Here is a 396,134-nt window from a genome sequence, read left to right on the forward strand (position 1 = left end):
CGACTTCATTTTCAAATTCTCCAAAAACCATTGGATTAGAAATATTCACAGACACCAATACCGGTCTTCCATTCATCGCTTTTTTAGTTTCCAGAATCGTGTTTAAATCTGGGTACGAATTTGATTTTGACGTTTTATTCAAATACGAACGATTGGTAATCGTGGGATCAATCACAGGATCTCCAGCAGCAATACTTTGCGCCCTTGCCTCTGTAGCGGTATAGTCTTTAAATTGCAAACTAATGGGCACATATCCATTTCCACCAGCTACTCTGTCGGCTCTGCTGTATCCGCCACTGATAGGGCTTTTGATAAATACAATAGCAAAATCCGCTTTATTGGGATCTTCGGTTACGGTATAATACTTTTTAATCAATTCTAAATTAACCGGATATTCAATTTTTTCAGGAGACGGCTGACCAAAAAAGTTGATTCCTGCTGGAGTAACTCTTTTTGGGATGTAAACGGTCTTTCCTTTTGCAATTGGCAACGTTTTGTTTTGATTTTTAATCATCACAACTGACTTTAATTGCGCGTCATATCCGGCCTTCATAAAATTAGGATTTCCCACGATAGCTTTGGTCTCATTAGGATCTAAATAGGCGTTTTCGAACAATCCCACTCTGAAAATATTCAAAAGCAAACGAACTGCAGATTGCTCAAAACGCTTGCGCATAAATGGTTCTCCGTGTTCTTTTATACCCATTTGGTACGCTTCCAGCACGGGATTAATATCATTATTTCCGCCAAATTGATCTACACCCGCCATTAGGACTTTATAATGTCTTTCGGCAATACTTAATTTTTCAACACCCCAAGATTTCCCTGAAAAAATATCTGGCTTAGGTCCTTCATCTGAGGTAATCAACCAATCGGTGCAAACGACTCCATTATACCCGTATTGGTCTCTTAACAAATCTGTAATAATGTATTTACTGAATCCGTTACCCACATTCTCACCGTATTTTTTATCCTGACCATACGAAATCGTGTAATACGGCATCACTGCTGAGGCTTTTTTAGTAGCTCCTTTTAACTGAAAAGCACCATCGGTAAAGGGTTTTAAATGCGTTTCGAAATTATTTCCCGGATAGACCGCAAATTTTCCATAAGCAAAATGTCCATCACGTCCTCCTTCTTCCGGACCGCCACTTGGCCAGTGCTTAACCATCGCGTTAACGCTTTGATTTCCCCATCCTTCATAAGATTTAATCGATTTTGGTGACGTTTGAAATCCGTCTACATAAGCTCTTGCCATAGCTGTCGCCAGTTTTGGGTCTTCGCCAAAAGTACCCACAAAACGATTCCACCTTGGTTCTGTTGCCAAATCAATCTGTGGGGATAGCGCTGTGGTGATTCCCATAGCTCTGTATTCTTTGGCAGCAATTGCACCAAATTGTTCCGTGATAGCGGCATCAAAAGTAGCGGCTAACCCTAATTCTTCGGGCCATTGTGATATAGCTCCACCCGAACCTGCATTGTATTCGGCATCTTTATTGGCTCCATTTCTTGGGTCAGAACTGTTGTTAGAAGGAATTCCCATTCCAATACCTTCGACTAATGCTTGTATATTATTATTCCATTTTGCTGCAATTATTGGACTTTCAACAGAAGTCATTAACACATGACGTAAATTATCTTTGGTTAAAAATGCAATTTGCTGGTCAGACAAATCAGATGATTTTACACCACTTTTAGAAAAAGGTTTTTCACTATACGTCCCGGCAAACATTCCAGCTTCTTGTGCCGGAATCGCTTGATGCCTGCTGTATAACATTAATCCGGCCATTTGCTCTACCGTCATTTTAGCAGCAAGATCTTTGGCCCGATCTGCTACCGGTTTTCTCCAATCTTCATAAATATCTAATTTCCCATTTCTGTTAAGGTCTTTAAAAGCCAAACCATCTATTTGGATGATTATAATACCTGATTTTGGCGAATAGCCTAATGTTTGTCCTCTTTTATTTTGGATAATAGTATGTGAGTCTTTAATCGTTTCGGTCCATTTGGTTTGCGCTTTTAAAGAGAAAACTACTAATAGCAGAGAAGGGAGTATAAGGATTTTTGATTTCATGATGGTTTATTTATCAGTCTGATAGCTTTTTATAGTCTTCCAAATGTAAAAAATAAATGTGTTATTACGACACATTGAAAAAAATATTTTTTTTTAGTTTTGGAATAAGAAGTTAAAACAAAATTAATTATCGCCCTCCAAAAGTTCAATTGTAATGGCGATTTGAATTATTTGTTTAACTTTGCGCAAAAATTATTAAACAAAAATATCAATAAACATAGAAAAATGTTTCAGCAATAAACATTTTAAACTCATTGTAAAGATTGTAAATGAAACGGTAGTGATTGATTCATTAGTACGTAATTGGAAAAAATAAATTAAAATTTGATGAAAAATAAAAAACCAGATAATGTAGTCTATTCAGTTGAAAAAGGTTTTAATGCGAATGTATTGCCTTACGCTACCAATGTTGGAGCACCGGTAATCAGGGTTGGCGATGTGGTTTCTTGGAAAAGTAGAGGGATTGACAATGTGAATAAAGAGTTTGGAAATAAATTCAATGAACTGAAACTGCAATATGAAAAGTTGATGCAAGAATACGAATGGAATGAATTAGTGTACAGCGCTAAATTTTCATTTGAGCCTGTTATTGGTGAAATTTATCATTTGTACAGAGATGCCACAGGCGTAAATTTTCTTTCATTGATAGGGCCTAATGAATGGAACAAGGAACATATTGGTACCTTTAAACTGAATAGTGATAAAAAATGGATTCTCCTGAATGCACAAGATTCGCAGTTTTATTAAAATAAAATAACCGAGAATGTAGTTTTCAATTTGATCAAAAAATTGTACAAAAATTTTCTGTTATTTATGTTTGCGATTGTAAAGATTTTTAATCATTCTTTTTAATCGTATTTTTATCCCGGTAATAACACATGGAGGTATGGAAGAAATTTTAAGACAACAAATAGAGAAAATTGTACCATTAACAGATGATGAATTTCAATTTGTACTTTCTCACTTTTCGGTTGGTAACTATAAAAAACATCAATATATTATTCAACAGCAAAATCCTGTTCCGTATGTTCATTTTGTGGTAAAAGGGCTGATGAAATCTTTTTATATTGACAAATCGGGCAAGAATCATATTTTGCAATTTGCCATGGAAGACTGGTGGATAACAGATAACCAGGGATTTTATAATAGCCAGAATGCCACGCTCAATATTGACTGCTTAGAAGACGCACAAACCTATTATATCACTCTTGATAATAGAGAAAAATTGTGTGCCGAGTTGCAGAAAATGGAATTCTTCTTTTTGCAAAAAATGACTGCCGGAAATATTGCGCTTCAAAACCGAATTCTATCGTTGATGAGCAAGAATTCAGAGGAACGGTACACGCAATTTATCCAATTATATCCGGATTTGATTCACCGCATTCCTAAAACTTTAATAGCATCCTATTTGGGAATTTCCAGAGAAACATTGAGCCGTTTGTCGCATTAACGTGATATAGATCACAAATTATATGTGAGGTATGTCCTTTATAATCCATGGAATATTTCCGAATTTTGTATTGTAAAAATTTAAAATATACACATGGAAAATATAGCGTTAGTAGTTGGAGCTACAGGAATAACGGGTAGCAATCTCGCAGAAAAACTTATTGCCAAAGGCTGGACGACTTACGGTTTAGCCAGAAACCCACGAAAAAATATCGAAAACCTACAGCCAGTTGCTGCAGACCTTTTGGATCTGGAGAATTTAAAAACAGCTTTAAAAGATATTTCTCCCACACACATTTACATTACAAGTTGGATGCGCCAGGACTCTGAAGCCGAAAACATACGTGTGAACAGCCTGATGGTCAGGAATATTTTGGAGGCCTTATCTTCTAAAAAATCAGTGCAGCACGTAGCGCTTGTTACAGGACTGAAACATTATCTAGGGCCGTTTGAGGCGTACGCCAAAGAAGGATTTTTACCCGAAACGCCACTTAGGGAAGAGCAACCCCGTCTGGAGATAGAGAATTTTTACTATGCCCAAGAAGATGAAGTGTATGCCGCTGCAGCGCGAGATGGTTTTACATGGAGCATCCACCGCCCGCATACGGTTATAGGGAAAGCAGTAGGCAACTTAATGAATCTAGGTACGACGCTCGCAGTGTATGCCAGCATTTGTAAAGAAACAGGAAAGCCGTTTCAGTGGCCGGGTTCAGCTGCACAATGGAATGGACTTTCAGATGTTACGGATGCCAGAGTATTGGCAGAACATTTAATATGGGCTTCCACTACAGAAGCGGCTCGTAACGAAGCTTTCAACGTGGTCAATGGAGACTTTTTTCGCTGGAAATGGCTTTGGAAAAAATTAGCGGAATCGTTCGGGATTGAAGCAATGGGCTATGACGGTACGATTCATCCCCTTGAAGAACAAATGAAAGATGAAGCTCTGGTTTGGAAAAAAATTGCCGATCAAAATGCTCTTGAAGAGTCTGATTTAAACAAACTGGCCTCTCCGTGGCATACGGATCTTGACTTGGGGCGCCCAATAGAAGTCATGACTGATATGTCTAAAAGTCGTAAACTCGGATTCCCTGTTTTTCAAAGAACCGAAGATTCATTTTATGATTTGTTCGAACAGCTTCGTACTGACCGATTAATTCCATAATTTCCTAAAGTAGTCTGCATAAAAAAGGGTTTCAAGATTTATTTCTTGAAACCCTTTTTTAGTATTGTTTCTCTTGTATTGGCAACAGCCGACACCTTCACTATTTATACATCTATAGCATCAAAAACAACGACTTTTTCCCATAAATGAGAACAGTTTTTTATAAAATCCTGATGAAGTGGATGGTCTTGGTATATTTTTTGTCCGGCCTCATCATCAAAAAACATAAGCTCTGAAACATCCCAAGAGGTGTCTACTACTTCGCGTTTCTCGGTAGAAGCTAAAACGCCCACATGAATTTGACGAATTGTTGGAATCCCCGCCAAAGTTTTCAAACCAGTAATCAATTGCTGTTTATCCGCCTCCGATTGAGGGTTCTTTAGCCAAAAAAAGACATGGTGTAACAATGATTTTTTCTTTGGACGTATTCCAAAGCCCATAATGCCTGCAACTCCAAATAAAGCTGCGAAACCAATAAATCTTCTTCGTATCATCAATTTATTTTTTTAAAAGGTAAATATCGAAATTTTAAAAAGAAAAAAGAAAAATAACGCCTTTTATTTATTGGAACAGATTCGCATAAAAAAGTTACAGGTTTGTGTCTTGAAACCTTTTCTAAAGTTACTCTATTTTCATGGTCTTGTTTTGTAGGAAGCATTCTACCGCGGTTGTTGCGAGTTTCTTCTTTTTAGCCTTAGCGAAGATCTTTAAAAAATCCAGTAGAAAAAGAGGTTATCTGGAGAGAATTTAGTTATTTTGGAAGCAATCATTAAGATGATGTCAAAAACACTGCAAATGAAAATAATTGATAAGCTCGCTTGGATTGAAATTAAGAACAATAAAATTTTATCTACAAAATCTTTTGACAAAGATAAATATTATATTCCTGGTGGTAAAAGAGAAAATTTTGAGACAGACGCACAGGCGTTATGTCGTGAAATAAAAGAAGAACTTAGTGTAGTGTTAATTGCTGACACCCTAAAATTTATTGGAGTATTTCAATCACATGCTCATGGGCATTCTGAAGACACGATTGTCAAAATGACTTGTTATGCTGCAAATTATACTGGTTTGCTAAAAGCGGAATCAGAAATTGAAGAAATGATATGGTTGACTTATTCCGATAAAGATAAAATATCAGAAGTGGATACGTTAATTTTTGATTTTTTGAAAGAAAGCAATATGTTGGAATAAACAATTAGACACAAAATAATTATGTTCTAATAGGAAAGAACATTTGATACGTACATTCTTTAAAACAAAAAAGACCTTACATCACTGTAAAGTCTTTTTAAAAAGCTCCCTCTCTTGGGCTCGAACCAAGGACCCTCTGATTAACAGTCAGATGCTCTAACCAACTGAGCTAAGAAGGAAACTGTATATTTTTATTCTGGTAAAGAATGAACGTTTTTGGGTGCTTATTGGTGAAGTTCGTTTCACTTGTAAAGCGGTGCAAAGATAGGGCTTAATTTGATTTCCGCAAGCAAAAAGTAAAAAAATATTATTTTTTTTTAATTCCCAACAATTGACTTATAAATGTCGTTTCCGTTAGCGAATAACAACAGTGTTATAAGTAATACGAAACCAACCATTTGTGCATTTTCTAGGAATTTATCACTTGGTTTTTTACCACTAACAATTTCATATAATAAAAACATTACATGCCCACCATCGAGTGCCGGAATAGGCAATAAGTTCATTACACCCAGCATAATTGATAACAAAGCAGTGATGTTCCAGAAAACTTCCCAGCTCCAAGTATTAGGAAAAATGTCGAATATCGCTTTAAAACCACCTACTTGTTTGTAAGCACCCGTACTTGGACTGAAAATCATTTTCAATTGTTTTCCGTATCCTACTAATTGATCTTTTCCTTTAGTAATCCCAACCGGAATAGATTCTATGAAACTAAATTCCTGTTTGCTGATTTTATAGTATCCTAGTTTCTTTAATGATTCCATTCCTAAGCTTCCAATGCCAATGCCTAATGTTGCATCTTTAGAAACAATCACTTGCAACGGAACTTGTTTTTCATCTCTCAAAACAACAGCCGAAATAGTTTTGTTTTTATTCTTTTTTAAAACTGAAGTTACCTGGTCGAAATATCTTGTCGATTGCCCATTTAAAGACAAAATAATATCTTTTGGCTCTAAATTAGTATTCAAAGATCCTTCAGAAATTGAAGTTATGGCAAATGGTTTTCTAATCGAAACTAGAGTGCCTTTTTCTAGTTTAGACAATTGATCCACAAAATCAACCGGTATTTTTATAGTTTGCTCTATTCCATTCCTTTCAATCAAGACTTGTTTAGCCATGATGATTTTTATATTCATTTCATTGTCATACTTGATGATTTTTTCACCATCAATAGCAATGATTTTATCTCCTGTTTGAAAACCTACTTTATTCATAACTGGGTTCTCAATCAAAAGACCGTCTTTCAAATCTTCATTTGCAATATAAGTATCACCATAAGCAAATGCCATTCCGATATAAATGATAAAAGCCAAAATGAAATTCACGGTAACACCACCCAACATAATAATCAAACGTTGCCAAGCCGGTTTAGAACGAAATTCCCATGGTTGTGGTGGCAAAGCCATTTGTTCCTTGTCCATACTTTCGTCAATCATTCCGGAAATTTTCACATAACCGCCCAAAGGCAACCAACCGATACCGTATTCAGTTTCGCCAATTTTCTTTTTTAGAAGGGAATATTTAACGTCAAAAAATAAGTAGAATTTTTCAACTCTGGTTTTAAACAGTTTAGCAGGAATAAAATGTCCTAATTCGTGAAGTATAATAAGTAATGATAAGCTCAATAAAAATTGAGAAAGCTTGATAACTATGTCCATTTTTTAATTTTAGTTCTTTTACAACTCACAAAAGTAAGGTTTTCTATTTGTTTAATTTGCAAATATTATTCCATAAGACTTTAAATGTTTGTTAATTAATGGAAATTCAATCTCTCCTTTCGCTGCTGTCCCTTAACTTTACTTTTTTTTAAAGAAAATTCTATTTATCGTCATTGAAATTAATACACTTAAATTTATACTATGCTATCTCAATTATTTTTACCTCTCCAAATAAAGAGCATCACGCTCAAAAATAGAATTACAATTTCTCCCATGTGCCAATATTCTGCTCAAGATGGCTTTGCCAATGACTGGCATCTTGTGCATTTGGGAAGCCGTGCTTCAGGAGGAGCGGGATTAATCATTCAGGAAGCGACTTCGGTTTCTCCTGAAGGCCGAATTTCTCCAGGTGATTTAGGACTTTGGAAAGATGAACAAATCGAAAAAATGCAGCAGATTAATCGTTTTATTATCAGTCAGAACTCCATTCCGGGAATCCAATTGGCGCATGCCGGAAGAAAAGCAAGTGCTGCATCACCATGGAACGGAGGTAGAAAACTAAACGAAACGCAAGGTGGCTGGGACACTGTTGCGCCTAGTGCTGTCGCGTACCATCATACTGAAAACCCACCCATAGCATTAGATGAGCCGGGAATTCAAAAAGTAATTTTCGACTTTAAATCAGCCACAAAAAGAGCGGTTCAAGCAGGTTTTCAGGTGATGGAAATTCATGCCGCACACGGTTATTTGTTGCATCAATTTCTTTCGCCTTTGTCTAATTTACGTACCGATGAATATGGAGGAAGCTTCGAGAACCGAATCCGTTTTACGCTGGATATTGTGGATGCAGTTCAATCAGAATGGCCGCAAAACTTGCCTTTATTCGTTAGAATATCAGCTACGGACTGGGCAGAAGGCGGATGGAACTTGGAGGAATCGGTACAGCTTTCGAAAATATTAAAAGAAAAAGGAGTGGATTTAATCGATGTTTCTTCGGGAGGATTAGTCTCACACCAACAAATTCCGTTAGGTCCAAACTACCAAGTTCCTTTTGCGGAAAGTATAAAAAAGGAAACCGGAATGATGACCGGTGCAGTTGGATTAATAACTGAAGCCGCTCAAGCCGAGGAAATTGTTGCTTCAGGGAAAGCAGATTTAGTATTATTCGCCAGAGAATCCCTTAGAAATCCAAATTTAGGATTAAAATTTGCCGAAGAACTTCAGGCAGATATCCAATGGCCAAAACAATACGAAAGAGCCAAAAATTAAATAACAAAACCCATCTTCAACGAACTTAAGTAGCACGAAAGATATATTGTTGCAATTATTAAAAAGAGTTTTTTGCCACAGATTGGAAGGATTAAAAAGATTTTTAAAGCTGCGTGACGAATTAATCGGTGCTAATCTTTGAAATCTGTGGCAAAAAAATTTAGCATTTTAGTAAAACACGACATTAAATTTTAGCTATTACTTATATTTCTTATGTGGTTAAAATTTGAATATAAGTTTTACCATTAAAAAGTATAAATTCGTATTTAATAAACAATACCATGCAAAAAATTAAAACTGCTTTGCTTTCCTACGGAATGTCTGGAAAAGTATTTCATGCTCCCTTTTTAAATATTCACCCCGGATTTGAACTCCTTGGTTCTTGGGAACGAAGTAAAAAATTAATTCATCAAGATTATCCTTCGGTGAAAAGTTACGCCACGATGGAAGAGTTATTGCACGATGATGTTGACTTAGTAGTGGTCAATACACCCGTAGCTACACATTATGAATATGCCAAAAAAGTGTTGCTGGCCGGAAAACATGCTTTAGTCGAAAAAGCATTTACCACAACTGTTGCTCAAGCGCAGGAATTAGCGGCTTTAGCCAAAGAAAAAGGATTGAAACTGTCCGTTTTTCAAAATAGGAGATGGGACAGCGATTTCAAAACGGTCCAAAAAATCATTTCAGATAATGTCCTTGGTGAAGTTGTGGAAGCCGAATTCCATTTTGATCGCTATAATCCGATTTTAAGTCCAAAACAACACAAAGAAACGGCTAATTCCGGCGCTGGGATTCTGAAAGATTTAGGACCTCATTTAATTGATCAAGCGCTCTGTTTGTTTGGTTTGCCTCAATCGGTTTTTGCAGATATTCGCATCACACGGGAACATTCTTTGGTAGATGATTACATTGATATTGTATTGTATTATTCTAATTTTCGTGTCCGATTAAAAGCTGGTTTTTTTGTGCGCGAAGCCATTCCGTCTTTTGTGGTTCATGGCAAGAAAGGTTCTTTCCTGAAAGTGCGTGGCGATGTTCAGGAAGACGAATTAAAACTTGGAATGAAACCCAATTTGGATACTTGGGGGACGGAATCTTCAGACAAAAAAGGACTTTTACACACGGAAATAAATGGTGAAATTGTAAAAGAACATATCCCAACTCTTCAAGGGAATTATTATGCTTTTTTTGATGGCGTTTACAATTCAATTTCACTGGATGCAATAGAACCGGTAACGGCACAAGATGGCGTTCATGTAATGCAAATTATTGAAGCCGCTATTCAAAGCAGTGCTCAGAAAAAAAGAATTGATTTATAAAATTAACCGCAAAATCGCAAATTTGGAAGTACAAAAATGAATTTGCGAATTAGCAGTCCCCCCTTTTTAAAGCAGTAATCGGTATTTTTTATAAACAATAACGATGTATTTTTTTTCTTATGTGTTGGTTTGTCACAACCAATGATTGGATTTTGTAATTTTGAAAAATTAAATTCCAAAATCCAATTATCTTGATAGACTTAAATTTCATATCCCGATTTAGAACCAAAGCAAAATTCAAAAAAACATATAAAGACGCTAAGATTTCCTATTTGAAAAGAACACGTTGGGCAGTGTCCATGTTTTATTTTGCAATGGGCTTGTGTTTTGCCACTTGGGCGAGCCGCATTCCGGATATTAAAACCGCATTACAGTTAAGCGAAGGGGATTTAGGAAGTATTTTATTTGCACTTCCATTAGGACAATTGGTAGTGATGCCTTTTTCCGGTAAATTGGTCACCCGTTTTGGAAGCCACCGTATTCTGATAGCATCCTTGCTTTTTTATGTATTATGTTTGACTAATTTGGGCTTGGCTGTTGAGGCTTGGCAACTGTCATTAGGCTTGTTTTTATTTGGGATTTTTGGTAATTTATCGAATATTGCCGTCAATACACAAGGTGTTTATACCGAAGTTCTTTTCAAAAAAACCATCATGTCCTCTTTTCATGGAATGTGGAGCTTTGCCGGATTCACGGGAGCTTTAGTAGGTTTAGCGATGTTGGCTTTAGAACTTAATCCATACCAACATTTTTTAATCGTTGCGGGAATCGTGCTTTTGATGATTGCTTTTAATTATAAATTTTTAATAAAAGCGAAGGAAACAATCAAAGCCGAAAAGAAAAAACTTTTCTCAAAACCGGACAGTGCCTTAATTTGGCTTGGCATCATTGGTTTTTGTTGCATGGCAAGTGAAGGAGTTATGTTTGACTGGAGCGGCGTTTATTTTAAAGATGTCATTAAAGCACCCGGACCATTAGTAATTTTGGGATACACTTCCTTTATGATTATGATGGCGGGCGGACGATTCCTGGGAGACGGGCTCATCCATAAATTTGGTCGGAAAACAGTCTTGCAAATCAGTGGAGTCATGATTTCAGCGGGACTTTTTACAGCGGTATTTTTCCCGTTTGTAATACCCGCAACTATTGCGTTTATGTTTGTTGGTTTGGGAGTTTCCACGATAGTACCTACCGTTTATAGCGTTGCCGGAAAAAATCCAAACGTTTCTCCCAGCGTAGCGTTAACCACCGTTTCAAGTGTCAGTTTTCTGGGTTTTCTTATGGGACCGCCTATTATCGGTTACATCGCCGAGTTGTCAAGCCTTAGATTCTCATTTGCTTTCATCGGTATTTTTGGAATTCTAATTGCATTAATGGTTTCCCGAATTAAAGCAATCGCATAAATATAAATTTTAGGAGCACTGCATTTTGTTTCCATAACAACACATCTTCCCGCTGTGCGCAGTATCTTTTTTTAAACGCAACCTAATTTGTATTCCAAACCAGGAATGAATTCAAAGCGTTTATAAAAAAGGATACTTGCTTCCATCGGGGCTAGTCAGTGCTTTTCATTTTATAAGAAAATTTTTATTTAAAAATCGATTGTTTATTATTATTTTGTATATTTAACATTATTATTCTTTCAATAAGAAATTAATAAAGCATAAAAAATTTCAAATACCACTCTTTTTATAAGTATACCCATTGGGATTTACGTCCCATTTTTCCAAAATTCATTTTTAATTATTTTCAAGTTGTTGTCCCATTTCGGATGACGCTTTCTATGCTTTTTGTTCAACCGTTGAAATTCCTGTCGGCGGTTGAACTTTTCGCTAGGAATAAAAATTCTCTCAATCGCAATTTTTAGTGAATGTAAACCACCATCATAATTTGAATATATGAATAAATTTTACTTGGGTTTTTTCTTTTTCGTTCAAACAGGATGCGTTATAGCACAAAATAATACGGGATTTTTCGGTAAAGTTATCGAGTCCAAAACGCAAAATCAGTTAGGTTTTGTAGTCGTCAGTATCCAAAATACTACTTTGATGCAACTCACTAAAACCGATGGTAATTTTAGTTTTGATACCGTTCCCACAGGAAATATACTGCTGCTTATTCACAGCCAGGGTTTCAAAGATGTCTTGTATCCTATAGAAATTACCCAGGGAAAAATGCTGGATTTAGGAACCATAACTTTAGAAGAGGATCAATCCACTGAACAACAAAATAGCATCATCACACTTATCGACAGTGATTTCAGCGATGACAACAGCAGTTCCGAAAGCACTTCCGGACTCTTACAATCCTCCCGAGATGCTTTTCTACAAGCCGCTGCTTTCAACTGGGGACAAGCCCGTTTTAGAGTTCGGGGATTAGATAGCGAGCATTCCACCATGATGATCAATGGCGTTTCTATGAATAAAATTTATGATGGAAGACCACAATGGGAAGAATGGGGCGGATTGAATGATGCGCTCCGCAATCAGGAATTCACACTGGGAACAGCGCCTTCTGACTACACCTTTGGCGGAATTCTGGGAACACAGGAAATCAACACACGAGCTTCCATTTACAGGCCCGGTTCCCGAATCTCATTTTCATCAACCAATACCAATTACAATTGGCGTACGATGGCAACCCATGCTTCCGGAATGAATTCCCATGGCTGGGCTTTTGTGGTTTCGGCAGGGAAACGCTGGGCGCAAGAAGCGTATTTTGAAGGGACAAATTATGATGCGAATTCCTTTTTTATAAGTCTCGAAAAAAAATTAAGCGAGAAGCATTCGTTGAATTTGACGGCAATGTACACGCCCAATTCGAGAGCAAAAAATTCCCCAAACACAGCCGAAGTTACACAATTGAAGAACGTAAAATACAATTCCTATTGGGGTTATCAAGACGGTGAAAAGAGAAATGCCCGCATAAAAACCATTGAAGAACCCACGATTATGCTGAATCATTATTTTAAAATCAATGATAAAACCAATCTGAATTCGAGTGTGACGTATCAATTTGGAAAAATTGCCAACAGCAACATCGATTATCAAAATGCGAATAGTCCGGATCCAACGTATTACAGAAAAATGCCCAGTTATTACAGCTCGATTTACGCACCGGATAACGGAGAATTCTCGGGAGCATTTACTCCGGATTATGAAAATGCAGCCAAAAGTAAAACAGAATTTTTAGCCCATTCGCAAATCGATTGGACGGCTTTGTACCAAGCCAATCAAAATCCAGTTTTGGATGCTAATGGAACAATTACGGGATATGAACCTACAAAAAGTAAGTATGTATTATACGAAGATCAGGTAGAAGACCAAATGGCAGTTGCCACAACAAATTTGACTGCGCAACTATCCGAAAATATTTTCATGAATGCCGGAGCATCATTCAAAAAATTGAAATCACATAATTCACAAAAATTGTTGGACTTGCTTGGCGGTTCCTATTTTGAGGATATCGATGCTTTTTACAGCGGGAATCAATCCCAGTCTGATTTGAATCATCCAGACCGACAAGTAGTTGCTGGTGAGACGTATGGCTACAATTATAATTATTTAGCCAATACTTTTGAGGCTTTCACCCAATTTAAATTCACCTACAATAAAGTGGATTTTTATCTGGCCCAGAATTTTTCAAGTGCCAATTATCAAAGGGAAGGTTTGTATAAAAACGGAATTTACGAAACGAATTCCTTCGGGAAAAGTGAGAAAGCAGTGTTTGAAAACTTTGGCTTCAAAGCCGGATTCAATTTGAAAATTTCCGGAAAACAGTTAATGACATTTAATGCAGCACATTTGACCAAAGCACCTTCTCTGAGAAATACGTTTGCAAATTCCCGATTGAATAATGCAATTGTAGATGGACTCGAAAGTGAAAATATCAGCAGTTTGGACGCCAGTTATGTGTATCGCTCCCCAAAACTGAAGGCCCGACTGACGGCTTATTATTCGCTAATTAAAAATGCGAGTCAAATTTCCTTCTTTTATGCCGAAGGAATTTTTGATGATGGCGCAGGTTATTTAAATACCGATGCTTTTGTGAGTCAGACGTTAACGCAATTAAACAAGAAGAATATGGGTGCCGAATTCAGTTTAGAATACCAAGCAAGCCAAACTTTTAAAACTACTTTTTCGGTTGCTTTTGGGGAATATACGTATGATAGTAATCCAAAAGTGAAGTTGACAAATGATGCCGAAGCGTCATTGGAAAACACCAGTCCGGTTTTTGATTTTGGAACGGCTGCACTCAAAAATTACAAACAAGCGGGAATGCCACAGCGCGCGTACTCCGTGGGGATTGAATATCGAGATCCAAAATATTGGTGGATTAGTGCCAATGTTAATTACCTCACCAATAGTTACATTGATATTTCACCCATTTCCAGAACCGAAATATTTTATAAAAATCCCGCAAGCGGTTTCAATTTTCCGGAGGCAAGCGAAGAACGAGCAGCAATACTATTAAAACAAGAAGAATTTGATCCAACAATGTTGCTCAATCTCGTGGGTGGAAAATCATGGCGGATTTATGGAAAGAATGTTGGGATTTTTGCCAGCATCAATAATGTGCTTGATGTTACTTATAAAACGGGCGGTTACCAACAAGCCCGAAATGCTAATTTCAGACAAATTAATCAGGATGTTTCCAGTGGTACGCCTTCTTTTGGGCCAAAATATTTCTACGGATACGGAAGAACGTATTTCGTAAATCTTTATATCAATCTTTAAATTAAAGCACATGAAATCAACATTCTGTAAATTATTTTTACTGTTGACAATTACTTTCAGCAGTTGCGTAACGGATGAGGTTGCCGCTCCAAAACTCATTTGTACGCAACCGGATTTAGTGCCTAATGCAACAGTTAGCGAAGTTAGCGCTGCTGCGAATGCGATTGTAACGCAATACAAATACAATGATATCATTGAGGCGTATGTGGTTTCCAGCGATGAATCTGGGAATTTTTTCAAGTCGATTTCCTTTCAGACTTTGGCGACAGCCACAACACCAGCCATAGGATTTAGTGTTCCTGTCGATGCTACAAACCTATATATCGATTACAGGTTGGGCAATAAAGTATACATAAAATTGAAAGACCAATACACGGATATTTCGTTTGGCGGAATGCGTATCGGGAGTATTTTTGTGAATTCCTATAATGAGGGCGGAGTAGGGCGACTTTCTCAAAATGAATATAAAAATGTGCTGAATGCGTCTTGTACAAATGTAGAGGAAGAGGTTTTGGTTCGGTCTCTGTCCATGTCAGAATTATTGAATGATTCTAATTTGAATACCTTAGTAGAGTTGTCTGATGTTCAGTTTTCGGCGGCTGCAATAGGGCGCCATTATTTTGAAGAAACAAATAATGTCGGCGGTGCGACCAATTGGGGTTTGATGGATAAATTAGGGAATCAAGTGTATTTTAGAACAAGCAGTTTTTCTGATTTTGCGACTAAACTAGTCCCTAATGGAAGCGGAAAAGTGAGAGGAATTTTGACGAAATATGGAACGGATTACCAGTTATTGCCCCGCTCCGAAAAAGATGTAGTGATGACCGGAACAAGAGCAATTCCTTTTTTCTCCCAAGATTTTGAAGCGGTTGAAAATAATGTTAAACTAAATCTTCCCGGTTGGGCGAATATAGTCCAAAAAGGATCTATTTTCTGGAAAGGTACTGTTTATTCCGGAAACGGTTATGCCGAATTTAACATCACAGGAACTAAAGTCGTTTCGAATGTGGCTTGGTTGATTTCGCCAAAAATAGATATGGAGGTTCACACGAAAGAGGTCTTGACATTTAGAACCGCACAGCATCATTTGGATGTTGATTCTCAGTTAAATTCTCTCGAAGTGTATGTTTCCAGTAATTTTGACGGGTTGAATATTACGACCGCAACTTGGACTCCATTAGTTGTTAATTTACCTAAACAAGCTACGCCTTGGTATCAATTTATAGGAAGTGGCGCAGTGGATTTATCTTCGTATAAAGGTAAAATCAACATTGCGTTTAAATATATCGGTTCTGGGAAAAACCTGGCTTTGGACGGTGCTTTTCAAATAGATGATGTTCAGGTTTTTGGCGATAAATAATTTTTATAAAAGGCTTTGCTTGAATTACTATATTTGCAGCCTTAACTTTTAAATTAAATTATGAAATCTACTTTATTAGCCCTAATTTCTTTATTATTTGTTTCTTGTTTATCGGATAACGAAGCATCTAAACCTGTTGATTACACCGTTCAAAACGAAAAAGAAATCGTGGATTACATTGCCAAAAATAAATTGACTGCCACAAAAACCGATTCAGGGTTGTATTATGTGGTTAATGAGGCGGGAACTGGCGCTCAACCAACGGCTTCATCTAATGTAACGGTAGCGTACAAAGGGTATTTTACCAATGAAAATGTTTTTGATGAAAGCAAAGCAGAAGGAATTTCTTTTGGATTAAATCAAGTAATAAAAGGTTGGACAGAAGGCATTCCCTTTTTTAAAGAAGGTGGAAACGGAGTTCTTTTAATTCCTTCTCATCTTGGTTATGGAAGCAATGATAATGGACCGATTCCAGGTGGCTCTGTACTTATTTTCAATGTTAAACTGATCAAAGTAAATTAGTTCAAAGCTATTATAAAATCAAAAAAGGCTGTCTATTTAGACAGCCTTTTTAGTTATTTACTTTTTGATTTCAACGATGCTTATTGCATAGCCTCCACCCGGAGCACTGAGTTGTGCCAGTTTTGATTTGTTAGTCACCGTCATTTTACGAATCGTATAGGCTTGCGGATTGGTTTTATAATGTGCCTCTTTTGCATCAGCATAAATCGTGGCTACATATTTTTTTCCTTTTTCCAAGAAATCAAATTTGATTGTTGAGGTACGAGGAGTTTCTCCGTTTACATTACCAATAAACCAATTGTTGGTCACTTTTGCTTTACGCGCAACGGTAACATATTGACCTGGCTCTGCTTCAAGGTATTTGCTGTCAGACCAATCTACTGCTACATCTTTGATGAACTGAAAAGCATCTGGAAAGCGATCGTAATTTTCCGGTGTATCAGCTGCCATTTGTAATGGGCTGTACATTGTTACGTACAAAGCCAATTGATTTGCAATCGTACTGTTCACATGAGAATTATTATCCGGATTCAATTTGCTTAAATCCATTTCAAAAATACCAGGCGTATAATCCATCGGTCCACCCACTAAACGGGTAAAAGGCAATACCGTTACGTGATTTGGTTTGGAACCTCCAAAAGCTTGATATTCTGTTCCTCTTGCCGCTTCGTTACCAATTAAATTTGGGTATGTTCTGGAAATTCCCGTTGGGCGAACCGCCTCGTGCGCATTCAACATAATTTTATACTCGGCTGCTTTTTCTAAAGCATATTGATAGTGATTATTCATAAATTGGTTATAATGATTTCCACCGTTTTCAATGATAGAACCAACATAACCACTTTTTACGGCATCATACCCATTGTCTTTCATGAATTGATACGCTTTATCCATGTAACGCTCGTAATTACGAACGGATCCCGAAGTTTCGTGGTGCATAATCATTTTTACCCCTTTTGATTTAGCATATTCATGCAATGCTTTGACATCAAAATCAGGATACGGAGTCAGAAAATCAAAAACATAATCTTTCGAATGCCCAAACCAGTCTTCCCAACCTTCATTCCATCCTTCGACTAAAACGGCATCAAAACCATGTTTAGCTGCAAAATCAATGTATTTTTTCACATTAGTGTTATTGGCACCGTGTTTTCCATTAGGTTTTGCTTTTGCAAAATCAGTAACGCCAAGTTGTACCGTTGGAAATTCATCCGTGTAGGCCCAGGAGCTTTTTCCGGTAATCATTTCCCACCAAACACCTACATATTTAACGGGTTTTATCCATGAAGTATCTTCAATTTTACTAGGGTCATTCAAGTTCAATGTCATTTTTGAAGCCAAAATTTCTCTTGCATCATCACTAACAATTATGGTACGCCAAGGCGAATGATTGGGAGCCTGCATATATCCTTTGTCCCCTTTGGCATCTGGTGTCAACCAAGATTCAAAGACCATAGTTGCATCATCCAGATTCAAATGCATGCATGAATAATTGATTAATGCCGCTTCATGTAAATTGATATACAATCCATCCGCTGTTTTTAGCATTAGCGAAGTCTGAACTCCTGTTGTAGAAAAAGACTTTTGAGAAACATTTGCAGTAGTTGCTTTTTCTGATAAACCTCTGATTTCTGACAATTTTGAAGTGGTATAATCATATTCTTGAGTATCATAATCACCCGGAATCCAAAAAGCAGTATGATCACCAGTCATGGCAAACTGCGTTCTTTCTTCTTTAATTACAAAATAAGTAAGGTTTTTTTGCGCAGGAAACTCATAACGAAATCCTAGACCATCGTCAAACAAACGAAAACGAATAACAATTTTTCTATCCGTTTCTTTCTGATTTAAGGTTACCGCCAATTCGTTATAATGATTGCGAACGGAGGCTACTTCTCCCCAAACCGGTTTCCAGTTTTCATCAAAAGTTGCTGTTTTCGTATCAATGACAGTAAAATCATTTAACAATGACTTCTTATCATTTTTTAGCTCAAGACCCAATTTACTTGGTTTTACAACGGCTTTATTTTTGTAATTTAAACTGTAACTTGGTGTTCCGTCATTTTGTAAGGAGAACTCCATTACAAATTTTCCATTTGGTGATTTTAACTGCTGCGATTTTGCAGGGCTAAAAAACGCGAGCCATGTTAGGGCTGTGAAAAGAAATTGCTTCATTTTTTAAAATATAAATTAATAATTAATCGAAGTTTGGTAGCAACAAGCAGATACTGTTTTTTTTTTAAAGAAATCGATTTATTAAAAAACTCAACGGTTTTAATCCAAATTCCGATAGTGTAACAGCAAAAGTAATCTCTTTATTGCTTATTTCACACTCTTTTCTCCCGAATAAAATTTGAAATGATGTACTGTTTTGTTGAATTTATCTAATAATGACTCAAAATTATTGTTTAAAATTACGTTCAAATGATGTAATTTATTAAAATAAAATTTGTTCTAAAGTAAGTAAGTAAGGCAAATGTATGAGATTTTAAAATTACCGCTAATTCGCTACTGTTTTTTTTAGCCACAGATTGCACAGATTAACACAGATTAATTTGTGACGTAACTTTAAAAATCTTTTATCCTTCCAATCTGTGACTTAATCTCTTTTTATTAGTGGCGAAATCTTTCTTTAGTCTAATTTTTGGCTCGACCAAAAAACTATCAATATTCACGGCTTCTAATTTTTTATAAACCCATAACTAGATAAGTCCCTGACAAATCATTAAATTTGTAGCTTATTCAAAGACATGTTAGAAAAAGAAGTAATAAATTTCGAAAAAACGGCTATAGTTGGTATTGTAACTCAAAACCAAAGTGAAGAAAAACTAAAGGAGTATCTTGACGAATTAGAGTTTTTGACTTTTACCGCAGGTGGTGAAGTTGTGAAACGTTTTTCGCAAAAAATGGAACGTCCTAATCCCAAGACTTTTGTTGGAACTGGAAAAATTGAAGAGATTCATCTTTTTGTAAAAGAAAATGATATTTCGACTTTAGTATTTGATGATGAATTATCGCCTTCACAGCAAAAAAATATATCTAAAATTATTACGGAATGTAAAATTCTGGACAGAACGCACCTTATCTTGGATATTTTTGCGCAACGTGCCGAAACTTCGTACGCCAGAACGCAAGTAGAATTAGCACAATGCCAATATTTATTACCAAGACTTTCCGGAATGTGGACGCACTTGGAGCGTCAAAAAGGGGGAATTGGGATGCGTGGACCTGGAGAAACGGAGATCGAAACTGACAGACGTATTGTTCGGGACCGAATCGCCTTATTGAAAGAAAAAATAAAAACCATCGATAAGCAAATGGGGGTGCAACGCGGGAATCGTGGCGCAATGGTTCGTGTGGCTTTGGTAGGATATACTAATGTTGGGAAATCAACTTTGATGAATGCCGTTGGGAAAAGTGACGTTTTTGTAGAGAACAAACTTTTTGCCACTTTGGATACGACCGTTCGAAAAGTAGTCATCAAAAACTTGCCTTTCTTACTTTCGGATACTGTAGGATTTATTCGAAAATTGCCGACACAATTGGTAGATTCTTTCAAGAGCACGCTGGATGAAGTTCGTGAAGCTGATTTGTTATTGCACGTAGTTGATATTTCGCATCCTGAATTTGAAGATCATATTGCATCCGTAAACCAAACGTTATTGGACATCAAGGCTAATGATAAACCCATTATTATGGTTTTCAACAAAATCGATGCTTACAAGCATTTGACTATTGACGAAGATGATTTAATGACCGAAAAAACGCCAAGACATTACACGCTGGAAGAATGGAAATCGACTTGGATGAGCCGAGTTGGCGAGGAAAACGCCTTGTTTATTTCGGCTACCAACAAAGAAAATTTTGAGGAATTCAGAGAACGCGTTTACGAAGCGGTACGACACATTCACATCACCCGTTTTCCATACAATAAATTTTTATATCCCGATTATAAAGATGCAGTGGAGAAAGATGACAAAGACGAGGAAGAAAACGAATAATTTTCAATTTATAGAGTACACAGCTGTCAGTTCGAGCGCAGTCGAGAACAGCGCTTGTTCAGCAACACAATCCCTTTTGACATTCTCAAGAGGGATTTTTTTTGGGCATGTCCCAGCTTCCACGATGTTACAGCTGCGTCAGGCTGTTCGCTTCAATCTTTTATTTCGCTGCGCTAATAAAAGGATTTCTGCTGCCATCCTTCATGCGGGCTCTCGTGGATATAATTGCTATTCCGGGCTTCTAGACTATTTATAAGAAAAAATCAGAATATATTTGACACAAATATGTTCTGATTTTTATCGTACTTAGCTACCCAAAAATGGATGTATTAAGATTACTCAGTCATCACTATAAATAAGTTGTGCAGCAATGGCACGAACCTCATAAAAAAAGAAAAATTGAAATTTAAATCATAGAAAAATGGCAATAGAAAAAGTAAATATAGCAGAAAAATTATCAGTTTTCAATGATCATTGGAATCCAAGAATTGTTGGAGAATTAAATGGACAACATATTAAACTTGCAAAATTTGAAGGTGAATTTGTTTGGCACAAACACGAAAACGAAGATGAAATGTTTTTAGTAATAAGTGGCGTTTTAAAAATGGAGTTTAGGGACAAAATTGTAGTAATCAAACCAAATGAATTTATCATAGTTCCAAAAGGAGTAGAACATAAACCTGTTGCTGAAAATGAAGTTTCTGTAATGTTATTTGAACCAAATACAACATTAAATACCGGAAATACTAAAGGAGAATTAACAAGAGAGAACTTGGAAACAATATAAAATTGTATAACAGAAACGGAATAAAAAAGAAACCGATTTTGGAGTAAACAACAAACACAAAGCGATTTAGCACAATTATGTACCTGTGCACTCGTTTCTCCACATTCTCTGGTAAATTTAAGAGATAGATTATAGCGTTTGCAATGCGGATCGCTAAATCAGGAGTACCTTTAAACTGGTATACAATTGTTTTAGAGTTTCCTAAAATCAATATATTTAAAAAAAATGCCTGTAAAACACAAAGTCATCGATAATGCGGTGCCTACTTTTGTTACTATACCAGTTGCAGGCTGAAGTATATAGGACTATACACATTTAATTCTAACAGCATTTGACGGGGAGCTATAAAATGTTATTCCGGATTTTAAAAAAATTAATCTCAAAAAAACGTACAGAGCGATCCAAGAACCTAATAAAAGCAAACGAGAATGGCTGTTGCGGAAATTTAGTTTTGCACCTCAAAAATCAGCAAAGTATAAAAAGTATAAATAATAGTCATATTCAAATCACCTAGATTATTTAGATGGTTTTTTAGGTTCTATTCTAAATTTTGATTTCAATTCTGACTCCACAAATAAAACACCAATTACTTCGTTTTGTTAATTCTAAGCAAAATTAGAGGCTTATTTGTCTTTTTAAATCCTCTTTTACTATCTTTAAAAAGATTTCTTTTTTAAAGATCAAAAATTAAACTCATGAAAAAAACAGCAACAGTCGCTTTATCGATTCTTTCCTTCCTTACTTTCAGTTGCGAAGCACAAGTAAAACCAAATGATATTTCTATAAAAGATGAAGTTAAAAACTATACCTTCGAAACTGTAGCTTCAGATATTGCTATTCCGTGGGGAATGACTTGGTTGCCAGACGGAACCATGTTAGTTACCGAAAAAATCGGCATCCTCTATCATATAAAAAACGGTACAAAAACTGAGATTAAAAATGTTCCAAAAGTATATTCTCGTGGACAAGGTGGATTGTTAGATATTGTGCTGCATCCTGATTATGCTAAAAATGGTTGGATTTATATGACCTTTGCTTCCGATGAGGGTGAAGGCACTGGTGGTCACACTAAACTCATTCGAGCAAAATTATTGGACGGAAGTCTGACACAAATCGAATCGCTTTACAAAGCCACTCCAAATACTACAAAAGGACAGCATTTTGGTTCCCGAATTGTATTTGACAACGATGGTTTTTTGTATTTCTCCGTGGGAGAACGTGGGGAGCATTTTGTAAATCCGCAAGACATTACACGCGATGGTGGAAAAATATACCGATTAAATGATGATGGAAGCATCCCTAAAGACAATCCATTTGTAGGTCAGGCCGGAGCCAAAGAAGCAATTTACACCTACGGGAATCGAAATCCACAAGGAATGGCAAAAAATCCAGTAACAGGAGCAATTTGGGCACATGAACACGGCCCCCAAGGTGGAGATGAAATCAATATTATCAAGAAATCTGCTAATTACGGATGGCCGGTAGTTACTTATGGCATCGATTATGACGGAACAACCATCAGTAAAAACAATGAAAAAGCAGGTATTGAAAAACCTATTTATTATTGGCTACCTTCTATCGCTCCAAGCGGAATGACTTTTGTTACCAGTGACAAATATCCAGACTGGAAAGGACACTTGCTGGTTGGTTCTTTAAAATTTCAATATCTTGAATTGCTCAACCTGAAAGGCAATGAAGTAATTGGCAGACAAAAAATTGCAACGGGAATAGGTCGCGTGCGTAATGTTGCGCAAGGTCCGGACGGTTATATTTACATGGGTGTTGAAGGAAAAGGAATTATTAAAATTATACAAAATTAAATTATGTTGACAACGAAAATATTTTTAGGATTTGGGATATTTGTATTAGGAAGCTTCTCTTTCGAAAACCCATTTACCCCAGACAACTACATTGACTTGAATACTGAAACTCCAGTTGCTTCAAAACTTCAGTCACCCGGAAAAGAAATTTATGCGGATTTTTGCATGCAATGTCATGGTGCAAATGGAAAAGGAGACGCTACCAACTTCCCTCCTCTTGACGGTTCTGACTGGTTAAAAACCAAAAGAAATCAAAGTATTTCGGCCGTAAAATTTGGAAAAAGTGGCGAAATTGTTGTCAATAAAATCAAGTACAATAGCAGCATGCCAGCCATGGGACTGACAGATCAGGAAGTAGCTGATGTGATGAATTACATCATGACTTCCTGGAGTAATAAACAAACCAAAATAGTTACCGAGAAAGAAGTTGCTGCCATTAAAAAATAATATGACTGTCCGTAATTAATACCAAATTAATTATTTCAGCCACGAATTATACAAATAACCACGAATTTTAATTTTAAAAAAATTCGTGGTTATTTGTATAATTCGTGGCTAACTTTTTCAAAACATTTGTGTGCTATAAATTTAGTCCACTTTGCGGACAAGTCTTGTTTTTCGCCACAGATTTAAAAGATTGCCACAGATTAAAGAAAAAGTGAATACGATTTATTGAAAAAACCCTTTAAAATCCTTTAAATCTGAGGCAAAAATTATTGTTGTTAGTGGTAACTGTTAGTCATAAAAAATAAAAATCAGACTTAGGATTTCTATCTAAAATATATACGCTACCGAAAAACCACCATAAAAATTGACGGGATTTCCCGGATAAAAATAACGCGGAGCGGCAGTACCAAATCCTACCGCATTCGGTAAAATGTTGGCTGCGTATTTGCTGTCCAATACATTATTAATTCCGGCATTCAGCTCTGTTGTTAGGATTTTAAGAATGGTAAAAACATACGCCGTTTTAATATCAAGCAACGAATACCGCTCACTGTATTTTGTATTGGAATCGTTTAATGGAATTTTACCCATCGTCCGGAAAGATGTGTTGACACTAAATCCATTTTTTATGTTTAAATCCACTCCAAAATTGAATTGTTTTTCGGGAACGCCCGTAAGTTGGTTTCCCGAATAATCAGCATCACCATCTAAAAACTCTTTGAATTTAAAATTATTCACCGCTCCTGAAAAATAAGGGGTAATTTGAAGTTGGGTCAGTTCTAAAAGTTTATAATTAAGTAAAAATTCCAATCCAGTATGCGAACTGCTGCCTGCATTAATTCCTACAAATTGATCATTGGCGGTGCGACGTGCCACCAATAAATTTTTAATTTGTGTGGTATAAAACGTTACTTCGGTGTATACTTTATTTTTAAGCCAATTTCCTTTGAAACCCAATTCATAATTCCAGCCCACTTCTGGTTTCAAATCAGTGTTTATTTGACCTTCGGGAGTCAATGTTTCAGCGACTGATGGAACCGAAAATCCTTTGCTGACGGATGTAAATATGTTTTTTCCTTTGCTTACTTTATACGATAGACCAACTCTGGGTGACCAAACATTTCCAAAAGTAAAAGGCATCTTTTGACCACCAGAATTATTTTCGAAAACATCTTCTAACGAATATTTTGTTGTGTTTAATGCCACACCGGTCTCAAGATGGAGTTTTTCTGAAATCCAAAGTTCCATTTGTAAAAAATAGTTGCTGTAATTCCGATTTTGTTTAATGGCGCTAAACTCCTCGCCTTTTATACTGCCTTGACCCGGTTGCGATTGGTACAAATTTTTAAAAAGAGAATACTCGTACTTTTCGGTTAATAATTCGGTCCCCAAACTCAATTCAATTGGTAAAGAAAACAATTGATCTTTATAATTCACATTGGAACGAAAACCTGCCGTACTTGTTTTTTCATCCAAAATATCAAACGGTCTGGGTTCGTAAGCATCTTTAAAATTAGAAAAAATACTGGTTTGTAACGACCATTTCTCAGAAAATTGATGGTCATATCCCAACCCGAGCATGAATTTATCATACGATTCAAAACCTTGTGCCGCTGCCCATGTAGTGGCTGCTTTCTCCGGATTATTTTTTAAATCCATCTCATTGATTGAACTCGGAATAAAAGCTTTCAATCGGGTGAACGTTCCCAAAAATGACAAACTGCCGTTGGAAGTGATTTTTTGTTTGCCGTGCAGGTTAAATGATTTTCTGTCATACGAACTGTTGGCTCTAAACCCGTTACTTTCTAAATCCGTATAACTGGTGTATACATTCGTTTTAGAATCGCTGTATCCTGCCGAAAGACGCTGTTGCAACAACCCAAAACTTCCAAAAGTGATCGTTGATTTCCCAAACGATTCCAACAAAGGTGTTTCTCTTGAAAATAGCTGAATCACGCCGCCCAAACCGGAACCAAAACTGGTGGAATTTGGTCCTTTTATAATTTCTATTTTTTCAATTGAAGCCAAATCAATATCTTCAATAGTGGTTTCGCCTTCACCGGAACTCAATGGAATCCCATCAAAATAGGCTTTTATTTTATTAGTTCCATATTGGGAACGGGCGCCAATGCCACGAATCGTAATCCTATTGGTATTCAAAGCGCCTTGTTGCATCGTAACTCCAGGGATTTTGTTTAAAACCGGAGTCAGTATAATTCCGTCGCTTTTATTAATGTCAGCTGTAGTAATCACAGAAACGGAAGAAGCAGTGTTTTGAAGTCTGTTTTTGATTGGCGAACCCTTCAGTGTGATTTCTGAAAGAGCAATCGTATCTTTTTTTACTTGGCTAAAAACCGCAGAAGCACTACATAAAAAAAGAAGAAAAGAAAGGGGATTTTTGAACAATTGTTTGGTATTTAGATGAGTGAAAACTTTTATAAAGTTAGGCTTTTCTTTGTATTTCCCTATAACTATTCCTAAATTGTAATGAAAGTAAAATTCTTTTTATTAAAATTAAGAGCTAAACAATTAACTGATGCGCATTCCGTTTAAATATTAAACTTGAAGTTCGATTCCGGTTATTAAAAAAAATTAAAATCCGAAAATTATATAAAAAATAGCTCCTTGAAACACTATTAAAATTGATAAGTGGTTTCTAAAATACTTTATCTTTACATTGAAATTAAAATTAATTTATGAAAAAATCAGCTATTGCATTTATTACACTTCCATTACTGCTTTTAAATATTTCCTGTGAAAAAGGAAAAGCAGCAGATGCTGAAACCGGTACTGAAAAATCAGATACCGTAAAAAGAGATACCACAGAAAAAACGACAAATCTTACAATTGATACTGTTGACTATAACAAAAGAATGGTAGCATTAAGCAATAATGACACTACCGGCAGATGGCCCGTAAAAGGACCTTATCCTTTGCCTGGCGCATTATTACCCTACAATAGAATTATTGCGTATTACGGAAATTTATATTCTACTAGAATGGGGATCTTGGGCGAACTTCCACGAAAAGAAATGTTGGCAAAACTACAGGGCGAAGTAGCCAAATGGCAAGCTGCAGATGCTTCTGTTAAAGCAATTCCCGCTTTGCATTACATCGCTGTTACTGCTCAGGGCGAACCAGGGAAAAATAACATGCACCGCCTGCGAATGCCTTTTAAACAAATTGACACTGTTATCAGCTGGGCAAAACCAATCAATGCACTAGTATTTTTGGATATTCAAGTAGGTCACAGTACCGTTAAATCTGAAGTAGCTGAACTAGAAAAATACCTTTCCATGCCGAATGTTCATTTAGGGATTGATCCGGAATTTTCGATGAAAAACGGAGAACGTCCGGGTTCCAAAATTGGGCATTTTACTGCCGCTGATATTAATGATGCCGTTGCGATTTTAGCAAACATCGTGCGCAAAAACAAACTTACTCCAAAAGTATTGGTGGTACATCGTTTTACGCAAGGAATGGTAAAAAATTACAAAGAAATTAAAACCGTTCCAGAGGTTCAAATTGTAATGGATATGGATGGTTTTGGAAGTAAAGTATTAAAAAAAGATTCGTACAGAAGTTATATTTATAAAGAGCCAGTACAGTTTACAGGTTTCAAATTATTTTACAAAAATGATAATAAAAACGATTGGAAAATGTACAGCCCGGAGGAGTTGGTGAAATTCACGCCAAAACCTATTTACATTCAGTACCAATAATTACTATTTGATTTATGAAAAATATTCTATGCCTTATTTTTGGTGGATTTATCGTACTGGTTGGCTGTCAATCAGACCCTCGTAAAATAGTTCCCGAAACGCCACTTATTACAACGCCGTTAAAAAAAGTCGTGGTCCAAAAAGTCATGGCAAATGCTGCTACTATTATTTCGAAAAAAGAAGTTCCCATTTTATGTTATCATAACATTAAAGACTTTAGCAGCAACGCAAGTGGAAACATAAAAGTGTACACCGTAAAACCCCCCGCTTTTGCAGAACAAATGAAAGCCTTAGCTGATGCCGGTTACGAAACTATTTTGCCAGAACAATTGTATGATTATTTAGTCTATGATGGTCCATTACCTGCAAAACCTATTATGATAACCTTTGATGATACCAGAGGAGAACAATTTAACATTGGTGCAACCGAAATGAAAAAATACGGTTTCAAAGGCGTGTTTTTTATCATGACCGTTTCTATTAACCGTCCCGGATATATGAGCAAAGAGCAAATCAAAAGCTTGTCTGACGACGGGCATGTTGTAGGCGCTCATACTTGGGACCATCACATGGTCACAAAATACACCGGAGATGACTGGAATACACAATTGGTAAAGCCAAAAGCAAAACTGGAAGATATAATAGGAAAACCAGTAACGGATTTTGCCTATCCGTTTGGTTTATGGAATACCGCGGCAATTCCTGAAATAAAAAAGAGCGATTATAAAATGGCTTATATATTGTCTACCAAAAGAGATGCTACTGATCCATTGTACACCATCAGACGCATCATCGTTTCCGGAACTTGGTCTACTGAAGGAATGATGAAATCTATAAGTTCTTCATTTGATAAAACAGAATAATATTGGTAAACCAATCTTATTTTAAAATTAAAAGCATTGGTTTTCTTAAACTAAGTTGGTTGGTTATAGCCATTGGTCAAAACTTACTAAACAGCCTTTATCCGTTATTTCTAAGTCTTTATAACTACAATTACCTTCCATAAAAAAAAGCACTATTATATTCGAATGAATTAATAGTGCTTTTTTTTATGGAAAAATCGTTTTTATCTTGGTGACAACCATCCTTCAGGATTATTGTAAGTTGTGTTTTGAAGGATTAAAAATTTGATTATCGTTTTTCCAGTCTCGCCATTGGTCCTTACTTTTCCAAGGCTTTGCTTAATACTCACTTTATCCCCTTTGCTAACATTGACAGAACTCAAATTTTGATATACTGTAAAGAAATCTCCGTGTTGTATCATTACCGCTTTGTTTACAGGGGATAAAACAATAACACTGGTTACCTCTCCGCCAAAAACAGCTCTTGCGCTTGCGCCACGATCTGTTGTGATTTCTACACCACTATTGTGCACCGTTATGGTATTGAATAATGGGTGCGTCTGATTACCATAACCTAAAGATATAAACCCTTTCTCTACAGGATAAGGTAATCTGCCTCTATTGGCTCTAAAATTATCCGCGATTATTTTAGATTCTGGTGTTAATTCTATTTTTGATGAAGAAACAGCAGCTTTTGAAACTGGAGCACTTGGATTAGCTTTTGCTTTTTCTAAGGCCGCTTTTCTATTGGCAGCAGCAATCGCTTCTCGTATTAATTTATTAATTTGTCTGTCAATTACTCTGTATTCCTGTTGTCTTTTTCTAATTTCTTGGGAAATCTTATTCTTATCTTTTTTGATAACGCTCACCAACTTCAATTGCTCTTTTTTCTCTTTTTCCAAAGACAATCGTTCTTTTTCATTTTCAGCAATGAGTTTTTGTTTCGCCTTTTTTTGAATATTTAATTTTTCATTATAATCCAATAATTTGGTAGACTTCGTTTTTATTTCTTCTCCCTGTGTTTTTCTATAGCTCGTATATTGCTTCATGTACTGGGCTCTTTTGTATGCCTGTAAAAAATTTTCTGACGACAATAAGAACATCGCTCTACTTTCTGATGAACGGCTTTTATATGATTTCACAATCATTTCAGCATAATCTTCCTTAAGTATAGCCAATTCCTTTTTTAGCTTATTAATTTGCACTTGATTGATATACATATCATTTCCAAGCAATTTAGTCTGCTTTTCGGTTGTGTTTATTAATTTTTCTTTAAGTTTTATTTTAGTGCTTTGAACAATCACTACATTGACCGCAGATTTTTCTTTTTTCTTAACGGTTTGTAACAACCTTTCATTTTCTCTAATTTCTTTTTGAATTTGAGCTTTACGTTCTTCTAATTTTTCTTGTTGGGATCCCTGACTCCATACTAATGAGGTCATCGCGATAAAAATTAGGCTGAGGAGAAATTTTGGCATATTAAAAAAATATTTTTGCTAATTTACTTAATTATAATTCTTTTGTACCCATTTGGAACACTATATGGAAAAGAAAGTTCTTCATTGAACGTTACTGTGTTGTAATCCAGATTAATTTCAGTATTGCCTTTCTTCTGGAAAGTATTAATCAAAACACTTGTAGGCAACGTTGCCTCATTGTATGCTTTATTGTCAGCATAAGCCACTTTTATCATTCGTTCTTCGGCAGTTTGAGTAATTTCTTGTTTTTGAACCAAAAACTTATCGGCATCCAAAAAGAATGATTTTTTAGTATTTGAATTCGAAGTATCATCTAATCGGTACGTTTGTTCCAATAATGATTCGAGATATTTTCCTTTTGTTAAATCATCAATTGCTTCTCCCAACAACATATTTTGAATTTTACTATAATTCAAATCAGTTCCCAGCCATTGACTTAAACTGCTGAAATCACCTTCAAAATAACTACCGTTTATCTTTTCATAATAATTAACTGATTTTGGCGTAATCAATGCTTTCGCCATTGTGATTCCAAGAAAACGGATGCTTACCAAAATTTGTTCGTCCTTCTTAATCCTAATTTCGGCCGTAACATTCTGAGTTTGTTTGTTGTCAGCATAACGGGCGTTTGACTTAATATATAATGTAGAAAATTGATTTTTATTGTTGTAGTGATTTTCTATGATTTTTTTGGAAGTCATATAACCCGCTTCCGTTGTTGGGGCATTACTGGTCGCAACCGCAATGGCTTTCGATTTACACGACACCATAAAAAGAGTTAAGACTACTACTATTGCTATTTTTTTCATTATTTTTTTTCTTTTAGTAATTGATTGACTTTGGAAAAATACATTTCTTTTTTCTTGAAATCCCCTAACCCGTTGTACGCTTCTCCCAACTGAATGTTGAAATTTATTTCTAATGCTCTGTCTTCCAATACATAATCCAATCCCATTTCTAACATGTTCTTGGCTTTTTTAAATTGTTGCAATTGATTATTCGCCATTCCTGAGTAATAATAAAACTGCGGTTGTGTTGGAAAAGTTTCCATCATTGCCGACGCTTTTTTGACAACTAATTCAAATTGCTTAGTTTCTGTATACGTTTGAAGCAAAAGCAAATTAGTTTCGATATCATCTCCTGAGCCATTTTTCAATGCTTGTTCATAAAACTTTGTCGCTTTTTCCCATTGCTTTTTTGCATGGTAAAACTTTCCTATTTCCTTAGCGACATTAACTGCTGCGTCAGTATCAAAATACGAAATCGCTTTTTCTAAATCAGCTGTGTACTGCGGATTTTTATCTGCAAAAATCAAAAACTCATTCAGTATTCTGTGTTTTATTTTAGCATCAATTTTGGCACTGGCCAAAACCACATTCATGGCATTTATTGCCTTTGGTGCGTCATTAGTATCCAGATAATTTTTGAATAGCGTTACTTGAGCCCATTCAGAATTGGGCAAAGCTTTTTCGAGTTTTTTAACAATTTCAAACGCTTTTGCTTCTTCATTATTTTTCGAATACAAAACAATCAAGCTGATATAATTAGACTCTTCTTTTGGATTCTTTTCAATTTGCTCTAACAAATTTGAAGCTTCCATATTCTGAAATTTTCCTTCAGATAAAATCTGGCTTTTGTATAAATCCCGTCTGTCCGTTTTTCCAAATGTTTCGTTTAACTCGTTAATTAAATCCAAGGCTTTGTCAAACTGTTTGGTTCCCATATAAAGTGATGTCAAATCTTCTTTATACTTCTCGTCAAATACTATCAATTTATTAATCACCATTATTGCCTGGTTGTAATCGCTAGTTTCATAACTCACATCATACATTCCCACCCAGAACCATTTGTTTTTTGGATCAATTTGTGTGGCTTTTTCAAATGAAGAATAGGCGTTTTTATATTCCTTTAATGCTAAATAATTTTTCCCTAATTCATAATATACAGCGGGATCATTCGGTTTAATCTTGATGCATTTATCCAAAGCCACTACCGCTTTATCATAATTTTCGATTCCTTTTTGAAGCAATGATTCATAAAAAAATTCCTGAAACTGATCTGAATCGAGCTTAATTTCTTCAGGCTCTGTTTGTGCCAATAACAAAGCTGGATTGCATTGCAAAACCAGAAATAAAAGTATTAAGGCGCTTTTTTTCATGCTGTTTTTAATCCTGAATCTTTAAATATATACAAGAATTGAACCGTTTTTATTCTAAAACCGAATAGTCTCCAATACTGATGCTTGTAAAGTTACCATCAAAACTAGTATGATTCCCAATCATTGCATTATCTAAATGTGCGTTTTTTATATGAGAGTGCGTTTGTACCAAACTATTTTTAATACTGCTGTTTACTACATGACATCCTTTTCCTAAAGAAACATTAGGGCCAACGGTTGCGTTTATCAACACTACATCTTCCCCAATGTAACATGGCGGAATAATTGTGGCGTTTTCTAACTTGACATTAAAATCTACCAAATGTGTTCCATCATTGTGCAAGAAACCTAACATTCTGGAATTTGTATCTACCGTAACGTCTTTATTTCCGCAATCCATCCACTCGTCAACTTTTCCTGGTACAAATTTCATGCCTTTTGCCATCATTTGCTTGATTCCGTCGTTAATTTGATATTCTCCACCGTGAATAATATTATTATCTAACACTAATTGAAGTTCGTTTTTTAAAACAGCAACATCTTTAAAATAGTAAATTCCAATAACGGCGAGATCCGAAACAAATTCCGTAGGTTTCTCCACCAGCTCCACTATTTCATTCGCTTCGTTTAAGTTGATTACACCAAAAGCTTCTGGGTGAGCTACTTGTTTTACCCAAATAACACTATCCGCATTTTGATCTAAATCGAAATCAGCACGAATTAAAGTATCGGCGTAAGCAATCACAGCTGGTCCGCTCAAAGAATCTTTGGCACACATAATGGCGTGGCCAGTTCCTAAAGCTTCGTTTTGGTAATAAATAGTGCCTTTGGCACCTAATTTTTGTGCGATAGCAAGGAGTTCTTCTTCTACTTTTTTACCAAAACTTTCGTGGATAATAAAAGCAACTTCTTCGATATCTTGATTCAATACGCCAGCAATATCTTCCACCAGACGGTGAACGATTGGTTTCCCGGCTACAGGAATTAGTGGTTTAGGAATAGTTAATGTATGTGGGCGAAGACGTGAACCACGACCGGCCATTGGGACAATTATTTTCATATTTTATTTTATTAACCGCAAATTTTACGAGGTTTTCACAAAATTCACGAAGGGTTTTTTATATTATTTGGCCACAGATTAAACTGATTTCTACGGATTTTTATTTGAAATTTCTTCAAAATACCCTCTCGTTTCACAACTGGAAACTGTGACTGAAAACTAAAATACTGAGCACTGATTACTACTTCACTCCTGTACTTCCAAAACCACCTTCGCCTCTGGAGGTTTCTGTTAGTTCTTGTACTTCAATCCACTCCGCACGTTCGTGTTTTGCTATGATAAGTTGTGCGATGCGTTCACCGTTTTCGATGACAAAATCTTCATTGGATAAATTTACTAAAATCACACCAATTTCACCCCGATAATCTGCATCTACTGTTCCCGGAGAATTCAGGACCGTAATTCCTTTTTTGGCAGCCAAACCGCTTCGTGGACGCACTTGTGCTTCGTAACCTATTGGTAATTCTATGAAAAGACCTGTTTTTACGATGGTTCTTTCCAGTGGTTTTAGATTTATCGAAGCTGTTAAGTTGGCTCTTAAGTCCATTCCTGCTGACGCTATGGTTTCATAGTTTGGCAAGGCGTGTTGTGATTTGTTGATTATGTTTATTGTCATTGTTTTTTTTATTTAAAAAGACTGAAGGAATAAGTCGCGACTTGTCTGTATATGATCTTTCGTATTGTTTTCGATTTTTTAGCCCTGATAGCAGTGGAAATCCTTTTCCTTTTTTCTTTGAAAAGGAAAAGATTATAACGAATAGCAGGAAATAGCTCCTAAAAAATTAAATTCTAATTCTTTTTTCGACTCAAAATTTTGGTTAATAATTCTTTTTCATTGTAGTATATAAAATACATGAACACGAGTAATAATGTAATTCCGACATAATAATTCTCTCTGAAGCCATAAAATGAAACTGCCGAAAATCCTATTGAAATCAATAGATACATACCGATTTTATTGGTGTCGTAGGGAATGGGATAATATTTATTTCCAAAATAATAGGAGATAAACATCATGCTTCCATAAGCTGCAATCGTTGCAATTGCTGAACCGTAATAGCTCATTGTTGGGATTAGCAGGTAATTTAACACGAGTGTAATTATGGCGCCAATAATGGAAATATAAGCTCCAATATGGGTTTTGTCTATCAGTTTGTACCACACGGAAAGATTGGTGTAAATACCCAGAAAAAAGTTAGCCAAAATAATCAATGGTACCACTTTCATGGCTTCCCAATAAGACTCATCCTGAATCATGATGACTTTTAGTACATCGGCAAAAACGATGACGGACAGTAAAATAAAAGAGCCAAAAATGACAAAATACTTGGTTATCGTGGCGTAGGTTTGAGGCGCATCCTGATTGTCAGCGTGGCTGAAAAAGAACGGTTCAATTCCTAGTGTGTATGCCGTGCGGTACAAAACCATGAACAAACCCAGTTTGTAACAGGCAGAATACACTCCTACTTCAGCAGCAGCGATATCAGGCGGCAATAAATAGCCCAATAAAATTTTGTCAAACTGTTCGTTGATCGCAAATGCGATTCCGGCAACCATAATAGGCAAGCCATACTGCATCATTCGTTTCCAAAGCTTGTAATCAAAATGCCATTTCAGCAAAAGGTAATTAGGGGAAAGTACTAGGAATGTAACTAAGCTTGCAACGATATTAGAAACAAAAATATAGCCTATTTGAAAATCTTCGAGGTAAAAAGAACTTAAAAAACTATCGGGATTTGATTGTGCAATGGCTGGTAAATAACTCAAAAAGAAAAGGTTTAAAACCAAATTGATTGCAACATTTCCAATTTTGATACTGGCATATTTTATGGGTTGCTGATTGACCCTTAGTTTAGAAAAAGGAACAATCACCAAGGCATCAAGTACTAAAATCCAGATGGTGTACATAATATACTGCGCATCAATTCCAGACCAAATTGCCAATTTATTTCGGAATAATAAGGCTAGAAATAAAAACGAAAGTGACGTCCAAAAAAGTGAAACCGATGTCGTTTCCACCACTGAATTCTTATTGGTTTCTTTGTTGTAAAACCTAAAAAAAGCAGTTTCAAATCCGTACGCAAGGATGACATTAAAAAAGATCATCCAGGCAAAAATAATAGAAACCTTACCATATTCGGTTTTTGGGAGCAAATCTGTGTATAATGGAACCAGTATAAAACTGAACATTCTTGGTATGACTGTAGCCAATCCATAAATGGCAGTCTGTTTAAAAAGATTTTTATATAATCCCAAAATGATGTGTCTATTACTATTTATAAAAACAAAAATAACGAATTCTTTGGTTTAATCATCTGAAGTGAATATTTGTTTTGGAACAGAACTACCTCCGACAAGAACTGATTCATTTTTACCAAAATTACCTTAATGGCTTTTCTATGGGATTTGTTATTTTGAAAAAATAGGTTTTATTCTCTTTCTTGTATTCTAATACCGCTTCATTAGGCTTCAAATCAAATTTAGATTTTTGAATAACCGGTGCTTTATTCCCATATTCTTTGGCAGGATTACTATCCAGAATCAAATCTTCTTGTTTATTGCTTTGATAAAAATGTGCTACAAAAGTGTTTTTAGTGATTTCTTCAACCGGAGATTCTTGATTGTGAAAATAGATTTTCTTCAGTTTGATGTTTGCCGCAAGTGGTTTTTTGAATTCGATATAAAAATGAGTGCCGCCGTTTTCGGTACCGTCTTTCATTTTCTGATAAAAAGCCGATAGTATTTCTTGGGGAAACTCCGTTTGAAATTCTTGTTTCATGGCACAGAAAGTCAGGCTGATTCCAGTGATAAATAAGAGACCAATTATTTTATATCCTTTCATAATTCTCAATTTAGCTTAATCCTTCTTCGTTTAAAATCTTAAGAAAGTGAAATCCTTTTGGCACATAACCTTGATTGTAATAAAAACGATGTGCCGTGAAATTTCCTGTAAAAGCATCTAAAACAATCATCGTACAGCCGGTTTCCTTGGCTAAAACATCAACATAATCTGTCATCATTTTGCCCAACCCTTTAGAACGATGCTCCGGATGAACAATAAAATTATCAATCTCGATGTATTTTCCCGACCAAAGTTTTGTTCCTGACCAAAGTCCGGAAACTGCTACACAAACCTCATTTTCAAAAACGGCAACCTGCTTGTAATTATGCGGAATCATCTCGATAAGATACGTTTCATATTTTTCTACCGTAAATGTGGGATATAAAAATCGCATTACTTCAATGTTCCCAAGCATTTCCGCTACAGTGGTGAGTTCTCTGATTTCTAATTGCATTCTTCCTAGTATTATTTTAAACTATAAAATTAAACAAAAAAAGAGCCAACATCTGTTGGCTCTTAAAATATATTTTGAATCAATACTTTATTACCCATTCAATGCTTCTGCTCCACCAACAATCTCTAGGATTTCATTAGTAATAGAAGCTTGACGTGCTTTATTGTAAGTCAATTTCAATTGATTTCTCAATTCAGTTGCATTATCCGTTGCTTTGTGCATGGCTGTCATACGCGCTCCGTGCTCTGAAGCAAATGAATCACGAATTCCTTTATACAATTGTGTTTTTAATGATTTTGGAATCAAAGTCAACACGATTTCTTCTTTTGAAGGTTCAAAAATATAATCTCCAGTCGAAACTGCAACATCAGATTTTATCGGTGCTAAAGGCAAAAATTGTTCCGTTTGAATGATTTGTGTTGCGGCATTTTTAAATTGATTGTAAATCAACTCTATTTTATCGTATTCACCAGAAAGAAATTTCTGAGTCAAAAGATCTGAAATCTTAGCTACGTTATCAAAAGTCAAATCATCAAAAATAGCGCTTTGATTGTCTACCACAGATAGTGTTTTACTCAAAACATCGTTTCCTTTTTTACCGATAGCAAAAATATCTACTTGTTTGCCTGCGTAAAATTCAGCACGGTTTTTAGCGCCTTTAATTGCATTCGTATTAAAAGCACCTGCTAAACCTCTGTTTGAAGTTATCACTACTAATAATACCTTCTTGATTTCACGTTGTGTAGTAAACTCTCCACCGGCATCACCTTCAAGTGTTGCAGAAAGATTTTGCAATAATTCCGTTAATTTTTCGGCATAAGGGCGCATTGCTGTGATTGCATCTTGTGCTTTCTTTAGCTTTGCTGCAGAAACCATTTTCATTGCCGATGTGATTTGCATCGTAGATGAAACGGAAGTAATTCTATTACGGATTTCCTTTAAATTTGCCATTGTTTTGTAAGTATTAAGTAGTAATTGTTAAGTAGTAAGTAATAAAGAAAACCTTACTACTTACTACTTAAAATTTAAAACTTTTTTAGTTATATTTTGCTGATAATTCTTTTGCTACAGTTTCGATTACATCTGTAATTTCGTCTGTCAATTTTCCTGCTTTCAACGCATCAAGAGTTGCTCTGTGTTTGTTGTTCAAGAATTCCAAGAAATCTTTCTCAAATTCTCTTACTTTGTTCACAGGAACATTTCTCAATAAGTTTTTAGAACCCGCATAGATAATTGCAACTTGGTCTTCAACAGTATAAGGATCGTTCAAACCTTGTTTCAAGATCTCAACGTTTCTTCTTCCTTTTTCAATTACGTTCAAAGTAACGGCATCAAGATCAGAACCAAATTTAGCAAACGCTTCCAATTCACGGAATTGTGCTTGATCCAGTTTCAAAGTACCTGCTACTTTTTTCATGGATTTAATTTGTGCATTTCCTCCAACACGTGATACCGAAATACCAACATTAATTGCTGGACGAACCCCAGAGTTAAACAAATCTCCATCCAAGAAAATTTGACCATCTGTAATCGAAATTACGTTTGTTGGGATGTAAGCAGAAACGTCACCAGCTTGAGTTTCAATAATTGGTAAAGCAGTCAATGAACCACCCCCTTTTACAATTGATTTCAATGAATCTGGTAAATCGTTCATGTCTTTAGCAATTCCATCATCTGCAATTACTTTACAAGCACGTTCTAATAATCTACTGTGAAGGTAGAAAACGTCTCCAGGATATGCTTCACGTCCCGGTGGTCTTCTCAATAAAAGAGAAACCTCACGATACGCAACAGCTTGTTTAGATAAATCATCATAAACAATTAAAGCCGGACGACCTGAATCTCTAAAATACTCTCCAATTGCAGCACCTGCGAAAGGAGCATACACTTGCATTGGAGCTGGATCAGAAGCATTAGCAGCAACAATAATGGTATATGCCATTGCGCCTTTTTCTTCTAACATTTTAGCAATTCCTGCTACAGTTGACGCTTTTTGTCCAATTGCAACATATATACAGAATACTGGTTTACCAGCATCATAAAATTCTTTTTGATTTAAGATGGTATCGATACAAACAGTTGATTTACCTGTTTGACGGTCACCAATAACTAGCTCACGTTGTCCACGACCTACTGGAATCATAGCATCTACTGCTTTAATACCTGTTTGTAATGGCTCAGTAACTGGTTGACGGAAGATAACTCCAGGAGCTTTTCTTTCCAAAGGCATCTCATATAAATCTCCACCGATTGGTCCTTTTCCATCAATTGGAAAACCAAGGGTGTTTACTACACGACCTACCATTTGTTCTCCTACTTTAAGAGAAGCAATACGTTGTGTTCTTTTTGCAGTTGAACCTTCTTTGATTCCTGTAGATGGTCCTAAAAGCACCACACCTACATTGTCTTCTTCAAGATTCAAAACAATAGCTTCTAATCCATTGTCAAATTCAACTAACTCTCCATATTGAACATTAGAAAGCCCGTAAACACGAGCAATACCATCTCCAACTTGAAGTACTGTTCCTACTTCTTCTAGTGTAGCACCAGATTCAAAACCTTCTACTTGCTTTCTTAATATTGCTGAAATTTCAGCAGGTTTGATTTCCGCCATCTTAATTTATAATTTAGACACTTAAATGTGCAATAAAACTAATTACTTAACTCTCTTTTTAATACTTGTAATCTGTTGGCTACTGAAGCGTTGTACTGCTTGTCGCCTATTCTTAAAATAAATCCTCCAATGATAGAAGCATCTACTATATTTTCGATTGTGATTTTTTTATCCGAAAGGGTTGCAATTTTAGCCAAAACTTTAGCTTCTAATGCTGCATCCATAGGAATCGCTGTAGTAACCTGCGCTACTTCAATACCATTCATAATATCCGATAATTTACTGTACTCTATTGCAATTGCTTCTAGAATTTCGAATCTTTTGTTTTCAAATAACAAATGAAACAACCCTTGGGTCACACCATTGCTATCGGCAAAAACTTCTAACAGTGCTTTTTCTTTAACTTCCACTTTCATGGTAGGATTTTGAATAAAAGTACTCAATTCCAAATTACCATTAATTGTTGAAGCAATCAATTTCATATCGTTATTTACAACTTCGGCAACACCTTTTGAGTTTGCTAAGTCTAGAATTGCTTTTGCATAACGAATTGCTGCTCTTGTACTTGCCATAATTGTTAGTTTAACTTTACGTCACCTAACATTTTCTCAACTAATTTAGTTTGAGCTTCTTTGTTAGATAATTCGTCTTTCAATATTTTTTCTGCGATACTCAATGATAATGTTGAAACTTGTAATTTCAATTCTGCCATAGCTGCATTTTTTTCACTTTCAATTGCTGCTTTGGCTTGTTCAATCATTTTCAGACCTTGAGCTTGTGCTTCGTTTTTAGCATCAGCAACCATTTTCTCTTTCATTTCACGAGCATCTTTAAGCATGTTGTCACGCTCTAATCTTGCTTCTTGTAAAATACGTTGATTGTCTGCTTGCAGGTTTTGCATTTCTTTTCTAGCATTTTCAGCAGATAACAAGGCATTTTTGATTCCTTCTTCTCTATCATTAACGGCATCCAGAATTGGTTTCCAAGCGAATTTTTTTAACAAGAATATCAATCCAACAAATATTACTATTTGCCAAACAAACAAACCAAACGAAAAATCATTTATTAACTTATCCATTATATCTAATTATAAATTTTAAAGTATGAATTGCTTTTTATCGCAATTTGTAATGTTTTAATTTTAAAAACACTAGTTACAACCAACCGTTGTTAACTAGTGTTTTTTTTAAGTTTTTAATTAAGATGCGAATAACGCAGCAAAACCAATACCTTCAATAAGTGCAGCTGCGATAAGCATAGCTGTTTGGATTTTTCCAGAAGCTTCTGGTTGACGAGCAATAGCGTCCATTGCTGAACCACCAATTCTACCAATACCTAAACCTGCTCCGATAACAATCAATCCTGCTCCTACAATAGTTGGAATTTCCATAATATATAAATTAAAAATTAAACATTCTTATTAAGAGTCTATAGTTGCAAAGTCTACTGTCATAAAGTCACGCTGACTTTTAAACTTTCGACGTTTGACCATTCGACTTAATGGTGAGCTTCGTCGTGATGATGCTCTTCGTTTCCTGCTCCAAAATAAAGCGCAGATAACATGGTAAAAATATATGCTTGTAAAAATGCAACCAATATCTCAAGAATAGAAAGTGCAAATGCCAATCCAAAAGACAAAGTACTTCCAATCCAGCTTTTAAAGATAAACATTAAACCAATGATGCTCATCAAAACAACGTGTCCTGCTAAAATGTTAGCGTACAAACGTATCATTAATGAAAATGGTTTGATGATTGTTCCCAATAATTCAATTGGAGCCAAAATAAATTTCATTGGAGTTGGCACACCTGGCATCCAGAAAATGTGTCCCCAGTAATTTTTATTAGCCGTAAAAGTTGTGATTAAATACGTTAACAAAGCTAATGATGCTGTAATAGCAATATTTCCTGTTACGTTAAATCCTAGTGGAGTTAATCCTAATATATTTAAAAAGAAAATAAAGAAAAATATAGTCAATAAATAACTCATGTATTTTTTATATCCTTTTTCTCCAATGTTTGGAATGGCAATTTCGTCTCTTACATAAAGAACAAGTGGCTCAAAGAAACGACCAGCTCCAGTAGCAATCCCGCCATTTTTAGCATATGATTTTGCTAAACCTGTAAACAATACAAACATCAAGACTGCTATTCCTAAAATACCGACTACACTTTTTGTAATAGATAAATCTAGTGGAGTTGCATTTGTTGGATGACCGTGCTCTTCTGTTAAAGCTCCATCCGCCTCGGTTTTGTATATTTTTTCGTGATGCAAAACATAGAAGTTCCCGTTATGTTCTGCAGTTTCTTCACCATGATGAAATTTTGAAGAAGAAAATACTTGCAAACCATTATCCCAAAGAATAATTGGCAATGAAATACCATTGTGTGATCCTGTTTCTTTATCAGCATTGAAGGTGAAAGAATGAGAATCCAAAAGGTGATGATTGATAAATTCCTTAATTTCAGATTTCACATCTGTTGGTTCAGCATGAGCTCCTTCGGCTGCCTCATGGGCAACTTCTGTTTTTACTTTCACAGTATCCTGTTCAGGATTTGCAAAACTAATTAAAGGAAGACACGCTACTAAAGTCGCTAATATAAATCTAAGTGGTTTGTTTGAAATCACCATAACAGTTAATTATCTTAATTTATTACGTTTCTGAAATTTGGTGCAAAGGTACATCTTTTATTAATATTCAAAAGAATATAAAAAATTATTTTTGATGGATTTGTTCCTAGAATAACATATTTATTGCTTTTCGTTTAATATGCGTATTGTTAATATGGTTTCAATTGCTAAAAAGAGAATAAACATCATAAAAAAATTCTTTTTCTCTATTGCATTGTTTTGAATTGTAACCTGCAATATAGGCTTTAAGATCAGATAACAAACTATCATTTTAATACTGGTACTCAAAAGAAATGACATACCCACATTATCAAAACTGCGTTCTTTGACTTTTATCAAAACCACAAATACCATAATAGACAAACCCAGAAATAATAAATAAAGGGTTTCTATCGTATAATAAAAAGTGGCATCCTCTATATTTAACACATAAAAAGTTGCCTTATGAACCACATAAGCTAATCCTGCAAGTGCCAACAAAGGCAAAAGCGGTTTGTAATTTTTTAAATTCATTGTGTTATTTTTTGCCGTAACGGCACTAAGGTGAAAAGTTATTTTTAATTTATGCGACCATTCAGACTTTAATCGCTCGTTTTTATTAATTTTTCTTTTGAAAAATCATTGCGTTTTATTGATTTCGTTTACCTGTCGTATCACATTATACAAAGCCAGTGCAACGCCAACCAGTACTAAAATTTTACTGTAATATACTTTTGGGTGCGGATGATTTTCGTCTAACCAGTCTCCCAGATAGGAAAACAGAAAGATAATGGCTCCCATTTGAATCGGAATGTTAATGAGCGCAAGCCATTTATTCGCTCTTTTTTTGTTGGGATTGTTGTCCATCGTTCTGGATTAGATTTTTCACATTCGTCTTCATTGTGCAAGAAGCACTAAAATCAGCACCGGGCTCCACTGATAGTTTTCCTGTGGTAACTTCTCCGTGAATACTGGCTTTTGATTTTACATTCAGCACTTCGTTAACTTGAATTTTTCCGTCAAATTTCCCTTCAATATCCGCATTTTTACACACAATATCTCCCGTAACGCTCCCGGCCGGACCAATAACAATTTTCCCACCAGACTGAAAATTCCCTATCAAATTACCATCTAATCTAAAATCAGCTTGCGAAATAATATCGCCTTTTATAGTAGTTCCTTCAACAATTCTATTGGTTTTACCCAAAAGGTCAGTGTATGATTTTTGCTTTTTATCAAACATATTTATGGATTTTTTGGCGCTAAATAAGTGTCCATATTTTTCTTGATTTGAATCACTTTGTAGTTCTCTCCCGAAACCACAATAGCAGGATCGACCAATTTATATTTCACATTATCCTTCAACACAAAAACAATGTCTTTAGCGAAAACTTCTGATTTTATTCCGTGAATGGTGATAAAATTTTCTTTTTCAGTATAAATATCATAGGAATAATATAGTTTCTGTGAGCTTTCTGCAGCAATAAACATTTTGATTTTTTCCGCTATTGCTTTTGTGTTTTTATCCTCTCGTGAGCCTACTCGGTATAAAATTTTCCAATTATTAGAGTCTGTCGTACTCAACTCCATTTTCTCTAAAAACGGAATCTGACTTGTCAGGATTTCTACCGCATTTTTGCCTTCTTCGCTATTCGGATAATTATCAGCCACTCCTTGCAAGGCATTTTTGTAAGCTGTTACTCCTTTTAGTTTTCCAATGGCATTTGCTTTAAGCAATTCGAATTTTGATACAATTTCATCTCCCGAAAACTGATTAATCAAAGCGTCTGAGTTCTCTAAAACTGGAACAAATTGTTCTTGTTGGTACAATTTATACCATTTTGTATAGGCACTTTCCGGTGTTTCATTTACTGAAGCCACATTGGAGCTTGTATTGTTTACAATTTGTGCATAACGAGAATCCGGATATTGAGCCGATATTCTTTTTCTCATCGCTTCCGCTTTACTTGCATCGGTGATTTGATATAATTTATACAAATTATACATTGATGGAAGCACCAGCTTTTCCTCTGGATTATTGTTTAATAATTGATCCAGTTTAGCGATGGCCAAATTATTTTCTTTGAATTTTTCTTTATAAATAATCCCTAATTGGTAATAGGCAAAATTACGTTCTTTACCAATGCTGTCTATCGCTGTTTGTGCTATTGGAAGTTGTTTCATATAAAAATCTGTGGTGTATTGCTCCACGATTTTCTCCGCTGTTGATACCTCTTCAACAGTTTCTTTACCATCATCATTCGTCGGATCTGCCGAAGTTGGATTTGCAGCACTAGATGATAATCTCCAATTGCCATTCAGAGTTCTATCGCCCCACGTTTTTTTGAATTCTATTTTTCCAAATGCCACGGTCGTAGGATTATAAAAATAAAAAATACTCCCTGCTTGTTGCGAGGAAACATTAGTAATCGCCGGCGGCATCAATGCTGATTTTTTTGCTGATTTTCCTGGTTCTTGATTAGAAGCTGGATCAATAGAACCGGTTGTACTATTTCTTTCTTTGTTTTCTTGTTTTTCTTTACGTTTTTCTTCTAAAACTCTTTTGATTTCATCCTCTTCTTTTAATTTGACGATGTACTTTTCAAAATAAGCTGTTTTATCACTCTCGTTTAATGAAACAACATTCAAAATACTGTCATTTCTTTTGGCAAGAGCCTCATACAAAATCACTTCATCCAGATTAGTTCTAATTTTTTGAATTTTATTATGCTCTCTGGTTTTGTCATTGAGTTTAACCAATGTACTGTCATAATATTTTGCAGCGGCAGAATATTCCGCATTTCTAAAATACATATTTCCTAAATTTCGGTAATTTGAAGCTACTAAATAGGAATCTTTTGAATCTGTTCTTAAAGATAAGTTGTAAAAATCTAACGCTTTCTTCTGATCGTTTTTCTGATCATAAAATACCGCCGTGTGATTAAAAATCAAGTCTTTATACGGTCTGTTTTCTCTGTCTTTTGCCAGTTTATCAAATGTTTTTGTAAAGGAATTGAAATCCCCGTTTTGATAATCAAACAATTCTGCTTTTTTAGCATGCGCCTGAATGACAAATTTCCTGTCTGCTTTTCGGTTCATGTCAATCACTGATTGATACGCACTGGCGGCGCTATCTTTGTATCCCAATTGTTGATACAATTGTCCCAAAACAAAACGATATCGTGCTCTTTCCTGATTTACTTTGGTAAACGCTATGGCTAGTTTTAGTTTAGCAACTGCGCTGTCTTTTTCCTCTAAGTTCAAAAAAGACTCTGATAAAAGCGCATTTGCATCCGCAAAAACCTGTTTTTTTACTTCATGGTCTTCTAATAATTTACTTATGTTTTTTATCACCAAAGCATCATTTCCTAAACGCATATTGGTTTTTTCACGCCAAATTTTAGCCTCATAAATCTTGCTGCTGTTAGGATACTTGTATAAAATATAGTTGAATGCGTCAAGTGCCGGAACAAATCGTTGGTCGTAATAACGGGATTTACCAAGCATAAGATACGCTTCATCAATTTGAGCGTTTTTTTCTCTTCCACCAATGTTCATGGAATGTTTTTGAATGGCTTTGGTCGCTTTAGCTTCTGCCAATTCAAAATTTGTGTTTTTAGGTTTTGTTGTAGAACTCAAGTCTTCTGCTATTTGCATTTTCTCTATTGGCAGGCGTTTCCAAAAATCATCATCACTGTTGGATTTTATTTCCTTAACTCCTTTGTCCAAACCTACTTGACCGTTGTATAAAATATTATATTTGGTACTTAAGGCGTGGGAATTTCTGGCCATAAAAGTATCTCTCTTAGTAGAACAGGCTACTAAAAAACCGAAGAATAAGAAGAAAAATAACTGTTTGAATCTATTGACTTTCAATGGAAAACGTTTTTATCAATTAACTTTTAAATATGCTTTTTAGTATACTGACTGGTAAAAATACGTTTCTTTTTGATATCGTGAAAATTATCGGGGTTTATTTGAGTCTCATCACGCGTGAGGGATGTAACGCAAATCCTTTTTTATTCTTTTTTTTAAGAATAAAAAAGATTGAGAGTGAAAGCCCGACCCGGTTTTTTTCCGGGTCACGCCCAAATTATACTCTTACTGGCTTGAATGCCAAACTTTTTTATTTGGCAAATTAAAAATAAACCACGAATTCGCTAATGAAACACTCCAATTAATAAATGCAATTAGCGAATTAGCGGTCAACTGTTTTGTCTATAGCTGTTATGTTGAATTTTAAACCGCAAAAAACGCTTCTAATTCCTTTAATGTTTCTTCAGAAGTTTGAATGTCTTTGACCACTTCGCCTTTATGCAAAGCGACAATCCTGTCACTTACCTCAACGGTGTGCAACAAATCGTGGCTGGAAACCAGTACCGTAACATCCGGATTATCGGCTAAATCCTTGATGATTTTTTTTAATCTAAATTGTGTCGTTGGATCTAAATTAGCAAACGGTTCGTCCAGAATAATCACCTCCGGATTTCCGATTAATGTGGCGATGATACCCACTTTTTTCTGATTTCCTTTAGATAAATCACGCAAATATTTTTTATTTTTAAGGATTTCTCCGTTAAAAAATTCTTCATGTGTGGCCAATAAAGCATCGACATCGGCTTTGTTTTGTCCGCGTAAATCGCCTATGAAATAAAAATATTCTTCGGGAGTTAAGTACCCTATCAGAAAGCTTTCATCGAGGAAAGAAGCCGTGAACGGTTTCCAGTTTTCGCTGGTGTTTACTTGTACCTCGTTATTGACAACATTCCCTGTTGATGGCTGGATTAAATCCAATAAAAGGCTGAAAAAAGTGGTTTTCCCAGCTCCGTTATTTCCCACTAATCCAAAGCTTTCGCCTTTTTTTATTTCTAAAGTATCTATTTTTAATACGGTTGTTCCGTTGTATGTTTTCGAAAGGTTGTTTACTTGTATCATTTTTGAAAAAGTTTATTCGGTTATTTGTTGATTTCGTTAATCGCTGGATTATCCTTTTTGTTTGTATGCCGCCAGGGTTGCGTATTTTTCGGATTTATAGATTTTCTCAATCAAGGAGAAAACTTTGTCTTTCAAGGCAAATCCTATTACTCCTGCCGAAGCCACTATGGCTAACCCCACATTTGGATTCACATATTTAGAACCCAACCAATACAGTAAAACAGGCAATCCTAATTGCGGCAGTGAAATTAGCATAGTTTTTACGTTGAATGCTTTTTTATCTCCAAAGGCTCCTTTACCGGAACTCAAATCGATTGGTGTTTTGGTATACGCGCCACCCAGCAAAACCAAATGGGAATTGACTCCAATGTTATAAATCGCACCTACAACAATAGTTAAATACACCTGCCAACCAAAATAAAGATAGAACGAGGCAATGGTTGTGGTGACTATTGTAGCAATCACCATCAGCCACCATTTAGAACTCAAATAGCCTTTGTAAGGAATGTTTTGCGTCATCATTAACGGATAATACGCACTATCCCAGCTGGGTACAAATTGTCCGAAAGTGATTAGAAATCCTCCCGAAACGAAAATCCCTGCAAAAATGTGCATTACAGGATTGTTGTACACTTCAATTGAATTGGTAAAAAAAAGAAAGCCATAAAAAAGGAACATCACGCTCAGTCCTACTGTGGTTTTAGATCGTTTGTTTCTTTTGATTAATTTAATGTCATTTTTCAAAAAGGTTCCAATGGTTCCAAATTGGTTTAACCAAGTCAACTCCTCCGTTTTGGCAACATCATGTTTGTTTGACAATCCCGCATCTAGGTATAAATTCTTTTTGAAATACTGGAATGTGATATAATATATAGCGATTAAAGCCAAAACCGGAATGGCAAAAGCCCAATACGTATTGAAAATAGCATCAAAAAACGGAGCGGTATAATCCGTAACATTAAAGAATCCGTAATAGTGTAATCCTCCTAAAACGGCAGCTATTACTAAGAAAATGGCAAATAAATTGTCTTTATTACTCAGTAGAATATTTAGAAAATTATTGATAAATATCAAACAAGACAACGACACATACCAGAGCACCACTGACACTGGATCATAACCTTCGATAATTAAAACAACGCAAAACGGAATTAAGAAAAAACCATGCACCAAATTGAAGAAGGACAAAACGGTTTTTCCTAAAGAGAAATGAACAATAGTGGATTTTTTTATGGGGAAAATCAACATCGGACGAATGTTCATCACGGGAATTTTTTGTAACAGCAATCGAATGATTAAATCCATCAGTATGTAGTAAATCATGAATTGATTCACGGTAACAATTGGATCCAGATTCATTTTCTTTAAAATATAAAAGGCCCCTACTCCTAATGCTAAGAAAATTAAAATGAAATAAACGGCTACAAAACCCATCAGGATTTTCAAAGCCAAATTAGTAGCGAAGGAAGCCGATCTAAAAAATGCTTTCCATTCGAGATAAAGAAATTTTTGAATCATAGTTTGGTTATTTTGGTTTTATAGTATGTAGTCAAAATAAGAAAACGTTACAAATTTTCTAATTTATATTCTGGGTAGGTTTGTTTTAACTCTTCTGAAATTCTTTGGGGAATAATTTTAAGTTTAACATATATAAATATGGAAAATAAAATTAATAGCGTTGGAAATAAAAAAGAATCTAAATTGCCCCAACTATCTGGTCTTAAAATATTGTAGCTATTGGCAAAATTGAAAAAAACCATTAATAATATAAAATTATGACTGTTTGCTGTTTGTTCCAAAAGCCATTTTTTATCTGTTTTCTTGTTTCTCTCTTTTAGTATTTTGTATGATTTATAAATTTTCGCAAAAGAGATCAAAAAGACCAATCCATATAAAATTAAATATAAAATTTCAGTATCTGCAAATAATTTTGAGAGTGAATACAGAATGTAAACCATACCAACAGTAACCAATATTTTAGGTAATCTTAAATATTCTCTATAATAGTTCCATATCAGTTTATTGTATCTCTTTCCCAGAAATTTTTGTTTTTGTTCTACCACACCCATAAAGCCAAAAACGCCAAACTTCCTGAATTCCTTATTCAGGACTTCGTCAAAAGTAAGCTTGGGATTTTGTTGCCATTCAGTTTCAATGGCATTTGCCAAATGGTCGACTAATTCCGTTTGCAGATCGTAATATTCTACATAATGCTGACGGGTAAAAAGGTAAAGTTGCTCTATTTGTTGGGTGGTTACTTTCATCTTCAAAAAAAATTAATTCAGTTGATATTGTTTTTTAATGTTGAAAGCAACTTTGTTAGTTAAATGTCTTCCCGTAATGACAAGCAAAACACCCAAAACCCAGAAAAAACAAAAAGGAAGAAAAAACAAATGATTTTCGCGCAGGTTTTCTATATAGCTTTTTGCTAAAAATATACCCCAGTAAGAAAACCACACTGAACCAATATTGACGCTTAATGCTGTTTCAAGTGCCAAGAATCTTTTGCCATTTATTTTCCTATGTAAAAACCAATTAAAGATTGATACAAAAGTTGTGATTAACAAAATTCCAAATAAAATTTTGATGTATAATAAAATCTCCTGAAAATAAAAGGATACTCTATAAACAAAAACGACCAACAAAACACTCATTACAATTTTAGGAAATTTCAAATACTCCCCTACCATTTTCCATTGGCTTAGTTTAAATTCCTTATGCAAAACTATTCTTCTTTCTTTTTCAATGGCTTTAAAACCATTTCGACCAAAACGATTTTCAGCATATTGTTTCACCTGATGAAAAGTAAGTTCGGGATCTTTTTCCCAAATTTCCTCCATACTGGTTACCATGTGATCAGTAAGCTCCACTTGTAATTCATACCATTTGATGTCAAAGGATTTGACATAATTGGATATATAGTCTATTTGTTCGGTGGTTAGTTTCATGGTTTGGTAATGGATAGTTTTTTTTCAAATTCAAAATGTTTATATGCCAATTGCAGGTAAATTCCCGTGATTAAAACAGAAGTTATTACAGAAAAAACAGATACAAAAGCAATTTTAGCTTCTGGATGATTTAGCATTACTGGAAATAAACCAATCCCTATCATAAAAAGAAAGATGATAAGACCAAAGCTTTTTTTCTTCATCAAATAACTATAGGTTGTTTGGTGTTTTGATTTCCACATTAAACCCCAAACAAAAATAACGAAACAAAATTCGACAAGAACAAATGACCTCAAGGCTCCCTGGATATTTATTAGAACCAATCCATAGCTTGAATTTCTAACAAATACCATTAATACGAGCGTAATCAAAGAAGAAATTGTCATTGTAGTAAATAATTGCCTTTTTACTATTTTATGACATTTGACAGTCATGATTCTAGGGTTTGTAAAACCTATTAATCCAGAAAAAGATGGTTTTAATTCTGGTTCCCATTTTTTAAAAACTTCTTTGAAAGCAACTTCAAATGATTTTTTTTCAATGCTAATTCTCTCCTCAATCTCTGAAGCAATATGATCTAAAACTTCCAGCTTAATATCGTCGTATACGATACCATTTAAAATTAGCGTTTCTTCTATTTGGGCGATTTGTTCGGTGGTTAGTTTCATCTTTAAAAAATTAAAATTCTAATTTTGGACTTGGGTTCACTAAACTCTGCATGTTTCGGATGAAATCTTCCAATTCTGAGAGTCGGTTTACGGTTTCTTTCTGACCGCTTTCCGTGAGTTTGTAATATTTACGCATGCGGTTATCCACCTTTTCAATTTCCACATCCAGTAAACCTTCGGCTTCCAGTTTGTGTAAGGCCGGATACAAAGCGCCTTCGGTGATGTTCAATTCGCCTTGGGTAATCGTCTTTACTTTCTGGGTAATTTCATAGCCGTACATCTTGCCGTTTTCTTCCAGCAATTTCATGATAATCGTATTCAGACTTCCTTTGTATAATTGTGAATTTTTCATTTTTTTGTCATTGCAGGCACGAAGCAATCTCATTTTGAAAAACAAATATACATAAGATTCTTATACATAATAGTTTTAGGTATATAAATTTTCAATACTTTTGATTTTTAGAAACCTAATGTGTTTCCTATCTTTGTAAAAAAATAATCACATGTCATCCTTTTTAAAATTAATCATAAAAGAAGTAAAACGCGAAACCAAAGATGCTGTTTCCATACTTTTTAACGTACCTGAGGAATTAAAAGCAAATTATACTTTTGTTGCAGGTCAATATATCAATTTAAGATTAACCTTGGACGGCGAGGAAATCCGTCGTGCCTATTCTATTTGCTCAGCTCCTGACAGCGGGGAATTACGCATTGCGGTGAAAGCTGTCAAAAATGGTGCTTTCTCTCAATTTGCGAACACAAAACTCAAAGCTGGTGATGTTCTTGAAGTAGGAAAACCGGAAGGAAAATTTACTTTTGAACCGCAAGCAGACCGACAAAAAAACTACGCAGCTTTTGTAGCCGGAAGCGGAATCACACCGGTACTTTCCATCTTAAAATCGGTGTTGAAAAACGAACCTAAGAGTTCTTTTATATTGGTTTACGGAAACAAAACTCCTGAAGAAATCATCTTTCATCAAGAATTACACGATTTGCAATTGCAATATGTGGGCCGCCTTTTTGTACATTATGTGTACAGTCAAGCCAAGGCAGAGCATGCTTTGTTTGGGCGAATTGAAAAATCAACGGTGAATTTCGTTTTGAATAACAAACACAAGGAATTAGAGTTTGATAAGTTCTATTTGTGTGGTCCGGAAGAAATGATCAATACCGTCTCTGGAGTTTTAGCAGCGCATAATATTAAAGAATCGGCCATAAAATTTGAATTGTTTTCTTCTTCTACTAAAGAAAATAAAATAGAAAAGTCATTAGGAGGGCATTCTAAAATCACTATTATGGTAGATGACGAGGAAACGACTTTCGAAATGTCACAAAAACAAACCGTACTTGATGCTGCTTTAAAACAAGGCATTGATGCTCCGTATTCATGCCAAGGCGGTATCTGCAGCAGCTGTCTGGCTCGCGTTACCTCTGGAACTGCCGAAATGACTAAAAACTCCATCCTAACCGATAAAGAAATCGCAGATGGTTTGATACTTACCTGTCAAGCGCATCCAACTTCAGAAACTATTTATGTAGATTATGACGATGTTTAGGAAATAGTTCCCTTGACGGTAGTGGTATTCCATTAAAAAAAAGAGTTTGCAATGTGCAAACTCTTTTTTTTAATGGAATGTTGTAAAAACATCTTGTGATATATAATTTAAGACTTGATTTTTCTAAATTCCTTAATAGTTCAAAACACTTTTAATTTTTTCAACTATCGCTTCAACAGGGATCGTTCGCATCGCATCTTCATATCCTGCAACTTTTTTATTTCCATATACTGAAGTTGGTAATTTTGGAAACTGATTTCTATCCGAAACCAAAGCATTTTCTAAAGGCTGATTAAAAGGTAAAAAACCTGCATACGGATGCGTCGCGCCCCAAAGTGTGATGATTTTTACGCCCAACATAGCCGCAATATGCGCATTTCCAGAATCCATGGAAAGCATCACATCCAGATTACTGATGAGTTGTAATTCTTGTTGAAATTTAATTTTACCCGCCATATTGATGACGTTATCTTTATTAGCAGCAAACGAATCCAGGATTTCGATTTCCTTTTTTCCACCGCCAAAAAGCAAAATGGTATTGGTTGTATCCAGTGCTAATTTATCAATCACTTCCTGCATCAAATCCAACGGATAGACTTTAGAATCGTATTGTGCAAAAGGCGCAATTCCTATCCGTTTTTGATTTTTTTCTCCAATTACTACTAAAATTTCTGGACTTAGAACTGCTTTTTGAGGAAAAACAGGATGCGATAAATCAACTGTAAAACCGAGTTGTTCAAATACTTTCACCTGTCTTTCAAACATTGTTGGCAGTTGTTGGAACACTTTATTTTTGGGTTGGGTTAAGGCTTTTTTTTCTGCTCTTCCTTTATCCACCGAAGCTGTTTTTTTTCCGCTTAAAGCAAAAAGATTTCGAACGATTTTAGAGCGCAACACGTTGTGTAGATCGGCAAAAGCATCAATATTTAAGCCTTTTAAATCTTGGAACAAACGCAACAACCCCAGAAATCCTTTGTGTCGTTCTTTTTCATCGAAAGCAAAAAAAGAAAGATTTGGAATTCCTTCAAAAAAAGGTCTAAAAAAAGGTCTGGAAACCACCGTAATTTTAACCTCCGGGAACTGGTTTACCAAAGCGCGTAAAACAGGAACTATCATGACGACATCTCCCATTGCGGAAAGTCTCATGACGGCTATATGTTTAATTTTTGGGGACAAATAATTAATGTTTAAAACCATTAAGGCACTACGAAAAAACTTAATGAATCTAATACCTTAATGGTTTAAAATATCGTTTTTACTTCTTGTTTTGGTACAAAACAGGATTCAAATCATCATCATTGTACATTTTCATTTGTTTGTACACTTTCATGAATTTATCTCCGTTTTCGATGTCTGTCAATAAATCATCAATCGCCAAAGACAAATCGGTTCTTTGTTCCAATAAAATATTCAACTTCGCTTGACATTTATCTCTATGCTCTTGTGAAGCCTTAGCACGATTCGCTTCTTCTTGCATGTGATAAATTTTTAATGCTAAAATCGACAATCTGTCAAAAGCCCAAGCCGGACTTTCTGAGTTGATTTTTGCATTGTCTTTTACTTTTACATGACTGTATTTTTGAAGAAAATAACTGTCAATATATTCCACCATATCCGTGCGTTCTTGATTAGAAGCATCGATTCTTCTTTTCAAAGTCAAAGCGGCAACAGGATCAATGTTTGGATCACGAATAATGTCCTCAAAATGCCATTGTACGGTATCAATCCAGTTTTTGTGATACAACAAATGTTCAAATTTATCTTTTGGGAAAGGGTTATTAATCGGTTGGTCTACATTATCAAACTGATGATAATCTTTAATACTTTGTTCGAATACGGAGTAAGCTAATTTTGAAAACATATCTTTATATTTTAAAGGACAAAGATACTTTTTTATACTTTTATAGATTATAAAATATTTATAAGTTTAACAGCAAAAATAAAAACATGCAAATTCATTATTTATCAGAAGACAATAGCATCCTAAATCATTTTTTGGGACAAATACGAAATGTAAATGTTCACAATGACAGCATGCGTTTCCGAAGAAATATTGAACGTATTGGGGAAATAATGGCGTATGAATTAAGTAAAAAATTACACTACAAAAGCGTCGAAATCCAAACACCTCTAGGTATAAAAACAACAACTGAGATTAAGCATCAATTGGTTTTATGTTCCATTTTACGCGCTGGATTGCCCTTACATTTGGGGTTTTTGAATTATTTTGATAATGCTGAAAATGGTTTCGTATCTGCTTTTAGACACCATCCTAACAATGATGATTACTTTGATATAGTAGTGCAATACCAAGCCATTGCTGCTATAAATGAAAAAAATTTGATATTAGTTGATCCAATGCTTGCCACTGGTCAATCTATTGTCGCTGTTTACAATAAATTGATGGAAAGCGGGACGCCAAAGGAGATTCACATTGCCGTTGTAATCGCCGCACCAGAAGGCATCGCATATCTTGAAAGACACTTGCCGGAAAATTGTCATCTTTGGATTGCTACGTTAGATGAAAAACTAAATGAGCATAGTTATATTGTTCCGGGATTAGGAGATGCAGGAGATTTAGCGTACGGTGAAAAATTATAATTGTGAGAAAAAAGCAAACAGACTACAAGCGATAAGCACAAATAGAACCATTTCCTGCTTCAACCTAAGCTGAGGCATTTCGATATGGCTCGTTGCCATTATTGCCAAAGGTGTAAATGTGAACACTAACAAATCATTACTTTTATTAGCAGAAATCACATAAATAAGAATACTAATAAAAAAAGAAGCGATAATTTTTTTAAAGGAAGTGTGCAACAATTGTGGTCTGTTTGATAAAGAGGCAACCATAGAAACCACAAAAAACAATGCGATTGTGGCATAGATTGACAAAGCTGCATTTTGATAATTGTTAGTGAAATAATTAATTTTAAAATTGATTTCTACACTTTTAACAATGTATTCAATGACGTTTAAATTGAAAACTGTTGCATAAAGCAGGAACATAATTCCCGCTACAAAAAAAGCAATAAAGGGTAATATCCAGTTTCTATAATCTCTGGAAACATGGAAAATTATAGATATAAAAACTAGTACTATGAAAATTATACTCCAAAAATGAAATAGTGCAGCCAGAAAAATCCATAATGAAGCATCAAATATTTTTTCTTTGGAAGCTTTGAGTGATTGCAATGAAATCAATCGACGAAGCGCCAACAAAATAAAGAAATTAGATAAAATCAAGTTTAAATTATCTAAGACGGACGGGAAAAAAAGCAGCAATAAAAAGTAAAAAAAAATCGTATACGTACTGTCTTTACTCAATCCATTTTTCTTGGCAACGAAATCTGTAATAAAAACAGACGCCAATAAAACGCAGAATAACAGTCCTTTTTTTAAAATTAATAAAAAGGAATTCATCCAAGATAAATCTTGAAATTGGTATATAGAAAAGAAAACCAGTATTAAAATTACGACCAAAGAAAAATTTAATGGTGTAGATTTTCTAAAAACACTTGTTATCATAAGGATATTTTATACTTTTGTGTTCGTAAATATAATACTTGTTTAAAAAGTAAACCCTGCAAGTTCAAAAAGATTCTGCTAAATAAGAACTTTTAGTACCCAGAGTTCCTCAAAAACAATTAATAAAATTAATTTTATACATTATGAAAGCATTTTTCGAAGGAATACAATACTTATTTGTAAATATTTTATTTGCTCCCCTAGACTTTTTACGCTCATTAGAGCTATCATCTTGGTTTGCTGCAAATACAATCAACTGGATTTTCATGATTATTTGTGCTTCGGCAATGGTATATTGGATCAGACAATTGAAAATTTTTGAAGATGCCGGGACAGAGAAACAAGATACTACCGCTCACTCTTTTTTAAAATAAGAATTAAAAAAAAGTGAACGATACTTGGAAACTATTTTAAGTCGTTTCCAATATCTTTTCTAAAATACATCTTATCAAAATGTAGCTTGTCTATATTTTGGTAGGATTTTTTTATGGCCTCTTCGAAATCATTTCCATACGAAGTTACCGTTAAAACCCTTCCTCCATTAGAAACAACATTTCCATTTTCTAATTTTGTTCCAGCGTGAAAAACAATAGAATCTTCAATGTTCTCTAATCCAGAAATCACTTTTCCTTTTTCAAAATCTTCTGGATAGCCACCAGAAACAACCATAATTGTAGTCGCGCTTCTTTCGTCAACTTCTAGTGAGATTTCATCTAGTTTTTCATTGGCTACAGCCAAAAATAATTCCACTAAATCCGTTTTCAATCTAGGGATAACCACTTCGGTTTCCGGATCGCCCATTCTCACATTGTATTCAATTACGATTGGCTCGTTATTGACATTAATTAACCCAATGAAAACAAAACCTTTGTATGGAATTCCATCTTTTTGAAAACCATCAATAGTAGGTTTTACAATACGTGTTTCGATTTTTTCCATCAAAACAGCATCTACATAAGGAACCGGGGAAACTGCTCCCATTCCGCCTGTATTTAATCCCATGTCGCCTTCGCCAATGCGTTTGTAATCTTTGGCCGTTGGTAATATTTTATAATTTTTCCCGTCGGTAAGAACGAAACAACTCAATTCAATACCGTCAAGAAATTCTTCGATAACGACTTTAGAACTGGCGGCACCAAATTTTTGATGCACTAGCATGTTTCTTAATTCTTCTTTGGCTTCTGCCAAATCATGAATAATCAAAACTCCTTTTCCGGCAGCTAAACCATCTGCTTTCAATACATACGGCGGTTGCAATGTTTCCAGGAATTCACATCCTTTTTCCACCGTTTCTGCAGTAAAACTATCGTAAGCAGCAGTTGGGATGTTATGTTTGATTAGAAATTCTTTGGCAAATTCTTTACTTCCTTCCAATTGAGCACCAATTTTTGATGGACCGATAACCGGAATATGACTTAATTTAGCATCGTTTAGAAAGAAATCATAAATCCCTTTTACCAAAGGATCTTCTGGTCCTACCACAACCATTGCTACTTTTTCCTGAAGAACAAACGTTTTTATAGCTTCAAAATCAGTTGGGCTAATAGCCACATTAGTAGCTATTGAAGCTGTTCCAGCATTTCCAGGTGCTACAAAAAGTGTGTCACAAAGCGGACTTTGAATCATTTTCCACGCAAAAGCATGTTCTCTTCCGCCCGAACCCAGTAGTAAAATTGTCATGTGTAGTTGTGTTTAGTTGTAGTGCAAAAATAGTTCGTTTTATGTTGAAATAATAATTTTTTTTACTTACTTTTAACGTTAGTAACGCAAAAGATATGATAATTTCATTTGGATCTAAAGAAACCGAAAAAATATGGAATGGAATTGTTGTAAAGGAACTTTCAGTAGAAATACAGCAAATTAGTAGAAGAAAATTAAGAATGCTGAACAATTCTCAAGATTTGATCGATTTAAGAATTCCTCCGTCTAACCGATTAGAAAAATTAAATGGAAATTTAAAAGACTTTTATAGCATTCGAATTAATAATCAATGGAGGATTATTTTCATTTGGAAAGACGGAAATGCAACTGCCGTAGAAATTATAGATTATCATTAAAATAGTCAAAATGGAAAAATTAAAAAACATACATCCTGGTGAAATTTTATTAGAAGAATTTCTCATTCCTTTGGAAATAACAGCTTATCGCTTATCTAAAGATTTGAAAATTCCGCAAACCAGAATTTCTGAAATTACTAAAGGAAACCGACGAATTACGGCTGATACTGCTTTACGTTTAAGTCAATATTTTGGAAATTCCGCCAAGTTTTGGTTGGGTCTTCAAGATGATTTTGATCTTGAAGAAGAAAAGGAAAATAAAGCCGAAGAATTACAATCCATAAAACGATTTGATATTCCAAAAGTAGCGTGATGTTTCCACTATTCGACTTATCGCTGCAACTAAATGGCTTTCCTATGAAGGAAGCTAAAGCCGAATTGCGGGAAATTGTCGCTTTATCCGAAAAAGAACATGAAGTTTTCCTTGAAAATAAAAAAGTAGAAATTGTCAATTTTCATCTGCAAAATAATCCTTTTTACAAAGATTTAGCCTGTATTACAACTTTTACAAGTTGGGAAAATTTACCCGTTTTGAATAAGAAAAACTTACAAAAACCATTACTGGAAAGGCTTTCGAAAGATTACTCTCTGAAAAACAGTTATATTAATAAAACGTCGGGTTCCAGCGGAACTCCTTTTATTTTTGCCAAAGATAAATACTGCCATGCGTTGACTTGGGCTTCAAACATGCTTCGTTTTGGTTGGTATGGGATCGATTTTAACACTTCCTACCAAGCGCGTTTTTATGGAATTCCAATGGATTTTATTGGCTACCAAAAAGAGCGTTTTAAAGATGTTTTGAGCCATCGGTTTCGGTTTCCCATTTTCGATTTGTCAGATGAGATTTTAGAAGGATTTTTGAATCATTTTAGAACTAAAAAATTCGATTATATAAATGGATATACTAGTTCGATAATTTTATTTGCTAAGTTTTTACAAAAGAGAAACATTGTATTAACCACAATTTGTCCCACTTTGAAAGTATGCATGGTAACTTCTGAAATGCTTTTTGAAGAAGATAAAATCCTTTTAGAAAAACAATTTGACATTCCCATTGTCAATGAATATGGTGCTTCGGAACTGGATTTGATTGCTTTTGAAAATCCTCAAGACGAATGGCAGATTAATTCAGAAACATTATTTGTGGAAATTTTGGATGACAATAATAAAACGGTACCAAACGGTACTTCGGGCCGAATCGTGATTACTTCCCTGTTCAATAAAGCGCATCCTTTTATTAGATACGACTTAGGCGATATTGGAATTCTCGACGAAAAAAGCACGTTGAAAAAACCTATTCTGAAGAAATTAATTGGAAGAACAAATGATATTGCCATTTTGCCCAGCGGAAAAAAATCGCCGGGTCTTACTTTCTATTATGTGACAAAAAGTATTATCGAAGACGACGGAAACGTAAAAGAATTTGTGATAAAACAAACTAAAATAAATACTTTTGAAATTGAATATGTAAGCGAAACCGAATTAAATTTGGCCCAAATAAAAAAAATTGAAGAGGCGATTGCACTTTATTTAGAAAATGATTTGGTGTTCATCTTTCATAAAAAAGAAAAATTAGAACGCAGCAAAAGCGGAAAATTAAAACAATTTGTTTCATTTGTAAAATAACGCTATGAAAATCACAATAGTCGCAGGCGCAAGACCCAATTTTATAAAAATCGCCCCAATCATCAAGGCGATAGAGAAAAAACAAGCCGAAGGTGCTAAAATCTCCTATCGGTTGGTTCATACTGGACAGCATTACGACAAAAACCTCAGCGATACATTTTTTCAAGAATTAAATATTCCCGAGCCCAATACAAACTTAGAAGTAAAAAGCGGCTCACAATCGATCCAAACTGCTGCAATAATGATTGCTTTTGAACAAGAATTACTGCAAAATCCATGTGATTTGGTTTTAGTGGTTGGCGATGTCAACTCGACTATGGCCTGCGCAATTGTTGCTAAAAAATTAAATATTAAAGTAACTCATGTTGAAGCTGGTATTCGTTCCGGTGATATGACAATGCCGGAGGAAATCAATCGAATTGTTACGGATAGCATAGCCGATTATTTTTTCACAACCTCAACTTGGGCAGGAGAAAATTTATTGAAATATGGGGCCGATTCTTCTAATATTCATTTTGTTGGAAATGTGATGATAGACACTTTGTATCAAAACTTAGATCGAATTTCAGCACCAGTTTTTTGGAATGAATTCAATTTAGAAACCAAAAATTATATTATTTTAACTTTACACCGTCCTTCGAATGTTGATGAAGAGCAATCATTGATTCAACTTTTGCAAGGAATTGATAAAATGGTTGGTGCTAAAAAGGTGATTTTCCCTATTCATCCGAGGACAAAATCGATTTTAGGAGAAACAGATTTGAACTTAAAAAATATCCTATTTGTTGAACCACAAGGTTATTTGAATTTTATGTTTTTAATTAAAAACAGTTTTGCTGTCATTACCGATTCTGGAGGAATTTCAGAAGAAACCACGGTTTTAGGAATTCCTTGTTTCACCATGCGAAACAGTACCGAAAGACCCGAAACACAAACCATAGGCACAAATACTTTAGTTGGTACATCGATTGATACTCTAATTGAAATGTTTGGAGATTTTCTTGAAAATGGACCTCGAAAAGCTGGAATTCCGGAACTTTGGGACGGTAACGCTTCTGAACGAATAATTGATATTTTACTTTCAAAAAAATAATGGAAGAAATCCTCATCATATCAAATTATTATCCGCCAGAGAAAGGTGCTGCAGCGAATAGAATCGAGCAGCTGGCTTTAAAATTACATCAAAACCATTATAAAGTTTCTGTAATTTGTCCTTTAGGTAATTATCCCAAGGGTGAATTATTTCCGGAATACAAGGGCAAATTTTCTGTTACTGAAAATCTACAAAATATTTTTGTGAAACGCCTTTGGATTTATCCGAGCAATAGTAAAAATATAATCAAGAGACTCTTATCTGTCTTATCCTTTTCTTTGGGTTTGTTTTTTTACTTATTGTTTCAAAAAACACCTCAAAAAGTAGTGGTCCAATCCCCGCCTTTACTACTTTCTTTTATTTCAGTTTTTGTTCTTTCGCTGAAGCGAAAAAAAATTATTCTAAATGTTTCTGATTTGTGGCCATTGGCTGCCGTTGAATTGAATGCTTTAAAAGCCAATTCATTTTCACACCGATTCTCTTTATTTTTAGAACGTTTTATCTACAAAAAAGCAAGTTTGATTTTAGGCCAATCCAATGAAATCATTACTCATATCCAATCCATTTTACCTGAAAAAAAATGTTTTTTATATCGCAATTTCCCAGATCACAAAACCGTCGAAATGGATTTGGAAACCCGAGAAAGAGAACCTATTAAAATATTCTATGCCGGTCTTTTTGGTGTCGCGCAAGGTGTTTTAGCAATGTGCCAAAAAATCAATTTAGACGGTTTAAATATCGAGTTACACCTGTTTGGTGATGGTGCTGAAAAGAAACAAATAGAAGCACTAATTCAGTCCAGAGAAGATAAAAAAATTATTTTTTACGGAATGATGGACCGAAACACTTTGCATAAAGTGTTAAAAACGTTTGATATTACAATAGTTCCTTTAAAAACAAGAATTTATGGTTCTGTTCCTTCAAAAATTTTTGAGTATGGCGCATTGGGATTTCCAGTTTTATATTTTGGTGGTGGTGAAGGAGAAACCATTATAGAAAAGCATAATCTAGGCTGGGTAGCCAAAGTAGGAAACTATGACGATTTGAACGAGAAACTGCAAATTATTTCAAATGTTCAAAAAGCAGAACTGGATTTAATGAAAAACAGAATTTTTAATGACGTGCAAACTTCGTTTAATCTCGATACGCAAATAGAAGATTTAATTCGACAAAATATTTTCTAATAGGCTTTTTCTTCACCTTTAAAAATATTGATAATCGTTTGGAAAATTATTTTTAAATCTAAAATTAAAGACCAGTTTTCAATATAGAAAACATCAAATTTTATTCTATTAATCATATCAGCTTCTGTTTCAATTTTGCCACGAAAACCGCTCACCTGAGCTAACCCTGTAATCCCTGGTTTAACACAATGGCGCACCATATATTTTTTAACTTTATTCCCGTAGACTTTATTTTGTGCCCAAAGATGGGGTCGCGGACCAACAACTGACATGTCGCCCAGTAAAACATTTAAGAATTGAGGCATTTCGTCTAAACTTGTTTTTCGCATAAACTTCCCTATTTTAGTAACACGCGGATCGTTTTTTGAGGCTTCTATTTCTGTTGTTTTATTGATTTTCATCGATCGAAATTTATAACAAAAAAATTCATTTTCATCGATTCCAGGCCTTCCTTGTTTAAAAAAAACAGGGCCTCTGGATTCTAATTTTATTAAAATTGCCAATAATGGAATTAGCCAAGATAAGAGCGCTACAATAATTATAATAGAGAAAACAAGGTCAAAAACCCTCTTAAATATCATGGTAGCAGGTTCATGCAGCATGGTTTTTTTTAAAGAAAGTACCGGGAAAAATTCGTAGTAATCAATTTTTAAATTTTTTGAAAAAATCTCTTTTGCATCGGGTATAAATTTTATCGTTCTATTGTTTTCATCCGCAAAATCAATTAAATCTTTTAAATCCTCGTTGGAAATTTCGTTCAAGGAACAATAAATTTCATCTATACAATTTTCAAGTACAAAAGGTTTCAAATCTGCTAATTTCCCTTTAATGTTTTGATCTGATTTCTTATCTGAAAAATAGCCTAAAAAACGATAGCCATAATCATTTCTTGTTTCAAAAAGATTTTTTAATTCTATCGCCTCCGGAGTATATCCAATAATTACAGCGCTCCTATAATTACTTCCTGTTATTATTCTATATTCTTTTAAATAATAAAACAATAGAAATTTTGAAATAGTAATTAGTACCATTACAGAGGATATAAACATGGCTGTCACTATTCCGCTAAAGACAACTTGTTTTGAAAATGGAAAAAAAGCAATGGTTATTAAAAGAAATAAAACGCCCTGTTTGACTATTTTTGATATAATTTCAAGCGGAGTCGTAAAACGATATATTCCATAAAATTTTATAAAAAAAGCAACTGTAACCCACCCAACAATCTGATAAATAAGAAAGTGCTCAATTTTAAAATTAAGGTCTTTGAAAAATAAAAAACCAAGAATCAAAATAACGATTAGATCTATTGAAATACTCATGGGTCTAATGTACTTTGAATACCTTCCTGTTTGAGATGCAGTCATAATTAACGAATATAACCTGTTTGGTTTTTTATATGTTTTAAAAAAATTCCTGTTACTTTATATAACTGGAAAAATCTTTATGTTCTTCTTTAGAAAGTTCCTCCTTAGATAACGATTTGAAATAGTCATAGGTGATTTTCATTCCCTCGGCACGACCTACTTTAGCTTCCCATCCAAGCAATTCTTTTGCTTTCGTGATATCCGGCTGACGCTGTAAAGGGTCATTTACAGGTAAAGGATGATATACTACTTTTTGATTGGTTCCTGTCAATTTTATAATTTCTTCGGCGAAATCCTTGATGGTAATTTCATCTGGATTACCAATGTTTACCGGATAAACATAATCGGAATGCAATAATCTGAAAATACCTTCAACTTGGTCGTCCACATAACAAAACGAACGCGTTTGCATTCCGTCCCCAAAAATAGTTAAGTCTTCCCCACGAATTGCCTGACCTATAAAAGCCGGAATTACTCGACCATCATTAAGACGCATTCTTGGACCATAGGTATTAAAAATTCTAACAATCCGAGTTTCCACGCCATGAAACGTGTGGTACGCCATGGTTATGGATTCCTGAAAACGTTTGGCTTCATCATAAACACCTCTTGGTCCTATGGTATTTACATTTCCATAGTATTCTTCGGTTTGTGGATGAACCAATGGATCTCCGTACACTTCAGATGTAGATGCAATAAGGATTCTCGCCTTTTTAACACGTGCCAATCCTAAAAGATTATGCGTTCCAAGAGAGCCCACTTTTAGCGTTTGTATTGGAATTTTTAAATAATCTATGGGGCTTGCAGGCGAAGCAAAATGCAGAATATAATCTAGTTGACCCGGAACGTGAACAAATTTGGTGATATCATGATGATAAAATTCAAAATGCTCCAGTTTGAACAAATGTTCTATATTTTTTAAATCTCCCGTAATGAGATTATCCATTCCAATAACAAAATAGCCTTCTTTAATAAAACGGTCACAAAGATGTGATCCTAAAAATCCAGCGGCTCCGGTGATAAGTATTCTTTTCATATAGATTTTATAGTTTAAGTAGTATTCGAGTAATTTATTAAAAGCAAATAATTACTTCTATCATACGACTCTCTTTGACCTCACAGAGAGGATGCTGTCAAAAATAAACTTATCATTAGGATTGTGAAAGAAATATAAGCAAAATATTTTTTCCCTAACCGTTTATGTTCAACTATTGGGGAAGCATTTCAAATTATTCGATTTTTTCTAAAACAAACACGTTGTTGAAATAGGCTGTTTTATCAATTGGCATTACGAAACTGAAAAGCATTCCAAAAAAATTAAAAAAGACGATAAAAGGAATTAGAAAAACCTGTCTTACGTTTTTATTATTAGGAAGTATATTCTTTATGTAATTTAAATTAAATTGAAAAATAACTTCAATATAATTTCCTGTTTTAAAGTTCTCCACCACCTTAAATCCATTTTTTTGATACAAATGTTTTAAAGCCGGTGTTGTGTATCTTGCAAAATCATACGGCATTTCGTGTTCTTCCCACATAAAAGGAGTCGTTATTAAAGCCGTTCCATTTTTCTTTAAAACCCTATTAAATTCCTTTAATAATTCATCGATATTAAAAACATGTTCTAAAACCTCAGTGCACAAAAGAGAATCAAACCGTTCATTTTCAAATGGGATTTTTTTGCCATCGTAAAATTCATCGACTTCATCATAATTTTGTTCCCTTCCTTCAATCTTATAATCTACACCAATATATTCCTTTATGTTTACGAAAAGTTTTTTATAAGGCTTCGTTCCACAACCAAAATCTAACAAAGAACCATTGAGTTTGTGTGCATTATTTTTTATGGCGCTTTGAATTGATTTCCGAATTAGAAAATTATAGTTAATGAAAAACCCAATAATGCCAGGATGAAATTTTTCTTTCTTGATCTTTTGTTTGATGAACTCTTTATACATTAATTTTTTTTTCAATATTATTTCAAATAAATTGATTCCAGTTCAGAAATATTTTTTTTAATATTATAGTTTTCAGAATACGAAGTAAAAGCATTTTTTGATAATTTATTCAATAATTCTTTATCAGTCAACAACTTCAAAATTTTATTTTTAAAACCCTTTACATCCTCATTTTCAGTAACAAATCCATTATAACTATCAATAATCAAATCTTTATTTCCATCACAATTAGTAACTACACAAGCTTTAGATAATGCCAAACTTTCAATAATTGAATAGGGCATTCCTTCATATCTGGAGGTTGAAATATAGAATTTAGATTGATTAATTATGTTAAAAACATCGGTTCTTTCTGTCCAATTTAAAAGCGTTACATCATTGCTCATGTCTAATTCCTGAATCAAATTTTTAACGGATTCTAACTGTCCTGATACTGGACCAACTCCCATTACGATTAAATGAATTTTAGCTTCTTTATTAACTTCATGCATCACCCGTATCATTTGTTCAATGTTTTTTTGATACGAGGGACGCCCAACGGTACAAATATAATCTTCAGGCCACGTTTTTTTTATTGTTAAAGGTTGTATGTTAAGTATTGGATCAATACAATTATTGAATACTATTGCATTTTCTGGTTTATAACCAACCTCCTCTATAGCACGTTTTTTTTCAGATTGTGATGTAGCAAGAAGCAGGCTGTTTCCATTGGAAAGAACCTTTTCAATACTCCAAAAAAGGGTTCTTTTTATACTGTTCTGCGTACTTAGATAGGAGAAAGCGTGTGGTGTATACAGTACTTTTATGCCTAATAATCTTCCCGTAATCCGACCTACAATTCCACCTTTGGCACTGTGAGCATGTATTAGATTTGGCTTTTCTTTTTTTAGGATTTTATACGTCTGAAATAGTGATTTAATATCATTAAATATTGAAATATCTCTAAAAACAGAAACGTTATATTCTTTTACTTTATCCCCATTTTTATCAAAAAAAGGTCTTTTTGTGTCTTTGGCTCCATGAATAATTATGTTTTCAAACAAATTAGTATTCATGTTTTCTAAAACAAGTCTCAAATACACATCGACTCCACCTATAGAATGTAGTACATGAACGATCTTTAGTTTTGCCATTTTTATGATGTAAAAGAAGAATAATAATTCATTATTTCTTATGCAATTATTATTAAAAACTCAAATGTATCACAAATTAAATAATTTCAAAGTATTGCTTTAAATTATCTCTTTAAGATCTATTTTAAAAAAATCAAACTATCGATAACCTCTATTAAGTTTCTTTGATTAGAAAAAATAAGCGATTTTTTTTGTGATTCCAAAAAAATATTAAGCAACAATTAACTTACTTTTTTGCTGAAGCCAATAACTCGCAAATATTGAAATCCATAATCCGCTAAAAACAATTCCATCAAAACGAAGGAGGAAATCATCTGTAAGGTTTGAAGTAAAAAACAAGAAAAAGAATGAAATTATAACGGCGTTTTTTGTCTTAATTCCTAAAAAACCAATAAATCCAATATAAAAAAAGGCAGTAATTGGTCCCAATATTCCAAATTTTAATAAATAATCTAAAAATTGATTGTGTGTTGGAAATTCATATTTGGCCAGAAATAGTTGATTCGTTTCTTTAAAATACTGTACTAATTCTTTCTTTCCATCCGATGCTCCCACTCCAAAAGGAAGGTTTTGAAGAGACAATTCCCACGCTGATTTCCAAATCGATAATCGGGTTACAAAAGAACTATAAACCGCTATTTCAGGATGATCTATTTCATCTAATTTCCCTACTTTGTCCATATTCGAAAAAATCTGGGTCGAATACTTTTCTTTCATGTAAGGATTCTTTTGTAGGAATAGAAACAAAACGGAACCAATTAAAAGCAACATAATAATTGCTCTTTTAAAGATAATTTTAGAACTATATCTTTTGGAAATTTGAAAATACCCCACCGTCACAAAACCAAACAAAGTGCCTAATAATGCCATTCTGGTATTCACATATAAAACAAAAAAGAAAGAGCTGATAAAAAGCACTAGATCTCCTATTTTATACCATTTAGTAACATGTGCTTTAGAAGTTTCAAGCAAAAAATACAGATTAGAAAACGCTATAAAAGCCAAGTGCATATTGAGTGCCGGTGCATGAATACCAATGCTTTCAGAAAACACATAACCCATTTCCCAAAGATGAATCCCATTCAGATATTTAAAAAAATGTTCCGGATACAATAGTATAAAACGCCCAAAAAAGAATGCCATAATAAATGTTGTTCCAATGCTATAGGCTTTCAAAATTTTAAGAAATTGAATTCGTTGATAATTTCCAATTATAAACAGTGGAAAAAAAAGTAATGAAAGACTTTTCTCCAATGATTTTAAACCCAACGCATAAGAGTCATTGTTTACGAAAAACAAAATTTCTATCAAAAATGGAGCTGCTATTACCAACATAATTGGCAGTTGGCTTTTCGAAAATTTTATTTTTTTTAAAAACAACAAATTAAAAACAACAAAAACGATCAAAAAAACAGTGCATAGTTTTCTGAAAATTAAAGTGATAGCAATTAAAAATAAAAATAAATTAAATACTTTGTTGAATGTCTTTTCTGAAATGTTCATAATACAATGCAAAATATATTAAAGGGAAAAGGCCTATTTTATGTCTAATGGAAGTCCCTAAATCAGGCTCAAATATACCTTGAACGATAAAATAAGCAAATAAAATTAATAAAGTCCACAACTCAAATTGATATTGTTTTCTGTTTTTTAAACATCTGGAAAACCGGACAAATAAAATATAAAAAACCAACAATTGCCAAATTACAAAAGCGAGTACTTGTGGAGATAAAACATGCTTAATTGCTTCAACTATAGGCACATTTACTGCCATAAAACCATACATAATACCAAATGCTTCACCATACCAAGTGTCTTGTGCTATTGGCGATACTATGGCCGTATTTATATTGTTTTTATTGATATTATTAATGACATAATTCTCCCTTGTTAGTTTAGAAATATACTCTCCTCTAATAACTCCATGGCTCAGTGATAAAAAAATGGCAATCAGCAATCCATAAAAGATTGTGGAAAATGTTTTGTTCTCAAATTTGATAAACGATATTACATACATTCCTACTGCGAATATTGGCAGCAATATATAATAGGGCCTGAAAAACGAAAAACAAGCGATTAAAACCAGTGAAAAAACAATTTTAAATGTTGGTTTCCTATTGGATTGAAATATAAAAGGAATGGTACAAAACAGTAAAAAAGTGATGAATTCCTTAGTGGGCATAGACATATATATTCCTGAAAGCAGCAGCGCAATATACACCAAAACATTTTTTACATTTACCTTATGGAAGTTTGACGGCACTCCTATTTTATAATATATATATGTTACTATAGGAAATTGAATTAAGGCAATAAGAAAAAAAGGAAGATATCGCAGACCTGTAAGCTTATAAAACATAATGGCAAACGGGTAACTGCCAAACCAGCCTATTTCATGGTACTTGTCAAATACTATGATTACTGTATCGTTAAAATATCTTTCCGGTAAAATATAAGGCGTCAGGAAGGCTACTATTAAATTACAAAAAAACAACCCTATAAATACCGCTTTGTTTTTTTTTATTAGTGTTTTCATCAATGCTTTTTATATAAAAACCTTACTTAGTCTCTGAATAATTATATTAAAATGGTGTTATTTCTTTACCAAATTTTAATGGAATACAATTAATAATTTATCTTTTCTATAAACAATTATTGCTGTAACTAGATTCCAAAAAAGTAAACTGGACACAAAAGCAATTGCTGCTCCAGTCATGGAATACATCGGGATTAATATATAATTTAGAATTAAATTAAGTAATACCGCAAAAATTAAAACGATTTGGAAAACACTCTGTCTTCCTGTCATATTCAAATATATAGCTGATACTCCAAAAAAAGAAGCAAACAATTGACCTACCATTAATATCAAAAGCGCTTGTTTGCTTTGGGTATAATTTTCTCCAAAGAAATATAAAATATTTTCGGAAAACAAACAAACAAATAAAACAACAGGTAAAGTTAGCGCAACAATCATTCTGGTGCTTTGTTGCAATGCCTTTGATAGTTCTTTTTTATTGTTGTCAGTGTAAAGTTGCGCGATTTTTAAAGAAACAGAAATATAGACTGAATTATTAATCATAAACAAAATAGAAACTAACTTCATTGCAATGGCATAATAGGCAACCGTTTCATCACCTTTAAATTTTTTCAAAAACACTACATCAAAAGTCATCATCAAAAAAATAGCTAAACTACTTATGGCCATTGGATATGATTTATGAGCAATAAAGCTATACGAAAAAGAATTTGTATCATTTGATAGTAATAAATCTCCATCTTGTTTTTTGAAAAGTCGAAAAATAATAATCGTAGTTATAATTGCAAGTGCAACAAATCCTATCAAAAAAGTGTCTACTAAATAGGCTTCTTGGTGATAATAAAACAAAATAATAGCTCCAAAAATAACGGAAACATACTTAAACGTGTTTCTAAATAATTCAGCAACGTAAACTTTGTCTAATGCTCGAATTGTTTCGGTATTAAACAAGGTTATCGAATAAAAGAACAAAGCAATAATTGCTTTAGCCATCAAAACATAGGAGCTTTTATCATTGAAAAATAAATTAATACTATTTTGACCAATAACAAAAAAAATAAGCAACATCAGCAAACACAATACTAGAATAATCACTACAATTTTTTTATAAATTGCCTTTAATTTTTCGGTTTCATTTGTGCTTTTTAAAATGCCTGTAAAATATAATATAGATTGATCAGCGCCAAGAACGCAAATACTGCTTAAAACTAATAAAATCATTCTTATAAAGTCGAATTGGCCAATGATTTTCGGGTCGTAATTATGCGTTAAAAACAATGAAAATCCAAAAAGAGTGACTACGCCTATAATTCTTAAAAACATCGTTTTTAAACTCTGTAAAACAAATGGATTTTTTTTTATTTTATTGAAACCCATATTGATTTTTTCAAAATTTAAGGAAATGATAGTAACTGATTAATTAAAACCTATTCAACTTTATTTAGTTTTAAAAGAAAGTGAAAAACAATTAAATCATTTTTGATTTTCTCATTTGGTTTTTATAATAATCTGAAAATAAACAAATTAAAATAAACGAAAGCAAAAATAAAACTGGCAAAACTAATTTTAACTTTCCATTGACTGAGTTCGTATTTTCAATATTTAATGTTGAACTATTGTCTTTTATAATTTTGTCCAATCCAACTAATTCTACTCTACGAATTCCTTGTTCTTTAATCAAAGTCTCTTTCGTTTTAATCACATCGTTTAGTTGCGTATTCTCATTATAATAAACCAGATTATTACTTTTTGCTCCTTTTATGGTATTAGAAAATGCATTCAAAACGCCATTTATTTGTGAAATAATAGTATCATTTTGAATAATTTCTATTTGAATATTATTTACTGTTTCTTTTTGTACTTTTTTATAGTAATCCGTTTCGTTTAGATAGATTAAAATGGGTTGAACAGTTTCAATAATGTCTGTTTGTTTTTTAGTTTTGAAAGTAATCGTATGTAAGCTGTAATTCTTACTGGTCAAATTATCTTCAAGGATTTTTTTTATGTCTCCACCCTCTGCCATCAACTTGATTAATTCAAAGTTCTCTGTCTTATTCTCAATGAATTTATAAACGTCCGTTATGGGTTTGATTTCAATTTTGAGTATTTCTTTAGGACTTTTAATCCCTACAATTTCTTTCAGAAAAACGATATCCCTCTCTTTGATTTTAGATTCAATCAAGTCAATTTTTGAATATAAATAATCCGTGCTTTCGAAATTTGGAGTAACTATAATTTGATGATCATAGGTTTTTTTTATCACATCCAAATAAAACCCTAATCCAACTCCAATTACCAACAAAATGAAAATTACAATAGCCTTTTTTACAAAAAACTGAATACATCTAAATAAAAAGGTATTAATCCATTCAAATAATCTTCCTATTTTTTTAGAAATTTGTGTTAAATCAATCTCCTGATCCTCTTGGTTATTGGGTTGGTTTTTGTTCATCCTATGTTTTTATTTTGTGTTGAAAATTTGTTCCAATATTTTAATGGTAATCAAATAAGTAGGCTTTACACCCGTTGTTCCCAGTCCGCCTGAAGCCAATGTACTTCCGGTTTCAAGAGGATTATCTGATGCATAATACGCATATCTTACTTTTACATCATGAGGAACACTTTTTCTAATTTTTGAAGCGGATTGAATGGCTTTTTGGTAATAAGAACCTTCCATTTCCAGACCAATAATACCCCAAGTTGATTCATGGAAAAATTTTAATAAATCTCTATTTTGTAATGAAGTTCCCAAAACGGTTACCATTGGTCCGGCAAAAACAGCAATATCATTACCTTCAAACATATCGGCGGTTAATTCATTTTCGAAAAAATAATTATCTGCTGTTCCTTCATTGATGTGTGCATTCGGAATCATAATATCTCCTTTTCCACCTTCCAGAATTCCCGCTTTCCCCATGATAGAAACGGATTCAACATTAAGCAAAGTCGCTTTTTTATACGGTTTCAATAACTCATCAATGGTTTCATACGCTTGCTCTCCAAAAGCGTAATCCATAACAATCAGCACCGGTTTTTTGTCTCCGGTATTTGCCTTTGGAAATGATGTTTTAGACCAATCAATTTGGGCTGTATCAAAAATCTGAACGTCTATATTTGTTCCTGAGGTATCCGGTAACGAAAACATTCCGTGTTTCAAAGCTACTGCTGAAACCTGATTACGAACTTCGTTCGCACCCGATTTGCTTAATTCTTCATAAATAAAGAAATCAGACTTGTCTTTAAACGTTGTTTTTAAAACCTCCGTGGCAAAAATAGAATTCATCACACTGTGCATGTTCGCACTAATCACATGAATTGGACGGTCTAAAAGTTGGTTTTCTTTCAAAACCTCCTTAATGTTAGTGGCCCAAATTTCACCGTGAATATGATGGCCCAAACGTTCCCTTAAAATAGGACTAAACGTTATAGTTCGCTTATTATCGTCTACTATTTCTTCAATCGCCAGTTTTCCCAACCAAAAAATAACGTGTAAAAATCGATCTGGCGCAGCGGTTGAGCCAAATGTATCATAAATATCCAATACTTCCTCAAATGTCCTTCCCAGGATATTGGCAGCATGCGAAATGGCTTTTTCTTTTTCTACAAGAGTCAATTTTTTCTTTTGGGAAACGGCTTGTTCCAGTTTGAACCAATCGCGGGAAACTTCACCGGCATCATCCAGTAAAACCCTGTTTCTAATTTTGTGTGATTCAATGAAAATAAACGTCAAATGCGTCAAAATATCATAAATATCCGAACGTCCACGGGTAATTTCCACGTTCATTTGTTCTTCATCAATACGGTAACAATTGCGGCGTCTTTTAGGTGGAACAATCGCCTGAAAATGAGATTTTGAATACCCTTCTTCTGAAGTTAAATTGATGAATCGACATTCTTCAATTCCTACAGGAAGACGCTCAATAACATATAAAAGCCCATTCAATTCTACTTTTTCATCTGCAATATTTCCATATATTTCAGGACTTAATGCCAATAATGCTTCTCTCAATGTATCTCCGGAAACTCCCATTGGCTTATAAAATCCTCTATTGAAAAGATGACGCATGGTGATGTACATTTTTTCAATTGCTGCTGATGATTCTTGCGCTCTGGAGCGTGATATATTTTTTGTTTCTTTCATTTTCTGCTTATTTTCTAACCTTCAAAGGTAACTTTTTTATTTATTTTTTAATAAATCTACTATATTTCTGTCATTAGAGAGTCTCGGGATTTTATTTTGTCCTCCCAGTTTACCTATGGATTTCATATAATCCTGAAAGCCATTTTTAGCCACTTTGGTGACAACCACTTTCCGCAACACTTTCCCCACAATCAAATCATCATAATACATGTTTTGTTTTCGCATCGCATTGTCCAGCGCTTCCGCAAAAGTAACGCTGTCTTGCGGTTCGTTCTCAAATTCAATAAACCATTCATGATACGGTAATCCTTCTGCCGGCGTGATTTGTGGCGCCACCGTAAATTCATTAATTCGGATATTCGTTCCAATAATTGCTTCCTGCAACGCACTTTCCACTTCCTTGCCAATCACATGTTCTCCAAAAGCCGAAATATAATGTTTGATTCTTCCGGATACTATAATTCGATATGGTTTTAAACTGGTAAACTGAACGGTATCTCCAATGTTATATCCCCAAAGTCCTGCATTGGTAGAAATAATTAAAACGTAATTCACGTCTAATTCCACTTCGCCAATCGTATAGCGCCTTGGTTCCGAACCTTCGGGATCAGTATAAAATTCGTCGCTTTTTATAAATTCATAGAAAATTCCAGAGTTCAAAAGCAGTAACATTCCCTTTTCTTTTTGCGAATCCTGATAGGCAAAAAATCCTTCCGAGGCCGGAAATAACTCAATGCTGTCTACCTTTCGACCAATAAGATTTTCAAATTTGGCACGATACGGTTCATAATTCACACCGCCGTAAATAAATAAATTGAAGTTTTTGAAAATGTCTCCTACAGGCTTCCCTCCTTTTTGATTTAGTTTTTCAAAATACATTTGAACCCAAGACGGAATGCCGGAAATAACCCTCATGTCTTTATTAAACGTTTCCTCGACAATCGCATTTACTTTGGTCTCCCAATCTTCAATACAATTGGTTTCCCAAGAAGGCATTCTGTTTTTTTGAAGGTATTTTGGAACAAAATGCGCCACAATTCCAGACAATCTTCCTAATTTAACTCCATTTTTTTCTTCTAATATTGGGCTTCCTTGCAAGAAAATCATTTTTCCATCAACAAAATCAGCGTTTCCGGTTTCATGAATGTAATGTAAAATAGCATTTCGAGCTGCTTCAATATGAAAAGGCATGGATTCCTTTGTCAACGGAATGTATTTTGCCCCAGAGGTAGTTCCGGAAGTCTTGGCAAAATAAAGCGGTTTTCCTTTCCAAAGGATATTTTCCTGACCTTTTACCACCTTATCTACGTAAGGTTTCAATGCTTCATAATCTCTTACTGGAACTTGTTTGGCAAAATCCAGTTCGGTTTTTATTTGGTCAAAATGATGGTCAATACCAAATTGTGTTTTCTTCGCTTCTTTAATTAATTTTTGTAAAACCTTCTTTTGAGTTTCAATTGGATTATTGGCCCAAAGTTGTGTTTTCTTGTATATTTTTTGTGCAAATAACTTTGCAGCAGTAGATTTTATTGACATTTTTATTTTTGTTCTTTAAAAGATAAAAGTCGGTTTTTTTACTCCATTTTTGATTTTTTAGAAAGTGCTTTTTTTTCTTCTTTCCCCACTTGCTCTCTCAATTCCAATTCTTGCTTTGATGCAAATAAATCAGCTTGAGAAGGTACTTTATCCACAGCCGAAAGTATGGAATCTTTATTGAATTTTGCATATTCTAATTCTCCTGTCAACACTTTTTGAATCGACTGGATGTACGCTTCATTTTTCTTTAAAGCTCGCGACAAAGAATCTGATTTTAAAGCCAGTTCCATTGCGTCCTTCTTTAATTTTGAGGAAGAATAACCTGGAATAAATTCTCGCAAAGGAGTAAAAGCAATAATAAAAGTAGTAACAAATGTAATAATTATTGCTCCTAAAGTCGCTACCACAAAAACATTCATTAAAGTAAGTTTTAAAGAAAATGTCTCTTCAAAAGTATCTTCGTTAAGTATTATTAAACGTCGTTTATTGAATAAATTTTCCTTGAGTTTGCGCCGTTTTAGTCGTTTTTTTGACATACTTTTTTATTATTGAACAAATATAACAATTATTGTCGTTGATTGTATTCGCTTGTTTTTGTTCACTTTTCTTAAGCTATATTTATTTTTAATAAATTTTTAACGGTTTTTAAACCAAATAAATACAACAAAATGAGTTTCCGTTAACTAATTCTATATACCTTTGCTCTTAGATGTATTACAAATTTGCTTCGGCATAAATTATTCAATCATGGGAAGATTAGGTGTTACAGAAATCCTTGTTATATTGGCGATTGTTTTATTACTTTTTGGAGGCAAAAAAATTCCAGAATTAATGAAAGGTTTAGGAAGCGGAATTAAAGAATTCAAAAACGCAGCCAAAGACCCTCAACCAGCTGATAAAAAAGAAGAAGAAGAAACAAAATAAAAAAAATGCTTTTCAATCGAAAAGCTTTTTTTTTGTTTTAAAGTATCATACTCAACTGAATGCGTTTTCTATCTTCATCCACTTCCGTGACTTTGACCTGAACATGTTGGTGTAATTTCACCACTTCATTCACATCGCTTACAAAACCTGCTTTGAGTTGCGAAATGTGAACCAAACCACTTTCTTTTACTCCAATATCCACAAAACAACCAAAATTGGTAATGTTATTCACAATTCCCGGCAAAATCATTCCTGATTTTACATCTTTTATCGTTTTTACATTGGGGTCAAATTCAAATACTTTGGCTGCTTTTCTTGGATCTAATCCCGGTTTTTCGAGTTCTTTGATAATGTCTTTTAAACCTAGCAAACCTATTTCCGGAGTAATGTAATTTTCTGGTTTTATTAAAGCCGTTTTTTCTTTGTTTGCAATCAAATCATGCACCGTCAATTTTAAATCTTTTGCCATTTTCTCCACAATTCCATACGCTTCCGGATGAACTGCTGAATTATCCAATGGATTTTTTGCATTCGAAATTCGGATAAAAGCAACGCCTTGTTGGTACGCTTTTTCACCTAATCTCGGTACTTTTTTAAGTTGCTTTCGGTCTTGGAAAGGACCATTTTCTGAACGGTATTGCACGATGTTTTCGGCCAGCTTCTCTCCTATTCCACTCACATAACTCAACAAATGTTTACTGGCCGTGTTGATATTTACTCCAACCGAATTCACGCAACGAATCACCGTACTGTCCAACTCTTCTTTCAGCTTATTTTGATCCACATCGTGTTGGTATTGGCCTACGCCAATCGCTTTTGGGTCAATTTTTACCAGTTCAGCTAATGGATCACTTAATCGTCGTCCGATAGAAACCGAACCACGAACCGTCACATCGTAATCTGGAAACTCCTCTCTCGCAATTTTTGAAGCGGAATACACCGATGCTCCTGCTTCGGAAACGATAAAAACCTGAACCGGTTTATCAAAAGCGATTTTCTTAATAAAGAATTCGGTTTCACGCGAAGCTGTTCCGTTTCCAATGGAAATCGCATCAATTTTATACGAATTGACCATCGAACGAATTTTTTTCATCGCCATCGCTTCCTCTTTTTGTGGCGCATGCGGATAAATGGTTTCGTTATACAACAAATCTCCTTTTTCATCCAAACAAACAATTTTACAACCGCTTCTAAATCCAGGATCAATTGCCAGAATTCGTTTTTCTCCCAAAGGCGGAGCCAGTAATAATTGCCCCAGATTGTTCGCAAAAACCTGAATAGAATTGGCGTCAGCTTTGGCTTTGGCTTCATGCAAGGATTCATTTGAAATTGCCGGATTCAGCAATCGTTTGTAACTGTCTTCGATGGCTAATTGTACGTGAGATGTGGTTTTATTTTGACCTTTTAAAACTAATGCATCAATAATAGCATACGCTTCATCAATATCAACTGCTACTTTAAACTTGATAAAACCTTCATTTTCGGCACGAAGCATCGCTAATAATCTGTGTGAAGGTGCTTTAGTCAACGGTTCTGACCAATCGAAATACTGATTGAATTTCTGCGCCGCTTCGTTGTCTTTTTTTGTTTTTACTACTTTGGTGGTAATGGTGGCTTTGCGTTCGTACAATCTTCGAAGTTGCTTTCGAACATAAATATTTTCATTAATCCATTCGGCAATAATATCACGTGCTCCTTGCAAAGCTGCTGCTTCGCTGATGATATTTTCATTCAAATATTGTGTGGATATAAAGTCGACATCATCATTATTTTGTGCCATGATGATTTTTGCCAATGGTTCCAGTCCGTTTTCGCGGGCAACATCCGCTTTCGTTTTTTTCTTCTTTTTAAAAGGCAGATAAAAATCTTCCAATTCCTGTAAATCAAAGCTTTGTTGGATTTTTTTTTCTAATTCTGGACTTAGTGCATTTTGTTCCTGAATCGATTTTAAAATCGCTTCTTTACGTTTTATAATGACTTCGTATTCTTTTTGAAGCTTTGCAATTTGTTCTATTTTCACTTCATCCAGATTTCCTGTGGTATCTTTTCGATACCTCGAAATGAACGGAATTGTACAATTCTCCTGTAACAATTGAACGGTTTTTTGAATGTTTATCGCTGCAGTGGCAACAACTTTTGATATGAATTGTATATTAGTCATTTTAAATTTAAAATTATAAAATCATGTTGCTAAAATAGTATCTTTGAGTCAAACCTCCTTATTTATGTCTTTTTTATTCTGGTATTTTCCACTTATTAACTTGGTTGCTTTTTCCGTAATAGGAGTTGACAAACGGCTGGCTATTCAGCAAAAATGGCGCATTTCTGAACGTAATTTATTGCTTACTAGTGTAATCGGCGGAACAATTGGTTCTGGTTTAGCGATGCTTATTTTCCGACATAAAACTTCAAAAATGTCTTTTTTATGGAAGTTTTTTTTAATTGGTATACTGCAGGTTTTTATAGCGTATTTCTATGTTATAAAATCTAAATAATTACTCTTGTTAATTACTTCAAAAGTAGCTTCCGGATAGGCTTTGGCGAAAGCAGCTGGAATTTTAACTTTTTTAGTTTCATTCCATTTAAACTCAAATCCCGCCAGATCTTCTCCCTTTTCTTCAAGCCAATCCAGTTCTTGCTGATCATACGTGCGCCAGAAATAATTATTGGTTTTTATTTTTAGGTAATTTTGTTTTTTAACACGTTCTACGGCCAAGTAATTTTCCCATAAATCGCCCACATCTGTTCTGGAATCCAATCGATTATAATTATTAATGATGCCGTTTCGAATGCCATTGTCATAAAAATACCAACGGCTGGATTTCACAATTTCCTTTCGAAGATTGCGACTGAAACCTTCTACTTTGAAGATAATAAACACTTTAGAAAGCAAATCTAAATAGTTGGCCACTGTATTTTTAGACATTTGCAACTGATTTGCTAATTCCTGTAACGAAACTTCTTTTCCTAATTGATACGCTATCAAACGCAGCAAATCATATATTTTATCGGCATGTTTTATTCCTTCAAATACTAAAATATCTTTCAGTAAATAGGAATTAATAATTTCATACAAATACTCTTTTTTTTCCTCCCAATCTGAATACTGAATCAGTTCGGGATAACTTCCAAAAAGTAATCTTTCCTCTAATTTTTCTGTAGTTTGTTTGTAATTTTCGTATTGAGAATATTCCATTTGTGCAATTGGAAAAAGATACAACGTGTTTTTTCGTCCCACTAATGGTTCACCTAGATTGTTGTTTAAATCAAAAATAGAGGAACTTGTCGCAATGATTTTGATTCCTTCAATAGAATCCACAATTAATTTTAGAATCAAACCAATTTCAGGAATCGTTTGGGCTTCGTCTATAATCAGTACATCAATATTGAGTAATAATCGCTTGTAATTCACTGCAGAACGTTCTTTGAGTAAATTTGCATCATTGATATCTTCTCCGTTCAGTTGCAAATAACTTCCGGTAGGAATAGTTTGAAGATAATTTTTTAGTAGTTCGGTTTTACCAACACGACGAGCGCCTAGTAAAATCAATACTTTATTAGGAAGTACTTTTTTACAAAAATCTTGAAATAGTGCTCTTTTTAAATAATTTTCCATTCTGTCTGATTTAGCAATCTAAACCAAATATAATTAAAAAATAGTAATTCAGTCAACGCACTGACTAAATTAATGTAAATTTAGTCAGTACGTTGACTGAATTAATGTAAATTTAATCACTAAAATTTCTAACAAGAAATTTTATCTACTCTATTTTGATGTCTTCCACCTTCAAATTCAGTATTTAAGAACGCTTCTACCATTTCTACTGCTTGTGGAATTGAAGTAAAACGAGCGGGAATACTAATAATATTCGCATCATTGTGTTGACGCGCCAAAACTGCAATTTCTTTCATCCAACATAAAGCAGCGCGAACTTTAGACTGTTTATTCACTGTCATAGAAATTCCGTTTCCGCTTCCGCAAATAACAATACCAAAATCAGCTTTTCCATCAGCAACATCAGTAGCAACCGGATGACCAAAATCAGGATAATCCACACTGTCTGCAGAATCAGTTCCGTAATTTGTTACTTCATGTCCTTTTGCCTTAAGCATTTCAACAATTGCTTTTTTGTATTCTGGACCAGCATGATCGTTTCCTATGGAGATTTTCATTTTTACTATATATTAAGTTGTGTAATGCAAATTTAAATAAAGAAATCTAGTTTTGCAGAATTTAAATTTCGCTTCTTTAATCCAGTATTGCAATTGATAAAAAGTCCTTAAAAAGGAAACTCATTCGTAGGTATTATAACTATCAGATTACTATTGAATTAATGGTTATCAATAATTTTAATAAATTTATAAATAGCTGTAAATCAATAGGTAATTTATATTTAAAATGTTAAAAATTTACATTGTTAATAGTGAAACGCAATTGATTGATATTCAGTTAACTTTAAATTAACATATAATGTTCATAACTTTAGATAGAATATTAGAAGTTTTTTATGGTTGTAACCAAAAAATAAGTAATCCAAAACCCACATTAGAAATCCAAATTTAGTTCGTTGAATTTTTAGAATAGTTATCACTATTAAAAAGTAGTTTATTAACAAATTTTAAAAAAGTACTTATTTACAAAAGCAATTCTTTTTAGATTATTAACCATTGTTAATTAAAATTAGAAACGACTTTAAAACGAAGACTTTAGTATAAAATAACTATGTTGATAAGTTCGTATAACATCTTTTAACTTGATTCCAATACATTTTAAAATAAATTTATTGCCACTATTAACACACTATAATAACAACCAAGAAAGATTTTAAATTTAAATTTTCTTTTTGTTTATTTAAATATATGTTGACAACTTTAAAAAAAATAAAATTCAAAAAATAGATTTTAGTGTTCTAATTTTGCTTTAAACGATCTTAAGATTGTTATTCAAGTCATCTAAAAATTCTTGTACTTTTTCAAAATCATTGATATGAATTTTAAGCTTGATTCCACCGTAAGCAAAACTTCCAAATGGATCGACAGAAACTAAGGTTTCGTTTTCAAAAAAATAATTAATTTTTTCTTGTTCCAATAAATGCTTCAGCACTACAATTTCATGTGAATAATTAAAAATTGCAATTGTTTGAAAGTCTTCCATTTTAATTATTTTTATAAAGATACAATTATTCTTCAAAGTTATATTTTCTTTAAAACTGCTAGCTGTATACCGAAAACAGTTAAGTATTTTGTAATTTTAAACTTTTAAGAAAAGATATATGAGTAAAAGATTAAGAAAGCCGATAAAAAAAGAGAAAGACTACTCTGATAAAATAGTAAAAATATTATCGCAAAGTGCTAATAAAGCATTCAATTATAAACAAATAGGAGCAAAGCTAGAACTCGATGACACCGAAAGTAGAAATCAAATTATAAAAGATTTGAAGATTCTGGCTTCTCAAAATAAGATTATAGAATCTGAACCTGGAAAATATTTAGTAAAAGCAATAAGTAAAGACTATTACGAAGGTAAAATTGATATGACAGGACGTAAAACAGCTTATTTTGTTTGTCCAGATTTAGAAGAGGATGTTTTTATTCCCACAAATAATTTAAATCATGCTTTAGACAAAGACATTGTCAAAGTGTATGTTTACAATCAAAGAAAAGGGAAAAGACCTGAAGGCGAAGTGATTGAAGTACTTGAAAGAAATAAAACCGACTTTGTTGGTGTGATTGACATTCAGGCTAATTTTGCTTTTGTTTCTACAGCTAACCCAAAAATGTATACTGATATTTTTATTCCAAAGGATAAAATAGGCGAGGCGGAGCAAGGTGATGTAGTTTTGGTTCATATCGAAGATTGGCCAGCCCGAGCTGATAGTCCTTTTGGTACCGTCATAAAAGTTCTAGGAAAACCTGGAGAACACGATACAGAGATTCACGCTATTCTTGCTGAATACGGATTGCCATCAGAGTTTCCTATTGAAGTAGAAACGTTTGCACAAAAAATAGATACTTCGATAGAAGAAAGTGAAATTGCCAAACGTCGTGATATGCGCGATACGTTGACTTTTACCATTGATCCAAAAGATGCTAAGGATTTTGATGATGCACTCTCATTCAAAAAATTAGAAAATGGCAATTACGAAATTGGTATTCACATTGCCGATGTTTCGTATTATCTTCAAGAAGGAACCATCTTGGATGATGAAGCGTATCAAAGAGCGACATCCGTTTATTTAGTGGATCGAGTGGTGCCCATGTTACCGGAAGTATTATCAAATTTTGCTTGTTCCTTGCGTCCAAATGAAGAAAAATATACGTTCTCCGCTATTTTCGAAATTACCGAAACATCACAAGTGGTTAATCAATGGTTTGGTCGAACGGTAATTTACTCTGATCAACGTTTTGCTTACGAGGAAGCGCAATACATTATAGAAACCAAAGACGATGTGATTCCGGAAGAAATTTCGATTACGGGAAGTTCGTATCAAGTTTCGGAAGCAATTGTCTCTGCGACGCTAAAAATGGACGAATTAGCTAAAATTTTTAGAAAAAGAAGAATGGCTGATGGTGCCATTTCTTTTGATAAAGTAGAAGTCAAATTCAATTTAGATGAAGCCGGAGAACCTCAAGGAGTTTATTTTAAAGTTTCCAAAGATGCCAATCATCTGATTGAAGAATTCATGCTTTTGGCCAATAAAAAAGTAGCAGAATATATTGGAAAACAAAAGAAAACGTTTATTTACAGAATCCACGATGAACCAAATGAAGATAAATTAATTGCCATGCAAACGGTAATTGCCAAGTTTGGTTACAAAATTGATTTCCGTAACAAAGGCGATATTTCTAAATCATTGAATGCGTTGATGGAAGAAGTTAATGGTAAAAAAGAGCAAAATTTAATTGATACCCTTGCGATTAGAAGTATGAGTAAAGCCAAATATTCTACGGATAACATAGGACATTACGGATTGGCTTTTGATTATTATTCGCATTTTACATCACCAATTCGTCGTTATCCCGATGTAATGGTACACCGATTGTTACAGCATTATCTTGATGGAGGAAAATCAGCTGATGAAGAAACGTATGAAACAAAATGTGTGCATTCTTCGACAATGGAAGGTTTGGCAACAAATGCGGAACGAGATTCCATCAAATACATGCAGGTAAAATACATGCAGGATCATCAGGATCAGGAATTTTTAGGTGTAATTTCAGGCGTGACGGAATGGGGAATTTATGTCGAAATTATTGAGAATAAATGTGAAGGAATGTGTAGAATTAGGGATATAAAAGACGATTATTACACTTTTGATGAAAAACAATATGCATTAACTGGAGCAACTTCAGGTAAATTATTACAATTAGGAGATGAAATTTACGTTAAAGTAAAAAATGCTGATTTAGTTAAAAAACAACTGGATTTTAATTTTTTAAGAAGAATTGAAGAACCAATCAAATAAAAAAATGAAAAAATTAGTGATTATTGCCTTTGTATTGTTAACTCAAATTACAAATGCTCAGGTAAGCAGAAATTTAGGAGATTTTGATGAAGTAAAAGTATTTGATAAAATCACTGTAAAATTAATTCCAGCTTCAGAAAATAAAATAGTGATAACTGGAGACCGAGCAGATGAAGTAGAAACAGTAAATAAAAATGGCGAACTGAAAATCAGAATGCCATTTCCACAATTGTTATCTGGAGATGCTATTACAATAAAATTATATTTTAAAAATATTGAAAGTATCAGTGCAAGCGAGGGAAGTTATGTATCAAGTGAAACTGATTTCAAACAAACGATGTTAGATTTGAATGCAAAATCAGGGGCAGAGATTAACATTGAAATTGATGTTGATAAAGTGAATATAAAAGCCAGTGCGGGCGGAATAATTGATGTTTCTGGTAAAGCAACAAATCAAGATGTTGTTATTACGTCAGGCGGAATTTTGAAAGCAATTGAATTACACACAAAACAAACAACAATAAGCGTTGCTGCTGGAGGAAAATCTGAAATTCATGCAACTACATTAGTGGATGCAAAAGTGAAAGCAGGTGGCTCTATTTTTATCTACGGTAAGCCAAAACAGATTAATAAGGAAGTTTTCATTGGCGGTACTATTTTAGAAAAAAATTAGTACTTTGGTTTAGATTTTTGACAATAAATTTAAATTTTTAATGATAAACGATATTTTATCTGGTATTCCTTGGGGAATTTTATTGAGTTTTATGATTGGTCCTGTTTTTTTTATTTTACTGGAAACAAGTATTATAAAAGGATTTAGAGCGGCTTTAGTATTTGATTTAGGAGTAGTTTCAGGAGATATTGTTTTTATTGGAATTGCTTATTTAGGAAGCTACAGGTTGATTCAAAGTTTAAAAGATCAACCGGCACTCTTTATTTTTGGAGGTGTATTGATGCTGGTTTATGGTATAATTTCCTTCATACAATTAAAAAAAGAAGAAAAAATAAACACAGATATTATTGACAGGGAAATAGTCAAAAAAAACTATTTAAGTCTTTTTATAAAAGGGTTTTTGTTAAACATTATCAATATTGGTGTTCTTGGTTTTTGGTTGGCCATTATTATTTCAGTAGGACCAAAACTAGAAATGCAAACCTCCAGAATGATAACTTTTTTTACATCAGTAGTGGTTTCTTATTTACTTATTGATTGTATTAAAATACTATTAGCCAAGCAATTAAAAACAAAACTAACGCCTGTAAACATTCTTAAAATCAAAAAAGGAATCAGTATTGTGATGATGATTTTTGGGATGGTTTTAATCACTCAAGGTTGGTTCCCGGAAGAAAAAGCAATGGTTAAAAAAGCATTTGATAAGATTGATAATTAGTAGATTTTAATTTTATAAAATAGTAAAATCCTTGATTCTAAATTTATTAGAGTCAAGGATTTTTTTATTTAAACCATTAAGGAATTAAGAAAAATTAAGTCTAAATTTTAATGAAATTTAATTCCTTAATGGATAATAATTTAAACACAAAAAACCTCCAAATTACTTTGAATTTTTTAGATTTTTCTCCGGATTCGAACTATAACTTTATTTAATTTTTATTAAAAATTAGACATAAAAAAACCTCCAAATTACTTTGAAGGTTTTAGGTTTTTCTCCGGATTCGAACTATAACTTTATTTAATTTTTCTTAAAAATTAGACATAAAAAAACCTCCAAATTACTTTGAAGGTTTTAGATTTTTCTCCGGATTCGAACTATAACTTTATTTAATTTTTCTTAAAAATTAGGCATAAAAAAACCTCCAAATTACTTTGAAGGTTTTAGATTTTTCTCCGGATTCGAACTATAACTTTATTTAATTCTTCTTAAAAATTAGACATAAAAAAACCTCCAAATTACTTTGAAGGTTTTAGATTTTTCTCCGGATTCGAACTATAACTTTATTTAATTTTTCTTAAAAATTAGACATAAAAAAACCTCCAAATTACTTTGAAGGTTTTAGAGGCATCGTCCGGATTCGAACCGGAGTAGGAGCTTTTGCAGAGCCCAGCCTAGCCGCTCGGCCACGACGCCAATTATTTATTGGTGTGCAAATATAGTAAAAAAGTTAAAAAAGGAAAGCCAATAACCACAAAGTTTTAAAAAATCGTAATTCGTAATTTTTAATTCGTAATTAACTTAACTTCTATATTCTTCCATTTCTATGGTAACTGATTCAACATCACCGCCAATAGGGGGATTTAGTTTAGAAACTGCAACAATAATTCTGGAAACCTCAGGAATTTCTTCAAAAATTCGAGTTATGATTCGGTGTGCTACATGCTCTAATAAGTCCGAACGAATGGCCATTTCTTCTACAACAATGCTATTTAAAAGCACGTAATCCACCGTATCTTTCAAATCATCCGTTACACTCGATTTTCTCAAATCAGTCTTAACTTCTAAATTTACGGTATAGTCAGACCCAATTTTTCCTTCCTCGATTAAACATCCGTGGTAGGAGTAGGTTCTGATGTTTTTAAGTTTTATAATTCCCATGTATCTTTTGTTTACTGTTTAAAATTTATGATTAGCGGCACTTTCTTTTAACTTTTAATAGGTTTCTAGTGAACTTTAAACCTTAAACCTCAAACTTTTTTTATCTTTGCTAAAATAAAACAAAAAAATGTCAACTGAAGAAAAATCACTCCATTTTATAGAACAAATCATTGAAGACAGTTTATCAAGCGGTTTTCCTCAAGATCAATTACGTTTCCGATTTCCACCAGAACCTAATGGGTATTTACACATAGGTCATGCTAAATCGATTTGCTTGAATTTTGGATTAGGGTTAAAGTACAATGCGCCAGTTAACTTGCGTTTTGACGATACAAATCCAGCTAAAGAAGAGCAAGAATATGTAGATGCCATCAAGGAAGATTTAAAATGGTTGGGTTTTAATTGGACCGAAGAATTGTATTCTTCTGATTATTTTCAGCAGTTGTATGAATGGGCGGTAGCCATGATTAAAAACGGTAAAGCGTATATAGACAGTCAATCTTCTGAAGACATGGCGGTTCAAAAAGGAACGCCTACACAGCCTGGAGTTGATGGACCTTATAGAAACCGTTCCGTTGAAGAAAATCTTTCTTTATTCGAAGGAATGAAAAATGGTGATTTTGAGGAAGGTAGCCATGTTTTACGTGCCAAAATTGATATGACTTCGACTAATATGTTGATGCGTGATCCATTGATGTATCGTGTTTTGCATCGTCATCATCACAGAACCGGAAACGATTGGAAAATCTATCCCATGTATGATTTCGCACATGGTGAAAGTGATTATATTGAACAGATTTCGCATTCTATCTGTACGCTGGAATTTGTTATGCACCGAGAATTGTACAATTGGTTTTTGGACCAAATTTACGATGACTCAAAAGTAAGACCACATCAATATGAATTTGCGCGTTTGAACTTGAATTACACCGTAATGAGCAAGCGAAAACTATTGCAATTGGTTCAGGAAAAGATAGTAAATGGTTGGGACGATCCAAGAATGCCAACCATTTCAGGATTAAGAAGAAGAGGTTATACTGCCAATTCTATTCGTAAGTTTTGTGATATTATTGGCGTTGCCAAAAGAGAAAATATAATTGATTTTTCCCTTTTAGAATTTTGCTTGCGCGAAGATTTGAATAAAACGGCTCCAAGAGTTATGGCGGTTTTAGATCCAATAAAATTGGTGATTACGAATTATCCAGAAGATAAGGAAGAATGGTTGGAAGCCGAAAATAATCAAGAAGATGAAAGCGCAGGATTTAGAAAAGTTCCTTTTTCAAAAGAATTATTTATAGAAAGAGAAGACTTTCTTGAAGATGCTCCGGCAAAGTTTTTCCGATTGAGTTTAGGCAGAGAAGTACGTCTAAAAAATGCCTACATCATCAAAGGAGAAAGTGTTATAAAAGACGCTGCGGGAACTATTACGGAGATTCATGTGACGTATGATGAAGACAGCAGAAGCGGAAGTGGGAGCGAAGCCAGTCAACGTAAAGTGGCAGGAACCTTGCATTGGGTTTCTATACAACATGCCTTAGAAGCAGAAGTTCGGTTGTACGATCGCTTGTTTATCGATGAAGCACCAGACAGTCATAAAGAGAAAAATTTCTTAGAATTTATGAATCCTAGTTCGTTACAAATTGTAAAAGGATTTGTAGAACCAAGTTTGGCAACGGTTCAATCTGGAGAGAAATTCCAGTTTCAACGTTTGGGTTATTTCAATGTGGATAAAGATACCATCAAAGGTAAAATTGTCTTTAATAAAACCGTTGGATTGAAAGATGCTTGGGAAGAAAAAGGCAAGAAAGAGGAGAATTTATTGATGAATACTCAAAAAGAAATCAATAAATATGTGAAGGAAAAAGACGAAAACAATGCGAATTTGATTCTAAACAGCATTGTTGATAACATAAAAAGTATTGATAATTACAGTTTAATTATTCAGACTATTGTCAAAAATATCAAGAATGATAATAACTCATTGTTGTTTTCTAATTTGATTCTGCATCATTCAGATAAAGTGCAAGTAAAAGACATCGAAGAAGAATCTTTGACCAAATTATACACGATGTCATTAAAAAGTCAAATGGCAGCCGTTAGAATTTTAGCTATCGAAAATTTGCAAAATGATTTGAATAATTTCACTCTTTTTGAAACACAGCTTTCAGAATTAAAAAAGAATGAGAAAAACGAAAAGGTAATGCAATTATTAAACGATCTTAAAATATAAGATTTATTTTTTAAATAGATTTTATTAATAGAAAGCTCTCTTTTTAGAGGGCTTTTTTCAGTATTGTAATTTCTTATTAAAACCCTATTTTCAATACTTTTTTCCAATTAAAAACAACGACCATAAATTGATTGTAAGGCTTTTTTTTAGAATAAAGAACACCAAGTATAAAATTGCAATAAACGTGTAATAGCTTGCTTTTATTTGCTTTTTTGCCTTGTTAAAATATACTTTAACGAGTTGTTAACGGGTTGTTGTTAATAAATCAGTATCTTTATGAAACAAACTTTTAAAATTAAGAATCATGTCGAATAATTCAGGAAATACATTATTGGCTCTTTTGACTGGAGCAGCTATCGGAGCTGGAATCGGAATTTTATTTGCTCCGGATAAAGGTTCTACAACCAGAGGAAAAATTAAAGATGGTTTTGAGGATGTTAAAAACGAATTAAAAAACAAACTGGATTATTCATCTTCAGAATTGAGAGATAAATTCACAAATGCAAAATATGATTTAGAAGAAACTTACGAAGATCTTGTTTCAAATATTAGTCACAAGACGGATGATGTAATTTCTTTTTTAGAAGAAAAATTAGCCGAACTAAAGATCCAGAACGCAAAACTTCAAAAATAATTTTCATTTACCTAATGTACCAAATCCTAAAAATAAATCCATGGCTTTTGAAGAACTAAAAGAAAATACAGAAAACATTCAAGAACAAGCCAAAGCTTATTTAGAAAGCACTGCGGCTTATTATAAATTGCGGGGTTTCAAGGTTGCAATGAAATCTACGACGATGATCATAAAATTTACATTGATTTTATTGTGTTTCAGTATGGTTTTGTTGTTTTGTTCTGTTGCGGCTGCTTTAGCTATTGGGATAGCTTTAGACAGTTACGCTTTGGGATTTTTAATCGTTGGCGGAGTTTATCTTGTGATAACAGGAATTTTATTTTCTATTAAAGATAAAATCGTTGAAGGACCAATTTTAGAGAAATTTTCAGAAATATTTTTTAACGACTAACTTATGGAAACCAAAAAATATTCTTCCTATGCTCAAATTGAAAGGGAACTTGAAATTTTAAAGATTGAACAAGAAATCAGTTATCAGAAATTAGCTTATGGTCTTCAAAAAACTAAAGAAAGCATAACACCAATGAACCTTGTGAGTGGAGTAGTAGGTTCGTCCTTATCTGCCTTTTCCGGGTCATACGGAACAATTTTAAATATTGCATTACCCTTCGTGATCAAATGGATTAAAAAAATAAAAAGAGGCAATTAAGCCTCTTTTTTTATGAATTCTAGTAAATTATTCTTCTGTTTCCGGACTTTCTGGAGCTTCTGGTTTTTCAGGAATTTCTATATTTTTTTCTCTTCTTGAAGTTGCTTTTCCATTTCTTTTTTTCATTAATTCACCTACTTGATTGGAAGCACTGAACGAAGCGATCATATTGTTGAGCATGTCACTTCCGGCTTGTGGAGAATTAGGCAATAAAATCAGATTTGAATTTGCGTCAGCACCAATAGCTTGGAGTGTATCATAATGTTGAGTTACTACAATCAATGCCGAAGCTTCCTGAGAATTTATCCCAACTCTGTTTAAAACATCTACACTTTCTACTAAACCTTTGGCAATTTCTCTTCTTTGGTTCGCAATACCTTGTCCTTGTAATCGCTTGCTTTCGGCTTCAGCTTCGGCTTTGGCTACGATTCTAATTCTTGATGCTTCAGCTTCAAATTCAGCTACTGTTTTTTCTCTATCAGCCGCATTAATTCTATTCATCGCATTTTTCACTTGAATATCCGGATCAATATCCGTTACTAAAGTATTGATAATCGTGTATCCATAAGTAGTCATGGCTTCATTCAATTCTCTTTTTACAGCAATGGCAATATCATCTTTTCTTTCAAAAACATCATCCAGTTTTAATTTTGGAACTTCTGCACGAACGACATCAAATACATAAGAAGTGATTTGATCGTGTGGATATTCCAGTTTATAAAAAGCATCATAAACAGTCTCTTTGATAACCATAAATTGCACTGAAACTTTTAGTTTTACAAAAACATTGTCTTTCGTTTTTGTTTCAATGATGACATCTAATTGTTGAATTTTTAGATTCACACGTCCTGCAATTCTGTCTATTAAAGGAATTTTCAATTGCAAACCGGATTGTCGGATACTTAAAAATTTTCCAAATCGCTCTACAACAACTGCTGTTTGTTGTTTTACCGTAAAAAATGAAGAAAGTAAAATGAAGGATCCAAAAACTAGTAGGATAATTAAGGCAATATTCATAATATTTTTTGTTTTTAGTTAAAAATTATCTCACAATTTACAAAAAAAACTTTAGGTTTGTCCTTGTAAATTTTAATTATATGAGAAAGATAACACTTACTTTATTTTTTATTTTCATTTCCATAACAGCCTTTTCCCAATATAAATACAGGGATTCAAATAGGATAGGAATCAGTTTTGGCGTCAATCAATTTACGTTGAACACTGATAATTTCCAAACTAAACCCGAATTGGGCTGGAATGCGGGACTTTCTATGCGGGGAAATTTCTATAATGATTGGGATATGGTATATAACATTCAATTTAGCGAGAATAATTTTTCTGTTGTAACAAACACGTTGACCTTGGCACAGGAAGATGTTAACTATAAATTGGCATCTGCTCAAGTGTCTTTACAAGTAAGTTATAAACTTGTCGAAAATCATTTGAGTATTGAGTTTGGTCCAATTGTCCAAGTCAACGGAAAATTAAACATAGATAATACAGATGAAAATAATGTTATTTCTGGTACAACGTTGTTAGCCAAAGATATTAGGGAGATTTCTAATTTTAATTTTTATCCAACGGTGGGAATCACTTTTGGAGTGCGTCATTTTAGAGCCAATGTTTCCTATCAATATGGAGTCAATAACATGCTTGAAAACTTGAACAACAAGAATTTAGGTGTAAATTTCAAAGGAAATCCTGGAATTATCAATGGTAATTTGATAATTTATTTATAAACGAAAAGCTTCTAATCCAAATTAAGATTAGAAGCTTTTTATCATTAAATTCTTTTAGAGTTTTATACTCTAAAAGGGTTATTTTTTTACAAAGTAGCGATTGCTTTTTGAATTCGGTTAACCGTTTCGTCTTTTCCAATTACTTCAACGATATCAAATAGGTGAGGACCTTTTAGCGCGCCAACCAAACTCAAACGGAATGGTTGCATTACTTTTCCCATTCCAATCTCGTTTTTCGTCATCCAGTCTTTGACAATCGTTTCGATATTCATCGAAGTAAAATCGGTAATTTCTTCCACAACAGAAATTAATTCCTGCATCAATGCTGGTGTTTCTTCCTTCCAGTTATTGCTGGCTTTTTCATCATAGGCTGTTGGAGCCACAAAAAAGAAATCGCTCATTTCCCAAAATTCAGAAACAAAATGCGCGCGTTCTTTGATTAAAGAAACTATTTTGGTCAACTTTGTCATTTCGAGCGCAGTCGAGAAACCTTTTTCAGCCAAAATAGGAGCGTAGGCTTTTGCCAAAGTAGCATCTTCCTGCTTGGTTAAATACTGGTGATTGAACCATTTGTTTTTTTCAGGATCAAATTTAGCCCCAGCTTTATGAACTCTGTTCAAGTCAAATGCTGCAACTAATTCTTCCAGCGAGAATAATTCTTTATCTGTTCCATCATTCCAACCTAATAATGCTAAAAAGTTGATTACGGCTTCGGGGAAAAATCCTTTTTCTCTGTAACCGGATGAAACGCCTTCTGCGGTTTTCCAATCCAATGGAAATACTGGAAATCCCATCTTGTCACCATCACGTTTGGATAATTTTCCGTTCCCGACAGGTTTCATTATCAATGGTAAATGTGCAAATTCGGGTGCTTCCCAACCAAATGCTCTGTACAATAAAACGTGTAAAGGCATTGATGGCAACCATTCCTCACCACGAATTACATGCGAGGTTTCCATTAAATGATCATCCACAATATTGGCTAAATGGTACGTAGGCATTCCATCACTTTTGAACAATACTTTATCGTCTAAAAGATTCGTTTCAAACTTTACATCACCACGAATAATGTCATGTAAAAGCAACGTTTCATTCACCGGAGTTTTAAAACGAATTACATAATGCTCTCCACCAGCAATTCTTTTAGCAGTCTCGTCTGCAGAAATCACTAACGAAGTGTCCAGTTTTTCTCGATTATGGTGATTGTATATAAAGGTTTGTCCTTGTTCTTCTTCTAATTTTCTTGCTGCATCCAAAGCTTCGGCTGTATCAAAAGCATAATACGCATTCCCGGAATTGATTAATTCAGCAGCATATTGTTGGTACACATCTTTTCTTTCGCTTTGACGGTATGGACCAAATTTTTCATTTTTACCAATAGTCTCATCGGGCGCAATTCCTAACCACTCCAATGCTTCCATGATATAATTTTCGGCACCAGGAACAAAACGGTTTTGGTCCGTATCTTCAATTCTCAGGAAGAATACACCATTGTTTTTTTTGGCAAACAAATAATTGAATAATGCGGTACGAACGCCGCCAATATGTAAAGGTCCAGTTGGACTTGGTGCAAAACGCACCCGAACTTGTTTAGACATTGCTGTAAATTTTTTTGCGAAGATACAAATTCGATTACTCAATTGGATTATCTGAAAATGAGATAATGTTAGATTAATGAGTTTGATGATTTTAACATTTCTTTATTCATATAAATTATTACTTTTATTGGTTATAAAAAACAAAGCATACATTTTGGAAAATCAGCAATTTATTTATCAAAAACTCGAAGCTTTCATTTGGAAGTTTTATACCAACGAATTGATACGGGGAACTATTTTCTTCATCGGTTTAGGATTGTTGTATTTTCTATTTACGCTTTTTGTCGAATATTTTCTTTGGCTCAAGCCAATGGGAAGAACGATTTTATTTTGGACTTTCGTTGGAGTTGAAGTGTATTTGTTGTTTCGTTTTATTTTATTTCCCATTTTTAAATTATTCAAACTTCAAAAAGGAATCGATTACAATCAGGCTTCTGCAATTATTGGAAATCATTTTGCGGAAGTGAGCGACAAACTGACTAACTTTTTACAATTATCAAATCCGAACGAACATCAAATCAAATCGGAATTATTGGCCGCTTCGATTGAACAAAAAGCCAATGCGTTGCAAACAATTCCTTTTGGGAACGCCATAAATTACAACGGAAACAGAAAGTATTTTCCTTTGGCTTTAATTCCAATTTTGTTATTTGCTTTCTTTTATTTTTCTGGAAACAGCAGCATGATTTCTCAAAGTTTGAATAGAGTAGTGCATTTCAATTCGGCTTTTCTGCCACCAGCTCCTTTTAAATTCGTGGTTTTAAATTTGAATTTACAAACCGAACAAGGAAAGGATTTTATACTTCGAATTAAAACAGAAGGGAAAGTAGTTCCTGAGAACGCGATGATTTTCATTGACGATGAAAGTTATTTTATGGAATCAATCAAAGCAGGGGAATTTCAATTTAAGATAGCGAAGCCTTCAGAAAACATTTTGTTCCACGTGGAGGGAAATGCTATTTCTTCGCAGGATTATGAATTGAAAGTGATTACTGTTCCATCCATTGCTAATTTTGAAATGCAGTTGAACTTTCCTTCGTACTTGAATAAAAAAACGGAAACAATCAAAGGAACAGGAAATGCGGTTATTCCGGAAGGAACACGTGTGACTTGGAAAATGAATACGCAAGCGACACAAAATGTATCGTGGATGGACGGAATTTCAAAAGCTTCTTTTTCAAAAACAGATAACACCTTTGTTTTATCTAAAAATATAGTTCAAAACACAGATTATCAAATATTTACGTCAAATGAAAAGGTAAAAAACTACGAAAAACTCAATTATCAACTTACCATTGTCAAAGATCAGTTTCCAACGATCAATGTGAGCAATGCGCCGGACAGTTTGAAGGTTGCTAAGAACTATGTTTTAGGTCAGATTTCGGATGATTATGGTTTGTCTAGACTTCAGATTGTTTATTACGAAAGAGAGAAACCACAAACTGCTAAACGTGGAACAATTGCTATTGAGAAAAGTTCTTTTGATCAATTCGTATTTTCGTTTCCAAGTAATCTTCCGGTGGAGCAAGGGGTATCTTATGATTATTATTTTGAAGTTTTTGATAATGATGCTCTCCATAATTTTAAAAGCACGAAGTCTTCCGTTTTCTCTAATCGTGTTTCCACAGATGAAGAAAAGGAAGATCAAATTTTGCAACAGCAAAATGACAACATCAACAGTTTAGAGAAGTCTTTAAAAAACCAGGATAAGCAAATCTCTGAAATGGAGAAGTTGCAAAAAACCGGAAAAGAGAAAGAAAATCTGGATTTTAAAGATCAGCAAAAAGTAAATGATTTCATCAAGCGTCAGATGAAACAGGATGAGATGATGAAAGAATTTACTAAAAAAATGAACGATAATTTGGAGCAATTAAAAACCGATAAAAAGGATGAGTTGAAAGAAGAGCTTCAAAAGCGATTGGACAAAGCCGAAAAAGAATTCGAAAAAAACCAGAAGTTTTTAGATGAATTGAAAGAACTGAACGATAAAATTCAGAATGAAGAGTTGTTGTCTAAGTTGGATAAATTCAAACAAAATAGTAAAAACCAAACTAAGAATTTAGAACAGTTGGTGGAATTGACGAAAAGGTTTTATGTAGAAAAGAAAGCAGAACAATTAGGAGACAAACTGGACAAACTATCGGAGAAACAAGATAAATTATCTGATGATGAAAAGGATAATAAACTGGACAAGCAGGAAGACATCAATGCTGAGTTTGACAAAATCCAAGAAGATTTAAATGATTTAGAAAAAGAAAACAAGGAATTAAAATCACCATTGGATTTATCAAAAGACGATGCTAAAGAAAAAAGCATTGACGAGGATTTAAAGAAAGCTTCTGAAGAATTAAAGAAAGACAAGAAAGATAAAGCAAAGCCAAATCAAAAAAGTGCTTCTAAAAAGATGAAAGAGATGTCGCAGAAAATGGAACAAACTTTGGAGGAAGGGGAAATGGAACAGTTGCAGGAAGATGTTGCTATGTTGCGACAAATCTTGGATAATTTATTAGCGTTTTCTTTGTCACAGGAAGACTTGATGAATCAGTTTAAAAAACATAAATCAGGATCACCGGCGTTTAATAAAAACATTAAAATTCAACAGGATTTAAAACAACAGTTCAAGCATGTTGATGACAGTTTATTTGCGATGTCGTTACGTAATCCAAAAATTGCTGAAGATATTACTAAAGAAATAGGTAATGTAATTTACAACGTCGATAAATCGTTGTCCAGTTTAACTGATGCTCAAGTTCCAAAAGGTTTATCGCACCAACAATACACCATTTCAGCGGCTAATAAACTTGCAGATTTTCTGAGTGACATGCTTAACAATATGCAAATGCAAATGTCAGGAATGGGTTCCGGAAAGCCGAAGCCGGGTCAAGGACAAGGAATGCAATTGCCGGATATTATTAAAAAGCAAGAAGGTCTTGGCGAGAAAATGAAAGAGGGAATTAAAAAAGGAGAGAAACCGGGTGACGGTCAAAAAGGGAAAAATGGTAAACAAGGCATTTCTGGCGAATCAGGTCAAGAAGGCGAGGGAGGCGAAGGTGATGCACAAGCTATAATGGAAATTTATAAAGAGCAAAAGCAATTGCGCGAAGCATTGCAAAACGAATTGAATAAACAAGGATTGGGTGGTAATGGACAAAGTGCTTTGGATCAAATGAAGCAAATAGAAAAGCAATTATTGAATAAAGGTTTTAAGAATGAAACGCTTCAAAAGATACTGAATGTAAAACAGGAATTATTGAAATTAAATTCCGCCATTCAGCAACAAGGAGAGGAAAACAAACGCCAATCGGAAACTAATAAAAAGGAGTTTAATAATCAATCTAATGCGCTGCCAGCTCCTTTATTAGATTATTTAAATAGCATAGAAATATTAAATAGACAATCGTTACCTTTGCGCTCGAATTTTAATCAAAAGGTTCAAGAATATTTTAATAAAAAATGATCAATTTTAATTACGAAACCGATTTTAATTTAGACAATGAAGAAGCTGTTGCTGCTTGGTTGGGAAATGTTATTACTTCGGAAAACAAGAAAGAAGGAGAGATAAATTACATCTTTTGTGATGATGAGTATCTTCATAAAATTAATGTTGAATATCTTGATCACGATACGCTAACGGACATTATCAGTTTTGATTATTCCATGGGTAATGAATTGCACGGAGACATTTTTGTTTCAATTGAAAGGGTAAAAGACAACGCCGCTGATTTCAATGTTACTTTTGAGCAAGAATTAAAGCGTGTTTTGGTTCATGGAATTTTACATTACTGTGGTTATAAAGATAAAGGCGAGGTTGAAGAGCTTTTAATGCGAAGTAAAGAAGATGAAAAAATCGCCATGTTTCACGTGGAACAATAGCGGTGTTCTGAGCTTTGAATCGAAAGTGTTTCACGTGGAACATTAAGTGATGGTTTAAAAATAGGTTTACATTGTTTCACGTGGAACAAAATATAGATTTCAAAATTACAATCCTTAGTACGGATTAAATTATAAAAGAAGATGTTTTTAGATGAATATGATGTGATCGTTGTGGGCGCAGGACACGCCGGTTCTGAGGCTGCTGCCGCTGCTGCAAATTTGGGTTCGAAAACCTTATTGGTGACAATGAGTTTGCAGAATATTGCCCAGATGTCATGCAATCCAGCGATGGGCGGAATTGCCAAAGGACAAATTGTGCGTGAAATTGATGCGCTTGGAGGATACTCGGGAATTGTTTCGGACAAGACTGCAATCCAATTCAAGATGTTGAATAAATCCAAAGGTCCTGCCATGTGGTCGCCGCGTGTTCAAAGTGACCGTATGCGTTTTGCCGAGGAGTGGAGGATGATGTTGGAAGGAACTCCAAATCTTGATTTTTATCAAGAAATGGTGAAAGGTTTGATTATTGAAAACGGAAAAATAAAAGGAATTCGTACTTCGCTTGGAGTAGAAATTCGGTCTAAATCGGTTGTGTTGACCAATGGGACTTTTCTAAACGGATTGATTCATATTGGTGAAAAACAATTTGGTGGCGGAAGAGCAGGCGAGAGTGCAGCGTATGGAATTACGGAAGATTTAGTTGCGGCTGGTTTTGAATCAGGACGAATGAAAACAGGAACGCCTCCAAGAGTCGATGGTCGTTCTTTGGATTATTCGAAAATGAACGAAGAAAAAGGAGATGCTAAGCCAGATAAATTTTCCTATTCGGATGTGACATCGCCGTTGATTCATCAGAAATCATGTCACATGACGTATACGTCTCTTGATGTTCACGATATTTTAAGAGAAGGTTTTGATCGCTCCCCAATGTTCAACGGAAGAATTAAAAGTCTTGGGCCAAGATATTGTCCGTCAATTGAAGATAAAATTAATCGTTTTGCTGACAAGGAAAGACATCAGTTGTTTGTCGAGCCGGAAGGTTGGAATACGTGTGAAGTGTATGTAAATGGATTTTCTACATCGCTTCCTGAGGATATTCAATTTAAAGCGTTGAGTTCTGTTGCGGGATTTGAAAAAGTGAAATTCTTTCGTCCGGGTTATGCAATTGAATATGATTATTTCCCCCCGACACAATTGAAGCACACTTTGGAAACAAAACTGGTTGAAGGATTGTATTTCGCTGGACAAATAAATGGAACAACAGGATATGAAGAAGCAGCCTCTCAAGGATTGATGGCTGGAATAAATGCGCATTTAAAAGTGCATGAAAAAGCGCCCTTAATTTTAAAAAGAGATGAAGCCTACATCGGTGTTTTAATTGATGATTTGATTACGAAAGGAACAGAAGAGCCCTACAGAATGTTTACGTCTCGTGCGGAATATAGAACGTTGCTGCGTCAAGACAATGCTGATTTCAGATTAACGCCAATGTCGCATGAAATAGGTTTGGCTTCTGAAGCGCGTTTGCGTAGAATGGAACACAAACTAAATGAATCTGAAAAAATGGTCGCCTACTTCAAAGAAACAAGTGTTTCGGTTGCGGAAGCAAATCCTATTTTAGAATCAAAAGATACGGCCTTGATTACGCAAGGCGATAAAATGTTCAAAGTATTCTCTCGTCCGCAAATTGATTTAAACGACATGATGAAATTTGATAAGGTAGCGGCTTATGTTGCGGAAAATGATGTAGACCAAGAAATTTTAGAACAGGCCGAAATCCAAGTAAAGTATTCTGGTTATATCGAAAAAGAAAGAAATAATGCTGATAAATTGCTTCGATTGGAAGATGTAAAGATTCCTGAAAATTTCGATTATGATAAAATCAAATCGATGTCAATCGAAGCCAAACAAAAATTAAGCAAGATTCGTCCGGTAACCATTTCTCAAGCGTCAAGAATCAGTGGTGTGTCGCCAAGTGATGTTTCGGTGTTGTTGATTTATATGGGACGATAAGATTTGTGGTTGCAGATTTAAGATTAACGATCTTTGATTTTAAATCTGCAATCACAAATGGTTAATCTTAAATCTACAATCAATTGTTCCACGTGAAACCACGTTGTGAAGCATTACAATCATTGAAGAATCAGAAAAATAAATTATTCAACCTTGAAAGCATCCGTTGGTTTTTTCAGGGTTTCGTTTTAAATTAAAATATAAAAGCACTATTAATTAATGGACATTTCAAACCAACAGCCTTTTTTAACCGTTAAAGATTATTCTGTTTCTCAAGAGATTTTCGACTTGTATCATGATGAAAAATTTGACATGCTGATTACGTCTCCACAACCCAGCTTAGAAAATTTAGGCAAGTATTACGAAAGCGTGGATTATATTTCACACACGGATAGCAAAAGGTCTTTGTTTGAAAAAGCATATCATTTTGTAAAAACCATTGCGCTTAAAAATAAATTGAATTTAATCAATTCTCTACAATCTAATAAAGGAAGCATTTTAGACATTGGTGCCGGAACAGGAGATTTTTTATCAGTGGCCAAAGATAATGGTTGGCACACGATAGGGGTGGAACCAAGTGAAAAAGCAAAAGCGATTGCAAAAAAGAAAGGTGTTTCATTTGTTGGAGAAACTAGCGAATTAGACGATCATTCTTTTGATGTGATTTCAATGTGGCATGTTTTAGAACACGTTCCTAATTTGGAAAACCAAATAAAAGAATTGAAACGATTATTAAAACCAAATGGAACTTTAATAATTGCGGTTCCAAATTTCAAATCTTTCGATGCAAAACATTACGGAACGTTTTGGGCTGCTTATGATGTGCCCATTCATTTTTGGCATTTTTCTAAAACGGCTATAAAAATGCTTTTTGAAAGAGAAGAAATGAAATTGGTAAAAGTGCTTCCTATGAAATTTGATTCTTTTTATGTAAGCTTACTTTCGGAAAAATACAAAACAGGTAAAATGAATTATATAAAAGCCTTTTTTGTTGGATTGCAGTCAAATTGGGAAGCGAAGAAGAATTTAGAGTATTCGTCTCACATTTACATCCTAAAAAACGACCAAAAATCATTTTAAGCTCATATAAAGGGCTTTTTTGAAGAGAGGTAGTGTATTTGTTGGATTTTCGAACTAATCCGTTTGTTTGGCAAATATAGCCCCCGTTTCTGATAGGTATAAATTATGTTTTTACTAATTACAATAAGAAAATCTTATGTCATAAAAATGTAGCATTTTTTAAACTTTATGTCAATGCTATCAAATTTTTTATATTTTTGTCAACAATACTCAAAACTAGAAATTCATCAAAATGAAAAAAGCATTAGTAATTATCGCATTATCAATTTCACTTGTAGCTTGCAATAAAACTGCAGAAAAAGTTAAGGAAGTAAAAACAGCTTACGTAGACACTTCTGAATTAATGAAAGAATATACAGAGGCAAAAGACCTTGAAGCAAAATATAAAGCGAAAGCAGAGGAAAAAGGAAGACAATTAGAAGCTGAAATTGCAAGATTCAAGCAAGAAGCAGCAGGTTTTCAAGCGCAAGCACAAGCAAACGGTCAGGCATGGGCACAACAAAAAGGGGCTGAATTGCAAAAGAAAGAACAACAATTGGGTTATGCGCAACAAGCCTTATCACAAGAATTGCAACAAGAAAGCGGTAAAGAAATGGATTCTTTAGTAAGCGGAGTGAAAAAATTCATTAAAGTGTACGGTAAAGAAAAAGGATATGCATACATCTATGGTACAGGTGACGCCGCTTCAATTTTATACGCTGAAGACAAATTTGATATTACAAAAGAAATCATCAAAGCCTTGAACGACAAATACAAAGCACCTGCGAAAACGCAAGAAAAAGCAGCTGCCAAAAAATAATTTTTCTATATTAATTCAAAAAATTGCCTTCGTCTATAGTTAGATTGAAGGCATTTTTTTTGAAGCTATTTCCCGCTATCCGCTATAATCTCTCGTTTAGAAAGTGGTTTTTCTTACCCATAAAAGGAGCTTCTTTTAGTCGCTCTTTTCTGGCCAGAAAAAAGCACTTTCTAAATCTCGATGATTTTGGCTTTTATCGGGGCTAAAAAATAGTTGAATTATAATCCTAAAATGTTTTCCAAAAATTAAAATAGTATTCCTAATTTTCAATACTTTAGCTTTATACATACACGCCTAATGCAAACCATTTCAGAAGCTGCCGCTTACACCTTACGATTCATCAATCAAACCCAACGATCCGTTTTCCTGACCGGGAAAGCAGGAACCGGAAAAACTACCCTTTTACGGGAAATTATCGAAACCACACACAAGAATACTGTTGTTGTGGCACCAACGGGAATTGCGGCCTTGAACGCGGGTGGTGTAACGATACATTCCATGTTTCAGTTGCCGTTTGGAGGATTTATTCCAGACAATTCCTCCCCTCAATTTTCTGAAAACACTAAATTTGAAACCAAAGCTACCTTGCGCAGGCATTTCAAAATGAGCGGTTTGAAGAAATCAGTAATACGTAATATGGAATTGTTGATTATCGATGAAGTGAGTATGTTACGCGCGGATTTATTGGACGCTATGGATTATATGATGCAAACTGTACGCAAAAAAAGTACTCCTTTTGGTGGTGTTCAAGTCTTGTATATTGGCGATTTATTGCAATTGCCTCCGGTAATTCGGGACGAAGAATGGCGTACGCTGAAAACCTATTACAAAGGAAAATTCTTTTTCCATTCGCACGTGGTACAGCAAAATCCACCTTTATACATTGAATTATCCAAGATCTTTCGCCAGACTGACGATACGTTTATATCGGTTTTGAATAATCTGCGTAATAATGAGATTTCGCAGCAAGACATTCAAACCTTAAACCAATATGTAAAACCTGATTTTGATTTAAAAGCCAATAAAGGATATATTACATTAACCACACACAATAATAAAGCCGATTCAATGAATGCGCAGGCTTTGGAAGATTTAGAAGGTAAGTCAGTGGTCTATAAACCGGAGATAACTGGAGATTTTCCGGAGAAAATATTTCCCGTGGAACAACAATTGCAGTTGAAAGTAGGCGCGCAAATCATGTTCGTAAAAAACGATTTGTCCTTTGATAAAAACTATTTCAACGGAAAAATGGGCGTTATCAAATCGCTTTCGAGCCAGGAAATCCTCGTTCATTTCCCGGAAGAAAATAAAACTATAGAAGTCGAAAAATACGAATGGCAAAACATCCGCTATAAAGTAGACGAAACTACCAAGGAAATTGAAGAAGAGGTTTTAGGTACTTTTGTACATTACCCCATCAAATTAGCATGGGCGATTACGGTTCATAAAAGCCAGGGATTGACATTTGATAAAGCGGCGCTTGATGTTTCGCAAGTTTTTCTTCCGGGACAGGCGTATGTCGCATTATCGCGTTTGCGCTCGTTAGAAGGACTTATTTTGCTTTCACCGCTGCGTATGAATGGCATTTCAAACGATCAGGATGTAATGGATTATTCATTAAACAAAGCATCGGATTCGTTTTTAGAGAATGCCTTGCATTTTGAAACTAAAAATTTTATACATAACTATTTGATAAACACGTTTGAGTGGAATGATTTGGCTCAAGAATGGCGCAATCATAAATTCAGTTACAACGAAAAATCAGAAATTTCAGAGAAATCCAAACATGCCGTTTGGGCCAGAAAGCAAACGGAAATCATCGAACAGCTTTTGGATCCCTCCAAAAAATTCATTTCGCAATTGAATAAACTTTTTGCTCAGGAAACCGTCGATTTGAATCATGTTTCCGAAAGAATTCAAGCTGCTTTCAGTTATTTCCTGAAACCAATGGACGATTTGGTTTTTGAGATCCTTTGGAAAATTGAAGAAGTAAAACGCATCAAGAAAGTCAAAGCGTTTTACGATGAATTAATCGTGTTGGAAGAATTGCAGACCAAAGCCGTTTTGCGCTTAATGAAAGCCAAATTATTGATAGAAACCGTTGTTGCAGGAGAAACTATTTCGAAAGAGAAATTGACATCCTCAGAAATAAAAAAATACATCATCCGAAAAACGGAAGCCATACAAAATCAATTTAAGGAACTAAATATCACGTTGATTGAAGACGATAGGGACGTGGAACGTTATGCTTCGAAAAAATCTAAAACTGCAGCACCTAAAAAATCAACGGTGCAGGAAACCTACGAATTGTGGGTGGAAAAGAAATCAATTGAAGATATTGCAACAATCAGAGTCTTGACCAAACAAACGATTTACTCCCATTTTGTAAAACTGATACAAACTAAAGCGGTATCCATTTCAGAGGTTTTACCGGAGGATAAAATGCAGGATTTAGCAACTGCTTTTGCTGGGTATCAGGAAGAATCGCTAAATGCTTTGATGGAGAAACACGGTCATAAATTTTCTTGGGAAGAAGCCAGAATGTACAAAGCGAGTTTGAATTAAAATGATACAGTGCTAAAACTAAAAAACCCTATTCGGTAAGAATAGGGTTTTTGTTTTATAGTGATTGAATCAATATCCAAGCCTCTGGATTGTGCTTTTCATTGATTTCTTTTTTTGCTTTTTCTGCTTCAGCAAATGTGGTGTAACTACCATATAAAACCGGAAAATAACCGTTTTTATTAGGAGCGATTCGTTTGGCATCATATCCTAAACGCGTTAAAATTCGCAACGTTTTATTGGCGTTTTTTTCTTCTCTGTACACTCCGGCCATAATGTGATACGGCATTTTTATTTCCTTGGTCGATTTTACGGAAAGTGTAACAGCCGGAACCGGACTTTCGATGAAGAAAGTGGCTTGCTGAATTTTATTTTGAACTTGTTTTTGAACGGCAGTTTCAACAAGAATCGTTTGTGAAACGATTTGGTTTTGATACATTGGATAACCAACACTTCCGGCTAGTCCCAATCCTAATACAAAAATAGCGGCGTATTTTAAATACGGATTTGCTATTTTGGTTTGTTCAGGAAACATTGTGATGGTGGCGTTTTCTTCAACTGCTTCAATTTCTTTTTCGAAGATTGCTCTTTTTACAAGTGGTGAAACAAATGGAGCCAACCCAAAAGAACTAGTTAAATAATTCGTTTGATCGTAAGGCGTGAAAACGATGTTTTTATCTGAATTTAAGCGAAGATCACCTACATTTTTTATAGAAAAAAGTTCATTTTCTTCTAATGCTTTTTTCCAAGTAAAAACTTCATATTGAATGGCACTTACCGCATATTCATAAGATGTTTTCTCTGCTAAAGCAATATGATTGGCTAATAAACCATCATTGTTTTTCAAATTAGCATTGAAAGCAATCATTTTTTTGGGCGGAGAAAATGAATTTGTACTTTCGTTTAGTCTAGCCGATTGAATTTCGGTCAAAAAAGCTCCAAAACCAGGAACGGTAACACATTGATAACGGTATAAAAGCTGCGCGATGTATAGTTCGATTTTCATACTTACAAAGTTATACAACCAAAATAGTTATCAAAATTTTATTCACAATTTTTATTAACAATCCGCATAAAAATTTATACATTTCACTCTCAAATAATTAGCATGAAAGAGCAGGATTTATTTTATTTATTGGCATTGCAAAGAATAGAAGGAGTTGGTGATATAATGGCCAAAAAATTGCTTACCCATTTTGGAACTGCAGAAGCGGTTTTTAACACAAAAGCTTCGCAACTCGCTGCTATTGATGGAGTAGGATCTGTTTTGATGAAAAATTTAAAAGATAAATCCGTTTTCGAAAAAGCAATTCCGGAACTTGAGTTTATAAAAGCGAATGAAATCAACGCGGTTTATTTTCAGGACGAGGAATATCCGGAACGCTTGAAACATTGTATTGACGGACCACTTTTATTATTCACCTCTGGAAATATCAATTTAAAAAACAGAAGAATAATCAGCATTGTAGGAACGCGCCAAATTACATCATACGGTACGGAATTTTGTAGAAAATTGATTGAAGATTTGGCTCCGCTAGATCCTATAATCGTGAGTGGTTTTGCGTATGGTGTTGATATTGTCGCACATCAATTGGCAATGGAACATAATTTACAGACGATTGGCGTGGTGGCGCATGGTTTGAACCAAATTTACCCAAAAACCCATAAAAAATATGTTGCCAAAGTGGAGCAGAACGGTGGTTTCATGACCGAGTTTTGGAGTTCCTCCAATCCGGATAAAGAAAATTTCGTTCGAAGAAACAGAATCGTTGCGGGAATGTCTGAAGCAACAATCGTAATTGAATCAGCGGATAGAGGTGGTTCATTGATTACGGCAAATATGGCGAATGATTACAACCGTGATGTTTTTGCGGTTCCGGGACGAGTTACGGATAAGTACAGCCAGGGTTGCAACAATCTGATAAAAACCCAAAAAGCTAATGTCTTGACGAGTGCTGCCGATTTGATTTATATTCTAAATTGGGATATTCAAAAAGAAACGAAACCGGTACAAAAACAATTGTTTGTAAGCTTAGAGGAAGACGAGCAAAAAGTATACGATTACCTGTTAAAAACGGGAAAAGAACTGATGGATATTATTGCTTTGCGCTGTGATTTTCCTATTTATAAAATCTCAGGAATGCTATTGAGTATGGAATTGAAAGGCGTGATTCGACCCTTGCCAGGGAAATTATTTGAGGCAATATAGTAATTAAATGAAAAGAAAGAACCGCAGATTCACAGATTTTAAATAATCTATGAATCTGCGGTCAATCATTTTATAAACTTAAGAATTGAAATCAAAGTTTTAATTAACCTCAAATCCTAATTTTTCTCTCACTCTTGCCAGAACGCCATTGGCAACAGCCGAAGCTTTTTGAGCACCAATCTTTAAAAGCGCATCTATTTCGGGAAGGTTATTGATGTAGTAATTGTATTTTTCTCTCTCGGTTTTGAAAGTTTCTGTGATCAATTCAAATAACGCTTGTTTGGCGTGACCGTAGCCATAATTTCCACCAAGGTAATTGGCAGTCATTGTGGCAATTTGTTCTTCATTTGCCAATAAAGAATAAATAGCAAAAGCATTACATGTTTCTGGATTTTTTGGGTCTTCCAGCGGTGTGCTATCGGTTTCAATACTCATGACTTGTTTGCGTAACGCTTTATCATCCAAGAAGATATTGATAATATTATTGGCTGATTTACTCATTTTTCCCCCGTTGGTTCCCGGAATCAGCATGCTGTCTTCCTGAATTTTTGCTTCAGGAATCACAAACGTTTCTCCCATTTGGTGGTTGAAACGTGACGCTACATCACGTGTGATTTCAACGTGTTGCAATTGGTCTTTTCCTACGGGAACAAACTCTGCATCGTATAATAAAATATCGGCCGCCATAAGCATTGGATACGAAAACAAACCTGCATTGACATCTTCCAGTCTATCGGCTTTGTCTTTGAAAGAATGCGCTAATGTCAAGCGTTGAAAAGGAAAAAAACAACTTAAATACCACGATAATTCTGCTGTTTGCGGCACATCCGATTGTCTGTAGAAAACTACTTTGTCTACATTCAAACCACAAGCAAGCCAAGCTGCAGCAGTACTGTAGGTGTTAGTTCGTAAGGTTTCGCCGTTTTTTATTTGTGTTATCGAATGTAAATCGGCAATAAAAAGAAAGGATTCGTTTTCAGGTTTATTTGATAGTGCTATTGCGGGAATGATTGCGCCAAGTAAGTTTCCTAAATGCGGTGTTCCTGTACTTTGAACGCCTGTAAGTATTTTTGCCATTATGATTTTTTCTTAACCGCAAAGTTCGCAAAGTTTTTTATTTTTTACCGCAAATTCGCAAATTTTAAAATCAACGTGTTCAAAATTGCATCTGCAGAATTTTCTTTTAACTATATAAGCCATTTAAATCCATAAAACGTTGATTATTAAAAGAAGGAGTTATAATTGAGGCACTAACTTAAAAACGCAGATGACTTATATGCTAAAAAAGCAAAAAGATTTTTTGAGCATCATAACGTCTGATTTCTTACTTTTGAACTTATGAGAGGATTAAAAATTATTTTTTGGGCGCTATGGCGCGTATGGTTTTATATTTTGATGGCCATTCCTATATTGGTGATGTTTCCTTTTCTGGTATTGTCTATTTTGACGGAAAGTGGCTATCCCTATTTTTTTAAAATGGCTCGTATTTGGGCAAAATTTATTCTTTTTGGAATGGGATTTTATTATAAAATAGATAAAAACCAAGAAATGGAATACCAAAAAAGCTATATGATTGTTGCCAATCATACTTCCATGGCCGATATTATGTTGATGCTTGCCCTGACGAAAAATCCGTTTGTTTTTGTGGGTAAAAAAGAGCTGTCAAAAATTCCTTTATTCGGCTTTTTCTATAAAAGAACCTGTATTTTGGTGGATAGGAATTGTTCTAAAAGTAAAATGGAAGTTTTTAATCGCGCTCAAAAAAGAATCAATCAAGGATTGAGTATCTGTATTTTTCCGGAAGGTGGCGTTCCAGGCAACGAATCGGTTTTGTTGGACACTTTCAAAGACGGTGCTTTCCGCTTGGCGATAGAACATCAAATCCCCATAGTTCCCATTACTTTTGCCGATAATAAGAAGAGATTCTCCTATACTTTTTTTAGCGGAAGCCCAGGAATTATGCGGGTAAAAATGCATTCACACGTAGAAACTTTGGGTAAAACTGGCGTTGACCGCAAAGAAATCCGAGAAGAAGTACGCGAGGTAATATACAGTCAACTAATAGCTTTCGATTCAGATCCAATTAAAAGCTATAGCTAATACCAGAATACAATCCGATAAATAGCGGTTTAAAGTCACTCGAGTTGTTTGAAAAGGTATTCAATTGATATTTAACCATTGGTTCCACATTAATTTGGAATGATTTCAGGATCTGGTACTTAAATCCCAAACCTACATTAGTGCTAAAATGGACTTGATTTAGGTTTTTTGCTTCTCCTAATTTTACATTGACTTCAGATGACATTAACGATATTTTATTTTGGCTGAGAAATAAAGTACTTACACCTCCAATGAGGTTGATCCCAAATTTTTTATCCAAAACTGCATAGGAAACTTCCAAAGGCACTTCATAATAGCCCATTTTTTGATTGATGGCGCCTGTATTGGTTTTTTGTAGGTCTTTTTCAAAAGTGAATAAGCCGTTCAGGGCCGATTGGCTTTTAATCTCAATTAATGCATTTGAAGAGTAATTGATATTTACCAGATTATTGTTAGCCAAACCAGCTGAGTAAACTACGTTATTGGTGTTGTATCCTAACGAGAGCTTATTAATTCCGGATCGCAAAGAGATTTTTTTAGAAACAGCATAATTTACGCCAATACCAAAACTTAAGCTGTTATCGGCTGTTTTTTCATTTTCTGAAAATTGAGGATCAATGGCAGAACCGCCTGAATTCGAATTTAGATATACTGCCGCAATGTTTGGCGTAATTTGCCATTTATTTTTTTGATTATAAGCCAAAATTTCTTTTTCTTCTCCTATTTTATTTTTAAGAATTTCCTCTAATTCGTTTGGTGTTTCAGCACTACTTTCGGGCTGTTTTTTAGACTCTATTGCGGCAATTTCAGCGTTTTCATCCACTTTTAAAACATTTTTTGCTGGTGTTTGATTTTGTTGACTATTTTCAAACGGGTCAGCGTTTTTTATACTGTTTTTTTCAGTGATAACAGCCGTAGATTTTAGGTTGTCAGTATTTGCTATTGTTTGTTTTAGCGGTGAATGATTTTTTTGGAAATAAACAACAGAACTGTTCTGATTCTTCTTTTTGTTCGAATTGATTTTAAATCCATCAGAAGATATAATTTCTTTTTCATTTGTTTTCCCTGTTTTACTTTTGCTAACTACGACCTGGGGCATTGTTTTCAATTCTAAAGGATCATGCTCTTTTTTTGTTTTATCAAAAATAGAATCCTTTCCATCAGACGAATTTTTTAAAATTTTCGTGTCTAGAACTACACCATTTTTTATTTCAACAGTAGTGTTTAAAACGGTGTTCAATGCAAAAAAACCTAAAAGTAAAGCAGCTGCAATCCCAGAAGATTTTATCCAAAACGGAATTACTTTTCTGTCCTTCTCTTTTTCTTTTAAAGAGGTCTGAATATTTATCCAAACTTGTTTACTTGGCTCTGATTCAAAATCTTTGAATCGCTCTTGAAACAATCGGTCTATATTTTTTTTATCGTTCATTTTGCCAATGAATTTATTTTAATTTTTGTGTAATGATCAATTTTTTCTTTCAAAATTCCTCTAGCTCTGGCAAGATTTGACTTTGTGGTCCCGGTAGTGATCTTAAGCATTTCGGAAACTTCTTTATGGGAATATCCATCAAGTACATAGAGACTAAAAACTAATCGATACTGGTCTGGTAACTCTTGAATGATTTGCATTAGATACTCGATAGAAATATTTTCGTCTTCAATTTCGACTTCTTCCTCAGGAATATTGTCATTTATGACTTCCATATATCTAACGCCTCTGAATTTTTGAAGGGCATTGTTAATCAATATTCTCTTTGCCCATCCCTCAAAAGAACCTTTAAAATTATACTGCTCAATTTTATCAAAAATGATCAAAAACCCATCCTGTAGATTGTCTTCGGCATCTGCATAATCATTGGAATATTTTAAACATACCCCAAAGAATATTTTAGAAAACAATTGGTACAATTGCTCTTGTGCCTTGGGGCAGTTTTTTTTGCATTGATTAATTATTTGATCTAATACCACAGTTTTTACGGACATTAATTAATCACTGGAATTTCAACTTCTTCAAATATATTTTCACCATTAGTGTCCTCACCTTTATAAAACTTAAAAATATAGGAGCCAGTATTCGTTACATAAAAATTGAAAGAGACCTCAATTGGCTCCGTAGTCAAAGGGGTGCAATTTGTACTTTCAAAAACAGTAGTTTGTATGCCAATTGTTCTTACGTTTAAATTTTTATCGTAATAGATTCCTTGAAAGGAATGGCAATCTGAAGGTTTTTTGTACTTCAATTTTATTTTATAGGTTTCTCCTAAGGTAAAAGATTCAGGCACAATATAACTGTCTATTGCAAGTACTTCATAGCTGTAATTTGGTTGGTCATCATCAATGCTACAGCCAGTAAGGGTCAATAAAAACAGGGTGAGTAAAATAATTTTTTTCATCTTTAATAATTTAAAAGTTTATATTATTCTTCCGTCAGTTTAAAAATTTTTATTGACGGTTTTCTTAATAGATGAAATTTTTTAAAAAGGTTGCGTTATAAATAAAAAAAACCCGAGAATATCGGGTTTAGTTTTTATGCTGCTGCTAATTCTTTTATTCTGGCTTTAATTTTTTCTTCTAATTCATCTGCTAATTCCGGATTGTCTTTTATTAAAGACTTAACGGCATCACGACCTTGTCCTAATTTGGTTTCACCATAACTGAACCAAGATCCCGCTTTTTTGATGATTTCAAATTCTACAGCTAAATCTAAAATTTCTCCTGTTTTTGAAATTCCTTCACCATACATGATGTCAAATTCAGCAATTTTAAATGGTGGAGCAACTTTGTTTTTCACCACTTTTACTTTGGTTCTGTTTCCAAGAACGTTATCACCATCTTTAATTTGTGTAGAACGACGGATATCTAAACGAACCGAAGCATAAAACTTCAATGCATTTCCTCCCGTTGTAGTTTCAGGATTTCCAAACATTACCCCAATTTTCTCTCTTAATTGATTGATAAAGAAAACAGTACAATTTGTTTTGCTAATGGTTCCTGTTAATTTACGCAACGCCTGAGACATTAAACGAGCGTGAAGACCCATTTTAGAATCTCCCATTTCTCCTTCAATTTCACTTTTTGGAGTCAATGCGGCAACCGAGTCAATTACTACAATGTCAATCGCTCCTGAACGAATTAAGTTCTCGGCAATTTCCAACGCTTGTTCTCCGTTGTCTGGTTGCGAGATGATTAGGTTTTCGATATCTACGCCTAGTTTTTCTGCATAATTTCTATCGAAAGCATGTTCCGCATCAATAAAAGCAGCAATTCCTCCTGCTTTTTGAGCTTCGGCAATAGCATGAAGTGTTAGGGTTGTTTTTCCAGAAGATTCTGGACCGTATATTTCAATAATTCTACCTCTTGGATACCCGCCAACGCCTAATGCCAAATCGATTCCTAAAGATCCTGATGAGATGGTTTCCACTTCTTCAATGGCTTTGTCGCCCATTTTCATCACCGTTCCTTTTCCGTAGGTTTTGTCTAGTTTGTCAAGCGTAAGTTGTAGCGCTTTTAATTTGGATTCTTTCTCTGTACTCATCTTCTCTTTTACCTTTTCTTTCATCTATTTGTATTATTTTATAACTATAAGAAACTGACAGAATGACTAATTACCCTGAAAATTTCATTTATATGCGAACATTTATTTTCGTAAAAATACTTCTTTTTTTAATGTAAATTTTCTCTTTCGAGAATATTTTAAATCTAAATTTTAATAAAAAAAGTTGAGTGTACGTGTTATAGGAATAAGGCCTTCAATTCAGTAGCTTCGTGAGGATTTAATTTTCCTGCTAAAACTAAACTGAGTTGTTTGCGTCTTAATGCGGCATCAAAACGTTGTTTTTCTAGCTCTGTTTCTGGAACTATTTGTGGCACTTCTACGGGTCTTCCGGTATCATCAACCGCAACAAAAGTATAAATCGCTTCGTTGGCTTTGGTTTTGTTACCAGATTCTCTGTCTTCGACCCAAATATCAATAAAAATTTCCATAGAACTCTTGAATGATCTTGAAACTTTTGCTTCAACAGTAACAACACTTCCCAGCGGAATAGCTCTGTTGAAAGCAACGTGATTTACGGAAGCCGTAACTACAATTCTTCGGGAATGTCTTCGTGCTGCAATACTCGCTGCGCGATCCATACGGGCCAATAATTCGCCGCCAAAAAGATTATTCAAAGGATTGGTCTCACTTGGTAAAACCAAATCAGTTAATATAGTCAGGGATTCTGAAGGATGTTTTGGAGCCATGTTTTTTATGTAAAAGGGAATTGTTGTTTTTAAAATAATAGTTTGGTTCAGTTTAACCAATAAACCGCCAATATAGCGGGAATAAAATAGATGACAATTGTTCTCGCTCCATCGTAATCCTTAGCCAATCGCTGTCCGAAAAGCAACATCAACAAAGTGATACACGAGAAAACAGCTCCGTAAAAACCGAAGATTCGACCATTATTCACGAATAATTCAATACAGCCCACTACGCATAAAATACCAGAGATTAATTCTAATATTAAAATGTTAAGCAATGCTAATGACACATGGTTTTTTAATGGTGTTTTGGAAAAATGACCTTTTAACCAATCCACATTATCTTTCCAATAAAACAGTTTGTCGTAACCGGATTGCAAGAAAGTAATCGCCAGGAAAATTAAAATTAAAATCGAAGTAATGTTGTTCATTTTTTTATTTTTTGTGAATTAAGCGGGTGAGTTTTATAGATAAATCGGTTAAAACAATTTTAGCATTTCCGTTGCGCTCGATGTGATACATAGCATCCGAAAGTTCTTTGAAAATAGCATTGATATTGTTGCCATTGACGAAAGGAGCAAAATTCTCCAATTTGAATTTTTCCACTTTAGGCTCCATATAAACCAAGCTTTCCGTTTGATAATTGAGCAACAAGGCTTGACGGAACATATCGATGCAAAAATGTAAAAACTTCTTTTGGGTTTCTCTTCCTAAACCGGCAATTTGCTCGCTCCATTGAATCAAGTCCTGAATGGCAGCTGCATTTCCTTTGGCTCTAAAAGCAGCACGAACCCAATCAACAAACCACTTTTCAAAAAAAACTGATTCGCTGTCCGGTTGTAATAATTGCAGTGCTTTGTTGTAATTTCCTTGTGCTTGATGCGCTATTTTTAATGCTTCTTTTGATTCCGTGTTTTCTCTTGAAACCAAAGCTTCAGCAATTACGGTTTCATCTAATCCGTTAAAATGCAGGACTTGACATCGGGAACGAATGGTTTGAATGATATCTTCTTCGTTTTCTGAAATCAGGATAAAAACGGTTCTATCTGTAGGTTCTTCCAGTAGTTTCAATAATTTATTAGAAGCCGCAATATTCAATTTATCGGCCATCCAAATAATCATTATTTTGTATCCGCCTTCGTAAGATTTTAAAGCGAGCGATTTCAAAATTTCTTGGGCATCATCAACCCTTATTTCCCCTTGTTTGTTTTTAACTCCCAGAGTTTGATACCAATCAAATAGACTTCCATACGGATTTTGATTCAAAAACGCTCTCCATTCTGTGATAAAATCAATACTTTTGGGTTTTGTTTTTACATCTTCTGTGCTTACAGTTGGGTATATAAAATGCAAATCCGGATGTGATGTTTTCTGGAATTTCAGGTTGCAGGCTTCATTGAAACCGGAATTCTCTCCGTTTTGATTGTTGCAAATGATGTATTGTGCATAAGCAATCGCCATGGGTAAAGTACCGCTTCCTTCAGGGCCAACAAACAACTGTGCATGTGGAATTCTTCCCAAATCAGCACTTTTTGTCAAATGACTTTTAATGTGTTCTTGTCCTAAAATTTCTGAAAATTGCATAAAGCAAAGATAACAGAAAATGGTTTAGTCTAAAATTTTAGGATGCAAACTTTTAGGAAAAGCGTGCTTCAAAAGGATATTAAATACGCTCCTTTTTTATAATTTAATTCGTCTTTTTTAGAATTAAAAACATTTTAAGTATTAAAAAAACGCATTATTTGTTAATTTACATCGATTTCGTTACTTGAAATTGATTTTATGTTGTTTTTCCTAATTTATTAATAATTTAAAAGTTCTATATTTGTTATTCTTTCAAAAAACAAACTAAAAAGATACTTAATGAAGACTTTGAACAACTTTGATTTTAAAAATAAAAAAGCAATAATACGTGTTGATTTTAATGTGCCTTTGGACGAAAATTTCAATGTAACGGATGCCACTCGTATTGAAGCGGCAAAACCTACCATTGATGCTATTCTGGCTCAAGGCGGAAGCGTAATTTTGATGTCACATTTAGGCAGACCGTCAGGTGTTGAAGAAAAATATTCATTGAAACACATCTTGAAAACCACTTCTAAAGTGCTTGGAGTACCCGTTCAGTTTGTTTCAAATTGTATTGGTGAAGAGGCTAAAAACGCAGCTGAAAAATTACAAGCAGGAGAAGTTTTATTATTAGAAAATCTACGTTTTCATAGTGAAGAAGAAGCTGGAGATGTTGCTTTCGCCAAAGAACTAGCGTCACTAGGAGATATTTATGTAAACGACGCTTTTGGAACTGCACACAGAGCACACGCTTCAACTACAATAATCGCTCAGTTTTTCCCAACGGAGAAATGTTTCGGATTATTATTGGCTAAAGAAATCGAAAGTTTAAATAAAGTGTTGAAAAATAGCGAAAAACCAGTAACAGCAGTTCTTGGTGGATCTAAAGTTTCTTCTAAAATTACCGTTATCGAGAATATTTTGGACAAAGTAGACCACATGATTATTGGTGGTGGAATGACATTTACTTTTGTGAAAGCATTAGGAGGTAAAATTGGAGATTCAATTTGCGAAGACGACAAACTAGAATTGGCTTTGGAAATCTTGAGATTGGCTAAAGAAAAAGGAGTTCAAATTCACATTCCGGTTGATGTTGTGGCAGCAAATGATTTTTCAAATACTGCCGATACTCAAATTGTTGATGTAAAAGAGATTCCTGACGGATGGCAAGGATTGGATGCTGGACCAAAATCATTGGAAAACTTCAAAAAAGTAATTATGGATTCTAAAACTATTCTTTGGAATGGTCCCTTAGGCGTTTTTGAAATGGAAAGTTTTGCTAACGGAACCAGCGCCCTTGGAAACTTCATCGCTGAATCAACTGAAAACGGAGCGTTCTCACTTGTCGGTGGAGGAGATTCTGTAGCTGCTGTGAAACAATTTGGTCTTGAAGACAAAATGAGTTACGTATCAACTGGTGGAGGAGCTATGCTAGAAATGCTGGAAGGAAAAGTATTGCCAGGAATTGCTGCGATATTAGACTAATACATTGATTTAAAAAAGGGTGCATTTTAAGTTGTAATCCAGCTTTAAAAATACCTTATCTATACTATAAAAACCTTAACGACGAACTATTTCTCGCTAAGGTTTTTTAGTTTTAAAAATTTGATGAATTGATTTTTTAAAGGGTTTTTTACCTCAAAAACCACTAAAAATTCTTTACAAATGAACAAAAGATTGCATTTTTAACAATATTTATAGAATTTTTTAGTTTAAACCTGTTAAGTTTGTAAAAATAAACTTTGTAATCATTTGAAATATAGGTCTTTGATCGTAAAAATATGAATATAAAAAATACCACTTTATCGTTTTTTCTATTAGCATCCGTGCATTTATTTTCGCAAGAAACAGTTGTAAATAAATACGTTGTAAAAGTAGAGACAAAATTATCCTATTTAGATTCTATCAAGAAAACCTTCATAAAAGATGACTTAGCATCTTGTGTTGATAGTTTGTGGATGAAAGAATTGACAAACCTCGATTTATACAACAATTTATCAGAGGATATTGAGAACATTAATATGGACCAGATCGTGGATTATGAATTGCCTACTGCGCTTTTAAAAGAAAGATTGGCAGCAATGGATGCCAAATCCCCTTTTAATATTGAGTATAATCAAGGCCTGGAAAATATTATTAAATCATTTCTAAAAAACCGAAAGAAATCTTTTGAGCGCTTGATGGGCACATCAGAATATTATTTTCCGCTTTTTGAAGAAGCTTTGGCAAAACAAAATGTTCCTTTGGAGATAAAATATTTGGCTATTGTTGAATCGGCTTTAAATCCAAAAGCAGTCTCTAAAATGGGTGCTACAGGTCTTTGGCAGTTTATGTATCAAACCGGAAAACAATATGGGTTGAAAATCGATTCGTATGTGGATGAGCGCAGTGATCCATTGAAAGCCAGTGAAGCTGCGGCGCAATACATGACTAATATGTATAAAATATTTGGCGATTGGGACTTAGTTTTGGCCTCTTATAATTCTGGTCCGGGAAATGTTGCAAAAGCCATTAGGCGTTCAGGAGGACAACAAAACTATTGGAACATCAGAAAAAATCTGCCTAAAGAAACACAAGGATATGTGCCCGCTTTTCTAGCTACAATGTACATTTATGAATACCACAAAGAGCACGGAATTGTCCCTAACAGAGCCTCAGTAAAGCATTTTGCCACGGATACGATTATGATCAAGAAGCAAATGACGTTCAAGCAAATCTCTGATTTATTGGATGTTCCGGTGGTGCAATTACAGGTTTTGAATCCGTCCTATAAGCTAAATGTGATTCCGTTTTATCATGATGAAAATCATTATTTAAGATTGCCGCAAGAAAAAATTGCCGTTTTTGCCTCTAATGAAGACCAGATTTACGCGTACACTCAATATGAATTAAACAAACGTGAAAAGCCATTTCAGATTGAAAAAGCCATTGCTGTAAAGGACACGGCTAATTCCATTCAAAAAATTACAGGATCCAAAACAACGTATTATAAAGTAAAACGCGGAGATAATCTGAGTATTATTGCCAGTAAATATGACGTTGATGTTTCAGACCTAAAAAAATGGAATAAACTTAAAAGCAATACTTTGGCTTTTGGTAAAAGTTTAAAAATAGTGATGGGTCAAACTGATGTGGCAACCTTCAAGAAAGAGTCTCAAACGGATCTGGTTCCTTTCGAGAAAAAATCAGCACAATCAGAAGCTATTGCATCTACTGCAACAGCATTTTATGTGGTTCAAAAAGGAGATAATTTAGGAAGCATTGCTAATAAATACCATATTACTATTGGCGAAATCCAAGAATGGAATCATCTCTCCAATGACAATGTACAATTAGGAGCTTCACTGCAAGTTGTAAAAAAGGCGTCAGAGAGTAAAGAAGAATTAGTTTCAGGCTCGGAACGAAAAGACATTGAATATGTAGTTTTAAAAGGAGATAATTTAGGGGAATTGGCTAAGAAATTCGGAGCTTCATTGGCGGATTTAAAACAATGGAATAATTTACCGGATAACACGATTAGCATAGGCGCAACTTTGATTGTTGCCAAAGATGAGATTGTTATCAATACAAACAAAGCAACTGTAAGTTCATTCAAGAAAAAAACGAATAGCACCGATTCCTATAAGAATGAAGCGGTTGATTACTATGTGAAAAAAGGAGATTCGTTATTTAGTATTTCAAAAAAATATCCTGGAGTAACCATTTCTGATTTAAAAAAATGGAACGGTATTCGCAGTGAAGAACTCAAGCCCGGAATGAAGTTAAAAATAAACGGATAATACCATAAACTTCTATAAATTTGGGTTTTATTTTATAATTGAATAATATGAATAAAGCCCATTTTTTATTTCTTCTGATTTCTTTGCTGTTGTTTTCCTGTAAAAAGGAAAATGAATCTTTGCCGCGAAAAACATCGGGAAAAATCAATACTATTTCAGTTATTATTGATGATCAGTTGTGGAATGGGGATGTAGGAGACAGCATTCGAAACAAGTTTGCTTCGCCGGTAATTGGTTTGCCACAGGAAGAACCGCTGTTCAACATAAATCAATATCCAGTTAAACTTTTGGAAGGTTTTATGACGGATACCAGAGCGATTATTGTTGTAAAGAAAGGCGAAATAAATAAATTTGAGATTGTTAAAGACCAATATGCAACTCCTCAGAATGTATTTCATATTTCTGGTAAAACAAGTGCAGATATTATTGCAAGCATTGAAAAAAATGCACCCAAAATGATTCAGCTGATTAAGCAGGCAGAAATCGCCCAGAGTCAGAGAATCAACAGTCAATCCCATATTGACCCTAAGGTAATTTCGAATAAGTTCCATATCACATTGCAGGTTCCTTCCGGTTACGCATACGTGCTTCAAAAAAGTAATTTTATGTGGTTAAAAAAAGAAATTATCGGCGGAAACACGAGTCTTTTAATTTATCAGGTTCCTTTAAGCACAATTAAAAAAGATGCTGATTTAATTTCGAGTATTATAAAAATGCGAGATTCCATCGGTAAATTATACATTAGCGGTACCGAGCCTGATACTAATATGACTACGGAAGAGGCGTATGCACCGTACCTTTTCAAGATTACTCTTGATGATAAAGAAACCTTTGAGACAAAGGGAACTTGGGAATTAAATAATGATTTTATGTCGGGTCCATTTATCAATTATGCCATCATTGATGAGGAATACAATCGAGTTCTGGTTTTAGAAGGTTTTTGTTACGCACCATCCAAAGAAAAACGCGATCTCATGCATGAATTGGAAGCTATTATAAAATCAGTAGATGTATTGAAAAGATAATCTTATTTTCTTTTATTTGCACAATATAAAAAATATAAAAACGAGCATGATGTTACAATGGAAAATTAAGGCGTTTGACGCACTAACGGTTTACGAACTATACGATTTGTTGCAATTAAGAAGTGAGATCTTTGTAGTGGAGCAAAATTGCGTTTATCTGGATCTTGACGGGAAAGATAAAGTAGCGTTACATCTTATAGGCGAATTTGAAGGTAAAATTGTGGCTCATTCCAGATTATTCAAACCCGGAATCAGTTTTGACAATGCTTCTATCGGAAGAGTAACTGTTGCTGCTAATTATCGTGACAGAAAATGGGGACATGACTTAATGCGAGAATCAATTGCCGGAATTACCCATCATTTTGGCGAAAGCAAAATCACTATTGGAGCACAATTGTATCTAAAAAAATTCTACGAAAACCACGGATTTGTGCAAACCAGTGAAATGTATCTGGAAGATGATATTCCGCATATTGAGATGAAAAGAGCGTAATTAAATTTTTACAATAAGAAATTCGACTCTTCGGTCTAGCGCTTCTCCTAAACCTGTAGGAAATTTGTTTCCGCATCCTATGTATTTCATTCTAAGGCTATTTATGCCTTTAGACATGAGGTATTTGTATACGCTTTTGGCTCGATTTAAAGAAAGTTTTCTTTCATGACTGTCTTTGTCTATAGCATCATCATAATAGCTTGGAGTACAACATACGTGTCCTTTAATGTCGAATTCCACGTTTTTTTGTTTTTGTAAAAGCGTTGAAATTTTGTCTAATTCCAGTTTGGATTGTTCCGTTAATTTGCTGCTACCCAAAGGAAATAAAATAGTTTCTAAATAGACTCGATCACCAACCTTATGATTGTCCTGAAAAGAGTTATATATTCCTTTTCCAAAACTGTTTTTCTTTACAAGAAACAAGTCAACACGTCTATTTTTGGAACGGGTTTCATTTAAATTCTCAAAAGGATCATTTGTTAAAATCACCCGACCTTTCCCTTCGATAATAACAATTTTGTTTTTATTAAAACCATTAGAAGTCAGGATGTCTTGAACTGTTTTTACTCTGCTGTCTGATAATTTATAATTGTAATCATTATCGCCTCTATCGTCACAATACCCATAAATCTGTATGGATTCGACTTTTGTACTATCGACTCTTTTTATAAAATTGACGATAGTTTGTACTTGGTCGTTATAAAGATTGTATTTATCAAATTCGAAATATACTGTTTCTGCGGTTTTAATTTGAGCTGATAAATAACTAAAAAAAAGCAAAAAGAGGAGACTAAATAAGTTCTTCATTATATTTTTAAAATAGTCTTGTACTCAGAGTTGTTGTTCAAAATGCCCACTGCTTTCTTAATTTCGGAGTTGTTTTTTATATAATATTGATACAATCCTTCTTGATATTGATAGCGTTTAATAATTTCATCCAAAATCAGATTTTTAATTTCTTTTTGGTTTTGATCCAATAAAGCATTCTCACTTTTCTGAAGTGCAGTAAGCAGTTGTTGGTATTCAGCAAGGATGGATTCCTCTATTTTTTCTTTCTTGGCTACAGCCAAAGTGTTTTTCAAAGCGAGTTCCGTTTCGGTATCAAAAGAGAATTTTTGCACTTTTAAATACTGTTTGAAATCCAAAAAATCAGCATCAGTAATGGTAGGGATACGATTTCCTAAATCTGGATTTTTATAATAATAACTGGTTACGTAATTAAAAATACCGTCATTTTTTATCAAAGCATCTATTATTGGACTTGATTTTGCTTCTTGCAGTTCCACATCAGGCTGAATCCCGCCGCCATCATAAACCGTTCTTCCTTTTCGGGTTTTAAAAGCATTGTAGTTTTTCTCTTCGGTCTTTATAGCTTTGCCGTTTGTGTCTTTGTGAGCATAATCTAATGCTTGAATACATCTTCCTGATGGCGTGTAATAGCGCGAAATAGTTACTTTTAGTTGGGTTCCATAGGTTAAATCTACCGGCTTTTGTACCAATCCTTTTCCAAAACTACGGCTTCCTACCACCACAGCCCGATCTAAATCCTGCAAAGCGCCAGCTACAATTTCTGATGCCGAAGCACTTCTGCCGTTCACAATAATAATCAAAGGAATTTCAGTATCTACAGGATCTTTGGTTGTTTTATAGGTACTGTTGTGTTTTTCTATTTTTGATTTTGTAGTAACAATAATTTCATTTTTTGGGACAAATAAATTACAGATATTCACGGCTTCATTCAAAAGCCCTCCCGGATTATCTCGCAAATCCAATATAATTCGTTCCGCACCGTCTTTCTTTAATTGTTCCAATGCTTCTTTGGTTTCGAATGCCGCTTTTTTATTAAAATGAGACAACACAATATATCCGGTTTTGTCGTCTATTTTTGCGAAAAAAGGAACCGATTTGATTTCGACTTCATCAAGGACAATTTGAGTAGTGTTCATTTTTCCTTGTCGGATGTATTTGATGTCGATTTTGGTGTTCTTCGCACCTTTAAAAAGTTGTGAAGCATCTTCTTTGAAATCAGATAATAGTACATCGCCTATTTGAGTAATTTCGTCACCCGCTTTAAGACCTGCTTTATCCGCTGGGAAGTTTTTATAGGCCTCTTTAACAATCAATTTATCTTCTTTTCGAGTCAATAAAGCGCCTATTCCGGTATATTCTCCAGTGTTGTTTATCTTGAATCGCACTACGTCCTGCTCGTTGAAATACACGGTGTAAGGATCTAAATTAGCTAGCATTCCTTTGATGGCTTTATCCATTAATTCACCAGGATTGGTTTCATCGACATAATTTCGGTTCAATTCCTTGAAAAGGGTTGTGAATATCTCGATTTGCTTGGCGATTTCAAAAAAATCGTCTTTGAAACTAGCACCAATGAACAGAAATGCCGAAGCGACAAGGGGAATTATGAATTTTTTTTTGAAGAAGTCCATGGGTTTAATTAACTAAATTTGAGGCCACTAAAATAAGAATAAATCACGAAATAATTATGCAGGACTGAATCTAAAGACAATTTTGTTTAATTAGAATATATCAAATGTTTAAATTTCAGAAACAGAATCGCTTTCTGATTCTGGTTTTTTACTGTTTTGAGCAATAAACTTCTCAAACAATTGAATGGTTTTGGTGTTAATTTCGGCATACGTCAATCGGTCTTTAGTTTGGTAAAAAAACATAAAGGAATACGGTTGGTCCAGATTGTCAATCAATAGGTGTTTGTTGAGACGGTAGGTTTCGCGCAACACCCGTTTGAAATAATTGCGGTCTACGGCTTTCTTAAAATTCTTTTTGGAAACCGAAACGCCCATTTTGATCTTTTCACTTTCGTTTAAAGAACCGGCTTTATACACCAAACGCAACGGATATTTAGATACTGATTTCCCTTCGGTAAACAATAATCCAATGGTGATTTTACTTTTTAGCTTTTCGTTTTTTGGGTAAGTGAAGTTCATTTTAATAGAAAAAAGACATGGATTTTAACGTGCAAAGTTACGATTAAACGTTGAGCCTGTATATTGTTTCCGATTTAAATCGGGCTAAAAATATATTTCTTACTTTTGTGGCAAATTTTTAAAGCATGCATAAACTGATTTCGTATCCCATTTCCGTAATTTATTATTTATGTTTCGGTCTTACATTGGTTATTTTTCATCCAATTCAGTGGGTTTGCTTTAATGTTTTTGGTTATGAAGCCCATAAAAAAAGTGTCGATTATTTGAATTTTTTCTTATTGAAATGTACGAATCTTTTAGGGACAACGTACAAATTTGAAAACATAGAAAGCATTCCTAAAAATGTTCCGTTGATTTTTGTATCGAATCATCAAAGTATGTATGATATTATTGCTATGATTTGGTTTTTCCGCCGATTTCATTGTAAATTTGTCAGTAAGAAAGAATTAGGAAAAGGGATTCCAAGTGTGTCGTTTAATTTGCGTCATGGCGGCTCTGTTCTTATTGATCGTAAAGATCCTAAACAAGCCATTCCTGCCATCAAAGGATTGTCAGAATACATTGAAAAACACAACCGTTCTGCCGTTATTTTTCCGGAAGGAACAAGAAGCAAGACGGGTAAACCAAAAGAGTTTGCACAAAGTGGGTTAAAAATTTTATGCAAATATGCGCCCTCGGCATACGTAGTTCCAGTAAGTATAAACAATTCTTGGAAAATAGTTAAATACGGGTTTTTCCCGTTAGGTATAGGAAATCGCCTTACCTTTGTAGTGCATAAACCGTTGGCGGTTAAAGATTATGATTTTGCTGAGTTGATGGAGAAAACAGAAACAGCAGTTGTTCAAGGAATAAAAATTTAATTTATATATAATGTCAATAAAAAACATTCGATTAGAAGTAATGCAGTTTTTAGAAAAAAACGTAGACAGCTTTGTCGATCAGTATTTAATTCCAGTGGAGAAAATATGGCAACCCACAGATTTTTTGCCTAATTCCCAAAGTGATACTTTTTTTGATGAGGTCAAAGAATTACGTGAAATTGCAAAGGAATTACCGTATGATTTCTGGGTGACTTTAGTAGGGGATACCATTACTGAGGAAGCTTTACCTACTTACGAATCCTGGTTAATGGACGTAGAAGGAATTGATAATGTAGAGCGTAACGGTTGGTCTAAATGGATCAGACAGTGGACTGGTGAGGAAAATCGTCATGGTGATATGCTTAATAAATATTTGTATTTATCAGGTCGTGTCAACATGCGAGAAGTAGAGATGACCACGCAACACCTGATCAACGACGGTTTTGATATTGGAACCGGAAGAGATCCCTACAAAAATTTTGTGTATACCAGTTTTCAAGAATTAGCAACTTATGTTTCGCACAACAGAGTGGCGCAAATGGCTAAGAAATATGGGGATAACAAATTGTCTAAAATGTGTAAAATGATTGCTGGTGACGAAATGCGTCATCACCATGCCTATAGCGAATTTGTAACCCGTATTTTTCAATTAGACCCTAGCGAAATGATGCTTGCTTTTCAATACATGATGAAAGCAAAAATTGTTATGCCGGCACATTTCTTGAGAGAATCCGGTGAAAAAATAAGTACTGCTTTCGAACAGTTTTCTGACTCAGCACAACGAATTGGAGTGTATACTGCCGCAGATTATGTGGATATTATGCAAAAATTAATTGACAAATGGGAAATCGATAAGATCTCCGGTTTGACAGATGAAGCAGAAAAAGCCCGCGATTATTTAATGAAATTACCGGGAAGAATGGCTAAAATTTCAGAAAGAATGGTAATCCCTCAAGAGTCGCATATCTTCAAATGGGTGGAGCCAGCTTTAGCACGATAGTTTTTTGAGTTCTAAATAAAGAATGAAGATGTTGAATTTTGAAGTTGGAGAACTTTGAAATTCAACATTTTTTTTAAAAGTATATAAACAATGACAAACCCTGATGTAATAAACAAAACGATTCTTTTTGTAAAAGAAAAACTAGAAAATGCCGAAGGCGGACACGACTGGTTTCATATCGAAAGAGTGTTTAAAAATGCGGTGCTGATTTCAAAAAATGAAGTTTGTGATGCCACTGTTGTCAAACTTGGCGCTTTGCTTCATGATATTGCCGACAGTAAGTTTCACGATGGTGACGAAACTGTTGGGCCAAGAATAGCCAGAGCATTTTTGGAATCAGAAAATGTTGATGAAGAAATTATCGCTCATGTGGTTAATATCATTGAAAACATCTCATACAAAGGCGGTAATTTTGAAAAGAAATTTTCCTCCATAGAATTGGATGTGGTTCAGGATGCAGATCGTTTAGACGCGATTGGCGCCATTGGAATTGCAAGGACATTCAACTATGGTGGATTTAAAAACAGAACGCTTTACGACCCTAAAATCGCTCCAAATTCCAGCATGACCAAGGAGGAGTACAAGAAGAACGATTCTCCTACGCTCAATCATTTTTACGAAAAGTTATTGCTTTTGAAAGATAAGATGAATACCGAGACCGGAAAACAAATTGCACAAGAACGACACCGTTACATGGAAGGATTTCTGGCGCAGTTTTATGCGGAATGGGAAGGGGAGAAATAGGTTTTGTGTTGTAGAGAGGCACTGCAGTGCCTCTCTACCATGCAAATTGTTTTTTAAATTCCTTTCGCTTTCATTTCCAGAATCACATCAGAGGCGTTTTTAAAAGTGGGCGCTTGCTCAATAATGGTTCCCACTCTTTTTTTATTGAGTTTAAAGGTGATGTCATTCTCTGTAGTAAATAACAAAGCGGTCAAAAAAGGGTTGTTCATATACGGAGCTAATATAATAAAAGCCTCGTCAAGCGTATGAAAACTTTCTATTTCTTCGGTTTTGTAACGCGCCGTTACCGAAAGACTAAAAACGTCATTTTCCAGTAAAACGGGACGCACATAAATATTTTTCAGTTCTGTATCACCAATGGTTTTGGCAAGTGTTAATTTGGCGTAGGTATGGTTTTCGATACTTTCTTTTACCTTTTCCCAGAAAAGTACAAATACAGGTTGGAAGGACATAAGTTTAATTTTAAATGGTGTGTTATATTCCCAAACGGGTCTGCAAAATTAAGTGTTGTAAAGCAAACAATCCGTTTTTGAGGAAAGATTATTTAAAAAGGAATCACTTGTAAACTAAAAAGAGAACCAACATGGCTCTCTTTTATTCTTATTTCCCAGTAAACACTGCTTTTCTTTTCTCTAAAAAAGCTGTTGTTCCTTCTTTAAAATCTTCGGTTCCAAAACATTTTCCAAAGGCTTTTATTTCGGCTTCATAGCCATTTTTTCCTTCTTTGAAATTAGCATTGACTGCTTTTATGGCTTTGCCAATAGCGTACGGAGAATTCTTGATTATTTTATTGGCCACACTCACACAGTAATCTAAAAGTTCCGCTTCTGGTACTACGTGATTCACCAGTCCGGTTCTGTAAGCGTCCTGCGCCGTTACCATTCCTGCAGTCATAATCATTTCCATCGCACGCCCCTTTCCTATCAATTGTGGTAAACGCTGTGTTCCTCCATAACCCGGAATCACACCCAATGAAACTTCAGGTAATCCCATTTTTGCATTTTCTGAAGCCACCCTGAAATGACACGCCATTGCCAGTTCTAATCCCCCACCCAATGCAAAACCATTGACTGCTGCAATTACTGGAGTTTTTAAATTCTCTATAAAATCAAATAATTTTTCTTGTCCTTCTGCCGCCAATTGTGTTCCTTCTTCAATCGAAAAATGAGCAAATTCTGAAATATCAGCCCCGGCTACAAATGCTTTTTCACCACTTCCAGTTAGAATTATAACCCGAATTTCGTCATTCTTTCCTAATGTTTTGAACGCTTTGTTCAAATCAGAAATGGTAGCAACATTCAAAGCATTTAGTTTCGTCGGACGATTAATAGTAATGGTCGCGATGTTGTTTTCAGTTGCAATTAAAATGTTTTCGTAATTCATAATTGTAATTTTAAGAGTTAATTATTGGGAGTGAGACAATAAAAGTAGTTCCTTTTCCAAATTCAGTTTCAAAGGTAATCGTTCCTTTATAATTTTCGATAATGTTTTTTATAATACCGAGACCAAGTCCCATTCCGCTACTTTTAGTGGTGAATTTTGGTTCGAATATACGGTCGATGTCTTTGGGCTGAATCCCGATTCCGTTATCGGCAACGGTAATTAGAACGTTGTTTAGTTCTTTTTTTACGGACACAATGATGGACTTGTTTTCCTGCTGTTCCGGAATGGACTGAATGGCATTCTTTGCTAAATTTGTGATGATTCGAATGAGCTGTGTTCGGTCAATTTTCGAAATAATTTCTGGAGAATCACGGTGAAATTCAATGTATTCTTCGTTGAAAATATCCATTGCAAGTTCTACTACTTCCACCACATTCAAGGTTTCATTTTGCTGTGCCGGCATCGATGCAAAATTCGAAAAAGCCGAAGCCACCGCACTCATGGTATCGATTTGTTGGATTAAAGTTTCGGAGTAGTCGTTCATTTTCTGCTTCACATTGGGATCAGTCGGGTCAAATTTCCGCTGAAAACTCTGCACCGTTAAGCGCATTGGCGTAAGCGGATTCTTGATTTCATGCGCCACCTGTTTCGCCATTTCGCGCCAAGCCTCTTCACGTTCGCTTTGTGCCAGTTTGATTGCACTTTTCTCCAGTTCATCCACCATTCCGTTGTAGGCTTTTATCAAAAGATTAATTTCTTTGCTGCTGGCTTCCAGAACAATTTTCTCATTTTTTTGGTTCAAACTCGTCTCACTTAACTTATCTGAGATTGTCTTTAATGATTTTGTAATGTAGGAAGAAAGGAAATAGGCCAATGCAAACGCAACGATAAGCATAAAGGAATATACTTGACCCAGGCGAATTAGAAAACTTTTTAATTCGTTTTCATAGTAGCCGTCGTCTTCTACGTAAGGCAAGTTTAAAATTCCCAACGGTTTAAATTTGTCGTCTTTGATCTGGCTGAAAGCGGAACGGTTCTTTTTGCCATCAATAGTTTTAATGTCCACGTATCTTTTTTCAATCGAAGAACGAACCAGTTTTAAAATGTATTTAGGAATTGGCGGAGCTACCTTATCGACAGAAAATGATTCTTTAGAGGATTTGAGCAGTTTTCCGTCCAGACTGTAAATGTTAATTTCAATGTTATGAATGTGGGCTAATTCGTGAATTTTATCTTTAAAAATTAAATCTAAATTATTGGAATTTAAAGGATAAGTTGTTGTAGAAAGCACATAATTGATATGTTCTTTTACGGCATTTTCATTGCGTTCCAGTCGTTCTTGGTGGTATTCTTTGGCTTCATTTTTAAATTGAAAAATAGAAATGGAAGCCAATAAAACGGAAGCCATTACTATCAATACAATCATCGAAAGGAAAATCCTGATTCGTAACGAAAGCATTGATATTTTGAAGCTTTTTAACATAGTGTTCGGTATTCAGTATTCAGATTTTCAGTATCCAGCTTCGCAACTGATTACGGATTACTGACCACTATTTTTCTCTCTGATTTTTTTATAAAATTTAAACCCAAGCATAATTAAAATAGAAAATAGAAATATTCCAATTACACCGTAAATCCAGTTGACAGCATTTTTTAATATTACTAAGAAAACCACTGCAAAAAGGATAATTGTAGCGCCCTCGTTCCACAATCGCATGAAATTTGTGGAATATTTTATTTCGTCATTTTGTAATTGTTTGAATATTTGATGGCATTTTCCATGGTATAAATATAACACAAATACAAAGCCAAGTTTTACGTGCATCCAAGGCATTTGCAACCAAGAACGTCCTAAATCAGTAAAAAATAACATCCAAAAAGCAAATATGCTGGCTAAAACGGCTGATGGCCAAGAGATAATGTACCACAAGCGATAGGTCATTATTTTGTATTGTTTTTGTAATATTTCTTTCTCTGGTGAGGGTTTTTGTGCTGCTTCAATTTGGTAAACGAACAAGCGCACAATGTAAAATAATCCTGCAAACCATGTAATTACAAAGATGAGGTGTAAGGATTTAAGGTAATTATAGTATTCCATCGGTAGTTTGAATCAGTTTTGTATTCATTTCTTTTTTTAGAAAATAGCCAGTCAATAGTGTTGATAAAATATCGGCAATTGGGAATGCAATCCACACTCCAAAAATACCTAAAAAATTTGGTAGAATTAGCACTAACGGAATCAGGAAAAATCCTTGTTTACTTAAGGTCAAAAGCAATGCTTTTTTTGCCTTTCCCGCCGCTTGAAAATAAGCCGCACCAATTAACTGAACGGCTATGATTGGCGAAGCCGCAAAAACCCAACGCAACGCTTCTGGAGTTTGATCAATTACGAGTGGGTCTGTAGTAAAAACAGCAACGATAGGTTTGGCAAAAATTAGAATAACCACAAAAATAACGGTGGCTAAAAAGGCGGCGTATTTTATCGAAAGCAGCACACTTTCTTTGACTCTTTCATAATTTCCGGCACCGTAATTAAAACCGGCAATTGGCAGAAATCCTTGCGTAATTCCCAGAATTGGAAACAAGGCAAACATCAACATTCGGCTTATAATTCCATAAATGGCAACGGAATGTTCGCCGCCATAAGTATATAAAGTATGATTCAGGATTATCGCTAAAATGCTCACGACTCCTTGTCTTGAAAAAGTCACAAAACTCAATTCGGTTATTTCCTTTACGATAGGAATGTTGAATTTGAAATGTCTGGCTTTTAGTTGTAGTTCACTTTTAAAATAAAAAAACCAAAACACAAATAAGAAACACGTGAAATAGGATATAGCTGTAGCCAAAGCAGCGCCAAACATTCCTAAATTCAGGTATTTTATAAAAATAATATCTAGTAAAATATTGATAAAAGCGGGGATAATCATGGCGACCATCGCAAATTTTGCTTTGCCTTCGGCCCGAATCACGTTGTTGCCCATCATACAAAGGGCTAAAAACGGAACGCTTATAATTATGGGAATAAAAAATTCTTTTGCGGGTTTCATTATGGCTCCTTTCGCACCAAAAAGCATCAGCATTTCGTCGCTGAAAAAAAGACCAAATAGCACAAAAACAGATGCCAATAAAAAGGTCATTATGATTTGATTGCCAAAAGTATGCAATGCTTTTTCTTTGTGATTCGCTCCCAATGCTCTGGAAAGTACAGAACCTCCGCCCACACCAATCGCCATTCCCAAAGAAGAAATCAAAAAGGTGATGGGCAAAACTACGGTTACCGCCGCAATGGCCAAAGAACCAATCCATTGCCCCACAAAAATGGTGTCAATTAAAATATTAACCGACATGAATAAAATACCAATAGACGAAGGAACTGCTTGCTTTATCAAGAGTTTTTTGATATCTTGGGTTCCTAACTCATCGGCGGTAACAGCCATTTAAGCGGTTATTTTTTCGGAGTCAACGTTAACGGATGAAGAGACGTTTGACCAATTAGTAATCCAATTACTTACTGTTTTACACCAATCGTCACTGTCATTTAAGCAGGGTACTGCTAAAAATTCTTCGCCTCCATGAACTTTAAATTCATGATTGGCTTCCATGGCAATTTCTTCCAAAGTCTCCAAACAATCCGATACGAACGCAGGTGTCACAACAGCAAGTTTCTTAATTCCTTTTTCCGGCATTTTGTTTACTTCTACATCCGTGTAAGGTGTCAACCATTTGTCTCCCGCTAAGCGCGATTGAAAGGTCTGGCTGTATTTTCCTTCTGGAATCCCCAGTAATTTTACGACTTGTTTGGTCGTTTCGTAACATTGGTGGCGGTAACAAAACTCATGTGCAGGCGATGGCGTGTTGCAACAAGAACCGTCAATTTTACAATGTGATTTGGTAATGTCCGTCTTGCGAATGTGACGCTCCGGAATTCCGTGGTACGAAAATAATAAGTGATCGTAATCAAAACCTTCTAAATGGCCTTTGATAGAATCGGCAAGGTTTTTTAAATAATCCGGTTTGTTATAAAATGCGGGAACGATGGTAAATTTCATTTCCGGAAAGTGTTTTTTACGCAATTCTTCGGCCAGTACCAGAATGGTAGTCGTAGAAGCCATTGCATGTTGTGGATACAATGGAAAAAGCAACACTTCATTCACACCTTTATCATGCAATTCTTGCAAACCAGACAATAAAGATGGATTTCCATAACGCATCGCTAAGGAAACCGGAATGTCAACTAATTGCTTCACTTTGGCGTGCATTCTTTTCGAAATCACCACAAGAGGAGAACCTTCGTCCCACCATATTTTTGCGTAAGCGGCGGCAGATTTTTTAGGTCTTGTTTGTAAAATTATCCCGCGAACTAATAATGCTCGTAACAAAAACGGAACGTCAATTACGTATTTGTCCATTAAAAATTCATCTAAATAGGGCTTTACGTCTTTTGGAGTGGGACTTTCCGGAGAACCAAGATTTACTAATAATACACCTTTCATGTTATCTTTTTTTGTTGGTACAAAAGTAATTAAACTTACTTTTTTATTAATTGCGATTAACTATTTTTTATTTATTGTTTAATATAAGAAATCAATTGTTTACTGCATATTTGAATTTATCGACATCAAATATTTCTTTGGCGTGGTGGCAAATTTCTTTTTGAAAGCCGCTATAAAATGACTTCCGGTACTGTACCCAATTTTGAGTCCTACTTCATTCACATTATAAGAACCGCTGTCGAGTAATTTTCGGGAAAAATCCATTTTGTAGTCAAACAGAAACCCATAAACGGTATCACCGTAAATTTGTTTGAAACCCATTTTTAGTTTCTTAAGATTCAAACCTATTTCATCCGCCAATTCCTGTAATCCGGGCGGTTCGGCCATGTTGGCAATGATGATTTCTTTAGCTTTTTTAATCTTCATTACATTATCTTCGTCAATTAGAAACGGACATTGTTCTGCATTTGGATCTTCAGTTCGGTTGAAATACAAACTCAATAATTCATATCCTTTTCCTTTGTAATACAGGTTTTTTATGGACGGATGCAAGCTGTAATGAAACAATTGCGACAAAACAATTGCCATAGACGGACTAATATTTCCTTCGTTGTAATATTTTTTGTCTTTATTGTCAGCACTTAAAAAAGTGATATAATCCGCTTCTGTCGAAAACAAGGCATGAAATTTTTTGATAGATATAATCACAGAAATCACCCAGGAATTTGGTGCTAACTCCAGATTTAAAGGCAATTCTTTCTGAGGATTGTATAAAAGCAATGATTTTTCTTCTTTTAATTCCAAAGCATAATTACCCTGATTGAAGATGAATTTGGCTTTTCCTTTGATTCCAAAGTGAAACTGAATCAAACCACTACCCACTTCTCGTTGCGCATTAAAGGAATCGATGCCGTCATTTTGAAAACGAATGAGCGTAAAATCATCTTCAATTTTTATAATTTCCTGAGAACCCATAGCGATATTTTTTTAAGATGAAAATGATATTTGTCAGACTTTTTTATTTATAATAATTCTAAATAAGGTTATTCAAACAACTTGATTTCACTACAAAAATAGAATTTTTTACAATAAAATAAGCAATTAGAACTAAAAAATCACTTAGCGATACAAAAAGAACTTCTAGCGTTACTTTTATAAATACTATAGTGATAATTTTGTGCCACTTTCTGGAAAAGTGCAAATATGGAAAACAATAACACATCAAAGCATCACTATTTTTACGCGGTTGGATTGAGCTATAAAAAAGCAGATGCTGAGATTAGAGGGAAGTTTAGTTTAGATGCCGCTGCAAAAACGCGTTTACTGGAACAAGCTAAGAATGAAGGAATAGAGAGTTTAATAGTCACGTCTACCTGCAACCGTACTGAAATTTACGGCTATGCAGAACATCCATTTCAATTAATCAAATTAATTTGTGAGAATAGTCAAGGATCTGTTGAATCATTTCAAAAGGTAGGTTTTGTTTATAAAAACCAAGAAGCGATTAGTCATTTGTTTCGTGTAGGAACCGGTTTAGACAGTCAGATTCTGGGTGATTTTGAAATTATTGCCCAAATAAGAAATTCCTTTTCACAGTCAAAATCGTTGGGTTTAGCCAATGCTTTTATGGAACGATTGGTCAATGCCGTAATACAAGCAAGTAAAAAAATAAAAACTGATACAGAGATTAGCTCTGGAGCGACTTCGGTTTCTTTTGCCGCAGTTCGCTACATTATCAACAATGTGCAAGACATTGGAAATAAAAATATTCTTTTATTTGGTACGGGTAAAATTGGTAGAAATACGTGTGAAAATTTAGTGAAACATACTAAAAACGAACACATTACGCTAATTAACAGAACCAAAGAAAAAGCAGAGAAATTAGCCGGTAAATTGAATCTAATCGTAAAAGATTATTCAGAGTTGCATCTTGAACTGCAAAAAGCGGATGTTGTTGTTGTGGCTACTGGCGCTCAAAACCCTACGGTTGATAAAGCAATTCTGAATTTGAAGAAACCGTTACTGATTTTGGATTTATCGATTCCGAAAAACGTGCATGAAGATGTGGAAGAAATTGAAGATGTTACGCTAATTCACATGGATTATTTGTCGCAACTAACAGACGAAACTTTAGAAAACAGAAAAAAACACATTCCTGCAGCAGAAGCAATCATTGAAGAAATAAAAGAAGAATTTATTACGTGGACCAAAGGCAGAAAATTTGCGCCTACAATCAATGCGTTAAAAGCAAAGTTGAATGCGATAAAAACATCTGAATTGGATTTTCAAAGTAAGAAAATTTCAAATTTCAATGAAGAGCAAGCGGAGATTATCAGTAACAGAATTATTCAAAAAATAACGACACACTTTGCCAATCATTTGAAAGATGATGACACTATGGTAGACGAAAGTATCGAATGGATTGAAAAAGTTTTTAAAATTGGAGTGACTACAAAATAATGAATAAAACCATACGCATAGGAACCCGCGATAGTGAACTCGCGCTTTGGCAAGCCCACACCGTCGAAAAAAGATTAAACGATTTAGGATACAAAACCGAAATCATAGCGGTAAAATCACAAGGAGATATTCTTCTCGACAAACCACTTTACGAATTAGGAATCACAGGAATTTTCACTAAAACACTGGATATCGCCATGATCAATGGTCAGGTTGATATAGCGGTGCATTCGATGAAAGATGTTCCTACAGCTTTACCAATAGGAATAGTGCAAGCAGCTGTTCTAGAAAGAGCTACTACTTTAGATATTTTAGTGCATAAAGGAAACCTTGATTTTCTAAATGGAAATGGAACTATTGCAACGGGAAGTCTCCGCCGCCAAGCCCAGTGGTGGAATAAATATCCCGATCATAAAGTTGTCGATTTGCGTGGAAACGTGAATACAAGAATGCAAAAACTACAGGATAATGACTGGAACGGAGCTGTTTTTGCGGCAGCAGGACTGGAAAGAATCAACTTGAAACCTTCTAATTATATCGATTTGGATTGGATGATTCCAGCACCGGCTCAAGGCGCTATGGTAATTGTTGCTATGGCAAATGATGATTTTTGCAGAGAAGCCGTTTCTGAATTGAATGATATTGATACCGAAGTATGTACGCATATCGAAAGACAGTTTTTAAAAACACTCGAAGGCGGTTGTACGGCACCAATAGGGGCTTTAGCAGTTTTTGTAGAAGATGATATTTGGTTTAAAGGAGTCCTTTTTTCTATCGATGGAAAGCAAAAAATCGAAATCGAAAAAACGGTTCCGATGCAAGAATGGAAAAAATTAGGATTTTATTGTGCCAAAGAAATTATAGAGAATGGCGGAGCAGAACTGATGAGAGAAATTAAAAATAATTTGAAGAAATAATGAGCCAAACAAGTATTTTATCTACCAAAACATTGTCGGCAGAACAAAGGCAAGTATTTATTGATGCTAATTTTGATCTTTTAGAACAAGATTTTATCGAAATAAAAAATAACCTTTTTGAACTGAAGACCATCAACAACAATTTAATTTTTAGTAGCCAAAATGCTGTTTTAAGTTTGATGGAACAAAACGGTTGGGAAGTTTTAAAGACGAAACCTGTTTTTTGTGTAGGGATCAAAACCAAAGAATTACTGGAATTGCATGGCTTTACGGTTGATGTGTATTTGGATTACGCCTCTGAATTAGCCGAAATAATCACTTTAATTTACAATAAGGAAAGTTATACTTTTTTGAGCGGAAATTTGCGTAAGGAAACGTTGCCTGAAGCCTTAAAAAGTGCCGGTATAACTTTTAATGAAATCGAAGTGTATCAAACAACATTGGCACCTTTTAAAATATCAGACCAAGAGAATTTTGACGGAATCATGTTTTTTAGCCCATCTGCCGTTGAAAGTTATTTGACAAATAATAAAATCAAGAATGAAGTTTGTTTTTGTGTAGGCACTACTACAGCATCAGCATTAGAAACAAAGAAAATTAAAAACATAGTAATTGCCGAAACACCAACGATTGAAGAGGTGATTGAGGAAGTTATTGAATATTATACACCGGAAAGCATCTAGCAATCTGCTAAAATTCAAATACATGATCAAAAACGACCTATTTTTAAGAGCACTAAAAGGAGAAACTGTACAACGTCCACCAGTTTGGATGATGCGTCAAGCGGGAAGATATTTACCTGAATTTATTGCTTTGCGTGATAAATATGATTTTTTTACACGTTGTCAAACGCCAGAATTAGCTGCTGAAATAACCGTACAACCAATACGAAGAATTGCTCCGGATGCTGCGATTTTGTTTTCGGATATCTTGGTAATTCCACAGGCCATGGGGATTGAGGTGTTGATGAAAGAAAATTTTGGTCCGTTTTTACCAAATCCTATTCGTACGATTCAGGATGTGGAGAAAGTAATTGTTCCGGATGTTCATGAAACATTAGGGTATGTTTTTGACGCGATCAAATTGACCAAAGAAATGTTGAATGATGAGGTACCATTAATTGGTTTCGCAGGTTCTCCATGGACAATTATGTGTTACGCCGTTGAAGGTAAAGGTTCTAAAAGTTTTGACATGGCCAAAGGATTTTGTTTCCAACATCCAGAAGCAGCGCATGTTTTATTGCAAAAAATTACCGATACCACGATTTTATATTTAAAAGAAAAAGTAAAAGCAGGAGTAAACGCCGTTCAAATTTTTGACTCATGGGGCGGAATGCTTTCTCCGGTGGATTATCAGGAATTTTCATGGAAATACATCAACCAAATCATTGAAGCTTTAGCCGATGATGCACCGGTAATTGTTTTTGGAAAAGGATGTTGGTTTGCATTAAATGAAATGGGGAAAAGTAGAGCTTCGGCACTTGGTGTGGATTGGACCTGTTCGCCAAGAAATGCACGATACTTGTCAGGAGGAAACATTACGTTACAAGGAAATTTTGATCCATCTAGATTATTATCTCCAATTCCAGTGATTAAGAAAATGGTACATGAAATGATTGACGAATTCGGAAAAGACAAATACATCGTGAATTTAGGTCACGGAATTTTACCAAATATTCCTGTGGATCACGCGAAAGCGTTTATTGACGCAGTGAAAGAATACAATCAGTAGTATACATTTTTCAGAAAACTGGATTAAAGTCCAGCCTTACCAAATGTACCGAGCCGATGGCTCTCAGAAGTTCGTAAAAGTTCCATAGGAACGGCGTGTTTTGTAGCAACGGATTTTAATCCGTTGAATAATGAATAATTAAACAATGCTAAACAAAGGATTACGAGACCAGGAAAGTATTAGAATAGACAATGTGCTAAAGACCTTGCTTTCAATCGTTTTTGTGCCTAAGTTTTGGGATTTAGAAGATAAAATAAATATAGAAGATCAATTGAAAGACTTTGGATTAAACATTCAAAGTCTGATTGATTGTAATGAAAAGGATTTAATTACGCATTTATTGCGTTGCCATTTGGACTGGCATCAGTTGGAGCAATTTGCCGATTTTTTGGTTAAAAGTTCAAAAGAGAATCCGTTTGATTTTTCTCAAAAAGCAATTGCGATTTACAATTACATTCAGCAGGAAAGCAAGGTTTTTTCTTTTGGAATTAATAGTAAAATTGCGGTTGCAAAAGCAAATTTATAATGAAAGAACAATTTTACCAATACATACAAAACCTGCAAGACCAAATCTGTAAAGGATTGGAAGCCGTTGAAGGTCAGGCCAAATTCCGGGAAGACCTTTGGCAAAGACCGGAAGGTGGCGGTGGAAGAACCCGCGTGATTGAAAACGGCAAAGTTTTCGAAAAAGGCGGTGTCAATATTTCGGCAGTTCACGGGAAATTACCGGAAGCGATGCAAAAGATGTTTAATGTAGGCGAGGCTGATTTTTTTGCCTGTGGATTAAGTTTAGTTTTACATCCAGTAAATCCCATGGTGCCAACCGTTCACGCCAACTGGCGTTATTTCGAAATGTACGATGACAACGGAAATGTAATCCAGCAATGGTTTGGTGGTGGACAGGATTTAACACCGTATTATCTGTTTGAAGAAGATGCAGTCCATTTTCATCAAACGTGTAAAACCGCTTGTGACAAACACAATCCGGAGTTTTATCCAAAATATAAGAAACAATGTGATGCCTATTTCTGGAATGCGCATCGCAATGAAGCCCGCGGTATTGGCGGGTTGTTTTTCGATTATTGCAAAGCAACTCCAGAGATGAGTATGCAAGATTGGTTCAATTACGTTTCAGAAGTGGGCAATAGTTTCCTCGAAGCGTATGTTCCAATTGTAGAAAAAAGAAAAGATTTACCCTATAATCCAGAGCAAAGAACGTGGCAGGAAATCCGCCGCGGTCGTTATGTAGAGTTCAATTTAGTTCATGACAAAGGAACTTTGTTTGGTCTAAAAACCAACGGAAGAATCGAAAGTATCCTGATGAGTTTACCGCCACACGTGCAATGGGTATACGATCATCACGCAGAAGCCGGCAGCGAAGAAGAAAAATTAGTCAACGTTTTAGAAAATCCAAAAAATTGGATTTAAATAGTTAAACCATTAAGAAATTAAGGAAAATTAAGTTTAAAACCTTAATGAACCTTAATTTCTTAATGGTTAAAAAAATAAATTAAAGTTTAACTTTAAACGAAAACAATATGTTCCCATTACACAGAGGCAGAAGATTAAGAACGAACGAATCTATAAGAAGTTTAGTTCGTGAAACGACATTAAGTCCATCAGATTTTATGTTCCCAATGTTCATCGCAGAAGGCGAAAATGTAGAGGTCGCTATTCCTTCTATGCCAGGAATATTTCGTCGTTCGCTCGATTTAACAGTAAAAGAAATACGTGAACTATTCGATTTAGGCATTCGTGCGGTCAATATTTATGTAAAAGTAAGCGAGAATCTAAAAGACAATACAGGCATGGAAGCTTGGAATCCAAACGGATTAATGCAAAACGCCATTCGTGCCATTAAAACAGCTTGTCCGGAAATGATTGTAATGCCAGACGTAGCATTGGATCCGTATTCAATTTATGGCCACGACGGAATTATTGCAAACGGCGATTTAGCCAATGATCCGACTAATGATGCTTTGGTAAAAATGGCCGTTTCTCATGCGCAAGCCGGAGCCGATTTTGTAGCGCCATCGGATATGATGGACGGACGCGTGTTGCGTTTGCGTGAAGGTCTTGATGCTGCCGGATTTCATAATGTAGGTATTATGAGTTATTCGGCAAAATACGCTTCTGCTTTTTATGGACCGTTCCGTGATGCATTAGATAGTGCGCCAGTGGATAGCGAAAATATCCCTACAGATAAAAAAACATACCAAATGGATTATGCCAATCGCATCGAAGCCATCAAAGAAGCGTTGTGGGATGTAGAAGAAGGCGCCGACATGGTTATGGTAAAACCAGGAATTGCCTATTTAGACATCGTCCGTGAGGTTAAAAATGCGGTAAATGTTCCGGTAACCGTATACCAGGTTTCGGGAGAATATGCGATGATTAAAGCCGCTGCCGAAAGAGGTTGGTTGGACCATGACAAAATCATGATGGAGCAATTAATGTGCATCAAACGCGCTGGAGCCAGTTTAATTTCGACTTATTTTGCTAAAGAAGCTGCGATACTTTTAAACAAATAGAAATGAAAAAATGTTTAATAATCGCTGTTTTATTGCTTTCCAATAGCATTTTTGCACAAGTTGAGGTGGTTTCCACTTTCATTGAGAAATGGGATAATTCCAAAGATTATTTAGTAGCCGCTGCAGAAGCTATGCCGGAAGATAAATACGATTACAAGCCTATTGAACGTGAAATGTCGTTTAGAGAACAATTATTTCACATACAAGACAATATGAATTGGTTGGGCACAACGCATTTTTCGGGAGAGAAATATGTAAAAAAAGAAGCGGTAAAAGGACTTTCAAAAGCCCAAATGATTCAAGAAATAAAAGCCTCTTTTGATAAAGCAAAGACATTTGTAGCAAAAACCAATGATATTGAACTGTCCCAAAAAGTAGATTTTTTTGCTGGTCCAAAATCAAAATTACAAATACTCAACTTGATGCAAGATCATGTTACCCATCACAGAGCGCAAATTTTAGTATATTTGAACCTGAATGGAATTCAACCTCCCAAGTATATTGGTTGGTAATTTTGCAATTTAGATACTTATAATTAAACAAATTAACATGAGAAAGACGTTGTTTTTATTTGCCGTTTTAGCCTTAGCTTCTTGTAAAAAAGAAGAAGTCAAAAAAGAACCTTTATACCCAACTACTACAGAAGAAGTTGCGCAAACTCCAGAGGAATTAGGAGAAGAAATTTTCAAAGGAAAAGGAAATTGTGTTACTTGTCATCAAGTAGACAAGAAAGTGATAGGACCTAGTCTGCAAGATATTGCTAAGATTTATAAAGATAAAAACGCAAGTATCGTAACGTTTTTAAAAGGCGAAGGTGAGCCTATTGTTGACCCAAGCCAATATGAAGTAATGAAAACAAACTTCGTTGTTACCAAAGCCATGTCTGATGAGGAATTGAAAGCCTTAGAAGCTTACGTATATTCAAATTTGAAATAATTTATACTGAACTTGTTTCAGTATCTGGAGCTAATCCCGCTCTACGCTATATTCCCGATAAACAAAAACTACGGCTAAAAAGCCTTGTTTTTCTAAATCGGGAGATGCCGCTGCTATCGGGGCTAAAATACAAGAACCATTCGTCTCTGCGAATGGTTTTTTTATGTTCAAAACATTTTGAGCATATTTATTCCTGAACTTTGTTGCTTCTTTAGGAACAATGTGGGTAATTTTTATATCTTTAAAATATGGAAACAGTACACATCAAAACACCTTTGGGAATTGCCACAATAACAGGCGATAAAAATGGAATTTCCCAAATTTCAGTTTCCGATGCGGGCGAAGTTTCAAACGCAATTCCAACTGTTTTGCAAGAATCTGTTACTCAACTTAACGATTATTTTGAAGGCAAGAGAATCGATTTTGACTTTGCACTCAATCCAAAAGGTACTGAATTCCAACAAAAAGTCTGGAAATCTTTATTGGACATTCCTTATGGGAAAACCAGAACCTATCTCGAACAATCCAAAATTTTGGGCGATGTCAAAGCCATTCGAGCCGTTGCTTCTGCCAACGGGAAAAATCCGCTTTGGATTGTCATTCCGTGTCACAGAGTCATTGGAACAGATGGTTCATTGACAGGATATGCTGGTGGTTTGTGGCGAAAAAAATGGTTATTAGAACATGAGAATCCAACGACACAACAAAGTTTGTTTTAAAAGTGACTTCTTAGATAGTTAGACAAGTTAGATAAAAAAGGAGTTTAAGTAAGTCCAATCAAATTTATAAGCCAGTCTAAAAAATCTAAGGAGTCTAACAAAATCTAAAATATGATAGAAAAAATAAACCTCAATAACATCCTGTTTCTTGACATAGAAACCGTTCCAGAAGCCGAAGATTTTAATGCACTAGATGCTGAAATGAAAGACCTTTGGGAGCATAAAACCCAATACCAGCGCAAAGACGAATACACGCCTGAGGATTTTTATGACCGAGCGGGAATTTGGGCCGAGTTTGGGAAAATCGTTTGTATCTCCGTGGGTTATTTTACTATCAAAGGCGATATTCGGAATTTTAGGGTGACTTCTTTTTTTGGTGAAGAAAAGAAAATATTGTTGGATTTTAATAATTTGCTGAACACTCATTTCAACCAGCCGCAACATGTTTTATGTGGGCACAATGCCAAGGAATTCGATATTCCGTTCCTCGCCCGACGCATGATTATCAACCAAATTGCCATTCCTAATAAGCTGAATTTATTTGGAAAAAAACCATGGGAAATTCCACATTTGGATACGTTGGAATTGTGGAAATTTGGCGATTACAAGCATTTTACTTCTTTAAAATTAATGTGTAAAGTCCTTGGAATCCCTTCTCCAAAAGGCGATATCGACGGCAGTCAAGTAGGACATGTTTTTTATGTAGAAAAAGATATTGACCGCATTGTAACCTATTGTGAAAAAGACACGATCGCCGTAGCACAGATTTTCCTGAGATTACGCAGGGAAGAATTGTTGATTGAGGACGAAATTATTCATGTATAGATGAAGGAACTCAGATTTAATCTGCGTAAATCCGTGCAATCTGTGTTTGAATTTTTGGTGCTTTGTATGCTTAAATAATTACATTTACAAAAATTATAGATTATGGTATTGAGTAGATTTTGGTTGGTCATTTTTATTTCAGCAATTGTATTTGTAGTGTTTAGTTTGTTTTCGGGAGACAGTTATACCATTGACCACGTTTTGAACGGAAAGAAAGATGATCCAATTCTGGTTTCGGAGAAATTTGCCGAAGAACTTCCTGCCTTTATTAAAGACAGCATCAAAAAAGCACCAGAACAAACCATGATTATCAATAGGGACACGCTAAATGCGGATACTACCTATGTTTTTAAAAACAAAACCGTAAAAATTTACAGTGGTGTTCAAAAATCAGATGGTTTATTGCCAACGTGTAAAAGTACTTTACTAGATTTAGTCCTTCCGCTGATGGCCTATTTGGCTTTTTTCTGTGGATTGATGGAACTTTTAATCATCTCCGGAGCCTCTGGAAAATTAGCTAAAGCATTGAGTCCCGTTTTTGTAAAAGTGTTTCCGAGTATTCCTAAAAACCATCCTTCTATTTCTTATATGACTTTAAATTTTGCAGCTAATTTCTTAGGATTAGATTCCGCTGCAACTCCTTTTGGTTTAAAAGCTATGGAAAGTTTACAAGAAATAAATCCAGAGAAAGATAAGGCGAGTGATGCACAAATTATGTTTATGTGTTTGCATGCTTCGGGTCTTACTTTGATCGCAACTTCTATTATAGGATATCGTGCTGCGGCTAATGCGAGTAATCCTGCTGATGTGATGCTGCCTTGTATCATCACTTCTTTTATCGGTACGATTGCAGCCTTTTTAATTGTTGGAATCAAACAAAAAATCAATTTCAAAAGTGCTTCTTTGGTGATTGTATTGATGACATTAATAGCTGCAATTGTGGGTTTGTTGATGTATGTAAATCATTTGGATTTAATTGGAAAAAACTATTTTACTTCTAATCTTTCTGCTTTAATATTAATTGGAATTATTGCTTTTACCTTGATTTTTTCGTTTTTCCATGAGAAAAAATTTACTGAAGCATCTACTACAGTTTTTGAAAGTTTTGTAGTGGGAGCTAATAATGGTGTAAAAACCGGAGTGACTATTTTTCCTTATGTATTGGGCATGTTAGTAGCCATTTCTCTGTTTAGAAACAGTGGTCTATTTGAAATTATTAGCAATTGGATCGCTTTCATTTTTTCTAATATGGGCGTAAGTAAAGAAATTACAGATGCTTTACCGGTTGCGTTGCTTCGTCCCTTTAGTTCTGCCGGATCAAGAGGGTTTTTGATTGATTCTATGAACACTTTTGGTCCCGATTCGTTAACGGCAAGATTGAGTAGTATTTTTCAATGTAGTGCCGAAAGTACTTTTTATGTGATAGCTGTTTATTTTGGTTCTGTAAACATTAAAAACACGCGTTACGCATTAGGAACAATGCTTATAGTCGATTTGATTTGTGTGATTACGGCTATTTTTGTGGCGACTTGGTTTTTCTAAAAATATAAATTTTAACGTGATTTAGTTTTTGGGTGGAAACGCAAATCGAAGCATAAAAAAACCACAATCTCAGTACTATCTGGGATTGTGGTTTTTGTGCATTTTAAGCGGAGGTGTTAATCAATTTCCATCTCAGGAACGTCACCTTCAATAATTAAATCAGCTTCAGTAGAAGCGATGATATGTGCCACGGTTACACCTGGTGCGCGTTCTAATAATTTGAAACCCTGTGGAGTTATTTCTAAAACCGCTAATTCGGTTACTACTTTTTTAACGCAACCGACCCCCGTTAATGGTAAGGTACATTTTTTAAGTATTTTGGATTCTCCGGCTTTATTAACATGCATCATAGCAACAATAATATTTTCGGCCGAAGCCACTAAATCCATTGCGCCTCCCATTCCTTTGACCATTTTACCAGGAATTTTCCAGTTGGCTATATCACCGTTTTCGGCAACTTCCATGGCACCAAGGATTGTTAAGTCAACATGTTGTCCACGAATCATTCCAAAACTGAATGCCGAGTCAAAGAAACTGGCTCCGGGCAAAGTAGTGATGGTTTGTTTTCCTGCGTTGATTAAATCAGCGTCTTCATCGCCTTCAAAAGGGAAGGGACCCATACCGAGAATTCCGTTTTCGCTTTGAAATTCAACGTCAATTCCTTCTGGAACATAATTAGCCACTAAGGTTGGGATTCCGATTCCGAGATTGACGTAATAGTTGTGTTTTAATTCTTTTGCAATGCGTTTTGCAATTTGATTTTTATCTAAAGCCATAATTAGAAAATTTTTCTCACGGTTCTTTGTTCAATTCTTTTTTCATATTTAGCACCTTGAAAAATTCTATTAACCAGTATGCCCGGAATATGAATTTCATTTGGATCTAAACTTCCTGCAGGCAATAATTCTTCTACTTCGGCAATGGTGATCTTTGCTGCTCCAGCCATACATGGATTGAAGTTTCTTGCGGTTCCTTTGAAAATTAAGTTTCCGGCTTCGTCCCCTTTCCACGCTTTTACGATGGCAAAATCAGCTTTGAAAGCGTGTTCCATAACATGCATTTTTCCATTGAATTCGCGGACTTCTTTGCCTTGGGCTACTTCAGTTCCATAACCGGCAGGTGTAAAAAAAGCGGGGATTCCTGCTTGTGCAGCACGACAACGCTCTGCTAAAGTTCCTTGTGGAATAAGATCCACTTCGAGTTCTCCGGAAAGCATTTGGCGCTCAAATTCAGCATTTTCTCCTACGTAGGAAGAAATCATTTTTTTGATTTGACGCTTTTGCAAAAGCAATCCAAGACCAAAATCATCAACACCCGCATTGTTTGAAATACAGGTTAAATCCGTAGTTTCTTTTTTTACTAATTCGGAGATGGAATTTTCTGGAATACCACACAATCCGAAACCGCCTAGCATGATAGTCATCCCGTTTTCAATTCCTTGAAGGGCGTCCTGAACGTTGTTTACTTTTTTGTTAATCATAAAAATGAGTTGCTATTTGTCGAATTTTATTTAAAGATGAAGTAAGTCTGCATGTAATACTAAGAAAAACAGAATTTAATTTAGAGAACCAAAGCCCTAGCCCAGATAAAAGCGACATCCTTTCTGGTGCTGATTTTTTCAGGACCAGAAAGATATAGCGGTTAGCTGGATTAGCTCCAGATGAAAATTTTATAATTCAAATTCTTCGGTATCTTGTTCTACGGCCGTCGTATCTATTACTTTTTTAGGAACGTAACAGTCTACTTTTATAGAAAGATTCGCAGGTCTTTCAAAGTTTTCCTTAGAGACTTTAAGGGCTGGATCAGCATAACAAAGTTTCATGAAATAACCCCAAACCGGCAATGCGGCTGTGGCTCCCTGACCATAAGTAATGCTTTTGAAACGTGCCGAACGATCCTCACAGCCTACCCAAACTCCAGTTACAAGATTAGGTACCATCCCCATAAACCAACCATCAGACTGGTTTTGAGTAGTACCTGTTTTTCCTGCAATAGGGTTTTTAAACGAATATGGATAACCGGTCCAGCGGTTGTCTCCGTTACCGCCGCCAGTGGTGCGTAAACGGTCTCCAGAACCACCTTCGGTTACCCCTTCCAGTAATTTGATCACTGCATAAGCAATGTCTTTGTTTAAAACATCATGCGATTCAGGTATTGGTTCGTAGATGATAACGCCACTTTTATCTTCAATTTTTGAGATAAACTGTGGTTTCATATATACGCCTTGGTTGGCAAAAGTGCTGTATGCGGCAACCATGTCTTCGACTGTAATTTCTACCGCTCCTAATGCAATGGATGGTTGGTTTACAATTTCGGATTTTACCCCTAATTTATGGGTTAAATCGATTACGGCTTCCGGACCAACTTTGTCAATTAATTTTGCAGATATTGTATTTATGGAATTCGCTAAACCTCTTTTTAAGGTTACCATTCCGCGGTATTTATTGTCTGAATTTTTAGGTTCCCAATCTTCTGTAACATGATGACGCCCTTTTCTGATTACGAATGGTCCATCAACAATCGAGTCACACGGGGACATGTTTAACTGTTCGATAGCAGTGGCGTAAACAAATGGTTTGAAAGTAGAACCTACTTGTCTGGCACCTTGTCCTACGTGATCGTATTGAAAATATTTGTAGTTGATGCCACCAACCCAAGCTTTTATATTACCGGTTTGCGGCTCCATGGCCATCAATCCGGATTGTAAAAAGTGTTTGTAATAGCGGATAGAATCCATTGGTGTCATGATGGTGTCTCTATCACCTTTCCAGGAAAATACGGTCATTTCTGTTTTTTCGCTAAACGATTTTATAATTTCTTCATCGCTTTTATCGAGTGATTTCATCACGGCCCATCTGTTAGAGGATTTCATGGCCTGATTCAGAATTCGCTGTGTTTCTACGGAAGAAATATTGACAAAAGGCGCGTTTTTATTGCCTTTAGATTGAGCGAAAAACTCTTCTTGTAGATTCGCCATATGGGCTGTCACCGCTTCTTCAGCATGCAATTGCATTCTGGAATCAATGGTGGTGTAAATTTTCAGACCGTCTTTGTAGATATCATAATCAGAACCATCCGATTTTTTGTTTTCTTCAGCCCATTTTTTCATATAATCACGCAGATATTCTCTGAAATAGGTAGCCGTTCCGTCTTTATGTGTTTCTAATTTGAAGTTTAATTTGATCGGTAAACTTTGAAGTCTTTCTTTCTCTTCATTTGAAATGATTTTCCCCTTTTCCATTTGCAAAAGCACTACATTTCTACGGTTTTTTACTCCTTGAGGGTTTCGGATAGGATTATATAAACCTGAGTTTTTAAACATTCCCACTAATATAGCCGATTCACTGATGGTTAAATCTTTTGGTTCTTTGGAGAAATAGGTTTTTGCCGCGGAACTTACCCCTACAGAATTATTTCCAAAATCATATACATTACAATACATGGCAATGATCTCATTTTTAGTGTATTGTCTTTCTAATCGAATAGCGATAATCCATTCCTTTATTTTTTGTACAATTCTAAAAGGCAGAAATTTAGATCCTTCTCCGTGAAATAATTGTTTGGCCAATTGCTGTGTTAACGTACTGGCTCCACCGCTGGTTCCTAAACTGGAAATAGCTCTCAAAGTTCCTCTTCCATCAATACCGGAGTGCTCATAAAAACGGGCATCTTCAGTAGCGATTAGTGCTTGTACTAAGTTTTTTGGCAAGTCTGAATAGCGTAATTGAGACCTGTTTTTTTCAAAATATTTACCTAAAACTACTCCGTCAGCCGATATGACTTCAGTAGCTAAGTTTGAATCTGGATTTTCTAAATCTTCAAAAGAAGGCATCGAACCGAAAAGCCCCCATGAAGCAAATAAGAAAAATAAACCGACTGCACCCAAGCCTATAAAAAATATTTTCCAAAATTTCTTTTGATAGTGCGCAATGTCTTTTACAGTACCTCTTGCTGGATTGTTATTTTTTTTGATAGCCATAATACTATTTTATTCTTTTTTTTCTATTCTAAAACCTACTTCTGTAATTCCGTCTAAAGCCGTTACGCCGGGAACTTTGCCGTTTTCTCTAACTGCCTGTTTGATATAGACTTTGTATTTTGATTTGAACCGCACATTTTCCTTGTAAAAGAGTTTGCTTTCTTTTATGTCCGAAAAACCATCGCCTAATAATGTTCCGTCCGGATCTGCCATTTGGTATTCAAGCGTGTCCACTTTTGTAAAGCCATTTGGCAATTCCAAGGCTACAATTAAAAACAGATTATTGTATTGATACTTGTTATTGGCTCTCAAGTTCACAAATAAATTATATCGTTTTGTGGAGTCTAATTCTGGTAAATCGAACGTTACTATGCTGTCTTTGTGCCAAGCACTTCCAACAGATTTATATTCATCAAAAACTCTTTTTTTATCACAGGAAGAAAAAAGAATCACCACTAAAAGAAGTAAAGCGCTATTTTTTATCCACATTTTTAGTAATAATTATTGGTTTTCTTGGTTCCGCAGGCTTTTTGTCATTTGGAGTCTGACGGGTATTATTATTATTATTATTATTTGCGGGCTTGTTGTTATTTGCTACAATTGCATTTTCACTAACTGGTTTGCGTTTTTTATTTGCTTTTTTCTTTGGTTTTGGCTGGTCAAAACGAGTTAAGCTTTCCTGACCCATTGCATTATTGAAGTTTTTCTCTGGTTCAACAATTAGCTCGATAGCATAATCTTCTAACGAAGAAACTTTATTTTTTAGTTTGTTTTCGGCAACAATTTCTTTGACGTGTTCAATTTTCAGCACATGCCAATTAGCAAAATTATTAGTATAGGCAAACCACATCAATCCTTTGAAAATATCTTGTTTTTGGCAAATTGCATCTCCTTTTTCAGTTACCAATTTTGTTTCGAAATCCGGGAAATCTTTTAACGCATCCATGTACGTGTCCAGCTCATAATTCAAGCAACATTTTAATTTTCCGCATTGTCCTGCCAGTTTTTGTGGATTCAAAGACAGTTGTTGGTAACGTGCTGCAGAAGTATTTACACTTCTAAAATCCGTTAACCAAGTAGAACAACACAATTCTCGCCCGCAAGAACCAATGCCGCCTAAACGAGCCGCTTCCTGACGAAAACCTACTTGTTTCATCTCGATACGAGTACTGAATTCTTTAGCGAAATCTTTAATTAACGCACGAAAGTCAATACGGTCATTTGCGGTGTAGTAAAACGTAGCTTTTGATCCGTCACCTTGAAATTCAATATCCGAAATTTTCATTTCCAGTTTTTGAGCAATGGCTAATTCACGAGCACGAACTTTCATAGGTTCTTCTTTGTCTCTGGCGGTTGACCAAATATCAATGTCTTTTTGGGATGCTTTTCTATAAATTTTCGGAATTTCATTACCCAAGTAATTCGCTCCTTTTTTCTTCATTTGAATTTTAACCAATTCTCCGGTCAAAGTAACAATTCCTATATCATGACCTGGAGAAGCAACAGTAGCAACAATATCACCAATGCTTAACGTTAATTTCTCAGTATTGCGGTAAAATTCTTTTCTTCCATTCTTGAAACGTACTTCAACACAGTCAAAAGGTGCGTCGCCATTAGGTAAACTCATATTAGAAAGCCAATCGAAAACCGTTAATTTATTGCAGCTATCGGTGCCGCAAGTCCCATTATTTTTACAACCCTTAGGTGCGCCACCATCAGAAGTTGAACAACTTGTACATGCCATAATCTTATATCTAGTGTTGCGACGAGCACAACTTAAGTTCTTAAAACGTTTAATTTGTAAAGATAGTATTTTTTAATTTTATGGAACAATGCCTATTTGCGCCAATAAATCATAAATTTTCAATAAAAAACCCATTACAAATCAGCTTGTAATGGGTTTTTTTCATAGGATTTTATCCTAAATATTTAATCTAGAATTTTATATAATTTATCAGATAATCGGATTCTGAACGGCAGTTTAAAGGTGCAAGTGTCTCCATAAACTGCTTTTTCTTGTGCTAAATCGTTAACAAGCATTTCTTCGATTACTACTTTTTGTTCGCCGGTTGTGGAACCTTTGATTAAAATGGTATCGCCAATTTTGATTTCGTTTTCTTCAATTAAAAACTGACCAATACTTGGTTTTGGAAAAAAATGCGTTCCTTTTCCAATATAAATTTTATTAGCTTTTGGTTCTTTTTTAGCTGCAGTCCTGACGCTTCTGGCTGGTTTTTCTGCAACAAAAACACCGTGTGTTTCTTCGTTGTTTTTGAAAGTCAAAACGTCTGATTTTCCTTTTTTGAAAATCTTATTTCCGTTTTTAATGCCTCGTCTAATGGCTTTTTGTTCTTCTTCCGGCAAGTGAATCACACTTACACATTCAGCAGAACAGCACCCTTCCATTTTTTCTTTGCAAGAGTCACACTGAATGAAAAGCAAGTGACAGCCTTCATTCACGCAATTCGTATGCACATCACAAGGCGCACCACATTGGTGGCATTGCGAAACAATATCGTCTGTAATTCTTTCGCCCAAGCGATGGTCAAATACAAAGTTTTTTCCAATGAATTTACTTTCTAAACCTTCGGCTTTTACCTGACGGGTGTATTCAATAATTCCACCTTCCAGTTGGTACACGTTTTCAAAACCTTTGTGTTTGAAATAAGCACTGGCTTTTTCGCAGCGAATACCTCCGGTGCAATACATCAATAGTTTTTTATCTTGTTTGTGTTCCGAAAGCTGTTCTTCTATGATTGGTAAACTTTCACGGAATGTATCCACATCTGGTTTTATAGCTTTGGTAAAATGGCCAATTTCGGATTCGTAATGATTTCGCATATCGACCACAATCGTATTTGGATCTTCCAGAAGTTCATTGAATGCCGCCGCTTTTAAATGAATTCCAATATTCGTCACATCAAAAGTTTCATCAACCAAACCATCAGCCACAATCTTGTCACGCACTTTTACGGTGAGTTTCAAGAACGAGTGATCGTCTTGTTCTACAGCAATATTTAATCGGATTCCTTTCATAAAATCGTAGACTTCAATCGAATCTTTAAAGGCATAAAAATTATCGGCAGGCAAGGATAACTGAGCGTTGATTCCTTCACTGGCGACATAAATTCTGCCCAGAACTTCAAGTGAGTTCCACGCCAGAAATAATTCGTTACGAAATTGTGTTGGATTTGAGATTTGCGCATAAGCATAGAAAGACAGCGTAAGACGTTGTTTTCCGGCATCATCAATCATGATGGCTCTTTCCTCTGCGCTTAATGTGTTATACAGTTGCATGCTATAAACAGTTTTAAGTTGAGAAATATATTTTTTTGCAAAAGTATGAAAAAAGGTTCAGAGGAGCAAAGGTTCAAAGAAGCATAGGGAGAAAGAGGCAAAGGTGCAAAGGTTTAAGAAGGGAAGAGGAGAAAGGAATGAAAACAAAAAAGCACTAAATTAATAGTGCTTTTTGTTAACTTTATGCCTTAGCACCTTTGTTTCTTTTGAAACTTTCCTAATTAGCAATACTCGTTGAAAGCATCTTTCAAGTTTTCAGCAATTAGTTCTGCTGGGCGACCTTCAATGTGGTGACGCTCTAGCATGTGTACTAATTCTCCGTTTTTGAACAAAGCCATACTTGGTGATGATGGAGGGAAAGGGAACATGTGTTGTCTGGCAGCATCAACTGCATCTTTGTCAACACCTGCAAAAACAGTGATTAAATGGTCTGGTTTTTTAGCGCCATCTAAACTCATTTTTGCTCCTGGACGTGCGTTTCTAGCTGCACAACCACAAACCGAATTTACAACTACAAGTGTTGTTCCTTCTAATTTCATTGCGTTTTCTACTGCTTCAGCACTATGTAAATCTTGAAAACCTGCCGCTGTTAATTCCGCTTGCATTGGTTTTACCATTTCTTCTGGATACATATCTTTTTTATTTTAAATCAATACTAATTCTAAGTTGCAAAGTTACAAAGTTTACATTCAGGAACAGGAGTTGAATTATAAAGTTTTGTTATAGTTTTATTGTTGTTTCATTGCTTTTGAAGCCACATGAAAAATAGCTTTAATAAATAGCATTTTTGGACATTTTAAAATTACTTGAATATCTTCGTATAAAGAGGTTTCCTCGTCCAGAAATTTAAAAATCAAAGTTGGATTTCCTTCCTTAAACATCGAAGAAAAGATAGAAGAACCCAATTCGTTTTTTCGATCTAAAATGTCTAACAAAAGCAAATCGTAAAACCAGAATTTAGTTCTCCTATGAAATTTTGTGAAGTCGGTTTCCCTTTGCAGAAAGGCTACCAATTCACTTGATTTTTTATCTGAGTTATTAAAAGTGTAGCCCGTACTGGCTTTCGTCCAACCGCCGGAAGTTCCTATATTGAGTACATTTTTAGTATTCGCTTTCCAAAAAGGATAACACGTCATGGGAATGCTGCCTTGCTCTTTTTCGACGATTTCATAATTTGTAATGCCGAGCTTTTCAATGTATTGCTGGATTTCGTTTTCGTATTCCGCCGTCTTTAAATGCTGGTGCGAAAACAAGGTGTATTCCAGTAAAGCTTCAGTTTTGGAAGTTGGTAACACGTACATAAAACGGGTATTTCCTTTTTGCTCTACCGAAAAATCCATAAAAGTAGCTTGTTCGGGATTGAAAACAGCTTGTTCACTTTTAATAAACCAACCAATAAAATGCTGTTGTAAAACAGGATATTTTGTCTGGCTTTCTGCCATGTGTCTGTTGTAAATACTGTTGAATAATTTTGAGCACGAAAAGGATTCACTTTCGGTTTGTACGAGAATTATAGTTTCGGATTCTTCGATTTCCAATACTTTTTTATGGATAAATGTGATGTTTTCTTGTTTCGAAAGCAAATCAAATACCTTAGTATAAAAATCTAATCCTTTCACCATATTGTAGCGGTACGGCTTTAAGTCTAAATCCCTGCGAAAGTTTTCATTGGCAAACAAAGCCGAATCCCATTTTTTGGAAATAGATTGTTCCCAAACAGAATCGTTGTTTTTCCAAAAACACCACGTTCTGTCGTTTGTTTTTTTGGCATTTTCATCCAATAATAAAATACTTGTATTCTTAAATTTTCCGGATTGCACCATTTTATACACGGTCATTAAAGCCGATAATCCTGCGCCGGTAAAAATATAATCGTAGTGTTTCATTTGGGAATTTGACATTTCCCCAAAAATAGACAATTTTATTCTTTTAGTTTGGCTAAAATCAGCTTTAATTCCTTTGGTTTTAAGTACCCGCTGTGTTGAAAAATAATCTCATTTTTACTATTCAAAACACACAAAACAGGAAAGTTCAGTTGCTTATTTATTGTTCCTAAAGCAATCGCCAGTTCATGAGTTCCAGAGTTGTTCCCTGTGGGTTTAAACTGAAAAGTAGTTTTATTAAAAACAATTGTTCTTTCTTCTTCGGCATTGAAATCAACAAAATAGAAAGCGCTGTTGAGTTCGGTAATGATTTCTCCGTTTTTAAAGGTGGTGTTTTTCATCGCATGGCAAAATTGACACCAGTCGGTTTGAATGAAAACGATCGTTTTTCTCTTTTCGATACATTGCAAACTGTCTATTTGTTCGAACGAAACCGAATGCAACTGCGCAAATCCAGCCGGAATCGCACAGCATAATAACAACAGTAAGTAAAGATTCTTTTTCATTATCTTAACGTATAGCGAAGCCCGAAAAAACTTCTGATTCCTTGGTTTGGACCATAGACATAAGTCGTGTCAAACGTCAATCCATAAGGATTTTCAGGTGTTGCCAACACTTGCCCGTTCATGTCGTAGGTTACATTTTTATCAAAAGGATCATTTGTCCGTGCAATTAAAAACGGGTTATTCTGTTTAGGCAAAAAGTTCAATAGGTTTTTAATTCCGACATAAAATTCAAAATCCTGTAAACCAGAATAGGTGAATTGAATGTTTTGTAAACTGTACCATGGCGATTCTGGAGCACGAGGATCTAGAGTACTCAAAACTGGCAATTGCATAGGGCTGTACACATTTCCAGTATAATCTACATTCAAATCTAAAGCCCTAAATTTATAAGAAACACTCCAGGTTGCAGTGAATTTTTCGGTCAGAAAAGGTGTTTCTTTTCGGCCATTTTCAACGTTTTTATTGTCTAACAAAGAAGCGCCAGTTATGATTTTTAATCCATTCGGAAAATTGACATCGATATTCGTACTGATTCCCTGGCTTATCGCATAACCATTGATGTTGTCATAAATGATTTGGTTGGGATCAGTCTCATAATCCGAAACAATTTTATTACTGAATCGGGTATGGAAAAAGGAAGTTTCAATGCCAATAAAGGTGCCGTTGTCAAAATTTATTTTCTTGATATAATTCAAATTTGCATTGATGGATTGTTCCGGTTTCAGGTTATTTGCGATTACAATTTCACGAGCGCCAGTCAAAGCAGCATGATCTTCGGTAAATAAATTCACCACTCTAAAACCCGTTCCGGCATTCAAACGAATGATATTGTTATCGTCCAATTTCCATTTATAAGCAATTCTTGGCGTTAAGATGCTTCCGTGAAACGAGTTGTAATCGTAACGCATTCCTAGTAATAGTTTGTGTTTTTCAGTAAATGTAATTTCGTTTTGAATAAAAATCCCAGGTAACCACGTTTTTTCTGGGTTGTTACTTCCCAGTTTTGAAGTTGCCGGCGTATTATCATCGTAATAATTGTATCGGGTGGCAATTCCGGTAAGCAAATCATTTTTTCCTATTTTTTTATCCCAAGTCAATTGTAGAAAACCAATTTTTTGGTTGGCAATGTAACTGGTCTTACCGTACCGACTGTCTTGAAAATGTACATTTCCTGAAAAAGAAAGCATCAGTTTTTCCTGAAACGGCAATTGGTAACTTCCAATCAATTCTGCTCGCTTGGTATAAATGCTTTCGCCGTAAATTTCGTCTCCACCACGATGTTTTTTCTCCCAACGCACATCGCCACCAAAACGGTCTTCATAAACGCCGCGCGCCGCAATGGTGAACAATCGATTTTCTTTTCTGTCGAAAGTCCATTTTTGAAAAAGGGAAATTCGGTCAGAAAGCGTAACATCTGTAAAATTGTCACCGTCGTTGTCTATTTTTTGATTGTAGCTAAAATAATTTAAACCTAAAAGTGCCGTAGCTTTCTTGCCTACATTGAGTTTTACTCCTAAATCAACATTAGTTTCCAACCAAGAAGTAGAAAATACATCAGCGGAAAATAGGGGAGCGTTTGTTGGATTTTTGGTAATGATATTGATCAAACCGCCCACGGCTTCACTGCCGTATAAAGACGAAGCGGGACCTTTGACGATTTCAATTCGTTCCACCAGTGAATTTGGAATTCCGGATAATCCATATACCGTGGATAAACTGCTCACAATGGGCATTCCGTCAATTAAAATTAAAGTATACGGGCCTTCCAGCCCATTAATATGAATATCGCCCGTATTGCAAACGCCACAATTGAGTTGCGGTCGTACGCCATTTACATTTTGTAAGGCTTCATAAATACTGGCCGTTGGATTTTTCTTAAAAAAAACAGGAGAATAAACTTCAACTGGAACGGAGCTTTCCAGTCTTTTTACGGGTTTTAAAGTTCCGGAAACTACGACTTCGTTAAGTTGGTTTTCATTATTTGAAAGTTCAAAATCCAGAATAGTGTTTTCATTAATTTTGACCACAATGTTCTTTTTTAAAGTTTGAAACCCTTCTGCAACAATTTGTATTTTATAATTTCCCTCAGCAATATTCACTATGCTGTAATTTCCTAAACTATCCGTTTGGGTGGTGTATTTTGTTCCAATTAAAAAAACACGAGCCTCCGAAACCCCTTTTTTTTCTGATGAAACAAATCCCGAAAGACTCGTTTTTTCTTGGGCATAGCCAAAGTTAAACATCAGAAAAACAAATATCACACATAATTTTTTCACGATACTCAAATTAAATTTAGGCAAAGCTAAAAATTATATTTTGCAAAACAAATTTTTTAATTACATTTGTATCAATAACTTAATGTCATGACTAAATCTTTAGAAGAAGTAAACCAATCCGTTTCCACATTAAATAAGAAATCAGTATTCCGAAAAATCCTTGCTTTTTTTGGACCGGCCTATTTAATTAGTGTTGGTTACATGGATCCGGGAAATTGGGCGACAGATATTGCAGGCGGAAGCCAGTTTGGGTATGCGTTGCTTTGGGTGTTATTAATGAGCAACATTATGGCCTTGTTGTTGCAAAGTTTGAGTGCCCGACTGGGGATTGTTACCCAACGTGATTTGGCGCAAGCCTCCAGAGAAACCTATACGCCATTTATCAATTATATATTGTATTTCCTTGCCGAAATTGCTATCGCAGCCTGCGATCTTGCCGAGGTTCTGGGAATGGCAATCGGTATTAATTTACTGTTTGATATTCCGTTGATTGAAGGGGTGTTAATTACAGTTTTAGATACCTTTTTATTATTGTTTTTAATCAATAAAGGCATCCGTAAAATGGAAGCTTTTATCATTGTATTGGTTGCTGTCATTGGATTTTCTTTTATTTTTGAAATGATATTTGCCCAACCGGAACTGGATAAAGTGTTGTTTGGGTTAATTCCTTCGATGCCTAATGAAGCGGCATTGTATATCGCTATCGGAATTATTGGAGCTACGGTTATGCCGCACAATTTATACTTGCATTCCTCATTGGTGCAGACCAGAAAATTCGAGAGAACGACTGCGGGAATTAAGCAGGCTTTAAAATATAACTTCATTGATTCTACGATTGCATTAAATTTAGCTTTTTTGGTGAATGCTGCCATTTTGATATTGGCGGCAGCCACATTTTATAAAAACGGCATGTTTGAAGTCGCAGAAATTCAAGATGCCCATCGTTTTCTGGAACCGCTTTTAGGAAGCAAATTTGCGCCAATATTATTTGCGGTAGCTTTGATTGCTGCCGGACAAAGTTCTACAATTACGGGAACACTGGCGGGTCAAATTGTGATGGAAGGCTATCTTAATTTACGCATTCAGCCTTGGGTTCGAAGAATCATCACACGACTGATTGCTATTGTTCCTGCGGTTATTGTAATTACGATATATGGAGAAAGTGTCACGGGAAAATTACTGATTTTGAGCCAGGTTATTTTGAGTTTACAATTGGGTTTTGCTATTATTCCGTTGATTCATTTTGTAAGCGATAAATCAAAAATGAAAGGTTTTCATATCGGGAAAATTACTCAAATTGCTTCTTGGGTTATTGCAACCATCATTGTTTCATTAAATGCTAAATTGGTTTTTGATGAAATTACAGGATGGCTTGAAACTTCCGAAAATCCACTTTTATTATGGTTAACGGTAGTTCCTTTGGCCATTGGTTTCTTGATTTTGTTGCTTTATATTGTGTTCAAGCCTTTTATTGCCAAAACCAAAATAGATATTCAAAATCATTCACCGCATAGTTTAAAACTGCGATTTTCTAAATCAGGAAGTTACACGAAAAAGAATATTGCGGTCTCCGTAGATTTCTCCAGTGCAGATGAAGTCGCTTTAAATAATGCTTTTGAATTAGGAGGAATAGAAGCAAAATACACTTTGATTCACGTGGTAGAAACGGTTGGAGCGATGATTTATGGCGAAAACGTTGATGATCACGAAACTCTAATCGATGAAAAATTATTAGAGGAATACAAAGTAATGCTTACTGAAAAAGGATTTAATGTTGTTACGCAATTAGGATTTGGAAAACCTAATAAAGTGATTCCGGAGATCATCAACAAAGAAGAATTTGACATTTTGGTTATGGGAACCCACGGTCATACCGGATTCAAGGATTTAGTCTTTGGCACTACCGTTGACAAATTGCGTCACAAAATTGCTATTCCGTTACTTATTGTTAAAAATTAAATTCTTGTGCTGAATTTGTTTCAGTATCAGGAGCTATTTCCTGCTATTCGCTATATCTTTTCCTGCTTTTTTAAGCAGGAAAAGGATATCGCTTTTATCAGGGCTAGGGCATTCGAAATCAAAAACACTAATATAAAATTCAATGACATTTTCAGAAGAGAATTATCTTAAAACCATATACCATCTTACCATTGTTTCAGATTCAGAAATAAGCACCAATGCGATTGCCGAAAAAATGGAAACCAAAGCTTCATCAGTGACTGATATGCTAAAGAAATTAGCCGAAAAAGACTTGGTTAATTATAAAAAATACCAGGGCGTTTCTTTGACAGACCACGGAAAAATAGCGGCAAAAATGATCGTGAGAAAACACCGTCTTTGGGAAGTTTTTTTAGTAGATAAGCTGGATTTTTCTTGGGATGAGGTTCATGATATTGCGGAACAATTGGAACACATCAAATCTGAAAAACTCATCAACAAACTAGATGATTTTTTAGGAAATCCTACCGAAGATCCTCATGGCGATCCTATTCCGGATGCAAATGGTCAGATTGTTAAAATAGAAAAACAATTGCTCTCAGAATTACACGAAAACCAAGCAGGGATTTGTGTAGGCGTTAAAGATACCTCCTCTGAATTTCTAAAATATTTGGATAAACAAGGAATTGCACTGGGTTCTAAAATTGAAATTATAGGAAAGGAAAGTTTCGATTTGTCTCTGAAAATAAAAGTGGACAACAAGGATTTAACCATCTCCAATAAAATTGCCAGTAATCTTTTTGTGAAATTGACGTAATAATTTTGACGTTATTTTTGGATATACTATTTAAAAAATGAAGAACATGAAAAAGTCATTGCTGTTGTTTCTTTTGATGCTTGGTACGGTAACTTTCGCTCAAAAAGCCACATCTGAAAACGTTCAATCCCTAAAGATAACCCAGAAAAAGTGTCTTAAGAAAAAGGGATTCAAATTGGTTTTGGCAGCAGTCGTTTCTGATTCTCGCTGTCCGGAAGGCGTGACTTGTATCTGGGCGGGAGAAGCTTCGGTTGTAGTTTCGGTTTACAAAGATTCAAAATTAGTGGAAGATCACACGATGGTTTTTTCGATGAAAAATGAAGAAGAAAATAAACAATGGTTTTCTAAATATTTGCCTGAAAAGCAAAAAAACATAAAAAACTTCAGTGTTTTTCCTTATCCAAAAGAAGGAGTTCAAATCAAACCGAAAAACTATTATGTGAAAATTGGGTACGTAAAATAATCCTTTTGAGAACAGCAAATCATTACATTTTAAAAAAAAATAGTTATAATAAATGCTATTTTTTATCGCTTTTGAATCCTATTAATTTTCGATATTTCTGTTCACTTTCTTCCAAAGCAACTTCAAGCTCTTTGTAATAAGTAATGTCTTTTATATTCGCAACAGCGGCAATAACATAGTTATTTTCATCGATTATTGGTCTGCCGCTGATGATAACCCGTTTTTTAGTTTTCGTTTCTGAATCTTCAATTATAATCTCAACGTCATCCGTTGATTCCCCTTTTAACGCTTTTTCCAATGGAAGGTTTTGAGCCGGAAAAACAGTTTGCTCATCAGGATAGTACAAATCATATTTAGTGGACCAATCCAGTGTGGTAGGCAATGTAGAATCTTGTTTTATACCTATGATTTCTTCGGCCATGTGATTGGATAAAACGATTCTTTTTTGGTTATCAGTTACAATAATTCCCTCGCCAATATTTTCTAGAATTAGTTTTAATTTGAGTTCATTAAGTTGCATTAATTTATCGGCTTCTTTTTTCTCATTTTCCATTTTTTTTCTAAATGAAATATCTTTGATAAAAGCAATGAAAATATATTTGCCAAGAATGGTAGCTTGTGATACGGTTAGATCAATATCAAATTCAACATTTTGTTTGTTAAGGGCCGTAGTTTCAAATGTTTTATTAAGAATAGGCCCTTCGCCAGTATCTATAAAGTGTTGAAGTCCTTTTAAGTGATTGTCTCTATGTTGTTTTGGCATAATTAATTCACTCATTGGTTTGCCTAAGGCTTCTATAATGGTCCATCCAAATATTTTTTCGGCTTGCGGATTCCATCTTATGATGATTCCTTCGTCATTTATTACAATCAAAGCATCAGGCGCCTCATTAAATATGGTTTGCAATTGACCTTCACTTTCTTTTAATTTCTGTTCGGCTGCTTTTCGTTCTGTTATGTCTCTCATAATCGATTTATGACCCGTAATTCTATTTCCTTCCCTTAACTGCATTACCGTTTGTTCTACCCATTTTTGCTCTCTGTTTTTGGTAATAATGGGAAAGGAGAATAAGGTTTCGTCTATTTTATGTTTAAATTGATTTAAATAGAACTCTGCCACACGGTCTCTCCATTCCGGTGCAACAATTTCTGAAAAATGTTTTCCTATAATTTCATTTTGAGCATAACCCGTTAGTTTTTTACACGCAGGATTGATGTAAGTAAAATATCCTTTGTAATCAGATGTATGGACAACATCGCTTATGTTTTCTACAATTTCACGATATTTTTCCTCGCTTTTGCGAAGTGTTTCTATGGCTTCTGCCAATTGGGCTGTGCGTTCGGTTACTTTTTGTTCCAGTTCTTCATTTAGTTTTTTAATCTCGGTTTCTGCATTTTTTCGTTCTGTGATATCATGAAAAACCGCCACAGCACCAGTGATTTTACCGGCTGAATCTTTTAATGGTCTGGCAGATATTACAACAAAATTGCCTTCGGTTTTTTTATAATTTTGTACAAATATTTCCATATCATCCACTTCTTCGCCATGTAATGCCTTAACGATAGGCAGGTCATCAGTGGCTAAAACAGCTTTTGTATCTGGCCACAATATGCCATAAGTGTCAGCCCATTTTTCTTCGGGTATATCCAGTAAGCCTATTCCAATTATTTTTTCAGAAGCAGGATTCCAAATGATAAATTTGCCATTTTCATCCGCTACGACTAATCCATCACCCATATTTTGAATCACTGATTGTAAAAGTATATTTTGCTCATTTAACTGTTCTTTGGATTGAGCCACCTCGTTGTCTCTTTTTTCGATGGTTGAGAGCATGTCATTAAGGCCCAATGAAAGAATACTGATTTCGTCTTTTCCTTCAACTGTCATCCGGGTGGTATAATCACTGGTATCCTTTATCTGTTGTATCACGGTAACCAAATTCAACAAGGGTTTTGAGATGTATTTTTTAATAATCATTGCAATCAAGAAAGCCAGCCCCATTCCTACGACTAATAACACGATTCCCAGACGCAGGATGTCCATTTTTATTTTATTTAATTCCGATAGCTCAAATCGGATACAAACCAATCCTATTGTTTTATTGTCTTTTTTGATTTTGCTGTACACAAAAAGATTTTCATTGGTAAAATGAGAGTTTTTTTCATTCATGGCGGGAATAGCAAATCGATACTTGGGATCAGATCCTGGTTTTGTATAAGAGGCAAAAACATTGCCTTTTTTGTCCAATATATTTGCATTCAAAATGTCGTTTTGCACATTTAATTCCGATAGAATTTTATTGGCAGCAGCATTGTCCAAAAACTCAAGAGCAGAAACAGTATTAAAACCTACCACTTGTGCAATAGCTAATGAACTAATCACTTTCCGGTCTTTAAATCCTTTAATGTCTATCAGTACAAAAGCAGTAATACAAAGACCTAATACAAATGCAGAGGTAAAAACTTGCATGAGTACCAGCTTATTTTTAATTGATATGTTACGTAGATTCATCATGTATTTATTGTTTTTAATATTCAAAAAAAAACCAGATCACACACTAAACACTTTTTAATTTTAAAGGTTTTCAAGCACACAAATTCAAACACAAATAAAACAATGTAAACTTGTAATTTGATATTATTATTATTATTGCACGATAATAGCATGTTGTAACAAGAAGGAACTGATTCCTATCCCAGATTTATTAATTGCTTTTAGATTTACTTCAAACTTTAATTTATTTTCGATCATGACAAAATTCATGTGTGCCCCTTTTTTTCCGTGACCTGTTTGCTCCGTCACAATCAATACTGGTTTGCCTGAAAATTTAGAAAGAATAGTTTCAATAGGAATGGAACAATTGTAGGGAACAAACAGAATGTTGCAAAAACCTAACTCGTTCAGATTTTTATATGTCTTTACTTCAATTTTTTTGTTTTTAGAAATAGTGAGTAACGAAGAAGTAATTGGACTTTCTTCCAGAACAGCAATCTTGAAAGTTTGCTTTTTAGAGTAATTTTTCCAATAGACATAGTCTACAAATCGATACAGAAAATCCGCTTTCAGGGCATATTCTTTCCCGCCGGAATTCTCTTGGGCAGAAATCGTATTTACGGCCATAAGTATGATAATTGCGCTTAAAATAAATAGGTGATTTTTAGTTTTCATCATTCTGTTTTTTAACGAATTTCTATTCTGATTTAAAAAAATCTATTTAAAATTTATAGATAAGCGACAAGCTAAATAAAGTTCCTAATTGGCTAAAATGATATCCTTGATAGGTCATTTGGGAGTAACGACCATTGAATGTAATCAGGTTAAATTGTGATTTTACTTGAGCGGGATTATTCATAATAGCAGTTCCAGCTTCATTCTCGGCTTTAAATTTCCATTCTGGCACTACATTTAACACATTATTGACGTTAAGCATTACGGTAAATTTATCTGTGGCAGCGTAGTTAATTCCTAAATCTGTGACTATTTTGGGTATAAACTCCGTTCTTAAATTGGAATCTAAGCCTTCTTGTTTGAAAGTTGTTTTTCCAAAATACGTGTTGTTGATAGAGAAATCAAATTTTCTAATTTTGTAATTTGCTCCCAAAATCCATTTGGTTTCGGGTCTGGAGGTAAACATTAAAGCATCAAGTGTTGCACCAAAATTATTACTTGCAACGGGAGAAATTCTTTTGTTTTCAAGAGTTACGTTTCCGGATAAATTGAATGCCAGAGCTCCGGTTCCTAATGCTATAGTACCGTAATTCAGGACCACATCTAAACCTGAAGTCCTTGTATCGAATGAATTTTCAAACCAGGAAACGCTGCCAAATTGAGTATTTACTTTATCTCCTAAAATGATTCGGTCTTTTACTTTAATGGTATAATAATCGATGGTGAAATTTAAATTCTTCAAAGGATTAGCGCCTATTCCTACAGTCATATTGATTGACTTTTCGGCATCTAATTTAGGAATGCCCAAAATACGCGCTTGTGCAGAAATATTATTTATTAAACCATTAATTTGAATTCCTTGACCTGCTACGAAAGAATATTGTGATTTTTGCGTGTAAATTTGGTGTAACGTCGGCGCTCTAAATCCAGAAGAAATAGAACCTCTTACCGTAATTTTATCTTTATTAAATTTATATCTGGAACTCAATTTCCAAACTGTCGCTGCCCCAAAATCGCTGTAATCTTCATAACGAATGGTACCGTTCACTGAAAAGTCTTTTGTAAAGTCATACGCCAGATCGAAGTATCCTCCTAAATTATAACGATTCCATTTGCCGGAATTCTCAGTTCGATTTCCTGCAAATGAGTCTGCGCCAAATCCATCCCAAGAAGCTTTATCACCTTCATTAATTACGAACGTTTCGGTTCTGACTTCAGAGCCAAAACCAATACTGATTTTGTCAGAGAGCACTTTGGAAATATCTAAATTACCCACAACATGATTGAATGAAGCGCCTCCTGGTTTGAAAAAAACGGGACTGTTCTCACGATATAAATGCACTCCATTTGCATCTTGAATGTCAGATCTGTTATGAGAATTTTCTATAGCATAAGCTTGTCTGTTTCCGCCTACAGTTATGCTGGCGTCAGTATTCCATCCGTTTTTTATTGATTTATAGCCTAAAGTGGCATTGTAATCGTTTAAGTCGCCTGTGAATGTTGGGATATAGCCTTTGTATGAAGCAATGGTTCCGTCACCAAAAAATTTTAACAAATAGGGAAGGTCGTTTACAGTAATTCCTCCTCCATAGTCCCAGTATGGCGTTCTGTAATTGGCATAAGAATTTACTTTTTTATAGACATAGGCGGCATTATAATACATTTGTGTTTCATCGGATAGATTAAATCCACCGTTTACCAAAAATTTTGCGGCAGCAGTTTCTGGAGCTCCATTTATATTTTTGGCATCCGGATATTTTGTTAGAAAAGCTTTAATATCTGCGGAGGTGTTAATGCCTGAAATAGTACCTCCAAAATCAGCAAACTCTCCATCTGAATCTACTTTTCCAGGTCTGTTTGCCAAGTTTTCTTTCGAAAAATCTAAGGTGTAATTTACGAAACCTTTGTCGCCTGCGGCAGATCCATTGTTGAAACTCACGCCAAGCATTTCGCCATCACCTTCAGTAGTACTTCCAGTTTTAATAGTTATTAAACCATCATCAGCACTTTTTTTTAGAATAATATTTAATACTCCGGCTATTGCATCAGAACCATATTGAGCCGATGCGCCATCACGAAGGATTTCGATTCTTTCTATCGCATCAATTGGAATTCCAGAAATATCGGCCCCTGTTTCCCCTTGGCCAGGAGAGGTTTGAACATATAGTAAAGCGCTTAAGTTTTTCCGTTTTCCGTTGATGAGTATTAAGGTTCTGCTGGGTCCCATATTTCTAATTTCGTATGGATCAAGTAAAGAAGTAGCATCGTTTACAGGAGTTTGAGCCGTGTTAAAGGATGGGATTTTGTACTGTAATGCTTTGTCGAAGGTTGTTTGTCCTGTTGCGGTCAGGTCTCCAGAGGATACAATATCAATAGGAAGTGTAGTTGTGGTATTGCTTCTGGGCGTGGCTCTTGTTCCAGTAACGACAACTTGATTGAGATTCTGTCCGCCACCTTCTGATAAAACCACATTCAGAACAGATTCGGTTGTGTCATATTCTTGTTTGGAGAAACCAAAGTAACTAAAGATTAAAAGAGCACCTTCTTTTACGGTAATCGTGTATGCACCATTGATATTAGTGGAGACGCTGTTGTTTGTTCCTTTTTCAGTAACATTAACACCAGACATGGCGACCCCGGCATTATCCAATACAAAACCCGAGATTTCTTTTTGTGCAAAAAGAAACGTGATGTTTAGCATAAATAACCATATAATGACATGCTTTTTCATGATTAGTTGATATTGGTTCATTTTGGTTTGAAATCAATGGCAACGTAATAAGTATTAGAAGTTTTCATTGAACTACTCCTGTATTTTTTTGCGAAAAAGTAATCCGTGAAAAGGATGTTTATAAGATTAAGAGGTCGTTCTCTTCAAATTATTAAAAAAAAGTCTATCCAAAAACGAACATTGTTGGGCTGTCACAAAACTGAAAAATATTTTATTGAGATTAAAAATATTTATAAATTAGTCAGTAGATTTTTATTAAAAATTATGGCTGTCAAATCGTAGGTAGATTACCAATTCATAATAGTTCTATAATTTCAATGCCTTGAGGGGAAAAGCTGAAATTATGTTCAGAAGTCAACTTAGATTCAAGTTTAAATTCGAAAGCTTTTTTTAAACTAAAAAAAGTAAACAGTTTATTTTGAATCTAAAATAATTCATTTTTGCTATAGTAAATTTAGTCAAAAAAAGTGATTTTAGTAAGGTGAAGAAGGCTTTTTTTAAGGAAAATGTAACCCAATTGTGTTTTAAAGTTGTTCAAATTAAAAACAAAAACCGCAAATTTTAATTACAACCGCAATCATCACCGCTACCGCAATTTTTTTCTGATTTTTTCTTTTTGAAAAAGAATTTTTTGATCAAAAAAGCTAGGGCAATTCCCAAAGCTACAAAAGCAATTATTTCTTGAATATCCATAACCGTTTATTTTAGAATTTGATAAGCCAGTAAAGCCACCACATAAGCAAATCCAGACATGAAGATTAATTGTCCTGCCGGCCATTTCCAGGAATTGGTTTCTTTTTTAGTAACCGCAAGTGTACTGGCACATTGCAAAGCAAAAGCATAAAAGAGTAAGAGTGAAATTCCCGAAGCAAAATTGAAAACTTTTTCTCCGGTAACCGGATTGATTTCGGCAGCCATTTTGTTTTTTATTGTTACTTCGTTATCACTGCCGCCTACGCTGTAAATCGTAGCCAGTGTTCCTACGAATACTTCTCTGGCAGCAAAGGAACTGATAATGGCAATTCCTATTTTCCAGTCGTAACCCAAAGGGGAAATAGCTGGTTCAATGGTTTTTCCCATTAATCCAATATAGGAGTTTTCTAATTTTTGTGAAGCGACAGCATTCTCAAACGCTGCTTTTGCCAACGGATTTTGCTTGGTGTTTTCAGTAACGATTGTTTCTGCATTATTGAATTTTTCGCCAGGTCCGTATGATGCTAAAAACCATAATACAATAGAAATCGCTAAAATGATTTTTCCGGCGCCAAAAATAAAGGCTTTGGTTTTTTCAATTACATTGATTCCCACGTTCTTGAAAAGCGGTAATTTATAATTCGGCATTTCTACTACAAAGTATGTTTTTCCCTTTATTTTAAGGATTTTATTCAAAATGTAAGCCGAAAAAATAGCCATTCCAAAACCCAAAACGTACAACAACATCAAGGTCATTCCCTGCATGTTCAGAAAACCAAAAACACGATTGTCTGGAATTACCAATGCAATGATAATGGCATAAACAGGCAGTCTGGCAGAACAGGTGGTGAATGGAGTTACCAGAATGGTGATTAACCTTTCTTTCCAGTTTTCGATGTTTCGGGTAGCCATAATTGCAGGAATAGCACAGGCGGTCCCAGAAATAAGCGGCACGACACTTTTGCCCGATAAACCAAATTTTCGCATGATTTTATCCATTAGAAAAACGACTCGGCTCATATAACCACTTTCTTCAAGAATAGAAATAAACATAAACAGGAACGCGATTTGTGGAATAAATATCAAAATTCCACCTATTCCGGGAATGATTCCCTGTGAAATTAAATTGGTTAAAACTCCTGCCGGTAACCCCTCGGCAGCAAGCGTACTCAAAGAGGCAAATGAAGCATCGATAAAATCCATTGGAATTTTAGACCATTCGAAAATAGATTGAAAAATGACAAACAAAATCAAGAAGAAAATCACGTAGCCCCATACTTTATGCGTTAGAACGCGATCCAGTTTGCTGCGAAAATCTTTAGCAATAGTGGTGTCAATTTTTAATCCTTCTTTCAAAACATCATTGATGAATTGGTAGCGTTTTATGGTTTCTTTTTGTTGCAAACGCTTTAAATCCGAATGCGATTTGGTAAACGAACTTCTAATTTCATTTCGATCTAAATTCAAGAAGTTTACGTCTTGCGTAATGACCAGCCATAATTTGTACAACAATTGGTTGGGAAATGTTTTGCGAAGCGTATTGAAATAGTCAGGATCAATACTGGACGCATTCAGGCATGGTTCGCTGGAAATGGTTTTGTAACTGACAATCAGTTTTTTCAATTCATCGATTCCAAAACCTTTTCTGGAACTGATAAGTGCAATTTTTGTTTTTAAATGCTCCTCAAGATATGGAATGTCAAGTGTAATTCCTTTAAATTTCATTCTATCGGCCATGTTAATGACTAATATTGTGGGAATTTCAAGGTCTTTTATTTGGGTAAAAAGCAGTAAATTTCGCTTTAGATTTTCAACATCAGTAACGACAAGTGCTACGTCCGGATATAATTTATCGTTTTTATTCAGTAACAATTCAATGACTACATTTTCATCAATAGAACTGGCGTTCAAGCTATAGGTTCCGGGTAAATCCAGAATATTCGCTTTGGCATTATTGGGTAATTTGCAAAAACCAATCTTCTTTTCAACCGTAATCCCAGGGTAGTTTCCCACTTGTTGATTAAGTCCTGTTAACTGATTAAAAACCGAAGTTTTCCCCGTATTAGGATTTCCGATTAAAGCAACATTGATATTTTGGTTGGTCATTATAAGTTGTTTTTTAGTATTTCAACTTCAATCTCACGGGCTGTTTCCACTCGGATCGCAACGTGTGAACCATTAATGTTAAGGTATAAAGGATCGCCAAAAGGAGCAATTTGAAGCAGTTCAACCATATTTCCGGGCAAACAACCCATTTCTAATAATTTCAACGGAACAATGTCAATATCAAAATCTTTGATAATGGCTTTTTCACCTTTCTTTAGAGAATATATCGTAGTTTGCAAGTCTTATTTAGATTGAATTAAGATTGCAAAAGTACATATTATAAAACTAAAAAAAATGATAATTATCAATTTTGTGGTTTTTTTGGATAATTTTAAGAATGGGGTAATAGTTTGTTTTGCTGGATTTTTCAATCAGATTATTAGGGACTTATGCAGTCTTAAAAACGTTTTATTCGTTGCTTAAAAAAGTAATATCTTCGATTAATCGCTTCATATCTTCTTTGTTGGTCCCGTCATAAAACCCACGAACTCTTTTTTTAGTATCGACCAAAACAAAATTTTCGGTGTGGACCATATCATATAGTTCACTTGGTTTTCCCAGTTTTACGGCCAAATAGGATTTTCTGGCCATCGAGTAGATTTCTTTTTTGTCTCCGGTTACTAAGTTCCATTTTGCTTCGTTAACATGGTATTTTTTGGCGTAAGCCTTCAAAACGGGAACGCTGTCAGTCTCTGGAAAAACGGTATACGACAATAATTTTACCTTTGGATTAGTAGCAAAAGCTTTTTGAATATCGAATAAATTAGTGGTCATCTTTGGACAAATGGAGCCGCAAGTGGTAAAGAAGAAATCTGCAACATATATTTTGCCTTCGTAATCTTTTTGGGTGATGGTTTTTCCGTTTTGGTTGACAAACGAAAAATCAGCAATCGTATGATACTTGCTTTTGTATTGAACGGTGCTGTCCACTAATTCAGGATTTACATCCGCAGGATTATATATTGGGAGTGTTTTTTTGGGCTTTAAAGCCGAATAAAATAAGGATAAAATGATTGCCGAAAGAACAATGAAGACTCCGAAGAAGAGTCGGTATTTTTTGAAAAATTCTAACATAACGCTATTTTAATGCAAAAATACGAAAACGAGATTTGTTTTTAATTCAAATTAACACAATCTTATTTCAGATGGATTCCTTTCAAAGAAAAAACATGAAATTAGTGTCTTTTTGATTAAACCTTTTAGATATTCAGGAGTCCAACAAAAATATACTGGTAAATAATAAAATTTAACTAAAAATCAAATTATTTATTAATAGCTTTGTTAAGATAACTAAAAAACTAAAAAAAATGAAAAAAACCAGCAATAAGCAACTGCTTTTTGTGATTCCTGCAATTATGGGTTTTGCGGTGAGTCAAGCTCAGAATGCTCCGGCAGTTAAGGAACCGGGAATCAATGTGAATTACATGGATAAGGATGTAAAGCCAAGCAATGATTTCTTTCGTTATGTAAATGGAACTTGGTTGGACAATACAGAGATTCCAGCTGATAGAACCCGTTGGGGGAGTTTTGATGAATTGCGTCAAAAAACGGATGCTGATGCATTGGCAATTTTAAAAGAAGCCACAACAAATCCAAGTTACAAATCGAATACAGATCAAGGTAAAGCGGTAAATTTATACAAATCTATTCTTGATACCGTTGGAAGAAATAAGTTAGGGATAGCACCATTGAAACCGTACTTAAAAAAAATTGACGCGGTTAAAAATGCCAAAGATTTAGAAGCATTAATGATTGAGATGGAACCTATCGGTGGCATTGGATTTATGGGTGCCGGCGTAGGAACAGATGCAAAGAACAGCAGTAGAAACGTGATTAATTTAGGTCCCGGAAGCGTAGGTTTGCCAGACAGAGATTATTATGTTTCTGAGGATGCTGATTCCAAAGAGAAACGTGCTAAATATGTTTTACACGTTGCTAAAATGTTGCAATACCTTGGTGATAAACCAGCAGTGGCTAAAACGAATGCTGAAAAAATCCTGGCTCTTGAAATTGCTATGTCTAAACCAAGATTGGACAGAGTAGAACGCAGAGACCGTCGTAAGTCATACAATCCTATGACATTGAGTGAGTTGAGTAAGTTGACTCCATCAATCAACTGGAATAATTATTTTACAAAAATTGGATTGGCAAAAGTAGATACCGTAATCGTATCACAACCAAAATACATGACAGCGCTAGAAACTATTTTTAAAGAAAATAAAATAGAAGACTGGAAAGCATACATGCGTTGGAGTTTATTGAACAGAGCTTCAAGCCAATTGTCTACTGAAATTGAAAATGCAAACTGGGAATTTTACGGAAGAACGTTAACCGGTGCAGTAAGTCAAAGACCACGTGACGAAAGAGCACTTCAAACGATCAACGGAGCGGTAGGAGAAGCGTTAGGAAAATTATATGTAGAGAAAAAATTTCCGGCTGCAGCCAAAGCTAAAGCGGAGAAAATGATCAAGAATATATTTTTAGCTTTCGAAAACAGAATCAATAATTTGTCTTGGATGTCTGCAGAAACAAAGGTAAGCGCGCTTGCTAAATTGCATAAATCAAGAATTAAAATCGGGTATCCTGATAAGTGGAAAGATTATTCAGCCTTGACGATTAAAAGTCCAGAAGAAGGCGGAACGTATTTTGAAAACGCTAAAAACATGTCTCAATGGCGTTTTAATGAGAATATTGCTGAGTTGAGCAAACCAGTTGATAAAGAAAAATGGGGAATGTCTCCACAAACAGTAAATGCGTATTACAATCCTTCAAATAACGAGATTGTATTCCCGGCAGCGATTTTACAACCGCCTTTTTACAATTACCAAGCGGATGAAGCAGTAAATTATGGTGGAATTGGAGGCGTTATTGGTCATGAAATTTCACATGGTTTTGATGATTCAGGTTCCCGTTACAATGCTGACGGAAACTTAGTAGACTGGTGGACTGCAGAAGATTTGAAACAATTCTCTGCTTTAACAGGAGCACTTGCCGCTCAATACAGCGCTTTGCAACCTATCCCGGGAACTTTTGTAGATGGTAAATTTACTTTAGGAGAAAACATTGGAGATTTAGGTGGTGTAAATGCTGCTTATGATGGTTTACAATTGTACTTGAAAGAAAACGGAAATCCGGGATTAATCGACGGATATACTCCAGAACAACGTTTCTTCATTTCTTGGTCAACTATCTGGCGTTCAAAAATGCGTGATGAAGCCTTGAAAAACCAAGTGAAAACAGACCCGCATTCTCCTGGAATGTATCGTGCTTATGTGCCTTTGCAAAATATAGATACGTTCTATAAAGCATTCGATATTAAAGCAACTGACGGAATGTATATCGCACCTGAAAAGCGTGTAAGAATCTGGTAGTCGGTTTTAAAAACGTAAAAAAATCCCATTCGTGTAGAATGGGATTTTTTTTTACAGTGTTTTAATGTTGTTTTTTCGAGTTCGTCTTAGGGAATAATTAACCATATACAGTCCAAACAATGTAACCCCACCTCCTATGGCAATAGCTGCATTTAGGGTTTCTCCAAAAATTAACGCCCCTAATAGTACAGCAACAATCGGATTGATGTACGAATAGACACTACTAATTTCAGCAGGGAGATTCTGCAGGGCATAAATGAATGCAATGAAAGTAAGTACCGAACCAAAAATAACTAAATAACCGATAGACCACCACGATAGAGCCGGAATAGCACTTAAACTAACGGAAGTTCCAGTTGCTCCTACGTAAGCAAAAAGCAAGATGCTAGACAAGAACATTTGTATTCCCAAACTAAAATAGGGATTAAAAGTCGCGGCTTTTTTCTTCGTATATAAGGTTCCAAAAGCCCAAGTTAAAGTAGAAATTATGGAAATTAGTATTCCGAATCTAAAATTGGGGATTAAGAAATCACTCAAGTGGTCATAAAAAATAACACAAACGCCACTAAAACTTACAATCAAACCAATAACCGAAATTCTGGACAAACGTTCTCCTCTAAAAAAAGTAATAATAACAATCCATAAAGGAACAATTGCTGCAATTATAGCCCCAAGTCCACTGCTTATGTACTTCACGCCCCATGTACTTAGAGCATTGCTTAGCATGAAATTCAGAATACTCAAAATAATGATTGTTTTCCATTGTTTTCCTCTGGGCCAAGGCGCTTTTTTAAACAAGAAAAAAGAAATATACAGCAAACCTCCAAGGAATTGTCTAATGGCAACCAGTTGTAATGCAGGCATGTGTTTTACGCCCTCTTTTGAAGCTATCCAAGTAGTTCCCCAAAAAAAACTGACCCAGCATAAAGCCAAAATGGGCAATCCAATGGCATTAACTTTAGACGAAACAGCATTCTTAATTTTAGTTCTCACGTTATAAATTTGGTTTCGTAAAAGTATACTTTAAAACGGTCTCTATTTTAGTACTCAAAATTGTTTTTCCGATAGATGGGTTTTTATGATTAAACTTTGGCAAAGCCAAATTTAAATCGAGTGCTTTTTGAGTATAATACAGTTCTCGTGTAGGATGAGATGGAGCGACCGCATTGAAAGTTTCATTCCATGCATTATTTGCTATAATTTTTAGAATTATACCCACACAATCTTTCTGATGAATTAAATTAATCGAAGCATCAGGATTATCCAAATTCTCACGACCCGCCAGAAATTTTATAGGATGACGGTCTTCACCAATTAAGCCGCCAAAACGCAATACCGTTGTTTTGAAGTTTATATTGCTTTGTAAAAGCTGTTCCGTTTCCAGTAATTGTTTCCCTCCTTCAGTATCCGGTTTCGGAATTGTTTCTTCAGTAACAAAAGCATCATTCTCATTATAAACCGATGTCGAACTGATGAAAAGTACGTTTTCAACAGATGATTTTTCTATAAACGGAATTATATTTCTAATCTTGGAAACAAAGTTTTCTGTCCCTGAACCACGAAGCTTTGGCGGGACATCGATGATTAAAATTTCAGAATTCTCCAGAAAATTAGATACGTTTCCAGTGGTTTTATTTTCTGAAAGTGCAATTAAAAAAGGATTGATTCCTGAATTTTCCAACACTGATAATTTCTCGACCGAAGTCGTCGATCCATTTACTGAAAATCCTTTTGATATCATGGCTTTCGCCAAAGGCAAACCCAACCAACCACAACCCAGAATACTAATTTTTGTCATTTTTATTTTTGTAACCAATTTGTTTGCGGTCTTTTTGTGTGTTGTCTTTCTCGTCTTTTTTGATGAGGTAATTCAAAGCTTCATATACATCACTGAATTTCTTATCGTATTTGGTTTCTATCTCCAATAATTTTTCGTTGAATTCTTTGTGTTCCAAGGCATATTTACGAATCATGACAAAAGTACGCATGATCGCAATATTTACATGTATGGCCACATCCGAATTTAAAATACCACTAAGCATTGCTATTCCTTGTTCGGTGAAAGCAAAAGGGGTTGCTGTTGCATTTCGTTTATTTTGGTATGCGGTCACAATTTGTGACCGCATACTTTCCCATTCTTCAATAGTTAGTCGGAACATAAAGTCAGTAGGAAATCGTCGTATATTTCTTTTTACGGCTTGATTCAGGACTTTGGTTTCTACTTCATAAAGTACAGCAAGGTCAAAATCAAGTATCACTTTTTGTCCCCGAACATCATGTATTTTAGATTGTAATGTATGTATCTGCATGTAATTTGTGGTGAGTTCGTTTTATTATGGTTTTTTCAAACTGTCTTTCACAACTGTTAAACTATCTTTAGCCATAGGATTGATAGCTGTATCGATAACATTTGTAACCACAACTGGTGTCGGCTTTATTTTTTGTTTGATTACCACAGCATCATTCAAAACAAAAGGCGTTGGCATCATCCAGTTTTCTCTTTTTGCCATTTCAAATAATGGATTAGTCATTAAATCAAAAGAACTTTCCATCAGTTCCATATCAAAAACCGTTGAGGAATTTACGCTGAACTGCATTTCTAAAGGTGCGTTTCCAACGACATAATAACTCAATATTTTCTTTCCTTTTCGTTGGTAAAGTGAATTTTTTTGGCCTAATGTGGTCACACCATTTGCTTTAAAATTATGAATAGCCATTTTTTCATTGGCAAAAACATCATAGCGATTAACCTGTCGATTTGGGGAAATTTTTATTTTCAAATACCTTTGATTGCCTACAATTCTGTCTTCCAAAAATACTATACTTGGTTTCAGAATGTCTTTTTTAGGAGCTTCGGCAGCATAGGTAAAACCAGAATTGTATTTGCTGAACAATGGTGTTTCGTTTAAGGTTGTTGCTTCTTTTGGGTTTTCACCCAAATAGGTTTTGGTCCAGGAATCAAGATTGGTGTCATAGGTTGCCCAATTGGCTTTGTCCGTATCGGCATCGTAGACATACAATAAGCTGTTTGATTTGGCTTTTCCATATTCGTATCCGGATTCAGAATGTGCTTTCGCAAAAAAGCCAATGGCAAGCCCAAAAAACACCAAAGACCAGATTCCTTTTTTGGCGAAAGCCCCAAAAACAGGCAACAATAATCCAAAAGTCAAAACAGTAAGAATGGCACTTCCAAACAGTACTTTTAGTCCCAAACCTATAGGAAACATCTGGATGAATGGCACTATGATTATCAATGCCGGAATGCTAAAAACAAGACTTAGTATTTTACGGGATTTTTGGGTAATGATAAATGCAGCAAATAAAAATAATCCAAAATAGACAGGAATAACCAAGAATCCTGCTCCTTGTAGACTAAAAGCAAGTGCTCCATTAATCAAAATCCATATAAATAATGGTGCTACATAATGATTCATGGTAATTTTCCTTGCAGAAAAACGGTTGTAAAACGCGAGGCTTATCGCCAATGCCAATAATACAAAGGCTGCAATGTAAGTGTGTCCATTATAGGTGAATCCGTTCAGTAAATCATTGTATTGTGGGTACACTTTCAGCAATGCTTTCCAACCAAAAAAAGTAATTAATCCAGTGACGATCAGGGAACCTAGAAACGGAATAAATCCGCTGCAAATTTCTTGGAATGATAAAATACGTTTGGCTCTTCCTAAAAACAACAGAAAAACAAACAGGGCCAATGCGATTACTGCCATTGGTAAAACCCAGCTAAAAGGATAGCTTATAAAAGTATACGGAATGGTAAAATACACGTAATCTTCGCTGGCTTGCGTCGTATTTAAATCGGCATTGGAGAAATAATTCAATAACGGCATTAAATACGTTCCTTGATGTGCTAACGTGTTTTTGTCCAAATGGTTGATGTCATCTTGGGCAGTATGATAATTAAAATGGTCATCAATAAAAGCAAAATTATAGCCTTGAATATTGCCTTGTTCCCTGAAAACGGTTAAGTCGGTATCATTGGGTAACATTTTATAAATGCTATACATCAAGGAATTTGATACTGGAAAAGTCGCTTTTGCGGCAGCAAACTCTTTTACTAATCCGGCATTTCCTTTGTTAGTTTCCATCAACATATAACTGGGTCCCGAAGAACCTCGTGCTTCAAAATTAAGCACTAAACCGATCTCTTTTGCCCAATGGTGTTTTGTGACAAATAGTGCAGCGCCATTTAATCCTAACTCTTCCGCATCTGAAAACAAAATGATAATGTCATTTTTATATGGGGTTTTGGAATGTAAAAAAGCACGAACACCCTCCAGAATAGTCGCTATGCCAGAACCTGCGTCACTCGCTCCTTTTGAGTAGGAATGTGGCGCACTGTCATAATGGGAAAGCAATAACAAAGCTTTAGAGTTAGAAGTTCCTTTTATGCGCGCTAGAATATTTTTTGATTGCACTAAATTTCCCCAGTCGCTCAAGGTATATCCTTCCTGAACGGTAGTTTTTAGCCCTAATTTGTTAAGCTCTTTTATGAGATAATTTGCAACGACTTTATGTTCTTTGGAACCTACATAATGGGGTTTTTTTGAAATGGCTTGCACTTGGACTAAAGCTCTTTTAGTCGAAAATTCAGAAAGTAAGCCTTCATCGTCTGAAGTCCAGTGTGGCATCATGGTAAAGAAAATCAACCCCAGAATCCCTAGGATAAATAAAGTGGTAAAAATGGAGGAATAATCTTTTTTCATGATAGGGGAGTAGATTGGGGTATTTAAATGTCTTTTTTGACTAACATATAATAATCATTGTCCAAAAGCATATAGCCTTGGTCATAAAGGAAATAGTAGGTATTTCCTGTTTTGGTTTGTAAAATATTGGTAAAAAATTCAAAATCAAAACCTTTGCTCAAGAGTTTTGCCCGAGAAGTTTTTGATTTTCCTTCAACATTTAGTTCGGATAGAATGCGGTAATTCTTGCGCAACTTATTGTTGATGTTGCGCATGAAATTGGTGCTGTCTTTATTTATCTTGTTATTATAAGCATTCCGACAACCGTCGCTGCAAAATTTTTTGTCTTCGCGGCCTACAATCTTCTCTCCACATTCTAAACAGGTTTTATTCATGGATTGAGTTTTTTAATTTCGTATAAATCGGTCCTACGGTCTTTGAGGATTCTGGCACTTCCATGTTCGTGAAGCTCTTTAAGTAAATTCAAATCGACATCTACAATTAAAGTCATTTCAGTATTGGGCGTCGTTTCCGCTTTTATTCCGGTACTCGGAAATGCAAAATCCGAAGGTGTAAATACAGCAGTTTGTGCATATTGAATGTCCATGTTGTTTACTTTTGGGAGATTTCCAACACATCCTGCTATCGCTACATAACATTCGTTTTCAATGGCTCGGGCTTGTGCGCAGTGTCTTACTCTGGTGTAACCACTTTGGGTATCGGTCAAAAACGGGACAAACAAAATGTTCATTTCCTCATCGGCCATTAATCGCGCCATTTCTGGAAATTCCACATCATAGCAAATCATGATGCCTATTTTTCCGCAATCAGTATCAAAAGTTCTAATTTGTGAGCCGCCTTTCATTCCCCAATGCAAAACTTCATTTGGAGTGATGTGAATCTTATAATACATTTCAGAGGTACCGTCTCTTTTGCAAAGAAACCCAACATTGTACAAAGTGCCGTTTTCTAAATAAGGCATACTTCCTGAAATGATATTAATATTATACGAAATAGCAAATTCCTGAAATTTTTTGCGAATAGGATCTGCATATTTTGCTAGCTCTCTAATGGCATCAGGTTCCGATAAATGATTGTAATCTGCCATAAGTGGTGCAATAAACAACTCTGGAAAAAGAGCAAAATCACTCTTATAACCGGATACAGCATCAATAAAAAATTCGGCTTGTTCAAATAAGGCTTCGAGATTTATTAACGGACGCATTTGCCATTGAATTAATCCAAGTCTGATGGTACTTTTTTGGGTGTTTATTAATTGAGGACTTTCATCATAATAAATATTATTCCATTCTAATAGCACAGCAAATTCTTTAGAATCGGCATCGCCCGGCAGATAGTTTTTCATAATTCTCATCACATGAAAATCGTTACTCAACTGAAAAGAAAGCACAGGATCATGCAATTCTTTTAGTTTTACTTTCTCAATATATTTTTTAGGAGTCAGCTTTTCAGCGTGTTTATTATAATTTGGAATCCTTCCGGCAAAAACGATAGCCTTTAAGTTTAATTTTTCACACAATTCTTTTCGGGCATCATACAGTCGTCTGCCAAGCCGCAAACCTCTGTAATCAGGATGAATAAATACATCAATTCCGTACAGAATTTCCCCTTTTGGGTTGTGTGTCGAGAATGTGAAATTTCCGGTTATTTTAGCATAATTAGGATTTTTGTCAACCAAGACTTCTCCTACGATTAATGATAATGCTGCGCCCACCACTTTTCCGTCTGCTAAAATTACTAATTGTCCCTCAGAAAACAGGCCAAGTAATTTTTCAATATCTTGTTCTTGCCAATACGAATCTGCCATTTCAGGATAAGATTGCATCATGGATTTTTTTAACTGCTTGTAGTCGTCAAATTCTAGATTTCGTAATTCTACTCTTTTTATTTTGGTTTGCATAAGAATTGTGTTTTATCAAATATAGCTAAATTTTCCCATTTACAAACGTTTACAAATAGTTACAACCGAAAGTAAATAGTTAGCAACCGAATATTTTTTGGAAGTCACCGCATCTTTGCAATGTTGATTTGAACGACAAATTCAACAAAACATACACTAACATTTAAACAGTATACGCCATGAGCACATTAAGAAACAAAGTACAGTTGATTGGACACGTAGGAAATGACCCAGAAATTAAAACTTTTGACGGAGGAAAAAAACTAGCCAATTTTACATTAGCGACAAACGAAAGCTACAAAAACGATAAAGGAGAAAAAGTTGAAGAAACCCAATGGCACAAGCTGGTAGCTTGGGGAAAAACGGCTGAAATCATTGAGAAATATGTACTCAAAGGAAAAGAAATTGCCATTGAAGGCAAATTAACCCATAGAAGTTATGATGATAAAAACGGTGAGAAACGCTATGTTACAGAAGTTGTGGTAAATGATGTGCTTCTTTTGGGGAAGTAATATTCAGTATTCAGTGATCAGTCCTAGTTTGCAGGTATTGCAATGTTGCAAACTAGGACTGAAAACCTAATAAAAAACCATTCACCGCGGCGAATGGTTTTTTATTGGCTACTAAAACTGTAAACTGAATACTGTTCACTGACCACTATTTTTTTTGCCTAAATCAAATTTTGGACAGTTTTTACAACGTTTTTTTTCTCCTTTTTTATATTTTTCGCAACACTCGGACTTGAGGTTTTCTTTGGCAGATCCATTTTTAAGGAACTTTTTTTTATCCTTTTTCGCATCCTTATTTTTCTTCTTTTTACTCAATTTCTAAAAAAATAAAATCAAGTTATTTGCTAAACAATATTTGATTATTTAGTAGTGCTGTCTAAAGTTAGTTGTTGAATATCTCTGTCAAATAGATACAGGCCTCCTTTGTCGTCGCCAATCAGGTTTATTTTGTCCAAAATAAGTTTTGCCTGAGCTTCTTCTTCAATTTGTTCAGCTACATACCACTGTAAAAAGTTGTGTGTGGCATAATCCTTTTCTGAAAAGGAAACGTCAACCAGTTTGTTAATCGAATCAGAAACGAAAATTTCATGTTTATATAATTCTTCAAACATTTCCTTAAATGTTCCGTAGCTTATTTTCGGGGCTTTTAGTTCACTAACCTTTGCATGACTACCTCGTTCATTTACGTAGCGGACTAGTTTAAGCATGTGTACCCTTTCTTCGTCAGATTGTGCATACATAAATTTTGAAATTCCTTCCAAACCATGAGTTTCTGCCCATGAAGCCATAGAAAGATAAGTTTGGGATGATTCAGCTTCAATTCGAATCTGATTATTCAACGCGTGTTCTATATTTTTTGATAACATAGGAGTAAGTTTTAAGTAAAGTTACAAAAAAACTTAATTTATTGATTCATAATGTCTTGAAAAAAATCTACAAACTGACCTAAATGTAAGCCATCTATTAATGCATGATGTACATGAATAGACATTGGCATGGTTCTTTTCCCGTTTTCAGAAATTTTCATTTTTCCAAAGGAAATTTTCGGGCAACTATCTGGAAAAGTATAGCTTCGGGCATGCGATAATGAAGTGAAATCCAGCCATGGAATCGCCGAAAAATGGATTACATTGTCATCTGTAAATGTTCGGGTAAAAAGACCGGTCGTGTTTTGTATTCTTTCAATTTCAGTCAATGCATTTATAGTAAAAATTTCAAAATTAGCATTGTATTCGATTAAAGAAAATCCGAAACTACCGTCTTCACGACCAATAGTAGCCGAGGCATCAATGTGATCAAAAACATATATTTGGTCATCCGTAATCCTATAGCGAAATGATTCGGTGGTATTGACTGCAACCAATGTTTTGTGTAAATAATAGATAAAGAAGGAAGCGTTTAGTGATTTTGCAGTTGCATAGGCTTTCGTACAGTCGATTTCGACAGTGGCACCAAAGAAAGGTTCTTCAAATTGCCTGAAGAAGTGGAAATGTTCTTTTCTGGACCAGTTCGTTATATCTAAAAGTGTTTTCAAGATTTTGTGTTTTATTTTTGGTTTAAAAGTACGGTTGTTTTTAGGGATTTTAAATTAATTTTTTTGCCAATAAACCATAAAATGGATGCATCAACTATGCGTGTCACATTAAAAAGCAAGATTAGCAACCATAAAAAAAGCCCTAGAGGAAATTTCCTTTAGGGCTTTTTGATGTAAAAAAGTAGTTTATTTTACTCTGAAAGTAACTCTTCTTACTAATCTTCTTGCGTTTTCTGAATCGATATCTACTGAAGTATCTTCACCAGCAGCAATTACATTTAATCTTGATGCATCAACATTAGCTTTCACTAAAGTGTTTTTTACATTGTTAGCTCTTGCATTAGATAATTTATCATTATATGCAGATCTTCCAACTTCATCAGCATGACCTACAATATCAATTGAAGCAGTAGGATTGTTTCTCAAGTAAGTTAACATGAAATCAATACCTTCTGTAGAAACATTAGTTGGAGTAGATTTATTGAAGTCAAAATAAACGGCAACATAACCACCGTTGATTAAACTTGTAATCAATTCGTTGTTTGTTAAAAGTGGAGAATTATTAGTAGTACTACCATAATTTTTCAAGATGTAAGCTTCAGTTTCATCAGGAACATTATTGTTGTTCTTGTCAATTGATCTTCCTTTAGTATCAACCATTGCACCTGCAGGCGTACTTTGCTCTTCATCTAAATAATCAGCTACACCATCTTTATCAGAGTCAAGCATTTTATTTTCGATAGCCATGAATCTTGCATCAATTGCGTCAAATTTACCTTCATTGTCAATAACCCAGTCAGCATGTTTTTCATTACCACCTAAGTAAACAGTTAAACCTACAGTACCATTAAAAAGTACACCGCCGAAACCAGGAGTTCCTACTCTACTTGCACCATCAAAAGTACGGTCTTGTTTAGCATTAAGAATTGTTGTAAAATCTCCAGTCAATGCAATTCTATCAGATAATTTAATTTGACCAGTAACACCAGCAATAAAATTACCCATTCTGTCAGTTCCTGAAAAGTTATCAGATTCACCAAAACCTAATCCAAAACCAGCATGACCTAATAAACCAAGAGTGTTTGTCCAAGTTTCAAAACTCATGATTCTTCCTAAGTTAGCAACTGCTTGTAAATCAGCTCTGTAGTATTGAGAATCAAATCCTATTGAATTTTCACCTTCTTTAAAACTGTTATATCCAAAATCAGCTTTCAGACCAAATTTGTTATTGAACATGTAACGCACGCCTAAATCAGCTACATAAGCACTAGTAACAGCAGTTCTATATCCAGCAGTCATAGGTCTCATCGGTTTGTTTAAACCTCCAGCTAATTCAACAGACCATTTGTTAAAGTCATTTCCTGTACTTGCGCTTTCTACATTTTCAGTTTGAGCACTTAAAGTTGTCATTGCAGAAGCAAAAACTAACGTAAGTATGATTTTTTTCATAATTTTTTTTCTTTAAATTCGATACAAATTTACATTACAAAATTTAATAAAAAAATTTAAAGAGTTAATTATGTAAGAATTAATATTAATTTTATAATAGCAAAAAACAATTCCTATCGTAAAATTCTGATATTGAGTTGGTTAAAAATAATAAAAAAAGACTTATATTTTAAAATAAAAAACCAATAATTTAAAGAAAATTTGATTGTTTACTTAATTTTAAGACTTGTTTAATTGATTTATATAGGAGTTTTGGATTAAAATAAATTAGTAAGCCTTTATCAAGCGATCTAATTGCTCAATTCCAACGAATTCCAGTCATTTAATTTTCATGCACGGGCTATTCTAACCTCTTTAAAACATCAGCTATCTTTTCAAAAGCGCTGAAATTTTCATGTTCCACGTTATGGTCAATTTTTTCGTGTGCCCAAGTCGTGTGAAACGGAATATGAACTGCGTGTCCGCCAATGGCTAAAACCGGTAAGATATCCGATTTTAAGGAATTTCCAACCATGAAAAACTCTTCAGGTTTTATTTCCAATCGTTTGATTAAATCCGAATAATCTATTTCCTGCTTGTCTGACATCACTTCGATATGATGAAAATAATGACCTAAACCTGAATTATGTAATTTTCGGCGTTGATCTAATAAATCGCCTTTGGTGGCAACCACTAATTTGTATTTTCCGTGTAAAGCATTTAAAGTCTCCTCCACACCATCCAATAAAACAATCGGTTTCTCTAATAATTCTTTTCCGTATTGAATGATTTTTTGAATAATTTCAATAGGAATGGTATTGTTCGAAATATTCATCGCTGCTTCAATCATCGAAAGAATGTAGCCTTTGATTCCGTAACCGTATAATTTTAAATTATCGATTTCTACTTTAAATAATTCTTTAGAAATTCCCTGATGCGACAAATAATCTTCCATCAGTCCGCAGAATTTTTTTTCGGTTTCGTCAAAATACGTTTCGTTGATCCATAAGGTATCATCGGCGTCGAAAGCAATTACTTTTAAGCTCATATTTGTTTAATTTTACCGAAAATTCGCTAATTAATATAGTACAGAATACATATTAATTAGCGAATTCGCGGTTGATTTTTCTTAATTTATCGTTTCTCCATTAGCAACTCCATCCGCATCTGGATTTACAAAAACCAATTTTCCTTCCGTATTTGTTGTCATCAAAATCATTCCTTGACTTTCCACACCACGAAGGTTTCTTGGTGCCAAATTCACTAAAACAGTAACTTTTTTACCAATAATATCTTCCGGCTTAAAACTCTCCGCAATTCCCGAAACAATGGTGCGAACATCAATTCCCGTGTCTATTTTTAAAATCAAAAGTTTGTTGGCTTTAGGCATTTTTTCGGCTTCCAGAATCGTTCCTGTACGGATATCCATTTTGGCAAAATCCTCAAATTGAATTGCTTCTTTCTGTGGTTCTACAACTTTATTTTCGGCTTTGTTAGCCGTTTTAGTCGCCTCTAATTTGTCTATTTGTTTCTGGATTTCCTCGTCCTCAATTTTGGCGAAAAGCAATTCCGCTTCGCCAATTTGGTGTCCTGCTGGAATCAAATCAGTAGTTTGAGCAACAGTATTCCAGTTTAACGGACTTTCTATTTTTAGAATTCTTGATAATTTTGTAGCTGTAAACGGCAAGAATGGTTCGCAAAGTGAACTCAAAGCAGCTGCAATTTGTAACGCCACATACATTTGCGTTTGCACGCGCTCCGGATTGTCTTTGATGACTTTCCAAGGCTCTTCGTCAGCCAAATATTTATTTCCCAAACGAGCCACATTCATCAATTCGCTCAACGCTTCACGGAATCTGTAACGCTCCAAAGAACTTGAAATCACTGCCGGATACGCTTTTAATTCCGTCAAAGTCGTTTCATCCACTTCCGACAGTTCATTCGGTTGAGGAACGATTCCGTTGTAATATTTATTGGTTAAAACCACCACGCGATTAATGAAATTCCCGTAAATCGCTACCAATTCATTATTATTTCTCGCCTGAAAATCTTTCCAGGTAAAATCATTATCCTTAGTTTCCGGCGCATTCGATGTCAAGGCATAACGCAACACGTCTTGCTGATTCGGGAATTCTTCTAAATATTCGTGCAACCAAACCGCCCAGTTTTTTGACGTCGACAATTTATTTCCTTCCAAGTTCAAGAACTCATTCGCAGGCACATTGTCAGGCAAAATATAACTTCCTTCGGCTTTCAACATCGCCGGGAAAATGATGCAATGGAAAACAATATTGTCTTTCCCAATAAAGTGAACCAGTTTTGTATCCTGATCTTTCCAGTACGGTTCCCAATCTTTTCCTTCGCGTAAAGCCCATTCTTTGGTAGATGAAATGTAGCCAATCGGCGCATCAAACCACACGTATAATTTTTTTCCTTCGGCACCTTCAACTGGTACGTCAATTCCCCAGTCCAAGTCACGAGTTACCGCGCGAGGCTCTAATCCGCCGTCAATCCATGATTTTACTTGTCCGTAAACATTCGGTTTCCAGTCATTTTTATGTCCAACGAGAATCCATTCTTTCAAGAAATCTTCATAACGGTCCAATGGCAAAAACCAGTGTTTCGTTGCTTTCATAATCGGAGTTTCTCCTGTAATGGTCGATTTTGGATTAATCAAATCCGTTGCGTTTAATGTAGAGCCACATTTTTCGCATTGATCACCGTAGGCTTCTTCATTGCCACATTTTGGGCAAGTTCCCACCACGAAACGGTCAGCTAAGAACTGATCCGCTTTTGCATCATACAATTGCTCGGTTACTTCTTCGATAAAATCACCTTTATCATACAGTTTTCTAAAAAATTCAGAAGCAGTATCATGATGAATTTTAGCCGAGGTTCTAGAATAATTATCAAATGAAATTCCAAAATCAGAGAATGATTTCCTGATAATTCCATCGTATTTATCGATTACTTCCTGTGGCGTAATGCCTTCTTTTTTGGCTTTCATCGAAATCGCCACGCCGTGCTCGTCACTTCCGCACACAAACAAAACATCTCTTCCCTGTAATCTTAAATATCTGGAATATATGTCCGAAGGCACATAAACACCCGCCAAATGGCCAATGTGAATGGGTCCGTTCGTATAAGGCAATGCTGCTGTAATCGTATATCTTTTTGGATTCTGTATCATGATTCAATTTTATTGGGTGCAAAAATAAGCAATAGAATTTTTATTTGGAGCTATTTCCCGCTATCCGTTGCAATCTTTTTCAACGCTGTCAGGGTTTTGAACCCTGACAGCGTTTAGAAAAAGGATTTTCACTGCTATCGGGGCTAGGGCATTTGGGTTTTTCGATGCATTTTTGCCAATAATTTAATAGGTTTGGTTCCTAAGGAACTTTATTCCTTTTATTTTATTTCCAACGGATTAAAATCCGTTGCTACAATATGAATCGTTCCTATGGAACTTTTACGCACCTATAAGAGCCGTAGGCTCGGCAAATATTGAAGGGATGGATTTTAATCCGTCCACATTTGACGATGTATTCATAAAGTGCCGTAGGTACGAACGATATTTAGAATCAAATTTGTAGGGAAATAATGAAGAACAATGTGAAGTTCTGAGCGATATGCAAGTTCTTACTAAGTGATTCCTTTTTCTGCGTTTTACGATCCGTTTATTTATATTTGTAAACGTAAATAATGTAGCGTATAAATCATGGCAAAAGGACCCGAAAAAAAAACCAAAAACAAGGCTTTACACACCAAATTGCTCAATCGGAAAAAGGCTAAACTTCAAGAGGAGAAAAAAGAAAAAGCATTACGCTTAAAAGCTTTAGTTACAAAAATGAATCAGAAAAAGAATAGTAACGAATCGGATAGCTTATAAATCACATTGTATTTCTTTTCTGTTTTAATTTACCCGAAATTTGCACCACATATTCAAACACAAAATCTATGGAATTCGGTAGAATAATTATTTCAGAAACAGCAATGAACAGTGAAAATCTTCAAGATGTGATTCACTCTAATATTTCGGTAATCAACTTAATGCGTGAGGAAGGCGTGAACGATGATTTGATTCACGAAGATGCTATAATGAGTTATTATTTAGATTATTATACGTCGCAATATACCGAAGGAAATTTTGCTCAATTTGTATATAATTCGGGTTGGGATAAAGAACTAAACGAATTGATTGAAGAAGGTTTGGCATTGATTGGCGCCTACAACCATTTGGAATTGTTCCAACAGCAATCCAAAAAAGTAAAATTAATGAGCAGTGTTAAGCTGAATAAATTCCTTAAAGGGAAACTGGAAGGCGTAAATCCTATTCGAGATTTACTTAATAACGACGCTTTTTTCGAAATTGAAGAAAACCTGATTACGTTGAATGCTGATTTCTTAAAAACACACCCAGATTTCGAAGTCCTTTCTGTAGACGACATGTTTGCAACTTTAGAGCAATTTGTGGGGCATGAGATTAAAAGAGACTAATCTAAAGTCAAAAGTCGCAAGTCTTAAAGTCTCATTCTTATTGCGTTTAGTTGGTTGCTGATTTTATTCGATGGATTGTAAATCACATGCATTACTAATCGGGTAATAATAGCTGCATTTGACTTTAAGGCATTAAGACTTGCGACTTTTGGACAAACTTTCCCTCATTTCTACCAAACATTTCCCTAAATTTGCTTCCATTATTATAAAAGTTAGCGTTAAAAAAATCAACTATGTTACAAATCGCATTTATTAGAGAGAATCAAGAAAAAGTAATCACCGCTTTGGCAAAGAGAAACATCGATGCTACAAGTGTTGTTGAAGAAGTGGTACAACTGGACGAAAAACGTCGCGCTACGCAAGTAGAGTTAGACAATATTTTATCCGAATCTAATAAATTATCCAAAGACATTGGCGAATTGATGAAAGCTGGAGAGAAAGCGAAAGCCGCAATCTTAAAAGAAAAAACAGTTTTAAACAAAGAGAAAAGCAAAGCTCTAGCAGAAACTGCTGATGCACTTGCTGCTGAACTTTTAGAGAAATTATATACATTACCCAATCTTCCGGCTGATATTGTTCCTGTTGGTAAAACTCCAGAGGAAAATTTAAACGTTTTTGAAGAAGGAGAAATTCCAGTTTTGCACGAAGGTGCACAACCACATTGGGAATTGGTAAAAAAATACGACATCATCGATTTTGAACTTGGAGTAAAAATCGCGGGTGCAGGATTTCCGGTGTATAAAGGAAAAGGGGCGAAGTTACAACGCGCCTTGATCAATTATTTCTTGGACAAGAATACGGCAGCGGGTTATAATGAAGTTCAGGTGCCACACATGGTAAACGAAGCCTCTGCTTATGGAACAGGACAATTGCCGGACAAAGAAGGGCAAATGTACCATGATAAAACCGATGATTTATACTTGATTCCAACGGCGGAAGTTCCGGTGACGAATTTGTTCCGTGATGTAATTTTAAACGAAAATGAATTACCGGTTTTAACTACGTCTTATACGCCTTGCTTCCGTCGTGAAGCAGGTTCTTATGGCGCGCATGTACGTGGATTAAACCGTTTGCATCAATTTGACAAAGTGGAAATCGTTCGTGTAGAACATCCAGATAAATCATACGAAGCTTTGGATGAAATGGTGGAACACGTTAAAAATATTCTTCGAGAGTTGAAATTACCATACCGAATATTGCGTCTTTGTGGCGGCGATATGGGATTCACGGCTGCTTTGACATATGATTTCGAAGTGTTTTCTACGGCGCAAGATCGTTGGTTAGAAATCAGTTCAGTTTCTAATTTTGAAACTTTTCAAGCGAATCGTTTGAAATTGCGTTTCAAAGACAAAGACGGAAAAAACCAATTGGCACATACCTTAAACGGAAGTTCATTGGCTTTGCCAAGAGTCTTGGCTGGAATTTTAGAAAATTACCAAACTCCGGAAGGAATTGTAATCCCTGAGGTTTTACGTCCGTATTGCGGGTTTGATAGAATTGATTAATTATTTTTTAATAAACAAAAATCTATAGAGCCGTTAAGAAATTTAGAGTCGTTAAGCTTAATTTCTTAATGGTTTAAAAAGATAAGATTTTATTTGAAAAAAGAATGGTATGGACGGATTCTGAATTAATCATTTTGACAAATTGTTACGGTATGAAAAAGCTCTTTCTATACATCACTTTATCATTCTCGCTATTTGCTTTCGGCCAAAACGAACAATTAGCGCAGTATTATTATGATAAAGGCGATTTTGAAAAAGCAAAAATCAGTTATGAAGAGTTGCTGCAAGAGATTCCCCAAAATTCACAATATTTCTTAAGAATAATAGATTGTTCACAGCAATTACAACAATTTGATAGTGCGGAAAAAGCCATTCAAGAGCGACTTGACAAGTACAATCAAGGAAATCTTCTGGTGGAATTAGGGTATAATTTTCAGTTGCAAAAGAATGATGCCAAAGCCAAGATTTACTACGATCAGGCTTTAGAGCGAATCAGAAAAAATCCAAATGAAGTCTACGGAATATCAAATGCTTTTGAGCGTAAAGTGCTGCTCGAATATGCCCTGAAATCCTACCAAACCGCCACAGAACTGGAACCTAATTTTAATTTCAATTATCAAATAGGATTGCTTTACGGACAATTGTCTAATATGGAAATGATGATTTCCACTTTTCTGGATGAGGCGTTTGCCAATCCTCAAAACTCTATTAGAATCCAAAATCAACTGGTTCGTTTTATGGCTGACGAAGGCGATGCAAACTTCAATGAAATATTACGTAAAGCATTAATTCTAAGAACCCAAAAAAATCAAGATCTCTTTTGGAACCATTATTTGAGCTGGTTTTATGTACAGCAAAAAGAATTTGAAAAAGCATTTATTCAGGAAAAAGCTATTTACAAACGCAATCCGGAATCGCTTGCCAATATTGTAAATTTAGGGCAATTGGCTGTTGAAGAAGACAATCAGGAAGCGGCCAAGGAAATACTGGGTTTTGTATTGGAAAACACACAAGATTTAGAATTATTGATTCAGGCGAATTCCTATTTGATAAACATGAAAATTGAAAAAGCATCCGAAATTGACTTCGCAGCCATCAGCACAGAATTAGACGGTTTGTTGAAACAATTTGAAATAAGTCCTTTTACCTTATCTTTGCAGCTGATTCAGGCCCATTTTACGGCATTTAATTTAAAAAAACCCGAGGAAGGAAAGGCAATTGTCAAGAGAGCGCTGGAATTGCAATTGAATGATTATGAAGTGGCTAATGCCAAAATGGAACTGGCAGATATTTTGCTGTATGAAGAAAAATTCAACCAGGCTTTGATCTATTATTCGCAGATTGAATTGGATTTGAAGAATGATGTAATGGCGCATGAAGCCAGTTTGAAAGCGGCTAAAACCAGTTATTTCAAAACGGATTTTGCTTGGGCATTGAAACAATTTAAGGAATTGAAATCAGCCAATACGCAGTTGATTGCGAATGATGCTTTGGAATATTTTCTGTTAATCAACGACAATACTGTTGCTGATTCGATACAAACGGCTTTGAAGCAATTTGCCAAAGGAGATTATCTGTTGTATCAAAACAGGAATCAGGAAGCTGTAACTCAGTTTCAATCGATTTTAAAAAACTATAAAGGACAGGAAATAGAGGCGGTGACCTTATTGCGATTAGGGAAAATATATGAAAAGAAAGGTGATTTTGCTTTGGCTTTAAGCCAATATCAAACGATTATTGACCAACATAGCGACGGAATTTACATCGATGAAGCGTTGTATTTTTCGGCAGAAATTTATAACAAGCAATCGTTACCTGAAAAAGCAAAACCATTATATGAGAAGGTATTGTTCAATCATCAGGACAGTATTTATTTTGTGGAAGCCAGGAAGAAATTCAGACAATTGCGAGGAGATACTAATTTATAAAAAGAAGGTTAATCGGTTAAATGTTTAACCGATTAACTGAAAAAACGAATAAACAAATTAACAGTAATGATACTATACAACGTTACCACAAACATACACGAAAGCGTTCACGATCAATGGATTATATGGATGCAACACAAGCACATTCCTGAAATTTTGGCTACAGGGAAATTCTCTTCGGCAAGAATGGTACGGGTTTTAATTGAAGAAGAAATGGGCGGAGTAACGTATTCGGTTCAATATGCTACGGACAGCAAAGAAACTTTGGAGAAATATTATCAGGAAGATGCACCCGCTTTTCGTGAAGAAGGATTGAAGCTATTTGGAGATAAGATGCTTGCTTTTAGAACAGAATTAGAATTGATTGCAGATTATTAAAAAAAGTGTTTGGTGTACAATTTGCGGTATTCAGTTTGAAAATATTGAATATTTAAACTGCAGTTTGCGACCTGTGATTTTTTTAAGATATAAATACGCTTTGTGGCGTTGCACCAGAGTGACAACACAGAAATATAAAAACACTTTGCGCCTTTGTGCCTTCGTGGCAAAAAAACATATAATATGGAAAAAGTAAAAGCCAAAAAACACCTCGGACAACACTTCTTAAAAGACGAAAGCATTGCCAAAGACATTGCCGATACGTTGAATTTAGAGGGGTATGAAGATGTATTAGAGATAGGTCCAGGAATGGGAGTTTTGACAAAATATTTGTTGGATAAGCCAGTGAACACCTACGTTATTGAAATCGATTCCGAATCAGTAACGTACTTAGACGAAAATTATCCAAAATTAAAGGATAAAATTATTTCTCAAGATTTCTTGAAATACAACATCAACGATATTTTCGAAGGGAAACAATTCGCTATCATTGGGAATTTCCCGTATAATATTTCGACCCAAATTGTTTTTAGAGCATTAGAATACCGCGATCAGATTCCGGAATTTGCAGGGATGTTCCAGAAAGAAGTAGCGCAACGTATTTGTGAAAAAAAGGGAACAAAAGCCTATGGAATTCTGTCGGTTTTAGTTCAGGCTTTTTATGATGCGGAATACCTATTTACGGTAGATGAGAATGTATTTATTCCGCCACCAAAGGTGAAATCAGGAGTTTTACGTTTGCGCAGGAAGAAAGATTACAGTCTGCCTTGCGGCGAAAAATTGTTTTTTACGGTAGTGAAAACGGCTTTTCAACAACGACGTAAAACGTTACGCAACAGTTTAAAAACCTTAAATTTGTCGGATAGTTTGAGAGAAGATGAAATTTTTAACCTGCGACCAGAGCAACTAAATGTAGAACAGTTCATAGCACTTACCCAAAAAATAGAAGCCGATGGAGTTTAAAATCAGCAAAGAATTAATTCAGGAATTAGAGCAACTCATTCAAAATAAAAACGACCAGCAACTGGAAGTGTTGTTGAATGATATGCACCATGCTGATATTGCTGAAATTCTGGATGAGCTTGATTTTAATGAGGCAACCTATATTTTTAAAGTTTTAGACAGTGAAAAAACCGCCGAAATTCTTCTGGAACTAGAAGATGATTTGCGGGAAAATATATTAAGCAGGCTTTCTCCAAAAGAGATTGCGGAAGAATTAGATGAGCTGGAAACCAATGATGCAGCCGATATTATTGCGGAGCTTTCACAAGATTTGAAAGCCGAAGTAATATCAGAACTTCAGGATGTTGAGCACGCCAAAGATATTGTTGACTTATTGCGTTATGACGAAGATACCGCAGGTGGAATCATGCACAAGGAATTGGTTAAAGTCAATGAAAATTGGAATGTATTGACTTGCGTAAAAGAAATGCGCATTCAGGCTGAAAACATCTCCAGAGTCCATTCGATTTATGTGGTGGATGACGAAGACCGATTGAAAGGACGTTTATCACTCAAAGATTTATTGACCACTTCTTCCAGAACACCGGTGAGTGATGTTTACATCCGAAAATTAAACTCGGTTAAAGTAGATACTGAAGATGTTGAGGTGGCTCGAATCATGCAAAAATACGATTTAGAAGCCATTCCGGTAGTAGACGAATTAGGAAGATTAGTGGGCCGAATCACCATTGATGATATCGTGGATGTAATCAAGGACGAAGCGGATGAGGATTACCAGTTGGCTGCAGGTATCTCGCAAGATGTGGAAGCGGATGACAGCATATTTGAACATACAAAAGCACGATTACCTTGGTTAGTTTTGGCTCTTTTAGGTGGTTTTATCTCTGTAAAAGTACTGGGATTATTTGAAGGTGCGATGCTGGTGCATGGAAATTTATTCTTTTTCACCCCACTTATTGCCGCAATGGCCGGAAATGTTGGAGTACAATCTTCGGCAATTATTGTACAAGGTTTGGCTAACAATACATTGAGTGGATCCTTGTTTAATAGATTGGTCAAAGAAGTGTCTCTGAGTTTATTAAACGGACTGATTCTGGCGACAATATTATTTTTAGGGAGTTATTTTCTGTTGAATGTTCAAATGATAATTGGCGTTATTATCTGCATTGCGTTAATTTCGGTAATTATTATCGCGTCGTTAATAGGGACTTTTATCCCATTATTACTCGATAAATTTGGCATTGACCCCGCTTTGGCCACCGGTCCGTTTATCACAACCAGTAATGATATTTGCGGAATTCTGATTTATTTTTCAATAGCAAGACTAATTTTGGGATTTTAAGAAAGAAATAAGAGTGCGGAACAAAGAGGAAAGAACAAAGAGAGGGAATTCAAAAACAAACTAATACAACTATAACTATACAACTAACACTTTCCCATATTGGCTTCCTCTCCTTTGGAGAAAGTTGGGGAGAGGAAAACCACAACCAGCATGAAAGTACATATCATTGGCGGGGGAAACTTAGGTGTTTCGATCGCATTAGGACTATCAAAATTTTCACCAGAAAACCAAGTCACTATAACCCGAAGAAATACATCCAGCATTCTTTATCTTGAAAAACTGGGCACTACGGTTTCTTCGAATAATATCCATCAGATTCAGGAAGCGGATGTCATTATTTTGACCATAAAACCATACCAAGTAGATACTGTTTTAGCCGAAATCCTTCCAGTAATTTCCAATAAAATCATCGCTTCGGCAGTGAGTGGATTGTCTATAGAAAATTTACAAAACAAAATCGGTACCGATAATAGTGCCATCCGAATCATGCCCAATATAGCGGCACAATTTGGCGCATCAGCCACTTGTATTGCGTTTCACGAAAAAGACAAAGAGAAGTCACAGGATGTAGTTTCTCTTTTTCAAAGTTTGGGAACCGCCCCTATTATTGACGAAAAATTAATGGATGCTGCAACCGTTCTTGCGGCCAGCGGAACGGCTTTTGCGTTGCGATACATTCGTGCTTCGATGCAAGCCGGAATTGAAATAGGATTTGACTGGCAAACCGCCCTAGCCATCTCGGCACAAACCGTAAAAGGCGCAGCCGAAATGCTGCTGGAAGAAAAAGTACACCCGGAACAATTAATTGACCGTGTCACCACTCCACAAGGTTGTACGATTGCGGGATTAAACGAAATGGAAATGCACGGATTTAGTTCGTCCTTAATACGAGGAATCAAAACGTCGTTGAAACAGATCAAGGGATAAATCTCCAGTTCCGTAAAATGTTCGTGATAAAAGTTGCGCAAATGTCTTATGACTTTGTGCAATTTTTTTTACTTACGCTTCGTAAATATCGATATTGCATTTGCTATAAATACAGTCAAATAATTCCTATATTTGAAAAAAAACACCATGAAAAAATTACTCCTATTCACGCTTATTTTAATTTCAAGTTACGCTGTAAACGCCCAACAAAACAAACAAAAACAAGTGCTTAAGCATGTCGTTATGTTTGGTTGGAAACCGGGAACAGATGCCGCGGCTATTGATAAAGTGGTAACAGCTTTTGGGAATTTGAAACATAAAATCAAATTAATCAAAGCCTATGAATGGGGAATCAATAACAGTCCTGAAAACTTGAATAATGGTTTGACGCATTGTTTTGTGTTGACTTTTAAGAGTGAAGCAGATAGAGATGCGTATTTGATTCATCCGGATCATAAGGCTTTTGTGGCTGTATTGAATCCAGCTCCAGAGAAAGTGACGGTAGTTGATTATTGGCCTAATAAGTAAACAGCAATCAAGTTAAAGAGTAAAGAATAAAAATAGACTACATGAAAAAAGTAATAGCAGTCCTGATTTTAGTATTCAATCTAAATGCAAACGCACAAGAAGTACCCGTTGAAAAAACAATTTTTGGAATACAAACCGGATTTGGAGTACATACCGGAATTTGGTTTAATAATGAAACCAAGTTGTCAAATAGCATCGTATTACGAAGTGAAATTGGTATTGAAAAGGATTTTACGGTTGGAGATCATTACGATGGCGCTGGTTTTATTTTGCAACCGGTATTAACAATAGAACCAAGATATTATTACAATTTGGAAAAAAGGAATTCAAAAGGTAAAAAAACAGGCAATAATGCTGGTAATTATATTTCAATCAGGACTAGTTATCATCCGGACTGGTTTGTGATTAATTTGGCAGATAACGTAACCAAAACAGCTGATTTAGCTATTGTTCCCACTTGGGGTTTAAAACGATCTATAGGAAATCATTTTACCTACGAAACTGCGGTAGGATTTGGCTATCGCGTGGTGTATTTGAAAGAGAATTCAGTTAATGGTAATGTGCAGAATGTAGATGGTGCGTACATTAGAAATCAATACATTCCTTATTTGCATATCGGAATAGGATATACTTTTTAGGAAATAACAGTACAAATTTATAAAGCTGTTTTTATAAATCCTTTATAAAATTGTAGGTCTGTACGATTATGACTTTCTATCTAAGTATCTGTCATAAAATTGACTAAAAGTTAAAGTGTTAACTTTTTTTAAGAGTAAATTTCAACCATAAGAAACCGATGGTTCCCGCAATAAATGAAGCAACCAAGATTGCAATTTTAGAATACGTGATTACTTCTTCTCCGTTGTTTTTAAAGGCAAGCAATGTTATGAAAATAGACATCGTAAAACCTATTCCACCCAGCATTCCTGCGCCTAGAATACTGCTCCATTTTAGATCTCTTGGCAGGGTACAAATCCCCAAACTCACCGAAAGGAGCGAAAACAACCAGATTCCCAATGGTTTCCCTACAACAAGTCCCAGCATAATTCCAATCGTGTTGGGATGACTCAATCCTTCATGCCAGTCTGAATTTATGGCAATGGACGTATTGGCTATGGCAAATAAAGGAAGGATAAAAAACGCTACCGGTTTGTGTAAAAAATGCTGTAATCGATACGAAGACGTTTTTTTGCCTCCATTTCCAAACGGAATTACAAAGGCTAATAATACTCCGGTTATCGTCGCATGCACACCTGAATTCAGCATAAAATACCACATCGCTGCTCCACCAATCAAGTAAGGAATAAGACTGTGTACTTTTCTTCTGTTCAGGATAAATAAACCACCCATGATTGCAAAAGCGATAAACAAATTCATGTAAGCAATTGTGTCTGTGTAAAATATGGCAATTACCATAATAGCGCCTAAATCATCAATCACGGCGAGTGCAGTCAAGAATATTTTAAGCGATGTAGGTACGCGATTTCCTAAAAGTGACAGGATGCCAATGGCAAAAGCAATATCCGTCGCCATAGGGATTCCGGCTCCATTTTGTGTGATGGTTCCAAAATTTAACAATAAAAAGATTCCGGCAGGAACAACCATTCCGCCCAAGGCTCCAAAAATAGGTAAAGCGGCATTTTTTATACTGGATAATTCTCCCTGGTACATCTCACGCTCTAATTCTAAACCGATCAGAAGAAAAAAGATAGCCATTAAGCCGTCATTGATCCAATGTGTTATGGAATGACTGCCAATATTGGTTTCCCAAAACGCAATATATTCGGTTTGAACTGGAGAATTGGCTAATAAAAGAGAGAGTATTGTTACAAAAAGTAATAAGAGTCCACCGGCTTTTTCGCTTTCAAAAAAAGCGTTGAAGGTATTGGTTAATTTCATTTTTTGGTTTTCATTTATTACAACGATAAGGTTTATAATAAAAAATTCAGAATGCTAATTTACTATTTTATGAGCTAATTTCCTTTGATAAACCAATAAACCGTAATTTTTTTGTTAATTTGAAGTATTAAAAAAAGCACATTTTATGGACATCAAAATTCTTCATATCGATAGCAATAATTCCATACTTTGGGATCAATTGCAGCATTCCGGTTTTATAAATCAAAGTGATTTTACCTCCTCAAAAGAAGAAATTGAAACCAAAATCCACGAGTATCAAGGAATTGTAATTCGGAGTCGTTTTAAAATTGACAAAACATTTCTCGACAAAGCCACTAATCTACAATTTATTGCTAGAGTGGGTGCTGGATTAGAAAGCATTGACTGTGAGTACGCAACAGCTAAAAATATTACGCTTATCGCAGCTCCGGAAGGAAATCGAAATGCCGTTGCCGAACATACATTAGGAATGATTTTATCTCTTTTCAACAAATTGAACCAAGCCGATAGCGAGATACGATCCGGACATTGGAACCGTGAAAGTAACCGCGGTCATGAACTTGACGGAAAAATAGTGGGGATTGTTGGTTATGGAAATATGGGAAAATCATTTGCCAAAAAATTGCGCGGTTTTGATGTGGAAGTCCTTTGTTATGATATTCAGGAAAATTTGGGCGACATGAATGCGAAGCAAGTTTCATTAGCTGAATTTCAGCAAAAAGTGGATGTAGTAAGCCTACATATTCCTTGGACTCCAGAAACCAATAAAATGGTAGACCGTAATTTTATCAATGGATTTGCAAAACCATTTTGGATCATAAATACCTCTCGTGGCAAGAATATTGTCACTGCAGATTTAGTTGGTGCGATGCAAACGGGTAAAATTCTTGGAGCAGGTTTGGATGTTTTGGAATATGAGAAGTTGTCTTTTGAAACCCTTTTTCACGATAAAAATACACCAGAAGCTTTTCAATATTTGTTGAAAGCTAAGAATGTGATTTTGAGTCCGCATGTTGCCGGTTGGACATTCGAAAGCCATGAGCGATTGGCACAAGTCATAGTTGATAAAATAAAAACAAAATATTTTGGTCAAGCCAAAGATGCTGAACTGGAGAAACGGGTTACGGGAATTGGCGGTTTCTTTTTCAAATCAAAAAATCCTAAAGAACTGGTGGCTTGGTACGGAAAACATTTGGGTTTAAAAACCGATCAATATGGTTCGACTTTTTGGTGGAAAGATAAAGATGGGAACGATTGTTCAACCCAATGGTCGCCATTTGCAGATGATACCACTTATTTTGCGCCAAGCGAGAAACAGTTTATGCAAAACTTCAGAGTAGATGATTTAGAAAAATTATTACAAAAATTATCGAATGAAGGTGTAACAATTGTGGGCGATATGGAGTCTTATGAGTATGGAAAATTTGGTTGGGTTCTAGATAACGAAGGAAATAAGATAGAACTTTGGGAACCAATCGATACAGCATTTCAATAAAATGTATCTTTTAACTGCTGAAAAACAACCTAATAAATTTAATTTATGGAAAACTCAAAACAGGAAGAATGGAATAATCCGCCTCCAGTTTAACAAGACAATAAAAAACTTGCGGCAGGGCTGTTAGCTATTCTTTTGGGGCCTTTTGCGATTCATAAATTTTTTTTAGGGTACACTATAGTAGGCATTATATGGTTGGTGATTAGTCTTTGTACTTGTGGAACCGTAACCTTTTTATTAGGGCTTATTGAAGGTATAATATATTTAACAACATCAGATGAAGAGTTTTACCAGACCTATCAAGTTGGTAAAAAAAGTTGGTTTTAAAACATGAAAATCCCGTTCAAGAACGGGATTTTTTATATAATCTGAAATCTGAAATCAATCGTCTTTGTCATTTAATTTTCGTTCCAATTCTTTCTGAAACTCTTCCATTACGGGCTTCATCGTGCTTTCCGGAATATCTGCAATTCGGATGTACATTAATCCATCAACAGCATTGTTAAACAGCGGATCCACATTAAAAGCAACCACTTTTGCATTTTGTTTGATGTATTTTTTTATCAAAACAGGCAAACGCAAACTTCCGGGTTCCAGTTCATCGATAATTTTATCAAACTTATTCAAATCCGATTCAGTTTCGTTGAAAATGAAATCTTTGTCGGCATCTTTTAGTTTTACTTTATAGGCTTTCTTAGGGTGAATGTATTGTGCAATATACGGATCGTAATAATTCGATTTCATGAATTCAATCATCAGTGATTTCGAAAAATCTGAAAATTGATTGCTAATACTCACGCCTCCCAGTAAAAATTTATGCTCGGGATAGCGCAACGTGGTGTGCATAATTCCTTTCCAAAGCAAGAAAAGAGGCATTGGTTTCTGTTGGTATTCTTTGATGATGAAGGCGCGACCCATTTCTATGGATTTGTGCATCATGTCATGTAATTCAGGTTCAAATCGAAAAAGATCATTGAGGTAAAAACCATTTATGCCGTATTTCGGATAAATTTCTGAACCCAATCCCATTCGGTATGCACCAGCAATTTTATTGGCATCAGCATCCCATAAAAAGAGGTGATGGTAATATTGATCGTGTTTGTCTAAATCAATAGGTTCGTTTGTCCCTTCGCCTACTTCCCTGAAAGTGATTTCTCTAAGACGGCCAATTTCATGCAGGATATTTGGAACTTTAGAGGCTCTTGCAAAGAAAACTTCATAGTTTTTACTTTGTAAAAGACGGCAATCTGTACTTCGCAAAGCGTCTACTTCCTTAATCATTTTGTCCTGACTCGCGGCAGTAACAATTTTCTTCGGACTTTTAGGAAGCTTCAATGTGGGTGTCGGTAAAAAAGGACTTTCTTTTTCAAAAGGATTCGCCAGCATGTATGTTTTCTTTCTCAAAAACTCTGAATATTCCTCAATCGTTGCGTGTTCGTTTTGTTCACTTACCGAAATTTGTTTACCAATGCGCACTTTAATCACGCGACGTTTTTGGCTAAACACTTCCGAAGGCAGTTTTGCAGTTCTAAAAGTGCTGCTTATTTTAGAAAGCAAATAAAATAAACGACTATTTTTGGCATGAAAATAAATAGGAACAACAGGGACTTGGGCTTTTCTAATTACTTTGATAGCGCCTTCTTCCCACGGTTTATCTACCATTAATTTTCCGTCTTTATACGTAGAAACTTCTCCCGCAGGAAACATTCCTAAGGGTTTCCCATCGCTTAAATGACGCAGGGTTTCTTTAATTCCTACCACGCTTGACTTAGCATCCTTATGATTTTCAAAAGGATTTACCGGCATGATGTATTTCTTGAGAGGCTCAATGCGATGCAAAAGAAAATTGGCTATAATCTTGAAATTTGGTTCTCTTTCGAGCATTAATTTCAACAATAAAACACCGTCAATTCCTCCTAGCGGATGATTAGAAATCGTGATATAGGCACCGTCTTTTGGGAAACGTTTTAAATCCTCTTCCGGAATTTCAAATTTTATTTGTAAATCATCTAATATCCCATTTAAAAAAGCAACGTCTTTTAAATGTTTATTTCTGTCGTACACTTTGTTTAAGGTCGAAATTTTTAGCACCTTCATCAGCATCCAGCCAGAAAAAGTCCCTAAAACTCCGTATTTGTCTGCATTTATTGCTTTTGCAACTTCTTTCGCGGTTACTAAACCCATGTATTTTTTATTTTTTAGAGCAAGAAACAAAGATAGCAAAAAACTCCATTTTCTCTATTTTTCTCAATCAAACTTCTAGTTTTTTGTTACATTTGGAACCCACATTCAAACAATATAAATTTTCCTAGAAAATAAAAAAGTGGACTCCTGACAACCGCAGGCAAAAAAATTTTCGAAAGAAATTCAAAAAAAACTTTTAATGAGAATTATTTCATACAACGTAAACGGAATTAGAGCTGCCATTTCAAAAGGATTTATTGATTGGTTGCAACAGGCAAATCCGGATATTATTTGCCTACAGGAAATTAAGGCAACCGAAGACCAAATTCCGGTAGATGATATTACAAAAGCAGGATATCCGTACCAATATTATTATTCCGCAACAAAAAAGGGATATAGTGGCGTAGCGATTCTTTCTAAAATTAAACCCAATCATGTGGTTCATGGAACTGGAATTCACCACATGGATTTCGAAGGCAGAAACCTTCGGGCTGATTTTGATGACTTTTCAGTGATGAGTCTCTACCTGCCATCGGGGACAAATATCGATCGATTGGGCCATAAATTCACCTTTATGGATGATTTTCAAAACTATATTAACGAATTAAAAAAAGACACACCAAACCTGATAATCTGTGGAGATTACAACATTTGCCACGAGGCAATTGACATTCACGATCCTGTCCGAAACAAAAATGTTTCCGGGTTTTTGCCTCAGGAAAGAGTTTGGCTCGACGGATTCATGAAGTCCGGATTTGTAGATAGTTTTCGTCATTTCAACAGTGAGCCGCACCAATATTCGTGGTGGAGTTACCGCGCCGGAGCCAGAGGAAACAACAAGGGTTGGCGCATCGATTACAATTTAGTCAGCGATTCTTTAAAACATAAACTGAAAAGAGCCGTTATTTTATCAGATGCCGTGCATTCGGACCATTGCCCTATTTTAGTGGAATTAGAGTAATCATCCTGAGCGCAGTCCAAGGAGGAGCTATTTCCCGCTATCCATTGCAATCTTTTCTCTCGTTAAAAAACGAGAGAAAAGGATTTTCACTTCTATCGGGGCTAGAGCATTCGAATACAATTTGAATTTTTGCTTTCAAAACAACATTAGAAACAACATAAATACAAACAAAATGATTAAAAGAGTTTCCATCGGATTATTAGTATTGGCACTTTCAACCTCCTGTGTATCCAAGAAAATATACAACGACTTAGAAAGTAAGTTCACCGATTTAAAAAAAGAAAACAGAAGTTTAGCAGATGAAAACACCGATTTGCTAACAACTAAAAATCAATTAGAATTAGACCGCGACGGCTTAAAAACGGATTTGAGTAAATCCAAATCGGAACTCGATAAATTAAAAGCAGATTACGCTGCGGCTCAAAATAAATTCAAAGTATTGCAGGATTCTTATGCCGCTTTAGAAAAAAACAGCGGAGAGGCTTTGCAAAGCAACATGAAGAAAAATAGGGATTTACTGGATCAACTAGACGAAAAAGGAAAAGCATTGGCATTAGAACAAGAGCGACTCAGCAAAAGCGCACAGCGTTTGCAAGAATTAGAAGACTTGATTGCTGCCAAGGAAGCCAGTATGAAAAAACTAAAAGAAACACTGTCTAATGCTTTGAATAGTTTTGAAGGAAAAGGCTTGACAGTAGAACAAAAAAATGGGAAAGTATATGTTTCTATGGAGAACAAATTACTTTTCAACTCCGGAAGTTGGTCGGTAGGTTCCGAAGGAAAAAAAGCAGTGGTAGAATTAGGGAAGGTTTTGGGTGACAACCCTGAAATTTCGGTTCTTATTGAAGGACATACAGATGATGATGCTTTTTCAGCTTCTGGGCCAATTGCGGATAACTGGGATTTATCAACCAAAAGAGCGACAGCAATAGTTGCTATATTGAGCGAGAACAAAAAAATCAACAAACAAAATCTAACGGCTGCCGGAAGAGGAGAATTTTCGCCATTAGCGAGCAATGCAACCGCTGAAGGAAAAGCGAAAAACCGTAGAATCGAAATCATTCTAACACCAAGATTAGATGAAATTGCCGAAATGTTGAATGATATAAATTAAACTTTGTCGAAAGTCATAAAGTCATAATGAATCCCCTATGACTTTATGACTTTTGATTTTATAACTTTATGACTTTATGAAATACACTACTTTACCCAATACTGATGTAAAAGTCAGCAAAATTTGCCTTGGAACCATGACTTTTGGAGAGCAAAACACGGAAGCTGATGGTCATGCCCAAATGGATTATGCTTTAGAAAATGGAGTTAATTTTTTTGATACTGCCGAGATGTATTCGGTTCCAGGGCGTCAGGAAACCTATGGCAGTACAGAGAAAATCCTTGGAACTTGGTTTAAAAAATCTGGTAAAAGAGAAGAAATAGTTTTGGCTTCCAAAATTGCGGGACCCAATCCTAATTTTGGCTACATGAGAGAAAAATTAGATTTTTCGCCAGCAAGCATCAAGTTTGCATTGGATAATAGTTTGCAACGCTTGCAAACGGATTATATTGATGTGTACCAATTGCATTGGCCGGAACGTAAAACTAATTATTTTGGACAACGCGGTTTCAAAGTGCAAGATGATGCTTGGGAAGATAACATTCACAATGTATTAGAAACGTTGGATGGTTTTGTCAAAGAAGGAAAAATCAAACATATCGGACTTTCAAATGAAAATCCGTGGGGAATTATGCGTTTTCTGGAGGAAAGTAAATACAACAACCTGCCAAGAGTAAAAACGATTCAAAATCCATATTCGTTATTGAACAGACTTTTTGAAAACGGTTCCGCTGAAATTTGCCGGAGAGAAAATGTAGGTTTATTGGCATATTCACCGATGGCTTTTGGGGTTTTGTCCGGTAAATTCCTTACTGGTGAAGCACATCCAAATGCCAGGATCAAGTTGTTTCCGCAGTATTCCAGATACAACAGCGCACAAAGTACCGAAGCTACAAGATTGTATCAGGAAATCGCAAAGAAAAACGGACTGACTTTAACGGAATTGTCTTTGGCATTTATAGCCCAACAGCCGTTTGTAACCAGCACGATTATCGGCGCCACAACATTGGAACAATTAAAAGAAAATATTGATACGATTCAAGTGTCACTTTCGGATGAAATCTTAAAAGCAATTGATGAAGTGCAAGCGGTGATTCCTGATCCGGCACCGTAAAGTATGAAACCCTGTCAGAGTTCTAAAATCTGACAGGTTTTTTTTTAGTATTAAAGATCAAATTCATCATCAACAACCAAAGAATCTACTTTTATTTGCGTTGAATCTTGTAATTTGAATTTGATAAAAGATTTTGCAGGTCCTGAAATCAGTATGGGTAAGGACTTGTAAATAGTGTCTTCAGGAGTCAAAAGTCCTCTTCGAAACATAATATTCGTTAGAAAAGATTCTTGTTTTACAGCAAAATCTTTCAACATCCCTTGATCATTGAACTGATACATAAATTTCTTGGGACTTGGAATAATACGGGCGAGATACAAGCATTCGTTCAAAGATAATTCCGAAGGTGCTTTTTGGAAATAAAACTGACTTGCTTCGCCAATTCCATATACATTTGGACCCCATTCGATAATATTAAAATACACTTCGAGCATGCGTTCCTTGCTCACAATCCGGTTATTTTCCAGAATGTAAACCAATAAAATTTCCTCCAGTTTGCGGGATACGGTTTTCTCCCGACTCAGAAAAGCATTTTTTACTAATTGCATGCTTATGGTACTGGCGCCACGGGAGAATTTTTTAGTTCTGATGTTTTTTACGATGGATTGTTTGAAAGCCTCGCTGATAAAACCACGATGTGAAAAGAAAGAAGGATCTTCAGTTGTCAAAACTGACTTTCTTAAATACGGTGAAATTTGGTCTAAAGGCGTATAATTTGGATTGGCAGAACCAACTAAAATCGGACGTTGCAACACATTTTTTATAAGTGCCCGATAGACAAATTCGCCATTAAGTTTGTTGAGATTGGCTTCTCCGTATTTGGTGATTTTCAGATTTTCTTTCTTCAATTTACTGTCAAAAACCAGCTGATTGGGTTTGTTTTGGTTGAAGGCAAAATCCAATTTATAATCAAAAGTACCACTCGCTTCCATTCCCTGAAAGTGGGTAAATAAACCGTCAGGAAGCGAGGTGATAAAGTCCTGCGCTTTCATCTTTGGGATGTTTACTTTGAGTTTGTAAATCGTATCTTTTTCGGTTTCGTAAGCCACGTAGGGATGAAATTTTATTTTATTCAACTGAACCGTTGAGCTGCTGTCAATCGAAATAAAATCAGAACCCAATAAGAATCGGTAATCAAATTTAGCATTCTTGAGGATTACATCCTTACTGGCAATTTTCGGATGGTTAATTTTTAAATTGGCAATAGCCATAAAGCCGTCAATATGCAATGCATCACCATCTTTATCTATATTTTGAATATTCAATCGAATAGAGTCAAAGCTTGATTTCAGGTTGAAACGCTCGTCTAAATACGGCATTTTGATGGCGCCCGTATCAATATTGACAAAACGAATATCCGCTTTTTTATTTCTTGGATCGGCAAATCCTTTGATTCTCCATCGTTGTGAAATGGTGTTTGTTTGAACTTTTATCGAAGTTTCAAGTTGTTTATTGACCAATCGCAGTTTTTGGAAATTGATTGTTGCCTTTTTTCCGTCATCATTGAGTCTGAAAGACAGATTTTCCAGAATCATATCCGTTGGGACTAAATTCAGTGCTTTTGAAATTATTCTGTAGGCAAACTGGGCGTAATCTCTTTTCTCGTCGCGTATTTCTGTTTGAGTGTCTTTTTTTAGAAAAGCATCAAAATTTCTCACTTTTCCTTTTTTTACCAACTGGACAAAACCGTTTTGGACTTCTAAAGTTCCAAGTTGGACATCGCCCGTTATAAGGAGCCATAGATTAACGCTGGTTTTTAATTTTTGTATTTTAAAAAGAGTGTCTGCATTTTTTGGAACCAGTATTATTTCGGTAAGATTTAGCCCTGATAATCCGTCAAAAGAAGCTTTTTTTATCGTGAAAGTACTGTTGTAATCCACTTCCATTTCATTGGAAACTTTTGCTATTGTTTGTTGTAAAACGGCATCTCGAAAGATATAAAAAGCAATAATTAAAGTGACAAACAATACAAAAAGTATTTTTGCCGCTAGAATTAGTTTTTGTTTTCCGGTTTTCATAAATAGTTTAATAAGTAATACAATCTAAAATACAAGGCACTTGAAATCTCGGCCATAAAGAAAAGGAAAATAATACTAAGGGAAAGGTTTTTATGGTTTTCTTTAGAATATTGATTGAGGGAAATGATTTTTTCAAATGAAAAAACTACAACCTGTAAAGCGTTGTAGTTTTTTTATTTTCGGATAGCGTTTAAATTAGCGTTATGGCTTAGGTTCTTTATACTCAAACGGGTTATAAAAGCGTCTTACTTTTTCCACAATTTGGTTTAAGGTCATTTTATCTGCTGTTTCTACTGCTTTTAGTTTTCCGGGTTCAATTAAATGATCCGTCATTAATTTTTGTTCCAGTTTTGTTTTGGTCTGTGCCGGACCAAAAACAATAATTTCATCTGATTTTTTTACATAAGAAAGGACTGATTTTATAAAATAATCCAGCTCTTGTTTTTTTCGGTCGTCAAATTTTTTGTCGCTATTGCCATGATGAACTCCTGAGAAAGTTCCCTTATTACCTTCGTCATTATGATGTACCTTGTTTTCAACCTCAGAATCTATCTCGGTAATTTTTTCTGTATCACCATCAAGAGCAACAATTATTGCTTTTGAGGAGTCTATCCAAATGCCAGTTTGTCTTTTCATGTCTTTACAATTTTAAATTAAAGTAGATTGTTTTTTGCTGTTTTATTGCAACAGAATCGTGCCTAGTTGCTTTATTAAAACGTTTTCTGATTTGTTTTGTCCTGAAAAGGAAGAAGCTATGGCGTTGGCGGTTTTTAGGATTAAGGCATTAATTTCTGGAGTAAACAAGTGTTGGTGTTCTGCTCTGAAAATTTTAAAGTCGGGAGTCACCTGTTCCAATTCCCATTCATTGGCGACAAGCCAGTCAAAAACAATCTCGATTTCATAAGCGGTATCATCGCCAAATTCATTAAAACTGTTTTCCAGCGGAAGCCATTCCGTCTTTATAATTTGTTTCAGTTTTTCGATTTCTTCTTTACCAACGGTTTTGTCTATGGCCGCAATAGAATAGAACACTTTGCCTAAATGTTCGTATAAATGAGTCATGGTTTGGTGTGAAGGCTTCATTTTATTTTCGTAAATAGTTGTTAAACATAAAGTTACGAAAAATAATGAGTTTTATTCCAGATTTGTTATTTAAAATAGGAAATATTTAACATCAATTTCTGTAAAGTAAATCGAAGAAACAGAAAGAGAATTATTTGATTTTTGTATCCAGAAACGACAGCAGATTGTCTGTTTTTAAGTTTTTGATTGGCGTATTTTAATTGAAGTTCAGAACCTTTCCCCATCCGATTATAGTATTCCAAGGCTTTTTTGGCAAAGAAGCGTTTGTGAAAATTTGGAAGTTCAGGAATTTGAGAGAATTTTTTATGAAAAAGCATTTCGTAATACGCTTGCCATTCTCTTTCATTTTTCATTGTGTTTTTAAAATCAACCAAACAACTCACTCGCCACATCTTCAATTTTCGCTACTAATCGGATTTTAATTCCGGTATTTTTCAAGGCAATTTTATTGTATTTGGATACGAAAATGGTCGAAAAGCCTAATTTTTCTGCTTCCTGAATGCGTTGATCCACGCGGTTTACGGGACGTATTTCCCCTGAAAGTCCCACTTCACCGGCAAAGCAAAAATCTTTATTCACTGCAATATCTTCATTTGAGGATAAAATGGCGGCGACAACAGCCAGATCTATCGCCGGATCATCTACTGAAATTCCTCCGGTTATGTTCAGGAAAACGTCTTTGGCGCCAAGCCTAAAACCGGCTCTTTTCTCTAAAACGGCCAGAATCATATTGAGTCTTTTCGCATTATAACCCGTAGTACTGCGTTGCGGTGTTCCATAAACGGCGGTGCTTACCAAGGCTTGGATTTCAATCATCAAAGGACGCATGCCTTCTAATGTGGAGGCAATTGCGGTTCCGGATAATTCTTCGTCTTTGTGTGAAATCAATATCTCTGAAGGATTAGAAACTTCGCGCAAACCGTTGCCCAGCATTTCATAAATCCCGATTTCGGCAGTGGAACCAAAACGGTTTTTTAACGAACGTAAAATGCGGTATACGTGGTTTCTATCGCCTTCAAACTGTAAAACCGTGTCCACCATGTGTTCCAGAATTTTTGGTCCGGCAATGTTTCCGTCTTTGGTAATATGACCAATCAGAATCACGGGAATATTGGTTTCTTTGGCAAATTTTATCAATTCGGCAGTCGTTTCTCTAATTTGAGAAATACTTCCGGGAGTGGATTCAATATAATCCGTATGCAAGGTTTGAATGGAATCGATAATCACGATTTCCGGTTGAATAGCTTCAATTTGCTTGAAGATGTTTTGTGTTTTGGTTTCGGTAAGAATATAGCAATTGTCACCGCTCGGCGTGATTCTTTCGGCACGCATTTTTATTTGTTTCTGACTTTCTTCGCCCGAAACATATAAGGTTTTATACGGTAATTTTAAAGAAATTTGCAGTAACAGTGTGCTTTTACCAATACCGGGTTCCCCGCCCAAAAGAATCAATGAACCAGGAACGATTCCGCCACCCAATACGCGATTTAATTCTCCATCAGTAGTGTCCATTCGGATTTCCTGAGCAGAATCAATTTCGTTAATTCGTAACGGTTTTGGTGCTTTACTGCTGGAAGTAGTTTCGCTTTTCCAAGCTGTTTTTTCCTGTTTTTGGATAATTTCTTCCGCAATGGTATTCCATTCTTTACAAGAATTGCATTGTCCTTGCCATTTTGCATATTGTGCGCCACAGTTTTGGCAAAAAAAAGTTGTTTTTACTTTCGACATTATTTTTTGGTGTTTGGCTGATCATGTTATCGTATTTTTCCATCATCATGTTTTTTGTCAGATCCCCAATTTCTTCTAATTGGGACGCGGTTTGGTATCGTTTTGCCGCTTTTTTCGGGTCGCCCATTTTTTCATACATTAAAGCTAATTCATAATCTGCAAGCATTGATTTCGGATAATTTTTATTGGCAATTTCAGCTAATTTATCCAATTCGGGGTAGGCTTTATTTTTTAGAATTGCCGCTTCAATGGCTTTGAAATCGTTTAGGCGAATTGGTATCTTTAAGCCTAAGCTTTTGTACAAAGCAGCATATTTATTGGTCAAATAATCTACGTAACCGGATTGCAACACAGCAATTTTTTCGCTGTATTCAGTAGATGAAATGGGTTTGTAGGCATCGAAAAATTGGTATAAAGCATTTGGAATCGAGTACAGTACAAGCGAATAGTGTGATGCGCCCTTAAAATTATAGAACTTGTAATTTAGTTCAGGATTAGTAACCTGTTTTATGTTTTCATCTAGTTTTTTTATAGACTCCTGAATTTTTTTTATGTCACCATCACCATTGGATTGATAATAAAAAATAGGCTGTTTTAAATTTGAAAGTTTTTCTGGAATGCGGTTTTCCATTTCAGGGGCGAATTCCGGACTCATTGAAATATATCCATTGAAAATAGGATTGTCTTTGTACAGGAAAAAGTTTAAAAATCCCGCCGTAGTGTCGTGTCCGGCAATGATTCGGAAGGGTGCAACAGGATATTTTTTTTCGAGGTACGGAAGTAATTCGGCACCAATAAACTCAAAGAATTTTGCGCCTTTTCCGGAAGGAACTCCATCTGCTTCATCATAAGTGCAGTCGTCAATGCGTTCGTTATTTTTGTTTTGGCTTATGCCAACGACAATCATTTCTGGTAAATCATCCCAGTAAGCACCGTAATTCAAAGCGCCGTAAAACGGGTCAAATAAGTAATCGCCATCGAGTAAAATAAGTATTGGGTACTTTTTATTTTGGTTTTTTTCGAAAGAAGGCGGTAGGCCAATTGTAATTTCACGGCTTTCGCCTAACGAATTTGAATCAAATGGTATGGTGGTTTTTTGTGAAAATGCTGTAATAGAGAAAAACAAGAATAGTAGTAGTTGTTTCATAATTTGGAGCGTTTAGAAATTAAAATACACCTAAATAAGACAGCAATATAATACTTTATTTACTTTTATTTTAAAAACAAGAAAAATTAAGGCGCCAGAATTGCACTTGCTTTTTAGAAAAATAAATAGGATTTAATCCGTTGAAAATGCTTCAAACAAAAAACAAATGAATCGCTGATTTTGAGTTGTAAAATCAGCGATTCAGTATTTTATGAAGGTAAATGCCTTTACTTTGAGTGATAAAAAAGAGTTTGTCTTTTTTTAAAAGTATGTCAGTACATATTTATGCTCTTAAGAATTAGGTCAAAGAATTGTCATTTTCGTTAGGGAAAATAATCCAAGGCTTGAAGGTTTTGGCTTCTTCAAATTCTAGAATTGCATACGAAATAATGATAATAATATCGTCTTTTTGTACTTTTCTGGCAGCGGGACCGTTTAAGGTTATGATGCCCGAATTTTTTTCACCTTTAATGGCATAGGTGTCAAAGCGTTCGCCATTGTTGATGTTTACGATGAATACTCTTTCTCCTTCAATGATGTTGGAGGCTTCCAGTAAAGCTTCGTCTATGGTAATGCTACCGATATAATTTAAATCGGCTCCAGTTACTTTTACTCGGTGTATTTTTGATTTTACGACTTGAATTTGCATGCTACAAAAGTAAATTAATTTAATGAAATGGTGTCAATCAATCGAATATTATTGACAAGTACCGCAATGAACGCACGGTATTTTTTGTTTTTATTTTTTCGGGTACAAGGTAAAAGAGTCGCTTCGTCAGCAATTACAAAATATTCTAATGTGAAGCGCGTGTTCTTGTCGAATGATTTTTGCACCCATTCTGAAATAACTACGGTGCTATTGGTTGTAAACTTTTCTTTTACGGCGGTTAGTGTTCTATAAATAATAGCCGCTTCGTCTCTTTCTTGCGCTGATAAACGTTCGTTCCTGGAACTCATTGCAAGATCGTTAGATTCTCTATATATAGGACAGCCAATTACGTTTACTTGTAAGTGGTTTTTGGTGACCATTTTTTTGACAATTTGTAATTGTTGAAAATCTTTTTCACCAAAATAGGCGGTTGTAGGTGTCACTATTTCAAAAAGACGTTTTACAATCGTGCCTACGCCATTAAAATGTCCGGGTCTGAATTTGCCTTCCATTTGATTTTCAAGTCCATCAAAATCGAAGGATTGAGCAAGAGGTTTTCCGTCATAAATGTCTTCAACAGATGGGGCGTATAAAATTATATTTGGATTTAAAGCAGTAAGTTTTTTTACGTCTTCTTCCAATGTTCTTGGGTATTTTGCTAAATCTTCAGGATTGTTAAATTGTGTTGGATTAACAAAAATACTTACAACAGTATTTTCATTCTCCAGTAATGATTTTTGCATTAATGCCAAATGACCTTGATGTAAAGCGCCCATGGTAGGAACAAATCCAATGGTGGATTGGATGGTTTTTATTGATTTCAAATAGTCGATTAAAGATGCTTTTCCGTAGAAAATATGCATGGCAGTATTATTAAAATTAAATGCAAACTTACTATTTTAGTTAATAACTGCATAAAATTTTGTAATTTTGCATGGTTTTTATTGCCAATAAATTAAGTAAATTATAATATGAAAGATAAGAGGATATTATATGTATCATCTGAAGTGGTGCCTTATCTCGCTGAAAATGAGGTTTCTTTAATGTCTTACGACGTGCCGAAAATGATTAACGATCAAGGTGGACAGATAAGAATTTTTATGCCAAGGTATGGCAATATTAACGAAAGAAGACATCAATTGCACGAAGTAATTAGACTTTCGGGGATGAATTTGGTAGTGAACGACTTGGATATGCCTTTGATTATAAAAGTGGCTTCCATACCAAAAGAAAGAATACAAGTTTATTTTATTGATAATGATGAGTATTTCAAAAGGAAAGCCACATTTGCTGATGAAGAAGGTGTAATGTATCCTGATAATGACGAACGTGCGATTTTCTTTGCAAAAGGAGTTGTTGAAACGGTAAAAAAACTCAATTGGGTTCCTGATATTATTCACGTTCATGGATGGATGGCTGCTATGTTGCCCATTTATATGAAGCATTTTTACAAAAATGAAGCTTTGTTTTCAGAGACAAAGATTGTTACTTCGGTTTACAGTCAGTCTTTTGAAGGGACTTTAGATGTGGAAATGATTAATAAAGTGAAATTTGACGGTATTCCTGATGAGGCAATTGCTGATCTGGAAATTCCAGACTACGAAAACATTATTAAGGCAACCATCAAGCACTCTGATGCGGTAATTATTGCATCAGAAAACCTGACTCCAAGTTTAACAAAATTTATAGAATCTTCAGGAAAACCTTTTTTACCTTTCGCACCGAAAGATGCATTCGCAGAAGCGTATACTAATTTCTATAGAAACGAGGTTCTTTAAATTAAACTTTTTTTAATAAATATGTACAATAATTCTTTTTTTAAGAAAATTCTGGTAGTTGCGAGTGTTGTTTTTTTATATTCTTGTGATAAAGATTATAATGAAATTGGAGGTGATTTAATTGGTGAAAACAATTTTGATCTCAAAAAAGAAACGTACAATGTTTTAGCTTACAATCAAAAAACAGGGCCTATTCAATCTAATGATCTTGTGGTGAATCCTTTGGGAATTTATAACAACTCGAATTTTGGAGAAACAACGGCCAATTTTGGCACTCAATTGACTTTGCCTGCAACGATAACGACGATTGGTACAAGACCTTATATTGAAAGTGTAGTGTTGACTATTCCGTATTATTTTGATGCGTCAAAAACGGTTACAAAAACAGATGGAAGTCGCGATTATGTATTGGATTCTATTTATGGGACTGAAAAGGCCGTGATGAAACTAAGTGTTTACGAGTCGGGTTTTTATATGAGAGATGCAGATCCAATAGGTGGATTTAAACAGCCTCAAAAATATTTTACGAATCAAAATGCTGAATTTGATAATGTTAAAAAACCAAATCGTTTAAATGATGATTCCAATTTGGCTCAAAACGATGCTTTTTTCTTTGAACCAGCAGAACACGTTGTGACTACAACAGATTCGATTACTAAAGTGGTTACCACTGCAAGAACTCCACCGGGAATGCAATTGAATCTGAATAAAGGGTTTTTTAAGACAAAAATAATTGATGCTGTAGCGTCTGGAAAATTGGCTACAAATGATGTTTTTAAAGAGTATTTCAGAGGGCTTTATTTTAAAATGGAAAAATCAGGAAGTAGTGCCGGAAATTTAGCAATGTTAAATTTTAAAGCCGGAAAAATTACTTTAAAATACAATGAAGATTTGTCAACAACAACTGGTGGTGTAACTACAATCACACGAGTTAAAAAAACTATAGTTCTTGACATGACCGGAAATTCAGTGAGTTTATTGAATACTGATTTTTCGGGAAGCGGACTTGCTTATAATGCTTTGCCTACTACGGGAAATACAGCCGAAGGTGATGATAAATTATTTTTAAAAGGGGGTGAGGGATCTGTTGCTGTGATAAGTCTTTTTAATACTCCAGGAGAATTAGAAGCAATCAGGAATAGTGGATGGTTGATTAATGAAGCTAATTTGGTTTTTCATATTGATGCAGCGACCATGGCCAATAATTATGAGCCACGAAGAATTTATTTATATGATTTTAATAATAACCGCCCTATTGTTGATTATTATTTAGATGTTACCTCAAATAGTTTAGATGCTAAAAAATCAAAAATTGTTTTTGATGGTAATGTAAATACAAACGCTACCAGTAAAAGAGGCGTTACCTATAAAATTAGGGTTACAAATCAAATTATAAATCTTGTTAAATATAAAGATTCAACTAATGTTAAATTGGGTTTGGTAGTTACAGAAGATATTGCAACAATAGCTTCTCATAAGTTAAGAACTCCAAACGCTTTTATTTCTGGAGCGCCAAAAGCATCTGTAATGAATCCTTTGGGAACTATTTTATTTGGAGGTAAATCCACGGTTCCTGATGATAAGAGATTAAAGCTTGAAATTTATTATACAAAACCTAATTAAAGTAAAACTATGTGTGGAATCGTTGGATATATTGGTTTTAGAGAAGCTTATCCTATTGTAATAAAAGGATTAAAGAGACTCGAATATAGAGGTTATGACAGCGCTGGTGTGATGTTGTATGACGGTGATAATCTAAAACTTTGTAAAACAAAAGGTAAGGTTTCGGATCTTGAGGAGAAAGCCTCTACCGCAATTACAAAAAATGGCACTATAGGAATAGGCCACACACGCTGGGCAACTCATGGTGTCCCAAACGACGTGAATTCTCATCCTCATCTTTCTAATTCAGGAAATTTAGCAATAATTCATAATGGGATTATTGAGAACTATGCGCCTTTAAAAGAAGAATTAATAAAACGGGGGTATGTTTTTCATTCGGATACTGATACAGAGGTGTTGGTCAATCTTATTGAAGAGGTGCAGACAAAAGAGAATTTAAAACTGGGAAAAGCAGTCCAGATTGCCTTGAATCAAGTAGTGGGAGCTTATGCAATTGCTGTTTTTGATAAAAAGAATCCAGACGAAATTGTTGCTGCCAGATTAGGAAGTCCATTAGCAATTGGTGTAGGAGAAGGAGAATATTTTATTGCTTCGGATGCTTCGCCTTTTATAGAATACACTTCTAACGCAATCTACCTTGAAGATGGCGAAATGGCAAATATAAGATTGCATAAAGCCATGAAAATCAGAAAAATTAAAGATGATTCTTTAGTTGATCCTTATATTCAGGAGCTTCAAATGAACTTAGAGCAAATTGAAAAAGGGGGTTACGATCATTTTATGCTTAAGGAAATTTATGAACAACCAAGTGTTATAAAAGATACATATCGCGGAAGACTGCATGCTAATGAAGGCATTATTCAAATGGCAGGAGTTGAGGATAATTTAGAAAAATTCCTAAATGCGGATAGAATTATAATTGTGGCTTGCGGAACTTCATGGCATGCGGGTTTAGTTGCAGAATATGTTTTTGAAGAGTTTGCACGTATTCCGGTAGAAGTAGAATATGCTTCGGAGTTTAGATATAGAAATCCAATTATTAATAGTAAAGACGTAGTTATTGCCATCTCACAATCTGGTGAAACAGCAGATACAATGGCTGCAATAAAACTAGCCAAAGAACATGGCGCATTTGTGTTCGGCGTTTGTAACGTCGTGGGTTCTTCTATTTCTAGAGAAACACATGCGGGAGCTTACACACATGCGGGTCCTGAAATAGGTGTAGCATCTACTAAAGCTTTTACTACACAAATTACGGTATTGACAATGATTGCTTTGCGTTTAGCAAAAGCCAAAGGAACTTTGTCGAATAGTGATTTTCATACCTATTTGCAAGAATTAGAAATTATTCCTGAAAAAGTAAAAGAGGCTTTAGAAACAAATGAAAAAGCCAAAGAAATTGCTTCTGTTTTTAAGGACGCTCCAAATTGTCTTTATTTAGGGAGAGGGTATAATTTTCCTGTGGCCCTTGAAGGCGCTTTGAAACTTAAAGAGATATCTTATATTCATGCTGAAGGATATCCTGCAGCCGAAATGAAACACGGACCAATTGCATTAATTGACGAACACATGCCAGTGGTGGTTATTGCACCCAAGCAAGGGCACTATGACAAAATTGTAAGTAACATTCAGGAGATTAAATCCAGAAGTGGAAAAATTATTGCTGTTGTAACAAAAGGGGATACACAAGTGCGTGAATTAGCGGATTATGTTATTGAAATCCCGGAAACATCAGATGCCTTATCGCCATTGATTACCACAATTCCATTACAGCTTTTGTCGTATCATATTGCTGTTATGCGTGGTTGTAATGTTGACCAGCCGCGTAATTTAGCAAAATCAGTAACTGTAGAATAAAATTATTCACAAAACAGTTTTGCTCACAATATTTTAAAAAAAGCCTCGAAAGAAAATCTTTCGAGGCTTTTTTTTGAATAATTTTTTTTTTAGTTTGGACTTTTTTTAAATGTTTAAAGAGAAGAATGAAAAAGTTATATTTATCTTTTTTTATCACTTTTATCAAATATCTAAAAATTAATAATTTTTTTATGATAAATGTATTTTTTATATGCATGCATAATGATATTCTGTTGTTATTACATAATTTTTAACATATAGCAATAAAAAATAAATATAGAATTAGTGCAAATGAGGTAAAATAACTGATAAATATGAATTTTTTTAGGGACTTTTTTATTAATATCAAAAATATTTGTACTTTGGCGTCATAAACCAACAAATTATAACCCAATGAGAGTGTATTTACTTTTTTTGTCATTGTTTTTTTGTAGCCTAACTTTTGCTCAAAACTCAATTTCAGGTATTGTTACAGACAGTAACAACCAACCTATTCCTGGAGCCAATATTAAAATTGTTGGAGAATCTTCGGGTGCGATTACCGATTTAGATGGTTCATTTATTTTACAATCGTCTAGAAAACCGCCTTTTACAATTGAGGTTACCAGTGTAGGTTTTACATCTCAAAGAGTTTCAATAACATCTCCTTCGCAAAAAGTTACAGTGAAACTTGTTGATGAAGAGAATAAATTAGACGAAATTGTAGTCTCTGCATCAAGAACCCCAGAAAGAGTTCTAGAATCACCAGTAACTATTGAAAGAATGGGTATTGCTGAAATCAAGAAAACGGCATCACCATCTTTTTATGATGGATTAGAAAATATGAAAGAAGTTCAAATGAATACTTCAAGTATGTCGTTTAAATCGATTAATACGCGTGGTTTTGCATCTGTTGCAAATACCCGTTTTATGCAATTGGTAGATGGTATGGATAACTCTTCCCCTTTGTTAAATTTTGTACTAGGAAATTTAATAGGTTTATCTGAAATTGATGTTCAAAGCGTTGAATTACTGCCAGGAGCTTCTTCTGCATTATATGGTGCAAATGCCTTCAACGGTATATTGTTTATGAACAGTAGAAGTCCATTTACAAGTCAAGGGATAACTGGTTATGCAAAATTTGGACAAACTTCTCAAAAAGCTGCTGGTACAAATGACTATATTGATTATGGTTTTCGTATGGCTAAGGCATTCAATAAGTATATAGCAGGTAAAGTGAATTTTACTTACATGAGAGGAACAGAGTGGCATGCAGTAAACTATGATGATAAAACACGTAAAGGCATTGATAGAAATACTATTAATTATGACGGTATAAATGTTTACGGTGATGAAGTTGCTACAAATATCAAAGGAGTTGGTCAAGCTTTAGCAGCTCAAAATTTGATTCCTGCGTCGGCAGTAAATTTACTTCCAAATTCTAATGTTAGTAGAACAGGATATAATGAAGTTGATTTGACTGACAATAGAGTTTCTAACACTAAAATTGATTTGTCTTTACACATTCGTCCATTCGGAGATGAAAAGCTAGAAGTAATTGTACAAAGTAAATTTGGTTATGGAAATACAGTTTACCAAGGAGCTAACCGTTATTATTTGAATAACTTTTTTATGCAACAACATAAAATTGAATTCAAAGGTAAAAACTTCTTTTTAAGAGGATATACTACAACTGAAGATGGCGGTCAGTCGTATGACATGTTGTTTACAGGTATTAATGTAAACAGAAAATGGAAAGATGACAGAACTTGGTTTGGTCAATATGCTGGGGCTTACATACAATCAACGCTAGGAGGATTTACTCCTGAGCAATCACATGCACGTGCGAGAGCTACTGCGGATACTGGTAGATTGATACCAGGAACAGATGCTTTTAAAAATGCATTTAATCAAGTTATTAATGACCCTAGTGTATTGTCGGGTTCAAAATTGGTTGATAATTCAAGAATTTACCACTCTGATGCAAATTATAATTTTAAAGATTTGATACAATTTGCTGAAATTCAGGTTGGTGGATCATACAGAGAATACGAGTTGAATTCATTTGGGCGTATTTATACAGATGCTGCTGGACCGATACGTTACAATGAATACGGTGTTTACACACAAATAATGAAAAAATTAATGGATGATCGTTTGAAATTTACTGGTTCTATTCGTTATGATAAAGCGCAGAATTTTGATGGTAACTACTCACCGAGAATTTCTGCTGTATACTCCGCAGGACAAAACAAAAATCATAATTTTAGAGGATCTTTTCAAACCGGTTTTAGAAACCCTACTACGCAAGATCAATACATTGGATTTAATGTAGGAAGTGCAATTTTGCTTGGTTCAGCACCAGATAACTTGACACGATTTGTAGAAACTTTACCAATCGCAACTACTGTAGGTCAAGGATTTGCTGGAGGTACTTCGGTGACTATTAACGGAACAAGAGCATATGAAAATTCATATACCGCATCATCTGTTCTTGCTTTTGCAGCTGCTGCTAATCCTGCATTATTGAGAAAAACAAATGCAGGTGTAGTTAAGCCAGAAGAAGTAAAAGCTTTTGAATTAGGTTACCGATCTTTCATAAATAAAACTTCAATTGATATTAATGGATATTATAACATTTACAATAATTTTATCGGAAACTTAAATGTTATTACTCCTTTGTATGGAACTGCTTTTGATGGTGGTGGTTTAACTAATCCAGAAGGACCTAAAGCATTACATGCTTTGCAAAATGGAAATACAAGAACTTTTCAATTGTATACAAATACTCCGCTAGAAATTAAATCATTAGGATTTGGTCTTGGATTGTCTAGAAAAGTGTATAAAGATTTTGAAATTGGTGTTAATTACAATTATGCTGAATTCGAATTTGATCAGTCAAAAGACCCTAGTTTTGAAGCGGGTTTTAATACACCAAAACACCGCATTAAAGCATCCATCGGTAATGAAAAGTTACTCCCAAATTTTGGATTTAACGTAAGCGGAAGATGGAATAGCGAATATTTATGGCAGTCTTCATTTGCTGACGGTACAATAGCTGCTGCTACAGTAATAGACGCACAATTAAATTACCTAATCCCTTCTTTGAAATCTACATTAAAGATAGGAGCTTCAAACATTGGTGGTAAAGAATATGGTCAAGTGTTAGGCGCCGGTTTAATTGGTCAACAATATTTTGCATCATGGACAATCAACCCGTAATCATTCATTAATACTAAATTATAAAACGATGATAAAAAATTTCAAATGGTTATTATTTGCTTCTTTAGCATTTGTAGCGTGTGATAGTGAGGAAGAGGTAACAATTGACGCTAATTCATCTGATGGGAAGCCTTTAACCTCAGGTACGGCATCAGTTTCCAAGTACGTAGCACTTGGAGATTCTTATGCAGCCGGTTTTAGTGATAATGCTTTATTTATAGCAGCTCAGCAAGGTTCTTATGCAAATATTATTTCGCAGCAGTTTGCTTTGACAGGTGGAGGTGAATTTAAAACGCCTTTGATGGCTGATAACGTTGGTGGTTTGTTGTTGAATGGTAATGTAATTCAAGGCACAAGATTGTATTTTAATGGTTCGGCGCCTGTTCCTGTAGTGGGAAGACCCTCTACGGAAGTAACTGCAAAACTTACTGGATCTTTTAATAACATGGGTGTACCAGGAGCAAAGAGTTATCATTTAGTGGCACCAGGTTATGGAAATGTTGCTGGTGTTGCAACAGGGCTAGCGAATCCTTATTTTGCACGGTTTTCATCTTCTGCCTCAACAACGGTACTAGCTGATGCTGTTGCACAAAACCCTACATTTTTCTCTCTTTGGATAGGAGGAAATGATGTATTGGGTTATGCTACATCTGGAGGTTCAGGAAGAAACCAAACAGGAAATATGAATCCTGCAACTTACGCAAGTAATGATATCACTGATCCAACTGTTTTTGCCAGCGCTTACAATAATATAGTGAATGCAATGACGGCAAATGGAGCAAAGGGTGTGGTTGCTAACTTGCCATATGTAACAGCATTGCCTTTTTTTACAACAGTTCCTACAAATGCAATTCCTGGGTTAAGCCCATCACAAGCTGCTCAACTTAATCAGTTGTTTGGAGGTATAAACATGGCGTTGGCTGGTGCAAGTTTGCCACCTCGTTTTGCGACAATTGTTGCTAATGATGGAAATCCAATAACGACAGAAAGCAATCCACTTCTTATTTTAGATGAATCTTTGCCTAATATATCTGCACAAATTACAGCCGCTTTAACTCCTAGTTTAGGCTCTGGAACTGCCGCTGCTTTAGGAGGTCTTTATGGTCAAGCAAGACACGCCAGTAGTGCAGCCGGTAAACAAGATTTTATTTTATTAACAGCAAGAGGGGTTATTGGTGCTGCTCAAGTTGGAGCTCCTGCTGGTTTTAATACTATTGGTGTAACGTTTCCAATGAGTGATGGCACAGCGTTAACTGCTTCAGAAGTTGCAGAAGTAAAAGTAGCAACAGATGCTTATAACGTAACTATTAAGTCTATTGCTGATGCAAAAGGTCTTGCATTTGTGGAACTAAAATCAGTTACGGATCAATTAGCAAATGGCGGTATAGTTTACAATAGTTTTACAACTACATCTACATACGTAACCGGTGGAATGTTTTCATTAGACGGTGTTCATCCTAGCCCAAGAGGATATGCTATAATTGCAAATTTGTTTACTCAAGCGATCAATGCAAAGTTTGGAGCTAATTTTAAAAATAAAAATGTTGGCTTATACCGTATTTTGTACCCAGCAACGCTATAATAATTAATTGTAATAAATATTTTAGACAACCACCGCTTTACAGTAGGTGGTTGTTTGTTTTGCGGATAGTATGATGTTTTTCCCTTTTTTAGGTCTATTCGTATGAATAATTAAATAATTCCTTTTTTTATAAAAAAAATTATTGATTTTATATTTTAAAAAATTATCTTTGCGCACTGAAAAAAGCATTTAATCGATACGTTTCGGTTGGTACTAATTCATAAACCTAAATAGCTATTTAATAAATACATAAGTAATGTCAAAAGTAATAGGAAAAGTTGCCCAGATCATTGGACCAGTAGTTGACGTAGTTTTCAACGGTAAGGATGTTGAACTTCCAAAAATTTATGATTCGTTAGAAATCACAAAAAAAGATGGTACTTTATTAGTACTTGAAGTACAATCTCACATTGGTGAAAACACAGTACGTACCATTTCGATGGACTCAACAGATGGTTTGAGTAGAGGTTATGAAGTAGTTGGAACAGGAAATCCTATCCAAATGCCGATTGGTGCTGATGTTTATGGTCGTTTATTCAACGTAATTGGAGATGCAATTGACGGTTTAGGTAATTTACCAAAAACTGGAGAAAACGGAATGTCTATTCACAGACAAGCACCAAGATTCGAAGATTTATCTACTTCTTCTGAAGTTTTATTCACAGGTATTAAAGTAATTGATTTAATTGAGCCTTACTCAAAAGGGGGTAAAATTGGATTGTTCGGTGGTGCTGGAGTTGGTAAAACAGTATTGATTCAGGAGTTGATTAACAATATCGCAAAAGGTCACGGTGGACTTTCAGTATTCGCAGGAGTAGGAGAAAGAACACGTGAAGGAAATGATTTACTTCGTGAGATGTTAGAGTCAGGAATTATAAAATACGGAGATGAATTCATGCACTCTATGGAAAATGGAGGATGGGATTTATCTAAAGTAGATATGCCAGGAATGAGAGAGTCAAAAGCTACTTTCGTTTTCGGTCAAATGAATGAGCCTCCAGGAGCTCGTGCTCGTGTAGCACTTTCTGGGTTATCTATTGCAGAATATTTCCGTGATGGAGCAGGAACTGATCAAGGTAAGGATGTATTGTTCTTCGTGGATAATATCTTCCGTTTTACACAAGCAGGTTCTGAGGTTTCGGCACTTTTAGGTCGTATGCCATCTGCGGTAGGGTACCAACCAACATTGGCTACTGAAATGGGTGCGATGCAAGAGCGTATTACATCAACAAACAAAGGTTCTATTACATCGGTGCAAGCGGTTTACGTTCCTGCGGATGATTTAACGGATCCGGCTCCGGCTACCACTTTTGCTCACCTTGATGCAACAACAGTATTGTCTCGTAAAATTGCTGAGTTAGGTATTTATCCTGCAGTGGATCCATTGGATTCAACTTCAAGAATCCTTACGCCTCAAATTTTAGGTGATGAGCATTATGACTGTGCACAAAGAGTAAAAGAAATTTTACAAAAATACAAACAATTACAAGATATCATCGCGATCCTTGGTATGGAAGAATTATCTGAAGAAGATAAATTAGCCGTTTCAAGAGCGCGTCGTGTACAACGTTTCTTATCTCAACCTTTCCACGTTGCGGAGCAATTTACAGGATTGAAAGGAGTGTTAGTTGACATTAAAGATACTATCAAAGGATTTAATATGATTATTGATGGTGAATTAGATCACATACCAGAATCAGCTTTTAACCTTAAAGGTACTATCGAAGAGGCTATCGAAGCTGGAGAAAAAATGTTAGCGGAAGCTTAAAAAGAATTATAAATTATAAATTATAAATTGGGTAGCCTCAAATAATTCATAATTCATAATTCATAATTGAAAAAATTATGATTTTAGAAATAGTATCACCAGAAGCAAAATTATTTTCAGCAGAAGTAACTTCGGTTACATTGCCAGGAGTTGATGGAAGCTTTCAAATTTTGAATAATCACGCACCCATCGTTTCTATTTTAGGAAAAGGTGTTGTGAAAATTACAGCTTCTACTTTCGCTTTCGCAAAAGAAGTAGCAAGTAAATTCACTAAGCTAGATGATCAAAATTATACGCTAGCAATCACTTCAGGAACAATTGAAATGAAAGACAATAAAGTTATTGTTTTAGTTGACTAAAGTAATTTAGATTATAAACAATGAAAGCCTAACTAAATGTTAGGCTTTTTTTATGCCCAATCCCAAATCATAATATTCCAAACAATCCCATCTTCTTCATAAGTATCAATTATTTTGAATCCAACTGCTTTGTGTGCTTGCATGGAACGTAGGTTTATAGCGGCAATTTCTGTAATCAAGTAGTCAAATTGACGATGTAGTTCCTCTCTGTAAAAATGATAAAGTCCTCTGAAGATTCCTTGTTTTCTATAGTTTTTATCTACGCAAATTTGCCCCATTACCACATAGGTTTTATCCTTGGGTACTAATTCATCAATTCTTTTAAACATTGGAATAAGAACCTCAATTTCGTTCCTAAAGCCGGAGAGCATCACTAAAGCAAAACCTGTCACGGCGTCATTTCCTTTAGCAATAATGTGCGCGCAAGCAGAATTCATTTGTTCTAATAGGGCAAAGGAATGTTGTATGGTAACAAATCCCTCTTGAAGTTTCTCTTCTGAACTTATATTCTGAGAGCTATTTTGTAATTGTAGCGCTCTTATTTGTTCCAGTTCGTCAAGAGTTGAGGCCCTTTTATAAAGCATAGGTTTCATTTGATTTTATGAATCACGGATTAATGAATGGTGTTTGATTATCTGTAATTATAAAATTAGCAAATCTTTGATTATACGAAATGGATTTAGATTTTTATTTTCCGCTCAATTTCAAATTCATTTCTGCATAATATTTTTCATTGTATTTTCCTGCAACTATAAGGGCTCCAGAAATTAAAATAAGATTTTTGATTATGTATTGCCCAGCCAAAGTAGGGCAGTAAGGAAAAGTATCAAAACAGATTGTTTTTAGAGTAAAAACGGGGAAAAATGTAGCTGCCATGTGCATTAATAATAGCGGGATAGTATAAGGAATATAACGTTTTATAAGCAAACCAAGACCGATAAGTACTTCGCAAATACCAAGAACTGGAATAAATATTTCGGGTTTAAACCAATAAACGGTTTGTTCTACTAATTCGCCCGCCGGACTCCTACCGAAAATTTTCAAAGCACCAAACCAAACGTAAATTATTGCCAATGAAATCCGCATCAGATTGACACTGTGTTTTTCCATCTTTTTGCTAAAAATAAAATAATGAGTGTTGAATGTCAGTTTCATTATAAAATATATTTAATGGATTATTTGAGTTTTATTTTGTGTCATAGAAATATTATTCTATTTAAATTTAGGTTGAAAAACAAAAAAAAGCCTAACAGGTTTCCAACGTCTGTTAGGCTGTAGTTGATAAAATGAGATATTAAAACAAACCATTAAAACAAAGTATCAACTTAATTATTTAAAATTATTCGGCGCCATCAGTAAGGGCTCTTGCAACAGCAAAACCGCCTACTTTTTCGCCTAATTCAAGTCCTTTTTCGCAATCGCTTCTGTAATGGATGCATCCAAACATTCTAGAATCCGAAGCTTCTTTTGCCATAGCCACAAAACTTTGTTTTTTTGCAGGAATTATATGTGATAAAACTACGCATGCCGCTCCGCTAAAGGTGGAGTGTCCTGATACATAGGAAGGGAAATTAGGAGTGCCTGTCAATGTTTTTATAGACGGGTCAACTTGAGAAGGTCTCGGGTTAAAGTAAGTGTATTTTGCATCCCAACAGCTGATAGCCGCATCCATCATGGCAATATTTAGCAACGCCAGATTTCTCGCCCATCGTACTTCACTATAATTTAGTGCTACAAAGGACTCTGATGCAATTGCATTCCAGTGTCCTGGAGGTGTATAAGTTCCTACGCCATCAGCCCAAAAAGTCACGATTTGCATGTTCTTTCTGGTGGCATTTTTTCCGTAGCTTTTTACTTCAGCTAATTCCTTTGCGAAGTGTTCTGATTTTGTAGAAGGCGGAGGAACCGGACGGCTGGCAACAACCATTTCAGGTGACATAAGGAATGATTTTACTTTTCCAAACAAAGGTAACATTGGAGGTCTTGCTGGTACATCTAATGATTTCCATGGAGTTTCTCCAGTGGCAGCAGTTTGAGTTTCCAGTTGCGTCCAAAGCGCTTGATTACCAATAGCAGCTCCAGTTCCATCAGCCGCAGCTCTGGCGATAAATTTGTTGGCAATTTTTCTGCCTAAAATAATTCCTGCATCAACATCACTTCGTACATTGGCACCACTAATAATGCGATATAATTTTTGTTCCTCTGCTTTTTCTTGTATATAAGCGATTTCTGTAGGGAACAATAATTTTAATAATTCAACCGTAACTCCTGCTAAAACAGCATCTTCAGATGGATAGGAAGGTAAGCTGCTTTTTGGGATTAAAACTGGTAATGTAGCATCAACCGTAAAAGGTGCAGCTCTATTATATAGTTTTTTATAATGCCAAGTAGCAACCATCGCATCGTATTGCGCGGCACTCACATAAGCATAAGCTCTGGCTGCATAAGGCGGATTTGAAAAAGGAAATTCAGGATTGGCAAATGGATTTGCTCCAGATGGTGCAGGATATGTTCCGTCTTCATTTTGATACGGCGGACGATTGTGTCTTGCCACTAAGGTTCGCATGATTTCATTCCAACGTAAAACACCTCCGGCGCTCCAGTATTTTATTGTTTTTTTCTGCTCCGGTGTTATGCTTGCCTGATAACTTTTTATTTCGTTGATTTCTCTAGTAAAAGCGGGTGTGTTGGCTACTATTGGTACATCCAAAGAGAATTCATTTGGGGTAGTCAATAAGAATGTTTTCCAGGTCCCGGCTAATTCGTCTGTAGTAGACGGATTCAATTGAGGAAATTGTTCGTTGCGTTCTGTTAACTCATCGCTACAAGAATAGTTCAACGTAAGAAACAAAACCAAAAGACTCTTACAGGCTATTTTTTGTATTTTATTTTTCATCTTCTTGGGTTGTTTTTTTTAAATTAAGGATATAAAATAAACCGCCATAAAAGGTATTCGATTGCCCTACATTTCGGCCTTCTGTAACAAAATTGCATCCTCCAATAATAGATAATGCCGGTATTTTCCTGAGTGTATATTTACTGTTTACACCTACTTTTAAGGCATTCATTGTATTACTTGGAAAAGGCATGTTGTTTTTTGTAATGTCAAATCCACCAGATTGAGTTACCCAGTTATCAAGCACTGCCTCGGCTATTAATCTGTTGGAACGATAGCCTATTCTGAAGTTAACCGAAATAGCGTCGGGCATGTCAACTTCATTGGTGTAATGTATTTCGTTTGTGTAATAGGAATTTCTGTCAATGGTTATGTTCGCTCTTTTTACATACGCTCCGGAAACAGTACTGAAAAAACGACCTCGTTGATAATCACCCATTAATCGTAAAGAAGCAGTTTTGCTTTTTAGACCAAGACTTAAAGGCAAATAATCAGCTGAATAATCAGAAACTGGAGCCCAAAGCCCTCCTAAAGCATATAAAGAGTAGGTTGCTTTTCCAATTGTTTTTTCAAAAGGCATGTATTTTATGGTTAACGATAGGTCCTGCAATCCTTTTTGGCCTTCCATTGTTCCTGCAGAAGCCTTTGTTTCTATGTATGGAAGACTGAAAATAATATTCAATTTATCAGAAACCCCGTAGTTTCCCATTAAGGCAAGTGATTTTGTAGAAACAGTCCCCAGATTAAGATTTTCTCTTTTAAAGGTTCCTTCCCAATACTTATCCCAGCTGCTGTATTGGTATACAGCTCCGAAACAAAAATTGTTTTTGCTCATCATAATACCATCAATCTCTGTTTGAGCATTTATAAATAAAGGTGCCAACAGCAGGCAACTCAGATAAAATTTTTTCATCAAAAAAATGGTTTTGGTTAGTAGTTGATGTTTAGTATTTAAATGTATGATGTTTCAATTGTTGAAAAAACAACTAATTTTCAAATGATTACTGACTAAAATCGAGTTGAAATACCAATGTTAATAGTGTAATCAGCAAATGCAGCATCTCCTTGAACATGACTACCTGTTCTTGCAGAATTTTCTTTGTCAGTAACACTTTGTGTACGGTTACGAACCACTGCAAATGGTACTGATGCAAACAAGACTACTTTTTTGTATTCATAGTTTACCGAAGGCTCTACTGACCAGATATAACCCGGACGACGGAAATCGCCACTGCCACCCACTAGATCATAAACAGGAATTCCTTCTAATCGTGCACCAGCCGCTACAGATAATCCTTTTACTTGATTCACAGAATAGTTGAAACCTGCTCTAAACATATATTGATCTGGTACACTCATAATAGCTTCGTTAGCTAATCGTGATGCTAATGTTTCTCTGTACGTTCTTGTTCCGTTTTGTTCACGAGGATTAATCAAATAATAGAAGTTACCGTAAACACCAAAGTTGGCAATGAAATTATAAAAGGTGTTTAATTCAAATGTAAATCCGGTACCGCCATCTCCTAACTGGATAGACTGATCTACATTACGTAATTCTTTTGTTCCGTTTGGGCCTACATTGTAAAAATAATCTTTGTAGTTGTAATCACCAGTTGGCAATTTTATCCCTAATCCTAATTGTATATTTCCCTTTGTGCTTTTTGCCGGATCTAACATCCATCTGTAAGCGGCAAATCTAACATCTCCTATTCCAAAAGAACTGGTTGAATGTCTTTCTCTTTTAACGTAAGCACCATTTACCAATCCATGTTCGTACAGTGAAGAGCGAACGTTGTTTGAAATAGGGAGGTCGACCATAACGGACCAACGGTTGCTTAATATTCTGGTCAATGAAAGATTGAAAACGGAAGTATAATTGATAACTTCTGTTTTTTGAACTAACCTGTCTTTGTTTTCTTCTGTTCCTGAAAAGTGTCTGAATGATCTAAAATAGCGGCCGCTGCTGGCAAATTGCCATCCAGAAACAGTAGTGCTGTCGGCATGAATCGACATGCAACTTGTGGCATTACCCTTAATGGCGACGCAACCTTGTGCAGACATATTTTGGGTATTAAAGATAATTGTAACGAATAGGATAAAAACACAAACGGAGTGTAAAGTGGATAAATTTTTCAAGTTTTTGGTTTTTTAAAATGGTTAATGGTATAAAACAGGCCAACAACTGGTTCTTTCTAAAAAGAAAGTCGGCATTAAAAATAGATAAGTTAATGGATAGGTAATATTACTGTAATGCAAGATTTACTTTTGGCCTTCGCCAAAAAGTCTCGTTGATTTTACAAGGCAAAAAGGATAGGTTGAAGATTACTTTTGAAATAAAGAACTCTTTTGAAAATCCATTTTTGAATTTGCAAATCCATTTAAATCATGATTCTGAAAGCTAGTTGTACAAAATAGACCAGAATAGAAATACAAAATAGCCCTTTGAATTCATTCGCAAAAAGCAAATTCGGAAAATACAAAACACTATTTTGTATTTATAACAGGTATAATTTCTAATAAAAGGGTGTAATAAATGTACAGATTTAGCTAAAAAGCAATCGTTAATTATCTTGATTTGACAAATGCCAGATAAAAGCGAATGATTCCACTAAGTTGAAAGGGGATTTAAACGAAATCGGGTGGGGTGTACGATAAAGTAAGGTGTCCTGAATCTAACGCCTGGTTTGGCATAATGATAGATTCACTTGAAATTGCAGCTGTTTTTGGAGAAAAATCTACGCAAACTGCTGTATTTGGTACGTAATCTTTCAGGAAAGATTTCAGTAGTTTTTTGACGGGAGACTCTTTTGATGAGGCTCCGTTGAATAATTGATTGTCAACAATGTCTTTTAAATCCTGACTTATTGCGTCTTGATGTGAATTGCGCAGGTAATACAGACTTAGTATGTTGTTTTGAATTCTTTTCTTGAAAATATGATAACTTTTATCGTTGATAACCACATCTTCATTTACATACTCAAAATCAGTATCTTCGATAAAGGAGTATAAAGTTGCATTCAGTTTGATTACTTGAAACTCTGAATCCTGTTTTTTCTCCATAGAAGATACCCACGCTTGCTCTTCTTGATAAGCAAACATCAGATAGTATCCCATCACGTTGTAGAACAACGTTACTATAAGAAAAAGTGATGCAATTCGTTTCATATTTGCCGAAAGTAGAAAACTATTTCATAGATTAACATCTTCGATATTAATTTTAAGTTTTTTTTAACATAATTTTATGAAAGTTGTAAATCGAAACCGTTTTCGTAAAAATTTGTGTAATTTATTTTCATTGTTATTTTTCAATTGTTAATTTATGGAGAATTATGTTTTTATGAATAATGAAATGGGATTCTAAATTAGAATTATTATTTAAAAATCCATTAATTGGAATAAATCAGCAAACAAAAATGATGCAAAATCCATAAACCAAAAAAGATGCTTATTTTTGCGGACTATGAAACATTTTCCAGAAAATCTATCCGCTAAACTTGAAATTCGAAAGCAGAATAATGCTTTGCGAAAATTGCCATTGTCAAGTAAAAAGATTGATTTTTCTTCCAATGATTATTTAGGGTTTTCTCAGTCAGAAATTATTTTTAAGGAGACGCATCAGCATTTAATTACTAATAATATCATTCAAAACGGAGCAACCGGCTCCCGTTTATTATCAGGAAATCATAAATTGTATCAAGAAACAGAAGACCTGATTGTTAATTTCCATCAATCAGAAACGGCATTGATTTTTAATTCGGGTTACGATGCCAATATTGGTTTTTTTAGTGCGGTTCCGCAAAAAAACGACTTGATTCTATACGATGAATTGTGTCATGCCTCTATACGGGACGGAATTCAACTGTCGAATGCTAAAGCCTATAAATTCAATCACAATGATTTTGATGATTTAGAAAAATTGATTTTACGGAATCCAAATACCACTATTTATATCGTCACCGAATCTGTTTTTTCTATGGATGGAGATTGTCCAAATCTAGAGGAATTAGTTCAGCTTTCGGATAAATATCATTGTTATCTTGTTGTTGATGAAGCACATGCTTTGGGCGTTTTTGGAGATCCTGAAACTTCGGGAGGAGAAGGATTCGTGCAAATGTTAGGTTTGCAAAATCATGTTTTTGCCCGCATTATGACTTTCGGGAAAGGTTTGGGCTGTCATGGGGCGGCAATTTTAGGTTCGGCTGAATTGAGGGATTATTTAGTGAATTTTGCCCGAAGTTTTATTTATACAACGGGGCTTTCACCACATTCTGTTGCAACAATTTTGATTGCGTACCAGCATTTAGAAAGCGATTCAGCTTCAATTTTAAAATTAAAAGAAAACATTGTTTTTTTTAATCAGCAGAAAAATCTGTTGAGTTTAAAACCACTTTTTGTTCGAAGCAAATCGGCTATACAATCTGCTGTAATTCCCGGAAATGAAAAAGTAAAAGTAATCGCTAACCAACTTCAGGAAAAAGGATTTGATGTGAAAGCGATACTTTCGCCAACTGTTCCTGAAGGGCAGGAACGCTTGCGTTTTTGTTTGCACAGTTATAATTCGCAAGAGGAAATCGCTGAAGTGTTGCGTTTGTTGAGTACTTTTGTTTTTTAAATAAATTATGGAAGAAAGTACTTTTCAAAAAATAGCGACTTTTCAATATTCCTCTGAAGCAATAATCTTCAAAGGAAAATTAGAATCCGAGGGTATTGAAGTATTTATGCGTGACAATAATACAGTTGATTCAAATCCATTATACAGTAATGCTCTTGGAGGTGTCAAGCTTTTTGTTAAAAATGATGATTTTGAAAAAGCGATCAATATTTTTTCAAATATTAGTCAGTATTCATTAGATGATAACGAAAAGTTGAGAAAATGTCCAAAATGTGGAGCGGAACAAATAGATATGGTTACTTCTATCCAAGATTTAAAATCATTTTTAGTATTTCTTTTTTCTGTTTTTTTAGTTGCAATACCATTTTATTCTAAGTATAAATACAAATGTGATAATTGCAAATTTGAATTTAAATAAATTTTTAAAAAATCCGTGACGATCAGTTAAATCTGTGTCATCCGTGTGCTATTTATATGAAACTATTTATAACAGGAATTGGAACCGATGTAGGTAAAACCATCGCGTCAGCCATTGTAACAGAAGCTTTAGAAGCGGATTATTGGAAACCGATACAGGCCGGTGATTTAGAAAATTCCGACAGTCATAAAATCAAACGTTTTTTATCTAATGAAAAGACGAGTATTCATCCGAACAGTTATGCTTTAAATACGCCTGCAAGTCCGCATCTCGCTGCTGAATTGGACGGAATTGTAATTGATTTAAAGAAAATCATTGAACCTAAAACAGAAAATCATTTGGTCATTGAAGGTGCTGGAGGTGTTTTTGTCCCATTGAATTCAAAGGATTGCGTTATTGATTTGATTCAGCCCGATTATAAAGTGATTGTGGTTTCCAGGCATTATTTAGGAAGTATCAATCATACTTTGCTTACTATTGAAGCGTTACAAAACAGAAAAATCGCAATTGCGGGAATTATTTTTTCTGGTGATGAAAACAAAGCAACTGAAGAAATAATTCTCAGTAAAACCAGAGTGAGATGCATTGGAAGAATAGAACAAGAACCCTATTTTGACCAAAATGTAATCAAAGACTATGCAGATCGATTTAGAGAAAATCTATTGAGTTTATAAAAAATAAGAATCAAGAGGAAAGAATCAAGACTTGTTTTTGTGTTTTTCTCGTTTCTTGTATCTTTACAAAATGAATTTAACAGAAAGAGACCGCCAATACCTTTGGCATCCGTATACCCAACACAAAACTGCAGCATTACCCATTGCCATAAAAAAAGGGAAAGGCGCACTGCTTTGGGACGAAAACAACAAAGAATATATTGATGCGATTGCCTCGTGGTGGGTCAATCCTTATGGACATTCCAATACATTTATTGCCGATGCGATTTACAAACAACTCACGACATTAGAACATGTATTGTTTGGTGGATTTACACACGAACCCGCTATTTTGGTAGCCGAAAAGTTGATGGAAATTTTACCAAAAAACCAACAAAAAATATTCTTTTCCGATAATGGTTCTACGGCTGTTGAAGTCGCAATTAAAGTCGCTTTACAGTATTTTTTCAATAAAGAAGAAAAGAGAACTACGATAATTGCTTTCGAAAATGCTTTTCACGGCGATACTTTTGCAGCTATGGCAGCGAGCGGAATTTCTTTTTATACACAAGCTTTTCAGGGGATGTTTATTGATGTGGTTCGGATTCCGGTTCCAGTTAAAGGACAGGAACAGGAAAGTTATAATGCGTTACAATCGGTTATCAAGAACAACAATTGTGCGGGTTTTATTTTTGAACCATTGGTTCAAGGTGCGGCAGGAATGGTGATGTACGAACCGGATTCATTAGATAAATTGATGCAAATTTGTCAGGAGAATAATGTACTAACAATTGCTGATGAAGTGATGACGGGTTTTGGAAAAACAGGAAAAACGTTTGCAACGGATTATTTGGTTGAAAAACCAGATATGATGTGTCTGTCCAAAGCGCTGACCGGAGGAACTATTCCCATGGCGATTACCACTTTTACTCAGGATTTATTCGATGCTTTTTATGATGACGATATTAATAAAGCGTTGTTTCATGGCCATACTTTTACAGCAAATCCTACCGGTTGTGCGGCGGCTTTGGCCAGTTTAGAATTGTTGCAAACCAATGAAATGCAAGCGAATTTAGTTCGGGTCAATCACAAGCATTTGGGTTTTCAGGAGCGCATAAAAAACCATCCAAAAGTAACGGCAACTCGTGTTTTGGGAGTCATTTTTGCTTTAGAAATAAAAACCGAAAGTTCTGCCAGTTATTATGGAACATTACGCAATAAACTCTATGATTTCTTTATCGAAAACGGAGTGATTCTGCGTCCTGTTGGAAATATCGTTTACATTTTGCCTCCTTACATTATTACTGATGAGCAATTAGGTAAAGTATATCAAGTAGTCGAAAATGCTTTAGAAATAGTCTAATTTTTTCGCCACAGATCAAACGGATTTCCACGGATTAAAAAAAAATCCGTTTTTATCAGTTTAGATCCGTGTCATCCGCGTGCTATTTTTTTACCACGATGTTCACTTTCTTATTCGGTATTTTAGGTCACAGATTTGACGGGTCAAACGGATTTCCATAGATTAGAAAAAATTCGTTTTTATCTGTTAAGATTTGTCTCATCCGTGTGCTATTTTTTGCTGATTGAATGTAGAATGTAAATAACTTTGCGACCTTTGCAGAAAATAAAACATCTTGTCAACAACAATCTCCATAACCGCCATAGCTTCCCTTTCACCTTTAGGAAATACACCTGAGACAATTTGGGAAAATTATCTAAATGAAAATCATTGTTTTTCGGAACACGATTTAGACTGTAAGAACACGGTAGTTGCCAAATTGGATGTTGACTCTCAGCAAATTATTGCTGCTTTACGAGCGTCAGACAGCAAATATAAATCCTTAGACAAATCTGTTTTGTATGCCATGGCAGCTTCAAAAAAAGCAATGCAAAATGCGGGTTGGACTTCAAACGACGTTTTCGGAATCAACATTGGTTCCTCTCGAGGTGCTACAGATTTATTCGAAAAACATTATAAAGAATATTTAGAAACCGGAAAAGCTCAAACCTTAGCTTCGCCTACAACGACTTTGGGAAACATTTCTTCTTGGGTTGCCCATGATTTACAAAGTTCTGGCCCTGAAATTTCGCATTCGATCACCTGTTCTACAGCTTTACATGCCGTTTTAAACGGAGTGGCTTGGCTTCGAGCAGGAATGGCGGATAAATTTCTGGTTGGTGGAAGTGAAGCGCCATTAACTGATTTTACGATTGCCCAAATGCGGGCGCTGAAAATATATTCGAATAGCGCAGAAAAATATCCGAATCGTGCGCTTGATTTAGAAAAAAAGCAAAACACCATGATTCTTGGCGAAGGTGCCGGAGTTTGTTGTCTCGAAATAGGGAAAAAGAAAAATGCCTTGGCTTACATCGAAGGAATCGGTTATGCTACGGAGATTCTGGAACATAATATTTCTATTTCGGCAGAAGCGACTTGTTTCCAGAAATCGATGAAAATGGCGTTGCAAAATACCGAATTAGCTGAAGTTGATGTTGTTGTCATGCATGCTCCTGGAACTATAAAAGGCGATTTGACTGAGTATAGGGCCATAGAGAAAATTTTTGGCGAAAGCCTCCCTTTAGTAACCACTAATAAATGGAAAATAGGTCACACTTTTGGTGCGTCGGGCATTTTAAGTATGGAACTCGCTATATTGATGATGCATCACAATAGGTTTATAGGAGTTCCGTATTTAAATGGCTCTTTCGGATTTTCCAACCCTAAAAGGGATGTACAAAAAGTACTGATTAACGCAGTAGGTTTTGGTGGAAACGCGGTGAGTGTGCTTTTGAGTTTGTGATTTTGGGGACTTATTTTATTCCTATTGCAAATTTTCAAGCTCTTTGACTTTTTCGTAAACTAAATTACTTTCAAACCCTTTCCTAAGTAAATAATCACAGAATTTCTTTCGTTTTTTTAGAACGTTTGTTTCCCGAATAGTTTCCCAATGTTTTTCTGAAGCTTTGTGGAATGTGTTGGCATACTCTTCAATGGTAATTTCTTTCAGTGCCAGATTGATGTTGTATTGAGTGATTTTTCTAAATTTTAATTCGTTGACAATTCTAATTTTACCCCAATGTTTGATTCGGTGTTTTCCTCTGGCAAAACTGCTGGCAAAACGACTTTCATTCAGAAAATTATCCCGGATAAGATGCACCATGATTGTATCAATTTCATCAGAGTCCATTTTCATACTCCGTAATTTTTGTACAACTTCTTCGTGACAGCGTTCTTGATACGCACAATAATGTTCTATTTTGTGTATGGCTTCTTTTATAGAAAAAACGGGATTCATTAGTGGTGGTTTTTAATAATTAAGCGAAATTAAATATAATGATCGTTAATTACGCATTTAAAATATAGTTTTTGAAGCAATAGCATTGCAACTAAAATGGTAAGAGTTTGTTCTTGTTGCTATTGAAAGTGTAAATGCTTTTATTTTTGATGTTTTTCTCTTTATAAAAGTATAAAAAATGTACTACATCGGTTTTTTTAACCGATGATCGATAAAATTTCATTTCATCTAAAAAACTAACAGATATTGTTCGCTTTATTTTTCGATAATCACACATCATAATAGGGTTCTTTAATGTCATATTTAGAACAATTGAATTTACAAATAATACCACATGAATAAAGCTTTACCTACTCTAATATCAAAAATAATTATTACCGGCTTATTTTTTTTAATCACTCAACTTTCCAACTCACAAACGGTGACAGTAACAACTACGGGGGCTGGTACTTTTGTGGTTCCTTGTGGTGTAGTTTCCTTAACAGTAAGAGCTTGGGGAGCGGGAGGAGCGGGAGGAGGATCTCGAAATGCTGGTGCTAGTGGTGATGGAGGCGGAGGCGGAGGATATACAAGTGGCGTTTTTACAGTAACATCAGGCCAAACTATAAATTATATTGTTGGTACTGGTGGTGTCGGAAGTACTAATGATGGAACAAATGGAGGAAATACGACTATTGCGGGTATAGGTTTGGTTGCTAATGGTGGTACTGGCGGAAATCGTAATGGCGGAACTATTACTGGTCTGGGCGGAACTGCTTCAGGAGGTGCGGTAAATACTCCAGGCGCAAATGGAGCTATTGGAGGTGGCAACACTGGTGGTAATGGCGGTGCTGCACCTAACGGTGGTGCTGGTGGTAATGGAGTTGCAAATGGAAATGGAGGAAATGGAGTTGCAACCGGCGGCGGCGGCGGCGGCGGCGAAAGAGGTAATACTGGCGGGAATAGATCTGGAGGTGATGGCGGTAATGGTCGAATAGAGATTACTTATACATCTACTTTTCAGTCGTATTGTTTGTCTAGTTTTAATAATGGTGTAGAGCCAATAACTAATGTTACGTTTGCCGGAATTAATAATAACACTACTAATACATTGGGAGGGCCTAGTTTGGAAAGCTTCTGTGTCACTGGCTCTGTTGTTCAAGGGTCTGTGTCAAATGTTATTTCTGTAAAAGGGAATACTGCGGGTAATTTTACGGAATTTATTAAAGTATATATTGATTGGGATCAAAATGGTGTTTTTGGAAATACCACAAATGAAATATATGATTTAGGGACAATTACTAACTCTACAGGAGTTGACTCTAAATTTGCTACAACAAATATATCAGTACCTGTAACAGCTATTCTTGGCAATACTAAAATGCGGGTTATGAAAGCATATGTTTTCGCAAATTCTAACAATCCTTGTTTTAGTGGGAATGATTGGGGTCAAGCAGAGGATTATCTAATTAGGGTTACAGCTCCGCCTACAATAACTTCATTTTCGCCTACTTCATTTTGTCAAGGTGCTACTTTTACAATAATGGGAACGAATTTTACAGGAGTAACGAATGTTGCTGTAAATAACATAGCAGTTTCATCTTTTATAGTAAACTCATCCACGAGTATCACTGCCACCGTTGCTTTATCTGGTACGAGTGGATTGGTGAGTGTTACAAATGTTTATGGAAGTGCAACAAGTGCGGCTACTCTTACTGTAAATGTATTGCCTCCAGCGCCATTGCCTGAATCTCTAATTCAGCCAACCTGCACTTTAGCTACGGGCAGTGTTATTCTGAATAGTTTGCCCTCAACAGGAACATGGACTTTAACCCGAAGCGGTACATCATCGGGAATAACTACAGGAACTGGAAACTCTACTACAATTTCTGGATTGGTTCCAGGAACGTATATTTTTACAGTTTCAAATGGTACTTGTACCTCTTTGGCGTCAACAAATGTGGTGATAAATCCTGTTGTTACAAATACATGGAATGCAGCTGGATGGTCTACAGGAGTACTTCCAACTAGCGTGCAGAAAATTGTTTTTGCAGCAGATTTCAATCAAGATGTGAATTTAGCAGGTTGCTCCTGTAAAGTTACCGGAAGTGCAGCCGTTACGATTAGATCTAAGCGCACACTGACTATAGTGAACGAAGTAGAAGTACTGGGAGGAGGCGTTTTGACTTTTGAAAACAATGCTAGTTTGGTTCAAATTAATGATGCCGCTGTTAATGTAGGAGATATAATATACAAAAGACTCACAAATACGGGAGTACGCAATACCGATTATACGTATTGGTCTACACCGGTATCGCCTTTAAATTTGGGAGGTGCTGGGGGAATTTCGTACAATCCTTCCAGTCTTATAGGTAGTATATTTTATTCTTACGAAGTTACTATAGGCTCTGAGGATTGGAAAAGTGAGTCGGCTACAAGTCCAATGATTGTGGGTAAAGGGTATACTATTAGAGGTCCTGGGCCAATATCAGTAAGTCCTTTGACCCCGTTGGAAGCGACATTTACGGGTAAACCTAATAACGGACGCTATCCTATCACAGGAATATATCCTTTTAAATCATATCTTATCGGAAATCCATATCCCTCGGCATTAGATGCAGATAAATTTTTGACTGATAATGCAGGTGTGATAGATGGAACACTTTATTTCTGGACGCATAGCACAAAAATTGGAATAGGTGTTGTTAATCCCGGAACAGGTATTTATGCTTATTCTGGAGATGATTATGCTTCCTATAACTTAACTGGAGGAGTTGGCACAGTTGCAGATAGCGATCCTGATAAGACACTAGGTAACCCTAACAAACCAACGGGTAAGATAGGAGCAGGACAAGGTTTTTTTGCTACAAGCAATACAACGATTATAGGTGCAAATGAAATTGTATTTAATAATAGTATGAGAGTTGGTGTTGGGGGAATTACAGGCAATAACTCTCAGTTTTTCAAGACAAATAGCACCAAATCAAAAACGACAAGTGCCATTGAGAAAAACAGGGTATGGCTAAATCTAACTAATGCACAAGGTGCTTTTAAACAATTGTTAGTGGGTTATATTACCGGAGCGACTAATGACTTCGATAATGGCTATGATGGTGAAACTTTTGATGGAAATGAATTTATAGATTTTTACAGCGTAAATCAAGAGAAAAACTTTGTGATTCAAGGCAGGGCTTTACCATTTGAAGCAAATGATGAAATTCCCCTAGGGTATAGATCTGTCGCTGTAGGAGATTTTAGTATTGGCATTGATGAAGTAGATGGGATGATGCAATCTCAAAAGGTCTATATTGAAGATAAGTTGTTGAATGTAGTACATGATTTAAAAGCCTCACCTTATGATTTTATAACACAAGCAGGAACGTTTAACGATCGGTTTGTTTTGCGTTATACAGATAAAACTTTAGGAATAGGAGATTTTGAAACAATAGATAATCAAATTGTGGTTTCTGTCAAAAATAAACAGGTAAAAATTGATTCTCCAAATGAAACAATTGATAAAATTTTAATTTTTGATCTATTAGGGAAACAACTATATCAAAAGATAAGCATTGGGAATAATGAACAAATAATATCCAATTTAACCTCAAGTGAACAAGCTTTAATTATAAAAATTGTATTACAAAATGGCCAAACGGTTTCCAAGAAAATTATATTTTAAAATAGCTTAAAGTATAATTTTAATAATTTGTTATAAGTGTTGGTGTTTTAAGTTTTTGTAAAACAGCTTTTTAACGAATATAAATGCTTGTCGACGATTTTATTATGTGAAGTAGATTTGTTTTTTTTAATTTGAATTTAATGTAGGTTTTTTCTTTTGGAACCCCACGGGTTTAAAATCGAATTTATTAAAAAAAAACATATAAAAAGCATGATTAAAAAATTACTCTTTATTCTTTTTTTTGCCTTGGTTCAAACTATAGTTTCGGCACAAAATATAGGCGATTATCGTTCGAATACAACGAATGGAAACTGGATACTTCTCACCAGTTGGCAGTATTATAATGGTGTTTCATGGGTCACTCCTTCAGGAACATCACCACAAGGTTATCCGGGGCAGTTTACGGGTACTGGGGCCGTTATTATTCAAGCGGGACATGCAATGACTATTGGGCAAGCTGATTTAGCAACAGCACCAATGGGTACAGTAACTATTAGTGGAACTTTGGTTTTGGATGGAGGGAGTGGGGCAAGTGCGGGAGGTACTTTTACACTAAATACTCAAAATCTTATAATTACTCCAGATCTTTCGCCTCGAGCTACCATTAATTTTGCAAATAAAGTCACTTTAAATTTACCAACAAATGTATCTATTCAAGTAGGCGAAGGTGGATTACCAACACCAGGAAATGGAACATGTAATAATAATATTGAAATTTCAATTGGGGGCAATGTTTTAGCATATTGTTCAGGAACAGGAAGTCCAGCTGCAGCATATACTTTTACGGATGTTATAAATAATGGGGGTTTTAATACTGTAAAAACTTCAATATCAAATGCTTATTTGTGTGGTTCAAATAATTTTTCAATAACTGGAATTGCTACACCATCTATTGGGGCAACTATCAAATGGTATACAGTCCCTAGTGGTGGTTCTCCAATTTATACTGGTAGTACATACTCATCTACGATATCTTTAAAAACGACATATTATGTTGAAGCTTCTTATGGTACAGGAGCTAGTGCATATACAACTTCAAGAGCAGCAATAATTGCAACGGTAAATAGTGTAACTACCACAACTTGGAATGGGACTGCGTGGTCGCCAAGCATTCCTTCGACAGGTGACAAAATTGTGTTTAATGGTAGTTTTTCTTCTACCGCTGATTTGGAGGTTTGTTCTTGCGAAGTTACTGCGGGGAATGTTGTCATTAATAATGGGCATACCTTAAAAGTAAATAATGAAGTGAAAGTTTTTGGGGGGTCATTAAAATTTGAAAATAACGCTAGCTTGGTTCAAACTAATGATGCCGCTTTAAACTCAGGAAATATAACTTATATGAGAAGTAATTCTTCAACTAGAGAGACAGATTATACCTATTGGTCTTCACCTGTTTCAGGACAAATATTGAAGAATGTTTCTATTTATACTCCATCTAATTTTTTTTATTCGTTTAGCGCAGTTGCAGATGATTGGAATCAAGAAAATTCCGCTAATGCTATGGCAATAGGTCTTGGTTATATCATTAGAGGACCTCATTATCCCTCAACGCCACCTCCAGGATTTTATCAAGCTCCGTTTCGGGGGGTGCCAAACAATGGGGCTATTCATGTTACTATTCCATCTTTAGGAAGAGAAACATCAAATCTTATAGGGAATCCTTATCCATCCGCTTTAAATGCAGACTTGTTTTTAAAAACAAATAGTTCAGTTATAGACGGAACCCTTTATTTCTGGACGCATAATACGGAAATCGGTATTGGAGTTAGCAACCCAGGGACTGGAGTTTATGCTTATTCATCAGATGATTATGCTTCTTATAATCTTACAGGGGGAACAGCAACAAGAATTGGGAACTTTGTAGCAGGAGTAGAACAAGTGTCAAATAGGCCTAATGGTAAAATTGCTGCTGGTCAAGGATTTTTTGTCACCGGTAAAGTAACCAGCGGAGATGTTATATTTAATAACAGTATGCGTGTTGCAGGTACTACCTCGGGTTATAATTCACAGTTTTTTAAGACTACTAAAGGCTCAAAAACGACAACCGTAATTGAGAAAAACCGCGTTTGGCTTAATTTAACGAATTCAGAAGGTGCTTTCAAGCAAATGCTAGTTGGATATGTTACAGATGCTACTAATGATTATGATACTGCCTTTGATGGGCAAAGTTTTGATGGAAATGAGTTTGTAGATTTTTACAGCATCAATGATGATAAAAATTTGACAATACAGGGAAGAGCTTTACCATTTGATAAAAATGATGCGGTAATGTTGGGGTATAGTTCAACTATTGAAGGTGCTTTCTCAATAAGCATCGACCAGGTGGACGGAATATTAGCCTCCGAAGATGTTTTTATTGAAGATAAAATGACTAATAGTGTTAAAAATATTAAAGAAGGACCTTATGCTTTTTTAACTAAAGCAGGATCCTTCAAGGATCGTTTTGTGTTGCGTTTTACACAAAAAACGTTAGGAATAGGTAATGTTGGTGAACGCGATGATTCAGTTTTAATTTCTAAAGATAAAAATGAATTAAAAATAAAATCGGAACTTGAAAGTATAAAACGAATTATTATTTTTGATTTGTTTGGAAGGAAACTCTTTGATAAAGAAGCTGTAAACAGGAATGAATTCCGTACATCAAATATTGCTTTAAATAAACAGTTAGTAGTAGTCAAAGTAATATTAACCAATGGAAAAGTAATCTCTAAAAAGGTCATTTATTAGAAACAATAGAATAATTTCATAAACACATTTAAAAACTCCCATTCTGTTTGTTCAGGATGGGAGTTTTTGCAGAAATATAAGTAAAATCATTTGTTGATTTTGGCTAAATATCACTAAATGTGGGTATTGTGGAAAGTAATCATTGTCTTTACATTTATAGATGTTATTAATCATAGCTAAAATTAGGAATGGGATCACGATTCATAATAGCAGCCTAAATCCAATCTAAATTTGAAAGCAATATTAGTTTACTTTGTTATGGTATTTGGTCTTTTTTTTCTAAATACGGCTTATTCTCAACAAGGAAAGTCAGATGCGACATTTAATGTTTATGATGATGGTTTGCAAGGGGATGGCTTTGATAATACTGTTAGAACCGTCTCTTTGCAAACGGATAGTAAACTGATTGTTGGAGGGGACTATGTGAACTTTAATGGTGCAGTAACTCCATATTTATGTAGGTTATTTCTAGATGGGTCTAAAGACGCTTCCTTTAATTTAGGCACAAGTTTTAATGGTAAAGTATATTGCTCTTTAATACAGCCTGACGGCAAAATAATTTTGGGAGGCTCTTTTACATCCTTTAACGGGATAAATGCTAACCGATTAATTAGATTGAATAGTGATGGTTCCTTTGATGCCACATTTGATACTTCAATAGCCGCAAGTAGCGGAATAGTGTATGGCTTAGCTTTACAAACGAATGGGAGCGTCATAATTGTAGGTAGCTTCACTAAATACAATGGAATCATTGCTAATCGTGTTGCCCGAATTTTATCTAACGGGAATCTAGATACTGGCTTTATCAAGGGATCCGCTGCTAGTGGATTAGTAGAAGAAGTCCAAATTCAGCCCGATGGTAAGGTACTTTTGGCAGGTTCATTTGATTCTTTCAGTGGGAATAATAACAGTAAAATAATTAGGTTAAATGCGAATGGAAGCCCTGATACTTCTTTTGTGATTGGCTCGGGTTTTAATGGTAGCGTGTCAGCTCTCGCAATACAACCTGATGGAAAAATTATAGTAGGTGGAGATTTTGTAACTTATAACGGAATTACAGCCAGTAAAATAGTTCGCTTAAATATAGATGGTTCTATTGATACTAATTTCATTTCTGGATTAGGATTTAATGCTGGAGTCGTTGAGGTTATTAAACTAAATCCAGTTGGAGCCATTATGGTTGGAGGATCTTTCACAGGGAATTATAATGGAACGGATGTTAATAAATTAGTTTTATTAGATTCTAATGGAGTTGTTAACCCGGCGTTTGATATTGGGGCAGGCCCATTTTCTGCATCCGTTCTGGATTTAGCGAATGCGTCTGACGGTTCTTGGTATGTAGGTGGTTCATTTTTTGTTTTCGATTCCCAGAATCAAGGTAGACTTGCTAGAATTGATGCTGTTGGAGTATTAGATATTGGATATCTTACTGCCGGAGTTGGTTTTGATAGTTCTGTTTTTAAAGTGATTTCATTAGCCGATAACAAAACGATGGCTTTTGGAAATTTCACTAAATTCAACGGAACAATTTGCAACAGAATTTCACGATTGCTCGAAGACGGCGCACTTGATTCTTCTTTTAATATTTCTGGTACCGGAGCAAATAACACAATTAAAAGTGCTGTTGTACAAGAAGACACTAAAGTTGTTTTTGCGGGTGCTTTTACAAATTATAATGGGGTTGTCAGGAACAGAATTGTCAGGATTCTGGAAAATGGAGTGATTGATTCGGCTTTCTCCATTGGGACAGGGTTCAATAGTCAGGTATATGCCTTGATAGTACAGCCCGATGGTAGAATTATTGTTGCTGGAAATTTCACAAACTACAATGGATTTTTGAGGAACAGAATCGTTCGTTTGTTCCCTGATGGGACTTTGGATTCCAGTTTTGACATTGGTTCCGGTGCGGATGCTATCATAGAAACCATTTTGTTGCAACCAGATGGAAAAATAGTTTTAGGTGGCCAGTTTTCTGTTTTTAATGGCTTGTCTTACAACCGGATGGTACGCTTGAATACAGATGGAAGTATAGATGCGGGATTTTCAATTGGTATTGGTTTTGATAAAAATGTGTATGCGATGGCCTTACAGTCGGATCATAAATTGCTTATTGGTGGAACATTTTTAAGCTATGGAGGTGCTTCTGCAAAAAGAATTCTGAGACTGAATGGTAATGGGAGTTTGGATGCCACTTTTGTGTCAGGTGCAGGTTTTAGTAATGGAGAGATTAGAACTATTTTGGTTCAACCAGATGATCGGATTTTACTTGGTGGAACTTTCTCAGGTACTTATAATGGAATTCCTGTCAAACGCATGCTGAGATTGCTTTCTTCAGGAGTTTATGATGCTACATTTTTAGTGAATTTAAATGGTACGTTGTTTAGTACTTGCTTTACTCCAAATCATAAAATAATTATTGCTGGAAGTTTTAACTCTGTTTCCGGAATAACAAAACACCGTGTAGCCCGAATTAAACTGTGTACAAATAGTTCAGTCTGGAACGGGAACGCATGGAGTAATGGGTTGCCTTCTGTTGAAAGAACATTAATTTTTAATGGTAATTATGCCACACTTGCTTCCGTAAATTCCTGTTCTTGTACAATCAGTGCGGGAAATACAGTTACTATTCCCGACGGAAATACTTTGGGATTAGTTTTTGATTATTCAGGAGCAGGTACATTAATTTTAGAAAACAATGCGGCGCTTTATCAATCTGAGGAGCAGGTTAACAACACAGGAATCATTAAGCTAAAAAGAAAAACTAAGCCAATCCTTAAAACAGATTACACGTATTGGTCTTCTCCGGTTTTTAATCAAAAATTGATTGATGTATCTCCAAGTACTCCTTCGGACAAGTTTTATTCTTTTGATGCTTCACTAGATTCATGGTTTAATGAGCTTTCAACAACTGCAATGACGGTTGGCAAAGGGTATATTATCCGTGGTCCAGAATCTTTTTCGGGTACAGTTACTGCGTATCATGAAGCAGTGTTTGCTGGTGTCCCAAACAATGGATCAGTGTCAATTCCAATTGGCACTACAGAAACGTCAAATCTTATCGGGAACCCATATCCTTCAGCGATTGACGCTAATTTGTTTATAAATGCAAATAAAGGCGTTTTAGACGGAACCATTTACTTCTGGACACATAATACCGCTATTAATAATAATTCATATACTTCAGATGATTATGCGGTTTATAATTCATTGGGAGGTGTAGGCACGAGTGCATCCATAAGTTCTGGGGTTAATAATACTAAACCAGACGGTAAAATTGCTTCTGCTCAAGCCTTTTTTGTCAGCAGTATCAATGGCGGCGGAACTGCAAAATTCAATAATAGTATGCGATTGATTGGGCAGAACTCGAGTTTTTTTAAATCAAATTCGACTAAAAAATCAAAAGTGGAGGAGATTGAAAAGCATCGAATTTGGTTAGATTTATACAATAATGAAGGCGCTTTCAAACAAATTTTATTGGGTTATGCAACTGGGGCAACGGATGATTTTGATAATTCTTTTGATGGTGAAAGCTTTAATGGGAATGAGTATTTAGACTTTTACAGTATTATTCAAGATAAGAATTTAGTGATTCAAGGCCGGGCTTTGCCTTTTCAAGAAACAGACGAAGTCAAATTAGGGTATACTACTACGATAGCGGGTGTTTTTACGATTAAAATCGATCAGGCAGATGAATTGCTAGCACGCCAAAATGTTTTTATTGAAGATAAATCCAATAATAGGATTATTAATTTAAAGAATGAAAATTTCACTTTTAATACTGCTGTTGGAATTTTCAATGATCGTTTTGTCTTGCGTTTTGCCGATAGGACTCTGACTTTGAATGAACTTGAAAAAGATAAAGAATTAGTTTTAGTGTTCAATGAAAACAAACAATTACAAGTGAATTCTACTAAAGAATTTATCGATGAAATTTCAATATATGATTTGGCTGGAAAGAAAATATATGAGAGAAATAATATAAATGACATTGATTTTTCGGTACTTAATTTGGTGCCAAATCATCAGGTATTATTGATTAATGTCGTTTTACAAAATGGTCATTCAGTTGTGAGAAAGGTAGTTTATTAAAGTATTGACATAAAAAAAACCATCTGTTTTATACAGATGGTTTTGTGTTAATTAGAATCGATATTTATTTTTCTTTACCAGATGCTTCAAGATTTCTCTCAATAGTATGTCCTGGTCTTGACCATTTTGGTTTTTCTCCCAATGGTGCAAATTGAGAATCCTCAGCTTCAATGGTTTGTGGTTGAGAAACTTTTGTAAATGGTTTCTGTGGATTTAAACCTAACATTTTAAACATTTTCATGTCTTCATTTACATCAGGATTTGGTGTAGTTAATAATTTATCTCCTGCAAAAATAGAATTGGCACCAGCAAAGAAACACATGGCTTGACCTTCGCGACTCATATTCATTCTTCCAGCGGATAAACGCACTTGAGTTTCCGGCATGATGATTCTAGTGGCGGCTACCATTCGAATCATTTCCCAAATTTCTACCGGTTTTTCTTCTTCCATCGGAGTTCCTTCAACAGCTACCAATGCATTTATTGGCACAGATTCAGGTTGTGGGTTCAATGTAGAAAGTGCGACAAGCATTCCCGCTCTGTCTTCGATACTTTCACCCATACCAATAATTCCTCCACTACAAACAGTGACATTCGTTTTACGAACATTCTCTATGGTTTGCAGACGGTCTTCAAATCCGCGTGTTGAAATTACTTCTTTATAATATTCTTCTGAAGTATCTAAATTGTGGTTGTAGGCGTATAAACCTGCTTCTGCCAATCGGTGTGCTTGATTTTCGGTTATCATTCCAAGAGTGCAACACACTTCCATGTCCAGTTTGTTTATAGTACGCACCATTTCAAGCACTTGGTCAAATTCAGGTCCGTCTTTTACATTTCTCCAAGCTGCTCCCATGCATACACGTGACGATCCGCTTGATTTTGCCCGTAAAGCTTGCGCTTTCACTTGACTAACTGACATTAAATCATTGCCTTCAATTTCGGTATGGTAACGGGCTGCTTGTGGACAATAGCCACAATCTTCAGGACATCCGCCAGTTTTTATGGATAATAATGTTGAAACCTGAACCACATTAGGGTCATGGTGTTCTCTATGTATAGAAGCTGCTTCGAAAAGCAAATCCATCATAGGTTTATTATATATTGCGATAATTTCGTCTTTTGTCCAATTGTGTTTTGTAATACTCATCGATGGGATTTTTTGATGGACCAAAAGTAGTTAAATTGTTCTAAAGAAGCAATGCAATAACTAAGTTAATCAGTTATAAGACGGTTGTTTCAATATGACATTAGCAACATGGTAATTATTACTGAAGAGGCAATTTCTTCAAAAACTAACCAAATAGAATAAGTAATTACCGATAGGCTTCCGCCAAATAAAAAAGTCATTGACAAGGTTTTTCACATAGGATTCCCCTCGATTCATGTAGCTGTCATTCACAAATTCTATGGTGCTTGATACAGCTATAGGGAAGTGATTATTATGGAACGGGATTGTCAACAAATTCTTTTGCCTTCATTGATCTTCCTTTTAATTGTTCTGTATTCTGTTTAGCGGATATGAATTATTTCTTCTTTAAGGTTCTATAATTGAAATAGATTCAATCAATTTTAGTGCTTATCTGAAGCATAATGGGTATCCCAATATAACATTAGCATGAATGTAACAATAACGGCCGATACCATTCCTTCAAATAATAAGGAAATGGAGTAAGTCATCACAGATGGATCTCCGCCAAATAAAAAGGTTTTTGATAAGGAGCCTACATAGTCGTCACCACCTTTTGAATAGCTGTAAATTATCAGTCCAATAATGCTTAAAAAGATTCCTGTGAGTGACGTAATTAATGCCGAAACTGCATTGGTAACCAAGATAATTTTACCCTCGGCAAAATTCGATCTTAAGGTTTTTTGGGTTCCGTAAAATACAAACAGGACATTAACAAGACGTAAATAATACAAATCGGCAAGACCTAAAGCCTCCATTAATAAGAAATAAAGTCCAATTCCAATGAAAATAATAAATCCGTTTAATAATTCTTTCGGTAGTTTCATACGGCCAGTTTTAAAATTTAAAAATCACACCTTTATAAGAAAAAAGGTATCTTAGATTCAAATTTACAGAAAAAATAGCTATGTTTTATGAAAAAAAGAAAAGATTTTAATTCGGAATTAAAATTTATTCAAGAAGCTGAGTGCTGTTTTTTTGTCTTTTTCAAGTTGTTCTTTTAATAAGCCGACAGATTCAAATTTTTGTTCTGAACGAATCCTCTGGAGTATTGAAACGCTGATTTTTTGATTGTATAAGTCAGTGTTGAAGTCAAAATAATGAATTTCAATAGACTGCTTTTGTCCGTCAACAGTAGGATTGAATCCAATGTTCATCATCCCAAAAACGGTTTGTTTATCAATTATGCTTTTTACAATATAAACTCCGTTTTGCGGAATTAGTTTATAGTTTTCTTCGATTTTTAAGTTAGCTGTTGGAAAACCGATGGTTCTGCCTAGTTGTTTTCCTTTGACAATACTTCCAGTTAGGAAGTAATTATATCCTAAATAATCATTGGCTAAAGCCATGTCTCCCTCTAACAGAGCATTTCTGATTTTTGTAGAACTTATAGATATGTCATTGATTTCCTGAACTGATATTTGCTCTACTTCAAAACCATATTCCTTGCCATAAGCGATAAGATCGTCGATGTTTGCCGTTCGATTTCTTCCAAATCGATGATCATGACCAATAATTATTTTTTGGATATGAAATCGATCAACTAAAATAGTGCTTACGAATTCTTCTGCAGTTAGCCTCGAAAAAGCTGCGTCAAAAGGATGGATAACTAGGTTTTCAATACCAATTTTTTCGAGCAAACCAATTTTTTCGTCTATCGTATTGAGTAGTTTTATATCAGAATGTTCTTGTAAGACCATTCTGGGATGAGGAAAAAAAGTAAGAACTAAACTTTCGTATTTCTGATTTTCAGTATTTTGGGTTAATTTTTTTAGGATTTTTTTATGCCCAATATGTACTCCGTCAAAAGTGCCTAAGGTTAAAATCGTTTTTTTTGTGGAGCTGAAATCGTTTATAGAATGAAAAATCTTCAAAGCAAGTGTTTTATAATAGTACAAATTTAAGGTATCCAATCGATAAAACTAAAAAAGGATTAAAAACTTCAATCCTTTTTTAGCTCATTTTAAGCTTTTTATTTTTTGATAAACCGAATTGTATTTGTTTCGGATTTATTTTTCGATACTTTTAAAAAATAAATGCCTTGCGTTAAATGAGAAACATTTACACTGAGGTCTTCTTCTGATTCGATTGTTTTTGTTTTTATTATTTGACCTAAACTGTTTATAATAGTGTACGCCTCTGGAGCATCTAATTTATTTTCAACAACAATATGCAATAAGTTAGACGTTGGATTTGGATAAAGATAAACCGAATTTAAGTTTTTAACCTCATTAGTTGATAGTGCATTAATGCTGAATTTTGTTGTTTCAGCTGCTCCAAAAGCATCTCCCGAAGCAATAATGTCACCAGACGGGGTTTTTAAAGCATAAGATCCTGTTCCGTATTTACAACAGATACCGTCTTCTTGACTGTCGAATATTGAAAAAGTGTAACAGTCATTACTAGCAAGGTTAAAACTGGTGGTTATTAGTGCTGGCAGCGGTCCGGTTACCGCGGTATCAGTATAAGGCCCACCTTCATACAATATGACTCCTGCGGTGTTTGTTAGCCTCCATGTAGTTTCTGAGCCGTAATGGTCAAGTTGTAGGGAGAAGTTTATGGTATTAGATGCATAGTTTAAATTGTTTGCAATGTCAAAATTAATTGTACTGCTGTTATTGGAGGTATTTTGATCAGTCGTTCCATTTGCACTGATTATGGTGGAACTAAAAGTATGACTCCCTACGGTTGTAGTTAAGCTGTTTAAAGTAATGTCTTGTGATTGATTATTGGCAAGATTACCAGTCCAGTTATAAGTTTGTAAATTTTGATTATCAATGCCATATCGAATAGATGCTTGTGTTAAAGTGGAGGTTCCTTTATTTATAATTTTTACGACTGGAGAGAAATTTTTACTGCAGTTAATATTTAGAGTTACAATCATAGTCGAGGCATCATTGGTAAAAGTGACTCCTGGAACAAGTGCATCAGAAGTTTTTAAAGAAGCTCTTCTTGTGGAATTGTTCATAACGGTTATCATACGAGTTTTTTGATCTACTGTGAATATGTTCATGCAGGCATCATTCGTATAGTCCATGTAATTTTCAATCATGTCAAGCCCTGGAGATGCTGGGCAAGAATCAACTCCTACCGGACACCCTTGATTTTCTTTACCTGCATTAGGAGTGTCCGCACAAAAATCATCTATATCACACCCATCGTCATCTCCCCAAATGTGTCTTAGTCCAAGCCAATGTCCTACTTCATGTGAGGTTGTCCTTCCTTTATCATAATCCGTCGCGTATGTTCCTCCAGGAAAGTAGCTTGATGAACCAAAAAAGGCATACCCAATTACTACCCCATCGGTATTAGCGGGGCCTTCATTGGCATTTATTCCCGGTAAGCCAGATGCGTTTGGGAATTGTGCATATCCTAAAAGATTGTTTCCTGTAAATTTGACTACCCAAATATTAAGATATTTTTCAGGATTCCATTGTGTCTGAGGTTTTACAATGGCATCAATTTCATCGGTTGACCAGCTTTCTTTTCCTAAGTCGACACGATTTATTCCATTAGATAAAATTCCCGATGGATCACGTTTTGCCAGAGCAAATTCAATTTCAACATCGGCTCCTACAGGATTAGTGTTGAAACCGGGAGTTCCTGTTTTTTTTCTAAAATCTTCATTAAGTACCTGTATTTGCGAAATTACTTGCTGGTCAAATATGTTTTCCTCTGCACCTATAAGATTTCCATTATGAATAACATGAACTACAACCGGAATTGTTATTACTGCGTTTTGTCTTAATCCTTTAGGGGTGTTTTTTATTTTTTCTTTTTCAATTGTAATTTTTGGAGCTATCCATTGTTCAAATTCGGAGGTAGATAATCTATTTGGATTTTTGGACTTCAAATATTCTTCGTATTCTGTAGTTGCACAACGAATAAGAGAACCTTGTTTAATTATTTTTTTTTTGCCAAAAAGAATAACCTCCACAGTATTGTTTACTTGTGCAAACGAATAATTGGCTGAAAAAAAAAGGGAAATGATGAGTATAAAAGTAATTTTTTTCATATTATAAGCTTCTTGGTTTTGTCTAAAAATTTTGAAATAAGGTTTCAATTTTTCTGATAATTAATAAAGATGCATTAAAAATAATTATTATTATCGTCTAATGCAAATTAATTAAAATCCATTTAATTAAGAATCAGTAATTTAGTGGTTTCATTTCCCGTTAAATGTGGTCATTGTGTTTTCTAAACCGGCGGTTCCAAATGATTTTATAATCTCTGAAGCCAATTCTAGTCGCTCCGGAAGTGCCAGTTTTTCTGCGTCATCCCAGTCCCCAAGGACATAATCAACTTGTTTTCCTTTTTTGAATTCATCGCTGATTCCAAAACGGAATCTCGTGTAATTTTGCGTATTCAGGACCAGATTGATGTTCTTTAATCCGTTGTGCCCGCCGTCGCTTCCTTTCGGTTTGATACGGATGGTTCCAAAGGAAAGATTCAAATCATCGGTGATAACAAAAATATTTTCCAAAGGGATGTTTTCTTTATCCATCCAATATTGTACCGCTTTTCCACTCAAATTCATGTAGGTGTTTGGTTTCAAAAGTAAAAAAGTCCTTCCTTTGAATTTATATTGGGCTAGGGAGCCTAATTTTACGGTTTCGAAAGAAATTCCTTCTTTACGAGCTAAAAAATCCACTACTTTAAAACCGATGTTGTGTCTCGTGTTTACATATTCGGCGCCAATGTTGCCGAGTCCAACTATTAAAAATTTATTACTCACGCTTTTTATATTGTTTTTTTTGTGTTCGGGAACCTCCGGTTTCATACCATTGGTATTGTCTTCTGTTTTTCTTGATGAGAATATATTTGAAATCCATTTAATCATGTTGCAAAAATAGACTTAATTAGAGTATTGGACTATTAGATTTTTAGAAAATCGTTAGTGAGAAAAAAATAGTTCTGAGTAGCCCTGATAAAAAGATAGAATGGACAGCAGGAGGATTCGTGCTTGAAATGGAACTATTTGTGCTCCTAATAATAAAAAAATAAAAACATAAAAAAAGCACCAGTTTTACAACTGATGCTTTCTTGAATGATTGAAAAAAGATTATTTTTTCTTTCCTTTTACTGGAGCTTTCGCTGCTTTTGCTGCCTCTTGAGCTGCTTTCATAGCAGCACGAGAAATCTTCACTTGACAAATTACTGTATTGTCTGGGTGCATGATTTTGTAGTCTGGAGAAGCCACTTTAGTAACGTATAATTTGTTACCCATGTCTAGTGGAGTAATATCAGCTTCGATAACATCTGGAAGATTTTTCGGTAATGCTTTTACTTTAAGTTTACGTGTGTTTAAACGTAAATCTCCACCAGCCATAACTCCTTTAGAGTTACCAATAATTTTCACAGGAACTTCCATAGTGATTTCTTTGTCGTCAAATAATTGAAAGAAGTCAATGTGTAAAATCTTGTCAGACACCGGGTGAACCTGGATGTCTTGTAAAATAGCGTTAAATGATTTTCCTTTTCCAAGATCGATCTCAACTGTGTGAGCGTTTGGAGTGTAAACCAAGTTTTTGAAAGCCATAACTTCTGCTGAGAAATGAACTGCCTGATTTCCTCCGTATAATACGCAAGGAACCAATCCAGCATTACGTAGGGCTTTAGTTGCTACTTTACCCACGCTTTCTCTTTCTGATCCTTTAATTGTAATCGATTTCATTGTAAAAAAAATATAGTTATTAAATAATATTACTTGTTTGACCTTTAGCTTTTGGCTATCGGCATGATTTTATAAGGTCGAGACATTTGACTTTACGACTGATGTCTTACATTATAAACTTTCCACTAATGGAATTGTTGTGGTGCACCATGTGCATAACTTCAGCAAAAAGAGGCGCACAACTCAACACTCTTATTTTGTTTGATTCTTTCTTTAACGGAATAGAATCGGTAACTATTAATTCGCTCAATTGCGAGTTTTCTATTTTTTCGTAAGCACCGCCGGATAAAATGGCGTGTGTGCAAATTGCTCTTACACTTAAGGCTCCTTTTTCGATCATTAAATCAGCGGCTTTCGCCAAAGTGCCTCCGGTATCAATCATGTCATCTACTAAGATTACATTTTTGCCCTTTACATCACCAATTAATTCCATGGTGTCTATAACGTTGGCTTCTTTTCTTTGTTTGTAGCAAATCACCACATCTGAATTTAAAAATTTAGAGTATGCATAGGCTCTTTTAGAACCTCCCATATCTGGTGAAGCAATCGTTAAATTGTCCAACCCTAAACTTTCTATATACGGTATGAAAATAGTCGATGCAAAAAGGTGATCTACTGGTTTCTCAAAAAATCCTTGAATTTGATCGGCGTGCAAATCCATAGTCATTACTCGTGTAGCTCCAGCGCTTTCTAGTAATTTAGCCGTCAATTTAGCTCCTATCGGAACTCTTGGTTTGTCTTTTCTATCTTGTCTTGCCCACCCAAAGTAAGGAATTACTGCCGTTATGTGTCTGGCCGAAGCACGTTTTGCAGCGTCAATCATTAATAACAATTCCATTAAATTATCTGCATTTGGAAAAGTAGAACAGACAATAAAAACCCGTAATCCTCTGATAGACTCTTCGTAAGAAGGTTGAAATTCACCGTCGCTGTATTTTGACATGGTGATTTTGCCTAACGGAATTCCGTATTTCTCAGCAATTTTTTCTGCAAGATAGACACTTTGTGAACAAGCAAAAATTTTAGCTTCTGGTTCTAGGTGTGACATTAATTTGTTGTTTTGTAGTTAGTTAGTGTGTTTCGTTTTACCGAGGTGCAAATTTATAAAATTTATTCAACTCTGAAAGGAAAAAATTAAGTATTTTTAGTTGAACATTTAATATTATTTTTTACATTTGCACCGTGTTAAAGGAATTGATGGTTGATTTAAACACAATCACCTCTTTTATTGCGTTGAAATAACTGTCGTTATTTCATGTCTGCTAAGCCCGGATGGCGGAATTGGTAGACGCGCTGGTCTCAAACACCTGTGGGAAACCGTGCCGGTTCGACTCCGGCTCCGGGTACAAAAACCGCTTCGAAAGAAGCGGTTTTTTTGGTTTTAAATGTTTTTTCTGCTCTAGAAATATTCATTTTAACAATGTTAATCACTTGATTATCCTTCCAATGAAAGTGTTTTAATTTCCAAATGTATTTTTGTGATATTCTAAATAGAGTCAGAAATTTTTAATGATATGGTTATTCATACAATTTTATTTTTGTATTATTGTAAGTGTAAATAAAACACTTAATCATGAGAAAAATAGTTCTATTAGCTTTTTTGGCGCTGTCCTTGACTTCGTTTGTGGGGAAACCAACCCGTTATTTTTTTGTCAACTCGGATAAAACGATAAAAATTGAATTTAGTCTAAACCCAAAGAAAACGCCTTCTTACAAAGTTTTCTTCAAAGATAAATTGGTTGTCAATACTTCTGAATTAGGGATTATCAGAGAAGACGCTAATTTTTATACGGATTTAAAGATTGTAACCGTTTCTAAATCGAAACCAATTCAATCCAACTATTCGATGCTGCAAGGGAAACGAAAAAAAATCGCTTATGCGGCAAATCAATATACCGTTAGCTTGCAAAGCATTAAGGGCGAAGCAATGGATATTATTTTTCAAGTATCCCACGATGGAATTGCGTTGCGATACCATTTTCCAGAAACTTCGACAGCAATTAAAAAAATAGTCGAAGAGAAAACCACTTATAATTTTGACACCACTACAAAAGCCTGGTTGCAACCCATGTCTAGAGCGAAAACAGGATGGAAAGAAACCAATCCTTCCTATGAAGAGCATTATGCGATGGGCGTTCCCGTAAATACAAAACCCGCCATAGGCGAAGGGTGGGTGTATCCGGCTTTGTTTCATGCCAATGATACTTGGGTTTTGATTTCCGAAACAGGATTGCAATCCAATTATTGCGGCACCCGATTGGTTTATAATGATACTGCCAAAGCAATGCAGGTAACTTTTCCTCAAAAAGAAGAGATTTTCCCTAACGGTGCTCTAAATCCGGAATCTGTTTTGCCTTGGTACACGCCTTGGCGCATCATTACTATTGGGTCACTCAAAACGATTACCGAAAGTACGATGGGAACAGACCTAGCCGATCCATCAACGGTCACCGACACTTCGTTTATAAAAAGCGGAATTGCGTCTTGGAGCTGGGTTTTATTGAAAGATGAATCGGTTAATTATGAAACTACCCATAAATTTATTGATTATGCTGCTGCTATGAATTGGCCGTATTGCTTGATAGATGCCGATTGGGATACTCGAATTGGCGATGAAAAAATGAAAGAATTGTCGGCTTACGCCAAAGGTAAAAACGTGAAATTACTCGTTTGGTACAATTCATCCGGATCCTGGAACAGTACGGAATACCATCCAAAAAGTAAATTGATTACCCATGCTGACAGAGTTCGGGAATTTACCAGACTGAATGAACTGGGAATTGCGGGAATCAAAGTTGATTTTTTTGGTGGCGACGGACAATCGATGATTGCCTATTATCATGATATGCTAAAAGATGCTGCGGGTTATAAATTAGTGATTAATTTACACGGCGCAACTTTACCCAGAGGTTGGCAACGCACCTATCCAAATTTGCTGACCACTGAAGCAGTAAAAGGATATGAATACATTACTTTTTTTCAAGATATTGCTGATTTAGCCCCAACACATTGTGCCATGCTTCCTTTTGCCCGAAATGTTTTTGACCCAATGGATTTCACACCCATGGTTTTGGATTCTATTCCAAATATTACCCGAAAAACAACTCCAGCATTTGAATTAGCCTTACCCGTTTTATTCTTATCCGGAATTCAGCACCTAGCCGAAACGCCTGACGGAATGGCTAAAATGCCTGCTTATGTAGTCGATTATTTAAAAGACATTCCAACCAATTGGGATGATTCTAAATTTATTGCGGGTTATCCGGGAAAGTACATTATCATGGCCAGAAAGAAAGATAATATTTGGCATATCGTTGGAATTAACGGGGAAACCACTGCCAAAGAAATAGAAATTGATTTGTCTTTTGTAACTAATTCCAAAGGTTTTAGTATAGCCGAAGATGAGAACGGATTTCAGCAGAAAACAGTATCTAAAAGTACGAAACTAAAAGTAACTATGAAACCTCATGGTGGCTTTGTCGTGAAGATTTAGTTTTTTTAGGAGCTATTTCCCGCTTTACACTGCAATCTTTTTGTAATCCTGTCTGGGTGCTTACCCTGACAGGATTACAAAAAGGATTTCCGTTTCAATCAGGGCTAGGGAATCCTGCATGTCCAGTACTTTTTTTCTAATCTAGATTTCAATTGTTAAAAGGCTTCATAAATAAAGCCTCTTTTGATAATTTGTACTAAAAATATTATTTATACATTTGATTGAAAATAAAGTCTGACAGTTTACAGACGTATATACTAGTTAGCGGTAATACCGAAAAAAAACGAAAAATTTGACACAACTAAAAAAAGAAACAACCAATTTATTAGCAAAAGAAGCTGCGCTGAGTGCTATGAATTTAGGAGTAGGATTAACTTTTCTACGAAAATATAATTTTGCTCAATTAGGGTTTATTTATCAATCTTTCTTCTCATTAAGCATTGGAATTGAAAGATTAATAAAATTAATTTTATTGTATGAATATATACTTCTCAATAATTCATATCCACCACCAAATTTCTTAAAATCTAAAGGACATTCAATTATAAAATTATTTGACGAACTTAAACCACTTATCGAAAAATATAAATGTCAAGAATATTTTGATAGATTGAAAACAGATTCAATTTATCCAATAATCTTAAATAATTTATCTGATTTTGCTACCGCAAATCGATATTTTAATTTAAATAAACTTTCAGGATCTACAATTACTCAGGACCCAGTTGGTAGATGGAATAACGAAATCAATTCTTTAATTATTGAAAGACATTTCGACTTAAATTCTTCGAAAAATCAACGAGTTATGGAAATAGCAAAAAAGTTTTCGTCATCTACCATTGTTAAACATACTAATGAAAATGATAATGAAATTAAAGACTACAAAAACTTAGTGTTTGCATCACTACAAGTAGAAGTAAAACAGAAATATAGTATGTTTTATACATTTTGTATTATTAAAGCACTTTGTGAATTACAGCGAAGTCAAAATAGCTTGTTGAGGAGCAATATTTATCTAGACGAATTCTTTATGATTTTTAGAGAGAAATATACGAATGCCAAAAGACTAAAATCTTGGAACCCTCATTATCCTTATAAATTCTAAAGGCTAGCGCAAATCTCCGCCTCGTGAACATTCTCAAAAGCAAATAGCTAAAATTGTAATAGGACTAGCGGGACGCTTCTTCTCACAGTAGAAAACACTAAAACAGCAGTATAAAATTGCCTAACACCATAAAAAAACCCCGAAAGTTTTACTTTCGGGGTTACTAACTAGTTCCCTATTTAAACCAAACCAATCAACTTATTTATGGGATAGAAACTAATCTATGAGTAGTTAGTGTATTGTTATTTAACTGAGAATTTAAAGCTTGTTTTTGTTTTGTAATTTTCACCTGGATTCAAGACCGTGGTTGGAAAATCTTTTTGATTTGGAGAATCCGGATAGTGTTGTGTTTCTAAACAAAAACCGGTTCTGCGAGCATAGGTTCCGCCATTTCTCATGGGTAAAGTACCGTCTAAGAAGTTTCCTGAATAGAACTGTATTCCCGGTTGGTCGGTGTACACTTCCAATAATCGTCCGCTTTCGGCATCATAAGCCGAGGCTGCAAAACGCTCTCCTTTGTCTTGATTGTTCAGCACCCAGCAATGGTCGTAACCCAATCCGTTTTTCAATTGTTCGTCTTTCGCATCGATTGCTGCACCTACTTTTTTCGGTTTTCTGAAATCGAAAGGTGTATTGGTTACATCGGTCAATTTTCCTGTTGGAATAAGTGTTGCTGCAACCGGAACTAATTTATCTGCATCGATAGTGATTTCATGATCTAAAATTGGTTTAGAAAAATCAGAAGACAGGTTAAAATAGGAATGTTGTGTTAAGTTTACCACCGTTTTCTTATCCGTAGTCGCTTCATAAACCACATCTAAGGAGTTGTCATTGTTTAACGTGTAGGTGACAAAAACAATTAAGTTCCCAGGATATCCTTCTTCCATATCTTTACTCACATACTTCAATTTTAGAGCGGCATTGTCTCCAGATGTTGCTTCTTCGGCAGTCCAAACCACTCTGTGAAAACCTTCTGGTCCTCCGTGCAAAGCATTAGGTTCGTTGTTGATAGCCAAAGCATATTCTTTTCCGTCTAAAGTAAATTTTCCCTTTGCAATTCGGTTTCCATATCTTCCGATAAGGGCTCCAAAATACGGATTTGGTTTCATGTATTGTTCCAATGAATTAAAACCAAGAACGACTTCTTCTGATTTTCCGGCTTTGTTAGGCACTTTCACAGAAGAGATAATTCCACCATAAGTAATGATGTTTACTTCCATCCCTTTTTGGTTTTTCAGTTTGTAACTGTCAATTTTTTCACCTTTTGGAGTCGTTCCATAAAGGGATTTTTCGATAGTTACCGCAGCTGTAGCTTTTGCTTCTGTAGTAGTTTCTTCCACTTTTTTATCGCTTTTGCATTGAACATTCATACTGGCCAAACTTGCTATGGAAATTCCATAAATGCAACGTTTTAATACATTCATAATTACTCGTTTTTTTTAGTTAGTATCGCAGTCAAAAGGTAAAGGGTTTTAAAGTTATAAAGTCTTAAAGTCATAAAGTAAAAAGGAGTACTATGGTAAAAAGCATTTTAAAACCAGTCTGTTGCATCATTTTGTCTAATTAAAATACGACATTACACAATCGTTGTTACTTAGAACTATGTTTTTCAACTTCCGACTTTATGACATTCGACTTTAAGACATTCGACTTAAATTACAGACCGTGCTGAAACAAATGATAATAGGCTTCGTTAGCATTTATTTTATCCTTAAAGTCTCTAACGGTTGTTTTTTCATCGATAACAAGCAATTCTATCCCTGCAATATCGGCAAAATCTTCCATATATTCAGTTGTCAAGACTTGGCTGTACACGGTGTGATGCGCTCCACCGGCTAAAATCCATGTAGTTGCAGCAATATCAAGGTTTGGTTTACAATCCCACAAGACACGAGCAACAGGAAGTTTAGGCAAATCAGCCATTGGCGCTACAGCTTCCACTTCGTTTACAATCAATCGGAAACGGTTCCCCATATCAATCAAGGAAGCATTGATAGCATTTCCAGCAGCAACATTAAATACCAAACGAACCGGATCTTCTTTTCCTCCAATGCCTAATGGGTGAACTTCACAAGAAGGTTTTGCATCGGCAATAGAAGAACAAATTTCTAGCATGTGAGAACCTAAAACATACGATTTTTCAGGTGTAAAATGGTACGTATAATCTTCCATGAAGGAAGTTCCGCCTTGGTGTTCAAGACCTACATTCATTACTTTCATCGCACGGAGTAAAGCTGCAGTTTTCCAGTCGCCTTCTCCACCAAAACCGTATCCATCTGCCATCAGCCTTTGTACAGCAATTCCCGGAAGTTGTTTTAAAGAACCCAGATTTTCGAAAGTATCAGTGAAAGCACCAAAACCTCCTTCTACAAGAAATGCTCTTAATCCTATTTCTATTCGGGCAGCTTCTAGCAATGAATCTCTTTTTTCTCCTCCTTTTTGAAGGGCTGGAGCCAAAGTATAAGACGCTTCATATACTGCAACTAATGCATTCGTATCAGCATCAGAAACGTTGTCAATATGTTTGGTAATATCTGAAGAGTCGAAACCATTTACCGAAAAACCAAAACGGATTTGGGCTTCGACTTTGTCTCCTTCAGTTACTGCAACTTCGCGCATGTTGTCTCCAAATCTTGCCACTTTTAAGTTTTGGAACTCATCCCAACCTAAAACGACTCTGGACCAAATGCCTAATTTCTTTTGAACGCGTTCGTCTTCCCAATGTCCAACAACGACTTTGCGTTTTTTACGCATTCGGGACATGATGAAACCAAACTCTCTGTCTCCATGAGCCGATTGATTTAAATTCATAAAATCCATATCCATAGAAGCCCATGGAATTTCAGCGTTGAATTGTGTATGTAAATGGCACAATGGTTTTTTAAGAATATTTAAACCACCAATCCACATTTTAGCAGGCGAAAAAGTATGCATCCAAGCAATAATACCAATACAGTTTTTATTCGAATTGGCCTCTAAACATACATTTGTAATTTGTGCTGGAGATTTTACCACATCTTTATATACAATTTTCACGGGTATATGGGACGAAGCGTTTAACCCTTTTGCAATGTATTGTGAATGCTCGGCTACTTTTCTTAGCGTTTCTTCGCCGTATAATTCTTGGCTGCCTACTACAAACCAAACTTCTTTTTGAGAGATATCTATCATTATTTTATTGTTTTATATAGTATTGAATAACATTATTTTACCTATTCTGGAAAATAACATTGAGTTATAAAATGATTTAATATTTTTGATTAACGATTTTTGATTTCAGAAGTTTGGACTCGTATAAAACGAGAAATCTAGTGCTGTGAAATCTGAAATCAAAAATCGTTAATCATCATTCAAAAATCTATTATTGTCCGTAATACGAATCTTTTCCGTGTTTACGTTCGTAATGTTTCTTTATTAAGGAATCTTTTAATCTTGGAGCATTTGGATTTATTTGCAAAGTCAAGTGCGCCATTTCGGCAATTACCTCTAAAACTTTACTGTTGTAAACTGCTTTTGCTGCGTTCTTTCCCCAAGCAAAAGGACCGTGATTTCCAATGAGAATCATCTCTACTTCCTCGTACGAAAGGTTTTTTTCTTTGAAACAATCTAAAATCTGAATGCCGGTATTGTGTTCATAATTCCCTTCGATAAGTGCGTCAGCCATTGGCGCAGTACAAGGAATATCGCTGGTTAAGTGATCGGCGTGGGTGGTTCCAAAGATTGGAATGTCTCTTTGCGACTGTGCCCAAGCCACGGAATACGTGGCGTGAGTGTGTGCTACACCGCCAATGTTTGGCCAGTTTTTATATAAATAAGCGTGCGTTTTCGTATCCGATGACGGACGCATGTTGCCTTCGATGATGGTATTGTCAAAATCTACAATAACAATATCTTCGGGTTTCAAATCTTCGTAAGGAACGCCGCTGGGTTTTATAGCAAAAACACCATTTTTTCTATCTACTGCGCTCACGTTTCCAAAAGTATAGACTACTAAATTCAATGCATTCAATTGCATGTTTGCATTGTAGCATTCCTGTTTTAAAGCATTATACATATTGCTCATGGTGTAGTTTTTTAATAGATGGATCAGCAAAAGAGCTTAGTTGGTCGTATGCCAAAAGCAATTTGTTATAGGCTGCAACTTTGTCTAATTGTGGAAAATATTCACCGTCAAAATCACTTCCCATTTTTTGACTTGCTTCAATTACATTCGGATAAATTCCTGCTGCAACTGCTGCGTATATCGCTGCGCCCAAAGCGGGTGTTTGATCTGAAGCTGCGATTTTAATTGGTTTATTCAATACATTTGCCAAGGTTTGCATGATGTAAGGCGATTTTCTCGCTACACCACCAATACCGATAATACTGTTTATTTTTACACCTTCTTCTTCAAAACGGTCTACTATTTTTTTAGAACCAAAACAGATCGCGTTTACCAAAGATTTGAATAAATGGGGGGCTTTGGTTCCCAAAGACAAATTAGAAATAGCACTTTTAATTTCCTGATTAGCATCAGGAGTTCTTCTTCCGTTAATCCAGTCTAAAGCGATTGGCACACTTTCAGATAAAGGAATTTTTTCTGCTTCAGCGGTCAATTGAACGATTAAATTGTCACTCATTTCTGCTTTTAACTGCTTTTTTTGTTCTTCAGTTAAAAGGGTAGAAGTATCCAATAAATGTTCTGTTGGCCAAAGCAATAATTCTTTGTACCAAGCTAATAAATCTCCAAAAGCAGATTGTCCCGCTTCAAGACCTATATATCCTGGTAGTACCGAACCATCAACTTGTCCGCAGATACCACGAACGGTTTTTGTTCCGATTGACTCTTTTGAATCAATAATAATATCACAGGTTGAGGTTCCCATCACGCGAACCAAAGTGTTTTCTTCAATTTTTGCTCCTACTGCTCCAGAATGGGCGTCGAATGTTCCCACGGCAATTATAGTGTCCGTTGTAAGACCCAATCGTGTTGCCCACTCTTGGCTTAAATTTCCGGCTACTAAATCAGACGTATAGGTTTCATCGTATAATCTTCCACGAAGAGTGGCTAGATAAGGATGTAATTTTTCTAAAAATTCTTCTGGAGGCAAACCGTTCCAGTCTTCATGCCACATGGCTTTATGACCCGCTGCACAACGACTTCTTTTAAATGATTTTAAATCTTTATTATCGATCAATAAATACGTCATCAAATCGCAATGTTCCATCCAAGTATAGGCAGCTTCTTTGACGGCTGTATCTACTCTTGCAATGTGTAAAATTTTTGCCCAAAACCATTCTGATGAATAAATTCCACCTACATATTTGGTAAAATTTTCTCCACCCCAGTTTTCGGCAAGTTCATTGATTTCGTTTGCTTCGTTAATAGCCGTATGATCTTTCCACAACACCATCATTGCATTCGGATTGTTTTCAAAACCTTTAGTTAAAGCCAAAGGAATTCCATCTTTAGTAACGGGTACTGGTGATGAACCGGTGGTGTCAATACAAATACTTCGTATTAGGGAAGGATCTATATTGCTGTTTTGCACCACATATTTTATGGTCGTTTCTAATCCTTCGATATGATCCAAAGGATGTTGTCGAAACTGATTTAGGGATGCGTTACAATATTCTTTGGTTGCCCATCGCTTGTATTGACACACATTTGACGCAATTTCTTGTCCATTTTCAGTGTCTATTAACATCGCTCGAACAGAATCTGTTCCATAGTCTAATCCTATTACATAATTTTTCATTCTAGATTCTTTTTAAGAGTAATTACAAATATAGTTTAAATAATTTATAAGTGTATAAAAAACACTTAATTTAATTTAACGGTGTAATTTTTATTATAACTGCAAGAGAACAGCAGTTTCCGAATTGAATAAATAATAATTCTTTGCTATACATTTATTCTATTGCGATTATTTCATTTTTAACTTCAAAACAGTCACAGAATAGGGTGGAAGGCTCGTTTGGGCTTTGTCCCCGTTTAAATTAAATACGTTTTCTATCGGGCTTATTTTCTTAGGATTTGCAAACGAATTCTCGTCTTGTAAGTTTGGACTTGTAAGGGTTATTATAGTTCCTTTAGCTTGTAATTTGGTTCCTTTTAAAGCTACATTTACTTCTTGGGCAGTCGCAGCTGTGTTCACTAATTTTACAATTACTTCTTTTGTATTTATATCTTTCACCGCTGATGCAAACAAATTGTTTTGTCCGGTTACCGGTTTTCCGTCTTTATTAATGGCTATTAAATCGGTTCCTCTATTGGTGGCAAATAATTTTTGCACATAATAATTAGCAGAACCATAGGCTTCCAGATTGTTGAACCAAAGTAAATCCGGTGTCCATTGCCACGCTTCTTCATGAGCCATTAGCGGTGCGTAAGAAGTTAAATTAACCACTTCAGCATTTCGTTCTAAACCAGTCATAAAAGCAGCTTCAGAAAAGGCACATTCCCAATTATTTCTGTTGTCAGGACTTGCAATAGCGACACTTTGAGCGGCATATTCTCCTGCGAAAATTTTAGGACCTTTTCGGTCATAACTGTCATAACGAGTAGCATTTTCTCTAAACCATTGTGGGCTTTTGTAATAATGCTCATCTACAATTTCAGCATTCAATTTTTTAAGTTCTTGCATGCCGTATTCAAAATAATCTCCTTCCGGAAATGGTCCGCTTCCGGAAACAATAATCATTTTTGGATATTTTGCTTTAATTGCTTTTTCAAATACTTTGTATCTTTCGATGTAATCTGGTCCCCATTGCTCGTTTCCAACACCAATGTATTTTAGGTTGAACGGTTTTGGATGTCCCATTTCAGAGCGAACTCTTCCCCAAGGAGTTTCTGTGCCGCCATTTGCAAATTCAATTAAATCCAAAGCATCTTGCACGTAAGGATCTAATTCTTCCATTGGAACTAATTCTCCAGTATTGAATTGGCATGCTATTCCACAGCTCAAAATAGGCAAAGGCTGCGCACCTAAATCTTCCGAAAGTTGGAAATATTCAAAGAATCCCAATCCAAAAGTCTGAAAATAATCCGGTGCCGGTTTGTGACTGAATTCGGTGTTCCAACGGTTTACTAACGTTTCTCTTTTATCCACATCACCTACGGTTTTTTTCCATTGGTAGCGTTGTGCCAAAGTTCTTCCTTCCACAATACAACCGCCAGGGAATCTCAAAAATCCAGGTTTCATATCATACAAAAGTTGCACGATGTCTTTACGCATTCCGTTTTTTCTGTTCCTCCAAGTATCTTCGGGAAACAAAGAAATCATGTCTAAATCGATGGTTCCGTTTCCTTCAAAGGTGATTTTTAATTGTGCTTTTGCCTCGGTTTGAGTAGCAGTAAATTGTGCAGTATAGCCTTTCCACTCGCTTGATGTTGGAACAATAGTCGTTTCGCCTAATACTTTTTTGTTTTTATCAATAAATTGAATGATAATTTTTTTGATAGCGCCATTGTGATTTGCCGCTTTTAGCGAAAGATTGTATTTAGCATCTTTCTTAATTCCCATGCCACGGAATCCTTCGTTAATCATCGAAAATCCTTTGGCATCATTGATTAATACTCTACAAAAACTTGGATTGGTTTTGTTTTCCAATGCCTTAATAGTTGTAGCAATTCCAGATGTTGTATTGAATGAATGCTTGTCACTATTTGGTTGTTCCCAACCCATCAGTGGTGCTTCAAATTCAAAAGAACGGTTTTTAATCATCTCGGCATACAACCCACCATCGGCAGCAAAGTTGATGTCTTCGAAAAACACACCGTACATCGTCGGTTGAATTTTAGTAACCGTAGTAGCGGTATTCACTTCGAGATTCGTTTTTTGCGCATTGGCATAAAAGCCATTTAGTAATAGCCCACAAAGGGTAATTTTGGTAATTAAATTTGGTTTCATTTTTATTCTTTTTTATGGTTTAAAGTTTAAAGTTGTTGGAATTGAACGTTATACTTTAATGATTCATCTGTTATCTTACTTTTTTTTTACTCTTTATAATCAATCCAAACTTTCATTTTTCCAATGCCTCTGTTTGACCAGGAATAATAGGGAATGGCTTTTAATTTTTGGGTTTGAATGGTATTTACCCCTTCTAAAAGGTTGTCCTCTTTTTCAACTTTGAAAGTATCGTTTGCACTGATAGTTATGGCGTCAAAATTAGTTGCGTTGTCCGCTTCTTCAATCGCATATACAATTGGTCCATATTCCAAAGCGACTTTTCCTATGTTGCCTTCCACTTTCGCATTGGTTACCACTTGTTTTACTTCCATTGGAAAATTCAGGACAATTATTTCTCCTTTTTTCCATTTTTTGGTAATAGTGATATATCCTTTGTCTTCTTGGTATGCAAATGCTTTTCCGTTTATAGTAACAGTTGTTTTTGCAGTTGAGGTAGTTGCGTAAGTATATAAATCTCCAGGTAAAACTTGATTTCTAGCCCAACTTGGGATACGTAATTTTATAGCAAATTCATTTTCTTTTTTTGGAGAAACAGTAAGAGTAACTTTTCCGTCCCAAGGATAATTGGTTTGTTGTGCAATTTGTAAATCGGTTTTATCCAATGTTATTTTCACCGTATTCGAAGCGTATAAATTCACATAAAGCACGTCTTTACTTTTAGAATAAATCAATCCCGGAATCGAAGGAATAAACCGAATCAAATTCGTTGGACAACAAGAACAATCAAACCACGACTGACGGGTACATGCACCACGATTGAATTTATAAACGCCATCCGATTCCAATGCATTTGGATAAAAGAATTTTTTTCCATCCAATGACAATCCCGAAATCAATCCGTTGTATAAAGAGCGCTCAATCACATCAAAATAATCCGAACTTCCGGATAAACTATGCAGTCTGTGGTTCCAATACACATTGCCAATAGCAGCACAAGTTTCGTTGTAAGCGGTTAGATTTGGCAATTCGTAATTTTCTCCAAAGGCTTCTCCGTCGTGTTTAGCTCCGATGCCTCCTGTGATGTACATTTTTTTGTTTATCATATTACGCCACAAGTGATTCACGGCATTCCCATAAACAGCATCATTTTCTAAAGCAGCAATATCCGTCATTCCGGCATACATATACACCGCTCTTACGGCATGACCCACCGCTTCTTTTTGTTGAATAACAGGAATGTCATCTTGGGAGTATGCGCCGTATAAAGTGTGGTTTTTTGGATTTCCGCGGTTGTCCAAAAAATATTTGGCCAGTTTTAAATAGGCTTTTTTATGGGTAACTTGGTATAATTTTACCAAACCGGTTTCCACGATTTGATGTCCGGGAACGCCATGAACTTGGTCTGTCCTGTCGCCAAAAGTTCGCACTAACAGATCCGCATTTTTGATGGCAATGTCTAAAAAGTTTTTCTTTCCAGTTGCTTCATAATGCACTACAGCCGCTTCAATCAGGTGTCCAGAATTGTATAATTCATGACTGATATGTAACGATTCCCAACGTTTTCCTTCGATAACGGGAACCCATGGAGCTGGTGGTTTGGCGGGGTTAATGGTCCTCCAAGTAGTTAAGTAACCGTCTTTTTCCTGACCAATTTTTACAATGCTAATCAGTGAGTCTAATAGTATTTCGAGTTTTGGATTGGGTTCACTGATTAAGGTGTTCGAAGCACCTTCGATAATTTTATACACATCGGTATCGTCAAAAGGCATTTGCCCTTTTACAGTTCCTTCCATTTTACCACCTGCAATTAGAAAGTTGTCCATGCGGCCTTCTTCTTGGCATTTTTGAATGGCGTATTCGATGGTTTTTTCCTGTACTTTTTTTATTATTGGCAACCAAAAAGCATCGGTAACTTTTACATTTTGAATGTTTACCGGAGTTATACTATAATCTGTTTTTTTGGACGAGTTCGATTTCTTTGGGCGTTGTTGGCTTTGTCCATAAACGGTCATTAAAATCGAAAGAGCTAGTATTGTTTTTTTTATAAAGGTCATTTGCCGACTATTAATCTGTTTTTAATTCAGTGGTGCAACAACAGGCCATAAAGCAGCATCCCATTGCATTTCTTTTATTTTTAAAACAGGTTTTCCTTTTTGATTGGAATCATACGCATGAAAAATGATATAATCTTTCCCATCAAAAGTATAGGCGCTGTTGTGGCCTGCTCCGTAATAGTTTTCGTTTCCTTGAATCAATACCGTTCCGCCACCTTCGTTTAGTGATTTTCCGTCTTTATCTACATAAGGACCGGTGATGTTTTTGGCTCTTCCCACGACTACTTTATATGTGCTTTTCTCACCTCGACAACACAAATCCCAAGAAAGGAATTGATAATAATACCCGTTCTTTTTGAAAATAAATGGTGCTTCTAGTGCGCCATCTCCGGGGTCAGTATCCGCTAATTCAAAGGTTCTTTTGCGTTTTGAAATCGTGAACCATTCTTCAGGTTGTGCCACTGATTTTAAATCGGGATTTAATTTTACCATTTTTAATCCGTTCCAAAAAGAACCAAAAGCCAACCAAGGCGTGTTGTTTTCATCCAAAGTCAAATTGGGATCTATGGCATTCCATAAATCACGATTTGGAACGGATTGGATTACAATTCCGTGATCAACCCATTTATATGCTGGGTTTTTTGGGTCTAAAGTGGTATTGGTTGCCAATGCTATCGCCGACGTGTTTTTTGCGAAAGCAGAAACCGAATAATACAAGTAATAGGTGTTGTTGTGAAAGGAAATATCTGGTGCCCAAATGTGATTGTCAAAATTAGGCACCACTTTATCTACCCAAACTGGTTTTTCTTTGAAAATAGCGGGTTCCGGTTTCCAGTTTTTTAAATCTTTGGAGCTAAAAACACTAATTCCTTTTCCGGTACAGTATAAATAGTAGGTGTCTTTTTGCTGGATCATCACTGGGTCGTGAACAGAAATTTCTTGTGCCCAAGCGGAGGCCGTCATGATGAGTAAGAGAAGTAATGGTTGTATTTTTTGATGTAATTTCATGCTTAATTTTTTTATTTTTGAATACCTTCTGTAGTCATAATTACACGTTTCAGCGTTCCATCTTCATTGTAATACAAACGGTCTATGCACACGGATCTTCTGAAACTGCCACCGTTAGGTTGAGTCGCGCCATTGTGATAAATGAAATAGTCTTTTCCTTTAAAGGCAATAATTGATTGATGGTTGGTATTCGAATTTCCGGCAATTTCATTTAAAATTCCTTTGTATTCCCAAGGTCCGTTGATGGATTTACTCATAGCATAAGCGATTTTTTCAGGAAACTGATAGGCATACGACAAGTAATACCAGTCCTTTTTTTTATGAATCCAAGGGGCTTCGGTAAAATTTGGTAAGGTAACGGTTTGAATCGGACCGTCAAGTTCAACCATGTTTGCTTTTAATTTGGCATAATAACAAACGGTATTTCCCCAGAATAAATAAGCCTGCCCATCATCGTCTATCATAACGGTTGGATCAATATCGTCCCAACTAATATTGGTTTTGGTGGTCATATCATTAGTAATAATGGCTTTTCCCAACGCGTCTTTAAAAGGACCTATTGGACTGTCAGAAACGGCTACTCCAATTGATTTTCCGGGAATAGTTCCGTGTTCAACCGTAACATACCAATAAAATTTTCCGTTGCGTTCAATGACCTGAGCCGCCCAAGCATCGGACTTTGCCCAAGCAAAATCGGTTACTTTTAGGGGTACGGGATGTTCTTGCCAGTTCACCATATCCGACGAGGAATACACCAGCCATTCCTTCATTTTATAGAAATTGAAATCATTGGGCGCTTCATCATGACCGGCATAGAGATAGACTTTGTCTTTGTAAACCAAAGCTGCAGGATCGCCGGTGTATTTATCTTTGATGATCGGATTGTTGATTTGCATGGATTGACTCGGATTTCCATCCTTGGCGGAAGCCGTAACACGATCTGTTTGAATCGTTTTACAAGAGGAAATAAGTGCCAGAAGCAATAAGGTTGTAATTGTATTTTTCATTTTGATTTTTTTCTGTAAAAGAATGAAAAGGGCGTTTTATTTATAACGGATGTCTTTTTAGAGTATTAAAAAGGCATCCGATTACTATTTATTAATCAATTTTTTTACCCCAAACCGGAAGTCCGCCCGAAGTAAATCCTGAATAAGTGATGGTGACTTTTCTGGTGGCTCTTTCCCAATCCCAAGCATCGCTTACTTTACATTTTACACCGTTAACAGTTAGTGTTTTATTAGTGCTGTCATACGACCAGCTTCCTGTGGCGCCACCACTTACTTTTTTGTCGGCGGTCAAGTATATAGTTGCTGATTTTTGAATAATTTTGTACTGGTAATTCATTGTAATCTGTTCCCAAGTTCCTATAAATGAAACATCAGAAAGCGTTGTTGCAGGTACTCCAGCATAGCGTTCGGGTGCTACTACCGGCCAACCGTCTTCGGTCCATTGGATGGCTCGAACGTGACCCATCATGACTGCATTAGAAGCATTAATTCCGGGTACGCCTTCTGGCAAACGAGCTTGTGAGGCATAAAACCATTCTTTGGTTTCCGGATTTTGAAATATGGAACAATGTGCAAACCCAACCCATCCCGTATGATTGTTAAAGGAATATGGATGTGTTAGCATTGGCCAAGCATCGGCTCCGTTAGTGACATCGGCTCCATTGATTCCCAGATAAGGTCCCATAATGTTTTTAGAACGAGCAACACGAGTATTGTAAGGTACATCAAGTCCGTCATACGCCAAAAATAAATAGTAGTACCCCGTGTTTTCGTTGTACATAATCTCTGGACCTTCTGATCCTTGCCAGCGACTCGCTCTATTGCGCGTGGCGATGCGCGTGCCATAATCGCCTACTGTTTTTAATTGATCCGGTTTTCCGGTTATGGGATTTAATTTTAAAGCCGCAATACCGGAATGCCAGGAGCCGTAGATTAAATAGTGTTCTCCTTGTGGCGTAACGGTAAAAGTTGGGTCGATGGCATTGAATTTGAAATAAGCTTCCCAATCATTGCCGCCATTTCGCACATAACTTTTCACACCGTCTGGTTCAGAGCAAACAACCATTCCTCTGTCTACCCATACATTGGTAGCTAAATCATCTGATTCTGCAAGACCAATGAAGGCTCTTTCCGACCATGAGGTATTGTAGTCAGTTCCAATAATTGGTTCCGTAACTACGATGCTGTAATACAATCGGTATTTAGTTCCTACTTTTTTAATGTAAGGCGCCCAATACCCATAACTCGGATTTGCAATAGCGGGTAAAGCGGGAACCATTCGGGCTCTTTTGTTGTTTAAAGAATCTTTTACCCAAGCTGGAGCTTGTGTCATTGCAGCACCCATGTATTCCCAAGTAATCAAATCTTTCGAACGTCGGTAAGGGAAATGTCCATGACCATCTGCAGCACCACCGTAGGAAGCATCGGTTTGATACATATAATAATATTCGCCACACTTTTCAACAGAAGGATCATGCACGTTTGCCAAGTTCCATTGCGAACGGGTATTCCAGGAAGCAATAGCGGTGTAATTGTCCGGGTAGGTAGGTCCGGGGAAAGTATTTGGAACAACCACTACTGGGGGTACTACCGGATCTGGGTCTGCGGCAGGATCATCACTAGAACAACTACTGAAAAGTATTACCAACAATAGCATTATTGGATAAGACCTTAGATTCAAAATGTGAAGAAGTTTTTTCATTTTTATATGCTTTTATTTGGTTTCTAAAACCACTACAGAAAATGCAGGGATTGTGATTTCCAGTTTGCCCTTTTTTGTTTCAAAGCCTTTGAAAACAGCAGGTTTTATTTTTGTAGGATTGTCAAATGTGTTGTGGTCTTGTAATTTTGGCGAAGCCAAAATAGTTCCGGTAACATTTTTAATTCCAAGTTCTTGCATGTCAATTTCTATTTTGTGCTCTTTTTTAGCATCGATATTTACTAATGAAATATGAATTAATCCGTTTTTATCTTTGGATGCCGAAGCGGATAAGGCAGGAAGTGTTTCGCCATTATGGGTATATAGTGGGGATTTTATAGTAATTGGCAATAATTTTGCGTCTTGATGTACACTGTACATTTGCATTACATGATAAGTTGGTGTTAAAAGCATTTTAGTTTTATCGGTAAGAATAACAGCTTGCAATACGTTTACACATTGAGCTAGATTTGCAATGCGAACTCTATCGGCATGGTTGTTAAAAATATCTAGGGTTGCCCCCGCCAAAACAGCATCTCTCATCGTATTTTGTTGGTATAAAAACCCTGGATTAGACCCTTTTTCTACATCGTACCAACCACCCCATTCATCCACAACCAAGGCAATTTTTTTAGTTGGATCGTATTTGTCCATTATTGCGGAATGTTTGGTAACGAGTTCTTCCATTTTTAAGGCTTGCTGCATTGTTTTAAAATACACGTCTTCAGTAAAATCGACAGCATCTCCTTTTTTTGCCCAATCAATCACGGAATAATGATGTAAAGCTACTCCACCCAACATATTTCCGGGAATGTTTTTCATTAAGGTATCAGTCCAATTATAATCCGCACTGTTTGCTCCTGAAGCGATGCGCATCAAGCCCCCCGTGTTCTCCCAATCCGACATAAAAGTGGCATATTTTCGGTATTCCCCTGCGTAATAATCAGCTGTCATATTTCCACCACAACCCCAAGCTTCGTTACCAACTCCCCACATTTTTACTTTCCAAGGCTCTTTTCTGCCATTTTTAATACGCAAATCGCTCATTGGGCTTTTGCCTCCAAAATTGACATATTGTACCCAATCTGCCAATTCTTGTACGGTACCGCTGCCCATGTTTCCGGCCAAATAAGGTTCTGTTTCTAGGAGTTCGCATAAGTTTAAAAAATCGTGGGTTCCAAAACTATTGTCTTCTGTAACACCGCCCCACCATTGGTTTACAATAGTAGGTCTGTTTTCTTTTGGTCCAATGCCATCTTTCCAATGGTAGGTATCAGCAAAACAGCCTCCGGGCCACCTCAGGTTTGGGATTTTCAAATTTTTTAAAGCTGCAACTACATCATTTCGGACACCATTTGTATTGGGTATTTTTGAAGTGTCACCCACAAAAAAGCCGTTATAAATTGATCGGCCTAAATGTTCTGCAAAATGACCATAGATGTTTTTATTAATTACAGGAGCACTGTCATTATTTTTTATGGTTAATACTGTTGTTTCTTTTTGTGCCACAATAGTTTGACTACAAAAAGTAAAAATAAATAAGATTAATAGGGCTTTTTTCATGTTGTTTTACTTTATAAAGAGGGAAGTAACAGCCTCCCTCTAAATTTTATTTTTAATATGCAATAGTTGGCCAATCGCCTGACCATGTAAAATTGACTATTTCCAGTTTAGGATTTCCGTTGTCGGCACCGTCATAATAGTGGACTGAACCTTTTTGAGTACCTACAATTCTAGAAATATGTCCTGGACCAATGTAATTTCCATTTGTATTCAATACAGTAGTACCTCCACCACTTTTCAATGATACCCCGTTTTTATCTATAAACGGACCAAACGGACTTGTTGCGCGTCCTACTACAATAAAGTAAGTGCTATTTACACCTTGACAACAAGCGCCACGGTTGACAAACATATAATAATAATTGTTTTCTTTAATTAGACATGGTGCTTCCCAACTGGCATTGCTACCACCAGCAACAATTGTTTTATTCCCGGTAGTTTTACCGGTCAAAGGGTCAATTTGTATAACACCTATTCCCGCATGAAACGATCCATAGGCCATATAAACATTGCTTCCGTCTACTAAAATGGAAGCGTCAATTGCATTTACGTCTGAAGCGGAAGAGGAAGATACCACAACGCCTCGATCTGTCCATTTTGTTCCTGCACTTTGAGAAATAGAGGGAGCAGTAACGAGACCAATTGCTGAAGTAGCCGATCCAAAAGTGGAACAGGAATAATACATATTCCATCGATTGTTAAACCAGGCTACATCTGGTGCCCAAAACGTTTTGGTAAATCCAGGTACATAACTGGAGATCCAACTTGGAGTAGCAGTAAACACCGATGTTCCCCATGACCAGTTTTCCAGATTTGTTGAGTATGTCATAGGAATATTGTCGCCAGTTGTAAAAACATAATAATTTACACCGCTTTTTACAATCGTACTTGGGTCATGTGAGGGAACGTTTCCAATAACTGTTCTTGCAGTTAAACCAGAAGAACTTGAAACATGTAATTCAGCCTCCGTAGGTATTAAAATGTCTTCTTTTTGGCAGCTTACAAGTAGTAAACTTAAAAGAATAAAAGCTATTTTTAATTTTACCATAATTTAAAATTGAGTGATGTGTTTTAGATAAACGTATGCCAATTTGAGATTCTTTTAAAAGGTATAAAATCATATGGTAAACTAATAAAAGTTCACCACATGATATTAAAATTATAACTAACTAAATCAAATAAATATTAATAACCACTGTTTTGAATCGTTCCTGGATTGTTGTCCATTTCTAATTGTGGTATTGGGAAAAACTCTCTTCCTGCAGCATAGGAGTTAAATTCAACATCTCTGGTTTTCAGCCAAGCTAATTTTACAGGATCTTGTAACCATCCCCAACGACGAATATCATCAAAACGGTGTCCTTCTAATGGAAACTCTAAGAATCTTTCATGTCCGATTTGTTCTCTCATTGCAACTTGGCTGAGTCCTGGTTTTGCTGTAGCTAAATTAGGCAAACCTACTCTGCTTCTCACCATTTGAATATACGTGTAAGCACCCGGAGTATCACCAGTTTCGTTTAAAGATTCAGCATACATTAACAATACATCAGCATATCTTAACAAACGTTCGTTGATACCAGAGCGCCAGTCGTACTCGTTTGCATAATTCCCATCTGAATTTTGGTATTTTCTACAAAACAAGTCATTCAAATCTCCTGGATTAGCGGCGTAAAAAGTAGCGAAATTTTGTCCGTAAAGTTGCATTCCGCCGGGTTTGTTATAGAACATAGTGGCATCTAAACGTGGATCTGTCGTGTTCGCCGTAGTTTTTTCAGTTTGGTATTCATTAAATAAAGTCCTTGTTGGCTGTACGTCTGTCCATCCAAAAGCTCTAGGTCCATAAGTAATAGCTCTTGCAGATGTTTTCCCCCATCCAGTAGCCGGAGCGCCACCCCAACCTAAATCAACTCCTCCTGCATCTCTGCTGAATTGTACTTCAAACAGTGATTCAGAGTTGTTTTCGTTAGTGTCCGTAAAGTTATCACGGTAATTAGCCACTAAAGCGTAAACTCCTAAATCGATAACTTGTTTGAATGCGATTTTAGCATTTGGAAAATCTTTAGTAAACAAGTAGGCTTTTCCTAAATATCCTAAGGCCGCTCCTTTTGTGGCACGTCCCTTTTGTCCCGAATCTAAACCAGAAATGTTGTCATAAGAAGCCGGAAGTAAATCTGCGGCTGCTTTAAAATCGGCAATAACTTGTGCCCAACCTTCTGCTTCAGTTTTTTGAGGATAAAAAGCGGCAATTTCTGTTGGTAACGGTACGTTTTTAAACAAATTTACCGCATGAAATAAATACAATCCTCTCAAGAAATAGGCTTGCCCCAAGATTCTGTTTTTAAGTGCGGTATCGGTCATGTTGATGGTTGCTACATTGGTCAAAACTTGATTAGCACGGTAGATTCCTTGGTAGTAAGTTTCGTAAGCCCAACCATAAATGGCAGAATTTGAAACATTGGAATTGAAACGACCTACATTGTACATTGCATCCCAAGGACTGTTACTTCTGACATCATCCCCTTTTAGGTCTAATAATAATGGAGTACTTCGCATGTAAGAGCCATCTGTCAGTAAGCTGCCATAGGCTGCGTTCACTCCTTTTATAGCGTCTTCATCTGTTTTCCAGAATGAATCAGCAGCGTCATTATTAGGGTCAAGTTGAATTAAATCTTCATCGTTGACACAGCTTGTTGTTATCACTGCCAGTGATAAGAAACCAGCCAGATAATTAAATATTTTATATTTCATTTTGATTCGTTTTTAATTGGTTTGCTAATTTTAAAAATTCACTTCAAGTCCTAAAGAAATGGTTCTAGGATTAGGGAAAGAACCTCCGTCATATCCTCTTGAGAATGATCCGTCGTTGCTATTAAAATCAGGATCACTTCCTCTATATTTACTAATAATCAATAGGTTTTGTCCGTTTACAAACAATTTTGCTTTTTGAATAAAACTGGTAGCCGGAACTGGAATTTCATATCCAATTTCCATAGTTTGCAGTTTTATGTAATCTCCATCTTCGATGAATCGGTTAGAGTCTCTTCCGTTTGCATTAGGGTCACCAATAATTGGACGGGGAATAGCAGTATTTGTATTTGTAGGGGTCCAGTAATTAAGCATATCAGTGCTGTGGTTACCATATTGTCCTGCCATTAAATTGCGGTATATGCTATTGAAAACTTTGTTTCCTCCTGCACCTTGCCAAAACATAGAGATGTCCCAGTTTTTGTAAGAGCCGCTAAAGTTCATTCCGTAACTGTATTTTGGAATTGTCACCCCTTGGAAGGTTCTGTCAAGATCACTAATCATTCCGTCTCCATTGCTGTCTTTGAATCTAATATCTCCAACTCCAGCATTAGTTTGCGTTGGAGCAGCAGCAATTTCAGCAGCGTTTTGGAAAATTCCATCGGTTTCGTAGGCATAAATTTCACCCATGGATCGGCCAACTTCTGTTTTTGAAGCCGCACCATAGATTGGATTTCCGTTGATGCCAATTTGCAATACTTCATTTTTCAAGGTTCCTAAATTAGCAGATATGCTGTATTTGAACGCATTGTTATTGTTGTTGTAGGATGCAGAGAATTCCAATCCTTTATTTCTCATTGCACCGGCATTTGTTGTAATACTTGCAGGGAAAGCCCCTGTAGAAAACGGTAATGGAACACCGACTAATAGATTAGAAGAGTTTTTTACAAAATACTCTGCCGTAAACTGTAAAGCATTATTAAACAATCCTAGCTCAATTGCTACATCGGTTGTTTTATTATCTTCCCATCGTACATTTGGATCTAAAGAAGCGACAACAGTTGTTCCCGGTGCCAATTCGTTGTTGAAATTGTAGCTCGCAAAACTATTGATTGTTGTTGCGAAAAAATAGGCAGGAATGGTGTTGTTACCTAATTTTCCATAACTACCTCTTAGTTTGATAGTGTTTACCCATTCAGGCAAGTGAATGAATTTTTCGTTGCTTAATTTCCAAGCTCCAGAGAAAGAGTACGCATTAGTAGTGTTGTAATTTTCACTAAAAAGAGACGATTTGTCTTGTCTAAAGTTAGCTTGGAACAAATAACGATCATCAAAAGAGTAATTGATACGGCTTATGTATGAAGTACCTGTAATGGTTGTTTCAGACTCACCGGTGCTGGTGTCATCAGCATATTGCAATTTACTAATTTTGCCAAAATCATATCCTACACCTCTTGACCAGTGGTTGTAATAGTCTTTTCTTTCTTGTACCCAACCTGCTAATGCATCAAATTTATGTTTGTTAATGTCTAATGTATACGTTAGCAAATTGTTTAGAAAAGTTTTAGTCTCATTACCCGTTGATACATCCAGCGATGCTTCTTCTTTGGTGGTAATATAATACCATCCTAAATCACTTTGTGGAACAAATTTTCTGTTTTGATAATCCAATCGGTCAAAACTGGCGTCTAGTTTATATTTTAATCCTTTTACGATTTCATATTCTCCCCAAATATTACCAATAAAACGATTTCTTTTTCCGTTGTTAGATATTAAATTATTAAAACCAATAACGTTAAGGGATATTGCTCTTTGAGTTAAATTGTCTGTGCCGCCGTATCCTCCTAATCTATTAGGATCGTATACTGGCATTGTTGGAATAGCACCTAACAAAGCTGCAATCGCAGATTCTCCTACATAACTATTAAAGTTTTCTTTGTCCGATTGTGTGAATCCTATTTTAGTACCATATTTGAATTTTCCTTTTTTACCATTCAAATTCAAGTTCATAGATAGTCTTTCGTAATCTTGTGGGGATTTTATATAGCTGCTGTTTTTGAAATAATCCATATTCATATTATAGGCTAAATCTTCCGTACCACCATTAAACGCTAACGAGTGATTTTCTATAATCCCAGTTTCATAAGCGGCATTTTGCCAATCTGTATTTACATTACTAATGTAGTTACTGTTACTTGGGTCATTTCCCGGGGCAATGCTTAATCCAGCATTCAATTCGGCTGCACTGGTTATGTTTTGATAGCCTACTCTGTCAGTAACAGACCATTGTTGCGCTACGTTTTGAAAACCTACAAGAGATTTATATTTAATGTTCAGTTTTCCCGCTTTCCCTTTTTTGGTAGTAATGATTACAACACCATTAGCACCCCGAACTCCGTAAATAGCAGCCGAAGAAGCATCTTTCAGCACTTGCATCGATTCGATATCTCCCGGAGCAAAATCAAACGGAGAATCTACAATCATTCCGTCTATTACAAAAAGTGGATTGTTATTGCTAAAAGAGTTAAGACCTCTAATTTTAATGTTTACGAATCCACCAGGCTCTCCGGATGATTGCACGGTTACACCCGCAACTTGTCCTTGAAGCATTTTTGCCGCATCGTAGGTTACTGTTTTCTTAGCAGATTCCATGTTGACAACACCAACTGATCCGGAAAGGTCTGATTTTCTTTGTGTTCCGTATCCAATGACAACGACTTCATCAAGTGCAGTAAGGTCATCTTTTAGAGCGATGTTAATTTGTGTTTTAGTGCCAACAGTAATTTCTTGACTAACGTAACTGATATAAGAAAATATAAGGATATCACTTGGTGCGGCTTTTATAGAATATTGCCCATCAAGATCAGTTGTAGTGACTGTGTTAGTTCCTTTGATTAAAATATTCACTCCAGGTGCAGGCATTTTGTCTTTTGCTGAGGTAACAATTCCGGTAACAATTTGAGTGTTTTGAGCTGAAACATTAATAGAAGGCATGAGCACAACTAGTATTGCAATAAGCCATTCTTTTTTTGGTACTAAAAAATTACAATAAAGAAATAATCGGTGGTTTGTTTTCATTCGGTTATTATTTAGGTTAATTATAAGTGTGTGTTTTACATTTGTAAATTTAATTAAAAAAAAAGCACAAAAACAAATTAATATGATAAAAAAAAGGACAGAAAAAAACGCTTACGTTAAATTAAGTGTGAAAATAACATTTTAAAATTTATGCTTTTGTAATAAAAGGATAAGTTTGTAACATTAATTTATATAAAATTTAGACTTTGTGTGAAAAAACAAACATTTCTACAAAAAATCATCTGTAAAAATTATTTTATAAACAGCGGAATAATTGCCTTTTAAATCAGTTTTAATTTGAAAACCAGAATGATATTGTAAAAAAAAGTCTTCATTTTCGCGTATTATTTTTTTTTTGAATGAATTTGAGGGGTAATAAATAGCTGTGAATCATAGTAATCGATTGAAATGAAAGAAAAAAGTAATGTGCTGGTTTGTAGTTTTACTATTAACAATTGATGAAGCCATTTATTAAGAAAATCTATACGCGAATATTCTGTGGCGGTTTATTAAATAATAAGAAAGCAGATTGTAGGGTTTTAACGGACTAAGTGTAAAATCAACATTAATAAATTATGAAACCTTTTGAGAAGTTTATATATTTACACTAAAAAACATAGTATGTTAAATAGTTATAGTTCTGCTGATAAAGTTTTACTGGCAGTAGATTGTATCATTTTTGGTTTTGATGACGAAGGATTAAAAATACTTTTGATTAAAAGAGATTTTGAACCTGAGAAAGGCAAGTGGTCTTTAATAGGAGGATTTCTTAAAAAAGACGAAGTATTAGACAGTGCTGCCATCAGAATACTGGATTCCTATACCGGTCTTCAGGATATTTATATGGAGCAGTTGCATGCCTATAGTGAGATTGACCGTGATCCTGTCGAAAGAACTATTTCGGTGGCCTATTATGCATTAATTAATATTGAAAACCATAATGCAGAATTGATTCAAAACTACCACGCACAATGGTTTAGCGTAGCTAATGCACCAAAATTGATTTTTGACCACGACACGATGTTAAGACATGCCATTAGAAGATTGCGGTATAGAACGTCTATCAAGCCTGTTGGATTTGAACTTTTACCGGAGAAATTTACGATGCGCCAACTGTTGGAATTGTACGAAGCGATTCTTAGCAAAGAATTGGATAAAAGAAACTTCATCAGCAAAATAAACTCACTAGATATCCTGATAAAACTCGAAGATAAAGACATGATGTCTTCCAGAAAAGGATCTTATCTTTATACTTTTGACAAAGAAAAATACGATGCGAAACTTTTAAATGATTTTGTTTTAAACTTGTAAGTCATTCATTATAATCATAAACTAAAAAGGAAGTCTCTTAATTGAGGCTTCCTTTTTTATAATTAACTATAAAAAAAACTATTCTTTAATTCATTGATTGACTACAACCTCAATGATTTTTAGAATAGTTTTATAAATGCGAACTACTCCTAAAATGACAAAGTGTAGCCCAAATGAAATTTAAATTCTTAACTGTTTCCTTTATTATAATCGGCTAAGAAAGTGGCTAAACCACTATCCGTAAGCGGATGTTTTAATAAACCTTCAATAGCGCTTAATGGTCCGGTAATTACATCGGCACCAATTTTGGCACAATTTAAAATGTGCATGACGTGGCGAACGGAAGCCGCCAAAATTTGCGTTTCATATCCATAGTTAGTGTAAATCAGTTTGATTTCGGCAATTAAAGCCATTCCATCTGTAGAAATATCATCTAATCTCCCGATGAAAGGCGATACATAAGTGGCGCCGGCTTTGGCAGCAAGTAAGGCTTGTCCTGCTGAAAATACCAACGTACAATTGGTTCTGATTCCTTTATTCGAAAAGTATTTTATTGCTTTTATTCCGTCTTTAATCATTGGAATTTTCACCACGATTTGAGGGTGCAAAGCCGCTAGTTTCTCCCCTTCAGTCACCATACCTGCAAAGTCTGTCGAAATTACTTCGGCACTTACATCACCGTCAACCAGTTCGCATATTTTTACATAATGCGCAATAATATTGTCTGCACCGTTGATTCCTTCTTTTGCCATGAGAGATGGATTTGTGGTTACGCCGTCTAGAATTCCTAAATCATTAGCTTCTTTTATGTCTTTTAAATTTGCTGTGTCTATAAAAAATTTCATGTCTTTATTTGTTTAAATGTTTATTTACTTTCTTCAATGTAGTTTAGGATTGCTGCGCAAACGCTTTCGCTGGTAAATCCAAATTTTTGGTCTAAAACACTGGCCGGTGCAGAATATCCAAAATGCTCCAATCCAATTATTTTTCCGCTGTCGCCAATTAAGCCTTCCAAGTTTACCGGAAGTCCTGCAGTGAGTCCGAACACTAATTTTCCTTTTGGAATAATGCTTTCCTGATACGATTTTGGTTGGGATTTAAACAACCCTTCAGATATAATGGAGGCAACGTTTATGGATAGGTTTTTTTCTTTTTCTAAAATAATTGCGGCTTCCAAAAGTGTGGCTACTTCTGATCCATTTGCGATTAAAGTGATGTCTGGATTTGGCGTCGATTTTACTAAATACCCTCCTTTTGTAGACGCAGTGGCTTCTTCGTATCTGGATGTTCCCCTTGCAGGAATGTCCTTGATGTTTTGTCTCGAAAGAATCAATGCAGTTGGGGTAATGGTATTTTTCAAAGCCATATCCCAAGCTACTGACGTTTCAACAGCATCAGCAGGGCGGAGCGCTAATAAACTTTGATTCCCCGAATGATTTTTTATTTTTTCCAACAAACGCATTTGTGCTTCCTGCTCGATAGGTTGGTGGGTTGGCCCGTCTTCGCCCACTCGAAAAGAATCGTGTGTCAACACATATTTTACCGGTAATTCCTGAATCGCCGCTAATCGAATGGCAGGTTTCATATAATCCGAAAACACAAAAAAGGTCGCTACTACAGGTACAACACCGCCGTGAAGAGCAATTCCGTTAGCGATTGAAGTCATGGTCAATTCTGCCACTCCAGCTTGTAAAAAGGCACCACTAAAATCATTTTTTTGTAAAACAGAAGATTTTTTTAAGAAACCATCCGTTTTGTCACTGTTGGATAAATCTGCCGAAGAAACAATCATGTTTTCCACATGTTCCGCCAAGTAAGCTAATACTGCCGATGAGGCATCTCTTGTCGCGGCATTTGCTTTTTGGACAACAGTACTCAAATCTAATTCGGGGAGTTTTCCGGATAGAAACGAATCCATTTTTTGAGCCAATGCTGGGTTTTCTTTTTTCCAAGTGGCTACATGATGCTTTTTGTCCGCGGCATCTTCAGATTTTTTGGCTTTTATTTTATCATAATACGTTGCCACATCTTCATAAATTGCAAAAGGGTTTTCAGGATTTGCTCCAAGGTTAAGTAAGGTTTTTACATAGTCGGCTTTGGTATCTCCAATTGGTTTTCCGTGCAATTCACACTCGCCTTCATATTTATCGCCAGTGGCGGTAACGCACCCTTTTCCCATAATGGTTTTCCCAATGATTAAGGTTGGTTTTTCTGACTCTTCATTGGCATCGTTCAGTGCTTTTCTGATTTGCTCGTGATCGTGACCGTCAATAGTGATAACTTTCCAGCCCCAAGCTTCGTATTTCATAGCCGTATTCTCTGAAGTTACTTCATCTGTCATAGACGAAAGCTGAACATCATTCGAATCATAAAACAGGATGAAATTGTTCAAGCCTAAATGTCCGGCAATTCTACCCGCTCCCTGAGAAATTTCTTCCTGAACACCACCATCTGTAATGAAACTGTATATTTTGTGATTGAAAATTCCTTTGAATCTGGCATCAAGAAATTTGGCGGCTATAGCTGCGCCCACGCCCATAGCATGTCCTTGTCCCAATGGTCCCGAAGTGTTTTCTATTCCTCTAAGTACATCTACTTCGGGGTGACCTGGAGTGACGGAACCCCATTGTCTGAAGTTTTGTAAATCTTCTTTTTTGTAATTCCCTAACAAATAATATTGGGAATACAGCAAGGCAGAAAGGTGTCCTGCATCCATAAAGAAACGATCCCTGAAGGGCCAATCCATTTCTGTAGGATCAAATTTTAAGTACTCAGAATATAAAATGTGCAAAAAATCAGCACCTCCCATAGCGCCTCCAGGATGGCCTGAATTCGCTTTTTCTACCATCGAAATAGCCAGTGCTCTACTATTGTCAGCAGCTAAATTGTCAATTTTTGTATTCATGTTAAAATTGTAAAAATTAAATGTGTTTTGAATATTGTAAATATGATTCGTTTTATTATTTGTGTCCAAGTTTCATAAACTCTCACAAATTTTACTTTTCCTCTATTATAATAAGACGCAAAATTTTTATTCTGACTAGCCGACAAAACAAATGTCGGATAAAAAATATTTTATATTTAGGCGGAAAATTAATTAGTAATAGCTTCTTTTTGAGTGGCTATGAGTAAATAATAATAATAAGTGTAAAAAATACATTTACAAATGTAGACAAATTTTTTTAACAATGACAAATAAATTTTTTTCTTGTTTTTTAAATAGAAACAATGTTTTATTTGCCAATAAAAAAAGATATTCTTATTTTTTTAAAATTGATGATGCAATATAAAGATTGGGTTTCTTATAAAGAATTTCGAATAATCAAATCACATATATTCTCAATTTGTTCTGTTTTGCCTTTTAAAATCATCTGTGCCAGAATTCTACCCATAGCTTCAAAATTTGTAGAGATGGTGGTAATTCCGTTTTCGACTACTTTTTTCAGTGGGGTTTCATTGTACGAAATGATGCCGTAATCACTGCCAAGGCGCAGTTTCTGAATTTTTGCTTTTTCTATAACGCTCACTAAATCCCTGTCACTCGGAATAATATACACTTCTCCTGTGTTAATTTTTCGATTTTTAAACTCAGTAATGATTTCATAATCGAAAGTGAAATCTTTGCAAAAATTTTCGAAACCAATTTTCATTCCCAAAGGTTCTCTAAACCCAGGAAAAATCATAATCAGTTTTTCATATTTATCTAGTCTGGATTTTCCTTCCAGCAATCGGTCATAAATGTCTTTTACAAAATTTTGATAGACTGCCGGGAAAGATTTCAGATCTGGATTAGTTTGATCTAATATATAAACGTCATTAACTGGTAGGGTTTTTATTACTGATGCAGCCTCTACTAAATTGGTAGGCATGATAATGTATTTAGTATAGTTTCCATTGCTGTCATTTATTAGTTTTTGGAAAATGGGAGTATTAAAATGATGGAAGAAAATATCAACTTGAACGTCATCACCAATGGTTTCTAAGAATGAATTGTAGATGTCTTCTTTGAAAATATTTAATTCATCAAAAAGTAAAAATATCCTTTGTTTTATTCTTACTTCTGTGCTTTTTATATAGTATCCTTTCCCCAGAATAGCATAGATTAGTCCTCTTTTTTTCAACTCTTCGTAGGCCTGTAAAACCGTGTCTCGGGATAGTGAAAATTCAAGACATACTTTGTTTATTGAAGGGAGTTTTTCGTCTTTTTTTAAATGACCTTTCTCAATCGTTTTTTCTATGGAGAAAATGATTTGTTTGTATTTTGGGACACCCTGATTATTTTGAATATTGATGATTTTCATAAAAAAGCTTTTTGCAAATATATAAAAACTGGTAGGTACTGGTATGTTAAAATTAAGTTTTATTATATTTTTGATTTTTTAATATTTCTTAAAAAATTAATTTAAAAAAAACATATATCCTATTTTATATCTGTTTTATTAAATAGATTGTTTGATTTGTATCTAATAAATTGGGTATTTGTTTTTTGTAATTAGCTAACGAAAATGGAATTAAGATCATGGGGTACATTGCTGTCATAGTTGTATTGTGCAGCAGTAAAAATTTGTCTTAGGCTGTGAATTGATAGGCAAGTTAGACCTAGATAGAAGATCTAAAAAACATTAATATTTCACTTTAACAATCTAATATACAGTGTAAAAATTTACTTTAAATTAAACAAAAGCAACAAAAATTTTGAATAAATTAATTTCGAACTCAATTTCAATTTTATCTTTTATTGAGAAAGCTACTAATTTTCCCTCTCTTTTAAAAGGATAATTAAACGAATAAAAAAAAATATTAACCAACCAATTTTTAAAACCATGAATTTATGAAAACCATTAAGAACGTAAATCATTTGTTAAGGATTAAAGCATTCTTAACATCTAAACTCACTTTGTCAATAATCATTATGGTATCCTGTATTAGTTTACAGGGTCAAAATATTATAACAGGGTCTGTTGTAGATCAAAAAACATTTCAAACAGTTATTGGCGCTTCTGTAGTCGTCAAAGGAACGACAAATGCAACAATGACTGACGGTGAAGGGAATTATAAATTAAATGTATCTGATCCTAATGCTACATTAATTTTTTCCTACATCGGGTATGTAACAGTTGAAGAAGTCATTGCAGGTAGAAATTTGATAAATGTTTCACTCAATGAAGAAAATAATACATTAGATGAAGTAGTTGTAATTGGATATGGTACTATTAGAAAAAGTGACTTGACAGGAGCTGTTGGAGGATTAAAAGCTGCACAATTAGATTCTCAAAGTAATACAAATTTAGGAAGTGCAATACAGGGTAAAATTGCCGGTGTTACTGTAGAGTCTGCGGGTGGAGCTCCTGGTTCTGGAACCAGAATTCAGATTAGAGGTGCTGGATCACTAAACAATAATAATCCTTTGATATTAGTTGATGATATTGCAGTTGCATCAATGAATAATCTAAATCCAAGTGACATCGAATCAATTCAAGTTTTGAAAGATGCTTCTGCAGCTGCTATTTATGGTTCAAGAGCTGCAAATGGTGTGATTTTGATTACTACAAAAAGTGGGAAAAAGGGAGAAATGAAAGTTACCTTTGATTCTTTCTATGGTGTTGCCAGTGTGACTAAAAAACTAGATTTGTTAAATCAAGAGCAATGGGCTAAAGTAAGTAATGCTGCATATAATGCAGCAGGAAAAGCACCATTAGACATTGCGCTAAATCCTCAAGTTCCTGGTGCGGGAATTAATTGGCAAAATGAAATATTTAGAGATGCTCCAACACAAAATTATTCATTAGGGCTTTCTGGAGGATCGGATAATTTGAAATATAATATGTCATTAAGCTACTATAATCAAGAAGGAGTTATAAAAGAAACAAATTATGACCGTGTTAACTTAAGAGTTAAATCAGATTACAAAAAAGGGATTTTTAAAATTGGAGAAACGGTAATGTTGACCAAAGAAAAAAGAAATGATTTGCCAGGCATACCAGGTCAGGGAAGAAATATTCTTGGAGCTGCAATATCTATGATTCCTGGATTTGAAATCTATAATGAAGATGCTATAGGCGGATATGGCGGTGCATCAGGCGCGGTTACCGATATATTTAATCCTGTAGCGGCGTTGAATCTTTTTGATGTAAAAAATGATTATTACCAAGCATTGATTAATACGTATGCTGAAGCAAGTTTCTTTGATGGCTTTAAATATAAATTAAATGTTGGAGTAACGCTTTCGGAGCATAAGAGTTATAACTACACGCCTCGTTATGAAGTGGGTGGATTTTTCAAGAATTTAAAAAATACTTTAGCGGAAGGAAGTGATTTAAACCAATATTATCAAATTGAAAACACTTTAAATTATTCAAAAAAATTCGGGAAACATTCTGTAAATTTATTAGCAGGACATACTGTTTATCAAAATAGTTTTCGTTCTATTTTAGGCTCTGTACAAGGAATGCCAGATGGTATATTTGTTCTTGCGGGTGCAGAACAACCAGCTATTTCTGGGTTTGCTACTGAAAGTAAATTGACCTCATATCTTGGACGGGCGATATATTCTTACGATAATAAATACATCCTTACGGCAACTTTTAGACGTGATGGTTCCTCTCGTTTTAGTCCAGAAAACAAATGGGGAAATTTCCCGTCAATTTCTGCAGCATGGGGAATAGGAAAAGAAGATTTTTTCAAAAACCTAGACTTGCCTGTATCTGAACTCAAGATACGTGCAAGTTATGGTATATTAGGAAATCAAGAAATTGGAGATTACCAATACCTTGGATCAATTACATCAGGAATAAGTTATGGTACAGGAGAACCAAATACACTTTGGATTGGTAATATTCAAACAGAATATCCTGCGATTGGATTAAAATGGGAATCAACAACGACTGCCAATGTTGGTTTTGATTTAGGTTTATGGAATGGTAAATTAGATTATACTTTCGACTACTTTCAAAAAAATACATCAGATTTACTTTTACGTGTGCCAATTCCTTTGTCAGTGGGGTCTAGTAATGATCCTTATACAAATGCCGGAGAGGTTTCAAATAAAGGTTTTGAGATGGGTTTAACACTTAATCAAAAAGTAGGAGAAGTTAATTTCTCTATAAATTCTAATATTTCAAGTGTAAAAAATCGTGTTGAAGGATTGAGCACAGGAAGTCAGATTCTTGCGGGTTCTAGTGGATCATTTCATGGATCAGCTGTGACTTACAGTAAAGTTGGATACCCTATTTATTCTTTTTTCCTTGTTAAGACAGATGGATTGTTCAGATCACAAGAAGAACTGGATGCACATAATGTGAATGGAAGTCCTATTCAACCAAGAGCAGCAATAGGAGACATAAGATATATTGATTTTAATGGAGATGGAAAAATTGATGCTGGAGACAGACAATTTAGAGGAAGTGCTTTTCCTGATTTCGAATATGGACTTCGTATTCAAGCAGATTGGAAAGGAATTGATTTGACCGTTGCTGCTCAAGGTGTTCAAGGTAATGAGATATATAATGGAAATAATACGGACTTAGCAACAGTAAAAGCAAATACAAATTATGCTACTTCAACTTTAGATTCATTTACTTTTAATCCTAACTCTAATTTTCCAAGATTGAATATAGATGATCCAAATGATAATGGCGCTGATTATTCAGATCGTTTCCTTGAAGATGGTTCTTATCTTAGGATAAAAACGATTCAAGTTGGGTATACGTTTCCTAATGACTTAAGTAAAAAAATAGCAATTGACAGATGTCGATTCTATGTTGCAGGAGATAATCTTTTCACTTCTACTAAATATACAGGATACAATCCGGATGTTTCGGCTGATGGACTTGGAGGTAGAGGAATAGATTATAAATCGTACCCATTAAGCAAGACTATTATTTTTGGTATGCAACTTAACTTTTAAATCAACGAAAAATGAAAAAGAAATTAATTATATTATATTTTATGGGAGGACTTGCTTTGCTAAGTTCTTGTTCCGAGGATCTTGAATTGCAAAATCCTAGTAAAGTAACAACTGGTTCTTTCTGGCAAACTCAGGATGATTTGGAATCGGGGTTAGCGACTGTTTACAATGTTTTAGTAGATAACAATAACGCAGGATATTGGGAAATACAAGCAATGCAGTTGAAGGAAAACAGAACAGAAAATTTTGTTGCCAGAAATGATGTTCCGGGGCGTTATGCAGTTTCTACATATAAGAATACACCTAGTACAAATGAAACTACTGGAATGTATAAAGCAATGTACATTGGTATATTTCGTGCAAATCAAGTAATCAATTATGCTCCTCAAATCAAAAATATTGATGAGACTAAAAGAGCACAGCTAGTTGCTGAAGCAACATTTCTTAGGGGATTAAATTATTTTAATTTAGTGAATGAATTTGGGAGTGTTCCAATTTTTACAGATCTAGTAAAAGAATCAGCAGATTATTTTAAAGAAAAATCGACAGAAGAGGAAGTATGGAAACAAGTAATTGCCGATTTTGAGTCTGCAGCAACAAGTCCGCTACCGGAAATCTATCCTTCAGCTCTAAAAGGCAGAGTAACAAAAAATACGGCAATCGCTTACCTTGGAAAATCGTATTTGTATTTAAAAAATTGGACAAAAGCCGAAGAGCAATTTTCTAAACTGGTAAATAACGAAACCGCAAATGGATATGGTCTTTTGGATGATTACGCACAATTATTTGATGGTAAGCACGAAAATAGTAAGGAATCAGTGTTTGAGATTCAGTTTAGTAGACAAGGGGGTGCTACTATTTGGGGTGGAAATCCATCCGAAAGATCTAGAGCAACTACTATGGCTCAAGAATTAGCGCCAGGAGAAGTTGGAGGATGGTTTGAGCTGTTGCCAACAAAAAAATTATTAGAGGCTATGATCAAAGAGAAAACTGCGGATGGCAGCTTTGATCCTAGAGCTTTAAGTACTTTGGCTTGGAGCTATCCTGGCAGTATTTACTATAATTATGATTTTGCATCAAAGTTTGGGGCGAATGCTATATGGATTAGAAAAAATCAAAACTGGTGGAACAAAGATGAAGGGGATTGGAAATCAGAACTGAATGAATATGCAATGCGTTATGCTGATGTACTTTTAATGCTTGCTGAAGCAAAAACAATGCAAGGAAAAGTTGGTGAAGCCATACCTTTGGTAAAAAGAATTAGAGATAGAGCGAAGTTAGGCACTGTCGTAATGACAGGATGGAGTCAAACTCAAATGATGGATGAGATTATGCACCAAAGAAATGTTGAATTTGCTCGGGAAGGGATTCACTGGTATGATTTAAGAAGATGGGGTACTTTAGAAAAAGTAATCAAAGGAAGTCAAGTTGGTGGTTATCTTAATTACTCGGCTAAATACAACTACTTTCCTATTCCGGAAAGTGAGTTAAATAATAACCCAAAAATGACACAAAATGCCAATTGGTAATTAGGGTTTATGCAATTTAATTAATGAAAAGTTAAATTAAGAATTTGACAAATGATTAATAAACTATATCATAGCGGATTAATCATTTGTCATCTCTTATAAAAAACATCCGATATCTTTAAGTGTATTAGATAAAAGTATTTCGATCTTAAAAATTCATTATAAATGAAAAAAGCAACAATTTTAGCCTGCATTTTTACCGTTATTTCTTTGGTTGTGTTCGCACAAGAAAAGCCAATGACTAATGATTGGGAAAATCCAGCAATATTTCAGATTAATAGAGAACCGGCGAGAGCCGCATTTTTGCCTTATGCTGATGAATCATCTGCTATTGCTGATGATTATACTCGTTCCCCTTGGTTTCTTACCTTAGATGGGAAATGGAAATTTAATTGGGCACCAACACCCGATCAGCGTCCTAAAGATTTTTTTAAGACAGATTTTAATACAACCAATTGGAAAGAAATTACGGTTCCTTCAAACTGGGAATTGGGCGGGTATGGAATTCCTATTTACACTAACATTACCTATCCATTTGTCAAAAATCCACCATTCATTGATCATGCAGATAATCCAGTGGGGTCTTACCGACGTACTTTCGAGTTGCCAGAAAATTGGAACGAACGCCGTGTTTACCTTCATTTTGAAGCAGGAACTTCAGCAATGTATATTTGGATAAATGGAGAAAAAGTAGGCTATAGTGAAAACACGAAAAGTCCAACGGAATTTGATATTACTAACTATGTAAAAGTCGGTAAAAACCAGGTTGCTGTTGAGGTGTATCGATGGAGTGATGGTTCTTATTTGGAAGATCAAGATTTTTGGCGTTTGTCAGGGATCGATCGTGACGTTTACCTTTACAGTACTGCTAATACTCGTATTGCAGATTTCTTTGCCCGTCCTGATCTTGACGATTTTTATAAAAACGGAAGTCTCTCTGTTGATGTTAAACTTAAGAACATGAACAAGGTTGCAAAAAATGGTCAAACTGTAGACGCTAAATTGGTGGATGCAACAGGAAAAGAAGTTTTTGCAAAAACGATTAAAGTAGATTTAAAAGCAAATTCAACGGAATCAGTTAGCTTTAATGATAAAGTAGCTTCACCACTTTTATGGAACAATGAAAGTCCTTATTTATATACTCTATTGCTTACACTTAAAGATGATATTGGAAAGCCCGTGGAAACGGTTGCTACTCAAATCGGTTTCCGAAAAGTAGAATTAAAGAACGGACAGTTATTGGTTAACGGCATCCGAATCATGGTGCATGGTGTAAATATTCATGAACACAATCCTAAAACGGGTCATTATCAAACTAAAGAAACCATGATGAAGGACATTCGCATGATGAAGCAATTAAATATCAATGCGGTGCGAAGCAGTCATTATCCGTCTAACCTTGAATGGGTGAAGTTGTGTAATCAATATGGTTTGTTCTTGGTAGACGAGGCTAATATTGAAACTCATGGTATGGGTGCTGAATTGCAAGGTTCCTTCGATAAAAAAAAACATCCTGCTTATCTGCCTCAGTGGAAAGCAGCTCACATGGATCGCATTTACAGTTTGGTAGAGCGAGATAAAAATCAACCTTCTGTAATTCTTTGGTCTTTGGGTAATGAGTGTGGAAACGGACCTGTTTTTCAAGAGGCTTATAATTGGATAAAAAATAGAGACAAAACTCGATTGGTTCAATTTGAGCAAGCTGGTGAAGAAGAAAACACCGATATAGTTTGTCCCATGTATCCTAGTATGGATTATATGAGAGAATATGCTAAACGCAAAGAGGTGAAACGTCCGTTTATTATGTGTGAATACTCACATGCTATGGGTAATAGTAGTGGTAATTTTCAGGAATATTGGGATATTATTCGCAGCAGCAATAATATGCAGGGAGGATTTATCTGGGATTGGGTAGATCAGGGATTTGAAATGACAGATGAAGTAGGACGTAAATATTGGTCGTATGGTGGAGATATGGGAAGCCAAAATTACACCAACGATGAAAATTTCTGTCATAACGGATTAGTTTGGCCAGATCGTACGCCGCATCCAGGTGCTTTTGAAGTAAAAAAAGTGTATCAGGATATTCTTTTTACAGCAGTTGATTTAAAACAAGGAATTATTCAGGTAGAAAACGGATTTGGTTATACAAATCTTGATAAATATCGTTTCAAATATGAAGTGCTAAAAAACGGGATAGTTATCAAAACAGGAACTAGTGCTATCGTTCTTGCGCCACAATCTAAGAAACAGGTTCAGTTTGAATTACCAAAAATTGCTACTAAAGATGGAGTGGAATATCTTTTAAATATTTTTGCCTACACAAAGGAAGGTACGGAAGTGTTACCTCAAAATTATGAAGTAGCCCGCGAACAATTTTCAATTGGGGAGCCTAAATATTTTGTTAAAGAAGCTGATGCTGGTACAAATCCTATAGTTAAAGACACTAAAGATGCTATCACCCTCAGCGCTGCAGGTGTTGAAGTAACTATAAATAAGAAAACGGGTTTAATGCAACAATATAAATCTAACGACGAATATTATTTCAATCAAATGCCGGTTCCTAATTTTTGGCGAGCACCTACGGATAATGATTTTGGGAATTATATGCAAGTAAGCAGTAATGTATGGAGAACAGTGGGAAGATTCAGTAATTTGGATGCTATTGAGGTCAAAGAAGTGTCTGGTAAAACGGTAGTAGTGGCTCATCTTTTCTTAAAGGATGTAGCTTCAGCTTATACAATTACTTATACAATGGATTCTACTGGTAGTTTAACTGTACAAAATTCATTCAAAGCAGGAAACAATCCATTATCCGAAATGCCTCGTTTTGGAATGTTGTTCTCTCTCAAAAAAGAGTTTGATAATTTTAGGTACTACGGAAGAGGACCTTGGGAGAATTATCAAGATAGAAACACATCCTCTCTGAAAGGAATTTATGAAAGTAAGGTTGCTGATCAATATGTTCCTTACACACGTCCTCAAGAAAATGGATATAAAACAGACGTTCGTTGGGTAACACTTACAAATAATTCAGGAAATGGTATTGAAATTGAAGGTTTACAGCCGCTAGGAGTAAGTGCATTACATAATTATCCTGAAGATTTTGATCCAGGTTTGACAAAAAAATACCGTCATACGAATGATATTACACCACGTCATGAAGTTGTGGTATGTGTTGATTTAGCACAAAGAGGTGTTGGTGGAGACAATAGTTGGGGCGCTATGCCACACGAAGAGTATCAATTGAAAAATAAAGAATATAATTACGGTTTTGTTATTAAACCTAAAAAGAAATAAAAAATGAAAATTTCACTCCTATTTTAGCAATTATGAATAGGAATGAAATAAACTAATCTGATAGAAAATCGCTGTTAAAATCAATTATTATGAAATCGACATGTTTCCAAAAAAAACATAAACGGGAATGAAGAATGGCAATACCCTATTCCTATAAAAAAAAATATTATCTACATATGAAAGAAAAACTAAAATTCTGTTTCAATAAAAAGAGTGTTTTTACATTGTTTTTTATGTTTGGTGTCATCAGTTTATGGGCGCAAAAAGTTACAATACCTATTGCAACCAATAGCAATATGATGTTGTTGCAGACAGATAGTAATAATCGTTTGATGACAGTCTATTTTGGGAAACCTCTAGCAAATGTGAGTGAATATCCATCAGCTTCTTTGGCTTATAATTTCAAGGATGAGAATGCTGGAATTTATAATGGAGTCTATACTCCTGCGGGAACTTGGAATCTTTCAGAACCAGCTGTTCAAGTAAAGCATGCTGATGGAAATCCCTCTTTAGAACTTAAATATGTAAGTCATAAAACGGAAAAAATTGATGCGAATTCCTCTATTACAACTATTGTTTTAAAAGATCCAGTTTACCCATTTGAGGTGACTTTGTTTTATAAAGTTTGGCCCAAAGAAAATGTAATTGAACAATGGTCAGAAATAAAACACAATGAAAAGAAGGCTGTTCTGTTGCAAAAATTTGCGTCGGCTAATTTATATTTTACTAATAAAGATTTTTATTTAACCAGTTTTCAAGGACAGTATTTAAAGGAAATGCAACCTATTGAGTCAAAACTTTTGCAGGGAATAAGAACAGTAGATTCTAAACTGGGAACAAGAGCGATGTTGCTTCAAAACCCAAATTTTATTTTGTCTTTTGGGAAGCCTGCTTCAGAAACTGAAGGTACAGTGATGCTTGGGCAATTGGCTTGGAGCGGAAATTTTAAATTAGATTTTGAGGTTGACTCGTATAAGAATCTTCGTCTTATTGCAGGGGTTAGTCCATATGCCTCTGAATATCTTTTGCCAGCGAATCAAGTTTTTAAAACTCCGTCTTTGATATATGCTTTATCTAATAATGGTACTGGTGAGGCAAGTAGGAATCTTCATGATTGGGCAAGGAAATATAGAGTGTTGGATGGTGAAGGAGAACGTCTTACGTTGTTAAACAACTGGGAGGCGACTTATTTCGATTTTGATGAAAATAAAATTGCAGATTTATTTAAAGATGCTAAGGACATTGGAGTAGATATGTTTTTGTTAGATGACGGATGGTTTGGAAATAAATATCCTAGAAATGATGATAAAGCAGGTCTTGGAGATTGGAAAGAAAATGCAAAGAAGCTACCTCATGGTTTAGGTTATTTAGTAAAAGAAGCTAAAAAAGAAGGGGTTAAATTTGGAATTTGGATTGAACCTGAAATGGTAAATCCTAAAAGTGAGTTATATGAAAAGCACTTGGACTGGGTAATTCGACAACCGGAAAGACCGGAAGTATATTATAGAAACCAATTAGTGCTTGATTTGTCAAATCCAGAAGTACAGGATTTTGTATTTGGGATTGTAGACGACCTTTTTGTTAAAAATCCGGAATTGGCATTTATAAAATGGGATTGTAATGCGGTTATTTACAACGCGTATTCAGCCTATCTTAACAAAAAAGGTATTCCACAATCTAATTTATATGTTGATTATATAAGAGGGTTATATAAAGTACTAGAAAGAATTCGTGCTAAATATCCTAAAGTTCCTATGATGTTATGCTCAGGCGGAGGAGGACGTGGAGATTATGAACTGTTAAAATACTTTACAGAATTCTGGCCGAGTGATGACACTGAGCCTTTAGAAAGAATATTTATGCAATGGGATTATTCGTATTTTTTTCCCGCTATTACAACGGATAACCATGTCACTGACTGGGGAAAACAGCCGTTAAAATTCAGAGTTGATGTAGCAAGTATGGGTAAATTAGGATTTGATATTGTGGTTAGTCATTTAAGCGATAAGGATAAGTTGTTCTGCAAAGAAGCAATAAAAAATTATAGCTCATTCAAAGATATTGTTTGGCATGGTGATTTGTATCGTTTAGTGAATCCACATGAAAATGATATTTCTGCATTAATGTATGTTGATAAAGACAAGAGTAAGGCAGTTGTTTTTAATTATTTGGTTAACAATAGATTTATGTTGACAGCAACTCCACTTCCAGTCGTTTTGAAAGGATTAGATCAAAATAAAAAATATGCAGTAAAAGAATTAAACATATATCCAGGAGTCAGTTCTACGATCCCCTCTGAAAATGTTTTTTCAGGTGATTTTCTTATGAAGGTGGGGATTAATCCAAATGTAAATTTACAAAGAACAAGTGTCATACTTGAAATTACTGAAGTGGAATAAGATAAAAATGTGGTATGTATACAAAGGTTTTGACTTAGTAATTAACCCTCGAATAGTAAACATTCGAGGTTTTTTTAACACTTAAAAACTGGTAGGTACTGGTATGTATTTTTAGACAATTGTTTTATTTTTGATTTTTTGTATTTAATAAAAAAAAGGATGAAAATAAAAGAGATATCACATTTAAAAGACAGCTGTATAATGGAATTATTTGGTAGAATGCATGATGGTGAAGAGGTTTCTCTTTATGAATTAACCAACAAAAACGGAATGCAACTTAAGGTTACCAATTATGGCGCAACTATTACCTCATTGAAAATGCCACTGAAAAACGGTGAATTTGTAGATGTAGTATTGGGTTTTGATACTTTGGAAGCCTACATTAAATCATTTGATCTGGAAAGTGCGCCTTACTTTGGAGCAACCATTGGAAGATTTGCCGGAAGAATATGTGACAGCGAATTTGTATTAAACGGGACATCAATTCACTTAAAAAAGAATCAGAAGAATCATTCTCTTCATGGAGGAAATGGAGGTTTTAGTCAAAAAATATGGAAAGTAAAAAAAATAAATAACGGTAAAAACCCCTCCATAACATTAGCCTATTTTAGTCCAGATCAAGAAGAAAATTTCCCGGGTGATTTAACCGTTGAACTAACATATACTTTGGCTGATGTTAATGAATTAATCATAAATTACACTGCGTCAACGACAGAAGACACTGTTGTGAATTTAACGCATCACAGTTATTTTAATCTTGATGGACACAAATCCAATGTTTCTGAACAAGAAATAATGGTCAATTCCCATAGATTGTTAGAAACTACCAACGAAAATATTCCAACCGGAAGGTTTTTGAACGTAGCAAATTGTCCATTTGATTTTACTTCGCCCAGAAAATGCCCTTCGAAAATTGACAATACCTTTATTTTGAATAAAGAAAATGAATTTGCAGCTTCTCTTTTCAATAAAAGGAATAATTTAAAAATGTCAGTGTATACCAATCAGCCGGGTGCTCATATTTATGTTGGCGGTAATTGTTTTAATGCTGTAAAAGGAAAAGAAAATGCGGATTATCATGCTTTGAGTGGTATTTGTTTTGAGACTCAAAATTTCCCAAATGCACCTAATTACAAGCATTTTCCCAACTCAGTTTTGAGAAAAGATGAGTTGTATTATCACAAAACCATATATAAATTCCAATCTTTTTAATATGAAAAAAATAAAAATAGCAGTACTGCTTTTATTGACAATGCTTGCGTATTCTTGTAGTATTGCCCAAGATATAAACCAATCCGTTCCAAAGAATTCTTTTGCAAAAGGAGCCGATATAGGATGGTTGCCACAGATGGTTGCCACAGGATACAAATTTTACGATACCGATGGTTCTGAAAAAGATTGCTTGCAATTGCTGAAAGACAGAGGCATGAATACCATTCGCCTTCGTGTTTGGGTTAATCCAAATGATGATAAAGCCAGTGGGCATTGCAGCAAGGAAGAAACGGTTGTTGCGGCTTTAAGAGCTCAAAAAATGGGAATGCGCATCATGATTGATTTTCATTACAGCGATTCGTGGGCAGATCCCGGCAAACAATTCAAACCAAAAGCTTGGGAAAACCATACTTTTCCAGAGTTAATGACGGATGTTTACAATCATACTTTTGACGTTTTGAGTGCATTGAAATCAGCTGGAGTTACTCCGGAATGGGTTCAAATTGGGAATGAAATTCCTGGAGGTATGATGTGGCCCGAAGGAAGTACTAAAAATTGGAGTCAATTGGCACAATTACTAAACAAAGGCTATGAAGCTACAAAAGCTATTGATCCTAAAATTAAAGTAATCGTCCATCTTGACGAAGGAAATAATAATGAAAAATTCAGATTGTTTTTTGATAATGCCAAAGAAAATAAGGTAAAGTACGACGTGATTGGATTGTCCTATTACCCTTTTTGGATCAAGAAAGACTACACGGAAACTATTGCGGATTTAGCCAATAATTTGAATGATATGGTTACCAGATATGACAAAGAAGTGATGGTTGTAGAAGTTGGTGGTGAATATGACAAAGTGCAAAATACGTACGAAATGCTAGCCGCAACAATTAAAGCGGTCAAAGCAGTGCCAAATAACAAAGGACTTGGCGTAATTTATTGGGAACCACAGGGCGAAAAAAGTTGGAGCGGTTATTCCCTGAGCGCTTGGCATTCTGACGGGAAACCATCAATGGCGCTGGACGCATTCAAAGAATAGTTTTGATTAATAAAATTTTAAAAAAGGTTTGAAAATGAAGAAAGTAATACACGTTCTGTTTGTATGTTTCACTTTTACACAATTGGCTGTATCTCAAACGAGAGAAGTTAAAGTGTTAGATACCAATTGGAAATTTCAAAAAGGAGATTTTGAAGAGGCTTTTAAAGTAAATTTTAATGATTCGAAATGGGAATCCGTAACCGTTCCACATGATTGGGCAATTTACGGGCCTTTTGATAAAAATGTAGATATACAGAATGTTGCCATTGTTCAAAATGGAGAAAATATAGCTACCGAAAAAACGGGACGAACAGGTGCACTACCTCATGTTGGAACAGCGTGGTACCGCAATACATTTACATTGCCTAAAAATTCAAAAGGCAAAAAAATAATTTTACTTTTTGAAGGGGCGATGAGCGAACCTCAAGTGTATTTAAACGGAAAAAAAGTAGGAGAATGGGCGTATGGCTATAGTTATTTTTATTTTGATGTTTCCCAATTTATAAAAGATGGACCCAATACATTGTCCGTAAAATTAACCAATAAAGAATTTGCTTCACGCTGGTATCCCGGTGCCGGTTTGTATCGAAAAGTAAGTGTCATTGTAAAAAACAACGAAAGCATTGACCAATGGGGACAGTTTGTAACGACACCTTTTATAAGTTCGGCAATTGCTAAAGTTAATATTAAGACCAAAGTCTCTGGGGAAAATACTCGTTTAGTTACCACTATTTTTGATGCCGAAGGACATAAACTAAATTCAGAGGAGTCGGCTATACAATTCGGAAAGGAGTTCGATCAAAACATAAAAGTAGAAAAACCAAGATTGTGGAGTCCCGAAACTCCTTATTTGTATAAAGCGGTTTCCCAATTATATGTTGGAAAAGAACTGAAAGATGAAATTTCAACCCGTTTTGGGATCCGAGAAATAAAATACGAACCTAATAAAGGCTTTAGTCTTAATGGAAAGATAACCAAATTTAAAGGAGTTTGTCTTCATCACGATCTTGGTCCGCTTGGAGTTGCAGTAAATAAAGCCGCGTTACGCAGGCAAATGGAGATATTAAAAGATATGGGCTGTAATGCGATTCGCAGTTCGCACAATATGCCCTCTTTCGAGCAGCTTGAATTGGCGGATGAAATGGGATTTCTATTTTTGGCAGAGAGTTTTGATGAATGGGCAAAGCCAAAAGTAGAAAATGGGTATCATCGTTTTTTTGAGGAGTATGCCGAAAAAGACATCGTGAATTTAGTGCAGGCAACAAGAAATCACCCTTCTATTGTGATGTGGAGTTCTGGAAATGAAGTGCCGGATCAATGGGGAGAAGCTGGTGTAAAACGTGCCAAATGGCTGCAGGAAATATTTCATAGAGAAGATCCAACACGTCCGGTAACTGTAGGGATGGATCAGGTAAAAGCGACTATGGAATCTGGTTTTGGAGCTGTGCTGGATGTTCCAGGATTGAATTATAGGGTACATTTATATGATGAGGCCTTTGCAAAATTTCCGCAAGGGTTTATTTTAGGTTCAGAAACCGCTTCAACGGTGAGCTCCAGAGGGATTTATAAATTCCCTGTGGTTCAGGAAAAAATGAAACAATATCCTGATTTTCAATCTTCCTCTTATGATTTGGAAGCCTGTAGCTGGTCTAATGTGCCTGATGAAGATTTTGTGCTTCAAGATGATAAACCTTGGGTAATTGGGGAGTTTGTTTGGACTGGTTTTGATTATTTAGGAGAACCTACGCCTTATGATGAAAGCTGGCCGTCCCGAAGTTCTTATTTTGGGATTAACGATTTAGCCGGTTTACCTAAAGACCGCTATTATTTATACCGAAGCCGCTGGAATACAAAGGAATCTACGCTACATATCCTGCCACATTGGAACTGGGAAGGCCGCGAAGGACAGGTAACTCCCGTTTTTGTATATACAAGCTACAACAGCGCCGAACTTTTTATAAATGGCAAAAGCATGGGAGTGCAGAAAAAAAATAAAAATACACCCCAGAATCGCTATCGTTTGATGTGGATGGATGTGAAATATGAGCCGGGAACGGTAAAAGTGGTGGCTTATGATGACAATGGTAAAGCGGTTGCTGAAGAAGAAGTACGTACTGCTGGCAAGCCGTACCAAATTGTTTTAGATGCTGACAGGAAAACAATCACTGCCAATGGCGAGGATATATCCTTCGTAACCGTATCTGTAGTCGACAAAAATGGAATTCTTTGTCCTACGGCGACTAATCAGTTAAGATTTAAGGTTTCAGGGGCTGGGACTTACCGAGCTGCTTGCAATGGTGATGCTACTTCACTCGAAATGTTTCATAAAGAAACCATGAAACTTTTTAGCGGAAAATTGGTAGTGCTTGTAAAATCGACAAAAACTGCCGGTAATGTAAAACTTGAAGTAAATGGAGCTGGGCTTAAGAGCGGAAAATTGATTTTAGCAGCTACTAAATAAGTAAAAATCTTAAAAAGAAAAGAGTTGTTCAAGTATCAAGTACGGCTTTAAAAGCGAATACTTAACAATTTCAAAATAACAGTAATTTAAAGAAAATGAACGATTTATTAATTAAAAAAACGATAGCTTTTTTTGAAAAGAGCTTTGGAACTGAACCTCAAAAAATGGTGCTTTCTCCGGGAAGAATTAATATCATTGGTGAACATATTGATTATAACGATGGTTATGTTTTGCCGGCAGCAATTGACAAAATTATTTGTTTTGCTTTCGAAAAAAACGATTATAATACCTCGAAAATAATTGCTATAGATTTAGATGATTCTTTTGAAGTTGATTTGACAACGGACATGGAATTGACGGATAATGTATGGACGAATTATATCCGAGGAGTTATTAACCAATTGAAAATCAAAGGTTTTGAATTTAATGGGTTCAACTGTGTTTTTAGCAGTAATATTCCCGTAGGTTCTGGTTTGTCTTCATCTGCTGCACTCGAATGTGGGTTTTTGTTTGGAATCAACGAACTTTTTGACTTGAAAATAAAACCGGTTGATATTGCCTTAATGAGTCAAAGTGCCGAACATTGGGTAGGAATCAATTGTGGAATTATGGATCAGTTTTCGAGCGTCATGGGACAAGAAAACAAGGTAATAAAAATTGATTGCAAGACCTTAGAATATGAATACCATAATGCTGATTTTAATAATTATTCTTTGATTTTATTCGATTCGAATGTAAAACATTCCTTAATGACATCGGCTTATAATGAAAGAAGACAGCAATGTGAAGAAGGGATTGCGATTATAAAAAGTAATTTTCCTGAGATAACTAGTTTTAGAGATTGTAACGAGCAACATGTTTTAGGATTGCAACATGTAATGAGTGCCAATGTTTTTAAAAGGTGTCTTTTCGTTGTAAAAGAAATCAAACGGGTGAAACTTGCCTGTGAAGCATTAGATAGTGGAAAGATTGAAGTTTTAGGTAAATTAATGTTCGAAACGCACGAAGGATTATCAGCTGATTATGAAGTAAGTTGCGCCGAATTAGACATGATTGTAGATACACTTAAAAAAGAAGAAGCCGTAGTTGGTTCCCGATTAATGGGCGGTGGATTTGGTGGTTGTACCATCAACTTGATTAAAAAAGGGCATGAAGAGCGAATTAAACAGCAGCTTTCTGCACTTTATTTAGATTCTTTTGGAATAGAATTAAAAATTTACGATGTAAAAATCGGAAATGGAACATCACTTTATATTGCGAAATAAATGAAAAATTTTGATATCAACGAAGATCCGCACAGACGTTATAATCCGTTAATAAACGAATGGGTTTTGGTTTCTCCACACCGTTCGAAACGTCCTTGGCAAGGACAAAATGAAACAATAACTTCGGATGTCTTGCCGGAATATGACTCAACGTGTTACTTGTGTCCGGGAAATGTACGGGCGAATGGAATGGTCAATCCGGATTATGAAAGTTCTTTTATTTTTGAAAATGATTTTGCTGCTTTAAAGCAAGAAGAAATTGCATTTGAAGAAAACAAAAAGCAAACTTTTTTTAGAGCTAAGCCAGAAAGAGGAATTTCTCGCGTGGTGTGCTTTTCGCCAAAACACAATTTGACATTGCCGGAAATGCCAGCAGAAGCGATTGAAAATATCATTCATACCTGGCAAAAAGAATACACGGATTTAGGTACTGTAGATTACATTAATCATGTTCAGATTTTTGAAAATAAAGGAAGTGTGATGGGTTGCAGTAATCCGCATCCACATGGGCAAATATGGGCACAATCCTCGTTGCCAACCGAAGTGGAGAAAACGCAAAATAACTTAAAATCCTATTTTGAAAAACATAACAGAACGCTTTTTCAGGATTACATAAAGGAGGAGATGGAATTAGATGAACGCATTGTTGTAGAGAATGATCATTTTGTGGCATTGGTTCCTTTTTGGGCAATTTGGCCGTATGAAACAATGATTGTCAGCAAACGGAATGTGAGTAAAATAACGGATTTCACGGAAACGGAAGTAACCGATTTTGCAATTATTTTAAAGCAATTGACGACCAAATACGACAATCTTTTTGAAACATCTTTCCCGTATTCATCTGGAATTCATCAATCACCAACTGACGGAGAATTGCATCCGGAATGGCATTTTCACATGCATTTTTATCCACCCTTATTGCGTTCCGCAACTGTGAAAAAATTCATGGTGGGTTACGAAATGATGGGAGAATCGCAAAGAGACATCACACCAGAGAAAAGTGCTGCCGTTTTAAGAGCGCAATCGAATGTACATTATAAAATTAAGTCATGAAAATAGTTGTCACAGGAGGTTTGGGATTCATTGGTTCTCATACCGTAGTGGAATTGCAAAATGAAAATTTTGAAGTTGTTGTTATTGATAATTTGTCTAATTCCTCCATTGATGTTTTGGATGGTATAGAACGAATCACAGGTAAAAAAACACTTTTTGAACAAATAGATTTAAGAGATAAAGTAGCTGTTCAAGCTTTCTTTGAAAAGCATGATGATGTGGCTGGTGTGATTCATTTTGCTGCCTCCAAAGCAGTTGGAGAAAGCGTGAAAGAACCTTTGTTGTATTATGAAAATAATGTTGCTTCATTGGTTTACATTTTACAGGAGTTACAGAAAAAGTCGGAAGCTAATTTTATTTTTAGTTCCTCTTGTACGGTTTATGGTCAAGCCGAAGTGATGCCAATTGCCGAAACGACACCAATTAAAACTGCAATGTCACCTTATGGTAATACCAAGCAAATAGGAGAGGAGATTATTGCGGATGTTACGAAAGTAAGTACTATCAATGCTATTTTGTTGCGCTATTTTAATCCCATCGGTGCACATCCATCAGCTGAAATTGGAGAATTGCCCATCGGTCTGCCGCAAAATTTGGTTCCTTTTATTACACAAACCGGAATGGGTTTGCGTGCTACATTATCCGTTTATGGGAATGATTACCCAACGGTTGACGGAACCTGCGTTCGGGATTACATACACGTAGTCGATTTGGCGAAAGCTCATGTTATAGCTTTGCAAAGATTGGTAAACAAAAAGAATTCTGATAAATTAGAAGTTTTTAATCTGGGCACTGGAACCGGAAGTTCCGTACTGGAAGTGATTAACGCTTTTGAAAAAGTTAGCGGACAAAAATTGCCTTACACTATTGTTCCAAGAAGAGAAGGAGATGTGACTTCGGTTTATGCCAATACGGATAAGGCCCATACGGTTCTTGGTTGGAAAACACAGTCTAGTCTGGAAGAAGCGATTGACAGTGCTTGGAAATGGGAACAAAAGGTCAGAAAAAGCCGTTAGAAATTTACGGAACCACTTTTTGTTGTGAAATCAATATGAAAGTGCAGTGAATATAATAGATTAAGGACTTTTTTTATGATTTAACCTATACATCATTTATAAATGTAAAAAATACATTTATAAATGATGTAAATAAATATTTTTATTTTACTTTTGACTTTCATAATTCATAAAAAAATAATAAAATTAAAATACATATCACATTTTATATTCAATTCTACAATTGAATTATATGGTTTTAAGCATAGTTTAGTGTGATTTGTTTAAAAAAATAGTATAATTACACTCATAAAAAAGAATATATAATACAAGACAATAATCTCATTCATTTATATTAATTTCTAAAACACAAATTACTCATGAACCAGAACCTTGCTTTTGCTGATTACGCAGTATTTATTATTTATTTTATCGTGGTATCCACTTATGGATATACCGTTTATCGCAAACGTGAGAAAAACGAACATGATGCCAAAGCTTATTTTCTGGCTGAGGGAACATTGACATGGTGGGCTATTGGAGCTTCTTTAATTGCGTCTAATATTTCTGCTGAACAGTTTATTGGAATGAGTGGGGAGGGATTCTTTTTAGGAATTGCAGTTGCCGCTTATGAATGGATTGCTGCTATTGCTTTGATTATTGTGGCCGTTTGGTTTATTCCGGTTTATTTAAAAAATAAGATTTACACCATGCCTCAGTTTTTAAAAACAAGGTATAACGAATCAACGGCTTTAATTATGGCCGTGTTCTGGTTGTTTTTATATGTATTTGTAAATCTTACTTCTATTTTATATTTAGGTGCTGTTGCCATTAATGGATTAGCGGGTGGCGAATATTTACACGCTATTATGATTGGGCTTGCCGTTTTTGCTTTAGTGATCTCCTTAGGAGGTATGAAAGTGGTGGCCTATACAGATGTAATTCAAGTTGCTGTTTTAATTATCGGTGGATTGGTTACGTCATATATTGCTTTGACAACAGTTGGACAATATTTTGGTGTTGGAGAAAATGCAATTGCAGGATTTAAGGTATTAATGAGGGAAGCTCCGGAGCATTTCAAAATGATTATCCCGGAACCAACAGCGACTTCTTCTCAAAATGATATTAATAAGTATCTTACTTTTCCAGGAATGATGTCGTATTTGGCTGGTATCTGGATTATTAATCTTAATTATTGGGGTTGTAACCAATACATTACCCAGAGGGCTTTGGGTGCCGATTTACAAACGGCGCGTACCGGTATTTTGTTTGCAGGTATTTTGAAATTGTTAATGCCGCTTATTGTTATGTTGCCGGGAATTGCTGCTTATGTTTTATATGAAAACGGACATTTACCTCAATTAGTAGGTGGGAAAGATGGTGCGTATTCTGCAGTGTTAACATTTTTGCCAACAGGTTTAAAAGGATTGTCTGTAGCTGCTTTAACGGCTGCTATTGTTGCGTCATTAGCGGGAAAAGTGAATAGTATTTCTACTATTTATACTTTAGATGTGCATAAAAAATACATTCAAAAAGATGCGAGTGATCGAAGCCAAGTCAACATAGGGAGATATGCTGTTTTTGCAGCGATGCTTTTGGCTGTTGTGTTTACTTGGAATGATATTTTAGGAATTGGTGGTGTAGGTGGGTTTACTTATATCCAAAAATATACAGGGTTTATCAGTCCGGGGGTTTTTGCTATGTTTTTCCTTGGAATGTTCTGGAAAAGAACTACAGGCACTGCGGCGATAATAGGGGTGATTTCAGGTTTCTTGTTGTCGGTATTGTTTAACGAATTTGCGCCGGAATTATTTGGAAATGAAACCTTATTATACACTGCCTACACCAATGGAAAAGGCGGATATGAAATACCATTTCATATTTGTATGGGATTGTCATTTATGTTCACCATGCTAATTATGATTGCAGTGAGTTTTGCTGGACCAAAAGTGAATCCAAAGGCTTTTGAATTAGATACGCAAATGTTTAAGTTGAAACCTCAAACAACAGTATTAATCGTCTTTATTTTATTGATTATTTTTGCTTTGTACGCTAAGTTCTGGTAGTACTATAACAATTAGTTTCAGTAGACAGGAATAAAATTAGTGCCGTTTAGTTAAAGTCGGTTGGTAAATTACTAATAGAAAACATAATTAAACGGCATTTGATTTTAAATACATTTGAATTATGTTACAATAGAATTTGAAATCATTATTTATAAAAGAATCTCTGAAGCATTTAAAATAAATTCAATCGGGGTATGATATTTTTTTGTAACAGAATAAATATTTACGGATTTTCGTGAAGTTACATGTGTTTTATCTAAATCAGTTGCTTTGTCTTTATAGATTCCAATAAGTAATTGAAAAAATGCTGTTGATTGCTTATTTAGTAATAGGCAGATACAAAAAAAGCTTCCGTTGATTTCGGAAGCTTTTTTTGTATTTTAATAAATGTGTTATTAGTCTCTGTTAACCAATGCATCTTGTTTCCAGGTTTTTACTGAAGCAATTCTGCTGTTAGAATAATCTACTTCATTTAAATTGTTACCATTCCAAAAAAGCCATTTTCCAGTTTTTTCTCCATTTTCATAACTAGCAACAGATAGTTTGTTGCCATTTGTGTCATATGAAGTCCAAACTCCGTCCAGTTTTCCATTTTTGAAGAAACCTTCCTGTTGTACTTTTCCATTTTCAAAATAGTAAGTTGTTTTTACTAATTCACCTACAGCTTCTAGTTTTGGATTGTTTTCTTGAGCAAATGCTATTCCTGAGAAGAGTAATGCGGTTAAGATTATATATTTTTTCATGTCGTTTGGATTTTTAAATTCATATTAGCTTAACAAATATATAAAACATTTTACAATAAAAAAACTTAAAGTTAACAATTTAGTAACATTGGACTAAAATTTAACATTAAAAATAAAATTTTCCGTAAATATCTAATACTAAAAAATGGTATTTCTCAATTCATTATTCATAATTAGTCCTAAATTTGCACCCGAGCCTAAAAGGCGAAACAATCTAAAATCAGAATAATGTATAGAAGTCATAATTGTGGCGAGTTGAATGCCTCACATATTAATATAGAAGTTACACTTGCGGGATGGGTTCAAAAATCACGTGATAAGGGATTTATGAACTGGGTTGATTTACGGGATCGTTATGGAATTACGCAATTAATTTTCGACGAAGGGCGTTCAGAAAAATCAGTTTTTGAATTGGCTAAAACTCTTGGTCGTGAATTTGTAATTCAGGTAAAAGGAACTGTCATTGAGCGTGAAGCTAAAAATAAAAACATTGCAACTGGTGAGATAGAAATTTTAGTTACTCAGCTTACGATCCTTAATGCTTCGCTGACGCCTCCTTTTACTATTGAAGATGAAACGGATGGAGGAGAAGACATCAGAATGAAATACCGTTACCTTGACATTCGAAGAAATCCGGTGAAAAACAATTTGATGTTTCGTCATAAAGTAGCCATGGAAGTACGCAAGTATCTTTCGGATTTGGATTTTTGTGAAGTAGAAACGCCTTATTTGATTAAATCTACTCCCGAAGGCGCAAGAGATTTTGTTGTGCCTTCTCGAATGAATGAAGGGCAGTTTTACGCGTTGCCACAATCTCCTCAAACGTTCAAGCAATTGTTGATGGTGGGCGGAATGGATAAATATTTCCAAATCGTGAAGTGTTTCCGCGACGAAGATTTACGTGCGGATAGACAGCCGGAATTTACGCAAATTGATTGCGAAATGGCTTTTGTAGAACAAGAAGATATTTTGAATGTTTTCGAAGGATTGACAAGACATTTATTAAAAGAGATTAAAGGCATTGAAGTAGATAAATTTCCAAGAATTACTTACGAATATGCCATGAAAACCTATGGAAATGACAAGCCTGATATCCGTTTCGGAATGGAATTTGGCGAGTTAAATGAAGTGGCGAAACACAAAGAATTCCCGGTTTTCAACGCTGCCGAATTAGTTGTGGGAATTGCAGTTCCGGGAGTTGGAAATTATACCCGTAAAGAAATTGATGGACTAATTGACTGGGTAAAACGTCCTCAAGTGGGTGCAAGCGGAATGATTTATGTAAAATGCAACGAGGACGAAACCTATAAATCATCAGTAGATAAATTCTACGACCAAGATGATTTAACGCAATGGGCAAAAATCACCGGCGCAAAAGCTGGGGATATGATTTTTGTGCTTTCGGGACCAGCTGATAAAACACGTACACAATTAAGTGCGTTGCGTATGGAATTAGCGACGCGATTAGAATTGAGAAACCCAGCGGAATTTGCACCGCTTTGGGTGGTTGATTTTCCATTGTTAGAGTTTGACGAAGAAAGCGGTCGTTACCATGCCATGCACCATCCTTTTACGTCTCCTAAACCAGAAGATATGCATTTACTGGAAACCAATCCCGGAAAAGTACGTGCCAATGCGTATGATATGGTTTTGAATGGAAACGAAATTGGTGGAGGCTCAATTCGTATTCACGACAAAGCGACACAACAATTGATGTTTAAATATTTAGGTTTTACTGAAGAAGAGGCAAAAGCACAATTTGGATTCCTTATGGATGCTTTCCAGTTTGGAGCGCCACCACACGGGGGTTTGGCTTTTGGATTGGATAGATTAGTAGCAATTCTTGGTGGTCAGGAAACGATTCGGGACTTTATTGCTTTTCCAAAAAATAATTCAGGAAGAGATGTTATGATAGATGCGCCATCTGCAATAGATGAATCACAGTTAAAAGAGCTCCATATAAAATTGGCGAAGTTGTAGTTTATCGTTTAAACTTGTCAGAAAACGTTGAATATCAATATTTTTACAAAAAAAAAGATAAGAATGTCTTTCGTATTATAATAAATATTACATTTGCTCCATTATAAATTATTATTACTATTACAATGCGTACAGGTACAGTTAAATTTTTCAATGAATCTAAAGGTTACGGATTCATTACAGACGAAGAAACAGGAAAAGACATTTTTGTTCATGCATCAGGAATCAACGCGGAAGAATTACGCGAAGGTGACAGAGTTAGCTATGAAGAAGAAGAAGGAAGAAAAGGAAAAGTTGCTGCGAAAGTAGCAGTTATCTAAGCATAAAAAAATTAATTTTTTTTTGCCTACGAATGTTTAAAGACGTTCCGATTTATTTCGGAACGTTTTTTTTTTTAATTATTATTTAAAAATTATATCGTTTTCAAAATAAAAGAGCCTTCTTTTTTGGATATTTAAGTTTTATAAACGTTAAACACTTCACAAGATAAAAATCTTCCCTTATTTATAATTAATAAAAATTGTAAATTTACAACGTTGTAGTTGCTATCTATTTTTAAGTTTTAATTGTTATTTAATAATTTGAAAGTTATCTTTGTGACTTATTCTCATTCAAAAAATACCTAATATGCAATCCGATCAATTAAATTATATACCAATTTTAATGCAGTTCATCCTAGCTGTAGGATTTGTTGTAGGAACTATATTGATTTCTGGAAAACTAGGCCCTAAAAGATCCTCTGAATCCAAAGATAAAAATTTCGAATGTGGTATTGAATCTGTAGGTAATGCGAGAATTCCATTTTCAGTAAAATATTTTGTAGTTGCTATATTGTTTGTTTTGTTTGATGTTGAGGTAATTTTCTTGTACCCCTGGGCAGTCAATTTCAAGGAGTTAGGAATGGAAGGAATGATTAAAATGGTGATATTTATGCTTTTGCTTTTGGTAGGTTTTTTCTACATTATCAAAAAGAAAGCATTGGAGTGGGAATAAAGATTTATTTTAAATGTTTGATTCTAAATGGTAAATGATTTATCGCAATTTTAGTTCAAAGTTTATAATTCAAAATAATAAAAAATGAGCGATTCTAAAATAAATATGGTTGCCCCACCAGAAGGTGTTGTTGGTGAAGGTTTCTTTGCAACAAAACTGAATGATGTTGTAGGAATGGCTCGTGCCAATTCATTATGGCCATTGCCTTTCGCGACGTCTTGTTGTGGGATTGAATTTATGGCAACGATGGCTTCGCATTATGATTTGGCTCGATTTGGCTCTGAAAGAGTGAGTTTTTCTCCTCGTCAAGCGGACATGCTAATGGTCATGGGAACAATTTCTAAAAAAATGGCGCCAATTTTACGTCAGGTATACGAGCAAATGGCAGAGCCTCGTTGGGTAATCGCTGTTGGTGCTTGTGCTTGTTCCGGTGGGATTTTTGATACCTATTCTGTTTTGCAAGGGATTGATAAAGTAATTCCGGTCGATGTTTATGTTCCGGGTTGCCCACCAAGACCAGAGCAAATTGTTGATGGTGTTATGAAATTGCAGGAATTAGTGAGAAATGAATCCGTAAGAAGAAGAAGTTCTCCGGAATACCAAGAATTATTGGCTTCTTATAATATCAAATAAATAATGGCGCTAGAAACGATACAAATCCAAGAAAAATTAGTTGAAACATTTGATTCGGCTGTTTTTGAATTCAAGCAGGAAAAAGATATATTTTCATTTGAAGTCGCTGCCGATAAAATTACAGCGGTAATTCTTTTTTTGAAAAATGACCCAACATTGCGTTTTCATTTTTTAACAGACTTGTGTGGGATTCACTATCCTGACAATGATGTTGATCATCAATTTGCAGTAGTGTATCATTTGCACAATTGGTACGAAAACAAAAGAATTAAAATCAAAGCATATATCAGCGGTGAAAACCCAGAAATAAAAACAATATCAAACATTTTCTTGAGTTCGAATTGGATGGAAAGAGAAACGTATGATTTTTATGGGATCAATTTTATTGGTCATCCGCAATTGAAACGTATTTTGAATATGGATGAAATGATTTCTTTTCCAATGCGAAAAGAATTTCCAATGGAAGACAGCGGAAGAACGGATAAAGATGACCGTTTCTTTGGAAGAACAACCGACAATTATTAAACACACACAAACTATTATAATTTTTCACATTAAATAAATGTCAGAACTATTATTACCACCAGAGCATCGCTATGCTAAAAGAATAAAAGAACAACTAAACGAGGATGGAAGCGAGCTTTCGATCCTGAATTTAGGACCTACTCACCCAGCTACACACGGTATTTTTCAAAATATCTTGTTGATGGATGGGGAAAGAATTCTAGAAGCGGAACCAACCATTGGTTACATTCACAGGGCTTTCGAAAAAATCGCTGAAAACCGTCCTTTTTACCAAATCACGCCTCTTACTGATAGAATGAACTATTGTTCCTCGCCTATAAATAATATGGGTTGGTGGATGACATTAGAGAAATTATTGGATATTGAAGTTCCTAAAAGAGCACAATATTTAAGAGTAATTGTAATGGAATTGGCCAGAATCACGGATCATATCATCTGTAATTCAATTCTGGGTGTGGATACCGGAGCGTATACCGGATTTTTATATGTGTTCCAATTTAGAGAAAAAGTCTATGAAATCTACGAAGAAATTTGTGGTGCTCGTTTGACTACTAATATGGGAAGAATTGGTGGTTTCGAAAGAGATTGGTCGCCAGAAGCTTTTAGAAAATTAGATGTGTTTTTAGAAGAATTTCCAGCAGCTTGGAAAGAATTTGAAAACTTATTCGAAAGAAATAGAATTTTTATTGACAGAACGGTAAACGTTGGTGCTATTACGGCTGAACAAGCTATGGCGTACGGATTTACAGGTCCAAATTTGCGTGCTGCAGGTGTTGATTATGATGTTCGTGTGGCGCAACCCTATTCTTCTTACGAAGATTTTGATTTTATTATTCCTGTTGGAAAATCAGGTGATACGTACGATCGTTTTTGTGTTCGTAATGCCGAAGTTTGGGAAAGTTTGAGCATTATTCGTCAGGCATTGGCAAAAATGCCGGAAGGAAATGACTTTCATGCTGATGTTCCAGATTATTACCTTCCTCCAAAAGAAGATGTTTATTCCAGTATGGAATCGTTGATTTACCATTTCAAAATTGTAATGGGTGAAGTTCCTGTTCCAGTTGCCGAGATATACCATCCTGTTGAAGGTGGAAATGGAGAACTAGGTTTTTATTTAGTTACTGACGGAAGCAGAACACCGTATAGATTGCATTTCCGTAGACCTTGCTTCATTTACTATCAAGCGTATCCAGAAATGATTAAAGGGGCATTATTATCGGACGCAATTGTTATTTTGTCAAGTTTAAATGTTATTGCCGGAGAATTAGACGCATAAAAGATATCAGATTGTTGATTAACGATTTTAGATTTCAGATTTAAAAAAAATGGAAAGAACTTATCACAAACAAGAAATAAACATGACTGCAGCATTGATGACTCGTATCAATGAATTGATAAGTCATTATCCTGAAGACAAAAGAAAATCAGCTTTGTTGCCTGTTTTACATGAAGTTCAAGATGCTCATGAAAATTGGTTGAGTATTGAATTAATGGACAAAGTTGCTGAAATTCTTTTAATCAAGCCAATCGAGGTTTACGAAGTAGTATCGTTTTATACGATGTACAACCAAAAACCAATTGGGAAATACATGTTCGAATTTTGTCAAACTTCACCGTGTTGTTTGAATGGAGCAGAGAATCTAATGGATTACACGTGTGAAAAATTAGGAATTAATCTTGGCGAAACAACTGAAGATGGAAACTTTACAGTAGTTGGGGTTGAATGTTTGGGTGCTTGTGGTTATGCTCCCATGATGCAATTAGGCGATTTTTACAAAGAACATTTAAACGAAGAAAAAATCGACCAGTTAATTGCAGATTGCAAAGACAATAAAATAGTTTTACACGATAAATAATATGTCACAAAAAATATTATTAGATAAAATAAACGTTCCGGGAATTAAAACCTATGAGGTTTATCGTCAGAACGGAGGTTACGCTTCTGTTGAAAAAGCATTAAAAACCTTAACGCCAGATGATGTGGTCGAAGAAGTGAAAACTTCTGGATTACGTGGTCGTGGTGGAGCGGGTTTCCCTGCCGGAATGAAATGGAGTTTTATTGATAAAAAATCAGGAAAACCAAGGCATTTAGTTTGTAATGCAGATGAATCTGAGCCTGGAACTTTCAAAGACCGTTATTTGATGGAATTTATTCCTCATTTATTAATTGAAGGAATGATTACTTCTAGTTATGCTTTGGGCGCAAACCTTTCGTATATCTACATTCGTGGAGAATACATGTGGGTGTATAAAATATTAGAAAGAGCCATTAACGAAGCAAAAGCTGCTGGATTTTTGGGTAAAAATATATTGGGTTCAGGATACGATCTAGAACTTTATGTTCATTGTGGTGCCGGAGCTTACATTTGTGGTGAGGAAACTGCGTTGATTGAATCGTTGGAAGGAAAAAGAGGAAATCCTCGCATCAAACCGCCATTTCCTGCTATTTCAGGACTTTGGGCAAATCCAACGGTTGTAAATAACGTAGAGACGATCGCCGCAGTGCCTTGGATTGTTAATAATTCAGGCGCGGAATATGCCAAAATTGGTATTGGGCGTTCTACAGGAACCAAATTAATTTCGGCTTCAGGGCATATCAAAAACCCAGGGGTTTACGAAATTGAAATGGGTTTAAGTGTTTATGAATTCATGAATTCGGATGAATATTTAGGCGGAATGAGTTCGGATAGACCTTTAAAAGCATTTGTACCGGGAGGAAGTTCTGTTCCCGTTTTACCTGCTCATTTAATTTACAAAACTGCCGCTGGCGAAGATCGTTTGATGTCATACGAATCGTTAAGTGATGGTGGATTTGCAACTGGTTCTATGTTAGGATCAGGTGGATTTATTGTTTATAATGATACGTCTTGCATTGTTCGTAATACTTGGAATTTCTCTCGTTTTTACCACCATGAAAGTTGTGGTCAATGTTCTCCTTGTCGTGAAGGAACAGGCTGGATGGAAAAAGTATTGCACCGAATAGAAAATGGTCACGGTCGGGAAGAAGATATTGATTTGCTGTTGAGCATTCAAAGCAAAATTGAAGGAAACACTATTTGTCCATTGGGTGATGCAGCAGCTTGGCCAGTGGCAGCAGCAATTCGTCACTTTAGAGACGAGTTTGAATACCACATTCGTTTCCCGGAAAAAATAAAAAATAGAGATCATTTTGTTGCTGAACCTTTTAATAGTCTCAATGTCTTAAAGTCGAAAGTCATAACGTAAAGAAAGAATGGGAAAATTTAAATCGTTTGAAGAAATTAATTCTTGGCAAAAATCTAGATTATTTAATAAAAGGATTTATGAAATAACAGAGAATACAATTTTTAAAAAAGATTTTGATTTCGTTAGACAAATTAGAAGAGCATCAATTTCAATTTCTTCAAATATTGCTGAAGGTTTTGAAAGGAATACAGATAAAGAGTTTGTTTATTTTTTATATGTATCAAAAGCATCAGCTGCCGAAGTAAGGTCGCAATTATATTTAGCATTAGATTTAAACTATATTTCAAAGATAGAATTCGATGAATTATATTTAAATGTTTCGGATATATCAAAATTATTAAGTGGATTTATAAAATATTTAAATGATAGTCAAAAGAAATAAAGTCGAAATGTATTCGGCATTAAGACATTTGACTTTAAGACGTTAAGACTTTAAACATGAAAGTAACCATAGACGGTCAAAGCATAGAAGTAGAACCAGGAACAACAATCCTGCAGGCAGCACGTATGATAGGTGGAGAAGTTGTTCCGCCAGCAATGTGCTATTATTCTAAACTAAAAGGGAGCGGTGGAAAATGCCGTTGTTGTTTAGTGGAAGTTGCCAAAGGAAGTGAAGCTGATCCAAGACCAATGCCTAAATTAATGGCATCTTGTGTCACTGGTTGTATGGACGGAATGGAAGTGAACAGTAAATCTTCGCCAAGAGTAACCGAAGCCAGAAAATCAGTAACGGAGTTTTTATTGATTAATCACCCTCTAGATTGTCCGGTTTGTGATCAAGCAGGAGAATGTGATTTGCAAAATTTAAGCTTTGAGCACGGGAAATCAGAAACTCGTTTTATCGAAGAAAAAAGAACTTTTGAACCCGAAAATATAGGTCCAAATATTCAATTGCACATGAACCGTTGTATTCTATGTTACCGTTGTGTAATGGTAGCGGATCAATTGACTGACGATCGTGTACATGGAGTAATGGATAGAGGCGATCATTCGAATATCTCGACTTGTATCTCAAAAGCGGTTGATAATGAGTTTTCTGGAAATATGATTGACGTGTGTCCTGTAGGTGCTTTAACAGACAAAACGTTTCGATTTAAATCTAGAGTTTGGTTCAGTAAACCTTATGATGCACACAGAGATTGCCCTACTTGTTCTGGAAAAACTACCGTTTGGATGTTTGGTGACGAAATCCAACGTGTTACTGGAAGAAAAGATGAGTATCATGAAGTTGACGAATTTATTTGTAATGGTTGTCGTTTTGACCACAAAGATATTGCCGATTGGACTATTGAAGGACCGAGAGCATTTGAAAAAGATTCGGTGATCAACCAAAACAAATACAACAGAAAATTACAAAAAGTGGAAATCGCTACCGAAGATCATATCCTTTTAGGTAGAGAAGAAGACCGCAAGAAAATAAGCATGGCCGAAATTCCATTGACCGAAGAAGACATTATTAATCAAAAAAGCTTGGGTAATAATGGATAGTACTATTATCATAGAAAAAAGTGTCATTATTGTTGCAGTTTTTGCTTTGACAATGTTGATGGCAATGTATTCCACTTGGGCAGAACGTAAAGTGGCCGCTTGGCTTCAAGATCGTGTTGGACCAAACAGAGCCGGTCCTTTTGGATTGTTACAACCGCTTGCTGATGGTTTAAAATTATTCTCGAAAGAAGAATTTGAGCCAAACACTCCGAACCGATTTTTGTTTTTTGTAGGTCCGGCAATTGCTATGAGTACCGCTTTAATGACAAGTGCCGTAATTCCTTGGGGAGACAGACTGCATTTGTTTGGAAGAGATATTTTATTGCAGGCTACAGATTTAAATATTGGATTGTTATACTTTTTTGGCGTTGTTTCAGTAGGTGTATACGGAATCATGATTGGGGGTTGGGCGTCTAATAATAAGTTCTCATTAATTGGTGCCGTAAGAGCTGCTTCGCAAATGGTATCGTATGAAATTGCCATGGGATTGTCCATAATTGCATTATTGATGATGACCGGAACGTTGAGTTTAAGAGAGATCTCTGAACAGCAAGCAGGAATGAATTGGAATGTGTTTTACCAACCGTTGTCTTTTATTATATTTTTAATTTGTGCTTTTGCAGAATCAAACAGAACTCCTTTTGACTTAGCGGAATGCGAAACAGAACTTATTGGAGGATACCATACGGAATATTCATCGATGAAAATGGGTTTTTATTTATTTGCTGAATATGCGAATATGTTTATCTCCTCTACGATTTTAGCAGTTTTATTCTTTGGAGGCTATAATTATCCTGGAATGAGTTGGGTTGTTGAAAATTGGGGGGTAAATATTGCGAATGTTTTAGGATTTGGCGCTTTGTTTATCAAGTTATGTGGATTCATCTTTTTCTATATGTGGGTTCGTTGGACTATTCCAAGATTCAGATACGATCAATTGATGCATTTGGGTTGGAGGATATTAATCCCATTGGCGATTATTAATATCATAGTCACCGGAATTGTAATTTTGAGAGCAGAAATTGCTACTTATTTAGGATTTTAAGATTTAAGATTAGATGGGATAAGAAAAAACTTAAGGTTCCACAATTTGCGACACCTTGATAAAATAAAAATACGGATGCAATTTGTGGCCAGTTAAAAAGGTTATATAAGGGGTTGCATTTTGCAACCCCTTCAGAAATGGATTAAAAAATTAGTCGATTTTAAATAAGCGATCTTTTATGGATGAGATTATTATACCGAACGAAATAATAACTAATAAGATCTATTTTATTAGAGGTGCAAAAGTGATGCTAGACAGAGATTTGGCAGAACTTTATAACGTTGAAACCAAAAGAATAAACGAACAAGTTAAAAGAAACGCATCGAGATTTCCTGAGCATTTTATGTTTCAATTAACCGAAAGTGAATTTGAAATCTTGAAGTCGCAAATTGCGACTTCAAATTGGGGAGGAGTTCGAAAATTGCCTCATGCCTTTACAGAACATGGAATATTGCAATTGTCTAATGTTGTAAAAAGTGAAAGAGCCACTCAGATGAGCATTAAAATAATAGAGATATTTGTAAGTTTGCGGGAGTTTATAAACAACAATCTAAGTGTAAAATTAGAAATCGAAGAAATAAAAAAGAAGTTGACGAATCACGATAAAAATATTGAATTGGTTTTTACTTATTTGGATGAATTGATGGAAAAACAAGACAATAAAATAGAAAGGAATAAAATTGGTTACAAAAATTAGAATTTAAAAAATAAACATTAATAATACCGAAATGCCCTAGCCCTGATAGTAGCGGCATCCTTTTATTTTTTTCTTTAAAAAAATAAAAAATATAGCGAATAGCAGGATTAAGCTTCAAATAAAAATAAAAAATGTCAATAGAAAGTATATCCTTATCGGGAAGAAAAAAGCTGGTCTCTAACAAGGAGATGACTTTTTGGGAAAGAATGTATCTTATTGCGATTGTCAAAGGTTTGATAATTACAATTCAGCATTTATTCACTAGAAAAGTAACGATTCAATATCCGGAGCAAGTACGTGAAAGGAGCCCTGTTTACCGAGGTCAACATCAATTGAAAAGGGATGAACAAGGTCGTGAAAACTGTACGGCTTGCGGTTTATGTGCGCTATCCTGTCCTGCTGAAGCCATTACGATGAAAGCGGAGGAGCGAAGAGCAGATGAAAAACATTTGTACAGAGAAGAAAAATATGCGTCGATATATGAGATCAATATGTTGCGTTGTATTTTCTGTGGTTTGTGTGAAGAGGCTTGTCCAAAAGACGCTATTTACCTGACGACTTCTAAAGTATTGGTTCCTTCTAGTTATGAAAGAGAAGATTTTATTTTTGGAAAAGACAAATTGGTCATGCCTTTAGATATCGCAATCAACAATGCTCAACTTAAAAACGCTAACTAATGTCTACAGTACTTATTATATTTTGTGTATTATCAGCTATAACGTTGTCAACTGCATTTTTGACAATTTTCAGTAAAAATCCAATACACAGTGCTATTTATTTAGTGATTTGTTTCTTTACGATTGCAGGTCATTATCTATTATTAAACGCACAATTCTTGGCAATAGTTCACATTATCGTGTATTCTGGAGCGATTATGATTTTGTTTTTATTCACGATCATGCTTATGAATTTGAATGAGCAACGGGAGGTTTACAGACCCAGGATTACAAGACTGGGTGCAATTGTTTCTTTCTGTTTGATCTGTTTGGTTTTGATAACCATATTTATAAACTCAAAACCCATTGTTGGAGAATACACTTCGACTGGTGAAGATTATCAATCTATAAAAGTATTGGGTAAGATTCTCCTAAATGAATATATGGTTCCGTTTGAATTTGCTTCTATATTACTATTGGTCGCTATGATTGGAACGGTGTTATTGTCTAAAAAAGAAAAATTGCAAAAATAAGATGAACAATATTTTAAACCACATCGGTATTGAAAATTATATATTCCTGAGCGTAATACTTTTTTGTATTGGCGTTTTTGGAGTGTTATACAGACGGAATGCTATAATCGTATTTATGTCAATTGAAATTATGCTGAATGCAGTAAACTTATTGTTTGTAGCATTTTCAACCTATCATCAAGATGCGCAAGGACAAGTTTTTGTGTTCTTCTCGATGGCTGTTGCTGCGGCAGAAGTTGCGGTAGGATTGGCGATTCTAGTTTCTATTTTTAGAAATTTAGGTTCAATTACTATCGATAATTTAAAAAACTTAAAAGGATAAATGGAAATGAATACCAATATAGCTTTAGTTTTAGTTCTCGCTCCTTTTTTAGGATTTTTAATCAATGTTTTCTTTGGTAAAAGCCTTGGAAAATCCCTTTCAGGAATAATAGGAACGCTTTCAGTTGTGGTTTCTTTTATTGCGACTGCTTATTTCTTCGGCGGAATTGCCGCGCAACCAGAAGGAATTTATATTTCGCTTTTTGATTGGATTGAAATCAGTACTTTTAAAGTCGATTTCGGATTTCAATTGGACCAATTGTCAGTTTTATGGCTGCTTTTTGTAACCGGAATTGGATCTTTAATTCATTTGTACTCGATCAGTTACATGCACGATGATGAAAATATGCACAAGTTTTTTGCCTATTTGAACCTTTTTATATTCTTCATGATAACCTTGGTAATAGGAAGCAACTTATTAGTAATGTTCATCGGCTGGGAAGGCGTAGGTCTTTGTTCGTATTTGTTGATTGGATTTTGGCACAAAAACCAAGAGTTCAATGACGCAGCAAAGAAAGCATTCATCATGAACCGTATTGGTGATTTAGGATTGCTAGTTGGAATTTTCATTCTTGGAAATTTATTCTCCACTTTAGATTACGCAACTTTAAAAACGGCTATCGCCGGTGCAACCGATCTAAATATGTATTGGCTTTCTATTGCTGCTTTCGCTTTATTCATTGGAGCTTGTGGTAAATCAGCACAAATTCCATTGTATACTTGGTTACCGGATGCTATGGCAGGACCGACACCAGTTTCGGCGTTGATTCACGCCGCTACGATGGTAACTGCAGGAATTTTTATGATTACCAGATTGAATTTCTTGTTTGATTTGACTCCGGATGTACAATCGATAATTGCAATAATTGGAGCCGTTACTGCTTTAGTTGCTGCCACCATTGGTTTGGTTCAAAATGATATCAAAAAAGTTTTGGCGTATTCCACTGTTTCACAATTGGGATTAATGTTTTTGGCTTTAGGTTTAGGCGCTTATGAAGTGGCTGTTTTCCACGTAATCACTCACGCTTTTTTCAAAGCTTGTTTGTTCTTAGGTTCAGGTTCTGTAATTCACGCTTTACACGGAGAACAAGATATGCGTAAAATGGGTGGCTTGAAAAAAGCGATGCCAATTACTTTTGCAACGATGTTGATTGCTTCTTTGGCGATTTCTGGAGTTCCATTATTCTCCGGTTTTTTCTCAAAAGATGAAATTTTATTAGTGGCGTTTCATCATAATATTCCGTTATGGGTTGTGGCTTCGGTTGCTTCTATAATGACTGCTTTCTATATGTTCCGTTTGATGTTTTTAACGTTCTTCCAAGAATTTAGAGGGACAGCAGAACAAAAAGACCATTTGCATGAAAGTCCTTCTTTGATTACCATTCCTTTGATTGTTTTAGCAATTTTGGCAACTATCGGTGGGTTAATCAGTTTGCCAGGAAATAGTTGGTTGAATAACTATTTGACTCCTATTTTACCAAAATTAGCAACTGCAGAACATCATTTAGGCACTACTGAATATATCTTGATGGCCATTGCCGTTGTAGGTGGATTAGTAGGAATTGGTATTGCTTACGCCAAATACATCAAACAAAATACAGTTCCTACAGAAGATGCTGCCATTACAGGATTTTCTAAAGTGCTTTACAATAAATATTATGTTGACGAATTTTATGACGCTATTTTTATTAAACCGATTAATTTCTTGTCTCGTTTTTTCATAGACACTGTGGAAACTGGTTTGTCAGCTTTAGTTTTTGGATTCGGAAAAGTTACCAACGAAATAAGTTACCAAGGAAAGAAAATACAAAATGGAAGCATTGGTCTTTATCTTTTTGTTTTCGTATTAGGGCTTTGTGCCATTGTTTCTTATTTATTTTTAGCTCAATAATTTTTTACTATGAATGTATCTCTAATATTAATTATACTTTTGGTTGGTGCGTTTGCAACGTTTCTTGCAGGCGATAAACTGGCTTCAAAAGTGGCTTTGTTCTTTGGATTAGCTGCTGCAGGCGCTTCTATTGTATTATTAAATCACTATAATTTAGGTGAAAATATCAGTTTCATTAACCAGTGGATCACGCAACTTAATATTTCTTTTGCTCTAAAAGCGGACGGATTATCGATGGCGATGCTTTTATTGACCACAGTTTTGACTCCAATAATTATATTTTCCTCTTTTGGGAATGACTATAAAAATTCAAAATCATTTTATGCGTTAATCTTGTTTATGTCGTTTGCAATGGCAGGAACATTCTTAGCATCAGACGGTCTTTTGTATTACATTTTCTGGGAATTATCATTGATTCCAATTTACTTCATCGCATTAATATGGGGTAACGGAGACACAGAAGAACGCAAAAAAGCGGTAGTTAAATTCTTTATCTATACGCTTGCCGGTTCATTATTTATGCTGGTTGCTTTTGTTTATATGTACCAACAAGCGGGTAGTCTTTTATTGGAAGATTTATACAAATTAAATTTATCGGCAACCGAACAATTGTGGATATTTTTGGCTTTCTTCTTGGCGTATGCCATTAAGATTCCATTGATTCCTTTCCACACTTGGCAGGCTAATGTATACCAAAAAGCTCCAACTGTAGGAACGATGCTTTTATCGGGTATTATGCTAAAAATGGGATTGTACAGTGTTATCCGCTGGCAATTGCCATTGGCGCCATTGGCAGCCAAAGAATACATGTACATTTTTATTGGACTTGGACTTGCAGGTGTAATTTACGGTTCAATTGTAGCTTTGAGACAAAAAGACTTGAAGAAATTATTAGCATATTCTTCTTTGGCTCACGTTGGATTAATAGCTGCGGGAACTTACACTTTGACATTAGACGGATTGCGTGGTGCGGTTTTACAAATGGTTGCACACGGATTTGTAGTTGTGGGATTGTTTTATGCAGCTGAAATTATCTTTAAAAGATATGAAACCAGAGCCATTTCAGAAATGGGTGGTATTCGTTCGCAAACACCAAAGTTCACTTCGATGTTTTTGATTTTGGTATTGGCATCTGTTGCTTTGCCAACTACCTTTAATTTTATTGGAGAATTCACCGTTTTATACAGTCTTTCACAAATCAATATTTGGTTTGCCATTTTAGGAGGAACAACCATAATTTTAGGAGCGTATTATATGTTGAAAATGTTTCAACATGCGATGTTGGGTGAAACCAATTCAAAAGTTTTTGCTGATGTAACAGTCAATGAAGGAATAACGTTGGTATTAATAATTGGTGTTTTATTCTTTTTTGGGATGTATCCAAAGCCAATTACTGATTTGATTACCCCAAGTCTGGAAGAAATTCTTAAAGTTATACATAGAAATTAGGATTTAGGATTTGAGAATTAGGATTTTTGTTGGATGAGTTAACAGGAATAATTTAACCATGACTAAAGAACAATTAAAAAATAGGACGAAGCAATTTGCATTGGATGTTTTTAAATTTTTAATGAGGTTAAATAAAACGAAAGCTGTCGATGTAGTTTCATACCAGCTTTTTAAATCATCTTCATCTGTTGCTGCTAATTATAGAGCAGTTTGTAGAGGTAAATCGACTGCTGATTTTTTAAATAAATTAAAAGTAGTAGATGAAGAAGCTGATGAAAGTTTATTTTGGTTGGAGTTTATAAAAGGATTAGAAATAGAATGTGATAAAGTTGAGCTTGAAAAATTAATAAAAGAAGCTGATGAATTGGTAGCAATCTTCTCAGCAGGGATAAGAACAATAAAAGAAAAAAATAATATAAAAAATTAGGTTTCAGATATAAAGAATTAGTTGGTTTTTAAATCCTAATTCGTAAATCCTAAATCAAACAATCAAAAAATGAATACATTAATAGCTATAATAGGATTAGGTGTTTTATGCCTTTTATTTGAAATATTTAATTTAAGGAAAGCCATTGTTCCAATAACAATCATTGGATTATTGGGAGTGCTGGGTTTAAGTATATCTGAATTTAATTTAACGGAGAGTTACTATAACAACATGATTGTTGTCAGTAAATTTTCGACTACATTTTCTAGTTTGTTTATTGTGCTTACCATTTTCTTGGTGGCTTTAGGACATAACTTTTACGAAAATCATCAATCTAAAATTTCTGATTTTATTGCTATAAAAATATTTTTATTGGCAGGAGCGGTAGCGATGGTTTCTTTTGGAAACTTAGCAATGTTCTTTTTAGGAATCGAAGTATTATCCATTGCCCTATATATTCTTGCAGCAAGTGATCGTATGAATTTAAAAAGTAACGAAGCAGGAATGAAGTATTTCTTAATGGGATCTTTTGCTTCTGGAATAATTCTTTTTGGGATCTGTTTGATTTATGGAGCTATGGGAAGTTTTGATGTTACTGAAATTAGCGAATTATCACAATCAGCTGAATTGCCAATTTGGTTTCCAATAGGAATTGTATTGGTAACAATTGGAATGTTGTTTAAAGTGGCTGCTGTACCTTTTCATTTCTGGGCACCGGATGTTTATGAAGGTTCTCCAGCGTTGACAACGGCATTGATGAGTACTTTAGCCAAAGTAGTTGCGATGGCGACTTTGTACAAATTATTATCAGTAATGAATGCCGATATTTCTGAATCATTCAAAACTATTGTGGTTGTGATTGCTATGGCTTCGATGACCGTTGGTAATATTATGGCCTTGAGACAAACGAATGTAAAACGTATGTTGGCTTTCTCCGGGATTTCACACGCTGGTTTTATGTTGATGACTTTATTGAGTCTGTCTACATCAGCAGGAAGTTTATTGTATTATGCCTCAGCGTATTCTTTGTCCGGAATCGCTGCTTTTAGTGTGATTTTGTACGTTTGTAAAAATAGAGATAATGAAGATGTCGTGAATTTTCATGGTTTAGGAAAAACAAATCCGTTGTTAGCAGCCATTCTTACAGCCGCCTTGCTTTCTATGGCTGGTATTCCAATTTTTGCCGGATTCTTTGCCAAGTTGGTTTTGTTCAATCAAACGATTCAGGCAGGTTATTTGGCTTTAGTAATCGTAGCGGTGGTGAATTCTATTATAAGTGTAGGATACTACTTCAAATTGATTTTAGCGATGTATACGAAAGAACCAAACGAAGAACGAAAAGCAACTCCAGTTATTATTTACGCCGTTGCCGTTATAGCGATTGTTTTGAATATCGCATTAGGGTTGTTCCCTTCATTTGTGTTGGATTTATTGGCATAAACGAAATCTTTAAAAATATACAGAAAACCATCAAGAGTAATTTTGATGGTTTTTTTGATTCCAAAGGTTTTCTGTTTTCTTTATTGTAATAAGTATTTACTATGCGGCTATCTATAATAAAGTTCGAAAACTCAATAAGCTCAAAACTGAATTGATTAAATTTGTATACACAAATGATTTAATCGTTTACTAAATTTAAGAAAATGGGAAATACATTAAAAATACAAATCTGGTCGGATATTATGTGTCCGTATTGTTATATAGGAAAAAGAAGAATAGAAAGTGCTTTACAAAATTTCGAACATAAAGATTCGGTTGAAATTGAATGGAAAAGCTTCCAGTTAGACGCTAGTTTTATAGCGTCTTCGGATGACAATATGGTAGAGCATTTAGCAGAAAAATATAGAAAAGATACAGATTGGGCTCAAAATATGCTGGACAGTATGACCGAAAATGCTAAAAATTCAGGATTGGATTTTCATTTTGAGAAATCTATTTTAGCCAATTCATTGAATGCACATCGCTTGTTGCATTTGGCTAAAAAACATAATTTGGCCAATGACTTAGAAGAATTATTGTTTAAAGCGTATTTAACCGACGGTAAGAATGTTAATGATTTGAATACCTTAAAAGCTTTGGGACTGGAAGTAGGACTCGCCGCTGAAGTTATTGATGAAGTGTTACATTCTGATGCTTACACAAATGAAGTGCAACAGGATATTAAGGAGGCGCAATCCATAGGTGTTCAAGGGGTTCCTTTTTTCGTTTTCGATAATAAATATGCAGTTTCGGGTGCGCAACACGTTGAAACATTTGTGAATACATTGGAAAAAGTATGGGAAGAAGGTAAATTTGATTCAAAAATAACGGTATTAAATGCCACCGATGGTGACAGTTGCGGAATCGATGGTTGTGATTAAAACGAAAATTACTTTATTTTTAATTAAAAAAAATGAAGTTAAAGCGGTGTCTTTAGCAATAAACAGATAAATTTACTTTAAAATATTTATTTCAAACCATTAAGAAATTAAGTTTCGTGTAGCGTTAAATCTAAATGAAATTTAATTTCTTAATGGTTTAATTACAATGCGAAACATTTGCAGTAGTGCTTAATTGTTAGCAGCAGTGAAAATCAGTAATTATGAGTAAAAGTACAAAAGTAATCCGTTGGGGAATATTGGGATGTGGTGATGTTACCGAACTAAAAAGTGGTCCTGCATACCAGAAAACGGATGGGTTTGAAGTGGTAGCAGTAATGCGACGAGATGCTGATAAAGCCGCTGATTATGCTAAAAGACACGGAATAAGTACGTATTACACCAATGCGGATGATTTGATTAATGATCCTGGAATTGATGCGATTTATATTGCAACACCTCCGGATGTTCATAAATTTTACGGACTTAAGGTCGCTGAAGCCGGAAAAATTTGTTGTATCGAAAAGCCTTTGGCTCCAAATTATCAAGATAGTTTGGCAATTTATACTGCTTTTGCAGTAAAAAAAATTCCTTTGTTTGTTGCTTATTACCGCCGTACATTACCTCGTTTTGAACAGATAAAAACGTGGCTTGATACCAATAGCATTGGTGAAATCAGGCACATAAGATGGCATTTGAGCAAACCGGCAAATGCTAAAGATATATCTGAAGATTACAATTGGCGGACTGATGCAGTTATTGCAACAGGCGGTTATTTTGATGATTTAGCTAGTCATGGATTGGATTTATTCATTCACCTTTTGGGAAATATAAAACAAGTTTCAGGGATCAGTCTTAATCAGCAGGGATTGTATTCCGCTAAAGATGCTGCAACTGCTTGCTGGTTGCATGAGTCTGGAATTACGGGTACTGGAAGTTGGAACTTTGGGTGCTATGGACGCGAAGATAAAGTAGACATTTATGGAAGCAAAGGAAAAATAACGTTTTCTATATTTGAAAATGATCCTGTAGTGCTTTCTAACGAACAAGGGCAAACGGAATTATTCATTGACCATCCTGAAAATATTCAGTTGTATCATGTGCAGCACATGCGAGAAGCCCTTTTGGGGAATAGCAAACATCCTTCAACAGGTTTGACAGGAGCCCATACGAGCTGGGTTATGGATCAGATTATTGGAAATGTTTAGTGTTGTTCCGACTTCTTACAGCAAAAAAAGAGGCCGTCCGATAAAGACAGCCTCATAATTACTACAATTTATTTAATCACGATTTAGTAGCAACTGTTTCGCTAAATGTTTTACCATTATACGTTATCTCAAACGTGTATTTACCGTTTTGAGTGCTACTCAAGTCAAATATTTTACCAACATAAAGGTCGGCAGTCAACGTTTCATTATGCACTTCAGTTTGATCTGAGTTGTAAATGGCAATAGTAACAGGAGCTTTTTCTAAGTTTAAAATATTCACGGTAACAATTCCGTTTTTGTTTACCAAAACCGGTTTGTACACTTCAGAAATAGCATCAGCAGATAATTTTGCTTTGTTGCCCACTACCTCAATTTTATACTTTGAAATTTTAAGGTCGCTTTCTGCTTTCAAGAAGTAGATTCCGTCTGGCAAAGCAGCCAAATCGTATGTTCTGTTGATGTTGTCTTCAGAAGTTACTTTTTCCTGATAGATTAAACCATCGTTGATGTCATAAATGGATAAATCAATTTCCTTAGTCTCTTTCAAACTAAAACGTACCGTTTTTCCTTCTTCTTTTATTAGATCCAGTGAGAAATCTGCGTTTTCTGCATGTGCTTGTACGGCAGTCAATACTACTGTGGCTAACACTAAACTAAATTTTAAAATCTTTTTCATATTTGTAAACTTTTAGATTTATAATGATCTTTATCAGAGGCTAAATTACTGTAACCTATTCATTATGAGTAGTGCTCAATTTTCTAATTTGTGTGCTATTTTACCTTTTACGAAATCGATTAAGGTTAAAAAAGTTAATTGAGTATCTATTTTTGGTAAATTTGTGGGAATTCTAAATACGGATCTGTATGAAAATTATACCGCCAGCTTTTGAAATTATAGCACCTTCTTTCGGGAGTTCTTTTTATTTTTCGAAATATGTCGAAAACGCTAACAGCAAAGCGCACTTGTGGCATTATCATCCTGAAATTGAACTTGTTTTTGTTAATGGAGGTTCGGGAAAACGCCAAATTGGAAGTCACATTTCGTATTATACCGATGGGGATTTGATTCTCATAGGAAGTAATCTGCCGCATTGTGGGTTTACCAATGAAGAAACCGGAAACAAAAACGAAACGGTGATCCAAATGAAACCGGATTTCTTGGGGAATGGATTTTTTGATATTTCCGAGATGACGAATATTCGGAGTCTTTTTAGCCAAGCCAAAGCCGGAATTGCTTTTCACGGTGAAACCAAAAAAAATATCGGGAAGAAAATAGAGTCGATGGAACAACAGTCGCAGTTTGAACGATTGTTAACGATGTTGAGTATTTTGAATGAATTGGAATCATCCAAAGAAGCCACTGTTTTAAATGCCGATGGATTTTCGATGGAAATGCAAATGCAGGATAATGACCGCATCAACGCTGTTTTTAATTACGTAAAAGATAATTTCCAGGAGCATATTACGCTGGAAGAAGTATCGGAATTGGTAAGTATGACAGAACCTTCTTTTTGCAGGTATTTTAAAAAGATAACTAACAAAACTTTTACCAAATTTGTGAATGAGTATCGCTTGGTTCACGCCTCGAAACTACTGGCTGAAAAACCCATCAGCATCACCGAAATATGTTTTGAAAGTGGGTTCAATAATTTTAGTTATTTCAATAAATCGTTTAAAGAATTCACGGGCAAAAGCGCTTCGCAATACCGCCAGGAACTGAAATCAGTGTTAAAATAAATGTTGTAAAAAAATTTTAGGTAGTACTTTCAAAAAAAATTCCCGCTGATACGAGTACCAGCAGGAATTTTAAACAAACCATTTATATAACTAACTAACTATCTTCTGTCTATTCTGATGGCTACGTCTCCAGATACTCTAGTGTCCTCGATTTTAGTTTTCGTACCATTTGTTCTGTAATAGTAGGAATCATCATCATTCGAGTTTTGGTTGTTCCCATAATCGTTGTTCCAGTTGTTGTTTTGGCTGTATTCATAACCTCTGCCACCTTTTACAGATCCAACAACATCAACAATTTGACCACGACGGTTGTAGATAATTTCTAAACCACCCACTCGTTCCAAAGCATAACGGTTGTAGGTCATGTAAACGGAACCCACTCGTTTAACTCTGTCATTTGAGTCATAGTTGATCATCACATTTCCAATACGTCTTATCCTGCCCATGTTATCGTGTTCTACTTTTACACCATAATTTCCGTTTCGAACATTTGCTGGTGCACCATAGGTTTTATTCATGCCATTTTTTTTGCCTGTTTTATAATACATGCCGCCAGTTGAACCGGTTGAAGGGCGTGTATTAAAATCAAATTGTCCGTCAGGGAATATGAAGAACTCAATTCCTCTTTCTGTGAACACAATTGGGTCGGCGTCTCTAAAATCTACTGGAGATCTTCTTTCTACAGAAAAATCGATTTTCTCTGCTGCGTTTGCTACATTACCTCCAAAAACGAAGATACTAGCTACTAAAAGGGTAATTTTTTTCATGATACATCTATTTTGAATTTTGCCTACTCTTAAGCTTTTCGGCTTTCGCTTTTTTTACTTATTTGATTAGGTATATCCAAGTAGCGTGCCAGAAATTTGAATCGTGGTTTTGTATTTTTAGATTAAGAATGAGTTTTTTGACTGTAATTTATTTAAAATCAATATTTTAATACTTAAAAAAAATAAAAAATAATTTTATTAAAAAGCGAGAGTTATATTTTTTTTAATATACTTTTTGGTTTGTACAGTATTTTTATTTGTGGTCTCGACGAAGAAATTATCACGGCAAAAGAGTAATTGTTTACTGTTTAAAAACCTTTTTTTGTATAAAATTACTTATCAACAGTGCCTAAAATTAACTTTTGTTACTTACTCGCATCAGTGGATATTGAGTAATTTTGTAACATGTATGCATTAGTCGATTGTAACAATTTTTACGCTTCCTGCGAACGTGTTTTTCAGCCGAAATTCAACGGAAAACCAGTTGCAATATTGTCAAATAACGACGGCTGCGTGATTTCCAGAAGTAATGAAGCAAAAGCGGCTGGGATTCCTATGGGTGCGCCGGCATTCCAGATTAAGGAATTGGTAAAAGAGAAAAAGGTACAATTATTTTCGTCCAATTATGCGCTGTATGGTGATTTGAGCAATCGGGTAATGGCTATTTTAGGACAGTTTACACCAAATCTAGAAATTTACAGCATCGACGAAGCCTTCCTGAATTTTGATGGTTTGACTATTTCTGATTATAAGGATTATGGAATCCAAATGAAAACTCGGGTGCAAAAGTGGGTTGGGATTCCCGTTTGTATTGGTTTTGCACCAACGAAAGCATTATCAAAAGTAGCCAATAAAATTGCCAAAAAATTCCAAGACAGAACAGAAGGTGTTTATGTCATAGACAGTGATGAAAAACGCATCAAAGCTTTGAAATGGACCAAGATTGAAGATGTTTGGGGCATTGGTTATCGGATGAATAAAAAAATGAAGACCAGAAATATCGCAACTGCTTTGGATTTTATTCAGCCACAACATGAGGCTTGGATCAAAAAAGAAATGGGTGTGATTGGTTTGCGTTTAAAATACGAACTGGAAGGAAAATCAGTTTTGGATTTAGATCCCATTGTGGACCAAAAGAAAAGTATTGCAACCACCCGAAGTTTCCCTAAACAAATTGCTGATTTTGATTTGCTGCGCGAACGTGTGGCTACTTTTGCAGCGGTTTGCGCCGAGAAATTGCGAAAACAAAACTCCTGCTGTCATACCATTATTGTGATGTTGGTAGTTGATAAACATACGGTGCAAACTTCCAAATATTATTTTAACATGGCGATCACATTGCCGTATGCGTCAAATTCTACGCTGACGATTTCGAATGCTGCTATTTCGATGCTGAAAAAACTGCACCAAGGAAATGAACATTTGAAATTCAAGAAAGCAGGTGTTATCGTAACCGAATTGATTGATCAGGACAAAAAACAGTTGCAGTTGTTTGACGAGGAAAACCCAAAACATTTGGTGCTGATGAAAGTAATGGATAGCCTCAATAACAAAATTGGAGATAAAAAAGTAAAGTTGGCTACCCAAAATTTAAGTTTGACATGGAACATGAATCAGAATCATTTATCACCAAAATACACCACTAATTTTAAAGATATTCTCGAAATAAAATGCCAATAAATAAAGATAAAGATCAAAAACTATCCTTCTTTCTGCCTGATTTTGAAAGTGAATTGCGAATTCCTTTCATAAGCGAAGGGGTTTCGGCTGGATTTCCATCGCCGGCAGCTGATTTTATGGAGACGAATATCGATTTGAACAAACAGCTGAGCGAAAACCCATTAGCTACTTTTTATATCAGGGTCAAAGGGAATTCTATGATTGATGCTGGAATCAATGACAAAGATGTTCTGGTTGTGGACAGAAGCTTGGAACCGCAGAACAATAAAATTGCGATTTGTTTTATCGATGGAGAATTTACCGTAAAACGCATGCAACTGGAGAAAGACTGTTTGTATCTGATGCCAGAAAACCCCAATTATTCTCCGATAAAAGTCACCGAAGAAAATCAATTAATCATTTGGGGAATTGTGACCTATGTAATTAAAAAGGTATAAAACCGGTTGTTGCCATTATTAAAATGGAATTAAAATGAGAACTTATAAAACAAAAAACAGCAGTAAACTTTTGCTTACTACTGTTTAATAATTGTAATTTTATTTTTTATTAATCATGTATCGTTTTTTTTAGGACTAGACACAATTACGGTTTATACTGTATGTTTTGGATTAAATCCATCCTCGCTTAATTCGGTGTGTGCGTAATCAGCGACCATTTCAGCTTCATAATCAACTTTTTCTCCTTTAGAAAGTCTATTGATGGCTTTTTCCATAATTTGGTAAATTACCGGAACTACCACCAAAGTTAGGAATAATGAGGAAATTAATCCCCCAATAATTACCCAAGCCAAACCGTTTTTCCATTCGGCTCCAGCTCCAGAGGCTAGTGCAATTGGGAACATACCAAATACCATTGCGATAGTTGTCATCAAAATTGGACGTAACCTTGCATGATTCGCTTGGATTAATGCTGTTCGAACCGTTTCACCAGCTTTACGCCTTTGATTGGTATAATCGACAAGCATAATCGCATTTTTACAAACCAGACCAATAAGCATGATGATACCTAAAATAGTAAAGATATTCAGTGTATTATTGGTTAAAGCCAAAGCCAACATTGCTCCAATAAAGGAAAGCGGAATCGCAAACAATACCACAAATGGATGTACAAAACTATCGTATAACGAAACCATTACTAGGTAAACCAAGATAATCGCGGCTAATAACGCAATTCCTAATGTACCAAAACCTTCACTTTGATTTTCCTGATCACCACCCCAAATGTAATTTACACCTATTGGTTTCTTCAATTTATCAATTTTTTCTTGCCATTGCGTAACAATAGTTCCAGAAGATACACCTACATTTTGACCTTTTACAGTTACCGATGCCGATTTATCTCTACGTTCTAATTCACTTGGACCGGAACCTTCTGTTACAGTTGCAAATTGGTTTAATTTTATTTGTTGACCCATGTCATTAATGAAAATTAAGTTGCTTACATCAGCAATACTTTTTCTGTCGAATGCATTGTATTTGATATTGATGTCGTATTCGTATTCTCCAGCTCTAAACCTTCCGTCAGTATTTCCGCTGAAAGCGGTTTGCATGGTCATACCTACAGTTTGCAAACTCAAGCCTAAAGCTGCCATTTTATCTCTGTCCACTTTTACGTTTACTTCTGGATTTCCATCTTCTACCGATAATTCGATTTCTGTTGCTCCTGGAATGCTACGTAATTCTTTTTCTGCTGCTTTTGCAAATTGCATGGCACTTTCTACATTTGGACCGGTTACAATTAAATTTAGAGTTGCATCTTCTGCAGTTCCTAAAATACCAACTGGAACCGTTTTAACTTTGGCACCAACCAATATTTTTTCTAATTTACGTTTGGTTTTTGCAGCATACACATTTGCAGGTTCATCACGCTCGTCCAAACCAACCATTTTAACGTTTATCTCAGACTTGTAAGCGGTTGCTTGCGAAGCACCAAGACCTTCACTGGTTTGACCAACCGTTGTAATTTGACTAAAAACATACGCTTCTTTTTCTAAAAATGCTTCTGCTTTTTGCGTCATGAAATTGGTTTGTTCCAACGAAGCATCTTTTGGCATTTCAATTTGAACTAAAAACTCGCCACTATCAGACGCTGCAAAGAATTCAAAACCAATAAATCCACCACCAAATAAACTAATCATCGACCCAAAAAAGATGACTAAAACGATAGCTAGTGTTTTAAAATAATGATCCAAACACCATTCTAATAATCCTGAAACCCAATTTGTAAAGCGTGTTAAATAGCTTTCAAATCCAAGGATTATTTTTCCAAAAAGGTTTTTGCCTTCAATGTGTTCTAATTTTCCATATCGGGAAGACAACCACGGAATGATTGTAAATGAAGCTACTAAAGACAACAAGGTCGAAATAATTACCGTTACACAGAATTGCGTAATAATATTAGAAACCAATCCGGTACTCATTGCAATTGGTAAAAACACCACCACAATTACTAAAGTAATCGATACTACGGTTCCACCAATTTCTGCAGTTCCATCATAGGCTGCACGAACCTTGTTTTTACCCATTTCCATGTGCCTGTAAATATTCTCCAGAACCACAATGGCATCATCCACAAGAATACCTACAACAAGAGAAAGCCCTAATAAACTCATTAAGTTTAAGGTGTATCCCATCAAATAAATTCCGATGAAAGTAGCAATTAAGGAAGCAGGAATAGAAACCATTACAATCAACGAGTTTCTAATACTGTGCAAGAAAAACAACATCACAAGCGCAACTAAAAGTACTGCAATAAGTAAATCGTGCACAACAGCATCAGCAGCTTCGAGCGTAAAAATGGTACTGTCTTTAGCGATTTCTAATTGTAAACCATTCGCTTTATAATCGGTTTCCAGTTTAGCAATTGTTTTAACTAATTCTTCACTTACCGCAACCGCATTGGCATCCGATTGTTTAATAATTTGTAAAATAATCGCGCTTTTTTGATTGATACGCGCTACTTTTTCAGTGATTTTTTGAGTATCCTGAACATCAGCAATGTCGCGTAAACGAACTTGAATTCCGTTTTTAGAGGATACCACCAAGTTTCTTAATTCGTCGACATTTTTATATTTTCCGGCCAAACGAATTAATATTTTCTGCTCCCGAGTTTGAATATTTCCTGTTGGAAAATCCAAATTAGAAGATAAAATATTTTGTTGCACTTGTGGAACAGAAAGTCCGTAGCCTTGCATTTTTACTGCATCAAGATTGACTTGAATTTCTCTTTCTTGTCCACCAATAATGTTTACTTGTGCCACACCTTCAACACGAGAAATAACGGGTGCTAATTTTTTGTCAATTAAGTCGTAAAAAGCAACTTCATCCATTTTTCCGTTGGCACCAATAGTCATAATTGGTAAATCGCTTAAGGAAAACTTACTCAACGAAGGCGTTTCAACATCATCTGGTAAATCACTAAGAATTGCATTTATTTTACGTTGCGCATCGTTCATAGAGATATTAACATCAGCCGAAGAGGTCAGTGTAATAGAAACAGTTGACAAACTTTCGTAAGACTTCGAGTCTATTTTTTTAATATTTTCTAAGGATGCGATTGCATCTTCAATTTTTTTAGTCACCGTGTTTTCTACCTCACTTGGAGACGCTCCAGGATAAATAGTAGCAACAGTAATTACATTGGTTTCAAATTTTGGAATCAATTCGTAGCCCAATTGGCTGTAACTGAACAGTCCGCCTAATGTTAGAATCGTAAATAATACGATAACTAATGAGGGACGTTTAATGGATATTTCTGCTAATTTCATTTTTTTCTTTGCTTTAGGGTTTAAGCGGTTTCTTTATGGCTTTAAGACTTATTTTATAACGTCCACTTTAGATCCGTCTTGAAGGTTGATTTGACCTGTAACAATTACAGTTTCACCATCAGAAAGGCCGTTTAAAATTTCTACTTTATCACCAAGGATTCTTCCTGCTGTAACCGTTTTCAGTTTAGCAGTTCCATTTTCGATTACAAATATTTCGTTGCTGCTTACACTTCCTACAAAAGCATTTCTAGGAACAATCATCAAAGATTGTTTTTGTTGGTTTGAAGCAAATTCAGCAGTTCCGTACATTCCGGCTTTCAAATCATTTGAAGCGTTATTAGCAATTTCTATTTCTACCGGAAAGTTCAAAGTTGCATCTGCTTTTGGAGCGATGAAGGTGATTTTTCCAGAGAATGTAGCGTCAGGATACACGCTTGCTTTTACGGTAATCGTGTTGCCTACTTTTAAACCTGCAACTTGATTTTCGTTAACATTGACTTTCAATTTCAATTTTGAAACATTTACAATGTCAAACATTTGCGTTGCAGCGCCAAGAACGGATCCTGGTTCAATGTATTTTTTATTTACGACTCCGTTAATTGTCGCTTTGATATTGGTATCGCCAATATTAACTTTTGCTTGTTGTAATCTTGATTTTGAAGTTACCAAATTCAATTTGGCCTGATCCAATTGTTGTTTTGTCACACCGCCAGTTTTAAATGCATTTTCAAAACGGCTGTAATCGGTCAATGCATTTTGATAAGAAGCCTGTGCAGTTTGCAAGTCAGCTGTAATTTGCTCGCTTCGTACAATTGCTAAAGTCTGACCAATTCGAACTCTGTCTCCTTCTTCAACTAAAACACGTACGACTCTTCCTGGTTTCTCGGCAGAAAAACTCAGTTCTTGAAGTGGTGCAAAATTTCCATTGGCAGAAAAGTCAAGAGAAACTTCTTCGATTTTTACCGTTGCAACTTTTACGGAAACACTGGCGTTTTTCTCGGCTACAATGGCTGTTTTCGCTTCGTTTTCTTTTTTGTTATTCATTAAAGTATAGGCGATAACGCCTAAAGCTGCTAGGATTGCTACTATGATTAGTATATTTTTTTTCATTTTTGTTAGTTATTTATAAGTGTTTTTAATTCGCCTTTTGATTTGATTAATTGTATTTCTGCTAATTTGTAGTCTAATATTGCAGAGGTGTAATTGTTTTGAGCTTCAGTCAATGAATTTTCAGCATCTAATAAATCGGTTAATGAGGCTAATCCTTGTACATAATTGTTTCTGGTGTTGTCTAAAACTTCTTTAGCTAATTGCGCATTTTCTCTTTGATTATTAATGATAGTTAAGCTATTGTCAATTTGAGTTTTTGCATTGGCGAAAGCTAAGTCAAGAGATAATTTTGTATCGTTGAGATCTTCTTTTATGGTTCTTAAATCAATATCGGCTTGTCTTACTTTGGCACGAGTGCTAAATCCTGTAAAAATGGGCACTTTTAAATTCAAACCAATAGAAGAAAAATCAGACCAATATACGCCTTCAGATGGTTTGGCTCCAAGAGGCATTACAGGGCCTTGACCAATATAATTATATCCTGCGTTTAATGATAATGTTGGGTAATAGCCCGCTTCAACAGCCTTTTTTTGATAACTTAAAAGTTGTTCTTGTTTTTTCAAAAGCAAATATTCCGTTCTGTTTGCCGTATTTGGAATTTCGGACAACGACTGTGGACTCACTTCAAATGCTGTTTGCGGAATCTCAATTTGCGTTTCTATGGGCATTCCCATGTAAAATTTTAGTGCGTTTTCTTGAATTTGTACTGCATTTAAAACTTGTTGACGTTGCGTATTGATGTTTGAAATTTTTACTAAAATGCGATCCAAATCAATTTTTTTGGCTAGACCATTATCAAATTGACCTTTGATGATGTTTCTTACTTTAGTGGTGTTTTTATAGGTACTGTCAATAACAGTTAGTTTTTGTCTTTGTACGTATACCTGATAGTAATTATTAGCCACGCGCTCAATTACTTGCTCTTCGGTTAATTGTTCGTTAATTTGGTAAAATTCTCTAGTAGATTTTGCAGCTTTTAAACCTGTAAAAACCGCTTGGTCGAATATAGCTTGTGTCAAAGAAACACCAGCCGTTGAAACCCATTTTTGACCAAAAGCGGCCTGAATTGTTGTTCCTGGGGCGCCAAATCCTGTTCCATCAATAACGGTTGTTTGTATTACAGGATTGTAAGTCAAATTACCATTAGCTGAAATTTGTGGTAACGCTTGTGAACGTACTTCCTGAATTTGGTATTCACTATTCTCTACTTTCAGTTTTGCTTTTTTGGCATCCGCTTTATTTTCTAAAGCATAGTTAATGGCTTCTTTCAGCGTGAGCGATTTGACTTCTTGTGCATTGGCGCCAAGTGCAAATGTTAGGGTTAATAATAGGATTACTTTTTTCATTGTTTATGTAATTGGATTAATAAGTTTCTTTCTAATTCGATAACTCCTTTTTCTGTAGCCATTGCTCTCGTATGGTATTCTAATGCATCAAATTCAAGACTAAAAGCTTCTCTTTCTGACGGTGTGTTTTCGTTAATGCTGAAAATTAAGTAATAATAAAACTTTATGTAGGATTCAATATTTAGGCTGTGTCTATACAAGCCTTGTGCAATTCCTTTTTCGATGTTCTGTCTGAAACAAAATTCACATTCTTCAACTTGAAACTTTAACGCGTTTTTGTAAACTTCTGGATAATGTTTTTTTAATTGATAAATAGGTGATGTTTCAGATGATTTAAACATATCATCAAACATGCGTCTGATTTGGAAGTTTTCTTCAATAGCATTGTAGTTTTTAGAAGTTACTTCCTCAATAAGTTGATGCACTTCTTTGTGAATGATTTGAACACTTTCCTCTATCAGTAATTCTTTATTGGCAAAATATTTATAAATCGTTTTCTTCGAAATACACATTTCACCGGCAATATCATCCATAGTAATGCTTTTGAAACCCAATTTCAAAAACATTTCTTTTGCTTTGGATATAATTTTGTCTTTCATTTTATTTATTCTTAATCAGTTGTGATTTATTAAAACTGTAAAATTTGCTGCTAATGTAATTTGGAAACTTTGAAAACCAAAATAGTTTCCTTAAATTTTATATTTATTTAACATTTACTTTCTGGTTAAGCAGTTAATTCTAAGTTTGCCATGAACTTAATATCTTGTCCTAAAGCTAAACCTCCAGTTTGATTAAATGAAGTAAAGTTCAAACCAAAATCTTTACGATTAATTTGACCCGTTATTTCAAAAGCAGCTTTTTGATCGCCATCATACGTATTGAATCCAATGAATTCAGCATCAAGCTCCACTACTTTTGTGATGTTTTTTATGGTAAGATTTCCTTTCAAAAAATTAATGTTTTTGTTGACTTTTTCGAATGAGGTCGACTTGAAACTAATAATCGGAAACTCCTTAATGTCAAATAAGTCATTCAACCCCAGATGAGTATCTATTTTCTCTAGTTTTGTGTCTTTGTTGTTGACATCCAAAGAGAATTCAATCGAAGCATCTTCTATTTGATTATCCTCGATATCAATATATCCATTAAATTTATTTATAGAGCCTGCCAGATACGCAATTATAGAGTGTCTCATTTTTATCAGAACATCTGATTGATTCGAGTCAACTGTCCATTTTGTTTTCATAATTAGTTGAAGTGTATTTGCAATTTATTTTAAAATCGGAATAAATTGCAGCTGTTAAATTTTCGTTTGCAAATGTAGAAAGGAAACTTTGAATACTAAAATAGTTTCCAATGTATTTTGATTTATTTAACATTTGATGACAAAAGGGAGTTTGTTATGCAAATTGAATACTGTAAATTAGCCAAAAATTTATTTATGCATTCTATTTACCAGTATCAAAAGTTTCTATCCGATTATTTGCAATCACAATATGAGACCAAAGAACCTAGAAATTTATATGAACCCATTCATTACATTTTAGATCTTGGTGGCAAAAGAATGCGACCGGTACTTACATTAATGAGTGCAGAGGTTTTTGATGCAGATTATAAAAAAGCGTTGCCGGCGGCTTTGGCTGTCGAAGTATTTCATAATTTCTCATTGGTTCATGATGATATTATGGATGATGCGCCTTTGCGAAGAGGGAAGGAAACGGTTCACGAGAAATGGAATTTAAATACTGGAATTTTATCAGGTGATGCGATGCTAATTTTAGCATACCAATATTTCGAACAGTACGAACCAATTATTTTTAAAGATTTAGCCAAACTCTTCAGCAAAACGGCACTTGAAGTTTGTGAAGGGCAACAATGGGATGTTGATTTTGAAGAGCGTAGTGATGTTACCATTCCGGAATACTTGAAAATGATTGAATATAAAACGGCTGTTTTAGTCGCTGCAGCTATGAAAATGGGAGCAATTATTGCGGAGACCTCAGAAGAAAACGCAAATTTGATTTATGATTTCGGACTCAATTTAGGGTTGGCTTTTCAATTACAGGATGATTTTCTGGATGCTTTTGGCGATCCGGAAACCTTTGGAAAACAAGTAGGAGGCGATATCATCGAAAATAAAAAAACGTATTTATATCTTAAAGCAGTTGCCTTTTCAAATATTGAAGAAGCACAGGAACTGAGACGCTTATTTTCAATTCAGCCTGAAGATAATACCCGTAAAATAGAGAGAGTGAAAGTTCTTTTTAATAGTTCTGGAGCGTCAAAGGCAACTCAGGATGCGATTCAGGATTTTACTTTAAAGGCTTTCCATACTTTAGATAAAATGAATATTGGTTCTGATAAAAAAGCATTGCTGAAAGCTTTTGGGGAGAATTTAATGGGAAGAAAAGTTTAGATTTTTGACCCGAGCGATAGCGAACTGGCGAAGCATTGCAGATTAACGATTTTTGATCGCAGAAGTTTTACTTCGGATAAATAATGGTTTATTTTAAAAATCAGTATAATTCAAAAAAAAATCAAACATTTAGAGCAGTTTCTTAAAATCAAAAATCTAAATTCGTTAATCAATAATCTTAAATCAAATGTTTATAGTTCCAAAAAATACCGATTTACTACTTACTGAAGCAGAAGGCGAAAACTTATATTTGAAATTAATCGAACAAATGAATAAGGATTTCAATTTGGCTAATGAAGCAATTGATTTTCCTTTGAGTATTTCTCCGAATGACCTGAAGTTAGAATTGCATGAAAAAATTTACCGTCTCATTCAATACAAGTTTGCCGAATACCTCAATTTACTGTATATAATTGATGTTTCTGAAGAAGAAATAAAAAAACTCGACGGCTCTGATTTAGTAGTTCTTGCAGAGCAGGTGTCTTTTTTAATTCTAAAAAGAGAATGGCAAAAAGTCTGGTTCCGCAATAAATACCGTTAATCGCTTTTTCTATATTTTCGGCTCCCTCTTCGTTGGAGGGGGTTGAGGAGAGGAATTAAAAATAAACTCTGATAAATGGCATAAAGGCACTGCCGTAAATATTATTGGTATCGGTCAAAACATTGTAACGCGCGCCAATTGTAGCATTTCCGGACCGGTAACCTGCACCAAGAAATAATCCCGTATTCCAGTAATCTTTTGAATTGCTATTGGATCCATCTAAATTTACATTAACCCTTAATTGTTCCAGTTCAGCCGAAAGTTGGATTTCATATATTGGGTTAAAAAGACCTATAACACTGCCACCATACAAATGGGAAGCGTAATAATCTCTTTGTTTTAAATATTTATATTGCAAGCCAACACCCAAAGCTACATATTCATTAAAATTATATATGGCACTTGGCGCCAATGAAATGTCCGTATAGCCAGAGCCAAAGCCTAAGCCAATTCCGCCTCCAAATTGCACATTTCTCCAAAACTGATTTTCCATTTTAGGTGGTAGCGGGTTTTCTTGAGCAAATAGGCAACTTGAAAAAAACAGAATAATAATCACCAATAATGATTTGGAATCGTGTAAAAAGCTATTCTTTGTCATAAGTTTTCCGTTTTTTAACATTTTTAAAGGTAAAAGTATCTTAAAATAAATTATAAATTTATTCTATTATTGTACTTTTGCCAAACTATTTTAACAAAAAAGTATATTCACTAAATATTATGGATAGGTTTTCATTTTTAAACGCAGCACACACCGAATTTTTCGCACAATTATACGATCAATATTTAAACAATCCAGATAGCGTTGAGCCAAGTTGGAGGAGTTTTTTTCAAGGTTTCGATTTTGGGATGACGACTTACAATGAGGACAATAAGGTGGAACAAATCGCTAATTTTGCAGCTAATAATTCAGATATTAATTTGGTATCAGATAAGCTTCAAAAGGAATTTAATGTATTGAAATTAATAGATGGATACCGTTCTCGAGGTCATTTGTTTACCAAAACAAATCCGGTTCGTGAAAGAAGAACTTCATCACCTACACTTGAAATTTCGAATTTCGGACTTTCAGCAGCAGATTTAAATACTGTTTTTGATGCGGCAAAGGTTATTAATATTCAGCCTTGCACGCTTCAGGAAATTATAACTCACCTTGATACTATATATTGTCAACACATTGGGGTAGAGTACATGTACATTCGTAATCCAGAAGTGGTGGAATGGATTCAGCAAAAATTAGGGGTTAATGACAATCAACCTAAATTTTCAGCGGATGAAAAGAAATCGATTCTGAATAAATTAAACCAAGCCGTTTCTTTTGAAAACTTTTTGCATACTAAATATGTAGGTCAAAAACGATTTTCTCTAGAAGGTGGAGAGTCAATCATCCCAGCTTTGGATGCTTTAATTGAAAAAGCAGCCGAGAAAGGAGTAGAGCAATTTGTAATGGGAATGGCACACCGTGGCCGTTTAAATATTTTGGCAAATATTTTTGGCAAATCAACCCAAGACATTTTTGGAGAGTTTGATGGTAAAGATTACGACCAGGAATATTTTGACGGGGATGTAAAGTACCATTTAGGACTTACTGCTGACAAAGTTACAAGCACTGGAAAAAAAATCAATATCAATTTGGCTCCAAATCCTTCACATCTTGAAACTGTTGGTGCAGTTATCGAAGGAATTACAAGAGCAAAGCAAGATAAATATTTCCCTAACGATTTCTCTAAAGTATTGCCAATTGCCGTTCACGGTGATGCTGCAATTGCCGGTCAGGGAATTCTTTATGAGATTGTACAAATGGCACAACTTGACGGTTATAAAACCGGAGGAACAATCCATATTGTAATCAATAATCAAGTAGGATTTACAACTAATTACCTTGATGCGCGTTCCTCTACGTATTGTACTGATGTTGCCAAAGTAACACTTTCGCCAGTATTACACGTAAATGCGGATGATGCTGAAGCAGTAGTTCATGCCATGTCATTTGCTTTGGATTTCAGAATGCAGTTTGGCAAAGATGTATTTATTGATTTATTAGGATATAGAAAATACGGACATAACGAAGGTGATGAACCTCGTTTCACGCAACCAGTTTTGTATAAAATTATTGCAAAACATCAAAATCCTAGAGATATTTATGCTGAAAAGTTATTGTCAGAAGGAGTTATTGATGCTACTTATGTTAACGGATTAGAAAAAGAATACAAATCTAATCTGGAAGTAAATCTAGAAGCGTCTCGTAAAAAAGACTTGACTATCATTACTCCATTTATGAAAAATGAATGGAAAGGTTTTGAGCAAGTTTCAGATGTCGAAATGCTTAAAAAAGTAGATACTACTTTCCCCCAAGAAGGACTTACTGAGGTTGCAAACGTAATTTGTAACTTGCCTGCAGACAAAAAATTCATCAGCAAAATACAAAAACTGATCAACGACCGGAAAACAATGTTTTTCGAAACGAATAAGCTGGATTGGGCCATGGCTGAGCATTTAGCATACGGTTCGCTTCTAAAAGAAGGATACGATGTTCGTATTTCCGGACAAGATGTGGAACGTGGTACTTTCTCGCACCGTCATGCCGTAGTAAAAGTAGAAGATTCAGAAGAAGAAGTAACTTTACTAAGTAATTTAGAGGGAGCAACCGGAAAATTCAATATTTTCAATTCCCTTTTATCTGAATATGGTGTTTTAGGATTTGATTATGGATATGCTTTAACCAATCCAAATACATTAACCATTTGGGAAGCACAGTTTGGGGATTTCAGTAATGGAGCCCAAATTATGATTGACCAATACATCTCTTGTGGAGAAGACAAGTGGAACAACCAAAACGGAATTGTTTTATTATTGCCTCACGGATATGAAGGACAAGGAGCAGAGCACTCTTCGGCTAGAATGGAGCGTTATTTACAACTTTGTGCCAGACATAATATGTACGTTGCTGATTGTACTACGCCGGCTAACTTCTTTCACTTGTTGAGAAGACAAATGAAAACTACGTTCCGTAAACCGCTTATTGTGTTTACCCCAAAAAGTTTGTTGCGTGATCCAAGAGTAGTTTCTACTGTTGAAGAATTTGCAACAGGTAGTTTTCAAGAAACATTTGATGATGAAACAGTAAATAAAGCTGATGTGAAAACACTGGTTTTCTGTACCGGAAAATTCTATTATGACATCACTGCAGAAAGAGAAAATAACGGTCGTAACGATGTTGCGGTAGTTAGAATCGAACAATTATTCCCATTACCGGTGGAGCAATTAAAAGAAATTATCGCTAAATATCCAAACGCGGATGATTATGTTTGGGCACAAGAAGAACCAAAAAACATGGGCGCGTACAGCTTTATGCTAATGAACTTCGATTTAGTAAAATGGAGATTGGCGTCACTGAAAGCCTATGCAGCTCCAGCGGCAGGAAGTTACACCAGAGCAAAACGCCGTCAGGCTGATGCATTAAAAATGGTATTTGATAAAAATTTATTTAGATAATAAGGAGCTATTTCCTGCTGTGCACTCTATCTTTTCCTAGCTAAAGAAGCTAGAAAAAGGATGCCGTTTCCATCAGGGCTAAAAAACAGTTCACACAATAATCACATAGATTGTTCGAGAACAATTTAAAACTTAAAATTCATAATTTAAAATAATAGAACATGATTTTAGAAATGAAAGTCCCGTCACCAGGGGAATCTATAAAGGAAGTTGAAATCGCAACTTGGTTGGTAAAAGACGGAGATTATGTAGAGAAAGACCAAGCAATTGCCGAGGTTGATTCTGATAAAGCAACATTAGAATTACCAGCAGAAGCAAGCGGAATCATTACCTTAAAAGCAGAAGAAGGCGATGCAGTAGCAGTAGGTGCAGTAGTGTGTCATATTGATACTGACGGAGCAAAACCAGCAGGTGATGCGCCAGTAGCTGAAGCTGCAAAAACAGTTGAAGCTCCAAAAGTTGAAGTTAAAGCAGAAGCGCCTAAAGCGGCTCCGGTAGCGGCAGCTCCAGCAGCAACGTACGCTTCAGGAACTCCATCTCCGGCAGCAAGAAAAATATTAGACGAAAAAAATATAGCTCCAGCTGCAGTAACAGGAACTGGAAAAGACGGAAGAATCACTAAAGATGATGCCGTAAATGCTGTGCCTTCAATGGGAACACCTACAGGTGGTTCTCGTGGAACAGAGCGTACTAAGTTATCAATGTTGCGTCGTAAAGTGGCAGAAAGACTAGTTGCCGCTAAAAACGAAACAGCAATGTTGACTACTTTCAACGAAGTAAACATGACGCCAATCAACATGATTCGTAATGAATACAAAGATGCGTTCAAAGCAAAACATGGTGGAATTGGTTTAGGATACATGTCTTTCTTTACAAAAGCAGTAACCAGAGCGTTAAAATTATTCCCGGATGTAAATTCAATGATGGATGGTGATCATAAGATTGCTTTCGATTTTTGCGACATTTCAATTGCGGTTTCAGGACCAAAAGGATTAATGGTTCCTGTAGTTCGTAATGCGGAGAATTTAACTTTCCGAGGTGTAGAGGCAGATATTAAAAGATTGGCCCTTAAAGCACGTGACGGACAAATCACAGTGGATGATATGACTGGTGGAACCTTCACGATTACCAATGGTGGGGTTTTTGGAAGTATGTTGAGTACACCAATTATCAATCCTCCACAGTCAGGAATCCTTGGAATGCACAACATTATCGAGCGTCCAATTGCCGTAAACGGAAAAGTGGAAATTCACCCTATGATGTATGTGGCACTTTCTTATGATCACAGAATCATTGATGGTCGTGAGTCTGTTGGTTTCTTGGTAGCGGTGAAAGAAGCGTTAGAAAATCCAATGGAATTATTGTTAGATAACAATCCTAAAAAAGCATTTGAATTGTAATTTAAGAAATACATAAAACAAGAAATCCCGTTTACTAAACGGGATTTTTTATTTCAGCAAATACAGATAATAGTTGTAGTAATCCACAATCGCTTTTCCTTTCATCAAAACATCAGCACCAATAATCCCATGGACGGGTTTTGATTTGTGTTGTAGTAAAGCCTCATTGACGTGAGACAAATCGAAAATAACAATATCAAAAGCAAGGTCTTTCCAAGAGCCCAGTTGCAGTTGGTTTTTTGTGGCGATTTGTGTAAACATTCCAGTTGCGCCAGCTCCCGAAGCTTTTGTTTTGGATTTTTTTGCGTCCAATAAAAACAAATCAACACTTTCAAATCCGATGCAACTATTTGAAGCTCCTGTATCGAGAATGAAACTGCCCATCACACCGTTTATTTTTGCTTTGATCAAAAGATGCTGTGTTTTTGTAATCTTAAATTTTACTTTTTTGTAGTTTTCTTTTTTGAGAATATCGTGTAGGTTTTTCATTTATGCGGAATTTATTTCAGTGATTTATTTCAGTTTTACAAAGATACATGGAGTTACAGAAGGAATTGTAAGAATCTTTTTAAAACCATTTTTTCGACAACTTTTATTCTTGTAATTTTGTATTCTTAAACTTTACATTTGGAAGCAACTATAACAATCACTGATACGCATACCCATTTATATTCAGAGGAATTTGATCATGATCGAAACGAAATGATTCAACGCGCCATTGATGCCGGCGTCTCGCGTTTTTTTATACCTGCAATCGATTCTACCTGCACCCAATCGATGTACGAATTGGAGAAAAATCATCCCAATACTGTTTTCTTAATGATGGGGTTGCACCCAACGTATGTAAAAGACAACTATCTGGAAGAATTACAACATGTGGAAAACGAATTGGCTAAAAGGAAATTCTATGCGGTAGGCGAAATTGGGATTGATTTGTATTGGGATAAAACCCATTTGCCTCAGCAACAAATCGCTTTCAAAAGGCAAATCCAATTGGCAAAACACTATAAATTGCCTATTGTGATTCATTGTCGGGAAGCTTTTGATGAAATTTTTGAAATTCTGGAAGAAGAAAAGTCAGCTGATTTATTCGGGATTTTTCATTGTTTTTCAGGAACTTATGAGCAGGCGTTACAAGCGATTTCGTATAATATGAAATTAGGAATTGGCGGAGTTGTGACTTTCAAAAATGGAAAAATCGATCAGTTTTTAAATCAGATAGATTTGAAACACATTGTTTTAGAAACGGATTCCCCATATTTAGCACCGATTCCTTATCGAGGAAAAAGAAACGAAAGTAGTTACATTGTCAATGTTGTAGATAAGTTAGCGCAAATTTATAGCCTTTCGGCAAATGATATTGCGGCAATAACAACGGAGAATTCTAAAGCTATTTTTGGGATTTAAAGTAGAATTTACCTTATTTTGATATTTTTTTTGTTCATTTGTCCACACAAAAATTGAGAACCAAAATGCAGAAATTTGACGCTATTCGGCCTTTTTATAATTCCGAAATAAACGAGGCACTTCGAGATGTCATACATCATCCAATGATGAAGGCATTAATGAATTTTACTTTTCCGGATGTTGCAGACGAAGTTTGGAAAGAACAACTCAAAAAAACGCATTCCATTCGCGACTTTCAATGTAATTTTATTTATCAATCGGTTCAAAAAATATTAGAAAAAAGCTCGGAAGGCTTGACTACTTCTGGTTTTGAAAATTTAGAACCCAATACTTCGTATTTATTTATTTCGAACCATCGAGATATACTTTTGGATACTACTTTATTGAATTCGGCCTTGTTTGAACATGGTTTAGTGATGACTGCATCTGCCATTGGAGATAATTTAGTAAAAAAATCTTTTCTGAAGACATTAGCAAAGCTCAATCGTAATTTTCTGGTGCAACGTGGCTTGACGCCAAGAGAAATGCTGCAAAGTTCAAAGCTGTTGTCGGAATATATTGGAAATTTATTGCTTCATGAAAACCGTTCCGTTTGGATAGCACAACGCGAAGGAAGAACGAAAGACGGTAAGGATGCCACAAATCCAGGTGTTTTGAAAATGCTGGGAATGGCTTCTGATGAAAAGAATTTGATGGATTATTTCAAGAAAATTAAAATCGTACCGGTTTCTATTTCGTACGAATACGATCCAACGGATGCTTTGAAAATGCCTCAATTGATGGCTGAAGCCAATAATGAAATCTACATTAAAGAAAAAAACGAAGATTTTATGACCATTCTTAGTGGCGCTTTGGGACAAAAGAAAAGAATCCACATTCATGTAGGGAATGTTTTAGACTCTGAAATAGAAACGATTAAAGTTGAAAACGACAGTTCAAACAAGCAAATAGTAGCTTTGGCACAAGTAATTGATGATGCAGTATTGAGCAATTATAAGTTATGGCCAACGAATTATATTGCTTATGATATAGTAAACAAGACCGATCACTATTCTCATTTATACACAGTAAATGAAAAATCATTATTCGAACGTAGACTTGAAATGCGTATTGACCATGATAATCCAGTTGCTTTAGAAGGTTTTCTGGCGATGTATGCGAATCCGGTTGTAAATAAATTAAAATACCACGATGTTGTATAAATCCAAAATACTTTTAATCTATACCGGTGGAACCATTGGTATGAGAAAAGATTTTGAAACTGGAGCGCTCAAGGCTTTCAATTTTAGTAAATTACTGCAAAGAATTCCGGAGTTAAAACAATTGGATTGCGAAATCGAAACCATTTCTTTCGAAAACCCAATTGATTCTTCGAACATGAATCCTGAAAAATGGGCTAAAATTGCAACGATTATTGAAGATAATTATACTTCATTTGATGGATTTGTGGTGCTTCACGGTTCGGATACTATGTCGTATTCCGCATCGGCGTTGAGTTTTATGCTCGAAAATTTATCGAAACCGGTTATTTTCACGGGTTCACAATTGCCTATTGGAGATTTACGCACTGATGCCAAAGAGAATTTGATTACCGCCATTCAAATTGCGTCTTTACGAAAGAATGACGAACCGGTTGTCAATGAAGTTTGTCTTTATTTTGAATACAAATTATACCGAGGCAATAGAACGACTAAGATTAATGCAGAGCATTTCAAAGCATTTACGTCTCCAAATTATCCTGAATTAGTAGAGTCGGGAGTGCATTTAAAATTAAATCCGGAATTATTCTTAGCTAAAAATCAAAATAAAGAATTTAAGGTTCATAAAAATTTAGATACTAACGTAGCAATTATAAAAATGTTTCCAGGCATTAGCGAAGCAGTTTTGGAAGCTATTTTAAATATTCCAGATCTTAAAGGGATTGTTTTAGAAACGTATGGCGCTGGAAATGCACCTACTGAAGATTGGTTTTTAAACTTATTGAAAAAAGCAATTAATAGCGGTCTACATGTTATCAATGTAACGCAGTGTTCCGGAGGAAGTGTGAGTATGGGGCAATATGAAACCAGTACAGGGTTGAAAGAAATAGGTGTAATTTCTGGAAAAGACATCACAACAGAAGCTGCGATAACTAAATTAATGTATTTGTTGGGTCAAAAAATAGCATTAAATGACTTCAAAACTATTTTTGAAACTGCTTTGCGAGGAGAAATAGCATAATAGTTAGATTTTACTTTTCTAACTCATTTTTTTTATGGTTATTTGCAACCTCAAATAAAATAGAGAGGTGTCCGAGTGGTTGAAGGAGCTAGCCTGGAAAGCTAGTATGTGGGTAACTGCATCGTGGGTTCGAATCCCATCCTCTCTGCAAAAAATGAATGCTTCCCGAAAGGGAAGCATTTTTTGTTTTATTGCGTGGCAAACTTTTTAGTTTGTCTAAGCGTATAAAATAAAAAAGAATCAGGCAAAAATGCCGAGCATTAATTTCTTGGTGAGACGTCCCTTTTAGGATCAACGAAGTTAATTCCAGTTACTCTTTAATTGGAAGTTAAATGTTTTAGACGGTTGGAACTTTTTAGATGCTTTTCAACAAAGAATAAACCTTTTTAAATTTCTCAAAACCTTGTGCGTAGATTTCCTTATGATTTTTATTTGGTGAAAAGGTTTTTCCAACTTTATTTTCAGTAGGAACGGCAATATCAGTAGCTTTAAATCCAATCAAAACGGCTCCCCAAGCAGAAGCTTCGATTGTTTCGGCTACGATTACTTTCATTTGAAAAATATCAGCGACCATTTGCAGCCAAAGTTCACTTTTTCCAAAACCGCCACTCGCCATTATTGTTGTTTTATGTCTTTTTTCGGGATTAGGAAGTAAGATTTCGGTAATGCTCAATAGTCCAAATAAGATGCCTTCCAGTGTTGCTCTAATCAAATGTGCTTTGGTATGGATAATTTGGATTCCTAAAAGTGTCCCTTGTGCGGAAGCATCCCAAATAGGAGCTCTTTCCCCTAATAAATAAGGAACAAAAAGCAAGCCTTGGGATCCGGCAGAAATAGTTTCAGCCTGTTTGAACAATTCTTCGAAAGATTCATCTGTTTTTAAGATGGATTCTTTGAGCCATTGCAAAACAATTGCGCCATTGTTGACAGCTCCCAGTTTTAAATAGTGATTGTCCATCAAATGGTAACATTGTGTACGCATTTCAGGATCAATAAAGGGTTTGTCAGCGGGTAAACGAACCGCACCACTGGTTCCAATGGATAATGCCATTCGGCCTGTTTCCATAGCTCCGGTTCCTAAATTTGCCAATACGCCGTCACCGCCACCCAAAATATACTGAAAACCATCGGATAGTCCTTTGCTTTGATGGGTAGAACTCACAATTTTAGAAAGCTGGGATGTTGCTATTTTTAAATAATCTAAAATATCCGATTCCCATTGTAGTGTATGAATGTTCATTAAACCTGTGCCTGATGCCATCGAGGAATCAATTACATATTCGCCGGTAAGATGATGCCAAATGTATTCTTTAAGGCTAATGAATTTATACGTTTTAGCAAAATTAGGTGCATCGTGCTTCTTTAACCAAGCAATTTTGGTCATGGGAGAAAAGGTATGAATGGGAATTCCTGTTTTTTGATAGAAATTTTTTCCTTGTTTGGATTTTTTTAATGCTTCGGCTAATGAATGCGCTCTATTATCGGCCCAAATAATAGCATCGGTGAGTGGTTTTCCGCTGGAGTCAATAGCTATAATGCTTTGCATAGCCGAACTAAAACTGATGAATTGGGGCTGAATCCCTTTTGTGATTTCTTGGATGCATCCTAAAACAGTCGCTAGAATTTCATCGGGTTTTTGAATACTCCAATCTGGCTTCGGATGATACATTGTATAAGATTGATTGCATTCCCGAATCACTTTTCCGGTTCTGTCAAAACACACGGCTTTTGTTGCCGTGGTGCCAATGTCTATTCCAATGTAAAATAACTTCATTTTCTTTAGTTTAATTTGGATTATGCTACCATTAAATTAAGCAATAGTACGCCAATCAATCCCATCACTCCAATGATGGTTTCCATAACGGTCCATGTTTTAAATGTATCCGAAATACTGATTCCGAAATACTCTTTAAACATCCAGAATCCCGTGTCGTTCACATGAGAGCACATTAAGCTTCCGGCACCAATTGATAAAACCATCAATTCTGGACTTATTCCTGAGCTCACCACCAAAGGTTGCACAATCCCTGCCGCAGTCAATCCCGCCACAGTTGCTGAACCCAATGCTATCCGAATAATCGTAGCCACAAGCCAGCCCAATACTAACGGAGAAAGTGTCGATGTTTCGAAAAAAATAGCTAAATCAGCACCAATGCCACTGTCAATCAGTACTTGTTTGAAAGCTCCGCCAGCCGCAATAATCATAATAATCATTGTTGCTGAACTCAGTGCCGAACTGGATTTATCCATAATGTCCTGCATCTTTCGACCGCGATTGATGCCTAGAAAAACGATTGCAAACAATACCGCAAGAAGCATGGAGGTGGTCGGACTTCCAATAAATCCAAGAATATGACGTAAAGAAGATGCTTCAGGCAAGGTTAATTCGCTTATTGTTGCCATAGCCATTAAGATGACAGGAATCAGAGCCGTTATAAAACTGATCATGAAAGAAGGCATTTCGTTTTCAGCGAATGTTTTACTTTCGAATAATCCTTTGGGTGGATTAGCAACAATTTTCTTAATGAATTCAGGGAAAACAATTCCAGCAATCAATAAAGTAGGAATAGCAATTATCAACCCGAACAACAGCGTTTTGCCAATATCCGCTTTAAAAATTATTGCAATAGCTGTAGGTCCCGGATGAGGTGGCAAAAAACCGTGTGTCACTGAAAGTGCAGATGCCATGGCAATTCCAAGATAGATTATAGGCTGCTTCGTACTTTTTGCGACAGCGAAAACCATTGGAATCAAAATCACAAAACCGGCATTGTAAAACATCGAAATCCCTACGGCAAAACCCGTAAGTAACATTGCCCATTTGATGTGCTTAACGCCAAAAGACCGAATCATGACCGAACTTATTCGTTGTGCTGCACCACTATCTGAAAGGATGTTTCCCAATATAACTCCAAGAGCAATAATCAAAATCAATGAACCTAAAGTACTGCCAATTCCTTGTTGGAGGGAATTTAGGATCGTAGGTAACTGCATGCCTTTGGCAATTCCCACAAAGAAAGAAGCGATAATTAAGGAGATGAATGCGTTGAGTTTTACTGCGGATATCAAGACAAGTAATAAAAGGATACTTGCGATTAAGATCAATATTGACATGTATTTGAATTTGAAAAATTAAAAATTAGCTTCGAATTGGTTTGTTGGGTAATCAGTTATTCGTTTTTTTTTGACAGCGTGGCCGCCAAATTCATTGCGAAGTGCCGCTGCCACTTTTCTTAGTTCTATAATTCCAATTTGCATGGTTGTATTGTTTTAAGTCTGATTTGAAGACGTTTTTTGAGTAATTGTAAAAAATATTTTAAAGTAAAAATATTGGTTTTAATTTTTTAACAAGCAATTTATTCGAAAAATAGTAAACTTGTTGGATTCAATATGTTAATTATTTTTTTGCGGTTTTTGTGTAGACTCCTTTTTATGAAAGTTTATTGTCGTTATAATCTATAAGAAAACCATCTAAATGGTATATTTGTAACGTTATAATGAGAATTGAAATCTGGAATGTGTTTTGAACGACCATTGAGTAATTTAAACCCAAAACAATATGCGAATTTTTCTTAGTTGTTTTCTTTTTTTATCGGTTTTGAATGTTTTTTCACAAGAAAATACAGCTTCTCAAGATAGTGTCTTTGTGAAAGTTGATTCTTTGTATCGAGAAGATCAGTTTTATTTTGCAATAACGTACAATACCTTGATAAATAAGCCGTCTGAATTGTCCCAAAGTAAATTTTCTTCGGGTCTTTCGGCGGGTTTTTTGAGAGATATGCCCATTAATAAAAAAAGAACGGTTGCTATAGCTTCCGGTATTGGTTTTTCCTACAATAATTACAATCAAAATCTTGCCATTTCTTCACCTGCAGGAACGCCGGTATATACTATTATCGATTCGGATATTACATATAATAAAAACAAATTCTCTTTACTTTCTGTTGATGTTCCTCTTGAGTTCAGATGGAGAACTTCTACTTATAAAAGTCATAAATTTTGGAGGATATACGGCGGATTTAAGTTAAGTTATTTGCTTTATGACAGGTCTGTTTTCAATAGTCCTGATGGGGAAGTGGTGGTGACAGGGAATCCAGATTTTAATAAATTTCAGTATGGAGCTTATATTTCATCAGGCTACAATACAATTAATTTATATGCGTATTACGGTTTGAATTCGCTGTTTAAATCTGCAAAAATCAATGACGAATCGGTTGATATGAAAGCATTTAACATTGGAATTATGTTCTACATTTTATAACCACAGCATTAACAAAAGCAACTGAGGAACTGCTCCGAGCATAAAACCTATGAGCAATTCTTTATTTGTGTGTGCTTTCATTTCTAATCGTGAGGAAGCCACAAAACCATTAAGAAGAATCAGAACAGCAATTGTAAGTGTGTTTTGAATTTGAAGGTGTAAACTCAATCCAATTATAAAAACCGTTAAGGAGCTGATTGCGATGATATGAAGGCTCGCTTTTATATTGGCAAACAAAAGAATAAGTGCCAATATAGTACTCAAAAGTGCGCCAAGCAGAAAAAAGTGCAACTCAGGATATCGTTCTATTGTAATGCTTTTTTTTACTAATAAAATCAGCAAAAAACAGTGGATTATTAAGGGAATTTTGCGTTGGGATACTTCGGCAAGCATTATAGAATCTATGTTTCCTGCCGTGCGTAATAATAAAAAAACCAATGAAGGCAGAATTACCGTTACTACCAGAACCTGAAAAAAAATGAATAATTTTTCTTGATTTACAAATTCACCGCCGCTGAAGTAAAGGTAAAACAACGTGGCCATTGCCGGTATGAATATCGGATGGAAAACATAAGAAAACAATGGGAGAATTTTTTTCAAAACTTCTGATTTATATCTAAAAACAAATATAAGTAATCTGCCAAAGCTACTAAAGCTAAAGCTATTGTTTCTTTCTCTTAAATAAACGGAATTGGGTATAATTATAGTATATCTACGGCATCGTTTTGAAAAGAAGTGTTATTTTTGAGAAAGTTTTACAAATAGACGAACTATTAAAAAAGTAATTTTAAAAAAAAAAGCTACTTCAATCTCTTTCTAATTCCATGAGCCAGAAAATCCTAAAAAGCATTCAAAATATTCCTGCTGCATTCATTGGTAACCACACTAATTTGGCAATAGATACTATTGCTATAGACAGCCGTTCTTTGCAAAACGGACCGCAGACTTTGTTTTTTGCTTTGGTCGGAGCCAATAATGATGCACACCTTTATGTCAAGGATTTAATTGCAACAGGCGTTCAAAATTTTGTTGTGACCCATATTCCTGAAGATTGTCGAGGGAAAGCCAATTTTTATATTGTAACGGACACAGTAGTGGCATTGCAACAATTTGCAGCTAATTACCGCAGTCTTTTTGATTTTCCCATTATCGGATTGACCGGAAGTAACGGTAAAACGATTGTCAAGGAATGGCTCAATTTTTTATTAAGTCCTGATTACAACGTAATCCGAAGTCCAAAGAGTTACAACTCCCAAATTGGTGTTCCGCTGTCTGTGATTGCAATTAATGAAAAACACAATTTGGGGATTTTTGAAGCAGGTATTTCCACTCGTTCTGAAATGGAAAATTTAGAAGAGATTATCAAACCAACCATTGGGATCCTTACTAATATAGGTACGGCTCATGATGAAGGATTTGCAAGTATAGAAGAGAAAATAGTAGAAAAATTAAAACTTTTTAAGCATGCTCAAGTTTTAATTTACAATAAAAATGAAATCATCGATGCTTTTATTAATCCCGAAATGAAAGCGTTTTCGTGGAGTTTAAATGATAAAAGTGCCTCTGTTTTTGTTTCCCAAAAAAGTGTTTTAGACAAAACCGTTTTGAATGTTCAATTCAAGCAGGAACATTTTGAGATAAAAATCCCTTTTCAAGACAAAGCATCGGTAGAAAATGCAATTTCTTGTTTGATGGTTTTGTTGTATTTTGAATACGACGCCGTGACCATTCAAGATAGGATGGAATTGTTGTATCCGGTAGAAATGCGACTGAAAGTCAAGAACGGAATTAATAATTGCAGTCTTATTGATGATAGTTACAGTTCGGATTTTCAGTCTTTGAAAATTGCATTGGATTTTCTCGAAAGTCAAAAACAATACCAGAAGAAAACGGTGATTTTATCTGATATTTTCCAGAGTGGTTTGTCTAATGAAGAGCTGTATGCCAAAGTTTCCCAGTTGATTGTTTCCAATAAAATTGACCGTGTTATCGGTATTGGTGAAACCATTTCGGCATTTAAAAACAAATTTGCCAATTGTATCACTTTTAAAAATACAGCTGCATTTATCGCGGATTTTGAAAATCTGGATTTTGGTAATGAAACCATTTTGATAAAAGGGGCGCGATCTTTCCAATTTGAAGAAATTGTTTATTTGTTAGAAGAGAAAACACATGAAACGGTTCTGGAAATCAACCTGAATGCGATTAGTTATAACTTGAATTTTTTTAAATCAAAGCTGAAGCCAAAGGTAAAAATTATGGTTATGGTAAAGGCTTTCGGTTATGGAAACGGCGGACTTGAAATTGCCAAATTGCTGGAGTACCATAAAGTAGATTATTTAGGAGTGGCTTTTGCCGATGAGGGAATTTCATTGAAAAACGGCGGTATAAAGGTGCCCATTATGGTTCTCAATCCAGAAAACACCAGTTTTTCGGCAATTATTCAACATCAATTAGAACCGGAGATTTACTGTTTGAAAGGGTTGTATGCTTTTTTGAAAATAGCAAAACAAAAAAAACTGGAACACTTTCCAATTCATATTAAATTTGATACAGGAATGCATCGATTGGGTTTTGAGGAAAACACCATCGATGATTTGATAGGTGCACTTAGAGGCAATGAGACTGTTCAAATAAAGAGTATTTTGTCTCACTTGGCCACGAGTGATGATCTCGAGCACATGGATTTTGCACATTCTCAAATTGTTTTATTCGAAAAATTATCGGCTAAGTTGATGTCCGAATTGAAAATAAATCCTTTGCGACACATCTTGAATACCTCGGGAATCAGTAATTTTCCAAAATCACAATACGACATGGTTCGTTTGGGAATCGGTCTTTACGGTGTTTCAAATGATACCGAAGAACAAAAACAACTTGAAAATGTAGGTACGCTGAAATCTGTGATTTCGCAAATAAGAACTATCGCAGCTGGTGAAAGCGTAGGATATGGCCGCCGATTTATAGCCGAAAAACCAACAAAAATTGCCACCATTCCTATTGGGTATGCCGATGGAATTTCCCGAGGCTGGGGCAACGGTTTAGGATTTGTTATGGTAAAAAACACCAAGGCCTACATTGTTGGCAGTATTTGTATGGATATGCTAATGGTTGATGTCACAGGGGTCGAATGCAAAGAGGGCGATGCGATACTTATTTTTGGTGAAAGTCCAACAGTATCTTTCATAGCCCAGAAATTAAATACAATTCCTTATGAAATCCTTACCAGTATTTCGCAACGTGTAAAACGAGTATTTTACAGGTGACCTATAAATTTGAGAGAATGACTTTTAATTGTATTAAAAATTTTATTAAATTCGTTTTATAAAGATAATTTTAACCCAAAAAAATAAATTATGGGATTTTTCAGTGATTTTAAAGCTTCTATAATGAGAGGAGACGTTTTAAGTTTAGCAACTGCAGTAGTTATTGGTGGTGCATTTGGTAAAATTATTGGATCTGCTGTGGATGATGTTATTATGCCCATAGTAGGGTTGCTAACTGGTGGAATTGATTTCACCCAGAAATTCATCACTTTGGACGGGAACAGTTACGAAACGCTGGTTGCTGCCAAAACCGCTGGTGCTGCTGTAATTACATACGGAAACTTGGTTCAGGCGATTATTAATTTCATCATTATTGCTTTCTTTATTTTTGTCGTTTTGAGAGCTGCTGAAAAAGCGAAGAAAAAAGAAGTTGTTGTTGCAGCTGTTCCGGTCGGACCAACTCAAGAAGAATTATTGACTCAGATTAGAGATTTGTTAAAAAAATAATTTCCGCTACAGTATATATTCTAATTTATCCTGAATTAATTTCAGGACTAAACCGCTTCGTAATCGAGGCGGTTTTTCTTTAAAAGTTTGTCTAAAACAGCAGCGGCTTTTTTACCATTGAGAAATTAAGATACATTAAGAAGCATCTTAAAACTTAATTTTCTTAATTTCTTAAGGGTTCAAAATTATATAGAATGTTATTTCACAAGCTTTTCCAATCAAAAAGAAACATTTGCTTGAAACAATTTTACTTTTGATTTTCATGGTTTTAGTTAAATGTTATAAATTTAACATTTTGTTATTTTTTTGTGAATCCACTTGTTTTAATTTCAATATTAGTTACTTTTGTATTTCAAATTTAATATTCAATACTAAAAATATAACATGAGAATAGCAGTTGTAGGTGCTACCGGAATGGTTGGCGAAGTAATGTTGAAAGTTTTGGCAGAAAGAAATTTCCCTGTAACAGAATTAATTCCGGTTGCTTCTGAGCGATCAGTGGGTAAAGAAATTGAATACAAGGGCAAAAAATATAAAGTAGTAGGCATGCAAACGGCAGTAGATATGAAAGCGGATATTGCTTTGTTCTCTGCTGGTGGCGACACTTCACTGGAGTGGGCTCCAAAATTTGCGGCAGCAGGAACAACGGTTATCGATAATTCATCGGCTTGGAGAATGGATCCATCTAAAAAACTAATCGTTCCCGAAATCAATGCAACTGAATTGACGGCAGCAGATAAAATCATTGCGAATCCGAACTGCTCTACCATTCAGATGGTTTTGGTTTTGGCTCCATTGCATAAAAAATACAATATCAAACGTGTAATTGTTTCAACTTACCAATCCATTACTGGAACAGGTGTCAAAGCAGTGCAACAATTGGAAAATGAATACGCAGGTGTTCAAGGTGAAATGGCGTACAAGTACCCAATTCACAGAAATGCCATTCCACAATGTGATTCTTTCGAAGAAAATGGATACACAAAAGAAGAGATGAAACTGGTTAGTGAAACCAAAAAAATCTTAAGCGACAACACGATTGCCGTTACAGCAACCGCAGTTCGTGTGCCAATTGTAGGCGGACACAGTGAAGCGGTAAATGTAGAATTTTCGAATGATTTTGACGTAGATGAAGTGAGGAGTATTTTGCACCATACTGATGGCGTGGTGGTTCAAGATAATAACGATACTTATACCTACCCAATGCCTATGTATGCACAAGGAAAAGATGACGTTTTTGTAGGTAGAATTCGTCGTGATGAAAGCCAGGAAAACACATTGAATATGTGGATAGTTGCGGATAACTTGAGAAAAGGAGCAGCAACAAACACAATCCAAATTGCAGAATATTTGATCGCAGCTAAATTGGTGTAAATCAATTTTTATGTTAAAATGAAACCATTTGTTTCACAAAAATATATTTTGTGAGACAAATGGTTTTCTTTTTTCCTGTTTTTGTTACCTTTGGCTCGAATGAAAAAGAATAAACTCATACTAAGTCTTTCTCTGGTTATTACAGTATTGTTTTCAATGCTGTTTCAGTCATTGCATACGTATGAGCATTTGGCAAAACAGCTTTCCGAAAAGCAGTGTCACCATAAATACAATGTTACCGGTACGGAGATAACGCACCAACACCACAAATTAGAGCATTGTTTTGTTTGTGAATTCGCTTTTGGCAGTTACATAACTCCAAAAGATTTTTCCTATCAATTGTATTCTAGTATTGAACAAATCCCTTATTTTTTTACTGCAACGGAAAACATTATTTCGTTTTCCGGCAGTTTGTATTCCCATCGCGGACCACCTGTAAATAGTTTAAGCTGAATCTATTTCGGCTTCTGTTGAATTTATTTCAACACAAATAATTTTTTATTTACTAAATAATTCCGGTCTCGGCTCCCTCTCCATTGGAGAGGGATGGGGAGAGGAAAAACTATTCAATCATTTTCAATGAAAAAATTTATTATAGCCCTATTTTTGGGGCTCTCAGCGATACTTCAGGCGCAAAATACCCTTTCGGGAACCGTAACCGATTTAAAAAATCAACCTCTAAAAGGCGTTTCGATATATACATCAGAATTGCATAAAGGAACCACTACAGATGAAAACGGAAAATATACACTTTCCAATCTTCCAAATAGAAACTTAAAAATCAGCTTTACGTTCATGGGATTTGCAACTCAAAATAAAACCATAAACAGCCTTCAAAACGAAAACACACTTGATGTTATCCTTGAAGCAGCAATTTTCGAAATGGATGAGGTAATCGTTTCCACCGCCTTCAATAAAATACAATCACAGAACGTGATGAAAGTGGAGCACGAAAGCATCAAAAATTTACAACGAAAAGGAACCGCCACTTTGATTGAAGGATTGGCGACTATTCCCGGAGTTTCTCAGGTTTCTACCGGAACATCTATCGGGAAACCGGTAATTCGTGGTTTGAGCGGCAATCGTGTTTTGGTATATTCACAAGGTGTTCGAATAGAAAATCAACAGTTTGGTGACGAACACGGTTTGGGATTGAACGATTCAGGAATAGAAAGCGTTGAGGTGATAAAAGGACCTGCTTCGTTGTTGTACGGTTCTGATGCTTTGGGTGGTGTTTTGTATTTTAATCCCGAAAAATTTGCTGATGCGAATACCTTTAAAGCGAATTTCAGTCAAAAATATTTCTCGAATACCGCAGGAAGCAGTTCTTCTTTGGGTTTGAAAACATCCACAGACAACTGGAAATTCATGGTTCGTGGAAGTTACAATTCTCATTCGGATTATAAAAGTGCTTCGCCAGTTCGGTCTTCGACCTCGGGTGCCGATGGTGACAGAGTAACAAATACCCGTTACAATGAAACCGATTTCAAAACAGGAATTGGCTACAGCAATGCTAAATTTTCAAGTGTATTGCGTTACAATTACAATGAATTGGATTTAGGAATCCCGGAAGATGGTATAGCAGGCCAAACGACAAGCAAGAAAACCGGATTTCCAAAACAAGGCGTTTTCAATCATTTATTAAGTTTAAACAATGTTTTCTTTTTCGAAAAATCAAAATTGGATCTTGATTTAGGGTATGTTGCCAATGATCGAAGTGAGTTTGAAGACAGCAATGTGGCAGTTCTACACATGAAATTGAAAACTTTCAATTACAACGCAAAATACCATTTACCAAAAATGGGAAAAATAGAAACCATTGTGGGCGTTCAGGGAATGCACCAAACCAATACAAATTCAGGCGAAGAATATTTAATTCCGGATGCGGTTACGAATGATTTTGGGGTTTTTGGAACGGCTAATTATGAGTGGAATTCCAATGTGTTGCAAGCCGGATTGCGTTTCGATAATAGAAATATTACTACGGATGCACAAGGAGTTGCAGGCGAAGAGGGTTCTTTTAAAGCCATCGATAAATCATACGACAGTTTTAATGCGTCGTTGGGTTACAAAACCAATTTAGCCGATGATTTGACGTTGCGTTTGAACGTGGCTTCCGGATTTAGAGCGCCAAATCTTGCAGAATTAACTTCTAATGGAGTGCATGAAGGAACGAATCGCTATGAGGTAGGAAATAGCGATTTAGAAACGGAGCAAAACGTGCAAACAGATTTAAATTTAGAATACAAAACGGATCATTTTGAGTTTTTTGTGAATGGATTTTACAATCACATCAACAATTATATCTACACCTCGCCATCTGGAGAAATCATTGCAGAAAACGCTGTTTTTGATTATATTCAGAACAACGCTAAATTATACGGAGGTGAAGTTGGACTGCATTTTCACCCGCATCCATTGGATTGGTTGCATTTTGAAACCAGTTTTGAAACCGTAACCGGCGAAAAACAAAATGGTGATTACTTGCCGTTAATTCCGGCTAATAATTGGAATAATACCATTAGAACCGAATTCAAAATCAAGAACTGGCTGGAAGATGGTTATGCAACTTTGAATGTTTCCAGTACGTTCCATCAAAAAAATGTAAGCGGATTTGAGACAGCATCGAATGGGTATAACTTAGTAAATTTAGGTTTTGGCGGAACTGTAAAATTGGGTAAAACCGCTTTTGACGTCAATATCAACGGGAATAATTTATTTGATAAAAGATACATTGCGCATCTTTCCCGTCTAAAAACAGATGGTATTCCAAACATTGGAAGAAACATCGTTTTAGGTGTGAATTTTAATTTGTAATTCATTTGCTTGAGCAAAAAAAAACGCTATTCGAAAGAGTAGCGTTTTTTTGTTTTAAGCACAAAAAGTATTGATTACTGTTTCAGTGCTTTTTTCGTATTATTGTATATAGAATCGAATGAATTTTTATGACCTAAAATAATGATGCTACAAAACCAATCTGTAATTCCTGATATTAAAGCTATTATCGCAGCTTCGAAAGACAAAGCTATTAGAGCGGTAGACAATAAAGAACCTTGATGTATTGGTATATTGGGCAACGTATTTTCGAGGAAGAACAAGACGGAAAGGATCGTGCGGACTATGGAGAGTATTTAACAAAATACATTTCACAACAGTTAGAACCCGAGTTTGGAAGCGGTTTTTCAAAACGCCAAATAGAATTATTTAGACAATTTTATCGCTCCTTTCCAATTGCGAACGCACTGCGTTCGCAATTGAGTTGGACGCATTACAAACTAATTATTCGCCTTGATAGTCAGGATAAAATTGATTTTTATATAGCCGAAACTGTAAAAAATAATTGGAATACCAGACAATTAGAACGTCAAATTTATAGCAATCTTTGGGAACGCCTTTTAATCAGTAATGATAAAGAAAGCGTACTTGCTGTAGCCAAAAATGAAAAACTCCCTGCGGATGCTAAAGAGATTATTAAAGATCCGATGTATTTGGAATTTTTGGGACTAAAACGGTAAGCGGCTTACTACGAAAGAGATTTAGAAAGCGCTATAATTACCCATTTGCAAGATTTTTTATTGGAACTGGGCAATGGTTTTTCATTTGTTGCGAGGCAAAAAAGAATACACATTGATGGCGATGAATTTTTTACAGACTTAGTTTTTTACAATCGAATATTACAATGCTTCGTCATTATCGAAATCAAGACAGATAAACTAACGCACCAAGATATTGGTCAACTACAGATGTATGTCAATTATTATGATCGAGTAGAAAAACTGCCTCGTGAAAATCCAACTATTGGTATTTTGCTTTGTGCTAATAAAAATGACGGAGTCGTGAAATTTACGCTGCCGGAAAACGAGAAAAATATTGTAGCCAGTCAATATAAATTATACTTGCCCACGGAACAACAGTTGTTAGAAGCTGTGAATATTGAATTACAGAATTTCGAGCAAGGAAAAGAAAGTGAATAACGCACCATCCGGATACAGATATTGAGTTGAATAAGAAATATCTCGCTGTAAAATCAGTGTAAATCCGTTCAATCCGTGTCATCTGTGGCTTAATTTGAATTATGTTCGCAGTGCGGACATAATTGTATTGGTTCTGAAATTCATTAAACTTTTAACCTAAATTATAATTCGAGCAATTCGAGGCGAAAAAAAATAGTTGCAATCTCATTCAACTCAAATCTGATTCGGAAAACAAACGATTTTTTGTTTTATTTAAGACTTTTCCTTATTTACAACACTAACTATTTCCCTATTTTTGTAACAACCTAAAACAGAATCTAATGAAAAAAACTTTTTTAATAATGGCTGTATCTTCTGCAATGGCGACTTTTGGCCAAAATCAAAATCCAAAATCCATAACCTATCCCACTACGAGTAAAGGAGAAACTGTGGATGTGTATTTCGATACAAAACTTCCGGATCCCTACCGCTGGCTCGAAGACGACAAATCTGCGGAAACCGGTGCTTGGGTAAAAGCCCAAAACGAAGTAACATACGGGTATTTGGCGCAAATTCCGTTTCGTGATGCGCTAAAAGCAAGAATGGAAAAACTGTGGAATTATGAGAAAATAGGAGCGCCTTTCAAAGAAGGAAATTTCACGTATTACTATAAAAATAACGGTTTACAAAATCAATCGGTGTTGTATAGAAAAGACGCAAAAGGAACCGAAAACGTGTTCTTGGATCCAAACACCTTTTCTAAAGACGGAACCACTTCGCTTGGCGGACTGGATTTTTCCAAAGACGGTTCTAAAGTAGCTTATGCCATTTCAGAAGGCGGAAGCGACTGGAGAAAAGTTATTATCATGGATGCCATTAGCCAAAAAATAATTGAAGACACCATTGTCGATGTGAAATTCAGCGGCGTGTCTTGGAAAGCAAACGAAGGTTTCTACTACTCCAGTTATGACAAACCAAAAGGAAGCGAATTATCGGCAAAAACTGACCAACATAAACTGTATTTCCACAAGTTAGGGACCGCACAAAAAGACGATAAAGTGATTTTTGGCGCCGACCAAAAACGCCGTTATGTAGGCGGTGGCGTGACCGAAGATGATCATTATTTGGTTATCACAGCGTCTAATTCTACGTACGGAAACGAATTGTACATTAAAGATTTGACAAAACCGAACAGTCCTATTGTGACTATTGTGGATAATTTCAAGAGCGACAACAACATCATTGAAAACGAAGGCGGAAAATTATTCATAGAAACTGACTTGAATGCGCCCAACAAACGCATCGTTACCGTAGATGTCAATAACCCAAAACCGGAAAACTGGAAAGACTTTATTGCAGAGACGGAGAACGTCTTGTCTCCATCAACAGGAGGTGGGTATTTCTTTGCTAATTATATGAAAGATGCCGTTTCGGTGGTGAAACAATACGATTATTCTGGGAAACTGGTGCGTGAAATCCAATTGCCGGGCGTAGGAACTGCCGGTGGTTTTGGTGGAAAGAAAAAAGAGAAAACGGTGTACTATTCCTTCACGAATTACATTACTCCGGGTTCTACTTTTTCATTCGAACCACAAACCGGAACTTCTGCGGTGTATCAAAAACCAAAAGTAGATTTCGACAGCGAGCAATACGAGTCCAAACAAGTGTTTTACACCTCTAAAGACGGGACTAAAATCCCAATGATCATCACTCACAAAAAAGGATTGAAACTCGACGGGACAAATCCAACGATGCTTTATGGTTACGGAGGATTCAACGTGAGTTTGACACCAAGTTTCAGCATTGCCAATGCCGTTTGGATGGAAAATGGAGGCGTTTATGCCGTACCCAATTTACGTGGTGGTGGCGAATACGGGAAAAAATGGCACGATGCGGGAACCAAAATGCAAAAACAAAATGTATTTGATGATTTCATCGCAGCGGCAGAATACCTGATTGCTCAAAAATACACGTCTTCACAATACCTGGCCATTCGTGGTGGGTCAAACGGAGGATTGCTAGTGGGTGCTACCATGACGCAACGTCCAGAGTTGATGAAAGTCGCTTTGCCGGCAGTGGGTGTGATGGACATGTTGCGCTACCATACCTTTACCGCAGGAGCAGGTTGGGCGTATGATTACGGAACGGCGCAGGACAGCAAGGAAATGTTCAGCTACATCAAAGGGTATTCTCCCGTACACAACATAAAACAAGGGATTCAATATCCGGCAACCATGGTCACTACGGGCGATCACGATGACAGAGTAGTGCCGGCGCACAGTTTCAAGTTTGCTGCCGAATTACAGGAAAAACAAACCGGAACAAACCCGACATTAATTAGAATTGACATCAATGCAGGACACGGTGCCGGAAAATCCGTGGCGGCAACCATTCAGGAAAATGTCGATATTCAGGCCTTTACCTTATTCAACATGGGAGTCGTGTTATTGCCATAGTTGGGCTAACAGGATTTATTTTAGGAGCTATTTCCTGCTTTTCACTGCAATCTTTATATCCGCCGAAAAGGCGGAAATAATAGATTTTCGTTGCAATCAGGGCTAGAGCATGGGATTTCCTAGACGATTGTCATTGCGAGAAGTTGCGAGGTACGTGGCAAAGCAATCACATCACAAATTATAAGGAGTTCAAAAAACGCTATTCGAAAGAGTAGCGTTTTTTTTTGTTTTAGGATAATTCGGTTTTAACAAATCAAGTTGAAAACTAAAAATTAATGAGGTCAATTGTATGCGGGTCAATTGTAGGCGTAAAACTAATTTTATCAAATATGGAGATTAAAGAAAAATTTGGTCAAAAAGTAAAAGAATTAAGAGAACAAAAAGGCTTCTCTATTGAGCAACTGGCTAATATTTCGAATGTTGACAGGAATTATATTTCTGACATCGAAAAAGGAAAAAGAAATGTTTCAATCGAAATAATGGATAAAATAATCCTTGCGCTCGATACTGATTTTATAGAATTCTTCAACGATAATAATTTTAAGAAATGATAATGAAAGAGAATATATCAATTGAAGAGTTCGACAACAAGAAATTGATTATGAAATATTTTAATAAGAAACTAATAGTTAGTGTTTGGCACGTTATTCATTTCCACTTTATTTAGTTCTGCCATTAATGCTTTTTTTACATCAAGAACAAACTCTTTCTTCAGTGGGATACCGCATATAAAAATATTGTTTGTTGATTGATTTATATTATTCTTGTAGCTGATTTTTTTTATTTCAACTTTATCAGAGGGATAACATAAAAACCCATATTTATTGTCGGTTTTGCTAAATGATGAATAAGCCATAATCTGATGTAAATCATGTCTATGAATATCTTTTAAATTCTCACTTTTGTCAAATTTGTTGTAAAGATTTGATTTGTATTTAGCATCAATAAATACAATAAGATTTTCTTTTTGGTAGATTGCATCTGGCTCAATATGTTTCAATTCCCAAGAATATCGATTAGAGGTTTTGGAATGAAATTTGTAATTTGAAAATAAATGACCTCCGGTTTCTTTTGAAATTTCTTTAAATATATATTGAACAAACTTTTCAAAAACATCAGAGAAATCCACTCGCCAAGCCGTACTGTCTATAAAATTAAAATTTAATATTCTATTTGCTTGATCTTTACAGTTTTTAACTTTAAGATTATCAGCGGATTTTATAACAATATTATTAGTTGAAATAGGTTTGTGTAAATAAAGCTTTTCGTCAATAAAGGTTAGTCTGTTTCTAATCGAGCTTTTTATTCTTTGTGGTGTATTTGAAGATAAAAGTTCCAATTTACACAAATCATAGACATAGCGAATTTCAGAATATTCTATATGAAATTCACTTAGGATATTTTTCCGTGCTGGGAATTTTAACCGATTTTCGATTTTATATTCTTCATTTATATATTTATTCCAATTTACTTGTCCTGTTGGTTGAGAAGTTATCTTTTCAATATTATCAAATTTTCTCCATGGAGTTTTTATTAATTCTTCAAGAGAATCAATAAATTTTATAGCTTCTAAATATAATGGAGGTCGGAAATTCTTTCCTGAAGCTAAAGGTAAACTGTCGATTACTTGAGGACTGATTTCAGTCCGTAAAAGATTAAGAATTTCTATGTAATCTTCAAATCTATCCCGCCCAGTGAATCTGGGCATCACAACAAAGTCACCAATCTGCTTACCAGTATCTGATGCTCTTAAAGGAATAGTCCCTATGAATTCTGAAGTACGAAAAGTTAAAGAAGTATTTTGGTCTGTACCTATGATTAAGGGCTGAACACCTAAAAAGCTAAAATTAGTTGAATTGTAATTAATGAATTTTTGCAGGTATTGGCCTATGATTCTTTTGTCGGCGGATTTAAACCATTTTTTTTGTAAAAAAAGACCGTTCAACAAAATTGATTTTTCTGTTAAACAGGGTATTTCACAAAAAACATCTAAAGGCTTATTCATTCAAAAAGAGATTTATTAATTCTAGTTGTGAAATAATTATTGAACTCTTCTTTAGCATTTCTGATTAACCCTTCTTGTAAGTATTCTTTAATTAATGGGAATATTTCATATTTGATTCTATTATCCATTTCTTCAGCCGATGAAGAAATGAAATAACCTTGACCAGGTTGTAATGAAAGTTCATTGCTTGTTGCGTACCAATCAAATATTTCTTGTATTCTGCTGAAATCGTCTTTGAAGAATTGTTTTGAGTTGATTGGTTTTGGCTTCAAAGTGTACCATGCAAATCTTCTTCTTAAAGCAAAGTCTACAACTGCCAAACTTCTGTCGGCAGTGTTCATTGTTGCAATTACATTAAAATTTTTTGGAAGTTGATTAATCTTAAAGCCTGGGTAAATTTCTATTTCAATATCAGAATCTTCCATTTTGTGTTCAAATAGATAAAATATTGGACCCAAAACGTTGGATAAATTTGCTCTGTTTATTTCATCGATTATCAAAACAATTTTCTCTGTTTGATGCTCTATGGCATATTTTAAAGCTATGGTGAAACTTCCTAGGTTCTCAATATAACTTAATTCTTTACTTTTAACATCGGGTCTAATTCCATAAATAAAGTCAGAGAAACTAGTCTCAGCGTGAAATTGTGTAAAAAATGTTTTAGCTTTTATTTTAGCTGACACTAATTTAGCCGTTCTTGTCTTTCCAGTGCCTGGAGGACCTTGAAGAACAATGAATCTTCTTTGGTTGAGCAAACTTTCGATTTCTTCAGCTTCATCGATTTCCTCTATTTTCAAAAAAGGTTGAAGAGCTTCAGTAATTGCTTTTCTATGCTCTTTGTTTGATGGCCATTCTCTTAACTTTGCATAACCAGCAACAAAAGCAGCAATTATTTCCTTACCTTCTTTAGATTCGGGATTATCTACTATTTGGCAAACCGGCAATACTTTTGAATAGATTTTAATAGTGTTTTTTATATGCTGTAAATCATTGTTTCCAGTAATTGTTTTTGGTAAACTGGTTTCAATATCTGAAAAATCAGATTTACAAAAGCCTCTTTCGTTAATTAGATTTGAAAACAATCTTCTGAGTCCTGGATAAGTTGCTAATTCATAGTCATTTTTAAACCCACTTGAGCCAATACCTAAACAAATTAACCATGGTTTGTTCTGTTCGTTGGGAAAAATAGTCAATGAAAAATCGTGAAACGGACCAGAAGTATCTTCGTCAGGATGAATAAAACCAAAATATGCACCGTTATCTTTCAATGCCTCTTGTCCAGTATTCTTGCGTTCAACGTATGGTTTGTTAAATTCATTTTCGGCTTTGGCACCAAATTGCTCTGCTTTGTCTTTTATAAATTGTCTAATGTTATCTATAATCATTTTTCTGTTTTAAGTATTATATTATTTCAACTTAGACTAATAGTCGGTTTTAAATAATAAGCTCTATTCATCAAACAAGTCTTTAATTTTTACATTAAGAGCTTTTGCTAATTTTTCAACTACTTCAATTGAAACATTTCTTTCACCTTTTTCAATAGTTGGTAAATAGGTTCTGTCAATTTCTGCAAGGTTGGCAAGTTTTTCTTGTGAAAGACCTTTTGCTTTTCTTAGCTCTTTTATTTTTAAACCTAGTTTTTGCTTAATATTCATGTTAACAAATATTACAAAATGTGGTCTGTATTGCAACGGAGTATAGTCCGGTTTTTTCTACCTTTGAAATAATTGCCTTTAAAAATCCAATTCTTTTTAAACAATGATACTACTGGAAAAAATCGAATACTTAGAGCAACTTCTCAATCAAACAGAAGAGAATTATGCTGACACTTTCAAAGCTGACATTACTATGTTTTTTGATGATAATTTTTCTGAAGAAAATTCACAGTTGCTTTTTTTGGATAATCTAGATTCAAAACAAGAAATTGAAAATTGGGTAGAAAAACTAACTTCTCGGTTTGTAATGAAATTTCATTCTGGATTTGAAACTGAGAATGATTTCATTTATGATTATTTAGAAAATGGATAATCCAATCCCTTCCTCAAATTCACTTTTTAGCTCTTTTATTTTCACAATGTTTTATTAATTGGCTCGGTTTTTCATACTGCAATCGGTAAATTTGAAAGACAACATTAAATATATAAAAACATGACAGTACAAATCAACACAGACAACAATGTAGAAGGACACGCACGTTTGAAAGCGTATATTGCGGAGGAATTAGGAACAGCTTTGGCGCGTTTTGAAGATAAAATAACCCGTTTAGAAGTGCATCTTGCAGATGAAAACAGTGATAAATTCGGAATCAACGACAAACGATGCCTTATCGAAGCCCGTCCGGTAAATATGCAACCCGTTGCAGTTACCAATCATGCTGATACTACCGAAAAAGCCTTTCACGGAGCCTTGGACAAAATTAAAAAAGTGTTGGATACCGCTTTCGAAAAACAGAAAGCGTACTAAATAGTTGCCTTTTGGCAAACAAAAAAATGACACTGTCTAATTTAGATAGTGTCATTTTTTTTTGGTTGAGATGCTACCGTTTGTAGTCCTTCTTCTTTTTTAAACGGAAATAGGGCTTTCCGCTAAGCAAACCAAAAATTTCATTATGTTTATTTATCATTAAGAAATTAAGCTTTATCCTTAATGAATCTTAATTTCTTCATGGTTTAAGAGAAAACAACTTTGTTTTTTTATAAACCCATAAAGTTTCCGATTGGTATTAGTAACGGATAATCAAAAAATCAGTTCAAATCCGTGTAATCCGCGTGCTATTTTTGTTCAGAACAATACGAACAATACGAATTTTGAATCGTTTATTTATCAAACAATAAGGTTGCTAAGGCCTCATCTCTTTTATAGACATCTTCATAGAAATGAACCACACCGTCCGCATCTACCCAAGCGGTAAAATAACCGATGTACACCGGAATTTTGTTTTTAAGCGTGTACCAATATTCTTCTCCGCTGTTCATCGCCGTTTCTATCTTTTCAGGATTCCATTTTTTATCGTTTTTCATAATCATGGCAGCAAGTTCTTTTGGCTTGGCTACACGAATACAACCGTGGCTAAAAGCGCGGTCTTCTTTACCAAATAAACTTTTGGATGGGGTATCGTGCAAATAAATCGCATTCGAATTGGGGAATAAAAACTTTACTAATCCCAATGAGTTTTCCGGTCCGGGTCTTTGTCTTACGTAGCTGTCTTTCCATTCCATGTCGTGTTCAGCCAAGTAATTTGGATTCTTTTCAATGGCCGGAAGAATCTCTTTTTTAAGGATACTGGTTGGCACATTCCAATAGGGTCTAAAAACGATAAACTTCATTGGCGCACTAAAAATTACCGTTTTGTGCATCGCTTTTCCCACCACAACTTTAGAGCGTAATTCCGGTTTTCCGTCTCTGAAAAAAGTAAGTTCATAGGCTGGAATATTCACCACAATTAATTCCTTGGATTTGGTAATGTCATTCGAAATCCATCTGCAACGTTCCATATTGACCATAACAGTTTTGATACGATCCGCAACAGAAACATTCATGTAGTTGATGTGTTCCGGAAGAATCGTTTTGTTCAGGAGATTGCCACTTCTCTTTTTGAATTTTAAAATTCCGGTTGCTAATTCGTCATCATACACCGCGCTTTTAGAATCTCGGGAAAGATCATCCGTGATAAACAGACGGGTTCTGATTTGCGCAATGGCAGTGGCGCTGTCGCCAGGTTTATATGATTTGATGTTTGGATCCAGTGCAATGGTTTTCCAACCGCCTTTTTTTTCTATTTTACGGTATTCCTGCAAGACATCTTTAAGCAGGTAATACTGTTTCAATACTCCTTTTTCTTCTTTGTTGATTAACGAAGGATTGATTAACAACGAGTCTAAATAATTGACATAGGATTGTCTTTTTCGAGGCAAAAACCATCCTAAATCTTTCGATTTTTGAGTGCTGATACCATCGTATACTTTATCTGCATAAAAAAAGTACAATGCAGAACTCAGCAATTCAGTGTCAATACTCGCTTTTTGATTATCTTCCGGATTGTCATAGATGTCATCTAATTTTTCCTTGTACGGGATTTCAGTTTCAATTCCTTCCTGACTCAAATTATTCACTTTGTTGTATAGCAAACCTGCAAATTCATTAAGGCCATCCTTGTCAAACCAGATGTAATGAAACTGATGCTTGCGGTATAATTGCTCAACATCGCCTTGATAGCTTTTTAGTTTTGGATATTTTCCAAAGAAGGTTTTGATTTGTGTGCTGTCAAAAGCAATTTCAACGGTATTTAAACTCGTTTCTTTTTTAGCTTCATTTACATCTTTCTTTTTACAGGAAACGATGGTGAGTAATAGTGTAAAAACAACAATTAGTATGGGGCAAAATAACTTTTTCATAGGGTAACTTTTTAATCGTAAAGAATCCATTTAAGGCAATACAAAAATACGTCAAATCTCAGATGCTACTACCAGTACTGAAGGGGTTGCGTTTTTCAGGATTGAAACCGCATCCTTAATTTAAGGGCATAAGTAAAAAAATAACAACATATAAGTATTTGTTAATTAATTAGTTATGAATTTATTTTTGTCTTTTAAATAAATTTTTAGTGTCCAATAAATTTTCAAAAATCCAAAAATTATGAAAATAATAGTACTAGTTTATGTAACTATTTTACTGTTTTTTATCCTTTATTTTAGTAGAGTAAGGTGTTAATGTAGAGTAAAGTAACTTTCTTTTGAGCGTGTTGTAGCGTGTAAGAATTTCAAAATTTTTAATAATAAAAACGTACTTTACTCAAACTGAAATACGAGAATGCGAATCGTAATTTGTAGTTTCAAATCAGCAGGTGAACCAGTTTTTATGCTACCTTGTATCTTAAACAGTAAAGAAGTACGCATGAATCAATTTTGGCAGGGCGCAAAAGCATATTTTAAAACAGCGGGTTTCAGGAAAACAATCAAAAGAATTGGTTTTTTCTTTGTGGGAGTAGTTGCGTTTTTTCTACTATCTTCTGTGGTTTTGGCACTTTATTTTAATAATAACAAAGCGGAAATTATAACCCAAATCAATGCTAAAATCAACGAAAATAGTTCAGGTACAATCGATATTGGCGATATCAGATATAAATTTTTAAAGGGATTTCCTAATATGACTTTGGCGTTAAGCCAAGTAGAATTGAAAGACAGTTTGTGGGCCGTTCACAAGCGTACGTTGCTGAAAGCGGAACAAATTGAGATCCGTATCGATCTTTTGGACTTGCTTTCAAATGAGATTAATATTGACAAAATCGAAATTCAGCAAGCTACTTTGCATCTGTTTAAAGGAAAGAATGGAATCGTCAATACCGCTATTTTCAGACCCCAACCCAAAGGCGCAAAATCAAAAAGCTCGACCACTTCCTCCATCAATGAAATTGTTTTAGACCGAGTACATTTCATCTCCGAAAATCAATTGGGAAATAAGTTATTCGATTTTGATGTACTTGCTTTACGCAGTAAAATAGATTTCGATGATGACAATTGGCACACGAAACTGTATCTGAAAACGCTTGCCAAAAATATGGCTTTCAATACCCAAAGAGGGAGTTTTATTAAGGATAAAATCGTGGAAGGCGTTTTGACAGTTGATTTTTCGAACCAGAAAAACCAGATTAGTGTTGCAACCGAGAATCTCGAAATAGGGAAAGAACGTTTTGATATTAACGCACATTTTAGTTTGGACAAAAACAAGTCGCCTTTTGATATTGCCATTACCACAACTATTTTATGGAAAGACGCTTCCGCATTGTTGAGTGCTAATATCAGCGACCGAGTCAATCAATTTGACTTGAAAAAGCCAATAGGTGTGGGCTGTACGATTATTGGCGACATGAATGCCTTGGGCGATCCGGAAATTGTGGTGACTACAAAAATAAAAAATAATGAACTCAAGATACCGGACGGAATCATTTCGGACTGTAGTTTTGAAGCCAGTTTCACCAACCATTATGAAAAAAACGCTGGCTGTAATGATGTTAATTCTACGATTACCTTAACGAATCTTTCGGGGAAATACAAAACGATTCCTTTTACAATCCCAATCGGAATTATTTCCAATTTTGAGAAAACAACTGCAGCAGGAAGTTTTAAATCAGATTTTAATGTGTCCCGATTGAATGAGATAGTTACTAAGAATTTTATTCATTTTTCTGAAGGTCGAGCCAAAGTGAATCTGGAATTTAAATTTGATATTTTGGATTTAAAAATACAAAAACCGTTGTTCACAGGAAATGTAGCCGTTAAAGATGCAACGGTAAATTATGGTCCGCGGAATTTAACTTTCGTTAAAACAGACATTCAGCTTGATTTTACGGAAGAAGCGCTTTTGATAAAAAAAATTAATTTTAAAGACCGTCGCAACGCGGTTTTTATGGAGGGAAAGATTGATAATTTCCTGACCTTGTATTATGAAAATCCTGAAAAAATGATTGTGAATTGGGATATTTACACCCCTTTTCTGGATGTCAAGCAGTTTGTAGGGGTCATTACTCGTTCAGGTCAGAAATCCCCAAAAAAGCAGCGTAAAAAAGATGATTTTTCAGAGGAATTATATTCCGTAATTGATAAATGCCAAGTGGTTTTGCATCTTAAAGCGGATAAAATGGTCTATAGTAAACTAGAGGCGACTAATGCTAAAGCCACGATTTTATTGGTCAATAACCAGTTAATCGTAAAAAATGGTCGGGTGCAGAGTTCTGGTGGAACGATTTCTTTTGACGGAAAATTGGCTCCTAATGGCGAGAACTTCCTTTTGGAATCCAATGCAAAAATAAATCGGGTAGATATTGCCCGTTTCCTGACTTCGTTGAACAATTTTGGGATTCAGTCTTTTACTCCTAAAAATATAAAAGGGTTTCTGACCGCTTCGGCATCAGTAAATGGAACACTGCTTTCTGGAGGACAATTAAAAACAAATTCACTTTCTGGTGCTGCAAAATTTGATGTGAGTCAAGGCGCGTTGGTCGATTTTGAACCTATTAAAAATATTGGTAAGTTCGCTTTTCCTTTTAGAGATGTTGACAACATCGTGTTTAGGGATTTATCAGGAAACTTTAAAATCAATGGCGATTTAGTATATGTAAATGATTTGAAAGTGAGTTCCAACGTTTTAAATTTAGATGTAAATGGCGTATATTCGTTTAACAGAGGGACAAATTTGGCGATAACAATTCCGCTGAGAAATCCAAAAAAAGATGAGTTTATCACCGATAAAATAGAAAGAGCCGAAAAGCGCAATAAAGGAATTGTATTGCATTTACTGGCTGTTGATGTAGATGGGAAAATAAAAATAAGATGGAATAAAAACCACGAATAAAGACCTAAATCAAATGAAAAAAATGCTGGCTATTCTTATCGTTCTTACTTTATCCGGATGCAAAAGCATGATGGAGAATCAAACAGTTTCAAAATCAAACATTAATTCCACACTTGATGCCTGGCATAAAGCTGCGGCAGAAGCTAATTATAATGCCTATTTCGCTTTAATGGCTGATGATGCTGTTTTTATTGGTACCGATGCGACTGAGAATTGGAATAAAACAGCGTTTCAGGCGTATGCAAAACCGCATTTTGATAAAGGGAAAGCATGGAGTTTTACCGCTTTGGAACGCCATATTTATTTTGATGAAACGGGTAAAATAGCTTGGTTTGACGAATTATTGAATACCCAAATGAAAATTTGTCGTGGTTCAGGTGTTTTGTTAAAAATAGGCAAGGAGTGGAAAATAAAACACTACGTTTTGTCAATGACGATTCCAAATGAAAATTCAAATGAAGTTATAAAAGCTAAAGCTTCTCTGGAAGATGCTATGATAAAAACATTAAAATCGAAACAATAAATTTATTTGCATTTCTGGTAGGATTGCTTTTTGCATAAAAAACCTCTGTTAAGCAGAGGTTTTTTATTAGGTATAGATTCATGATTACCAGATTTTGACTCTTTTCTCTGGAGCCAAATACAGTGAATCGCTAGGTTGGATGTTAAAAGCGGTATAAAATTCAGGAATGTTGCGTACTACACCATTAATTCTGAATTTTGCTGGCGAATGTGGGTCGGTAGCGATTTGATTTCGTAAAGCTTGGTCACGAGATTTATTTAGCCAGCATTGTCCCCAGCTTAGTAATACGCGTTGTTCCCCGGAGAAACCTTCTAAAACCGGCGATTCTTTTCCTTTCAGGCTCATTTTATAGGCTTTTAGGGCAATGGATAATCCGCCTAAATCCCCTATGTTTTCCCCTTGGGTAAATTCTCCATTCACATTGAGGTCAGGAAATACTTTGAACGTATTGTACTGTGCAACTAATGCGCCTGTTTTTTGTTTGAAAGCGGTTAAATCTTCAGGCGTCCACCAATTGCGCAGCACGCCGTTACCATCAAAAGTGCTTCCTTGGTCATCAAAACCATGGCCTATTTCATGGCCAATTACTGCGCCAATTCCGCCATAGTTTGCAGCACCTTCCACTTTTATATCAAAGAAAGGGGGTTGTAATATGGCAGCAGGAAATACGATTTCATTAAGTGGAGGATTGTAATATGCGTTTACGGTTTGTGGAGTCATTCCCCATTCGGTTCTGTCAACAGGTTTTCCCAATTTGTTAATTTGTCTGTTGTATTCAAAGGCAGTGGCCTTTTGTTGGTTTCCATATAAATCGCCTTTTACGACTTTCAATGCAGAATAATCTCTCCATTTGTCAGGATAACCAATTTTTGGAGTGAATTTAGAGAGTTTGTCCAACGCTTGTTTTTTGGTTTCCGGACTCATCCAGTCCAGATTTTTTATGCTTTCTCCGTAGGCTTTTAGCAGGTTTTTAACTAGAAGTGTTACTTCTTCTTTGGCTTCAGGAGAGAAGTGTTTTTTTACATAAACCTTTCCAACGATTTCACCAAGGCTATTGTTTACTCTGTCAACACCTCTTCTCCATAACGGTTGTTGTACTTGGATTCCGTTAAGGGTTTTGCCATAGAAGTCAAAGTTTTCATTGTCTAAAGCGGTGTTCAATGATCTTGCGGCTCCATGAATGGTATTCCATTTCAGGTAGGCTTTCCAAGTGGTTAAAGGTGTTGTTTTTATGATTGTGTTGAGCGATTTGATATAATCAACTTGTGCAACGACGATGTTTTGTTGGTTCAGGATTCCGGCGTTCTGTAACATGCTAGCCCAATTAAAATCAGGCATAAGTTGGTTCAAATCTTTAATAGCATATTTGTTGTACAGTTTTACAATGTCACGGGTTTGTTCTTTTTTCATGTGTTGGGCAGCCAAAACAGTTTCTAATGCCATGATTTTTTTAGATAAATCAGGTGCATTGGCTATTCCGCCAAGTTGTAACATCTTCTCGATATGGGTTACATATTTTTTTTGAATTTCTTTAGATTTCGCATCTTCAAGGGAGTAATATTCTCTATCGGGTAATCCTAAACCACCTTGCCAAGAAATAAGCATGTATTGGGTTGGATCTTTTAAATCTTCCATTACCGAAACGGAAAAAGGAATGTTGCTTCCGGATTTATTCGCATATCCAAAATAAGCAGCCAGATCAGTATAGTTTTTTATTGCATCAATTTTTTTGTATTCTGGAAGTAAGAGTGTAATTCCTTTTTGATCTCGCATTTTAGTGTCCATGTAGGCTTCATAAAAGTCTCCGATTTTTTGTTCATCAGAATCTGTTGCAAAATCACCTTTGGCGGAAGCCTCGATAATCGCTTTTACATCTTCTTGTGCTTTTTCATGAACCATATATCCAACACCGTAAGAGGCTTTGTCATCTGGTATCTTAGTGTTTTTTTTCCAGGTTCCGTTGACATAAGTGTCAAAATTATCACCTGGTTTAGCAGATGTATCCATGTTTTCCTTGTTTATCCCGGAAAGGAGCAAGTCTGATTTTTCGGAAGTGTTAAAAGCACCTAATAACAAAATAGAAGATACCAACACAAGTTGTGTTTTAATTGGGTATGGTTTTGATTTCATAAGTTGGATTTTAGAATATAAATGTAATTAAAAAAAAGTCATTATTTTATAATAAATTGATTATTAAACACTTAAAACAAAAATATTTTCAACTAGGAGACTTCAATCCCTGGTTTTCCTCATTTGAATAGGAGTAAAATAGAATGATGAAACGATGCAGTCTAAACAATAAATTTATTTAGAATCATCGGAGAAAAGTAGTTCAGCTAAACGCTCGTCTCTGATATAAATGTCGTTGTAAAAATTAATTTCTCCCGAATCATTTACCCAAGCGGTAAAATAACCAATGTGAATTGGAATTTTCTTTTTCAGGATGTAAACTGTTTCTTTTTCGCCTTTCATGGCCTCATTGATGCGTTCGATTGGCCAATCCGGATCGTCTTTTAAAATCAAAAGAGCCAAATCTTTCGCTTTTTCAATATTAATGCAGCCGTGACTGTACGCCCGGTACTCGTATTGAAACAAATCTTTAGACGGCGTATCGTGCAAATAAATAGCATCAGAGTTTGGAAAGACAAATTTAACCAGTCCCAAAGAGTTTCTGGGGCCGGGTTTTTGTCTGGGATTCCCATTGTTCCATTCGATATTATGGATAGTCATATAGTCTTCGTTTAAAGTCATTAAATCCTTTAATTCATTTTCAAGGATGCTTTTTGGAATGTTCCAATAAGGGCTAAACACTATTTTAGTTATACTGCTACTGAGAACGACTGTTTCGGTCATGTTTTTCCCTACAAGTATTTTTGATTCTAATATATTTACACCATCTTTTTTATAAAAGAGTTTATAGGAAGGAATGTTTATAATGATGTGTTCGTCTGCTGTAGTAAGCTTTGGGTTAATCCATCGGCAACGCTCCATGTTTGCTATTATGGTTTTAATGTATTTCTCGATGGGAATATTCATGCGTTGAATGTGCTTGGCTGCAATGAGATAATCTATTTTGTAGCCATTTCTTTTTTTATAATTCAAGATGCCTTCCATTAATTCGGCATCGTACACATTGCTTTTTGAGTCCTGCTTTAAATCTCCCGTAACGGCAAGTCGCTGTCTTATTTGTCCAATGGTTTTAGAGCTGTCTTTTGGTTTGAATATTTTTTCCAAAGAATCTATTGCTATGGGATTCCAGTCCCCATTTTTCTCTATTTGGCGGTATTTTTTTAAAACTTCGCGCAGTTTGTAATATTGCCCAAATAGTTGTTTTTCGTTTTTATTTAGTAGTTTGGGATCAATTAATAAAGAGTCTAAAAGATTTTCATAGGACAGATTCTTTCGGGGTAAAAACCATCCCATTTCTTCTATTTTTTCAGTATCAATTCCTCGGTATACTTTTTTAGCATAAAAAACATACATGGAAGAGAGTATCAGTTCTGTTTCAGCTTGGGGTAAATCATTTGAATTAGTATCATTAAAAACAGCATCAATTTTTTCTTTATATGCGATTTGGGATTTTAAACCTTCTTCTTCCAGTTGATTTACTTTGGAGTATAACAAATTGGCAAATTCAATGAGCCCTTTTTTATCAAACCAAATGGTGGTGTAATTCCGTTTTTTGTACAAAGCAGTAACGTCCGACTGGTATTTTTTTAAATTGGGATATTTTTTAAAAAAGCGGATAATATTGTCTCGATCAATGGAGTCTATGGGCTTATCGGCAGTCGATTTTTGAAAGAAGTGCAGGGCAAAAGCAATCATTTTAGCTGTCTGATTTTCATTTCTGTTGTGGTAAACAGTGACAAGCGAAAAGCCAAATAATATTACTGCTATGGATAAAAAATATTTTCTCATGGCATAATTATTTATATAAAGGTAAAGAAATATATTCTTGGTAAAAAGTGAATTAACAACGCGGTTTATTTTAAAATACTTATTTAGAGTGTGTTGTGTTAGTTTTATGAGTTTATTTGCTTCGGTTAAATTAAGGGAATAATGAAAAAACAACAGTGCTTATGGAAGACTTTCTTATAAATACAGACCAAGCGAAAAAATAATTTTGCAACTGTGATGGTTTTCGGAATGATTTTCTTCATTTTTTCTCCAGCAAGCCGTTCGGTCTTATATATTTCCTTAATTTTGCCGAAATATTCTGAAAAAGTGGGAAGCAAAAATAAATTAAAAAGGTTCAAGGAAAACGAAACATTCGATAACGTTTTTCAACCAACGAGAGAAGAAGTAGTAGGAGATTTATTTCCGCTTAGAGGCAAATGGAATTCGGAATTCTTCAAAAACGAAAATCCATTAGTGCTGGAATTAGGCTGTGGAAAAGGAGAATATTCAGTAGGTCTTGCCGAAAGATATCCAAATAAAAATTTTGTAGGAATTGATATTAAAGGAGCGCGTTTCTGGCGTGGTGCCAAAACTGCTGTTGATACTGGATTGCATAATGTTGCTTTTATCAGAACTCAAATTGAATTAATCAACCACATTTTTGCTGAAAATGAAGTGGACGAAATCTGGATTACTTTCCCGGATCCACAAATTAAATACAAACGCACAAAACACAGAATGACGAATTCGGAGTTTTTGCAATTGTATAAAAAAATTCTTAAAAAAGACGGTGTCGTAAACTTAAAAACCGATAGTGAGTTCATGCACGGGTACACTCTTGGGTTGTTGCACGGTGAAGGACACGAAGTTTTATATGCCAATCATAATGTGTATGTAAATGAGGGAAGTCCGGAGGAAGTGACCGCATTTCAAACTTTTTATGAAAAACAATATTTGGAAATTAACAAAGCAATTACGTATATTCGATTTAAAATTAAAGAATAATTTTGTTTCTTTGATCCTTGTATCTTGACTATGAATTTAATTACTTCCTTGTTTTTGGGCTTCGTTACAGCTTTTGTAGGGATTACGCCTCCGGGATTGATCAATATGACAGCCGCCAAAGTGAATCTGAAAGAAGGAAAGATTAGCGCTTATTGGTTTGTTTTAGGAGCGGTAATTGTAATTTTTTCCCAAGCGACCTTAGCAATATTGTTTGCAAGGTACATTGAAGGTAGGCCTGATGTAATTGTTTTACTGCGGGAAGTGGGATTTGCTATATTTTCAGTATTAACCATTTATTTCTTGCTGATTGCCAAAAAGCCAAAAGCGAAGAAAGGGAAAATCAAAAAGAAGAGCACTTCTACTCGTTTTTTTCTTGGGATGTTGCTTTCTGCACTTAATTTTTTTCCCATTCCATATTATGTTTTTGTAAGTGTCACTTTGGCTTCTTATAATTTGTTTGTGTTTGATATTTCCCATGTTTTTATTTTTGTGACCGGTGTGGTATTGGGATCTTTTTTAGTTTTTTATTTATACATCACTTTCTTCCAGAAAATAGAGAATAAAACGGATTATATGATGAGAAATATGAATACCATCATAGGCAGTATAACAGGATTGATCGCATTAATCACTTTAATTAATATTATTCGATATTATTTGAGGTAGTTTTGAACAGCATAAAAATACTGTTTTATCTGATTTTATAAATATGTCAAACGACAACTTTTTTGAACGTGTGTACACCATCGCCAGACAAATCCCTTATGGAAAAGTCACTTCTTATGGCGCTATAGCAAAGGCTTTAGGAACTGCTCGTTCTGCTCGAATGGTGGGTTGGGCAATGAATGCTTCTCATAATCTTGAAGATGTTCCAGCACACCGTGTGGTCAATAGAAAAGGATTGCTCACCGGGAAACTTCATTTTGACGGAACGAATCTCATGCAGCAATTATTGGAGAACGAAGGTTTAACAGTCGTTGAGAACCAAATTATGGATTTCGAAAAACATTTTTGGCAACCGGAAGTTAGGATTGAGTAGTCTGTAAAAGTTCAATGCATCAGCTTTTTATGGTCAAAAGCGGTATTTTCGCTAATAAGCGCCCTCAATTTCTTCATCAATAAATGCAATGCAAATTCTTTATAATAAGAACTTTTCATAGTATCTTTGTAATCTGAAGTCAGTTTAAATAAAGATAATATTCGGGCACTAAAATGCCAATAGAAAACAGTAAACTAAAAATGAAATTAGACAGAAAAGACATTCTTAAAGCTTTAGAAACGATTACTATAGCTGGAGAAGGAAAAAATATGGTTGAAAGTGGCGCAATAGCAAACGTAATTACTTTTGGCGATGAGGTTGTAGTAGATTTAGTATTGCACACACCGGCGATGCACATTAAAAAACGTGCTGAAGACGATATCAAAAAAACAATTCTTGAATTAGTATCTCCGGATGCTAAAATCAAAATCAATAGTAAAGTTGAGGTTCCGGACAAACCAGAAATTAAAGGGAAATCAATACCAGGAATAAAAAATATCATAGGTGTAGCATCTGGTAAAGGTGGAGTAGGAAAATCTACTGTAACTGCAAATTTAGCGGTGTCACTAGCTAAAATGGGTTTTTCAGTAGGAATCCTTGATGCCGATATTTACGGACCGTCTATGCCAATCATGTTTGATGTAGAAAATGAAAAACCAGTTTCTGTAACAGTCGATGGGAAATCAAAAATGAAACCCGTTGAAAGCTACGAAGTAAAAATTCTTTCGATTGGATTTTTTACAGCACCAAGTCAAGCGGTAATCTGGAGAGGACCAATGGCTTCAAAAGCGTTGAACCAAATGATTTTTGATGCAGACTGGGGAGAGTTGGATTTCATGTTAGTCGATTTGCCACCAGGAACAGGAGACATTCACCTTTCAATCGTACAATCATTACCTATCACAGGTGTTGTAATAGTAAGCACGCCACAAGCAGTAGCTTTGGCCGATGCCAAAAAAGGAGTTTCTATGTTCATGTCAGAAGCGATAAATGTTCCTGTTTTAGGAATTATTGAAAACATGGCGTACTTCACACCTGAAGAATTGCCTGAAAATAAATATTACATCTTTGGAAAAGAAGGAGCCAGAAATCTTGCTGAAGATTTAGAAGTTCCATTTCTTGGCGAAGTGCCAATCGTGCAATCCATTCGCGAAGCAGGAGATTACGGTCGTCCGGCAGCGATGCAAACTGGTTCAATTATAGAAACTGTTTTCGAAGAAATCACCAGAAACGTAGTACGCGAAGTAATAAGCAGAAACGAAAGTTTACCTGCGACTGAGGCTGTTAAAATCACAACCATGGCCGGTTGTTCCCCAGTAAAAAAATAGAATTTAGAAAGTTAAATGATTTTTAATCTTTCAATTTTTTAATCTTTCAATCTTTAAATAAAGAATATGACAACAGAAGAATTAACAATAGAAGTACAAAAAGCACTCGAAGAAATTAGACCTTTTTTGAACTCTGACGGTGGCGATATTACTCTTATATCCATCGAGGACGACAAACACGTAAAAGTGCGACTCGAAGGCGCTTGCACTAGTTGCAGTGTAAACCAAATGACACTAAGAGCCGGTGTAGAAACCACCATTAAAAAGTTTGCACCACAAATAGAAACTGTTGTAAATATTCTATAAATTTTTGGGCGTGCCCCTTTTAAGAAAAAAAGCTACCCAAATAATGGGTAGTTGCCTTTTTTCTTAAAAGCGTTTTTTTTTTGAGAGTTAGCTATAGGAGGTAGTTTTTTTATTCTAAAAGTACTAGATGGCACTGGCTGTCCTCCTCTTAATCTCAAATCTCACGCAAATTTGCAAACCCACAACTCATAACTTATAACTCACAACTGATTTATGGATGTATTAATAAAAATTAAAGACAGAGAAGGAGTAGTGCATGAATTACAGGCTCCTACAGATATGGCCATGAATATTATGGAATTGTGTAAAGCCTATGAACTTCCTGTAGAAGGAACTTGTGGCGGAATGGCCATGTGCGCTTCTTGTCAATGTTATGTTCTGAATGATGTTGCATTACCGGAAATGGGAGATGATGAAGAGGCGATGCTTTCAGAAGCATTCTACGTAAAATCAAACAGTCGTTTGGGTTGCCAAATCCCAATCACGGAAAGCCTCGAAGGATTAGAACTGGAGCTAGCTCCTGAAAATTAATAAAAAAGCGTTTGCCTCGGCAAACGCTTTTTTTAGCTGTAATCTTTTAGATTGGTTGGGCCTTCAAGAACTTCTCTTACAACCTGCAGAATGCCATTCTCCTTTGTGTCGATAAACCATTTTATAAGTGTTATCGTTCCATTTACAATTTCAATTCCGGTGATACTTCTAGGATGTACACAACTTCCGTCATTGAAGTAGGGGGTCGTGTTTTGACTAGGGTACGAAAAACTAGGACGATGCGTATGGCCCACAATAGTAATTTTCCGATTGTTGTTCTCAATCCATTTTTTGATGCGCAGTTCGATTTTTATCCGTTCTACATAATTTTTAGCGGGGCTTGTGGGATCTGATATCCCCCAAATTTGTAACGGTTTCCATAAAATGCGCACCATAAACCTATTGATTTTCCAACCCACATAATTCATGAAATCGGCTTGGTGACCGTGGGTTAGAAATAATTCTTGCTTGGTTTGCTCATGGACTAATACGATGGCTTCGTGGCATTTTATGCCGGTAAATAGAGGCTCAATTCTGTCGTTTTGTGTGTTTGTATACGTAGTAAGCGTTTTTTCTACGTGATCTTTATCCCGAAAAGTCATTTCGTGATTACCCCAGATTTTATGGTACCTATTGGAATCATGAAATTTCTTTAGTAAAAGATAGACGTTTTTGTGTGCTTCAAAAATAGTTTTAAAAAAAATATTCTCCCATAATTCATCTCCGTCACCCAACTCACAATACGTAAAGCCATCGTTATAATATTGAGTCATTGCATGAAAATAGACGTTTCGATTGCTTGCAAAATCATCAGCAAAACTGTTGTCACTTCTGTGGCAGTCACTAAAAAGGATAAATTTTGATTGATTGTCAAAAGGAATTCTTTTAGCTTCTTTGTAAGCTCTTGTTAATCGTTCTTGGGAAGACATTTATTTATTTTAAAAATAAAGATAAAAAAAATAGCCAAGAAAGCTATTTTTCTATTGATACTTCTTTTACGGGATTGTTTTTAATTGTTTATAGCTTTTGCTGCTTTTGATAAAATTTGCTCTATAAATAAAGAATACGCTAGTTCAGAAGGATGTAATCCGTCTTGAGCAACAAGGTTTTTGTTTGTTAAGCCTTGTCTGGTGATGCCTGTTGTGTTTATAAATACTATCGCATTATCATCGTAATATTTTTTTGCAAAAGCATTATACTGATCTATTGCTGTAGAAATTATTTTTTGGTTTCCCGATGCTTGACCAAAAGGAGTATAAGCGTAATCTGGAATAGAAACCACAATTACATTTGTTTTATCCCCTTTTGCAAGAGCGATAGCTTTGGTCACTAATTCAGGGAATTCTTTTTCATACAACGAAAAAGGCTTATTTTGATATTGATTGTTTACACCAATTAATAACGTGACTAAATCATAATTAGAAGTTGGATTCTGTGTGTTTATTGCCAAAATCAAGTTGGAGGTAGTCTAGCCGGTTTGTGCAATAATTTTCTAAGAATAAGTATTGGTCACATTCCAATTGCCTAAGCTTTTGGATACTTGTGCGGGGAATCTGCAGGTTTCACATACGCTCTGTCCGATAGTGTAGCTGTCTCCAAGGGCTAAATAACTATAGGATTTGGCATGTGTTTGCGGAACTGTAACTATTGTAGTGGGAGGTGTTTCAGGAATTGGGCTTTCAGTACAACAACTCGCCATAAAAAGCAGTAAAAATAACGCAACGATTACTTGGAATTGTTTTTTCATTATTTTGAAATTTGATATAATTCATTTCTAAATAATAGTTGCGTTTATTCGGAAGTATGGGTTTAAGCCAATGCTACATTCATCATAATTGTTTCTTCGATAGCATCCCAAAGTCCGATGCGCTTCTCTAAGGCTAAAATTGAAATTTCTTCTACATCCGACCATTTTTGATCATCAGTTCCACAAAGTTCTGTAATCATTTTCATGGCCATTGGTCCGTGTTCGTCAGCATCCAATTCGATATGTCTTTCAAAATAATAAAGGAGTTTACTCAAATCCGTTTCAGGGAGATTTGCTTGAAAATTTTTCAGAATTTCAGTGAACATGCTTGGAATCAAGTCTTCTCTTCCAAAAGTGAAAGCTGCTGCGATTTCATGGGATTTCCCTTCTTCAATAACTCTGAAAGTAAAGTCTAAAAAAGCTTTGATATTGGGGTGCAGATTACTGGTTTTAATGGCAACAAATATGTTTTTGAGCGAGTCTACTTCGGATAAAAAATGTTCTATTCCAGCGGTATTTGCTCCACAAGCTTCCATTGCTTCAATATACATTTCATAATGACTTTGGCGACGGCCATCCATTGTCAAATCAGATTCTTCAGCGAGGACTATTTCGTTTATCAAATACCTGGTTTCAGGATTTTCTGTAGCGAACCAAGGAGTTGTGGTGCATGTTAATTTGGACTGTAATGCTTTTAACAATGACATAAAATCCCAAACTGCATATACGTGATTTTCAAGGAAGGACTGTAAGTCCTCAATTGTTTTTACTTTTTTATATAAAGAATGTTGTAACAATAGTTCTTTTTGGGACTGAATGCTATTGTTGATTGTTTCAATATTCATAAGTGGTATTTTTATGTAAATATAAAAAAGCTTCTTGTTTCCAAGAAGCCTTTTCAATCAATTTTATAAATACTTTAATAGTTTTTGATTACTATTTAAAAGCTGGAATTCCAGTGATATCCATTCCGGTAATTAACAAATGGATGTCATGTGTTCCTTCATACGTAATTACGGATTCAAGATTCATCATGTGACGCATAATGGAATACTCTCCTGTAATTCCCATTCCACCTAGCATTTGTCTGGCTTCGCGGGCAATATGAATGGCCATATCCACATTATTTCTTTTGGCCATTGAGATTTGGGCAGTTGTTGCTTTGCCTTCATTTCTCAAAACGCCTAATCTCCAAGTCAATAATTGAGCTTTGGTGATTTCAGTAATCATTTCGGCTAATTTTTTTTGTTGCAATTGAGTTCCTGCAATCGGTTTATCAAACTGGATTCTTTCTTTTGCATAGCGCAGTGCCGTGTCGTAACAGTCCATGGCTGCGCCAATAGCGCCCCAGGCAATTCCGTAACGTGCTGAATCAAGACAGCCAAGCGGTGCTCCCAATCCAGATTTATTGGGTAATAAGTTTTCTTTTGGTACTTTGACATTGTCAAAAATCAATTCTCCTGTTGAAGAGGCACGAAGCGACCATTTGTTGTGTGTTTCCGGAGTTGTAAAACCTTCCATTCCGCGTTCTACGATTAAACCGTGAATTCTTCCTTCTTCATCTTTTGCCCAAACAATAGCAATATCAGCAAAAGGTGCATTTGAAATCCACATTTTGGCACCATTTAATAAATAGTGGTCGCCCATATCTTTAAAGTTCGTAATCATGCTTCCAGGATCTGAACCATAGTTAGGTTCCGTTAATCCAAAACATCCCATGTATTCTCCTGTAGCTAACTTAGGTAAGTATTTTACGCGTTGTTCTTCATTTCCGTATTTCCAAATTGGATACATCACTAAAGAGGATTGTACGGATGAAGTGGAACGAACGCCAGAATCGCCACGTTCAATTTCCTGCATGATTAAACCATACGATATTTGGTCTAAACCGGCACCACCGTATTCTTCTGGAATATAAGGGCCAAAACCACCAATTTCGCCCAAACCTTTTATGATTTGTTTTGGGAATTCCGCCTTTTGAGCATATTCTTCTATAATAGGAGATACTTCACGTTTTACCCATGCCCGGGCAGATTCGCGCACTAGTTTGTGTTCTTCGGTTAGTAAATCGTCTAAGTTATAATAATCTGGAGCTTGAAATAAGTCTGGTCTCATGGTTAGTTAATTTTTATGTGATGCAAATTTACATAAAGAAATATAACAAAAGCATTAACAAATGTTATATTTTTACGAATTCGATTCGTAATGAATTCGAGTGTCTAAAGTACGACTAAAGGTTCAATTAAATAGGAAACTATGAAATTTTGGGAATTGTGATAAAAACAAGTTTTTTACTTCTTGTAATAAAATTATTTGTTATTTAGATAATCATAAATTTGTAGGTTTGTATATTGGTAAAATTCTGTAATTGATACCTAATTTGCTAATGATTAGAATTAAATCATTGTATTTCATTAACTAAAAAGTTGCCCTTAAACATGGATATGATCTTAAAGCGAATTACATTAATTCTATTTGGTTTGTTAGCACAAGTCTCAATTTCTCAAACAAAGCAAATAAAATTAAAGTTAACAAGTGATGCTAACACCTTTAACTTAAATCAGTATGAGTCGGATTTAAGACCTTTGTCCTATACTGATAATTTCATAGGGATCCCTCTGTTAGATTCCTTAAGGTTTCATTTCGTGGCAATTGATTATGTTCAAAATACTTTCGATCTGTTTAAAAATAATAAAATCGAAAAGAAAAGAGCGCTTGAATATTTTAGAAAATTAAAAATAGATACGCTAACCTTATCGCAAAAGAAAATTGATCAAGAACTAATTATACTAATAGGGTTTAAAAAGAATAAACAAATACTAATTGCAGATACCAATAAGAATAAGGATTTTAGAGATGAAATTAAATATGAATATGAAATAAATCAAAATGCTGACGAGGAGGAGGTTTTGGTGAATAGTTATTTACCTTCAGTTTATAAATTTGAGTATTTTGAAAATAATCAAATTAAAAATTTTGAAAGAAAGTTTATTTTATTACCTGATAGAGAGAATGCAATATCCCAAAAGATTAGTAAAGAAGATGTTTCTTATTTATCCTTTATTAAATTCGTAGATGCTTGGGTAGGTAAAGTAGATGGTTATGAATTTTATTTTTCTGATTTTCATGTTAAAAGTCAATTCTATGTTAAAGATAAAAACACTAATTTTTCAGCAGATTTTGTTTTTAATAATCAGTATAAATATTCCTTCAAAGATACAATTACTATTAATAATTCAAATTACACCATTAAAAGACAGTTAAAAATGGATTCTTTGTATCTAAATCCAATCAAAAAAGAGGCTGTGAAACGATTTGTAATTGAGAATAAAATATCATTACATTATTCTTTTACAGGTTTAGATAACAATAATTTTATCCTTAAAGATGTTTTAAAAAATAAAGATTTTTTACTGTTAGAATTTTGGGGCACTTGGTGCGGACCTTGTGTCAAATTTAATCCACAAATTAAAGAATTTTATAATATAAACGAAAAAAAAATTAGTATTCTTGGCATTGCTGTTGATAAATCGAATGAAAAAGTATTAGAATATGTTATAAAAAATAATGTCAAATGGCAACAAGCTTTTATGAAATTAAACACTAGTGATAATTTTATAATGCAACTAAATATAAAGGCTTATCCAACAATCATTTTGCTAGATAAAAAAGGTGAAATTAAATTTGTTGGTGCTGGAGATAAGATTTCCTTAGAGTTGATTACTAAAATAATTGAGAAATAATTTGCGTTTTGGTGTTACATTTATTTAGAATCTTTCATTGTTCGCTTTTATGACACTTACATTTTTATATAAAAATCCTTTGTCATTTCTATATATTCTGGGGTGTATTGGTGTCTTGAAGTTTCGATAATTAATTCATCAATTGTTATACTGGTATTTTCATTTCGGCTTAAAGCCAATAAACTGCGTTTAATTTCTGTAGTTGGAGTTCCTTTTACGCGAGTGATTTTCAAAGGATATAATTGATAATCTTTGGCTAAAGCCAAGAAATTTTCTTCTTCTTTAAAAGGAATGACTACTGAGAATATTCCGTTTTCAGAAAGTAATAAAGCAGCCGCTTCAACCAAATCTTCAAAAGGCATGGCGTCAGCAAAACGAGCTAAATCCCGTTCTTCATTCCCGGATTTGTAGTCATCGGTATAAAAGGGAGGATTGGAAACAATTAAATCGTACTCGTCTTCTGGTTCTTCTACAAATTCGTCTAAACCGGCATGAAAACAAAATAAGCGATTACTCCAGGGAGAGTTTTCAAAATTATCAACAGATTGTTCGTATGCTTCTTCGTCTATTTCTAAAGCATCAATTTGTTCTGCGTTGCTTCTTTGTGCCAGCATCAAGGCGATTATGCCTGTTCCGGCTCCAATATCTAAAATGCTGAATGGGTTGTTTTCAATGGGTGTCCAAGCGCCAAGTAAAACGCCGTCGGTTCCAATTTTCATTGCACAACGATCTTGTTCTATTGAAAATTGTTTGAAATTAAACATGGGAAATTTTGATTTCAGATTGTAGATTAACGATTTTTGATTTCGGATTTTTTGTAAATGCGGATTTACTGGATTTCAATAAATAGTGTCGTCTAATGAAGTCTTTGATTTTATCGATTAACCGAATAAACAAATAACCGATTAGACTTTTCTAAAGGTACATTTCGATAAGTCCTTCGGGTAAATCCATGATGACTTTTTTGTTTACCCTGTCGATTTTTACAAGGAAATGGTCAATCATAGGAATGAGGATTTCAACATCACCGTTTAAAACTTCAAAAAGAGGTTGGGCAGTAGTGTCATTTATGGATTGAATTTTTCCAACTACACCAAGGCGTTTGTCTTCCACTTCGAAACCAACTACTTCGTGGAAGTAGAATTTATTGCCGGTAAGTTTTGGCAACATATTTAAGGGAAGATAAATGGCGTTTCCTATAATGGCATCGGCATCTTCTTCGGTATTCATATCTTCAAAACGAATTCTAAGAAAGTCGTTTTTGTGCAAGGAGCTACTTTCAATAAAAAAAGGAACCAAGTGTTTGTTGCATTCAACAAACACTGATTCCAAGTTTTCGTATAACTCAGGTTCATCCGTGTCTAAATAGGCAAGAACTTCCCCTTTGAAACTAAATTTTTTAGCGATTTTACCTAAGTAGAAACAATCTTCTTTACGCATGTTCGCCTTCTAAAATTATGCTTCAGTTGTTTCGTTATTTTCTTCTGCAGCGGGAGCTTCTTCAGCTTCAACTTCAGCAACTTCTTCTTCAACAGCAGGAGTTGCAGCAGCGATAGCATCAGCTTCTGCTTGAGCAGCTGCGGCTAAACGTTTAGCATTAACATCTTGTTCTGCTTTGAAAGCTTTAGCTTTAACATCAGCTTGCGCTTTTGTCAAACCTTCTTTTTTAGCATCAACTTTTCCAGATTTTGCTTCTAACCAAGCAGCTAATTTTTCGTCAGCTTGTTCTTGTGTTAAAGCACCTTTACGGATACCACCATCAAGGTGATGTTTCAATAAAGCTCCTTTGTAAGAAAGAATTGCTTTTGCGGTATCAGTTGGTTGAGCACCATTGTGCAACCATTTTACTGCGCTATCAAGGTTTAATTCGATAGTTGCTGGGTTCGTGTTTGGATTGTAAGTACCAATTTTTTCTAGGTATTTACCATCTCTTTTTGAGCGTGCATCTGCAGCTACAACCCAGTAAAAAGGTTTTTGTTTTTTACCGTGTCTTTGTAATCTAATTTTTACTGACATAATCTTTTGATTAAATTTTGAGGTTCTCGACCTCGATTAATTAAGGGTGCAAAGATACATTTTTTATCGTTAAATGCTAATTTGATTGGTATTTTAATGAATGGTAACGTTTTAGGTATGACTATTGTTCTTATTTATAGTACAATTTTATTTTTTTCAGGTCTAATGTCATACTTTTGTTTCTCTAAAAGATGCATTTATGAAAAAATATTTTTTGTTTATTGTCGTACTTTTTTCTTTAGTCTCTTGTGAAGAAGATATTAGTTTTAATAATCCCTCACTTCAAGGTATGAAAGATAATGTATTTTGGAGAGGGGTGCAATCCAGAGCAACATTAAGTCCTAATGGGTCTTTGCTTATAGAATCTTTTACAGCAAATGAGACTTTATCCTTGAAAACTACTGCTACTACAGCTCAAACGTATTTTTTAGGAACCAGTGAGTCCAAAAAAGCGATTTACACAGTAACGGACGCTACCAATGGTTTGGTTACTTTTTCTACAGGCTTTGGTATAGGAGAAGGGCAAATTGTGATAACGAAATATGATGCGATTAATAATACCATCACTGGTACTTTTAAGTTTAGTGCTAAAAATACTAATAGTAACTCCTTAGCCAGTCCTACTGTTAATTTTCAACATGGAGTTTTTTACAAAGTTCCTGTAGTTAGCTCTCTGGCTCAATAGTTTGCGGGGATTTAGTTTCCTAAAAGACTTTAAGCATTTGCTTTAGGATGTGCTTTTCCTTCTTTTTTTAAAATAAAATCATAAATAAGCTAATATATAGTAGATTAGAGAAAAATAATAGTACATTTGTTCTATTATTTAAATAAGTACATATGAATATTTTTGTTGGAAGCCTTCCATTCAGTATTGAGGAAGCAGATTTAAGAGAGTCTTTCGAGGCTTATGGAGCAGTTGATTCAGTTAAAATAATTACTGATAAATTTACTGGAAGAAGTAAAGGATTTGGTTTTGTTGAGATGCCAAATGATGACGAAGCTCAAAAAGCAATTGACGAATTGAACGGAGCTACTGTTCAAGGACGTGCAATCGTAGTAAACAAATCTGAGCCTAAACCAGAAGGTGAAAGAAGAAGTTTTAACAATAACAGTCGTGGTGGAGATTCACGCGGTGGTTATGGTGGTGGAAACAGCCGTGGTGGAGACAACCGTGGTGGTGGAAACAGAGGAGGATATTAATATTTTTTTCTAGCTATAAAAAAAGGTGTCAATTTATTGACACCTTTTTTGTTGTTTATTATTTTGTTTAAAGTTGAGTAAAAGCTAAAAGTGAGTGTTGTTTTTTCAGGTTGTAATCTTAGCTATTACTCAATTTATAAACAAAAGAAACTTTATAGATTAGCAACTAACCAATCTCCAACTTCACTAGTTTTATACGCTTTTGCATCTTTTCCAGCTAAATCCTCTGTTACAATTCCTTGTTCCAATGATTTGTTAACGACTGCTCTAATCGCTTCTGCTTCTTCTTTTAATCCAAAAGAATCTTCAAACATCATCGCAGCAGATAAAACAGTTGCTAATGGATTCGCAATATTTAATCCTGTAGCTTGTGGATACGATCCGTGAATAGGTTCGTACAATGAAGTGTGTTCTCCTACAGATGCTGATGGCATTAGTCCCATAGAGCCTGATATCACGGAAGCTTCATCCGTTAAAATATCACCAAATAAGTTTTCTGTAATCAAAACGTCATACGAATTTGGCCATTGTACTAAACGCATTGCTACAGCATCAACAAATTCATAGCTTACAGTTACTTCAGGATAATCTTTTTCCATTGCCTGTACGGTTTCTCTCCACAAGCGGGAAGTTTCCATTACGTTTGCTTTGTCCACACAACATAGTTTTTTAGTTCGGGTCATCGCCAATTCAAAACCTTTCTTGGCTAAACGTTGTACTTCTGCTCTAGTGTAAGTACACGTGTCATAAGCTGTTTCGCCATCGTCTTTCCTTCCTTTTTCTCCAAAATAAATTCCTCCGGTAAGTTCTCTTAAAAAGATCAAATCTGTTCCTTCGATACGTTCTCTCTTCAAAGGAGAATTGTCAATCAAAGATGGAAATGTGAAGGTTGGACGCACATTGGCAAACAAACCTAATTTTTTTCGCATCAACAATAAACCTTGTTCTGGACGAATTGGTGCGCTTGGATCATTATCGTATTTTGGATGTCCAATGGCTCCAAACAAAACAGCATCAGCTGCCATGCAAATTTCATGGGTTTCGTCAGGATAAGGAACTCCCACGGCATCAATGGCGCAAGCTCCAGTAAGTGCAGGTGTCCAAGTGATTTCATGGTTGAATTTTTTTGCAATAGCATCCGAAACTTTTACAGCTTCATTGATTACTTCGGGTCCAATTCCGTCTCCGGCTAAAAGGGCTATGTTAAATTTCATTAGGTCTATTTTATATTAATATATTTCTATTTATTATTGGACTGCAACCACATTCAACATTTTCTGGGTTGCTATAATTGCGGCAACGGTTTGGTCTGAATCCAGTCCTCTGGTTTTGAATTCTTTGCCGTTATTTGTCCAGGTAATTATGGTTTCGCATAAAGCATCAGAACTACTTCCTGGAGGAATTCGCACGGCATAATCGATTAATTTAGGTAATTCTAAATTTTTGCTTTTATATATTTTTGCCAATGCATTCATAAAAGCATCAAATTGCCCGTCACCTTGTGCATGCTCTTCAATGACTTCCCCATCTATTTTTAGAGATAAAGTGGTCGATGGACGCATGCCTTTTGCATGAGATAATATGTAGGACTCAACAATAATTTTTTCCTGATAGGTTTGACTGTCTAAAACATCTGAGATAATATAAGGCAGGTCTTCCTTAGTGACAGTTTCTTTTTTGTCGCCTAGTTCAATGATGCGTTGGGTGACTAATTTTAAGTCTTCGGGATTTAATTTTAATCCTAATTCTTGAAGGTTTTTTTCGATATTGGCTTTTCCGGACGTTTTTCCTAAGGCATATTTTCGTTTTCTTCCAAAACGTTCCGGAAGTAAATCATTAAAATATAAGTTGTTTTTGTTATCACCATCAGCATGAATACCGGCAGTCTGTGTAAACACATTGTCGCCAACAATAGGCTTGTTGGCAGGAATTCTATAACCCGTAAAAGTCTCTACTAATTTACTTACGGAGTATAATGATGATTCTTTTACACCGATTTCTATTTGTGGAAAAAAGTCATTAATTACAGCAACTGTGCTTTCAAGTGGTGCATTTCCGGCGCGTTCTCCCATTCCGTTTACGGTTACGTGAAGTCCTTGGATTCCTGCTTTTACCGCTTCCATTACATTTGCGATGCTTAAATCATAGTCATTATGGGCATGAAAATCAAAATGGGTATCTGGGTATCGTACTATAATTTTCGAAATAAATTCAAAAGTTTCGGAAGGAATCAAAACGCCTAAAGTGTCCGGTAGTAAGACTCTTTTTATCGGTTGCTTGGTCAAAAAATCTAAATATTGAAAGACATATTCAGGTGAATTGCGCATTCCGTTACTCCAGTCTTCCAGATAAACATTCGTTTCAATATTGTTTTCTTTAGCTAATGCTATTGTTTGTGCAATCTCGGTAAAATGTTGTTCGGGTGTTTTTTTTAATTGATGTGTTAAATGATTGAGTGATCCTTTGGTTAGTAAATTCTGAACTTTAGCTCCCGTTTTTTTCATCCAATCTATTGAAAGTCCACCATCTACAAAGGTTAAAACTTCGATTCGGTTACAGTATTCTTTCTCATTCGCCCAAGTCATAATCCCTTTTACACCCTGAAACTCTCCTTCGCTTACACGTGCTGAAGCAATTTCGATTCTATCAATATTTAATTCTTCCAGCAACAATTGCGCAATGGTTAGTTTTTCTGCAGCAGAAAATGATACTCCTGAGGTTTGTTCACCATCACGGAGTGTCGTATCCATTATTTCAATTTTTCTTTTTTTCATTATAAATTTGATGCTAAAAGTGGTTTTGACTTCGGTAATTCGAAATCTTGTCGTTGAGTTTTATAAAAAAGTAAAGCAGTTATCTAGCTTAACAATACTATTGAGCTTGAGATAACTGTATTTTTATTGTTTCTAGTAAGGTAGTTTATTGGCAAACCCAACAATTTCTTCTTTGATGTTTTGCAAATAATCAATATCATCAAAACCGTTAACCATATTGTCTTTTTTATATCCAGAGATATCAAAAGATTCTTTTTGGCCAGTTGCTTTTAATGTAATGGTTTGTTCCGGAAGATTGATTTCCAATTCTGTTTTTGGATCAGCTTCGATAGCCTTAAAAATAGTTTCGGCAAATTCTGGACTCACTTGTACTGGCAAAACACCAATATTTAAGCAATTTCCTTTGAAGATGTCTGCAAAGAAACTAGAAACAACGGCACGGAATCCATAATCGTAAACAGCCCAAGCTGCGTGCTCTCTTGAAGAACCCGAACCAAAGTTTTTTCCGCCTACTAATATTTTTCCACTGTAAGTTGCGTCATTCAATACGAAATCTGCTTTTGGAGTACCATCTCCATTGTATCTCCAGTCTCTGAAAAGATTGTCTCCAAAACCAACACGTTCGGTCGCTTTCAAGAAACGTGCTGGAATGATTTGATCGGTATCTACATTTTCTATAGGTAACGGCACTGCGCTACTGGTAAGGATATTAAATTTATCGTATGCCATTGTGATTTATGATTTATGATTAGCGATTGCTGATTTTAGATTTGCCGTGAGGAAAATGGAATCGTAAACGTTAATATTATTTTGTGTAATCTAAAATTGTATATTGTTAACTAAATGATGTAAAAGACATCTGTGATTTATGGACTAACGAAATCGGATATCAAAAATCGTTACTCTACATTCAGTAATCTTTTAAAACAAATCTCTAGGATCTGTTAGTTTTCCAGTAACTGCAGCAGCAGCAGCCATAATTGGACTTGCCAATAAGGTTCGTGAACCGGGACCTTGACGACCTTCAAAGTTTCTGTTGGATGTACTTACTGCATATTTTCCAGCCGGCACTTTGTCATCGTTCATGGCCAAACAAGCTGAACAACCGGGCTGACGCAATACAAAACCAGCTTCAGTTAGAATGTCTAACAATCCTTCTTCTTTAATTTGAGCTTCCACTACGTGAGAACCTGGAACTAACCAAGCGGTAACATTAGCTGCTTTTTGTCGTCCTTTTACAATTTCTGTAAAAGCTCTGAAGTCTTCAATTCTACCATTGGTACAACTTCCCAAGAAAACAAAATCAATTGGTTTGCCAATCATTACGTCATTTTCTTCAAAGCCCATGTAGGCCAAGGATTTTTTATACGTTTCGGCGCCACCTTCTACTTGGTTAGCACTAGGAATATTTTTGGAGATACCAATTCCCATTCCAGGATTCGTACCATACGTAATCATCGGTTCGATATCTGCAGCATTGATGTTTAATTCGGTATCAAAAATTGCATCAGCATCCGTTTTTAATGTTTTCCAATATTCAACTGCTTTTGTCCAAGCTTCGCCTTTTGGAGCGTATAATCGTCCTTCAAGGAAGTCGAATGTTTTTTGATCCGGAGCAATCATACCACCACGAGCCCCCATTTCGATACTCAAGTTACAAACGGTCATACGGCCTTCCATAGACATGTTTTCGAAAACATTTCCAGCATATTCCGCAAAATATCCGGTACCTCCAGAAGTGGTTAACTGAGAAATAATATAAAGTGCAACGTCTTTTGGACCCACACCTTTGCTCAATTCACCATTTACGTTGATACGCATTTTCTTTGGTTTCGGTTGCATAATACATTGTGTCGCCATCACCATTTCAACTTCCGAAGTTCCGATACCAAAAGCAATAGCGCCAAAAGCACCATGCGTAGAAGTATGAGAATCCCCACAAACAATAGTTGCGCCTGGTAACGTAATTCCGTTTTCAGGACCTACTACGTGCACAATTCCATTTTTTTGATGACCTAATCCCCAATGCGAAATACCATATTCTGCTGCGTTGTCTTCTAATGCCTTAAGTTGATTGGCAGATAAGGCATCTTGAACTGGTAAATGTTGATTTATAGTTGGGGTGTTGTGATCCGCAGTAGCAAAAGTACGCTCTGGATATAATACTGAAATTCCTCTTTCTTTTAAACCTAAAAAAGCTACAGGACTAGTAACTTCATGGATGAAATGACGGTCAATAAAAAACACGTCTGGTCCATCTTCAATTTTACGCACCACGTGCGAATCCCATACTTTGTCAAATAATGTAGTACTCATTTTAATATGTTTTTAATGTATTTTTTTATAGCCAAGTTGGCTAAGATGATAACAATGAAAGCAAAACTAAAAAAACAATCAAGTCTTTATTTGTCAATATTCCATTATATACGATACCCAAAATCATATTAGCGTATTTCTTTGCTTATTTTTATCTTTTAAGCTTCTTTTTTTGTAATGTATTTTTTGGATTTAGATACAATAAAAAATCAATTTTAGGAGGTTTTTGATATTTGTCAAATCGCTAAAAAAGGCTTCTAAAAAGCTGTTATATTTGTGAATATTTAATAAAATGGAATTAAAATCGACTTTTTTTTAATTATAAATTCACTATTTTATTTTTGTTGAGGCTATTTTTTAGCTTGATTTTATTAGTAAAATGCATATTTTTTAGCTGTATTTCAGTATTTTTTTTTGATGAAATACTACGACATCCAAAAAATCAATACGGACTCTTTTATCTTTTTAAAAAGGGAATATCAAGGTGATTTGTTGAAAGTGATTGTAGTTTTAATAGGAGAATAGCACTCAAAAATAAATTTGTTTTTTGTTGATAACTTAACTTCTATTCTACTCAAAAAAAACTAAATTTGAAATTCATTTTTTGCGATTTTTTAAAATCACAAACACTTCAACTCCAGATATGTACTTAATATTCGATACCGAAACGACAGGATTACCAAAGCGTTGGGGCGCTCCCATTTCAGATACGGACAACTGGCCGCGTTGCATTCAAATCGCTTGGCAGTTGCACGATGATATGGGAAAACTCATCGAGCATCAAGATTATTTGGTGAAGCCGGAAGGTTTTAATATTCCGTATGACGCGGAACGAATTCACGGTATTTCTACGGAATTGGCGGAAGCCGATGGAATTTCGTTAGGTGAAGTTTTGGAAAAATTCAATATCGCTTTAGGCAAAGCCAAATTTATTGTAGGTCAGAATTTAGGTTTTGACATCAATATTATGGGTTGTGAATTTTATAGGATGGGGGTTGAAAGCCAAATGAGTTCGATGCCTATTTTAGATACGTGTACTGAAGTTACGGCTTCGTTATTGAAATTACCCGGAGGTCGTGGTGGTAAATTCAAATTACCAACTTTAACCGAATTACATTCGTATCTTTTTAATAAACCTTTTGGCGAGGCGCACAACGCGACTGCCGATGTGGAGGCAACTACACGTTGTTTCTTGGAATTAATTCGTCGTGATATATTCACGAAAGAAGAACTTGATGTTGAGATTGGTTATTTCAAGGATTTTCAAAATAAAAATCCAAGTGAGATTAAACTCATTGGTTTAAAACATATTAATCTGAAGGAAGCTTCGGATAGAATTCGTCAGCAGTTTGGCGAAAAACAAGCGCCGGCAGTTTCCAGAGCAGCGCTTTCTGAGAATAAAAAGGTACTTGTTGCTACGCCTTTCGTGCATTTGCACAATCACACGCAGTTTTCGGTGTTGCAATCTACGATTAGTATTGCGGCATTAGTAAAAGCGGCGGCTCAGCAAAAAATGCCTGCGGTTGCCATGACGGATCATGCGAATTTGATGGGTGCCTTTCATTTTGTCCGTGATATTTTATACCACAATAAAGCGGCTGAAACCAAGAATAAAGCGGCTGTAGCAAATGGTGAGGAGCCTACCGAAGTTACAATGAAACCGATTGTAGGTTGTGAGTTTTTTGTCTGTGAAGATCATAAAAACAAAAAAGTTAAAGACAATGGCTATCAAATAGTGCTTTTGGCGAAGACCAAAAAAGGCTATCATAATTTGGCCAAAATGTCCTCCATCGCTTATACGGAAGGATTTTATTATGTGCCAAGAATCGACCGGAAAGTCATTCAGGAATTCAAAGAAGATATTATTGTTTTGTCTGGAAACTTGTATGGCGAAATCCCAAATAAGATTTTAAACATTGGTGAAAACCAAGCCGAGGAAGCCTTGATTTGGTGGAAAAACGAGTTCAAGGAAGATTTTTACATTGAAGTGATGCGTCACAATCAGGAAGATGAAAATCGGGTGAATGCATCTTTGATTTCATTGGCAAGGAAACATGATGTCAAAATTATTGCGACAAACAATACCTTTTATATAGATAAGGAAAATTCGAATGCACACGATATTTTGTTGTGTGTACGTGATGGCGAAAAACAGACTACGCCAATAGGCCGTGGTCGCGGGTATCGGTACGGATTGCCCAATCAGGAATATTATTTCAAGTCGGGAGACGAAATGAAGCAGCTTTTTGCAAATTTACCCGAAGCAATTTCGAATATTTCGGAGATTGTGGATAAAATTGAAATTTTCGATTTGGCGCGGGAAGTTTTATTGCCAAAATTTGAAATACCGGTTGAATTTAATAATCCCGAAGACATATTAGACGGCGGAGTACGTGGAGAAAATGCCTATTTAAGACATTTGACTTTTGAAGGAGCGAATCGCAGGTATCCTGAAATCACCGAAGAAATTCAGGAACGACTAGATTTTGAATTATTGACGATATCGAATTCTGGTTATCCTGGATATTTCCTGATTGTACAGGATTTAATTGCTGAGGCGAGAAGTATGGGCGTTTCTGTAGGTCCTGGTCGGGGATCTGCGGCAGGTTCAGTGGTGGCCTATTGTTTGAAAATCACCAATATCGACCCGTTAATGTACAACCTGCTTTTTGAGCGTTTCCTGAATCCCGATCGTGTGTCACTACCCGATATTGATATCGATTTTGATGACGAAGGACGAAGCAGCGTAATGGATTATGTGATCCGCAAATACGGTTCGAAACAAGTAGCGCAAATTATCACGTATGGTAAAATGGCAACAAAATCAGCCATTCGAGATACTGCTCGTGTTTTGGATTTGCCTTTATTCGAAGCCGATAAAATAGCAAAATTGATTCCGGGGATGATGCCATCCAAATGGAATTTAGCGCGATTTTTAAATGAAAAAGAAGACGTAATTAAGAAGGCCGTTCGTCCCGAAGAATACGATAAAATAAAAGAATTGATAGGTCTTGCTAACGAAAGTGATTTGGCTGGAGAAACCATTCAGCAGGCCAAAGTTTTAGAAGGAAATCTTAGAAATACAGGTATTCACGCTTGTGGAGTGATTATCACGCCAAGCGATATTACGAATTTTGTTCCTGTGGCTACCGCAAAAGATTCTGATTTGTATGTGACGCAATTCGACAACTCGGTGGTAGAAAGCGCCGGTTTGTTGAAGATGGACTTTTTGGGTTTGAAAACCCTGACCCTGATAAAAGATACCGTTAAATTAGTAAAATACAGAAGTGGAATTGACCTGAACCCGGATGAATTTCCGATTGATGATTTAAAAACCTATGAACTTTTTCAGCGTGGTGAAACGGTAGGGATTTTCCAGTATGAGAGTCCGGGAATGCAGAAATACATGAAGGAATTAAAACCAACGGTTTTTCCCGATTTGATTGCGATGAATGCGTTGTATCGTCCGGGACCGATTGCTTATATTCCGAGTTTCGTCAAGCGGAAAAATGGCGAGGAAGAAATTGTTTATGATCTTGATGCCTGTGAAGAATTACTAAAAGATACCTACGGAATTACCGTTTACCAAGAGCAGGTAATGCTTTTGTCCCAAAAATTAGCGGATTTCTCCAAAGGTGATGCCGACGTTTTGCGTAAAGCGATGGGAAAAAAGCAAAAAGACGTTTTGGATAAAATGAAACCGAAATTTATCAGTCAGGCTGCGGCCAAAGGGCATGCCGAAGATAAACTGGAGAAAATTTGGAAAGACTGGGAAGCTTTTGCGGAATATGCCTTTAATAAATCGCACTCGACTTGTTACGCATGGATTGCGTACCAAACCGCATTTTTGAAAGCCAATTATCCAGCCGAATATATGGCTGCGGTTTTGTCGAATAATATGAGTGATATCAAGCAGGTTTCGTTCTTTATGGAGGAATGCAAGCGTATGGGATTGCAAGTTTTAGGGCCGGATGTAAATGAGTCGTTTTATAAATTTACCGTAAATGATGATTATGCGGTACGTTTTGGAATGGGAGCTGTAAAAGGTGTAGGTTCTGGGGCTGTGGCTACGATTGTTGAGAATAGAAAAGACGGAAGATACAAATCGATTTTTGATTTGACCAAACGTATTGATTTGCGTGCAGCCAATAAAAAAGCGTTGGAGAATCTTGTTTTGGCCGGAGGGTTTGATTCGTTTTTAGGAACCACGAGAGCGCAATATTTTCATGATGATGGGGATGGAATTACCTTTTATGAAAAAGCGATTCGGTATGGGTCTAAGTTTCAGGAAAATGAAAATTCGTCGCAAGTGAGTTTGTTTGGTGAAAGTAGCGATGTGCAAATCGCTGAACCTGTTGTGCCGCCTTGCGAGGATTGGAGTACAATGGAAAAACTTGCCAAAGAGAAAGAGGTTGTGGGGATTTATATTTCGGGACATCCGCTGGACGATTACAAATTTGAAATGAAACATTTTTGTAATGCCAAACTGGAAGCGTTGAAGAATATGGAGCTTCATGTTAGTAAAAACCTCGCGTTTGGGGGGATTATCAATAATGTGCAACATCGTGTTGCCAAAAACGGAAAAGGCTGGGGTATCTTTACTTTGGAGGGTTATGATGAAAGTTATGAGTTTCGGATTTTTGGGGAAGAGTATTTAAGGTTTCGTCATTTCTTTATTCAAAATAATTTCACCTTTATGAAAGTGTTGGTAAAAGAAGGCTGGACAGACCGAGATACCGGGAAAAAAGGAGAGCCAAGATTGCAATTTGTGGAAGTAAAGCAGTTGCAAGATGTGTTAGAAACTTTTGCTAGAAAATTAGTTGTACTGTTAAATATAAAGGATTTAGAAACTGATTTTATCCATAAATTAAGCCATCTTTTTCAAGATAATAAAGGGGATAATACCGTGTCTTTTGAAATCATGGAGTTAGAAAAAACGAAACGACTCGTTGCCATTGCTCCTGTCGAAATTGAAAATGAAGAGGTAGCTTTTGTTGATGGAAATGAAGATTCTGAAATGGAAACTCTCGAAATTCCAGAGACAAATACCGAAGCAAAAGTCGAAGAAGTTGAAGAAATTAAGGTTGTAACCAAGTTGACTATGCCAAGCAGAAAATTGAAAATTAAAATCTCAAATGAATTGCTGGTAGAGTTAGAGAAAATGCAAATAAACTTTAAGTTGAATTAGAGCACAATGCTCTAGCCCTGATAGCAGTGGAAATCCTTTTACAGCCTAGTTAGGGTTTTGAACCCTTACTGGGCTGTAAAAGATTGAAACGAATAGCAGGAAAAAGCTCCTAACATTTACTAAAAATAACAATTGACAATGCACGTATAATCAAAACTAATTTGTGAATAGCGTTTGATTGGTTTTTAATTTCTAAATTTGTAATCGAGTTTGAAGCTTTAAAATATTCAAACAATAAACTTTAAATAAAAAATTATGGCATTAGCAATAACAGATGCTACTTTTGAAGAGGTAGTTTTGAAATCAGACAAACCGGTAATGGTGGATTTTTGGGCAGCATGGTGTGGACCTTGTAGAATGGTTGGGCCAATCATTGATGAATTAAGTACTGAATACGATGGTAAAGTTGTTATAGGAAAAGTAGATGTTGATGCAAATCAAGAATTTGCAGCTAAATATGGTGTGAGAAATATTCCAACGGTATTGGTTTTCCATAACGGTGAAGTGGTAGGGAAACAAGTAGGAGTTGCTCCGAAACAAACTTACGCGGATAGTTTAGACGCTTTGTTGTAATCGGTAGATTACAATTTATATAGAATCTGAAATGATTCAAATAAAAGGTTTGGCGAAAGTCAGGCCTTTTTTTTGGTTTAAACCTTAAAGCAGCAAGTCGTAAATCTTTAAGTTTTAAAGTCTGATCTCTATATCCATTTGTTTTAAAAAAAAGCTATTCATTCACTAACAATGAGATTTAGAGCGAATCAGGGGTTGTGCTATTTTCTTTTCAATCTTTAAATTTTTAAATCGTTCAATCTTTTAATACATTTGGAATATGAAGATCGAATCGCAAATAGAGAAAATTTCCAGTTTTCAGCATCTTGAGTTGCTGGCCAATCAGGTTGTAGAAGGTTTTATTTCGGGAATGCATAAAAGTCCGTTTCATGGCTTTTCGGCTGAATTTGCGGAGCATAAAGTCTACAATGTTGGCGAAAGCACGAAGCATATCGATTGGAAGTTATTTGCCAAAACGGATCGTTTGTACACCAAACGCTTTGAGGAAGAGACTAATTTGCGGTGTCATCTTATTGTCGATAATTCCTCATCGATGCACTATCCGAAACTAAAAGAGAGTCAGCAATTTTTTGAGAATAAGATTGGCTTTTCGGTTTTGGCTTCGGCAGTTTTAATGAATCTTTTAAAGAAGCAACGCGATGCTGTGGGAATAAGTGTGTTTTCGGATACATACGAGTACTACGCCCCTGAAAAAGGCAGTGATCGCCATCATCGAATGATTTTAAATACACTTGAAGGGCTTTTAGAAAAACCGGCTACTAAAAAAAGTACTGATACAATTACTTTCCTACATCAAATAGCGGAGAAAATCCACCGTCGTTCGATGATTGTCTTATTTACAGATATGTTTCAATCCGGTAATGAAGAAGCGCTGTTTAATGCGCTGCAACATTTGAAACACAATAAGCATAAAGTGGTCTTGTTTCATGTTATCGATAATAAAACAGAGTTAAATTTTGATTTTGACAACGCTCCAAGGAAGTTTATTGATGTGGAAACGGGAGAAGAAGTAGCTGTTTTTGCCGATAATATCAAAGAAGAATATGAAAAACAGACAGAAAGTTACTTTAAAAAATTGGCGCTGACTTGCTCGCAAAACCGAATAAAGTACATTCCGGTAAGTGTTGGAGAAAGTTTTGAAAAAATTTTAATGACATACTTAGTTGAAAAACAAAACTTTGGGTAATAGCGTGAAATTTTATCAAATATTTTTTTAAAAAATGCTTGCGTAAACGGAAATCTATTGTATCTTTGCCACCGCAATAACGCAGAGGTTTGGTAGTTCAGTTGGTTAGAATACATGCCTGTCACGCATGGGGTCGCGGGTTCGAGTCCCGTCCAGACCGCAATATTGGGGAAAGCCTTTCGTAACAGAAAGGCTTTTTTGCCCCTGTAAAGTATCTAAAGTTAGTTGTGTTGTTTGGTCGGCCTTGTAAGCTGACTGGGTTTAGTAGTTAGACCAATGAAAAGCTTTCCACTTTGGTGGATAGCTTTTTTGATTTAAAAACAAAGTAGGTTTGGTAAATACAGTTGGTTAGAATACATGCCTGTCATCTCGTCTTTTGGGACGAGACGGGTTCGATTCAAAAACTATATTAGCGTATTAGAATGTTGTAGATTAAAATACTGGTTTGGTAGTTCAGTTGGTTAGAATACATGCCTGTCATCTCGTCTTTTGGGACGAGACGGGTTCGATTCAAAAACTATATTAGCGTATTAGAATGTTGTAGATTAAAATACTGGTTTGGTAGTTCAGTTGGTTAGAATACATGCCTGTCATCTCGTCTTTTGGGACGAGACGGGTTCGATTCAAAAACTATATTAGCGTATTAGAATGTTGTAGATTAAAATACTGGTTTGGTAGTTCAGTTGGTTAGAATACATGCCTGTCA

General features: G+C 35.3%; 335 protein-coding genes, 5 tRNA genes and 2 pseudogenes (1 of these 342 only partly in view). 170 read left to right on the forward strand and 172 right to left on the reverse strand.

The annotated features are described in order from the left end of the window. Positions 1 to 2,074 carry the 5' portion of a glycoside hydrolase family 3 protein gene (locus ACNQGD_RS04155; protein ID WP_417998404.1) on the reverse strand. The gene continues 257 nt to the left of window position 1, outside the view, so only the first 2,074 of its 2,331 coding nucleotides appear in the window; its start codon is at positions 2,072 to 2,074; its stop codon lies off the left edge, out of view. 327 nt (positions 2,075 to 2,401) lie between these two features. On the opposite strand from ACNQGD_RS04155, the gene ACNQGD_RS04160 reads away from it, so the two are divergent. The 3 genes from ACNQGD_RS04160 to ACNQGD_RS04170 all read left to right on the forward strand — a co-directional run bounded on the left by ACNQGD_RS04160 (position 2,402) and on the right by ACNQGD_RS04170 (position 4,685). Further along, positions 2,402 to 2,821: a DUF2452 domain-containing protein gene (locus ACNQGD_RS04160; RefSeq protein WP_417994666.1), complete on the forward strand. Its 420-nt coding sequence runs from the start codon at positions 2,402 to 2,404 to the stop codon at positions 2,819 to 2,821. 139 nt (positions 2,822 to 2,960) lie between these two features. Beyond that, a complete protein-coding gene (locus ACNQGD_RS04165) occupies positions 2,961 to 3,524 on the forward strand; it encodes a Crp/Fnr family transcriptional regulator (protein ID WP_417998405.1) in 564 nt (187 codons plus the stop codon). A 93-nt stretch (positions 3,525 to 3,617) separates the two neighbouring features. Continuing rightward, positions 3,618 to 4,685, forward strand: a complete 1,068-nt coding sequence (locus ACNQGD_RS04170; RefSeq protein WP_417998406.1) for an SDR family oxidoreductase — start codon at positions 3,618 to 3,620, stop codon at positions 4,683 to 4,685. Positions 4,686 to 4,789: 104 nt separating this feature from the next. Here ACNQGD_RS04170 and ACNQGD_RS04175 read toward each other — a convergent pair whose 3' ends face one another. After that, a complete protein-coding gene (locus ACNQGD_RS04175) occupies positions 4,790 to 5,179 on the reverse strand; it encodes a Dabb family protein (RefSeq protein ID WP_417994669.1) in 390 nt (129 codons plus the stop codon). Between the two features lie 301 nt (positions 5,180 to 5,480). Here ACNQGD_RS04175 and ACNQGD_RS04180 point away from each other — a divergent pair, with 301 nt between their 5' ends. Next, positions 5,481 to 5,879 carry an NUDIX hydrolase gene (locus tag ACNQGD_RS04180; protein ID WP_417998407.1) on the forward strand — a complete coding sequence of 133 codons (399 nt, stop codon included), beginning with the start codon at positions 5,481 to 5,483 and terminating at the stop codon, positions 5,877 to 5,879. A gap of 105 nt (positions 5,880 to 5,984) precedes the next feature. Here the strand turns inward: ACNQGD_RS04180 and ACNQGD_RS04185 are convergent. After that, positions 5,985 to 6,058: transfer RNA gene (locus ACNQGD_RS04185), tRNA-Asn, on the reverse strand. Between the two features lie 138 nt (positions 6,059 to 6,196). Continuing rightward, a complete protein-coding gene (gene rseP / locus ACNQGD_RS04190) occupies positions 6,197 to 7,540 on the reverse strand; it encodes an RIP metalloprotease RseP (RefSeq protein WP_417998408.1) in 1,344 nt (447 codons plus the stop codon). Positions 7,541 to 7,741: 201 nt separating this feature from the next. Here rseP and ACNQGD_RS04195 point away from each other — a divergent pair, with 201 nt between their 5' ends. The 6 genes from ACNQGD_RS04195 (at position 7,742) to ACNQGD_RS04220 (ending at position 16,749) form a co-directional block, all read left to right on the forward strand. Next, positions 7,742 to 8,809, forward strand: coding sequence for an NADH:flavin oxidoreductase/NADH oxidase (locus tag ACNQGD_RS04195; RefSeq protein WP_417998409.1), 1,068 nt, complete (start codon positions 7,742 to 7,744; stop codon positions 8,807 to 8,809). 281 nt (positions 8,810 to 9,090) lie between these two features. Next, positions 9,091 to 10,131, forward strand: coding sequence for a Gfo/Idh/MocA family oxidoreductase (locus ACNQGD_RS04200; protein WP_417998410.1), 1,041 nt, complete (start codon positions 9,091 to 9,093; stop codon positions 10,129 to 10,131). 191 nt (positions 10,132 to 10,322) lie between these two features. Further along, the gene (locus tag ACNQGD_RS04205; protein ID WP_417994676.1) at positions 10,323 to 11,534 is read left to right on the forward strand and encodes an MFS transporter; all 1,212 of its coding nucleotides are present in this window, start codon (positions 10,323 to 10,325) and stop codon (positions 11,532 to 11,534) included. 495 nt (positions 11,535 to 12,029) lie between these two features. Next, positions 12,030 to 14,867 carry a carboxypeptidase-like regulatory domain-containing protein gene (locus ACNQGD_RS04210; RefSeq protein ID WP_417998411.1) on the forward strand — a complete coding sequence of 946 codons (2,838 nt, stop codon included), beginning with the start codon at positions 12,030 to 12,032 and terminating at the stop codon, positions 14,865 to 14,867. Positions 14,868 to 14,877: 10 nt separating this feature from the next. Beyond that, entirely contained in the window at positions 14,878 to 16,227 is a 1,350-nt protein-coding gene (locus ACNQGD_RS04215; RefSeq protein ID WP_417998412.1) for a DUF5689 domain-containing protein, read from the forward strand. Between the two features lie 60 nt (positions 16,228 to 16,287). After that, positions 16,288 to 16,749, forward strand: a complete 462-nt coding sequence (locus tag ACNQGD_RS04220; protein WP_417998413.1) for an FKBP-type peptidyl-prolyl cis-trans isomerase — start codon at positions 16,288 to 16,290, stop codon at positions 16,747 to 16,749. Positions 16,750 to 16,806: 57 nt separating this feature from the next. Here ACNQGD_RS04220 and ACNQGD_RS04225 read toward each other — a convergent pair whose 3' ends face one another. Continuing rightward, a complete protein-coding gene (locus tag ACNQGD_RS04225) occupies positions 16,807 to 18,924 on the reverse strand; it encodes a glycoside hydrolase family 97 protein (RefSeq protein WP_417998414.1) in 2,118 nt (705 codons plus the stop codon). A 575-nt stretch (positions 18,925 to 19,499) separates the two neighbouring features. Between ACNQGD_RS04225 and hflX the strand changes: the two genes are divergently transcribed. From hflX to ACNQGD_RS04245, 4 genes are all read left to right on the forward strand, one after another. Beyond that, positions 19,500 to 20,750: a GTPase HflX gene (gene hflX / locus ACNQGD_RS04230; protein ID WP_417994681.1), complete on the forward strand. Its 1,251-nt coding sequence runs from the start codon at positions 19,500 to 19,502 to the stop codon at positions 20,748 to 20,750. Between the two features lie 421 nt (positions 20,751 to 21,171). Further along, complete coding sequence (locus ACNQGD_RS04235) at positions 21,172 to 21,537, forward strand: cupin domain-containing protein (protein WP_417995763.1); 366 nt, start codon at positions 21,172 to 21,174, stop codon at positions 21,535 to 21,537. A gap of 695 nt (positions 21,538 to 22,232) precedes the next feature. Beyond that, complete coding sequence (locus ACNQGD_RS04240; protein WP_417998415.1) at positions 22,233 to 23,357, forward strand: PQQ-dependent sugar dehydrogenase; 1,125 nt, start codon at positions 22,233 to 22,235, stop codon at positions 23,355 to 23,357. A 3-nt stretch (positions 23,358 to 23,360) separates the two neighbouring features. Further along, entirely contained in the window at positions 23,361 to 23,804 is a 444-nt protein-coding gene (locus ACNQGD_RS04245; protein ID WP_417998416.1) for a c-type cytochrome, read from the forward strand. A gap of 327 nt (positions 23,805 to 24,131) precedes the next feature. Here ACNQGD_RS04245 and ACNQGD_RS04250 read toward each other — a convergent pair whose 3' ends face one another. After that, positions 24,132 to 26,210, reverse strand: a complete 2,079-nt coding sequence (locus ACNQGD_RS04250) for a TonB-dependent receptor family protein (protein WP_417998417.1) — start codon at positions 26,208 to 26,210, stop codon at positions 24,132 to 24,134. A 290-nt stretch (positions 26,211 to 26,500) separates the two neighbouring features. Between ACNQGD_RS04250 and ACNQGD_RS04255 the strand changes: the two genes are divergently transcribed. Continuing rightward, positions 26,501 to 27,526 carry a hypothetical protein gene (locus ACNQGD_RS04255; RefSeq protein ID WP_417998418.1) on the forward strand — a complete coding sequence of 342 codons (1,026 nt, stop codon included), beginning with the start codon at positions 26,501 to 26,503 and terminating at the stop codon, positions 27,524 to 27,526. A gap of 14 nt (positions 27,527 to 27,540) precedes the next feature. Beyond that, entirely contained in the window at positions 27,541 to 28,389 is an 849-nt protein-coding gene (locus ACNQGD_RS04260) for a polysaccharide deacetylase family protein (RefSeq protein ID WP_417998419.1), read from the forward strand. Positions 28,390 to 28,592: 203 nt separating this feature from the next. Here the strand turns inward: ACNQGD_RS04260 and ACNQGD_RS04265 are convergent, their stop codons facing one another. The 24 genes from ACNQGD_RS04265 to ACNQGD_RS04380 all read right to left on the reverse strand — a co-directional run bounded on the left by ACNQGD_RS04265 (position 28,593) and on the right by ACNQGD_RS04380 (position 50,487). After that, positions 28,593 to 29,810, reverse strand: coding sequence for a murein hydrolase activator EnvC family protein (locus ACNQGD_RS04265; protein ID WP_417995757.1), 1,218 nt, complete (start codon positions 29,808 to 29,810; stop codon positions 28,593 to 28,595). A gap of 59 nt (positions 29,811 to 29,869) precedes the next feature. Next, positions 29,870 to 30,655: a lipoprotein insertase outer membrane protein LolB1 gene (gene lolB1, locus ACNQGD_RS04270; protein WP_417998420.1), complete on the reverse strand. Its 786-nt coding sequence runs from the start codon at positions 30,653 to 30,655 to the stop codon at positions 29,870 to 29,872. Continuing rightward, positions 30,655 to 32,004 (reverse strand): tetratricopeptide repeat protein, encoded by a 1,350-nt coding sequence (locus ACNQGD_RS04275; protein ID WP_417998421.1) that lies wholly within the window; start codon positions 32,002 to 32,004, stop codon positions 30,655 to 30,657. The genes lolB1 and ACNQGD_RS04275 overlap by 1 nt, the downstream gene beginning before the upstream one ends. A gap of 49 nt (positions 32,005 to 32,053) precedes the next feature. Then, positions 32,054 to 33,064 carry a sugar phosphate nucleotidyltransferase gene (locus ACNQGD_RS04280; RefSeq protein WP_417998422.1) on the reverse strand — a complete coding sequence of 337 codons (1,011 nt, stop codon included), beginning with the start codon at positions 33,062 to 33,064 and terminating at the stop codon, positions 32,054 to 32,056. 181 nt (positions 33,065 to 33,245) lie between these two features. After that, positions 33,246 to 33,680 (reverse strand): dUTP diphosphatase, encoded by a 435-nt coding sequence (gene dut / locus ACNQGD_RS04285; RefSeq protein ID WP_417974771.1) that lies wholly within the window; start codon positions 33,678 to 33,680, stop codon positions 33,246 to 33,248. A gap of 173 nt (positions 33,681 to 33,853) precedes the next feature. Then, positions 33,854 to 35,320, reverse strand: coding sequence for a lipopolysaccharide biosynthesis protein (locus ACNQGD_RS04290; RefSeq protein WP_417998423.1), 1,467 nt, complete (start codon positions 35,318 to 35,320; stop codon positions 33,854 to 33,856). 124 nt (positions 35,321 to 35,444) lie between these two features. Then, positions 35,445 to 35,906: a hypothetical protein gene (locus ACNQGD_RS04295; protein ID WP_417998424.1), complete on the reverse strand. Its 462-nt coding sequence runs from the start codon at positions 35,904 to 35,906 to the stop codon at positions 35,445 to 35,447. Between the two features lie 10 nt (positions 35,907 to 35,916). Then, positions 35,917 to 36,360 carry a GNAT family N-acetyltransferase gene (locus tag ACNQGD_RS04300; RefSeq protein WP_417998425.1) on the reverse strand — a complete coding sequence of 148 codons (444 nt, stop codon included), beginning with the start codon at positions 36,358 to 36,360 and terminating at the stop codon, positions 35,917 to 35,919. 90 nt (positions 36,361 to 36,450) lie between these two features. Then, the gene (atpG, locus tag ACNQGD_RS04305) at positions 36,451 to 37,311 is read right to left on the reverse strand and encodes an ATP synthase F1 subunit gamma (RefSeq protein ID WP_417998426.1); all 861 of its coding nucleotides are present in this window, start codon (positions 37,309 to 37,311) and stop codon (positions 36,451 to 36,453) included. Between the two features lie 85 nt (positions 37,312 to 37,396). Continuing rightward, positions 37,397 to 38,974 carry a F0F1 ATP synthase subunit alpha gene (atpA, locus tag ACNQGD_RS04310; protein ID WP_126455013.1) on the reverse strand — a complete coding sequence of 526 codons (1,578 nt, stop codon included), beginning with the start codon at positions 38,972 to 38,974 and terminating at the stop codon, positions 37,397 to 37,399. A 38-nt stretch (positions 38,975 to 39,012) separates the two neighbouring features. Next, positions 39,013 to 39,546 (reverse strand): ATP synthase F1 subunit delta, encoded by a 534-nt coding sequence (atpH, locus tag ACNQGD_RS04315; RefSeq protein WP_417989717.1) that lies wholly within the window; start codon positions 39,544 to 39,546, stop codon positions 39,013 to 39,015. 5 nt (positions 39,547 to 39,551) lie between these two features. Then, positions 39,552 to 40,052, reverse strand: a complete 501-nt coding sequence (locus tag ACNQGD_RS04320; protein ID WP_417959060.1) for a F0F1 ATP synthase subunit B — start codon at positions 40,050 to 40,052, stop codon at positions 39,552 to 39,554. A 120-nt stretch (positions 40,053 to 40,172) separates the two neighbouring features. Then, positions 40,173 to 40,364 carry an ATP synthase F0 subunit C gene (atpE, locus tag ACNQGD_RS04325; protein ID WP_073353856.1) on the reverse strand — a complete coding sequence of 64 codons (192 nt, stop codon included), beginning with the start codon at positions 40,362 to 40,364 and terminating at the stop codon, positions 40,173 to 40,175. A 107-nt stretch (positions 40,365 to 40,471) separates the two neighbouring features. Beyond that, positions 40,472 to 41,605 (reverse strand): F0F1 ATP synthase subunit A, encoded by a 1,134-nt coding sequence (gene atpB / locus ACNQGD_RS04330; protein ID WP_417998427.1) that lies wholly within the window; start codon positions 41,603 to 41,605, stop codon positions 40,472 to 40,474. A 120-nt stretch (positions 41,606 to 41,725) separates the two neighbouring features. After that, a complete protein-coding gene (locus ACNQGD_RS04335; protein ID WP_417998428.1) occupies positions 41,726 to 42,118 on the reverse strand; it encodes a hypothetical protein in 393 nt (130 codons plus the stop codon). Positions 42,119 to 42,223: 105 nt separating this feature from the next. Next, positions 42,224 to 42,451, reverse strand: coding sequence for an AtpZ/AtpI family protein (locus tag ACNQGD_RS04340; protein ID WP_417992866.1), 228 nt, complete (start codon positions 42,449 to 42,451; stop codon positions 42,224 to 42,226). Further along, the gene (locus ACNQGD_RS04345) at positions 42,417 to 42,827 is read right to left on the reverse strand and encodes a bactofilin family protein (protein ID WP_417998429.1); all 411 of its coding nucleotides are present in this window, start codon (positions 42,825 to 42,827) and stop codon (positions 42,417 to 42,419) included. The genes ACNQGD_RS04340 and ACNQGD_RS04345 overlap by 35 nt, the downstream gene beginning before the upstream one ends. A 2-nt stretch (positions 42,828 to 42,829) precedes the next feature. Then, positions 42,830 to 45,460 (reverse strand): type IX secretion system periplasmic lipoprotein PorW/SprE, encoded by a 2,631-nt coding sequence (gene porW, locus ACNQGD_RS04350; protein ID WP_417998430.1) that lies wholly within the window; start codon positions 45,458 to 45,460, stop codon positions 42,830 to 42,832. A gap of 363 nt (positions 45,461 to 45,823) precedes the next feature. Next, entirely contained in the window at positions 45,824 to 46,519 is a 696-nt protein-coding gene (locus ACNQGD_RS04355) for an ABC transporter ATP-binding protein (protein WP_417998431.1), read from the reverse strand. Positions 46,520 to 46,567: 48 nt separating this feature from the next. Next, entirely contained in the window at positions 46,568 to 48,037 is a 1,470-nt protein-coding gene (locus ACNQGD_RS04360; RefSeq protein ID WP_417998432.1) for a DUF5687 family protein, read from the reverse strand. Positions 48,038 to 48,084: 47 nt separating this feature from the next. After that, the gene (locus tag ACNQGD_RS04365; RefSeq protein WP_417998433.1) at positions 48,085 to 48,783 is read right to left on the reverse strand and encodes a hypothetical protein; all 699 of its coding nucleotides are present in this window, start codon (positions 48,781 to 48,783) and stop codon (positions 48,085 to 48,087) included. Positions 48,784 to 48,795: 12 nt separating this feature from the next. Continuing rightward, complete coding sequence (locus tag ACNQGD_RS04370; RefSeq protein ID WP_417998434.1) at positions 48,796 to 49,467, reverse strand: hypothetical protein; 672 nt, start codon at positions 49,465 to 49,467, stop codon at positions 48,796 to 48,798. After that, positions 49,464 to 50,135, reverse strand: a complete 672-nt coding sequence (locus tag ACNQGD_RS04375; protein WP_417998435.1) for a hypothetical protein — start codon at positions 50,133 to 50,135, stop codon at positions 49,464 to 49,466. The genes ACNQGD_RS04370 and ACNQGD_RS04375 overlap by 4 nt, the downstream gene beginning before the upstream one ends. 10 nt (positions 50,136 to 50,145) lie before the next feature. After that, positions 50,146 to 50,487 carry a PadR family transcriptional regulator gene (locus tag ACNQGD_RS04380; RefSeq protein WP_417959050.1) on the reverse strand — a complete coding sequence of 114 codons (342 nt, stop codon included), beginning with the start codon at positions 50,485 to 50,487 and terminating at the stop codon, positions 50,146 to 50,148. 151 nt (positions 50,488 to 50,638) lie between these two features. On the opposite strand from ACNQGD_RS04380, the gene ACNQGD_RS04385 reads away from it, so the two are divergent. After that, positions 50,639 to 51,691: a 2Fe-2S iron-sulfur cluster-binding protein gene (locus ACNQGD_RS04385; RefSeq protein ID WP_417998436.1), complete on the forward strand. Its 1,053-nt coding sequence runs from the start codon at positions 50,639 to 50,641 to the stop codon at positions 51,689 to 51,691. Between the two features lie 132 nt (positions 51,692 to 51,823). Here the strand turns inward: ACNQGD_RS04385 and ACNQGD_RS04390 are convergent, their stop codons facing one another. After that, positions 51,824 to 52,837 (reverse strand): glycosyltransferase family 9 protein, encoded by a 1,014-nt coding sequence (locus ACNQGD_RS04390; protein ID WP_417998437.1) that lies wholly within the window; start codon positions 52,835 to 52,837, stop codon positions 51,824 to 51,826. A 109-nt stretch (positions 52,838 to 52,946) separates the two neighbouring features. Further along, the gene (locus ACNQGD_RS04395; protein ID WP_417992874.1) at positions 52,947 to 53,552 is read right to left on the reverse strand and encodes a DUF4254 domain-containing protein; all 606 of its coding nucleotides are present in this window, start codon (positions 53,550 to 53,552) and stop codon (positions 52,947 to 52,949) included. A gap of 86 nt (positions 53,553 to 53,638) precedes the next feature. Between ACNQGD_RS04395 and upp the strand changes: the two genes are divergently transcribed. Beyond that, positions 53,639 to 54,292 carry a uracil phosphoribosyltransferase gene (upp, locus tag ACNQGD_RS04400; protein WP_417998438.1) on the forward strand — a complete coding sequence of 218 codons (654 nt, stop codon included), beginning with the start codon at positions 53,639 to 53,641 and terminating at the stop codon, positions 54,290 to 54,292. Here upp and ACNQGD_RS04405 read toward each other — a convergent pair. Further along, a complete protein-coding gene (locus ACNQGD_RS04405; RefSeq protein WP_417998439.1) occupies positions 54,287 to 55,216 on the reverse strand; it encodes a DUF6427 family protein in 930 nt (309 codons plus the stop codon). The genes upp and ACNQGD_RS04405 overlap by 6 nt on opposite strands. A gap of 143 nt (positions 55,217 to 55,359) precedes the next feature. Here ACNQGD_RS04405 and ACNQGD_RS04410 point away from each other — a divergent pair, with 143 nt between their 5' ends. After that, on the forward strand, positions 55,360 to 55,590 hold the full coding sequence (locus tag ACNQGD_RS04410) for a DUF6341 family protein (RefSeq protein WP_417992877.1): 231 nt from the start codon (positions 55,360 to 55,362) through the stop codon (positions 55,588 to 55,590). A gap of 31 nt (positions 55,591 to 55,621) precedes the next feature. Here ACNQGD_RS04410 and purD read toward each other — a convergent pair whose 3' ends face one another. Continuing rightward, positions 55,622 to 56,896, reverse strand: coding sequence for a phosphoribosylamine--glycine ligase (gene purD, locus ACNQGD_RS04415; protein WP_417998440.1), 1,275 nt, complete (start codon positions 56,894 to 56,896; stop codon positions 55,622 to 55,624). 95 nt (positions 56,897 to 56,991) lie between these two features. On the opposite strand from purD, the gene ACNQGD_RS04420 reads away from it, so the two are divergent. From ACNQGD_RS04420 to ACNQGD_RS04440, 5 genes are read left to right on the forward strand one after another with little or no spacing between them, the layout of a single operon-like run. Beyond that, a complete protein-coding gene (locus tag ACNQGD_RS04420; protein WP_417995737.1) occupies positions 56,992 to 57,273 on the forward strand; it encodes a type II toxin-antitoxin system RelE/ParE family toxin in 282 nt (93 codons plus the stop codon). Positions 57,274 to 57,283: 10 nt separating this feature from the next. Then, positions 57,284 to 57,586: a HigA family addiction module antitoxin gene (locus ACNQGD_RS04425; RefSeq protein WP_417992880.1), complete on the forward strand. Its 303-nt coding sequence runs from the start codon at positions 57,284 to 57,286 to the stop codon at positions 57,584 to 57,586. Then, the gene (locus tag ACNQGD_RS04430) at positions 57,586 to 58,899 is read left to right on the forward strand and encodes a phenylacetate--CoA ligase family protein (protein ID WP_417998441.1); all 1,314 of its coding nucleotides are present in this window, start codon (positions 57,586 to 57,588) and stop codon (positions 58,897 to 58,899) included. The genes ACNQGD_RS04425 and ACNQGD_RS04430 overlap by 1 nt, the downstream gene beginning before the upstream one ends. Positions 58,900 to 58,903: 4 nt before the next feature. Further along, a complete protein-coding gene (gene wecB, locus ACNQGD_RS04435) occupies positions 58,904 to 59,992 on the forward strand; it encodes a non-hydrolyzing UDP-N-acetylglucosamine 2-epimerase (RefSeq protein WP_417998442.1) in 1,089 nt (362 codons plus the stop codon). Then, positions 59,992 to 61,176, forward strand: coding sequence for a glycosyltransferase family 4 protein (locus tag ACNQGD_RS04440; protein WP_417998443.1), 1,185 nt, complete (start codon positions 59,992 to 59,994; stop codon positions 61,174 to 61,176). The genes wecB and ACNQGD_RS04440 overlap by 1 nt, the downstream gene beginning before the upstream one ends. On the opposite strand, the gene ACNQGD_RS04445 is transcribed toward ACNQGD_RS04440, so the two are convergent. The 11 genes from ACNQGD_RS04445 to ACNQGD_RS04495 form a co-directional block, all read right to left on the reverse strand. Next, positions 61,173 to 62,540 carry an undecaprenyl-phosphate glucose phosphotransferase gene (locus tag ACNQGD_RS04445; RefSeq protein WP_417995732.1) on the reverse strand — a complete coding sequence of 456 codons (1,368 nt, stop codon included), beginning with the start codon at positions 62,538 to 62,540 and terminating at the stop codon, positions 61,173 to 61,175. The genes ACNQGD_RS04440 and ACNQGD_RS04445 overlap by 4 nt on opposite strands. Positions 62,541 to 62,592: 52 nt before the next feature. Then, positions 62,593 to 63,576: a UDP-glucuronic acid decarboxylase family protein gene (locus ACNQGD_RS04450; RefSeq protein WP_417998444.1), complete on the reverse strand. Its 984-nt coding sequence runs from the start codon at positions 63,574 to 63,576 to the stop codon at positions 62,593 to 62,595. A 193-nt stretch (positions 63,577 to 63,769) separates the two neighbouring features. Next, positions 63,770 to 64,498 (reverse strand): class I SAM-dependent methyltransferase, encoded by a 729-nt coding sequence (locus ACNQGD_RS04455; protein WP_417998445.1) that lies wholly within the window; start codon positions 64,496 to 64,498, stop codon positions 63,770 to 63,772. Positions 64,499 to 64,515: 17 nt separating this feature from the next. Further along, positions 64,516 to 65,631 carry a glycosyltransferase gene (locus tag ACNQGD_RS04460; protein WP_417998446.1) on the reverse strand — a complete coding sequence of 372 codons (1,116 nt, stop codon included), beginning with the start codon at positions 65,629 to 65,631 and terminating at the stop codon, positions 64,516 to 64,518. Positions 65,632 to 65,841: 210 nt separating this feature from the next. Further along, positions 65,842 to 66,966, reverse strand: coding sequence for an O-antigen ligase family protein (locus ACNQGD_RS04465; protein ID WP_417998447.1), 1,125 nt, complete (start codon positions 66,964 to 66,966; stop codon positions 65,842 to 65,844). Positions 66,967 to 67,096: 130 nt separating this feature from the next. Continuing rightward, positions 67,097 to 68,167 carry a hypothetical protein gene (locus ACNQGD_RS04470; RefSeq protein WP_417998448.1) on the reverse strand — a complete coding sequence of 357 codons (1,071 nt, stop codon included), beginning with the start codon at positions 68,165 to 68,167 and terminating at the stop codon, positions 67,097 to 67,099. 75 nt (positions 68,168 to 68,242) lie between these two features. Continuing rightward, positions 68,243 to 69,493, reverse strand: a complete 1,251-nt coding sequence (locus ACNQGD_RS04475; protein WP_417998449.1) for an MATE family efflux transporter — start codon at positions 69,491 to 69,493, stop codon at positions 68,243 to 68,245. Between the two features lie 145 nt (positions 69,494 to 69,638). Further along, positions 69,639 to 70,622 (reverse strand): hypothetical protein, encoded by a 984-nt coding sequence (locus ACNQGD_RS04480; RefSeq protein ID WP_417998450.1) that lies wholly within the window; start codon positions 70,620 to 70,622, stop codon positions 69,639 to 69,641. A gap of 9 nt (positions 70,623 to 70,631) precedes the next feature. After that, positions 70,632 to 72,311, reverse strand: coding sequence for a DUF6909 family protein (locus ACNQGD_RS04485; RefSeq protein ID WP_417998451.1), 1,680 nt, complete (start codon positions 72,309 to 72,311; stop codon positions 70,632 to 70,634). Positions 72,312 to 72,347: 36 nt separating this feature from the next. Next, entirely contained in the window at positions 72,348 to 73,847 is a 1,500-nt protein-coding gene (locus ACNQGD_RS04490) for a GH3 auxin-responsive promoter family protein (RefSeq protein WP_417995725.1), read from the reverse strand. A 38-nt stretch (positions 73,848 to 73,885) separates the two neighbouring features. Next, complete coding sequence (locus ACNQGD_RS04495) at positions 73,886 to 74,383, reverse strand: peptidase (protein ID WP_417998452.1); 498 nt, start codon at positions 74,381 to 74,383, stop codon at positions 73,886 to 73,888. 211 nt (positions 74,384 to 74,594) lie between these two features. Here ACNQGD_RS04495 and tatA point away from each other — a divergent pair, with 211 nt between their 5' ends. Next, positions 74,595 to 74,771 carry a twin-arginine translocase TatA/TatE family subunit gene (gene tatA, locus ACNQGD_RS04500; protein ID WP_417959031.1) on the forward strand — a complete coding sequence of 59 codons (177 nt, stop codon included), beginning with the start codon at positions 74,595 to 74,597 and terminating at the stop codon, positions 74,769 to 74,771. 37 nt (positions 74,772 to 74,808) lie between these two features. Here tatA and ACNQGD_RS04505 read toward each other — a convergent pair whose 3' ends face one another. After that, entirely contained in the window at positions 74,809 to 76,932 is a 2,124-nt protein-coding gene (locus tag ACNQGD_RS04505) for a Tex family protein (RefSeq protein ID WP_417998453.1), read from the reverse strand. Positions 76,933 to 76,996: 64 nt separating this feature from the next. Between ACNQGD_RS04505 and ACNQGD_RS04510 the strand changes: the two genes are divergently transcribed. Continuing rightward, the gene (locus ACNQGD_RS04510) at positions 76,997 to 77,266 is read left to right on the forward strand and encodes a DUF1294 domain-containing protein (RefSeq protein ID WP_417992895.1); all 270 of its coding nucleotides are present in this window, start codon (positions 76,997 to 76,999) and stop codon (positions 77,264 to 77,266) included. On the opposite strand, the gene ACNQGD_RS04515 is transcribed toward ACNQGD_RS04510, so the two are convergent. From ACNQGD_RS04515 to ACNQGD_RS04525, 3 genes are all read right to left on the reverse strand, one after another. Continuing rightward, positions 77,245 to 78,387, reverse strand: coding sequence for an ATP-binding protein (locus ACNQGD_RS04515; RefSeq protein ID WP_417992896.1), 1,143 nt, complete (start codon positions 78,385 to 78,387; stop codon positions 77,245 to 77,247). The two genes, ACNQGD_RS04510 and ACNQGD_RS04515, sit on opposite strands and share 22 nt — an antisense overlap. Before the next feature lie 128 nt (positions 78,388 to 78,515). Beyond that, positions 78,516 to 78,944, reverse strand: coding sequence for a ribose 5-phosphate isomerase B (rpiB, locus tag ACNQGD_RS04520; protein WP_417995722.1), 429 nt, complete (start codon positions 78,942 to 78,944; stop codon positions 78,516 to 78,518). A gap of 748 nt (positions 78,945 to 79,692) precedes the next feature. Beyond that, positions 79,693 to 79,926 (reverse strand): hypothetical protein, encoded by a 234-nt coding sequence (locus ACNQGD_RS04525; RefSeq protein ID WP_099713953.1) that lies wholly within the window; start codon positions 79,924 to 79,926, stop codon positions 79,693 to 79,695. Between the two features lie 118 nt (positions 79,927 to 80,044). Between ACNQGD_RS04525 and rnr the strand changes: the two genes are divergently transcribed. The 3 genes from rnr to ACNQGD_RS04540 are packed head-to-tail and all read left to right on the forward strand — an operon-like array spanning position 80,045 to position 83,628. Beyond that, positions 80,045 to 82,237, forward strand: a complete 2,193-nt coding sequence (rnr, locus tag ACNQGD_RS04530) for a ribonuclease R (protein WP_417995721.1) — start codon at positions 80,045 to 80,047, stop codon at positions 82,235 to 82,237. A 4-nt stretch (positions 82,238 to 82,241) separates the two neighbouring features. Beyond that, the gene (locus ACNQGD_RS04535; RefSeq protein WP_417998454.1) at positions 82,242 to 82,910 is read left to right on the forward strand and encodes a head GIN domain-containing protein; all 669 of its coding nucleotides are present in this window, start codon (positions 82,242 to 82,244) and stop codon (positions 82,908 to 82,910) included. A 40-nt stretch (positions 82,911 to 82,950) separates the two neighbouring features. Next, positions 82,951 to 83,628, forward strand: a complete 678-nt coding sequence (locus tag ACNQGD_RS04540; protein ID WP_417992900.1) for a LysE family translocator — start codon at positions 82,951 to 82,953, stop codon at positions 83,626 to 83,628. Positions 83,629 to 84,253: 625 nt separating this feature from the next. On the opposite strand, the gene ACNQGD_RS04545 is transcribed toward ACNQGD_RS04540, so the two are convergent. Both ACNQGD_RS04545 and folB read right to left on the reverse strand, forming a co-directional pair. Beyond that, positions 84,254 to 84,324, reverse strand: a tRNA-Cys gene (locus ACNQGD_RS04545). A 105-nt stretch (positions 84,325 to 84,429) separates the two neighbouring features. Then, entirely contained in the window at positions 84,430 to 84,789 is a 360-nt protein-coding gene (gene folB / locus ACNQGD_RS04550) for a dihydroneopterin aldolase (RefSeq protein WP_417992901.1), read from the reverse strand. A 127-nt stretch (positions 84,790 to 84,916) separates the two neighbouring features. Here folB and ACNQGD_RS04555 point away from each other — a divergent pair, with 127 nt between their 5' ends. The 4 genes from ACNQGD_RS04555 (at position 84,917) to ACNQGD_RS04570 (ending at position 88,302) form a co-directional block, all read left to right on the forward strand. After that, the gene (locus ACNQGD_RS04555; protein WP_417998455.1) at positions 84,917 to 87,019 is read left to right on the forward strand and encodes a glutamine--tRNA ligase/YqeY domain fusion protein; all 2,103 of its coding nucleotides are present in this window, start codon (positions 84,917 to 84,919) and stop codon (positions 87,017 to 87,019) included. 304 nt (positions 87,020 to 87,323) lie between these two features. Next, on the forward strand, positions 87,324 to 87,653 hold the full coding sequence (locus ACNQGD_RS04560; protein ID WP_417998456.1) for a YtxH domain-containing protein: 330 nt from the start codon (positions 87,324 to 87,326) through the stop codon (positions 87,651 to 87,653). A gap of 40 nt (positions 87,654 to 87,693) precedes the next feature. Next, on the forward strand, positions 87,694 to 88,044 hold the full coding sequence (locus ACNQGD_RS04565; protein ID WP_417992904.1) for a competence protein: 351 nt from the start codon (positions 87,694 to 87,696) through the stop codon (positions 88,042 to 88,044). Positions 88,045 to 88,047: 3 nt separating this feature from the next. Further along, positions 88,048 to 88,302, forward strand: a complete 255-nt coding sequence (locus ACNQGD_RS04570) for a DUF6327 family protein (RefSeq protein ID WP_417995715.1) — start codon at positions 88,048 to 88,050, stop codon at positions 88,300 to 88,302. A 27-nt stretch (positions 88,303 to 88,329) separates the two neighbouring features. Here the strand turns inward: ACNQGD_RS04570 and ACNQGD_RS04575 are convergent, their stop codons facing one another. Beyond that, positions 88,330 to 89,319: an SPFH domain-containing protein gene (locus ACNQGD_RS04575; protein WP_417992906.1), complete on the reverse strand. Its 990-nt coding sequence runs from the start codon at positions 89,317 to 89,319 to the stop codon at positions 88,330 to 88,332. Positions 89,320 to 89,399: 80 nt separating this feature from the next. Here ACNQGD_RS04575 and ACNQGD_RS04580 point away from each other — a divergent pair, with 80 nt between their 5' ends. After that, complete coding sequence (locus ACNQGD_RS04580; protein ID WP_417998457.1) at positions 89,400 to 90,041, forward strand: PorT family protein; 642 nt, start codon at positions 89,400 to 89,402, stop codon at positions 90,039 to 90,041. Positions 90,042 to 90,127: 86 nt separating this feature from the next. On the opposite strand, the gene gltX is transcribed toward ACNQGD_RS04580, so the two are convergent. Then, positions 90,128 to 91,639, reverse strand: a complete 1,512-nt coding sequence (gltX, locus tag ACNQGD_RS04585; RefSeq protein ID WP_417998458.1) for a glutamate--tRNA ligase — start codon at positions 91,637 to 91,639, stop codon at positions 90,128 to 90,130. Between the two features lie 154 nt (positions 91,640 to 91,793). Between gltX and ACNQGD_RS04590 the strand changes: the two genes are divergently transcribed. From ACNQGD_RS04590 to ACNQGD_RS04615, 6 genes are all read left to right on the forward strand, one after another. Next, positions 91,794 to 95,096, forward strand: a complete 3,303-nt coding sequence (locus tag ACNQGD_RS04590) for a coiled-coil domain-containing protein (RefSeq protein ID WP_417998459.1) — start codon at positions 91,794 to 91,796, stop codon at positions 95,094 to 95,096. Next, positions 95,093 to 95,512, forward strand: a complete 420-nt coding sequence (gene ybeY, locus ACNQGD_RS04595) for an rRNA maturation RNase YbeY (RefSeq protein ID WP_417998460.1) — start codon at positions 95,093 to 95,095, stop codon at positions 95,510 to 95,512. Before ACNQGD_RS04590 ends, ybeY begins: the two co-directional genes overlap by 4 nt. 141 nt (positions 95,513 to 95,653) lie before the next feature. Further along, positions 95,654 to 97,525, forward strand: a complete 1,872-nt coding sequence (gene mnmG, locus ACNQGD_RS04600; RefSeq protein WP_417998461.1) for a tRNA uridine-5-carboxymethylaminomethyl(34) synthesis enzyme MnmG — start codon at positions 95,654 to 95,656, stop codon at positions 97,523 to 97,525. 219 nt (positions 97,526 to 97,744) lie between these two features. Next, a complete protein-coding gene (locus tag ACNQGD_RS04605; protein ID WP_417998462.1) occupies positions 97,745 to 98,605 on the forward strand; it encodes a class I SAM-dependent methyltransferase in 861 nt (286 codons plus the stop codon). 232 nt (positions 98,606 to 98,837) lie between these two features. Continuing rightward, positions 98,838 to 99,404 carry an OmpH/Skp family outer membrane protein gene (locus tag ACNQGD_RS04610; protein ID WP_417998463.1) on the forward strand — a complete coding sequence of 189 codons (567 nt, stop codon included), beginning with the start codon at positions 98,838 to 98,840 and terminating at the stop codon, positions 99,402 to 99,404. A 297-nt stretch (positions 99,405 to 99,701) separates the two neighbouring features. Beyond that, positions 99,702 to 101,969 (forward strand): helix-turn-helix domain-containing protein, encoded by a 2,268-nt coding sequence (locus tag ACNQGD_RS04615; protein ID WP_417998464.1) that lies wholly within the window; start codon positions 99,702 to 99,704, stop codon positions 101,967 to 101,969. Positions 101,970 to 102,024: 55 nt separating this feature from the next. On the opposite strand, the gene ACNQGD_RS04620 is transcribed toward ACNQGD_RS04615, so the two are convergent. Next, complete coding sequence (locus ACNQGD_RS04620) at positions 102,025 to 102,972, reverse strand: HU domain-containing protein (protein ID WP_417998465.1); 948 nt, start codon at positions 102,970 to 102,972, stop codon at positions 102,025 to 102,027. A 102-nt stretch (positions 102,973 to 103,074) separates the two neighbouring features. Between ACNQGD_RS04620 and dprA the strand changes: the two genes are divergently transcribed. After that, a complete protein-coding gene (gene dprA, locus ACNQGD_RS04625) occupies positions 103,075 to 104,175 on the forward strand; it encodes a DNA-processing protein DprA (protein WP_417998466.1) in 1,101 nt (366 codons plus the stop codon). A gap of 99 nt (positions 104,176 to 104,274) precedes the next feature. Here the strand turns inward: dprA and trpS are convergent, their stop codons facing one another. After that, positions 104,275 to 105,252 (reverse strand): tryptophan--tRNA ligase, encoded by a 978-nt coding sequence (gene trpS, locus ACNQGD_RS04630; RefSeq protein WP_417998467.1) that lies wholly within the window; start codon positions 105,250 to 105,252, stop codon positions 104,275 to 104,277. A 261-nt stretch (positions 105,253 to 105,513) separates the two neighbouring features. On the opposite strand from trpS, the gene ACNQGD_RS04635 reads away from it, so the two are divergent. Next, on the forward strand, positions 105,514 to 106,275 hold the full coding sequence (locus ACNQGD_RS04635; RefSeq protein WP_417995704.1) for a lysophospholipid acyltransferase family protein: 762 nt from the start codon (positions 105,514 to 105,516) through the stop codon (positions 106,273 to 106,275). Here ACNQGD_RS04635 and ACNQGD_RS04640 read toward each other — a convergent pair. The 7 genes from ACNQGD_RS04640 to ACNQGD_RS04670 all read right to left on the reverse strand — a co-directional run bounded on the left by ACNQGD_RS04640 (position 106,259) and on the right by ACNQGD_RS04670 (position 112,101). Further along, a complete protein-coding gene (locus ACNQGD_RS04640; RefSeq protein WP_417998468.1) occupies positions 106,259 to 107,704 on the reverse strand; it encodes a hypothetical protein in 1,446 nt (481 codons plus the stop codon). The two genes, ACNQGD_RS04635 and ACNQGD_RS04640, sit on opposite strands and share 17 nt — an antisense overlap. Then, positions 107,701 to 108,243 (reverse strand): RNA polymerase sigma factor, encoded by a 543-nt coding sequence (locus ACNQGD_RS04645; protein WP_417992987.1) that lies wholly within the window; start codon positions 108,241 to 108,243, stop codon positions 107,701 to 107,703. Before ACNQGD_RS04645 ends, ACNQGD_RS04640 begins: the two co-directional genes overlap by 4 nt. A 14-nt stretch (positions 108,244 to 108,257) precedes the next feature. Then, positions 108,258 to 108,668 (reverse strand): lipoprotein, encoded by a 411-nt coding sequence (locus ACNQGD_RS04650; protein WP_417998469.1) that lies wholly within the window; start codon positions 108,666 to 108,668, stop codon positions 108,258 to 108,260. 134 nt (positions 108,669 to 108,802) lie between these two features. After that, positions 108,803 to 109,810 carry a recombinase RecA gene (gene recA, locus ACNQGD_RS04655; RefSeq protein ID WP_282727903.1) on the reverse strand — a complete coding sequence of 336 codons (1,008 nt, stop codon included), beginning with the start codon at positions 109,808 to 109,810 and terminating at the stop codon, positions 108,803 to 108,805. A 197-nt stretch (positions 109,811 to 110,007) separates the two neighbouring features. Next, a complete protein-coding gene (locus ACNQGD_RS04660) occupies positions 110,008 to 110,517 on the reverse strand; it encodes an acyl-CoA thioesterase (RefSeq protein ID WP_417992923.1) in 510 nt (169 codons plus the stop codon). Positions 110,518 to 110,564: 47 nt separating this feature from the next. Then, positions 110,565 to 110,948: a DoxX family membrane protein gene (locus ACNQGD_RS04665; RefSeq protein WP_417995701.1), complete on the reverse strand. Its 384-nt coding sequence runs from the start codon at positions 110,946 to 110,948 to the stop codon at positions 110,565 to 110,567. A 4-nt stretch (positions 110,949 to 110,952) separates the two neighbouring features. Beyond that, positions 110,953 to 112,101 carry a DNA polymerase III subunit gene (locus ACNQGD_RS04670; RefSeq protein ID WP_417998470.1) on the reverse strand — a complete coding sequence of 383 codons (1,149 nt, stop codon included), beginning with the start codon at positions 112,099 to 112,101 and terminating at the stop codon, positions 110,953 to 110,955. Positions 112,102 to 112,380: 279 nt separating this feature from the next. On the opposite strand from ACNQGD_RS04670, the gene ACNQGD_RS04675 reads away from it, so the two are divergent. The 4 genes from ACNQGD_RS04675 (at position 112,381) to ACNQGD_RS04690 (ending at position 117,380) form a co-directional block, all read left to right on the forward strand. Beyond that, positions 112,381 to 113,568, forward strand: a complete 1,188-nt coding sequence (locus ACNQGD_RS04675; protein ID WP_417998471.1) for a phosphoglycerate kinase — start codon at positions 112,381 to 112,383, stop codon at positions 113,566 to 113,568. Between the two features lie 296 nt (positions 113,569 to 113,864). Continuing rightward, on the forward strand, positions 113,865 to 115,862 hold the full coding sequence (locus ACNQGD_RS04680; RefSeq protein ID WP_417998472.1) for a LysM peptidoglycan-binding domain-containing protein: 1,998 nt from the start codon (positions 113,865 to 113,867) through the stop codon (positions 115,860 to 115,862). 47 nt (positions 115,863 to 115,909) lie between these two features. Beyond that, positions 115,910 to 116,887, forward strand: coding sequence for a DUF4837 family protein (locus tag ACNQGD_RS04685; protein WP_417998473.1), 978 nt, complete (start codon positions 115,910 to 115,912; stop codon positions 116,885 to 116,887). Between the two features lie 46 nt (positions 116,888 to 116,933). Then, the gene (locus tag ACNQGD_RS04690) at positions 116,934 to 117,380 is read left to right on the forward strand and encodes a GNAT family N-acetyltransferase (protein ID WP_417998474.1); all 447 of its coding nucleotides are present in this window, start codon (positions 116,934 to 116,936) and stop codon (positions 117,378 to 117,380) included. Here ACNQGD_RS04690 and ACNQGD_RS04695 read toward each other — a convergent pair whose 3' ends face one another. The 3 genes from ACNQGD_RS04695 to rnpA form a co-directional block, all read right to left on the reverse strand. Continuing rightward, entirely contained in the window at positions 117,381 to 118,187 is an 807-nt protein-coding gene (locus ACNQGD_RS04695) for an OmpA family protein (RefSeq protein ID WP_417995695.1), read from the reverse strand. Continuing rightward, entirely contained in the window at positions 118,187 to 119,821 is a 1,635-nt protein-coding gene (locus tag ACNQGD_RS04700; protein ID WP_417998475.1) for a S41 family peptidase, read from the reverse strand. The genes ACNQGD_RS04695 and ACNQGD_RS04700 overlap by 1 nt, the downstream gene beginning before the upstream one ends. Positions 119,822 to 119,929: 108 nt before the next feature. Continuing rightward, positions 119,930 to 120,340 carry a ribonuclease P protein component gene (gene rnpA / locus ACNQGD_RS04705; protein WP_417992931.1) on the reverse strand — a complete coding sequence of 137 codons (411 nt, stop codon included), beginning with the start codon at positions 120,338 to 120,340 and terminating at the stop codon, positions 119,930 to 119,932. 125 nt (positions 120,341 to 120,465) lie between these two features. Here rnpA and ACNQGD_RS04710 point away from each other — a divergent pair, with 125 nt between their 5' ends. From ACNQGD_RS04710 to ACNQGD_RS04720, 3 genes are all read left to right on the forward strand, one after another. Then, complete coding sequence (locus ACNQGD_RS04710) at positions 120,466 to 121,200, forward strand: lysophospholipid acyltransferase family protein (RefSeq protein ID WP_417998476.1); 735 nt, start codon at positions 120,466 to 120,468, stop codon at positions 121,198 to 121,200. 10 nt (positions 121,201 to 121,210) lie between these two features. Beyond that, complete coding sequence (locus ACNQGD_RS04715) at positions 121,211 to 122,200, forward strand: acyl-ACP desaturase (protein ID WP_417992933.1); 990 nt, start codon at positions 121,211 to 121,213, stop codon at positions 122,198 to 122,200. Between the two features lie 90 nt (positions 122,201 to 122,290). Next, the gene (locus ACNQGD_RS04720) at positions 122,291 to 122,944 is read left to right on the forward strand and encodes an HD domain-containing protein (RefSeq protein WP_417998477.1); all 654 of its coding nucleotides are present in this window, start codon (positions 122,291 to 122,293) and stop codon (positions 122,942 to 122,944) included. Positions 122,945 to 122,997: 53 nt separating this feature from the next. On the opposite strand, the gene ACNQGD_RS04725 is transcribed toward ACNQGD_RS04720, so the two are convergent. From ACNQGD_RS04725 to ACNQGD_RS04755, 7 genes are all read right to left on the reverse strand, one after another. Further along, positions 122,998 to 123,396: a hypothetical protein gene (locus ACNQGD_RS04725; protein ID WP_417998478.1), complete on the reverse strand. Its 399-nt coding sequence runs from the start codon at positions 123,394 to 123,396 to the stop codon at positions 122,998 to 123,000. A gap of 148 nt (positions 123,397 to 123,544) precedes the next feature. Continuing rightward, positions 123,545 to 124,327: an enoyl-CoA hydratase/isomerase family protein gene (locus ACNQGD_RS04730; RefSeq protein ID WP_417998479.1), complete on the reverse strand. Its 783-nt coding sequence runs from the start codon at positions 124,325 to 124,327 to the stop codon at positions 123,545 to 123,547. Positions 124,328 to 124,337: 10 nt separating this feature from the next. After that, the gene (locus ACNQGD_RS04735; protein WP_417992937.1) at positions 124,338 to 125,810 is read right to left on the reverse strand and encodes a sensor histidine kinase; all 1,473 of its coding nucleotides are present in this window, start codon (positions 125,808 to 125,810) and stop codon (positions 124,338 to 124,340) included. Positions 125,811 to 125,867: 57 nt separating this feature from the next. Then, positions 125,868 to 126,425, reverse strand: a complete 558-nt coding sequence (locus ACNQGD_RS04740; RefSeq protein ID WP_417995687.1) for a CopD family protein — start codon at positions 126,423 to 126,425, stop codon at positions 125,868 to 125,870. After that, entirely contained in the window at positions 126,412 to 127,767 is a 1,356-nt protein-coding gene (locus ACNQGD_RS04745; protein ID WP_417998480.1) for an MATE family efflux transporter, read from the reverse strand. The genes ACNQGD_RS04740 and ACNQGD_RS04745 overlap by 14 nt, the downstream gene beginning before the upstream one ends. After that, the gene (gene hemH, locus ACNQGD_RS04750; RefSeq protein ID WP_417995685.1) at positions 127,768 to 128,823 is read right to left on the reverse strand and encodes a ferrochelatase; all 1,056 of its coding nucleotides are present in this window, start codon (positions 128,821 to 128,823) and stop codon (positions 127,768 to 127,770) included. A gap of 99 nt (positions 128,824 to 128,922) precedes the next feature. Continuing rightward, a complete protein-coding gene (locus ACNQGD_RS04755) occupies positions 128,923 to 129,798 on the reverse strand; it encodes a helix-turn-helix domain-containing protein (protein WP_417998481.1) in 876 nt (291 codons plus the stop codon). Between the two features lie 228 nt (positions 129,799 to 130,026). Here ACNQGD_RS04755 and hemA point away from each other — a divergent pair, with 228 nt between their 5' ends. The 12 genes from hemA to ACNQGD_RS04815 all read left to right on the forward strand — a co-directional run bounded on the left by hemA (position 130,027) and on the right by ACNQGD_RS04815 (position 140,484). Then, positions 130,027 to 131,283 carry a glutamyl-tRNA reductase gene (hemA, locus tag ACNQGD_RS04760; RefSeq protein ID WP_417998482.1) on the forward strand — a complete coding sequence of 419 codons (1,257 nt, stop codon included), beginning with the start codon at positions 130,027 to 130,029 and terminating at the stop codon, positions 131,281 to 131,283. Beyond that, complete coding sequence (hemC, locus tag ACNQGD_RS04765) at positions 131,280 to 132,200, forward strand: hydroxymethylbilane synthase (protein ID WP_417998635.1); 921 nt, start codon at positions 131,280 to 131,282, stop codon at positions 132,198 to 132,200. The genes hemA and hemC overlap by 4 nt, the downstream gene beginning before the upstream one ends. Beyond that, the gene (locus ACNQGD_RS04770; RefSeq protein WP_417998483.1) at positions 132,200 to 132,883 is read left to right on the forward strand and encodes a uroporphyrinogen-III synthase; all 684 of its coding nucleotides are present in this window, start codon (positions 132,200 to 132,202) and stop codon (positions 132,881 to 132,883) included. Before hemC ends, ACNQGD_RS04770 begins: the two co-directional genes overlap by 1 nt. A gap of 22 nt (positions 132,884 to 132,905) precedes the next feature. Next, positions 132,906 to 133,931 (forward strand): uroporphyrinogen decarboxylase, encoded by a 1,026-nt coding sequence (hemE, locus tag ACNQGD_RS04775; protein WP_416845867.1) that lies wholly within the window; start codon positions 132,906 to 132,908, stop codon positions 133,929 to 133,931. 145 nt (positions 133,932 to 134,076) lie between these two features. Next, positions 134,077 to 134,457, forward strand: coding sequence for a hypothetical protein (locus ACNQGD_RS04780; protein ID WP_417995681.1), 381 nt, complete (start codon positions 134,077 to 134,079; stop codon positions 134,455 to 134,457). Continuing rightward, positions 134,457 to 135,359: an oxygen-dependent coproporphyrinogen oxidase gene (gene hemF, locus ACNQGD_RS04785; RefSeq protein WP_417998484.1), complete on the forward strand. Its 903-nt coding sequence runs from the start codon at positions 134,457 to 134,459 to the stop codon at positions 135,357 to 135,359. The genes ACNQGD_RS04780 and hemF overlap by 1 nt, the downstream gene beginning before the upstream one ends. 110 nt (positions 135,360 to 135,469) lie before the next feature. Then, complete coding sequence (gene hemB, locus ACNQGD_RS04790; RefSeq protein WP_417998485.1) at positions 135,470 to 136,462, forward strand: porphobilinogen synthase; 993 nt, start codon at positions 135,470 to 135,472, stop codon at positions 136,460 to 136,462. Positions 136,463 to 136,464: 2 nt separating this feature from the next. After that, positions 136,465 to 136,974 (forward strand): DinB family protein, encoded by a 510-nt coding sequence (locus tag ACNQGD_RS04795; protein ID WP_417998486.1) that lies wholly within the window; start codon positions 136,465 to 136,467, stop codon positions 136,972 to 136,974. Between the two features lie 37 nt (positions 136,975 to 137,011). Further along, entirely contained in the window at positions 137,012 to 137,398 is a 387-nt protein-coding gene (locus ACNQGD_RS04800) for a c-type cytochrome (RefSeq protein ID WP_417998487.1), read from the forward strand. Positions 137,399 to 137,646: 248 nt separating this feature from the next. Continuing rightward, positions 137,647 to 138,117 (forward strand): methylated-DNA--[protein]-cysteine S-methyltransferase, encoded by a 471-nt coding sequence (locus ACNQGD_RS04805; protein WP_417998488.1) that lies wholly within the window; start codon positions 137,647 to 137,649, stop codon positions 138,115 to 138,117. 111 nt (positions 138,118 to 138,228) lie between these two features. Continuing rightward, entirely contained in the window at positions 138,229 to 138,942 is a 714-nt protein-coding gene (locus ACNQGD_RS04810) for a 3'-5' exonuclease (RefSeq protein ID WP_417992950.1), read from the forward strand. A 102-nt stretch (positions 138,943 to 139,044) separates the two neighbouring features. Next, positions 139,045 to 140,484: a nucleoside recognition domain-containing protein gene (locus tag ACNQGD_RS04815; protein WP_417998489.1), complete on the forward strand. Its 1,440-nt coding sequence runs from the start codon at positions 139,045 to 139,047 to the stop codon at positions 140,482 to 140,484. 116 nt (positions 140,485 to 140,600) lie between these two features. Here the strand turns inward: ACNQGD_RS04815 and ACNQGD_RS04820 are convergent, their stop codons facing one another. The 10 genes from ACNQGD_RS04820 to ACNQGD_RS04865 all read right to left on the reverse strand — a co-directional run bounded on the left by ACNQGD_RS04820 (position 140,601) and on the right by ACNQGD_RS04865 (position 152,392). Then, entirely contained in the window at positions 140,601 to 141,260 is a 660-nt protein-coding gene (locus ACNQGD_RS04820) for a CoA transferase subunit B (protein ID WP_417992955.1), read from the reverse strand. A gap of 2 nt (positions 141,261 to 141,262) precedes the next feature. Further along, positions 141,263 to 141,964, reverse strand: coding sequence for a CoA transferase subunit A (locus ACNQGD_RS04825; protein WP_417995672.1), 702 nt, complete (start codon positions 141,962 to 141,964; stop codon positions 141,263 to 141,265). Positions 141,965 to 142,153: 189 nt separating this feature from the next. Next, positions 142,154 to 144,463 carry a penicillin-binding protein 1A gene (locus ACNQGD_RS04830; protein ID WP_417998490.1) on the reverse strand — a complete coding sequence of 770 codons (2,310 nt, stop codon included), beginning with the start codon at positions 144,461 to 144,463 and terminating at the stop codon, positions 142,154 to 142,156. A gap of 9 nt (positions 144,464 to 144,472) precedes the next feature. After that, on the reverse strand, positions 144,473 to 144,952 hold the full coding sequence (locus tag ACNQGD_RS04835) for a gliding motility lipoprotein GldH (protein ID WP_417998491.1): 480 nt from the start codon (positions 144,950 to 144,952) through the stop codon (positions 144,473 to 144,475). Next, a complete protein-coding gene (locus ACNQGD_RS04840; RefSeq protein WP_417992959.1) occupies positions 144,936 to 146,207 on the reverse strand; it encodes a PSP1 domain-containing protein in 1,272 nt (423 codons plus the stop codon). The genes ACNQGD_RS04835 and ACNQGD_RS04840 overlap by 17 nt, the downstream gene beginning before the upstream one ends. Before the next feature lie 185 nt (positions 146,208 to 146,392). Beyond that, positions 146,393 to 147,760, reverse strand: a complete 1,368-nt coding sequence (trhO, locus tag ACNQGD_RS04845; protein WP_417998492.1) for an oxygen-dependent tRNA uridine(34) hydroxylase TrhO — start codon at positions 147,758 to 147,760, stop codon at positions 146,393 to 146,395. Between the two features lie 221 nt (positions 147,761 to 147,981). Next, on the reverse strand, positions 147,982 to 148,392 hold the full coding sequence (locus tag ACNQGD_RS04850; protein ID WP_091172289.1) for a BrxA/BrxB family bacilliredoxin: 411 nt from the start codon (positions 148,390 to 148,392) through the stop codon (positions 147,982 to 147,984). Between the two features lie 96 nt (positions 148,393 to 148,488). Next, complete coding sequence (locus ACNQGD_RS04855; protein ID WP_417998493.1) at positions 148,489 to 149,661, reverse strand: lycopene cyclase family protein; 1,173 nt, start codon at positions 149,659 to 149,661, stop codon at positions 148,489 to 148,491. Between the two features lie 20 nt (positions 149,662 to 149,681). Beyond that, positions 149,682 to 150,149 carry a thioredoxin family protein gene (locus ACNQGD_RS04860; RefSeq protein WP_417992965.1) on the reverse strand — a complete coding sequence of 156 codons (468 nt, stop codon included), beginning with the start codon at positions 150,147 to 150,149 and terminating at the stop codon, positions 149,682 to 149,684. Beyond that, complete coding sequence (locus ACNQGD_RS04865) at positions 150,149 to 152,392, reverse strand: TonB-dependent receptor (RefSeq protein ID WP_417998636.1); 2,244 nt, start codon at positions 152,390 to 152,392, stop codon at positions 150,149 to 150,151. The genes ACNQGD_RS04860 and ACNQGD_RS04865 overlap by 1 nt, the downstream gene beginning before the upstream one ends. A 120-nt stretch (positions 152,393 to 152,512) precedes the next feature. Between ACNQGD_RS04865 and ACNQGD_RS04870 the strand changes: the two genes are divergently transcribed. The 3 genes from ACNQGD_RS04870 (at position 152,513) to ACNQGD_RS04880 (ending at position 155,643) form a co-directional block, all read left to right on the forward strand. Then, positions 152,513 to 154,384: an Nramp family divalent metal transporter gene (locus tag ACNQGD_RS04870; protein ID WP_417998494.1), complete on the forward strand. Its 1,872-nt coding sequence runs from the start codon at positions 152,513 to 152,515 to the stop codon at positions 154,382 to 154,384. Positions 154,385 to 154,526: 142 nt separating this feature from the next. Further along, a complete protein-coding gene (locus ACNQGD_RS04875) occupies positions 154,527 to 155,180 on the forward strand; it encodes a metal-dependent transcriptional regulator (protein ID WP_417992967.1) in 654 nt (217 codons plus the stop codon). 46 nt (positions 155,181 to 155,226) lie between these two features. Beyond that, positions 155,227 to 155,643, forward strand: a complete 417-nt coding sequence (locus ACNQGD_RS04880; RefSeq protein ID WP_417992968.1) for a hypothetical protein — start codon at positions 155,227 to 155,229, stop codon at positions 155,641 to 155,643. 55 nt (positions 155,644 to 155,698) lie between these two features. On the opposite strand, the gene ACNQGD_RS04885 is transcribed toward ACNQGD_RS04880, so the two are convergent. From ACNQGD_RS04885 to ACNQGD_RS04915, 7 genes are all read right to left on the reverse strand, one after another. Continuing rightward, positions 155,699 to 158,113: a PAS domain S-box protein gene (locus ACNQGD_RS04885; RefSeq protein WP_417998495.1), complete on the reverse strand. Its 2,415-nt coding sequence runs from the start codon at positions 158,111 to 158,113 to the stop codon at positions 155,699 to 155,701. Between the two features lie 177 nt (positions 158,114 to 158,290). Beyond that, positions 158,291 to 158,812, reverse strand: a complete 522-nt coding sequence (locus ACNQGD_RS04890; protein ID WP_417998496.1) for a YfiR family protein — start codon at positions 158,810 to 158,812, stop codon at positions 158,291 to 158,293. 46 nt (positions 158,813 to 158,858) lie between these two features. Beyond that, positions 158,859 to 161,564: a TonB-dependent receptor gene (locus ACNQGD_RS04895; RefSeq protein WP_470303484.1), complete on the reverse strand. Its 2,706-nt coding sequence runs from the start codon at positions 161,562 to 161,564 to the stop codon at positions 158,859 to 158,861. Positions 161,565 to 162,104: 540 nt separating this feature from the next. Continuing rightward, complete coding sequence (locus ACNQGD_RS04900; protein WP_417998497.1) at positions 162,105 to 162,236, reverse strand: FeoB-associated Cys-rich membrane protein; 132 nt, start codon at positions 162,234 to 162,236, stop codon at positions 162,105 to 162,107. 6 nt (positions 162,237 to 162,242) lie between these two features. After that, complete coding sequence (feoB, locus tag ACNQGD_RS04905) at positions 162,243 to 164,342, reverse strand: ferrous iron transport protein B (RefSeq protein ID WP_417992972.1); 2,100 nt, start codon at positions 164,340 to 164,342, stop codon at positions 162,243 to 162,245. Beyond that, positions 164,342 to 164,581: a FeoA family protein gene (locus tag ACNQGD_RS04910; protein ID WP_417992973.1), complete on the reverse strand. Its 240-nt coding sequence runs from the start codon at positions 164,579 to 164,581 to the stop codon at positions 164,342 to 164,344. The genes feoB and ACNQGD_RS04910 overlap by 1 nt, the downstream gene beginning before the upstream one ends. Before the next feature lie 169 nt (positions 164,582 to 164,750). After that, positions 164,751 to 165,416: an SCO family protein gene (locus ACNQGD_RS04915; RefSeq protein ID WP_417995659.1), complete on the reverse strand. Its 666-nt coding sequence runs from the start codon at positions 165,414 to 165,416 to the stop codon at positions 164,751 to 164,753. Positions 165,417 to 165,649: 233 nt separating this feature from the next. Between ACNQGD_RS04915 and ACNQGD_RS04920 the strand changes: the two genes are divergently transcribed. Continuing rightward, the gene (locus ACNQGD_RS04920; protein ID WP_417998498.1) at positions 165,650 to 167,713 is read left to right on the forward strand and encodes a M13 family metallopeptidase; all 2,064 of its coding nucleotides are present in this window, start codon (positions 165,650 to 165,652) and stop codon (positions 167,711 to 167,713) included. A gap of 51 nt (positions 167,714 to 167,764) precedes the next feature. Here the strand turns inward: ACNQGD_RS04920 and ACNQGD_RS04925 are convergent, their stop codons facing one another. From ACNQGD_RS04925 to ACNQGD_RS04950, 6 genes are all read right to left on the reverse strand, one after another. Then, on the reverse strand, positions 167,765 to 168,706 hold the full coding sequence (locus ACNQGD_RS04925) for a DMT family transporter (RefSeq protein ID WP_417992976.1): 942 nt from the start codon (positions 168,704 to 168,706) through the stop codon (positions 167,765 to 167,767). Between the two features lies 1 nt (position 168,707). Then, positions 168,708 to 169,511: a Rossmann-fold NAD(P)-binding domain-containing protein gene (locus tag ACNQGD_RS04930; protein WP_417998499.1), complete on the reverse strand. Its 804-nt coding sequence runs from the start codon at positions 169,509 to 169,511 to the stop codon at positions 168,708 to 168,710. Then, on the reverse strand, positions 169,498 to 170,022 hold the full coding sequence (locus ACNQGD_RS04935) for an ORF6N domain-containing protein (protein WP_417995656.1): 525 nt from the start codon (positions 170,020 to 170,022) through the stop codon (positions 169,498 to 169,500). Before ACNQGD_RS04935 ends, ACNQGD_RS04930 begins: the two co-directional genes overlap by 14 nt. Positions 170,023 to 170,046: 24 nt before the next feature. Continuing rightward, a complete protein-coding gene (locus tag ACNQGD_RS04940) occupies positions 170,047 to 172,365 on the reverse strand; it encodes a M28 family peptidase (protein ID WP_417998638.1) in 2,319 nt (772 codons plus the stop codon). A gap of 95 nt (positions 172,366 to 172,460) precedes the next feature. Beyond that, positions 172,461 to 172,811, reverse strand: coding sequence for a hypothetical protein (locus tag ACNQGD_RS04945; RefSeq protein WP_417998500.1), 351 nt, complete (start codon positions 172,809 to 172,811; stop codon positions 172,461 to 172,463). Further along, complete coding sequence (locus tag ACNQGD_RS04950; protein ID WP_417992980.1) at positions 172,808 to 174,337, reverse strand: GNAT family N-acetyltransferase; 1,530 nt, start codon at positions 174,335 to 174,337, stop codon at positions 172,808 to 172,810. Before ACNQGD_RS04950 ends, ACNQGD_RS04945 begins: the two co-directional genes overlap by 4 nt. Positions 174,338 to 174,516: 179 nt before the next feature. On the opposite strand from ACNQGD_RS04950, the gene ACNQGD_RS04955 reads away from it, so the two are divergent. After that, positions 174,517 to 174,849: a single-stranded DNA-binding protein gene (locus tag ACNQGD_RS04955; RefSeq protein ID WP_417998501.1), complete on the forward strand. Its 333-nt coding sequence runs from the start codon at positions 174,517 to 174,519 to the stop codon at positions 174,847 to 174,849. Between the two features lie 356 nt (positions 174,850 to 175,205). Here the strand turns inward: ACNQGD_RS04955 and ACNQGD_RS04960 are convergent, their stop codons facing one another. The 5 genes from ACNQGD_RS04960 to metG form a co-directional block, all read right to left on the reverse strand. After that, positions 175,206 to 175,712 carry a ferritin gene (locus ACNQGD_RS04960; RefSeq protein WP_417998502.1) on the reverse strand — a complete coding sequence of 169 codons (507 nt, stop codon included), beginning with the start codon at positions 175,710 to 175,712 and terminating at the stop codon, positions 175,206 to 175,208. 38 nt (positions 175,713 to 175,750) lie between these two features. After that, positions 175,751 to 176,380, reverse strand: coding sequence for a CatA-like O-acetyltransferase (locus tag ACNQGD_RS04965; RefSeq protein WP_417998503.1), 630 nt, complete (start codon positions 176,378 to 176,380; stop codon positions 175,751 to 175,753). A 186-nt stretch (positions 176,381 to 176,566) separates the two neighbouring features. After that, on the reverse strand, positions 176,567 to 177,829 hold the full coding sequence (locus ACNQGD_RS04970) for an OmpA family protein (protein ID WP_417998504.1): 1,263 nt from the start codon (positions 177,827 to 177,829) through the stop codon (positions 176,567 to 176,569). 340 nt (positions 177,830 to 178,169) lie between these two features. Then, the gene (locus ACNQGD_RS04975) at positions 178,170 to 178,856 is read right to left on the reverse strand and encodes an HAD family hydrolase (RefSeq protein WP_417998505.1); all 687 of its coding nucleotides are present in this window, start codon (positions 178,854 to 178,856) and stop codon (positions 178,170 to 178,172) included. Positions 178,857 to 178,937: 81 nt separating this feature from the next. Continuing rightward, the gene (gene metG, locus ACNQGD_RS04980) at positions 178,938 to 180,998 is read right to left on the reverse strand and encodes a methionine--tRNA ligase (protein ID WP_417998506.1); all 2,061 of its coding nucleotides are present in this window, start codon (positions 180,996 to 180,998) and stop codon (positions 178,938 to 178,940) included. 528 nt (positions 180,999 to 181,526) lie between these two features. Here metG and ACNQGD_RS04985 point away from each other — a divergent pair. The 10 genes from ACNQGD_RS04985 to ACNQGD_RS05030 all read left to right on the forward strand — a co-directional run bounded on the left by ACNQGD_RS04985 (position 181,527) and on the right by ACNQGD_RS05030 (position 190,514). Beyond that, the gene (locus tag ACNQGD_RS04985; protein ID WP_417998507.1) at positions 181,527 to 181,697 is read left to right on the forward strand and encodes a hypothetical protein; all 171 of its coding nucleotides are present in this window, start codon (positions 181,527 to 181,529) and stop codon (positions 181,695 to 181,697) included. A gap of 68 nt (positions 181,698 to 181,765) precedes the next feature. Then, the gene (locus tag ACNQGD_RS04990; protein ID WP_417998508.1) at positions 181,766 to 182,305 is read left to right on the forward strand and encodes a DMP19 family protein; all 540 of its coding nucleotides are present in this window, start codon (positions 181,766 to 181,768) and stop codon (positions 182,303 to 182,305) included. A 233-nt stretch (positions 182,306 to 182,538) separates the two neighbouring features. Further along, positions 182,539 to 183,810, forward strand: a complete 1,272-nt coding sequence (gene serS / locus ACNQGD_RS04995) for a serine--tRNA ligase (protein WP_417998509.1) — start codon at positions 182,539 to 182,541, stop codon at positions 183,808 to 183,810. A 152-nt stretch (positions 183,811 to 183,962) separates the two neighbouring features. Next, complete coding sequence (locus ACNQGD_RS05000; RefSeq protein ID WP_417998510.1) at positions 183,963 to 185,738, forward strand: tetratricopeptide repeat protein; 1,776 nt, start codon at positions 183,963 to 183,965, stop codon at positions 185,736 to 185,738. 66 nt (positions 185,739 to 185,804) lie between these two features. Continuing rightward, positions 185,805 to 186,116: a DUF4286 family protein gene (locus ACNQGD_RS05005; protein ID WP_417993095.1), complete on the forward strand. Its 312-nt coding sequence runs from the start codon at positions 185,805 to 185,807 to the stop codon at positions 186,114 to 186,116. Positions 186,117 to 186,299: 183 nt separating this feature from the next. After that, positions 186,300 to 187,079, forward strand: coding sequence for a 16S rRNA (adenine(1518)-N(6)/adenine(1519)-N(6))-dimethyltransferase RsmA (gene rsmA, locus ACNQGD_RS05010; RefSeq protein WP_417993094.1), 780 nt, complete (start codon positions 186,300 to 186,302; stop codon positions 187,077 to 187,079). Further along, on the forward strand, positions 187,069 to 188,421 hold the full coding sequence (gene mgtE / locus ACNQGD_RS05015; RefSeq protein WP_417993093.1) for a magnesium transporter: 1,353 nt from the start codon (positions 187,069 to 187,071) through the stop codon (positions 188,419 to 188,421). The genes rsmA and mgtE overlap by 11 nt, the downstream gene beginning before the upstream one ends. Before the next feature lie 150 nt (positions 188,422 to 188,571). Next, a complete protein-coding gene (proC, locus tag ACNQGD_RS05020; RefSeq protein WP_417998511.1) occupies positions 188,572 to 189,348 on the forward strand; it encodes a pyrroline-5-carboxylate reductase in 777 nt (258 codons plus the stop codon). Between the two features lie 147 nt (positions 189,349 to 189,495). Then, positions 189,496 to 189,876, forward strand: a complete 381-nt coding sequence (locus ACNQGD_RS05025) for a Dabb family protein (protein WP_417998512.1) — start codon at positions 189,496 to 189,498, stop codon at positions 189,874 to 189,876. 41 nt (positions 189,877 to 189,917) lie between these two features. Beyond that, entirely contained in the window at positions 189,918 to 190,514 is a 597-nt protein-coding gene (locus ACNQGD_RS05030; protein WP_417998513.1) for a hypothetical protein, read from the forward strand. 118 nt (positions 190,515 to 190,632) lie between these two features. On the opposite strand, the gene nhaA is transcribed toward ACNQGD_RS05030, so the two are convergent. Beyond that, on the reverse strand, positions 190,633 to 191,775 hold the full coding sequence (gene nhaA, locus ACNQGD_RS05035; RefSeq protein WP_417998514.1) for a Na+/H+ antiporter NhaA: 1,143 nt from the start codon (positions 191,773 to 191,775) through the stop codon (positions 190,633 to 190,635). Between the two features lie 145 nt (positions 191,776 to 191,920). Between nhaA and ACNQGD_RS05040 the strand changes: the two genes are divergently transcribed. After that, complete coding sequence (locus tag ACNQGD_RS05040; RefSeq protein ID WP_417998515.1) at positions 191,921 to 193,270, forward strand: NAD(P)-dependent oxidoreductase; 1,350 nt, start codon at positions 191,921 to 191,923, stop codon at positions 193,268 to 193,270. 45 nt (positions 193,271 to 193,315) lie between these two features. Next, positions 193,316 to 193,597, forward strand: a pseudogene (locus ACNQGD_RS05045) (TM2 domain-containing protein). A 54-nt stretch (positions 193,598 to 193,651) separates the two neighbouring features. Here the strand turns inward: ACNQGD_RS05045 and ACNQGD_RS05050 are convergent. Then, positions 193,652 to 195,454, reverse strand: a complete 1,803-nt coding sequence (locus tag ACNQGD_RS05050) for a GNAT family N-acyltransferase (protein WP_417993086.1) — start codon at positions 195,452 to 195,454, stop codon at positions 193,652 to 193,654. A 199-nt stretch (positions 195,455 to 195,653) separates the two neighbouring features. Between ACNQGD_RS05050 and ACNQGD_RS05055 the strand changes: the two genes are divergently transcribed. The 3 genes from ACNQGD_RS05055 to ACNQGD_RS05065 all read left to right on the forward strand — a co-directional run bounded on the left by ACNQGD_RS05055 (position 195,654) and on the right by ACNQGD_RS05065 (position 198,643). Next, entirely contained in the window at positions 195,654 to 196,415 is a 762-nt protein-coding gene (locus ACNQGD_RS05055) for an exodeoxyribonuclease III (protein ID WP_417998516.1), read from the forward strand. 172 nt (positions 196,416 to 196,587) lie between these two features. Then, a complete protein-coding gene (locus ACNQGD_RS05060) occupies positions 196,588 to 197,529 on the forward strand; it encodes an OmpA family protein (RefSeq protein ID WP_417995640.1) in 942 nt (313 codons plus the stop codon). A 76-nt stretch (positions 197,530 to 197,605) separates the two neighbouring features. Continuing rightward, positions 197,606 to 198,643 (forward strand): aldo/keto reductase, encoded by a 1,038-nt coding sequence (locus ACNQGD_RS05065; protein WP_417998517.1) that lies wholly within the window; start codon positions 197,606 to 197,608, stop codon positions 198,641 to 198,643. Between the two features lie 50 nt (positions 198,644 to 198,693). Here the strand turns inward: ACNQGD_RS05065 and ACNQGD_RS05070 are convergent, their stop codons facing one another. From ACNQGD_RS05070 to panC, 8 genes and pseudogenes are all read right to left on the reverse strand, one after another. Next, positions 198,694 to 200,661: a transglycosylase domain-containing protein gene (locus ACNQGD_RS05070; RefSeq protein WP_417998518.1), complete on the reverse strand. Its 1,968-nt coding sequence runs from the start codon at positions 200,659 to 200,661 to the stop codon at positions 198,694 to 198,696. A gap of 201 nt (positions 200,662 to 200,862) precedes the next feature. Further along, positions 200,863 to 201,297 (reverse strand): hypothetical protein, encoded by a 435-nt coding sequence (locus ACNQGD_RS05075; RefSeq protein WP_417995637.1) that lies wholly within the window; start codon positions 201,295 to 201,297, stop codon positions 200,863 to 200,865. A 42-nt stretch (positions 201,298 to 201,339) separates the two neighbouring features. Further along, on the reverse strand, positions 201,340 to 201,744 hold the full coding sequence (locus ACNQGD_RS05080) for a hypothetical protein (protein WP_417993080.1): 405 nt from the start codon (positions 201,742 to 201,744) through the stop codon (positions 201,340 to 201,342). Positions 201,745 to 201,809: 65 nt separating this feature from the next. Beyond that, positions 201,810 to 202,094: pseudogene (locus tag ACNQGD_RS05085) on the reverse strand (hypothetical protein); the annotation flags it as partial. 16 nt (positions 202,095 to 202,110) lie between these two features. After that, a complete protein-coding gene (gene radA / locus ACNQGD_RS05090; protein ID WP_417993078.1) occupies positions 202,111 to 203,472 on the reverse strand; it encodes a DNA repair protein RadA in 1,362 nt (453 codons plus the stop codon). Further along, entirely contained in the window at positions 203,390 to 204,619 is a 1,230-nt protein-coding gene (locus ACNQGD_RS05095; protein WP_417998519.1) for an alpha/beta hydrolase, read from the reverse strand. The genes radA and ACNQGD_RS05095 overlap by 83 nt, the downstream gene beginning before the upstream one ends. A 298-nt stretch (positions 204,620 to 204,917) precedes the next feature. Beyond that, the gene (panD, locus tag ACNQGD_RS05100) at positions 204,918 to 205,268 is read right to left on the reverse strand and encodes an aspartate 1-decarboxylase (protein WP_131991043.1); all 351 of its coding nucleotides are present in this window, start codon (positions 205,266 to 205,268) and stop codon (positions 204,918 to 204,920) included. 14 nt (positions 205,269 to 205,282) lie between these two features. Further along, a complete protein-coding gene (gene panC / locus ACNQGD_RS05105) occupies positions 205,283 to 206,131 on the reverse strand; it encodes a pantoate--beta-alanine ligase (RefSeq protein WP_417998520.1) in 849 nt (282 codons plus the stop codon). Positions 206,132 to 206,239: 108 nt separating this feature from the next. On the opposite strand from panC, the gene ACNQGD_RS05110 reads away from it, so the two are divergent. From ACNQGD_RS05110 to ACNQGD_RS05140, 7 genes are all read left to right on the forward strand, one after another. Next, entirely contained in the window at positions 206,240 to 207,046 is an 807-nt protein-coding gene (locus tag ACNQGD_RS05110; protein ID WP_417993075.1) for a glycogen/starch synthase, read from the forward strand. A 21-nt stretch (positions 207,047 to 207,067) separates the two neighbouring features. Then, positions 207,068 to 208,669: a DUF4270 domain-containing protein gene (locus ACNQGD_RS05115; RefSeq protein ID WP_417998521.1), complete on the forward strand. Its 1,602-nt coding sequence runs from the start codon at positions 207,068 to 207,070 to the stop codon at positions 208,667 to 208,669. A gap of 9 nt (positions 208,670 to 208,678) precedes the next feature. Further along, positions 208,679 to 210,526 carry a glutamine--fructose-6-phosphate transaminase (isomerizing) gene (gene glmS / locus ACNQGD_RS05120; RefSeq protein WP_417995632.1) on the forward strand — a complete coding sequence of 616 codons (1,848 nt, stop codon included), beginning with the start codon at positions 208,679 to 208,681 and terminating at the stop codon, positions 210,524 to 210,526. Between the two features lie 393 nt (positions 210,527 to 210,919). After that, positions 210,920 to 213,727 carry a TonB-dependent receptor domain-containing protein gene (locus ACNQGD_RS05125; protein WP_417998522.1) on the forward strand — a complete coding sequence of 936 codons (2,808 nt, stop codon included), beginning with the start codon at positions 210,920 to 210,922 and terminating at the stop codon, positions 213,725 to 213,727. Positions 213,728 to 213,755: 28 nt separating this feature from the next. Next, positions 213,756 to 215,309: a G-D-S-L family lipolytic protein gene (locus ACNQGD_RS05130; RefSeq protein WP_417998523.1), complete on the forward strand. Its 1,554-nt coding sequence runs from the start codon at positions 213,756 to 213,758 to the stop codon at positions 215,307 to 215,309. Positions 215,310 to 215,565: 256 nt separating this feature from the next. Next, a complete protein-coding gene (atpD, locus tag ACNQGD_RS05135; protein WP_417958914.1) occupies positions 215,566 to 217,077 on the forward strand; it encodes a F0F1 ATP synthase subunit beta in 1,512 nt (503 codons plus the stop codon). A gap of 77 nt (positions 217,078 to 217,154) precedes the next feature. Then, positions 217,155 to 217,436 carry a FoF1 ATP synthase subunit delta/epsilon gene (locus ACNQGD_RS05140; protein ID WP_417998524.1) on the forward strand — a complete coding sequence of 94 codons (282 nt, stop codon included), beginning with the start codon at positions 217,155 to 217,157 and terminating at the stop codon, positions 217,434 to 217,436. Positions 217,437 to 217,486: 50 nt separating this feature from the next. On the opposite strand, the gene ACNQGD_RS05145 is transcribed toward ACNQGD_RS05140, so the two are convergent. The 6 genes from ACNQGD_RS05145 to ACNQGD_RS05170 all read right to left on the reverse strand — a co-directional run bounded on the left by ACNQGD_RS05145 (position 217,487) and on the right by ACNQGD_RS05170 (position 223,497). Then, positions 217,487 to 218,020: a GNAT family N-acetyltransferase gene (locus tag ACNQGD_RS05145; RefSeq protein WP_417995628.1), complete on the reverse strand. Its 534-nt coding sequence runs from the start codon at positions 218,018 to 218,020 to the stop codon at positions 217,487 to 217,489. A gap of 103 nt (positions 218,021 to 218,123) precedes the next feature. Next, on the reverse strand, positions 218,124 to 218,546 hold the full coding sequence (locus ACNQGD_RS05150; protein ID WP_417998525.1) for a DoxX family membrane protein: 423 nt from the start codon (positions 218,544 to 218,546) through the stop codon (positions 218,124 to 218,126). Between the two features lie 229 nt (positions 218,547 to 218,775). Further along, entirely contained in the window at positions 218,776 to 220,332 is a 1,557-nt protein-coding gene (locus ACNQGD_RS05155; protein WP_417998526.1) for a vanadium-dependent haloperoxidase, read from the reverse strand. Then, positions 220,322 to 221,245, reverse strand: a complete 924-nt coding sequence (locus ACNQGD_RS05160) for a hypothetical protein (RefSeq protein WP_417998527.1) — start codon at positions 221,243 to 221,245, stop codon at positions 220,322 to 220,324. The genes ACNQGD_RS05155 and ACNQGD_RS05160 overlap by 11 nt, the downstream gene beginning before the upstream one ends. A 95-nt stretch (positions 221,246 to 221,340) precedes the next feature. Continuing rightward, a complete protein-coding gene (locus tag ACNQGD_RS05165; RefSeq protein WP_417998528.1) occupies positions 221,341 to 222,468 on the reverse strand; it encodes a hypothetical protein in 1,128 nt (375 codons plus the stop codon). 489 nt (positions 222,469 to 222,957) lie between these two features. Then, positions 222,958 to 223,497 (reverse strand): hypothetical protein, encoded by a 540-nt coding sequence (locus tag ACNQGD_RS05170; protein ID WP_417998529.1) that lies wholly within the window; start codon positions 223,495 to 223,497, stop codon positions 222,958 to 222,960. A gap of 295 nt (positions 223,498 to 223,792) precedes the next feature. On the opposite strand from ACNQGD_RS05170, the gene ACNQGD_RS05175 reads away from it, so the two are divergent. From ACNQGD_RS05175 to ACNQGD_RS05195, 5 genes are all read left to right on the forward strand, one after another. Further along, complete coding sequence (locus tag ACNQGD_RS05175) at positions 223,793 to 224,944, forward strand: aminotransferase class I/II-fold pyridoxal phosphate-dependent enzyme (protein WP_417998530.1); 1,152 nt, start codon at positions 223,793 to 223,795, stop codon at positions 224,942 to 224,944. 7 nt (positions 224,945 to 224,951) lie between these two features. Beyond that, a complete protein-coding gene (locus tag ACNQGD_RS05180) occupies positions 224,952 to 225,362 on the forward strand; it encodes a putative signal transducing protein (RefSeq protein WP_417998531.1) in 411 nt (136 codons plus the stop codon). Between the two features lie 56 nt (positions 225,363 to 225,418). Continuing rightward, positions 225,419 to 226,036 carry a dethiobiotin synthase gene (gene bioD, locus ACNQGD_RS05185; protein ID WP_417998532.1) on the forward strand — a complete coding sequence of 206 codons (618 nt, stop codon included), beginning with the start codon at positions 225,419 to 225,421 and terminating at the stop codon, positions 226,034 to 226,036. A 70-nt stretch (positions 226,037 to 226,106) separates the two neighbouring features. Continuing rightward, on the forward strand, positions 226,107 to 227,378 hold the full coding sequence (bioA, locus tag ACNQGD_RS05190; RefSeq protein WP_417998533.1) for an adenosylmethionine--8-amino-7-oxononanoate transaminase: 1,272 nt from the start codon (positions 226,107 to 226,109) through the stop codon (positions 227,376 to 227,378). A 274-nt stretch (positions 227,379 to 227,652) separates the two neighbouring features. Beyond that, the gene (locus ACNQGD_RS05195; RefSeq protein WP_417998534.1) at positions 227,653 to 228,819 is read left to right on the forward strand and encodes a beta-ketoacyl synthase N-terminal-like domain-containing protein; all 1,167 of its coding nucleotides are present in this window, start codon (positions 227,653 to 227,655) and stop codon (positions 228,817 to 228,819) included. 21 nt (positions 228,820 to 228,840) lie between these two features. Here ACNQGD_RS05195 and ACNQGD_RS05200 read toward each other — a convergent pair whose 3' ends face one another. Then, entirely contained in the window at positions 228,841 to 229,314 is a 474-nt protein-coding gene (locus ACNQGD_RS05200; RefSeq protein WP_417995617.1) for a regulatory protein RecX, read from the reverse strand. 334 nt (positions 229,315 to 229,648) lie between these two features. Here ACNQGD_RS05200 and ACNQGD_RS05205 point away from each other — a divergent pair, with 334 nt between their 5' ends. The 3 genes from ACNQGD_RS05205 (at position 229,649) to ACNQGD_RS05215 (ending at position 239,788) form a co-directional block, all read left to right on the forward strand. Then, positions 229,649 to 232,972 (forward strand): T9SS sorting signal type C domain-containing protein, encoded by a 3,324-nt coding sequence (locus ACNQGD_RS05205; RefSeq protein ID WP_417998535.1) that lies wholly within the window; start codon positions 229,649 to 229,651, stop codon positions 232,970 to 232,972. 210 nt (positions 232,973 to 233,182) lie between these two features. Further along, positions 233,183 to 235,699 (forward strand): T9SS sorting signal type C domain-containing protein, encoded by a 2,517-nt coding sequence (locus ACNQGD_RS05210; RefSeq protein ID WP_417998536.1) that lies wholly within the window; start codon positions 233,183 to 233,185, stop codon positions 235,697 to 235,699. A 231-nt stretch (positions 235,700 to 235,930) separates the two neighbouring features. After that, on the forward strand, positions 235,931 to 239,788 hold the full coding sequence (locus ACNQGD_RS05215; protein ID WP_417998537.1) for a T9SS sorting signal type C domain-containing protein: 3,858 nt from the start codon (positions 235,931 to 235,933) through the stop codon (positions 239,786 to 239,788). A gap of 64 nt (positions 239,789 to 239,852) precedes the next feature. On the opposite strand, the gene bioB is transcribed toward ACNQGD_RS05215, so the two are convergent. The 7 genes from bioB to ACNQGD_RS05250 form a co-directional block, all read right to left on the reverse strand. Then, positions 239,853 to 240,938, reverse strand: coding sequence for a biotin synthase BioB (gene bioB / locus ACNQGD_RS05220; protein ID WP_417995613.1), 1,086 nt, complete (start codon positions 240,936 to 240,938; stop codon positions 239,853 to 239,855). 422 nt (positions 240,939 to 241,360) lie between these two features. Next, complete coding sequence (locus ACNQGD_RS05225) at positions 241,361 to 241,804, reverse strand: hypothetical protein (RefSeq protein WP_417998538.1); 444 nt, start codon at positions 241,802 to 241,804, stop codon at positions 241,361 to 241,363. Positions 241,805 to 241,921: 117 nt separating this feature from the next. Next, positions 241,922 to 242,851: a bifunctional riboflavin kinase/FAD synthetase gene (locus ACNQGD_RS05230; RefSeq protein ID WP_417998539.1), complete on the reverse strand. Its 930-nt coding sequence runs from the start codon at positions 242,849 to 242,851 to the stop codon at positions 241,922 to 241,924. Between the two features lie 98 nt (positions 242,852 to 242,949). Then, entirely contained in the window at positions 242,950 to 244,992 is a 2,043-nt protein-coding gene (locus ACNQGD_RS05235; RefSeq protein WP_417998540.1) for a T9SS type A sorting domain-containing protein, read from the reverse strand. A gap of 150 nt (positions 244,993 to 245,142) precedes the next feature. Beyond that, on the reverse strand, positions 245,143 to 245,817 hold the full coding sequence (gene pth / locus ACNQGD_RS05240; protein WP_417995611.1) for an aminoacyl-tRNA hydrolase: 675 nt from the start codon (positions 245,815 to 245,817) through the stop codon (positions 245,143 to 245,145). Positions 245,818 to 246,039: 222 nt separating this feature from the next. Further along, positions 246,040 to 246,651 carry a 50S ribosomal protein L25/general stress protein Ctc gene (locus ACNQGD_RS05245; RefSeq protein ID WP_417993046.1) on the reverse strand — a complete coding sequence of 204 codons (612 nt, stop codon included), beginning with the start codon at positions 246,649 to 246,651 and terminating at the stop codon, positions 246,040 to 246,042. Between the two features lie 106 nt (positions 246,652 to 246,757). Then, complete coding sequence (locus tag ACNQGD_RS05250) at positions 246,758 to 247,699, reverse strand: ribose-phosphate pyrophosphokinase (protein WP_417989673.1); 942 nt, start codon at positions 247,697 to 247,699, stop codon at positions 246,758 to 246,760. A 218-nt stretch (positions 247,700 to 247,917) separates the two neighbouring features. Here ACNQGD_RS05250 and ACNQGD_RS05255 point away from each other — a divergent pair. From ACNQGD_RS05255 to ACNQGD_RS05265, 3 genes are all read left to right on the forward strand, one after another. Further along, a tRNA-Leu gene (locus ACNQGD_RS05255) sits at positions 247,918 to 247,997 on the forward strand. Positions 247,998 to 248,224: 227 nt separating this feature from the next. Next, positions 248,225 to 250,144, forward strand: coding sequence for a glycoside hydrolase family 97 protein (locus ACNQGD_RS05260; RefSeq protein WP_417998541.1), 1,920 nt, complete (start codon positions 248,225 to 248,227; stop codon positions 250,142 to 250,144). Positions 250,145 to 250,436: 292 nt separating this feature from the next. Then, positions 250,437 to 251,249 carry a hypothetical protein gene (locus ACNQGD_RS05265; protein WP_417998542.1) on the forward strand — a complete coding sequence of 271 codons (813 nt, stop codon included), beginning with the start codon at positions 250,437 to 250,439 and terminating at the stop codon, positions 251,247 to 251,249. A 242-nt stretch (positions 251,250 to 251,491) separates the two neighbouring features. Here ACNQGD_RS05265 and ACNQGD_RS05270 read toward each other — a convergent pair whose 3' ends face one another. The 13 genes from ACNQGD_RS05270 to ACNQGD_RS05330 form a co-directional block, all read right to left on the reverse strand. Beyond that, positions 251,492 to 252,673: an aldose epimerase family protein gene (locus ACNQGD_RS05270; protein ID WP_417998543.1), complete on the reverse strand. Its 1,182-nt coding sequence runs from the start codon at positions 252,671 to 252,673 to the stop codon at positions 251,492 to 251,494. Positions 252,674 to 252,905: 232 nt separating this feature from the next. Then, positions 252,906 to 254,420, reverse strand: a complete 1,515-nt coding sequence (araA, locus tag ACNQGD_RS05275; RefSeq protein WP_417998544.1) for an L-arabinose isomerase — start codon at positions 254,418 to 254,420, stop codon at positions 252,906 to 252,908. Between the two features lie 190 nt (positions 254,421 to 254,610). After that, positions 254,611 to 255,312, reverse strand: coding sequence for an L-ribulose-5-phosphate 4-epimerase (locus ACNQGD_RS05280; protein ID WP_417998545.1), 702 nt, complete (start codon positions 255,310 to 255,312; stop codon positions 254,611 to 254,613). Beyond that, a complete protein-coding gene (locus ACNQGD_RS05285) occupies positions 255,296 to 256,987 on the reverse strand; it encodes a ribulokinase (RefSeq protein ID WP_417998546.1) in 1,692 nt (563 codons plus the stop codon). Before ACNQGD_RS05285 ends, ACNQGD_RS05280 begins: the two co-directional genes overlap by 17 nt. Positions 256,988 to 257,155: 168 nt before the next feature. Then, positions 257,156 to 259,141 carry an alpha-L-arabinofuranosidase C-terminal domain-containing protein gene (locus tag ACNQGD_RS05290; protein WP_417998547.1) on the reverse strand — a complete coding sequence of 662 codons (1,986 nt, stop codon included), beginning with the start codon at positions 259,139 to 259,141 and terminating at the stop codon, positions 257,156 to 257,158. 86 nt (positions 259,142 to 259,227) lie between these two features. Then, positions 259,228 to 261,195: a glycoside hydrolase family 127 protein gene (locus ACNQGD_RS05295; RefSeq protein ID WP_417998548.1), complete on the reverse strand. Its 1,968-nt coding sequence runs from the start codon at positions 261,193 to 261,195 to the stop codon at positions 259,228 to 259,230. Between the two features lie 21 nt (positions 261,196 to 261,216). Beyond that, positions 261,217 to 262,203: an arabinan endo-1,5-alpha-L-arabinosidase gene (locus tag ACNQGD_RS05300; RefSeq protein WP_417998549.1), complete on the reverse strand. Its 987-nt coding sequence runs from the start codon at positions 262,201 to 262,203 to the stop codon at positions 261,217 to 261,219. Between the two features lie 11 nt (positions 262,204 to 262,214). Further along, the gene (locus tag ACNQGD_RS05305) at positions 262,215 to 263,210 is read right to left on the reverse strand and encodes a glycoside hydrolase family 43 protein (protein WP_417998550.1); all 996 of its coding nucleotides are present in this window, start codon (positions 263,208 to 263,210) and stop codon (positions 262,215 to 262,217) included. Positions 263,211 to 263,301: 91 nt separating this feature from the next. Next, positions 263,302 to 264,912 (reverse strand): arabinan endo-1,5-alpha-L-arabinosidase, encoded by a 1,611-nt coding sequence (locus ACNQGD_RS05310; protein WP_417998551.1) that lies wholly within the window; start codon positions 264,910 to 264,912, stop codon positions 263,302 to 263,304. A gap of 12 nt (positions 264,913 to 264,924) precedes the next feature. Continuing rightward, positions 264,925 to 266,472, reverse strand: coding sequence for an alpha-N-arabinofuranosidase (locus tag ACNQGD_RS05315; protein WP_417998552.1), 1,548 nt, complete (start codon positions 266,470 to 266,472; stop codon positions 264,925 to 264,927). Between the two features lie 52 nt (positions 266,473 to 266,524). Further along, positions 266,525 to 267,520 carry an arabinan endo-1,5-alpha-L-arabinosidase gene (locus tag ACNQGD_RS05320; protein ID WP_417998553.1) on the reverse strand — a complete coding sequence of 332 codons (996 nt, stop codon included), beginning with the start codon at positions 267,518 to 267,520 and terminating at the stop codon, positions 266,525 to 266,527. Positions 267,521 to 267,657: 137 nt separating this feature from the next. After that, positions 267,658 to 269,220: a RagB/SusD family nutrient uptake outer membrane protein gene (locus tag ACNQGD_RS05325; RefSeq protein ID WP_417998554.1), complete on the reverse strand. Its 1,563-nt coding sequence runs from the start codon at positions 269,218 to 269,220 to the stop codon at positions 267,658 to 267,660. 30 nt (positions 269,221 to 269,250) lie between these two features. After that, positions 269,251 to 272,295 (reverse strand): SusC/RagA family TonB-linked outer membrane protein, encoded by a 3,045-nt coding sequence (locus ACNQGD_RS05330; RefSeq protein ID WP_417998555.1) that lies wholly within the window; start codon positions 272,293 to 272,295, stop codon positions 269,251 to 269,253. Positions 272,296 to 272,916: 621 nt separating this feature from the next. Here ACNQGD_RS05330 and ACNQGD_RS05335 point away from each other — a divergent pair. After that, positions 272,917 to 273,606: an NUDIX hydrolase gene (locus ACNQGD_RS05335; protein WP_417998556.1), complete on the forward strand. Its 690-nt coding sequence runs from the start codon at positions 272,917 to 272,919 to the stop codon at positions 273,604 to 273,606. Positions 273,607 to 273,794: 188 nt separating this feature from the next. Here the strand turns inward: ACNQGD_RS05335 and fsa are convergent, their stop codons facing one another. From fsa to ACNQGD_RS05350, 3 genes are all read right to left on the reverse strand, one after another. Beyond that, complete coding sequence (fsa, locus tag ACNQGD_RS05340; RefSeq protein WP_417998557.1) at positions 273,795 to 274,451, reverse strand: fructose-6-phosphate aldolase; 657 nt, start codon at positions 274,449 to 274,451, stop codon at positions 273,795 to 273,797. Positions 274,452 to 274,471: 20 nt separating this feature from the next. Next, on the reverse strand, positions 274,472 to 276,511 hold the full coding sequence (locus ACNQGD_RS05345; protein WP_417998558.1) for a transketolase family protein: 2,040 nt from the start codon (positions 276,509 to 276,511) through the stop codon (positions 274,472 to 274,474). A gap of 397 nt (positions 276,512 to 276,908) precedes the next feature. Further along, the gene (locus tag ACNQGD_RS05350; protein WP_417998559.1) at positions 276,909 to 277,907 is read right to left on the reverse strand and encodes a GntR family transcriptional regulator; all 999 of its coding nucleotides are present in this window, start codon (positions 277,905 to 277,907) and stop codon (positions 276,909 to 276,911) included. A 530-nt stretch (positions 277,908 to 278,437) separates the two neighbouring features. Between ACNQGD_RS05350 and ACNQGD_RS05355 the strand changes: the two genes are divergently transcribed. The 11 genes from ACNQGD_RS05355 to ACNQGD_RS05405 all read left to right on the forward strand — a co-directional run bounded on the left by ACNQGD_RS05355 (position 278,438) and on the right by ACNQGD_RS05405 (position 298,831). After that, positions 278,438 to 281,512, forward strand: a complete 3,075-nt coding sequence (locus ACNQGD_RS05355; protein ID WP_417998560.1) for a SusC/RagA family TonB-linked outer membrane protein — start codon at positions 278,438 to 278,440, stop codon at positions 281,510 to 281,512. A gap of 11 nt (positions 281,513 to 281,523) precedes the next feature. Continuing rightward, positions 281,524 to 283,041 carry a RagB/SusD family nutrient uptake outer membrane protein gene (locus ACNQGD_RS05360; RefSeq protein WP_417998561.1) on the forward strand — a complete coding sequence of 506 codons (1,518 nt, stop codon included), beginning with the start codon at positions 281,524 to 281,526 and terminating at the stop codon, positions 283,039 to 283,041. A gap of 165 nt (positions 283,042 to 283,206) precedes the next feature. Then, entirely contained in the window at positions 283,207 to 286,341 is a 3,135-nt protein-coding gene (gene lacZ / locus ACNQGD_RS05365; RefSeq protein ID WP_417998562.1) for a beta-galactosidase, LacZ type, read from the forward strand. Positions 286,342 to 286,517: 176 nt separating this feature from the next. Beyond that, a complete protein-coding gene (locus tag ACNQGD_RS05370; protein WP_417998563.1) occupies positions 286,518 to 288,740 on the forward strand; it encodes an alpha-galactosidase in 2,223 nt (740 codons plus the stop codon). A 159-nt stretch (positions 288,741 to 288,899) separates the two neighbouring features. Continuing rightward, positions 288,900 to 289,952 (forward strand): aldose epimerase family protein, encoded by a 1,053-nt coding sequence (locus tag ACNQGD_RS05375; protein ID WP_417998564.1) that lies wholly within the window; start codon positions 288,900 to 288,902, stop codon positions 289,950 to 289,952. A gap of 1 nt (position 289,953) precedes the next feature. After that, positions 289,954 to 290,991 carry a glycoside hydrolase family 53 protein gene (locus ACNQGD_RS05380; RefSeq protein ID WP_417998565.1) on the forward strand — a complete coding sequence of 346 codons (1,038 nt, stop codon included), beginning with the start codon at positions 289,954 to 289,956 and terminating at the stop codon, positions 290,989 to 290,991. Positions 290,992 to 291,025: 34 nt separating this feature from the next. Then, positions 291,026 to 293,452, forward strand: a complete 2,427-nt coding sequence (locus tag ACNQGD_RS05385) for a DUF4982 domain-containing protein (RefSeq protein ID WP_417998566.1) — start codon at positions 291,026 to 291,028, stop codon at positions 293,450 to 293,452. Between the two features lie 95 nt (positions 293,453 to 293,547). Beyond that, on the forward strand, positions 293,548 to 294,717 hold the full coding sequence (galK, locus tag ACNQGD_RS05390) for a galactokinase (protein ID WP_417998567.1): 1,170 nt from the start codon (positions 293,548 to 293,550) through the stop codon (positions 294,715 to 294,717). After that, positions 294,718 to 295,770 (forward strand): UDP-glucose--hexose-1-phosphate uridylyltransferase, encoded by a 1,053-nt coding sequence (locus ACNQGD_RS05395; RefSeq protein ID WP_417998568.1) that lies wholly within the window; start codon positions 294,718 to 294,720, stop codon positions 295,768 to 295,770. Beyond that, positions 295,767 to 296,786, forward strand: a complete 1,020-nt coding sequence (galE, locus tag ACNQGD_RS05400; RefSeq protein WP_417998569.1) for a UDP-glucose 4-epimerase GalE — start codon at positions 295,767 to 295,769, stop codon at positions 296,784 to 296,786. The genes ACNQGD_RS05395 and galE overlap by 4 nt, the downstream gene beginning before the upstream one ends. Before the next feature lie 359 nt (positions 296,787 to 297,145). After that, positions 297,146 to 298,831 carry a sodium/sugar symporter gene (locus tag ACNQGD_RS05405; RefSeq protein ID WP_417993010.1) on the forward strand — a complete coding sequence of 562 codons (1,686 nt, stop codon included), beginning with the start codon at positions 297,146 to 297,148 and terminating at the stop codon, positions 298,829 to 298,831. A gap of 395 nt (positions 298,832 to 299,226) precedes the next feature. Here ACNQGD_RS05405 and ACNQGD_RS05410 read toward each other — a convergent pair whose 3' ends face one another. After that, positions 299,227 to 299,574, reverse strand: coding sequence for a toxin-antitoxin system YwqK family antitoxin (locus tag ACNQGD_RS05410; protein WP_417995579.1), 348 nt, complete (start codon positions 299,572 to 299,574; stop codon positions 299,227 to 299,229). A gap of 228 nt (positions 299,575 to 299,802) precedes the next feature. On the opposite strand from ACNQGD_RS05410, the gene aspS reads away from it, so the two are divergent. The 21 genes from aspS (at position 299,803) to ACNQGD_RS05515 (ending at position 319,002) form a co-directional block, all read left to right on the forward strand. Then, the gene (gene aspS / locus ACNQGD_RS05415) at positions 299,803 to 301,554 is read left to right on the forward strand and encodes an aspartate--tRNA ligase (protein WP_417998570.1); all 1,752 of its coding nucleotides are present in this window, start codon (positions 299,803 to 299,805) and stop codon (positions 301,552 to 301,554) included. Positions 301,555 to 301,679: 125 nt separating this feature from the next. Continuing rightward, positions 301,680 to 301,874: a cold-shock protein gene (locus tag ACNQGD_RS05420; RefSeq protein WP_007137066.1), complete on the forward strand. Its 195-nt coding sequence runs from the start codon at positions 301,680 to 301,682 to the stop codon at positions 301,872 to 301,874. Positions 301,875 to 302,181: 307 nt separating this feature from the next. After that, positions 302,182 to 302,547, forward strand: a complete 366-nt coding sequence (locus ACNQGD_RS05425) for an NADH-quinone oxidoreductase subunit A (protein ID WP_417998571.1) — start codon at positions 302,182 to 302,184, stop codon at positions 302,545 to 302,547. An 84-nt stretch (positions 302,548 to 302,631) separates the two neighbouring features. Beyond that, positions 302,632 to 303,180: an NADH-quinone oxidoreductase subunit B gene (locus ACNQGD_RS05430; RefSeq protein WP_417993006.1), complete on the forward strand. Its 549-nt coding sequence runs from the start codon at positions 302,632 to 302,634 to the stop codon at positions 303,178 to 303,180. A 3-nt stretch (positions 303,181 to 303,183) separates the two neighbouring features. Next, the gene (locus ACNQGD_RS05435; RefSeq protein ID WP_417998572.1) at positions 303,184 to 303,705 is read left to right on the forward strand and encodes an NADH-quinone oxidoreductase subunit C; all 522 of its coding nucleotides are present in this window, start codon (positions 303,184 to 303,186) and stop codon (positions 303,703 to 303,705) included. A gap of 37 nt (positions 303,706 to 303,742) precedes the next feature. After that, positions 303,743 to 304,981: an NADH-quinone oxidoreductase subunit D gene (locus ACNQGD_RS05440; RefSeq protein WP_417998573.1), complete on the forward strand. Its 1,239-nt coding sequence runs from the start codon at positions 303,743 to 303,745 to the stop codon at positions 304,979 to 304,981. A gap of 49 nt (positions 304,982 to 305,030) precedes the next feature. Continuing rightward, positions 305,031 to 305,561 (forward strand): NADH-quinone oxidoreductase subunit NuoE family protein, encoded by a 531-nt coding sequence (locus tag ACNQGD_RS05445; protein WP_417998574.1) that lies wholly within the window; start codon positions 305,031 to 305,033, stop codon positions 305,559 to 305,561. 1 nt (position 305,562) lies between these two features. Continuing rightward, positions 305,563 to 306,930 (forward strand): NADH-quinone oxidoreductase subunit NuoF, encoded by a 1,368-nt coding sequence (nuoF, locus tag ACNQGD_RS05450; protein WP_417998575.1) that lies wholly within the window; start codon positions 305,563 to 305,565, stop codon positions 306,928 to 306,930. 7 nt (positions 306,931 to 306,937) lie between these two features. Continuing rightward, positions 306,938 to 307,312, forward strand: a complete 375-nt coding sequence (locus tag ACNQGD_RS05455; RefSeq protein ID WP_417998576.1) for a four helix bundle protein — start codon at positions 306,938 to 306,940, stop codon at positions 307,310 to 307,312. A 56-nt stretch (positions 307,313 to 307,368) separates the two neighbouring features. Then, a complete protein-coding gene (locus tag ACNQGD_RS05460) occupies positions 307,369 to 308,418 on the forward strand; it encodes an NADH-quinone oxidoreductase subunit G (protein ID WP_417998577.1) in 1,050 nt (349 codons plus the stop codon). Next, entirely contained in the window at positions 308,411 to 309,463 is a 1,053-nt protein-coding gene (gene nuoH / locus ACNQGD_RS05465) for an NADH-quinone oxidoreductase subunit NuoH (protein ID WP_417998578.1), read from the forward strand. The genes ACNQGD_RS05460 and nuoH overlap by 8 nt, the downstream gene beginning before the upstream one ends. Positions 309,464 to 309,641: 178 nt before the next feature. Continuing rightward, on the forward strand, positions 309,642 to 310,160 hold the full coding sequence (locus tag ACNQGD_RS05470; protein WP_417998579.1) for an ORF6N domain-containing protein: 519 nt from the start codon (positions 309,642 to 309,644) through the stop codon (positions 310,158 to 310,160). A 131-nt stretch (positions 310,161 to 310,291) separates the two neighbouring features. Next, entirely contained in the window at positions 310,292 to 310,837 is a 546-nt protein-coding gene (locus tag ACNQGD_RS05475) for a NuoI/complex I 23 kDa subunit family protein (RefSeq protein WP_417995572.1), read from the forward strand. Beyond that, positions 310,837 to 311,349 (forward strand): NADH-quinone oxidoreductase subunit J family protein, encoded by a 513-nt coding sequence (locus ACNQGD_RS05480; protein WP_417992998.1) that lies wholly within the window; start codon positions 310,837 to 310,839, stop codon positions 311,347 to 311,349. The genes ACNQGD_RS05475 and ACNQGD_RS05480 overlap by 1 nt, the downstream gene beginning before the upstream one ends. 1 nt (position 311,350) lies before the next feature. Next, on the forward strand, positions 311,351 to 311,671 hold the full coding sequence (nuoK, locus tag ACNQGD_RS05485; protein ID WP_066079401.1) for an NADH-quinone oxidoreductase subunit NuoK: 321 nt from the start codon (positions 311,351 to 311,353) through the stop codon (positions 311,669 to 311,671). 6 nt (positions 311,672 to 311,677) lie between these two features. Next, positions 311,678 to 313,561, forward strand: a complete 1,884-nt coding sequence (gene nuoL / locus ACNQGD_RS05490) for an NADH-quinone oxidoreductase subunit L (RefSeq protein ID WP_417998580.1) — start codon at positions 311,678 to 311,680, stop codon at positions 313,559 to 313,561. 9 nt (positions 313,562 to 313,570) lie between these two features. Then, positions 313,571 to 315,010: a complex I subunit 4 family protein gene (locus ACNQGD_RS05495; protein WP_417998581.1), complete on the forward strand. Its 1,440-nt coding sequence runs from the start codon at positions 313,571 to 313,573 to the stop codon at positions 315,008 to 315,010. Between the two features lie 58 nt (positions 315,011 to 315,068). Continuing rightward, positions 315,069 to 315,437: a four helix bundle protein gene (locus ACNQGD_RS05500; protein WP_417995569.1), complete on the forward strand. Its 369-nt coding sequence runs from the start codon at positions 315,069 to 315,071 to the stop codon at positions 315,435 to 315,437. Positions 315,438 to 315,506: 69 nt separating this feature from the next. Further along, positions 315,507 to 316,877, forward strand: coding sequence for an NADH-quinone oxidoreductase subunit N (locus tag ACNQGD_RS05505; protein ID WP_417998582.1), 1,371 nt, complete (start codon positions 315,507 to 315,509; stop codon positions 316,875 to 316,877). Positions 316,878 to 317,080: 203 nt separating this feature from the next. Then, entirely contained in the window at positions 317,081 to 317,797 is a 717-nt protein-coding gene (locus ACNQGD_RS05510; protein WP_417998583.1) for a DsbA family oxidoreductase, read from the forward strand. A 221-nt stretch (positions 317,798 to 318,018) separates the two neighbouring features. Continuing rightward, a complete protein-coding gene (locus tag ACNQGD_RS05515; RefSeq protein ID WP_417998584.1) occupies positions 318,019 to 319,002 on the forward strand; it encodes a Gfo/Idh/MocA family protein in 984 nt (327 codons plus the stop codon). A 76-nt stretch (positions 319,003 to 319,078) separates the two neighbouring features. Here ACNQGD_RS05515 and ACNQGD_RS05520 read toward each other — a convergent pair whose 3' ends face one another. Beyond that, entirely contained in the window at positions 319,079 to 319,678 is a 600-nt protein-coding gene (locus ACNQGD_RS05520) for a T9SS type A sorting domain-containing protein (RefSeq protein WP_417998585.1), read from the reverse strand. A 188-nt stretch (positions 319,679 to 319,866) separates the two neighbouring features. On the opposite strand from ACNQGD_RS05520, the gene ACNQGD_RS05525 reads away from it, so the two are divergent. After that, positions 319,867 to 320,739, forward strand: a complete 873-nt coding sequence (locus ACNQGD_RS05525) for an AraC family transcriptional regulator (RefSeq protein ID WP_417998586.1) — start codon at positions 319,867 to 319,869, stop codon at positions 320,737 to 320,739. Positions 320,740 to 320,837: 98 nt separating this feature from the next. On the opposite strand, the gene ACNQGD_RS05530 is transcribed toward ACNQGD_RS05525, so the two are convergent. Next, entirely contained in the window at positions 320,838 to 321,506 is a 669-nt protein-coding gene (locus tag ACNQGD_RS05530) for a hypothetical protein (RefSeq protein ID WP_417998587.1), read from the reverse strand. Between the two features lie 405 nt (positions 321,507 to 321,911). On the opposite strand from ACNQGD_RS05530, the gene ACNQGD_RS05535 reads away from it, so the two are divergent. After that, the gene (locus ACNQGD_RS05535; RefSeq protein ID WP_417998588.1) at positions 321,912 to 323,186 is read left to right on the forward strand and encodes a Y-family DNA polymerase; all 1,275 of its coding nucleotides are present in this window, start codon (positions 321,912 to 321,914) and stop codon (positions 323,184 to 323,186) included. Next, a complete protein-coding gene (locus tag ACNQGD_RS05540) occupies positions 323,177 to 323,623 on the forward strand; it encodes a LexA family protein (protein ID WP_417998589.1) in 447 nt (148 codons plus the stop codon). The genes ACNQGD_RS05535 and ACNQGD_RS05540 overlap by 10 nt, the downstream gene beginning before the upstream one ends. A gap of 152 nt (positions 323,624 to 323,775) precedes the next feature. Here the strand turns inward: ACNQGD_RS05540 and ACNQGD_RS05545 are convergent, their stop codons facing one another. From ACNQGD_RS05545 to ACNQGD_RS05565, 5 genes are all read right to left on the reverse strand, one after another. Next, positions 323,776 to 326,952 carry an efflux RND transporter permease subunit gene (locus ACNQGD_RS05545; protein ID WP_417998590.1) on the reverse strand — a complete coding sequence of 1,059 codons (3,177 nt, stop codon included), beginning with the start codon at positions 326,950 to 326,952 and terminating at the stop codon, positions 323,776 to 323,778. A gap of 48 nt (positions 326,953 to 327,000) precedes the next feature. Next, positions 327,001 to 328,062 (reverse strand): efflux RND transporter periplasmic adaptor subunit, encoded by a 1,062-nt coding sequence (locus ACNQGD_RS05550; RefSeq protein ID WP_417998591.1) that lies wholly within the window; start codon positions 328,060 to 328,062, stop codon positions 327,001 to 327,003. Positions 328,063 to 328,067: 5 nt separating this feature from the next. Next, positions 328,068 to 329,408, reverse strand: a complete 1,341-nt coding sequence (locus ACNQGD_RS05555) for a TolC family protein (RefSeq protein ID WP_417998592.1) — start codon at positions 329,406 to 329,408, stop codon at positions 328,068 to 328,070. After that, a complete protein-coding gene (locus ACNQGD_RS05560) occupies positions 329,405 to 330,007 on the reverse strand; it encodes a TetR/AcrR family transcriptional regulator (protein WP_417995559.1) in 603 nt (200 codons plus the stop codon). Before ACNQGD_RS05560 ends, ACNQGD_RS05555 begins: the two co-directional genes overlap by 4 nt. A gap of 125 nt (positions 330,008 to 330,132) precedes the next feature. Next, positions 330,133 to 330,654 (reverse strand): YceI family protein, encoded by a 522-nt coding sequence (locus ACNQGD_RS05565; RefSeq protein WP_417995320.1) that lies wholly within the window; start codon positions 330,652 to 330,654, stop codon positions 330,133 to 330,135. 195 nt (positions 330,655 to 330,849) lie between these two features. Between ACNQGD_RS05565 and ACNQGD_RS05570 the strand changes: the two genes are divergently transcribed. Both ACNQGD_RS05570 and ACNQGD_RS05575 read left to right on the forward strand, forming a co-directional pair. After that, complete coding sequence (locus tag ACNQGD_RS05570) at positions 330,850 to 331,824, forward strand: polyprenyl synthetase family protein (RefSeq protein WP_417998593.1); 975 nt, start codon at positions 330,850 to 330,852, stop codon at positions 331,822 to 331,824. 187 nt (positions 331,825 to 332,011) lie between these two features. Beyond that, positions 332,012 to 332,365, forward strand: coding sequence for a hypothetical protein (locus ACNQGD_RS05575; RefSeq protein ID WP_417998594.1), 354 nt, complete (start codon positions 332,012 to 332,014; stop codon positions 332,363 to 332,365). A 55-nt stretch (positions 332,366 to 332,420) separates the two neighbouring features. On the opposite strand, the gene ACNQGD_RS05580 is transcribed toward ACNQGD_RS05575, so the two are convergent. Further along, positions 332,421 to 332,963 carry a hypothetical protein gene (locus tag ACNQGD_RS05580; protein WP_417998595.1) on the reverse strand — a complete coding sequence of 181 codons (543 nt, stop codon included), beginning with the start codon at positions 332,961 to 332,963 and terminating at the stop codon, positions 332,421 to 332,423. A 119-nt stretch (positions 332,964 to 333,082) separates the two neighbouring features. On the opposite strand from ACNQGD_RS05580, the gene ACNQGD_RS05585 reads away from it, so the two are divergent. Both ACNQGD_RS05585 and odhB read left to right on the forward strand, forming a co-directional pair. Beyond that, on the forward strand, positions 333,083 to 335,857 hold the full coding sequence (locus tag ACNQGD_RS05585; RefSeq protein ID WP_417998596.1) for a 2-oxoglutarate dehydrogenase E1 component: 2,775 nt from the start codon (positions 333,083 to 333,085) through the stop codon (positions 335,855 to 335,857). 161 nt (positions 335,858 to 336,018) lie between these two features. Beyond that, positions 336,019 to 337,257 carry a 2-oxoglutarate dehydrogenase complex dihydrolipoyllysine-residue succinyltransferase gene (gene odhB, locus ACNQGD_RS05590; RefSeq protein WP_417998597.1) on the forward strand — a complete coding sequence of 413 codons (1,239 nt, stop codon included), beginning with the start codon at positions 336,019 to 336,021 and terminating at the stop codon, positions 337,255 to 337,257. Between the two features lie 48 nt (positions 337,258 to 337,305). On the opposite strand, the gene ACNQGD_RS05595 is transcribed toward odhB, so the two are convergent. Next, positions 337,306 to 337,746, reverse strand: a complete 441-nt coding sequence (locus tag ACNQGD_RS05595; protein WP_417995554.1) for a retropepsin-like aspartic protease — start codon at positions 337,744 to 337,746, stop codon at positions 337,306 to 337,308. A gap of 150 nt (positions 337,747 to 337,896) precedes the next feature. On the opposite strand from ACNQGD_RS05595, the gene ACNQGD_RS05600 reads away from it, so the two are divergent. The 4 genes from ACNQGD_RS05600 (at position 337,897) to ACNQGD_RS05615 (ending at position 341,032) form a co-directional block, all read left to right on the forward strand. Then, positions 337,897 to 338,664 (forward strand): TatD family hydrolase, encoded by a 768-nt coding sequence (locus ACNQGD_RS05600; protein ID WP_417998639.1) that lies wholly within the window; start codon positions 337,897 to 337,899, stop codon positions 338,662 to 338,664. A gap of 65 nt (positions 338,665 to 338,729) precedes the next feature. Beyond that, the gene (locus ACNQGD_RS05605) at positions 338,730 to 339,866 is read left to right on the forward strand and encodes a 1-acyl-sn-glycerol-3-phosphate acyltransferase (protein WP_417994045.1); all 1,137 of its coding nucleotides are present in this window, start codon (positions 338,730 to 338,732) and stop codon (positions 339,864 to 339,866) included. Then, positions 339,856 to 340,884, forward strand: coding sequence for an asparaginase (locus ACNQGD_RS05610; RefSeq protein ID WP_417998598.1), 1,029 nt, complete (start codon positions 339,856 to 339,858; stop codon positions 340,882 to 340,884). Before ACNQGD_RS05605 ends, ACNQGD_RS05610 begins: the two co-directional genes overlap by 11 nt. A 61-nt stretch (positions 340,885 to 340,945) precedes the next feature. Next, positions 340,946 to 341,032, forward strand: a tRNA-Ser gene (locus tag ACNQGD_RS05615). 207 nt (positions 341,033 to 341,239) lie between these two features. Here the strand turns inward: ACNQGD_RS05615 and ACNQGD_RS05620 are convergent. The 3 genes from ACNQGD_RS05620 to ACNQGD_RS05630 are packed head-to-tail and all read right to left on the reverse strand — an operon-like array spanning position 341,240 to position 344,142. After that, on the reverse strand, positions 341,240 to 342,658 hold the full coding sequence (locus ACNQGD_RS05620; protein ID WP_417998599.1) for a gluconokinase: 1,419 nt from the start codon (positions 342,656 to 342,658) through the stop codon (positions 341,240 to 341,242). Positions 342,659 to 342,678: 20 nt separating this feature from the next. After that, on the reverse strand, positions 342,679 to 343,998 hold the full coding sequence (locus ACNQGD_RS05625) for a gluconate:H+ symporter (RefSeq protein ID WP_417998600.1): 1,320 nt from the start codon (positions 343,996 to 343,998) through the stop codon (positions 342,679 to 342,681). Positions 343,999 to 344,016: 18 nt separating this feature from the next. Beyond that, positions 344,017 to 344,142 (reverse strand): hypothetical protein, encoded by a 126-nt coding sequence (locus tag ACNQGD_RS05630; RefSeq protein ID WP_417998601.1) that lies wholly within the window; start codon positions 344,140 to 344,142, stop codon positions 344,017 to 344,019. Between the two features lie 301 nt (positions 344,143 to 344,443). Here ACNQGD_RS05630 and ACNQGD_RS05635 point away from each other — a divergent pair, with 301 nt between their 5' ends. Then, positions 344,444 to 345,145 (forward strand): porin family protein, encoded by a 702-nt coding sequence (locus ACNQGD_RS05635; protein WP_417998602.1) that lies wholly within the window; start codon positions 344,444 to 344,446, stop codon positions 345,143 to 345,145. Here the strand turns inward: ACNQGD_RS05635 and ACNQGD_RS05640 are convergent. Then, positions 345,140 to 345,745 carry a hypothetical protein gene (locus tag ACNQGD_RS05640; protein ID WP_417998603.1) on the reverse strand — a complete coding sequence of 202 codons (606 nt, stop codon included), beginning with the start codon at positions 345,743 to 345,745 and terminating at the stop codon, positions 345,140 to 345,142. The two genes, ACNQGD_RS05635 and ACNQGD_RS05640, sit on opposite strands and share 6 nt — an antisense overlap. Before the next feature lie 224 nt (positions 345,746 to 345,969). On the opposite strand from ACNQGD_RS05640, the gene ACNQGD_RS05645 reads away from it, so the two are divergent. From ACNQGD_RS05645 to ACNQGD_RS05685, 9 genes are all read left to right on the forward strand, one after another. Further along, the gene (locus ACNQGD_RS05645; RefSeq protein WP_417998604.1) at positions 345,970 to 348,411 is read left to right on the forward strand and encodes a bifunctional UDP-N-acetylmuramoyl-tripeptide:D-alanyl-D-alanine ligase/alanine racemase; all 2,442 of its coding nucleotides are present in this window, start codon (positions 345,970 to 345,972) and stop codon (positions 348,409 to 348,411) included. 90 nt (positions 348,412 to 348,501) lie between these two features. After that, complete coding sequence (gene mscL, locus ACNQGD_RS05650; RefSeq protein ID WP_417998605.1) at positions 348,502 to 348,918, forward strand: large conductance mechanosensitive channel protein MscL; 417 nt, start codon at positions 348,502 to 348,504, stop codon at positions 348,916 to 348,918. Positions 348,919 to 349,302: 384 nt separating this feature from the next. After that, entirely contained in the window at positions 349,303 to 350,292 is a 990-nt protein-coding gene (locus ACNQGD_RS05655) for an aspartate-semialdehyde dehydrogenase (RefSeq protein WP_417998606.1), read from the forward strand. A gap of 99 nt (positions 350,293 to 350,391) precedes the next feature. After that, the gene (locus ACNQGD_RS05660; RefSeq protein ID WP_417994055.1) at positions 350,392 to 350,745 is read left to right on the forward strand and encodes a hypothetical protein; all 354 of its coding nucleotides are present in this window, start codon (positions 350,392 to 350,394) and stop codon (positions 350,743 to 350,745) included. Between the two features lie 126 nt (positions 350,746 to 350,871). Then, positions 350,872 to 353,109, forward strand: a complete 2,238-nt coding sequence (locus ACNQGD_RS05665) for a TonB-dependent receptor (protein ID WP_417998607.1) — start codon at positions 350,872 to 350,874, stop codon at positions 353,107 to 353,109. Positions 353,110 to 353,348: 239 nt separating this feature from the next. After that, positions 353,349 to 353,807, forward strand: coding sequence for a DUF1016 N-terminal domain-containing protein (locus tag ACNQGD_RS05670; RefSeq protein ID WP_417998608.1), 459 nt, complete (start codon positions 353,349 to 353,351; stop codon positions 353,805 to 353,807). A gap of 45 nt (positions 353,808 to 353,852) precedes the next feature. Next, the gene (locus ACNQGD_RS05675) at positions 353,853 to 354,266 is read left to right on the forward strand and encodes a PDDEXK nuclease domain-containing protein (protein ID WP_417998609.1); all 414 of its coding nucleotides are present in this window, start codon (positions 353,853 to 353,855) and stop codon (positions 354,264 to 354,266) included. A gap of 341 nt (positions 354,267 to 354,607) precedes the next feature. After that, on the forward strand, positions 354,608 to 356,701 hold the full coding sequence (locus ACNQGD_RS05680) for a prolyl oligopeptidase family serine peptidase (protein WP_417998640.1): 2,094 nt from the start codon (positions 354,608 to 354,610) through the stop codon (positions 356,699 to 356,701). Positions 356,702 to 356,976: 275 nt separating this feature from the next. Beyond that, positions 356,977 to 357,252, forward strand: coding sequence for a helix-turn-helix domain-containing protein (locus ACNQGD_RS05685; RefSeq protein ID WP_417998610.1), 276 nt, complete (start codon positions 356,977 to 356,979; stop codon positions 357,250 to 357,252). A gap of 71 nt (positions 357,253 to 357,323) precedes the next feature. Here the strand turns inward: ACNQGD_RS05685 and ACNQGD_RS05690 are convergent, their stop codons facing one another. The 3 genes from ACNQGD_RS05690 to ACNQGD_RS05700 form a co-directional block, all read right to left on the reverse strand. Then, the gene (locus ACNQGD_RS05690; RefSeq protein ID WP_417994058.1) at positions 357,324 to 358,706 is read right to left on the reverse strand and encodes a hypothetical protein; all 1,383 of its coding nucleotides are present in this window, start codon (positions 358,704 to 358,706) and stop codon (positions 357,324 to 357,326) included. Further along, positions 358,703 to 360,091 (reverse strand): AAA family ATPase, encoded by a 1,389-nt coding sequence (locus tag ACNQGD_RS05695; RefSeq protein ID WP_417998611.1) that lies wholly within the window; start codon positions 360,089 to 360,091, stop codon positions 358,703 to 358,705. The genes ACNQGD_RS05690 and ACNQGD_RS05695 overlap by 4 nt, the downstream gene beginning before the upstream one ends. 63 nt (positions 360,092 to 360,154) lie before the next feature. Next, the gene (locus ACNQGD_RS05700) at positions 360,155 to 360,361 is read right to left on the reverse strand and encodes a helix-turn-helix domain-containing protein (protein ID WP_315179308.1); all 207 of its coding nucleotides are present in this window, start codon (positions 360,359 to 360,361) and stop codon (positions 360,155 to 360,157) included. A gap of 103 nt (positions 360,362 to 360,464) precedes the next feature. Here ACNQGD_RS05700 and ACNQGD_RS05705 point away from each other — a divergent pair, with 103 nt between their 5' ends. Both ACNQGD_RS05705 and ACNQGD_RS05710 read left to right on the forward strand, forming a co-directional pair. Further along, the gene (locus tag ACNQGD_RS05705) at positions 360,465 to 360,734 is read left to right on the forward strand and encodes a hypothetical protein (protein ID WP_417998612.1); all 270 of its coding nucleotides are present in this window, start codon (positions 360,465 to 360,467) and stop codon (positions 360,732 to 360,734) included. 120 nt (positions 360,735 to 360,854) lie between these two features. Beyond that, positions 360,855 to 361,169 (forward strand): HPF/RaiA family ribosome-associated protein, encoded by a 315-nt coding sequence (locus ACNQGD_RS05710; RefSeq protein WP_282713855.1) that lies wholly within the window; start codon positions 360,855 to 360,857, stop codon positions 361,167 to 361,169. Between the two features lie 353 nt (positions 361,170 to 361,522). On the opposite strand, the gene ACNQGD_RS05715 is transcribed toward ACNQGD_RS05710, so the two are convergent. Continuing rightward, entirely contained in the window at positions 361,523 to 363,100 is a 1,578-nt protein-coding gene (locus ACNQGD_RS05715) for a L,D-transpeptidase family protein (RefSeq protein ID WP_417995543.1), read from the reverse strand. A gap of 415 nt (positions 363,101 to 363,515) precedes the next feature. On the opposite strand from ACNQGD_RS05715, the gene ACNQGD_RS05720 reads away from it, so the two are divergent. Next, positions 363,516 to 366,056 (forward strand): AsmA family protein, encoded by a 2,541-nt coding sequence (locus ACNQGD_RS05720; RefSeq protein ID WP_417998613.1) that lies wholly within the window; start codon positions 363,516 to 363,518, stop codon positions 366,054 to 366,056. A gap of 13 nt (positions 366,057 to 366,069) precedes the next feature. Continuing rightward, positions 366,070 to 366,579 (forward strand): nuclear transport factor 2 family protein, encoded by a 510-nt coding sequence (locus tag ACNQGD_RS05725; RefSeq protein ID WP_417998614.1) that lies wholly within the window; start codon positions 366,070 to 366,072, stop codon positions 366,577 to 366,579. Between the two features lie 84 nt (positions 366,580 to 366,663). Here the strand turns inward: ACNQGD_RS05725 and ACNQGD_RS05730 are convergent, their stop codons facing one another. Next, positions 366,664 to 368,709 (reverse strand): M13 family metallopeptidase, encoded by a 2,046-nt coding sequence (locus ACNQGD_RS05730; RefSeq protein WP_417998615.1) that lies wholly within the window; start codon positions 368,707 to 368,709, stop codon positions 366,664 to 366,666. A gap of 174 nt (positions 368,710 to 368,883) precedes the next feature. After that, positions 368,884 to 370,497, reverse strand: a complete 1,614-nt coding sequence (locus ACNQGD_RS05735) for a L,D-transpeptidase family protein (protein WP_417998616.1) — start codon at positions 370,495 to 370,497, stop codon at positions 368,884 to 368,886. 306 nt (positions 370,498 to 370,803) lie between these two features. Between ACNQGD_RS05735 and trmB the strand changes: the two genes are divergently transcribed. From trmB to ACNQGD_RS05765, 6 genes are all read left to right on the forward strand, one after another. Then, on the forward strand, positions 370,804 to 371,481 hold the full coding sequence (gene trmB / locus ACNQGD_RS05740) for a tRNA (guanosine(46)-N7)-methyltransferase TrmB (RefSeq protein ID WP_417998641.1): 678 nt from the start codon (positions 370,804 to 370,806) through the stop codon (positions 371,479 to 371,481). Between the two features lie 30 nt (positions 371,482 to 371,511). Beyond that, entirely contained in the window at positions 371,512 to 372,147 is a 636-nt protein-coding gene (locus ACNQGD_RS05745; RefSeq protein WP_417998617.1) for a LysE family transporter, read from the forward strand. 43 nt (positions 372,148 to 372,190) lie between these two features. Continuing rightward, positions 372,191 to 372,520, forward strand: coding sequence for an MGMT family protein (locus tag ACNQGD_RS05750; RefSeq protein WP_417998618.1), 330 nt, complete (start codon positions 372,191 to 372,193; stop codon positions 372,518 to 372,520). A 200-nt stretch (positions 372,521 to 372,720) separates the two neighbouring features. Next, positions 372,721 to 373,848, forward strand: a complete 1,128-nt coding sequence (locus tag ACNQGD_RS05755) for an Mrp/NBP35 family ATP-binding protein (RefSeq protein ID WP_417995537.1) — start codon at positions 372,721 to 372,723, stop codon at positions 373,846 to 373,848. 66 nt (positions 373,849 to 373,914) lie between these two features. Next, a complete protein-coding gene (locus tag ACNQGD_RS05760; RefSeq protein WP_073205171.1) occupies positions 373,915 to 374,154 on the forward strand; it encodes a NifU family protein in 240 nt (79 codons plus the stop codon). A 213-nt stretch (positions 374,155 to 374,367) separates the two neighbouring features. Beyond that, positions 374,368 to 374,685, forward strand: coding sequence for a 2Fe-2S iron-sulfur cluster-binding family protein (locus tag ACNQGD_RS05765; protein ID WP_035668621.1), 318 nt, complete (start codon positions 374,368 to 374,370; stop codon positions 374,683 to 374,685). Positions 374,686 to 374,717: 32 nt separating this feature from the next. Here ACNQGD_RS05765 and ACNQGD_RS05770 read toward each other — a convergent pair whose 3' ends face one another. The 5 genes from ACNQGD_RS05770 to ACNQGD_RS05790 form a co-directional block, all read right to left on the reverse strand. Continuing rightward, entirely contained in the window at positions 374,718 to 375,614 is an 897-nt protein-coding gene (locus ACNQGD_RS05770; RefSeq protein WP_417998619.1) for a serine/threonine protein phosphatase, read from the reverse strand. Positions 375,615 to 375,694: 80 nt separating this feature from the next. Further along, on the reverse strand, positions 375,695 to 376,135 hold the full coding sequence (locus tag ACNQGD_RS05775) for a GDSL-type esterase/lipase family protein (protein WP_417998620.1): 441 nt from the start codon (positions 376,133 to 376,135) through the stop codon (positions 375,695 to 375,697). 42 nt (positions 376,136 to 376,177) lie between these two features. Next, the gene (locus tag ACNQGD_RS05780; protein ID WP_417998621.1) at positions 376,178 to 376,432 is read right to left on the reverse strand and encodes a hypothetical protein; all 255 of its coding nucleotides are present in this window, start codon (positions 376,430 to 376,432) and stop codon (positions 376,178 to 376,180) included. A gap of 62 nt (positions 376,433 to 376,494) precedes the next feature. Next, positions 376,495 to 377,277, reverse strand: a complete 783-nt coding sequence (locus ACNQGD_RS05785) for a DUF3050 domain-containing protein (protein WP_417995533.1) — start codon at positions 377,275 to 377,277, stop codon at positions 376,495 to 376,497. A 91-nt stretch (positions 377,278 to 377,368) separates the two neighbouring features. After that, the gene (locus tag ACNQGD_RS05790) at positions 377,369 to 378,547 is read right to left on the reverse strand and encodes an acyl-CoA dehydrogenase family protein (protein ID WP_417995532.1); all 1,179 of its coding nucleotides are present in this window, start codon (positions 378,545 to 378,547) and stop codon (positions 377,369 to 377,371) included. A gap of 323 nt (positions 378,548 to 378,870) precedes the next feature. On the opposite strand from ACNQGD_RS05790, the gene ACNQGD_RS05795 reads away from it, so the two are divergent. Next, the gene (locus ACNQGD_RS05795; protein ID WP_417998622.1) at positions 378,871 to 380,175 is read left to right on the forward strand and encodes a TlpA family protein disulfide reductase; all 1,305 of its coding nucleotides are present in this window, start codon (positions 378,871 to 378,873) and stop codon (positions 380,173 to 380,175) included. A gap of 56 nt (positions 380,176 to 380,231) precedes the next feature. Here the strand turns inward: ACNQGD_RS05795 and ACNQGD_RS05800 are convergent, their stop codons facing one another. The 3 genes from ACNQGD_RS05800 to ACNQGD_RS05810 form a co-directional block, all read right to left on the reverse strand. Beyond that, a complete protein-coding gene (locus ACNQGD_RS05800; RefSeq protein WP_417998623.1) occupies positions 380,232 to 380,939 on the reverse strand; it encodes a tRNA1(Val) (adenine(37)-N6)-methyltransferase in 708 nt (235 codons plus the stop codon). 151 nt (positions 380,940 to 381,090) lie between these two features. Further along, positions 381,091 to 381,615, reverse strand: coding sequence for a ribosome maturation factor RimM (gene rimM, locus ACNQGD_RS05805; protein WP_417998624.1), 525 nt, complete (start codon positions 381,613 to 381,615; stop codon positions 381,091 to 381,093). A gap of 15 nt (positions 381,616 to 381,630) precedes the next feature. Continuing rightward, a complete protein-coding gene (locus tag ACNQGD_RS05810) occupies positions 381,631 to 382,191 on the reverse strand; it encodes a 30S ribosomal protein S16 (protein WP_417998625.1) in 561 nt (186 codons plus the stop codon). Positions 382,192 to 382,390: 199 nt separating this feature from the next. Between ACNQGD_RS05810 and ACNQGD_RS05815 the strand changes: the two genes are divergently transcribed. Next, complete coding sequence (locus ACNQGD_RS05815) at positions 382,391 to 382,876, forward strand: DUF6252 domain-containing protein (RefSeq protein ID WP_417994074.1); 486 nt, start codon at positions 382,391 to 382,393, stop codon at positions 382,874 to 382,876. A 152-nt stretch (positions 382,877 to 383,028) separates the two neighbouring features. Continuing rightward, complete coding sequence (locus ACNQGD_RS05820; protein WP_099713722.1) at positions 383,029 to 383,391, forward strand: RNA recognition motif domain-containing protein; 363 nt, start codon at positions 383,029 to 383,031, stop codon at positions 383,389 to 383,391. A 152-nt stretch (positions 383,392 to 383,543) separates the two neighbouring features. Here the strand turns inward: ACNQGD_RS05820 and leuB are convergent, their stop codons facing one another. From leuB to leuC, 4 genes are all read right to left on the reverse strand, one after another. Continuing rightward, positions 383,544 to 384,605 (reverse strand): 3-isopropylmalate dehydrogenase, encoded by a 1,062-nt coding sequence (gene leuB / locus ACNQGD_RS05825; RefSeq protein ID WP_417998626.1) that lies wholly within the window; start codon positions 384,603 to 384,605, stop codon positions 383,544 to 383,546. Between the two features lie 33 nt (positions 384,606 to 384,638). Beyond that, positions 384,639 to 386,165: an alpha-isopropylmalate synthase regulatory domain-containing protein gene (locus ACNQGD_RS05830; protein WP_417998627.1), complete on the reverse strand. Its 1,527-nt coding sequence runs from the start codon at positions 386,163 to 386,165 to the stop codon at positions 384,639 to 384,641. A gap of 132 nt (positions 386,166 to 386,297) precedes the next feature. Beyond that, positions 386,298 to 386,894 carry a 3-isopropylmalate dehydratase small subunit gene (gene leuD / locus ACNQGD_RS05835; RefSeq protein ID WP_282713835.1) on the reverse strand — a complete coding sequence of 199 codons (597 nt, stop codon included), beginning with the start codon at positions 386,892 to 386,894 and terminating at the stop codon, positions 386,298 to 386,300. Positions 386,895 to 387,086: 192 nt separating this feature from the next. Further along, complete coding sequence (gene leuC / locus ACNQGD_RS05840) at positions 387,087 to 388,481, reverse strand: 3-isopropylmalate dehydratase large subunit (protein WP_417998628.1); 1,395 nt, start codon at positions 388,479 to 388,481, stop codon at positions 387,087 to 387,089. 643 nt (positions 388,482 to 389,124) lie between these two features. Here leuC and dnaE point away from each other — a divergent pair. From dnaE to ACNQGD_RS05860, 4 genes are all read left to right on the forward strand, one after another. Further along, positions 389,125 to 393,669 carry a DNA polymerase III subunit alpha gene (dnaE, locus tag ACNQGD_RS05845; RefSeq protein ID WP_417998629.1) on the forward strand — a complete coding sequence of 1,515 codons (4,545 nt, stop codon included), beginning with the start codon at positions 389,125 to 389,127 and terminating at the stop codon, positions 393,667 to 393,669. A 255-nt stretch (positions 393,670 to 393,924) separates the two neighbouring features. Continuing rightward, positions 393,925 to 394,242, forward strand: a complete 318-nt coding sequence (gene trxA, locus ACNQGD_RS05850; protein ID WP_073244015.1) for a thioredoxin — start codon at positions 393,925 to 393,927, stop codon at positions 394,240 to 394,242. A gap of 259 nt (positions 394,243 to 394,501) precedes the next feature. Then, a complete protein-coding gene (locus ACNQGD_RS05855; protein ID WP_417998630.1) occupies positions 394,502 to 395,428 on the forward strand; it encodes a DUF58 domain-containing protein in 927 nt (308 codons plus the stop codon). Between the two features lie 86 nt (positions 395,429 to 395,514). Next, positions 395,515 to 395,588: transfer RNA gene (locus ACNQGD_RS05860), tRNA-Asp, on the forward strand. Positions 395,589 to 396,134 lie beyond the last annotated feature (546 nt).

This window comes from Flavobacterium glucosi, assembly GCF_048286535.1.
Classification (GTDB): domain Bacteria; phylum Bacteroidota; class Bacteroidia; order Flavobacteriales; family Flavobacteriaceae; genus Flavobacterium.

Bases quoted from the DNA above. Each gene is read 5' to 3' on its own strand.
- leuD (WP_282713835.1), bottom strand. From the start codon at position 386,894: ATGGCATACGATAAATTTAATATCCTTACCAGTAGCGCAGTGCCGTTA.
- ACNQGD_RS05455 (WP_417998576.1), top strand. From the start codon at position 306,938: ATGGGAAAATTTAAATCGTTTGAAGAAATTAATTCTTGGCAAAAATCT.
- ACNQGD_RS05260 (WP_417998541.1), top strand. From the start codon at position 248,225: ATGAGAAAAATAGTTCTATTAGCTTTTTTGGCGCTGTCCTTGACTTCG.
- ACNQGD_RS05125 (WP_417998522.1), top strand. From the start codon at position 210,920: ATGAGAGTGTATTTACTTTTTTTGTCATTGTTTTTTTGTAGCCTAACT.
- ACNQGD_RS05210 (WP_417998536.1), top strand. From the start codon at position 233,183: ATGATTAAAAAATTACTCTTTATTCTTTTTTTTGCCTTGGTTCAAACT.
- ACNQGD_RS05660 (WP_417994055.1), top strand. From the start codon at position 350,392: ATGAAAAAGAATAAACTCATACTAAGTCTTTCTCTGGTTATTACAGTA.
- ACNQGD_RS05075 (WP_417995637.1), bottom strand. From the start codon at position 201,297: ATGAAAAGACAAACTGGCATTTGGATAGACTCCTCAAAAGCAATAATT.
- ACNQGD_RS04200 (WP_417998410.1), top strand. From the start codon at position 9,091: ATGCAAAAAATTAAAACTGCTTTGCTTTCCTACGGAATGTCTGGAAAA.
- ACNQGD_RS04710 (WP_417998476.1), top strand. From the start codon at position 120,466: ATGCATAAACTGATTTCGTATCCCATTTCCGTAATTTATTATTTATGT.
- ACNQGD_RS04835 (WP_417998491.1), bottom strand. From the start codon at position 144,952: ATGTGGATAAAAAATAGCGCTTTACTTCTTTTAGTGGTGATTCTTTTT.
- serS (WP_417998509.1), top strand. From the start codon at position 182,539: ATGTTACAAATCGCATTTATTAGAGAGAATCAAGAAAAAGTAATCACC.
- ACNQGD_RS04460 (WP_417998446.1), bottom strand. From the start codon at position 65,631: ATGGCAAAACTAAAGATCGTTCATGTACTACATTCTATAGGTGGAGTC.
- dut (WP_417974771.1), bottom strand. From the start codon at position 33,680: ATGACAATAAACATAATCAACAAATCACAACACGCCTTGCCAAACTAT.
- ACNQGD_RS05505 (WP_417998582.1), top strand. From the start codon at position 315,507: ATGAATACATTAATAGCTATAATAGGATTAGGTGTTTTATGCCTTTTA.
- proC (WP_417998511.1), top strand. From the start codon at position 188,572: ATGAAAGTACATATCATTGGCGGGGGAAACTTAGGTGTTTCGATCGCA.
- ACNQGD_RS04815 (WP_417998489.1), top strand. From the start codon at position 139,045: ATGGTATTGAGTAGATTTTGGTTGGTCATTTTTATTTCAGCAATTGTA.
- rimM (WP_417998624.1), bottom strand. From the start codon at position 381,615: ATGCGTAAAGAAGATTGTTTCTACTTAGGTAAAATCGCTAAAAAATTT.
- upp (WP_417998438.1), top strand. From the start codon at position 53,639: ATGCAAATTCATTATTTATCAGAAGACAATAGCATCCTAAATCATTTT.
- ACNQGD_RS04300 (WP_417998425.1), bottom strand. From the start codon at position 36,360: ATGCAATTAGAAATCAGAGAACTCACCACTGTAGCGGAAATGCTTGGG.
- ACNQGD_RS04730 (WP_417998479.1), bottom strand. From the start codon at position 124,327: ATGAATTACGAAAACATTTTAATTGCAACTGAAAACAACATCGCGACC.
- ACNQGD_RS04720 (WP_417998477.1), top strand. From the start codon at position 122,291: ATGACAAACCCTGATGTAATAAACAAAACGATTCTTTTTGTAAAAGAA.
- ACNQGD_RS05245 (WP_417993046.1), bottom strand. From the start codon at position 246,651: ATGAAATCGATTACAATTAAAGGATCAGAAAGAGAAAGCGTGGGTAAA.
- ACNQGD_RS05770 (WP_417998619.1), bottom strand. From the start codon at position 375,614: ATGTCTTCCCAAGAACGATTAACAAGAGCTTACAAAGAAGCTAAAAGA.
- rnpA (WP_417992931.1), bottom strand. From the start codon at position 120,340: ATGAACTTCACTTACCCAAAAAACGAAAAGCTAAAAAGTAAAATCACC.
- rnr (WP_417995721.1), top strand. From the start codon at position 80,045: ATGAGTAAAAGATTAAGAAAGCCGATAAAAAAAGAGAAAGACTACTCT.
- ACNQGD_RS05420 (WP_007137066.1), top strand. From the start codon at position 301,680: ATGCGTACAGGTACAGTTAAATTTTTCAATGAATCTAAAGGTTACGGA.
- ACNQGD_RS04170 (WP_417998406.1), top strand. From the start codon at position 3,618: ATGGAAAATATAGCGTTAGTAGTTGGAGCTACAGGAATAACGGGTAGC.
- ACNQGD_RS04975 (WP_417998505.1), bottom strand. From the start codon at position 178,856: ATGAGCTTAAAAGTAATTGCTTTCGACGCCGATGATACCTTATGGATC.
- nuoF (WP_417998575.1), top strand. From the start codon at position 305,563: ATGTCACAAAAAATATTATTAGATAAAATAAACGTTCCGGGAATTAAA.
- trpS (WP_417998467.1), bottom strand. From the start codon at position 105,252: ATGGCAAAAATACTTACAGGCGTTCAAAGTACAGGAACACCGCATTTA.
- lolB1 (WP_417998420.1), bottom strand. From the start codon at position 30,655: ATGAAAAAAATAGCAATAGTAGTAGTCTTAACTCTTTTTATGGTGTCG.
- glmS (WP_417995632.1), top strand. From the start codon at position 208,679: ATGTGTGGAATCGTTGGATATATTGGTTTTAGAGAAGCTTATCCTATT.
- ACNQGD_RS05235 (WP_417998540.1), bottom strand. From the start codon at position 244,992: ATGAAAAAAATTACTTTTATACTCATCATTTCCCTTTTTTTTTCAGCC.
- ACNQGD_RS05200 (WP_417995617.1), bottom strand. From the start codon at position 229,314: ATGAATCCCGTTTTTTCTATAAAAGAAGCCATACACAAAATAGAACAT.
- ACNQGD_RS05785 (WP_417995533.1), bottom strand. From the start codon at position 377,277: ATGAATATTGAAACAATCAACAATAGCATTCAGTCCCAAAAAGAACTA.
- ACNQGD_RS04505 (WP_417998453.1), bottom strand. From the start codon at position 76,932: ATGACTAATATACAATTCATATCAAAAGTTGTTGCCACTGCAGCGATA.
- ACNQGD_RS05595 (WP_417995554.1), bottom strand. From the start codon at position 337,746: ATGAAAAACCTACACGATATTCTCAAAAAAGAAAACTACAAAAAAGTA.
- ACNQGD_RS04295 (WP_417998424.1), bottom strand. From the start codon at position 35,906: ATGAAAGGATATAAAATAATTGGTCTCTTATTTATCACTGGAATCAGC.
- ACNQGD_RS04685 (WP_417998473.1), top strand. From the start codon at position 115,910: ATGAATAAAGCCCATTTTTTATTTCTTCTGATTTCTTTGCTGTTGTTT.
- ACNQGD_RS05140 (WP_417998524.1), top strand. From the start codon at position 217,155: ATGATTTTAGAAATAGTATCACCAGAAGCAAAATTATTTTCAGCAGAA.
- ACNQGD_RS05410 (WP_417995579.1), bottom strand. From the start codon at position 299,574: ATGAAAAAATATATAATCTTAACCGCATTACTCTTCTCAGGAATAGCA.
- ACNQGD_RS04950 (WP_417992980.1), bottom strand. From the start codon at position 174,337: ATGCAAACCAAAATAAAAAGAGTAGAATTACGAAATCTAGAATTTGAC.
- ACNQGD_RS05205 (WP_417998535.1), top strand. From the start codon at position 229,649: ATGAATAAAGCTTTACCTACTCTAATATCAAAAATAATTATTACCGGC.
- ACNQGD_RS05225 (WP_417998538.1), bottom strand. From the start codon at position 241,804: ATGAAACTACCGAAAGAATTATTAAACGGATTTATTATTTTCATTGGA.
- ACNQGD_RS05800 (WP_417998623.1), bottom strand. From the start codon at position 380,939: ATGTTTAATTTCAAACAATTTTCAATAGAACAAGATCGTTGTGCAATG.
- ACNQGD_RS04615 (WP_417998464.1), top strand. From the start codon at position 99,702: ATGCAAACCATTTCAGAAGCTGCCGCTTACACCTTACGATTCATCAAT.
- fsa (WP_417998557.1), bottom strand. From the start codon at position 274,451: ATGAAATTTTTTATAGACACAGCAAATTTAAAAGACATAAAAGAAGCT.
- ACNQGD_RS05795 (WP_417998622.1), top strand. From the start codon at position 378,871: ATGGATATGATCTTAAAGCGAATTACATTAATTCTATTTGGTTTGTTA.
- ACNQGD_RS05440 (WP_417998573.1), top strand. From the start codon at position 303,743: ATGTCAGAACTATTATTACCACCAGAGCATCGCTATGCTAAAAGAATA.
- bioB (WP_417995613.1), bottom strand. From the start codon at position 240,938: ATGAGTATTACAAAACACAATTGGACAAAAGACGAAATTATCGCAATA.
- ACNQGD_RS05665 (WP_417998607.1), top strand. From the start codon at position 350,872: ATGAAAAAATTTATTATAGCCCTATTTTTGGGGCTCTCAGCGATACTT.
- ACNQGD_RS05550 (WP_417998591.1), bottom strand. From the start codon at position 328,062: ATGAAAAAAAATATACTAATCATAGTAGCAATCCTAGCAGCTTTAGGC.
- ACNQGD_RS04700 (WP_417998475.1), bottom strand. From the start codon at position 119,821: ATGGACTTCTTCAAAAAAAAATTCATAATTCCCCTTGTCGCTTCGGCA.
- ACNQGD_RS05530 (WP_417998587.1), bottom strand. From the start codon at position 321,506: ATGAAAAAAATTACCCTTTTAGTAGCTAGTATCTTCGTTTTTGGAGGT.
- ACNQGD_RS04870 (WP_417998494.1), top strand. From the start codon at position 152,513: ATGACTAAATCTTTAGAAGAAGTAAACCAATCCGTTTCCACATTAAAT.
- ACNQGD_RS04915 (WP_417995659.1), bottom strand. From the start codon at position 165,416: ATGTTAGAATTTTTCAAAAAATACCGACTCTTCTTCGGAGTCTTCATT.
- ACNQGD_RS05430 (WP_417993006.1), top strand. From the start codon at position 302,632: ATGAGCGATTCTAAAATAAATATGGTTGCCCCACCAGAAGGTGTTGTT.
- atpH (WP_417989717.1), bottom strand. From the start codon at position 39,546: ATGGCAAGTACAAGAGCAGCAATTCGTTATGCAAAAGCAATTCTAGAC.
- folB (WP_417992901.1), bottom strand. From the start codon at position 84,789: ATGGGAATTATAAAACTTAAAAACATCAGAACCTACTCCTACCACGGA.
- metG (WP_417998506.1), bottom strand. From the start codon at position 180,998: ATGATACAGAATCCAAAAAGATATACGATTACAGCAGCATTGCCTTAT.
- ACNQGD_RS04480 (WP_417998450.1), bottom strand. From the start codon at position 70,622: ATGAACAAAAACCAACCCAATAACCAAGAGGATCAGGAGATTGATTTA.
- ACNQGD_RS04895 (WP_470303484.1), bottom strand. From the start codon at position 161,564: ATGAACCAATATCAACTAATCATGAAAAAGCATGTCATTATATGGTTA.
- ACNQGD_RS04725 (WP_417998478.1), bottom strand. From the start codon at position 123,396: ATGTCCTTCCAACCTGTATTTGTACTTTTCTGGGAAAAGGTAAAAGAA.
- ACNQGD_RS05495 (WP_417998581.1), top strand. From the start codon at position 313,571: ATGAATGTATCTCTAATATTAATTATACTTTTGGTTGGTGCGTTTGCA.
- hflX (WP_417994681.1), top strand. From the start codon at position 19,500: ATGTTAGAAAAAGAAGTAATAAATTTCGAAAAAACGGCTATAGTTGGT.
- ACNQGD_RS04800 (WP_417998487.1), top strand. From the start codon at position 137,012: ATGAGAAAGACGTTGTTTTTATTTGCCGTTTTAGCCTTAGCTTCTTGT.
- ACNQGD_RS05345 (WP_417998558.1), bottom strand. From the start codon at position 276,511: ATGAATACAAAAATTGACAATTTAGCTGCTGACAATAGTAGAGCACTG.
- ACNQGD_RS04280 (WP_417998422.1), bottom strand. From the start codon at position 33,064: ATGAAAATAATTGTCCCAATGGCCGGTCGTGGTTCACGTCTTCGCCCA.
- ACNQGD_RS04425 (WP_417992880.1), top strand. From the start codon at position 57,284: ATGGAAAAATTAAAAAACATACATCCTGGTGAAATTTTATTAGAAGAA.
- ACNQGD_RS05810 (WP_417998625.1), bottom strand. From the start codon at position 382,191: ATGTCAGTAAAAATTAGATTACAAAGACACGGTAAAAAACAAAAACCT.
- ACNQGD_RS05295 (WP_417998548.1), bottom strand. From the start codon at position 261,195: ATGACCTTTATAAAAAAAACAATACTAGCTCTTTCGATTTTAATGACC.
- panC (WP_417998520.1), bottom strand. From the start codon at position 206,131: ATGCATATTTTCTACGGAAAAGCATCTTTAATCGACTATTTGAAATCA.
- ACNQGD_RS05750 (WP_417998618.1), top strand. From the start codon at position 372,191: ATGTCAAACGACAACTTTTTTGAACGTGTGTACACCATCGCCAGACAA.
- hemH (WP_417995685.1), bottom strand. From the start codon at position 128,823: ATGAAAGGTGTATTATTAGTAAATCTTGGTTCTCCGGAAAGTCCCACT.
- ACNQGD_RS04880 (WP_417992968.1), top strand. From the start codon at position 155,227: ATGAAAAAGTCATTGCTGTTGTTTCTTTTGATGCTTGGTACGGTAACT.
- ACNQGD_RS04635 (WP_417995704.1), top strand. From the start codon at position 105,514: ATGAGAGGATTAAAAATTATTTTTTGGGCGCTATGGCGCGTATGGTTT.
- ACNQGD_RS04385 (WP_417998436.1), top strand. From the start codon at position 50,639: ATGTCATCCTTTTTAAAATTAATCATAAAAGAAGTAAAACGCGAAACC.
- ACNQGD_RS04690 (WP_417998474.1), top strand. From the start codon at position 116,934: ATGATGTTACAATGGAAAATTAAGGCGTTTGACGCACTAACGGTTTAC.
- ACNQGD_RS05325 (WP_417998554.1), bottom strand. From the start codon at position 269,220: ATGAAATATAAAATATTTAATTATCTGGCTGGTTTCTTATCACTGGCA.
- ACNQGD_RS04580 (WP_417998457.1), top strand. From the start codon at position 89,400: ATGAGAAAGATAACACTTACTTTATTTTTTATTTTCATTTCCATAACA.
- ACNQGD_RS04510 (WP_417992895.1), top strand. From the start codon at position 76,997: ATGTCTTTTTTATTCTGGTATTTTCCACTTATTAACTTGGTTGCTTTT.
- ACNQGD_RS05790 (WP_417995532.1), bottom strand. From the start codon at position 378,547: ATGAGACCAGACTTATTTCAAGCTCCAGATTATTATAACTTAGACGAT.
- ACNQGD_RS04865 (WP_417998636.1), bottom strand. From the start codon at position 152,392: ATGTTTAACTTTGGCTATGCCCAAGAAAAAACGAGTCTTTCGGGATTT.
- ACNQGD_RS04920 (WP_417998498.1), top strand. From the start codon at position 165,650: ATGAAAAAAACCAGCAATAAGCAACTGCTTTTTGTGATTCCTGCAATT.
- ACNQGD_RS05300 (WP_417998549.1), bottom strand. From the start codon at position 262,203: ATGAAATTACATCAAAAAATACAACCATTACTTCTCTTACTCATCATG.
- ACNQGD_RS04215 (WP_417998412.1), top strand. From the start codon at position 14,878: ATGAAATCAACATTCTGTAAATTATTTTTACTGTTGACAATTACTTTC.
- ACNQGD_RS04770 (WP_417998483.1), top strand. From the start codon at position 132,200: ATGAGCCAAACAAGTATTTTATCTACCAAAACATTGTCGGCAGAACAA.
- ACNQGD_RS04575 (WP_417992906.1), bottom strand. From the start codon at position 89,319: ATGAATATTGCCTTAATTATCCTACTAGTTTTTGGATCCTTCATTTTA.
- ACNQGD_RS04180 (WP_417998407.1), top strand. From the start codon at position 5,481: ATGAAAATAATTGATAAGCTCGCTTGGATTGAAATTAAGAACAATAAA.
- nuoK (WP_066079401.1), top strand. From the start codon at position 311,351: ATGAACAATATTTTAAACCACATCGGTATTGAAAATTATATATTCCTG.
- galE (WP_417998569.1), top strand. From the start codon at position 295,767: ATGAAAATAGTTGTCACAGGAGGTTTGGGATTCATTGGTTCTCATACC.
- ACNQGD_RS05705 (WP_417998612.1), top strand. From the start codon at position 360,465: ATGATACTACTGGAAAAAATCGAATACTTAGAGCAACTTCTCAATCAA.
- gltX (WP_417998458.1), bottom strand. From the start codon at position 91,639: ATGTCTAAACAAGTTCGGGTGCGTTTTGCACCAAGTCCAACTGGACCT.
- recA (WP_282727903.1), bottom strand. From the start codon at position 109,810: ATGAGTACAGAGAAAGAATCCAAATTAAAAGCGCTACAACTTACGCTT.
- ACNQGD_RS04465 (WP_417998447.1), bottom strand. From the start codon at position 66,966: ATGTTGGTAATAGCAGCTCCATTTTTGATAGAAATTTTGTTTTTCGTA.
- ACNQGD_RS05765 (WP_035668621.1), top strand. From the start codon at position 374,368: ATGGATGTATTAATAAAAATTAAAGACAGAGAAGGAGTAGTGCATGAA.
- ACNQGD_RS04370 (WP_417998434.1), bottom strand. From the start codon at position 49,467: ATGAAACTAACCACCGAACAAATAGACTATATATCCAATTATGTCAAA.
- ACNQGD_RS04360 (WP_417998432.1), bottom strand. From the start codon at position 48,037: ATGATTCAAAAATTTCTTTATCTCGAATGGAAAGCATTTTTTAGATCG.
- dprA (WP_417998466.1), top strand. From the start codon at position 103,075: ATGAAAGAGCAGGATTTATTTTATTTATTGGCATTGCAAAGAATAGAA.
- ACNQGD_RS05000 (WP_417998510.1), top strand. From the start codon at position 183,963: ATGAAAAAGCTCTTTCTATACATCACTTTATCATTCTCGCTATTTGCT.
- mgtE (WP_417993093.1), top strand. From the start codon at position 187,069: ATGGAGTTTAAAATCAGCAAAGAATTAATTCAGGAATTAGAGCAACTC.
- ACNQGD_RS05670 (WP_417998608.1), top strand. From the start codon at position 353,349: ATGTATTGGTATATTGGGCAACGTATTTTCGAGGAAGAACAAGACGGA.
- hemA (WP_417998482.1), top strand. From the start codon at position 130,027: ATGGAAAACAATAACACATCAAAGCATCACTATTTTTACGCGGTTGGA.
- ACNQGD_RS04940 (WP_417998638.1), bottom strand. From the start codon at position 172,365: ATGATGCCACACTGGACTTCAGACGATGAAGGCTTACTTTCTGAATTT.
- ACNQGD_RS05310 (WP_417998551.1), bottom strand. From the start codon at position 264,912: ATGAAAAAACTTCTTCACATTTTGAATCTAAGGTCTTATCCAATAATG.
- ACNQGD_RS05605 (WP_417994045.1), top strand. From the start codon at position 338,730: ATGCAGAAATTTGACGCTATTCGGCCTTTTTATAATTCCGAAATAAAC.
- ACNQGD_RS05745 (WP_417998617.1), top strand. From the start codon at position 371,512: ATGAATTTAATTACTTCCTTGTTTTTGGGCTTCGTTACAGCTTTTGTA.
- ACNQGD_RS05330 (WP_417998555.1), bottom strand. From the start codon at position 272,295: ATGAAAACAAACCACCGATTATTTCTTTATTGTAATTTTTTAGTACCA.
- ACNQGD_RS05585 (WP_417998596.1), top strand. From the start codon at position 333,083: ATGGATAGGTTTTCATTTTTAAACGCAGCACACACCGAATTTTTCGCA.
- ACNQGD_RS04885 (WP_417998495.1), bottom strand. From the start codon at position 158,113: ATGCAAGTTTTTACCTCTGCATTTGTATTAGGTCTTTGTATTACTGCT.
- ACNQGD_RS05855 (WP_417998630.1), top strand. From the start codon at position 394,502: ATGAAGATCGAATCGCAAATAGAGAAAATTTCCAGTTTTCAGCATCTT.
- ACNQGD_RS05130 (WP_417998523.1), top strand. From the start codon at position 213,756: ATGATAAAAAATTTCAAATGGTTATTATTTGCTTCTTTAGCATTTGTA.
- ACNQGD_RS04225 (WP_417998414.1), bottom strand. From the start codon at position 18,924: ATGAAGCAATTTCTTTTCACAGCCCTAACATGGCTCGCGTTTTTTAGC.
- ACNQGD_RS04210 (WP_417998411.1), top strand. From the start codon at position 12,030: ATGAATAAATTTTACTTGGGTTTTTTCTTTTTCGTTCAAACAGGATGC.
- ACNQGD_RS05480 (WP_417992998.1), top strand. From the start codon at position 310,837: ATGTCTACAGTACTTATTATATTTTGTGTATTATCAGCTATAACGTTG.
- ACNQGD_RS04410 (WP_417992877.1), top strand. From the start codon at position 55,360: ATGAAAGCATTTTTCGAAGGAATACAATACTTATTTGTAAATATTTTA.
- ACNQGD_RS04810 (WP_417992950.1), top strand. From the start codon at position 138,229: ATGATAGAAAAAATAAACCTCAATAACATCCTGTTTCTTGACATAGAA.
- atpB (WP_417998427.1), bottom strand. From the start codon at position 41,605: ATGGTGATTTCAAACAAACCACTTAGATTTATATTAGCGACTTTAGTA.
- ACNQGD_RS05815 (WP_417994074.1), top strand. From the start codon at position 382,391: ATGAAAAAATATTTTTTGTTTATTGTCGTACTTTTTTCTTTAGTCTCT.
- ACNQGD_RS05695 (WP_417998611.1), bottom strand. From the start codon at position 360,091: ATGATTATAGATAACATTAGACAATTTATAAAAGACAAAGCAGAGCAA.
- ACNQGD_RS04470 (WP_417998448.1), bottom strand. From the start codon at position 68,167: ATGAAAACACTAATAAAAAAAAACAAAGCGGTATTTATAGGGTTGTTT.
- ACNQGD_RS05780 (WP_417998621.1), bottom strand. From the start codon at position 376,432: ATGAAAAAACAATTCCAAGTAATCGTTGCGTTATTTTTACTGCTTTTT.
- ACNQGD_RS05425 (WP_417998571.1), top strand. From the start codon at position 302,182: ATGCAATCCGATCAATTAAATTATATACCAATTTTAATGCAGTTCATC.
- ACNQGD_RS05645 (WP_417998604.1), top strand. From the start codon at position 345,970: ATGAGCCAGAAAATCCTAAAAAGCATTCAAAATATTCCTGCTGCATTC.
- ACNQGD_RS04560 (WP_417998456.1), top strand. From the start codon at position 87,324: ATGTCGAATAATTCAGGAAATACATTATTGGCTCTTTTGACTGGAGCA.
- ACNQGD_RS04900 (WP_417998497.1), bottom strand. From the start codon at position 162,236: ATGGATATTCAAGAAATAATTGCTTTTGTAGCTTTGGGAATTGCCCTA.
- rsmA (WP_417993094.1), top strand. From the start codon at position 186,300: ATGGAAAAAGTAAAAGCCAAAAAACACCTCGGACAACACTTCTTAAAA.
- ACNQGD_RS04405 (WP_417998439.1), bottom strand. From the start codon at position 55,216: ATGATAACAAGTGTTTTTAGAAAATCTACACCATTAAATTTTTCTTTG.
- ACNQGD_RS05070 (WP_417998518.1), bottom strand. From the start codon at position 200,661: ATGAAAACCGGAAAACAAAAACTAATTCTAGCGGCAAAAATACTTTTT.
- ACNQGD_RS04825 (WP_417995672.1), bottom strand. From the start codon at position 141,964: ATGATTAACAAAAAAGTAAACAACGTTCAGGACGCCCTTCAAGGAATT.
- araA (WP_417998544.1), bottom strand. From the start codon at position 254,420: ATGATAGATATCTCTCAAAAAGAAGTTTGGTTTGTAGTAGGCAGCCAA.
- ACNQGD_RS04490 (WP_417995725.1), bottom strand. From the start codon at position 73,847: ATGTCAATAAAATCTACTGCTGCAAAGTTATTTGCACAAAAAATATAC.
- ACNQGD_RS05685 (WP_417998610.1), top strand. From the start codon at position 356,977: ATGAGGTCAATTGTATGCGGGTCAATTGTAGGCGTAAAACTAATTTTA.
- ACNQGD_RS04165 (WP_417998405.1), top strand. From the start codon at position 2,961: ATGGAAGAAATTTTAAGACAACAAATAGAGAAAATTGTACCATTAACA.
- ACNQGD_RS04795 (WP_417998486.1), top strand. From the start codon at position 136,465: ATGAAAAAATGTTTAATAATCGCTGTTTTATTGCTTTCCAATAGCATT.
- ACNQGD_RS05445 (WP_417998574.1), top strand. From the start codon at position 305,031: ATGGAAAGAACTTATCACAAACAAGAAATAAACATGACTGCAGCATTG.
- ACNQGD_RS04445 (WP_417995732.1), bottom strand. From the start codon at position 62,540: ATGACTGCATCTCAAACAGGAAGGTATTCAAAGTACATTAGACCCATG.
- ACNQGD_RS04935 (WP_417995656.1), bottom strand. From the start codon at position 170,022: ATGCAGATACATACATTACAATCTAAAATACATGATGTTCGGGGACAA.
- ACNQGD_RS05555 (WP_417998592.1), bottom strand. From the start codon at position 329,408: ATGAAAAAAGTAATCCTATTATTAACCCTAACATTTGCACTTGGCGCC.
- ACNQGD_RS04195 (WP_417998409.1), top strand. From the start codon at position 7,742: ATGCTATCTCAATTATTTTTACCTCTCCAAATAAAGAGCATCACGCTC.
- atpG (WP_417998426.1), bottom strand. From the start codon at position 37,311: ATGGCAAATTTAAAGGAAATCCGTAATAGAATTACTTCCGTTTCATCT.
- atpD (WP_417958914.1), top strand. From the start codon at position 215,566: ATGTCAAAAGTAATAGGAAAAGTTGCCCAGATCATTGGACCAGTAGTT.
- lacZ (WP_417998562.1), top strand. From the start codon at position 283,207: ATGAAAAAAGCAACAATTTTAGCCTGCATTTTTACCGTTATTTCTTTG.
- ACNQGD_RS04175 (WP_417994669.1), bottom strand. From the start codon at position 5,179: ATGATACGAAGAAGATTTATTGGTTTCGCAGCTTTATTTGGAGTTGCA.
- ACNQGD_RS05630 (WP_417998601.1), bottom strand. From the start codon at position 344,142: ATGCAAATTGGAATTATAGAACTAAGAAAAGTGGCAGCGGCACTTCGC.
- ACNQGD_RS05250 (WP_417989673.1), bottom strand. From the start codon at position 247,699: ATGTCACACCTAGAACCAGAAGCTAAAATTTTTGCTTGTTCACAAAGT.
- ACNQGD_RS05030 (WP_417998513.1), top strand. From the start codon at position 189,918: ATGAAAAAAGTAATAGCAGTCCTGATTTTAGTATTCAATCTAAATGCA.
- atpA (WP_126455013.1), bottom strand. From the start codon at position 38,974: ATGGCGGAAATCAAACCTGCTGAAATTTCAGCAATATTAAGAAAGCAA.
- ACNQGD_RS04960 (WP_417998502.1), bottom strand. From the start codon at position 175,712: ATGTTATCAAAAAATATAGAACACGCGTTGAATAATCAGATTCGAATT.
- ACNQGD_RS04345 (WP_417998429.1), bottom strand. From the start codon at position 42,827: ATGTTTGATAAAAAGCAAAAATCATACACTGACCTTTTGGGTAAAACC.
- bioA (WP_417998533.1), top strand. From the start codon at position 226,107: ATGAATTTAACAGAAAGAGACCGCCAATACCTTTGGCATCCGTATACC.
- ACNQGD_RS05460 (WP_417998577.1), top strand. From the start codon at position 307,369: ATGAAAGTAACCATAGACGGTCAAAGCATAGAAGTAGAACCAGGAACA.
- ACNQGD_RS05405 (WP_417993010.1), top strand. From the start codon at position 297,146: ATGAACCAGAACCTTGCTTTTGCTGATTACGCAGTATTTATTATTTAT.
- ACNQGD_RS05610 (WP_417998598.1), top strand. From the start codon at position 339,856: ATGTTGTATAAATCCAAAATACTTTTAATCTATACCGGTGGAACCATT.
- ACNQGD_RS05080 (WP_417993080.1), bottom strand. From the start codon at position 201,744: ATGAAGCCTTCACACCAAACCATGACTCATTTATACGAACATTTAGGC.
- ACNQGD_RS04220 (WP_417998413.1), top strand. From the start codon at position 16,288: ATGAAATCTACTTTATTAGCCCTAATTTCTTTATTATTTGTTTCTTGT.
- ACNQGD_RS04430 (WP_417998441.1), top strand. From the start codon at position 57,586: ATGTTTCCACTATTCGACTTATCGCTGCAACTAAATGGCTTTCCTATG.
- bioD (WP_417998532.1), top strand. From the start codon at position 225,419: ATGAAACTATTTATAACAGGAATTGGAACCGATGTAGGTAAAACCATC.
- ACNQGD_RS04945 (WP_417998500.1), bottom strand. From the start codon at position 172,811: ATGAATAAAACCTGTTTAGAATGTGGAGAGAAGATTGTAGGCCGCGAA.
- ACNQGD_RS05690 (WP_417994058.1), bottom strand. From the start codon at position 358,706: ATGAATAAGCCTTTAGATGTTTTTTGTGAAATACCCTGTTTAACAGAA.
- ACNQGD_RS05160 (WP_417998527.1), bottom strand. From the start codon at position 221,245: ATGAAAAAATTTTATCTGAGTTGCCTGCTGTTGGCACCTTTATTTATA.
- ACNQGD_RS04955 (WP_417998501.1), top strand. From the start codon at position 174,517: ATGAGCACATTAAGAAACAAAGTACAGTTGATTGGACACGTAGGAAAT.
- ACNQGD_RS04515 (WP_417992896.1), bottom strand. From the start codon at position 78,387: ATGGAAAATTATTTAAAAAGAGCACTATTTCAAGATTTTTGTAAAAAA.
- nuoH (WP_417998578.1), top strand. From the start codon at position 308,411: ATGGATAGTACTATTATCATAGAAAAAAGTGTCATTATTGTTGCAGTT.
- leuC (WP_417998628.1), bottom strand. From the start codon at position 388,481: ATGAGTACTACATTATTTGACAAAGTATGGGATTCGCACGTGGTGCGT.
- ACNQGD_RS05580 (WP_417998595.1), bottom strand. From the start codon at position 332,963: ATGACAAAGAATAGCTTTTTACACGATTCCAAATCATTATTGGTGATT.
- ACNQGD_RS04875 (WP_417992967.1), top strand. From the start codon at position 154,527: ATGACATTTTCAGAAGAGAATTATCTTAAAACCATATACCATCTTACC.
- ACNQGD_RS04830 (WP_417998490.1), bottom strand. From the start codon at position 144,463: ATGGCTATCAAAAAAAATAACAATCCAGCAAGAGGTACTGTAAAAGAC.
- ACNQGD_RS05280 (WP_417998545.1), bottom strand. From the start codon at position 255,312: ATGAGCAATATGTATAATGCTTTAAAACAGGAATGCTACAATGCAAAC.
- ACNQGD_RS05170 (WP_417998529.1), bottom strand. From the start codon at position 223,497: ATGAAACGAATTGCATCACTTTTTCTTATAGTAACGTTGTTCTACAAC.
- ACNQGD_RS05095 (WP_417998519.1), bottom strand. From the start codon at position 204,619: ATGAAACAACTACTACTATTCTTGTTTTTCTCTATTACAGCATTTTCA.
- ACNQGD_RS05545 (WP_417998590.1), bottom strand. From the start codon at position 326,952: ATGAAATTAGCAGAAATATCCATTAAACGTCCCTCATTAGTTATCGTA.
- hemF (WP_417998484.1), top strand. From the start codon at position 134,457: ATGAAAGAACAATTTTACCAATACATACAAAACCTGCAAGACCAAATC.
- ACNQGD_RS05820 (WP_099713722.1), top strand. From the start codon at position 383,029: ATGAATATTTTTGTTGGAAGCCTTCCATTCAGTATTGAGGAAGCAGAT.
- ACNQGD_RS04985 (WP_417998507.1), top strand. From the start codon at position 181,527: ATGGCAAAAGGACCCGAAAAAAAAACCAAAAACAAGGCTTTACACACC.
- ACNQGD_RS04680 (WP_417998472.1), top strand. From the start codon at position 113,865: ATGAATATAAAAAATACCACTTTATCGTTTTTTCTATTAGCATCCGTG.
- ACNQGD_RS04475 (WP_417998449.1), bottom strand. From the start codon at position 69,493: ATGTTTTTAAGAATTATAGGCGTAGTCACTCTTTTTGGATTTTCATTG.
- tatA (WP_417959031.1), top strand. From the start codon at position 74,595: ATGGGAAGATTAGGTGTTACAGAAATCCTTGTTATATTGGCGATTGTT.
- ACNQGD_RS05540 (WP_417998589.1), top strand. From the start codon at position 323,177: ATGCCAATAAATAAAGATAAAGATCAAAAACTATCCTTCTTTCTGCCT.
- ACNQGD_RS04235 (WP_417995763.1), top strand. From the start codon at position 21,172: ATGGCAATAGAAAAAGTAAATATAGCAGAAAAATTATCAGTTTTCAAT.
- ACNQGD_RS04930 (WP_417998499.1), bottom strand. From the start codon at position 169,511: ATGACAAAAATTAGTATTCTGGGTTGTGGTTGGTTGGGTTTGCCTTTG.
- ACNQGD_RS05395 (WP_417998568.1), top strand. From the start codon at position 294,718: ATGAAAAATTTTGATATCAACGAAGATCCGCACAGACGTTATAATCCG.
- ACNQGD_RS05375 (WP_417998564.1), top strand. From the start codon at position 288,900: ATGAAAATAAAAGAGATATCACATTTAAAAGACAGCTGTATAATGGAA.
- ACNQGD_RS04780 (WP_417995681.1), top strand. From the start codon at position 134,077: ATGCTAAACAAAGGATTACGAGACCAGGAAAGTATTAGAATAGACAAT.
- ACNQGD_RS04855 (WP_417998493.1), bottom strand. From the start codon at position 149,661: ATGTCAAATTCCCAAATGAAACACTACGATTATATTTTTACCGGCGCA.
- ACNQGD_RS05290 (WP_417998547.1), bottom strand. From the start codon at position 259,141: ATGAAACCAAATTTAATTACCAAAATTACCCTTTGTGGGCTATTACTA.
- ACNQGD_RS05760 (WP_073205171.1), top strand. From the start codon at position 373,915: ATGACAACAGAAGAATTAACAATAGAAGTACAAAAAGCACTCGAAGAA.
- ACNQGD_RS05625 (WP_417998600.1), bottom strand. From the start codon at position 343,998: ATGTCAATATTGATCTTAATCGCAAGTATCCTTTTATTACTTGTCTTG.
- ACNQGD_RS04240 (WP_417998415.1), top strand. From the start codon at position 22,233: ATGAAAAAAACAGCAACAGTCGCTTTATCGATTCTTTCCTTCCTTACT.
- ACNQGD_RS04565 (WP_417992904.1), top strand. From the start codon at position 87,694: ATGGCTTTTGAAGAACTAAAAGAAAATACAGAAAACATTCAAGAACAA.
- ACNQGD_RS04440 (WP_417998443.1), top strand. From the start codon at position 59,992: ATGGAAGAAATCCTCATCATATCAAATTATTATCCGCCAGAGAAAGGT.
- ACNQGD_RS04755 (WP_417998481.1), bottom strand. From the start codon at position 129,798: ATGGGTTCTCAGGAAATTATAAAAATTGAAGATGATTTTACGCTCATT.
- ACNQGD_RS05065 (WP_417998517.1), top strand. From the start codon at position 197,606: ATGAAATACACTACTTTACCCAATACTGATGTAAAAGTCAGCAAAATT.
- ACNQGD_RS05710 (WP_282713855.1), top strand. From the start codon at position 360,855: ATGACAGTACAAATCAACACAGACAACAATGTAGAAGGACACGCACGT.
- ACNQGD_RS04805 (WP_417998488.1), top strand. From the start codon at position 137,647: ATGGAAACAGTACACATCAAAACACCTTTGGGAATTGCCACAATAACA.
- ACNQGD_RS04160 (WP_417994666.1), top strand. From the start codon at position 2,402: ATGAAAAATAAAAAACCAGATAATGTAGTCTATTCAGTTGAAAAAGGT.
- ACNQGD_RS04605 (WP_417998462.1), top strand. From the start codon at position 97,745: ATGGACATTTCAAACCAACAGCCTTTTTTAACCGTTAAAGATTATTCT.
- ACNQGD_RS04485 (WP_417998451.1), bottom strand. From the start codon at position 72,311: ATGAAAGAAACAAAAAATATATCACGCTCCAGAGCGCAAGAATCATCA.
- odhB (WP_417998597.1), top strand. From the start codon at position 336,019: ATGATTTTAGAAATGAAAGTCCCGTCACCAGGGGAATCTATAAAGGAA.
- ACNQGD_RS05110 (WP_417993075.1), top strand. From the start codon at position 206,240: ATGAAAGATAAGAGGATATTATATGTATCATCTGAAGTGGTGCCTTAT.
- wecB (WP_417998442.1), top strand. From the start codon at position 58,904: ATGAAAATCACAATAGTCGCAGGCGCAAGACCCAATTTTATAAAAATC.
- ACNQGD_RS04260 (WP_417998419.1), top strand. From the start codon at position 27,541: ATGAAAAATATTCTATGCCTTATTTTTGGTGGATTTATCGTACTGGTT.
- ACNQGD_RS04320 (WP_417959060.1), bottom strand. From the start codon at position 40,052: ATGGATAAGTTAATAAATGATTTTTCGTTTGGTTTGTTTGTTTGGCAA.
- ACNQGD_RS05050 (WP_417993086.1), bottom strand. From the start codon at position 195,454: ATGGGTTTAGTAACCGCGAAAGAAGTTGCAAAAGCAATAAATGCAGAC.
- ACNQGD_RS05040 (WP_417998515.1), top strand. From the start codon at position 191,921: ATGGACATCAAAATTCTTCATATCGATAGCAATAATTCCATACTTTGG.
- rseP (WP_417998408.1), bottom strand. From the start codon at position 7,540: ATGGACATAGTTATCAAGCTTTCTCAATTTTTATTGAGCTTATCATTA.
- ACNQGD_RS04340 (WP_417992866.1), bottom strand. From the start codon at position 42,451: ATGGACAACAATCCCAACAAAAAAAGAGCGAATAAATGGCTTGCGCTC.
- ACNQGD_RS04675 (WP_417998471.1), top strand. From the start codon at position 112,381: ATGAAGACTTTGAACAACTTTGATTTTAAAAATAAAAAAGCAATAATA.
- ACNQGD_RS05715 (WP_417995543.1), bottom strand. From the start codon at position 363,100: ATGAAAAAGTTATTTTGCCCCATACTAATTGTTGTTTTTACACTATTA.
- ACNQGD_RS04660 (WP_417992923.1), bottom strand. From the start codon at position 110,517: ATGGCTCCAAAACATCCTTCAGAATCCCTGACTATATTAACTGATTTG.
- ACNQGD_RS05270 (WP_417998543.1), bottom strand. From the start codon at position 252,673: ATGAATGTATTAAAACGTTGCATTTATGGAATTTCCATAGCAAGTTTG.
- ACNQGD_RS05360 (WP_417998561.1), top strand. From the start codon at position 281,524: ATGAAAAAGAAATTAATTATATTATATTTTATGGGAGGACTTGCTTTG.
- rpiB (WP_417995722.1), bottom strand. From the start codon at position 78,944: ATGAAAATCTCCATAGGAAACGATCATGCTGGTCCAGAATACAAAAAA.
- ACNQGD_RS05575 (WP_417998594.1), top strand. From the start codon at position 332,012: ATGTTTATAGTTCCAAAAAATACCGATTTACTACTTACTGAAGCAGAA.
- ACNQGD_RS05305 (WP_417998550.1), bottom strand. From the start codon at position 263,210: ATGAAAAATACAATTACAACCTTATTGCTTCTGGCACTTATTTCCTCT.
- ACNQGD_RS05005 (WP_417993095.1), top strand. From the start codon at position 185,805: ATGATACTATACAACGTTACCACAAACATACACGAAAGCGTTCACGAT.
- ACNQGD_RS04840 (WP_417992959.1), bottom strand. From the start codon at position 146,207: ATGGCATGTACAAGTTGTTCAACTTCTGATGGTGGCGCACCTAAGGGT.
- ACNQGD_RS05620 (WP_417998599.1), bottom strand. From the start codon at position 342,658: ATGAAGTTATTTTACATTGGAATAGACATTGGCACCACGGCAACAAAA.
- ACNQGD_RS04535 (WP_417998454.1), top strand. From the start codon at position 82,242: ATGAAAAAATTAGTGATTATTGCCTTTGTATTGTTAACTCAAATTACA.
- ACNQGD_RS04390 (WP_417998437.1), bottom strand. From the start codon at position 52,837: ATGAGACTTTCCGCAATGGGAGATGTCGTCATGATAGTTCCTGTTTTA.
- ACNQGD_RS04555 (WP_417998455.1), top strand. From the start codon at position 84,917: ATGTCAACTGAAGAAAAATCACTCCATTTTATAGAACAAATCATTGAA.
- ACNQGD_RS05145 (WP_417995628.1), bottom strand. From the start codon at position 218,020: ATGCTTTATAAAAGGGCCTCAACTCTTGACGAACTGGAACAAATAAGA.
- trhO (WP_417998492.1), bottom strand. From the start codon at position 147,760: ATGCAACTGTATAACACATTAAGCGCAGAGGAAAGAGCCATCATGATT.
- ACNQGD_RS04395 (WP_417992874.1), bottom strand. From the start codon at position 53,552: ATGTTTTCAAAATTAGCTTACTCCGTATTCGAACAAAGTATTAAAGAT.
- ACNQGD_RS05735 (WP_417998616.1), bottom strand. From the start codon at position 370,497: ATGAGAAAATATTTTTTATCCATAGCAGTAATATTATTTGGCTTTTCG.
- ACNQGD_RS04890 (WP_417998496.1), bottom strand. From the start codon at position 158,812: ATGAAAACTAAAAATCACCTATTTATTTTAAGCGCAATTATCATACTT.
- ACNQGD_RS05725 (WP_417998614.1), top strand. From the start codon at position 366,070: ATGAAAAAAATGCTGGCTATTCTTATCGTTCTTACTTTATCCGGATGC.
- ACNQGD_RS05060 (WP_417995640.1), top strand. From the start codon at position 196,588: ATGATTAAAAGAGTTTCCATCGGATTATTAGTATTGGCACTTTCAACC.
- ACNQGD_RS04735 (WP_417992937.1), bottom strand. From the start codon at position 125,810: ATGTTAAAAAGCTTCAAAATATCAATGCTTTCGTTACGAATCAGGATT.
- ACNQGD_RS04715 (WP_417992933.1), top strand. From the start codon at position 121,211: ATGTCAATAAAAAACATTCGATTAGAAGTAATGCAGTTTTTAGAAAAA.
- ACNQGD_RS05500 (WP_417995569.1), top strand. From the start codon at position 315,069: ATGACTAAAGAACAATTAAAAAATAGGACGAAGCAATTTGCATTGGAT.
- ACNQGD_RS05175 (WP_417998530.1), top strand. From the start codon at position 223,793: ATGAAACATTTTCCAGAAAATCTATCCGCTAAACTTGAAATTCGAAAG.
- ACNQGD_RS04745 (WP_417998480.1), bottom strand. From the start codon at position 127,767: ATGGCTGTTACCGCCGATGAGTTAGGAACCCAAGATATCAAAAAACTC.
- ACNQGD_RS05560 (WP_417995559.1), bottom strand. From the start codon at position 330,007: ATGAAAGACAAAATTATATCCAAAGCAAAAGAAATGTTTTTGAAATTG.
- ACNQGD_RS04970 (WP_417998504.1), bottom strand. From the start codon at position 177,829: ATGAAAAAAATCATACTTACGTTAGTTTTTGCTTCTGCAATGACAACT.
- ACNQGD_RS04245 (WP_417998416.1), top strand. From the start codon at position 23,361: ATGTTGACAACGAAAATATTTTTAGGATTTGGGATATTTGTATTAGGA.
- ACNQGD_RS04990 (WP_417998508.1), top strand. From the start codon at position 181,766: ATGGAATTCGGTAGAATAATTATTTCAGAAACAGCAATGAACAGTGAA.
- feoB (WP_417992972.1), bottom strand. From the start codon at position 164,342: ATGACCAACCAAAATATCAATGTTGCTTTAATCGGAAATCCTAATACG.
- atpE (WP_073353856.1), bottom strand. From the start codon at position 40,364: ATGGAAATTCCAACTATTGTAGGAGCAGGATTGATTGTTATCGGAGCA.
- ACNQGD_RS05155 (WP_417998526.1), bottom strand. From the start codon at position 220,332: ATGAAAAATAAAATACAAAAAATAGCCTGTAAGAGTCTTTTGGTTTTG.
- mscL (WP_417998605.1), top strand. From the start codon at position 348,502: ATGGGATTTTTCAGTGATTTTAAAGCTTCTATAATGAGAGGAGACGTT.
- ACNQGD_RS05680 (WP_417998640.1), top strand. From the start codon at position 354,608: ATGGCTGTATCTTCTGCAATGGCGACTTTTGGCCAAAATCAAAATCCA.
- nuoL (WP_417998580.1), top strand. From the start codon at position 311,678: ATGAATACCAATATAGCTTTAGTTTTAGTTCTCGCTCCTTTTTTAGGA.
- leuB (WP_417998626.1), bottom strand. From the start codon at position 384,605: ATGAAATTTAACATAGCCCTTTTAGCCGGAGACGGAATTGGACCCGAA.
- ACNQGD_RS05730 (WP_417998615.1), bottom strand. From the start codon at position 368,709: ATGAAATCAAAACCATACCCAATTAAAACACAACTTGTGTTGGTATCT.
- mnmG (WP_417998461.1), top strand. From the start codon at position 95,654: ATGTTTTTAGATGAATATGATGTGATCGTTGTGGGCGCAGGACACGCC.
- ACNQGD_RS04420 (WP_417995737.1), top strand. From the start codon at position 56,992: ATGATAATTTCATTTGGATCTAAAGAAACCGAAAAAATATGGAATGGA.
- ACNQGD_RS05315 (WP_417998552.1), bottom strand. From the start codon at position 266,472: ATGAAAAAAGCCCTATTAATCTTATTTATTTTTACTTTTTGTAGTCAA.
- ACNQGD_RS05535 (WP_417998588.1), top strand. From the start codon at position 321,912: ATGTATGCATTAGTCGATTGTAACAATTTTTACGCTTCCTGCGAACGT.
- ACNQGD_RS04640 (WP_417998468.1), bottom strand. From the start codon at position 107,704: ATGAACGATAAAAAAAATATAGACCGATTGTTTCAAGAGCGATTCAAA.
- ACNQGD_RS05370 (WP_417998563.1), top strand. From the start codon at position 286,518: ATGAAAGAAAAACTAAAATTCTGTTTCAATAAAAAGAGTGTTTTTACA.
- ACNQGD_RS05515 (WP_417998584.1), top strand. From the start codon at position 318,019: ATGAGTAAAAGTACAAAAGTAATCCGTTGGGGAATATTGGGATGTGGT.
- ACNQGD_RS04850 (WP_091172289.1), bottom strand. From the start codon at position 148,392: ATGTATCCAGAAGAAATGGTAAAACCAATGCAAGCGGAATTAACAGCG.
- ACNQGD_RS04375 (WP_417998435.1), bottom strand. From the start codon at position 50,135: ATGAAACTAACCACCGAACAAATCGCCCAAATAGAAGAAACGCTAATT.
- ACNQGD_RS05510 (WP_417998583.1), top strand. From the start codon at position 317,081: ATGGGAAATACATTAAAAATACAAATCTGGTCGGATATTATGTGTCCG.
- ACNQGD_RS05570 (WP_417998593.1), top strand. From the start codon at position 330,850: ATGCATTCTATTTACCAGTATCAAAAGTTTCTATCCGATTATTTGCAA.
- ACNQGD_RS05115 (WP_417998521.1), top strand. From the start codon at position 207,068: ATGTACAATAATTCTTTTTTTAAGAAAATTCTGGTAGTTGCGAGTGTT.
- ACNQGD_RS04610 (WP_417998463.1), top strand. From the start codon at position 98,838: ATGAAAAAAGCATTAGTAATTATCGCATTATCAATTTCACTTGTAGCT.
- ACNQGD_RS05720 (WP_417998613.1), top strand. From the start codon at position 363,516: ATGCGAATCGTAATTTGTAGTTTCAAATCAGCAGGTGAACCAGTTTTT.
- ACNQGD_RS05055 (WP_417998516.1), top strand. From the start codon at position 195,654: ATGAGAATTATTTCATACAACGTAAACGGAATTAGAGCTGCCATTTCA.
- ACNQGD_RS05385 (WP_417998566.1), top strand. From the start codon at position 291,026: ATGAAGAAAGTAATACACGTTCTGTTTGTATGTTTCACTTTTACACAA.
- ACNQGD_RS04355 (WP_417998431.1), bottom strand. From the start codon at position 46,519: ATGATACAAGTAAACAACCTTTCGAAAACATACAACGGAACAACCGTA.
- ACNQGD_RS05380 (WP_417998565.1), top strand. From the start codon at position 289,954: ATGAAAAAAATAAAAATAGCAGTACTGCTTTTATTGACAATGCTTGCG.
- ACNQGD_RS05635 (WP_417998602.1), top strand. From the start codon at position 344,444: ATGCGAATTTTTCTTAGTTGTTTTCTTTTTTTATCGGTTTTGAATGTT.
- ACNQGD_RS05435 (WP_417998572.1), top strand. From the start codon at position 303,184: ATGGCGCTAGAAACGATACAAATCCAAGAAAAATTAGTTGAAACATTT.
- aspS (WP_417998570.1), top strand. From the start codon at position 299,803: ATGTATAGAAGTCATAATTGTGGCGAGTTGAATGCCTCACATATTAAT.
- ACNQGD_RS05335 (WP_417998556.1), top strand. From the start codon at position 272,917: ATGTTAAATAGTTATAGTTCTGCTGATAAAGTTTTACTGGCAGTAGAT.
- ACNQGD_RS04365 (WP_417998433.1), bottom strand. From the start codon at position 48,783: ATGAAAGTAACCACCCAACAAATAGAGCAACTTTACCTTTTTACCCGT.
- ACNQGD_RS04665 (WP_417995701.1), bottom strand. From the start codon at position 110,948: ATGAACAACATTACTTCGATTTTAATTTTAATTTTCCTGGCGATTACT.
- ACNQGD_RS04495 (WP_417998452.1), bottom strand. From the start codon at position 74,383: ATGTCAAAAAAACGACTAAAACGGCGCAAACTCAAGGAAAATTTATTC.
- ACNQGD_RS04620 (WP_417998465.1), bottom strand. From the start codon at position 102,972: ATGAAAATCGAACTATACATCGCGCAGCTTTTATACCGTTATCAATGT.
- ACNQGD_RS05700 (WP_315179308.1), bottom strand. From the start codon at position 360,361: ATGAATATTAAGCAAAAACTAGGTTTAAAAATAAAAGAGCTAAGAAAA.
- ACNQGD_RS04265 (WP_417995757.1), bottom strand. From the start codon at position 29,810: ATGACCTCATTAGTATGGAGTCAGGGATCCCAACAAGAAAAATTAGAA.
- ACNQGD_RS05150 (WP_417998525.1), bottom strand. From the start codon at position 218,546: ATGGAAAAACACAGTGTCAATCTGATGCGGATTTCATTGGCAATAATT.
- trxA (WP_073244015.1), top strand. From the start codon at position 393,925: ATGGCATTAGCAATAACAGATGCTACTTTTGAAGAGGTAGTTTTGAAA.
- hemB (WP_417998485.1), top strand. From the start codon at position 135,470: ATGTTCCCATTACACAGAGGCAGAAGATTAAGAACGAACGAATCTATA.
- ACNQGD_RS04255 (WP_417998418.1), top strand. From the start codon at position 26,501: ATGAAAAAATCAGCTATTGCATTTATTACACTTCCATTACTGCTTTTA.
- ACNQGD_RS05755 (WP_417995537.1), top strand. From the start codon at position 372,721: ATGAAATTAGACAGAAAAGACATTCTTAAAGCTTTAGAAACGATTACT.
- ACNQGD_RS05180 (WP_417998531.1), top strand. From the start codon at position 224,952: ATGGAAGAAAGTACTTTTCAAAAAATAGCGACTTTTCAATATTCCTCT.
- nhaA (WP_417998514.1), bottom strand. From the start codon at position 191,775: ATGAAATTAACCAATACCTTCAACGCTTTTTTTGAAAGCGAAAAAGCC.
- ACNQGD_RS04335 (WP_417998428.1), bottom strand. From the start codon at position 42,118: ATGAATTTAAAAAATTACAAACCGCTTTTGCCTTTGTTGGCACTTGCA.
- ACNQGD_RS04455 (WP_417998445.1), bottom strand. From the start codon at position 64,498: ATGTATAAAGAGTTCATCAAACAAAAGATCAAGAAAGAAAAATTTCAT.
- purD (WP_417998440.1), bottom strand. From the start codon at position 56,896: ATGACAATTTTACTACTGGGTTCGGGCGGAAGAGAACATGCTTTTGCG.
- pth (WP_417995611.1), bottom strand. From the start codon at position 245,817: ATGATTAAATGGATTTCAAATATATTCTCATCAAGAAAAACAGAAGAC.
- radA (WP_417993078.1), bottom strand. From the start codon at position 203,472: ATGTCGAAAGTAAAAACAACTTTTTTTTGCCAAAACTGTGGCGCACAA.
- ACNQGD_RS04540 (WP_417992900.1), top strand. From the start codon at position 82,951: ATGATAAACGATATTTTATCTGGTATTCCTTGGGGAATTTTATTGAGT.
- ACNQGD_RS05285 (WP_417998546.1), bottom strand. From the start codon at position 256,987: ATGAAAAATTATGTAATAGGATTAGACTATGGAACAGATTCTGTTCGA.
- ACNQGD_RS05320 (WP_417998553.1), bottom strand. From the start codon at position 267,520: ATGGTAAAATTAAAAATAGCTTTTATTCTTTTAAGTTTACTACTTGTA.
- ACNQGD_RS05475 (WP_417995572.1), top strand. From the start codon at position 310,292: ATGTCAATAGAAAGTATATCCTTATCGGGAAGAAAAAAGCTGGTCTCT.
- galK (WP_417998567.1), top strand. From the start codon at position 293,548: ATGAACGATTTATTAATTAAAAAAACGATAGCTTTTTTTGAAAAGAGC.
- ACNQGD_RS04670 (WP_417998470.1), bottom strand. From the start codon at position 112,101: ATGCAATTTTCAGAAATTTTAGGACAAGAACACATTAAAAGTCATTTG.
- hemE (WP_416845867.1), top strand. From the start codon at position 132,906: ATGATCAAAAACGACCTATTTTTAAGAGCACTAAAAGGAGAAACTGTA.
- ACNQGD_RS05655 (WP_417998606.1), top strand. From the start codon at position 349,303: ATGAGAATAGCAGTTGTAGGTGCTACCGGAATGGTTGGCGAAGTAATG.
- ACNQGD_RS04740 (WP_417995687.1), bottom strand. From the start codon at position 126,425: ATGGAATACTATAATTACCTTAAATCCTTACACCTCATCTTTGTAATT.
- ACNQGD_RS04860 (WP_417992965.1), bottom strand. From the start codon at position 150,149: ATGAAAAAGAATCTTTACTTACTGTTGTTATTATGCTGTGCGATTCCG.
- ACNQGD_RS05520 (WP_417998585.1), bottom strand. From the start codon at position 319,678: ATGAAAAAGATTTTAAAATTTAGTTTAGTGTTAGCCACAGTAGTATTG.
- ACNQGD_RS05350 (WP_417998559.1), bottom strand. From the start codon at position 277,907: ATGAAAATCATCAATATTCAAAATAATCAGGGTGTCCCAAAATACAAA.
- ACNQGD_RS04820 (WP_417992955.1), bottom strand. From the start codon at position 141,260: ATGGCTTTAGATAAAAATCAAATTGCAAAACGCATTGCAAAAGAATTA.
- ACNQGD_RS04450 (WP_417998444.1), bottom strand. From the start codon at position 63,576: ATGAAAAGAATACTTATCACCGGAGCCGCTGGATTTTTAGGATCACAT.
- ACNQGD_RS04695 (WP_417995695.1), bottom strand. From the start codon at position 118,187: ATGAAGAACTTATTTAGTCTCCTCTTTTTGCTTTTTTTTAGTTATTTA.
- ACNQGD_RS04275 (WP_417998421.1), bottom strand. From the start codon at position 32,004: ATGAAAAAAAGCGCCTTAATACTTTTATTTCTGGTTTTGCAATGCAAT.
- ACNQGD_RS05525 (WP_417998586.1), top strand. From the start codon at position 319,867: ATGAAAATTATACCGCCAGCTTTTGAAATTATAGCACCTTCTTTCGGG.
- ACNQGD_RS05470 (WP_417998579.1), top strand. From the start codon at position 309,642: ATGGATGAGATTATTATACCGAACGAAATAATAACTAATAAGATCTAT.
- ACNQGD_RS04570 (WP_417995715.1), top strand. From the start codon at position 88,048: ATGGAAACCAAAAAATATTCTTCCTATGCTCAAATTGAAAGGGAACTT.
- ACNQGD_RS04380 (WP_417959050.1), bottom strand. From the start codon at position 50,487: ATGAAAAATTCACAATTATACAAAGGAAGTCTGAATACGATTATCATG.
- ACNQGD_RS05355 (WP_417998560.1), top strand. From the start codon at position 278,438: ATGAAAACCATTAAGAACGTAAATCATTTGTTAAGGATTAAAGCATTC.
- ACNQGD_RS05830 (WP_417998627.1), bottom strand. From the start codon at position 386,165: ATGAAAAAAAGAAAAATTGAAATAATGGATACGACACTCCGTGATGGT.
- dnaE (WP_417998629.1), top strand. From the start codon at position 389,125: ATGTACTTAATATTCGATACCGAAACGACAGGATTACCAAAGCGTTGG.
- panD (WP_131991043.1), bottom strand. From the start codon at position 205,268: ATGCAAATTCAAGTCGTAAAATCAAAAATACACCGAGTAAAAGTAACT.
- ACNQGD_RS04525 (WP_099713953.1), bottom strand. From the start codon at position 79,926: ATGGAAGACTTTCAAACAATTGCAATTTTTAATTATTCACATGAAATT.
- ybeY (WP_417998460.1), top strand. From the start codon at position 95,093: ATGATCAATTTTAATTACGAAACCGATTTTAATTTAGACAATGAAGAA.
- ACNQGD_RS05025 (WP_417998512.1), top strand. From the start codon at position 189,496: ATGAAAAAATTACTCCTATTCACGCTTATTTTAATTTCAAGTTACGCT.
- ACNQGD_RS05565 (WP_417995320.1), bottom strand. From the start codon at position 330,654: ATGAAAACAAAATGGACAGTTGACTCGAATCAATCAGATGTTCTGATA.
- ACNQGD_RS04650 (WP_417998469.1), bottom strand. From the start codon at position 108,668: ATGAAAAAAATTATTTTACTCACCCTGTTTTTATTGACCCTTACTGGC.